The sequence below is a fragment of the Microbacterium sp. NPDC089188 genome (assembly GCF_040685155.1).
Classification (GTDB): Bacteria; Actinomycetota; Actinomycetes; order Actinomycetales; family Microbacteriaceae; genus Microbacterium; species Microbacterium galbum.
Window position 1 is genome coordinate 390,457 of sequence record NZ_JBFBHH010000002.1, and the last position, 405,026, is coordinate 795,482.

Genomic DNA, 405,026 nt, shown 5'->3' on the forward strand with positions numbered 1-405,026 from the left:
CGGAACGGCGTGCAGCACGTCGTACGCGATGGTTTCGCGCGCCTCGCCGTGTCCGATCTCGATCGTGCGGCTGCCGGCATCCACGTTCGTGAGTTCGCGCTGGTACCGCACCTCGATGCCGTACTCGTCGAGCTTGCGACGAAGTTCGCGATCGATGGCCGGGATGCCGAAGGGCACGGGATCGGGGCAGACGAACACGACGCGGATGTCGTCACGGACGCCGATCGCGCGCCACCAGTCGCACGCGAGATACATCGGCTTCTGCGCGGCGGCACCGCAGGATGCCGGCTCGGGCGGCTGGGTGAACACCACCGTGCCCCGACGCAGATCGCGCAGCACCGGGGAGGCCTTCGCGGCGAGGTCGTAGTCGTAGTTCGACACGCCCTCGGGGGTCGCCATCGCTTCGGTCAGGCCCGGGATCTGCTCCCACGCCATCCGCATCCCGGCGCAGACGACGAGCTGGTCGTAGTCGATCCGTCTCCCCGAGACGAGGTGCACGCGCCGGGTCTCGGCATCCACGGTGAAGGCCTCGTCGCGCAACCACCGCACCCCCGGCGGGATGACGTCGGCTTGACGTCGCACGGCCTCGGACGCCCGCGCGGCCCCTCCCGCGATGTGGGATTGCAGGGGGGCGAAGACGTGCTGCTCGCGCGGCTCGATGACGGTGATCTCGCCGACGCGGGCGCGATGCAGCCGCCCGGCGACGGAGAGTCCGGCATTGCCGCCGCCGATCACGACGACGCGCACGGGCGCGGCGGAGGAAGAGGGGGTCATCCCTCCACGCTCCGCCGCCGGGGGCCGGGATGCCAGCGCCTTGACAGCCGCGTCAGGCGTACGACTCGGGCGCCACCGTCTCGTCGGCGGGTTCGGGGACGACGTACAGACCCGTGGGGGAGTTGGCCGTCGACATCAGCGCCTCGAGCCACGCGCGGTTCAGCGCGGGCGGGCGTCCGCCGTTGAACTTGAAGACGATGTTGGCGCGGGGGTGCACCCAGACCGACGTGCGGCCGCCTCCCGTGCTGATGTCGTCTTTCCACACGAAGTAGAACGGCTCCCCGCGGCGCAGCTTGTTGCCGACGACCACCTGGAGGTGCGCGAGGAGGCGGTCCTCGAACTCGTTGCGAACGCCGCCCTCGTAGATGAACTTGCCCACATCTGTCCTTTCGCGGGCTGTCGTGCCCCGCCGTCTTCACTGTGCAATCGCTGTGTGTTCGGAAGGTCTCGCCGACACCCCGTGCGCAACGGCGAGACCGAACGCGACGCCTCAGAACATGCGGGCCACCTGCGCCGGGTTCTGTCCGTAGTGCTCCCGGTGGTACCGGGCGAAGCGCGAGGCGCTGGAGAAACCCCAGCGCTTCGCAACGTCGGAGACCGACACCGCGGTGCCCGAGCGCAACTCCTCGTGGGCGGCACTGAGCCGCACGCGGCGCACATATTCCATCGGCGTCATGTCGAGAGTGCGGCGGAAGGCGTGCTGCAGCCCGCGCCCCGACATCCCCGCTGCCGCGGCGATGTCCTCGAGGGTGAGCGGCTCGTGCGCGTGCGCCTCGATGTGCGCGACGGCGCGGCGCACGGCGCGCGGCGCCGACGAGCGCTGGTGGGCCCGCTGCACGGCCTCGGCATAGGAGGTCGAGAACGCCGACAGGGTCGACAGGAGCGCGTGCCGGTGCAGCTCCGCGGCCAGGATGCCGTCGTCGTGGACGGCGACCAGCGACGACGACACGTGTGCGAACGAGCGTTCCCACTGGGTCGCGGCGTCGCGATCCCGCGCCTGTGGATCGATCCGACGCAGCACGAGTCGGTCGTCGCCCGAGGCGATGCGTGCGACGCGCTCGGCGTCGCTGCGGTCGAACACGAAGGCACGTACCCGCGCCGAACCCGTCCATTGCGCGTCCGCCCCGGCGTCCGAGGTCACCCATGGTCGCCGCGGGTCGACGGGGCGCCCCTCCGACTCGATGCGCACGTCGTCCGCGATCATGCGGCACGCCATGATCTGGTCGGTCATGCGCACCGAGGAATGGACGGATGCCGCGAGTTCATACGACACCGCCGAGAAGTGCGCGAGCTCGACCGAGGTCCACGAGAACGACACGGTACGGGGGTCGACCCGCTCGAGACGGGCACTGGGGACGAACTGGCGCCACACGCGTTCGACGTCGTCGATTCCGCGTGAGCGCACCGAGAGGAACTCTCCCATGGCTTTCCTTCCGCCGCGTCGTGGCGCGGCCCGGGGTGGGGTGGTGGAGCGGAGCGCGGGCCGGACGTGACGTCCGGTACGGGCGCGCCGAGAGGCTGTCAAGGGGCGGGCCGGTTGCGCGGGGCCCGCGTTGGATGGGTTCACCGCTGATTCCGGCGGCCCCCCGCGTCCGACGGAAGGACCCCCCATGAGCGACGCTTCGATCGACCCGACCCCCGACGCGACCATGCCGGCCGCGGACGTGGGAATCGCGGGTGTGCAGCCCCTGCGCGACGGCGACACGTCCATCGAGCCGGATCCCGCGCTCGACCCGGCGCAGGCGGAGTGGGACGCCACCACCGCTCTCGACGAGGGCGCCGATCCCGACGACATCAACCCGGCCACCGCGACCGGCGCCGACCCTGCCGAGATCCCGGCAGACGACAGTGACATCCCCCTCGAGGACATCCACCCCGAGTCCACCGGTACCGACTCGCAGGGCGAGGACCCGGGCGTCGTCGAACTGGGCGAAGAGGGTCAGGGCGATCTCGCTCCGGAAGACCTCTGACGCACTTCCGACGCCCCGGTCACCGCTCCCGGTGGTCGGGGCGTCGTCGTGCGCGTGGGCCCCTCTCCTGCCGGGCCGCCTACGCATGGTCGCGGCCGTCCGCGACCCGGCGTCGCAGCGCGCGTGAGGGCGTGGCCGACCGACGCACGAGGTCGTGAGGGTCGTCCGCGAGCTCGTCGAGACCGGCGTCGTCCCTCCGTCGCAGCGGCAGCGCGTCGTCGGCGTCGAGACGCATCGGGGCGAGAGCCTCACTCCTCGGTGCGGAAACCCGACGCCTTGTGGGTTCCGTCGCAGAGCGGCTTGATGGTCGACAGTCCGCAGCGGCACAGGGCGACGGTGCGGCGGGTACGGGGCACCTCCGCCCCCTCGCTGGTCAGGAGGTGGGCGTCACCGCGGACGAGGAGGGGACCGTCGGGGTAGGCCGTGATCGTGACGCGGTCGTCAGTCATCGTTCGTCCTCCGTGCGCAGCGACGACGCACCCCGCGACCACGCGTCCAGCATGTGTCGGCCGACGCGGTCGTCGACCTCGAGGCACGCGGCCGCGCCGAACAGGATGTCGGGGAGCAAATCGGGCCGGTCCTCGGCCAAGGCGCCGGCGAGGTCGCGTCCGGCGATCTGCTCGTGCACGGCGTCGGCCTCGACGTGCTCGTCGAAGTACCCGCACACATCGTCGCCGAAGCCGAGCCGGCGCAGCCCCTCGGCATAGAGACGGTTGGGGATCGAGGAGGTCATCTCGAACGCGGCGAGGTGACCGACGATCGCACCGAGCAAGCGGCGGTTGAGTCCGAACATCGACATCGTGTTGTGCGACGCGAGGGTGACGGCGGGAACGTCATCGACATAGGCGCCGTACGCGTCGGTGAGTCCGGCTCCGCGGACCGCCCGTGCGAACAGGGTCGCGTGAACGCGGTCGGGGCGACCGGCGCCGTACTCGTCGGACTGGATCTCGACGAGGGCGGCCTTGGGGCGGCCGGTCAGGCGGGGGATGGCCCAGGAATGGGGGTCGGCCTCGCGCAGCGTGTACACCGTGCGGTGCACGAGGAACTCGTGCGCCTGCTCGAGCGTGGCCTTGCGCGCCAGGTGACGCGAGAGGCTGGGGCCGCCCTCGGCGCCGGTCAGGGCGAAGAGGTCGCGGGCCACGGCATCCGCGGTGGGCGCGGGTGGTTGCGGGACGGCGATGCTCTCGCGCAGCGAGGCCTCGAAGGCCGTCTCGATGACGCGTCGGGTGGCGACGAGCGCGGGATCCCACTCGAGCTCGGCACGAAACGCCGCGATCGATCCGTACGACGAGGCATACAGCGCGAAGAGCGCGAGCTGGAGATCGTCGTCGCACGCGATGTCGGCGGTCGTGGAGACCGCCGCGTCGGCGAGTGCCGTGTGCCCGGTGGCGACACCGTCCACGAGGTGACGCAGAACCGCGGCGCTCACGGGTCCGCGGGCGTCGAACGGCACCAGCCGGGCCTCGACGTCGTCGACGGGCGCAGCGGGCGGGGGCGAGGACAGAGTCGGCGGCACCCAGGCACTGTGCGTCAGGGAGCGGCGGTTGTTCGAGACCCTTGACAAGCGGAGGCGCCCGGGCGAGGGAGCGGGTGGATGGGACCGCTCCCTCGCCCGGTGGTGATCACTGCTCGATGGGCTGCGGCGTGCTGTCGTGCGCTTCGATCACGCCCTCGCCGTCGTCGGTCGACACGGCGATGCGCCGCGGCTTCGCCTTCTCGCTGACGGGGATCGTGACCGAGAGCACGCCGTTGCGGTAGGCGGCGCTGATGCGCTCGGTGTCGATGCCCTGCCCGAGGTTGAGCTGTCGGACGAAGGATGCCGTCTCGCGTTCGCGGGTGATCCACTTCACGCCCTCGCCCGAACCGAGGGTGCGCTCGGCGCGGATCGTCAGCAGCTGGCCGTCGACGTCGATGTCGACCGACCCGGGGTCGACACCGGGCAGGTCGGCCGCGAGGACGTAGTGATCGCCGTCGCGGTACAGGTCCATCGGCATCCGGCGCGGACCACCGCCGCGGCGGGCGTCGAGGAGCGTCGACGCGAGGCGGTCGAGGTCGCGGAAGGGGTCGTAGGTGGCCATGGTCGTTCTCCTTTTCGATCAGTCCGGACGTGGCATCCGGGGCTCTAGAAGTTGAGTCATGTTCGCTCAACTCGGCAGAAGATTAGCACTCTCGGGTCGAGAGTGCCAAGAGGTCGGGCGCGCGATTGTGGCCCGCGTCGACCGCGCCCGCAACCCCCGTGCCGGACCCCTGCGAGGAAGCGTTTCGTGGCCGTCGATGCCGAGCCCCCCGGTCGGCGTCCCGACGACGAGGAGAGACATGTACTTCCACCGACAAGAACTCCAGCACAGCGCCACCCCCGACAAGCCCGACGCCGTCTACGCCCGCAAGCTCCAGGAGGTGCTCGGCGGCCAGTACGGCGAGATCTCGGTCGCGATGCAGTACCAGTTCCAGGCGTGGAACATGCACATGCCCGGCAAGTACCGCGACCTCGTGTTCGGTATCGGTGCCGAAGAGATGGGTCACGTCGAGATGCTCGCGATCATGATCGCGCAGCTGCTGGAGAAGTCGCCGCTCGGCATCACCGAGGAGGCCGTGCAGGACGACCCGACCGTCGCCGCCGTGATCGGCGGCACCGACATCCAGCACGGGATCGTCGCAGGCGCTGGTGCCCGCCCCGTCGACGCGAACGGCAACCCGTGGCAGGGCAGCTTCATCACCGCGAGCGGCAACTTGCTCGCCGACTTCACCGCCAACGCGAACGCCGAGATGCAGGGGCGCGTCCAGGTCGCGCGGCTGTATCACCAGACAGACGACCACGGCGTGAAGGACCTGCTCGCGTTCCTCCTCGCCCGCGACACGATGCATCAGAACCAGTGGGCCGCCGCGGCCGCCGAGCTGCAGGCCGAGGGCTACGAGCAGATGCCCGTGCCGAGCAACTTCCCCCTCGACAAGGAGGATCGCGACGTGTCGTACCAATACATCAACTTCAGCAACGGTGCGCAGGCCGGTGACGGCACCTGGGCCTCGGAGCCGACGCCCGACGGCAAGGGAGAGTTCACCTACCTCCCCGAGCCCCCCGCGGGCGTGCCGATGCCCCCGCCCACCAAGCCCGACGTGCGGTTCTACGGCACGACCGAGCTGCCGAACACGGTCGAGAAGCTCGCCGGGCGCGCGCAGGACGCGCTGCACAAGGAATGAACGGGATGGATGCCGCGGCGCCGGGGCCCTCGACGGTCCCGGCGCCGCGGAGCGGAGCGAGTTTCCCCGCGATGCGCGCGGCCAAGGTGCCGCGCTCGATCGTGGCGGGGCCGTACGGACACCCGTTCCATCCGGTCGCGGTGACCGTGCCCATCGGGGCGTGGTCGTCGAGCCTCGTGTTCGACCTGCTGGGTCTCGCCGCCGACGATCCCCGGGCGTTCGCGAAGGGCTCGCGCTGGCTCATCGCGATCGGTCTCGGCGGGGCAGTGGGGGCGTCGGTGCTCGGCCTGCTCGACATGTCGCGCATTCCGCGCGGAACGCCGGCTCGGCGGACGGCCGTCGCTCATATGGTGATCAACGTCACCGCGATGGCGCTGTTCTCGACCAGCCTCGTCGTGCGGGCGCTGGATCTCGCGCGGGTCCCGGTCGTGGCCTTCGGGCTCAGCGTCATGGCCTCCGCAGGGCTGAGCGTCTCGGGCTGGCTCGGCGGAAAGCTCGCCTACCGCTGGGGCGTGCGGGTCGCCGACGAGAACACCCAGCGCGAGGGCTTCGAGACGGCCGCCTGACCGATCGGTCCTCTCGACCGCGGGGGCTTCGACAGGCTCAGCCTCCTGTGGCGGGAGGTCCGTGAGCCTGTCGAAGGGACCGGAGGCTTCGACGGGCTCAGCCTCCCGTGGAAGAACGCGGGCGCCGCAGCGGCACGCGCGCCCAGCCGCCGCTCACCGCGCCGGGGTCGTGCTGCGCCTCCAGCACCGCGCCGCTGGTCGGTGTCGCGGGCCGGCGGCGCAGGCCGAGCGCGTGCTGCAGCGCGCGGATGAAGCGGTCGTAGACGCGCGGCGCGAGGAACTGCAGCGGACGGGTGACGAACTGCGCGGCCCCCACGCCCACCTCGTGCCGGCGTCCGCGCGTCACACGCACGATGGCGCGGGCCACGCGGTCGGCGGCGACCACCGGCGGGAGCGGGAAGGCGGTGCGCCCGGTGTAGTTCGCTGCGCGCTGGTAGATCGGGGTGTCGATGCTGGCCGGCAGCACGACCTTCACCCGGATGCCGCGGTGCGCGAGCATCTCCTGCCGCAGCGAGCGCGCGAAGCCGAGCAGACCGTGCTTCGCGGCGACGTACGACGAGACGTAGGGCCCGGCCACCTGCGAGTAGAGCGAGCCGACGAAGACGATCGTGCCGCCCCCGCCCGCGCGCAAGTACGGCAGCACGGCGCGGGCGGCGCGCATGTGTCCGAGGAGGTTCGTCTCGATCACCCGATCGCGCACCTCGTCGGGGGTGTCCTCGACCGAACCGTAGGAGAAGACCGACGCCGACCCCACCCACACGTCGATCCGTCCGAAGCGGGCGACCGTGGCATCCGCCGCCCGTGCCGGTCCGTCGGGGGTGGCGAGGTCGATCGAGAGGGTGAGCACCTCGGCCCCGCGGCGGCGGCATTCCTCGGCGGCCGCGGCGAGGGCGATCTCGTCGCGCGCGACGAGCGCGAGCCGGGCACCCCGGCGGGCGAAGCGCAGGGCCGCCGCCCGTCCGATTCCGCGCGAACCGCCGGTGACGACGACGACCTGACCCATGCTGTCCCCTCCGCGTGAGGCCTCGGCGGCTCCTCGCGGGGCGACGCTAAGCGGCGGGACCGGGCACCCCGAGGGGGTTGACGCCGGCCCGACGCGCTAACAGCGCCTCGGCGCACCCGCAACCCCGTGTGCGGTCCGCCCGTCCCCGCACGAGGGTGTGCGACATGTCGAAAGAACACGCAGGACCCGGGCGCACGCCCGACGGGGTAAGAGAGGTCGCCGACGGCGTGCTGATGATCACGCGCGCCCTCACCAACAGCTACCTCATCGCCACCGATGACGGCCTGATCCTCGTCGACACGGGATTGCCACGGTCGTGGCCGTACCTCGTCGCCGCCCTGGCCGCGCATCGCTCCGGTCCCGACGACTTGGTGTCGGTCGCCCTTACACACGGCCACTTCGACCACGTCGGCACCGTCGACCGCCTGCAGCGCGAACACCACGTCCCGATCCACGTGCACGAAGCCGACGTGCCGCTCGTGCGGCATCCCTACCGCTACGACCGCGAGGCGTCTCGCGCCCTGTATCCGCTCCGTCACCCCGGAGGCATCCCGGCTCTCGCGAAGATGGCCCGAGCCGGGGCACTCTCCGTCCGCGGTGCGGCCGCGCTCGGCGACATCCGCCCGGGCGAGCCGCTGCTGGGCGGCCTCGTCCCGATCGCGACCCCGGGTCATACCTACGGTCACACAGCGTTTCACCTCCCCGACCGCGACCTGCTGTTCACCGGCGACGCCCTAGTCACCCTCGACCCGTACACCGGGCGGGTGGGGCCGCAGATCGTCGCCCGCGCGGCGACCGCCGACAGCACCGCGGCGCTCGCGGTGCTCGGCGCCCTCGCCGAGACCCGGGCCGGCACGATGCTCCCGGGCCACGGCGACCCGTGGACGGCCGGGGCCGAACACGCGGTGCGGGACGCGCACGCCACCGGGGCCCACTGATCGCCCCGACCCCCCCCACATGGCCTTTCGTGCGGCCGGTGTCGCCCCGCGGGACGACCTCGCGCGCTCGTCATCGCGCGGTGCCGCGAACGCGCCTCGCCACGGTAGCGTCGTCGAGGTGACGGATGCCGCGGCGAAGCCGCCCCTCGTGCGGGCGCTGTGGGGCGCCACTCACCCCGGGCCGACGCTCGTGGTCACGGCCCTGTCGCTCGCGCTGGGCATCGCGGCCGGAGTGGAGCCCGCGCGTCTCGTGCTGCTGGTCGTGGCCGTGTTCGCCGGGCAGGTCTCGGTCGGATTGTCCAACGACGCGATCGACGGCGCCCGCGACGCGGCGGTCGGCCGCACCGACAAGCCCATCGCCGGGGGAGCGGTCACCCCGGAGCGCGCGCTCGCGGTGGCCGTGGCAGCCCTCGTCGTCGCGGTCGCGCTGTCGGTACCGCTCGGGCCGGGGCTGCTCGCCGCACACGCGATCGCCCTCGCCTCGGCGTGGGCCTACAACGCCGGGCTCAAGTCCACGCCGTTCTCGATCGTCCCGTTCCTGCTGAGCTTCGGGCTCTTCCCCTCGTTCGCGACGCTGTCGCAGTCCGATCCGGGCCTCGCCGCCCCGTGGGCCTCCCTCGCCGGCGCCGCCCTCGGCGCCGCCGTGCACCTCACCAACGTCGTCCGCGACCTCGACGACGATCGCCGCACGGGGGTGCGCGGCCTGCCGCACCGTCTCGGCGCGCGCGCCTCGGTCGTGCTCGCCGCGTTCGGGATCGTCGTCGGCGCGGTCGCGGTGCTCCTCGGCACGGATGCCACCCCGGTCGGCGTCATCTTCTTCGTCGCCGTGCTGGTGGTCGCGCTCGCCGCCGCGGTGCTGGTGTTCGTGCGGACACCGGGGCGGGCGGTGTTCCAGCTCACGATGCTCGCCGCTCTGCTGCTCGCCGCCCAGCTCGTCGCGACCTGAGCGACCTCCCCACGCTCCGGGACAGATGGCCCGGTGACGTGCTCACGCTGCGCCCGTGACGCGCGCGCCCCGCGGATTGGCGACCACCGCGAGCGGATGTGAAGCTGGCGGGATGACCCCTGTAGCCAAGATCACGGTCAGCCTCGCTTCGCTCGCGCTCCTCGCGGGGATGACGGCGTGCGCCCCGACTCCCGCGCCCACCGTCACCCCGGCGAGCACTCCCGAGGCTGAGTACCCGCTTCCCACGGCCACTCCGCCGATCACCGAACTGCCCGCCTGGGCGCGTAGCGACGACCAGCTGTGGATCGTCTACCCCGACGGCTTCGAGTGCTCCGGCACGGAGGGCTGCCCGAATGACTTCGTGGCGGCGTTCGGCGAGCCCGCCGATCCGCTGCCCGAGGGCGTCGCGTACTACGACGCCGAATGCATGGACGGCCGCTACGTTCAGCCGCTCGAGCAGTCGCCCTACATGACGGAGGGCAACACGATGCGCCTCGACGGCCCCGTTGTGAGCGCGCCGGACGTGCCGCCGGTCACCTGCAGCTGACGCTCGCGCATCCGAAGGCCTCGGCTCCTTTTCGGGTTGCGGGGCCTTCGTCGTCCACGGACGAGGCGGCGGTCGGACACGACGATGTCGCCCGCGGAGAAGAGGGATGGCCGGGTGGTGATTCCGTCGGAGACGGTGTCGGCACTGCCGGCGGTGGGGATGCCGAGCGGGTGCAGCTCACGCACGCCCGCCGCGACGCCGCGCGTCAGCCCCGCGCCGCCTGGTCGAACCGCATCGCGTACGCCCGAGTGAACACGGCGCCGCCCGGCCCGCGCAGCACGGTGCGCAGCGCGGCCGTTCGTGCCGCGTGCGCGGGGGCGCCGGCCGCGCGCCCGAGCAGCGTGTTCAGGAAGGCGAGACGCGCCGCGTGCCGCGCCGAGGCCAGGCGGTCGCGCTCCCACCGAGCGAGATCCGTGTCGTCCCCGCGCCGTACCCACGGTTCCAACAGGGGCGCGAGCGTCAGCGCGTCGAGCAGGCCGAGGTTCATCCCCTGACCGCCGATCGGGCTGACCTCGTGCGCCGCGTCACCCACCACGACCACGCGTCCGCGCCGCAGGGCCGGCGCCACCGCCCGCCGCACCCCGAACGTCGACGCGCCCGTGATCTCGAGCGCCGTCCCGGTGCGGGCGGCGACGGCGTCGCGGAGGAAGCCGTCGGCATCCGTCACCTCCCCACGGCCCGCCCACGCGACGAGTCGGCGCCGCCCGCCCGGCAGGGGGAACGACTCGACCACCCCCTCCCGCTCGAGGTGGACGCGGGCGACGGGCCCCCCGGATGCCACGACGTCGGCCATGACGTATGTATCGGGGTAGTGGTGCGTACGCACGGCCCCCGGGCGATACACGAGGTCTCGCCCCGACCACCCGGTGGCGACGACGACGACTCCCGCGCGGATCTCGTCCCCGTCGTCGAGCTGCGCGCGGACGCCGTCGCCCTCCTGGCTCAGCGTCACCACGCCCGCACCCCGCCGCACCGGTGGGGCGAGCGCGGTGAGCACCTCGATCGTGTCGGACTGCGGCAGCGCCGCCACGTACGGATGCCGAGCCCGCAGGCGATCGAACCGGATCCCGGCCAGCAGCCGGCCGTCGGCGCGGGCCTCTCCCCGCGAGATGCGCACGGCGCGTTGCCGGATCCCTTCCGTCGCCCCTGAGGCCTCGAGCAGTTCGAGGGCGGGCGAATGGATGCCGATGGCTCGCGTGCCCGCACCGGGATCGGCGCGTCGCTCGACGACCTCCACGGCGACGCCACGGGTGCGCAGATCGGCGGCGAGGGCGAGGCCGACCGGTCCCGCGCCCACGACGAGCACCTCAGTCACGCGCGCGCCCTCTCGCCGTGGCGAGCACCCGGAACGGCGCCGGTGTCTCGACGACCCAGGGCGTGCCCAGGGCGGCGGCCAGTTCTGCGGGGCGGTAGCTCCGGCGAATCGAGCGCAACCCGTCGACGCGCAGGAAGGTGCCGATCGAGAGCGGCGCGATGCCCACCGCGTACAGGCCGTAGGCGAGGCGCCCGCGCGCGATGTCGGCGTGCAGCACCGCACCGCGCGAGAGGGCGAGGCTGTCGTCGGCGAAGGCCGCGAGCGACGCGTCGTCGAGATGGTGCAGCACGTGGTTCGACAGCACGAGGTCGAACGTCTCGCCCGCCGCGATCAGCTCTCGCGAGCCCTGGGAGACGAACCGCACCCCGGGACGCTCCCGCAGCCGGGCGGCCTCGTGCGCGCGGGGGTCGGGATCGGCCCCCACCCACTCGACCTCGAGGCCGTCGCGCGCAGCGAGGGCGGCCAGACGCGCGACCACGTCGCCGCCTCCCGACCCGAGGTCGAGCACGCGGGCGGGGCGACCGAGAGCCGAGAGCTCGGGCCGCACGCGCGTGCGGTACACCCGGCCCCAGGCCGAGACGAGGCGGTTCACGACGTCGAACCGGCGGTAGGTCGCCGAGAGCGCCCGCGGATCGCAATCGGGATCGTCCATCAGCTCGGTCAGCGCGGTGTCGCGCCGCGCGAGACCGGAGAGCGCGCTCACGCCGAGGCGCGGCGCGCGGTGATGGTCGCCGCCTCCACGGTCAGTCCCGGACCGAAGGCCATCGCCGCCACCCGGTCGCCGTCCTTCAGGGCGGAGTCGGCGAGCAGGTCGCGCAGGATGAACAGCAGCGTGGCGCTCGACATGTTGCCGTGCCGGCGCAGCACCTCGCGCGAGGCAGCCAGGGCAGTGGCATCCAGTCCGAGGGCGCTCTCGACGCGGTCGAGGATGCTGCGCCCGCCCGGATGCACCGCCCATGCGTCGACGTCGGCGAGGTCGCCGAGCACGTCGGCGGCGATCGCCGAGATCTCGCGACCGATGATTCGCGGAACTTCGGGCGTGAGCGTCATCTCGAAGCCCGAGTCGCCGACGGTCCAGGCCATGTCCTTCTCGCCGTCGTCGGTGACGTGGGTGGCGAAGCCGTCGAGGTCGAGGCCGTCGCGCGAGGGATCCCCGGATGCCACGACCGCGGCGCCCGCGCCATCGGCGAACACCGAGGCGGCGACGATCTGGTCGGGGTGCGACGAGGTCTGCCAGTGCAGCGAGCACAGCTCGGTGCAGGCCACGAGCACGACCGCGGCGGGGTCGTTCCCGACGATCCGCGCCGCGAGGCGCAGCGCCGGGATCGCGGCCGCGCAGCCGATGAATCCGAGGTGGTACCGCTCGACGGTGGGGGAGAGCCCGAGGTCGCGCACGAGGTGGTAGTCGGGCCCGGGGGCGAACATCCCCGTGCACGAGACCGTGACGACGTGCGTCACGGCATCCGTGCCGTATCCGGACCCGTCGATCGCGGCGCGCGAGGCCGCGGCGAAGAGCCCCGGGGCGGTGCGGCGGTATTCGTCGTTGCGGGCCCCCGTCGGCGGCATGAGCAGGGTGTCGCCGTCGCGCACGGGGAGGCCGTCTCCGGCGGCACCCGCGAGCTGCGGCAGCACGACGTGACGGGTGTCGATCGCGGCGGCGTCGAAGGCGGCCCCGACCAGGCGCTGGGCCTTGCGGTCGAAGCCCGGCTGCGCGGCGAAGAGGTCGCGCAGCGTCGACTGGGTGACGCGGGTGTCGGGCAGGGCCGTGCCGATCGACACGATTCGGGCGGTCATGCCTCACTGTAGACACGCTTCGCGGGCCCCGGCGCGGGGATGGTGCGGGTGTCGCACGGCGTCTATGGTGCGGGCACGTCGGTGAGACCCGCGTCCCGTCGGGGTCAGGCCGCGATCGCGTCGCGCAGCAGCAGTCCGGCGATGGCACCCCGGTACTCGTCGATCATGCGGCGGCGGTCCAATCGTCCGCGGGCCGCGAGAGCGGCCCCGCGCAGGGCCGGACGCAGGGCGAGGGCGTCGCCCCACGCCTCGGCGATGGCGGCGACGTCGCGCGCGGTGACGAGACCGAACCCCTCCACCATGCGCGCGGCGTCGCCGACGTCGGTCGTCACGGGTACGGCCCCGGAGGCCGCGCCCTCGACCAGGCAAAGCGGAGACGCCTCGCCGAAGGCGCTCGTGAGGGCCACGACGTCGGCGATGCGGTACAGCTCGGGCATGTCTTCGCGCAGGCCCAACGCGTGCAGGGCGACCTCGTCACCGACCCCGCTCTGGGTGCGCAGCGCCCGGAACGCGGGGTTGTCAGCCGTCATCCCCGAGCCGCACATGAGGTAGTGCGTGGCGGGCGCGCGGCGCGCGTGCGCGGCGACGGCGCGGAGGAAGAGCCCCGGATCCTTCATCGCGTCGAAGCGAGCGGCCAGCAGCACCACGGGTGCCGACTCCGGGATGCCGAGGGCCGAGCGGATGCGACGGCGCTCCGCCCGCGTGCCCGGGCGGAAGCGGCGTGTGTCGATGCCGTTGTCGATGACCCACGCCTCGTGCGCCGCCACCCCGGCCCGCGCATAGGCGTCGGAGGTCGACAGGGCGCACGAGATGGTGGCCGTCACGGCGCCGGAGGCGGCGGCATCCGTCAGCCATCCCAGGGCGGGGCCCGAGTGTGTCGGGTCGGACCGGTGCAGGCACGCCGCGACGGGGACGTCGGGGAGCAGACCTGCCCGGTCCAGCGCGACGACGAGGCTCAGCGGCTGCTCCTTCAGCGAGAGCACGACGTCGGCGTCGCAGAAGAGAGCGGCGGCGTGGTCGAGCTCGGCCGCGGTGTAGTCCTCCGGGGCGATCGGGCGGTCGCCGGCGACGCGGTCGAACGCCGTGATCTCCACGCCCGCCTCGCGAAGGCGCCGGTAGCGCGTGTCATCGCGCGCGAGCTGCAGCGACGCGTCGCGGCGCGCGGACGCGGTGAGCGAGAGCACCCGGTGCTCCTGCGAGCCGTCGCGCGCAAGTCCCGCGACGACGTCGGAATGCAGGATGCGGGCTCCACCGGCGAAGAAGCCCTCGTAGAGGGAGAGCACACGGATGGATCGCGTCATCGGGGTCTCGTTTCAGCCGGGGAGAGGCACCGCGGATGCGGTCGTCCCATGCTGAGGCGTGGACCCCGTGGGCTGGGTTACGCCCGGGAGACCATCGTGTGAACGCCCGGACACGAGCCGACGCGCCGGCCCCCGGGGGAGGGACCGACGCGTCGGGTGAAGGGGCGGTGGGTCAGGCGCGGGGCGCGACCACCATCGCCTCGCCGGCGTCGCGTGTGCGCGACCAGGGCCAGCGCGGCGCCGTGCGCTCGCGCGGTTCGTCGGTCGATCGCGGCACGATGCCGTTGCCCATGGCGGTCGACATGGCGATGCTCCACACCGAGCCCGCCTGCTGTCCGCTCTGCTGTCCGTAGATCATGATGTGCTCCTCACTCCCGTCTCCCGACGGGATGCCCCGTCTCCCGACGGGCGTCTCGACCTCCGTCATAACCCGACGCGGGTCGCGGCGGTGCCCGCTTGACAACGGTGACATGATGCGCATCCCGGCGGCGCCGCCGGCCGCGGGGTGGAGCGAGCCCGGTGCCCCACCCCGCGGTGTCCTCACGCGCCGCGAACGGTCTCTCCGGCATCCTGCGCGCGGTCCCGCACGGTGGAGACGGCGTCGGCGGAGTCGTCCTTGACGTGCTGCACCGCTTCGGCGGCACGATCCTTGACTGCGTCGACGGCCTCGCCCGCGGGTTCCTTCAGGTCGGCGACGATGTCGTGCGCGACGTCCTTCGCCTCGTCGATCAGCGGAGCCGCCTTGTCCTTCGCCTTCGCGGCCGCGTCGCGTTCGGCGCGCGAGGGCGGGATGAGCGAGGCGAGCACGAGGCCCGCGCCGAAGGCGACGAGCCCGACGGCGAGCGGGTTCCCCTTCACCGCGTGGCCTGCGTCGTGCGCGGCGTCCCCCGCCCGGTGGGCGAGGCCGGATGCCGTGCTCCCGGCATCGTCGGCGACCCCCATCACGCGATCGCGGACGCTGCGGACGGCGCCGTGCAGCTTGCTCTTCTGCCGATCGACGATCTTCGAGGGCGTCACCTTGTCGGCGAGGGCATCGACGTCGGAGCCCAGGTCGGCACGGGTGCGCTCGATCTCGGCGCGGATGGCTTCCGGTGAATCGGTCATCGGTTCTCCTCATTCCTTGCGAATGCTTCCGGTATCTCCTGAAGGGTGGCCGCGGTCTGCGGCATCCCTTCCACGGTCTTGAGGCGGCTCCGGCCGATGGCGAAGAGGATCCCCGCGACCACCGCCCAGATCACGGCCACCACCACGGCCGACCAGGCGTGCCCGATCAGCAGCGCGAGCGCCTCCCAGAGCGCGATCGAGAGGAAGAGCACGACCATGCCGGCCGCGTATCCTGCGCCACCGAGCAGCCCGGCGCCCTTCGCCGACTTCGTCGCCGACTCCTTCACCTCGGCCTTGGCGAGAGCCAGTTCCTGCCGCATGAGCGTCGACATGTCGCGAGTGACCTCGCCGACGAGTTCGCCCAGCGACGTCGTCGCAGCCCTCTGCTCAGAGGGTGTCGGGTCGGTCATCAGAACCTCCCTCACGTGCGCCGTCGAGGCGTGCCGCCGACTCGGTGTACAGCGGCGGGTCGTCGACGTCGGCCGTCAGGCCCGTGCCGTCGCCGACAGGCTCGGTCGGCCGCGTGCCGTCCACGACCGGGACGATGGGCGTCGCGTCGACGACGCCGACCGGGGGGACATACCCCTCGAGCCTGTCCGCGCCGTCGTCGCTGGCCCGGACCGCGGCGTCCGCATCCGCATAGCGCGGACCGCCGAGCGTCGCGGGAGCGGACGCACCCGAGTCGTCCGACGCGGCTCCGGCGGCGATCGCGCGACTGAGCCGGCCGACCACGACCCCCGCGATGGCCGCGACGGCGATGAAGGTGCCGGGGCGACGACGTGCGAACGCGGTGACGTCTTTCACGAGCTGCTGAGGGTCGCGATCCGCGAGCCACGAGCCCACGGTCGACGCGTGCTCCGCTGCGCGGCGCACCACCTCACCCGCGATCCCGCCGCCCTCGTCGGCGTCGGCCATGCGGGTGAAATCCTCGCCCAGGGAGCCGAGCCCGTCCGCGAGGCGTTTCTGCTGGGTCGCGGCCTGGTCCGACAGCTCACGGCCCGACTGCGACACGAGGTCGCCGATGCGCGCCTTTGCCTCGCCGGCGACGGCGGCCGCTTCGTGGGCGCCAGACTGCGCGACCTCCTGGGCGGCGTGCCCCGCCGTCTTCGCGGTCGCCGATGCCTCCTGCGCGGCGGCTCCCGCCTTCGCGGCTGTGCCCGAGTCCTCGTCCTGAGACGTGGTGAATTGCGACATGTTCGCTCCTTCCGTGGCGTTGGGGTGTCCGGTCTAGGTCCGGAACCACCGCTGCGGCTCGGGCCTTGCCCCGGTGCGGATGGCGTGCAACGCGCGAGGCGGCCGGTTCGCTTCGGAAAGCGTCCGATGGACGGACCCGCCCGACGGCCGGTCGCAACGGTCGTGCGCGCCGCCGCGGAATGAGTACGATCATGGGTCGTGCAGTCATCCGAAGCCCCGCTGTCGCCCCTCCCCGGGTCGGCGCTCGGGCGTGCCCTTCTCGCCTACGGTGAGGCGCGGCGCACCGCCGCCGCCGAGGCTCGCCGCGCCCTGTCGCTGAACGAGCTCGATGCCCGGGCGCTCCTGTTCATCGGTGACAACCCCGGAGCGCGCCCCTCGCACGTGCGCGACCATCTCGGCATCACCTCGGCCGGGGTCACCACCCTCATCGACCGTCTCGTCCAGCGGGGAGCGGTCAAACGGGATCTGGACGCCGAGGACCGCCGCGTGAACCACATCACGGCCATCGTCGATCTGGATGCCCCGCCGTGGTCGGAGCTGCGGGCGTTCGACGCGGCGATCGAGGATGCCGTCACCCGCATGGACCCGGCCTTGGCCGACCGCGTGGCCCGGGTCATCGACGAGCTCGTCGCGCACGCGCGACGCTGACGGCGGGGTGCGACGCGGGCATCCGGTCACGCGTCCGGCTGCCGCGACTTCGCGACGTCGCCTCGGGACCCCGCGCACCGAGCGTCGGTGACGGACGGCACGCGACGCGCCGGGTCGAATTATTCAGCGGCCGCGAGGAAGGCTTCCGAGCGGGCCTGGAGGAACGAGCACAGCGCGGCCAGGGTCGCGAGTTCTCCCGCGAGGGCCATCACGCGGCCGGCCGGCAGGGGAGCGGCGTCTTCGCGCGGTTCGAAGGTGACCGACCAGTCGGTGGCGCCCTGCTCGGAGCCGGGGGCGACGTAGAAGGTGGTCGATACGCTGCGCAGCTGGGCAGCGATCAGTCCGGCATCCCCGCCGTCGTCGTTGTCCTGCGGGATGACGCGGAGGATGTCCGCGTCGTCGTAGCCGAGGGCGCGGAAATCGTCGATCCACGACTGCAGCGTGGTCACTGTGCGAAACGGCATCGGGTCCCCTCGACTGGCGGGGCGCCGAACGGGCGCCGCACCCATTATGACGGCGGCCGGACGCATGGAGGGGGAATGACGGTGATCGCATCGACGGCACCGGGATCGACGGCGAGGGGGAGGGAGACCATCGGACGTTCCAGCGCGAAGTCACGAGCTCCGCGCCGGAACGCCTCCGACCACCGCGCCGGGGAGCGGGAGCGGTCGGGTCGCTGCATCGAGATGCCGCCTGCGAATGCTCGCCGCGGTTCGGCGACGGGTCAATGCGCGCCGCGCGATGCTGCGCTTCGCGGCTGTTCACTCGCGTCCCGCGGCCGACGACGCCGAAATGCGCATTTTCCGCATTTTGATGGATACGGTGAATGCGGATGGGGGGTCATCCGCGCCGACCGTCGCCGGTCGGGTGCGTCATCGTCGATCTGTGCATTGCGGCGCGTGAGAGCGTTCCCATACCGGCGGGCGTCCTTCGACGCAATGGTCTTGCCGCACATTCTCGGACGATTTAGGAAGCCTGCGTGGAGCATACGAACATCGAGACCCGCGACGCCGAGACGGTGGAGCACCTGTGGCAGACCATCGTCCCGGGAGCCCGCATCGCCCGCGCGGATGCCATTCAGCCCGCGATGGCGTGGCACGCGGCGTCCGAGCCGGGATTCGGCTTCTGCGACTACACGATCGGGTCGACGATGCTGGTCGAATCCGACCCCCTCGATCAGGTGGTGGTGGGCCGCATCGCCGGCCCGCGGGTGGTGGGGACCTATCGCCGCGAACGCATCGACACCGCGGTCCCCTTCATGGTGGTCGACCGTCCGCTGGAGATCGCATTCACGGGTCGCATCGCGGGCACCGGCGTCTCGTTCACGCGGACGGAGTTCGACGACGCCGCGCGTCGTCTGTCGGGGGATGAGGGCTTGCGCGTCCGGGCGACGGGCCATGCCCCCGTGAGCGAGCAGCGTCTGCGCTATTGGTCGCGCACGTGGGAGTACACCCGCGACGTGCTGTTGCGCTCGCCCGAGCGCACCCCGCTCATCCAGCAGCAGGCGCGCACGCTCATGCTCGAAGCCTCTCTCATGACCTTCCCGACGACCTTCACCGACGCCCTCGCCGCCGGCCGGCCGTCGCGACCCCTGCCCGCGCCCGTGCGTCGGGCGAAGGCCTACGTCGAAGCGCACGCCGCCGAACCCGTGGTGCTCGCCGACATCGCGGAGGCGGCACGCTTGTCGCCGCGCGGCCTGCAGTACGCCTTCCGTGCCGCCACCGGTCGCACGCCGATGCAGTATCTGCGGCGGGTGCGCCTCGACGCCGCGCGGGCGGAACTGCGCAGCGCCGACCCCTCGGTCGAAACGGTCGCGGCGATCGCCGCGCGCTGGGGTTTCTCGAACCTCGGCCGCTTCGCCGCCATGTACCGCGGGGAGTTCGGCGAGACGCCCTCGTCGACCCTGCGCTCCTGACGCCGGTCGGTGCGACCGCCGGTCAATGCCCGGCGCCGAGGCCGCCGCTGAGGCGATCGTGGAAGCGGGCCGCGGTGTCGTTCATTCCCTCGAGCTCGACGGTCGTGCCGAGGTGGGCGTACTTCGTGCGCACCGCATCGAGCGCGGCGACGGTCGAGGCGTCCCACACGTGCGAGCGCGACAGGTCGATCACGACGTGCGCGGGGTCGCGGTGGTACGCGAACCGGGTCGTGAGGTCGTTGCTCGAAGCGAAGAAGAGCTCGCCCTCCACGACGTAGCGGGCGGTGTCCCCCTCGACGGAGCGGGTGACGCTCGTCAGCGAAGCCACGCGGCGTGCGAACAGCACCGCGGCCGCGACGACGCCCACTCCGACACCGATCGCCAGGTTGTGCGTCCACACCGTGACGGCGACGGTCAGCACCATGACGATGGTCTCGCTCAGCGGCATCCGGCGCAGGGTCGAGGGGCGGATGCTGTGCCAGTCGAAGGTGGCGATGGACACGACGATCATCACGGCCACGAGAGCGGCCATCGGGATGATCGCGACGACGTCGCCGAACGCCAGCACCAGGAGCAGCAGGAACACGCCGGCGAGGAACGTCGAGATCCGGGTGCGTGCCCCCGAGGCTTTGACGTTGATCATCGTCTGGCCGATCATCGCGCAGCCGCCCATTCCGCCGAACAGGCCCGACAGAACGTTCGCGGCGCCCTGGCCGAGCGATTCGCGCGTCTTCGACGAGGGGGTGTCGGTGATGTCGTCGACGAGGGCTGCCGTCATGAGCGACTCGAGCAGGCCCACGATGGCCATCGCCACGGCGAACGGGAAGATGATGCCGAGCGTGTCGAGGGTGAACGGCACGTTCGGGATCAGCAGTGCGGGCAGGCTCTCGGGCAGGGCGCCCTGGTCGCCCACGGTCGGGACCGAGATGCCGAAGACCACGGCCGCACCCGTGAGCAGCACGATCGCCACGAGCGGAGCGGGGATCGCCTTGGTCACGCGCGGCAGCAGGTACATGATCGCCAGGCCCGCCGCGGCGATCGGGTACACCGCCCACGGCACCCCGATCAGCTGCGGCACCTGCGCGATGAAGATGAGGATGGCGAGGGCGTTCACGAACCCGACCATGACGCTGCGCGGGATGTAGCGCATGAGCTTCGCGACCCCGGCGAGTCCGAGGATCACCTGCAGGATGCCGCCGAGGATCACGGTCGCGAGGAGGTAGTCGACGCCGTGCTCGCGGGCGACGGGGGCGATGACGAGCGCGATCGCTCCGGTCGCCGCCGAGATCATGGCGGGACGCCCGCCGAGGAACGCGATGGCCACGGCCATGACGAACGACGAGAAGAGTCCGAGACGCGGGTCGACGCCGGCGATGATCGAGAATGCGATGGCCTCGGGGATGAGGGCGATCGCCACGACGAGACCGGCGAGCACCTCGCGGGTGAGCAGGCGCGGGGAGCGCAGCGCCTGCAGGACGGTGGGTTCGGGGCGCGGTCGCGCGAGGACGTCGGTCATGTCGATGCTCCTGAGGGGGGCTCGGTGGGAACCCGCGGCGGCGCGGGGAAGAATAGAGGGGTCGCAACCGCGACCGAGAAGAACTCTACCGTAACGTGAGGTTTGCGGGATCGGGGATGCCATGACCGAGGAGCGTCCGATGCAGATCGGCGAGCTCGCCGAGCGCACGGGGCTGTCGATCCGCACGCTCCGCCACTACGACGAGATCGGCCTGCTGCGCCCCTCGGCCCGCACCGAGGGCGGCTTCCGGCTCTATACCGCCGACGACGAATCGCGCCTGCTGCTCATCCGACGCATGAAGCCGCTCGGATACTCGCTCGAGCAGATGGGCGAGCTGCTGAGCGTCGTCGACGGTCTCGAGGCCGATCCCGGCGACACCGCACTGCGGGATCGATTCGCCGGCATCCGCGACGAGGCGCAGCAGCGCCGCGAAGACCTGCGCCGCAAGGTCGCCGCTGCCGACGAGTTCATCGCGCAGTTGGAGGCGCGATGACCGCCCACGACATCACGCTCGAGGGGCACGGCATCCGTCTCTCTCCCGCCGACCCGTCCGACGCCGCCGCGGCGTGGCCCCTCACCGACCCCGACCTGTGGAGTCGCATGACGACGCCGTGGCCGGCCTCGGTCGACGCCTACGCCGCGCACGTCGAGCAACAGCTCGCCACCCCGGGGCTGTTCGCCTTCACCGTGCGGGATGCCGGCACCGGCGTCGTACGCGGATCGACCACGTTCTACGAGTACGTGCCCGCGCAGGGGCGGGTCGAGATCGGGACGACGTGGTACGGACGCACGTTCCAAGGCGGGAAGACCAACCCCGCCGCCAAGCTCCTCCTCCTCGGCCACGCCTTCGAGACCTGGGGAGTCAATCGCGTGGCGCTGCGATGCGACGCGCGCAACGAGCGCAGCGCCCGCGCCATCGAGCGGCTGGGCGCGACGCCGGAGGGGCGCCTGCGCCGGCACCGCGTCGCGCCGGACGGCTCCGTCGCCGACACGCTCTACTTCTCCATCCTCCGCGACGAGTGGCCCGACGTGCGCGCCGGTCTCGAGACGCGACTGTCGTCCGCCGAGCCCGGCGCGCGCGCCTTCGATGCCGAGACGACAGCCCGCTGACGACCCGGCGACATTCTGCAGTCGAGATGTCCGTCGCACGCCGTCTCGTGGACGCTGCGGCAGGGCGGGTCAGCCGGCCGCGGCCTGCGCGGCGCGGCGGCGGGCGAACTCCCGGGCCTCGGTGAACAGTTCGAGATCGATCTGCACGTGACGGCGAGCGAGCTCCGCCGCCTCGTCGGGGGCGGCCGTGACGATCGCGTCGACGATCGCGTCGTGCTCGCGCGCAGCGCGGGACTCCATGCGTCGATGGCTCTCGCGGTCGCCCCACGGGTGGGCGGGGGCCGAGAGCGAGAGATGGCGCTCGTGCTCGAGCAGGATGTCGCGCAGGGCCGTGTTGTGGGCCGCGTCGATGATCGACAGGTGCAGCAGGCTGTCGGCCCGCTGCTTCGGGTCGCCCGAGGGTGCCGCGTGGAAGGCGGCGAGGCGGTCGCGCATCGTGGCGATGTCGGCATCCGTGCGTCGTTCGGCCGCAAGCCGAGCCAGTGACGAGTGGAGCATCGAGCTCGCCGTGCAGGCGTCGACGAGGTCGCTCCAGCGCTCCTCGAACCACCGGTCGACGCCGACGACCACCGAGTCGGGCCAGTGCTGCGCCACGAACGTCCCTCCGCTGCGGCCCCGGCGGCGTTCGATCAGCCCGCGGGTGGAGAGGTCGTCGAGGGCGGCGCGCACCGTCGTGCGGCCCACTCCGAGCAGGGGCGAGAGGTCGCGTTCGGCCGGCAGCCGCGTGCCGGGCAGGAATTCGCCCACCGCGACGGCGGTGATGAGGCGCTCGGTCACGCGCTCCACCAGGGAGGCGTCGTCGGTCTCGGCCATGGGCTCCCGTCGTTTCCCCCATGTTAAATCCGCAGAAAAGGTTTGCCAACACACCTTTAACGGGTCCACGATGACTCCATGCAACGCGAGATCACCGTTCCGTTCCACGACGGATTCACCTGGGCCCGCCTGACCGAGCCCGCAGAACCCACCGGCCGCGCGCCGCTCTTCGTCCTCCACGGCGGCCCCGGTATGGCGCACGACTACGTGAAGAACCTCGACGCCCTCGCCGAGATGACCGGCCGCACCGTCGTGCACTACGACCAGATCGGCTGCGGACGCAGCTCGCACCATCCCGACGCTCCCGTCGAGCAGTGGGTGCCGCAGTTCTTCGTCGACGAGTTCCACCATCTGCGCGGGGCGCTGGGCTTCGACGAGTATCACGTGCTCGGGCAGTCCTGGGGCGGCATGCTCGGTGCGGAGATCGCCGTGCGCCGGCCGGCGGGGCTTCAGGGCCTGATGATCTGCAACTCCCCGGCATCCATGCAGCTCTGGCTCGAGGGCGCCGCACGCCTGCGGTCCGAGCTGCCCGCCGAGAACCGCGAGGCCCTCGATCGCCACGAGGCCGACGGCACGCTCGACCACCCCGACTACGTCGAGGCCACCCGCGTCTTCTACGAGCGACACGTCTGCCGCATCACGCCCATGCCGCAGGACTTCGTCGACAGTGAGGCGCAGATGCTCGCCGACCCGACGGTGTACCACACCATGAACGGTCCCAACGAGTTCCACGTCGTCGGCACCGGCCGCGACTGGTCGATCATCGACCGCCTGCCGCAGATCGCGGTGCCCACCCTCGTCGTGGCGGGGGAGTACGACGAGGCCACGCCCGAGACGTGGGCGCCGTTCGTCGAGCGCATCGCCGGCGCCCGCTCCCACGTCTTCGCGGGAGCCAGCCACTGCACGCACCTCGAGATGCCCGACGTCTTCCGCGGCGTCATCGCCGGCTTCCTCGCGCCCCTTCCCTGACGCGCCCCGAACGAACTCGCCCCGCCCCCACCGCACCCGCCCCACCCGAACCCGAATCAGGAGCCCCGATGTCGAAGTCCGCCCCCGAAGCCCAGCAATCGCTGGAATCCTTCGGCTACAAGCAGGAGCTCAAGCGCTCCATGTCCACTCTCGACCTGGTCGTCTACGGCCTGGTCTTCATGGTGCCGATCGCCCCCTGGGCGATCTTCGGCGTGGTCTACAACGCCGCGAGCGGAATGGTGCCGCTGGTGTACATCACCGGCGTCGTGGCCATGATCTTCACCGCGCTGGCCTACGCGCAGATGTCGAAGGCCTTCCCGATCGCCGGTTCGGTCTTCTCCTATGTCGGTCGTGGCATCCACCCCACCGTCGGCTTCTTCGCCGGGTGGGCGATCCTGCTCGACTACCTGCTCGTCCCCACCCTGCTCTACGTGTTCGCGGCGTCGTCGATGGCCGGCATCTTCCCCGACGTGCCGCAGTGGATCTGGGCCGTCGCGTTCGTGATCATCAACACCGTCATCAACGTGCTCGGCATCGGCTCGATCAAGCTCGCGAACCGCGTCATGCTCGGCATCCAGCTCCTCTTCGTGGTGATCTTCGTCGTGATCGCCATGGTCGCCCTCTCCTCCGGGGCGATCCCCGGGGCCGAGTTCTCGACCGCCCCGGTGTGGGATGCCGAGAAGGTCAACCCCGCGCTCATCGCCACCGCCCTGTCGATCGCGGTCCTGAGCTTCCTCGGCTTCGACGGCATCTCGACCATGGCCGAGGAGTCCACGGGCGACCGGAAGTCGGGCGGCCGCGCGATGATCATCGCCCTCCTCGTCGTGGCCGTGCTGTTCGTCACGCAGACGTGGTTCGCCAGCGCCCTGGCCGCCGGAACGATCGCGTTCTCGGACGACGACGTCAACAACGCTTTCTTCCTGCTCGTCGCGCAGGCTGCGGGATCCGGCTGGGCCACGGCGTTCCTGGCCGTCAACGTGGTCGCGGTCGGCATCGCCAACGCCGTCGCCGCTCAAGCCGCCACCTCACGACTGCTGTATTCGATGAGCCGCGACCGGCGCCTTCCCGCTTTCCTGTCGAAGGTGAACGCGCGCCAGGTGCCGCTCGCCGCGATCCTGTCGGTCAGCGCGATCTCGCTCGTGCTCGTGCTGTTCTTCGTCGGCCAGATCGCGGTCATCTCGTCGCTGGTGAACTTCGGCGCACTGCTCGGCTTCCTGCTGCTGCACGTCTCGGTCGCGGTGTACTACCTCGGTAAGAAGAAGTCGAAGAACTACCTGCTGCACCTCGTCGTGCCGGTGATCGGGTTCCTCATCATCGGCTATGTGCTGCTCAACGCCGACATCACCGCCAAGGTGGGCGGCATCCTGTGGCTGGCCGTGGGCGGCGTCGTGTACGCCGTCTTCGCCCGCAGGAACGGTGGCGCCACCGGGCCCCTGCCCGAGCACGCCACCGCGACGGCCGGAGAGGGCGGCGGCGAGGTGGCCTCGTGACGAGCGTCACCCACGCGCTCGGCAAGGAGCTCGGCCGTCCGGGCTTCGACGCCGCGGTCGCACCCGTCCTGCGCGTCACCCCCGGCACGGGCGAGACGATCTCCTTCGAGACCGACGACGCCGTGTACGCCGAACTGCACGAGCACGGGGATCTCGCCGCCCTGCGCGCCCCGATCAACCCGATCACCGGGCCCGTCCACGTCGAGGGCGCGATGCCCGGCGATGCGCTCGCGGTGCACGTGCACGAGATCCGCCTCGGGCCGTACGGCTGGTCGCAGAGCCTGCCGGGGGCCGGCGCCCTGCAGCACCGCATGCCCGATCGGGTCGTCAGCCGTCGCATCCCGATCGACGCCGAGGGCGTGCACCTCACCGATCGCCACGTGGTCGCAGCGCGTCCGATGATCGGGTGCATCGGCACCGCACCCGCGGCGGGCGTGAACTCGACCGTCATGCCGACGACGTCGCTCGGCGGCAACATGGACCTCACCGACGTCGCCCCCGGCGCCACGGTCTACCTGCCCGTCGAGGTCGAGGGTGCGCTGCTGTCGATCGGCGACATCCACGCCGTCATGGCCCGCGGCGAGTCGTCGTTCGTGGCGATCGAGGCCGCCGGCGTCGCGGTGGTCTCGATCGATCTCGTGAAGGATGCCGGCTACCGCGCGCCGCGCGTCGAGACCGCCGACGAGTGGATCTTCGTCGGTCTCGGCGACCCGGTGCAGGAGAGCATCCGACGCGGATACGAGGACGTCTTCGACACCCTCGTCGGCGCACACGGGTGGGACGCGATGGACGCCTACGCCGTGATGAGCGCGGTCGTCCACAGTGAACTGGGCGGGCCCACGGGGTCGACGGCCCCCGACCCCCTGCACCCCTTCCGCGCGGTCGGGGCGGTGACGCTGCACCGGCTGCCGAAGGACGTGCTTTGACGCGACCGGGCGAGCGCCGCGGCTGCGGCGTGCGCGCGGGCTCGCGCCGCGCGGGGCGGGAGCTGGTTCCGACACCCGCCTCGCGCGGTCGGACGCGGCCCGTGACTCGGGCGGGCTCGGCAGCCGTGTAAGCTTTCCTGTTGGAAGTGTGTCCGAGCGGCCTAAGGAGCATGGCTGGAATCCATGTAGGCGGGGTAACTCGCCTCGCAGGTTCAAATCCTGTCACTTCCGCCACACGAAGAGCGTCATCCTCGAGATCGAGGGTGGCGCTCTTCGGTGTTCAGCCCACGCTCGCGCTCTCGCGCTCGGCATCCACCGCCCCCGGGCGCACCACGAGCGAGCGGGGCAGCACTCGCGCGAGCGCGCGGCGGGCCGGGGTCGCCCGCGCGAGCAGGCCCGCTCGGACGCGATCGACCGCCGCGGCCAGCGCCGGTCCGTGCGCGGGGTCGGGCGCGTCGCCGGCATAGCTGACGCGCTCGAGGGCCTCCCGCAGCAGGTCGGCGTCGTCGGCGGCGACGCCGTGCTCCTCGACCAGTCGCGCGGCGAAGGCGCGAGGCGATTCGGCGCCGGGGGCCGGGATGCCGAGATCCATCGCGTCCTCCCGCAGCGCGGTCCACGCGGCCACGGCATCCCCCGCGCCCGCGGCGTTCAGACGTCGGCGGCGCCGGACGACACGCAACAGCGCCGGCACGAAGGCGGCCACGAGCAGCGCCAGCACCACGATCCCGACGGGCACCCAGGCGGCGCCCGGACGCGCACTCGTCGCCGCGGCGCCGGTTTCCACGGCCCCCACGTCGCCGCGGTCGGCCGACGAGGGCGCCGATGACGGCTGGGCGTCGGGGGCAGCGGCATCCTGTTCGGGGGTGGTGGGCGTGGCGCCGCCGTTCGAGGTCGATCCCGATGCGAAGTTCGTCGGCACCCCGAGGCTGTTCGTCGGTTCGAAGGGCACCCAGCCGATGCCCTGGAAGTAGACCTCCGGCCACGCGTGCAGCTGGCTCGAGGTAACGGTGTACTCGGTGCCACCCTGCTGGGGGATGCTGGAAGCCGTTCCCGGCAGGTATCCGACGACGATGCGCGACGGCATGCCGAGCGAGCGCGCCATCACCGCGAACGCGGAGGCGTAGTGCACGCAATATCCCGCGCGCACCTGCAGGAAATCGGCGACCGCGTCCAGTCCCGCGCCGTCGAAGCCCGCGTCGACCGGTGCATCGAGCGAGTACCGGAACGCGCTGCTGCGGAACCACGTCTGCATCGCGAGCAGGGCGTCGTAGGGGGTCGAGGTCCCGGCCGTCACCTCGCGGGCCGTGTCGCCGATGACCGAAGGCACATCGGCGGGCAGGGCGCTGACATCGGCGCTCAGGCCGGGGTCGCCCACCGACCGGCTGCGGATCTGCTCGAGCGTCGGTCGCGGCACACTCGCCTGCACCTCGTACTGCTGATCGCGCGTGGAACCCGCACGCGTGACGACCGTGCGATTCTGCGGCATCCCGAGCCACTCGCCGTCGAGCCCGGTGACGGTCGCGGCGGGGTAGGGCACGGGCAGCCAGGGGCTGTCGAGGGCGTCGACGGTGACGTCGGTGGTCCAGTCGACGCGGGCGATGTCGGCGTCGGTCTCGACCGGGCTGAACACCGCTCCGTCGCCCGGGACGGGCACGGTGTCGGAGCTGTCGGGCGACCAGACCGCTCCGTCGAAGCGGGAGAGGGTCACGGCCCGCAGGTACGGCGCCGTCGGGGCCGTCGTCCGCACGATGAGCACGTCGACCTCGCGCGGTTGGCGCAGATCGTTGCCGAGCTCGAGGTTGGGGTTGATGGTCGTGCCCGTGCCGCCCGATCCGCCGGTGGCGAAGCGCAGGCCGGGCTGGGGGAGGAGCGGGGTGGCGACCACGGCGACGATCACGGCGACCACGGCGACGGCGAGGGCCGTCGCCGAGACCCCCAGTCGACCGGGCGCGCGGGCGGAGGGCCGCCGCGGCGCGGGAGCTGCGGCGCGAGCCCGCGTATCGATGCGGAGCAGGAAGAGCAGCGAGGCGGCCAGCAGCACGAAACCGGCGACGTCGACGTCGGAAGGGATCGCGATCGTGGGGATGAGCGAGACCGCGACCAGGCCGACGCCCGCGAGCAGCGGCATGCGCGCCGTCAGCACGACGTGGTCGAGCACGAGGGCGAGGGCGCCGACCGCCGCGACGAGCAGGAAGCTCAGCCCGGCTTCGGGCGGCACGGGGGCCACCCCGAGGCGGATCTCCTCGGAGGCGCCCGAGAGCAGCCCCGGCACCGTCGCGAAGGTCGCCGGGGTGGGGATGACGCCGAGCAGGGCGGTCGAGCGACCGAACAGCAGCGTGAGCCCCACGATCCAGACCGCCGCCTCGATGATGGTGGCGACCACGGCGGGGAGGTGCGCGAGCCGCACGAGCAGCCCCGCCCCGAGCACCGCGGCGGACAGGGCCGCCGCTCCGGCCACCCACGCGCCGGGGGCGATCACCGAGAATGCGGGCAGCAGCGCCGCGATGATCGCGACGTACAGTCCCGCCGCCAGCAGCGCGGCGTCGCGCCGCCGCCGGGCGGTGCGCAACTGCGTGATGTCAGCGACCGACACGGGCGTACCCCTGCTCGATCGCGTCGTCCCATGCCGCGGCCACATCGCCACCGGGATGCACCTGCGCCGCGCGCCAGCCGCCCGCGCGCAACGAGTCCAGATCCGCGCGCTCGGCCACGACCAGCAGCATCGGAAGGGCGGAGCGCTGGGCCACGGCCCTGAGGGCCTCGAAGTCGTCTGCCTGCAAGGCCCCGGTGATCACGATCAGGGGGCCGGTGAGGCCCGCCGCCGTGGCGGGGACGACACGTCGTGCCGCGTCGTCCGGGCGCGCACGCAGGCTCGCGAAGGCCGCCGCGGTCGCACGGGCGTCGGCGTCGTCGCCGCCCTCCACCGGATCGGCCAGAAGCTGACCGTCGCTGTCCACGACGTCGACCGTGTACCCCTCGTGCACGAGCCGTGCGACCGCCGAGACGCATGCCGAGACGGCCGTCTCGAACGCCGCGTCGCCGCCGGGGGCGTGGGCGGCCACCGGAGACCAGCGCGACAGGGCGCGGTCGAGCACGATCGTGGCCGCGGGGCTCGCCTCCTGCTCCTCCTGACGCACCATGAGCGTGTCGCGGTGCGCGGTGGCCCGCCAGTGGATGCGGCGCATCGAGTCGCCGGGCGCGTACGGGCGGGCGACGAGGTTGTCGGCGCCCTGGCCGATCTGCAGCGTCGTGGTCTGCCGCGATCCGCCCGCTTCGCCCTCGGCGACGGGGAGGGCCGCGAGTTCGCGCACCGTCGGCGCCACGGTCACGGCGGTGGTGCGGCCGAGGGCGATGCGCCGGCGCACCAGCCCGAACGGGTCGGTGGTGGTGACCTCGAATGGTCCGAGGGCGTGCACCCCCCGCGCAGCCCCCGTCACGTCGTAGCGCACCTCGATCGTGGAGGCCGTACCGCTGAGGCTCGACGAGATCGTCGGCGACGCCCCCTCGGCCGTCCCCGTCAGTCCCGCCGGCAGCGCGTCCCGCCACCGGCCCGGAGCCGTCGGCAGTGCGCTCTGGATACCCGCGCGAACGGTCACGCTCGCGGGCCCCCCGACCTCCGGCACCTCGGGCGAGACGACACGCGTGACGGCGCCCGATCCGCGGGTCAGCAGCAGAGCGACCGCCGACGCGACGAGCAGCGCCGCCAGGAGCGTCGCGAAGTACAGCAGCTCGGGGATGCCGGCGCGCTGGGCGATCACGAAGGCCGCCACGGCGAGCAGCAGCGCCCCCGTGCCGCGCACCGTGAACGGCCAGAACCGCCTCACCCGGGCTCTCACGGTCGGGCGGCGAGGGGTACGCGCACGCTCGCGGCGATCCGCTCGAGGGCGTCAGCCACGACCGCAGCCCCCGCCTTGCCTCCGGCCGCGGACCGGTTGGCGATCAGGCGGTGGGCGAAGACGGGCGCCAGCAGGGCCGTGATGTCGTCGGGGATCACGTACGACCGGCCGTCGAGGGCCGCCCGCACCTTGGCGGCGCGAACGAGCTGCAGGGTCGCCCGGGGGCTCGCGCCGAGCCGGATGTCGGGGTGACTGCGCGTCGCCTGTGCGAGCGCCACGACATACTCCTCGAGTGCCGGGGCGACGTGCACCCCGCGCGCCCAGGCGATCATGGCGGTCACCTGGCGGGCCGAGACGACGGGGGTGAGCCCGTCGAGCGGGTTGACCGCGTCGCGCTGGCGGAGCATGAGCGCCTCGGCCGCGGCATCCGGGTATCCCATCGAGATGCGCAGGAGGAAACGATCGCGCTGCGCCTCGGGCAGGGCGTACGTGCCCTCCATCTCGTACGGGTTCTGCGTGGCGACCACGAGGAAGGGGGAGGGCAGCACGTGCGTGCGCCCGTCGACGGTGACCTGCCGCTCCTCCATGGCCTCGAGCAGAGAGGACTGCGTCTTCGGCGAGGAGCGGTTGATCTCGTCGGCGATGACGATGTGGGCGAAGACCGCGCCGGGGGTGAACTCGAACTGCCGCTGCACCGGATTGAACACCGACACGCCCGTGATGTCGCCCGGAAGCAGGTCGGGGGTGAACTGGATGCGACGGACGTCGGCGTCGATCGTGGCCGCGAGGGCCCGCGCCAGCATCGTCTTGCCGACCCCGGGCACGTCTTCGATCAGCAGGTGCCCCTCCGCGAGGAGGGCGATGAGAGCGCTTCGGACCGCCTCCGGCTTGCCGTCGATCACCTGCGACACGGATGCCAGGATTCCCCCGGTCAGACGGGCGAACGTCTCTGCGTCGAGGGGCGCGTCGGCCGCGGGCCGGGCGGTGGTGTCGGGGCGGCGGAGTCGTGATGCCGCCTCGGGCGTGACCGTCTCGTCCATGGCATCCCTTGCGTCGCGGGGTGGAGGCGCGTCGTCGCCGCCGTGACCTGATCGTAACCCGCTCGGCATGGGCGGGGGCCCGAAACGACGCGGCACACAGGCGTCACTCGGCGGATGCTCGGGCCCCTAGGATCGGGGAGCGTTGGTCCACCCGAGGAGCCCGCGCATGTCGCACACCACCCCGTCCCTGCCCGCCGTCACGCACGTGCTCGCCGTCGACATCGGCGGGACGAAGGTGGATGCCGCCCTCGTCTCGCTCGCCGGTGAGGTCGAGCGGGCGAGCGTGACCCGGCGTCCGACCGGGAGGGCCGCGGACCGCGACGAGATCGCCCGCAACATCCGCGAGGCCGCCACCGCGGCGCTCGCCGCCGTCGACGGCGCCCGCGTCGGCGCGATCGGTGTGGGCAGTGCCGGCCCCGTCGACCTGCCCTCGCGCTCGGTCTCGCCCCTGAACCTGCCCCTCGCCGCCGGTCTCCCGATCGACGAGGTGCTCGGGGGGCTCGTGGACGGCCCGATCCGCCTCGCCCTCGACGGCACCTGCATCGCTCTCGCCGAGCACTGGCGCGGAGCGCTCGTGGGCTGCGACGACGCGATGGCGATCGTGGTGTCCACCGGCGTGGGCGGCGGACTCATCCTGGGCGGTCGGCCCGTTCCCGGCACCAGCGGCAACGCGGGCCACCTGGGCCAGACGTTCGTGCGCACCATCGAGGGCGACGAGGTCGTGGCATCCACCCTCGAGGCCGTCGCGTCCGGCCCCGGGACCGTCGCCTGGGCGCAGGCGCAAGGGTGGGAGGGTGAGACGGGGCTCGACCTCGCCGCCGCCCATGCGGCCGGGGACGCGATCGCCATCGCCGCCGTCAGCCGCTCGGCCATCGCCGTCGGGCAGGCGATCGCAGCGGCGGCGACGCTGTGCGATCTCGAGGCCGTGGCCATCGCGGGCGGCTTCTCGCAGGTGGCCCCCGACTACGTCCACCAGGTGCGCGCGGCCGCCGAGGCGGCGGCGCTGCACGCCTACGCGCGCCGGTGCCGCATCGTCGGCTCGGGTCTCGACGGCGACGGCCCCCTCCTGGGGGCGGCAGCGCTCGCGCTGCAGTCCTGAGGCCGGGTCTACCCTGAGACCGAGGACCGCGCCGCGGGCCGACGAGTGAGGGCGGGGAACATGCGTACGGGTTCCAATCTGCCCGCCGTCGGCGAGTACAACCAGACGCTGGTGCTCGACCTCATCCGTCGCTCGCCGGAGGGGTTGAGTCGTGTCGAGCTCTCGGCGCGCACCGGTCTGAGCGCGCAGACGCTCAGCAACGTCACCCGCCGTCTCGCCGATGACGGTCTCATCATCGAGGCGGGCAAGGTCATCTCCGGCCCCGGCAAGCCGCGGACGCTGCTCAAGCTCGAGCCGCGCTCGCGGTTCGCCGTGGGGGTGCACCTCGACCCCGTCGTCGACACGATCGTCGTGGTCGACATGGCGGGGGAGGTCATCGCGCACGACGAGATCCCCGCGCTCCGCGAGGTCGCTCCCGAAGCCCTGGTGACGGCCGTGGGCGCGGCCGTCGACGCGATCGTCGAGCGTGCGGGGGTGCCGCGCGAGCTCGTTCTCGGGGTGGGCGTCGCCGCCCCCGGGCCGTTCGACGCCCGTGGCGGACGCCTTCTCGATCCGCCGCTGCTGCCGCAGTGGCACAACGTGAACGTGCGCGAAGACCTCGGTGCGGCGACGGGGCTGCCCGTCATCGTCGAGAAGGACGTCACCGCGGCGATGGTCGGCGAGATGTGGTTCGACCGCTCCGACGTGCTCAGCGACGCGATGTTCCTGTACTACGGCGCCGGCGTCGGCATGGGGCTCGCCGTGGCGGGCGCTCCGGTGCGCGGGCGGACCGGCAACGCCGGGGGCATCGCGCACGTGGTCGTGGATGCGGACGGACCTCTGTGCGCGTGCGGGTCGCGAGGATGCCTGGGGGTGTCGATCGAACCGCGCGTGCTCATCGCCGAGGCCGGGTACATCGACGCCGACCCGCGCTCGGGCCTCGACCGTCTCGTGCGCGATGCGGCGGATCCCCGGCACGCGGCCGCGGGAGTGCTGCGGCGGGCGGGGGAGCGGATCGCGCGGGCGCTCGTGGTGACCAACAACCTCCTCGACGTCGACGAGGTCGTGCTCGGCGGTCCCGCGTGGGAACGCCTTTCCGGGGTGCTCGCCGACATCGTCGCTGAGCATGTCGCCTCGGATCCCGCGTCGACGGCGACGCTGCCGATCATCGTGCGGCGTTCGGTGGTCGGGCTCGATGTGGCGGCCGTGGGAGCCGCGTGCTTGATGCTGGACGGCGCGTTCGCGGCCCGACCGGCGCGCATGATGATCGCGCTCTGACGCGGCCCGGACCGTTCATAGCGGGGCGTGTCGCGATCGTTACCTCGCTGCGGCTGCCCTGACTTGCCGAGTTAGTCCATTTGATTTATAAAAGGTTCTGGCGACGCGGTGTCTCCACCCGAGCAAGGGAGCTTCCATGAAGAAACTGACGATGGCGACCGGTCTTCTGACCGCCACCGCCCTGACCGTGGCTCTGGCCGGCTGCTCCGGTGGCAGCGGCGACGCGGCGGACTCGAAGACGATCCGAGTCGCGTACCAGACCACGGCGACGTTCAACCAGATGCAGACGCTGATGGAGAACGCCAAGAAGCAGTACGAGGCCGCGCACGAGGGCATGACGGTCGAGCTCGTCCCGATTCAGGCCGAGGGCGCGGATTACTACACGAAGCTCGCGCTGATGAACAAGTCGGCCAGCACCGCTCCCGACGTGCAGTACGAAGACACGTTCAAGATCCAGTCCGACGCCGCGGCCGGCTACCTCCTGCCGCTCGACGACTACCTCGCGAAGTGGGACGACTGGTCGCAGTTCGCCGAGGGCGCGAAGCAGGCCGGTCTCGGCCCCGACGGAAAGTCCTACGGCGTCTCGCTCGGCACAGACACCCGCGGCCTCTGGTACAACAAGGCCCTCTTCGAGGCCGCCGGCATCTCCGTGCCGTGGCAGCCCAAGACCTGGGCCGACATCCTCTCGGCCGCCGAGAAGGTCAAGGCCTCCAACCCCGACGTCATCCCGATCAACGTCTACTCGGGCAAGACCGCCGGCGAGGCGGCATCCATGCAGGGGCTCGAGATGCTCATGTACGGCACCGAGGACACCCTCTACGACACCGACAGCAAGAAGTGGGTCGTCGGCAGCCAGGGCTTCAAGGACTCGCTGCAGTTCGTCAGCGACGTCTACCAGGGCGGCCTCGGACCGTCGCTGCAGCAGGCGCTCGACCCCAACATCTTCACCAGCGTGACCGCCGACTGGCTGCCCTCGTCGAAGCTCGCCATCGCTCTCGACGGCTCGTGGCAGTCGGCCGCGTGGGTCGACGGCGGCACCGCCGCGTGGCCCGAGTGGAGCGACGCCCTCGGCATCGCCGCCATGCCGACGCAGGACGGCCAGGCGCCCGGCACCACCAGCATGTCGGGGGGATGGACCCTCGCGATCGGTAAGAACACCAAGAACGCCGACGCCGCGTGGGACTTCCTCTCCACCGCCGTGAACAAGGACAACGCCACCGCCTACGGCATCGACAACAGCCAGATCGCCGTGCGCGCGGACGTCGCCCAGTCCAGCGAGTACCTCGACGCCAACCCGAGCTTCGAGACCTTCTCGAGCTTCGTCGACACCACCCACTTCCGCCCGGCGACCGAGGACTACGACAAGATCTCGAACCAGATCCAGGTCGCGATGGAAGCCGTCATGACCGGTCAGTCGAGCGTGGACGACGCGGCCGCCGCCTACGACCAGGCCGTCATCGGCATCGTGGGCGAAGACAACACCCAGCAGGGCTGATCGTGACCGCCCTGGCTACCCCCGGGGCGACCGGAACCGGCCGGGGGTCGCGCGTGAAGACGCGCGGCCTCCGGTCGTCGGCCCGGGCGCTCCCTCTCCTGCCGGCAGCCCTGCTGCTGGCCGTGTTCCTGCTCGGCCCCATCCTGGTGTCGCTGTGGGGCTCGCTCACGAACGCGACGCTGTCGGGATCGACGGCCGTCGCCAGCGACTTCGTCGGCTTCGACAACTACGTCCAGTTGTTCAAGGCCCCCGACTTCCCCGTCGCGGTGATCAACACGATCGTCTTCGTGTTCTTCTCGGCCGTGATCGGACAGAACGTCCTGGGCCTGGCCCTGGCGCTGATGATGCGCTCCGGCAATCGCATCGTGACGGCCGTGGTCGGCACGATCGTCGTCACCGCGTGGGTTCTCCCCGAAATCGTCGCGGCGTTCGCCGCATACGCGTTCTTCCGCGACAACGGAACATTGAATGCCGTCCTCGCCGTCTTCGGCGTCGAGCCCGTCAGCTGGCTGTTCACCCTGCCGGTGCTCATGGTGATCTTCGCCAACATCTGGCGCGGCACGGCCTTCTCGATGATGGTCTACTCGGCCGCGCTGGCCGATGTGCCGCCCGAGATCACCGAGGCGGCGGAGATGGACGGTGCCAGCGGTTTCAAGCGCCTCATCCACGTCACCATCCCGATGATCCGCTCCACCATCGGCACGAACTCCATGATCGTGACCCTGCAGACGCTGTCGGTGTTCACGCTCATCTTCGTCATGACCGGCGGCGGCCCCGGCAACAAGAGCACGACGCTGCCGATCCTCGCGTACCAGCAGGGGCTGAAGTTCGGCGAGCTCGGCTACGGCACCGCGATCGCCACGATCATGCTCGTCATCGGCGCCGTCTTCTCGTTCTTCTACGTCCGCGCCCTGCGCGAGGAGGTCTCGTCATGAGCGCCACCACCACCCTCCCCGAGGTCACGGGCCGCCGCGCCCGGTCGGCCGCGCCCGCCCCGACGCGCACGAAGGCCTCGCTCTCGTCTCCGCGCACGCGCGCGCTGAGCGTGCTGTCGAACACGCTCATGATCGTCATCGGCTTCCTGTTCGTGGTGCCGCTGGTGTGGCTGGTCACCGCGTCCCTCGACGCGCAGCCGACCCTCGCGGTCAAGATGCCCGAGGTCATCACCCTCGACAACTTCGCCGCGGTGATGAAGCCCGACCTGCTGTTCCTCCCGCTCTGGAACAGCGTGCTGCTCGCGGGCGGCACCGCGATCGCGACCGTGGTGCTCGCCTCTCTCGCGGCCTACCCGCTGTCCCGCTACAAGATGCGCGTCGGAAAGCCCTTCCTCTACGCGGTGCTGTTCGGAACGTGTCTGCCGATCACGGCGATCATGGTGCCGGTCTACAGCCTGTTCGTCCAGCTGAACCTCATCGACTCCGTCGGCGGCACGATCCTCTTCCTCACCGCGAGCGCCCTGCCGATCGCGATCTGGATGATGAAGAACTTCATGGACGGCGTCCCCGTCGAGCTCGAGCACGCGGCGTGGATGGACGGCGCGGGATCGATGCGCACACTCGTGCAGATCGTCCTGCCGCTCATGCGTCCCGGTATCGCGGTGGTGTTCATCTTCACGTTCATCCAGGCGTGGGGGAACTTCTTCGTCCCCTTCGTGCTACTGCTCAGCCCCGACTACCAGCCGGCCGCGGTCAGCATCTTCAACTTCTTCGGGTCGTTCGGAGCGGTGGCCTACGGCCAGCTCGCGGCCTATTCGATCGTCTACTCCCTCCCGGTCCTCGGCCTGTACGTGCTCGTACAGCGCGGACTCGGCGGCCCGTCGGCCCTCGCCGGCGCGGTCAAGGGCTGACCCGTCCCCCCAGACAAGGAACACACCCCATGCACGACCGCACCGCGCTCATCGAGATGCGCATCGAACGCTTCGTCCGCGAGCGTCTCGCCCCCGCCGTCTACCGCGCCCGCCAGCCCCTCGACATCCAGGCGTGGGAGGCCCCGGGCGAGCCCGTGACCTTCGCCGAGGCGCGGGATGCCGCCTACCGCCCGTTCGCGATCGGGACGCCGTGGGGCCGCGCGTGGGGGACCACCTGGTTCGCCGTGTCGGGGGAGATCCCCGCTGCGTGGCGTGACGCCGCGGGCGCCCTGCCCGAGGGCACCGTCGCCGAGCTCGTCATCGACCTCGGCTTCACCGCTGGTCAGAGCGGCTTCCAGTGCGAGGCGCTCGTCTGGAACCGCGAGGGAGCGCCCATCAAGGGCGTCTCGCCGTTCAACAACGCCAGCCCGGCCGCGGTCGACGCCGACGGTCGTGTCGACGTGCTCGTCGAGGCGGCATCCAATCCCGATGTCGGCAGCCTCTTCACCTTCGAGCCCACCCCGGTCGGCGACCCCGCGACTGCGGGCGACGCTCCTCTCTATGTGCTCCGCGAGATGTCGATCGGCCTCCGCGACCTCGCGGTGTGGAACCTGCTGCAGGACTTCCGTCTGCTCCACGGCCTCATCGCCGAGCTCGACGCGACCTCCGCGCGCCGCGCGACCCTGGTCGAGGCGATGGATGCCGCGATCGACGCGGTCGATCCCGAAGACGTCGCGGGGACGGCACAGGCCGGCCGCGACGTCCTCGCCCCGCTGATGGCCGCGCCCGCGGCACCCAGTGCCCACGTGCTGCACGCGGTCGGTCACGCCCACATCGACTCTGCGTGGCTGTGGCCGGTGCGAGAGACCGCGCGCAAGGTCTCGCGCACGTTCAGCAACGTGCTGTCGCTCATGGACGAAGACCCCGAGTTCGTCTTCGCGTCGTCATCGGCGCAGCAGTTCGCGTGGATGAAGGAGCACTACCCGGCGCTCTGGGAGCGGCTGAAGGCGCGCGTCGCCGAGGGACGCTTCGTCCCGGTGGGTGGCATGTGGGTCGAATCCGACACCAACATGGTCGGCGGCGAGGCCATGGCCCGCCAGTTCGTGGAGGGCAAGTCGTTCTTCCTCGAGGAGTTCGGCATCGACACCGAAGAGGTGTGGCTGCCCGACTCGTTCGGCTACAGCGGCGCGCTGCCGCAGATCATGAAGGCCGCCGGCGCCCGGTGGTTCCTGACGCAGAAGATCTCGTGGAACGAGACCAATCGCATCCCGCACCACACCTTCCGCTGGGAGGGCATCGACGGATCGCGCATCTTCACGCACTTCCCGCCGGTCGACAAGTACAACTCCGAGGTCACCGCGGCCGACCTCGCCCACGCCGAGCGCAACTTCGCCGACAAGGGCCGGGCCCGCACCTCGCTCCTGCCGTACGGCTTCGGCGACGGCGGCGGCGGACCCACGCGTGAGATGACCGCGACCATCGCCCGCACGCACTCCCTCGAGGGCGCGCCGGTCGTGAAGCACTCCACGCCGCGGGAGTTCTTCGAGACCGCCGAGGCGGAGTACGCCGACCCGGCCGTGTGGGCGGGGGAGCTGTACCTCGAGTTCCACCGGGGCACCTACACCAGCCAGCTGCGCACGAAGCAGGGCAACCGTCGCAGCGAGCACCTGCTGCGCGAGGCGGAGCTGTGGGCGGCCACCGCGACCGTGCGGACGGGCGCCGCCTACCCGGCCGACGCGTTCCAGCGCCTGTGGCGCCTGGTGCTGCTGCAGCAGTTCCACGACATCCTCCCCGGCACCTCGATCGCGTGGGTGCACCGGGATGCCGAGCGCAACTACGAAGCGATCGCCACCGAGCTCGAGCAGATCATCGCCGACAGCCTCCGCGCGCTCGTCGGCGAGGGCGACCGCACGCTGCTGGTCAACGCCGCGCCGCACGCCCGCGCCGGTGCGCCGGCGCTGGGCATCGCCGCCGCACCGGGTGCGCGCGACGTCACCCCGCGCGCCGAGGGCTCGGGCTTCGTGCTCGACAACGGCATCGTCCACGCGGTGATCGACGCCCGAGGACTTCTCATCTCGCTCGTCGACGTGGTGTCGGGGCGCGAGGTCGTGCCGGCGGGCCAGGTGGCGGGGCTCTTCGAGGTCTTCCGCGACACCCCCACCCAGTGGGACGCGTGGGACATCGACGAGACCTACCGCCGGCACGCGACACCCCTCGACACCGCGGATGCCGTGCGCATCGACGCAGACGCGGTCGTCGTGGAGCGCTCGATCGGCGAGTCCACGATCGTCACGCGCGTCGCGCTCGCCGCGGGCGCGCGCACCGTGCGGCTGTCGCTCGACGTCGACTGGCACGAGCAGCAGAAGCTGCTCAAGCTGGGCGTCCCCGTCGACGTGCACACCGACCGGGCGGCATCCGAGATCCAGTTCGGACACATCGTGCGCCCGACCCACACGAACACGTCGTGGGACTCGGCGCGTTTCGAGACCGCCGCGCACCGCTGGGTGCGGGTCGCGGAGCCCGACTTCGGCGTCGCCGTGACCAACGACTCCACCTACGGCCACGACATCACCCGCCACGAGCGCGACGGCGGGGGGACCTTCTCGCTCGTGCGCCTGTCGATCATCCGGTCGGCGATGTTCCCCGACCCGGGGCAGGACCAGGGCGCGCACCACCTCGAGGTGGGCATCGTCGTGGGGGCCGACGTGCTCGACGCCGTCGCCGAGGGCTACCGCACCAACCTGCCCGCGCGGGTGGTGACCGATGCCGGGGAGGACTCCGTGGCACCCCTGGTGGCGATCGATGCTCCCGGCGTCGTCGTCGAGGCCGTCAAGCTCGCCCAGGACGGATCGGGCGACGTGGTCGTCCGTCTCTACGAAGCGCTGGGAGAGCGCACGCAGGCGCGCCTCGAGGCCGGCTTCGACGTCGCCCGCGTGAGCGAGACCGACCTGCTGGAGCGTGACGTGGACGCCGCAGCGGTGACCGCTGTGCAGGGCGGCGTCGTGGATCTCGAGCTGCGTCCGTTCCAGCTCGTCACGGTGCGGTTGTCGCGCTGACATCCGACCGACACGCGGCCGGGGTGCGATAAGCACCCCGGCCGCGTCGTCGTCTGCGGGAGGGGTCGCGGGCGAGAGCGGCCCCGCAGGTCGGGTAAGCTGTACTCGGCTCTCCGCGTGGCGGCATCCAGGCCAACTCCCCCAGGACGGAAACGTAGCAAGGGTAACCAGGCTCTACCGGGTGCGCGGAGGGTCTTTTCTTTGCCCGGAAACGGGTGGACGCTCTCCGACGCTTCAGCGGCGGCCCTCCACCGACCGCCCGGTCCCGCCGCCCGCGCGACGTCGCCGCACTGCCGCGATGACCACGGGCAGGACCGACACCGCGACGATCACGATGACGAGCACGTCGATGTTGTGGGCGATGAACGGGATGCCGCCCAGCAGCACCCCCACCAGGGTCATCGCGCACGACCAGCCGATGGCGCCGACGGCGTTCCACAGCAGGAACCGGCGATAGGGCATGTCGGCAGCGCCCGCGACGAGGGGCACGTAGGTGCGCACGATGGGGACGAACCGGCCGACCACGAGCGAGAGGCCGCCCCAGCGCGCGAAGAAGGCCTCGGCTTCGGCCAGACGTGCCGTCGTGAGCAGGCGCGCGTCGTCGCGGAACAGTCGCCGGCCGAAGCGTCGGCCGAGCCAGAATCCGACCTGATCACCCGCGAGTGCGGCGAGCGACGCGACGACAGCCACCTGCCACGGAGCGATGCCGAGAGGGTCGCTGAGGATCGCCGCCGTCACCAGCAGGGAATCGCCCGGAAGGAAGGGGAAGAGCACCCCCGACTCGATGAAGACGAGGAGGGCGATCCCGGCGAGGACGAAGGGCCCGAAGGCCTGCAGCACGGATGCCGCGTCGAAGGGATTCAGGGCGGTGAGCATGCGGCGTGATCCTCCGGTCCGGGGCGGAACGGGCCGCCCGTGCCGGAGCGGGAGCGCCGACGCAGTCGACGGTAGAACCGGTCCTCCCAGATTTCGCCAAGATTGACGGCGCCCCGCGACCGTGATCGCACCGGCGCGTCAGCGGCCGGGGGAGAACGGCCCGTCCAGCACCGCCCACTGCAGGAGCATGATCGTTTTGGCATCCTGGATCGACCCGTCGCGGATCATCGACAGGGCGTCGTCGATGTCGTACTCGAGGATCTCGATCTCCTCGTCCTCTTCGGCGAGGCCCCCGCGATCGCCGTGGCGCGCGGAGCCGTCGTAAGCGGCGGCGAAGAAGTGCAGACGCTCGGTGACCGATCCGGGGCTCATGTACACCTCGAAGACCGGCTCGACCTCGTCGACCCGCACCCCGGTCTCCTCCTCGGCTTCCCGGCGCATCGCGGTCACCGGGTCATCGTCGTCGAGCAGCCCCGCCGCGGTCTCGATCAGCATGCCGTCGGGGTGGTCGTTGACGTACACGGGGTAGCGGAATTGCCGGGTGAGCAGCACGGTCCGCCGGGCCGGGTCGTAGAGCAGGACCGTCGCGCCGTTGCCGCGATCGTAGGTCTCGCGCGTCTGCGTGCTCCAGGTGCCGTCGTCGCCGCGGTAGCGGAACGTGGTCGCGCGCAGTACGTGCCAGCCCGCAGCGAGCAGCTCGACGTCTTCGACGACCACGCGCGGGTTGCGGTCGAGGCCGAGACCGGTCAGGTGCAGGCCGGTGCGACCGCGGTGGTCGGGGACGGTGGTGCCGGGACGCGCATCGTTCATGATTCGGAACGATAGTGCTGCCGGGTCGTCCTGATGACTCGACGCCGAAGCAACCCCGAAGCGGTGTCGGGGGCCCGCTCTAGGCTGGACGCGTGACGCAGAGCATCTACATCACGTCGGCCGAAGGTCATTCGGGCAAATCCTCCGTGGCTCTGGGCGTCCTCGACGCCCTCAGCCGCGTCACGCCGCGCGCGGGGGTGTTCCGCCCCATCGCGCGCTCCACGGCCGAACGCGACTACGTGCTCGAGATGCTGCTCGACCACGACAGCGTCGACCTGGCGTACGACGATTGCGTCGGCGTCACCTACGACGACGTGCGCGACGACGCCGATGCGGCGCTGGCGCGCATCGTCGAGCGCTACAAGGCCGTCGAGGCGCAGTGCGACGCCGTGGTCATCATCGGCAGCGACTACACCGACGTCGGCAGCCCCGCCGAGCTCGCCTACAACGCGCGCATCGCCGCCAACCTCGGTGCCCCGGTGCTTCTCGTTCTCGGTGGCCGCGCGCAGCAGGGGCACAGCGAGACCCTCGGTCTGTCGGTCGCACGCACCCCGCAGGAGGTCGGTCAGATCGCCTCCCTCGCCATCTCGGAGCTGCAGCACGAGCGTGCGGCGCTCTTCGCCGTGATCGCCAACCGCGCCGATGCCGACCACCTCGACGAGATCGTGGCATCCGTTCGCCAGGTCGTCGACGCCGCTCCGGTCGCCGGAGAGGACCGCACCGTTCCCGTGTGGGCGCTTCCGGAAGACCGCTTCCTCATCGCGCCGTCGGTCCGCGGCGTCCTGCGCTCGGTCGAGGGCGAGCTCATCAAGGGCGACCCGGCGCTGCTCACGCGCGAGGTGCTGGGCGTGGTCGTGGCGGGCATGTCGATGGTCAACGTGCTGCCGCGACTGAAGGAGTCCGCGGTCGTGGTGATCCCGGCCGACCGCACTGAGGTGCTGCTCGCGGCGCTGCTCGCCAACGCGTCGGGCACTTTCCCGTCGCTGGCGGGCATCGTGCTCAACGGCGGGTTCGAGTTGCCCGACTCGATCGTGCGACTCATCGACGGCCTCGGCTCGCCGCTGCCGATCATCGCCACCGACCTCGGCACGTACGACACCGCCGTGCGCATCATGAACACGCGCGGTCGCCTGGCCGCCGACTCCCAGCACCGCTACGACACCGCACTCGCACTGTTCGAGCGCCACGTCGACACCGAGCTGCTCACGCGCGAGCTCGGCGTCGCCCGCCCGAGCGTCGTCACCCCGCTCATGTTCGAGTACGGCCTCGTCGACCGGGCCCGCGCCGACAAGCGCCGCATCGTGCTGCCCGAGGGCACCGACGACCGCGTCCTGCGGGCGGCGGCCACCGTCCTCTCGCGCGGCATCGCCGACCTGACGATCCTCGGCGAGCCGATCGAGGTGCGCGGGCGCGCGATCGAGCTGGGTATCGACATCCGCGATGCCGAGGTGCTCAGCCCCTTCGACGCCGTGCACGTCGACAAGTTCGCCACCGAGTACGCCCGGCTCCGGGCGCACAAGGGCGTCACCTACGCGCAGGCCGCCGACACCGTGACCGACGTGTCGTACTTCGGCACCCTGATGGTGCACCTGGGCTTGGCCGACGGCATGGTCTCGGGTGCTGCGCACACGACGGCGCACACCATCCGTCCGGCGTTCGAGATCATCAAGACCGCCCCGGGCGTCTCGGTGGTGTCGAGCGTGTTCCTCATGGCGCTCGCCGATCGCGTGCTCGTGTACGGCGACTGCGCCGTCATCCCCGATCCGACCAGTGAGCAGCTCGCCGACATCGCCGTGTCGTCGGCGGCCACGGCCGAGCAGTTCGGCATCGCCCCGCGCGTGGCGATGCTGTCGTACTCGACGGGGGAGTCCGGCACCGGTGCCGACGTCGAGAAGGTGCGCGCGGCGACCGCCCTGGTGCGCGAGCGCGCTCCGGAGCTCCTCGTCGAGGGACCCATCCAATACGACGCCGCCGCCGACGCGGCCGTGGCACGCGCCAAGATGCCGGGATCGGAGGTCGCCGGACGCGCCACGGTGTTCGTCTTCCCCGACCTCAACACGGGCAACAACACCTACAAGGCGGTGCAGCGTTCGGCCGGCGCCGTCGCGATCGGACCGGTCCTGCAGGGGCTGAACAAGCCCATCAACGACCTGTCGCGCGGAGCGCTCGTCGACGACATCGTCAACACCATCGCGATCACCGCGATCCAGGCCCAGGGGAGCCCCGAATGAGCGTCGTGCTCGTCGTCAACAGCGGATCGTCGTCGTTCAAGTACCAGCTGCTCGACATGGCGCGCGAAGAAGTCCTGGCGAGCGGCCTCGTCGAGCGCATCGGGGAGTCGACCGGGGTCGCGCGGCACACGGTGAAGGCGGCGGCCCTCGCCTCGCCCGAGTGCCCTGCGCCCACGGTCACCGACGCGACCTCGACCATCGAGCGCGAGATCCCCGACCACACCGCCGGCTTCGCCGTCATGCTCGAGGCCTTCGCCGCGCACGGACCCTCGCTCGACGAGCACCCGCCGGTCGCGGTCGGCCATCGCGTCGTCCACGGCGGCGCGCGGTTCTTCGCGCCGACCGTGGTCACCCCCCTCGTCGAGATCAACATCGACGAGCTGTCGGTGCTCGCGCCGCTCCACAACCCCGCGAACCTCGCCGGCATCGTCGCCGCCAAGAAGGCGTTTCCGACCGTGCCGCACGTCGCGGTCTTCGACACCGCGTTCCATCAGTCCCTCGCTCCCGAGGCGTACACCTACGCCATTGATCGCGAGGTCGCCGAGGCGCACCGCATCCGTCGCTACGGCTTCCACGGCACGAGCCACAAGTTCGTCAGCGAGGCCGCCGCCGCCTTCGTCGGGCGCCCCCTCGGTGAGCTGAAGCAGATCGTCTTCCACCTCGGCAACGGTGCTTCCGTGGCCGCGATCGAGGGTGGCCGCTCGGTCGACACCTCGATGGGGCTCACCCCCCTCGAGGGTCTCGTCATGGGAACGCGCTCGGGCGATCTCGACCCGGCCGTGCTCCTCCAGCTCGCCCGTCGTGCCGAGATGTCCATTGCCGATCTCGACACGCTGCTGAACAAGCGGTCCGGCCTTCTCGGCATCGCCGGCGTCTCCGACATGCGCGACATCCAGGAGCGACGGGATGCCGGCGACCCGGCGGCGCGGCTCGCCTTCGACGTCTACATCCACCGCCTGCGCGCCTACGCAGGGGCCTACCTCGCCCAGCTCGGCGGGGTCGATGTCATCTCGTTCACGGCGGGGGTGGGGGAGAACGCCCCCGCGGTCCGCGCGGAGGCGATGGCCACCCTCGGTTTCGCCGGCGTCGAGATCGACCCCGCGCGCAACGCGGCGCGCGAGCGCGGCATCCGTCGCATCTCCACCGATGCCTCGCTCGTCGAGGTGCTCGTCGTACCGACCGACGAGGAGCTCGAGATCGCCCGGCAGACGCTGTCGGTCACGGCCTGAGGTCGACTCAGCCTCCGGCCAGCGCCATGTGCACCTGGTAGCGATCCCCGCGGTACCACGACGTGACGTGCTCGACGGCGCGACCGCCGGAGCGCGACGTGCGCCGGAACACCAGGACCGGCGACCCGGGAGGCACCGCGAGCGCCGTCGCGACGGCATCCTCGACCGCTTCCGTCCACACCGTCTGCTCGGCGGCGTCGATGCGGACGCCGTACCTCTCGGCCAACAGGCCGTAGAGCGACGTGCCGAGGTCCTGCTCGCCGAGGTCGTCGGCGAGACGCGGTGAGTACCAGCCGGTCTCGAGGGCCATCGGGATGCCGTTGGCCAGGCGCAGACGCTCGATCGACCAGGCTTCTTCGTCCTCATCGAGGCCGAGGGCTGCGCGCACGTCGAGGGGCGGGATCGCCCTCTCGGCGCGGCGGACGAGGGTCGTGGCGACCATGCCCCGTCGACGCATGTCCTCCGTGAACGACGCGAGGTGCAGCTGGGACTGCACGCGCTCGCCGGCGACGAAGGTGCCCTTCCCCTGCACCGTGTACAGCTTCTGCTCGTCGATCAGTTGCCGCAGCGCCTCGCGCACGGTCGCCCTGCTCACCCCGTGGCGGGTCGACAGCTCGCGTTCCGACGGGATGGCCGCGTGGGCCGGCCACGTGCTGCCGATGTCCGACAGCAGGATCGCGCGCAACTGGGCGTGCTTGGGAATGGGGCCGGCGGTGACGGCGGGCGGGGTGTCGGCATCGCGGAGACGGGGCATGACGGCGTCGACTTTCGGTGTTGACACGCCCGACGGTGACCAGTAGCTTCACTGGTACGTACCAGTACGAGCCACGTGGTCGGCGCGGGCGAAGACGATCTGATCTTCCCCAACCTAAGCGACGGTCGCTGGTGCGTACCGTCGAACCGCCGCCCCCGAGGAGTCCCCGTGACCGTCATCCTGTCCCCGCTCGTCGGAGTCGTCCTGCCGCTCGCCGACGTACCCGATCAGTTGTTCGCCCAGGGGGCGATGGGTCCGGGCGTCGCGGTCGAGCCGCCTCTCGAGATCGTCGACGTCGTCTCGCCGGTCGAGGGCACGCTGCTGCAGGTCTTCCCGCACGCGTTCGTCGTCGTGACCGACGAGGGGGTGGGCGTGCTCGTGCACCTCGGGCTCGACACGGTCCAGCTCCAGGGCGAGGGCTTCACGCCCTATGCCGCCAAGGGCGATCGGGTTGCGGCGGGCACCCCGGTCATCGCCTACGACGTGCCGGCGATCCGCGCGGCGGGCCTCGCCAGCGTCGTCCCCGTGGTCGTCCTCGAGCGCTCCGCCGACGACGTGTCCCTGCACGCCGCCGAGGGCGCCGAGATCACCCCCGGTACCCCCCTTCTGTCCGTCTGATCCGTTCCGTCACCGTCGAGAGAGAACCGTCATGGCCACCACCGTCCCCACCGCGCGCCGCCGTGGAATCCCGGGCTTCGCGCAGATGCAGCGCCTGGGCAAGAGCCTCATGCTGCCCATCGCGGTGCTGCCGGCCGCCGGCATCCTGCTCCGTCTCGGTCAGCCCGACCTGCTGGGCCAGATCGACCTGCCGGTCATCGGCCCCTTCTTCCAGGCCATGAGCGCGGCCGGCGGTGCGCTGTTCGACAACCTCGCGCTGCTGTTCGCGGTCGGCGTCGCGATCGGCTTCGCGAAGAAGGCCGACGGATCGACGGCGCTCGCGGCCGTCGTCGGATACCTCGTGCTCGCGAACGTGTTCAAGGCGATGTCGCCGGTGGTGCTCGCCGGGCAGACCACGGCCGCGGGCGATCAGGTGCAGATCAACTACAGCGTGTTCGGCGGCATCGTCATCGGCCTGCTCACGGCGTGGCTGTTCGACCGGTACCACACCATCCAACTGCCGTCCTACCTGGGATTCTTCGGTGGGCGCCGGTTCGTTCCCATCGTCGTCTCGCTCGCGAGCCTCGTCGTCGGGTTCGGGCTCAGCTACTTCTATCCGATCTTCGACACCGGCCTGACGGGCCTCGGGGCCTTCATCGGCGGCACGGGCGCGATCGGCGCCTTCGTCTACGGATTCGCCAACCGCATGCTCATCCCCGTGGGGCTGCACCACATCCTCAACTCCTACGTGTGGTTCCTGCAGGGCTCGTACACGAAGGGCGACGGCAGCGTCGTCACCGGTGAGCTCACCCGCTTCGCCGCGGGCGATCCCACCGCGGGTGCGTTGACCTCGGGCTTCTACCCTGTCCTGATGTTCGGTCTCCCCGCCGCCGCGCTCGCCATGATCCACCTGGCCAATCCCGCGCAGCGCAAGGCCGCGATCGGCATCCTGGGCGCCGCCGGCCTCACGGCGTTCCTGACCGGGATCACCGAACCGCTCGAGTTCGCGTTCATGTTCGTCGCGTTCCCGCTCTACGTGGTGCACGCGGTGCTCACCGGCATCTCGCTCGCCGTCGCCTACCTGCTCGACATCCACCTCGGTTTCTCGTTCTCCGCGGGACTGTTCGACCTGCTCCTGTACGGCACGGCGCCGGCGGCGAACAACATCTGGCTGTTGGTGGTGATGGGCGTGATCTACTTCGGCGTCTACTACCTCCTGTTCCGCCTCGTCATCAAGAAGTGGAACCTGCGCACCCCGGGCCGCGAAGACCTGTCCGCCCCGACGAGCGACGCCCCCGCGGTCGACGCCGACGCCGACCCCGCCGCCGGAACGCCGATCGCCCCGTCCGCGCCGGCCGTCGCCACCGCCACCGACACTGCCGCAGCCGCTGCGCCCGCCCCGGCTCCCACCGGGTCCACCGCCGAGCAGCTCATCGACGCCTTCGGAGGCCGCGCCAACCTCAAGCACGTCGACGCCTGCATCACACGCCTGCGCATGGAGGTCGCCGACCGCACACTCGTCGACCACGCACGACTGAAGCAGCTCGGCGCCGCCGGGGTGCTCGAGGTCGGCGACAACGTGCAGGCCGTCTTCGGCCCCCGCGCCGAGATGCTCAAGAACGACATCCTCGAGGTGCTGTGATGACGAACGGATGCCGCGCCCTCGGCGCCCGAGCGAGAGGGGGACGGTGATGGAGGTCGTCGTCGTCCCCACCTCCGAGGATGCCGCCCGCGTCGTCGCCGACGCCTACACCGCCCTGCTGCACGCCACTGCGTCGGCGGTGCTCGGCCTCGCCACGGGCTCGACGCCCCTTCCGGTGTACCGCGAGCTCGCGCGCCGTCACCGGGACGAGGACCTGAGCTTCGCGCGGGTGCGGGCGTTCCTGCTCGACGAGTACGTCGGGCTGCCCGCCGGTCACCCCGAGCGGTACCGCGAGTTCATCCGCACCGAGCTCGAGCAGCACGTCGACTTCGCCCCCGACGCGATCCTCGGCCCGGGCGACCTCGAGGTCCCGCCGCTGGAGGCCGGTCCCGCGTACGAGCAGCGCATCCGCGACGCGGGAGGCATCGATCTGCAGATCCTCGGGATCGGAACCGACGGTCACCTCGCCTTCAACATGCCGATGTCGAGCCTCGCGAGTCGGACGCGACTGAAGACCCTCACCCCCCGCACACGGCAGGACAACGCCCGGTTCTTCGACGGCGACATCGATCAGGTCCCCACCCATTGCCTCACGCAGGGGCTGGCGACGATCCTCGACAGCCGTCACGCGATCATGCTCGGCTTCGGCCGCGGCAAGGCGCAAGCGGTGCGCGAGGCGGTCGAGGGACCCGTGTCGGCGCGGTGGCCGGCCTCGGTGCTGCAGCTGCATCCCCACGCGACGGTCGTCGTCGACGAGGATGCCGCGAGCCAGCTCGCCTTCGTCGACTACTACCGCACCACCTACGCCGGGAAGCCGGCGGGGCAGGGGCTGTGATGCGCCTGCGTGCCGCGCGGGCGCTGATCGGGGGATCGTTCGTGGGCCCCGTCGTCCTCGAGATCGCCGCGGGGCGGATCACCCGCATCCGCCCGGCGACGGGGGACGAGAGCGTCGATCACGACGTCGTCGACGGCGTCGTGACGGCGGGCATGCTCGACCTCCAGGTCAACGGCTCGTTCGGAGTCGACGTGGCGGCCGCCGACGAGGCGGGGTGGCGAACTCTCCTCGCCGGGCTCGCCGCGCGCGGGGTCACCGGGATCGAGCCGACCGTCATCACCGCGCCCCTGCCCGACACCGTCGCCGCCCTCGAGCGCGTCGGACGGGCGAAGGAGCGGTTCGCCGACGAACCCGTCGCCCGTGTCCTCGGCGCGCACCTCGAGGGCCCGTTCCTCTCGCCCGCCCGTAAGGGCGCGCACCGCGCCGACCTCATGCTCGCCCCCGCCCGCGAGCACCTCGATACCCTGCTCGAGCGCCCCGCGGCCCGCGCCGCGCTGCGCACCGTCACCCTCGCCCCGGAGCTCCCCGGCGCGCTCGAAGCCGTCCACCGTCTCGCCGGGGAGGGCTACGTGGTCGCGGTCGGGCACAGCGACGCCACCGCCGCGCAGGTGCACGCGGCGGGCGACGCCGGCGCCACGATGACGACCCACGTCTTCAACGCCCAGCGCCCCCTCAAACCGCGTGAACCCGGGGTCCCCGGCGCGGTGCTCTCCGACGATCGCTTCTTCGTCGGCACGATCATCGACGGGCAGCACCTCGACCCCAGCGTGGTCTCGCTCGTGCTCGCCTCCGCCGCTCGACGCACGGTCGGCGTCACCGACGCGATCGTCACCGCGGGGCTCGAGACCGACCGGTGGTGCGACTTCGGCGGTCAGCCGGTCGCCAACGACGCCCACGGGCTCGGCCGGCGACGAGACGGCACGATCGCCGGTGCCGGCATCGTGCTGGATGAGGGCGTGTGCCGCATGATCGCCGCGGGGCTCGACCCCGCCGCCGTCCTGTCGGCCTGCACAGAGAACGCCGCGCGCTCGCTGGGGCGCACCGACATCGGTCACGTCGCCGAGGGGGCGGCGGCCGATCTCGTGCAGTGGGATGCCGACTGGCATCCGTCCCAGGTGTGGATCGGCGGACGCGCCCTCTCGGTCACCGCGCGATAGCCCCTCGCCGCGTCGTCCCGCCACTACGCTGGAGGGGCGGCGCTCCGGGCGCCCGCGCCACCGCACCCCGATCTGGAGCACGCCGTGACCGACAGCCCCGACCTGCCCGACCTCACCTCGTTCGACGGCGTGCTGTTCGACCTCGACGGGGTTCTCACCCCCACCGCCGAGGTGCACATGCGCGCGTGGAAGACGATGTTCGACGAGCTGTTCGCGGCGTGGAAGATCGAACCGGCCTACACCGACCGCGATTACTTCGAATACGTCGACGGAAAGAAGCGCTACGACGGGGTCGCGAGCCTGTTGCGCAGCCGCGACGTCGAGGTGCCGTGGGGTGACCCGTCGGACGACCCCAGCGAAGACACCGTGTGCGGCGTCGGCAACCGCAAGAACGAGGTGTTCTCCCGCATCCTCCGCAGCGAGGGCATCCGTCCCTATCCGGGGTCCGTCGCCCTCCTCGACGTGCTCCAGGCCGCCGGCACCCCGATCGCGGTCGTGTCGAGCTCGAAGAACGCCGTCGAGGTGCTCGAGGCCGCGGGGCTGCGCGACCGGTTCCCCGTCGTGATGGACGGCGTGGTCGCCGAGCGCGACCATCTGGCATCCAAGCCCGCCCCCGACGTGTTCGCCGAGGCCGCCCGCATGCTGGGCGTCGATCCCGCGCGATCGGTCGCGGTCGAAGACGCGCTGAGCGGCGTGCGCTCGGCCGTCGCGGCCGGCTACGGCGTGGTGGTCGGCGTGGACCGCGGCGTCGGCGCCGACGACCTCTCCACCGCCGGCGCGACGGTGGTCGTCGACGACCTCGCCGCGTTCGTAGACTGAGCCGTCGCCTGCGCGCGGCGTCCCTCGCTCCGTCTGCGGACGGTGCCCCCGAACCTCACCCGCCCGAGCGGCATGCCGCCCGCTCGTGCCGACCCGAACCCGCCACCGGAAGGCCCGCCCGATGATCGATCGCGATCGCTTCCCCATCGACGAGTGGCGACTCGTCGAGACCCAGTTCTCCCTCGACGACGTGGGGGTCACCGAGACCCTCTTCGCCGTCGGCAACGGTTACCTGGGCCTGCGCGGCAACTCCATCGAGGGGCGCTTCGCCCTCGAGCAGGGCACGTTCATCAACGGCTTCCACGAGACCTTCCCGATCCGTCACGCCGAGCAGGCGTACGGCTTCGCGGAGGTCGGCCAGACGATCATCAACGCACCGGATGCCAAGGTCATGCGCGTCTACGTCGACGACGAGCCGCTCTCGCTCGACGTCGCCGACGTGCGCGAGTACGAGCGCGTGCTCGACATGCGCCAGGGCATCCTCCGTCGCGACATCCTGTGGGTGACGCCCTCGGGTAAGCGCGTGCGCATCCAGGACGAGCGGTTCGTGTCGTTCGACGAGAAGCACCTCGCCGTGCTGCGTCTGACCGTCACCGTCCTCGACTCCGACGCGCCCGTCACGGTCAGCAGCCAGCTGCTCAACCGCCAGGATGGCGAGGGCATCTATGGCGGCTCGCCGATGGCATCCACGCAGTCCGGATTCGACCCGCGTAAGACCGAGAAGCTCAGCGACCGCGTGCTGCAGCCGCGCGAGTACTGGCAGGACGGCGAACGCTCGGCGCTGAGCTACGAGGTCAGCGAATCGGGCATGACCCTCGCCGTCATCGCCGACCACCTCGTCGACACGCAGAACGAGTACACCTCGCGGCGACTCATCGAGCCCGACATCGCGAAGAACGTCTACCGCGTGCACGCGCGGGCCGGCGTTCCGACCACCATCACCAAGCTGGTGAGCTACCACACCTCGCGTGGTGTGCCCACGGGCGAGCTCCTCGACCGCTGCCGCCGCACCCTCGACCGGGCGGTCGAGACGGGCATCGACCGCCTCGTCGAGCAGCAGATCGCCTGGTACGCCGACTTCTGGGATCGCTCCGACGTGCGCATCGGCGGTCATGGCGACCTGCAGCAGGCGACCCGCTGGTGCCTGTTCCAGTTGGCGCAGGCCGCGGCCCGCGCCGACGGGCAGGGCGTGCCCGCGAAGGGCGTCACGGGGTCGGGCTACAGCGGCCACTACTTCTGGGACACCGAGGTCTACGTCCTGCCGTTCCTCGCGTACACGTCGCCGCTGTGGGCGCGCAACGCCCTGCGCATGAGGTACCTCATGCTCCCCGCGTCCCGCAAGCGCGCGCACCAGCTCAACGAGGCGGGCGCCCTGTTCCCGTGGCGCACGATCAACGGCGAGGAGGCATCGGCGTATTACGCCGCCGGCACCGCGCAGTACCACATCAACGCCGACGTCGCCTTCGCGCTCGCCAAGTACGTCCGGGCGACGGGCGACGAGGAGTTCCTCGCCCGCGAGGGCGTGGACATCGCCGTCGACACGGCGCGCCTGTGGTCGACGCTCGGCTTCTGGCGCTCCAGCGACGCCGCCGCCGACGGCGAGCACGACTCGTTCCACATCCACGGCGTGACGGGGCCCGACGAGTACACGACGGTCGTGAACGACAACCTGTTCACCAACGTCATGGCGCGCTTCAACCTGCGCTTCGCCGCGCGCACGGTGCGCGACCTCGCCGAGCACGACCCCGACGCCTACGCCCACATGGCCGACCGCATGAACCTCGACCCCTCGGAGCCCGAGGGCTGGGAGAAGGCGGCCGAGGCCATGCACATCCCGTTCAGCGAGGCCCTCGGCATCCATCCCCAGGACGCCGTGTTCCTCGAGCGCGAGATCTGGGACCTCGAGAACACCCCGCCCGACCAGCGCCCCCTGCTGCTGCACTTCCACCCGCTGGTGATCTACCGGTACCAGGTGCTGAAGCAGGCGGACGTGGTGCTCGCGCTGTTCCTGCAGGGCAACCACTTCACGGATGCCGAGAAGCTCGCGGACTTCGAGTACTACGACCCGCTGACCACGGGCGACTCCACGCTGTCGGCCGTCGTGCAGTCGATCCTGGCCGCCGAGGTGGGCTATCAGGACCTCGCGCTGGAGTACTTCCGTCAGGCCGCGTTCGTCGACCTCGGCGACCTGCACCACAACGCCTCCGACGGCGTGCACGTCGCATCGGCCGGCGGCGTGTGGACGGCGCTCGTGAGCGGTTTCGGCGGCATGCGCGACCACTTCGGCCGCCTGACCTTCGACCCGCGCCTGCCCGCCGACTGGCCCGAGCTGTCGTACGTGCTGCACTGGCACGGCACCCGCCTCGACGTCACCCTCACCGCCACCGCGCTGACGCTGCGGGCCGGGGGAGAGGGCGGCCCCGTCGCGTTCGCGGTGCGCGACGTCGACTACACGGTGGCGCCGGGCGAGACCGTGCGCGTGGCGCTGCACGGCCAGGGTCCGGTGCGTCCGGGGCGCCCCTCGATCCGCCAGCTCGAGGGATCCGTGCGCGAGGACGGCACGCTGCTGTCGGCATCGGTGCCGATCGTGACCGCGGCGATCCCGCTCGTGAGCGACGACGAGTCGCCCATCGCGGTGGGCCTCGACGGCGGCTTCTGATCCTGCTCGAACGCGGCGGCATCCCTCCCGGGGTGTCGCCGCGTTCGTCGTTGCGGGGGCGCGCGGGGCGTCGAGAACAGGGGAACCGCCGAGAACAGGGCGGATGCCGGGAGATCGGCCTGTCCCGGTGGCATCCCCTGTTCGGGAGCGCGTCGGGGGGCTCGCGCGGGGTTCGACATCGGCGAGCTCGGGCGGCGGCGACCCGGTCGGAGCCGGTCACGGAAGCGATGTCGGAGGGACGCCGTAGGCTGGTGGGGTGACGACAGCCCTGTACCGCCGATACCGCCCCGAGGCGTTCGGCGAGATGATCGGGCAGTCGCAGGTGACCGAGCCGCTCATGACCGCCCTGCGCAGTGACCGCGTGGGCCACGCCTATCTGTTCTCGGGTCCGCGCGGCTGCGGTAAGACCACGTCCGCCCGCATCCTCGCCCGCTGCCTCAACTGCGCAGCCGGCCCCACCGACACCCCGTGCGGCGTGTGCGACAGCTGCGTCGAGCTCGGCCGCGGCGGCGGCGGGTCGCTCGACGTGGTCGAGATCGACGCGGCCAGCCATAACGGCGTCGACGACGCCCGCGATCTGCGTGAGCGGGCGATCTTCGCGCCCGCCCGCGACCGCTTCAAGATCTTCATCCTCGACGAGGCGCACATGGTCACCCAGCAGGGCTTCAACGCCCTGCTCAAGCTCGTCGAAGAGCCCCCGGCGCACGTGAAGTTCATCTTCGCCACCACCGAGCCCGAGAAGGTGCTCGGCACCATCCGCTCGCGCACCCACCACTACCCGTTCCGTCTCGTCCCGCCCGCGGCCATGCTCGAGTACGTGCAGGAGCTCTGCGAGAGCGAGGGCGTCGGCGTCGAGGCCGGAGTCCTGCCCCTCGTCGTGCGCGCCGGGGGAGGGTCTCCGCGCGACACGCTGTCACTGCTCGACCAGCTCATCGCCGGCAGCGACGCGGATGCCGCGGGGCATGTGCTCGTGCGTTACGAGCGGGCCGTGGCGCTGCTGGGCTACACCCACTCCGAGCTCCTCGACGAGGTCGTCGACGCGTTCGCCGCGGGCGACGGGGGAGGGGCGTTCGCCGCGGTCGACCGCGTCGTGCAGACCGGTCAAGACCCGCGCCGCTTCGTCGACGACCTGCTCGAACGGCTTCGCGACCTGATCGTGGTGGCCGCCACCGGCGCGGGAGCCTCGGCCGTGCTGCGCGGCGTCCCCGACGACGAGCTCGAGCGCATGGCCCGGCAGTCCACCGCCTTCGGCGTGCACCGCCTGTCGCGGACGGCCGACCTCGTCGTCGCCGCGCTCGACGAGATGACGGGGGCCACCTCTCCGCGTCTGCAGCTCGAGCTGCTCGTGGCCCGTGTGCTCACCCACGCCGGCGTCCCGCAGGGCACCGCCCCGGCGACCGCCCACGATCTCGACGTCGCGCACGCGGGAGCCTCCGCCCCCGTCGCTCCCGCGACGGGGCGCCCGGCCTCGCCCGCCGCCGACATCGCCGCCCCCGGCGTCGCCGCCCCGCGCGACGGGGGGTCGGCGCCGGGCGCGCCGCGCATCGCCGCCCCCGCGGCCGGATCGCCCCCGGTCGCATCGCCGTCGATCGCATCGCCCGCCATCGCGTCGCCGGGTGCGCCCCGCATCGCCGCCCCCGGCGTCGCTGCACCGCCCGTGGCCTCGCCCGGCGCGGCGGCGCCCGCTGTGGCATCACCGGGCGCCGCGCCGACGGGGTCGCCTGCAGCGGCGCCCACCGTGGCGTCACCGGGCGTCGCGCCGACCGTCGCGTCCCCCGGTCCCGCGCGGCCCGTGTCGACGCCGGTGGCCGCTCCCGGCATCGCCGACCCCGGCGCGTCCTCGTCCCGATCGCAGGCGGATGCCCCCTCGTCCGCGGCGACGACCTCGCGCATCGCTCAGCCGGGCTCCGCCGGCCCGCAGAACGCGTCCGGGTCGTCGGCCCGACCCGGGTCCCCGCTCCCCGCCGACGACGATGCGCCACCGCCGTTCACCGACGACGATGCCCCGCCGCCCTTCGCCGACGACGGCGACGCCCACCCCTTCGACACCGCCCCGATGCCCGGCTCCGAGAGGCCGACGACGTCGGCCCCCGGCGCATCGAGCTCTGTGGCGGAAGGTGCACCGCCCCAGGGCCCAGACGTCGCGTCGAGCCCTTCCTCGGCGAGGAGCGCTTCCGTCGCGACGGAGGACCTCGTACCGCCGAGCGCCGCAACGCCGACCAGCGAGGCCCCGACCGGCGACGCACGGACCAGCGAGCCCCCGACCGGCGACGCGCGGACCAGCGAGGCCCCGACCGGCGAGGCCGCGTCGAGCGCCCCCTCGGACACACCGGCCCCGCCCGCTCGCCCGTCCGAGGCGCGCACCCCGACCGAGGCGACTCCCGCCACCGTCGAGCCTGCGCCCGCCGGCCCCACGCCGACGAGCACACCGAGCCCTTCGAGCGAACGCTCCGACGGCCCCGCGGCGGCGGAGCCGACCGCTCCTTCCTCGCCCGCCGGTGCGGCATCCGCTCCCTCGACGTCGTCCGCGACGACGGGTGCGGACGCCCCCGCCGACGACCCGACGCCCCTCGAGCCGGTCGCCCCGACCCCGCCCGCCATCCCCGTCGGCCCGATCGAACTGGGACACGTGCGAGACGCCTGGCCCGAGGTGCTCGGCCAGCTCGAAGTCGCCAGCAGGTCGTCGTGGTTGGTGGTGTCCACGGCCACCGTCGCCGCGTTCGACGCCGACGTGCTCACCCTGGCCTTCCGCACCACGGCGGATCTCACGGCGTTCAAGACCCGTACCCCCGAGGGCGGCCCGAGCGAAGATCTGCGTCAGGCGATCCAGGCGGTCCTGGGCGTGCGCGTGAAGTACCTCGCCCGCCTCGACGGCGACGGGGGGTCCGGTGGATCACCTCGGCGCCCGGCCGACGCGCCGTCGTCCGGACCGGCGAGTTCGCGAGGGCCGGTTCCCCCGGCATCCGGTTCGAGCTCGGCCTCCACCTCGGCGCCCTACGCGTCGTCGGTGACGGAATGGGCGGTCGCCCCCATCCCGTCGTCGGACGGTGCCCCCACTGCTCTGGCCGTCGACGACGAACCCGACGACGCCGTGATCGAGCCGGCACAGACCGCCCCGCATTCCGGTGCGGTGCTGCCGCCGCGCGAGGTCGCGCCGTCCGTCCCGGCGCCCGACGAGGTCGACGACGACGACGTGATCCCGCCCGCCGACGAGACCGAGGCGCCGCTGCCGCCCGTCGTCGTGCCCCGGATGGCACCGCTCCGCGGGGGTGTGCAGCGCTACGGTGAAGCGGTGGTGCGGCAGATGCTCGGCGCCACCTACGTGCGTGACGAACCCTACGAGCCCCCGGCGAGGTTCAGCTGATGTACGACGGCATCGTCCAAGATCTGATCGACGAGTTCGGGCGCCTGCCCGGGATCGGCCCGAAGTCGGCGCAGCGCATCGCCTTCCACATCCTGCAGTCGCCGTCGTTCGATGTCTCGCGGTTGTCGACGCTCCTCGGCGAGATCCGCGACAAGGTCAAGTTCTGCGAGATCTGCGGCAACGTCTCCGAACAGGAGCGCTGCTCGATCTGCCGCGACCCGCGTCGCAACGCGACCCTCATCTGCGTCGTCGAAGACGCCAAAGACGTCGCGGCGATCGAACGCACGCGCGAGTTCCGCGGTCTGTACCACGTGCTCGGTGGGGCCATCAGCCCGATCGCGGGCATCGGCCCCGACGATCTGCGCGTCACGCAGCTCATGCAGCGCCTCGCCGACGGGACCGTGCAAGAGGTGATCCTCGCCACCAACCCCAACCTCGAGGGCGAAGCGACGGCGACCTACCTGAGCCGCTTGCTGCACACCCTCGAGATCCGTGTCACGCGACTCGCGTCGGGCCTGCCGGTCGGCGGCGATTTGGAGTACGCCGACGAGGTGACGCTCGGGCGCGCGTTCGAGGGACGCCGCACCCTCTGAGCTCCGCGCGGTGAGACGCGCACCAGACGGGAGCGTGCCCCCACCCGAGACGAACCCGCGGCGAGAGCTCTACCCCCGCGCCCGCGCCCGCACCCGTGTCACGCTCGACAACGTCGCCCGCACCGGCTGCCCGAGGTAGATGCCGAGCGACGCGCCCACCGCCAGGGCGATGCCGATCGTCGCCGCGCCCGCGAGGGTGGTGACACCGGTCATCAGCACGGCGGGGTCGTCGCCCGACTCCACGATGCCCAGCAGACCGCGGAAGACCGCAGCTCCGGGCACGAGCGGCAGGATCGCCGCGGTGGTGATGGCGACCGAGGGCACGTGCAGCCGGTAGGCCACGACGATGCCGACGAAGCTGCCGATGAACGCGCCCACGCCGCTCGCGGCCGCGACCTCGAAACCGAGTCCGGTCGCGGCGACGTAACCGGCCCACGCGACCAGGCTCAACGCGGCGCTGACGACGATGATGCGCGCCCCCGCGCCGTTGAAGACCGCGACGGCGACGGCGATCACCGCGGCGCCCACGAACTGGAACACGACCGGGCCGAGGGGGAGGGCGTTCGACGGCGGTGACATCCCCAGTCCGATCACCCGCACCGTCTCGAGGCCCGCGAGGATCCCGAGCACCACGCCCAGCGTCTGCGTCGTCAGCTCGAGGATGCGCCCGGTCGCGGTCAGCGCGAAGCCGTCGATCGCATCCTGCGCTGCTCCCACGACCGTGAGACCGGCGAGCATGAGCACGATCCCGGATGCCACGATCACCGACGGTCTGATCGCGGCGGCCGCCTCGATGCCGGTGTACTGCAGCAGAGGGGAGAGCGCGGCGACCACGGTGAGCACGAACCCGCCGGCGATCTGCGCGAAGAAGTACGGTACGCGCGCACGGGCCATGACGTACTGCGTCGTCGCGGCCAGTGCGGCGGCGATGAACGACAGCACCAGCGCGAGCCAGTTGGCCCCGAACATGATCGCGACCCCGGCGGCGAGGGTGGCTTGGGAGGCGATCACGATCGCGGGGCGATAGCGGAACGGGAGCCGTCGGATCGCCCGGCAACGGGCGATCGCGTCGTCGAGGGCGAGGCCGCCGGTGATCTCGGTGACGAGTGCTTGCAGGCGCTGCAGCTTCGCATGGTCGGGGACCGACCCTCGCACGACGCGCAGAAGGGTCGTGGGGTGGGAGGCGCCCGGGCGGCTGTGCGCGATGGTGATGGAGTTGTAGGTGACGTCGACGTGGACGGGGTCGAGTCCGTACGCGCCGCATACGCGCACGATGGTCAGCGTCACCTCGTTCGCCGGAGCTCCGACGACGAGCATCGTCTCGCCGATGCGGATCGCGAGATCGAGGATGCGCGAGGCGAGCGCCTCGTCGATGACGGGGAGCAGCGTCGTGTCGAGCGACGTCGCATCGTCGGTGTGCACGAGTCGTCGCAGCGACGACAGCCAGCGGCCAGGGGTGGGCGGCATCCGATCGCTCCAGGAGGGGGGAGGGGTGGAACCTGTCGATCCTATCCGCGCCGCCCTCGCGGAGCCCGCGAAGACGCATGGCGGAGCGGTTATGCACGCGCCTCTAGGATGATCCACGGGCGCGGCTCGAGCGCCGGCGCCGTGACATCCCGACGCACGACCCCTCCAGGAGTTCTTTTCATGGCTCTGATCGTCCAGAAGTACGGCGGTTCGTCCGTCGCCGACGCCGAGAGCATCAAGCGCGTCGCCAAGCGCATCGTCGATACCCGTCGTGCGGGTCACGAGGTCGTCGTCGCGGTCAGCGCCATGGGCGACACCACCGACGAACTGCTCGACCTCGCAGGTCAGGTCGCCCCGATCCCCGCTCCCCGCGAACTCGACATGCTGCTCTCCAGCGGTGAGCGCATCTCGATGGCGCTGCTGGCCATGGCGATCCACTCGATGGGCTTCGAGGCCCGTTCCTTCACCGGCAGCCAGGCGGGCATGATCACGGATGCCACGCACGGGGCCGCCCGCATCGTCGACGTGACGCCGGTGCGCCTGCGCGAGGCCCTCGACGAGGGCGCGATCGTCATCGTCGCCGGTTTCCAGGGCTTCAACCGCGACACCCGCGACATCACCACGCTCGGCCGCGGCGGCTCCGACACGACCGCCGTCGCGCTCGCCGCGGCGCTCGAGGCGGATGTGTGCGAGATCTACAGCGACGTCGACGGCATCTTCACCGCTGACCCCCGCGTCGTCCCGCTCGCGCGCAAGCTCGGCCGGGTCGGCAGCGAGGAGATGCTCGAGCTCGCGGCCAACGGCGCCAAGGTGCTCTACATCCGCGCGGTCGAGTACGCCCGCCGTCACGGCGTGCTGATCCACGCGCGTTCCACATTCAGTGCGAGCGAGGGCACCTGGGTGCTCGACGCCTCGAAGACCTCCGCACTCGTCCCCGAAAGAGGAGCCATGGAAGAGCCCATCGTCGCCGGCGTCGCCACCGATCTCAGCCAGGCGAAGATCACCGTCATCGGCGTGCCCGACGTGCCCGGCAAGGCCGCCGACATCTTCAAGATCGTCGCCAAGTCCGGCGCCAACGTCGACATGATCGTGCAGAACGTGTCGGCTGCCGCCACCGGCCGCACCGACATCTCGTTCACTCTCCCCAAGACCGATGCCACGACGGCGCTCAAGGCGCTCGCCGGCGAGCAGTCCGAGGTCGGGTTCGAGAGCCTCGTGCACGACGACCAGATCGGCAAGCTCTCGGTCGTCGGTGCGGGAATGCGCACGCACTCGGGCGTCTCGGCGACGCTCTTCGAGGCGCTCAGCATGGCTGGCGTCAACATCGAGATGATCTCGACCTCCGAGATCCGGATCTCGGTGGTCGTTCGCGGCGTCGACCTCGCCGAGGCCGCGCGCCTCGTGCACACCGCGTACGGTCTCGACGGCGACGCCGAGGCGACCGTCCACGCCGGCACCGGTCGCTGAGCCACCCTCCCCGACTCGGGCCGGACGCCGCCTCGGCGTCCGGACGTGCGGCAGGAGTTTTCCGGTCGTCTCCGCTCTCACCGACGGGATCCGGCCGTTCATCGACGCGTAGCCGTCAAAGTTCCTGCGAGGGCTCCCGGCCGTCGGTCGTCCCACCGCGGCGCGCGCTACCCTGACCCGAACGCCGCTTCCGCGGCATCCATCACCCGAACCACCGAGGTACCCGCATGACCCGCATCTCCGATTCCGGAATCTCCCTCGCCGTCGTCGGCGCCACCGGCCAGGTCGGCACCGTCATGCTCGAGATCCTCGCCGAACGGTCGTTCCCGATTCGCGAGCTGCGCCTGTTCGCCACGGCCCGTTCGGCGGGCACCGCGGTCGAGTTCGGCGGCCACTCGGTCGTCGTCGAGGACGTCGCCACGGCCGACCCCTCCGGCGTCGAGGTCGCGCTCTTCTCCGCCGGCGCCACCGGTTCGCGCGCCCACGCCCCCCGCTTCGCCGAGGCGGGCGCCCTGGTCATCGACAACTCCAGCGCGTGGCGCATGGACCCCGAGGTCCCCCTCGTCGTGAGCGAGGTCAACCCGCACGCCATCGATCAGGCCGTCAAAGGCATCGTCGCCAACCCGAACTGCACGACGATGGCCGCGATGCCGGTGCTCAAGGTGCTCGACACCGAAGCGGGGCTCGAGCGTCTCATCGTCAGCACCTACCAGGCCGTCTCCGGCTCCGGTCTCGCCGGCGCGCGGGAGCTCCTCGGCCAGGTCGAGGGCGTCCTCGCGCAGGGTGACGTCGAGCGGCTCGTGCGCGACGGTTCGGCGCTCGACTTCCCCGAGCCCGAGAAGTACGTCGCCCCGATCGCCTTCGACGTCATCCCCTTCGCCGGCAACCTCGTCGACGACGGCCTCAACGAGACCGACGAGGAGAAGAAGCTGCGCAACGAGAGCCGCAAGATCCTCGAGCTCCCCGACCTCCGCGTGGCCGGGACCTGCGTGCGCGTCCCCGTCTTCACGGGCCACTCGCTCAGCATCAACGCGGAGTTCGCCCGCGACCTCTCGCCCGAGCGCGCGCGGGAGCTCCTCGCCGACGCCCCCGGCGTGACGCTCGAAGAGGTCCCGACGCCGCTGCAGGCCGCGGGCACCGACCCCAGCTACGTCGGCCGCATCCGCGCCGATCAGTCGGCCCCCGAGGGCAAGGGCCTCGTGCTGTTCATCAGCAACGACAACCTGCGCAAGGGCGCGGCGCTGAACGCGGTGCAGATCGCCGAGATCGTCGCGCAGAAGCGGGCCGCGACCGTCTGATTCCGGCATCCGGATGCCGCGGGCGCGGGGTTGTCTCGACATCGAACCGACCGATCTCTCGATGTCGAGACACCTCACGGCCCGCACCTAGAATCGACGGGTGACTGAAAACGTCGATGTTCTCCTCATCGGTGGCGGCATCATGTCCGCCACCCTCGGCACGCTGCTGAAGGACCTCCAGCCCGATCTGAAGATCGCGGTGCTGGAGCGACTCAGCGACGTCGCGCAGGAGAGCTCCAACGCGTGGAACAACGCTGGCACCGGTCACGCGGCGCTCTGCGAGCTGAACTACACCCCCGAGGGCAAGGACGGCTCGATCGACCCCGCCAAGGCGGTGGCGATCAACGAGCAGTTCCAGCAGAGCCGTCAGCTGTGGGCCTCGCTCGTGGCCGAGGGCGTGCTCGACGAGCCGTCGACGTTCATCAACGCCACCCCGCACATGACCTTCGTCCGCGGTGAGAAGGACGTCGCCTTCCTCCGCAAGCGCTACGAGGTCCTCAAGCAGCAGCCGCTGTTCGCCGGCATCGAGTACAGCGAGGACTCCCGCGTCATCAACCAGTGGGCGCCGCTGCTCATGCAGAAGCGCCGCAAGGGCGAGCCGTTCGCGGCGACGCGCGTGCCCGCCGGCACCGACGTCGACTTCGGCTCCCTCACGCGACAGCTCTTCGCGAACCTCCGCGAGAAGGGCGTCGAGGTCGTCACCAACCACGACGTCAAGAAGCTGAAGAAGCAGAAGGACGGCTCCTGGGAGGTCTCGTACCGCCACGTGATCGGCGGAACCCCCGGCTCGATCAACGCGAAGTTCGTGTTCGTCGGCGCGGGCGGGTGGGCGCTGAAGCTTCTGCAGCGCTCCGGCATCCCCGAGATCAAGGGCTACGGCGTCTTCCCGATCGGCGGACAGTGGCTGAAGACCTCCAACCCCGACATCGTCTCGAAGCACCGCGCGAAGGTCTACTCGCAGGCTTCGGTCGGCGCCCCGCCCATGTCGGTGCCGCACCTCGACACCCGCGTCATCGACGGCGAGTCGTCGCTGCTGTTCGGCCCTTTCGCCACCTTCAGCCCGAAGTTCCTCAAGAACGGGTCGATGCTCGACATCGTCACGCAGGTGCGCCCGCATAACATCGGTCCGATGCTCAAGGTCGCCGTCGACAATCCGGGTCTCATCAAGTACCTCGTGAGCGAGCTGCTGAAGACGCACTCGAAGAAGGTCGACAGCCTCCGCGACTTCATGCCGACGGCCAAGGACGAGGACTGGGAGCTGCTCGACGCCGGTCAGCGCGCCCAGGTCATGAAGCGCGACAAGCAGAAGGGCGGGGTGCTGCAGTTCGGCACCGAGGTCGTCACGTCGGCCGACCACTCGATCGCCGGTCTCCTCGGTGCCTCTCCGGGCGCGTCGACGGCCGTGTCGATCATGCTGGGCTTGATCAAGACCTGCTTCCCCGAGCGCATGCCGCAGTGGGAGCCGCGCCTGCGCGACCTCATCCCCAGCTACGGCGAGTCGCTCAACACGCACCCCGAGGCCGCTCGCAAAGAGTTGGATGCCACGGCTCGCGCCCTCGCGATCAACCCCTGAGTCCCGCGTGGCGAAGCTGTACTTCCGCTACGGCGCGATGAACTCCGGGAAGTCCACCGCGCTGCTGCAGGCGGCGTACAACTACGAGGAGCGCGGCCAGCGCGTGCTGCTGGCCAAGCCCGAGATCGACACCAAGGGCGCCGACCAGATCGACAGCCGCCTGGGCGTCACCCGACCGGTCGACTTCCTCGTCGGTTCCGACGACGATCTGCGTACGACGTTCCATGCGACGGCGGGCCACGCCCCGGTCGCCTGTCTGCTGGTCGACGAGGCCCAGTTCTTCACCGCGGGCCAGGTCGACGACCTCTTGCGCATCGCCGTGCTCGACGGCATCCCCGTGCTGGCGTACGGCATCCGCACCGACTTCCGCACCGAGGCGTTCCCCGGATCCGCGCGCCTGATGGAGATCGCGCACAGCCTGGAGGAGCTCAAGACGATCTGCCGCTGCGGGCGCAAAGCGATCTTCAACGCCCGCCTCGTCGGCGGCCGCTTCGTTTTCGATGGCGACCAGGTCGCGATCGACGAGGGCCAGATCGCCGGAGAGGTCACCTACGAGTCGATGTGCGCGGCCTGCTACCTGCGTGAGTCCGGCGGGCGGCTCGACGGCCGCTGACGCGCCTCCGCGGCATCCGGACCGCGAGACGGCATCAGGCTGACACCTCGTCGCGGGACGTCGCCGAGTTGTCCGCGCGGTGCCGTCTCGGCGCTCTGCGCAGCCCTGCTTGCCGCGGGCGCGGACGGCGGTGTCGGCGTCGACCGATAGCCTGGAGGCATGCGCGTCCTCCTCGCCGGCGGTGCCGGTTACATCGGAACCCACACGGCCGTCGCCCTCCTCGAGGCCGGCCACGACGTCGTCCTTCTCGACGACCTGTCCGGCACGCACGCCGTCGCCGCGGAGCGGGTCGAGCGCATCACCGGCAAGCCTGCGCCCCTGGTCGTCGGCGACGCCGCCGACGAGTCCGTCGTCACCGCCGTCTTCGACGAACACGGCCCGATCGACGCGATCATCCATCTCGCGGCGTTCAAGGCCGTGGGGGAGAGCACCCAGAAGCCGCTGGCCTACTACTCCAACAACCTCGACACCACGTTCGCGCTGCTGAAGGTCGGCATCGCCCGCGGCATCCGATCGTTCGTCTTCTCGAGCACGGGCACGGTCTACTCCGACCCGGCCGACCTGCCGTTCACGGAGGAGTCGACGACGAGCATCGACCTGTCGAACGCCTACAGCAAGTCGAAGCGCATGAACGAGGTCGTGCTGGCGGACGTGGCCCGGGTGAACCCCGAGCTCAACGTCACGGTCCTGCGCTACTTCAACCCCGTGGGTGCCCACGCGTCGGGTCTCATCGGCGAAGACCCGGCCGGCATCCCGAACAACCTCATGCCCTTCGTCTCGCGTGTCGCGATCGGCACCCTGGACGAGATCGGCGTCTTCGGCGACGACTACGACACTCCCGACGGAACCGGCCTGCGCGACTACATCCACGTCGTCGACCTCGCTGAGGGGCACGTCGCCGCTCTCGAGCAGGCGCAGCCCGGGCATCAGGTGTTCAATCTCGGCACGGGGCGTCCGGTGAGCGTCCTCGAGCTCGTCGCCTCGTTCGAGAAGGCCGTCGGCCGCGAGCTGCCCAAGAAGCTCCTCGCGCGCCGCCCGGGCGATGTCGCGGCGACCTACTGCGACCCGGCGAAGGCCGCCGAGGTGCTGAAGTGGCGCACGCGGTTCACGATCGACGACGCCTGCCGCGACTACTGGAACTGGCAGACGACGAACCCCGCCGGATACGCGACGTCCGCCCCGGAGTGATCCCGCGCGCGTAGGGTGATGTGGTCCGGCCACATCGTCGCGCCGGGCGAAGGGGGAGCCTCATGCCGGACAGTGCACCGCGCGCCTGGCAGGTCGTGCTCGAGCGGATCGAGGGCGACCTCCGCGACGGCCGCCTCGGCCCGGGCGACCGCCTGACGCCCGAGCGTGAACTGGCCGCTCAGCTGGGCGTCGGCCGCTCGAGCGTGCGCGAAGCCGTACGGGTGCTCGAGGTGCTCGGTGTCGTGCGCACCGCGACCGGCTCGGGTCCCTCTGCCGGGGCGATGATCGTCACGACCCCTCGCGGGGGCCTGGCGGCCTTCCTGCGCCTGCAGGTGGCGGCGAACGGCTTCCCCCTGAGCGACGTGGTGCGCACCCGCGTCGTGCTCGAGTGCGACGTCGCCGAGCGGCTCGCGCGCTCCGACGCCGACTTGACCGAGATCGCCGGCATCCTCGAGGCGATGGATGCCGAGTCCCTCGACCCCGTCGAGTTCCTCGCCCTGGACGCGCGCTTCCACCAAGCACTGGCGGAGGCGTCCGGCAACGCCGTCGTGTCGGCGATGATGGCAGGGCTCCGCAGCTCGATCGAGGCCTATACGCAGGCGGGAGCCGCTCGCCTGGACTCGTGGACGGCGACCTCCGACCGGCTCCGAGCGGAGCATCGGCACATCGTCGACGCCGTGTCCCGCGGAGATGCCGACAGCGCGCGAGAGCGCGTGCGCGCACACATCACCGATTACTACACCGAGGTGGCACAGGCCCTGAGCCCCTCCGACACCGCCGACGACGCGGTCGGCCACGCCGTGCGCGCAGCCGCGCGGGCGTCGGCCACCCCGTGAGAGGAACCTCGTGACCGATCGCCCCGCGCGCCCGCCGCGCCCGCAGCACGTGCTCCACGTCGTCGCCACGCAGCGGCTCAGCCCTCACCTGGTACGCGTGCGCGCTCGGGGAACCGACCTGACGGCGTTCCGCGACAGTCCCCACACCGACGCATACGTGAAGATCACGTTCGCGAAGCCCGAGCTGGGCCTCGAGCCGCCATACGACCTGGCGGTGCTTCGGGAAACCCTTCCCGCGGACGACCTGCCGGTGACGCGCACCTACACCGTGCGCGCGGTCGACGGCGACGAGCTGAGCATCGACTTCGTCGTCCACGGTGAGGAGGGACTCGCGGGTCCCTGGGCGGCGCACGCTCAGCCCGGCGACCGCCTCGTGGTCTCGTCACCCGGGGGCGGATACGCGCCCGACCCGTCGGCCGACTGGCACCTTTTCGCCGGCGATGAGTCGGCACTGCCGGCGATCGCGGCCGCGCTGGAATCCCTCGCCCCGGATGCCGTCGGCGCGGCGTTCCTCGAGGTGCAGAGCGCCGACGAACATGTGCCCCTCACGGTTCCCGCCGGCGTGGTCGTGACCTGGGTGCACCGGGGCGAGGCCCCGGCCGGTTCGACGCCGGTGCTGGCCGAGACGGTGGGGGCATGGCATCCACTCGATGGGCGCGGCCAGGTCTTCGCGCACGGGGAACGCGAGGCGATGAAGGCCCTTCGCGACATCGTCTTCACCCGATGGGGGCTCCGACGCGAGCAGGTGTCGCTCTCGGGGTACTGGGCCTACGGCCGGACCGAGGACCGGTTCCAGGCCGAAAAGCGCGAACCGATCGGGAAGATCCTCTGAGGCGAGCGGGGGCTCGGGGGCGCGTCCATGCTCCTGTCGTGCGAGCGCCCTCGGCTCTCGGCTCGCGCGCCTCTCGTTCGGCCGCGCCCGTCCGGATGTGGACGAACTCGGCAGGTCAGGACTGGTCCTTCTCCGGGAGGGTGGGGATGAGCTGCTCGAGGAAGCCGGCGGTGTCCTCCCAGCCATGCACTGCGTGGCAGTCGACGCCCATCGCGAGCACCGGGTAGTCATTGCCGTCGGGGTCGAGCCGGTCGCCGACGAAGAGCATGTCGTCGAGCGGGATGCCCGTGGTGTCGGCGAGCTTGCCCATGCCGTAGGCCTTGTCGATGCCGCGGTGGGTGATGTCCACCGAGGTCGAGCCACCCGAGCGCACCTCGAGGTCGGGGATGCGCGCGGCCACCGCCTCGCGCAGGCTGTTCTTCTTCTCGCCCGTCGGATCCCACGCCATCTTCGCCTCGAGCGGGGCCGACTGGCCGAGGGCGGAGAACGTGATCTGCGAACCGCGGTCTTCGAGGATGTCGCCCCACGGCTCGGCCTCCCAGAGCCCGAGGCGTTCGGCCTCCTCGCGCACGGCCGAGAGGGCGCGCTGCTTCTCGTCGTCGGTTAGCGAATGGGCGTAGACGGTCTCGATGCCGTCGGGCGTCAGGCGGTAGTACTGCGTGCCGCAGGTGGGCATGAGGTGGAACCGGGCCAGCAGCTGCGGATCCGCCTCGGGCAGGCGCTCGACGACCTGCGTGCGGAACTGCTGCAGCTGTCCGCCGGAGATGATCGCCACCTCGACGCGCGCGGCGAGGGCGAGCAGGAGTTCGCCGATCCGTGGATCGATGGCCGACTTCGACGGGGCGAGGGTGTCATCGAGGTCGAAGGCGACGAGGCGGGGCGAGGTGTCGGACACGGGGCTCCTAGGGAAGGTGATGGTCGCGCGCGGCACGCGGACGGATGTCGATCGGCATCCTCGAGATACCGCGCGGGAGAGACCGATTCTACCGGGGGTGCTGCGCGCTGACCGCGGGGTGTCGTCGGGTGAGGAGGGCGGTCACTCCTCGCGCGCGAGGGTGCCGATCTTCTCGCCGTGCCGGTTGAAGACGATCATCGTGTCGCCCGTGATCTCCGCCGATCGGATGCCGCGCAGCCAGGTGTCGACACCCAGGCACGCCTTGAGCGTCGCGATGCCGAGCGAGAAGGACAGTCGTGCACCGTCCTCGGTGTAGCTGCCCAGGATGCCGTTGCATCCGTCGCTTCCGCGAACCTCGCCGTCACGAAGAGTGAGGTGCTCGGTGCCACCGCCGACCCACCGGTCGCCGGTGAACGGGGGTTCGGAGTTCCCGCCCCGAGCGATCATTCCAATGCCGATGAATGCAATTGCCGAAACGGCCTTCCACCTGCGGATCATGAGAATCTCCTCATCTCTGACGGAATGCGAAAAACATTCTTATCCAACGCTCAGGTTGTCGTAAGGTAAGCGGCGACGCTGAGAGATGGGTGGGGGCCCTGTCACTGGTTCCTGTCCTCCTCATGGTGCGTTTTTCCACTAACGACACGAGATGAGACGATGACACGAAACATGAAGCGTATGGGGTGGGCCGGTGCGTCCGCCGCTCTCGCGCTCACCGCGTCCGGCTTGCTGGCCCCCGCGGTCGCCTTCGCCGGTGACGACCAGTCGGTCGCGCCCACGTCGGGCCCCGAATTCGACGCCACGGCCAAGCAGCTGCTGAGCAGCGACGAGCAGGTCCAGGCCGTCGCGAAGGACGGGAACGGCAACGTCGTCGTCTACGCGACCGCTGACGAGGCCGCTCTGCAGGGCGAGGCGAAGACGTTCGTCCAGTCGAAGTCCAACGTCGAGGTCAAGGTCATCGACAGCCCCATCAAGGCGCTCGCCGAGAACGACGTCGTCGCCGGCGCCGGCTACTTCTCGACCGATCCCGCGAACCCGGGCCCCGGTGGTCTGTGCTCGATCGGTTTCACGGGTTGGAGCCCGCAGGGCAAGCCCGCTGTCATCACGGCCGGTCACTGCAACGAGGACGGTCTCTTCTCGTCCAGCTTCCTGACGCTCCCCTCGGGCGACCCCGCCGGCGGTGGGGCGGGGGACAACTCCACCGCGGAGGTGACGGACGAGCTCGGGACGCTCGCGTTCACCCAGTTCGGTGGCCCCGGCAGCACTGAAGGTTCCGAGGGCGACGTGACGTCGGTCGACATCGCGACGATCGACATCACCAACGACTCCCTCAAGCTGCACCCCGAGATCACCGACTGGACCACGGCATCCAGCGATGACCTCTCGAAGTCGACGACCGACGTCAAGGCCGTGGGTTCGGCTCAGGTCGGCCAGCCTGCCTCGAAGTCCGGCCGCACCACTGGATTCACCACGGGAACGGTGACCGCTGTGCAGGGGTGGTCCAAGATCACGAAGCCCGACGAGACCTTCCGTTGGGTCTACGGCTTCGCGATCGAGAGCGACTCCCGCATCGTCCAGGAGGGCGACTCGGGCGGAGCCGTGTTCCAGGGAGGCACCGCGGTGGGTGTCGTGTCCGGCGGCAGCCAGGATGGCGACCTCCTGTGGGCCGCCGACCTCCAGGCCGGCCTCGCGCAGACCGACGGCTACACCGTCGCCCTCAAGATCGACGCTCCCGCCCTCACCACCCCCGCCGACGGCGGCTCGGTGGGCGTCGGCGGCGTCATTTCGGGTACCGCTCAGGTGGGCACCACGCTGAAGGTCAAGCCGTCCTCCGGTGACTCCTTCGAGGTCACGGTCGACGGTTCGGGCAACTGGAGCTTCCCCGCTCCCGACAAGCTCGGTACCTACTCCTTCTCGCTCACCTCGGTCAGCGGGTACAACACCTCGACCACGGTCGACGCCTCCGTCGAGGTCAAGGCCGAGGCTCCGGTCATCACGACGCCGGCCAACGGCTCCACGGTCGAGAACGAGCTCACGGCGATCTCGGGCACCGGCCTCGCCGGCGCCACGGTGACCCTCACCGGCGACGTCAAGGGCTCCGCCAAGGTCGCCGAGGACGGCTCCTGGTCGGTCGAGACCGACCTGGGCATCGGCCAGTACTCGGTCACCGCCACCCAGGCGCGTGACGGCCAGACGTCGGCAGCAGCCACGGTGGAGTTCACCGTCGCCCCGTCGGCTCCGGTGATCACCGGCATCCAGGACGGCGAGTCGTACAGCGGCGCCGCGGTTCCCACCGCCATCTCGGGCACGGGTCTGACGGGCGCCGACATCACGGTGACCATCAACGACGCGAAGGTCGGCGAGACGGTCGTCAAGGACGGCAAGTGGTCGGTCGTGCTGAAGGACGCTCTGGCCGCCGGTGACTACGCCGTGGTCGCCACGCAGACGGTCGACGGTGTGTCGAGCTCCGCTTCGGTGAGCTTCTCGGTCACCGCCGCTCCCGCTCCGGCTCCCTCGCCCAGCGGCACCCCTGCTCCCGGTGGCAACCCCGGCGGCGGCAACGGTGGCGGCCTCGCCAACACCGGTATGGGTGACGTCGCTCCCCTCGCGTGGGGCGCTTTCGCCCTCATGCTGGGTGGCTTCGGTGCCCTCGGCTACCGCAAGGTGCGTCGCTCCGTGCGCTAAGCATCCCTGAGTGAGCGCCCCCGGCGCCTTCCCGTTTCGGAAGGTCCGGGGGCGCTTTTTTCGTGCGAGCGGAGCTTCGGGTCGTGCGTCGCATGTCGGTCGTGCGCCGCGCGTCGGAACAGCGCTGCATTTCGGAACAGCGCTGCATGTGGAGACTGCGCTGTATTTCGGTACAGCGCTGCATGTGGAGACTGCGCTGCATTGCGGAACAGCGCTGCATGGGGACACTGCGCCGCATCTGAACACTGCGCTGAATGTCGGCACGCGCATTTCGGCAGTGCGGCGCCTATCGAGAGGATGGCGCGTGTCGGCCGGGTGGCGCGTTTCGGCCGGGTGGCGTGGACGCTCCGGCGGCGTTTGCGCTCAGGTGGCGTCGGGGCTCAGGCGGCGGGTGAACGCGCCTCTCCGTACGGGACCAGGGTCCAGCTGCGACGGACTCGCAGCACCTGTACCCCGCAGACTCCTCCTCGGAGAAAGAAGAAGGGCCCCCGCTGGGCGGGAGCCCTTCTCAATGATGCGATGGTCGGGGTGACAGGATTTGAACCTGCGGCCTCGTCGTCCCGAACGACGCGCGCTACCAAGCTGCGCCACACCCCGTTGCAACTTGAAAAGTCTACCCTGCCGCGGGCCATGCTCCGAACCACGCGGACCTTCGGGCGCGCCGCTCTCTGCGGGCCGGTCGCTCGCCCGCCGCGATCGGCGAGCGAGCGACGGGCGGGCGGCGGCTCGCCCCCGGCGGACCGCCGCCCGGTGTCGTCAGGGGCGCAGGGTGCGACGCCGGCGCGCGAACGCCCAGGCGACGGCCGCGAGTCCCCCTGCCGTCGTCATGACCCCTATCGCGCCAGGGAGCGCCGTCGCGGGCGTCCCCGTGGCGGCGAGGGAGGCGAGCGGGGCCGGGGCCGACGGGGGGAGCGGCGGGGTCCCGGCGGGCGGGGGAGTCGGAGCGGTTGACGCCGTGGGCGGCGCGGGCGGTGCGACCTGCTCCGTCTGGGTGGGGGAGGCGAAACGCTCCACCCAGAGGTAGCCCCGAGGGAGGTGCGGCGAGACGGCGGCATCCTGCGCCTCCCGATCGATCCTCCAAACGGCGGTGTACACGCCGGGGCCGTGCAGCTCGGCGCTTCGTACCGTGTAGGTGCCGGCGCCCAGCGCGGGGTCGGTCGTCAGGCTGAGGTGCGAGACGGGGGTGAGATGGGCGGGAATCTCAGCGGCTTCGGCGGGCCAGGCGCCGGTGCGATAGATATCGGCCGTCGCGGTGATCGGCACGAACGACCCGTCGCCGCGCCGAGGCCAGACCCCCTCGGGGGACGACACCGTGACCTCGTCGACGAACCGCCCTTCCGCGACCTGCGCGGTCGTCTCGAGGCGTGGCGAGAACTGCACCGGTCGCGGCGTGGCATCCGCCGCCGAGAGGTCGAACCGCTCGGGATCTGCCGGTCCCGCGGATTCCTGCTGACCGGGGGTGGAGTAGAAGCGGACGGCTGCCGCCGGGACGGTGAAGGAACCCGTCGCGTGAACGGTGTAGGGACGCCCATCGTCGGAGGACGAGGCGGGGGCGATGATCGGGTGGACCTCACCGCCGTGGACGTTCTCGTGAACGGAGGTTCCCGTGTCGGCGAAGACCGCGTTCTCGAGCCGCACCGTGCCCGTCGCGGCTGGATCGACGTCGACGGTGAGGGAACCACGGGTCGGGTCCGCCTCGTCGGTCCCGAGCGCGAGGGTGCCACCGACGCGGGGAACGGGCACGGCCTCGGCCTCGGCGAGGTACCGCATCGTCCGCTCCTGGATCGCACCGCTGTTCTCGGGGCTGGCGCGGCGCATGATCCAGTCGATGGCGCCGGGCAGGTCGTCTCCCTCGTACCCCCACGAGTGAAGAGTGGTCTGCCGGTCGACGATCGCCTTCACGGCCCAGCCGACGCTCGCGGCCTGCACGGGGTCGTCGGTCTGGCCATAGGTGGTCACGAGATGGTTGATCGACGCGAGCTGCTGCGGCGAGAGACCGTTGACGTCGCTCGATGTGCCGTGATCGGTCGTCGCGTCGGTGGCCACGGGCAGGCCCGGATGGATGCAGTACGTGTGCACATCTCCGACGCGCATGGATCCGTGCCAGCCGGTGCGTGAGAGCGGCGCCCAGGTGCCGAAGCCCGTGCCGCGCTCGGCGGCCTGAGCGGCGGGTGCGACGGCGAGGCTGCCGAGGAGGACCGCGAGGAGGGCGAGTGCGGCCGGCAGACGACGAAACGACGGAGGCGGATGGTTCATGAGGGATTCCCTTCGATCGAGGAGTTCGATCGTCTGGGAATCGCCCGCCCGTGCGCACGAGAAAGGGACCGATCCGTGGACGGATCGATCCCTTCTCCGGGTGGGGAGGAAAGGTCAGCGCGGCAGCAGCGTGAGCAGGCTCGCCTCTGGGCGGCAGGCGAAGCGCACCGGGGCGTAGATCGAGTGCCCGAGGCCGGCGCTGACGTTGAGCGGGACGGTACGCCCCGCCGCGGTCCACTCGCTCAGACCGCGCGCCTGATCGAGGGGGAGATCGCAGTTGGAGACGAGGGCCTTGCTGCTGAAGGGGATCCTCACCTGACCGCCGTGCGTGTGCCCGGCCAACAGCACGTCGGCGCCGAACTCGACGAAGGTGTCCAGGGTTCGGCGATAGGGAGCGTGCATGACCCCCAGCGTGAGGTCGGCGGCGGGAAGCGCTGCCAGCACCGGCGGGATGAGCTCGGGCTTGTCCCACTTCCGGTGGGCATCGTTCACGCCGAAGGCGGTGACCCGCAGGCCCTTCACCTCGACCGACACCGCGGTGTCATCCAGAATGCTCCAGCCGAGATCGTCGGTGAAGAACTGATCGAGGGCGTCGACGTCGAGGTGCTTGTGGGCGGGGAGGTTGCCCGAGGGGCCCAGGAAGTAACGGAGCGGATTGCGAGGAGCGGGCTCCTGGAAGTCGTTCGAGCCGTGCACGACGAGGCCCGCGACACCGCGGAGAGGGGCGAGGGCCGCGCGGATACCGGTCAGACCGTCGCGGTGTCCGAGGTTGTCGCCGGTGTTGACGACGAGATCGGGCGAGAGCTCCGAGAGTCGTGCCATCCACTCCTGCTTGCGATGCTGCCACGGCGCCATGTGCGCGTCGGACACGTGCAGGATGCGGAGCGGCTCCGCACCCTTGGGGAGCACGCGCAGGGCGTGGTAGCGCACCGTGAAGAGGTACCGCTCGACACCCATTCCCCACACGGCTGCCCCGACGGCGGCCGCCCCCGCGACCCCGAGGGGCGCGAGGGCGGCCTTCATCACCGGACCGGTCACGAGGGGCAGTCCTTGGCGACGATCGTGAGGGCGATGTTGGTGCTCTTGTTCGCGGAGGAGCCGCCGGCGGGGTTGGTCGAGACGACCTGTCCCTCTGCGGGCGCCTTCTCGTCCTTCGCGCACGAACCGATGGAGACCGTGCCGTAGCCCGCCGAGAGCATCGCCGCGCGGGCGGAACTCACCGGTTGGCCGGCCACGTCGGGCACGGTTCCGCCCTGGCCGTTGCCGGGGCTGAGCGTGATCACGGAACCGGCCGGGGCGGATCCGCCGCCGGGGTTCTGCGCCGCGACACGGTCGTTACCGAAATCGGCGTCCACCGGGTCGCCGACCGAGACGCGGAAGCCCGCGTTCTCGAGCGTCGAGCGAGCGCTGTCGATGGACTGACCCACGACGTTCGGCAGATCGCGCTGCTGCGTGCGCAGGGCGTTCGAGGGCGGGTCGGGGAAGCGGTCGCCGCCGTAGAACTCGTCGGCCGCGCTCTGGGTCGCCCGGGCGATCGAGTAGCGCATGTCGGAGAGCTGCTGTCCGTTCCAGTACTTTCCGAACAGCGTCTCGATACCGCGCCAGTTGCCGACCCAGACCGCCGTGGTGACCTTGGTCGACGACTCGATCATCCAGGTGTTCCAGCCCTCGTGCGTACCCGTCTTGCCGAGCACGGGGGTGCCGTCGTACGGGTTCGCCGAGGAGCCCGTACCGCCACTGGCCATGACACCCTGCAGGGCGTAGCCGACCGAGGCGGCGACGTCGGAAGTGAGGGCGGGCGAGCACTCGCGCACAGGGGCCTTCCGCTCGGCGCCGTCGCTGTCGGTGACCTTGTCGATCACCTTGGGCTGGCAGTGCGTGCCGCCGTTGGCGACCGTGGCGTAGGCACCCGCCATCGCGAGAGGCGACACCGGGTCGTTGCCGATGACGTTGTTCGCGACCGCCATGTCGATGTCGGTGCCGTTGCCGCGCGTGACGCCGAGCTTCTTCGCCGTCTTGGCGATGTCGCAGAGGTCGAGCTCGGAGGCCATCGCGAGGTACCCGGTGTTGAGCGAGTCCCGCGTGAAGCGAAGCGGTGTACCCACGTATCCCTGACTGTTCCCGAAGTTCTGGATGATGTCCTTCTTGTTGAAGTTGATCCAGTCGCCGGTGCACGAGTTCGTCATGTTCGGCACGGGGCCCAGACGACCGTTGAGGTTCTCGTTGAGCGAGTGCCCCTTCTCGACCCAATCGACCAGGGTGAACAACTTGAACGTCGATCCGGCGTTGAAGCCGTCGGAGCCGCCGTAGGTGCTGTCGCCGGCGAACACGATCGAGTTGTACGACGGGTCGGCTTCGGCCTGGGCCGGGTCCTGGGTGAACTTCGTGTTCTGCGCGATCGCGAGGACGCGGCCGGTGCCGGCCTCGAGGCTGACCGCCGTCGAACCGAAGTCCATGTTGGCGTACATGGCGGGCGCGTTGTCGTTCATCGCCTGCTGCGCGGCATCCTGAACACGCCAGTCGAGGGTGGTCTGGATGGTCAGACCGTCCTGACGGAGAGCCCGCACGCGATCGTCGGTCTCGGTTCCGAAGGCGGGGTCGTTGAGGATCGTCGCGACGACGTACTGGCAGAAGTAGGGCGCAGCGGAGACGACGCAGCCCTGGTCGGTCGAGGTGATCTGCGGGGTGATCGGCTCGATCGCGAACTGCACGTACTGCTCGTGCGTGATCTTGCCGTCCGCCTCCATGCGGCTGAGCACGTAGAGCTGACGGCCCTTCGTCTCGCTGTAGCCGTCGGCGGCGTTGACGAGCTGCTCCTGCGTGATCTCGCCGTTGTCGCGGAGCGTGTACAGCGCCTGGATGGTGCCCTGGTCGACGTCGTCGATCGACCCGTCGGGCGCCTTGTTCCACGCGGTCGTGCCGTCGTTGATCGAGCCCTCGGGGATGTCGATACGGAACCGGTTGGGGTTCTGCACCATGCCCGCGAGCACCGCGGCCTGCCCGACGTTCAGCTGCGAGGCCGGGACGTTGAAGTAGCGCTTGGCCGCGGCGTCGATGCCGTAGGTGACACCGCCGAAGTTGGCGATGTTGAGGTAGCCCAGAAGGATCTGGTCCTTCGTGTACTCCTTCTCGAGCTGCACGGCGTAGCGCATCTCCTGGAGCTTGCGCTGGTAGCCCGCGGCGCCGTCGGACTGGATCGCCTCGAGAGCGCACTTCTGCAGGGCCTCGTCGCGCGTCATGGCGGGCGTGGTGTCGGTCGCCTCGACGGCCTTCGCGTCGCGCTCGCAGCGCTGGACCAGCACGTTCTTCACGTACTGCTGGCTGATCGAGGATCCGCCCTGGGTCTCGCCGCCCGAGGCGTTGCTGAGCAGGGCACGCGTCGTTCCGATGAGGTCGACACCGCCGTGCTGGTAGTAGCGGGGGTCTTCCGACGACAGGATCGCGTCGTACATGACGGGGTTGACCTGGTCGAAGGTGACGGGGGAGCGGTTCTGGTCGAAGAACTTCGCCAGCACCTGGTCGCCGGCCATCAGCGTCGTCGGCTGCATGAGCTCGTCGGGCTGCAGGTAGCTCGGCATCTTGTCGAAGATCGTGATCGCGCTCGACGCGGCCGCGCCGGAGACGGCGATGGCCGGCGTCACGGCGGCGGTGACGAGGAGTCCGGCGACCGCGCTCAGGCCGACGAGGCCGACGATGCCGCCGAGGGCACCGCTAGCCGTTCGTTTGTTCTCGGGCATAGGGTTGATGCTAAGCGACGTTGCTGGGCGATGCCTCGAAGGCGTGCGCTCGCGCGCGCACGTATCCGATTCCGCGCGCGAGATCCACGCGCGCGGCGACCGCCGGGGAGCCGTCACATGACCACGTGGGAATACCTCACCACGCCGCTGCTGATCCACAACACCGCCGCGATCCTGAACAACTGGGGCAAGCAGGGCTGGGAGCTCGTGCAGGTGGTGACCGGCCCCGAGGGCGGTCTCGTCGCCTACTTCAAGCGCCCCGTCGGCGGCGGAAGCGCCAACGCCGGTCTGGGTGCCGCCGAGGCGGCAGCGCGTCAGTTCGAGGGGCAGCAGTGAGCGTCAGCGAGCGGTTGGCCGCTCTGGGCGTCGAGGTCCCTTCGGTCGTCCCGCCGGTGGCGTCGTACATCCCCGCGAAGCGCCACGGCGACCTCGTCTACACCTCGGGTCAGCTGCCCATGGTGCAGGGCGCGCTGCCGGCGACCGGCAAGGTCGGCGAATCCGAGGGTCTGGTGACCCCGATGGATGCCAAGGGATACGCCCGACAGTGCGCGCTCAATGCCATCGCGGCCGCGGCAGCCCTCGTCGGAGGTGTCGACAACCTCACCGGCGTCCTGAAGCTGACCGGGTTCGTGGCATCCGTCCCCGACTTCACCGGGCAGCCGGGAGTCATCAACGGAGCGAGCGAGTTCCTCGGCGAGGTGTTCGGCGAGACCGGCGCGCACGCGCGGTCGGCCGTCGGCGTGCCCGTGTTGCCGCTGGACAGCCCGGTCGAGGTCGAGGTGATCTTCACCGTCGCCTGACGACGTGATCGTGGAGGGCCGTGGACGCGGATGACGTCCACGGCCCTCCGGCGTTCCTGCGGCCGCTTCGGTGCGGCGAGGCGGGTCCGGCACCACGGGTGACTCGGCTGATTCAGAAGGAGCGAGGAGGACGATCGCCCTCGTGACCCCTCCTTTCGCGGTGACCGGTTCCGTGCTGACGCACCCTCCCGCACGCCTGCGGAGGCAGGCGGCGATCGCCGTCGCGACCATCGTCGGCCTGGTCCTGGTCGGCTTCCTGCTGCGCCTGACCGAGATCGATGTCGCCGCGTCGGCGGCCCTCCACCACCTCCGAGGGGGTGCGCTCCGGTCGACCGCGGAGGCGTTCTACCTCGCCCTCAAGCCGATGCCCGCGGCGATCATCATGCTCGCGGCGACGGCCGCGGTGGCCGGTCTGACCCGCTCGTGGCGGCCGGCCGTCGTCTTCCTGGGAGCGGTCGCGGTGACGTGGGGCTCGGCCGAGGCGGTCAAGGTCATGGTCGGCCGTCCGCGACCGGGGATGAGCGAGGCGGCGATGGCGACGATCGGACGGGCCGCCGACGCCTCCTTCCCGAGCGGTCACGTCGCCTTTACCGCGGCCTTCGTCGCCGCGTGCGTGTGTTTGGCATGGGGGACCCGGTGGCGTTCGCTCGTGATCGCGATGGGCGCTGTCCTCGTCGCGGGCATGACCGCCGCCGTCGTGATCGAGGGCGTGCACTACCTCGGCGACGCGGTGGCATCCCTCGTCTGGGCGGCGGGGGTGTTCCCGGCCGTGCGCGGGGGATGGGGGGTGGCGGTCGCGAGGGTGGATGCCGGGATGCGACGCCGTCGCGCGCGCCGGGTCGTCTGACGCGCGACGCGCGGGGGCCCGGGGGAGCCGCCTCGGAGGAAGGGCCGGCCGGGGACACCGCGGACGCGGCATCCCCGGCCGGGGAGTGTCACTTCACCTGGGCGCTGATGACGCTCATGACGGCGGTGTCGGCGAGGGTCGTGGTGTCGCCCACCTCGCGTCCCTCCGCGACGTCACGCAGCAGGCGACGCATGATCTTGCCGGAGCGGGTCTTCGGCAGCTCCCCGACGATGTAGACGTCGCGCGGGCGCGCGATGGGGCCGATCTGCTCTCCGACCCACTTGCGCAGTTCGTCGCCGAGGCCCTCGACGGGGTTCTGCTTCAGGTAGCGGCTCTTGACGATCACGAAAGCGACCACCGCCTGGCCCGTGGTCTCGTCCGATGCGCCGACGACGGCCGCCTCGGCCACGCCCTCGTGGCCGACCAGGGCCGACTCGATCTCGGCGGTCGAGAGACGGTGCCCCGACACGTTCATGACGTCGTCGACCCGGCCGAGCAACCACACGTCGCCGTCGTCGTCGAGGCGGGCCCCGTCGCCGGCGAAGTAGTAGCCCTTCTCGGCGAACTTCTCCCAGTAGGTCTCGCGGTAACGGTCCGGATCGCCCCAGATTCCGCGCAGCATGCTGGGCCAGGGCTCGGTGACCACGAGCAGCCCCCCGCTGCCGTTGCCGACGGGTTCGCCGGCATCGTCCACGACGGCGATCGAGATGCCGGGCAGGGGCACCTGCGCCGACCCCGGCTTGGTCTCGGTGACCCCGGGCAGCGCCGAGATCATGATCGCGCCCGTCTCGGTCTGCCACCACGTGTCGACGATGGGCGTCTCGTCGGCGCCGATGATCTCGCGGTACCAGACCCACGCCTCGGGGTTGATGGGCTCACCGACCGAGCCGAGCAGGCGCAGCGACGACAGGTCGAAGCTCTGCGGCACGTCTCGCCCGATCTTCATGAACGACCGGATCGCCGTCGGGGCGGTGTAGAAGACGGTCACGCCGTGGTTCTGGATGAGTTCCCACCAGCGACCCGGGTGAGGCGTGTCGGGCGTGCCCTCGTACAGCAGCTGAGTCGCGCCGTTGGCGAGTGGACCATACGTCACGTACGTGTGCCCGGTGATCCAGCCGATGTCGGCGGTGCACCAGTAGACGTCGGTTTCGGGGTGCACGTCGTGAACGACCCGGTTCGTGAACGCGGCCTGCGTGAGGTAGCCGCCGGAGGTGTGCAGGATGCCCTTCGGCTTCCCCGTCGTGCCCGAGGTGTAGAGGATGAACAGCGGTGTCTCGGCGGGGAACGCCTCGGCCTCGTGCTCGGCGGAGGCCTGCGGAACGGCGTCGTGCCACCAGATGTCGCGGTCGGCGTTCCACTCGACCTCGTTCTCGCCGCGCTTGACGACGAGCACGTGCTCGACCGTTTCCTGGATGCCGGAGCCGTTGCGGTCGGAGAGGGCCTGGTCGACCGCGGGCTTGAGGGGGGAGACCTTCCCCTTCCGCCAGCCGCCGTCGGCGGTGATGACGACCTTCGCGCCGGCGTCGTCGATGCGTGCGCGGAGGCTGTCGGCCGAGAAGCCGCCGAAGACGACCGAGTGCACGGCGCCGATACGGGCGACGGCGAGCATGGAGGCGATGGCCTCGGGGATCATCGGCAGGTAGAGCGCGACGCGGTCCCCGCGCTCGACGCCGAGGTCGAGGAGCACGTTGGAGAGGCGCTTGACCTCGTCGGTGAGCTCCGCGTAGGTGACGTTGCGCTGGTCGCCGGGTTCGCCCTCCCACCGCAGCGCGATGCGATCGCCGTTCCCGGCCTCGACGTGCCGGTCGAGGCAGTTGTAGGCCACGTTGAGCTCGCCGTCGGCGAACCACTCCGCGAACGGGGGGTTGGACCAGTCGAGCACCTGCGTGAACGGCGTGTGCCAGTGCAGCTCGCGCGCTTGATCGGCCCAGAAGCCCTCGCGGTCGGCGGCCGCGCGCTCGTACAGACTCCGGTCTGCGACGGCGCTCTCGGCGAAAGCGGCCGACGGTGCGAACCGCCGGGTCTCGTTGAGGAGGTGGTCGATCTGGCTGCTCATCGCGGCGCTCCTTCGCGTTCACGTCACGCCGCGTCGATGCGCGGCGTTCTACCCGGGTCACGCTAGCGACCGCTCTGCACCGGGGCCACCTCCGATAGTTGGGATCGGCGCCGCCCGGGAAACAGGTGATATATCGCGATGAATAGGTCGCGAGAGTTGGCCCGGCTCATCGGCGCGCGTACTCTAGGAACGCCCGAACATCGCTTCCGGCACTCGCGTCGGGGGGAGCCCCCCAATTTTCCTCCGGCGCGCGGCGGCATCCCTCGCCCCCCACTGTAGGGATGCCGCCCCCTTCTTTCCCGGGCCCTCGCGCCCCTCCTCCCCAGCGAGGAGATCCGGGCCGTTGTCCACGGATGCCCGTCTCCGCCCCGTGCCGGGGCTCCGGCGATGCCTACCGTCGTGGTCGTGGCATCCCTCCCTTCCCCCGCACGCATCGCCCCGGCCGAATCCCGGCCGGCGGCGCAGGACGACGGCGCGGTCGCGGTCGACGACGACGCCGCGGTGACCTTCCTCCGCCCTTTCCTCGACGACCCCCTCGTCACCGACCTTTTCATCAACGGAGAGGACGGCCTGTTCGTCGATCGGGGCGCGGGAATCGAGCGCGTGGCGTCGTGGCGGGCGACCGAGACGGAGGTGCGCCGTCTGGCGGTCCGGCTGATCGCGCGAGGCGGACGGCATCTCGACGATGCTTCTCCGTGCGTCGACGTGCGCTGGGAGCGGGGCGTCCGGGTGCACGCGGTACTGGCACCCGTCGCCGCCCGCGGGACGACCATCTCCATCCGCGTCCCCCGGTGGCATGCACCCGACCTCGCGCTGCTGCAACGGACCGGGATGCTGTCGGCCGCGCAGCGCGAGCGTCTTGAGGACTTCGTGGACCGACGCGAGAACGTACTCATCACGGGGGCGACGGGCGCGGGGAAGACCACTCTGCTCTCCGCCCTGCTGTCATGCGCGCCCCCGACGGAGCGTGTCATCACCATCGAGGAGGTGGCGGAGCTGCGCCCCGCGCATCCTCACCACATCGCCCTCGAGGCCCGCCAGGCCAACATCGAGGGAGCAGGCGGCATCCCCCTCGCGCGGCTCCTAAGGGAGGCGCTGCGCATGCGGCCCGATCGTCTCGTTCTGGGAGAGTGTCGCGGCGAAGAGCTGCGCGAGCTCCTGATGGCCCTGAACACCGGACACGACGGGGGCGCCGGCACGCTCCATGCGAGCAGCCTCGCCGACGTCGCGACGCGTCTGGAGGCGCTGGGCGCACTCTCCGGAATGGATGCCGTGACCACGGCGCGGCAGGTCGTGAGCGCCGTCGGCGCGGTGGTGCATGTCGAGCGCTCGGACGGACTCCGACGCGTGACAGCGTGGGGGCGCCCCGTCCTGCGCGGCCGCCGACTGACCATCCGCCCGCAGGAGTGGTCGTGACGGCGCCGCGGACCGACCCGTACGCGATCGTGGTGCGGCTCGCGGTGCTGCTGGGCGGTGGCGCCGCGCCCGCCCTGGCGTGGCAGCACCTGGCAGCGGGAGGGGACCCCGCCGTGCTGGCCGCCGCCCGAGCCGCCGAGGGCGGCGATGACGTCGGCGTCGTGCTCACCGCCGCCGGAGGGGCATGGGCCGACATCGCCGCCGTCTACAGCGTCGCCGTCGAGACGGGCGCACCGTTGGCGGAGACGCTCCGTTCCGTCGCGGGGGCCCTTCGCGATGCAGCCGAAGTCACCTCGGACGTGCGTGTCGCGGTGGCCGAGCCGCTCGCGACGGCCCGCCTGCTCGGCTGGCTCCCCGTTGCCGGCGTGCCGTTGGGGATGCTTCTCGGAGCAGATACCGTCGGCACGCTCCTCGCCGATCCGATCGGACGCGGGTGCCTGGCCGGCGGAGTCGCCCTGGTCTTTGCTGCGCGCGTCTGGACGCGGAGGCTGGCGCGGTCCGCGCGTCCGTCCGCGTCGGTGCCGGGCCTCGAAGCCGAGTTGTGGGCGGTCGCGCTCTCCGCGGGCGCGTCCCCCGAGCGGGCCCGGACCGTGATCGCGCGCCGCGCGCGCAGCCCCGGCGAGTCCGGGACGCGTGCCATCGACGAGACGCTCGACCTGGCGCTGCGAGCCGGCATCCCCGCCGCCGAGCTGCTCCGCGCCGACGCCTGGGCGTCGCGTCACCGGGCACGCACCAACGGTCGAGAGGCGGCCGCGCGCCTGTCGACGCGGCTGCTCCTCCCGCTGGGCATCTGCACCCTGCCCGCGTTCCTCCTGCTCGCCGTTGCGCCGATCGTGCTCGGCCTGCTCCGCTCCGACGTCGTCCCCTGACCACGTCGTCGACCCGAATCCCTTTGAAGAACAAGGAGAACCCATGTCCGACCTCGACCCCCGATCCCTCTTCACCCGCGACACGTCGCCGTTCCCGCTGCTGACCGGAGCCGGCGCGCGACGCGTGTTCCTCGACGAGCGCGGCGCCGCCACCGCGGAGTACGCCATCGCGACGATGGCCGCTGTCGCTTTCGCCGGGCTGCTCGTCGCCATCATGCGCAGCGACGAGGTGCGCGGCATCCTCACCGACCTCGTTCGCCGCGCGCTCACCGTGCAATGACGACGCCTGGTCGGTCGCGGGCGGGCTCGAGCGTCCCGCCCGGGGAGCGGAAAACGGGCGCGGGGTGGAGACTCCCGCGGGGAGGGTCTGTCACGGCCGCGGGTACGAGCGTGCAGCGGGAGGATCGGAGTGCGACCGGGATCCCGCTCTCCCCGCTGGGGGAGCGGGGCGCGGTCGCGGCCGAGTTCGCCGTGACCCTCCCCGCCGTGCTCCTCGTCCTGGCGCTCGGGGTGGGGGTGCTCGGCACGGCCATGACGACGCTCCGTCTGCAGCAGGCGGCGACCGAGGGAGCCCGGCTCCTCGGTCGGGGGGACGACGCGGGGGCGTCGGCGGCGCTCGCCGCGGCCGGCGGCTCGATGACCGTGATGCGCGGCGACGGTCTCGTCTGCGTGTCGACGTCGGCGACGCGCTCCATCCCGATCGCCCTTCCGCTCCCGCCCGCGGAGGCGCGGGCCTGCGCCCTCGACGGCGGCCGCTGATGGCGGGCAGCGCGTCGACCGTCGGCGTCGTGGCGGTCGTCGCCGCCCTGACGGTGGCGGTGGCCGCGGTCGGCGGTGCTGCGGTGACGGCGCGGCGGGTGGCGGGGACGGCGGATGCGGCGGCTCTCGCGGCGGCCGACACGGCCAGTGGTGCGGTGACCGGCTACCCGTGCGACGCGGCCGCACGGGTGACCGCCGCAGCGGGGTGGGAGCTGGCGGAGTGCCATGTCGACGGCCTGGTCGCCACGGTCACGGTCGCCGGGGCGTACGGTGGAGTTCCCCTCGATGCGCGCTCGCGAGCCGGACCTCCCGTCGTCTCGAGCCCGTGAGACCTCCCGGAACCCGAACAGGGAGGCGTGTGTATGGTGTGCATCGAAGAAAGGACCCCAGTGGCAAACGGAAAGAAGCTCGTCATCGTCGAGTCCCCGACGAAGATGAAGTCGATCCAGGGATACCTCGGCGACGACTACGAGGTGCTCAGCTCGGTCGGTCACATCCGCGACCTCGCGTCGAAGAAAGAGATCCCGGCCGACAAGAAGGCGGCGTACGGCAAGTACTCCATCGACGTCGAGAACGACTTCGATCCCTTCTACGTGGTCAACGATCGCAAGACGAAGACGGTCGCCGAGCTCAAGCGCGCGCTGAAGACCGCCGACGAAGTCCTGCTCGCCACTGATGGTGACCGCGAAGGCGAAGCCATCGCGTGGCACCTGCTCGAGGTCCTCAAGCCCAAGGTCCCCGTCCGCCGCATGATCTTCCACGAGATCACCAAGGACGCCATCCGTGACGCGGCGGAGCACACGCGCGACCTCGACGTCTCGCTCGTCGACGCACAGGAGACGCGTCGCGTCCTCGACCGCCTCTACGGTTGGGACGTCTCGCCGGTGCTCTGGCGCAAGGTCGGTTCCGGTCGCGAGGGCACGGCGCTGAGCGCCGGCCGCGTGCAGTCGGCCGCCACGCGCATGGTCGTCGAGCGCGAACGCGAGCGCATGGCGTTCGTGTCGGCGTCGTACTGGGACGTCGAAGCGCTCGCCTCGCGGTCGGGCTCGTCGTTCACCACGCGACTGAACCGTCTCGATGGGGCTCCCATCGCCCGCGGTGGGGACTACGACGACAACGGTCAGCTCAAGAAGGCCGTCGTGGTGCTCGATGAGGCGGCCGCCCGTGCGCTGGCCGACGCGATCACCGCCGCCGGTCGCGCCACGGTGTCGAAGGTCGAGGCGAAGCCGGGTACCCGCAGCCCTCGCGCGCCCTTCACGACGTCCACCATGCAGCAGGAGGCCGGTCGCAAGCTCTCGATGAGCGCGAAGCACGCCATGGGCGTGGCGCAGCGTCTGTACGAGAAGGGCTTCATCACCTATATGCGAACCGACTCGGTCGCGCTGTCGGGACAGGCCATCTCGGCCGCCCGCGCGCAGGCCGTGGCTCTGTACGGCGACAAGGCCGTCCCCGCGAACCCCCGCGTCTACAAGAGCAAGTCGAAGAACGCCCAGGAGGCGCACGAGGCTATCCGCCCCTCGGGCGAGACCTTCCGCACCCCTGCTTCGCTGACCTCGTCGCTCGACCGCGACGAGCAGAAGCTCTACGACCTCATCTGGAAGCGCACCGTCGCCAGCCAGATGGCGGATGCCAAGTACGAGACGACGACGGTCACCCTCACGGTGCAGGCCGCCGCGCAGGTCGCCGAGTTCACGGCATCCGGGACCGTCTACACCTTCAAGGGCTTCCTGGAGGCCTATGAAGAAGGCGCCGACGAGAAGCGCAATGATGACGACGCCGACCAGTCGCTGCCTGCCGTCGCGGTGGGCGACGAGCTCTCGATGAGCGACGTCGAGCCCAAGGGGCACAGCACCTCTCCCAAGCCGCGCTACACCGAGGCGAGCCTGGTCAAGGCGCTGGAGGAGAAGGGCATCGGTCGCCCGTCGACCTTCGCGAGCATCATCGGCGTGATCCTCGACCGCGGCTACGTCACCAAGCGGGGGCAGGCGCTCGTCCCGAGCTGGCTCGCTTTCAGCGTGGTGCGGTTGCTCGAGGAGCACTTCGCCGACCTCGTCGACTATGACTTCACGGCAGCACTCGAAGACGACCTCGACGCGATCGCCCGCGGCGAGCAGCGCCGCACCGAGTGGCTCAAGTCGTTCTACTTCGGGTCGGAGAAGCAGGTTGGCCTGCGTCACATCGTCGACAACCTCGGCGAGATCGATGCCCGCGAGCTCAACTCGACGCGCATCACCGACACGGCGACGCTGCGGTTCGGCAAGTACGGTCCCTACCTCGAGGTCGCCGACCCCTCGGGCGACGCCGAGGCCAAGCCGCGGATCGTGAACATTCCGGAAGACCTGGCGCCCGACGAGCTCACCCCCGAGAAGGCCCGGGAGCTGATCGACGCGCCCGTCGCCGGCGACCGCGTGCTGGGGGAGAACCCTGAGAACGGCAAGCTCGTCGTCGTCAAGGACGGTCGCTTCGGCCCCTACGTGCAGGAGGTCGACGCCGAGGAGCCCGAAGAGGTCGATCAGGCCACGGGGGAGGTCGTCGAGGCCCCGAAGAAGCGCGGTGCGAAGAAGGAGGCGGCCCCGAAGCCCCGCACGGCGTCGCTGTTCCGGTCGATGTCGGTCGACACCATCGAGCTCGACGCCGCCCTGCAGTTGCTCTCCCTTCCGCGCGTCGTGGGCGCCGACCCGTCGACGGGTGACGAGATCACCGCGCAGAACGGTCGCTTCGGTCCGTACTTGAAGAAGGGCACCGATTCGCGGTCGCTCGACAACGAGCAGCAGATCTTCGACATCACGCTCGAGGAGGCGCTGGCGAAGTACGCCGAGCCGAAGTACGGCGCGCGTCGCGCGTCGAGCGCGCTCAAGGAGTTCGATGCCGATCCGGTGAGCGGGAAGCCGATCAAGCTCAAGGACGGTCGCTTCGGGCCGTACGTCACCGACGGGGAGACGAACGCCACGGTTCCCCGCGGCGAGAACGCGATGGAGATCACCTTCGAGCGCGCGGTCGAGCTGATCGCCGACAAGCGCGCCAAGGGACCGGCACCCAAGAAGACGACCACCGCGCGGAAGACGGCTGCCACCAAGACGACGGCCGCCAAGACCGCCGCTGCCAAGACCACGGCGGCCAAGACCACGGCGACCAAGACCGCCACGACGAAGACGGCCGCCGCCAAGACGACCGCGACGCGGACGACGGCTGCCAAGACCACGGCTGCAAAGACGACGGCGGCCAAGACGACGACGGCCAAGACCACCGCGGCCAAGACGACCTCGACCACCCGCAAGGCCCCGGCGAAGAACTCGTGACCGGCCTCGAGCCTCGGCCGCTGCACGCCCCTCGGGCGGCGTCGGCCGGGGGTCCCGGCTTGTTCGTCACCTTCGAGGGGGGAGACGGCGCGGGCAAGACGACCCAGGCGTCAATGCTCGAGGAGTGGCTCACGGGCGACGGGCGCACCGTCGTGCGCACTCGCGAGCCGGGCGGCACCGAGGTGGGCGTGCGCATTCGCGAGATCGTCCTGCACCACCGCGGTCACATCGCCGCGCGTGCTGAAGCGCTGTTGTACGCCGCCGATCGGGCGCACCATGTGGAGACCGTCGTGCAGCCGGCCATCGCCCGTGGCGATGTCGTCATCCAGGACCGTTATCTCGACTCGTCGGTGGCCTATCAGGGTGCGGGCCGGGTGCTCGACCCCGATGACGTGCGAGCGCTGTCGCTGTGGGCGACCGGAGGCCTGCTCCCCGACCTGACCGTGCTGCTCGACCTCGACCCGACAGCCGCGCGTCAGCGGCTCGACGCCGATGACAAGCCGTTCGATCGGCTCGAGGCGGAGAAGAACGACTTCCATGCCCGAGTCCGCGAGGGTTTCCTGGCCCTCGCGCGACGCGAGCCCGATCGGTTCGTCGTCCTCGACGCGACGCAGACGCCCGAGGTCCTGGCCGCACGGGTACGGGACGCCGTCGTCGCGCGATTCCGCTGAGTCGGACGCGCACCGACAGTCGATGCTCAGCAGCGCTGTCCGACCCCGGGATTAGGCTGGAACGCATGTCCGTCGCGCTCGAGCCGTCTCCGCGGGCCGCCGGTGCGGCCCCCTTCCCGTGGGACGCCGTGTGGGGTCAGGACGAGGCCGTCGCTGCCCTGCGCCATGCGGCATCCGACCCCTCCGCGCTCGCCCACGCGTGGCTCATCACGGGGCCGCCCGGTTCGGGGCGTTCGACGCTCGCCTACGCGTTCGCCGCGGAGCTCATCGCCGACCCGGGCGACGAGCGGGCGCAGCATCAGGTGCTCGCGCGGACGCACCCCGATCTCACCGCTCTGCGGACGGAGCAGGTCGTCATCCGCATCGACGAGGCGCGCCGTCTCGTCGAGCGCGCGTCCTTCGCGCCCTCGCTCGGTCGGCACCGCGTCATCGTCGTCGAGGACGCCGATCGCATGGCCGAGCGCACGTCGAACGTGCTGCTGAAGGCTCTCGAGGAGCCGCCGGAGAAGACCGTCTGGGTGCTCTGCGCCCCGAGCGACGCCGATCTGCTGCCCACCATCCGCTCGCGGGTGCGCGTTCTTCGGCTGCGGGAACCTTCCGTGGCCGATGTCGCGGGTCTCATCGTCGAGCGCACCGGAATCACGCCCGACGTGGCCGAAGAGTCGGCGCGTCACGCGCAGAGGCACATCGGCATGGCGCAGCGTCTGGCCACCGACGACGACGCCCGGGCGCGGCGCGCCGAGACCCTCGCGGCCGTGCTGGCCGTGCGGGGGATCGGCGACGCCGTCGAGGTCGCGGGGCAGATCGTGCGCCTGGCCACGGAGGACGCCAAGGCGCTCACCGCCACTCGCGACGAGGAGGAGCGACGTGCTCTGCTGCGCATGCTCGGGGTGGCCGAGGGGGCCGCGGTCCCGCCCTCGGTGCGGGGGCAGGTGAACGCGCTGGAAGACGATCAGAAGCGCCGGGCCACGCGGAGCCTGCGCGACGGCATCGATCGTGTGCTCACCGATCTGCAATCCCTGTTCCGCGATGTCGTGATGGTCCAATACGGCCGCGAGGCCGACCTGGTCAACGTCGAACGCCTCGACGCTCTGCGCGCGCTGGCGACGCAATGGACGCCCGCGCGCAGCCTCGGCGTCCTCGATCGCATCTCGGCGACCCGCCGCAACCTCGAGCAGAACGCCGCGCCGCTGCTCGCCCTGGAGAGTCTCATGATCACCGTGGCGAACGGTTCGGCCCCGTGAGCGTGCGACGGCGCCTGACCGCGCTGGTCGCGGGTCTCGTGGGCGTCGCGCTGGCACTGACGGGCTGCCTCTATGCGCAGATCCCGCCCATGGCCCCCGACGGCGGTCGCTCCCTCGCCCCTCAGACGGAGGGCATCGATGCCGCTCTGCTGCCCTACTACGGCCAGACACTGACCTGGACCGCGTGCGGCAGCGCCGGCTTCGACTGCACCACTGTCACCGCCCCGCGCGACTACTCCGACCCCTCTGCGGGTGAGTTGCAGCTCGCGGTCATCCGGCACCGCGCGACCTCCGGCGAACCGCTCGGGTCGCTGTTGACCAACCCGGGCGGCCCGGGGGTGAGCGGCGTCGACACCGTCCGCGACTCGTTGTCGCTCGTCGCCGACGAGGCGCTGACGCGATCCTTCGACGTGATCGGGTTCGACCCCCGCGGCGTGGGCCGGTCGACGGCGGTGTCGTGCTACGACGCCGCCGGAATGGATGCCTACCTGTACGACGTCCCGCCGGGCGCGCGCGGCAGCGACGAGCGCAACGCGGCCCTCGAGCAGCGGCAGGCGGACTTCGCGAAGGCCTGCGAGGCGGGGAGCGACGGCATCCTGCCCTACATCTCCACGGAGAACGCCGCGCGCGACATGGATCTGCTGCGCGCCGTCCTCGGCGATGAGAAGCTCAGCTACCTCGGCTTCTCGTATGGTTCCCTGCTCGGTGCGACTTACGCCGGGCTCTTCCCGGAGCGCGTGGGGCGCATGGTGCTCGACGGCGGTATCGATCCGAGCCTTGCCGGGAGCGAGAGCGGAATCGCCCAGGCGGTCGGCTTCGAGAACGCGCTGCGTGCGTTCATGGCCGATTGCCTGCGCACCTCGGAGTGCCCGTTCTCGGGGTCGGTCGACGATGCGATGGATGACGTGGCCTCGCTGCTCGCCCGCGCCGACGCCCGCCCTCTCGCGGGCTCCGACGGACGCCTCCTCGGCGCCGACACGCTTCTGACGGCCATCGTCGCCGCGCTGTACAGCGACCAGAACTGGCCGTATCTGCGCGTGGCCCTCGCCGACGTGCAGAACGGCGACGCCTCCGTCGCCTTCCAGCTCGCCGACTTCTACAACGGCCGCGTCGACGGGCAGTACACCGACAACACCATGCAGGCCCTGCGCGCCTACAACTGCGTCGACTACCCCCGCGAGGACGACACCGATGAGACGGCGTTGCAGCAGCAGCTGGAGCAGAAGGCTCCGGTCGTCGCGCCCTACTGGGTGGGGCCCGACGCGTGCGCGGCCTGGCCGGCGCCGTCGACGGGCCGGCCGGCGGCCATCACGGCCCCGGGGTCGCCGCCCATCCTGGTGCTCGGCACGACAGGAGACCCGGCCACGCCCTACGCCGAGGCCCAGGCGCTCGCAGATCAGCTCTCGCAGGGTGTCCTCGTCACCTACGTCGGCGAGGGCCACCTGGCCTACAACAAGGGCGATGACTGCGTGAACGGCGCGGTCGACGACTACCTCGTCGACGGCACCGTGCCCGGCCCCGATCTGCGCTGCGAGTAGCCCCATGACGACGTCGTGCGCCTACGCTTGATCCGTCACATCCGGAGGAGACCCCTATGACCGCGCCCATCGCCGACCTGGCGAGCTACATCGACCACACGCTGCTCAAGCCCGAGGCCACCCGCGCCGACGTCGAGCGCATCATCGCGGAGGGCGCCGAGCTCGGGACCTACAGCGTGTGCCTCTCGCCGTCGTTCCTCCCGGTCCAGCTGCCGGAGGGTCTCAAACTGGCCGTCGTGTGCGGCTTCCCCAGCGGCAAGCACCACGCCGAGGTCAAGGCCGCCGAGGCGGCGCTGTCGGTCGCCCAGGGCGCGCACGAGATCGACATGGTCATTGACATCGGCGCCGCCATCGAGGGGCGTTACGAGGTCGTCGAGGCCGAGATCCGCGCCGTCCGCGCCGCGGCGCCGGCGCCCACCGTCCTGAAGGTCATCATCGAGTCCGCCGCCCTGTCGGACGAGGCGATCGTGGCCGTGTGCGAGGCCGCGGTCGCGGCGGGAGCCGACTTCGTCAAGACCTCGACGGGCTTCCACCCCGCCGGCGGCGCGACCGTTCACGCGGTGCAGCTGATGAAGCGCACGGTCGGAGACCGCGCCGAAGTCAAGGCCTCCGGCGGCGTCCGCACGCGCGCCGCGGCCGAAGAGATGATCGCCGCGGGCGCCTCGCGTCTCGGCCTGTCGTCGAGCCGGGACATCCTGGCCGACCGCTCCGCGACGGGCGACTACTGACCGCGTACCGCGAGGGCCGCTGGAGCATGTAAGATCGATGATCGTGCACGCGACAGCGCGCACATGCCGCCTTAGCTCAGACGGCAGAGCGATTCACTCGTAATGAATAGGTCAAGGGTTCGATTCCCTTAGGCGGCTCCGAAGGCCCCCACCCGCTTCCACCGGGTGGGGGCCTTTCTTCGTCGTCGAGACGAGTGCGCGTGGGCTGTCGGCCGCGGCCGTATGGTCGGCGCAGGGGCGACGCGCCCCGAAGGGGGCACCGTGACCGCACTCGTCTCGGACGCGAGGGGTCTGCGTCGCGTCATCCGTCTGTGTCTCGGCGTGGTCATCGCGGGTCTCGTGGTCAGCGGTGTCACCGCGTTCCCGCTGCGGGAGGAGCTCGCCCTCGCTCGAGAGGTCCTGCGATCCACGGGTGTCGCGGCATCCGCCCCCGCCTTCACGGGCTGGGTGGACCGGGTGGGGGAGGGGTTGGATGCCACGGCTGCGGCGTTCCCGTTCATCGCCTACGGCACCGATTGGCTGGCGTTCGCGCACCTGCTCATCGCCGTCGCGTTCGTGGGGCCGCTCTTCGACCCCGTGCGCAACGTCTGGATCACGGTGTGGGGGCTGATCGCGTGCGCCGGCATCGTGCCCCTCGCCCTCATCGCGGGGGCGCTGCGCGGGCTGCCGCTCGGTTGGCAGCTGATCGACATCTCGTTCGGCCTGGTGGCCGCCGTACCGCTCATCGTCGCCTTCGTCGCCACGCGCCGTCTGGAGGCCCTGGAAGGCCGAAGAGCGCCCGTCACGGGCCGATAGGCTGGAGAGCCGTTCCGCGTCCGCGTGACGCGTCGTCAGCCTGCAGGAGCACCCGTGTCGAACGCCCTCGATGCCCTCATCGAGATCTTCACGTGGGTCGGGCTGGGCGGGGGGCTCGTCCTGGCCTTCGCGGCGGTGGTCCTCCTTCTGCTCGACGGCACGTGGTCTCCGGCTCGGGCCGTGGTCGAACCGGTCGACGGCGGACGTGTCGTGCGCTGGTTCGACGACGGCGGCGGCGTCAACGAGGCGCCCCTGTCGGCGCACGACGACGCGAAGATCGGCGCGGCCGACATGGCCGACATCTTCTACCGCCGCGGTGCGTCGCACCGCATGCGGCTCACGCGGTCCTCGCCCGTGGTGCGGTTCCTCTCGCTGCTCTCCGCCGGCGTCCTGACACTGGGCGCGGTGGCGTTCGTCGTCTCGATCGTGCTGCTGTTCGCCCGCGGGTGACCCGACTCCTCCCCGCCCGGTCATCGGGCGCGCCCCAGGACCACTCGCGGATGACGCGACCCCTCCGGGAGGCCCGGCCACCCGGGCTCGTCCCGTGACCGCCCGCGCCCGGCCTCGACCGCCCGTGACCGCCCGCGCCCGGCCTCGACCGCCCGCGCCCGCCCGCGCCCGGCCTCGCCCGCCCGCGCCCGGCCTCGCCCGCCCGTCGGCAGCTCGCGCCGCACCTCACGGAGCAACGCCGCACGCGATCCGCGGCCCGCCCGACGCGCGTAGGCTCGCCTCATGAGCCGCGCCCTGTTCATCGTCGACGTCCAGAACGACTTCACGGAGCGCGGGGCGCTGGGCGTGGAGGGCGGCGACGAGGTCGCCGCCCGCGTCTCGCGCTATCTCGAGGCGCACGCCGACGACTACGCGGTGGTGGTGGCCTCGCGCGACTGGCACCACGGCGACGACGACAACGGCGGGCACTTCTCCGCGACCCCCGACTTCGTCGACACCTGGCCGGTGCACTGCGTGGGCGGCACGTACGGCGCCGACTACGACGAGGTGTTCGACACCGAACGCGTCACCCACCACCTGAAGAAGGGGCAGGGCAAGCCCGCCTATTCGCTGTTCGAGGGGGTGTCCGACGACGGCGAGACCGCCGCGCAGATCCTCGAGTCGCACGGCATCCGCGACATCGACATCGTCGGCATTGCGACCGATTACTGCGTCCGCGCCTCCGCTCTCGACGCGGTCGCGGCGGGTCGCGGCGTGCGGGTGCTCACCGACCTGATCGCCGGGGTGCACCCCGATTCGAGTGCCGAGGCCCTCCGCGAGATCGAGGCCGCCGGCGCGGTGCTGGCCCGCTCAGTCGATTGAGTCGTCGCGGACGACGGGTTCGTCGTCGTCGGCGCGGGGGATCGTCAGGGTCACCGTCGTGCCCTCGCCCGGGGTGCTCGTGATGCGCAGGCTCCCCCCGTGCTCGGCGACGACGCGGTGCACGCTCGACAGGCCGATCCCCTGGCCGCCGTCCGTCGTGACCGCGAAGCGCCCTCGGCGGCCTTCCTCGACGATCGTCGCGAGATCGTCGGGATGGATGCCACGACCGTGGTCGCGCACGCGGACGGCCGCGCCCTCGTCGGTCTCGAAGGCGTCGAGCTCGATGACGTCGTCGGAGTACTTCGCCGCGTTCTCGAGCACGTTGGCGATCGCGCGTCGCAGTCCCAACACGTCGGCGCGGACGGGGATGGCATCCATGGTGCCGAACCGGACGCGGCCGAGCTCGCCCGGGAGCACGAGGGCGACGGCGCCGCGCGCGACGAGGTCGAGGGTCGCCCGGCGGCGACCGCGCTCGGCGGACGAGGTGACGTCGGCCATGAGCGCCTGGGCCATGGCGACGATGTGGTCGCTCGCGTCGCCGGCGAGGCGCAGGAGGCGGTGATCCGGCGGCAGTTCGTCGGCGATGAGGTCGAGGTAGCCGCGGAGCGCGGTGACGGGGGAGAGGAGGTCGTGGGCGAAGGTCCTCTGGAGGGAGGCGCGCTCGTCGGCCGCCTGCTTCTCGCTCGTGAGGTCGCGCACGATCTTGACGAAACCGAGGACCTGACCCTGATCGTTGCGGATGGCCGAGATGGTCACGCGCGCCCAGAATTCGGTGCCGTCGCTGCGCACGCGCCAGCCCGTGTCCTCGACGTGGCCGTCGCGCTGAGCGGCGGCGAGCAGTTGATCGGGCACACCGCGCCGCTGAGCCTCCTCGCGGTAGAAGCGCGAGAAATGGGAGCCGAGGATCTCGTCCTCGGTGTAGCCCTTGATGAGCTCCGCACCGAGGTTCCACCCGCGGACGAACCCGCCGCTGTCCAGCTTGACGATCGCGAACAGGTCGACCTGCTCGTCCCAGTCGCGCGGGATCGAGCGACGGATGCTCGTCAGCGGGTGGTCGGGGATCACCCCCGGGGTGGCGGGCAGGGTCGACGGCTCATCGGGCACGGTGCTCATGCGGCACGGAAGCGGGCGGGGATGCTTGCTGAAGGCATGGCTCGATCATGCCCGTCACCGGCCGGGAGCGACAGCGATTGACATCCGCTCGCCGACTCCGCCCGATCACGAGACGGTCACGAGACGGTCACGAGCGTGCGCTGCCATCCGCTCGAGCCGTCGGGCGCGATGGGAGCCTGCTCCTGGATCTGCACGTTGCCCTGCTTGTCGGTCGCGCGCACGGCGATGTAGTGGCTGCCGGCCTCGGCGGTCCACTCGAGGCGCCACTGCACCCACGACTGATCGTTGATCGGCGTCGAGAGATGCGTCTCCTGCCAGTCGCCGTTGTCGATCTGCACCTCGACCTTCTGCACGCCGATGGGCTGGGCCCATGCCATCCCCGCGATGACCACGGTGCCGGCGGGCACGGGCGCGCCGATCTTGGGCGTGTCCACGCGCGACGACATCTTGATGGGCGCCTGCGCCGCATAGCCACGGGGCGTCCAGTACGCCTCGTCCTTGTCGAAGCGGGTCACCGTCAGCTTCGTGACCCACTTCGTCGCCGAGACGTAGCCGTACAGGCCCGGCACCACCATGCGCACGGGGAAGCCGTGCTCGAACGGCAGGGGCTCGCCGTTCATGGCGACCGCGAAGATGGCGTCGAGGTTGTCGTCGGTCAGTGAGCTGAGGGGAGTGGATGCCGTGTACCCGTCGACGCTCTCGGAGAGCACCATGTCGGCGTCCGACTGGACGCCCGCCATACGCAGCACGTCGCGGATCGGAACGCCGGTCCAGATCGCGTTGCCGACGAGATTTCCGCCGACCTCGTTCGAGACGCAGGTCAGGGTGACGCCGTACTCGTTCAGGCCCATGTTCACGAGATCGTCGAAGCTGAGCTCGACAGGGGTGTCGACCATGCCGTCGATCTGCAGGCGCCAGGTGGTGGGGTCGACGTTGGGGACCGTCAGAGCGGTGTCCACGCGGTAGAAGTCGCTGTTGGGCGTGATGATCGGGCTCAGTCCATCGACCTCCCAGTTCGCGCCCTCCGGCACGGTGACCGTGGTGCGCGGCGCGGGCAGGCGCAGAGCGTCGCGCGCAGCGGCGACGGAGGAGGTCGTGGCGTTGAGGATACGGGAGCCCACACCCACGACGACGGCGCCGACGGCGGTCAATCCGGTGAGCAGGAGGAACTGACGACGCCCGGCGCGCACCCCGTCGAGGTCGCGGTCATCGGCCGCGGCGACCCAGCGCTTCAGGCGAGCGATCGTGAGGATGAGGATGACGACACCGGCCACGGTGCCGAGCACCGGCGGCAGCCACGAGAGGGCTCCGGCGCCTGCGCGGGTGATGATCGCGGCGGTGGCGAGCACGCCGCCGATCCCGAGCAGCACGGCGCCCACCGGCCGGAACCGGTACTGCAGCACCCCGGCCACGGCGGCGGCGACGACCGCACCGAGGCCGACGCCCACGAGCAGCGCGATCTTGTCGGTCTCGCCGAACAGCGTGATCGCGAGCTCCTTCAGGGGGCGCGGCACGACGTCGACGATGAACGAGCCGACGGCCAGCACGGGGCTCGCGGAGCGCGCCACGAGGGCGGCGAACAGTTCGGCGACCGCCAGCAACGTCGCCGCCGACACGATTCCGGCCAGGGCGGCCCAGATCCAGGCGTGCGGCCGGCGCACCCTCGTGGTCTCGGTGGTGCGTGCCGTGGTGTCGGTGGTCATGGCATCCTCGTTTCCGGCACCGCGCACGCGCGAGCCTGCCTCGTCCTTTGTTCGGAGCGGGAGCGGAATCGGATGCCGCCGGGGCCGGGTGCCGTCAGGGCGGCGGCGGCGAGGTCGTCCGTGCGGGGGCGAGGGCGAAAGCGGCCACCCCGGTGACGATCAGCACCAGCGCGACGACGAGCCCGGGGGCGATCTGCTCGCCGAGGAGGGGGACCGCGACGAGGGCGGTCAGCACGGGGCTCAGGGCCCCGGCGGCGGCGGGGATGCTGCTGCCGAGGTTCTTCACCGCGACGACGTAGCAGGCGGTCGAGAGGAGCCCCGTTCCGACGCCCTGCACGAGGCCGTAGGCCACCCAGGCGGAGACGTCGACGCGTCCGTCGAACAGGTTCGACGGCATCGCACCGGTGGCGGTGAGCGCGAGAGCGGCGACGAGCGACACGACGGAGACGAGCGCGATGACCCCGACCGGGTCGAGTCGCGTCCGCCCCAGCCCGAGCGTGTACGCCGCCCACACGAGACCGGCCGCGAGCAGAACCGCGATGCCCCCGGCATCCGCCACCCCTCCCATGAGGACGGCGCTCGCCGCGACTCCCGCGACGATCGCCGCGAGGGCGATGAGCCGGGTCCGAGACACCGTCGTCCGCCGGTGCAGGAAGAGCAGGATCGTCACGAAGAGGGGGACCGTGCCGGGGACGAGGAGGCCGGTCAGAGCGGCCGAGGTGAGGTGCGCGCCCCAGGCGAAGAGGAGGAAGTGCGGCAGCCCTGCGAGCAGGACGAGGGAGATGACCGTCGTGGGCTCGCCGCGGAGGCGGCGGAGCGTGCGGGGGATCCAGGGGGAGAGCACGAGGGCGGGGACGCCGAATCGCACGACCGCCGCGTCGCCGATGCTCATCCCCGTCGCCTCGAGCGCCCGTGTCGACAGCGCGAACGACGACCACAGGCAGACGACGGCGGTCACGGCCGCGATCCCGACCACAGTGCGTCGCGAGAGCGCCGACGGGCGGGGTAGGGCGAAGGTGGTCACGTTGCGAGCGTAGGAACAACATGGGCGCAGAGGATTGCGAATATTGCTCGTACCGGGTCTGGTTTGGCAGAATCTGCCGGATGGACGCCCTCGACGAGATCGACCGCCTCATTCTCTCCGAGTTGCAGCGCGACGGCCGCCTCACCAATCAAGACCTGGCGGACAGGGTCGGCCTCTCGCCCTCGCCGTGTCTGCGTCGTGTGCGCCGGCTCGAGGAGGCGGGGGTCATCTCTGGCTACCGCGCGGTCGTGTCACCGAAGGCCGTCGATCTCGAGATCACGGCGTTCGTCCGCCTGCGGTTGGCCTCGCACGAAGGGGCGACGGTGGATGCCGTGGAGGAGCGACTGCGCGCGATCCCGTCGATCGTCGAGGCGCACCTTCTCGCCGGCGACTGGGATTACCTCGTCCGCATCGTCACACCGACCTTCGAGGCGTACGAACGCCTGCTGCGCGAGCACCTGCGCGCGATCCCCTCCCTCTCGTCGATCGACACCACGTTCGCCTTCGGCGTCACCAAGCCGCTCTCGCCGCTCCCCGTCGGGGGTGCGCGCTCGTCGGACAGCCACTGACGCGTGCCTCGCTACGATGTGACGATCCCGCCCGAGCGTCACCAGGGCCCTGACCCTCTGAGAGGAGCCCCGCGACGTGGATGACCTCGCGCGCTGGACGGCGGCCCTGACCACGATGGTCGGTCTCGGGGTGACTCTCGGCCTCAACCCGGCGCTCTACGCCGCGACGGCGGATGCCCTCGCGCAGAACACCCGGGTCGGCGCCCGCGTCGGGTGGATGGTCGCGGGTCTCGCGACCGGCGCCACCGTGCTTTACCTCGTGCTGCAGAGCTTCGACCCGACCGAGTTCGTCGCGGCGGCGGAACGCGGCACGACCGACGCGGTGCTCGATCGCCGGGTCGACCTCGCGGCCGGTGCGGTGTTCCTCGCCGGCGCGGTCGCCATGGGGATCTGGAGGGTCCGACGACCCGCGCGCCCACCGCACCGCACGACCGCGTCGTCGCACGCCCATGGCTGGAGCTCGTACGTGCTGGGCGTCAGCTGCTCGATCGTGGGATTCACCACGCTGCCGATCATGTACATGACGGGCCGCGTGGCCGATGGGGTCAGCGATCACCCGCTCCTGCGGTGGCTGGCGTACGCCGTGTTCCTCGCGGCGCTCGCCGCCCCCTTCGTCCTGCTTGCGACGGCATGGACGCGTTTCCCCACGACGGCGGCGCGGGTGAACGGCGTCTACGTGCGGCTGATCGAGAAGGACCACCGCGCGCTGTACGCGGTGGTCCTCGGCGTCGCCGGCGTCGCCTGCGTCATCCTCGGGGTGATTCCCGGGCGGTGAGGCGCTGTCAGCGCGTGCGGCGCTGCTTCGCGAGCTTCGCCACCACCCGACGACGCACCTTCTGCACCTTCGGGTCGGTCCACACGCGGTAGGCCACGGTCCCGGCGGCGACCGCGCGTCCGATCGCCGTCCGCGCGATCACCGCTCCGGCCAGTCCCACGGCCCCGGTTCCGATCCATCGTGCAACACCCATGGCGCCTCCTTCAGTCAGCTGGAGTCCCAGCCAACGCGACGGACCGGGGGATGCCATGCCGCTTGCGCCGCGGACGACGGTGTGCTGTGCGCTCAGGCGATGCGTTCGCCCACGCCGGCGGCGAAGGGCTCGAGGGCCTCGATCACGTCGTCCGACAGCGGCGTGGTGCTGGCCGCGACGGCGTCGTCGATCTGACTCGTGCGCGAGGCGCCGATGATGGCGGTGGTGACGACCGGGTCGCGCAGCACCCACGCCACGGCGAGCTGGGGGATCGACAGCCCGGCCTCGCGAGCGATGCCGTCGATGCCGCGGATGCGCTCGAGGTAGTCGTCGGTCAGCGCCGATGCGTCGAGGAAGCGGCTGTCGGCCGCGCGCGAGTCGGCGGGCACGGTGCCGTCGAGGTACTTGGCGGTCAGCAGGCCCTGCGCCAGAGGCGAGAACACCGCGCTCCCCACGGCGAGCTCGCGCAGCGTCGGGAAGAGCTCCGCTTCGGGCGTGCGGTCGAAGAGCGAGTATCGCGGCTGGTGGATGAAAAGACGCACCCCCTCGGCCGCGAGCAGGTCGTGGGCGCGGCGCGTGAGGTCGGCGGGGTAGTTCGAGATGCCGGCGTAGAGGGCCTTACCGCTGCGGACGATGTCGGCGAGGGTGTGCACGGTCTCTTCGATCGGCGTGTCGGGATCGACGCGGTGCGAGTAGAACACGTCGACGTAGTCGGTGCGCATGCGCGTGAGGCTCTGCTCGAGGGAGCGCATCAGGTACTTGCGCGAACCGCCGTCGCCGTAGGGCCCGGGCCACATGTCGTAGCCGGCCTTCGTCGACAGGAACAGCTCGTCGCGGTAGCGCCGCAGGTCGCTGTCGAGCACCGTGCCGAACGTGGCCTCGGCGGCGCCGTAGGGCGGGCCGTAGTTGTTGGCGAGGTCGATGTGCACGACGCCGCGGTCGACCGCGTGCCGCAGGGTCGCGCGCTGGCTGTCGAGCGTGCGCCCGGTGCCGAAGTTCTGCCACAGGCCGAGCGAGATGCGGGGGAGGGGGATGCCGCTGGCGCCGGTGCGCTGGAACGGCACGTCGTCGTAGCGGGTCGCGGCGGCGTCGAAGGGCGAGACGAGGCGGGGATCATCGGCGGCGATGGGCATGGGACTGCTGCTCCTCGGAACGGGGAAGGGATCGTTCCGACTCTGCCACGACATCCGCGTTCGCGACGGAACCGGCTCCGCGTGGGGGGCGATCGAAGACGGGCCGGGATGCCGTGGCTTCCCGACCCGTCGCGGAATCAGCCCGCGAGCTCCTCGCGCAGGAGTGCGGCTCCCGCGGTCAGCGCGCTGACCTTGTCGAAGGCGACGCGGCGCGGCAGCGGCGCCATGCCGCAGTTGGAGCTGGGGATGAGCTTGTCGGCATCCACGAACTCCAGGGCGCGGCGGAGGGTGTCGGCGACCTCTTCGGGCGTCTCGATGCGCTCGCTGGCGACGTCGAGGGCGCCGAGCATGACCTTCTTGCCGCGGACCAGCTCGACGAGGTCGATCGGCACGTTCGAGTGGTGGCTCTCGAGCGAGACGATGTCGATGCTCGAGCGCTGCAGCAGGGGGAACGACTCCTCGTACTGGCGCCACTCGGAACCGAGCGTGGCCTTCCAGTCGGTGTTCGCCTTGATGCCATAGCCGTAGCAGATGTGCACGGCCGTCTCGGCGCGCAGTCCCTCGGCGGCGCGCTCGAGGGCGGCGACGCCCCAGTCCTTCATCTCGTCGAAGAAGACGTTGAAGGCCGGTTCGTCGAACTGGATGATGTCGACGCCGGCGGCCTCGAGCTCGCGCGCCTCGTCGTTCAGGATGGTCGCGAACTCCCACGCGAGCTTCTCGCGGCTGCCGTAGTAACGGTCGGAGAGGGTGTCGATCATCGTCATGGGACCGGGCAGAGCCCACTTGATCGGCCGGTCGGTCTGCGCGCGCAGGAACGCGGCATCCTCCACGAAGACCGGACCGCGACGGCTCACGGCGCCGACGACGGTCGGAACGCTGGCGTCGTAGCGGTTGCGGATGCGCACCGTCTCGCGGTTCTCGAAGTCCACGCCGTCGAGGTTCTCGATGAACGTGGTCACGAAGTGCTGGCGCGTCTGCTCTCCGTCGCTGATGATGTCGAGGCCGCGGCGCTCCTGCTCCTGCACCGCCGAGCGGAGGGCGTCGTGCTTGCCCTCGACGAGGACGTCGCCCTCGAGTTCCCACGGCGACCAGAGCACCTCGGGCTTGGCGAGCCAAGCGGGTTTCGGGAGGCTGCCGACGGTCGAGGTGGGCAGGAGCGTGGTCACGGCGGCGGATCCTTCGGTGGTCATCGGACGGGTGCGGCGTAGTCGGCGGCCCACGCGTCGAGGATCTGACGGTGGGGCTTCACGAAGTGCTCCTCGGCGTAGCGGCCCTGCGTCACGGCGAGCTGGCTGCGCTCCTCGCGGTCGTAGTCGATGCCGGTGCGCACGAAGTCGGGCTCGTCGAGAGTCGGGCGGTACACCTCGCCCGCGGGGCTGACGGCGTTGTAGATCTCCGGGCGGTAGATCTTCTGGAACGTCTCCATCGTGGCGATCGTGCCCGCGAGCTGCAGGTCGGAGTACTCCGCAGTGAGGTCGTCGCGGAAGTAGAACGCCAGCGGTGCCACGCTGCCGCGCGGCATGAAGTACCGCACCTGCAGGCCCATACGGCCGAAGTAGTCGTCGGTCAGCGAGAAGGAGTCCTGCTCGTACTCGACGCCGAGCACGGGGTGCACGACCCCCGTGCGCCGGTAGGTGCGGCTCGTCGAGACGCTGATGCAGATCACCGGCGCCTGTGCGAAGCGCTCGCGGTAGGCGTCCGAGTCGAGGAAGTGCTGGAAGATCTTCCCGTGCAGGATGCCGAAGTCCTCCGGCACCGTGAACCCGGCGCCGCCGGCATTCGCCGCGGGCAGGACGACGCTGAAGTCGTAGTCGCGGAGGTACGACGAGAAGTTGTTGCCGACGATGCCGCGGTGGCGCTCGCCGGTACGCGTGTCGACGATGCTCACGTCGAGCACCTCGATGACGGGGAACTCCTCGTCATCGGCCCCGTCTGCGAAGCGCAGGTGCACCGAGACGATGTCGAGCTCGACGCGGTACTGGTCCGCCTCGCCGGGCACGAGCTCGTTCAGACGGTGGTTCATCATCGACAGGGCGTTGCGGAGGTTCTGCTGGCGGCCCTCGCCCCGCGCGAGGTTGGCGAAGTTCGTCGTGACGCGCGAGGACTCGGCCGGAGCGTAATCCTCGTCGAAACGGGTGGTGGTGATGCTGAACGCGATGTCGTTCGCCATGACGGGCCAATCGGGTGCGGGGGCCGGATGAGCCCGCGGACGGTGGTGTCCTCCATCGTGCGCCGCCCCCCGGGTCATCGGGTAATTCCCGTCGACTATGCACTGATATAGCTTGTACCTATGGCAAAGCGCGCGAGCGGGATCACCCTGCAGCAGCTGCAGTACTTCATAGAGGTCGCGGCCGAGGGGTCCATCTCCGCCGCCGCCGATCTGCTCTACGTGGCACAGCCCACCATGTCGGCCGCGATGAAAGATCTTGAGACGCGGGTCGGCCGCGCCCTGCTCACGCGTTCGGCCCGGGGCATCACACTGACCAACGACGGCGTGGAGTTCCTCGGCTACGCCCGGCAGGTGGTGGAGCAGGCCGAGCTCCTCGAGCAGCGCTACCTCGGCCGCCCTCCCTCCCGGCGCCTGCTGGGCGTCTCGGCGCAGCACTACTCGTTCGTCGTCGACGCGTTCGTGCGCATGGTGAAGGCGACGGATGCCGCCGAGTACGAGTTCTCCCTCCGCGAGACGCGCACGTTCGACATCATCGAAGATGTCCGGACCCTTCGCAGCGAGCTCGGCATCCTGTTCCGCAACGACTTCAACCGCAACGTGCTGGACAAGCTGCTGCGCGACTCGGGCCTGGCCTTCCATCCGCTGTTCGTCGCGGCGCCGCACATCTTCGTCTCGCGCCGCAACCCCCTGGCATCCCGTCCGCGCGCGACGCTCGACGACCTGGTCGACCTCCCGCGCCTGACCTTCGACCAGGGCGCGAACAACTCCTTCTACTTCGCCGAGGAGATCCTCTCGACGCTGTCGAGCCGGCAGGAGATCCGCGTGTCCGACCGCGCGACCATCTTCAACCTCATGATCGGCCTCGACGGCTACACGATCTCGACCGGCATCATCAGCGACGACCTCGATCCCGAGATCGTCGCCGTGCCCCTCGACATCGACGAGCAGATCGAGATCGGCTGGATCGACCGCACCGCCATCCCCCTCACCGAGCAGGCCCAGCGTTACCTCGGCGAGGTGCGCGCGGTCGTCGCGGAGTTCGGGGTGGAGCTGCTCGACTGAGAGGCGGGCTTCGGCTGGCGCCGCATGCGGGAGGACCTCCGCGCCGGGACGTCGGTTGTGCGGGAAGTGGTCGAGGCGGGCGAATCTCCGCTCCCGCGGGATCGATGAGATGGGTGATCTGTCGCGGCGCGCCTCCTCATTCAGGCGCATGTGCAGCTCGTGCCCAGCGCGGGAGCGCGGACAGGCTCGCTGGCTTCACCTTCGCATGACGCAGCACGCATTCCGTGCACCGCATGGTCCTCCGGTGCTTCTCTGAGCGCGTGGACGACTCGACGTCGTCCGCCATCAACGGAGGAGAGGAACGATCATGATCAAGCCAACGACGAGAATCGCGGCCGCGATGACCATCGCAATCGCAGTGAGTGGAGCGACTCTCGTCGCCGCTCCCGCCGCTTTCGCGGACAACGGCTCGTGCGGGTATTACTCCGAGTCCCGAGCTGTCAACAGCACGTCATTCTGTGCGAACAAGGTCGTTCAGAGCCAGGTGAAGGAGGGCAGCACAATCCATTACGCGCGCTGGGCGCCCACGGGCCAGACGTCGTGGCAGAGCGCGAGCTACGCGAACGTGGTGTGGTACACCTACGCCTTCCACACGGTGTGAGAAACCCTGCTGTGCGGGAGCGGTCGCGTCTTCGGGCGGTACTCATTGGATTGGTGTGCGTCAGTGTCCTCTCGGCGTGCGCCGATCCGGATACGAACGCAGGTGCGTCGAGTGGTCGGGGCGAGCCGCCCCGCGTCGCGACCTCTCCCGCATTCCACGGACCGTGGTCGGACTGGTTCACACGCATCTTCGAGAATCCCGACACGACATCCGCACAGAGGGACATCCTCGCCGACGGCATCGTCACCGACACCGAGTACGCCGGTCTTCGCAACGATTTCACCCGCTGCCTGGAGGACCTCGGTGTCTCTGTCGTGCTCGATCCCGATGGCGGGTTCTCCGTCCGGGCTGACGGGAAGCTCACGGAGGCTCAGGTGACGACCGACGCGGTGCCCGGGTGTGAGAAGAAGACCGTCGGATCGGTCGCGATGCTCTACGAGCAGATCCGACGGAATCCCGAGCGCAAAGATGAAACCCTCATCGTGGTCGAGTGCTTCAAACGGCACCACATCGTCGCCGTGGCCTACACCGTGGCGCAATACGACAAAGATCTGGCGGACCAAACGGGAGTGAATTGGTCGGCAGATGACGTCCGACGATGCGTCCAAGATCCGTTGGGCGTCGTGGGTGCGCCCTAGCAGGTGCGATCGAGTCATGAAGAGCCGATCAGCGGAGAGGCGCCAGCGGGCCGTCATCCTCGTTGGCGCGCTGACCCTTCTGGTCGGCTGTGGGGCGGCGGTCGGATACGTGCAGGGCAGGCTTTCCGTGCCCACCGACCTCGCGCCCCCGTTCGCGGTGGAACGCTCCGACGTTCAGGTGAACGACTTCTCCGACCGGCACACCGTGGTGATGGACGTCTCGCTCCACACCAGCTGGAGGGTGCTCGTCCAGACGAGCGGAATCGTGACCTCGAGTTCTTGTGCGCCCGAGGCGGCCATCGTCAGCGGCGACTCGGTCTTCGCCGTCGACGGCACGCCGCTCATCGATCTGTCCACCCCGCATCCGCTATGGCGGCCGCTCGGCGCCGATGCGAAGGGGGGAGACGTCCGCGAGCTCCAGCGCTCGTTCGCGAGCCTCGGGTTTCGCGGAGCGATCGATGGGGTCGTGGGGCCGCAGACCATCGCCTTCTTCAACGGTCTGCGGCGCGCGATCGCATCAGATGCTCCCCTTATCACCGAGATCGCACCGTCCGACATCGTCTGGCTCCCCGAAGAGTCGGTGACCGGCGCGAGCTGCCCCGTCCCCGTGGGAAGCGTGGTCCATCCGGGTGACGTCCTAGCGGAACTCCCGCCTCGCATCTCCGCGTTGAGAATCGGCACTCTGCCGGTCGCCATGCCTGACCTGCCGCGGACCGTCGTCATCGACGGCGTCTCGGCGGCAGTCGATGAGCAGGGAAACGTCGATCGACAGTCGTGGCCGGAGATTTCGGAGACGCCCTCTTTCGAGGCGTACGTGGCGGATCCGAAGACGGTCGTACTCAAAGGTGACGTTCAGCTGACGACCCCAATCCAGGTTTCTCGGATCCCTCCGTCCGCCATTTTCGGCACGCGCACAGGTAAGGGGTGCGTCTCGGACGGCGTGCAGACGGACGAGGGAGAGATCCTGACGAGCGAGCTGGGTTACACGTTGATGAGTTTCGCGTCGGGGAGCCCCTCGGAGGTCCTCATCGCTCCTGACGATCAGCAGACATGTCCCTGATCCTCGACGACGTCGGCCATGAATACGAGACGGGACGTGCTCTTTTCTCGGCGATCAGTGTGGAGTTGATCCCGGGCCGAACCTATGCCGTCGTGGGCCCGTCGGGTGCCGGGAAGAGCACTCTTCTGAACATCCTGTCCGGCAATCTCGAACCGACCCGAGGGCGTGTCGTCCGTGCGAGGTCGACCACGTCGAACTGGGTGTTTCAAAATCCCCACGGGGTCCCGGGAAGGCGCGCCCTCGATCACGTCGCGTTGGCATTTCTTGCTCGTGGCGACAGTCGCGCCGAGGCCGAGGGCAAGGCGCGGGATCTCCTCGACCAATTCGCATTGGGCTCCGTGGCGGAGGAACGGTTTCGCCATCTCTCGGGAGGGGAAGCGCAGCGTCTGATGCTGGCGCGTGCCATCGCCGCAGCGCCCGGCGTTCTGCTGGTCGACGAGCCCACCGCGCAACTCGACGTGCGAACGGCCGCCGTTGTGAACGAGTCCTTGGGACGCCTGGCGGAACGAGGATGCATCGTGGTCATCGCCACGCACGATGCGGGCACGCGAGACTCCTGCACCGACGTCCTGGACTTGGCCGGGTATCAATCGTGAGAGACGGGTCGACGATCCGGCCGACAGTGCTGTGTTCCGAAGCGGGGCGAAACCTGGTGTCGGGAACGACCCGAGCGGTCCTTCTCGGCGCCGTTTGGTGCGTGTTGCTCTCGGTCGTCTTGGCATGGAACGCGGCAGTGACCGCCGATCTCCTCGCTGCGTCGGCGACATACCGTGACGCGGGCGCCAACATCATCGTGGTCGAAGCCGCCGGTCGCGTCGACGGCTTGCGGTGCGCGAATCTCGCGAATCTACCCAATGTCCGTCATGCCGGCGCGCTGCGGTCCGCCGCGCGACAGATCACGCCGACCATCACTGCGGGGGTGGAGCTTCCCACCTTCGATGTCACCCCCGGCCTCCTCCCCATGCTGCGGCCCGATACGGGTGACGCATATGGTGTCTTCCTGTCCGCAGAGGCGGCGAGAGCCCTCGGTGCAGACAGGTCCAGGTTGGAGCTCGTCACGGGCGAAGCTCATCTGGCAGGCACCTTCGCCTACCCGGACGACGGTCGAAGGGCGATTCTCGGCTATGCCGCCATCGAGACGGCTCTCGTCTCGGGGGTCTTCGATCAATGTTGGGTGGACGTGTGGCCGGAGTCGCCCCGCATCCAGTCCATAGCCAGTTCGACGGTGGTGGGAGGAGACGACGCGGGTCAGGGCCCCCCGACTGTAGGTCAGCTCAACGCGTCGATGGGAATGAGCTTCAATGGCGAAGCGAAGTATCGCGGACGTGCCAGCGTGCTTGTACCGGGATCGCTCGTGGTTCTGGGGGCATCGCTCGGCTTCTTCGCCGTGCGGTCCAGGCGTTTGGAACTGGCTGCCGCTCGACTGATCGGCATCCGCCCCTTTCATCAATGCGTCATGCTCCTTCTCGAGTCGAGCGTCTGGCTGACGGTCTCGTCGGCGGTCTCGCTCGTGGCCACGTCTGCGCTATCCGCGGTGCAGGCGAGGGGCGCCTTTCCTCCGGCGATGGAGTTCTCCCTGTTCTCCGCAGCCGTGGGAATGGCCGGCGCGCTCTGCGGCGCATTGTTGGGGGTCGCATCGGTCGATGCAGGACGCGCGCTCTCGTATTTTCGTGAGCGTTAGGCAGGGCCGGTGCCTCTGGTCACGGTGCGGGGCACCCGCATGCCGCTGCGGTGATGCGGGATGCGGCACACTGACCCGCATGCACGGGGGAGCACGACGCGGTATCTGTTCGGTGGCCATCGGCCTGTCTGCGTTGCTGGCGGCGGGGTGCGGGGTGATGCCCTCGCCGGAGGCGGAGCTGGAGGACGCGCTCGCGCGCTCGGTGGACGGGGCGCAGGACACCTTCTGGCCGTATCGCGCCGACATCGTCTCCGACCCGGAGGCGACGATCGCCCGGATCGGATTCGTCTCCGATGTGCGACCCGCGTACGCCGACCCCGCCGTCGTCCCGGCCGGGGGGTTGTACAAGCTCCTCGGCCTCGCGACATCCGATGACGGAACGTCTCTGATGCTCGCGACCTCGGCGGGGGTCGAGACGGGCGGTGGACTCTTCTACGACCAGCGCAGCGCGGCCGTCTGCTTCGAGCTGCGTTTCCCTGCCGGTGAGCGGAAGATCCACACCCTCGCCTCCGACTGCACCGACGGCGCCGGCCACGGTCTCGCCGATGTCGCCGACGTCATCGACTACTCGCGCTACGGGGAGCCGGAGCAGATCGACGGACTCGACGTGCGCCGCACGGTGACCGCGGAGGACTACCCGTCGCTGCCGTGCCAGTGCGCCAGCGGCGGGACCTGCGACTGCCCGGGCGGGTGAGGCGGCCGGTGAGACCCCACCGTGGGAGGTGGGCCCGTCACGGCCGGCCTCGGAGATCCGCCTGAGCCCCCTGCACCGGTGTCAGGATGGGGCATGGCATTCGGTATGGCCCGCGACGTCCTCCGTCCCTCGGACTCCTCGCGCGCGGATCGGGTGACCTACGTCGAGCTGTTCTTCGACCTGATGTTCGTCCTGGCGCTGACGCAGCTGTCGGCCTACCTGTACGAGAACCAGACTCCGCTCGGCGCTTTCGAGGGCATCATCATGGTGTGCGCCCTGTGGTGGGCGTGGGTGTCGACCACGTGGGTGACCAACTGGCTCGACCCGGTGAAGCTCCCCGTTCGGGGCGCGGTGGTCGCACTGGGTTTCGTCGCGCTCGTGATGAGCGTGTCGATCGCTGAAGCATTCGGTGATCGGGCGTGGGCGTTCGCGCTCTCCTACGTCGTCCTCCAGGTCGGTCGAACGGCGTTCATCGTGTGGGCGACGGCGCGCCACGCCCGGCGGGTGGCGCACGATTTCGCTCTGATCCTCGGGTGGACCGCCGCGGGCGGCGCCCTCTGGATCGTCGGCGCCGTGCTGCCGCATGCGTGGCAGCTGCCGTTGTGGACCGCGGCTCTCGCTCTCCAACTGCTCGGTACGACCCTCGGGTACCCGATACCGGGTCGAGGGAAAGTGCTTCTTCGATCGTGGGATCTGTCCGGCCCTCACATCGCCGAACGGACCTCGCTCTTCGTCCTCATCGCCGTCGGCGAGGGGTTGCTCATCACCGGCCTCGCCTTCGTCGAGAAGGAGTCGTCGGCGTCGTCGGTCGCATCGCTGGTGACGGCCTTCGTCACCGCCGCGGCCGCATGGTGGATCTACTTCGACCACGGCGAGCGCATCGGTGCGGAGGCGATCGAGGCGTCGGACGAACCGGCCCGACTCGCCCGCACCGCGTACACCTGGGTGCATCTCCCGATCATCGCGGGAATCGTCCTGATGAGCGTGGGCGACAAAGAGATGCTCTCGCATCCCGACCAGCGAAGTGTTTCCGCGACGACTGTCATCGTCGGCGCACCCATGCTCTTCCTCGCCGGCACTGCGCTCTTCCGGCGCACTCTCGAAAGACGGTGGTCGCGAGCTCAGCTGATCGGCCTCGTCGGTCTGGTCGCGCTCGCGGGGGTGGCCTTCTTCCTCCCGTTCTTCGACGCGCTCAGGCTGTCGATCGCGGCCGCGGTCCTTCTCGTGGGCGTGGCAGCGGGGGAGACCGTCGAGCGGATACGTCGCGGGAGGAGGGCGGGGGGATGACTCCGCGTTCGCGAGCCGGTCGCCACGGACGAAGAGTTCGCGCGCACGGAAAAACCGCCTCTGGAAACAAGGCGGTGTGAATGCTCGGACTGTGCGTCTCCCCTGGGCATCGCCGAGGTCGGTATGCGGGGAACGCTGACGTGGTGGGCCCGGAGGGGCTCGAACCCTCGACCCGCGGATTAAAAGTCCGATGCTCTGCCAACTGAGCTACAGGCCCTGATGACTCCAGCCTACCGGGACGCCCGAGCCCGACGTGCTCACCGGCGCGAGCGCGCGACGATCCAGAACAGATAGGCCCCGCCGACGACGCCGGTGAGGAGACCGACGGGGATCTGCAGCGGCGCGAGCGCGCGCTGCGCGACGACGTCGGCGATCACGAGGACGGTCGCACCGGTCAGGGCCGACCCGAGCAACGGGATACCGCTGGTGCCGAAGAGGCGCCGGGCGAGCTGGGGAGCCGCGAGGGCGACGAAGCCGATCGGACCCGACACCGCGGTGGCCGTGCCGGTCAGCAGTGCGGCGACGACGAGCAGAACCAGCCGCACCCGCGGGGTGCGCACCCCCAGCGACCGGGCGGTGTCGTCGCCGAGTTCGAGAGCGCGCAGATCCCGCCGGCGCAGGATGAGCACGACACTCAGGATGCCGATCGCCCCGGCGAGCGGGGCGACGTCATCCATCGAGGTGGCGGCGAGACTGCCGTGGAGCCACTGGTCGGCGTTGCGGGCGATCTCGATCGGCGCGCGCGTCAGCAGGTAGTCGTTCGCCGCGGCCAGCAGCATCGACAGGGCGATGCCGGCCAGGATCGTGCGTTCGCGGGAGACGCCGACGCTGCGCGCGATGAGCATGACGACGGCCACTGTGAGCAGCCCGCCCATCCACGCCCCCGCGGCCGGCGACGCCGTGGGCGCCACGACGATCAGGCCGACGAGCGCGCCGGTGGCCGAGCCGGCCGTGAAGCCGACGATGTCGGGGCTCGCCAGCGGGTTGCGGGCGAGAGTCTGGAAGACGGCGCCCGCCAGACCCAGTGACGTGCCGATCAGCAGCGCCGCGAGCACGCGGGGCACGCGCAGCCCGAGCACCACGACGCTCGTGCGAGCATCGGCGCCGCCGGAGAAGACGGACGCCACATCGCCCAGCGACGTCTGGAAGGACCCCGTGGTCACCCCCACGACGGCGGAGCCGAGGGCGACGGTGACGATCGCCGCCGTGACCAGGGCGTACCGACGTCGTCGGGCGACGGCCGCGACGGAGCTCATGAGGCCCTCCGGATGACGAGCCACAGCAGGAGCGGGGCGCCCAGGAACGCGGCGACGATCCCCGCCTCGATCTCCCCGGGGGCAGCGATGACCCTCCCGATGACGTCGCTCGCGACCGTGAGGGCGGCGCCGGTCACCGCGGCGACCGGAAGCGACGAGCGGACGCCGACGCCGACGCTGCCGCGCACGAGATGAGCGACGAGCAGTCCGATGAATGCGAGCGGTCCCGCGGCGGAGGTGGCCGTCGCGCACAGCAACGTGATGGCCGCGCCTGCGCCGAGGACCACGAGGACGGGGGACACCCCGAGCGCGCGCGCCAGGTCGGCGCCGAGGCGGAGCTGATCGAGACCGCGCGAGACGATGACGGCGAGGATCACACCCGCTAGGGCGAACGGCAGCAACTGCAGGGCGACGTCGGGATCCCGGCGCTCGAACGAGCCGACCGCCCAGAAGCGGAAGGACTCGAAGGTGTCGTCGTCCACGAGCGTGATGATCCGCACGAGCGCCCCGAGGCACGCGCTCAGCGCCACCCCCGCCAGCACGAGACCCACGGTGTCGCCGCGCCGACCCGATCGTGCTGCGGCCGTCACCAGCACCGCCGCACCCGCGGCTCCCGCGAAGGCGAACCACACGTATCCGCTCGCCGTGCCGACGCCGAAGATGGCGATCGCGGTGACCACTCCCACCGCGGCCCCCGCGTTCACGCCCAGCAGGCCCGGATCGGCGAGGGGGTTGCGCGTCACGGCCTGCATGAGCACTCCGGCCACGCCGAGGCACGCGCCCGTCAGCAGTGCCGTGAGCGTCCGCGGCGCTCGCAGCTCGTGCACGATGACGCCCGCGGCATCCCGCCGATCCGAGAAGAGGGCGGCGACGACATCGCCGGGGGCGAGAGGGCGAGACCCGACGGCGAGACTCGCGATCACCAGCAGGGCCACGGCCCCGAGCATCACGAGGGTGAAGACGAGGGCGCGCGCGCGTGAGCGACGACGCCGCGCGATCACGCGCTCCGCGACGGCCGTCGGGAGAACGGCGGCGGTCACGTCGGGCACACAGGTAAGGATAACCTAACTGGGTGATCGTCTTTCGTTCTTCGTCCGTGACCGACCGTTTCCGTCCCCGACGCCTGCTCGGCATCCTTGCCGCCGCGACCATCCTGGCCCTCACCGGGTGCGCCGGAACGGCCGCCCCCGCGGCATCCATCGACTCCGAGGCCGGTTCGACCGGGGAGTGGGTCGTCGCGCGCGACCTCGAGCCAGGGATGGGCTCGACCGAGGGCGACGGGGTCTTCCCCCGCTCGGTGACCCACTTCGCGGGTGTGACCGAGATCCCCGCGGCCCCCACCCGCATCGCCGTGGTGTCGACGGGCCAGCTCGACGCCCTGCTCACTCTGGGCCGGGTGCCCACCGCCGCCACCCGCGCCGAGCACAGCGGACTCGTGCCCGCGTACCTTCGCGAGGCTTTCCCCCAGGATGCCGCGGCCCTGGACGCCATGACCGACATCGGCCAGCGCACGGAGCCCGACCTCGAGGCGATCGCGCAAGCCGCCCCCGACCTCATCCTCGTCAACGCCACGCGCGGCGCCGAGCTCTACGACGCTCTGTCGGCGATCGCGCCGACGGTCGTGACCAAGGGAAACGGGGTCAATTGGAAGAGCGACTTCCTCCTCATCGCCGACGCGCTCGGCGACGAGGGCGCGGCGCGGGGCGTTCTCGACTCGCTCCAGGGTGACAGCGCGGCGTTCGCCGCCGGACGCGAGGCGGAAGCGACGACCGTGTCGTTCCTGCAGTCGACGGGTGACCGCACGCGCATCATGGGTGTGCCGTCTTTCGCCGGCGGTCTGGCGCAGGATCTCGGCCTCGGTCGCCCCTCGTCGCAGCAGTTCGACGAGACGTCGCAGGAGATCAGCGCGGAGCAGATTGATCTCGCCGACGCCGACCACGTGTTCTACGCGGGCACGGGGGAGGGCGTCGCGTTCATCGAGAGCGCTCCGCTGTGGACGACGCTCGGAGCGGTCACCGACGGGCGGGCCGTACCGGTGGACTACGACCCATGGTTCATGAATGCCGGACCCACGGCAGCCCGGCTCGTGCAGGACGAGATCATCAGCGAGGTCGATGCCGGCTGACCGGCAGACGAAAGCGAGCGCCGGACCCCCTCGCCTGGGGTCCGGCGCTCGCCGTCAGGTCCGATCGGTCGTCGATCGGTCGGATGCGTGATCGCTCACGCTCCGAGGACTTACATCGGGGGCATCAGCACCGAGTCGATGAGGTACACGGTCGCGTTGGCGGTCTGGACGCCACCGCAGATGACGTTGGTCGAGCCGTTGACCGTGATCGCGTCGCCGGAGCCGGCGACGGTGACGTCCTGGCCCTCGACGGTGGTGTGCGTGCCGTCGATCTCGTCGGGCGCGATCTGGCCGGGAACCACGTGGTACGTGAGGATCTTGGTCAGGGTGTCGGTGTCGGTCTTCAGCGAGTCGATCGTCGCGGCGTCGATCTTGGCGAAGGCGTCGTCGACCGGAGCGAAGACGGTGAACTCGCCGCCGTTGAGGGTGTCGACCAGGTTCACGTTGGGGTTCAGCTGACCGCTGACGGCCGCGGTGAGCGTGGTGAGGAGGGGGTTGTTCGAGGCGGCGACGGCGACCGGGTCAGCGGCCATGCCCTCGACCGAACCGGCACCCGAGGGAACGGCGGCGGCGTAGTCGGCGCAACCGGGGCCCACGAGGTTGGCGGCCGGGTCCATCATCGACGACGACGCCGATGCGGAGGGCGAAGCGGCCATCGAGGGGGCCGACGAGCTCTCCTCGGCGGTGCTGCCCGAGGTGGTGCCACCCGAACATGCGGTGAGAGCGAAGGCCGAACCCAGAACGAGGGCGAGACCGGCGACGACAGGCTTCTTGTTGGTGAGCATGACATTCCTCCGAAATCGTTCGGATCGCGGTCTGCGACCCGGCAGGGACACCCCGGTGCGAGGGGCGGTTCGCCGTGGAGCGGCTTACACAGGGTCTTCGGGACCCCCCGGGGATCGGATTGCGGAATGTTGCGCACGGACCCCGAAATGTCGTCCCATTCGAAGAAAAAGCCCAGATCAGAGTTGAGTAAATATTCTTGCGAATATTTTTCGAGCACCCCGTGGGGGTTCGTTACCGCCCTCCTTAGCTCAACCGCGACGCGCGCGCGTATGCGTGGGACTCTCCAGGCCGGTAGGCAATGATGGATGACATGGTGATCGACGGCTTAGACCTCCCCGACGACGGGACGGGATCGGTCGACCAGATCGGCGCCCTTCTGGTGCGCGTCGCCGCCGGCGACCGTGCCGCATTCGCGGGCGTGTACGACGCTCTCTCCGCGCGGGCCTTCGGTCTGATTCTGCGCGTGCTCGTCGACCGTGCGCAGAGCGAGGAGGTCCTGCAGGAGGTCTTCCTCGAAGTCTGGCAATCCGCTTCACGGTTCACTCCGAACAGAGGTCAAGGAAGATCGTGGGTGCTCACGATCGCGCACCGGCGAGCGGTGGACCGGGTCCGGTCGTCGCAGTCGAGTACGGATCGAGATGTGCGCGCGGGATTCCGCGATATGGACGTCGCTTATGACGATGTCTCCGAGAGAGTAGAACTGAAAATGGAAGGGCGGCGCGTCGTCGATGCATTGGCGGCGCTTCCCGACGCCCAGAAGGAAGCCCTCACGCTCGCCTATTTTGGCGGGTACAGCCAAAGTGAGATCGCGACCCTCGTCGGGGCGCCGCTCGGAACGGTCAAGACCAGAATGCGCGACGGGTTGTCGCGCTTGAGGATGGAAATGGGGGTGGACAAGTGAACGAGAGGGATTTCGCCGACCTCGCCGTCGGACACGCGTTGAACGCGTTGTCGGAGGCAGATGAGCGCGCGTACCAGGAGGCTATGGCGGGAAATCCGCATTGGGACCACCACGTGCGCGACGCAAGCGACATCGTGACGGCGATCAGCGCCTCCGTCGAGCCCGTCGAGCCCCCGCCCTCCGTCCGCGCATCCCTGTTCGCGCGTATCTCGGAGCTCCCGCAGGACTCGGCCTCACCGGTCGACGAGTCCTCCTCGCGTCTCGATGAGGAGGACTTCGCGGCCGTGGGTGCCGCTCCGGTCGCACCCGAGCGCGAGAGCGTCACCATCGGTCCGTCCGCAGCATCCGGATGGGGACCGCGTCGGTGGTTCACGCTGGCGGCCTCGTTCGCGGCCGTGCTCGTGCTCGGCTTCGGTGCCGTGACCGTCAGCCAGATCTTGGCTCCCCCGGCCGCCGTCGTGGCGCTCCAGCAGATCGAAGACGCCCCCGACGCGCAGTCGGCGACCGCGACGATGCCCGACGGCACCGTGGCGACCGCGCACTGGTCGCCGTCGACGGGGCAGAGCGTTCTGGTCACCGACGGCATGCCGGCCCCCGAGCAGGGGAAGACCTATGAGCTGTGGTTCGTACGCGGCGAGACGCCGATCGCCGCGGGCACCTTCGAACCGGATGCCGATGGCAAGGCCACGGCGGTCCTGCAGGGCGAGATGCATAGCGGCGATGTCATCGCCGTGACGATTGAGCCGGCGGGCGGGTCGCCCGACGGAACGCCCAGCTCTGCTCCGGTCGTCGCCGTCGCCACGGCGTGATCCACGGCCGGTGAGCGGGTCGTTCGCGGCCCGCCCGCGGCGGGGCACGCTCTAGCCTGGAATGATGAGCGACTCACCCCGCGAATTCCACAAGCCGGTCCGGCGTCCCGCCGAACTCTTCGACCGCCTGTTCTCGGCAGAGGATCCCGCCGAGGTGTCGCGCGTCGCCCACAGCACGGCTCAGGCGCTGCTGTCGCGGGTTCGCGCCGACCCGAGCGTCGACGTGGTGGAACGCCTCGTCGCCTTCACCGATGATCACGGGATCGACGACATCGCCGAACTCTGGTCGCGCTCGCCTGCCCGGTCGCTCCCCGGTGCCCTGTGGCGTCTCTACCTCCTGCAGCTGATGATCCACGACGACGCGGCGACGGCGGCGCTGCTGTACGAGCGGGGACGGGTGGAGATGGCCACCGTCGATGCGGTGGTCGCGGGGGCGCCCGCCCCGGCCGGCCCGGAGGAGCTCGTGCAGCTCATCGACACCATCCTCCGCGGGCTTTTCGACGGCGATTTCGCGGTGGCTCTCGACCGCGCCGCCGCTTTCTGCCGCGTCCAGGCGGCCGGCTCGACGCATCTGGCCGACGATTACGAGAACACCGAGTCGGAGCGCGCGACGGCGCTCACCACCCGCGCCCTCCGTCTCGCTACCTATGCCGACGACCTGTCGGCCTCCGCGTCGCTCTGGCGCCGCGACGCCCTCACCTGAGCCGCCCCCGCCTCCTTTCCGCGCAACCCCGGCCGCTTTCTCCTCGAGTGTCCAGGACGCGCCGCATCCGCACGGCGGTCGCGGCGTGTCCCGGACACTCGTCTCAGGATGCCGCGGCGAGTGCTGCTTCGGGCACCGCGCGGCGCAGAGGCCGACATCGGGCCACGCGGCGGCGTCTTCTTCCGTCGAGTGTCCAGGACACGCCGAAGGCACGCGCCGGTCGCGGCGCGTCGTGGAGACGCGACCCAGGACGGTGCAGAGCACGGGGGAGAGCGCGGCGGTCGGGAGAGAACGAGGCGGTCGACGGGCGGGAGGACTGCACGCCGCATCGATGATGAACGCCGGAAAAGATAAGTGCCGGACCGCAGAACGCCTCTCGGCGCAAGGCCGCTCAGAGCGGCAGAAGATGGAGCCCGGGGTTACTGCGGCCCGGCTAGAAAAGTGTAACAAGGCCAGCCCCGAGACATTCCCTCCGCGACCCCCGTTGACAAGACCCGGGCGTGTCGGGGTCTCCCCGTAGGCTCACGTCATGGTTCTGCGCTTCGCTCTCATGATCGACCCCGTGGCATCCCTCGAGAAGGGCGGCGATCTGCGAAGCACGCTCCGCGTGATCGACCCGTCTGCTCCCGCCCTCGAACTCGGCGACCTGAGCGCGCAGCGCGGTGACGGCGTCTTCGAGTCCATCGGGGTCGTCGACGGGCACCCGCACGAGGTCGGCCCCCACCTCGAACGACTCGCGCACTCGGCATCCCTGTGTGATCTGCCGGCACCCGATCTCGCGCAGTGGCGGGCGGCGATCCAGCGCGTCAGCGCCGAGGCGGGGCCGGGGGAGAGCGTCATCAAGCTCATCCTGAGTCGCGGAATCGAGGGCGGCGCGATACCGACCGCCTGGGTCACTCTCGCGACGGCCCCCGACAACTCCGCGGCCCGACGCGACGGCGTGCGCGTCGTGACGCTCGATCGCGGGTACCCCCTCGACGTGCCCGCCCGCGCGCCCTGGCTGCTCCTGGGAGCCAAGACGCTCTCGTACGCCGTCAACATGGCCGCGATCCGCGAGGCGAAGCGACAGGGTGCCGACGATGCCGTTTTCGTCACGACCGACGGGTTCCTCCTCGAGGCGCCCACGGCGTCCCTTCTCCTCCGCATCGACGGCCGGTTCGTCACTCCGTCGCCCAGCGCCGGGATCCTGCACGGCACGACGCAGCTGAGCGTGTTCGCGCACCTCGAGCAGCGCGGCTCCGAGACCGGGTACGAGAACGTCCCCGTGGGTGATCTCGAGCGGGCGGATGCCGCCTGGCTGCTGTCGAGCGTGCGCCTCGCGGCTCCCATCTCCGCCGTCGACGGCCGCGCCGTCGCCGTCGACCGGGGGCTCACCGACGAGCTGAACACCTTCCTGCTCGGTCGCCGCGACTGATCCGTCCCGTTCGAGAACGACGAAGGCCCCCGCAACAGCGGGGGCCTCCGTTCTCGCGGGGGCGAGTGCTTATCCGAAGCGTCCCGAGACGTAGTCCTCGGTGGCCTGCACGGTGGGTGCCGTGAAGATCGTGGAGGTGTCGTTGTACTCGATGAGCTTGCCGGGCTTGCCGGTACCCGCGATGTTGAAGAAGGCGGTCTTGTCGCTCACGCGAGACGCCTGCTGCATGTTGTGCGTGACGATGACGATCGTGTACTCGTTCTTGAGTTCGGAGATGAGCTCCTCGATCGCGAACGTCGAGATCGGGTCGAGGGCCGAGCAGGGCTCGTCCATCAGCAGGACGTCGGGGGAGACGGCGATCGCGCGGGCGATGCACAGACGCTGCTGCTGACCGCCCGAGAGGCCGCCGCCGGGCTTGTCGAGACGGTCCTTGACCTCGTTCCAGAGGTTGGCGCCCTGCAGCGACTTCTCGACGAGCGCGTCGCCGTCGCTCTTCGACAGGCGCTTGTTGTTCAGGCGCGCGCCGGCGAGGACGTTCTCGCGGATCGACATCGTGGGGAACGGGTTCGGCCGCTGGAACACCATGCCGACGTGACGACGGACGAGGACGGGGTCGACGCCCGGTCCGTAGAGGTCGTCGCCGTCGATCAGCACGCGGCCTTTGACGTGACCACCGGGGATGACTTCGTGCATACGGTTCAGCGTCCGCAGGAACGTGGACTTGCCGCAGCCGGAGGGACCGATGAAGGCGGTGACGGAGCGGGGCTCGATGTCGATCGAGACGCCCTCGACCGCGAGGAAGTCGCTGTAGTAGACGTTGAGGTCCTGGACCTCGATGCTCTTGGACACGAGAGGTGCCTTTCTGGGCTCAGCGCGCCTTGGGCGCGAACACCGCCGCCACGATACGGGCGATCAGGTTGAAGATGACGACGAGGACGACGAGGAGGAACGCGGCGCCCCAGGCGTTGGCCTGCGACGCGTCGATGTCCTGTCCGGGGAAGCTGTAGGCGGTGTACGCCATGACGGGCAGCGTCTGCATCGGGCCTTCGAACGGGTTGGCGTTGAAGTTGTCGGTGAAGCTCGCCGCGATGAAGATCGGAGCGGTCTCGCCGACGACGCGGGCGACCGCGAGCACGACACCGGTGATGATGCCCGAGGCGGCCGTGCGCAGCACCACCTTGATGATGGTCGCCGACCGCGGCACACCCAGCGCGAGGGAGGCCTCGCGCAGGTCGGCGGGCACCAGACGCAGCATCTCCTCGGTGGAGCGGATCACGATCGGGATCATCAGCACCGAAAGGGCGATGGATGCCGAGAACCCGCTGAACGCCTTCGGGCCGACGATCAGGCTGAACAGCGAGAACGCGAACAGACCGGCGACGATGGAGGGGATGCCCGTCATGACGTCGACGAGGAAGGTGATCGCGCGGCGCAGCGGGTTGTTCGGCTGGGCGTACTCGACCAGGTAGACGGCCGCGAGGATGCCGATCGGGACCGAGATGAGGGCGGCGATACCCGTGATGATGAGCGTTCCGGTGATCGCCTGCCAGGCACCCGCGGTCGCCACGACCTCGAGGGTGTCGGGGTTGAATGCCGAGCCGCCGACCTGCGTGATGAACGGCAGGTTCACCACGGCGAGGCCCTTGGACACGACCGTGTAGAGCGTCGAGATGAGGGGCGCCACGGCGAGCAGGAAGGCCGCCGTGACGAGGCCGCGGATGACCCGGTCGACGGCCTTGCGGCGGTTCTCGACGATGGCCGAGCCGATGCCGATGGCGATCAGGTATAGCAGCGCGGTGAGGATGAGCCACGCCGCGAGGTTGAAACCGCCGAACAGCAGCTGCAGCACGGCGACGACGATCGCGACGCCCGCGAGCACCATCGGCTCGATGAAGCGGGGCAGCTGGCCGCTGGTGAGGGCCAGCGGCGCGGAGGGAGCCGTGACGGTCATGAGCGCTTGCCCTTCTTGCGACCCTTGGCGCCGGGGCCCGTCGCGCCGATGATGTAGCGGGCGAACATGTTGACCGCCAGCGAGATGACGAACAGCATCAGACCGGTCCCGATGAGCGCCGAGCGCTGCAGGTCGGTCGCGATGGGGAAGTTCAGCGCGATGTTGGCCGCGATGGTCTGCGAGTTGTAACCGTCGGTCAGCAACAGCACCGAGTAGATGAGGCTCGGCGAGATGATCAGCGCGATGGCCATGGTCTCGCCGAGGGCCCGACCGAGCCCGAGCAGAGTGGCCGAGACCATGCCGCTGCGGGCGTAGGGGAACACCGACAGGCGGATCATCTCCCAGCGCGTCGCGCCGAGGGCCAGTGCGGCTTCTTCGTGCAGACGCGGGGTCTGCAGGAAGATCTCGCGGGTGATCGAAGTGACGATCGGGAGGATCATCACCGCGAGCACCACCCCACCGGTGAGCATCGTGGAGCCTGTCGACGACACGGGGCCCTGGAACAGCGGGATCCAGCCGAGGTACTCGTTCAGGAACTCGCCGACGGGCAGGAGCAGCGGGCGCATGACGATGATGCCCCACAGGCCGAACACGATCGAGGGGACCGCGGCGAGCAGGTCGACGACGTATCCCAGGGCGCCGGCGATGCGGCGCGGCGCGTAGTGCGAGATGAACAGCGCGATGCCGATGGCCACGGGGGTGCCGATGATCATGGCGATGAAGGCCGCCCACACGCTGCCGAAGAGCAGCGGGCCGACGTACTCCCAGAAGTTCGACCACTGGCCGTTCTGGTAGCCGGCGAGGTCGCCCTCGCTCCAGTTGGCCGTGATCGCGGGGAGACCGCGCAGGATGAGGAAGATCGCGACACCCGCGAGGATGATCATGATCGACACCGCGGCGGTGGTCGACAGACCCAGGAAGACGGAGTCGCCGACCCGGCGCTTGCCCACGATGCTCGTGCGGGCCGGGGTCGACGTGGTCGGATCGGTCGGTGCGGACGGGGCGGTCTCGGTGTCGGAGACGGTGTCAGTCACGGGGGACCTCACGCTCGGCACGGGTCATGGGTGCTCCTCGGTCGGGTGTTCTCTGAGGATTCGGCTCAGCGGAGCGTTCGACCCGGGTCGAACGTTCCGATCAGCCCGGCCCGACCCGCACGAAAGGTGCGGGCCGGGCCGAAACCGAAGAGATGTTTACTTGATGGCGGCGAGCGTCTCGGCCGCGGCCTCGAGCACCGAGTCGGGCAGCGGCGCCGAGCCGGCGTTCTTCGCAGCGACCTGCTGGCCGAGCGAGCTGGTGACGAAGCCGAGGTACGACTTCACGAGCTCGGCCTGCTTGGCGTCCTTGAAGGTGGTGCAGGTGATCGCGTACGACACGAGCGGGATCGGGTAGGTCTCGGCCGTGAGCTTCGAGTAGTCGAACTTCTTCGCCAGGTCGCCCGTGACACCGGTGGAGGCGTCGACGGCCGCGGCCTCGAACGTCGCGGTGACGGCTTCGGCGCTGTAGGCGACGGCGGTGCCGTCCTGGACGATCGACGCGGCGTTGAGGTCGCCGATGGCCGAGTGGTCGGCGTAGCCGATCGTGCCCGAGCCGGCCTTGACGGCCTCGACGACGCCCGAGCCGCCCTTCTGCTTCGAGACGTTGCCCTCGATCGGCCAGTCCTTCCCGGCGGGCGAGGTCCACACCGACGACTGGGTCGCGGCGAGGTAGTTCGTGAAGTTCTGGGTCGTGCCCGAGCCGTCCGAGCGTGCGACGGTGGTGATGGCGCCGGCGGGGAGCGCGGTGCCGTTGTCCTTCGTGATGGCCGGGTCGGACCAGTCGGTGATCTGCAGAGCGAAGATCTTCGCGATGGTCTCGCCCGAGAGCTTCAGGTCGGTGACACCGGGGATGTTGAAGATGATCGCGACACCGTCGAGGTAGACGGGGATGTTGACGCCGCCCTCGGTGCACAGGGCCTCGGACTGGGTGGTCTGGTCGGCGTTGAGGGGGGCGTCGGAGCCGGCGAAGTCGTACGCGCCGCTCAGGAAGTTGGTGACGCCACCGCCGGAGCCTTGCGACTTGTCGTAGTTGATCGTGACGCCCTTGGCCTGCGCGTTGTAGGCGCTGGTCCACGCGGCCTGCGCGTTGGACTGGGCGCTGGAGCCGCCCGCGGTGATCGTGCCCGAGAGGTTCGGGTCGATGCTGAACGCCACGTCGGACGACGTGGGGGATGCCGAGGAGCCCGCGGCGTCGCCGGAGCCCGAGGTGCCGGCGCAGCCGGCGAGAGTCAGGGAGGCCACGGCGGCCACGGTGCCCAGCTGGGCGAGTCGGGAGAGCTTCACGATGTGAATCCTTCGCATGTTTGGGGACGGAACCCGGTGCAGGGTTCGTCGGGAACGGTAAACAGCGACTCTTAAGAGTGTGCGTTGCATGGGTGAACGGAAGGTGAACCGGGGTGGCCCGTCCGGGGTGTTCGCCTGGGCCTTGTACTGTTCAGCCCCGTGACGACCTCTGCCTTCGCCGCCCAGGGCCCGCTCGATCGAACGGATGCCGCCGCCCCCGCGCGCACGCTCATCGATCTGCTGTCGGCGGTGGCCGCCCGGCATCCGGAAGCATCGGCGATCGACGACGGATCGGGCGCCCTGAGCTACCGCGAGCTGCTGGCCCGCGTCTGGCGGACGGCCGCGGCCCTTCACGATGCCGGCGTACGCCGCGGTGACCGGGTGGGGGTGCGGATGCCGTCGGGGTCGAAGGAGCTCTACGTCTCGATCCTCGCGGTGATGGCCGCGGGGGCGGCCTATGTTCCCGTCGATGCCGACGACCCCGACGAGCGCGCGCGGCTGGTGTTCGGGGAGGCGGGCGTGCGCGGGATCGTCGCGGGCGACGGGGAGTTCGTCTCGGGCGACGGTACGGGCGACCTCGTGCGGTTGTACGAGGGAGAGGCGCCCCACCCGAGCACGAGCGCCGTGCCGATCGTGGCGCCGCCCTCCGTCGACGACGACGCCTGGATCATCTTCACCTCGGGGTCGACGGGGGTGCCGAAGGGAGTCGCCGTCTCGCACCGATCCGCGGCGGCGTTCGTCGAAGCCGAGGGACGCATCTTCGTGCAGGACGAGCCGCTCGGCCCGGGAGACCGCGTGCTGGCCGGTCTGTCCGTCGCCTTCGACGCCTCGTGCGAGGAGATGTGGCTCGCCTGGGGGCATGGCGCGTGCCTCGTCCCCGCCCCTCGCTCTCTCGTGCGGTCCGGGGAGGACCTGGCGCCGTGGCTGCTGCGTCAGGGCATCACGGTCGTGTCCACCGTGCCCACCCTCGCCGCGATGTGGCCCGCGGACTCCATCGAGAACGTGCGCCTGCTGATCTTCGGCGGCGAGGCCTGTCCGCCCGAGCTCGCCGCCCGCCTCGTCGCCGAGGGGCGCGAGGTGTGGAACACCTACGGGCCGACCGAGGCCACCGTCGTGGCCTGCGCCGCACCGCTGGACGGCTCGCTTCCCGTGCGCATCGGCCTGCCGCTCGACGGGTGGGCGCTCGCCGTGGTCGACGGCGAGGGTCGGCCGGTGGCCGAGGGAGAGGTCGGCGAGCTGATCATCGGGGGTGTGGGGCTCGCGCGCTATCTCGATCCGGCCAAGGATGCCGAGAAATACGCGCCGATGCCGACACTCGGCTGGGAGCGGGCGTACCGCTCGGGCGATCTCGTGCGCTTCGACACGGAGGGGCTGGTGTTCCAGGGTCGCGCCGACGATCAGGTGAAGGTCGGGGGCCGCCGCATCGAGCTGGGCGAGGTCGAGTCGGCCCTCCAGGACCTGCCGCAGGTGAGCGCGGCGACCGTCGCCGTGCGCACGACCGAAGCCGGCGTACCGGTGCTCGTGGGATACCTCGTGATGGAGGAGGGTCGTGAGCTCGACCGGCACGCGGCCCGCGCGCTGCTGGCCGAGCGTCTGCCGGCGGCGACCATCCCGCTTCTGGGTGTCGTCGAGTCGCTGCCCGTGCGCACCTCGGGGAAGGTCGATCGCGCGGCGCTGCCGTGGCCGTTGCCCGGGGTGGAAACCCCCGCCGCCACCGACTTCTCGGCCGACGAGTCCTGGCTCGCCGAGCAGTGGCAGGCGGTGCTGGGAATGCCGGTCACCGATCGCAAGGCCGACTTCTTCGACCTCGGGGGCGGGTCCCTCGCCGCGGCGCAGCTCGTCTCGCGCATCCGCGCCCGTGTGCCGGAGTTCTCGGTGGCCGACATCTACGACGTGCCGCGGCTGGGTGCGATGGCCAAGGCGCTCGGACCGCAGTTGGCCGATGAGACGCCGGCATCCTTCCACCGGGCCGCCCCGACGCCGCGCACGACGCAATGGGTGCAGACGGTGCTGGGCGCTCCGCTGTTCATCCTCTCCGGCATCCGATGGCTCCTGTACCTGCTCACCGCGTCCGCGATCCTGCGGCTCCTGCCCGGATTCGACGTGCTGCCGAGCGTCCCGTGGCCCGTGCTGGTGATCGGCCTGCTCGTGTTCGCGACGCCCTTCGGGCGCATGGCGATCGCCGTGGCATCCGCTCGTCTCCTGCTCGCGGGGGTCCGCGCGGGTGACTATCCGCGCGGAGGCTGGGTGCACATCCGACTCTGGCTCGCCGAGCAGATCTCCGATCAGGTGGATGCGGTCGGCCTGGCGGGGGCGCCGTGGGTGTCGTACTACGCGCGCGCGCTCGGCGCGCGGATCGGGCGCGACGTCGATCTGCACGCGCTGCCGCCGGTGACGGGGCTGCTCGTCGTCGGCGACGGTGCGTCGATCGAACCGGAGGTGGATCTCACCGGGTACTGGATCGACGGCGACCTCGTGCGCATCGGCGAGGTGCGCATCGGCGCAGAGGCGACGGTGGGGGCGCGCTCCACCCTCGCGCCGGGAACGCGCATCGGGCGACGCGCCGAGATCGCGCCGGGTTCGGCCGTCTTCGGCCGCGTGAAGGCCGACCAGTCCTGGGCCGGTTCCCCCGCCGTCCGCGTCGGCGGCACCGCCAAGGACTGGCCGACGGAGCGTCCGGCCACACCGACCCGGTGGCTCTGGGCCTACGCCGGTTCGGCGGTGCTGCTCGCCCTCCTACCGTTGTCCGCCTTCACCGTGGGCGGGCTCGTGCTCGCGCACGGGGTGCGCGGATCCGCGACCCTCGGCGCCGCCGCGGGAGCGGCCTTCGCGTGGCTCGTGCCCGCCGTCGCGGTCACCGGCCTCGTGTTCGCGGCATCCGTGGTGCTGCTCGTGCGGCTGCTCTCGCTCGGTCTCGTCGAGGGGACGCATCCCGTGCGCAGCCGCGTCGCGTGGCAGGCCTGGACGATCGAGCGCCTCCTGGATGCCGCGCGCACGATCCTCTTCCCGCTGTACTCGTCGCTGTTCACCCCCGTCTGGCTGCGGATGCTGGGCGCGCGCGTCGGTCGCGACGTCGAGGCGTCCACGGTTCTGCTCATCCCGTCGATGACCCGCATCGAGGACGGTGCGTTCCTCGCCGACGACACCATGGTCGCCTCCTACGAACTGCACGCCGGGTGGCTGCGACTCGGGCCCGTGCGCATCGGGAAGCGCGCATTCCTGGGCAACTCGGGGATGGCGGCTCCGGGCCACCGCGTGCCGCGCGACGGGCTCGTGGCCGTGCTGTCGGCCGCGCCGCGCAAAGCGAAGGCCGGGTCGTCGTGGCTCGGTTCGCCCGCGGTGCGCCTGCGACGGTTGTCCGCGGAGGGCGACGAGTCGCGCACGTACCGGCCGACGGCGCGGCTCCGGCTGGCCCGCACGCTGTGGGAGCTGTGCCGTTTCGTTCCGGTGGTCGTGACGTGCGGCATCGGCCTCGGCGTGATCTTCGCGCTCGCCGCTCTGTGGGAGGGCCTCGGCCCCGTGTGGACGCTGCTGCTGTCGGGGGTCGTGATGCTCGCGGCCGGTGCGGTGGCGGCCGGGATGTCGACCGCGGCGAAGTGGGCCATCGTCGGCGTCATCCGGGCGGGGGAGCAGCCGTTGTGGTCGAGCTTCGTCTGGCGCACCGAGGTGTCGGACACCTTCACCGAGATGGTCGCCGCACCCTGGTTCGCCCGCGCGGCGGCCGGGACGCCAGCCCTTGCGGTCTGGTTGCGCAGCCTGGGCGCGCGCATCGGCCGGGGCGTGTGGTGCGACAGCTATTGGCTGCCGGAGCCCGATCTCGTGACCCTCGGCGACGCATCGACGGTCAATCGGGGCTGCGTGGTGCAGACGCACCTTTTCCATGATCGAATCATGAGCATGGACACCGTCGAGCTCGAGCCCGGGGCGACCCTCGGGCCTCACAGCGTGGTGCTGCCCGCCTCGACTTTGGGCGCGCACGCGACCGTCGGTCCGGCCTCGCTGGTCATGCGCGGGGAGACCGTCCCCGTCGGATCGCGGTGGAGCGGCAACCCCATCGGCCCCTGGCGCGCGGTGAAGGTGCGCGCCTACCAGTCGACGACGTGAGCGGCGCCGATTCCTACGCCCCGCAGAGCGGAGACAGGTCGTACGACGTCGAGTCGTACGACCTGTCTCTGACCTATCGCGTCCGCACCAACCGCCTCGACGGGGTGGCGACGATCGTGGGCATCGCCCGGGAATCCCTGTCGTCGTTCGCCCTCGACCTCGTCGGCCTGCGGACCGGACGCGTCCGGATGGACGGCGCCCTCGCGCGTTTCGCCGCGGGACCGCGCGTGCTGCGCGTCACCCCCGGCCGCACGATCGCGCCGGGGGAGCGCTTCGCGGTGGAGGTGACATACGGTGGTGCCCCCGCCCCTCGACGCTCGCGGTGGGGCACGGTGGGCTGGGAGGAGCTGACCGACGGCGCCCTGGTCGCGGGGCAGCCGATCGGTGCCCCCACGTGGTTCCCGTGCAACGACCGCCCCGATGCCCGGGCGCGCATGCGGATGGAGATCACCGTCGACGACGGCTACGCGGTCGCGGCCACCGGGGTGGCGGGAGCGACCGCCCGCCGCGGCGGACGGGTGACGACGACTTTCACCTCCGACGTGCCCACGGCGACCTATCTCGCGGCGGTCCACGTCGGTCGGTACCGGACGCGTCCGCTCGTCGGCAGCGGCGACGGCGTCATCCCGCCCGTGTCGGTCACGGCTCCGCCCGCGTTGACGTCGGCCGCGGATCGGGCATTCGCGACGGTGCCCGACATGCTGCGGCTGTTCGACCGGCTGTTCGGCCCCTATCCCCAGGAGGCGTGCAGCCTCGTCGTGACGGCCGACGAGCTGGAGATCCCGCTCGAGGCACAGGGGCTCGCCGTTTTCGGCATGAACCACCTCGTCCCCGCTGCGCAGCGGCTCGTCGCCCACGAACTCGCCCACCAGTGGTTCGGCAACAGCGTCGGACTCGCGCGCTGGAGCGACATCTGGCTGAACGAGGGCTTCGCCTGCTACGCGGAGTGGCTGTGGTCGGAGGAGTCCGGCGGCACCGACGTCGAGACCTGCGTCGCCGAGAACTACGCGGGTCTGGTGGCGAAGCCCCGCGACCTGCTGCTGGTCGACCCCGGTCCCGACGACATGTTCGACGACCGCGTCTACAAACGTGGCGCGATGGCCCTGCACGCGGTTCGGCGCGAGGTCGGTGACGCCGCGTTCTTCGACCTGCTGCGAGCGTGGACGGCCGAGCATCGTCACCGCCTCGTGACGACCGACGACTTCCGTCGCGCCGTGGAGGCTGCCGGGGGAGGGGATGCCGCGACGGTGCTGTCGCGATGGATCGACCACCGGGCTCTTCCCCCTCGTCCCTGAGCGGGTCGCGCGCCGCGCCCTCTCGGGCGATCACGTGGTGGGGCTCGATAGCGCGATCGCCTCAGGACAGGGAGACCGCCGCGACGAGTCCATCGGGGGCGTCGAGGTCCCAGCCGCGCCAGACGACGGACGACGTCGCGCCGTCGAGAGCGCCGGGCCGGATGGTCGCGGTCCAGGCGGTGCCGTCCGAGCGGACCTCGACCCGCGCCGGGTCGACCGCGAGTCCTCGGCCGTCCGCCTTGAGCACCGCCTCGACGCGGGCCCAATCGATGGCCTGCGCCGTCGCGTCCGGTCGCACCCGCTCCAACCCGCGCACCTCACGGGGAGCAGCGTCCACACCGAGCCGCGTGCGCTCGCGGATCATCGCGACGACCGCCCATCCCGGTGCGTACGACACCGAGACCGTGGCATCCGCCCCCTCCACGTGCACGCGACCGTGGTCGCCCGCGCAGGCCGGGCACCGCGAGACGAAGCGCGCCTCGGGCAGCAGCCGGCCAAGGAGGCGCCGCGACACCGCGCGACGGGCGACGCCCGCGGGGACCTCGCCCCAGGCGACGGTGAGCCCGGCGGGGAGCGTCACACCTGCGGCTCGTGCGTCTCGATCGCCACGATCCCCGCGCCCGGGTGCTCCACCGGCACGTGCACGACCGAGAACGCGGCCGGCTCGAGCGCCGAGGCGCTGCCCAGGTACGACCCGCTCATCGTGCCGGTGGCCAGCGCGAGCTCATGCAGGATGTCGGGGAGCACCGGGCCGTGGCTGGTGAGCACGACGGGTTTGCGCGACCGCACCCGCTGGCCGATGACCGACCGCGCGTCGGCGCGTCCCTCCTCCCACGCGTCCTGGCTGATCGACGCGGAGAACTGCACGCGTTGGCCGATGGCCTGCGCGATGGGCGTCGCGGTGCGGACGCACCGCTCGGCGGGGCTCGAGATGACCCGCCGCACGCCGAACGCGAGCAGCGGTCCCACGATCGCCTGCGACTGCCGACGACCGCGAGGGGTGAGGGGACGCGCGTCGTCGGCGCCGTCCCAGTCGTCGCGCGAGCGCGCCTTGGCGTGTCGGAGGACGACGATGGGGAAGGTCGGCAGAGCACGCTCGTCGACCAAGCGCTGGAACTCGTCGAGGATCTCGACATCGACGGGGTAGCTGAGGCTCTTCCGTGCCTTCTTCAGGCTCATCCACTCGATCGCCGCGACCTCCTTGTTCGGCACGAAGCTGGAGGTGCGCACGGCCGCGTCGGTCGCCTCGGCCGCCCAGTAGTGCACGATCTTCGTCCGGCCGTTCGGCATCCGATAACGCGACACCCCCACGGGCACGCCGAGGGCCACGCGGATGCCGGTCTCCTCCCGGATCTCGCGCACGGCGGTCTCGGCGAGGGTCTCGCCGGGGTCGACCTTGCCCTTGGGCAGCGTCAGGTCGCGGTACTTGGTGCGGTGGATGAGGAGAACACGGAGCTTCCCCTCGACCACCCGCCACACGACACCGCCCGCGGCGTAGACGGCCGTCTCCGTCACCGGGCCGTCCGGGCGCGTCGTTTGCGCTGCACGAGCGCCATGGTGTGCTCCTGCAGGTCGATCAGCGGGGCGCCCTCGGCGTCGACGCTGTGACGCGTCCACTCGCCTTCCGACCCCAGGTGCCACGAGCTGGTGCCGTCGTCCATGGCCAGATCGAACAGGGTCGTCAGCTCGCGCAGCTGGTTCTCGTCGATCACGCGCACGAGAGCCTCGACGCGGCGGTCGAGGTTGCGGTGCATCATGTCGGCGCTGCCGATGAAGATCTGCGGATCCCCGTCGTTCGCGAACGAGAAGATGCGCGAGTGCTCGAGGTAGCGGCCGAGGATCGAGCGCACCGTGATGTTCTCGCTCATCCCCGGGACGCCGGGCCGGATCGAGCAGATGCCGCGCACCCACACCTCGACCGGGACGCCGGCCTGGCTGGCCCGGTACAGGGCGTCGATGATCTGCTCGTCGACCATCGAGTTGACCTTGATGCGCACGCCCGACGGCTTGCCGGCGAGGGCGTTCTGCCGCTCCTTCTCGATGTGGCGCAGCAGGCCCTTGCGCAGGTGCAGGGGCGCGACGAGCAGCCGCTTGAACTTCTTCTCGATCGCGTAGCCGCTCAGCTCGTTGAACAGGCGGGTGAGATCACGCCCGACCTGGTCGTCGACCGTGAACAGACCGAAGTCCTCGTAGATGCGGCTCGTCTTGGGGTTGTAGTTGCCGGTGCCGACGTGGCTGTAGTGGCGCAGGCGCCCCTCTTCCTCGCGGATGACGAGGGCGAGCTTGCAGTGGGTCTTCAGGCCCACGAGTCCGTAGACGACGTGCACGCCGGCCTTCTCGAGCTTGCGCGCCCAGACGATGTTGTTCGCCTCGTCGAAGCGCGCCTTCACCTCCACCAGCGCGAGCACCTGCTTGCCGGCCTCCGCGGCGTCGATGAGCGCCTGCACGATCGGGCTGTCGCCCGAGGTGCGGTACAGCGTCTGCTTGATGGCGAGCACGTGCGGGTCGCGCGCGGCCTGCTCGAGGAAGGCCTGCACGCTGGTCGCGAACGACTCGTAGGGGTGGTGCACGAGCACGTCGCCCTTGCGGATCGCCCCGAAGAGGTCGGCGCGCCCGTTCTGCTCCGGCGGCTGGAAGGCCAGGGCGGTCTTGGGCACGTGCGGGGGGTAGTGCAGGTCGGGTCGGTCGATCCGCGAGAGATCGAACAGGCCGCGCAGATCGAGCGACCCGGGCAGGCGGTAGACCTCCTGCTCGGTGATGTCGAGTTCGCTCAGCAGCAGCGCCCGGGTCACGTCATCCATGTCCTCGGTGATCTCGAGACGGATGGGCGGGCCGAAGCGGCGACGCAGCAACTCGGCCTCGAGGGCCTGGATGAGGTTCTCGGTCTCGTCCTCCTCGATCGTCATGTCCTCGTTGCGGGTGAGGCGGAACGCATGGTGGTCGAGCACCTCCATTCCCGGGAAGAGGTCGCCGAGATGGTTCGAGATGAGCTCCTCGAGGGGCAGGTAGCGCACCCCCGGGCCGTCGCCGGCGACCTCGACGAACCTCGGCAGCATCGGCGGCACCTTGAGACGGGCGAACTCCTGGCGCCCGGTGCGGGCGTTGCGGATGCGGATGGCGAGGTTGAGCGAGAGCCCCGAGATGTAGGGGAACGGATGCGCCGGGTCGACCGCGAGGGGCATGAGCACCGGGAACACGTTGCGCTGGAAGTACTCGGTCAGGCGCGCGGCGGTGTCGTCGTCGAGCGAGTCCCAGGTCACGACCTCGATACCGGCCTCGGCGAGGGCGGGGCGCACCTTCTCGGTCCATGCGGCGGCGTGACGCAGCTGCAGGCGGTGGGCCTCGGCGGAGATGTCGGCAAGGACGTCGAGCGGGGCGCGACCGACGTTGGTGGGGACGGCGAGCCCCGTGACGATGCGGCGCTTGAGACCCGCGACGCGCACCATGAAGAACTCGTCGAGGTTGCTGGCGAAGATGGCCAGGAAGTTCGCGCGCTCCAGGACCGGGACGGTCGGGTCCTCGGCGAGCTCGAGCACACGCTGGTTGAACGCGAGCCAACTCACCTCGCGGTCGAGGTACCGGTGGTCGGGGAGCTGGTCATCCTCGGCTTCGACCGCCTCGTCGAAGTCGTCGTCGTCGGCGTCGCCGAGTCCGGCATCCAGCGCGTCGTGTTCCATCATCCCCACATCATTGCAGGGGTCGGTGACACGGGAGTGAACGGGCGGTTCCGCGCGTCTCAGGCCGGGGCGGATGCCGTGGCGGGCGCGTCGTCCTCATAGACGTTGAAGCGGTAGCCGACGTTGCGCACGGTGCCGATGAGCTGCTCGAGATCGCCGAGCTTGGCGCGCAGGCGTCGCACGTGCACGTCGACCGTGCGGGTGCCGCCGAAGTAGTCGTAGCCCCACACCTCGCTGAGCAGTTGCTCGCGCGTGAAGACGCGGGAGGGGTGCGTGGCGAAGAAGTGCAGGAGCTGGAACTCCTTGTAGGTGAGGTCGAGCGGCTTGCCGTGCACCTTCGCCGAGTACGACGACTCGTCGATCGTGATGCCGGAGGTCTGGATGCGCGTGGAGACCTGGTCGACGGTGCGGCGCCCCATGGCGAGGCGGATGCGCGCGTCGATCTCTGCCGGGCCGGCACCCACGAGCACGACGTCGTCGATGCCCCAGTCGGTCGAGACGGCCGTGAGCCCGCCCTCCGTCACGATGAGGACCAGCGGGGCCTCGACGCCGGTGGTCGACATGATCTTGCACAGCGACTTCGCGCCGACAAGGTCGAAGCGGGCGTCGATGAAGATGACGTCGGCGCTGGGGGCGTTGATCAGCTGCGCTGCCTCGGCGGGGATCTGGCGCACGCGGTGGCTCAGCAATTCGAGCGCGGGCAGCGCCGCACCGCCGCCGGGGGCGGAGCTGAGAACGAGAAGCTGAGCCAAGTGGACCTCCCCGCGCGGCCTGCCGCGCACCCGATCATCTTAGGGTGACGCGCCGCGGCGCACCGTCACCGGCGCTTCGCGTGCGCCGACGACGCCTCCTGGGCGATGATGGGGGGCATGTCCACTCCCGACCTCGCTCCGCGGCGCACCTTCGGCGGGATCGTCGCCATCTGGGTGCTGGCCGCTCTGGCCGGCGTGGCGATCGGGCTGTTCGTCCCGGCGGAATGGCGCGCCCAGTGGATCAGCGTCGCTCTGGGCGGCTGCATCATCGCCGCCTTCGCCGTGCAGCTCTGGTACGGCCGGTCGCAGGCGTTCATCCAGCGGATGGCGCTCAGCAGCCTCGGCGCACTCGTCGTCCTCGGCGTCATCACGGTCGGTTTCGCGCTGGCCGAGCTCGCCGCCCTCTAAGATCGACGTATGGACCTCCTCGCGCTCGAACTGTTCTTCGTGGGACTTCTCGGCCTCGCCTCGTTGGCGATCGCCTTCGTGTCGGGAACGGTCATCTGGAACCTCTATCGCGGCCAGCGCTGAGCGCTCTCGTGATCGAGATCCCGACAGACCTCCCGGCCGACCTCGTCCCCCTGTCTTGGCTCGTCGGCGTCTGGGAGGGCACCGGCGTCATCGACTACGAGGCCGGCGGTCGCACCTTCTCCGGTGAGTTCGCGCATCGCGTGAGCTTCAGCCACGACGGAGGCGCCTTCCTCAACTACTCGGCCGACGCCTGGCTGCTCGACGGAAACGAACGTCGCCCCCTCGTCTCCGAGATCGGGTACTGGCGTCTGGCGCGCCCCGCTTCCGACACCGATGCGGGCCCTGCGCTGCTGCCGGCGACCGCCGCAGCTGCCGAGCGCTCCGCCGACGACGTGGAAGCCCTGCGCAACGCCGACGGCGGCTTCGACATCGAGGTCAGCCTGGCGCACGCCGACGGCGTGCTCGAGCTCTACGTCGGGCAGGTGAAGGGCCCGCGGATCGACCTCGCGACCGACGCGGTCGTGCGCACCGCCGGCGCCAAGCCCTACACGGCCGCCACGCGCCTCTACGGTCTCGTCGACAACCACCTGCTCTGGGCGTGGGACATCGCCGCCCTCGGGCGCGAGCTCGGATCGCACGCCTCGGCCCGTCTCGCGCGGGCGGAGTGACGTGAGCGCGCTCACGGACGTCCCCGGTGCCGTCGCCGACGAGCGGGGTCTCCGCCACGTCGGCTCGCCCGTCACGGAGCAGCGCAAGCTCGCATCCGGGCAGGCCCTCGCCCCCCTCGGCGACCGTCGCGTCATCTCGGTCGGTGGTGAGGACCGCCGCAGCTGGCTGGACTCGCTGTCGTCGCAGGCCCTGACTCACCTCGCTCCCGGCGTCTCGACCGAATTGCTCATCCTCGATCCGCAGGGTCGTGTCGAGCACGCGGCCGCGGTGGTCGACGACGGCGAGACCACGTGGCTGCTCGTGGACGCGACGGACGCCGAGGCCCTCGCGGCGTGGCTGACCCGTATGCGCTTCCGCCTGCGCGTGGAGGTGCGTGATCGCTCCGACGACCTGTTCGTCGTGGGTGGCACGCGCGCAGCCGTGGCGGCGTTGACGGCGGTCGCACCCGTGTGGGTCGACCCGTGGCCGGAGGTCTCTCCCGGCGGGTGGGCCTACGCCCGGGTCGAGCCGCACCCGGGTGCCGAGCGCGACTGGTCCGAGGCGATCCTGGGTGCCGCGGAGTACGCGCGTCTGGTGGATGCCGCCGTGCGCGGCGAGGTCGCGCTGGCCGGTCTCGATGCCGTCGAGGCGCTGCGTGTCGCGGCATGGCGCCCGCGCGTGGGCGTCGACGCCGACGAGCGGCTGCTGCCGCACGAGATGGACTGGCTGCGCACGGCCGTGCACCTGTCGAAGGGCTGCTACCGCGGGCAGGAGACGGTGGCCAAGGTGCACAACCTCGGTCATCCGCCGCGCCGTGTGGTCGCCCTGCAGCTCGACGGCAGCGACAACATCCTGCCCGCTCGGGGCGACGAGGTGCGCGCCGGCGACGCGGTGATCGGGACCATCACGTCGGTCGCCGTCCACCACGAGGAGGGGCCGATCGCCCTCGCCCTCGTGAAGCGCACCGCTCCTGAGGACGTGCCCCTGGTCGTCATGACCGCCGACGGCCCGCTCGCGGCATCCGCCGAGACGGTCGTCCCGGCGGATGCCGGAGCGACCGCCGCGGTCCCGCGACTGCCGCGCCTGGGCCGCCGCCGCGCCACGGAATGAGCACCGACGAGTCGTCGACGACCGTCGGGGTCGTCGTCCCTCGTTCACGCTGGCGGTCGACGCTGTCGCGCCGGCTGCATCGTGTACGCGAGTCGGTGCCCGCGATCGCGCAGATCGTCGTCGCCGCGACGGCCGCTTTCGCCTTCGCGCACTTCGTGCTCGGCCATCCCGTGCCCCTGCTCGCCGCCACCGTGACCGTATCGAGCCTCGGTCTGGTGCGCGACGCGAGACCATGGCGAGTGGCGGAGACCGTCCTGGGCATGCTCGTCGGCATCCTCATCGCCGAGGTGGTGCTGCTCGTGGCGGGCGCCGGGTGGTGGCAGATCGCGGTGGCGATGGCCGTCACACTCGTCGTTGCGCGTTTCCTCTCGCCGCAGCCGGGGTTCGCGCTCGCCGCGGTGGTGCAGTCGCTCATCGCGCTGGTGCTCGTCTCGGGCGCGCCGTTCCTGCGCCTCGTGGACGGGGCGGTCGGCGGTGTCGCGGCGCTGGCGGTGACGGCCCTCATCCCACGAACGCTGCGGCGCACGGAGCTGCGCGACGCCGACGAACTGTTCGACGCCGTGGATGCGGCGATGGCCACGATCGTCCGGGCCCTGCGCAAGGGCGACCGCGCTCGGGCGGAGCGGGGTTTGGAGCGGGCGCGTTCACTGCAGACCTACGTCGACGCCTGGAGCGGGTCGCTGGAGTCCGGCCGCGAGGTGGCGAGGATCTCACCGTTCCTGCGCCGTCAGCGCACCGAGCTGCAGCGCCACGAGCGCGTGCGGGAGGCGCTCGACCTCGCGACGCGCAACCTGCGCGTCGTGGCGCGGCGCGCCGCCTACCTCTGCGCCGACGGCCAGCCTCGCCCGGTGCCCGCCGACCTCCTCGCCGAGCTCGCTCGAGCGGCCGCCCTCGTGCGCGACGGCCTCGACGACATCTCGATGGAGCCCGCGGCGCGGGAGGCGCTCACCGGCCTCACCCGCCGCCTCGACCCCGCGCGGCTCCTGCCCGACGGCGGCATCGGCGAACTCAATCTCGTCGCCGCGATGCGCCCGCTCGCCGTCGACCTGCTCGTCGCGGCGGGGATGCCCTCAGCCGAGGCGCGCGCACTCCTGCCGCGGATCTGACGGCTGCCCGCCGGCGGTCTTCCTTTGTCGCGTCGCGGCGCAGTCGTCGGCGGCGATCCCGCCGCCATCGGGCGCTCCGCGCGACTCACCGCGGAGCGACCGCCTCCCACGCCACCCCGACCTCACCCAGTCGCCATCTCTCGCGCCGGACCAGCGGCCAGCCCTCGGTGGCGAGGGCGGCCATCGCCGTGCGCCAGCGATGGGTCGGGCCGAAGGGCGCCACCACCGCCGCGCGCGTCCATTCCCGATCGAGGGATGCCACGAACTCGTGCACGCGCTCTCCGGCGACGTTGCGATGGATGAGCGCCTTCGGCAGTCGCTCCGCCGCGACGGCGGGGGAGTCCAGGTGGCTCAGGCTCAGCGACACCGTGAGGCTGCGCGGCACGGCATCCGCCCCCACCTCCGCCCAGGTGGCGATGCGTCCGATCTCGTCGCACGTGCCTTCGACGAGGATGCCGTCGGGCTGCAGGCGGCCGCACATGCGTGCCCACGCATCGGCGACGTCGGCCTCGTCGTACTGGCGCAGCACGTTCATCGCCCGGATGACGACCGGGCGTCGACCGTCCGACACGGGGACCTCGAAGCCGCCCCGCGCGAACGCGATGCCGGCGACCCCCGCGGCCTGCTCCCGCGCACGCGCGACCCGTTCGGGGTCGATCTCGAGGCCGAGGACGGTGGCATCCGTTCGCTGGCGCGTCAGCCGGGCGAGGAGTTCGAGGGGCGTCACCGCGCTCGCGCCGAATCCGAGGTCGACGACGAGGGGGTCGTCGGTGCGCCGGAGCACGGGGTGGCGCGCGATCCACCGGTCGACGCGCCGCAGGCGATTGGTCCCCGTGGTGCCGCGCGTGGGGCGTCCGACGGGAGAGGGTGTCACTCGGACATGATGCCAGCACCCACTCGCAGAGCGCGGGTCCCGCGTCGATAGCATGGAGTCATGCCTCACACGCTGATCCTCCTCCGCCACGGGCAGAGCGAGTGGAACAAGACCAACCAGTTCACCGGCTGGGTCGACGTGCGACTCACCGACCAGGGCAAGGCCGAGGCGAAGCGCGGCGGCGAGCTGCTGGCCGAGTCCGGCGTGCTGCCCGACGTGCTGCACACCTCGGTGCTCAGCCGTGCGATCCAGACGGCGAACATCGCTCTCGACGCAGCCGATCGCCTCTGGATCCCCGTGAAGCGCTCGTGGCGCCTCAACGAGCGCCACTACGGCGCCCTGCAGGGCAAGGACAAGGCGCAGACCCTCGAAGAGTTCGGCAACGAGCAGTTCATGCTTTGGCGCCGGTCGTTCGACGTTCCGCCGCCGCCGCTGCCCGCCGACGACCAGTACAGCCAGGTCGGCGACCCGCGCTACGTGGGCATCGACGGCGAGGTGCCCGACACGGAGTCGCTCGCCATCGTCATCGACCGCATGCTGCCCTACTGGCACTCCGACATCGTGCCCGATCTGCAGGCGGGCAAGACCGTGCTCGTGACGGCGCACGGCAACTCGCTGCGCGGCCTCGTGAAGCATCTCGAGGGCATCAGTGACGCCGACATCGCCGAGCTCAACATCCCCACCGGTATTCCGCTCGTGTACCGCCTCGACGACGACCTGAAGCCCCTCGGCCCGGGTGAGTACCTCGACCCCGAGGCCGCTGCCGCCGGCGCGGCCGCCGTCGCCGCGCAGGGCAACAAGCACTGACGCCGACACGACGAAGGGGTGGATGCCATGGCATCCACCCCTTCGTCGTGTACGCGGTCAGATGACCGGGCTGGGCTCGTGCTCGGCCTCCTCGTCGGCACCGGCCCAGTCGCCCGTGGCCAGGTAGACGACCTTCTTCGCGACGGACACCGCGTGGTCGGCGAAGCGCTCGTGGTAGCGGCTGGCGAGGGTGGCGTCGACCGTGGCGGTGGCCTCGCCCTTCCAGGACTCGCCGAGGACCTTCTCGAACACGCTGATGTGCAGCTCGTCGATGTCGTCGTCGGTGTCGCGGATGGACTCGGCGATGCGGAGGTCCTGCGTGCGCAGCAGCTCGGCGAGTTTGCGCGCCACCTCGACGTCGAGCTCGCCCATGCGCGTGAACGTCGTGCGCAGTCCCTTGGGGATGGCGCGCTCGGGGAAGCGCGAGCGGGCGAGCTGAGCGATGTGCTCGGCCATGTCGCCCATGCGTTCGAGCGACGCACTCACTCGCAGGGCGGTGACGACGATGCGCAGATCGCGGGCGACGGGCTGCTGGCGGGCGAGGATCTCGATGGCCAGCTCGTCGAGCTCGACGGCCTTCTCATCGATGATCGCGTCGGCCTCGATGACTTCCTCGGCGAGGGCGACGTCGCTCGTTCCGAAGGCGCGCGTGGCGCGGTCGATGGCGACCGTCACGAGGTCGGCGATCTCGACCAGGCGGCTCTGGACGTCCTCGAGGGACTGGTGGAATACTTCGCGCATCGCGGGTACCTTCCTCGTCGGCGGCACGGCACATGGGTGTCCCGCAACCCTCGGGGATTCTTCCCAGCGAAGGTTAACGAGTGGTGCTGTGACAGTGAATAGTAGCCGCTGCCCGGGCCCGGGCGGGGGTGAACGGCGGGTGACGTCGCATCCACCCCTTTACGCTGTGGATATGGAACAACCGCAGCTCTCGCTGCTCGCGCTCCTGGCAGGCCTGCTGATCGGGGCCGCGGTGGTCGGCCTCATCGCCGGAGCCATCCGCGCCCGGAACCGCACTCTGGCTCAGACCTCGACCGAGGTTCCGGAGGGCGTGGAGGCCATGCTGGATGCGATGGACGACCCCGCCTTCGTCTGCGACACCTCCTCGACGGTGCTGGCGCTCTCGCCGGCGGCCGAGGTGTTCGGCGTCCAGGTGGGCGAGGTGATCGCCAGCGACGAGCTCAAGCGCGTCGCCCGCGTGGCCCGCGACACAGGCGCCGGCATCGCCGAGAACCTGCGTCTGCGCCGAGGTGCCGCCCCCGCCGAACCCAGGCTGGTCGCGGTGCGCGCCACCCCCATCTCGGGACGCCTGACGCTGCTGGTGCTGCGCGACATCACCGAGCGCGAGCGCGTCGAGGAGATGCGGCGAGACTTCGTCGCCAACACCAGCCACGAGTTGAAGACGCCCGTCGGTGCGGTGAGCCTGCTCGCTGAGGCCATCGAGTCCGCCGCAGACGATCCCGCACAGGTGCGGCACTTCTCCACGCGTCTGCAGGCCGAGGTGACCCGGTTGAGCGCGCTGGTCAATCGCATCCTGAGCCTGTCGCGCCTGCAGGCGGCCGACGAGCTGCGCGACGTGCGCGTCGTCTCGATCGACGAGGTCGTGACCGCCGCGGTCGAGGCCTACACGGTGCAGGCGGACGCCGCGCAGGTGACGGTGGTGCGCGGCGGCACGAAGGGGTTGTGGGTGCGCGGGGAACCGCAGATCCTCACCGAGGCGCTCGGCAATCTCGTCGCCAACGCGATCGCGTACTCACCGGAGGGCTCGAAGGTGGGCGTCGGGGTCAAGCTCGACGACGGCGTCGTGGAGATCGCCGTCACCGACCGGGGGATCGGCATCCCCGAGAGCGACCAGCACCGGGTGTTCGAACGCTTCTACCGCGCCGACCAGGCCCGCTCGCGACGCACCGGGGGAACGGGTCTCGGCCTGTCCATCGTGAAGCACGCGGTGCAGCGGCACGGCGGCGAGGTGCGCCTGTGGTCCCGGCCCTCCCGCGGGTCGACGTTCACCATCCGCCTTCCGCTGTCGGAGACCCCCGATCTCGACAGCGTCCGTTCCAAACCGCGTCGCAAGGGTCGAAAGGCCACCGCAGCGATCGCCTCACCCGTGAAGGGAGACACCGCATGACCCGCGTTCTGATCGTCGAGGACGAGCCCGACCTCGCCGACCCGCTGGCCTACCTGCTGCGCCGCGAAGGATACGAGGTCGAGATCGCCGAAGACGGCGCGCTCGCCCTGGCGGCCTTCCGCGAGCGCGGAGCGGACATCCTGCTGCTCGACCTCATGCTCCCCGGGATGCCGGGGACGGAGGTGTGCCGGCAGTTGCGCCTGACCTCTCAGGTGCCGATCATCATGCTGACCGCGAAGGACTCCGAGGTCGACATCGTGGTGGGGTTGGAGCTCGGCGCCGACGACTACGTCACGAAGCCCTACTCCACGCGCGAGCTCCTCGCGCGGATGCGGGCCGTGCTGCGCCGCCGCACCCCCGATGACGCCGATCTCGACGACCGTGTGCTCTCGGGCGGACGGGTGGTGCTCGACATCGACCGTCACACGGTCGCGGTGGACGGGAGCGAGATCAGCATCCCCCTCAAGGAGTTCGAGCTCCTGGAGGTGCTCATGCGCAACGCCGGACGCGTGCTCACGCGCGGTCAGCTCATCGACCGCGTCTGGGGGACCGACTACTTCGGCGACACCAAGACGCTCGACGTGCACATCAAGCGCATCCGCTCGCGTATCGAGCAGAACCCCAGCGAGCCCAGCATGCTCGTCACGGTGCGCGGTCTCGGTTACCGCTTCGAGGCCTGACGCTCGACCCGCCCCCGCGAACGACGAAGGCGCCGACGGAGAACCGTCGGCGCCTTCGTCGTCCGCGTCAGGACGCGGGGGTCGCGGAGGGCGACGGCGTCACGGTCGGCATGACCGGGATCGGCGTGACCGAGAAGGACGGCGTCGGCGTCGGGGCGAGGGGGGAGAGGTACTCGAGGGCGCCGTCGAGCACGGGCACCTGCATGAGCGAGCCTTCGCCGTCGCCGGACTGGAAGTAGACGGGGACCGTGGTGCCGGGCATCGCGTCGATGCCGTCGAGACGGAGCGGCTCGGTGTCGCTCGTGAGGTCGCCCAGGCTGACGGTGCGGTTGGCCGGCACGATCACGGTCGACTTCACGGCCGAGGATCCTTCGCCGACCTCGACGCGCAGCGTGAGCGAGTCGGTGGTGTCGTTGACGATGGCCGCGACGAGGTTGCCGGTCGTGCCCTCTTCGTCGGCGACGATGAGCGCGTTGCGCACGTGCAGAGGACCGGCGGCGGCCGGGACGTTCACGCCGTCGGAGGCGGAATAGTCGATGGTGGTCGCCTGCGGTGCGATGAGGTTGCACCCCGTCGTGCCCAGCACGACAGCGGCACCCACGGCGATGGACGCGATCAGGCGCGTTTTCACGGATCCTCCAAGAACGGCAGACGACATCGGAATCATCCTACGCGGTCCACGGCGGCGCCCCGGTCCCGCTTCGGCCTCGCGCGCGCAGAGGGCTGAGGGGTGCGACGGTGGGCGGAACCTTAGCGCATGCGGGCCTGTGGTATCCTGGATGTTGCCGAAAGGACATAACTCCATGCTTTTTGAGGTTGGCGAGACCGTCGTTTACCCGCACCATGGCGCGGCCACGATCATCGAGGTCAAAGAACGCGTTATCAAGGGCGAGACGAAGAAGTACCTGAAGCTCAACGTCACCCAGGGAGACCTCGTCATCGAGGTCCCTGCCGACAACGTCGACCTCGTCGGCGTCCGTGACGTGATCGGCAAGGAAGGTCTCGACCGCGTCTTCGACGTGCTGCGCGCGCCCTTCACCGAGGAGCCGACCAACTGGTCGCGTCGCTACAAGGCGAACCTCGAGAAGCTCGCGTCGGGCGACGTGATCAAGGTCAGCGAGGTCGTGCGCGACCTGTGGCGCCGCGACCAGGACCGCGGCCTGTCCGCCGGCGAGAAGCGCATGCTCGCCAAGGCGCGCCAGATCCTCGTGTCCGAGCTCGCTCTGGCCGAGAAGACCGACGAAGACCGTGCGAGCGTCGTGCTCGACGAGGTCCTCGCGTCCTGACGACATCGACATCGGTGCGCGTCCTGCCCGGGCGCGCGTCAATCGTCGTCGCGGCCGCTGCGCGCGCATGGCCGCGCTAGCGTGAACGGGTGACTCTCACTCCGGTTCCGCGTCTCGCGGTCATCGTCGTCGCCGCCGGTTCCGGCACCCGCCTGAGAGGCGGAGCGCCCAAGGCCTTCGTCGGCCTCAACGAGCGCAGCATCCTGCACCACTGTCTCGTGGGCGTGTTCGCGGCCGAGCCGGCGCAGGTGGTCGTCGTCGTTCCTCAGGGGTTCGAGGGCGAAGCCCTCACCGATGCGCGCGACGCCGCCGGGGGACGCGCCGACCTCGTCACGATCGTGACGGGCGGCGAGACGCGCCAGGAGTCCGTTTCCGCCGGGCTCGCCGCGCTGTGGTCGGATGTGGAGACCGTCCTCGTCCACGACGCGGCCCGCGCGCTCACGCCGCCCGCGGTGTTCGACCGGGTCGTGGCCGCGATCGACGCGGGAGCCGTCGCCGTCATCCCGACCGTGCCGGTGGTCGACACCATCAAGCGCGTCGACGCCGACGGCCGCGTGGTCGCGGCGGTCGATCGTTCCGAGCTGGCCGCGGCGCAGACGCCGCAGGGCTTCCGTCGTGACGTGCTCGAGGCTGCGCTGCGGGACGCGGACGCGGATCACACCGATGACGCCGCCGCCGTGGCATCCGTCGGTCACTCGGTCGCGACGGTGGAGGGGGACGCGGTGGCGTTCAAGATCACGACGGCCCCCGATCTCGACCGCGCACGGGCGCTCCTTTCCGAACGACTGTCGCCCGTCGCCGCGGCGACTCCGGTTCCGCGGGGACCCCAGGTGGGCATCGGCACCGACGTTCACGCGTTCGGCGGGGAGGGCGCGTTGTGGCTCGCGGGACTCGAGTGGCCCGGCGAGGTGGCCCTGTCGGGGCACTCCGACGGGGACGCGGTCGCGCACGCGATCGTCGATGCCCTGCTCGCCGCCGCGGGGCTCGGCGACATCGGAACGCACTTCGGGACGGACCGGCCCGAGTTCGCCGGTGCCCACGCCGATGCCTTCCTCTCGCACACCGTCGGGCTGCTCTCCGCCGCAGGGTGGCGGGTGGGCAACGTCTCGGTGCAGGTGCAGGCGAACCGGCCGCGGTTCGCGGCGCGACGCGTCGAGGCGGAGCGGATCCTCTCCGCCGCGGTGGGCGCCCCGGTCTCCGTCAGCGCGACGACCACCGACGGTCTCGGCTTCACCGGGCGCAGCGAAGGTGTGGCCGCCTTCGCGACGGCGCTCGTGGTCCCCGCCTGAGCGCGCGCGTCAGAGCCGTCGCGTCATGAACGTCGACAGCGGGTCGGGGACGTAGGGCGGGAACGCCGGGCACTCCTCGAACCCTTCGCTGGCATACAGCCGGCGCGCCGGGAGGAAGTCGTCGGTACTGCCCGTCTCGAGCCAGAGGCTGCGGATACCGCGCTCGTCGGCGTCCTCGACGATGTGTCGCAGGATCGCACGACCGATGCCCTGCCCGAGGAAGGCGTCGACCACGCGCATCGACTTCAGCTCCGCCCGGTCGTCGCCGAGGTCTTTGCACGCGCCGATCCCGGCGAGCTCGTCGTCGACCCACGCCGACCACACCGTGATGCCTTCGGCGGTGAGGCCGTCGAGGTCGAGGGCGTGCACGCTCTCGGCGGGGGTGTTCTCGTGCATCCCCGCGAGGTGCGCGGCCGCCAGGGCACGCGTGGCATCGGAGGAGAGGTCGTCGGGGCGGATGAGCAGAGGCACTCCGGCACCCTAGCCGGGTCGTGTTTCACGCACGGGTCGCGCGGAGGGGCGGCCGGTAGGCTGGGAGGGTGACCGTTCGGCTGTATGACACGAAAGCGCAGGCTCTGCGCGAGTTCGTCCCTCTCGACCCCTCGAACGTCACCCTCTACGTCTGCGGTCCGACCGTGCAGTCCGGTCCGCACATCGGCCATGTGCGCGCCGCCCTCGCGTTCGACCTTCTCCGCCGCTGGCTCGAGCACCGTTTCGGGCGCGTCACCTTCGTGCGCAACGTCACCGACATCGATGACAAGGTGCTCGCCAATGCCACCGACGAGGAGCCGTGGTGGGCGCTCGCGTACCGCATGGAGCTCGAGTTCACGCGGGCCTATGCCGCCGTCGGGATCCTGCCCCCGACGTACGAGCCGCGGGCGACCGCATCGGTGACGCAGATGCAGGAGCTCATCGCCGAGCTCATCGAGCGCGGGCACGCCTACGCCGCCTCGGGAGACGTCTACTTCGATGTGCGCTCGTGGCCCGCGTACGGCGAGCTGACGCGGCAGAGCCTGGATGCCATGGAACCCGCCGCCGACGCGGATCCCCGGGGTAAGCGCGACCCGCACGATTTCGCGCTGTGGAAGGGCGCGAAGCACGGCGAGCCCGCCTCGGCGACCTGGTCGTCGCCGTGGGGTGCGGGACGGCCCGGGTGGCACATCGAGTGCTCGGCCATGTCGCGCCGCTATCTCGGGCCCGAGTTCGACATCCACGGCGGGGGCCTCGACCTGCGCTTCCCGCACCACGAGAACGAGATCGCCCAGTCGAGCGCCGCGGGCGACGCCTTCGCGCGGTACTGGGTGCACAACGGCCTGGTCACCGTCGACGGGCAGAAGATGTCGAAGTCGCTCGGCAACTTCACCCTGGCCGCCGACGTGCTCGCCACGCACGACCCCCGGGTCGTGCGGTACGCCCTCGCGGCGGCGCACTACCGCTCGAGCCTCGACGTGTCGGACAAGGCGTTCTCCGAAGCGGCGAGCGCGCTGGAGCGGATCTCGACCTTCCGCCAGCGCGTTCTGCGTGCCGCCGCAGCCGACCCGCTGGTCGTCGTGCCCGGCGAGGTGCCGACGGACTTCGCGGCGGCGATGGACGACGACCTCGGGGTACCGCAGGCGATCGCGACCCTGCACGAGACCGTGCGCGCCGGCAATGCGGCCATCGACGGGGGAGACCTCGAGACCGCCGTCGCCGCTCACCGCGCGGTGGTGGCGATGCTCGGCATCCTGGGGCTGGATGCCGAGGAGCCGACCGGGGCGACGGGGGCGGTCGACACGACCCTCGACGCTCTCGTGAACGAGATGATCGCGCAGCGCGCCCGCGCTCGCGCCGACAAGGACTGGGCAGCCGCCGACCGCATCCGCGATGCCGTCGCCGCCGCCGGAATCACGCTGGAGGACACTCCGGCCGGAACCAATTGGAGTATCGATGCCTAAGCCAGGACGCCCGGGAGCACGCAACCCCGGCAAGAAGAAGGGCCCTCTCAAGGGCACCGGCGGGCACTCCCGCAAGGCGCTCGAGGGACGCGGCCCGACCCCGAAGGCCGAGGACCGCGCCTGGCACCCCGCCGGCAAGCGCAAGGCCGCCGAAGAGCGTTACGCCGCAGCGGGCGGAAAGGGGCGCCCCGGCGTGCGCGCGGTGGGCGGGAACCCGAACCGCAAGAGCCCCAAGGCCGCCGACGACACCGAGACGGTTACCGGCCGCAACTCGGTGCTCGAGGCGCTGCGGGCGAAGATCCCCGCGACGGCGATGTACATCGCCCAGCGCGTCGAGATGGACGACCGCGTCAAGGAGATGCTGTCGATCGCCACCAACCGCGGCATCCCCGTGCTCGAGGTCACCCGACCCGAGCTCGACCGCATGGCCGGCTTCGACGGCGTGCACCAGGGTGTCGCCCTGAAGGTGCCGCCGTACGCGTACGCGCACCCGCAGGATCTGCTCGAGAAGATCATCGACCGCGGCGAGGTGCCGCTGCTCGTGGCCCTCGACGGAGTGACCGACCCCCGCAACCTCGGCGCGATCATCCGCTCGACGGGCGCGTTCGGCGGTCAGGGACTGATCATCCCGCAGCGTCGATCGGCGAGCGTCAACTCCGCCGCGTGGAAGACGAGCGCGGGAGCCGCCGCCCGCATCCCGGTCGCCCTCGCCGCGAACCTCACGGCGACGCTGAAGGAGTTCAAGAAGCAGGGCGTCTTCGTCCTCGGCCTCGACGGCGACGGCGACGTGTCGCTCCCCGCCCTCGAACTCGCCGACCGTCCCGTCGTGATCGTCGTCGGCTCGGAGGGCAAGGGCCTGTCGCGCCTGGTCACCGAGACGTGCGACCAGGTCGTCTCCATCCCCATCTCCGCCGCCACCGAATCGCTGAACGCCGGTATCGCCGCATCCGTCGCCCTGTACCAGGTGTCGACGCTGCGCGGCACCGTCTGACCCGTCGAGAGGAACGCTCATGCCCCGCATCGCCGTCATCGGAGGCACCGGCTACGCCGGCAGCCACATCGTGACCGAGGCCGTCCGCCGCGGTCACACCGTCGTCTCCATCGCCCGCTCGGTCCCCGCCGAGCGCGTCGAGGGGGCCACCTACCTCGAGGGCACCGTTCTCGACGTCCCCGGACTCGTCGCTCAGCTCGAGGGCGTCGACGTGGTCGTGTCGGCCGCCGCCCCCCGCGGCGACATGGAGGGCAAGCTCCGCCCCGCCATCGCCGAACTCGTCACGGCTCTGCCCGAGAACGTCCGCGTGGGCGTGGTCGGCGGTGCCGGTGGATCGTTGGTCGCCGAGGGCGGCCCGCGCCTGATCGACACCGAGGGCTTCGCCGAGGAGTACAAGCCCGAGGCCCGTGAGGCCATCGGCATCCTCGAGGACCTGCAGGCCGACGACACCGGGCGCGACTGGTTCTACGTGCACCCGGCCGGCGGCTTCGGCTCGTGGGCGCCGGGGGAGCGCACCGGCTCCTACCGCGACGGCGGCGACGTGCTCGTCGTCGACGACGAGGGCGACTCCTTCATCGGCGGGGCCGACTTCGCGGTGGCCGTGCTCGACGAGATCGAGAACCCCGCGCACTCGCGGGAGCGCTTCACCGTCGGGTACTGAACCCGCTGAACACCGAGGCCGTGGCATCCGAATCCTGATTCCGGATGCCACGGCCTCGGTCGTTCCGCCAGCGTGTCGACCCACCCGCGGGATCACGTGACCGTGAGGAGGTGGCACGCCGACCCCGTGACCTCGACGCGGTCGCGTGCCCTCGGCGGTGGGGGACGTCTACGACACCGCCGCGTCTCAGACCAGGTCGCGCCAGTCGACGAGGTCGGTGTCGGTGGTCGGGACCTCGCCCGTCGCCGGAGCGTCGGCGTCGGACACCGTCGGAAGCGACATGGTGTCGGTGGGCGGGCCCATGACGGTCGCCTCGTCGCGGCGGTGGCGCAGGACGTCGTCGATGTAGGAGCTGACGACCTCGGCGAGGGGAACGGAGCGGCCCCGCGCCTGCGACATGTACCAGCGGTGCTCCAACACCTGATGGAACACCTCGGCGGGCTCGAGCTTGGCGCGCAGGTCCCAGGGGATCGCCATGACGATCGGCTCGAAGACGCGCGTCAGCCACTCGTGGGCGACCATCTCCTCGTCGGCGCCGAGGCGTGAGACGCGCGCGCGGAACTCGTCGAGGTCGTTGAGCAGGCGACGGGCCTGGTTCTCCTCGACATCGAGACCCGTGAGCCGCAGGAGACGGCGTTGGTGGTGCCCGGCATCCACGACTTTCGGCTGGATCGACACCTGCGTGCCGTCGCTGGCGGTGCGGATCGACATCTCGCCGATGTCGAAGCCCAGGGCGTTCAGACGGTGCACGCGCTCGGTGATGCGCCACGACTCGTCGACGGCGAAGGTCTCCTTGTCGGTGAGGGCACCCCACAGCGAGTGATACGAGGCGACCAGACCGTCGGCGATGGCGATGGCGTCCACCCCGCCCTCCAGGCGTCCGCCGGCTTCGAGGTCCATGATCTCGCCGGCGATGTTGGTGCGGGCGATGTCGAGGTCGTGCGCCCGCTGACCCGGGCTCAGGCGGTTGCCGTGGAGTTCGCCGGTCTCGGCGTCGACGAGGTAGGCGGCGAACTCGCCCGCGTCGCGCCGGAACAGGGTGTTCGACAGCGACACGTCGCCCCAGTAGAAGCCCACGTTGTGCAGCCGCACGAGGAGGACGGCCAGGGCGTCGACGAGGCGCGTCGCGGTGTGAGGGCGCAGGACCTGCGTGAAGAGCGCGCGATAGGGGAGCGAGAACTTGAGGTGCGCGGTGACCAGGGCCGCGGGCAGGGGGCGCCCCGAGGCGTCGGTGCGGCCCGCGATCACCGCGACGCGATCGACGCACGGCGCGTCGAGGCGGTCGAGGTTGCCGAGCATGTCGTACTCGCGACGGGCCATCTCCTCGGTCGTCTCCTTGATGGCAACGACGCGACCGGAGAGGTTCGCGAAGCGCACCAGGTGACGCGAGATGCCCTTCGGCAGCGCGACGATGTGGCTGCTCGGCCAATCGGCGAGGCTGGTCGACCACGGCAGCTGAAGAAGGCCCGGGTCGACGGTGCTGGCCGTGATGCTGAGCGATTCGGACACGGGTACCTCCGGGAAAACGGTGCGGCGCGCCCCCGACCCGACGAGGTCGGGAATCGAGGACGCGCCGCGTCGGTGCGAGGGTCAGGCGGAGGCGATGGCCCGGTCGGTCAGGCGCTCGCCCGACTCGAGGTCGAACACGTGGACGTGTCCGGGAACCGGGGCCAGCACGACCGTCTCGCCCGCGTTGGGGTGACGACGACCGTCGACGCGCGCGACCAGGTCGGTGCGCTTGCCGTTGATGTCGGTGTGGCCGTAGAGGTAGCCGTCGGCGCCGAGCTCCTCGACGAGGTCGACGACGACCGAGAGGCCGCGGCCGTCGGCGGGGGCGACCTGGATGTCCTCGGGGCGCACACCGATGGTGACCTCTGAGCCGTGGGCCTTGCCGATGGTGTCGGCCTCGACGGGGACGACGAGGTCGCCGAAGCGCACGCCACCCTCGGCCAGGTCGGCGGTGAAGAGGTTCATCGCGGGCGAGCCGATGAAGCCGGCCACGAAGACGTTCTTCGGGGTCTCGTACAGGTCGCGCGGCGTGCCGACCTGCTGGAGCAGGCCGTCCTTGAGGACCGCGATGCGGTCGCCCATGGTGAGGGCCTCGGTCTGGTCGTGGGTGACGTAGACCGTGGTGACGCCGAGGCGACGCTGGAGCGAGGCGATCTGGGTGCGCGTCTGGACGCGGAGCTTGGCGTCGAGGTTCGACAGCGGCTCGTCCATCAGGAAGACCTGGGGCTGGCGCACGATCGCGCGGCCCATGGCGACACGCTGACGCTGACCACCCGAGAGGGCCTTGGGCTTGCGGGTGAGGTACTGCTCGAGGTCGAGGAGCTTGGCGGCCTCGAGGACGCGCGCAGCGCGTTCCTCCTTGCCGACGCCGGCGATCTTGAGCGCGAAGCCCATGTTCTCGGCGACGGTCATGTGGGGGTACAGCGCGTAGTTCTGGAAGACCATCGCGATGTCGCGGTCCTTCGGGGGCACGTCGGTGACGTCGCGGTCGCCGATGAGGATGCGACCCGAGTTGACCTCCTCGAGACCCGCGAGCATGCGCAGGGAGGTGGACTTACCGCAGCCCGAGGGGCCGACGAGGACGAGGAATTCGCCGTCTGCGACGTCGAGGTTCAACTTGTCGACGGCGGGGCGGGTTCCGCCCGGGTACAGACGGGTTGCGTTGTCGAAGGTGACGGACGCCATGTTTTCTTCTCCTTCACCGGCAGGTACGTGCCGGACGATCCGTAGTGAATGGAATGAACGGGGGCGACCCCGTGCGCCCGACAGTGGGCGCAGGGTCAGTATCGCACGTGTCTGGTCATTTCTCAGCCAGCCTCGTTAGCATCGTTGATCGTTCGCTCCACCCGCGCGTTCCCCCCGATTTCATGCGGCAGACGTTTATGCCCGGAAGGTTTCATGTCCCACGACCAGTCCCCGAACGTTCCCGCCGAACGCGACCGTCGCGAGGCGGTGCGTGAGAAGGCGCAGCAGGTCAAGGCGAAGCAGACGCGCTGGCGCATCGCGCGTCGATCGCTGCTGGGCGTCGGGGCCGTCGCGGTCATCGCCGTGGGTGCGGTCGGGGTCTCCGCCGCGCTGAACTCGCGCGAGGCGCGCTCGCAGGCCCTGCCCGACACGGCGACCGACGACGGTTTCGTGGTGACCTCCGCGACGGGCGTCGCCGACCCCCTCGCCGATCAGACCGTCGACGGCAGCGCCGCGACGATGTCGACGGATGCCGCCCCCTCGCCCGCCGCGACTCCGGAACCGACCGGAACGGCCGCTCCGGTCGACATCCGCGTGTACGTCGACTACATGTCGACCGAGGCGCACGAGTTCCAGGCGGCCAATGCGACCCAGCTGTCGAAGTGGGTCGACGACGGCGCGGCGACCCTCACCTACTACCCGGTCGCCATGCTGACCTCGAAATCCAACGGCACGAAGTACAGCCTGCGGGCCGCGGGTGCGGCGGCGTGCGTCGCGACCCACGCCTCGGACCGTTTCTTCGCCTACAACCACGAGCTGTTGACCAACCAGCCCGCGGTGGACTCCGACGGCTACAGCGACCAGCAGCTCGCCGACATGGCCCAGGGCGCCGGCGTCAGCGACGTGGCGACCGTGCGCGACTGCATCGAGGACGAGACGTACACCTCGTGGGCGAAGGCGGCGACCGACCGCGCCATCAAGGGCCTGCCGGGTACCGACGGTCACGCGCTCACCGCGACTCCGACGGTGCTCGTGAACGGCACGGAGTATGTCGGGAACATGGATGACGCGAAGGAGTTCGCGCAGTTCGTGCTCACCGTCGACAGCAACGCGTACTACTCCACGGCCACTCCGACGCCCACCCCCTCGGCGACTCCCGCGGGTTGATCGGCCGCTCGACGCAGCACGTGCGACATACCCGACGTATGAGATTCTGGTGACATGGACGACGAGATCGAGGACTCCCCGCCGCGGCGGTCCCGTGGTCAGTTGACGGTGTGGGTCGAAGAGTTCCTCACTCAGGGTCACGCCGTGGCCGGCACCATCAAGGTCGTCGACCAGGAAGATGCCGACGGTCAGGACACCGGGCTGGTGGTCATGAACCTCCGCAACACCAAGGCGTCGATCTACATGCAGCCGCGCGGCTACGACGACCCCCTGTGGGAGGCGACGCTCACCGCGCGCCCCGATGACCTCACGCTCAGCCCCCACGACATGGCGAGCCTCGCCGCCGAATTGGTCATCGCCGGCAATCTCTGCTCCTTCCTGCAGTTCAAATCGCTGGAGTGGGATCGCCAGAGCGGGCGGCACGACTGAGGTCGTCGCGCGTCGTAGACTCGATCGCCGAGGCGCTGAGCGCCTCACGCCGGCTTGGCGCAATTGGTAGCGCACCGTACTTGTAATACGGGGGTTGCAGGTTCGAGTCCTGTAGCCGGCACAGAAATTGCCTGATGAAGCGGCTAATTGCCGGCGCAAATCGTAAGCGCTTAACGTGTGACTCACTACTTACTCACGGTTTTGATGGGATTGCGCCAACTGAACCGGGTTGGCGCGTCTCCGTCGCGGAACGTGAAACGGCCCCGATCTCTTTCGAGATGGGGCCGTTTCGAATTACTGGCTGGATGAGCGGAGCGCGTCGCCTAGAGGGAGCGATGGTTCCGGTTGTACCTTCGGAACGCATCACGCATCTCAGTTGATTGCAGATCCAACCGCTCCTGCCGGAAGCGTTTGAAGTCAGTTTCTGGGACTTCGGTGCGCTTGGCGGGCTCTTGGTAATCGTTGGGCTTGAAACCGATCATGAGTCGCCCCCTGTGGTTGATCTATCTAGACTACCGGCGTGCTCCGACGTTGGCATCGAAGCGCGCCGTTTTTTTCCGTTGAGGTCGGCCTCAAATGCTGCCGCGAGAACCCACGCGTAAACCTTGAGTATTGCGCCGTCGCTCTCCGCGATCGAGTCGACCTCAGATGCGTTCACTGAGATCATGCCGATGACGCGATCTTCTGCGGTGGAGTTTTTGTCGCGAAGCACCGGAACCGAGAGGAAGGTGCGGTAGGGCCGTTCCTCAGCGTTTTCGATGTGCAGTTTGCGGGCGGTGTCGACGTCGCGCACGTCACGACAGAAGACTGATCCGCCGCTCGTGATGGTCTTGACCAGCTTTTTAGCCTCGGCCGAGGCGCCACGAGCAGTGGAGAACGTCGTTCGCATGTTCGCATGGCCCGAACCCGTGAAAAGAGTCCGCACCAGGGAGGTGCTGCTCCCCGATCTTTTGACGGCGTAATAGTTGACCTCGACGATGTTCTGCCTGCCAGCGTCAGTGTGACGCCCTGGACGGGACGAAAAATACGACTGGCAGTCGCTGAGGGTGTGGTTCTGATACGTGTTCGTGGTGTGTCCTGCGAACACCTCGCGGAGCTTGGAAACGAAGTGCATCAGGCGCATCTCGATGCCGTAGAGAGCTGTCGCGATCTCCACCTGGACTTGCCCTGCGTCATCGCGCGCACGCAGGTGATCGAGTCCACGGGCTATGGTGGGCGGCAAGCCAACGAGGGCGGCCAGGAGTACCACAAGCAGAAGCTTGTAGTCGCGTACGAAATCTTCCAGCGGCCACTCGTCGGGTATGTTCCATGCCTCGAGTGCAGCCAAGCCAATACCGCCCGCGGCAACGGCGATCGACTCCCAATGGAAGAAGAAGCCGAGGTCGCGTGCCCCGGTCCAGCGCACACGACGGCGTCCCCCCATTCGATGAATCGTACACGGGCTATGGAAAGAGCGCGGCATCCCGCAAGTGTGAGAGCGCTCAGTGGCTTGTGCTGACTCAGGCCGGTCTGGTCAGGAGCTTCGAGAGCACCTTGGCGACAGCGGGTCCGCGGTGAACTTCGTCGGCGTAACTGCGTTCAGTGGTTTTTGTCTCCTCGTGGCCGAGCTGATCTCGGGCCGCTTCGATCCCGAGTTCGTCGCGGACGACGGTCGCCACGGTCTTGCGGAAGCTGCGAGGCGTCACGCCCTCCCACGCTGTGCCCTTCAGGGCATCGCGCCATGTCGTGCGGTAGTTGTTCGGATGCCGGAACGTGCCGACGCTCGAGGGGAACACGAACTGCGAGAACGACGAGACCCGTCGCCGCATCAGCATGTCGACCGTCTCGGCAGGTAGCTCGAGCTCGCGATAACCGGCGTCGCTCTTCGTCACCTCCTGCACGAACATCTTTCCGTCGCGATCCTGCGCGATCGTGCCACGGACGATGACCCGCTGTGAGACGAGGTCGAGCGCATCCCATCGCAGCGCGAAGACTTCGCCCGTACGCATGCCTGAGCCGACGAACATGTTCGCGGTATCGGCGAGATCGCTCGCGCGCGCCCGGCGTGGTCGACGGTCGCTCTCCTCGCGCGGCTCGGACCCGGCGTCCCACTGCTGAAACCGGTCGAGGATGCCCTGCACGGCCGCGCGATCGGGGGCCGCGACCCGCGCCTTGCGCTTCGCGCGCTCGGGTGCGGGGACGTCGCTCATCGGATTGGCGCGCACCGCGCCGTGACGGGCGGCGAGGGTGAACATTCCGCTCAGCACGACGTGCGTCGTCTTCGCTGTGCCCGGGCCGGACGACCGGGCGAGCGCGACGAGGAATCGGTCAAGCCGCGGCACGCTGCACTCTTGCAGGCGCACGCTGCCGAGGCCCGGGGTGATGTGCTTCGTGATCGCGTTCTGGTAGATCCGCACAGAGCCCTCGGCGAGACGGGTCCGTGAGGCAAGCCATCGCGTTGCGAGGTCGGAGACGGTTGTGTCGGCGGTGAGATTGTCGCTCGCAGGGGCGAGGCGCTGTTTCAGCGCCCGCACGAGATTGCGCTCGGCCTCGGCTGGCGTCTTCCCCTGGCGATCCATTGACCGTGTGACGCCGTCCGAGTCTCGGTAATAGGCGCGGGCCGTCGGCTTGCCCTTCACTGTCATGCGGCGGATGCGCCCCCATGTCTCGAGTTCGAGCGGCGGCCGAGCCATCAGGCGACACCCTCGCGCTGCTCCCACATTCCGGCGCCCATCCGTGGGCGAATGTAGACGGTGTCGCCGAGACGCGCGAGCAGGCTCTGGAACGCGATGACCGTACTGCGCATGACGTCGAGGTCGACGGCGATCGCGCCGGGGTGGCCGGCGTGCACGGCTTCGAGGTGCCGGTAATCGTCGAGGTCGATTAGGCGGAGCGCGGCCCATTCCTCGGCGCGGCGCTCTTGCTTCGCGTGCACCGGGCCGAAGCGGGTTGGCGTATCCCCGAACGCCGCGTGCCCGAGCTCGTGCGCGAGCACCGACCGGTGGTGACGCGCCGACATGCCGCGGCGTAGGCGGATGCGTCGGGCGTCGTGGTCGTAGATCCCGTCGCGGTCAGCGGGCATGCGCACGTATTCGATCGTGACGCCGATCGCGTCGGCGAAGTCGAGGAGGTGGAGGTCAGCTGGGGTCGTCATAAGAGGGCTGTTCGTCCGTGGGTTCGGGGTCGGCGGCGCGGGCGGCGAGGTACATGCCATCTTCGGCGGGGGTTCCGACATTGCGGGCCGGGAACGGCGTCACGTTGTGGGCCTCGCTCGCGGCCCGCTGTGCGCGGCTCATCAGGTCCAGGGGGTCGATGTGGAGCGCACTGGCGATCGAGTAGAGGTCGCGCACGTTTAGCGTCACTCGCTCGCCCGTGCGGGGGTTCCCGCCGTCGAGACGCATCGACATGTACTGCGAGTTCTCGCCGATCAACCGGCCGAGAGCGCGGGAGGAGAGATCCTGTCGGCCCATCTCGGCTTTGATCTCGGAAACGAGAGCGTCGGCGAGGCGCTGAGAGTAGTTGTCCACGGGATCTGAGTATGTCCGCTGCATGATTTTTAGTCAATACGCATGACGAGCTTGACACCGCATGACAAGTCATTCATTCTCGTCACATGACAAATCACGCAGCAGTCGGAACGGCCGCCGCGCAGCGCCTCGCGGGCGAGGTGCGGGGCGAGATGGCTCGACAGAAACGCACCGCGGGGGAGATGGCGCGGGTGCTCGATATCACCGCGCACACCGCCGGACGTCGCCTGAGCGGGGCCGTCGCATTCAGCATCAGCGACCTGATGTCCGTCGCGATGTGGCTCGGGATGGACCCGAAAGAGCTCCTGCGCCGGGCGGAGGAGCCCGCGCACGCGGCGGCATCGTGAGCAGCCTGCCCGACCGCGGCGGCCCGGTTCTCACGACCCGAGGGGCCGCGACGTACAGCGGCCTCGCCTACCAGACCTTCCGAAACCTACTCGCCGCGGAGCAAGGCCCGCGCAAATTCAAGCAGGGCCGCTTGAACGTCTTCTATCCCGTCGATCTCGACGCGTGGATGCGAGAGCGAATCACCGATCCGACGCAGGCCGCGGCGTCACAACCCACCTCACCCGAAGGGGCAGTACATGCCTGACCGCAACACCGTTACCGTTCCCGCCGTCGAGCGCCCGGTCGCTCTCGTCGTCGATGCGTCGTTCGACAGTGACACGTTCACGATCGACACGACCACGATCGACGGGCAGCGCGTCGTCGTCATGCAGCAGCGCGACGGCGTCCGCTACCTCACCCCCGCCGAGACGCTCGCCCTCTCCCGCGCGTTGCTATCCCGCCTCGCCTACGTCGGGTTTCCCGAGGATGCCCTGTCGGGGGTGACTGCGTGAGCGCCGCTATCGAAGAGGCTCGCCCCGTCGGGCATCGTCCCGCGCCGGCTGCGCCGACGCACCGCGAGGTGCTGGCCCGGTCCCGCCGCATGGCGGATGCCGCGGCCGACGCGCTCAACGATGAGGCGCTGCGCATCGAACGCGACCGTATGGCGCTCGCGACCGTGCACAGTCTCGTCGCCGACGATGGCCACGCTCGCGATTACGCGGACGCTTCGCAGCGCGCGGCCCGGTTACTGAACGGTGTCGTCGCGCAGCTGGCGCACCAAAAGACGCACGGCTTCACGCGAAGGCTCGACGCATGAGCGGCACGCGTCGCACCCTCGCAATCCCGGGCCTGCCGACCGTGAAGGCGCTCGAGACCCGTCGGGTGCGCACGGAGCGCGAGGAGCGTATCGCGCGCGATCGGCGGGCGGCGAAGCGCTTCGACCGTGTCGACCGGTACGCCGACCGTCACGACCGTGAGGCGGTCGCCTGATGGGTCAGACGCTGCGCACCCGGGATGATCACCCGGTCACCTCGGCCGAGGCGGTCGCCGACACGGATCTCGCCCGATCGCAGATGGAAGTGCTCGCCATCTTCGAGATCGCCCGCGACGAGGGCGTGACGGCCCTCGCGGAGCACGAGGTCGTCGCCCTCGGCCGTCGCTTCGGCTCGACCTACTCCGATCAGCGTCTGCGGTCCTGCTGTCCCGAGCTTGAGCGCAAGCGGTGGCTGACCCGGACGACCGCGTTCAAGCCCGGCCCGACGGGCACCCGGCGCGCCGAAGTCTGGGCGCTCGCCCGCTAACCCTCACCCCCTTTCACCTCACCCGGCGTCACGGCCGATGTTCCGTGCTGCCCGAAACCGACCCGAGGAGGTCGCGTTGAATCCCGATCCGATCGTCATGGAGTACATCGGCCGCACTCGCCAGCGCGAGCGTCTGGCCGCCGAGGCTCGGCAGGCGCAGCTGCACCGCGCCGCCGTCGCGCGCCGTCGCAGGGCGAAGCGAGGGGACAAGCGGTGACCGTGCTCACGGAGGCGCCCCCGCTGAGGGCTGTCGCGATCGCGCAGGCGTTCGCCGTCCCTGTCGAGCTCGTCGTCGTGCCCGATGAGCACTTCGCCGCGTACGTCCGCGGAGAGGGCGGCGACCCGACGCTCGTCGTCCGCGTCGCCTGCCCCTGCTGCGGGTCCGACGCCCGCACCTTCGACACCGAGACGCGTCGGTTCGGGTGCCTGTTCTGCACGTACACGAGCGATGAGAGGAACGCTTGATGGCTAACCCGTCGACCGGCCGGTTCTACGGCCGAGGCAAGACCGACCCGGTGCCGTTCCCGGCGTACCGGTGCCGGGCGACCGCGACCGAGCAGCGCCCGGATGCGCCGCATTCGACGCTGACGCACCGCTGCCGCACGGAGGTCGACCACAGCGGCGACCACACGTGCATCTGCGGCAAGGAGTGGGCGCCCGGCGTGCTCACCGGACCGAACGGGGCGAACGGATGACAAATCCCGACCTGTTCCCATGGCAAATCGGGCTGCCCCTCGCGGGGCTGCTCTGGGGTTGGCTGGCGGTCGGCTGGTACCTGCGGCGTGGCGGGGGCCGATCGTGAATGCGCTCGAAGGATTCGTGCCCGATCTCGACGAGGTGATCTACCACGCGCACTCGGCGCTGTCGTCGACCGGCGCCCGGCAGCTGCTGCAGGCGCCCGCTCGATTCGCTCACTGGGCCGAGAACAAGCCGCCGCACAAGAAGGCGTTCGACGTCGGCTCGGCGGTGCACGCGAAGGTGCTCGGCACGGGGTGGGACGTCGTCGAGATCCCCGACAAGTTGCTGTCCGGGCCGAACCGGGCCATCTCGAGCGAGGCCGCGAAATGGTGGGTCGCGATGGCTCGCGCGTCGAACGTAATCCCGCTCAAGGCGCACGAGATCGCCGAGGTGGACGCGATGGCCGAATCGGTGCTGGGTCACGCAATGGCCCGCGCCATGTTCGAGCAGGAGGGCGCGGCCGAGATGTCCGTGTTCTCCCGCGACCCCGAGACGGGTATCGAGCAGCGGTGCCGGTTCGACTACCTCGGCACCGGGTCGGGCCGCCGGTTCGCCGTCGACCTGAAGACGAAGCACGGCCTGGCAACGCCCGTGAAGTTCTCGAAGACGGTCGCCGAGCTCGGCTATCACGTCCAGGTCGGCCACTATCTCGACACCCTCGCCGCGGCGGGCGGCCACGTCGACCAATTCGTATTCGTCGTCGTCGAGAAGGAACCGCCCTACCTGACGGCGTCCTACGTGCTCGGCCGCGAGTTCCTCGAGATGGGTTACGCCGACGCCGCCGAGGCGCGTCGCCTCTTCGCTGCCGGCATCGAGTCCGGGGCGTGGCCCGGATACCCGCAGGAACTGCAGATCGCAATCCCGCCGAACTGGGCGGTCTACGACCACAACGAACGCTTAGGAGTGCTGACCGCATGACGAACATCGACGACATTCTGATCCCGGTCGACACGCGGGCATCCCGCCTGCGCGGTGCCGAGCGGCCCGCGGCGCCCGTCCCGGTCGACGACGTCGCCCAGACCCTCGCCGAGTACACCCGCCTCGCCCTCGCGACGGGGTCGCGCCTCGAGATCGACCCGGTGGAGTTCACCGCCGACGGCGAGGTATGGGTGCCGCTGTGGCTGAGCGAAGACCTTCCCGCCGCAGCGCGCGCCACCGTGCGCCGCGATGGTGTCGAGACCGTCGTCTATCGGCGCTGGGTGGAAGCACTGCCCGGCGAGGAGGCGACGACCGAGACCGGCCGCCGATGGGTCGACGTGTGGCTCGACAACCCGACAGAGCGGTTCGAGTCCTACGTGCTGCGCGCCGCCCTCGCCCGCGCCTTCGCCGACGTCATCGGCGACCGCCTCGACCCGGGCAAGCCGCGCGCCCGCGTCGCGGCACCCGCCCCGCTCGAGCCCGCCGAGGGAGAGCCCGCCCCGCGCATCTCGCACGCCGCGGCGGCCGAGCTCGAGGCGGCGGTCGCCGCGCTCCCGTGGGAGGCCGCCGAGGTGCACCGCCGAGACCGAGGCATCGAGACCGCCGCGATGCCGGCACCCGTGCCGCGCCCGCCCGCTGCGAACGTCCCGCGCCTGGTTGCGCCCGAGACACGCGGCGGTGCCCGATACGGTGCGGCGGCGCTCCCGTGACCGGCCCGGCAGAGTTCAAGCCTGCGACGGTCGCACTGATCTGGGAGCGTGACGGCGGCCGTTGTGCGAAGTGCGGCGCGTTCCTGGTGTGGGAGCGTCGCGGCCCCGGCCCGGGCGGCTGGTCCCTGCATCATCGCGAGGATCGCGGCGCGGGCGGCGTGAAGCGCGCGAGCCGGGGCCGGGTGCAGTCGCGCGCGTACCTCGCCCTTGCGGCGAACGGTGTCCTGCTCTGTGGTGACGGCGTCGCCGGATGCCACGGCGAGATCACCCGCAACGAGGTGCCCGCACGCCTCGGGTTCCGCGTCGCCCGGATCGGCATCCGCCGCCCGGTCGACGTGCCCTTGCTGCACGCCCTGCACGGGTGGGTGCGACTCGACAACGAAGGCGGGTACGAGCCGGCCGACGAGCCCGAAGAGGTGGAGTGTGCCGCGTGAGCGTGGTGTCGGAGGCGTTCGCCGTGTGGCGCGAGTGCCGGGAGGCGTTCGACGAGGTGCTGCATTCGTCGTACACACGCGCGGAGGTCGCGACGAACGGCGCCCTGCTGAACGATCGCGGCCGTCGGCGCGGGGTCGACGCGGTGTCGCTGTTCTATGGGCCGGCGGTGCGGGCGTACGCGTACGCGTCGCCCGAGCTCGTCGAGCACTGGGAGGAGCACCCGCGGGTGACGTATGCGGAGTTCGAGCGGCAGTGGGTTGCCGGTCAGGAGGAGGAGCGGTTGGCGTCGTGACGAAGGGGTGCAAGCTGGGATGCTGCTCGCCCGAGGTCGCGGCACTGCCCAGTGGCGGGTGGGATGACGCCGGCTCAAAGATCGACGGCCGTCGAACGGAGCACCTGCGCCGCGAGTGGGCGGCCACGTCGGCCCGCATCGACCGGATGCAGGGCGACTACCCGAAGTGCAAGCTGTGCGGGCAGCCGGCGATGCGTCTCGACACTGCCGGGCTCTGCTCGAAGGTGACCGACGCGCACAAGGCCTATCGGGTGCGCCTCGGGCTGCCAGCGGTGCCGGCCCCCGCACCGAGTCGGCGAGGGGGCCGTCGGTGAGGGGCTTACTGATCGAAGGCGTCGGGCGGGTAATTCAGGCTGCCGTCGGCGATGTCGCGGTGCACGTTCAGGGTGAACTGCGCGAGATCTCGCGTGGCGGCGATGACGCTGCGCAGCGAATGGATCAGGTCGTCCCGGTCGGGCTTGCCGTCGAGGCGGTCGAAGTCGTCCGACAGGCCGCTGATGATGTCGTTCAGCGTGGAGATTACGACATCGTTCGGGGTGGTGCCGCCGGGTCGCGAGACGCGAATGCCGGGGCCGTCGAGGGGCTCGTGCGTGATCGAGAGGTTGTGAGGTTCAGTCATGACCAAACCGTAGCGACGCGACCCGCGAGGCGCATGCCTCGGTTCGCGATGACCTACGTCATCTACTGGCCTGAGCGGGCCGTGCTGAAGGTCGGCCGCACGTCGCAGTGGAGCCGCATCGAAGCGATGACGTCGACCGGCGGACACGTGCTCGTGCTCGCGCGCGGCACGGATGCCACGTGGGAGCGGGAGGCGCTGCGGCAGCTGCGGCGGTGGTTCCCTGACGCGTTCGACTCGGAGCTCGACGCGTGGTCGCTGATGCCGTACGGCCGCGGCTGGACCGAATGCTTCAGCGTGCCCGAGCACTACGTGCAGCTAGCGGTGGATCTGTGTTTCAAGGGCTTTGCGAGAGGTAACGAACAGGGTGTCAACGAGGAGCGTTCAGCGCAGGATCAGCGGGGCGGATCTCGAGTTCGTGGGGTATCTGAGGGCGCCGCACGAGGCGAAGCCGACGGCGCTGGGGTTGTGGACGAAGGCGACGGACGTCGAGGGGCGTTGCCTGCTGGTGCCGGAACTGATCGCCGCGGCGATCTACCCGGGGGAGGCGGCGACGGAGCAGGTGATCCTGCACGTGCTGATGCTCGAGGAGTCGGGTTTCCTGCGCCGGTACGAGCACGAGGGGGCCGAGGTGCTGGCCCTGTGCCGGCCGCTGAAGGCCGATACCCGCGGGGCGACGTCGGAGATACCGCCGCCCCCGCCGCTCGGGGTTCCGAGGAATTTCGCGGCTATGGAGGGGGAGGGCGCGCGGGAGCGAGCGGAGGCGCGGGTGCGTGCCGAGCAGGCCGAGCGGGACGGCGAGTGGGCCGCGTGGCGGGAGCGGGCCGAGAGGTCCGCGCTGCCGCGGCGACCGCTGCTGCTCGATGCCCCGCCGATCGGTTGCGTCGACCATCCGAACGGCCGCCGGGAGAACTGCGGACCCTGCGGCACCGCCCGCCGGCAGCACGATCGCTGGCTGGCGCAGCAGCGCTACACGGACCAGGTCGCCGAGTGGGAGCAGCAGTCGGACGGGCCGGGGGATGAGCCGTGGTGAGCGATCTCGCGTTCGCCCTGTTCATGGATCGGGTGGCGGCGGCGTTCGCGGAGTCGGTCGTGTACCGGCGGCGACTGCTGGCCGAGGCGCCTGGGTACGTACCGAGATCGCCGCGGGTCATCTGCCCGCCGGGGCATCGACACGGGAAGACGAGCCACTACTACAACGCGCACCGCTGTGGGTGCAACGGGTGCCGAGAGGCGTCCGCGGGCCGCGCCCGGGCTGCACGGGCCGCAGCAGGTATCAGACCGAAGAACGAAACGAGGAGCACGAACACATGACCGGAGAGACCACGCTGACGATCTGCTCGGCATGGCGTGAGCACGCCGAGCACATCGCTGGGTCGCTGTCGAAGGGGGCGCGTGTCGTCGTCGTCGGGCAGCTGAAGCAGCGGGGCTACCAGGATCGCGAGGGGAACAACCGTTCGTCGATCGAGCTCGAGGTCGACGAGATCGGCCCGTCCCTTCGGTACGCGACCGCGCAGGTGACGCGCACGGCGCCCCGCAACGGGTCGAGCGGGCGACCGTCGTCGGCACCGTATGGCGCGCCGGGGGATCAGCCGGTGGATCAGTCGGGCGCGTGGTCGACGGGGGGCAGCTATGGCGACGACACCCCGTTCTGAGTCGACGGCCGGGTGCATCCTCGGGTGTGCGCAGCAGGGCGTGCACTTCGCTGACTGCATGGTCTACGACGGCCGGGAGTACGCGTTTCCGTGCGACGGGTGCGCAGCTGAGCCGACGGTCGGCGGCACGCTCGTGTGCGCGAAGTGTCGGGGCCGGTTCCGGTACGTGCTGGGGCAGGCTGCGGATCTGATCGGCCGGATGAGGTCGCTCATCGATCCGACGTCGGCGATCGTGTACGAGGATCGCGCGCGGCGCACCGGGTCGGCGTCGCCCGAGGCGCCCGCGCCGGCATCCGCGGATCTAATCGACGCGTCGGAGGCTCTGCAGAAGGGGCTGTGGCGGTGGTCGCCGTCGGGTGGGTGGCCGCGGTCGGATGCTGCGGAGGCGTTCGACGACGCCGAGGCCGCCGCTGCGGGCATCCGCGCGCATCTCGACGCGTGGCTGTCCGACGAAGACGACGTCGTGTCGCTGAACGCGCTGCTGCTCGAGCGGCATCCGGCCGACGACGACGGCGTGCGCGTCGCCTGGTCGGTGCAGGATGCGCTCGACAAGTGGGGGGCGGAGCGCCGCGAGCAGCCCGTCGAGGGCGCGGTGACGGCATCCCGTGCGCTGCGCCCTGACCGGGTGTTCGACGAGTCGACGGCGCGCCCGATCGCGGAGGCCGGCGACCCGCTGCTCGGCGGCAAGCAGGCGGCCGACGTCGCGGGGTCGCTGCGCACGCTGCAGCGGTGGCGGAAGGATGGCGAGATCGAGCCCGAGCGGACGACCTACGTCGCCGGCCGTGCGACACCGCTGTACCGCCGGTCGGCGCTGCTCGCGGTGAAGGAGCGCATGGCGGCGGCGAAGAACGTCCGCGACGAGGGCGGCCGGTACGCGGAGGCGGATGCCGCGTGACGGTCACTGAGCACGAGTGCGGGTGCGGCGAGAAGTTCGCCGCACCCGGCACCCTGCACGGGCAGCCCGCCGGGCTCTGGCAGCTGCTCGAGCATCAATCGCATTCATGCGTCATAGTCAGTGCATGGACGGGTGGACGGCAATTCTCGGGTTCCTAGGCATCCTTGCTACGGGCTACTTCACAACGCGGGGGGTAGGCATCGGCGCAGCCCGCGAGCGAGATCACTGGCTTCGAACCGAGCGCATGGCCGCTTACACGGACTTTTTGACGACCATCGACCGCGGAGTCTCGGGGCAGATGGCTGCCAATCTGCTGGGGGATACGCCGCCGCGGGTGGATGAGATGGTGCAGCTAATGATCGAGCCCGTACCGCTGCTGTCTCGCATTGCCGTGCTCGGCCCCGCGGAGGTATACGACGAAGCGTCCAGGTTTCTCGGCGCGAACATGCGCGCCAACCGGGATGAATCTATAAGGGCAGCCGGTGGAGATCCGAACGCGGGGACCGTGACGCGGGAGCACGAGAAGCCGGTCGCACCGGGCGAGGTGGCAGACCGTAGGCATTCGATGCTGAAAGCGATGCGTGCGGCGATCGGCGACGGTTCGGGGGTGCGCAAGCGTTGGTGGCAGAAATCATCCTGAGGGCCAAAACGCCCTCCGTGTGACGTCGCGGCCTGTTAAGCTGAGCTTGCGCAAGAGTTGACACGAAGGCCCGGACCGGTTGGCGGTTCGGGCCTTCGGTGTTCCTGCGTCTGAGTCTTCCCGACGCCGTGCGTCTAATCCGGGTCGGGGGCTCGCCTCGAATCGCCGCCGCTGCACTCTCATTGCCGCACGCCACGTCGTCGAGCACCGCGCCATGCGGGTGCCGCGTGGGTGCATGGCCTATGCCAGCGCGAGCGGTTCGGGGCGTAGTTCTACCCGGCGGGTGCCGGGTGCTGGTCTCCCTGTGAGGTGGGAGCGGTGAGAGGGTCGGCCGTTCGGGTGAGTGCATCCCCGGGCGGTCGACCCGCGCGACCCGGAGGGGGTTCCTAGTGGCGACCGACAAGAAGAAGCATTCGACAATCGCGGCCGGGGAGACCCCGTCGCGGCAGGCGCTGGCCGACATGGTGCTCTCGGTGAACGACATTGTCCCGGTGGCTTCGGCGACCGAGCGTTCGCAGCTGGTGACGGCGCTCGACTCGACTGACTTCCCGGTCGGATCGGGTCGCCCGCTTACGGTCGCGCGCGCGGATGCGCGACCGCTGCATCAGGTCGAAATTTCACGCGGCGGCGTGTTCGTGCCCGTGTCGGGTGTTCTGTCGTTCTCGTCGAAGGCGTCGATGAAGACGTGGACGGATGCCAATTCGGCGATGCTGACCCCGGGTGACCGGTGTGTCACGCCCGACATGGATTTTCGGTGGACGGGTGAGGCGTGGCGGGCGGTGCTCCCACACGGCGCGATGTTCGTCGGCGTGACGTCGGCGACGAGCACGGTCACCGTCGACCATCCGCTCGGGCAGGCGCCCGGCAGCATCGTCGCGACCGACCGCAACCAGGGCGCGGCGTCCGCAACTCGAAAGATCGCGGTTGTCGTCGCGAACGCTGACCAGATCCAGTTCTACGTCACCAATGACGGCGGCGGCATCCCGAACAACCCGGTCGAGTTCTACTGGCTCGCCTTCCCGTGATCCGACGAGAGGAGCAGTGATGCCCCGCTACAAGAACGGTCAGGCGCCGCTCGCCGACATGGTGAAGCTCGGCGAGAAGCACTACCTGCCGCACGGCACTGCCGCCCGGTGGGCCGAGATGAAGCGCCTCGCGCTCGAGAAGTACGGAGTGCTGCTCGAGATAACGCCCGGCTGGAACGGGTACCGCCCGCTCAGCATTCAGTACGAGTACCGCGAGGAGCTCGGAGTGTGGGCCGCTGTGCCCGGCTACTCCTCGCACGGCCTGACCTACAACGGGCGGGACATGGCTGCGATCGACGTCAACAACTGGCGTGCGCTCGCCCCCTGGTCGGAGTCCCTCGCGTGGGCGCGGTTCGTCGCGCTCTGCCGCATCGTCGGCTTCATCGTCGATTTCGTCTCGCCCCGCGAGCTCTGGCACATCGGCGACCCCGACCCGTTCACGATCCCCGCGTTCGCGTCGATCGACATCAACCCCCGACCCGTACCGAAGGAGTGGGACGAAATGGCTACGAAGCAGGAGATGGTCGACGCCTTTGTCGAGGCGACCCGGCAGACCAACAAGGAAGACCCCGACAAGTCGATCACCGTCAGCGTGCCGGCCGGTGACGGCGGTCAGATCTACTGGTCGGTGAACTTCGATGCCGGCACGAAGTACCGGCTGTCGAACGGTGTGCAGCTGGACGTGCGCCGGAACCTCGGGTTCCGTGAGCTCGTCAATCAGCCCCCGCAGCTGCTAGACGACCTGACCGACATCACCCCGGCGAAGTCGGCTTGATCGTGGCCGCGGCGACACCGCCCCCGTGGCTCGCTGACGCTATCGCGATGGTGGGTCTCGGGGACGTCGCCGCGGCCGTGGTTACCGCGGGTGCCGGCGTCGTCGGCGTGTGGCTGTTCGTGAAACGCGTGTGGCCGGTCGTGAAGACAATTCCCGCCGGCATCCTCGCCTTCGCGCGGGGTGTCATCACGGCGGCGCAGGTGCTCGACAGCGTCAAGGGGCTGCCCGCATTCATCGACCGCACCGACGCCGCGCTCGCGCAGGTGCACCACGAACTGCATCCCAACTCGGGCACGAGCCTGAACGACTCGGTTCGCCGCACAGAAGCGCGGGTGGCCGAGCTCAGCGAGACGTCGGAGCGTCTCGAGGTCGGCGTCGCCGGCCTGTACACGCGGGTCGACGAACTGTCGGCCGTCGATGACCGGCTCTGGCAGACGCTCGAGCCCGACGACGAGGAGACGCACGGATGAAGGCAACGCTGACCCGCTGGGCGGGATGGTTCACCGACGCACGCCGGCAGGCTGCGCAGGCGCTGGTCGCCTCGCTCGTGTCGCTGCTCGTCGTCATCGGCGCGGTGACTGACGCGCAGTCGTCGGCGCTGCTCGATCTGTCGGCATCCGGGCTGCTCGCGCTGCAGGGCGCGCTGGGCCTGTTCCTGCTGCGCCCGGGGGCTCGCTTCACGTGGCTGAACACGAACGGCCGCGGCGCGATCTACGCACTCGGCGCGGCCATCGGTACGGCCGGGTTCGCGTTCTCGCTGTTCTCGGCCGAGACGTCGTCTCTCATCGTGCAGGTGGCGACCGTCGTCGCGTCGATCCTGGTCGGCGCCTTGCAGATGGTGAACGCCGGCACCCTCGCCCCGTCCGCCACCCCCGCTGACACGGTGTCGGCCGCGCGCGTGGCCGCGGATGCCGCGACGGCCTCGGCGGATGCCGCAGACGCGGCGAGCTCGCTCGAGGCGAGCCCCGCGACCTTCGCCCGCGAACGTGACCCCGAGTGGGAGCCGCCGCTCTCGGCGCTGCAGGTGGCGGTGTTCTGGCCCGGCCTGCCGTCCGTCGACCGGAGCGCTGTCGGCGAGGCTGCCCGGCGATGCATGGGAGGCGAGCTCGAATCGGGCTCGTCGATCCGCATCCTTACGTCGGCGACCGAATTCCGCGGACTGTCGGTCGACGTCGTGCTCGTCACGGTCCCGCTCACCCGCGCGCTCGTCGAGGTGTTTGAGCCGAACGTGCACGGGTCGACCTACAGCGGTGATCGCGTGCAGCATCTCGAGGTCGCGTGACCCTCTCGCGCGCGTCGGTCGCCGCGATCGTCGGGTTCGCTGTGATCCCGGATCAGCCCCGCATGATGCCGCCCGTCGAGGCGCTCGTCGTGCAGCAGGCCGATCCGCCCGAGGTGGCGGTGTCGGTTACCGAGCGCGCCCGTCGCGCTCAGCCCCCGCGGGGGCGCCTCGAGTTCTGAGTAGGTGAAGGGGGTCCACAGTGGCGGATCTGACTCCGATGAAGTACGGGCGCGTTAAGGCGCGTTTCGTAGCCGGCGTAGGCGATTCGGACGACGAGGGAACCGCCCCCGACGTGCTGCCGCTCTCGGGCTCGGTCACCTTCACATTGTCGGCGACAGCGCTTCGCGTGGTGACCGCGTCGCCCGTGCCGACGACTGTCTACCCGACGCCGATCGTCGCCGAGCTCGACGGCGAGGGCTACCTGACATATCGCGGTTCGCGCCTAGTGTCGCTGCTCGCGACGGACGACCCGGCGTCGACTCCCACGGACCTTCAGTGGTCGGCATCCTTCGATCTCCGCTCACCGTTGGGCCACTCGATCACGGCCACGTCGTTTCGGTTCCAGCTGCCGGCGGGGACAATCGTCGATTTGACTGAGGTAGCGCCCATCCTGGACGCCGCCCCGAACATCGTCATCACCAAGGGGGAGCGGGGGGAGCCCGGCCCCACGAGCATTCCGACGGCGCAGTTCATCGGGTCGGAGATCGAGCGCGCAGGGTCGCCGGCCGCAGCGGCCGTCGTGCAAACGGCAAAGAGCGTGGGAGACCCAAGATACGCGCCGCTCTCGGTGGTCGAGACAGTCGCAAGCGTCGCAGTCATGGCTGCACCGACGCCGCAGTCTTACTCATCGCTGCCCCGATTTCGTCGCCCCCCGGAACTTCTCGAGCGTCCCGTACTGCGGGCCGAGCAGACTTCGGCGTCGTCAATCACGTGGGCCAACATGGTGGAGAATCCGAGTCACCCGGACGCGAACAAGCGTTGGTGGCTGTTCTATTCGACCGACCACGCATCGGTGCACTCTACGACGGGCCTGTTCGCGGCCACCGCGCCGACACCCTTCGGACCATTCACCGATCGGGGTCTCATCTGGCGTGATGACACAGCCGGTCTGCAGCACGAGACCCCACGCGTGTGGAAGGACCGCCGACTCGGCCTGTACGTGCACACGTACTCCATGCAAAACGCCGCGGCTGCCCGCATTCCCGACGCCGTTGGGTCGCAGGTATCGCTCTGGGCCACCTCGCCCGACCTGATCAACTGGACGCGCCGCGGAATCGCTGCCGATGTGACGCCGACCGATCCGGGCGACGGTCACACGGGTTATATGAACGGCCCCATCGTCGTCGGTGGCCGCGAGTACTTCTACACGTTGTTCGGCGGCACGGTGCGAGGTCTGCGTACCCTATGGCGCCGTCAGCCTGGATCTGGGTTCTCGCTGGTGCGCGACCAACGCGTCATCGGTTCGCAACTGAACATGCTGCGCTCTATGCAAGGGCAGAGCATCGCTATCACTGGTACGCCGTCGGCGGCCTCTGACGTGACACAGGCAGGCAACGCCGCGGTGACAAGCGAGCTCATGTGGCGCCCCACGCACTCGGCCTTTATCGCGTTCCGGGGGGCTACCTGGGTAATCGGTCCCGCGGGCAACCGGCAGGCGGGTGGCGTCGTAGTCGATAACGAGATCATCGCCGCCCCGATGGCCTCCCACATGGCGGCACTTGCCGAACCGCCGAGCCTGCTCGATGTGGGCGACCCTGCGCCGTGGGAGACGTCGACTCGATTCGACAACTTCGGGAACACATTCGCGTATCAGGGACGGTGCATGTTCATGTACCGGTCCGGCGGGCACCGCGGCGCCTTCGGCATCGGGGAGGTGAACTAAGTGATCGACTGGGATCGCAACGACATGCCAATTCTCGGCCCTGCCGCATTGCGGTATCAGTGGGATGGTCGGGACGGCACGCTTGCATCTTGGATGAGTACGCTCACCACGGGTGGCGGTGCGGGCGCATCGTACGTGGTCGCTAATCCGGCGACGGACAAGCCGGGCGTGACGATCACAAGCGCCGCAGCTGCATCGGCCACAGCAATTCTTTCCGGCCCCACGCTGGATTTGACGAAGTTCCGGGCCGTGCGGTTTCGGGCAATGGTGGAGATGCGGCCGGCCGGTACCTCGGTAGGCATCTTCCAGTTCGGCCTCACGCAGCAGCCGACACCTACGCGTGGCGTCATGTTCGGCAAGCTGCGCATGGATGAGGCGTATCAACCGACATTGCTGCGCGTCACGGCTGCCGGGTCGAGCGTGCTAGCGCTGACTCACTTCCCCTACTTTCAGAACGGGAAGCGATATGACAACCTCGGCCTGCTGGTCGACTGCGTGTCGAAGGACATCTATCTGATGCTGGGCGACACGGTGATCGACATGTGGGAAGACGTGGGAGCGGCCCTCGAGCTCGGTCCGGTGACGGCATCCATCCGTGTGGCGAACAACTCGGCGACCGCTGAAGCGCGGTCGGCGATCGTTCGCACGTTCGAGGTCGAAGCGTTTGTCTAACGTCATGGAGCCGGCGCGAGTTCAGAGGAGCCCGCGTCGTCGGTAGTCGGCGACGCGGGCCTCGAACGTGTCTCGCCTTTCGCGCTGATACGGGGTCCATTGCTCGGGCTGGTCGGTGATGTCGACCCCGTCCCGGTGCGGTCGCTCCCACGGGGGTTCGCCGCCTGCGCGCAGGTAGGTGATCTCGGTCTGCTCGTCGGGTGTCCCGAGGATCGAGCCGCGGCGGGGGTCCATACGGCGGAGGCTACGCCTGGCATCGGACATTAGCGCCGATATCGTGGGCGGATGACCGACGAGCAGGTGCAGGAGATCGTGCGGGCGCTGTCCGAGGGTGGCGAGCCGTGGTGGGGGCCGTGGGCTCTCTCTGCTGTGACCCTGATCGTGGGTTTCCTGCTGTCCCAGCTGTCGGAGCGGGCGAAGCGTGCGCGCGACCGGGATAAGGACCGAGCCAACGCGCGACGTGCGGCTGCGCTCGACGCGATCGCGTTCACGATCGAGACGTCTGTGTCGACTGCGTCGATGTTGCGGGCCGCTGCGGAAACCCTGCCAGAGTCCATCAGTCGCCGTCTCGCCGCTTTGCGTATCGCAGACGACAGTTACGACGTCGGGCAGTGGTGGGTTCGCCAGTTGATGCGAGTCGGGTCGACCGGCAGCGGTGAATTCACGGCGGCCGAGAACACGCGTCGCAGCATGGTGGCGGTGAGCGTAAGTACACGCCTTGAGGCTTGGGCTGCTGGATCGCTCAAGCCTGCGGAGTTCAAGAGCAGCGGCGATAGGGCGTGGGATGAGCGCATGCGTATCCCGGCTGACATCGAAACCCCGGGGGCGTCGGAGAAAAGCTGATCCGGGGCGGGGCAATTTCGCCGCCCGGGGGAGGAGCGGAGCCCATTGCCTCACCACGCGGAGAAGCTCAGCGCCGCGGAGTACGCGGACCTGTTGGCCCTGGTGTGCCCGGCTGGCTCGATGTGCTGGCTGTGTCGACGCCCGGTGATCTACGGGCTGCGCCCCTGGCATCCGTGGGGACCGTCCCTGGATCACGTGCTGCCCGCGTCGAAGGGGGGAACGTGGGAGCCGTCCAACCTGCGACCTGCGCACTACGGGTGCAACTCGGGTAGGCGGGACCGGGCACCCCATGTGCGTCGCGGTACCCGCTCCTCGCGTTGGGTGAATGCAGGAAAGCGGAACGCGAACGAAGACGAATGAGCGAAGCCTGACGGGTGTTCGGCGACGGTGGCAGGAAGGCGTGACGCACCGCCCGCCGCCGGCCACCCGCCGGGTTTCGATCGATTTTTTGCATCCCCCGGTATGTGCTCCTGACCCTCGCCCCGCCCATAAATCCCTCTCCCCGGTTCATCCGAATCGGCATGTAGGGCGCGTAGGGCGCAGGCGGTCCGTGAGTGGCCGAACAGGGGCCACCGTGCGCCCCGATGCGCCGCCGGATCTTGACGCGTCAGCGGGGCGCAGAGCGGAGGTGGTCGCCGTGGTGGCGAAGACCCCCGAGCACGGCGGCCGGGCGCGGTATCGCGCGGGTTGTCGGTGCAGCGAGTGCCGCGCGTGGAAGACGAATGACCAGGCCGCCTACCGCGAGCGAAAGCGTGTGGCCGCGGGCGGTGAGCCGGTCGTCGAGGCGGCGCCCGCACCCGAGGTGAGGGCGCGCCCTACACGCGAAAAGCGCCCTACACGAGCGGTCGTCGTGGCCGTCGGAGCGCCTGACTTTGACGAGCAGGTGCGGGCCGCCCTCACGGTGCGTCGGCCTGCGTCCGACGACGAGCTCGCGCAGCTGATCGAGTCCGCGCTGTGGGATGCGCACGGCGATTCAGCGACGGCGTCGGTCGTCGCAGCCGATGCGATCCGGGCGGCTGGGTGGATTCACCGCGACAGCGTCGACCCCCTCGAGATCCTCGAGCCGTCGGCCGCGATCGAGCGAGCGGCACGCGAGGCGCTGCCCGAGGCGAAAGATGCCGCGACGCGGCTGCGACATGAGCTCGTGTTTCGCGGTGCGCGTGCGCTCGATGACCCGGCAAATGCCCGCTACTTCGCGTCGACCGTGGAGGCGCTGCGCAAGGTGCTGGCCGACGTCAAGGATTCGGGAGGTGCTGGCGGTGCTGATGCCTTCGCCGCCCTCGTGGGTGCGATCCGGGGCACCGGCGGGAGTGGAAACCCGGCCCCGGTGGGCGACTCCACGTAACCCAGCGCGCGAGACCATCGCGCACGAGGTCGTCAACATCATGGGCCTGCTCGGCTGGGCGGCAATGCCGTGGCAGCAGGAAATCCTCGAAACCGCGTTCGAGATCGACCCCGCGACGGGCCTGCTCTGGTACTCGGAAATTGTCATCATCGTGCCGCGTCAGTCGGGCAAGACGTCGATCGTTCTGCCGTGGGGCGTGCACCGCATGATCATGTGGCCCGAACGTCAGTACCTGCTGTACATCGCGCAGACCCGTGAGAAGGCGCTCGAAAAGCTGCAGGAGGAGCAGCACCATCGCATCGCGGCATCGCCGTTCGGGCAGCTGCTGCAGCGGAATCGCACCGGGAACACGCTCAATCTCACCAATGGTGGCGAGCACATGAAGTTCCTGAACGGCTCGAAATGGTCGATCGACGCGCCGACAGAGAACGCCGGCCACGGTGGCACGCTCGGGCTCACCGTCGGCGACGAGATATTCGCGCAGAAAGACGACCGTCTCGAGGCCGCGCTGATGCCGGCAACGACGGCCGTCGATGACGCGCAATCGCTGTGGATCTCGACGGCGGGTGAGTCGAAGATCAAGTCGCCGTTCATGTGGAAGAAAGCCGAGGCGGGCCGCGCCCGCGTCGAACTGCTGAAAGCGGACCCGTCGCTGCTGAACGCGCAGCGCATGCGCACGATGTACGTCGAATACTCGGCGCCCGACGGGGCCGACCCCGACGACCCGCTCACGTGGTGGGGGTGCATGCCGGCGCTCGGCTACACCACGAATCAGACGAAGATCGCGGCATTCCGAGAGGCCATGCAGGGCGGGTTCCTGCGGCCGTTCCTGAATTGGTGGAGCGACGACGTCGAGAAGACGTGGAAGATCCCGAAAGAACGGTGGGAGGCCGAGGGCGTCGTCGACCCCGGCTCGGAAGTCGCGCGCGACGAGGTCGTGTACGTGATCGACGTCGCGCCCGAATCGGCGTGGTCATCGATCGCTGTCGCCGGCATCCGGTCCGACACGAAGGTGCACCTGGAAGTGCTCGCTGACGCACCCGGCACCGACTGGATTCTCGACGGCGACGACGGGCTCGACGTTCCCGGCATCGTCGACCTGGTCGCCGAGGCGCCCGGACCTGTCTACCTCGAGCACCGAGCGGCCGGGTTCCTGCTGCCCAAGCTGCTCGAGGCGGGTATCGACGCGCGCGTGATGACCGCCGCGAACATCGCCGTCGCCGGCCCTGGCCTGCTCGACGCCGTGCTGAACCGCGACGTCGTGCACCTCGGGCAAGAGGAGCTCACCGAGGCGCTGAAGTCGGCGAACACGAAGGCCACGGATGCCGGCTGGAAGTGGATCAGAGGCAAGTCGATGCGCCCCGTTTCGGCGCTCGTCGCCGTGACATACGCCCGGCAGATGCTCGCCGAGCTCCTGCCGGATCTCGCATACGACCCGATCGCAGCGCTTCGCGCCGCGAACGGCACGACGAAGGGGGCCGGATGACGGACCGAATCAAGCCGCGCGCGGCGCTGGCTGCCGCCTGGGCGGTGCTGCTGGCGTTCCTCGCGACGTTCCGCGACGAGGTGCTCGAGGTGATCGGCGTCGCGCTGATCGTCGCCGGGCTGGCGATGTGGTCGCCGCCCGTGGCGCTGATCGTGGCCGGCGTGGCGGTGCTGCTCGTGGTGCACCCCCTGCCCTCCCGGTGGCGATCGTGAGCCTGTTCAGTCGCGCCGTCGAGACCCGCGACATTTCCGCGACGGACGTGTTCGGCCCCGCGTGGCAGAGCCTCGGACGCGGCGGCGCGATGCGACAGGCGGCCGTTTATGCGGCCATTCGCTACATCTCGGATCAGTGGGCGCAGGCGACCGCGACCGTGACGCAGACGCGCAACGGTTCCCGGGAGATCGTCGAGACGCCACTGATCCTGTCGGACCCGTCGCCGACGCTGAATCTCTGGGATTCGCGGGTGCAGTTTGTGACGGAGCTCAAGTCACGGGGGAACGCGTTCGGCCTGGTCGACGATTTCCGTCGCTACTGCCAGTGGATTCCCGACGATTTCGTGAGCGTGGACGACTCGAATCCGCTCGCGCCGAAGTATTACGTGAACGGGCGGTCTGTCTCGCTCGTGCAGCAGGGCGGCAACCTGGTGCACGCCCGCGAGCAGCTGCGCGCGGGGACGGTCAAAGGGCTGTCGCCGATTGCGGCGTTCGCGTCATCGTTCGAGTGGGCCGACCTGGCACGGCAGTACGGGCGCCGCTGGTTCAAGCAATCGTCGATGCCGCCCGCGATCCTGCAGGCGAAGGGCTCGCGCGTTGACGGGAAAGTGCTCGCCGAAGCGCGAGATGACTTTGTCGAAGCCGCCGCCGAGGGGAAGCCGGTCGCACTGCCGGGCGAGTGGGATTACAAGAAGATCACCGTCACGCCCGAAGAGGCGCAGTTTCTGCAGACCATCGAGGCATCCGCGACGGAGATCGCGATTATCTTCGGCGTCCCGCCCGAGGAGGTCGGCGGCAAGGCCGGGTCGTCGCGCACGTACTCGAACCGCGAGATGGATCAGACGCTGTTCCGCATCAAGAATCTGGGCGGTGTGTCGGGGCGTGCGGAGGCGGTCGGGAATTCGCTGCTGCCGTTCGGGCAACAGGTGACCTACGACCTGTCGCGACTCGAGCGCCCTGGCCTGCTCGAGTACATGCGATCGATCACCGAGCAGCTGAAGAACGGCACGCTCACGCTCGCTGAGGCGCGCCACGAGCTCGGCCGCCGCGGCATCGATCAGACCGAGATCGAGCAGTGGCAGGCCTGGTACGCCACCACGAAATCCGAATCCGAATCTGACTCGACGTCCCGCGTCGAGATGCCCGAAGGGGGGACACGATGACCGAGCTCGAACGCCGCGTCGTCGACCGACCGACCGAGTTCCGCGCCGCCGCCGAAGGGTCCGGGGGTGTGGGCGTCCTGACCGGTTACGCGGTCGTGTTCAACTCGCCCTCCCGCGATCTCGGCGGGTGGTTCGAGGAGATCGCACCCGAAGCGTTCGGCGCACCGGATGCCGAGGGCCGCGTCGACATGGCCGTGCACACGCGCGTGATCGCACGCGCCGAACACGACAGTCGACTGCTGCTCGGCACCACGGATGCCGGCACCCTGCGGCTGTACATCGACGACGTCGGCGTGCGCTACGAGGTGGATCTGCCCGACACGGGCGCCGGTCGCGACGTCGCCGCGCTCGCCAAACGCGGCGACTACCGGCATTCGTCGTTCGCGTTCCACGCGCTCGATGTCGAATGGCGCGAGAACGCCGCCGGCAGTCTCGTGCGCCGCGTCATCAGCTGCGTGCTGAGCGACGTCGCCCCCGTGGCCGACCCCGCCTACTGGGCGGCCACCACACAGATGCGCAGCGCCGTCGACATCGACGCCGTGCGCGCATCCCTCCACCCCGCCCCCGCCGCACCCGGCGAGTGGGAAGCCGAGGCGTCCAAGCGCGCCGCGGCAAAGAACCGCGAGACGCACCCTGCCCTCGCTCACCGAGCCCGCACGCGCGGGATCTGAAAGGACACCCCCGAATGACGACCATTCAGGAACGAATCAAGTCCCTCGCCGCCGACCAGAAGCGGGCGTGGGAGACCGAGGGGAAGCCCCTCGCCGACATCGCCGCCGAGCGGACGCTGACCGCCGACGAGCGGACCAAGTTCGAGGCGCTCGAGCGCGCCTACAACGACTACGACGACCGGATCACGCTGCTCGTGCAGCAGCGCACGATCGAGGAGCGCGCCGCGAACTTCGCGGGCGATCTGCTCGGGAACCGCTCGGCGTTCGGCACGGCCGCGGACGTCGCGCAGTTCGCGAACGAGATCCGCTCGGTGCTGAACGGCGACACGAAGTTCCTCGACTACATTCCCGATGCGGCCGAGGTCCGATCGATCATGAACGCCGAGGCGCGCGCGCTGTCCGTCGGCACCGCCGCGGCCGGCGGCAACACGGTGGGGCAGACCTACCTCTCGCAGCTGATCCAGCCGCTGCGTCAGTTCTCGGGCATCTTCGCCGCGGGCGCGTACGTGTTCGTCACGGAGAAGGGCGACAACGTCACCCTGCCCCGCCTGGCATCCTTCGGTGCGGCCGGCCCGGCCCCCGAGGCGACGCAGATCCCCGGCACCGACCCGACCTTCGGTCAGATCACGTTCGGGGCGAAGGGTTACGGGCAGTTCGTCGGCATCTCGACGGAGCTCGTGCAGGACTCGCTGATCGACATCGAGGCTCTGACGAACAAGCTCATCGGCGAGAACATCTCGGTCGCGCTCGGTCAGGATCTCGCCACCGGTTCGGGCGTGAGCGCCCCGCAGGGCATCGCGACTGCCACCACGGCCGGCGTGACCGGTGCGGCGGGCGTCGGCGGCGTCCCCACCTGGGACAACCTGATCGACCTGCAGGAATCGGTGCTGGCCCCGTACCAGGCGAACGCCTCGTGGGTCGCGTCGAACTCGGCGGTCGCCTCGGTGCGCAAGCTCAAGGAGCAGGGCACCGGCCGCTACCTCTGGGAGCCGAACGGCCTCAACGGCGCCCCGTCGACCCTGCTCGGCGCGCCCGTGTTCCGTGACCCGTTCATCGCGGGTGTCGGTGCCGGCGCGAAGTCGCTGTTCTACGGTGACTTCTCCCGCTACTGGGTGCGCACCGTCGGAAGCGTCCGCATCGAGCGTTCCGACCACGCCCTGTTCGGCACCGACCAGGTCGCGTTCCGCGGCAAGCTGCGCGCCGACGGCCGTCTCATGGACGCCTCGGCCATCAAGCACTTCGCCGGGGGCGCGGCCTGATGGCCCGCACGACGAAGTCGACGCCCGACGGGCTCGACGTCACGACCGGCGAGGCCCGCGAGGATGCCGCGGTGGAGACGTCACCCAATCAGCCCGCGCCCCTCGTGGCCGTCGCTGCCGGCGACACCGCCACCGACCCCGCAGGCCAGGCGATCGCCGACGTGACGATCGACGTCAAGCCGCAGGGCGAGGTCGACCCGGCCGAGGGTCAGGGACCGGCGGTCGCCGACGTCGCCGCGGCAGCGTCGGTGCTGGCCGACGCTGCGTCGAAGGCGGCACAGCCGACCTTCGAGCCGCACACGGATGCCGAGGTGTCCGGGTCGGGTGACGTCGAGGTCGTGATGCTGATCGCGATCTCGGGCCTGCGCGACGGCGAGGCCTGGCCGCGGGTCGGCGGGAAGATCACGCTGCCCGCCGACGAGGCGGCGCAGTACGTGGCGAACGGGTACGTCGCCGTCGCCGAGTAACCGCTGATCACGGGGGTAGCGCCGTTCTGGCGCTGCCCCCGCGATCGTGAGAGGAGGCCCGACAGTGGCACGAGATTGGCCCATCTCAGGCGCGACGCTGGGGAAGGCGCTCACCCTCCCGGCCGACAAGGTCGCGACGGAGCTCGACGAGCTCGATCTGTTCGCCCGTACTGCCTGCAGCATTATCGACCGAGCGACCGGTCGTCACGTCGACCCGGCTCGCCATGAACTGCCCGACGGTTCCCTGCCGCTCGAGTTCACCATGAGCGCTCGTGAGCAGGCGAAGCACATGTGGAATCAGACGAAGAGCGGCGCGGGCGTGCGCGGCGGGGAGCCTGCGAACGCGGCCCCGGCCGGAGTCGGCCTGCTCGCGAAGGTCTCCGTCTGGCTCGCGCCCTACCCGCCCCGCATCTACTACGGCAGCACCACGTGAGCGGCATCGGTCAGTCAACCGGAATCCTTGCCGCCCGGAACGGGCTGTGGGCCGCCATCCAAGCGGCGACTGCACACCGCGGGTCGGACATCGACCGCTACTACGCGACACCCGAGACTGTCGCATCGACGAAGTGGGTCGGCCTGACCGATCTCGACGTCGACCCCGACCTGACCAACATCGGCGCCCGACGGCAGTTCGACGAGGCGATTCGCGTCGGCGTCAATCTCGGCGCGTGGCGCGCCGGGCATGGCGAAGACGACGCGCGCGAGACGTTCGCCGAGGCGTACGAGATCCTCGCCGAAATCCAAGACCACATCACGCAGAACGACATCACGCTCGGCGGCGCGGTGCTCTGGTGCCTCCCGGGGCGCATGAGTAACGCGGGCGTCGAAGTGCCCGGCAGCGACGGCGGCTACGTCGTGGAGATCGTCGCCGAGTTCGTGTGCGCGCACCGAGTGCGCCCCACCTGACAACCGACAACGGAAGGGGGAGCTATGGCAAAGGCCGTGCCCCGATTCAAGAACGTGTCCCCGCTCGGCGCACTCGACGTGCCCGCACTGGGTCGCGTGATCACCGCGGGTGAGGAATTCGACGTGCGCGAGGAGCTCGTGCCGATGTTCGCCGCGCAGGTCGACAACTTCCAGGCCGTGAACGCCTCGGCCGAGGACGCCGTCGAGGAGGCGCTGAAGCCGTACGAACCGGCCGACAGCGACGCGTCGACCGACGACGACGAAGAGAGCGAGCCGGCCGCCCCCGCCGTGCCTGGACCCGCCGGCAGCGGCGAAGAGGAGGTGACCGCGTGACGACGCAACTCGATTTCACGCTGGGCATGACCCGCGAGACGACCTACGGCGTCGCCGTCGCCCCGACCCGGTTCGCCGAGTCGGACGCGAAGATCAAGTACGACGTGAAGACTGTCCAGTCGAAGGGGCTGCGCCCGGGTCGTAACGTCAACCGTCTGAACCGGAACGCGATCGCCCGGTTCGAGGGCTCGGGCGACGTCGCGTTCGACGTCCCGACCCGCGGGTTCGGGCTCTGGCTGAACGCCGTGCTGGGTGGTCTGACGAACACCCTCATCGGCGGCACCGTGCCGGCGATGTATCAGCAGGTGCACACCCTCAGCACGAGCGACCCGGTGCCGACGTTCACCGTGCAGGAGGTGCTGCCGACCCTCGGCGGCGTGAACGCCTACCCGCACACCTTCACCGGGTGCGCGTTCGACTCGATCGAGATCAGCGCGAAAGAAGGCGGGTTCGTCGAGGCCAAGCTGTCGCTGACCGCGCGCGAACTGCTGACGTCGTTTGCGGCATCCGCCGCGAGCTACCCGGCCGATGACTCGCTGTTCACGTTCGTGCACGGCGGGATCTCGGTCGGCGGCACGCTCACCCCACCGACGGCGACCGCGCCCGCGTCGATGACGGGCACCCCGGCGGCGAACATCGCCGACGTCAGCCTGTCGGTGAAGCGCTCGCTGGACTCGGACGGCTGGAACCTCGGCGGCAAGGGGCTGCGCTCGCGGGCGCCGCTGCTGGGTGCCCCCGAGATCTCGGGCAAGCTGACCGCCGAGTACATCGACAACACCCTGCGTGACGCGTACCTGACGCAGACGGCGCTCTCGCTCGTGCTCACGTTCGAGCACAACGTCGCGGTGTCGGGGGCGCTGAAGCCGACGCTGCAGATCGTGCTGCCCGCGATCCGGCTCAAGGGCGAGGTGCCCGCCTCGGACGGCGGGAGCCCGATCAAGCTGTCGGTGGATTACGAGGCGTTCGACGACGGCGTGACGGCGCAGCCGATCTACGTCGTGTACCGCACGCTTGACACCGCACCGTGACCGAGCAGGCGACGGGCGCCGCCCCCGACCCGGAGTCGCTGCGTCGCCTGCTCGAGAGGATGCGCGAGTTCCCGCCGGCCGTGCGCACGCCGGTTCGGCGGGAACTTCGAGCGCTCGGAGCGCCGGTCATCTCGGCACAGCGGGCGCTGCTCGATGGGCCGCTGCCGCGCGGGCTGAGTAAGACGGGGTTCCGTCACAAGCTCGTGCACGCGCGCCGCAAGGGCAAGTTTTACGCGGTGAAGGTGAATACGTACCGCGAGACCGACGTGAAGCGTCCCGGGCAGTCGACCAAGCTGCGCGCCGGGATCAAGGACGGGCTGAAGTTCCGCGTGGTCGCCGGCAAGACCCGGCAGGGCGTCGAGTTCAAGACGACCGGCCCGAAAGACGGCGGCTACAACAAGGCAAAGTTCTGGCAGAAACGCCGGTTTCGTCACCCCGCGTTCGGAAACCGCAGTCGCTACGTCGACCAGGCGGGCCAACCATTCTTCCGCGCCCCCGTCATGGAGGGGCGCAAGCAACTGCTGAGCAGCGTCGAAGAGATCATCGCGACCGCTGCCGATAAGACCTAGGAGAACACCGCATGGCAAAGCTGCAGCTGACCGACGGCACCACGATCCCGATCGTGAAGCCGACCCTGTTCGACACCGCCGAGGTGGAGCGCGAGACGGGGTGGAACCGCAAGGAGTACGCGCGACAGATGCGCACCTCATCGATGCAGACGGCCGTCGCGATCTTCGCGTCGCTGCGTCGCGCCGGTCACGACGTGACGTTCAAGTCGTGCGCCGAGCTCGAGAACGTCGAGAAGATCCTCGCTCAGCCGGGCGATCTGCGCGAGGAGTCGGAGGGTGAGGAGACCCCGGACCCTCAGTGATCCGCAACGGCCGGGGACGGCGCAACCGCGCCCCGGCCGATGCCGAGGGGGCGTGGCCTGAGCGGGACGCGCTGAACGAACGGGAGCCCTGGTTGGTCGACCAGGTCGAGAAGCGAGCGCTGCTGATCTGTCGGCACGACTACTGGCCCGAGCTCACCCCGGAACGGCTGTGGAATCTGCCGGCCGAGATGTGGGTGACGTTGGCGCTGGCCTGCGACGCGATCGCGAAGCAGCGCGCCGACGAGGCCGACGAACTGAAGAAACGGAGGTGACCAGGTGGGGAATGCCAGCGATCTGATCATCCGCCTTCTCGTCGAAGACGAGGAGCTCGACAAGGTCGACCGGTCGAAAGCGAAGTTCGACGCGTGGAACGATGCGCTCAACGAGGGCAGCAAGGTTGCGGCCGGGACGCTGCTCGCCGTCGGTGGGGCCGCGACCGGTGCCGCCGTCGCTTACGCGAACGCCGAGGCGGGCGTCGACCGGCTCGCCGGCACGCTCGCTCTCACCGAGCCGCAAGCGGCCCGCGCAGGTGAGGCTGCAGGCAACGCCTACGCGAACAACTTCGGCGGCTCGCTCGAGCAGGTGCAGGACGCGACGGGCGGTGTCATCGCGTCGATCGCCGGCATGCGCGACGCAAGTGTCGAGCAGCTGCAGGGGGTCACCGAGAAAGTGCTGACCCTCTCGGGCGGGTTCGAGATGGAAGCCGACCGGATCTCGCAGGTGGTCGGTCAGATGATGACGACCGGGCTCGTGGCATCCGCCGACGAGGGTCTCGATCTGCTGACGGCCGCTCTGCAGCGGGTGCCGAAAGCGGTCCGCGAAGACGTCGTGGACGCGGTCGACGAGTACAGCCCGTTCTTCGCGCAGATCGGCATGTCGGGCGAGGCGGCAATGAGCGCGCTCGTCGCCGCGTCGGCGAAGGGCATGTACGGCATCGACAAGACCGGCGATGCCGTGAAGGAATTCGGCATCCGCGCTACCGACATGAGCGCAACGTCGGTCGCGGCGTACGAAGCCGCGGGGCTGTCGGCGTCGGACATGGCCGCGAAGGTGCTCGCGGGCGGCGAGGAAGGCAAGCGCGGGTTCCTGCAGATCGTCGACGGTCTGCTCGGGATCGAAGACCCGGTCGCACGTGCGAACGCGGCGATCGGCCTGTTCGGGACGCCGCTCGAGGATCTCGGGGTGAACGAGATCCCGGCGTTCCTGGATTCGCTGGCGGATGCCGCGGGCGGGCTCGGCGACGTCACGGGTGCAGCGTCTCGCATGGCCGACACCGTCAGCGGAAACGCGGCAGGCGCGTGGGAGATCATTCGCCGAGATCTCGAGATGACCGCTATCGAACTGGGGGAGTCCCTCGGGCCGGCGATCGACGTCGTACTCGGCGGGCTGCAGTCGTTCGCCGGGTGGGCGCGTGAGAACACGGGCGCCGTGCAGGCGCTCGCGATCGGCGCATCCGTGCTCGCCGGGGCCGTGCTGGCGGCGAACGTGGCGCTGAAGGGGATGATGATTCTGCAGACCCTTGGCGGGCTGTGGGCGGCGTTCCGCGTGGCGCAGACCGGGGCGAGCGCGGCGACCGTCGCGCAGACGGCCGCGCAGTGGGCGAATAACGCCGCCTGGTACGCGTCGCCCGTGACGTGGATCATCGCGGCGATCATCGTCGCGGTCGGCCTGCTCGTCGCCGCGGCGATCTGGCTGTGGGCCAACTGGGGCGCAGTTACGCAGTGGATCGGTGACGCGTGGAACTGGCTATGGAACACGGTCCTGTCACCCGTTTTCAACGCGATCGGGGCCGTGTTCACCTGGATCTATCAGACCATCATCCTGCCCGTCATCACCGGGATCATGCTCTACATCGGTCTGTGGGCGGCCCTGATTGTCTGGCTCTGGGAGACGGTCGTTTCGCCCGTGCTCGGGCTGATCGGCGCGGCCTGGAACTGGCTCTGGGCGTCCGTCATACAGCCGGTCATCGACTGGATCTCGGCCGCCCTGCAGGTGCTCGGGATCGCGGTCGGCATCCTGTGGTCGACCTACATTTCTCCCGCGCTGAACGCCGTCGGGGGCGGGTTTCAATGGGTGTGGGCGTCGATCATCTCGCCCGTCATAAACGGGATTGTGGGCGCTGTGCAGTGGGTGGGGCGAACCGTGGGCGACGTCTTCGGGGCCATCGCCGGGGTGATGTCGGCCGGTTTCCAGTCCGCGCTTGCGGCGGTTCGCGGCCCGGTGAACGCGATCATCGGGCTCGTGAATAGCGCGATTCGGGGCGTCAACTCGCTGTCGGTCACGATCCCGTCATGGGTGCCGATCGTCGGCGGGCAGACCTTCAGCCCGGGAATCCCGCAGGTGCCGTACCTGGCGACGGGTGGTGTCACCATGGGGCCGATGCTTGCCGTCGTCGGTGACAACCCGGGCGGGCGCGAGTACATCGAGCCCGTCGACCGCGTGGCGTCTCGCATGGAACGTGTCGCGATCGAGGCGTCGCGCGGTGCCGGCGGCGGCGGGTCGAGCTCGGCGGGGCCGGTGCGCCTCGCTCGAGAGGATCTCGACTACCTCGCCCGCCTCATCGGGGAGATCGTGTATCCGCTGATCATCTCGGGTGCGCAGCGCACCCTGAAGAACGCACTGGGGAGGTAGCCGGGTGGCAGTCTTCGCAGAGGCTCGTCTGCTCACCTCGGCCGCGCCGCGACCCGTTCAGATCCTGCTGAACGGTGTCGCGGCCGGCACTCAGTTTGAGGTCGTCGGGACGACCGCGGACGGCGCACGGTGGAATGTGCCCGGCGGGGTCGGACGCGCTAGCGGCACGCAGGTGGTGCTGATCGATAACCGGCCACCGCTGAACACCTCCGTCGTCTACGAGGTGACGGTCGGTCGAACGACGTACTTATCGAATCGCGTGTTCGTCGAGTTCAGCGGCCCGGCTTTGGTGCAGGTGCTCGACGGACGCGACCTGGTCGCCGTCGAAGTGGCGACGCTCACGGAGAAGCGCGCCGCGGGCACTCGGTCGTCGGCGTTCGAGATCGCGGGGCGGTCCGATCCGGCCCTGCGACTCGACGTCCCGGGGTCGTTCGCATACTCGTGGGAGTTGGACACGCAGGGCCGCGACTCAGTCGTCATGGAACGCATTCTGCGAACGGGGCGCCCGATCGTGCGGCGGCTCGAGCCGGGCATGCGAGACCTGAAGACGGTCGTCATTGGGGTCGTGACGGGCTGGTCTGACGAGCTCGTGCAGGAGGGGCTCGACACCTGGCGGCGCTGGTCGCTGAGCGTGCGCGAGATCGCCGATCCGCAGCCGTCGACCCCGCTGGTGCTGTTCAGCTGGGATGACTTCGACGCAGCGATGTCGTCTCGAGTGTGGTCGGCATCCGAACCGGCCGTGCGCACGTTCGATGAGACGTTCGACACGTGGGATCAGTTCGACGCGGCCGACTGGTCGCTGCTCTGAGAGGGGGGAGCCATGCGTGAAGGGCCACCCGACGAAGTGCTCGCGGGCGCGCCGATCTGGCGCGCCCGTCTGACGTCGTGGCTCGGCGGTCAGCTGCTGGCTGCTGAGATCCCGATCACTGCGGGCCGGGTGACCGGGAAGGCCGATCAGGAGGTAATCGAGGAGCTCAGTTTGACCGTGCCGCGGTTCGCCGCCTCGTCGCCCGGACTCGATCTGTTCGACTGGCGCCCGGGCGCTGACGCGTCGCATCCGCTCGCGCGGTACGGGCAGGCGATCGACGTGTCGATCATCGTCGAGAGCGTCGTCGACCGCACCGCGTGGGAAACGCGGATCGGCCGCTACCAGGTGAAGGAATGGGACGACGACGACGACGGCACGGTGTCAGTCAAGGCTGAATCCCTATTGGCGCGCCCGCGCGATGACCGGCTGCTGAGGGTGTCGTCGCCGCGCGGGACGATGAAGTCGGAAGCGATGCGCCTCGCGCCGCGCGGAATGGGGGTCGCATTCGACCCCCGGCTACGGGATCGTGCATGCCCGGCGTCGATGTCGTGGTCTCGGAACCGTCTCGAGAATCTGCAGGAGATTGCCGACGCCTGGCCCGCGCTGCTGCGTGTGGATTCTTGGGGGCAGATCCTGTTCCGGGCACCGCTGCCCGCGGTGCCGACGCCGGTCCTGACGCTGCGCGACGGCGAAGGGGGCACGCTCGTGTCGGCACCCCGCGCGGACTCTCGGGCCGGCGTGCCGAACGTGGTCGTCGCGACGACGGGGAGTGCCTCGGAGCCCGACGTTCAGGGGGTCGCGACGCTCACCTCGGGGCCGATGAGTGTCAATGGGCCGTATGGCGTGGTCGTCAAGGAGTGGTCGTCGAGCCTGCTCGAGAACGCGACGCAGGCGCAGGCCGCGGCCGAGACGATGCTGCGAAACGCCTCGCGCCCGGCGCAGTCGGTGCCCGTGCGAATCGCTCCCGACCCGCGAATCGAGATCGACGACCCGATCGCCATCGCCCGCGGCGAAGAGGTGATCTGGGGATGGGTCACCGCGTGGGATATGCCGCTGACAGCTGACGGGGGAGACATGCGAATCGATTTGGGGGTGTCCGGGTGACGGATCTCAGCGCTCTGAATCTCGCGGGGCTGCTCACTCGGGCGACGTCGCAGGGGCCGGGTGTGGACGACGACACGGCAACGGTCGCGACCGGCGTCGTGCTCGACGTCGACACGGACGCTCGACGCGTCCGCGTGGGGATTCGGGGCGGCGACGTGTGGCTGCCGGCCGTGGCTGGTCGGTACGCCCGCACGGGGCCGGCCCGGGTGCTCATCGACCCGACGACGTCGCGGCCGGTGCTCGCGCTCGGACCGTCCCGGCCGCTGCCGCCCGTCATCCCCGCGACGGTGACGGGTGTCACCGACGCACGGGTGCTGGTCACATTCGACGGCGGCGCCTTCACTGTCCCGTCGGTGACAGGCGTCTACGAGGTGGGCGGCACGGCATGGGTCATGCTCGACGACTGGGGGCGCCCCGCGATTGCCCTCGGCCCGTCCGTGGAACCGCCGCCGGCACAGCCGCTGCCGCCCGTGCCGGCGCAGGATGCCGTCGTGACAGCGACCGTGACCATCGCGCCGCAGGTGTCGGGCACCTACAGCCTGCGGGAAAGCGCGTGGGACCAGTGGCACACCGACCGACACGACGGGCGAGCCGACATCTACCAGGGTGATGCCGCGGGGTCCGGTCAGCTGCGAGGCTTCGCCGGCTACGGTGACCAGATCGCCAACCTCGGCGCGCTATCGATCGACTCGGCGGTGCTCACCGTCCGCAGGGTCGCCGAGGCCGGATCGGGATCGCTCACCGTACGGGGGACGACGCACGGCACGCGTCCCGAGGGGGAGCCAACCGACGGCGCGTTCGCCCTCGCATCGTCCGAACAGATTCCGGCCGGCGGTGTCGGTTCGATTGATCTGCCGGCGACGCTTCGCGAGTCGATGCGTACCGGCGATGCGCGCGGTCTCGTCGCTGTCGGCACGGCATACGGCGGCTTCGGTGGCACCGCCACCCCCGGATCATTCACCCTCGCCATCCGCTACACGAAGGCCGCATGACAGACGCCCCCGGCGTCCCCATCCCGCACGTGCGGGGGAGGGGCGCCGGGGGCGTTTCGTCGTTCGTGGCCGCGCGCTACGCGTCGCGATCAGCCGAGGTTGTCGACCGCGTACTGCGCCTCTGCCTCGGTGAACTTGCTCCCAAATTCGGAGATCAGCTGATCGTAGATGGCGGCCGGGGACATCGACATGCTGTCCTGGAACGTCTTCGCCGTCTCGAGCGCGTTCGCGTTCCAGTCGGCGGCGACGTTGTCGACCGCGTACTGAGCGGCCTCGGGGGTGAACTGCCCGCCGAATTCTGACGTCAGCTGGTCGAACACGCCGGCCTTGCTCATGTGCATGATGCTCGAGTACGTCTCGGCCTGGGCCAGCGCAGAGAGGTATTCCGTAGGCACGGCGGGCTCGGGCTCGGTGGCGGCTTCGGCGGGCTCAGCCGCGGTGGTCTCGACGGGTGCGGCGTCGGAGCTCGGGGCGACGGGTGCGGCGCTCGCGGACGCGACCGACTCGCTGACGGCCCCTGCGAGACCGGCGACGGAGGCGATCGAAACGATAATCGCGACAATCCATGCGACAACGCCGAGGGCGAGACCGGCCCACGCGAAACCGCGGGCTCGGCCCTTCTGCACGAGGGCGATGATGCCGAGGACGATCGCCGCGAGGGCGGGAAGCCACGCGATGAAGCTCAGTACTGGGATGATGGCGAAGACGAAGGCGACCGCACCCACGATGAGGGCGGCGAGCCCAAGAGGACTCTTCTGCTTCGGGGCGGCGGGCTCAGGCGCGAACGGCGCAGGTGCGGGTGCAGGAACGGTCATGCGGGTGTTCTCTCTGTAGGTGCCCGCGTCCCCCAATTGGGCGGGCGTCGGCTCAACATATCCGCGATTCACAGCGGGCACATAGCCGCGCAATCAAACTGTGACTGTCGTCTGCGAATGGGTATCGGCCCGTTCACGATTTACTCACGGTTTTGAACCTGTCCATATGTGTACTTCTCTGTACCGGTGCCGCGAAATTCCGCGGACGGTACAGAGAAGTACGCCTAAGGACATCGCACCGCACAAACGGGGGTTGCAGGTTCAAGTCCTGTAGCCGGCACGTCGCCCGTGACGATCCGGTCCGCCCGCCGACGCCACGGGGCTCAGGATCCGTGACGCGTGGTCCACTCCCGGAACGGCGCCGTCGCGTCATCCACCTCGATCTGCTCGGCGGGCAGCGCACGGTCCTCGGGTGCCATCGTGTACTCGTCGTAGAACGACGCCAGCGTCATGAGCCGGTTGCCGTCCTCGTAGTGCTCGCCCTCCTGCTCGCGCGTGACGGCGAAGAAGAGACGGTCCGGCTGGGCGTAGTACACGGCGCCCAGGCACATCGGGCACGGATAGGCCGTGACGTACATGTCGTGACCGGCCAGGTCGCGGATGCCCTTCTCGGCGGCCGCGCGGATGGCGCGGATCTCGGCGTGCGCGGTCGGGTCGCCGTCCTGGGCGACGTGATTGACCGCCTCGACGACGATCTCGCCGTCCTTGACGATGAGACACGCGAAGGGCTTGCCTCCGGCATCGACGTTCTCGTGCGCGCGCGAGACGGTGAGGGCGGACAGCTCCTGGTGGTTCATGGCTCGACGCTAGGCGTCCGGTCGTCCGCGGTCCGGGGCTGGGCGGCGGGGGAGAACCGTGCTAGTGACGGCTCACGACAGGGCGTTCGCGAGCGCCACGAGGAAGACGCCCCCCGCGGCGACCGTGACCAGCCCCGCGAGCAGTGCACCGGCGATGGCGAGGGCGCGCAGGGGGCCGGGGCGGGTACCCGCCTCCCCGGCGAAGAGGAGGGCCGCGACGCCGACGACGAGCATGATGAGGTCTCCCACGAGACCGACCGGCGCCCACACGACGCTCGCCATCGCCGCCACCCCCGCGAGCAACGCCACGACATGGCGGACGTGGTTGCCAGGCGGGGCGGCTTCGGAGCTCATGGACGCGTCGTTCGTCAGCGCGGCCGCACGCGCAGCCACCGAGTCCCGTGCGCAGCGAGGGTCACACCGACTCCCAACCAGATCGGCGCGGACGAGACGAGGTCCAGCGCCTCGGGCGCCATGCCCGACAGGGTCAGCGCGTCGATCTCGACGGCCGAGTCGGCGACGTTGGCGAGGACGAGGACGGCGAATCCGTTGTCGCCCGGGCGGAGGAAGGCGACGACAGAGGGGACGTGGGCGTCGAAGGCGATCAGCTCGTTGCCGGAGAACTCCGGGGTCGCGCGGCGGACGTCGAGCAGACGCGTGAGACGGGCGAACACGCGTCCGGCCGGGGTGTCGGCATCCCTCCGGTCCGCGTAGTTCTGCGCGGGACGGAAGGGGCGGTGCACCCATCGACTGTCGCCCGCCTCCTCCGGGCGGTCGGAATAGCCGTAGTCGTTGAGCTGGGCCACCTCGTCGCCGAGGTAGAGCAGCGGGATGCCGCCGGTGGACAGGGCCAGCGCGTGCGCCAGGATGACGCGGTCCTCGCCACCGGCGTCGCCCGCCTCTATCCCGGCGAGGGATGCCGTGGTGCCGGTGACGCGGGCATCGCCCGTGCGGGGGTTCTCCTGGAACGGCACGCCGCGGGCGAAGGTGCCCTCGGCTCGGCCGACGTAGAAGTCGTTGAGGAAGCGGCGATGCGGGGAGCCGTCGATCCCGAGCTCGGCGGCATCCTCATCGGCGAAGGTCCACCCGATGTCGTCGTGGCTGCGCACGTAGTTGACCCAGGCCGTGCCCGCGGGCAGGGCGTGGCGCCGCTCGAGGGCCTGCTGGAGGAGGCGTCCGTCTCGGGTGGCCAGCGCCTCCCAGGTCAGCGCCATCTGCAGGGGGTTGTAGGAGATCTGGCATTCGTCGGGGGAGATGTACGACACGACCTCGTCGGGGTGCACGATCGCCTCCGACTTGAACAGCAGCCCGGGAGCGGCCATCCGCAGCACGGCGTTGAACGCCTGCAGCAGCAGGTGCGCCTCGGGCAGCGACTCGCACGTGGTGCCGAGGCGCTTCCAGATGAAGGCCACGGCATCCATCCGCAGGATCTCCACGCCCTGGTTCGCCAGGTACAGCATCTCGCCGGCCATGGCCTCGAAGACGGCGGGGTTGGCGTAGTTCAGGTCCCATTGGAAGTGGTAGAAGGTCGCCCAGATCCACCGGCCGTCGTCGAGCTGCACGAACGAGCCCGGGTGGTCGTCGGGGAAGATCTCGCGAGTGGTGCGCTCGTACGCGTCGGGCATCTCGCGGTCGGGGAAGATGAGGTAGAAGTCCTCGTACCCGCGCTCGCCCGCGACGGCCTTCTGCGCCCAGCGGTGCTCGTTGCTGGTGTGGTTGAAGATGAAGTCGACGACGAGCGAGATGCCGGCCCGGCGCAGTTCGGCGGCGAGTTCGACGAGGTCGGCCATCGTGCCGAGCTTCGGGTTGACGCGGCGATAGCTCGAGACCGCGTAGCCGCCGTCGCTGTTGCCCTCGGGGCTCTCGAACAGCGGCATGAGATGCAGGTAGGTCAGGCCGAGCTCGCGGAAATACGGGATGGAGTCCCGGATGCCGCTGAGTCCGCCGGCGTACCGGTCGACGTAGCAGACCCCTCCGACCATGCGCTCGCTCTCGAACCACTCCGGCTCGCTCTCTCGCGCGCGGTCGAGTGCTCTGAGGTCGGCGGGACGCGCCGCCCAGGAACGGCGGGCGAGGTCGACCACGGAGGCCAGACGCTCGAAGCCGTCGGCGCGGTCGCCGTAGAGCTGGGCGAACAGGTCGTGGAGGCGGGGGAGATGCACCTCGGCGTTCGCCAGGAACTCGCGATCGACCTGGTCGGCGGTGAGGTCGGCGAGGATCGCGGGGACGTCGTGGGAGGTGCCTTGGAGCTGTGTCACGGGGGAAATCCTGACGCATCGGAGGGGATGGGGCGACAACGACGTGGTCTCGATCTCGGCACGGATGCCGGGGTGCGCGGTACATCCTCTTCAAAACACGGGCGGTGGGGGCGGCGTACCCGCGGCGAGGGGAGGGGCGCGAGCGATCCGGACGGGGGCCCGAGTCGACCCTTTTGTTCCGTCTGTGTGGTACAAATTGTGCCAGCGGAAAGATACGAAAGGTGGGCGCACGATGATGGGCGAGATCGCAAGCATCGCGAGCAGGCTGTGGCAGGTGTCGCCGGCCGAGATCGGGTGGGGGCTGGCGTCGTCCCCGGTGGTGTGCGCCGCCGGAGCCGTCGTCCTCGCCCTCATCGTCGCTCGCGTCCGGCGGCGACCGGGCGGGGCGTCCGCCGCCGGCGCCGATCGCGAACGCGTCGCGCTCGGCGCGCTCGCCCTCATGGTGGGCGCGGCGTGGCTCGCCGACGTCGTCCTGCGCGGGTACGTCTTCGACATGTCGGCGACCGTGTCGTGGTGGCGGTTCGCCGTCGCTCCTCTCGTCGCAACCGGCGGCCTCGTCGTCCTGGGCGCATCGCTGCGCGCCGGAGGGGCGCGGCGCGCGGTCGATGCCCTCTCGGTGACGCGGCGCACCTGGACGACCTTCGGGCCGCGGCGCGAACTCGTCGCTCTCGTCACGCTCGCCGCCCTCACCGGGGCGATCGTCGTGGTGTTCGGGACCACGGCGATGTCGCTCGATTCGGGGGTCAGTGCTCACGTCGCCTTGGACGCCCCCAATACCGCGTACGCACCCGTCGTTCTGCCCTTTCCCGGGTGGGCCTACGGCATCCCCACGATCTCGGCCCTCATGCTCGTGATCGCGGCGACCGTCTTGGCGCTGCATCGGAACAGCGTCCGTCCCTTCCGTGGGGGCCTCGGGTGGGACGAGGAGCGCTCTCGACGCGCGATGACGGCCCGCGGGCTGGTCGCCGTCGCTCTCGCGGCGACGCTCCTGGCGCTGGCGGGTCTGCTGCGCATGACGCGGGCGGCCGTCCTCACGTCGATGACGTTCGCCCACAGCGGGGAGACCGTGAACGTCTCCGTCCCGCACGAGGATCTCATCGTTCTCGGCGGGATGCTCGCGCCCGTGCTCGAGATCAGCGGGGCCGTGGTGCTCGCGCTCCTCGTCATCCGCGCGGGCGAGCTCGTCGCGCCCGGCCGGCGCCTCGCGCGGACCGCGGGGAGCGCGGCGTGAGGACTCCGACTCCGGACGACGTCGTCGAGCCCGCCTCGACCGATGACCTCCACCGCTTCTTCCGCGGGCTGATCGTCTCGGGGCGGCTCGGCGTCGGGGAGAAGCTGCCGACGGTGCGTCAAGCCGCCGTCGACTTCGGTGTGGCGCCGGGAACGGTGCAGAAGGCGTATCGCGCCCTCGAGGCGGACGGTCTCACCGTGAGCAGGGTGGGGTCGGGAACCCGTGTCGCCCCCGGGGTGGCCGCGCTCTCGGCCGATCTCGCGCGACGCCTCCGGTCGATCGCCGATGCGGCGGCGGCGGAGGGGGTCGATCTCGAGACGCTGATCGACGTCTTGCGCACCATGTCGGACGACGTCCGTTCCGCGTGACCTATCGGCGCGCGTCGGACGCGACCGGCCGTCCCCTACGATCGACCGTGGCCCCCGAGCGGGGGAACGAGGGGAGAGCGGTGGCGGAGCGCGGATCGGTCGGCCTCGCCGTCGCCGGAGCGGTGCTCATCGGCGCCCTCACGGCCCTCCAGGCCCGCATCAACGGCACGCTCGGGGCGGAGATCGGTGACGGGTTCGTCGCGGCCGCGATCTCGTTCGGGTCGGGATTGATCATCCTCATCGCGCTGTCGGCCCTGGTTCCGCAGGGTCGCCGCGGATTCGAGCGCCTCGTGTCCGGCATCCGATCGCGAACGATCCCCGCGTGGATGCTGCTGGGCGGTCTTGCGGGAGCGTTCACCGTCGCGAGTCAGGGGCTGACCGTGGCGACCATCGGAGTCGCCCTCTTCACGGTCGGCTTCGTCGCCGGGCAGACCACCGGGGGGCTCGTGCTGGACCGCGTCGGCTTCGGACCGGCGGGCGTCGTGCCCGTCACGGTGCGACGCGTCATCGGCGCGCTCCTGGCGATCGCCGGGGTCGTGGTGTGCCTGTCGGGGGATGCCGTCAACGGTGTGCCGCTGTGGATGCTCATCGTTCCAGCGATCGCCGGAGCGGGCGTCGCCTGGCAGCAGGGGACCAACGGGCGACTGCGCGTGCGCGTGGAGAGTCCGCTGACGGCGACGCTGGTGAACTTCATCGGCGGCACCGTGGTGCTGCTCGTGGCCGCGTTCGTTCACGTCGGTGTCGTGGGCGCTCCCCGCGCCGTGCCGACGGAACCGTGGCTCTACGTCGGCGGGGCGGTCGGCGTGATCTACATCTTCCTGTCGGCGGTGGTCGTGCGTCGAACGGGCGTGCTGCTGCTGGGTCTGGGGTCGGTGGTCGGCCTGCTCACCACCTCGGTGCTGCTCGACGCCCTCTGGCCCGCCCCCGCCGCACCCGCCACCCCGGTGGCGCTTCTCGCCGCCGCCGTGGCGATCTCCGGGGTCGCCGTGGCCGCCGTGCCGTGGAGGCGCCGGAGCCGCTAGGAGCGTTCCCCCCGGACGCGGCCCGACACGTCGGCCGTTCGCGCGGCTCACGCCGCGCGCCCGCGGCGCGTTCATGCCCCGCCGGAGACACGACGACGCCGCCGACCGGAGTCGGCGGCGTCGAGGCCGTGGCATCGCGCGCGTCAGAGGCGCGCTTCGTCGACCGTGCGTTTCTTCTTGCCCCCCGGCATGCGCGAGAGGTGCTTCGCGGCATCCAGCGTCTTGCGCCGGACCGGCCGCGACATCTTCGGCTTGCCGCCGACGTAGAGCCAGCCCAGCAGCACCTCGTGCTTCGCCAGGCCGTGAGCCTTCGCCAGCACCTTGTGGCGGGTGTTGTCGTCGGTGCGCCAGAACACCCCGAACCCCGCCTCGTCGAGCACGAGACTCAGCATGTGGGCGACACCGGATGCCACGGCCTCCTGCTCCCACGAGGGGATCTTCTTCGAGCCGAGATCGGCCACGACCGCGATGATGAGCGGAGCGCGCCGGGGCTTGGAGGAATACCCCTTCTTGCCGTCGGCCTTGTTCAGCGCACGCGCGAGGAGGTCGCGATCCGCACCGCGGATCTCGATCAGGCGCCACGGTTTCAAGCTCTTGTGATCCGCGACGCGACCGGCCGCGGCGACGAAGGCCTCGAGCTCGGGGCCGGTCGGGGCGAGGTCGGTGACCTTCGACCACGACCGACGGTCGCGCATGGCTTCGAGGGCGCTCATGCTCCGTCGGCGGGGGAGTCGGCCGGGGTGAAGTTCAGCGACAGCGAGTTCATGCAGTACCGATCGCCCGTGGGGGTGCCGAAGCCGTCGGGGAAGACGTGTCCCAGGTGCGAGCCGCAGTTGGCGCACCGCACCTCGGTGCGCTGCATCCCGTGGCTGTTGTCGTCGATCAGCTCGACCGCTTCGGGTCGAACCGACTCGTAGAAGCTGGGCCATCCGCAGTGCGAGTCGAACTTGGTGCCGCTCTGGAACAGCTCGTTGCCGCACGCGGCGCAGGTGTAGAGGCCGGCGCGGCTCTCGTCGAGCAGCTCACCGGTCCAGGCGCGCTCGGTTCCCGCCTGGCGCAGCACCGCGTACTGCTCGGGGCTGAGCTCGGCGCGCCACTGGTCGTCGGACTTGTCGACGGCGTAGGTCATGTGTTCTCTCCTTCGTCTGCTCCCATTGTCTCGTGCCCGGCGCCGACCGGGTCGTGCTGCGATGATTCGTGAGTGGATCAGGATGCCGTGGATGCCGTCGTCGAACGCTATGGACGGTTCGCCCGCGATGAGGCGCCCGGCCGATCCGCGGTCTACGAGGCCTGGGCGCATCGCGTGGCGAAGGATCCGACGGTCGCTGCCGCGCTCGCGCCGATTCCCGAGACCCGCCGTCAACCCCCGCTCGTCTTCGCGGTGATGCGCGTGCGCGGGGCGCCGATGGACGACGTCGACGCGTGGGCCCCGTGGGTCGTCGCACACGCCGATGAGATCGCCGCGCAGTGCCGGGTGCGCAGCGTGCAGACCAACGAGCCGCTCCGGTGCGCCGCTCTGCTGCCGGCGCTCGCCCGCATCGACGGTCCGATCGCGCTGCTCGAGGTCGGCGCGAGCGCCGGGTTGTGCCTGTACCCCGACCGGTACTCGTACCGCTACCGCCGAGGCGACGAGCTCATCGCCCTCGACCCGGTCGACGGCCCCTCGACGGTCGAGTTGCACAGCGACCTGACCGGCGACCCCGTCCTTCGAATGCCCGAGATCGTCTGGCGCGCCGGGATCGACCTCAACCCGCTCGACGCCCGCGACGCGGATGACCGGGCGTGGCTCGAGGGGCTCGTGTGGCCGGGGGAGGAGGGGCGACGTGAGCGCATCGTCGCCGCTCTCGACATCGCCGCCGTCGATCCGCCGCTCCTGGTCTCCGGCGACGGCGCGGACGCCCTGCCCGCGCTCGCCGCGCAGGCCCCCGCCGACGCCACGCTCGTGGTCACGACGCCGGGCGTGCTCGCGCACGTGCCGCGCGCTCGGCGCGGGGCGGTCATCGACGCCGCCCGCACCGCGGGACGCTGGGTGACGCTCGACGCCCCCGGCCTCCACGACGGATGGACGGCAGCACCGGGCGTGAAACGGGGCGGCTTCGCCCTGGCGCTGGACGGGGAGGTGCTGGCCGAAGTGGATCCACTCGGCGCGTGGGTGGCGTGGCATCCGGGAGGGGCGTCGTCGGCGCAGTAGCGTGGCGCCGTGCCTCTTTCGGACCGCGACCTCTCCTTCCTCGCCTTCGAGGGTGAATGGCGGCGCCACGCGGGTGCGAAGGAGGAGGCGATCCGGGCGGAGTTCGACCTCACGCCGGCGCGCTACTACCAGCTGCTGGGGCGGTTGATCGACACCCCCGACGCCCTCGCGCACGACCCGATGCTCGTTCGCCGTCTGCGGCGGCGACGCGACGACGCAGTGGCGCAGCAGCGCGCCCGGCTGGGTCGGACGGCGGCCCGCTGACGGGGTGCTCAGGCGTCGACCGATAGCATCGTCCAATGGCCAGATCGACCTTCCCTCGGGATCGCTTCGACGACCTGCCCGATTCCACCGGCCGGGTCGGGGCGCACCGGGCCGAGCGACCGCGCACGCGCGGATGGATCGTGTTCCTGTGGGCGGCCATCGCCACGCTCGTGCTCATCATCGTGGGCATTTTCGGGTCCCTCGTGGCCTCGGGCCGCATCAGCCTCGGCGCCGATGACGCACCCGTTCCGACCGTGTCGGCAGAACCGACCGAGGCCGTCGTCGTCGACACCTCGTACTCGGTGGTGGTGCTGAACGGCACGGGCCAGGACGGCCTCGCCGCGACGGTGCGCGATCAGATCGTGGCGGCGGGGTGGGCCGGTGACACCGTCGAGACGGGGGACTCCGACTCCACCGATTTCGCTCAGACCACGATCTACTACCTGCGCGACGGCGACGAGGCGGCGGCGCGGGGCCTCGCACAGACCATCGGCGGCGCCGAGGTCGCGCAGAGCGACTTCCTGCAGCCGACCGACGACCCGAACACCCCCGACGACGAGAGCGCCGTCAAGCGACTCGTCGTGGTGATCGGCCTCGACCGCGCCGCCGGCGCGACCCCCTCCGCCACCGCGCAGTGACCCTCTCGCGCCGCGTGTTTCCGCGGCGTAACAAGTTGGGGGCACGCGCGTCAACAATCCCCGGAGGGGCCGGTTCGGCGGCATCCGGCGTGCTTACGATGACCGAGTCATCCAGCAACAGGAGATTCGCATGACGCAGGGCACCGTCAAATGGTTCAACGCCGAGAAGGGCTACGGTTTCATCACCGTGTCCGATGGGCAGGACGTGTTCGTCCACTACTCGAGCATCGAGATGTCGGGCTTCCGCGTCCTCGAGGAAGGTCAGGCGGTCGAATTCACCGTCGGCACCGGTCAGAAGGGCCCGCAGGCGGAGTCCGTGCGACTGGCCTGATCCGCTGGCTCGAACGCCGTGGCATCCCTCACCGGGATGCCACGGCGTTCGTCGTCTCACGGACGGCCTCGCGGCTTGCACTCCCCAGGGGCGAGTGCCAGAATGAGTTAGCACTCGCTTTCGTCGAGTGCCAAAATCTGGAAGTCACCCGTCCGGGAGGGACGACACACTTATGGCAAAGATCATCGCTTTCGACGAAGAGGCCCGTCGCGGTCTCGAGCGCGGCCTCAACACGCTGGCCGACGCCGTCAAGGTGACCCTGGGCCCCCGCGGTCGCAACGTCGTGCTCGAGAAGAAGTGGGGCGCCCCCACGATCACGAACGACGGTGTCTCGATCGCCAAGGAGATCGAGCTCGACGACCCGTACGAGAAGATCGGCGCCGAGCTGGTCAAGGAGGTCGCCAAGAAGACCGACGACGTCGCGGGTGACGGCACCACCACCGCCACCGTTCTCGCCCAGGCGCTCGTGCGCGAGGGCCTGCGCAACGTCGCGGCCGGCGCCGACCCCATCTCGCTCAAGAAGGGCATCGAGAAGGCCGTCAAGGCCGTCACCGACGAGCTGCTCTCCTCCGCCAAGGAGGTCGAGTCCAAGGAGCAGATCGCCGCCACCGCGTCGATCTCCGCCGCCGACCCCGCGATCGGCGAGCTCATCGCCGAGGCCATCGACAAGGTGGGCAAGGAAGGCGTCGTCACCGTCGAGGAGAGCAACACCTTCGGCACCGAGCTCGAGCTCACCGAGGGCATGCGCTTCGACAAGGGTTACATCAACCCCTACTTCGTCACCGACCCCGAGCGTCAGGAAGCGGTCTTCGAAGACCCGTACATCCTGATCGCCAACCAGAAGATCTCCAACATCAAGGACCTTCTGCCGATCGTCGACAAGGTGATCCAGGAGGGCAAGGAGCTCCTCATCATCGCCGAGGACGTCGAGGGCGAAGCGCTCGCGACCCTGGTGCTGAACAAGATCCGCGGCATCTTCAAGTCGGTCGCCGTCAAGGCTCCCGGCTTCGGCGACCGCCGCAAGGCTCAGCTGCAGGACATCGCGATCCTCACCGGCGGCCAGGTCATCACCGAAGAGGTGGGCCTCAAGCTCGAGAACGCGACCGTCGACCTGCTCGGCCGTGCTCGCAAGGTCATCATCACCAAGGACGAGACCACGATCGTCGAGGGTGCCGGTGAGTCGGAGCTGATCGAGGGTCGCGTGACCCAGATCCGCCGCGAGATCGAGAACACCGACAGCGACTACGACCGCGAGAAGCTCCAGGAGCGCCTCGCGAAGCTCGCCGGTGGCGTCGCCGTCATCAAGGCCGGAGCCGCGACCGAGGTCGAGCTCAAGGAGCGCAAGCACCGCATCGAAGACGCCGTGCGCAACGCCAAGGCCGCCGTGGAAGAGGGTGTCGTCGCCGGTGGTGGCGTCGCGCTCATCCAGGCCGGCAAGAACGCTCTCGCGAACCTCCAGCTCTCGGGCGACGAGGCGACCGGTGCGAACATCGTCAAGGTCGCCATCGAGGCTCCGCTCAAGCAGATCGCGCTGAACGCCGGTCTCGAGCCCGGTGTCGTCGCGAACAAGGTGTCGGAGCTCCCCGTGGGCCACGGCCTCAACGCCGCGACCGGCGAGTACGGTGACCTGTTCGCACAGGGCATCATCGACCCCGCCAAGGTGACCCGCTCTGCTCTGCAGAACGCCGCGTCGATCGCCGGTCTGTTCCTCACGACCGAGGCCGTCGTCGCCGACAAGCCCGAGAAGGTCGCCGCTCCCGCGGGCGACCCGACGGGTGGCATGGACTTCTGATCCACGCCTGACGCCCGAGAACGCCCCCTCCTCCGGGAGGGGGCGTTCTCCGTTCCGGCGGGCCGGGTGGCGCGGTCTCACACGCCGATGACGGTGCCCCGGTCGCCCGAGGCGGCGCGTCGACGAACGACGCCGCCGAGCCCTCTCGCTCGCGCGAGCGCTCGAGCCTGCCGCGTGTCCTTCCGGCGTGCTGCGGATCGTTTCGCCCACGTCGCGAGACGACCAGGCGGCGTGATCTGCCGAAGGGACTCGCTCACGCGGTCCCGGCCGGACGATCCCCGCCGGGAAACGGAGCGCGGCGTCTCAGGCCGGGGTGTCGGGCCGGTGATCGTCGGGGAGGCGCTCGAGCGGCTGCGTCTCGATCAGCGCATGCTCCGCGGCGTCGCGACGATCGGCCAGCGGAAGAGACACCCGGAACGTCGCGCCCCCGCCGGGGGTGTCGACGACCTCGACCGTACCGTGCAGCAGATCGACGATGGATGCCACGATCGACAGACCGAGGCCGGATCCGCCGGTCTCGCGCGTGCGCGAGGTGTCGGCGCGCCAGAAGCGCTGGAAGATCTGGTCGCGGATCTGCTCGGGAACGCCCTCGCCGTGGTCGATGATCTCGACCCAGCCCATGTCGTTCTCGGCATCCACTCCCACGCGCAGCCCGATGGGGGAGTCGTCGGCGGTGAATCGACGCGCGTTGCCCAGGAGGTTCGCCACCACCTGACGCACCTTGTTCTCGTCGCCCAGCACGATCGGCGCCAGCCGCGGTGTGGGACGCATCGCTCCGGCCGGCGGTGCGGCCGGCTCGGTCGTCGGTGCCTCCCCGGTCGTCGTGGCGGGATCGGTGCCGTCCTTCTGGCGGCGGCGCAGGCGCGACAGCGTGGCTCCGGCGATCGCCATGGCCGACGTGGTGGGAGCCGTGCGGCGTCGCGTCGCGGCCTCGGCGGGGTGTCCGCCCGAATCGAGCAGTGGATCGAGGGTGATCGTGGGCAGCACGAGCGGACCGCGAGAAGTGGTGTCGTCGACCGTGACCTCGCGCTGGGGCGAGGTCACCCGCAGGTCGAGGGCGGCGTCACGTGCGATGGGACGCAGGTCGAGCTCGGTGATCGAGACATCACGGCGCTCGTCGAGGCGGGCGAGCGCGAGAAGATCCTCGACGAGCGCCCCCATGCGGATCGCTTCCTTCTCGATGCGCTCCATCGACTGCGCCACGTCCTCGTCGGAGCGGATCGCCCCCATGCGGTAGAGCTCGGCATAGCCGCGCATCGTCACGAGCGGGGTGCGCAGCTCGTGGCTCGCGTCACCGATGAACCGGCGCATCTGCCGCACGGTGGCATCCCGTTGCCCGAGCGCGCCGTCGATGCGCGCGAGCATGGCGTTGATGGCGGTCTTGAGCCGCCCCACCTCGGTGTCGGGCACGATGTCGGTGAGGCGCTGGCTGAAATCGCCCGCGGCGATGTCCATCGCGGTCGTCTCGACCTGGCGCAGGTTGCGGAAGGCGAGCGTCACCAGCCACCTCGTGAGCAGGGCCGTGGCGATGAGGATGAGCAGCGCGACGAACGCGTAGATGCCGACGTACGCGGCGACGATGCGGTCGGTGGGCGCCAGGGGCTGCACGACCATCTGCGTGTAGACGCCGGGGTTGCCCGGCACCTGCAGGACGCCGACGCGCGCGAGGAAGTGCGCTCCGGAGTCCGGGTCCTCCAGCTCGATGCGTCGGTCGATCTGGCCGTACGTCTGCTCGACGGTGAAGGTGTCGGGCAGCTGCGGCAGCGCCTTCGACGACGTGCCGTTGTAGAAGGCCTCGCGTCGGCCGTCAGGACCGTAGACCACGACCATCGACCCGATCTGCGGGGCGTTCTCGACCTGCGTGAACTCGATGCCGCCGTCGACCGGTGTCGTGGTGAAGATGCTGTTGGCGATGCTGCCCGCCGCCTGCTGGGCCAACTGCTCGTCGAGATTGTTCACCAGCGTGGTGCGCAGGAACACCATGGTGCCGATACCCGCGGTGAACAGACCGATCGCGAGCAGCGCGACGGTCACACCGGTGACCTTGGTCCGAAGGCTCAGACCTCGCCACCAGCGCGTCAGGGCATCGTCGGAGGGCGACAGGGCGGACGCCTTCCGCTCAGGCGCTCTTGCCCGACTTCAGCATGTAGCCGAAGCCGCGCTTGGTCTGGATGAGCGGCTCGGAGGAGTGCGGGTCGATCTTGCGACGCAGGTACGAGATGTAGCTCTCGACGATGCCGGCGTCGCCGTTGAAGTCGTACTCCCAGACGTGGTCGAGGATCTGGGCCTTCGACAGCACGCGATTGGGGTTGAGCATGAGGTAACGCAGGAGCTTGAACTCCGTGGGGCTGAGGTCGATCGAGACGTCGCCGACGCTGACGTCGTGGGTGTCCTGGTCCATCGTCAGCTCGCCGGTGCGGATGATCGACTCCTCATCGGCCTGCATCGTGCGACGCAGGATCGCCTGGATGCGGGCGACGATCTCATCGAGGCTGAAGGGCTTAGTGACGTAGTCGTCGCCCCCGGCATTCAGCCCCTCGATCTTGTCCTCGGTCTCGTCCTTCGCGGTGAGGAAGAGGATGGGGGCGGTGTAGCCCGCACCCCGCAGCCGCTTGGTGACGCTGAAGCCGTTCATGTCGGGCAGCATCACGTCGAGCACGATGAGGTCGGGTTCTTCTTCGAGCACGGCCGAGATCGTCTGCGCGCCGTTGGCCACGGCTCGCACCTGGAAACCGGCGAAGCGCAGGCTCGTGATGAGCAGGTCGCGGATGTTCGGTTCGTCGTCCACGACGAGGATGCGAGGAGCTGTCATCCCCTCATTATCGTGATCCGACCCCGCAATGTCCTGGATATGGAACGGAAAGCCGCGTGCTGGTATGCGTCAGGCGGCCGCGGCGTCGATCCCGTCGGCATCCAGGATCGTGTAGGCGTAGCCCTGCTCGGCGAGGAAGCGCTGACGGTTCTGCGCGAAATCCTGGTCGACGGTGTCGCGCGCGATGAGGGTGTAGAAGCTCGCCGTGTGGTTCGACTGCTTAGGCCGCAGCAGACGTCCGAGACGCTGCGCCTCCTCCTGCCGCGAGCCGAACGAGCCCGACACCTGGATCGCGACGGACGCCTCGGGGAGGTCGACCGAGAAGTTCGCCACCTTCGAGACGACGAGCAGCGGGATGCTGCCGTCGCGGAAGCCCTGGAACAGTTCCTCGCGCTCGGGGATCGGGGTGGCGCCGGTGATCTGCGGGGCGTTCAACGCCTCGGCGAGCTCGTCGATCTGATCGAGGTACTGCCCGATGACCAGCACGCGCTCACCCGGATGCCGCTGCACCAGGCGGCGCGTGACGTCGATCTTCGCGGGGGCGGTGGCGGCGAGGCGATAGCGATCCTCGTCGGCCGCGGCGGCGTATTCGAGGCGCTCGTCGGCCGGGAGGTCGATGCGCACCTCGTAGCAGGCGGCCGGGGAGATGAAGCCCTGGGCCTCGATCTCCTTCCACGGCGCGTCGAAGCGCTTGGGGCCGATGAGGCTGAACACGTCGCCCTCGCGTCCGTCCTCGCGCACGAGCGTCGCAGTGAGGCCGAGGCGGCGGCGCGCCTGCAGGTCGGCGGTGAGCTTGAAGACCGGGGCGGGGAGGAGGTGCACCTCGTCGTACAGCACGAGGCCCCAGTCGAGGGCGTCGAGCAGGGCGAGGTGGGCGTACTGGCCTTTCCGCTTGGCGGTGAGGATCTGGTACGTCGCGATGGTGACCGGCTTGATCTCCTTCACCTGACCGGAGTACTCGCCGATCTCGTCGGGGGTCAGGGTCGTGCGCCGCAGCAGCTCGTCGCGCCACTGACGGGCGCTGACGGTGTTGGTGACGAGGATGAGGGTCGTCGTGCGCGTGTCGGCCATCGCCCCCGCGCCCACGAGCGTCTTGCCGGCGCCGCAGGGGAGCACCACGACGCCGGACCCGCCCTCGGAGAACGAGTCCACCGCCTGACGCTGGTAGGGGCGCAGGCTCCAGCCGTCTTCGGCGAGGTCGATCGGGTGCGGGGTGCCGGGGGTGTATCCGGCGAGGTCTTCGGCGGGCCAGCCGATCTTCAACAGCTCTTGTTTGATGTGACCGCGTGCCCATGCGTCGACGAGGTAACTGTCGGGGCTGGGATGCCCGATCAGCAGGGGAGCGATGCGCTTGTTGCGCGAGACCTCGCCGAGGACGGCGGCATCCGTCGACCGCAGGACGAGGGCGCCCTCGTCGTTGCGCTCGATGACGAGGCGCCCGTACCGGTTGACCGTCTCCCGGATGTCGGTGCTGACGGATGCGGGGACGGGGAAGCGCGACCACGTGTCGAGCGTCTCGAGCATCGCGTCGGCGTCGTGGCCGGCCGCGCGGGCGTTCCACAGGCCGAGCCGCGTGATCCGGTAGGTGTGGATGTGCTCGGGTGCGCGCTCGAGCTCGGCGAAGACCGCGAGCTCGTGCCGCGCCGTCTCCGCCTGGGGGTGCGCGACCTCGAGGAGGACGGTGCGGTCGCTCTGCACGATCAAGGGGCCGTCAGACATAGCGTTCGAGTCTACCGGGGTCGCAAGCAGCCCGGCGTCCCCTGGTCTCAGTCGACCGGGGCGACCCCTTCGATGTGCGAGAGGGGGAGCGTGCGCTCGACGTCGGCCGCGCGGTCGCGTCCGCGCAGGCGTCCGCCGCCGAGACCCGTCGCCTCGAGCCGGAACACTCGTGCCGACCCGTCGGGCAGCCGCACGGTCACGTCGACCACGGCGCGGGCGCGGACCGCGTGATCGAGCTCGCGCTCGAGCCACGCGGCATCGGAGTCCTGGGCGCCGTTGCGCAGGCGCCCCAGGAGCGGGGCGTAGAGCTCGTCGGGGTCGGACGCCGGCTGCTCGGCGCCGGCGAGCTTCGCGCGCTCGAGAGCGCGGGGGCGGCCGTCGGCGTCGACGGCGACAGCGGGATAGTGCGCGTCTGTGAGGGCCCAGAAAACGACGTCGGCCGAGACGTGGGAGACGAGGTCGTCGCCGTCGTCGCGCGCCAGGGCGATCGAGCGCAACGACTGATCGACCTCCATCGAGCGTCGCAGGGTCTCGTCGTCGGTGGTCACCCGCGTAAGAGAGGTGTCGGCGTCGACGCCCACGCGCACGCGGCCGTGCTCGGCGGAGGTGCGTTCGATGACATACGCGAGCGGCTGCGGCAGGCCCGTGAGGGAGATCTCGGTGAGGAAGCTCCGGAGCGACTCCGCGGTCTCGCCCGCGGTGATCGCCGCGCCCACCGTGCCGGCGCTGAAACGGTAGCTCGAGGCCTGGGCGCGGGACTCGCGCGCGGCCATCGTGCGCAGCCGCACGTCGAGGTGGGGCGCCAGGGGTCCCGGCGCGATCGCGGTCAGGTCGTTCTGCAGGTAGACGCGGTCGACCTCGGGGGGCAGCAGCTCTTTCAACGCGGAGGTGTCGAGCTCGCCGCCGGCCGCGAGGGGGGCCGCCCAGGGCGCCACGCGTCCCGCCGCGTCGAGCAGGCCCCAGCGCACCAGCCGCCGGATCCACAGCGTCGCGCGCTCGGGCCCCTCGGGGTCGAAGGGGGTGGCGTCGGCCCAGTGCTCGCTGGGGATCCAGCCTCCGTCATCCGCTCGATACGCGCGGGGGAGAGCATCGCGCAGGGCCACCGCCGTGCGGCTCCAGCGCTCGAGGGTCGGCAGGCGCAGCCATTCGCGGCCCCGGGGCGAAACGAGCCACGCTCGGTCGTTCGCGCCCAGGAGGCCGACGTCGGAGGCGAGGCCGACCAGCAGGTCCGCTTCGGCGGCGGTGGTCACCGCCCCCGCGTCGACGAGTCGTCGCCGCTCCGTCGCGCCGAGCGACCCCGACCCGATACGGCCGAGGGGGGACTCGAGCGTGAGCATGAGGATGTCGGCGACCGAGGCGGCGTTGGTGAAAGCGGCCTCCGCCGCTGCCGAGGCCGTCTCCGAGGCCGGGGCGGGCGCCGTCGCGGACGGGGCCGCGGGCAGTCCGTCGGGGAGCGCCTCGTGCACCGCGCTCGTGACGGTCGGGAACGGGATGCCGTCGTCGCCGACCAGGGCGCGCGCGATCAGCGCGTCGCGCGCGGCGCCGGTGGCCGGGCTGCCGGCGACGGCGTCGAGCAGCGCGATCGCCTCGTCGCGCGTCAGGGCGGGCAGCTCCCGAGCGACCGAGGCCGGATCGAGAAGCGCCTCGGCGGCGTCGAACATGTCGCGCCAGGCGCTCGAGGGAGCGACGTGCCGCCCCGTGAACAGGCGTGCGAGAGAGGCGTCGTCGCGCGCGCCCAACGAGACCGCCAGTGCGCGTTGTGCGGAGGTCTCGGGCACGTCAGCGGGCCTTGTTGGCCCGCGCCCTTCGGGCGAAGCTCATGATGAGCACGGCCAGCAGGCACACGAAGGCGACCGGTGGGGCGATGTAGACGATGACCCCGATCGTCGGCCAGATGCCCGAGCCCATGTCGGCTCCGGAGCTGGAGCCAACGATGATCGCGAAGAAGCACACGATCGACAGCACGAGGAGACCCAGCGACATGAACGCCAGGATGCGGTCGATACGTCGGACGGGAACGTCGTCGCCCGGCGTGCTGCCGCCGGTGGTGCGGGTGCTCATCGCGCTCAGCCTACTGCCTGGCGCCGGTGTCGTAGGCTGGAAGACCGGGATCCGCTCGGTTCCCGCGTTCCGCCGCGCGTTCGCGCACATATCCAGCGAGGTGTCCATGCCCACCGGCAAGGTCAGGTTCTACGACGACGAGAAGGGCTTCGGCTTCATCAGCACCGATGACGGCCAGGACGTGTTCCTGCACGCCACGGCTCTGCCCGCCGGGACCCCCGCTCCCAAGGCCGGAACGCGCCTCGAGTTCGGCGTGGCCGACGGCAAGCGCGGACTGCAGGCGCTGTCGGTCCGCGTGCTGGACGCTCCGGTGAGCCTGTCGAAGCGGTCGCGCAAGCCGGCCGACGACATGGCGATCATCGTGGAGGACCTCGTGAAGCTCCTCGACGGCATCGGCGGTGACCTGCGTCGCGGTCGCTATCCCAGCGGCCCGCACGCCCAGAAGATCGCCGCGGTCCTGCGCAAGGTCGCCGATGACTTCGAAGCCTGAGCAGGGTGAGCCCTCGCCGGTCGCCGACGAGCGGCTGACCGGCGCGCACGATCTCGCCCTCGCGGCCCTGCACGAGATCACCGCGGCCGACACCGTCGGCCCCGCCGCGGGATACACCCTCGAAGACGACGGCGTCGTCTCGCTCCGTTTTCACACGCGCCTGTCGGGATACCCGGGGTGGTTCTGGACGGTGAGCGTGGCGGTCGTCGAGGACTCCGAGCCGACGGTGCTCGAGGTCGAGCTGCTCCCCGGAGACGGCGCGCTGCTCGCCCCCGACTGGGTGCCGTGGGCGACGCGACTGGCCGAGTACCAGGCGGCCCAGGCCGCCGCGGCGGCAGAGGATGCCGACGACGAAGCGGATGACGACGACGTCGACGACGAGCACGACGATTCCGATGACGACGACGACGAAGAAGAGGACGAGCCCAAGGCCCGCTTCCACGCGGGCGACCTCGACGGCGTGGACATCGACGAACTCGACGCGGACCACGCCCCCGACCATCGGGCGGACGGCGACGACGCGGACGACGACCACGCGGATGATGACGGCGACGACGACGCGGACGCGTACGACGACGATCATGACGACGATCGCGACGAGGGCGACCGCAGCTACTGACGCGCAGCCCCGAACGACGAAGGCCGCCCCGCGTGATGCGGGGCGGCCTTCGTCGTGACCGGCTCAGGCGCCGGGAAGGCGTTCGATCGTGTAGTCGATCGCGCCGATGAGGCGGCGGACGTCGTCGGGCTCGATCGAGACGAACGTCGCCACCCGCAGCTGGTTGCGGCCGAGCTTGCGGTAAGGCTCGGTGTCGACGATGCCGTTGGCGCGCAGGCTCTTCGCGATCGCCGCGGCGTCGATGCTCTCGTCGAAGTCGATCGTGACGACGACGGGGGAGCGGTCGGCCGGGTCGGCGACGAACGGGGTCGCGACCGTGCTGGCATCCGCCCAGTCGTACAGTGCCGCCGACGACTCCGCCGTTCGGCCGGCCGCCCACGACAGGCCGCCGTTGTCGAGGATCCAGCCGAGCTGCTCGTCGAGCAGGAGCAGGGTGGCCAGGGCCGGGGTGTTGAGGGTCTGCTGCAGGCGGGAGTTGTCGAGCGCGTTCTTCAGGCTCAGGAACTCGGGGATGTAGCGGTCGGATGCCGCGATGCCCTCGATGCGCTCGATCGCGGCCGGCGAGACGGCGGCGTACCACAGGCCCCCGTCGGAGCCGAGGTTCTTCTGCGGGGCGAAGTAGTAGACGTCGGCCTGCGTCACGTCGAAGTCGATGCCGCCCGCGGCGCTGGTCGCGTCGATCACGGTGAGCGCGCCGGCATCCGCCTGAACGCGCTGGACGGGCGCGGATACGCCCGTGGAGGTCTCGTTGTGCGGCCACGCGTACACGTCGACGCCCTCGACGGCCTCGGCGACCGTGCGGCTGCCCGGCTGGGCCTTGCGGACGTCGGGCGCCTGCAGCCAGGGGGCTGCGGCCGCGGAGGCGAACTTGCCGCCGAACTCGCCGAAGACGAGGTTCTGGCTGCGGTTCTCGATGAGGCCGAAGGCCGCGGCATCCCAGAACGCGGTCGATCCGCCGTTGCCCAGGATGATCTCGTACCCCTCGGGGAGGCGGAACAGCTGCGCGAGGCGCTCGCGCGTGCTGGCGACGAGGTTCTTCACCGGCGCCTGGCGGTGCGAAGTGCCGAGGATCGACGCCCCGCGGGTGACGAGGGCCTCGAGCTGCGCACCGCGCACCTTCGAAGGGCCGCATCCGAAGCGGCCGTCGGCGGGCAGGAGGTCACTGGGCAGTTCCACGTGCGGCATGGGACCGATTCTAGGGTCCCGGTCCCGGCCCTCCGGTGCTCATGTCGGAGGGGGTCGGTAGGCTGGGAGGACCTGCCGCGCGACATCGAGGACTGCTGAATGACCGACCTAATCGACACCACCGAGATGTATCTGCGCACCATCCTGGAGCTCGAGGAGGAGAAGATCGTGCCGCTGCGCGCGCGCATCTCCGAGCGCCTCGGCCACTCGGGTCCGACGGTGTCGCAGACCGTGGGACGCATGGAGCGCGACGGCCTCGTGGTGGTGTCCGAGGACCGGCGCCTCGAGCTGACCTCCGACGGTCGTCAGAAGGCGGTCGACGTCATGCGCAAGCACCGTCTCGCCGAGCGGCTGCTGAGCGATGTCATCGGTCTCGACTGGGCCTACGTGCACGACGAGGCCTGCCGGTGGGAGCACGTCATGAGCGAGCAGGTCGAACGCCGGCTCGTCGAGCTGCTCGGCCACCCCACCGAGTCTCCCTACGGCAACCCGATCCCCGGTCTCGACCAGCTCGGCGACACCGCGAGCGCCACGTTCGACGACGGGGTCGTGGGTCTGGTGCGCAAGCTCACCGACGCGGGCGGTCCGATCTCGGGCACGGTCCGTCGGCTCGCCGAGCCGGCGCAGGTCGACCCCGAGCTCCTGCAGCAGCTGAAGGCGGCGGGGGTCCTGCCCGGAGCGCGCGGCGACTACCGCTTCAACGAGGGGTACGTGCTGGTGCAGATGGAGGGCGTCGACGAGGGGCTCGAACTCCCGGTCGAGGTCGCGTCGCACATCTTCCTCGTCGCCGAGAGCTGAGTCGACCGAGGCTGAGCCTTCGCCGGGCATTGGGCCGTCACTCGATGCAGAGCGTGACTTGTTCGTTATCTTCGGGTAGCCTCTGAGGGTCCACAGGCGAGAAGCCCGCCGTCGGACCCCTCGCGGTTTGCCTCATCGGCTCGTCGTCCGCAGAGGGTGAAGCCCGCACATCGTGCCCCCAACCATCGAGTGCTGACGAGCCAGCGTCCCAGACGCAGAGGCGCCGGAGGAACTTTGGCTGAACACAACGATCCCGCTGCGGACCTACCCGAGGTCCCCGCAACGGGTCCCACCCGCAAGAGCGCGCGCGCTGAGGTCGCTCGACCCACCCGCCGCCCGATGCAGTCCCGCTCCACGGCGACCGCACCCGTCGCCCGTACCGCTCCCGCCCCCACCGGCGCCGCCCGGCGGCGCGGGGTCAAGCCGCTGCGCAGCGCCGTGATCCTGTCGATGGTCGCAGGGCTCGTCGCCACCGTCGCGATCCCGGCGTACGCGGCCACGGTGCCCGCGGCCCAGACGATGTCGCTGCAGCAGATGTCGGCGCCCGACAACCAGTCGCTCGTCGTCGCGTCGGACGCGACGGCCGAGAGCCTCGACCGCAGCAGCTATTCCGCCACCACGGCGGAGGAGATCCAGAAGAAGAAGGACGAGGAGGCGGCTGCAGCCGCCGCGGCGGCAGCCGCGGAGCGGGCCCGCCAGTCGGCATCCACCGCCGGTTCGTCGGTCTCGAACATCGACCTCACGATGACCGCTCCCGGCTCGGGCGAGGTGCGCTGGCCGCTGACCAGCTACATCCTCGGCCGTGGCCTCTGGGACTCGGGCTACCACCAGGGCGTCGACCTGCTCGCCCCCGGCGGTCAGCCGATCTTCGCCGCCGCGGCGGGTGTCGTGAGCGTCTCGTCCGAGAGCTACGGCGGCTACGGCGTCGGCATCGTCATCGAGCACGTGATCAACGGCCAGAAGGTGTCGACCACCTACGGTCACATGACGTACGGCAGCCGTCAGGTGCAGGCGGGCCAGACCGTCGCCGCAGGCCAGCTGATCGGCCTCGTCGGCTCGACGGGCAGCTCGACCGCGAACCACCTGCACTTCGAGGTGCACATCAACGGCTCGGTCGTCGACCCCTACGCCTGGCTGCAGCAGAACGCGGGCTGACCTCCGTCGCGGAGATCGCGACCTGAAGCGGCGTGCCGGAGACGATCGTTCTCCGACACGCCGCTTCCTGTTTCCCCCCGCACCCGACCCCGGGCGTGTCGCAGTGGGTTAGCCTGTCAGCGACGTCGGAAGAACCGGAGGGAACGCCGATGAACACCAGCCCGCGCATCCGCACCATGGATGCGCTCGGGCTGCTCGTTCTTCGGCATCGTGTGTTCGGATGCCGCGGTTTCGCCGCGATCACCCAGGCGCTGTCTGCCTAGACAGCGCCTTTTTTCATACCCCTGCGCCTCAGCCGTCGTCGCGAGTCGAACATCCGAGAAGCCGTCTCGGCCATTCGAGAGGAAGCGGAATGCGCACACTGGTCCTGAACGCGGGCTACGAGCCCCTCGCGGTCGTGTCGTTCAAACGAGCGCTCGTGCTCGTCATGAACGAGAAGGCCACGGTCATCGAACGCATCGAGGAAGACCCCGTCTGGGCGGCGGCGGGAACCTACGACCGCCCGGCGGTGATCATCCTGACGCGATACGTCCGGGTGCCGGGGGCGCGTCAGGTGCCGGTCACGCGCCGCGGGGTCCTGCGGCGCGACGCGCACCGGTGCGGTTATTGCGGCAAGGCCGCGTCGACCATCGACCACGTGCTGCCGCGCTCTCGCGGCGGGAAGGATACGTGGGAGAACCTCGTGGCCTGCTGCCTGGCCTGCAACAACATCAAGGGCGATCGCACCCCGCAGGAGATGCGGTGGGAGCTGCGACTCGTGCCCGCGCCCCCGCGCGGCTCGTCGTGGACGGTGCGGGGCGTCGACAAGAGCGACCCGCGCTGGGAGCCGTACCTGGCGCTCGCCGCATGATCTGACGCGTGGGGGCCGTCGTCGAGGTGAAGCTCGCGCCCGGGCTCACCTCGGTGGCGGTGCCCGTGCGCGGCCGGAACGGTGCGGTCGCCGCGGCGGTGAACGTCTCGAGGCGCAGTGGGCGGCGTTCCCGTGCGACGGTGCTCGACCGCCTCGTGCCGAGGGTGATCGGCGAGATCGCGGCGAGGGAGGCGGACCTCCGGTCGCTTTGGCGAGAACGGGGATCGTGCGGCGGCTCCGCCCGGCATCGCCCCTCACTCGCTAGAGTCGAAGAGTCGGCGCGATCGATTCCGCGACGACGTGGGGGAGTCTTCCGAGTCGAAGCTGTCCGCGTCCGCGAGAGCGCGTCGGTCGCCGCTCATCCGTGCGGTGTCACGCCCCGCGGAAGGACAGACCCCCCGATGACCTCCGACACGCCCACCCCCGAATCCCCCGTCGAGCGCACAGGGCTGATGGACTCGCCCCCCGAGGAACGGTTCGATCGCATCACGCGCCTCGCGCGCGAGCTCTTCGACGTCGACTACGCGCTCGTGAACATCGTCGACACCGACGAGGTCTACACGAAGTCGCAACCGGAGGGACCGCGCTTCGGCCGGTCGCCGCGCGAGGCGGTGTTCTGCGGCGAGACGGTCAAGCAGGATGGTCTGCTCGAGGTCGACGACGCGACCGCAGACGAGCGCTTCCGCGACATCGCGTCGGTCACGGAGTTCGGGATGCGCTTCTACGCGGGCTTCCCTCTGCGCACCGACGACGGCGATGCCGTGGGCACGCTGTGCCTGCTCGATTCCGACGCCCGGTCGCTGAGCGACGCGCAGCGGCGCAGCCTCGAGCAGTTCGGCCGCTGGGCCCAGGCGGAGGTGCGGCAGAGCGAGGCCGACGCGTCCGCCCCGGCCGCGCCCGCCGATCCGGCCGCTGCAGCGGGCCCGGCGACCGGACGGGAGAAGCGGGGCAGCGCCGACGGCGTGGGCCTGGCATCCCTCGCCATCCCGCACGGGGTCGTCAGCGGAGACAGCAGCGGCTGGCAGCAGGTGGGCGGACGGGTGGTGGTCACCCTCGCCGACGTGATGGGCAAGGGCGAGGCCGCCGGGGCCGTCGCCGACGCGCTGCTCGGAGCCCTGCAGGCCCGGCGCGACATGGACCCCGTGCAGGCGATGCTCTCGGTCGAGGACGAGGCCCGCGCCGACGGCCGCTACCGCGATGTGTTCGCGACCGTCTTCCATGCCGTCGTGGACGCCGCCTCCGGCACGGTCGACTTCGTCGACGCCGGTCACGGCCTGACCCTCGTGCTGCACGCCGACGGGACGAGCGAGAGGCTCGACTCGCGCAACCTCCCGCTCGGGCTGCGTCCGGCCGACGTGACCTGGGAGCCCGGTCGCGTGCGGGTCGGTCGCGGCGACCTGCTCGTCAGCGTCTCGGATGGGGCGCTCGACGCCTACGACTCCACGCTCGAGAGTCTCCGCATGATCGGCGACGATCTGCGCGCCGCCGCCGACACCGGCGGGTTCTTCGACGAGCTCGCGCTGAAGGTCTCCACCCACGAGGTCGACGACGACGTCACCGCCGTCGTGCTGTCGGTGCACTGAGCACTCCGGATGCCGGGTCCTCGCGTGGCGCGAGGACCCGGCATCCGTCGTTGCGGCCTCAGCGTGGGATGACGGTGAACAGGAAGCGCTTGCGGACCATGACGAAGATGATCCCGATGACCGCCGCGTGGATGAGTGTCCCCTGCCAGAAGCTCCCGCGGTCCAGCCCCGGGATGTTCGCCACGGCGAGCACGAAGAACACGTGCACGATGAACACGTACAGGCTCGCCTGGCCGAGGGGGATCCAGAGCCAGCCCATGCTCTTCTCGATCGGCTTCCAGGCGACCGTCAGCACCGCGTAGGTGCACACCAGCACGAGCGGCAGGTCGAGCAGACGCCCCCACTCGAGGAAGATGCGCTGGTAGCCGGAGTCGTAGAGACCCGCGTAGAGGTCGGCCGGGAAGGGCACGGGGGTGAAGCCGTAGGTCTGCCCCGCCCACAGGTAGACCAGGATGCCGGCATAGCCGACCACGAAGACACCGACACCGATCTTGCCGGGCAGCGACGTGAGTGCGCGGATGATCCGGCGACGGTAGTACCCGATCACGAGGCCGTGCGTGAACAGCACCTGCCAGAGCGCGAGGGGGAACACCGCGTCGAACTGCGACGGAAGGCGCAGGACGTCGGGGGCGATGCCGTGCAGAACGTAGACGCCCCAGCTGAGAGCGAGCACGAGCCACCACAGGCGCCTCTTGATGAGCCACATCAACGCGGGATACGCCAGGCTCAGCACCACGAACAGGCCCATGATGTTGAAGGGCCACGGGCCCATCTCGAGCAGGAGGAACTGGCGGACGGCGTACCACGGCGGCGGATAGTCGAGCAGGCGCTCGCCGTTGGGATAGAGGTCGTACACGCGTCCGCTGTCGCCGGAGCCTCCTTCGCCCGTCCCGCGATCGGTGAAGGTGGTCACCGCGGAGGCGTCGACGAAGGGGAGGAAGCCGATCGCGAAGACCAGCAGGATCACGGCCAGGGCGACGAGGTACTGCTTGCGCGCGCGTCCCCACGCCGCCACCGCCGCGCCCCACTCGCCCGCGCGGGCGACCGCCGCGGGGAACACCATGCCCAGCACGATGCCGCTGAGCAGCACGAACAACTCCGCCCCGGTGATCGCACCGATCGCCTTGAGTGAGGCGTAGGCGAACGGGCTCGTGACCTCGATGTGCGTCACGACCACCACCACGATGATGAAGCCGCGCACCATGTCGATGCGCAGGTCGCGGCTGGCCGAGGTGTCGTCGTAGCGCCATTTCGGCAGCGCGCGACCGATGATCCCGGATGCCAGGAACGCGACCGCGAGGACGGCTGCGCTGCCGGTGATCCAGTTCATCTCCTCGTTCGGATCCGCGCCGCCCTGACGCACCTGCACCGTGGCGGCCACCCCCTGCTCGGGCGTGACGACATCGGAGACCGGTCCCCAGCGGATGAGGCCCGTCGAGAGCAGGTCGTCACGCAGCGCGGTGGCCAGCTCGCCGTTCGCCGTCGCGCGCCAGTCGACCTCGCGTCCACCGGCCTCGGCCTCTTCGCGGACCACCTCGAGCCAGGTGATCCCGGTGATGAGGGGGTGGTCGCCGAGCTCGGCGAGCATCTGCGTCCACCAGCCGCGCTTCACCGCCAGTTCGGAGTCGCCCTCGCGACCGAAGTCGTACAGCGCGCCGGTGTCGAGCAGGAGCTGCTTGCCCTGGCCGACGGCGAAGCGGTCGTAGAACGAGGAGCGCTGACCGGTCGTGTAGCCCCATCTCTCGTCGAGCCGTGCGGCGACCTCGCCGTCCTCCGGGGCGGCGTTCTCCTCGAGCGGCACGTCGCGGCCGGCGGCGGCCGCCGCCTCGCCCTTGCCGAAGTAGTACAGCGACAGTCCCACGCGGTCGACGGAGTCGGCATCCGGGAAATACGGACCGTACGGGTCGTCGGCCTCTGTGAACAGCCCGTCGCCGTCGGTGTCGATCGCGACGCGGTCGCGCACGGTGATGGCGTCGAGGCGGCCGTCGGCGCGTTCGAAGGGGTATCCGGCGCCGTAGGAGGGGCTCCACACCATCTCGGCGCCGGAGGTGCCGGCGTGCACGGCAGCGGCGACGTCGTCGAACGCGGCCACGTAGGCCGTGGGCTGCTGCCCCCACGACACCCACGAGCCGTTCATCTCGGGCGCGAAACGCACGAACTGCTCGGTGCCGTACTGCGAGTGGTAACGCTCGAGGCGCATGGTGAGCTCGGCCGCGTCGGCGTCGGTCAAGGTCTCGAGCTCGGCCGAGGGCTCCAGGGTGAGCACCAGCGAGGCCCCCTGCCCGGCGACCTGCAGGGCGGCGTGCTGCCACTCCGAGATCGAACGCGCGTCGAGGGGGTACGACAGGCGCACGCTGTACATCGCCGGGGTCTCGCCGAGCCGGGTGCGGTAGCCGTCGGGTCCGTCGTCGCCCCAGTCGAGCTCGGGGCCGAAACGCACGCCGTCGGTCGCCGGGGCGGGCGGCGTCGCGGTCGGGGTGGCGGAGGGCGTGACGGATGCCCCGGGCGCGTCGGGGGTCGCGCGGGGATCCGGCGTCGCGGGCGCCGCGACCGTGCCAGATGCCGCCGAGGGCGCGGGTACCGCGGCCAGGGCGGGGGAGACGCCGATCAGAAGGAGTGCGGCGGTGGCCCCCACGGCCGCCGCGATCCGTCGTCCCGCGTGCCTCACTCTCGTCTCGTCTCCAACGTCCAGACGTTCCGGTCGCCGTCGCGACGGAAGTCGACGTCGTCGACCCCCGCGTTGGCGAGGGCCAGGCCGCGGCCGCTCTCCTCGTCGGCATCCGCCATGCGCACCGATGCCAGGTCGAGCAGGGGAGGGTCGCCGTCGTCGCGGAACGTCGCGACGAGCCGCTGCGCATCGGCGAAGAGGTCGAGGGTGAACCGGCGCTCGTCGGACTCGCCGCGCGAGTGCTCGACGATGTTGCCGGCGATCTCGATCACCGCCGTCTCGAAGCCGAACCGCGTCATCGGCGTCACCTCGCCCACCTCGTCCCACCACCCGGCGAGCAGGTCGAAGATGGCGTCGAGGCTCGCCGGGACGACGGCGGCGTCGAGGGAGCGGCGCGCCGCGGGCTCAGTCACGGAGGGCCTCGTCGACGCTCGGACGCGGACGCAGCACCCGGTCGAGGTTGGTGAGGCCGAGCACCATCGTGACCTGCTCGCTCGGGGCCGCGAGGCGCAGGTCGCCGCCGGCCTGGCGCGCCGTCTTCAGGCAGGCGACGAGCGCGCCGAGTCCCGACGAGTCGACGAACTCGGTCTCCGAGAGGTCCACGACCACGATGTCGCCCTTCCCTCGGGTGATCTCGGCGGTGACCGTTTCGCGGAACGACTTCGCCGACACCATGGTCAGACGGCCGCGCGGCGTGACGACCGTTCCGTCGGGGCGGGAGTCGATGTCGACCTGGAGCATGTCAGTAACCCTTCGGTTGGTGATCGGAGGCGGAGTACAGCACCGCGCGGACGATGATGCTGAAGACGGCGAGGTCGTACAGGACCCACGCGATGTTGATGAGCGGAGCGATGCCCTCGGCCTGCCCCGCGGCGTAGCGCACGGCGACGACGCCGAGCGAGGCCACGAGGGCGCCCATGACCCACAGCTGCGGCTTCACGAGGTCCCAGCGGGGGCGGTTCTCGAGCGAGCGCGTCTTCGGGGTGACGGAGAACCCGAGCGAACGCCCGCGGTAGACGTTGTCGAACGCGCTCGTGACGGAGCGGATCCACACGGGGAACAGGGCGAGCGAGTACTGCGCGCCCCGCCAGGTCGGTCGGCCGTTGGCCACCACCAGGAACAGCACCTGGTTGATGACGAAGAACGGGATGAAGCGCGCGAAGAAGTCCACGCTCCATGCCTGGACGGGCATGACCCCGAACGACAGGTACAGCACGGGGGCGGCGACGTACACGATCGCGGCGAAGCCCGACAGGTAGCTCCACATCGTGCCGAAGTACATCAGCCGCTGACCCCAGCTCATGCCCTTCTGCACGAGCGGGTTCTCGCGGAACATCACCTGCATCGTGCCCTGCGCCCAGCGCAGGCGCTGGGTGAGCATGGTCGGGAGATCCTCGGGGGCGAGACCCTTCGCGAGCACCTCGTCGTGGTAGACCGACTTCCAGCCGAGGCCGTGCAGGCGCATCGAGGTCGCCATGTCCTCGGTGACCGAGATCGTGGCGAGGGGCATGATGGCCTGCGCCTCTTCTTCGCGCCCGACGTCGAAGGACTCCACCAGCATGCTGACCGACTCGACCGCGGCCAGGGGCGACAGGCTGCGCTCGCCGAGGGCTTCGAGGGCGAGGTCGTCGATCGCGGCGAGGGCGGCGGGGTCTCCCGTCACCTCCGCCAGCTCGGCGAGCTCGGCGCGCACCTCGGCGATGTCCTGATCGGCGAGCTCGCGGCGCACCGCCATGATCTGCCGCTGGAACCCGTAGGTGAGATCGGCGAGGGCGTCGCCGCGCGCGATGCCCGCCTTGAGGTCGTCGAGCGCGCGGGAGACGCGATCGAGGGATGCCACGATGCGGGCGTCGGTCGCGTGCTCGCGTCGCGCTCGGGCGAGCACGCGACGGGACGAGCGGATGCCGCGGTTGACGGCGAGGGTGACCTCGCCGACGTAGCGCGAGACGCCGAGCTGCATGAGGGCCTCGCGGCGCAGGATCGCGTTGGAGCCGCAGAAGAAGGCGGCGTTCCATCCGTCCTTGGACTGCTGGATCGGCCCGTAGAACAGGGGCGCCTGGCTGCCGAGGGGGTCGCTGGCCGGGACGTTGGTGAACCACTGCGGGGTCTGCACCAGGGCGACGCGGTCGTCCTCGAACCATCCGAGCGTGCGGTCGAGGATGTCGGGGGAGGGGATCTGATCGGCATCCAGGATGAGGAAGAACTCGCCCTCGGTCACCATCAGCGCGTTGTTGAGATTGCCGGCCTTGGCGTGACGCGGGCGATCGCGCCACGCCTCCGAACGGGTGATCACGCCGATGCCCTCGGCTTCGGCGAGGGCGCGCAGCTCGGGGCGGTCGCCGTCGTCGAGGATCCAGGTCTCGTGCGGGTAGCGGATCGCCTTGGCCGCTCGAGCGGTCTCCATGACGAGGTCGAGGGGCTCGTTGTACGTCGTCACGAGGACGTCGACCGTCACCTCGTGCTTCAGCGGGGGTGCGTCGTGGCGCTCGCGCAGCCTCCAGGCGCCGAGGCCGAAGAGGAGGGAGTCGATGAGGCTGTAGGTCTCGGCCAGCACGAGGGGGACCGCGATCCACCAGGACTCCCAGTTCACCGACGCCAGCCAGCGCCACGTGATGTAGTTGAGGCCCGTCGCGGCGGACAGGATGACGATCACGCGCACCAGAGCGAGACGTCGTGTGCGCGAGACGTCGCGACGTCGTGCATCCCGTCGCAGATCATCGCGACGGATCGTTGTTTCGACGACCAATTGGGGGGACCTTTCGTCGCTTTTCATCTTCTATGAAGACGGGCTTTCGCGTCGATCCTTGACGCGCGCGTCGTCGAGTCGAGAAGGTACGCTCCCGCGGGCGCGGGTTCGTCGTGACGGGGTCGCCGGCCGACGATGTCGGAGGTCGATCGTATCTTCGACCACAGGGATTGAGACACTAGAACACATGTTCTAACCTGTGGGAGTGAGGGCGATCGTGAGAGACCAGGTACAGGCCGTACCCGACATCACCGCGCTGCGCGATCGCCTCGAGCGCATGCAGGGGCGGCGCATGGACGCCCCCGTGCTGCCCACGCATCCGGCGTTCTCGTCGCTGCTGCCCGGCGGGGGTCTGCGCTCGGGGTCGGCATATGCGCTCGCCCGCTCGGCATCCCTTCTGCTGGCCTTGATGGCGCGTCCCTCCCAAGACGGAGCATGGTGCGGGGTCATCGGCATGCCCGAGCTCGGAGCCGAGGCGGCCGAGAAGTACGGGCTCGACCTCGACCGGCTCGTCTTCATCCCCGATCCCGGACCGCGCTGGCTCGCGGTGACAGCGACGATCACCGAGGTGCTCCCCGTGGTGGCCGTGCGTCCGCCCCTCGGCTCCCCGGCCGCGCGGGGAGGGGCCGAGACCACCCGCCTGGCCGCGCGCCTGCGCGATCGCGGATCGGTGCTGCTGGTGCAGGGCGCCTGGCCGCAGGCGGAGGCCGTGATCGACGTGGCCGACCCGCACTGGACGGGGCTCGGGCAGGGGCACGGCTACCTGGCCGGGCGCGAACTGACGGTGTCGGTCAGCAGTCGTCGCTCGCCGAACGCCCGCCGCGCCCGCATGATGCTGCCCGCGGCCGACGGCTCGATCGAACTGCTCGGCGCCCCCACCGAACGTCTCGTGCCCCGCGAGCGCGAGGCCTATCCCGTGCGGGCGGTGGGCTGATGACGGCGCCGACGCGCAGTCTCGTGCTGTGGTTCCCCGACTGGCCGATCACGGCGTTCGTGCGCGAGGCCGTGTCTCCTCCGAAGCCGGATGCCGCCGTGGCGGTGTTCGCGAACAACGTCGTCGTCGCGTGCTCGTGGGCGGCTCGCGCGCACGGCGTGCGGCGCGGGCAGAAGCGGCGCGATGCGCAGGCCCTGTGCCCGGGGCTGCAGGTGGTGCCCGCCGACGCTGTGCGCGACGCCCGAGCCTTCGCCCCCGTCGTCGCTCGCGTCGAGGAGCACGCCCCCGGCGTGCACGTGGTGCGGCCGGGGCTGTGCGCCGTGAAGGCCCGGGGCCCGGCCCGTTATTACGGCGGCGAGCTCGAGGCGGCCCGCATGCTGATCCGCCTGCTCGACGACGACGGGTTCGCCGGAGTGCGGGCGAGCGTGGCCGACGGCGTCTTCACCGCGGAGCAGGCGGCCCGCACGGCCGGCCTCGACGAGCCCGTGCGCGTCGTACCGCCGGGGGAGGCGGGCGCGTTCCTCGCGCCGCTGTCGATCACGACCCTCGACGACGACGAGTTCGGCAGCCTCCTCTCGCGCCTCGGGGTGCACACCCTGGGCGAGCTGGCCGGCCTGCCGGTCGAGAGGATGCGGGAGAGGTTCGGCGAACGGGGGGTGCGTCTGCACGCCCTGGCGGGGGGTCTCGACTCCCAGCCGGTGCTGCCGCGCACGCCCCCGCCCGAGCTCCATCGCGACGTCGCCTTCGAGCCCCCGCTCGAGCTGGCCGACCAGATCGCCTTCGGCATGCGCGTGGCGGCCGAGGAGTTCATCGCGCGCCTCGGCGCGCACGACCTGGTGTGCACCGAACTGCGTGTCGTCCTCACCGGCGAGCGGGGCGAGCGCAGCGAACGCGTGTGGCTGCACCCCGGCTCGTTCGACGCGGCGGGAGTGGTCGACCGCGTGCGGTGGCAGCTCGCCGAAGACGCGCAGGGCATCTTCGGCAGCGGGGTCGCGGGCGTGCACATCGAGCCCGAGGCCGTCGATGCCGCCGCGCACCACGCCCGGGGTCTGTTCGGTGCGGGGCCCGACGAACGCGTGCACCACGCCCTCTCGCGCGTGCAGGCGATGCTCGGCCATCGCGCGGTGCTCACGCCGGTGATCGGCGGCGGGCGGTGGCTCGCCGAACGGCAGGTGCTGGTGCCGTGGGGCGATCGTGCCGTCACGGCGAAGGAGCGCACGCGCCCCTGGCCGGGGAGTCTCCCCGACCCCCTGCCGGCGACCGTCTATCCCGAGCCTCGCCTGGTGGGGGTCACCGACATCGCGGGGGCGCCCGTGACCGTGGGCGAGCGAGACGCGCTGAGCGCCCCACCCGCGGTGCTCGAGACGGCGGGGCAGCGTCGACGCATCCAGGAGTGGGCGGGTCCCTGGCCGATCAGCGAGCGCGGGTGGGACCCCCTGCGCGCTCGGCGGGCGCACCGGTTCCAGGTCGTCGACGCCGACGGGGGTGCGTGGCTGCTCGTCGTCGAAGAGGGGGAATGGCGAGCGGAGGGGCGCTATGACTGACCGCCGTCCGCTCTCCTCGCGCGCGCTCGCCGCTCGGTCGTCGCCCCTCGGATCGGGAGGTGCGTGATGGGCTGGACCAATCCGCCGGTGAAGTGGTCGGAGCTCGAACGACTGCTCAGCGACGCGCGGCGCCCCACCGGTGCCCCGCCTAACGGCGACGGCGGTGACAGTCCGGCGTGGTCGCACAAGCGCGGCGCCTACGTGCCTCCGACGATCGAGCGTCCGGCCGACACCGTGCCGTACGCCGAACTGCACGCCCACTCGTCGTACTCGTTCCTCGACGGGGCGTCGTCGCCCGAGGAGCTCGTCGAAGAGGCCGAACGCCTCGGCCTGCACGCCCTCGCGCTCACCGATCACGACGGGTTCTACGGCATCGTGCGTTTCGCCGAGGCCGCCGAGGCGCGCGCGGTGAAGACGGTGTTCGGCGCGGAACTGTCGCTGGGCCTCCGCGGCCCGCAGAACGGCGAGGCCGACCCGACCGGTTCGCACCTCCTCGTGCTCGCGCGGCGCGAAGAGGGGTATCACCGCCTCGCCGCCGCGATCACCCACGCGCAGCTCGAGGGCGCCGAGAAAGGACGCCCGGTCTACGATCTCGACGACCTGGCCGAACGCGCCGGGGGTCCGCGCGATCCGCACTGGGCGGTGCTCACCGGATGCCGCAAGGGGGCGGTGCGACAGGCCCTGGCGTTCGAGGGGCCGGCGGGTGCGGCGCGAGAGCTCGACACCCTCGTCGACCTGTTCGGGGCCGAGGCCGTCTACGTCGAGCTGATGGATCAGGGCGACCCGCTCGACTCGCGCCGCAACGACGTGCTCGCCGGGCTCGCGGCCGAACGGGGGCTCGCGACCCTGGCGACCAACAACGTGCATTACGCCGCCCCGCAGAAGCAGCTCCTCGCCGCCGCCGTCGCCGCGGTGCGGGCGAACCGCGGCCTCGACGAGCTCGACGGCTGGCTCCCCGCCCACGCCGGGGCGCACCTGCGCTCGGGGGCCGAGATGGCCGCGCGCTTCGCCCGGTATCCGGGAGCCGTGGCGCGCACGGTGGCGCTCGCCGACGAGATCGCGTTCCCCCTGCGTCGGGCCAAGCCGGCCCTGCCGAAGCAGAAAGTGCCCGAGGGGCATACGCCCATGTCGTGGCTGCGGCACCTGGTCTGGGAGGCGGTGCCGACGAAGTATCCGAACCTCTCCGACGACGACCGCCGCCGTATCGAGCGCGAGCTCGAGGTGATCGAGATGAAGGACTTCCCCGGCTACTTCCTCATCGTCTACGGCATCGTCGCCGAGGCCCGTCGTCGCGGCATCCTGTGTCAGGGGCGGGGCTCGGCCGCCAACAGCGCCGTCTGCTATCTGCTGAACATCACCGCGGTCGACTCCATCTTCTACAAGCTGCCGTTCGAGCGGTTCCTGTCGAGCCTGCGCGACGAGGAGCCCGACATCGACGTCGACTTCGACTCCGACCGGCGCGAGGAGATCATCCAGTGGGTCTACGGCGAGTACGGGCGCGAGCGGGCGGCGCAGGTGGCGAACGTCATCCAGTACCGCCCGAAGAACGCGGTGCGCGATATGGCTCGCGCTCTCGGGCACTCCCCGGGTCAGCAGGACGCCTGGTCGAAGCAGGTCGAGCGCTGGGGGGCGACGCTCGAGACCGGGTCGGATCACGACATCCCCGATCAGGTCATCGAGTTCGCGTCGGAGCTGCTCAAGGCGCCGCGGCATCTCGGCATCCACTCGGGGGGAATGGTGCTCACCGACCGGCCGGTGGGCGAGGTGGTGCCCATCGAGCACGCGCGCATGGAGAACCGCACGGTCATCCAATGGGACAAAGACGACGCGGCCTGGATGGGGTTGGTGAAGTTCGACCTGCTCGGCCTGGGCATGCTCGCGGCGCTGCAGTACTGCTTCGATCTGATCCGGGATGCCACGGGGGAGGAGTGGGAGCTGTCGGCCCTGCCCAAAGAAGAGAAGGCCGTGTACGACATGCTGTGCCGGGCCGACTCGATCGGGGTGTTCCAGGTCGAATCACGTGCGCAGATGGGTCTGCTGCCGCGCCTGCAGCCGCGGAAGTTCTACGACCTCGTCGTGCAGATCGCCCTTATCCGTCCCGGGCCCATCCAGGGCGGGGCGGTGCACCCCTTCGTGCGGCGCAAGCTCGGCCAGGAGGAGATCACCTACGTGCACCCCAAGCTCGAGCCGGTGCTGTCACGCACGATGGGTGTCCCGGTGTTCCAGGAGCAGCTCATGCAGATGGCGGTGGCCGTGGGCAACTGCTCGGCCGAAGACGCCGACCTGCTGCGCCGGGCGATGGGGTCGAAGCGCGGGCTCGAACGCATCGACTCCCTCCGCGAGACGCTGTACGCCGGCATGGCCGAGAACGGCCTGGTCGGTCGGGTCGCCGACGAGCTGTACGCGAAGATCCAGGCGTTCGCGAACTTCGGCTTCGCGGAGTCGCACTCGCTGTCGTTCGCTCTCCTGGTCTACGCGAGCTCGTGGATCAAGCTGCACTACCCGGCGGCGTTCCTCGCGGGGCTCCTGCGCGCGCAGCCGATGGGGTTCTATTCGCCCGAGACCCTCACCGCCGACGCCCGCCGTCACGGTGTGGTGGTGCGTCGGCCCGATCTGCTGCGCTCGAAGGTCCAGGCCTCGCTCGAGGTGCTCGACGACGACGCCGGTTCGCAGCACGGAGGGGATGCCGGGGCTCCGGCGGGGGCGTCGGTCGGCGAGACGCGGCGCGGGCCGGGGGATGCCGGGGGAGCCCCCGATGCGGACGACGCACCCCGCCGCGGGGCCGGGGCGCCGACCGGACGCCCCGCGTGCGCGCACGCGGATCAGCCGCCGACGGGGGAGTTCGACCCCTCCGAACCCGACGAGACCCTCGCGCACCGTCGAGACGGGGGGTTCGCCGTGCGGCTCGGGCTCGCGGAGGTCACCGGGATCGGGGTCAAGGTCGCCGAGCGCATCGTCGCCGAGCGTGAGAGCGGGGGTGCGTACCGCGACCTGCGCGACCTCGTGCGGCGCACGGGACTCGTCACCGCGCAGATCGAGGCGCTCGCCACGGCGGGGGCGTTCGAGTGCCTCGGGCACACCCGCCGCGAGGCGATCTGGCTCGCCGGATCGGCCGCGATGGATCGCCCCGAGTTCCTCCCCGACTCGCTGGTCTCGGTTCAGCCGCCTCTGTTCACCGACCCCTCCAGCTACGAGGTGCTCGCCGCCGACCTGTGGGCGACGGGCCTCTCGGCAGATGACCATCCGCTGACCCATTTCCGCTCCGCGCTCGACGCTCGCGGGGTGATCACCTCGCGAGAACTGCGCACGTTCGAGACCGGCCGACGCATCGAGGTCGCGGGCCTGGTGACCCACCGGCAACGGCCGGCCACGGCATCCGGGATCACCTTCCTCAACCTCGAAGACGAACACGGGCTCATGAACATCATCTGCTCGGTGGGGGTGTGGAACAGGTACCGGCGCGTCGCCCGGGAATCGCCCGCTCTCATCGTGCGCGGAATGCTCGAGCGCTCGGTCGAGGGGGTCACCAACGTGGTCGCCGACGGGTTCACGGATCTGCGCGTCGGGGTCGCGCACGCATCGAGGGACTTCCGATGACCTCGAGCGCCCTCACTAGACTCGGGGCGATCTCGCCCGGTTCCGCACCAGACAGGGGAAACGACCATGACCGACACGCCCACACCGCCCGACGGCTGGTACCCCGACCCCGCAGGAGGCGGCGGCCTGCGCCGCTGGGACGGCACGAGCTGGACCGACGAGGTGCGCACGGTCGACGGGTCGGCGCCCACCGCGCCAGAGGCCACGGCCGCGCCGACGAGCGAGGACAGCGCCGTCGCGCACGACGCGGTCCCACACGCGCGCGAGCCCCTCGCCTCGGCCGAACCGCAGGAGGCCGCGACCGCGTCGGAGCCGGGGGTCGGTGACCGCGTCGTGGCGTCGGAGCCCGATCTCGCGGGGGAGTCTGCGGGTAGCCCGGAGCCGGCCGCGCCGGCGCCCGCGGGCAGCCCGGAGCCGACCGCACCCGAGCCCGTCGTCGCTTCGGAGCCATCCGCGGCGTCGGAGCCGTCGGCGACCCCGGATCCCGTCGTGGCGTCGGAGCCGTCGGCGACCCCGGAGCGCGACCTCGCGGCGGGTGCACCGGCTGCACCGGAGCCCGTCGTCGCGTCGGAGCCGTCCGCGGCGTCGGAGCCGTCGGCGACCCCGGATCCTGTCGTGGCCCCGGACCATGGCGCCGCGACCGATCCGGCTCCTGCGGCAGCCTCTGCGGTGCCGCCCGTCGCCCCGCCCATAGCGCCCGTGTCGGCGCCGGCGCCCGCGCCCGCGTATCCGACCGCGGCGAGCTCGCCGACCGCCGCGGGGTATGCGAGTCCGCCCGCCTACCCGGGAGCTCCGGCGTATTCGAGCGCCTCCGCCTCGCCGGATGCCGCCCCGCGCACCGACATCCGCACCAACACCGTCTGGGTCTGGCTGGTGGCCCTCCTCCCGCTGGTCGGGGTTCTCTCGCTGTTCCTGTTCGACTGGTCGACCTTCATCCAGGAGTCGTTCTACGCGCAGGTCTACGGCGGCGGGACGTCGCCCGTCGAAGCGGTGGTGTCTGCCGTCACCACCGTGCTGGGACTCGTCTTCTCGGCGGTCACGGTGCTCTTCGCGTTCCTCGACTGGCGTGTGCTGCGCGCTCGCGGGGTCGAGCGGCCGTTCCACTGGGCGTGGAGCTTCTTCGTCTTCCTCATCGGCAGCGGGCTGGTGTACGTCATCGGTCGCGCCGTGATCCTGCGCAAGCGCACACGGAGCGGTCTCGCGCCGATGTGGGCGGCCATCGCGGTCAACGTCGTGGCGCTCATCGCCATCATCGCGTGGGGGATCTTCCTGCTCTGGCAGATCATCCCGCTGATCGAGGAGCTCCAGTACTACGGATACTGAGCCGGCGGGCGGGTGAGGGCGAGGGCGTCCTCACCCGGCTCGCGGCGATTCCGGGCGAGGCCCGTCAGTCGTGCGACGTCGCCCGCACCGCCGCGATCGCGTCGAGAAGCGCGTGCGCGGTGTCATCCTTCGATCCGGATGCCGTCGCCACGACGCGTCCGTCGCGATCCACGATCGTGAGGGCGTTGTCCGCCGCCTCGAAGCCCCGCGTCCACCCCACGGCGTTCGCGGCCAGGAGGTCGACGCCCTTCCGCGCGGCCTTGGCGCGGGCGCGCGCGAGGAGCTCGTCGTCATCGGCCACGGTCTCCGCGGCGAAAGCGACGATCGTCTGACCCGCACGCCGGGCTCCGACGAGCCCGGCCACGACGTCGCGGTTCTCGGTCAGGTGCAGCGTCAGTCCACCCGGGGAGTCCTGCTTGCGCAGCTTGTGCGCCGACACCTCGGCCACGGAGTAGTCGGCGACCGCCGCGGCCATGACGATCACATCGGCGTCGGGAGCCGTGGCATCCATCGCCCGTCCGAGTTCGTCGGCGGTTCCGACCGCCACGACCTCGACGCGGGGGTCGGGACGCACGTCGGCGTCGAGATGCGCGGCGACGAGGGTCACCCGCGCGCCGCGGTCGGCGGCCGCGCGGGCGATCGCGACACCCTGCCGTCCGCTGGAGCGGTTGCCGAGGAAGCGGACCGGATCGATCGGCTCGCGCGTGCCCCCGGCGCTCACCACGATCGAGACGCCGTCGAGGTCACGCGGGCGTTCGACGAGGGCGAGGGCCGCGGCGGCGATCTCCTCGGGTTCCGACATGCGGCCCGGACCGGAATCGCCGCCGGTGAGCTCACCGTCGGCCGGTCCCACGACGTGCACGCCGCGGGCGCGCAGCACCTCCATGTTGTGGACGGTCGCCGGATGCCGCCACATCTCGGTGTGCATGGCCGGAGCGACCACGACGGGGGCGGTGGTCGCGAGCAGCGTCGTGCCGAGCAGGTCGGAGGCGAGCCCGGCGGCCATCGCCGCAAGGGTGTTGGCCGTCGCCGGAGCGACGATCACGAGGTCGGCCGACTGGCCGAGCGCGACGTGACGAACCTTGGCGACGTCGTCATGCACCGACGTGGTCACGGGATGGCGACTGAGCGCCTCCCAGGTGGGCAGTCCCACGAACCGCAGGGCGTCGTCGGTGGGGATCACGTGCACGTCGTGCCCGGCCTTCCCCAGCAGGCGCACGAGGCCGACGGTCTTGTAGGCGGCGATGCCCCCGGTCACTCCCACCACGACGAACATCGCCCCAGTCTTCCAGGTCGCACCGGTCGGCGGGGGGTGGTGCGGGCACGGCGAGCGGCACAGGTGCCGCCGTCACCAGAACAGGGGATGCGACGACAACAGGCCAATACGGCGCCGTGCGCCCTGTTCTCGTCGCATCCCCTGCTTTCAGGGCGCGGTAGGCGTGGGGCGGGTCCGGGTGCGGACGTCGGTGCCGACGCGGGGGTCACCGCCGACACCGGAACAGGGGATGCGACGAGAACAGGCCGATGTGGCGCCGTGCGCCCTGTTCTCGTGGCATCCCCTGTTTTCACGGCGCGGGTAGCGTAGAGCGGGTGTGCACCGTCGTCATCGATGTCCCCGCCGCGCCCGGTGACCCCGTGCGCCTCCTCGCGGTCCGCGATGAGGACCGGGACCGCCCGTGGCGCGGCCTCGGACCGTGGTGGCCCGACCGCCCCGGGGTTCTCGGCGTGCGCGACGACCGCGCGGGCGGTGCGTGGCTGACGGTCCATCCCGATCGACGTCGGCTGGCGGTGCTCCTCAACCGCGAAGACCTTTCGACGCGCGCGGATGACGAGGTCGTCAGCCGCGGCGCGATCGCCCTCGATGCGCTGGGTGACGGCATCCCGGATCATCCTCCGACCCGCGGGTTCAACCTCGTCGAGGTGGATGCCACGGGTGCCCGCCTCGTCGAGTGGGACGGACTCGCGGTGCGGCGCACGCCGCTGAGCCCCGGTACGCACATGGTCGCTCACCACGCGGTGGACGATGCCGGGACCCCGCGCATCGCACGGTGGCTCGCGGAGTTTCGCGGCGCAGGACTCGCAGCCGACTCCGCGTGGTGGGAGCCGTGGATGCGCGTCGTGGAACAGTCGACGCACGACCCCGCGTCATCGATCCTCCGTCGCGACGCCCACGATGGCCTCGTTCTCGAGTCGCTGCTCGTCTGTGCCGCGAGTATCGGCCCGGACGGCGTCGAGATGCGCGACGCGCGCCTGGCGGAGCCGGGGCACTGGGACGCCGGGCTCCCGTCCCGGCTGCTCACGGGCGACCCGCTGTCGCGGCGGTAGGCTGGTGGCATCCCGCCTCCGTAGCTCAGGGGATAGAGCGCCGCACTCCTAACGCGGGCGTCGCAGGTTCGAATCCTGTCGGGGGCACCATCTCGCGCCGCGGTCGGCTCTCCGGGCGCGCGCCCCTCGTTCCGGCGTCCCTCTCGACTGGCCGTACGACGTGTGCCCGCAGGTGGCCCCGGGGCCATCCGCGGCGTCTGCGACATCGCTTGGGCCTCGCCCGCGTCGCTCGCGTCGAGGTCGAGGCCGTCGTCTGTCTCGCGTAGTGGTCGAGGCCGTGCCCTCGCCCCCCGCCCTCGCCCTCGACCTCAGTCGCCCCGTTGCCCCCGCGTCCGCCGCATGGCATTATTACTGAACGATCGGTCGGAAAACCTCGCAGTCGAGGTGGACGCGACCCCGCCAGAGCCGGCGGGGGAGAGGATGGCGATGTCGCAGGCGTTTCTCATCGGCGGTGCGCGCACCCCGGTCGGGCGGTACGGCGGGTCGTTGGCATCCGTTCGTCCCGACGATCTCGCGGCCCTCGTGGTCGGTGAGGCCGTGACCCGCGCGGGTGTTCCCGCCGAGGCGATCGACGAGGTGATCCTCGGCGCGGCGAACCAGGCCGGCGAGGACAACCGCAACGTCGCGCGCATGGCCGTGCTGCTCGCAGGCCTCCCGGATGCCATCCCCGGCCTCACCGTGAACCGCCTCTGCGCCTCGGGGATGAGCGCGATCGCGCTCGCCGCCCAGGCCGTGCGGGCGGGCGACGCCGACATCGTCGTCGCGGGCGGGGTGGAGTCGATGACGCGCGCGCCCTGGGTGCAGGCGAAGCCCTCGAAAGCATGGGCGAAGCCGGGCGACGCCTTCGACACCTCGATCGGCTGGCGCTTCACCAACCCGCGTCTCGCCGCGCGCGACAAAGCGACGTTCACCATGCCCGAGACGGCCGAGGAGGTCGCGCGCGTCGACGGCATCTCGCGCGCCGACGCCGACGCGTTCGCGCTGCGGAGTCACGAGCGGGCGGTGCGGGCGCAGGATGCCGGGCACTTCCGCGACGAGATCGTCGCCGTCGACACCGGTCGGGGCCTCATCGACACCGACGAAGGACCGCGGCGTGACACCTCGCTCGATGCGCTCGCCGGGCTCCGACCCGTCGTGAAGGGCGGGGAGGTCGTGACGGCGGGCAACTCCAGCTCGCTCAACGACGGAGCCTCCGCGATCGTCGTCGCCAGCGCCGACGCGGTCGAGCGCTACGGCCTGCGCCCCCGCGCGCGGATCGTCGCCCACGCCTCCGCCGGTCTCGCGCCGGAGATCATGGGGCTCGGCCCCGTGCCCGCGACCGAGAAGGCTCTCGCGAAGGCAGGGCTGTCGGCATCCGATCTGGGGGCGGTCGAACTCAACGAGGCGTTCGCGTCGCAGTCGCTCGCGTGCATGCGTCGGCTGGGGCTCGACCCCGAGATCGTCAACGCCGACGGCGGGGCGATCGCTCTCGGACATCCGCTGGGGTCGAGCGGCTCGCGGCTTCTCGTGACGCTGCTCGGTCGGCTCGAGCGCGAGGACGCGCGCTACGGCCTGGCGACCATGTGCGTCGGCGTCGGGCAGGGCACGGCGATGATCGTGGAGCGGGTCGATGGCTGAGACGCACACGCCGGCAACCTCGGCCCAGGTCGATGCGCCAGCGCAGGTCCCTGAGCCTGTCGAAGGGACCCGGGCCGGCGGAGACCTGGGGCCGGGGGCTTCGACGAGCTCAGCCACCGGGGCGACGGGCTCGACACCGCGCATCCGCATCGACGACCGCGCCGATCGCGTCGTCGCCACCCTCGACCGACCGGAGCGCCGCAACGCGATCGACCAGGCGATGATCGACGAACTCCACGCCCTCTGTGAGGAGCTGGAGGAGCGCCCGCGCACGCTCATCATCACCGGCGCCGGGGGGATCTTCGCCGCTGGGGCCGACATCGCGCAGTTGCGCGAACGCACCGGCGACGACGCGCGCCGCGGGATCAACGCGACCGCGTTCGATCGCATCCGCCGCCTGCCGATGCCCGTGATCGCGGCCGTCGACGGCTTCGCGCTCGGCGGGGGAGCCGAGCTCGCCTACGCCGCCGACATCCGCATCGGCACCCCGCGTGTGCGATTCGGCAACCCCGAGCCGGGGCTCGGCATCATCGCCGCGGCCGGAGCGTCGTGGCGGCTGCCCGAGATCGTTGGCCACGCCCGCGCGAGCGAGCTTCTGCTGACGGCGCGGGTGATCGACGCCGACGAGGCCCTCGCGTGGGGACTGCTGTCGAGCGTGCACGAGCCCGACGCGGTGCTGGACGCCGCCCACGCGATCGCCGACCGCATCGCCGCGAATTCCGCGCGCGCGACCATCCTCACCAAGCGCGCCCTGCTCGCGCCCCGCGCGGAGCACCCCGCCATCGACGGCGAACTCCAGGCCGAGCTGTTCGACAGCGCCGACAAGCGCGCGCGCATGACCGCGTTCCTCGAGAGGAAGAAGAAGTGACCCTCCCCGAGACCACGTCTCCGGCCCACGCCCTTGCCGGTACCGCCGCCGCGCCGCGCCCCTCGACCGACCGGGTCCCGGCGTCCGTGCCCACCAGCGTCGGCGTGCTCGGCGGGGGCCGCATGGGAGCCGGGATCGCGCACGCGTTCCTGCTCGCCGGTGCCCGCGTGCACGTCGTCGAGCGCGACGCCGCGGCCGCCGAGGCTGCCCGCGAGCGCGTCGAGACCGCTCTGGCCCGCTCCGCGCAGAAGGGCATCGAGATCCCGGATGCCGACACCTTGACCACCGGCGTCGACACCGCCGCGTTCGCCGCCGCGGGCCTCGTGATCGAGGCCGTCCCCGAGGATCGCGCGCTCAAAGTCGACGCCCTCGCGCGGATCGAGGGGGCCGTGCACGACCACGCGGTCGTGGCGTCCAACACCTCCTCCATCTCGATCGATGCGCTCGCCGCCGCGCTCCGCCGCCCGCAGCGGTTCCTCGGCCTGCACTTCTTCAACCCCGTCCCGGCATCGGCGCTGGTCGAGGTCGTCACCGGGTCGCGCAGCGAACCGCAGGTCGTCGGCGCGGCGACCGACTGGGTCGAGGCCATCGGCAAGACCGCCGTCGTCGTGCGCGATGCGCCGGGCTTCGCGTCCAGCCGCCTGGGTGTCTCCCTGGGGCTCGAAGCGATCCGCATGCTCGAAGAAGGCGTCGCGTCGGCGCACGACATCGACACGGCGATGGAGCTGGGGTACCGGCATCCGATGGGCCCCCTCCGCACGACCGACATCGTCGGGCTCGACGTGCGCCTGGGCATCGCCGAAGAACTCGAGCGCGCGTTCGGCGCGCGCTTCACCCCGCCCGCGCTGCTGCGAGAGCTCGTCGCCCAGGGGCACCTGGGTCGCAAGACCGGCCGCGGATTCTACGAATGGAGCGAACGATGACGTTTCTGCCGAGCTACGTGAAGGGTGCGTGGTGGACGCCGGACGGCGACCCCGACGCGGCGATCGTGCGGGACGCGTCGACGGGGGAGGAGATCGTGCGGGTCAGCACGCGCGGGCTCGACCTCGAGGGTGCCGTCGCCTACGCACGGCGCGAGGGCCAGAAGAGCATCGGCGCCCTCACCTTCCACCAGCGCGCGATGGTGCTGAAGAACCTCGCGATCGCGCTGAACGACCGCCGCGAAGAGCTCTACGCCCTCTCGGAGCGTTCCGGCTCGACCCGCCGCGACTCGCTCAGCGACGTCGACGGCGGCATCGGCGTGCTCTTCACCTTCTCGTCGAAGGCCCGTCGCGAACTCCCCGCCGGAAAGGTCGTGCTCGACGGACCGGTCGAGCCGCTGTCGAAGGACGGCTCCTTCCTCGGTCGGCACGTGTACACGCGCCTGCCCGGTGTCGCGGTGCAGATCAACGCCTTCAACTTCCCGATGTGGGGGGCGCTCGAGAAGTTCGCCCCCGCGTTCCTCGCCGGGCTCCCGACGATCGTGAAGCCCGCGACCCCGACGGCGTACATCGCCGAGGCGTGGGTGCGGATGGTCGTCGAGACCGGCCTCCTGCCCGAGGGCGCCCTGCAGCTGATCAGCGGGAGCGTCCCGGGCCTGTTCGACCTCCTCGACCTCGGCGACACCGTCGGCTTCACCGGCAGCGCCTCCACCGCCGAGCGCCTCCGCGCCCAGGCGAGGCCCGGGGTGCGGTTCACGAGCGAGACCGACTCGATCAACGCCTCGATCCTCGGCCCCGACGCGGTACCCGGCACCCCCGAGTTCGACGCCTACGTGAAGCAGCTGCTCGTCGAGCTGACGACCAAGGCGGGGCAGAAGTGCACCGCGATCCGCCGCGCGATCGTGCCGGCGGGAATGACGGATGCCGTGGCCGAGGCGCTGCGCGACAAGATCGCCGAGCGCGTGGTCGTCGGCGACCCGCGCGCCGAGGGCGTCACGATGGGCCCGGTCGTCTCGCGCGAGCAGCGCGACGAGGTGCTGCGGCAGGTGACGGCGCTCCAGGCGGCAGGAGGGCGGTTCGTCGTCGGCTCGGCCGAGGCGCCCGAGGGCACACCCGAAGAGGGAGCGTTCCTCCGGCCCATGCTCCTGGCCTTCGCGGATGCCGCGACCCCGGCCGTCAACGACATCGAGGCGTTCGGGCCGGTCGCGAGCATCGTCGAATACGCCGACGTCGCCGAGGCCGCGACCATCGTGGGTCGGGGCGGCGGCTCGCTCGTCACGAGCATCGCCACCCACGACCCCGACGTCGCGACAGAGCTGCTCACCCGAATGGGCGCGATGAACGGCCGCGTGCTCTTCCTCGACCGCGACGATGCGCGCACCTCGACCGGCCACGGCGCCCCCGTGCCGCACCTCGTGCACGGCGGGCCCGGTCGGGCGGGTGGCGGCGAGGAGCTCGGCGGCATCCGCTCCGTCCTCCACTCCATGCAGCGCACCGCGATTCAGGGTTCGCCGCGCATGCTGACCGCGCTCACCGGGGTGTGGCATCCGGGAGCCGAGACCGACTCCACGGGGACGCACCCGTTCCGCAAACCCCTCTCGGATCTCCGGATCGGGGATGCCGTGGAGTCGGCCGAGCGAGAGGTCACCCTCGACGACATCGAGGTGTTCGCGAGATTCACCGGCGACACGTTCTACGCGCACATGGACGAGGAGTCGGCCGCGGCGAACCCGTTCTTCCCGGGACGCGTCGCGCACGGGTACCTGCTCGTGTCGTGGGCGGCAGGGCTCTTCGTCGACCCCGCGCCGGGTCCCGTGCTGGCGAACTCGGGCCTCGAGAACCTCCGCTTCGTCACCCCCGTCTCACCCGGCGACCGCATCCGCGTGTCGCTCACGGCGAAGCAGATCACCCCGCGCGAGACCGACGAGTACGGCGAGGTGCGGTGGGATGCCGTGATCCGCAACCAGGACGACGAGATCGTCGCGCAGTACGACGTGCTCACGCTCGTGGCCAAGACGTGGGCTCCGGTGGCGGTGCCGGCATGAGTCTGCGGCCGATGATGCAGCGCGATCAGGCATCCGCGATGCTCGGCATGGTCGTCGAACACGACGCGCCCGGAGAATCGCGGGTGTCGATGACCGTGCGCGACGACATGCTGAACGGCTTCGCCATCACCCACGGCGGGCTCGTCTTCACCCTCGCCGACACGGCCTTCGCGATCGCCTGCAACGAGGACGAGCGCGTGACGGTCGCCGGCGGCGCCGACATCACGTTCTTGAAGTCCACGACCGCCGGGCAGACGCTCACGGCGACGGCTGCGCGCCGCGCCCGCAGCGGCCGGACGGGCTTGTACGACATCCGGGTGACGGATGAGACGGGCGACCTCGTCGCCGAGGTGCGCGGCCGCAGCATCACGACGGACCGGCGTCCGCCGGTTCCGGTCCCTTCGACGAGCTCAGGGACCTCTGACGTGGCGGTGAGCTCTGACGCGCCGGTGGCTAAGCCTGTCGATGCCTCCGGCCCCCGACCCGCGAACGACCCCCAGCGCAACGCCGCGCTGACGACCACGGAGGTGTCCCGATGACCCTGACCACCGCATCGGGCCCGGACTTCCTGGCATCCGTCGATCCCACCGGCATCCCGCTCGACAGGCTCCGCGCCCTACAGCTCGAGCGCCTGCAGTGGACCGTGCGCCACGCGTACGACAACGTCGCGCTGTACCGCCGCACGTTCGACGAGGCCGGCGTGCACCCCGACGACATCCGCTCGCTCGACGACATCCGCCTGCTGCCGTTCACGACCAAGGCGGACCTCCGGGAGACCTATCCCTTCGGGATGTTCGCGGTGCCGATGGCCGACGTGCGTCGCATCCATGCCTCCTCCGGCACGACCGGGCGTCCCACGGTGGTCGGATACACCGCCGGCGACCTCGACCGCTGGGCCGACCTCGTCGCGCGGTCGCTGAGCGCGGCCGGCATCCGCGCGGGCGACCGCGTGCACAACGCGTACGGCTACGGCCTGTTCACCGGGGGCCTCGGCGCGCACGCGGGCATCGAGCGGCTCGGGGCGACCGTCATCCCGATGTCGGGTGGGCAGACCGCGCGCCAGGCCCAGCTCATCCAGGACTTCGAACCGGATGCCATCCTCTGCACGCCCAGCTACCTCTTGACGATCGCCGACGCGTTGGAGGCCGCGGGTGTCGACCCGCGATCCACCTCGCTCAAGGTCGCCGTGCTCGGCGCGGAGCCCTGGACCAACGAGATGCGACGCGAGATCGAGCGCCGGCTCGACCTCGTCGCCGTCGACATCTACGGCCTGAGCGAGGTGATGGGCCCGGGCGTGGCATCCGAGAGCGCCCTCACCAAAGACGGCCCGCACGTGTGGGAGGACCACTTCCTCCCCGAGACGATCGACGGCGAGACCGGCGAGCCCGTCGCCGACGGCGAGCTCGGCGAGCTTGTCTTGACCTCCCTCACGAAGGAGGCGTTCCCGGTCATCCGCTACCGCACCCGCGACCTCACCCGTCTGCACCCCGGCACGGCGTTCCCGTCGATGCGCCGCATCGAGAAGATCACCGGCCGCAACGACGACATGATCATCCTGCGCGGCGTGAACCTCTTCCCGACGCAGATCGAGGAGATCGTGATGGGCATCGAGACCCTCACGCCCCACTTCGTGCTCGAGCTGCGGCGCGAGGGGCGGATGGATGCCATGACCGTCCGCATCGAGAGGCATCCGGCCCTGGAACGCGAGGTGTGCGAAGCCGCCGGCGTCGCGCTGCAGCAGCGCATCAAGGTGCTCATCGGCACGACGGTCGACGTGCGCGTCGAGGAGCCGGGCGTCCTTCCCCGCAGCGAGGGCAAGTACAAGCGGGTCTACGACCTGCGCTGATCCGCGGGGCCCTCAGTCTCCGCAGACGGCGATGAATTCGATCTCGACCTTCGCGCCGCGGGGGAGGGCGGCGACCTGGTAGGCCGCACGAGCGGGCAGCACCGCGCCGGTGAAGCGTTCGCCGTAGACCTCGTTCACCGCGGCGAAGTCGGCGATGTCGGTCAGCAGGATCGTGGTCTTGACCACGCGGTCCATGCTCGAGCCGGCGGCGGCGAGGATGGCGGCGCCGTTGCTCAGCGACTGCGCGGCCTGGGCGCGCACGTCGGCGCCGACGAGCTCTCCCGTCGCGGGGTCGAGGGGCAGCTGTCCCGAGACGAAGACGAGTTCCCCGGTGCGGACGGCCTGCGAGTAGGCGCCGATGGCGGCGGGGGCTTCGGGCGAGGTCACTGTGGAGATGATGGTCATGGGGTTCCCTTCAGGGCGTCGATGGCGGCGTCGACCGCGGACGACGAGGTGGTGGCGTGCACACTGAAGCGCACACGGTCGGAACCGTGCGCGGTGGCCGTCACACCGCGCTCGGCGAGACGCGCGACGGTCGTGGGGGCCGATCGGTCGGCGACGTGCGCCACGACGATGCCGGCGCGCGCACCGTCCTCCTGTGGTGACAGCACGGGGAAACCGGCATCCGTCAGCGCGGTCGACAACTGACCGGTCCTGTCGGCGATGCGCCGGCCGACGGTCGGTACGCCGACGCTCTCCAGCAGCTCGAGAGCGGTCGCGAGGGCACCTGAGCTGAACGGGGAGGCGTTGGTGATCGACAGGCGTTGCGCTCCGGGAAGAGCCGGGTGCGGACGTCCGTCGTAGAGCCCCGCCTCCTCGACGCCGGTCCAGCCGCCGAGAAGGGGACGGAGGCGCTCCAGCGCCCGCGGGGACAGCGCCAGGAAGCCGGTTCCCCATCCGGCTCGGAGCCACTTCTGTCCGCCGACGACCAGCGCATCCGCCAGCGTCCAATCGGCCTCGATGACGCCAAACCCCTGGATGCCGTCGACGATGAGCAGCCGGTCGCCAACGGCGTCGCGGAGCGCGGCGAGGTCCGCACGGGCTCCGGTGCGGAAGTCGACGGCACTGACGGCGACGGCCACGGTATCGGCCGTGACGGCCTCGGCGACGCGCGCGGCGGTGACCGGGGCCAGGGGGACTCCCGCGACGGGAGGCAGGGTCCGCACCCGGGTGAGGCCCGCCTCCTCCGACCGCCACCACGCGTACAGGTTGGAGGGGAACTCCGCCGCGCTGACGAGGACCTCGCCCGGCGGCAATCCGAAGGCGATCTGGAACAGCCCGAGGGAGGTGCTGCTGGTCAGGGTCACGGCATCCGGAGCGAAGCCGCTCAGACGGGAGACTGCCGCGAGGGCGCGCCGGTCTTCGGCATGCAGCCGTGCGGAGGCCTCGCCGTCCGCGGCCGCCTGGGCGAGCCCGCCGATCGTGTCGACCACGGCCTGCGACGGAGGACCGTAGCTGGCGAAGTTGAGATACCCGCTCGGTTCGCGGAACGCTGCGAGGTATCTCTCCCACGCCGTCGAGCTCATGCCAGCACCCGCTGCAGGAACTGCCGCGTCCGCGCCTCGCGAGGGTCGCCGAGCACCTGCTCCACCGGCCCCTCCTCGACGATGCCGGCATCGGCCATGAACACCACGCGATCCGCGACCTCGCGGGCGAACGCCATCTCGTGCGTGACGACGAGCATCGTCATCCCCTCCCGAGCGAGGTCGCCCATCACCGTCAGAACCTCGCCGACGAGCTCCGGGTCCAGGGCCGAGGTCGGTTCGTCGAACAACAGGAACAGCGGCTTCATAGCCACCGCCCGGGCGATCGCGACGCGTTGCCGCTGACCGCCCGACAGCTGGCTCGGATACGCGTCGATCCGTTCGCCCAGGCCGACCCGTTCGAGGATCGCGACGGCCTCCGCCCGCACCTCTTTCGCCGGTCGACGCTGCACGCGCACCGGCCCCTCCATCACGTTGCCGAGCACCGTGAGATGCGGGAAGAGGTTGAAGTGCTGGAAGACCATCGCCGTCTTCGCGCGCTGCGCCGACAGGCGGCGCTCCGTCAACTCGTGCAGTTTGCCGTCGCGGAGCTCGTAGCCCATGGGCTCGCCGCCCACCCAGACCTCGCCGCTGTCGGGCTCCTCGAGACGGTTCAGCGTGCGCAGGAACGTGGACTTCCCGGCGCCGGACGGGCCGATGATGCAGACGACCTCGCCGCTGCGGACGGTGAGCGACACGTCGCTGAGCACCACATTGTGTCCGTAGGACTTCGTGATGCGCACCGCTTCGAGAACAGGTGCGGCGTCGGGGGTGACGGTCATTTCTCGCTCCTCATCAGCGGGGGACGGCCGAGGTCGCCGACGATCTTCCGGCGAAGGGCGCGTGCGTTGCGCGGACCGCCGGGCCGGCGATCCTGACGGTCGAAGGCGCGCTCGAGGTAGAACTGCCCGACGCTGGCGACACTGACGATCACCATGTACCAGATGGCCGCGGCGATGAGCGTCTCCATGACCTGCAGGTTGAACGACGAGATGTTGTTGGCGGCGCGGATGAGCTCGACGTACCCGATCACGGATGCCATGGCCGTGCCCTTGAGCATGTTGATGAAGTCGTTGCCGGTCGGGGGGATGATGATGCGCATCGCCTGGGGGAGCACGATCCGCGCCATGCGCTGCATCGGGGTCTGGCCGATGGACTGCGCGGCCTCGATCTGGCCACGGTCGACGCTCTTGAGGCCCGCGCGGACGATCTCCGCCATGTACGCGCTCTCGTTGAGCGCAAGGCCCAGGAACGCCGCGATGAAGGTGGTCATGACGGCATTCGTGCTCACGTCGACGAAGAGCACGTCGGTGAACGGGATGCCGACCTGCAGGCGCGGGAAGATCAGCGCGAGGTTGTACCAGAGCAGGATCTGCAGCAGTACCGGCAATCCGCGGAACAACCAGGTGTACCCGGCCGCGAAAGCCTGGGCGACGGGGTTCTTCGAGATGCGCATGAGAGCGATGACGACACCGATGACGATCGCACTCAGCTGGGCGACGACCGCGAGCACGATGGTGCCGACGAGACCTTGAAGGATGATCGGCGAGATCACGTAGTACGGGATGTCGCCGTAGGAGATGTCACCCTGCGAGGCGGCGGCGATGAGGGCGACCAGCAGGAGCACGATGACGACTCCGCTGACCCACCGCCCCCAGTGCTTCAGTCGGACCTGGGGGAGGAGGGGCCGTTCCCCGGCCGCGGCGGGCGACGGACCGCGTCCATCGCCCAGCCGGGATGTGGAGATCGACACCGTCACTTGCCCCCGTTGACGACGGCCTCGGTCACGGCGCCGGAGGAGATCCCCCAGGAGTCGAGGATCTCGGCGTAGGTGCCGTCGTCGATGAGCGCATCGAGCGCCTGGGCCATCGCATCGCGCAGGCCGGCGTTGTCCTTGTTGACGCCGATGCCGTAGGGGGCTCCGTCGATGACGTCGCCCGGCACGACCTCGAACGCGTTTCCGTCCTGAGTGGTCTGCGAGATGTAGACCGCGCTCGGGAGGTCGTTGACGATCGCGTCGATCCGTCCCGTGCGCAGCTGGGTCTGGTTCTGGCTGTCGCTGTCGGTGACGACGACCTCCACGGCCTCCTTGCCGTCGGCGGTGCAGTCCGCGCTGGTGGACTCGGCGAACTCCTGCTGGCTCGTGCCTGTGACGACGGCCACGGAGTGACCGCACAGCGTGTCGGGTCCGGTGATCCCGGCGGGGTTGTCCTTCTGCACCATGATCGTGATGCCGGACGTCAGGTAATCGACGAAGTCGATGGCCTGCTGCCGCTCGGCTGTGTCGTTCATCGCGGCGATGGTGACGTCGACGCGTCCCGACTGCAGGCTCGTGATGAGCGAGCCGAAGTCCTGGTTCTCGTACTGCACGTCGAGGCCGAGCTTCTTGGCGATCGCGGTGATGAGGTCGTGGTCCGACCCCACGACGGTGGAACCGTCTGCGGCGTAGAAGTTGTTCGGGGGAGACTGCACGTTCGAGCCGACGACGAGCTGTCCGGCGTCGCTGATCGTGCTCGGGACCATCGCGACGAGTGCGTCGTCGGCGCCGACGCCGTCGAGCAGCGCGGACGTGTCGGGAATCGACGATGCGGCGCCGTCGGTCTGCGCATCACCGGGCTGGGGTGCGCTCGGGCCGCCGCACGCGGAGAGCGAGAGGGTGAGGGCGGCGCTCGCGGCGAGAGCGCCGATGGCGGTGAGGGTGCGGGCGTGACGGGTCATGTGGGGGGCCTTTCCAAACGTCGTTGTCATCGGAAGCTATCGACTCCGCAGCGATAATAAGAGAATATTATCACGATGAAGCAGAATTGTTACGTGCGCGCAATCTAAATTGACCATCACGTCGAAGCGGAAGCCGCGGCGGGGGAGGAGATCGGTGATGAGACGGACGGTCGTCGATGAGACGCGAGTGCTGCGGCCGGAGTTCGCGCCGTATCTGCCGATGATGGACTTCCTCGCGGAGCTGCTCGGACCCCGCACCGAGGTGGTGCTGCACGACACCAGCGACGTGAGCCGCTCCATCGTCGCCCTCACCAACGGTCACGTGAGCGGCCGTTCCGTCGGCGGCCCGGCGACGGATCTCGTACTCAAGGTGCTGCAGAATCACGAGCACGACGATCGTGACTTCCTCGCGAATTACCTGGCCGTCTCGCGGACGGGTGGCGCCTTCCGCTCTTCCACGTTCTTCATCCGCGACAGGGTGGGTGCCGTCGTCGGCATGCTCTGCGTCAACGTCGACGATGAGCCGCTCCGCCGCGCGCGTGATCTCCTCGAGGCCATCACGGCGACCACCGGCGTGCCGAAAGCGGTGGTGGACCCGGGTGTCGGCACCGCCGCGCCCGTCGCGGAGCGACTCAGCGCGAGTGTCGACGAGCTGGCCCTGGACGGCATCGATCGTATCGTCGCCGCTCGAGGTGTCGAGCCTCATCGCATGAGCGTGCAGGAGAAGACCTCGACGGTCGGTGAGCTGGAGCGCGCGGGCGTCTTCTTGCTGAAGGGCGCGGTGGCGCAGGTGGCGACCGCCCTCCAGGTGTCGGAGCCGACGGTCTACCGCTACCTCGCGCAGGTGCGACGCTCCCGGGTCTGAGCGTTCCCCACGACGACTCGATCTCGGCCGGCGACCGCGCGGTCGCCGCTCACACGCCGGGCCGCGCGAGCGGGGTGCCGTCGAGGCCGTCGATGAGATCGCGCAGGCTGTCGAAGACCCGGACGGCGCCTGCGTCGTGAAGCTCGTCGACGGAGAACCCGCCGGTGCGCACCGCGACCGTGTCGACGCCGGCGTCGCCGGCCGCCACGGCATCCCAGGGGGAGTCTCCGATCATGATCCCGCCCGTGCCGGACACGCGGGCGAGGGCCGTCTGCACGAGGTCGGGGGCGGGTTTGCTGGCGGTCACGTCGTCGGAGGTCGTCCATGCGTCGGCGATGTCGCGCGCCTCGACGAGGTCGAGGAAATGCTCGACGTGGTCGCTCTTGCCGGAGCTGGCGAGCACGACCTGGAATCCGCGCTTCTTGACCTCGAGGAGCAGATCGTGCGCTCCGTCGAAGGGGCGCACCTCGTCGATGAGCGGTTCGAACTCCTCGGCCCACGCGGCACGCAGGTCGTCGCCGTGCGCGCGTTCGACCCTGTCGTCGGTGAGGGAGGGCACGAGCTGATCGCCGCCCATGCCGATCGCGCGGTGGATGCGCCAGATCGGCAGCACGATGTCGAAGCGGCGGAATGACCGGTACCAGGCGAGGGCGTGCTGGTAGTTGGTGTCGACGAGGGTGCCGTCGACGTCGAAGATCGCGGTGTCTGCCATGGGGTTCCGTCTTCCGGTCGTGGTCGGGTGCATGCAGCCCACACGCCGCCGCGCGCGAGGTCAGTCCCATTGCGGTCCCGGGCGCCCTCGGCTACAGTTTTACTGAACGATCGGTCTGTAAAAGGAGTCGACGATGACGATGACCGTACCCCCCGCGGACGCCCACGCCCACGCCCTCGATGGCGAGGCGACGTTCGACGCCCTCATCGAGGCCGACGGCCGCATCGAGCCGCGCGATTGGATGCCGGACGCCTACCGCCGCACGCTGATCCGCCAGATCTCGCAGCACGCGCACTCCGAGATCATCGGCATGCAGCCGGAAGGGGCGTGGATCACGCGGGCACCGAGCCTGAAGCGCAAGTCGATCCTGCTCGCGAAGGTGCAGGACGAGGCGGGTCACGGCCTGTACCTCTACTCCGCGGCGCAGACCCTCGGCATCACGCGCGACGAGATGACGCAGCAGCTCGTCGACGGGAAGGCGCGGTACTCGTCGATCTTCAACTACCCGACCCCCACCTGGGCCGACATGGGCGCGATCGGCTGGCTCGTCGACGGCGCCGCGATCTGCAACCAGGTGCCGTTGTGCCGCGCCTCGTACGGGCCCTACGGTCGCGCGATGGTGCGCATCTGCAAAGAGGAGTCGTTCCACCAGCGCCAGGGTTTCGAGATCCTGCTCACCCTCATGCAGGGAACAGAGGAGCAGCGGGAGATGGCTCAGGATGCCGTGAACCGCTGGTACTGGCCGAGCCTGATGATGTTCGGACCCCCCGATGACGACTCGCCCAACTCGGCGCAGTCGATGGCGTGGAACATCAAGCGCTTCAGCAACGACGAGCTGCGTCAGCGCTTCGTGTCCATGCTCGTGCCGCAGGCGGCCGTGCTGGGCGTGACGCTGCCCGACCCCGAGCTGCGGTTCGACGAGGCGACCGGCGAGTACCGCATGGGCGAGATCGATTGGACCGAGTTCCACGAGGTGCTCGCCGGACGCGGTCCGCTCAACACGATGCGCCGCCAGCACCGCCGTGACGCCCACGAGGAAGGCGCCTGGGTGCGCGAGGCCGCCGCGGCCTACGCCGCGAAGAAGAGCGCCGCCCGCGCCGAGACGACGGCGGCCGCCTGATGGCCACGCCCGGCGGGAGCCCCGCGGAGACCTGGCCCCTGTGGGAGGTCTTCGTGCGCGCAGGCCGCGGCCTCAGTCACGTGCACGTCGGCTCGCTCCACGCACCCGACGCCGAACTCGCCGTCCGCAACGCGCGCGACCTGTACACCCGGCGCGGCGAGGGCGTCTCGGTGTGGGTCGTGCCCTCGGATGCCGTGACCACGAGCGACCCGGGGGCCAAGGGCGCGTTCTTCGAGTCCCCGGCGGGCAAGAACTATCGGCACGCCGTGTACTACACCGCCTCCGAGGGGGTGCCGCACCTGTGAGCATCTCGACCGATCAGGGGGACCGGTCCCTTCGACAGGCTCAGGGACCTGGGGTCGCAGCCCCGGTGACCGGCACCGGCACCCACGGCGACGTCTCGCTCGACGCGCGCGAGCTCGCCGCCGAACTCGCCGGGGGAGAGGACCGGGCGACCGATCCCGACGTCGCCGCGTACGCGATGCACCTGGGCGACGACGCGCTCATCCTCGCGCAGAACCTCTGCGGCTGGGTCGCCCGTGCCCCCGAGCTGGAGGAGGACGTCGCCCTCGGCAACATCGCCCTCGACCTCCTCGGCCACGCCCGCTCGCTGCTGCGCTACGCCGGCAGCCACGACGGGCGCAGCGAAGACGATCTCGCCTACTGGCGAGACGAGCGCGATTTCCGCAGCGCGTGGCTCTTCGAGCTTCCGAACGGCGACTTCGCGCACACGATCGCCCGCCAGCTCCTGGCATCCGCGTACCTCCTCGAGCTGTACCGCGACCTGTCGGCATCCACCGATCCCGTGCTGTCCGCCGTCGCCGCCAAGGCCGAGAAGGAGGTCGACTACCACCGCGATCACGCCGTGCAGTGGACGCTCCGTCTCGCCGGCGGTACCGACGAGTCGCGTCGCCGCTTCCTCGTCGCCCTCGATGACACCTGGCCGTACCTCGACGAGGTGTTCCGCGATCTGCCGCTGCACGACCGTCTCGAGGGCATCGCCGTGCGCCCCTCCATCCTGCGCGGCCGCGTCGACGAGGTGCTCGCGGAGGTGCTTGCGGAGGAGGACGTCCCGGTCCCCGCGATCGCCTCGTCCTCCGCGGGGGGACGCCGGGGGCGGCATCACCCCGCCTTCGGGCCGCTACTGGCCGAGCTGCAGGTGCTGGCCCGCCGGCATCCGGGGGCGACATGGTGACCGCGACGCGGGACCGTGCTCGCGAGATCGTCGCGGCCGTCGTCGACCCCGAGGTGCCCGTGCTCACGATCGACGATCTCGGAGTGCTGCGCGACGTCCGCCTGGACGGGGAGACCGTGACCGTCACGATCACCCCGACTTACTCGGGGTGCCCGGCGGTCGATGCGATCCGCGACGACATCGTGCTCGCCCTCACCTCCGCCGGCTTCGACGACGTCGTCGTCTCGACGACGCTGACCCCCGCGTGGACCACCGACTGGATGAGCGACGCGGGACGACGCAAGCTCACCGAGTACGGCATCGCCCCGCCGTCCGGCCGGGCTCCCGCGGGCCCCATCCGCGTGAAGCTCAGCGTCGCGTGCCCCCGGTGCGGCTCCCTCGACACCCGCGAGGTCTCGCGCTTCGGGTCGACCTCGTGCAAGTCGCACTGGGAGTGCCGGGCGTGCCTCGAACCCTTCGACCACTTCAAGGCCCTCTGATGACGACGACCCACACGGATGCGGATGCCGCGACCCCGGCGTTCGCGAGAAGCCCGACCCTCGGTGCCGTGCGCGAGACCGGGGGTCGTGCCCGCGCCCGGTTCCACACCCTGCGGGTCGCGGACGTCCGCCCCCTCACTCCGACCGCGATCGAGGTGACCTTTGCCGTCCCCGACGAGCTCGTCGACGCCTTCGACTACGCCGCGGGCCAGTACGTCGCCCTTCGAGCGCGCGTCGACGGCGAAGACCTGCGGCGGTCGTACTCGCTCTGCCGACCTCCGACGCGCGGGACGATCAGCGTCGGCATCAAGCGCGACCCCGACGGCCGGTTCTCGACCTGGGCGCACGAGGACCTGCGCCCGGGCGACGAGATCGACGTGATGAGCCCGCAGGGCACCTTCGTCTCGCGAGCCTCGACGGCGACCGGACACGTCGTCGCCATCGCCGCCGGCTCCGGGATCACCCCCATCATGGCGCTCGCCGCCGATGTGCTCGAACGCTCGACCGAGAGTCGGATGACGATCGTCTACGCCAACCGGTCCTCGACCGACGTGATGTTCGTCGACGAGCTCGCCGACCTGAAGGACCGGTACCCCGCCCGCGTCACGCTGCATCACGTGCTCTCGCGCGAGCAGCGGGCGGCCCCGGTGTTCTCGGGACGCATCGACGACGAGCGACTGCGCCTCATCCTGTCGCGCCTGATCGATCCGGCATCCGTCGACGAATGGTTCCTGTGCGGGCCGTTCGCCCTCGTCGAGCTGTGCCGCAAGGCGCTCACCGAGGTCGGTGTGCCGCGCGAGCGCGTGCGTTTCGAGCTGTTCACCGCCGGAGACGGCGACGCGCCGGCGCAGACCGGGGGAGCGCGCCCCGTGCGCGTGCGCGCCGACGAGCCGGTACGCCGCATCGACTTCACCCTCGACGGCCAGTCGGCGTCGGTGGAGAGCCCGATCGCCGCGAACGAGACGATCCTGGCCGCGGCCCTGCGCGTGCGGCCCGACGTGCCGTTCGCGTGCGCCGGCGGTGTCTGCGGAACCTGCCGCGCCCGCGTGATCGAGGGGGCGGTGTCGATGACCGAGAACTACGCCCTCGAGCCCGACGAGATCGCCCGCGGCTACGTGCTGACCTGCCAGTCCCACCCGACCTCCGACGCCGTTCGCGTCGACTACGACGGATGACGAAGGATGCCATGACCCCGCACCGCATCTCCGTAGGCGATCCGTCACCCGGGCGCGCCCGCGGGGGAGTCGCATGATCGAGTACACCGGCGCCGACGGTGTCGCCGAGATCGTCCTGAACGCCCCCGCACGCCGCAATGCCGTCGGTCTCGACGATCTGCACGCCCTGGCCGCGGCCTACGACCGCGCCGAGGTGGACGGCGCCCGCGCCGTTCTGCTGCGGGGTGAGGGGCCGTCCTTCTGCGCCGGTCGCGACATCTCCGGCGTCGACCCGTCGACCGACGACGTCGGCGGTTACCTGGACGAGACGCTGGCGCCGCTGCTGCGTCGCATGGCGGCCTTCCCCGCACCCACCTTCGCGGTCGCCCACGGCGCGTGCCTGGGCGTCGGCCTCGGCCTGCTCATCGCCACCGACGTCGTCTACGTCGCCGACACCGCCAGGATCGGTTCGCCCTTCGCGGCCCTGGGAGCGACCCTCGACTCCGGCGGCCACGCGCTGTTCGCCGAGCGGCTCGGCATCCACGCGACCCTCGATCTCATCTACACCGGTCGCCTGCTGTCGGGCGAGGAAGCGGTGCGGGCGGGCCTCTTCTCGCGCCTGCTCCCCGCCGCCGAGGTGCAGGATGCCACGAGCCTCGCCGCCGTCCGCGCGGCGGCCGGGCCCACCGCCGCCTTCCGGGCGAGCAAGCGCATCGTCTCGGCGATCCGCGACGAGCGGCTGGGGCTGTGGGACGCCATGGCGCTCGAGAACCGCGCCCAGGCGGCCCTCGCGGCCACCGACGACTATCGCGAGGGGTTCGCGGCGTTCCAGGCCAAGCGCGCACCGTCGTTCACGGGTCACTGACGCCGCGCGAGAACCGCACGTCGGCGCCCCCGCCCGGGCGCCGGACAGCGCGCGCAGTCGGCTCCGCGCCGCGCGCAGGGCGTGCGTCGTCGTCGCGCATCCCTCGTCGTCGCCCTGCTTGAATCAGACCATGCCGCGCATCGACGACGACGACGAACTCGCGACCCTCCGCCGCCGGGCTTACGCCCCCGGCGCCGACATCTCCGCCGACCCTTCGGCGCTGGAGCGCCTGATCGAGCTCGAGCAGCGCGCGGCGGCCCGCGACGGCGGCGCGGCGGACGACCGTGCGGCGCCGGACGGCGAACAGACGGAGCCCGAGGCGGCATCCGTCGGTGCGGAGGCGGGGGGAGAGGACGGCGAGTCGGCCCGCCCGGCCCGCCGCCGGATGCCGCGTCTGCGGCGTTCCACGGTGGTGATGCTCGCCGGGGCCGGGCTCGTCGTGGCGACACTGCTGACCGCTCTGGTGCTCGTGCAGCGCGTGCAGACCGATCCCCTCCAGGTGGGTGCCACGCAGGTCGCCCGGCTCACGGAGGACCCTTCGTTCGACATTCCCAGCTCCCTGTACCGCGGGATCACCGGCAACGTGAAGGCCTATACGGCGTTCGAGGGTTTCCGCGTCATCTCCTATCCCTCGTTCCGCGCGGGCGAAGGCGCGGCCCGGTGCATGACGGTGTATCAACCCGACCTGCTCGACACCGGTGACGATGCCTTCTCGTACGACGGGCAGTTCCTCCTGCCCTCCTGTGCGGCGGGCCCGTTCCCGGCGACCTTCACGATCCTGCTCGCCGAGGACACCCCCGAGCGGGAGCCGACGGATCTGCCCGCGGACACGTCCTTGCAGTTCGTCTACGACCAGGGACGAGACGAGATCGTGGTCTTCCGCGGCTGACGGCGAGGCTGCTCGGGGATCGCGGCCGCGCGAGAACCGCGTCGGACGCAAGCCCCCGCCGCACACGACGATGCCCCGGCACACCGGCCGGGGCATCGTCGAAACGCGTCAGCGTGTCACATGCGTCACGCAGCGGTGGTCACGGCGAACTGCACGGATCCCTGCTGCGGGTCGATCTGCGCGTCGAGAACGCGGTCGTCGAGCACCGCTGCGGCGTCGGTGTCGAGGAAGACCCGCGCTCCGGAGTTCTCGACGACGGTGTCGGCGGGCTCGGGCGCGTCGACGACCGAGAGCGCGAACTGCGACTCGGGCGAACCCGCTCCGGCGATGCGCACGCCGCCCTGCGGGGCGTCGGGGAACTGCGCGGTGATGGTCTTGACGGCGGTCGTGGCCTCTTCGGTGAGTGTCAGCATGGGTGACTCTCCTTCTCTGATCGACGACAGGAGTCAGCCACGATGCCGAGAATCGCGGCGGCTCTCAACTCCTCGCCGCCATTTCCAGGGGTTTCCCACCGGTCGTCCAGACGTCAGGGGAGGAGCCCGGCCCGTCGTGCGCGTGTCACTGCCGCGTGTCGGGTGGAAGCGTCGAGCTTCGACATCGCCGAGGCCAGGTACGACTTCACCGTGGTCTCACGCAGACCGAGGGATGCCGCGATCTCCCCGTTCGTCGAGCCCACCGCGGCGCAGGCGAGCACGTCGATCTCGCGTCGCGACAGGTGGACGTCCGTTTCGGCGCCCGTGGCAGGACTGTCGCCGGTGAGCGCGGCGAGTCGCGCCTCGATGTCCTCGAGTCGTCGGCGCACGGCGTCGTCTCCGACGGTCGCGGCCAGGCTCCGCAGCTGCGCGTAGCTCTCCCGGATCTCCTCGCGCGCGCCCGCGCTAAGGCCGCCCTCCGGCGTCGGCGCAGCCGCCATCCGGCGTTCGACCTCGGCCCGCACGCGCAGCTCGGTGCCGAGCTCGCCCGCCACATCGAACGCCGGTCGAGCTTCGACCTCGCCGACCTGGGATTGCGCCCAGGAGCCGCAGTACAGTACGCCGCGGGCCGCACCTCCGACCAGCACGGGCACGGCGAACAGCGTGGCGATGCCCTCCCCGAGGATGGCGCGGTCGTAATCGTGCGTGATCGACCGCGACGTGCGGTAGTCGAGGGTCATGCGGGGGCGCCGCTCGACGAGGGCCCGCCCACCGAGTCCGCGGGTCGCATGGACCACCAGGCCCTCGATGCTCCGCGTGCGGGCGCCGACGATGGTCGACACGTGCACCGCCCCGTCGTGCTCGAGCCCGCCGAAGGCCACGGGGAAATGCGTGCGCCGGGCGAGCTCGCTCACGGCGTGCGAGACCAGTCGCGTGTCGTCTCGAAGTGTGGACGGTGCAGCCACGCACTACCTACTTCCGGGGGTGACGGCTTCGTCGCCGCGTTTCGTAGCGTCGACCCTACCACCGGGGAAGCGCCAGCCGACCCGGACTTTTCCCCCGAACGGCGCAGCGTTGCGCCGTACTCATGAGGCAAGGAGGCCACATGACGGACCGTCGCATCGACGACGCCCACACGGGCGGCGTCGATTACATCGCGGTCGAGGAGTCCGCCCCGTTCCAGGAGTTGAAGAGGCGCCAACGCCGCTTCGTCTTCCCGCTCGCGGTGGTGTTCCTCGTCTGGTATTTCGCCTACGTGCTGCTGTCGTCGTTCGCCCCGGAGTTCATGGCCCAGCCGGTGTCGGGAGCGATCACCGTCGGCCTGCTGCTGGGACTCGGGCAGTTCGTGACCACGTTCGCGATCACCATGGGCTACGTCGCGTACGCCAACCGGCAACTCGACCCCGGAGCCGAACAGCTTCGTCACGAGCTCGAGCAGGCTGAGGGGGGACGCGCATGAACGACGTGCTCGCCGCCCTCGACGCGGCCGTCCAGACGGTCGAGAACAACCCGGTGCTGAACATCTCGATCTTCGGCGCATTCGTGGCCGTGACGTTGTTCATCGTCATCCGGGCCAGTCGCAACAGCAAGACCGCGGCCGATTACTACGCCGCCGGGCGATCGTTCACCGGACCGCAGAACGGGTTCGCGATCGCCGGCGACTACCTCTCGGCGGCGTCGTTCCTCGGCATCGTCGGCGCCATCGCGATCAACGGCTATGACGGGTTCCTGTACTCGATCGGCTTCCTCGTGGCGTGGCTCGTGGCTCTGCTGCTCGTCGCGGAGCTCATGCGCAACACGGGCAAGTTCACGATGGCCGACGTGCTCTCGTTCCGCCTCAAGGAGCGCCCCGTGCGCATGGCCGCCGCGATCACGACGCTCGCGGTGTGCTTCTTCTACCTCCTCGCGCAGATGGCGGGTGCCGGCGGACTGGTGTCGCTGCTGCTCGGCATCACCGAGCGGGTCGGCCAGTCGATCGTGGTCGCGGTGGTCGGCATCCTGATGATCGTCTACGTGCTGATCGGCGGGATGAAGGGAACGACCTGGGTGCAGATCGTCAAGGCCTTCCTGCTCATCGGCGGTGCCGTCGTGATGACGGTCTGGGTGCTCGCGATCAACGGCTTCAGCCTGAACACCCTTCTCGAGAGCGCTGTGGCGGCCTCGCCCAAGGGCGAGGCGGTCCTCGCCCCGGGACTGCAGTACGGCAAGAACCCGTGGGACTTCATCTCGCTCGCCCTCGCACTCGTCCTCGGCACCGCGGGACTCCCGCATGTGCTCATGCGCTTCTACACGGTGCCCACGGCGAAGGAGGCGCGGCGCTCGGTGGTCTGGGCCATCTGGCTGATCGGACTGTTCTACATCCTCACGCTCGTGCTCGGATACGGTGCCGGCGCCCTCGTCGGGGCGGACACGATCCTCGCGGCCCCCGGCGGGGTCAACGCCGCGGCACCCCTGCTCGCCTTCGCCCTCGGCGGGCCGCTGCTGCTGGGCTTCATCTCGGCGGTGGCGTTCGCGACGATCCTGGCGGTCGTGGCGGGGCTGACGATCACCGCGGCCGCGTCGTTCGCGCACGACATCTACGCCAACGTGGTGAAGAAGGGCGACGTGCCGCCCGACGGCGAGGTCAAGGTCGCTCGGCGGACGGTCATCGTCATCGGCATCCTGGCCATCCTCGGCGGGATCGGCGTGCAGGGCCAGAACGTGGCCTTCCTGGTCGCCCTCGCGTTCGCGGTCGCGGCCTCGGCCAACCTGCCGACGATCCTGTTCTCGCTGTTCTGGCGCAAGTTCACCACCCGCGGCGCGGTGTGGAGCATGTACGGCGGGCTCGGCTCGGCGCTCGTGCTCATCTTCCTCTCGCCGGTCTTCTGGGGAACGCCCACGAGCGTGTTCGTGAACACCGGGGTGGCCATCTGGCCGCTGAACAACCCCGGCATCGTGTCGATCCCGCTCGGCTTCCTGCTGGGATGGCTGGGCTCGATCACCTCGCGCACCGCCGAAGACCGCCGCAAGGCGGCCGAGATGGACGTGCGATCCCTCACCGGGTACGGCGCCGAGAAGGCGTCGAACCACTGATCCGGCCGCGCCCGGTCCCGCTCCGGCGGGGCCGGGCGTCGTCGCGCGCGGCCCCGGCGCCGCACAGAGGCGCGTCCCCGCCTACCCCGCGGCGCGCAGCCTCTCGCCGAGCATGACCCTGCTCTCGAGGTCGAGCAGCTGTTCCTTGACCTCGGGGTGCCCGCCGTACTCGCCGATCGATCCGTCGGCGCGCACCACCCGATGCACGGGGACGACGATCGAGAACGGGCTCGACGCGCACGCCGTGCCGACCGCCCGCGCGGCGCGCGGAGCGTCGGCCATCAGCGCCACCTCTCCGTACGACGCCACTTCTCCGTAGGGGATGCCGAGCGTCGCCTCGAGCGCCGTCCGCGTGAATCCGCGCACGAGGCGCCAGTCGAGGGCAACCTCGAACGCGCGCCGTTCGCCGGCGAAATACTCGTCGAGCTGCGCGACGAGGCCGTCGCCGACCGACGGGTCGGGCTCCGGTACGACGCCCAGGCGGTGCGAGATCTCGGCCCGGGCGAGGTCGATCCCGTCGTGCGCGACGTCGAGACGCACGAGGGCGTCGTCGATGAACGTCAGCAGGATCGGCCCGAGGGGACCGTCGTATTCAGTGCTGGTGACTGTGCTCATGCCCTCATCCTCTTCACCGTCGCAGAGCCCCGCGGGGCCGCCGCCCGGAAGAGGGGAGGATGCCGCTGATCCGCCGCCTGGGGAGGAAGCGCCGGTGGTGCGGCGTGTCGCCGATTGTCGCGAAACTCGCCGCCGCTACGGGGGTTACCCGATCGACCGGCTTAGTCTGACAGGTGTGTGGCGAGCTGAGGACGGTACCGTGATCGGTGCCGACGGAGACGATTCGATGTCGTCCGTCGATCCGGGCGAGCTGCGATTGTCGGAGCCCGGCATCGTGGTCCGCCACGTCGCCGACCCCGAGCGCGATCGCATCCGCGCCGAGGCGGCAGCCCTGGGCGGGCGGTCGACACTGCTGCGGTTCGACGACGCGCTTGACGCGGGCATCGACATCACCAAGGCGCACCCGGGCTCTCTCCCGCAGTTCATCACGGGGCGCGCGACGATGCTCTCCAACCTCTTCCGCGACGAGGTCGCCCTGCGCACGGCACGCATGGCCGCCGACCGCATCACCTCGAAGAACGTCGAGCTGCGCACCGCCCGCGGTCTCGAGCCCGTGCATCTGGCCGTCGGCCTCTCCGCGTGGAAGATCGGGGGAGTGGAGTGGTCGGCCCCCGTTCTGCTGCGTCCCCTCGCCATCCGCCGGCACCACGGCGACTTCGAGCTCAAGCTGCACGGCGCCTTCGTGATGAACCCCGAGCTCTCGCGCGCGTTCCGCACGCATCTCGGCATCCAGATCGACAGCGCCGCCCTCGCAGGTCTCGCGTACGACCAGGGCGTGTTCAAACCGCAGCCGGTCATCGACCACATCCGCCGCCTGACCTCGCACGTGCCGACCTTCGTCGTGCACCCGCGCCTGGTCATCTCGTCGTTCGCCGACGTGGGCTCGGGCATGGCGCGCGACACGCACGACCTCGACGACCCGCTGCTGAACGCCCTCGCGGGGCATCCTGACGACCGTGCCCGCGTCAGCGTGCGCCGTGCCGACCCCGTGATCGTCGGCCCGGACGAGCGTGCGCCCGCCGCCGACACCCTGCTGCTCGACGCCGACGCCGAGCAGGAGCGGGTGCTCGCCCGGATCGCCGCCGGTCACTCCCTCGCCGTGCACACGCTGCCCGGCACCGGAGGGACGCAGACCGTCATCAACGCGATCGGTCAGCTCGTCCACGACAACAAGCGCGTGCTCGTGGTCAGCGCCCGTCGCTCGACGCTCGACGGCATCCGTCACCGTCTCGCCGGCGTCGGACTGACCGGGCTCGCCGTCTCGCCGCACCACGTGCGCCGCGACCTCATCCGCGCGATCGGCCGAAACGAGAAGGCCGAGCAGCCCAAGGTCGCCGAGATCGACGACGCTCTCGTGCGTCTGCGCACCGTGCTGCGCGACTACCGCTCGGCCGTGACCGAGCCGCACCTGGCCTTGGGCGTCTCCGCGCTCGACGTCCTTCGCGCGCTGACGTCTCTGGCATCCACGTCCCCCGCCCCCTCGACCGAGGCGCGGTTCGATCTCGCCACGCTCGAACGCCTCGCCGGTCGCCGCGACGCCGCGGCCCGCGCCCTGGCGATGGCGGCACGCCTGGGCGAGTTCCGCTTCGGCCCAGACGACTCGCCGTGGTACGGCGTCAGCTTCACCCGCACCGAGGACGCGCGCGCCGCGCACGATCTCGCGGGCAAACTGCACGCCCACGAGGTTCCGCGCCTGCTCGAGCGCGGCTACGAGCTCATCGCGCAGACCCGCATGCGGCCGTTCCAGACGGTCTCCGAGCTCGGCGCGTACCTCAAGCTCCTGCAGGGCATCCGCGAGTCGCTCGATCGCTTCAGCCCGAGCGTGTTCGAACGCCCCCTCGGCGAGCTGATCGACGCGCATTCCCCGCGCCGCGACGCCTCGGCGATGAGCGGTCCGAACCGCCGTCGGCTCAAGCGCCTCTCGAAGGAGTACGTGCGCCCGGGCGTGCACGTGCCCGACATGTACGAGGCGCTCGTGCGCATCCAGCAGCAGCGCACCGAGTGGCAGCGCGTCGTCGAGGCCGGCGTCACCCCCGAGGTGCCGCTCGGCCTGGCCGACGTGCACGTCTCGTGGCAGCGCACCGACGCGCTGCTCGGCGAGCTCGACCAGATCCTCGGCCGCCAGGGCTCCGACCGCTTGGCGACCCTGCCCGTGCAGCGTCTCGTCCGCACCCTCGCCGGACTCGCCGCCGAGTCGACGTTCTTCGACAACCTCGTCGAGCGCGCGCAGCTGCGTTCCGAGCTCGCGCGCCTGGGGCTGGAGCAGCTCCTGGTCGAACTGTCGGTGCGGCACGTGCCCGAGGAGCGCGTGGGCGCCGAACTCGAGTTCGCGTGGTGGCAGTCCGCCCTCGAGCACCTGCTGCGCACCGACAAGGCCCTGCTGGGAGCCAACACGAGCGTCGTCGACCGCCTCGAGCGCGACTTCCGGCTCGTCGACGAGGCGCACGCGGCCGCCGCGGGGCCCCTGCTCGCCGCCCAGCTCGCGACGCAGTGGCGTATCGGCATCGTCGACCACTCCGACGAGGCCGCCGCCCTCAAGCGTTCGCTGAAGGACGGCCTGCACACGGCGCAGGAGATCTCGGATGCCGCCCCCACGCTGCTGCGCACGCTCGCGCCGGTGTGGCTGGCGTCGCCCTACGAGGTGCCCGACGTGCCGCACGATCTCGCGTTCGACGTCGTGATCATCGCGGATGCCGCCGCTCTGTGCCTCGCCGAGGCGACCCCGGCGCTGCGCCGCGCGCGTCAGGTCGTGCTGTTCGGCGACCCGGTCGTACAGAAGCCGACGCCCTTCCGCGTGAGTGCGGCGATCGCCGCCGCGCCCGAGTCCGCCGGGGCCGACGCGGACGCCGACGAGGTGCCGTTCGACGAGACCTCGGTCTTCGAACGCATCGCCGAGCTGCTCCCCGTCGAGACGCTCACCCGCAGCTACCGCGCCGGCGGAGAAGATCTCTCGCAGCTGGTCAACGACGCCTTCTACGGCGGAGAGATCGTGTCGCTGCCCTGGGCGGGTTCGTACCTCGGCCGCGGCAGCTTGAGCGTCGACTACGTCGAGGGTGGTGTCGGCGCCCCCGACCCCGTCAGCGGTGCCGTCGAGAGCCCCGACGCCGAGGTCGCCCGCGTCGTCACCCTGGTGGTCGAGCACGCCGTGAACCGCGCCTCGGAATCGCTCATGGTCGTCACCGCGAGCCGCAAGCACGCCGAGCGCGTGCGCGCCTCGGTCGTGGCGGCGCTGGCCGGCCGCTCCGACGTCGCCGAGTTCGTCTCACGGGATGCCGCCGAGCCCTTCGCCGTGCTCACCCTCGAGGAGTCGGTGGCCGAGAGCCGCGACCGCGTGGTGTTCTCGCTCGGCTTCGGTCTCACGCGTCACGGGCGCGTGCTCAGCGACTTCGGCGACCTGTCGACGCCCGACGGGGAGCGCCTGCTCACGGTCGGGATGACCCGCGCCCGCCGCTCGATGGTGATCGTGTCGTCGATCCGCCCCTCGGCCTTCGACGACGGCCGCCTCGAGCACGGTGCCGCAACCCTCATGGGCATCCTCGGCAACGTCGCCGCCCGCGGCCGCGAGAGCCGCCTCGAAGACCTCGCCGATCCGCTCACCCGCGCGCTGGCGCGGGAGCTGCGCCGTCTGGGTGTCGAGGTCGACGTCGACTACCGCGGTCTGCTTCCGCTCGTCGCCCGCTACAAGGGCAAGGCGGTCGTCGCCGAGAGCGATCCCGAGACCATCGGGGAGTCCCTGCGCGAGACGCTGCGTCTGCGCCCGCAGATCCTCCGGCGCCTCGGCTGGCACTACGTGCGGGTGCACGCGTTCGACTTGTACAGCGATCCCGCCGGCGTCGCCGCGCGCATCGCGGAGCTGCTCGGCATCGCCCCCGACGACGCCGCCACCCCCGACTCGACGACCGAGCCTCTCGACCTGCCCGGCTGATCCCCTGATGACCGAGAATCCGGATGCCACCGGCTGAGCCTGTCGAACCCTCCGAGTCGGAGTCGGGTGCGGTCCCGTCGACGGGCTCAGGGCCCTCTCCGGAGGCTGAGCCCGTCGAAGCCCCGGACGCCGCGTCGGGCCCGGTCGCTTCGACCGGCCCGAGGAGCTCTGCGGACACGCCGGCGGATCGTCAGCCCGTCGTCCGCGTCCGTGGCGCCCGCCGCGCACGGCTCCTCGCTGCGCCGGGGACGACGGCCGAGCCGGCGCCCGCCGACGACCCCGCACGCGGCACGGGCCCCCGACCCACGGCATCCGGGCCCAACGACGAGCGCATGATGCGCGAGGTCCCCCCGCACTACTGACCAGGAACGGCGACGGCGCCCGCGCCGGAACGCGTGGTCCCGGCGCGGACGCCGCGTCGTCGGCTCGAGGCCGCTCAGATCTTGTTCTGGCGCTCCAGCAGATCGCGGATCTGCACGAGCAGCTCCTGCTCGGTCGGCAGGTTCGGCTCTTCGGATGCCGCCTCGTTCACTCCGGCGCGAGCCGCGGCGCGGGCCTTCCAGCGGTTCATGGGGTACACGAACACGAAGTAGACGATCGCGGCGACCGCGACGAAGTTGATGATCGCCACGAGGATCGCGCCGAACTCGAACGTGGACGTGCCGCCGAGCAGAGTCGGGACGGTGACGTTCAGGTCACTCAGGTCGCCGACCTGGAACAGGAACCCGATCAACGGATTGATCAGACCCTGCACGAGGGCGTTGACGATGGCCGTGAAGGCCGCTCCGATGACGACGGCGACCGCGAGGTCGATGACGTTGCCGCGGAGGATGAACTCCTTGAATCCTTTGATCATGCGCTGGCTCCCCTTCTGCCGCGCCGCCCCGGACTCAGGAGACCGAAGAGGGAGCGGACGACGTCGTTTCCGACTTCGATGATGTCGAAGAACCCGACGACGCGCCACCGGAGGACGACGAGCTCGACCCGCGGGAATCGGTGCGGTAGAACCCCGATCCGTTGAAGGTGACGCCGATCGAGCCGTACTGCTTGCGCACCTCGCCGCCGCACTCCGGGCACTCGGTGAGGGCCGCGTCGGAGAAGGACTGCACGGCGTCGAAGCGGTGGCCGCACTGCTTGCAGGCGTAGGAGTAGGTGGGCATCGGTCTTCCTTCGGGTGTTCAGGCGTGGTGAGAGTCGAGCGCGATGGTGCGCGTCGGCGTGACCACGCCCGTGACGGGCTGGTCGTGCACGTCGCGGGGCACGTCGTCGACGAACTCGGAGTCGAAGATCACCGCATACACGGGCGGGCACTTCTCCATCGAGCCCAGGGTCTTGTCGAAGTAGCCGCGTCCCCAGCCCAGGCGCATCCCGTGCCGGTCGACGGCCGCGGCGGGGATGACGAGCAGGTCGACGTCGTTGACGGCGATCGGGCCGAGCACGTCGCCGACGGGCTCGGGCAGACCGAACAGTCCCTCCGCGATCTCGGTGTCGGCAGTGGCCACGCTCCAGTCGAGCAGCCCGTCTTCACGCGTGATGGGAAGGAGCACGCGGATGCCGCGTTCCACCGCCGCGGACACGAAGGCGTGCGTGCCCGGCTCGGTCGGCGTCGAGAGGAAGCAGGAGATGCTGCGGGCGCCCAGTCGATCGACGAGGGCGTCGAGCTGCTCCTTGACGCCGGCCTCCGCGACATCGCGGGCGTGGGACGACACGGTCTGGCGACGTTCGCGCAGATCGGCGCGCAGTGCGCGCTTGGCCTGCTCGATGCGATCCGGCATGCGGGTAAGTCTACGTGCGCGCGTGTTGACGACGACGACCCGCGCTCCCGCTAGGGTATGCCCATGCCTCATAAGCCCTTCAAGGCCGTGATTCCGGCCGCAGGACTCGGTACTCGCTTCCTCCCCGCCACCAAGGCCATGCCCAAGGAGATGCTGCCGGTGGTCGACAAGCCGGCCATCCAGTACGTCGTCGAGGAGGCGACCGGTGCCGGCATCCAGGACGTCCTGATCATCATCGGACGCAACAAGAACAACATCGCCAACCACTTCGACTCGATGCCGGAGCTCGAGACGAAGCTCCGCGAGAAGGGCGACCACGACAAGCTCGCCAAGGTGGAGCACTCCTCCGACCTGGCCGACGTGCACATGGTGCGTCAGGGCGAGCCCAAGGGTCTGGGTCACGCGGTGCTCCGCGCGCGCAGCCACGTGGGCGACCACCCCTTCGCGGTCCTCCTGGGCGACGACCTCATCGACGAGCGCGACCCGCTGCTCGAGAAGATGATGTCCGAGTACGACAAGCGCGGCGCGACGGTCATCGCCCTCATGGAGGTCGACCCCTCACAGATCCACCTCTACGGTGTCGCCGCGGTCGAGCCCACCGAAGACGACGGTGTCGTCAAGGTCACGCAGCTCGTCGAGAAGCCCAAGGCGGAGGACGCGCCCTCGAACCTCGCGATCATCGGCCGCTACGTGCTCGGCCCCGACGTGTTCGACATCCTCGAGCGCACGGAGCCCGGCAAGGGCGGCGAGATCCAGCTGACCGACGCGCTCGAGGAGCTCGCGACCGGCGGCGGCGACGGGGGCGGCGTGTACGGCGTCGTGTTCCGCGGACGCCGTTACGACACCGGCGACCGCGTCGACTACATCAAGGCCATCGTGCAGCTCGCGGCCGACCGCGACGACCTCGGCCCCGCGCTGCGTCCGTGGTTCAAGGAGTTCGCGCAGGGTCTCTGACCCGGCGGAGCACTATGGATCTATCGATCCCGAGACGGCACGGCGAGGTGTCGATCCGTCTCATCCGCAACCGCGACGCGCGCTTGCTGCAGCAGCAGCTGATCGACAACCGCTCGTGGCTGCGTCCGTGGGAGGCGACGAGCCCCGACGGCCCCGTGTCGTTCGACATGCGGCTCGGCATCCGTCGCCTCCTCCAGCAGTACCGCGACGGCCTCGGCGTCCCCTTCGTGATGGCGTGGGACGACGAGGTCGCGGGGCAGCTCAACGTGTGGGGGGTCTCGCGCGGTTCGCTGGCCTCGGCCACGATCGGCTACTGGGTGGCCGAGGAATTCGCCGGTCGCAACATCACGACGGTCGGCGTCGCCATGGCCACCGACGTGTGCTTCACCGAGCTGAACCTGCACCGGATCGAGATCTGCATCCGTCCCGAGAACCACGCGAGTCTGCGCGTTGTCGAGAAGCTCGGCTTCCGCTACGAGGGACTCCGTCGCCGCTACATCCACATCGACGGCGACTGGCGAGACCACTACGCCTTCGCGCTCGTGCGCGAAGAGGTGCCGCACGGCGTGCTCGACCGCTGGGCGCGGGGGCAGGTGCCGCCCGACGCGGCGCGCATCCCGCCGGCCGACCGCCTCTGAGCGCGTTGGGGCGCGGCGGGACGGCACCCCGCTGATATCTCGGCGGCAGGATGTCGCCCGCTCGTCAGCGCCCCGCACGCCCGGAGCCGGACACCATTCTCGCGATCGGGCGTGACGACACGCGGGAGGATGCCGAGGTGTGATCTCTCGGTGACCTACCTTTGTCCCATGGGTGGCCAGGTGCTGAGCGGCGGGGTGATCGTCTTCGTGGCGGTCGCGCTGTGGTTGGTCTATCTCCTGCCGTCGTGGCAGAGCCGGCATCGGTTCACCTCCGCCGAACGCAACGCCGTGCGCCTCAACCAGGCCCTTCGCGTGCTCGCCGAGACGGCCGAGACGCCGCGGGAAGTGCACCTCGAGCTGACCACCCGCACCGCGCACCAGCAGCAGAAGCTCGCCCGTCAGGTGCAGGCGCAGAAGGCCCAGGCCGAGCTCGCCGCCGCCAAGGCGCGCCTCGAGGTGGCGAAGCTCGAGAGTGCGCGTGACCGCGATGTCGTGAAGGAGCAGCGCGCGGCCGCGATCGAGCTGGCCCGTGCCGAACGGGCCGCCGCCGTCGAAGTCGCTCGCGCCGAGCGCGCCGCGGCTCTCGAGAAGACGCGTGCGGAACGCGCCTCCGCCGTGGAGCGCGCGCGTGCCGAACAGGCTGCCGCGGTCGCCGTCCCGGCGGCTCGTCGCTCGCGTGTGCGTCGTCGCTTCCGCCTCACCGTCTCCGTCGCGCTCCTTGCCGGGCTCATCGCCTCCGGCTTCGGTGCCGTGCAGATCGTCGGGGGAGCGTCCCCGATCGTCCTCGTCGCCGGAGCGGCCGTGGTCGTGGCATCCCTCGTCATCCTGCGTCGGATCTCGGTCGTGGCCACCCGCACCGCGGCGCGTCCGGCCGAGGTGTCGGTGCCCCGGGTCATGGGCGAGGTGCAGGACGTCGCCCTCGTGCCCGAGCCGCGCCCGACGTGGACGCCGCGTGAGCTGCCCCGCCCCCTCGTCGCGTCGGTCGGCTCTCGCGCCGCCGCGACCGTCGACGAGCAGCTCGCCCGCGAGGCCCTGCGGGCCGCGGCCCGCGAGGAGGCCGCCCGGCACATCGCCGCCGAGCAGGCTCCCACGCCCATCGAGACGGCCCGCCCGGCCGCTGTCGCCCCTGTCGCCTCGCCCTACGCGGCGATGGGCTACGTCGACGACAGCGAGATCGAGAGCCACGTCCAGCGCCTCCTGACGCGCCGCGCGTCGGGGGAGTGAGTACCGGCGTTTCGGCGCCGGGCGGTTCGTTGCGGCCTCATACGCGTGGCGGCATATCCTTCCGCGGCGACGGCGCGCGGCGCGCCCGGGCTGCGTCTCGCGTCAGGTGACGGGCGCGTGACGTGATAGTGTTGACGAGGTTTCCGGGCCTGTGGCGCAGTTGGTAGCGCGCCTCGTTCGCATCGAGGAGGTCAGGGGTTCGAATCCCCTCAGGTCCACCACTTTCCGAACGGCGTCCCTCCTCAGAGGGGCGCCGTTCTCGTTTCCCGGCGTGGTTCCGTCCGCGCTCCCGGGGGCGTCGTCGGCCCCGCTAGGCTCTCGCTCACCCAGACCCTCCGAGCACGGGAGCCGCGCCATGATCCTCGCCCACGACATCGCCGGCTCCGGCCCGCTCCTGGTGCTGGTGCATGGCATCACCGAAGACCGCCGCAGCTGGGACCCCGTCGACCTCACCGGCTCATTCACTGTGGTGCGCGTCGACGTGCGCGGCCACGGCGAGTCGGCCGCCGCCGAGCCCTACGACATCCCCACCTTGGCGGCAGACATCCACGACACCGTCACGCAGCTGCAGGAACAGGGCGTCGTTCCCGACGGCCCGCCGATCGTCGTCGGGCACTCCCTGGGCGGCATCGTCGCGACCGCGTACGGAGCGCTCTTCCCTGCCCGCGCGATCGTGAACGTCGACCAGCCGCTCCACTTGGCCGGGATGCAGCAGCAGATCCAGCAGGCCGAGGCGATGCTGCGCGGCGAGCAGTTCCCCGTGTTCATCGGCGGCATGTTCGCGCAGATGGCGGGAGGATTGGATGCCGCCGAGCTCGACCGCGTGAACGCGCTCCGCGCGCCGAAACAGGATGTGGTGCTCGGGATGTGGCGTCCTCTGCTCGACGACTCGCCCGAAGAGCTGGCGGCGCTGGTGGACCGGCTCACGGCGGTGCCCGCCGACGTTCCCTATCTCGTCATCACCGGACTCGACGCGGGGCCGGATTACGCCGCCTGGTTGCAGCAGACCATCCCGCACAGCGTCCACGAGGTGTGGCAGCCGGCGACGCACTACCCGCACCTCATCGATCCAGCCCGTTTCGTCGCGCGTATCGAGGCGTTCGCGCGCTGACCACCGGGCCGTCGGGCCCGGGTGCGCTCGTCCGGGTCAGTCCGCCGCGGCGCCCTCCGCCCACCCGCCGGGAGCGGCCACGTTGAACATCCACGCCACGCCCCACGGGTCGACGACCTCGCCGTAGAAGTCGCCCCACACCTGCTTCTCGAGCGGCTGCTTCACCTCGGCGCCGCGCTCGACGAAGCGGTCGTAGAAGCCGCGGACGCGGTCGAACTCGTCGCTCATGAACGCGGCGTGCGTGCGGCTGGAGCCCCACCCCTGGGCGGGCTCGTCGAAGCCGTCGGCGCCCATCACGGTGAAGCCGTCGGCGCGCAGCTCCGAGTGCATCACACCGTCAGCGGGCGCGTCCGGGATGCCGAAGTCGGCGAACGTGTTGATCGTCAGCTCGCCGCCGAAGACCGACTGGTAGAAGGTCATCGCCTCCCGGGCGGCGCCGGCGAACGAGATGTAGACGACGAGAGCGGTCGACATGGTGGCATCCTTCATCTTCGAGGGGCGGATCGGCCCTCACGTTAGTCCCGCGGCGGGGGAGAGGGAAGGTGCGTCACGCGCCCTGGTACTGACGCAGCTGCGCGAGCAGGCGGGGCGCGCTCGCGTCGAAGGTGCGACCCCCTACGACGACACCGACGACGAACACGGCGACACCCCAGACCGGCCCGATCCCGAGGGCGAGCCACCCCGCGAGCGTCGAGCCGCCGAAGGCCGCGATCCCCGCCGGGATCACGGCCGGCAGGGCGATGACCGCCGCGACGATCCAGCAGAGGAAGAACAGCAGCGTCATCGTGAAGGTCGTCCCCGGCACGCGCTTGAACGGCGAATCACCGGGCGCAGGCGTGGGGATCACGAGCAGCGCCGACGTGACGGCGCTGACGCCGTAGCCCACGAGCGCGACGCCGACCGACGCGCCGACGACGGCCGGTAGGAGGTCCCAGCGGTTCGCGATCGCCAGGATCACGGCATCCGCCAGCAGGGTGAGGGGGATGCCGACGCTCGCCGCCCCGAGCATGCGGCCGAGACGATCGGCGCGCCCCCGGATGCCGGTCTGCATGACGGTCGCGAACGCGGTGCCGTCGTACGAGACGTCGGCGTAGACGATCGTGCCGGCGAAGAACCCGACGAGCACGCCCGAGAGCACGAAGAACGGACCCGTGATGTCGCCGCCCGCGTAGATGAGCACGAGGACGGGGGCGAAGGGGAGCAGCAACAGCTGCCGCAGGTAGCGGAAGTCGCGGGTCCACGAGGTGAGCGCTCGCGCCCAGGTGGCGCCCGCGGGGGTGGAGGGCATGACGCCGAACCATCCGAGCGAGCCGGCGCTGCGGCGCGCAGCGGAACGGGCGGGCGGTGCGACGACCGAGGCCGACAGGCTCCGCCGCCACAACCACCACAGCAGGGCGAGGGTCACCAGGGCGATCGCGAACTTCCCCAGCGCGGGCAGCCAGGAGCCGGCGGCGAGGTCGCCGGGCACGGCCCACACCGCCCCGATGGGCGTCCACGACACCGCGGTCACGATGCTCTGCAGCTGCGTGCCCTGTCCGCTGACCGCGACGAGGCCGTTGGTGAGCACGATGAAGAGCGGGCTCGCGAAGATCAGCACCGCGAAACCGACGAGACCGATGATCTCGCGCGTGCGTCGGCCGCCGCCCACGCCCGCCGCCAGAGCCGACACGGCACGAGACGCGACGACGCAGATGAGGACGCCGAGCGGCACGCACACGACCGCGGCGATCGCGGCCACCGGCTCGCGCGCCCACACCAGGAACGTCGCGAGCGCGCCGAGCGAGGTGGCGATACCGGGCACCCCGGTGACGCCGCCGGCGGTGATGGCCACCATCATCTGACGCGTCGTCATCGGGAAGGGCGCGAGCTTGGCGGGGTCGAGCGTGGTGTCGATCCCCGCGGCGAACACCGGTCCGATCACCCAGCCGAGGGTGAGCAGGGCGCCGGCGGCCGTCACCGCGGAGCGCGCGACATCGAAGCCGAGCGTGCCGACGAAGAACAGCCCCACCCCCACCAGCAGAAGCATCCACAGCGCACCGAGCACGCCGAGGATGAAGCCGACCAACTGCATCGGGCTCCGCATGAGGGTGTTGCCCAGCACGCGGAACCGGATCTTCAGGACTGTCGCAACCACTGCGGCCCCTCCGAGTGGTGGCGACCGCCCACGAGGTCGACGAAGCGGTCCTGCAGGGTCTGGGTGCCGCGCACCTCGTCGACGGTCCCGGATGCCAGCAGCCGGCCCTGCGCGATGACGGCGACGTGGTCGCACATGCGTTGCACCAGGTCCATCGAGTGGCTCGACACGATGACCGTCCCGCCCGAGGCGGTGTAGCCGCGGAGGATGTCCTCGATGTTCGCCGCCGACACCGGATCGACCGACTCGAAGGGCTCATCGAGCACGAGCAGCCGCGGGGCGTGCACCAGGGCGCACGCGAGGGCGACCTTCTTGGTCATGCCCGCGGAGTAGTCGACGACGGGGGTGCCGGCGGCCTCGCCGAGGTCCATGATGCGCAGCAGGTCGGCCGTCCGCGAGGCGACCTCGTCGCGGGGGAGGCCGAACATCATGCCGGTGTAGGTGACCAGCTGCTCCCCGGTGAGCCGGTCGAACAGGCGCACGCCGTCGGCGAGGTTGCCGATCAGCTTCTTGGCCTCGACGGGGTGCGCCCAGACGTCGACGCCGTGGATGCGCGCGGTCCCGGCATCCGGTCGCAGCAGGCCGGTGGCCATCGACAGCGTCGTGGTCTTCCCCGCTCCGTTGGGCCCGACCAGGCCGTAGAACGACCCGGTCGGCACGGTCAGGTCGAGCCCTGCGACGGCGGTCTTCTCGCCGAAGCGCTTGGCGAGTCCGCTCAGCTGCATCGCGGGCTGCTGATCGGTCGCGACCGGAGGCACGACGGCATCCGGAAGGACGGTCGGCGGCGTGACGGGTTGCGGGGGCACGGTCTGCGAGGTCTCGCGGGAGGGGTCGGTCACGATCTCGAACCTATCTGCGTGGTGCGGGCCTTTTCCAGGCTCCGCGGGGAATGGGGGTCAATATCGGATGGCGTCGATGACCTTCACGCGCACCGCGACGAGGGCGGGCAGCAGGCCCGCGATCGCGCCGACGACGGTGGCGGCGACGAGGCCGGTGACCGCGGCGTCCACCGGGAACGGGGGGAAGTCGGTGACCATCCCCTGTCCGATGAGCTCGCGCACGGCCGGCGACTGCACCACGAGGATCGACACGGTCACTCCCGCGGCCCCTGCGACCACCGTCGCCACGACGCTCTCGAGCATGACGGCGAAGAACACCCGGCTCGCGGTCGCACCGAAACTGCGGCGGATGCCGATCTCGCGAACACGTTGTTTCACCGTGACGAGCGCGATGTTCACCAGTCCGAGGGCGCCGAGCAGCAGCACGAGCACGGCGATGCCGATGACGACCATCTTCGTGACGAGGAACGGATCGTCGCCGTACGTCGCCCAATCGCGTCGATCGGCGGTCACTTCGACACCGGTGCCCAGGGCCGCGCGCAGATCGCGCTTCACCACCTCGGTGAGCTGGTCGGCGATCTCGGGCGGCACCCACATCTCGTACGACGGGATGACGGGACCCCCGCCGCCGTACGGATCGTTCGGCGCGGCGGCGGCGTCTCCGCGCTCGCCGGCGGCCGCGGCCTGCATCGCCTGCAGCTGAGAGCCGAGCATGTACATCGACGGTTCGATCTCCCACGTGGCCGAGGGCGTCACGCCGACGACGACGGCGCGCACGCCGCCGGAGGGGATGCCGGATGCCGCGTTCGGCAGGCCCTGTCCCCCGAGCGCCACCATCGGGTGGGTCTCGAGGGGCGGGCGGCCCATGCGGTCGTAGAAGATCTCGTTCACGATGAGGCGAGGAGCCAGCTGCTGCACGTCCCGCTCGGTGAACCACTCGCCCTCGGCCATGCGCACCCGGTGCATCTCGCCGAACGGCTGGTCGACGGCCTGCGTCGGCACCTGCACGATGCCGTCGCGGAACGGCACCGACTGCGTGGTCTGCAGGACGCGGGTGGCGTAGGAGATGTCGTAGCGCTCGACGATGTCACTCCACGCGGCATCCATCGCCTCGGGGGCGAGGGTGCCGCCGTCGGTGCGGTAGGCCGAGACGGACAGGCTCGCCGGGCGCCCGGACTGCCGCTCGCTGAGTTCCTGGTTCGCCTGCTGCACGATCGCGCCGAGGGCGACGACGGTCGTGAGCGAACACACGGCGACGGCCACGCCCACGAGCGAGAGCAGGACGCGCGTGCGATGCACCCGCACTTCCTGCCAGGCCTCGAGCAGCGCGCCGACCACGGCGCTGACGCCGCGCATCAGTCCTCGCCCTCCGGCGCGTCGAGGCGCGCGTCGTCGGTGGGTCCGCTGTCGGCGGGGTCGGGGAGGGTGGCGGTCGCCGACGCGGTGCCGAGCCCGAGGACGGCCAGCTCGTCCGTGCCGGTCGACGCCGCCTCCTCCGGCGCCGGAGCCATCTCGCGCCGGTCGCGTCTCGTCAGCGGCTCCAGCGACGGATCGTCGACCGGGGTCAGAACGCCCCGGTCGAGCCGGAAGTGCCGACGCGCGCGCCGGGCGATGGTCGGGTCGTGGGTGATGATGACCTGTGCGGCGCCCGTCTGCACGGCGACCTCGTCGATCAGCTCCATCACGCTCTGACCGGTGTCGAGGTCGAGGGCGCCCGTGGGCTCGTCGGCGAGGATCAGGCGCGGCCCGCGGACGAGCGAGCGCGCGATCGCCACCCGCTGCTGCTCACCGCCCGACAGGCGATCGGGCATGCTGTTCAGCCGGTGCTCGAGACCGACGAGGGCGAGCATGTCGGCGGCGATCCTCTTGCGTCGCCAGAACGTCCTCCCCGACGCGTAGAGGAGCGGCATCGTGACGTTCTCGAGGGCGGTGCGTCCGGGCAGCAGGTTGAACTGCTGGAAGACGAAGCCGATCGCCGCTCCGCGCAGACGATCGCGCTGCGCCGACGAGTACGACCGCACCGGGCGGTCGTCGAAGAGGATCTCGCCGCTGGTGGGCAGGTCGAGAAGCCCCAGCATGTTCAGCAGCGTCGACTTGCCCGAGCCCGACCGCCCGACGATCGACACGTGGTCGCCCGGTTCGATCTGCAGGTCGACGCCGTTCAGGATCGTCAGCGCGGGCTGATCCTGCGGGATCACCGTGCGGGTGACCGCCCGCAGCGCGAGCAGGCTCATCCGCCGAGGGCCGCTTCGCAGTACATCGACCCGTCGGGATAGGTCGTGCACCCGTCGTTCGCCGGGGCCATCGCGCCGGGGGCGAACTCCAGGATCTCGTCGCCCTCGGCCAGCCCCTGCGTGATCTGCACCTGCGTGCCGTCGGTGAGGCCCAGCGCCACCGGGCGCTCCTCGGTGGCACCGTCCGCGCTCATCACCCACACCGTGCCGCTCTGAGCCGCCCCGCGCACCGCGGTGGTCGGCACGACGAGCACGTTCTCGGCGCGACCTCCGGCGATCGTCATCTCGGCGGCGAGCCCCGAGAAGACGGTTACCTCGCCCGGCACGGTGCATGTGGCCGTCGTCGATGATCCGCCCGCACCACCGGTGCTCGCTCCGCCCGTGGTGGACGTGTCGTCGCTCGTGCTCCCGCCGGTGCTCCCGGCCAGGGGAGTGGTGATGCGGAGGTTCCCGCACGCGAAGGCGGCGGGCCCGCCGGTGATCGTCACCGTGGCCTCGGTCGGGCGGTCCAGCAAGCGGTACTGCTGCGCGGGCTCGAGCGAGCCGCTGACCGAGAAGGTCGGCGGGGCCACGGTGCCCGCCGTCATCCCGATCGTGATGTCCTGCCCCGAGATGACCGAGAGTGAGCTCAGGATGCCGGTCGCGGGCGCCGTGACGTCCTCGTAGCGGAAGATCGCCGGCTTGGGCTTGCCCTCGGCATCCACGCTGTCGGCGGGATCGCGCTCGATGGGGACCTTGACGTCGAAGACGACGTCGCCCTGGTTCACGTTCGCGCCCTGGGTGATGAAGATCTTGTTCACCGTGCCGGCGGCCGTGGCCTTCATCGGTAGGGCGGGATCCGCCGAGACGGTGGCCGAGACGACCACGTCGTTCGTGATCGTGCCCAGCGCCGCGACGGTCGTCGGTTCGACGATGGTCCCCGTCGGGATCGCGGGAGACGCGTCGGCAGGGCGATCAGGGAAGAACGCGAGCTTGATGAGTGCCGCCGCCACCAGGGCGACGAGAAGGATACGCAGAATCGGAAAGACCCACGTGCGTGCGATCCCCATGAAACCCCCCGGAACGGAAATCGTCGTCATCGAACGTCTCCACCCTAGGGGGGTGCGTGTATCGCCCACGTATCGCCCGGCGCCGTGGGAGCCGGAGATCATCCGATGGGATGACGTCGATCCGCGATGTCATCCCCTCGGATGACGGAGGCATCCGGTGGGCGATGCTCAGTCCTTCGGCGGCGCCACGACGTGCGGCTTCGTGGGATCGAGCGGGGCGCCGGTGGCGAGGCGCGCGTGGCTGCGCGAGTAGGCGAAGTAGATCGCGAACCCGAGGGCGAGCCAGATGAGGAAGCGCAGCCAGGTCTCGACCGAGAGGTTGAGCATCAGGTAGGTGCAGATGAGCGCCGACAGGATCGGCAGCACCGGGCTGAAGGGCACGCGGAACCCGCGCTTCAAATCGGGGCGCTTGCGCCGCAGCACGATGACGCCGATCGAGACCAGCACGAAGGCGGAGAGCGTGCCGATGTTCACCATTTCTTCGAGGACGCCGATGGGGGTGAGTCCGGCGACGATCGCCACGATGACCGTGACGATGATCGAGATGACCCACGGGGTGCGGAAGCGCGGGTGCACCTTGGCGAGGCCGCCGGGGAGCAGGCGGTCGCGCGACATCGCGAAGATGATGCGCGTGGCGCCGATCAGCAGGGTCAGCACGACGGTCGTGAGGCCCGCCACCGCGCCGGCCGCGATGACGGTCGCCATCCACGTCTGGCCGTGGAAGGCGAACGCGTTCGCGAGGGCCGCGGAGGGGTTGAGGTCGGAGTAGGGGACCATTCCCGTGACCACGACGGCGACCGCGCAGTACAGGATCGTGCAGATCACGAGCGACGCGATGATGCCGATCGGCAGGTCGCGCTGGGGGCGCTTGGTCTCCTCGGCGGTGGTCGCCACGACGTCGAAGCCGATGTAGGCGAAGAACACCAGGGCGGCTCCCGCGAGGATGCCGCCGACACCGAAGGTCGCGGGCTCCAGACCCGAGAGGAACTGCAGCAGCGGCTGCGTCAGTCCCGACGTGGATTCGGTCGGCACGGAGTCGGGCACGAAGGGGCTGTAGTTCGCCGGGTTGATGAACAGGATGCCGGCGATGATGACGAACAGCACGATGAACAGCTTCACCGCCACGAGGACGAGGTTGACGCGGAGCGACTCCTTGATGCCCAGGGTCATCAGGCCGCCGAGCACCAGCACGAGCAGGATGGCGGGGAGATCGACGACACCGCCGTAGGAGATGGCCGGCGGGAGCACGATGCCGATCTGTTCGAGGAACGTCCCGAGGTAGGCGCTCCAGCCCTGGGCGACGACGCTCGCGCCGAGGAACATCTCCAGGATCAGATCCCACCCGATGATCCAGGCGAACAGCTCGCCGAGCGACGCGTAGGAGAAGGTGTACGCCGATCCCGACACGGGGACGGTCGAGGCGAACTCGGCGTAGCACATGGCCGCGAGGCCGCACGCGATCGCGGCGATCACGAAACTGATCACCACGGCGGGACCCGCCACGTCGTGCGCGGCACGCCCGGTGAGGGTGAAGATGCCGGCGCCGATCACGACGCCCACGCCGAAGACGGTCAGGTCGACCGCGCTCAGGGACTTCTTGAGCCGGAACTCCGGTTCATCGGTGTCGGCGATGGACTGCTCCACCGACTTGGTACGGAAAAGGCTCACGCGACGCTTCCCTGTCTCGACGGATGTCTGTCTCAGGTGGTGTCCCCGGAGCGAACACCACCCCCGGAGAATAGTCCCTCGCCGCCCCCGCGCCTATCGGTGACGCGGCCCGCCGTCCCGGTGCTATCACACGGATAGTCGTGCGGGTAATTCATCGAATGCCGGTGTAAGGTTTTTCGTATTATGGCTATGAAGCACATCACGCACCTCGTCGACGATCTCGACGGAACGGTCCTCGAAGACGGACAAGGAAAGCAGATCACTTTCTCGGTCGAAGGCCGTGCTTATGAGATCGATCTCTCCGACCGGAATGCGGACAAGTTCTATTCGGCGATCGCACCTTTCGTGGATGCCGCTCGCTCGGTCTCGCGCGGTGCCTCCACGACGCGTCGATCACGCGCCCCCCGCCGCTCCAGCGACGTCGACCTCGGTGCCGTCCGCGAATGGGCGCGGGCGAACGGACACACGGTGAGCGACCGCGGCCGTGTTCCCTCGACCATTCTCGACGCGTACGCCGACGCGAATTCCTGAGGTCGCTCCGGATTCGCCGGTCGGTTCGCCGACGGCCGACATCGCGTCGAGCGCGGTGACCCAATTCGCCGTGCTCGACGCGCTGATGGCGGGCGTGTATTCGGCGGGTATTCCGGTTTCCGATGCGGTGGAGCTCGGAGACACCGGGATCGGCTGCTGCGAAGGTCTCGGCGGCGAAGTCGTCATCCTCGACGGCACGCCGTTCGAGTGCACGCCGGACGCCCCGCCGCGCCGGATGGAGCCGAGCGAGACGCTGCCCTTCGTCGACGTATGCGCGATGGGCGAGGGGGTCGCCACCGTGGTGCGCGACGCCGACTTCGCCGACCTCGAGAGCCACGTCGAGGCCCGGCTGGCCAGCCGCAACCTCTTCCACGCCGTGCGCCTCGACGGCGTGATGGCGCGGGTGCGCACGCGCGTCACGCGACGGCAGGAGCCGCCGTTCCGCCCGCTCGCGGACGTCGCCGCGGAGCAGATCGAAACGGTGGCGTCCGACTGCACGGGTTCTCTCGTCGGGTTCTGGATGCCCCGGATCTATCAGGGCATCACGGTCGCCGGGCTCCACCTGCATTTCCTCGCCGACGATCGCACCGTCGGCGGCCACGTTCTCGACGTGCGCGTGGGCGAGGGCAGCCTGCGCATGACGGCATATGCGCGTTTCGCGCTCCGGTTGCCGGACGACGAGCAATTCCGGCGCACGGAACTCACGCACGACGAGGATCATCGGATCGTCGCGGTCGAGAGTCGGCCGGCCGTTCCGGAAACCGGTGAAAGCTGACGAAGAAGCGGGTGAATTCGCAATATCGCGCCCCGGGGAGGCGCGAATTGCCGTCTTACGATCGGCGCATGGCGAAAAAGCACATCACGCAGGTGATCGACGATCTCGACGGTTCGGTCATCGATGACGGAACCACCGTCCACTTCTCCCTCGAAGGGCGTTCGTACGAGATCGATCTCTCGAGTGAGAATGCCGACAAGCTTCGCGAGGCTCTTTCGCCTTTCATCTCCGCCGGTCGCGCCGTCGGCTTTTCTTCGCCGTCCGCCCGCAAGGAATCGCGGCGCCGCCCCGCGCCCACCCGCGACCTGGTCGACGTCCGCACGTGGGCCGAGAAGAACGGCTATTCCATCAATACACGCGGACGTATTTCGGAGGTCGTCCTCGCGGCGTACGACGCTGCACACTGAGTGGTCGAAAGAAAGCCGGATGCCGTGGGAAACGGCACCCGGCTTTCTTCGTCCCGGGCGTGTCAGACGAAGGCGCCGTCGCCCGCTCCGACAGCGAGACGCTCGGCGGCGAGTCCCTCGGCGGCGGCGAGCGGGGTGACCCCGCGCGACTGCGCCTCGTCGAACACGCGGCGCACGGTGTCGCCGATGTCGGCCACGCGCCCCATGATCTGCTCCAGCGTCCCGCGCTGCTTGGCCACGAGGTCGAGGTAGATCACGCCGCCCGCGTTCACCACGAAGTCGGGGGCGTACAGGATGCCGCGCCGCGCGAGCCGCTCGGCGCCCGAACGCTCGGCGAGCGGGTTGTTGGCGGGGCCGCAGACCGCGCGCGCGTCGAGGGCGTCGATGACCGCGTCGGTGAGCACACCGCCGATCCCGGCGGGAACGAAGACATCGGCCGGCACGAGGTGCGCCTCGCTCGGCTCGACCCACGCGGCGCCCAGCTCGGCGGCCAGCGCGCGCTTGGCGGGGTTGACGTCGGTGACGGTCAGCGTCGCGCCCTCGGTCGCGAGGCGCTCGGCGAGCCGGCTGCCGACCTGGCCGAGACCGGCGATCGTGATGCGGCGACCGGACACGTCGGTCGTGCCGACCGCGCGCTCCAGCGTCGCGACGAGGGAGGCGTAGACGCCGAGGCTCGTGGGCCCGGCCGGCTCGCCCGACCCGCCCACGGCGTCGGGCAGGCCCACGACGTGCGCCGTGCGCTCGCTCACCACGAGCATGTCGTCGGTGGTGGAGCCCACGTCCTCGGCCGTGCGGTAGAGGCCGCCCAGGCTCTCGACGGCGTCGCCCAGGTCGAGGAAGGCGGCACGGCGGCGCTCGGCGTCGAGGACCGTGCCCTCGGGGAGGCCGATGACGCTCTTTCCGCCGCCGGCGTCGAGTCCGGCGGCCGCGTTCTTCAGCGTCATCGCCGCCGAGAGGCGGAGGGCGTCGCCCAGGGCGTCGGTCCAGGAGGGGTAGGTCCACAGTCGCGCTCCGCCGAGGGCGGAGCCGAGGACCGAGGAGTGCAGCGCGACGGCGATGAACAGGCCGCTGCGGCGCCCCGTCATCACCTCCACGCGCTCGTGGGCGAAATCGGGCAGGGGCAGGGCGTTGGTCATCGCGTTCCTTGTCGTCGGTCGCCTTGTGGGCGGCACGTTTCGAACGCCGCGGCGTTGCGGCATCCACCCTCCATTCTGGCGCGCGCCGCCGCCGAGCGCGACGCCGCCGCGCGCGGGTGACCGCCGAGGTTCGCCGTTCGGCGCCTGAGCCGCACCGCATGTGCGGTCTCGGCCCGGCCTCGGGCGGCGGAGCGGCGCGACGACGGGCCTAGGCTGACGGGCATGACCGACGCCCTGCCCGCCCGGAGTCGCCTCGTCGCCGCGTCGCTGGAGGCGGCCGGCATCCCCGGGAAGATCGTCGTCCTGCCGGATGCCGCGTCGACGGCCGCCCTGGCGGCCGCAGCCCTCGGCATCGCGGTGGGCGCGATCGCGAACAGCCTCGTGTTCTGGAGCGACGACGAGCCGCTGCTCGTGATGACCAGCGGAGCGCACCGCGTCGACACGACGGCGCTGGCCGAAAGACTCGGGCGCGGCGCGATCCGGCGGGCGACGCCGGAACAGGTCCTCGCCGCGACCGGTCAGCCGATCGGGGGAGTCGCGCCGACCGGGCACCCCGCTGCGCTGACGACCGTGGTCGACGAGGACCTCGCCGCGTTCCCGCAGATCTGGGCCGCGGGCGGGACGCCGCACACGGTGTTCCCGCTGACCTTCGACGAGCTCGTGCGGCTGACGGGCGGCACGGTGGCGCGGGTCGCCTGAGGTCACGCCGGAGATTCGCGGCGTCAGGGTGGCGCGACGCGGCGCGGGGTGGCCCCGAGGCAATTTCCGGGGCCCGGGGCCACGTGGCGGAGTGATTGGCCGGCGCGGGGCGGGATGGAGCGGGTCGCGGGGTGGGCCCGGGGCCATTTCCGGCGCCCCGGGGCCACCTCGAGCGCCCCGACCGGAGGGGGAAGGGCCGGGCGGCGCGGCGGGGGGTCCGCGCCGCCCGGCGGGCTCACGCCAGGGGGGACGGCGTGAGGGCGGTGAGGCAGACGACGGCGGCCGCGGCCGACCACGCCTGCGGGCGGCACGCCGCGGGGTACGGCGTGGGCACGGAGGAGTCGGTGCGCGGGTCGCCGCTGTGCAGCTCGGGCACGCGGTATGCGAAGCCCTCGGCGGCATCCAGGAGTCCGTCGACGACGGCCCGGGCCTCGGTGGTCAGGCCCGCACGCAGCATGCCGTGGGCGGCGATCGCGGTGTCGTGCACCCAGACGCTGCCGCCGTGGTACGACAGGGGCCAGTACCCGGCGGCGCCGGTCGACATCGTGCGGATGCCGTACCCGCTCGACATGCTCTCGCCCAGCAGGAGCGACGCGACGTGCCGTTCCTCGTCGGGGGAGAGGATGCCGGTGCCGATCAGGTGCCCGATGTTGCTGGTGAGGGTGTCGACCGGCCGCTTGGCGTTGTCGAGGGCGACGGCGGGGTACCGGCCCTCCGGCGTCTGCACCCAGTACGTGTCGGCGAAGCGCGCCTTGAGGTCGAGCGCCCACGTGCGCCAGAACGCGATGTCGTCGGCATCCGTGTCCGCTCCGAAGGCCTCGAGCAGATCGGCGCCGGCGAGGGCGGCCTCGTAGGCGTACGCCTGCACCTCGCACAGGGCGATCGGACCCTCGGCGAGGCTCCCGTCGCGCCACTGGATCGAGTCGCCGGAGTCCTTCCAGCCCTGGTTCGACAGGCCGGTGCCGAGGCGGTCGATGTAGTCGAGGAAGCCGTCACCGTCGCTGTCGCCGCTGTCGCGGATCCAGCCGAGCGCCGCGCGCAGCGCCGGCAGGAGTTCCCGCACTTCGGCCTCGGGCATGCCCGCGCGCCACGCATCGGCGAGCAGGCAGATCCACAGGGGGGTGGAATCGACGCTGCCGTAGTACTTCGGCGGCAGCACGATGCCCTCGCCCGGGATCTCCAGCGACGATGCCCGCAGCTCGTGCAGGATCTTGCCCGGCTCCTGCGCCGTCTGGGCGTCGTCGTCGGTCCCCTGCAGACGCGCGAGCACGCGGAGGGTGGATGCCGCCATCTCGCGGTCGAGGGGGAGGGCCAGGCGGGCGGCCCAGATCGAGTCGCGTCCGAAGAGCGTGAAGAACCAGGGCGCACCGGCCGCGAAGAACTCGTCGTCGGGGTGGTCGGGGAGCACGAGGCGCAGTGCGTCGAGATCGTCGAGCGCCGTCCGCAGCCATCGGGCGAGGCGCGGGTCGGCGGCGGCGGATGACACGGCAGCGGCGTCCCAGCGGGCCGGGACGGCGGGCGAGTCGACGACGAGCGTGTCGTCGCGAAGGCTCAGCGTGAAGCCCACCTGGACCTCGCCGAAGGCGGGCACGTCGACGTCCCACGCGGCCTCGACGCCCGCGTCGCCGAGGGAGATCCCGGCCCCGGGGGCGTGGAGGGAGAGTCCCTGGGCCCCGGCGTCGACGCGCACGCCCTCTCGCTCGGGCACCGTCTCGGCGGCCCGGGGGTGGGCGTGGCCCGACTTCACCTCGTGCAACTGGGCGAACTCCGGCGTCAGGCGCAGACGCAGGGTGGTGCGGAGGGGCCGGTCGACGCGCGAGCGGATGATCCACGACTCGCTGACGAGACCGTCGTCGACCCGGCGGTCGCGCACCAGCCGCACCTTCGGGTCGGGGGTGGTGTCGTCGACTCCGCGGAGGAGCCCGCCGAAGACCACGCGCGAGGCGCCGTCGGGGGCGGTCGAGATCCACTCGATCGGCGAGTCGTCGCACGAGGCCGTGAGCGCGCTGACGTGACGCACGTCGCCGTGGTAGACCCCGTGAACGGCGGCCGTGCCGATGGCGCCCGTCGCGTCCGACCACACCTGGGTGGGGGCGCGCAGCACGATGAGGGCGTCGTTGAGGAGCGGTTGCAGGGGCATGGTTTCGGTGGTCGTCCCGTTCGGCGAGGTGGTGGGGGCGGTGGTCATTCTTTGACGGCTCCTTCGCTGGCGTTCATGATGCGGCGCTGGAAGATGAAGAACACCACGGCGACCGGGATCGTCATCAGGGCCGCGGCCGCGAGTTTGAGGGGGAATTGGCTGCCCTGGCTGAGCTGCCCGCTGGCGAGGGATGCCACGCCCTTGGTCAGCGTGGTCAGCTCGGGCGACTGGGTGGAGATGACGAAGTGGCTGAGCTCGTTCCACGACCCCTGGAACGACAGGATCACGATCGTGATGAGCGCGGGGCGCGCCATCGGCAGCACGACCGACCAGAAGATGCGGAAGGTCCCCGCTCCGTCGATGCGGGCCTGCTCCTCGACGGACGGCGGGATCGACTCGAAGAAGTTCTTCATGATGAACACGCCCGCGGCATCCACGAGGAGGGGCAGGATCATGCCGGCGTACGAGTCGTACATGCCCAGCTGATTGATCACGAGGAACTTGGGGATCAGCAGCACCACAGCCGGAACGGCCATGACCGCGACGAGGCCGGCGAACACGATGCCGCGACCGCGGAACTGCAGGCGCGCGAGGGCGTAACCGGCGAGGGAGTTGAAGAACACCCGGCCCGCGGTGACGAACACCGTCACGACGACGGAGTTGCCGAACCACACGGGGAAGTCGGAGTTCAGGAACAGGCGCTCGTACGCGGCCCACGTGAAGGGCTGCGGGACGAGCGAGATCGGGTCGGCCGCGGCGGCGGCATCCGTCTTGAAGGAGGTCGCCACCTGCACCAGGAACGGATAGATGTACACGAGGGCGAGCACGAGCAGCAGCACGTACAGGCCGATCTGCCAGCGCAGGGTCTTCGCCGACATGCGGTGCTTCGCGGGGCGCGTGGGGCCGTCGACGCGCTGCTCGGCGAGCACCGTCGTCTGCGGGGATGCCGTGGCGGTCATCGCTTCGCTCCCTTCGCGCCCTCGCGGGGCAGTTCGTACTGACGGAGGCGCCGGCGCGAGACCGGGCGGTCGCGCAGCACGAAGCGCTGGAGGATCGTGAGGGCCACGATGATGACGAACAGCACGAAGGCGATCGCCGCACCCTGTCCCCACTGCTGCGAGAGGAACGCGGACGAGTAGCTGAGGTAGGCCGGGGTCAGGGTCGTCTTGCCGGGGCCGCCCTGGGTGCCGGTGTAGATCTGGTCGAACACCTGCCAGGTGCCGATGAGGCCGAGGGTCAGCACGGTGAACAGCACGGGCTTGAGCTGCGGCAGGGTCACGCGCCAGAAGCGCTGCCAGCCGTTCGCGCCGTCCATCATCGCGGCTTCCTGCACGTCGGCGCCGATGTTCTGCAGCCCCGCGATGAACAGGAGCATGAAGGTGCCCGAGGTCGTGAAGACGGCCATGAGGATGAACGCCGACATCGCCACCGACGGACCGGCGAGCCAGTCCCACCACGACACGCCCAGCATCGTGTTGCCGGTGAGGACGGCCGGGCCGCTCGTCACGCCCAGCGCGCCGAGAAGGTTGTGCACGACGCCCGAGGGGTCGCTGAACCAGTTCGGCCCGTTGATGCCGAGCCACGAGAGCACCTCGTTGACCGCCCCGGATGCCGAGAAGAGGAACAGCCACAGCACAGTGATCGCGACCGAGCTGGTCACCGAGGGGAAGTAGAACGCGGTGCGGAAGAGGCCGCGACCGCGCAGCACGGCGCGGTTGACGAGCACCGCGAGGAAGAGCGAGAGGGCGGTCTGCAGCGGGACGACCAGCAGCACGTACCAGGCATTGTTGCGCAGGGCCGTGCCGAAGTCGCGCTCGGCGAGCCCGCCCCCGGTGGTGACGGCGGCGTAGTTGTCGAGGCCGACGAAGCCGACGTTCGAGGAGAACGGACTGCCGCGCCCGGTCCAGTCGGAGAAGCTCACCCACAGCGCCATGAGCACGGGGACGAGGAGGAACACGCCGAGGATGATCAGCACCGGGGCGGTGAACAGCCAGCCGGCGGCGGCCTCGCCGCGCCGGATCCCCGCGGAGGGGGATCCGGCCCGACGAGGCGCTGCGGTGAGAGCGCTCATGATTACTTGACGATGGCCTCGAGGTTGGACTGCGCCGTCGACAGCAGCGCCCGCGGGTCACCGGTCTTCAGCGACTCCAGCTGGGCGTTGAAGTCGGTGATGACGTCGGCCGCCCCGGCCATGTTCGGCGGGAACTGCGCGTAGTCGGCACCCGCGAGGAACGCGGTCTTGTCGGGGTTGGCGGTCGACCATGCATCGGCGGCCGACTGGATGGAGGGCATCGGGCCGAACGCCTTCGAGAAGGCCAGCTGCTGATCGGTGCCGGTCAGGTACTCCACGAGAGAACGGGCCTGCTCCTGGTTCGCGCTGTCGGCGGCCATGCCCCAGCAGTTGGTGAACTGCAGCGTGCCCTTGCCGCCGGGGCCCGCGGGGAGCTCGGCGACCTGGTACTTCACGGTGGGGTAGTCGGCCGACATCGCGCCCGAGATCCAGTTGCCCTCGATGACCATCGCGGCCTTCTGGGTGCCGAACGCCTCGCCGCCCCAGCCCGCGCCCACGTCGGACGCGAAGGCGAAGGTGCCGTCGTTGAGGTGCGTCTTGACGTACGTCAACGCCTCGACGTTGGCGGCACTGTCGGCGGTGGCCGTGCCGTCGGTGACCAGACCGCCGCCGGCCTGGGCCATGAAGGCGCCCACGCGCTGGTACTCGGCGCCGAAGGCGAGACCCACGCGCCCGTCGGTGGTGAGCTTCTGGGCGACGGATGCCAACTGGTCCCACGTCGTGGGGATGTCGGCATCCGTGAGTCCCGCCGCCGCCCACAGGTCGGTGTTGATGATCAGCGCGAGCGTGGAGAAGTCCTTGGGAGCGCAGAAGAACTGACCGTCGACGGTGAAGTTGTCGACGAGCGAGGGGTAGAAGTCGCTCTTGTTCGACAGGTCGTCGCCGTACGCCTGGATCGAGCCGTTCGCGGCGTAGCCGGCGAGGGCCTCGGGAGCGAGGTAGAACAGGTCCGGCGGCGAGCCGGCCGCGAAGCCCTGGGAGAGCTGCTGGGGGAGGTCGTTGGCGGTCTGGACCTCGGCCTCGACGCCGGACTGCTCGCTCCATGCGGCGACGGCGTCGGTGACGGCCGTGGTCTCGGCGTCGCCTGAGGAGCCGATGAGCAGCGTGAGTTTGCCGCCGCCCGAGGCCTGACCTTCGCCGGGGGTGTCGGTGAAGCCCGACCCGCACGCGGTGAGCGTGAGGGCTCCGGTGGCGAGCAGGGCGCCGGCGGTGAGCCAGAGGCGGACAGGGTGCCGTGTCATGTGTCTCTCTCCTTCGATGAGGCATGCGACCCCTCCGAGTGCGCGGAGGGCCGTCTTTTGAACGTTCAAATGACGGTTCGACTACGGTAAGGAACGGCGGGGCGCGATGTCAAGCCGTCGACACGCGGCCTAGGCTGACGGGCGTCCGCCACGTCCACGGAGGCCGGCACGGCATCCGATCCGGCCGCCCGACGTGATCGACGGCTGACACCCCGGGGGGAGGAAGACATGACCAAGGCGCCCACCATCGATGACGTCGCGCGCATCGCGGGCGTCTCGCGGCAGACCGTGTCGAACGTCGTGAACACTCCCGACATCGTCCGCGAGGCCACGCGCCTGCGCGTCGAGGCCGCCATCGCCGAGCTCGGCTACCGCCCCCATGCCGCCGCGCGGCGCCTGCGGACGCGGCGCAGCTCGACCATCGGCATCCATCTCGATCCCTACGCCGGCGGCATCGCCGGGGTCGTGCTCGACCGATTCGTCCACGCCCTCACCGAGAGCGCCGGCGAGCGAGACATGCGCGTGCTGCTGTACGCCGCGCGGACCGCGGAGGAGGAGATCGACCGGCTCGCCGATCTGCTGGAGGGGGGAGAGGTGGATGCCGTCGTCATCACCGGCACCTTCCACGGCGACCCCCGCACCGGGTGGCTGAACGCCCGGGGTCTGCCGTTCGTGTCGTTCGGTCGGCCGTGGGGCGAGGACGACGTCGAGGCGCCCGCCCACCTGTGGGTCGATGTCGACGGCGCGGCGGGGACGCGGGCGGCGACCGTCCACGCGCTCGAGCGCGCGACCGGACGCGTCGCGTTCCTCGGGTGGCCCGAGGGGTCGGGGACGGGCGACGAACGAGAGCGCGGATGGAGCGAGAGCGTCGGAGCAGCGCGCGGACCGCGCTGGGTCGTCGAAGACAGCGTCGCCCTCGCCCGTGACGCGGTCGAGGCGGGCCTGCGCGTCGATGCCGACGTCACCGCCATCGTGTGCGCGAGCGACTCTCTCGCCATCGGCGCGCACCTCGCGACCGCCCTCACCGGCCGCCCCGACATCCGCGTCATCGGGTTCGACAACACCCCCGCGGCCGAGGCTCTGGGGCTCTCGAGCGTCGAACAGCTGCCCGAGCGGGTGGCATCCGGAGCCCTCGACCTGCTGATGGGCGAGAACGGCACGGTGGTGGCGCCCCGCCCCGCGACGGCGGGAGCCGCGCACGTGCTCGTGGAGCCGCGGCTCATCGTGCGCTGACGCGCGGGGCGTTTTCCGTGTCGCGGCCGCAGTCCGCTGTCGAGTGTCCGGAACCCCCGGACGTCTCCGAGACCCGTCCGGGTGTTGTGGACGATCGACGCGCCGTGCGGGGCGTGGGGCTGCCGGGGGCGTCGGCGCGCGTGACGGAGAAACCGCGCGGAACGCCTGAAGCCCGCTCGAGTGTCCGAGAAACGCCGTACCGGCGCGGGTGCCTGCGGCGTGTCGTGGACACTCGTCGGAGTGTGCGGCCGCGTCAGGCGGGGCGGCCGATGCGGCGGGCGAGCTCGGTGGCGGAGACGATCGCGGCCTCCGCCAGCGCGTCGGCGTCGCGAAGCGGCCCCTCGGCCGGCCACGTGATCGCGACCGCGGCGGCCGGCCAGCCGGCGTGGTCGAGCACCGGGGCGGCGACGGAGCGGAATCCGGGGGTGACCTCGCCGTTCTCGCTCGCGTGACCCGCCGCGCGCACCTCGCGCAGGAGCTCGCGCAGGGAGCGCGGGGTCGCGGGGCCCACGCCGTGCCGCTGCGTGAGGGCGGTGGCATCCGGGAACAGGGCCCGCACCTGCTCGCGGGGGAGGGCGGCGAGCATCGCCCGGCCCGTGGCCGTGAGGTGGGCGGGAAGCCGCACGCCCACGTCGGTCACGAGCGCCGGGCGCCGCGGAGCGCGCTCCTCGACGATGTAGAGCACGTCGCGACCGGCGAGCACGGCGAGGTGCGCACTCTCGCCGACGCGGTCCGACAGGGCGGCGAGCAGGGGACGCCCGAGGCGCGCGAGCGGCTGCTGGCGGGCGTAGCCGCCGCCCAGCTCGAACGCGGCGGTGCCCAGCCCCCAGCGACGCTCTCCGGGCAGGTGCACGACGTAGCCGTGCTGCTCGAGGGTCGCCAGCAGGTGGTAGAGGCTGGAACGGGGGAGGCCGAGAGTCGTCGCGATCGTCTGGGCGGCCATCGGGCCGGGCTGCCTCGCGAGCAGCGAGAGGATCCGCAGCGTCTGATCGGCGGCGGGCACCTGCGGGCGGGCATTGTCTGGCATGACAGACACAGGATGCCAGAACCCCGCCGTTCCGCGACAGGGGACGCGATGGAATCGGCGTATGCACACGAGCCTCACCGTCGGATCCGTCACCGTCGGATCGACCACCCTCCGCCCCCACGACGTCGTCGACGTCGCCCGCCACGGCGCCGGGGTGGTCGTGGACGAAGACGCTCTGCGGCGCGTCGCCGACACGCGCGCCCTCATCGAAGCACTCGCCGACGACCCGCAGCCGCACTACGGCATCTCGACCGGGTTCGGAGCGCTTGCGACCACCTTCATCGCCGACGACCGCCGCGCGCAGCTGCAGGCGAGCCTCATCCGCTCGCACGCGGCCGGCACCGGAGCGGAGGTCGAGCGCGAGGTCGTCCGCGCCCTCATGCTGCTGCGCCTGCAGACCCTCGCGACCGGACGCACGGGCGTGCGCCCCGCCGTCGTCGAGACCTACGCGGCGCTGCTGAACGCGGGCATCACCCCCGTCGTGCGCGAGTACGGCTCGCTGGGCTGCTCGGGCGACCTCGCTCCGCTCTCGCACGTCGCCCTCGCCGTGATGGGCGAAGGGGAGGTCCGGGACGCCGCGGGGCGGATCCGCCCCGCCGCCGATGCCCTCGCCGCCGCCCGGATCGAGCCGCTCGTGCTGCGCGAGAAGGAAGGGCTGGCGCTCATCAACGGCACCGACGGCATGCTCGGCATGCTCCTGCTCGCCGTGCACGACCTCGAGACGCTGCTGACCACGGCCGACGTCGCCGCGGCGATCTCGATCGAGTCCCAGCTGGGGACGGATGCCGTCTTCGCGGCCGACCTCATGGCGTTGCGTCCGCAGCGGGGTCAAGCCGCCTCCGCGGCGAACCTCCGTGCGCTGCTGGCCGGCTCACCGCTGGTCGCGAGCCACCGCGGCCCCGAGTGCACGCGCGTGCAGGACGCCTACTCGCTGCGCTGCGCGCCCCAGGTGCACGGCGCCGCCCGCGACACCCTGACCCACGCCGCGCAGATCGCCGAGTGCGAGCTGGCATCCGCCGTCGACAATCCCGTCGTGACCGTCGACGGACGCGTCGAGTCGAACGGCAACTTCCACGGCGCTCCGGTGGCGTACGTGCTCGACTTCCTCGCGATCGCGGTGGCCGACGTGGCATCCATGTCGGAGCGGCGCACAGACCGGGCCCTCGACGTGGCGCGCAGCAATGGTCTGCCGCCGTTCCTGGCCGACGAGGTCGGCGTCGACTCGGGCCTGATGATCGCGCAGTACGCGGCGGCGGGCATCGTGTCGGAGCTCAAGCGGCTCGCGGCGCCCGCGTCGGTCGACTCGATCCCCTCGAGCGCGATGCAGGAGGACCACGTCTCGATGGGATGGGCCGGGGCCCGAAAGCTCCGTCGCGCCGTCGACGGCCTCGCGCGCGTGCTCGCCATCGAGGTGCTCACGGGATGCCGCGCCCTCGACCTGCGCGCGCCGCTGCAGCCCGCGGCGGCCACGGGAGCCGTGCACGACCTCGTGCGCGCGCGCGTGCAGGGACCGGGACCCGACCGCTTCGTCGCGCCCGAGATCGAGGCCGTCACCGAGCTCGTCGCCTCCGGAGCAGTCGCCCGGACCGCCCTCGCCCTGATCGAAGGAGATCACGCATGACCGACACCCCCACGACCGACGCTCTCGCGACCCCGTCCGATGCGGACGCCGGCCGCAGGGCATCCGGGATCCGGGCCGCCCGCGGCGCGACCCGCACCGCGAAGAGCTGGGGAGCCGAGGCCGCCAAGCGCATGCTCATGAACAACCTCGACCCCGAGGTGGCCGAGCGCCCCGACGACCTCGTCGTGTACGGCGGGACGGGACGCGCCGCGCGCTCGTGGGCCGCGTACGACGCGATCGTGCGCACGCTCGACGAGCTCGAGCCCGACGAGACGCTGCTCGTGCAGTCGGGCAAGCCCGTGGGCGTCTTCCGCACGCACGAGTGGGCGCCGCGCGTGCTCATCGCCAACTCGAACCTCGTCGGCGACTGGGCCACGTGGCCGGAGTTCCGCCGGCTCGAGGAGCTCGGACTGACGATGTACGGCCAGATGACGGCCGGGTCGTGGATCTACATCGGCACGCAGGGCATTCTGCAGGGCACATACGAGACCTTCGCGGCCGTCGCCCGCTCGCTCGGCCGGGAGTCGCTCGCGGGCACCCTCACGCTCACTGCCGGGTGCGGGGGGATGGGCGGCGCGCAGCCCCTCGCGGTCACCATGAACGGCGGTGCCGTGCTCATCGTCGACGTCGATCGCGCGCGCCTCGACCGCCGCGTCGCCCACGGCTATCTCGACGAGGTCGCCGACGATCTCGACACGGCGATCGCGCGCGTGAGCGCCGCCCGCGAGGCGGGCGAGGCCCGGTCGGTCGGCGTCGCGGGCAACGCGGCGGAGGTCTTCCCGGAGCTGCTGGCCCGTGGCATCCGGATCGACATCGTCACCGACCAGACGAGCGCGCACGACCCCCTGTCGTACCTCCCCACCGGCGTCTCGGTCGACCAGTGGCAGGCCGAAGCGGCCCGCGACCCCGAGGACTTCACCCGCCGGGCGCGCGAGAGCATGGCCGCGCACGTGCAGGCGATGGTCGGCTTCCAGGATGCCGGGGCCGCGGTGTTCGATTACGGGAACTCGATCCGTCGCGAGGCGGAGCTCGGCGGCTACGACCGCGCTTTCGCCTTCCCGGGCTTCGTGCCCGCCTACATCCGCCCGCTGTTCGCCGAGGGCAAGGGGCCGTTCCGCTGGGTGGCGCTGTCGGGAGACCCCGACGACATCGCCAAGACCGACCGCGCTGTCGCGGAACTGTTCCCGCACGACACCGCCCTGCACCGCTGGCTCGAGAAGGCCGGAGAGCAGGTGCACTTCGAGGGGCTGCCCGCGCGCATCTGCTGGCTCGGCTACCAGGAGCGGCATCTGGCGGGGCTGAAGTTCAACGAGATGGTCGCGTCGGGCGAGCTGTCGGGGCCGATCGTGATCGGCCGTGATCACCTCGACGCGGGCTCGGTCGCCTCGCCCTATCGCGAGACCGAGGCGATGGCCGACGGATCCGACGCGATCGCCGACTGGCCGCTGCTGAACGCACTGCTCAACACCGCCAGCGGAGCGTCGTGGGTGTCGATCCACCACGGCGGAGGCGTCGGTATCGGCCGCAGCATCCACGCCGGACAGGTGTGCGTCGCCGACGGCACGCCGCTGGCCGCGGAGAAGCTCGCGCGCGTGCTCGTCAACGACCCCGGCACCGGCGTCATGCGCCACGTGGATGCCGGGTACGACCGCGCTCGCGAGGTCGCCGCCGAACGCGGCCTGACGGTGCCGATGTGGTGAACGCGTCCGCGCGGGGCACGGTCGAGCCGGTCGATGGTGCATCGGCGGCGACGGAGCCGGCCGGGGCCGTCGACGCCGGAGGGTCGTTCTGGCTCACCGGCATCGGCGAGCTGACGACCAACGTCGCCGTCGGCGGTGATCCCTGCGGCACGATCTGCGACGCGGGGGTGCTCGTCCGCAACGGGCGCGTCGCGTGGGTCGGGCCGGGTGGGGCCGACGGCTCGGCGTTACCGGGCCCCGATGGTCTCCCCGTCATCGATGCCGGGGGCCGCGCGGTGATACCGGGCTTCGTCGACAGTCACACGCACCTCGTCTTCGCGGGGGATCGCGCGGAGGAGTTCGCGGCGCGCATGGCGGGCGAGACGTATGCCGCGGGGGGCATCCGCACCACCGTCGCCGCGACCCGTGCCGCGTCCGACGACGATCTGCGCGTGCGCCTGCGGAGCCTCGTCGACGAGTGCCGTGCACAAGGGACGACCACGATCGAGGTCAAGACCGGCTACGGCCTCGACGTCGAGACCGAGACGCGCCTCGCCCGCCTCGCCGCCGAGGTGACCGAGGAGGTCACCTTCCTCGGCGCGCACGTGGTGCCCGCGGAGTTTGACGGCCGGGCCGACGCCTACGTCGATCTCGTCGCCGGTCCGATGCTCGCTGCGGTCGCATCCGCCGCGCGATGGATCGACGTGTTCTGCGAGGACGGCGCGTTCACGGCCGGCCAGTCGCGGCGGGTGCTCGAGGCGGGTCGGGCGGCGGGTCTCGGCATCCGGGTGCACGGCAACCAGCTCGGTCACGGCGACGGGGTGAGGCTCGCCGTCGAGTGCAGCGCGGCCGCCGTGGACCACTGCACCTACCTGAGCGACGCCGACGTGGAGGCGCTCGCCGCCTCGGACACGGTGGCGACCTTGCTGCCCGGGGTGGAGTTCTCGACGCGGCAGCCGTATCCCGACGCCCGGCGGTTGCTCGACGCCGGCGTCACCGTGGCGCTCGCGAGCGATTGCAACCCCGGGTCGAGCTTCACCAGCTCGATGCCCCTGATGATCGCCCTCGCGGTGCGGGAGATGGGGATGACGCCGGCCGAAGCGGTCTGGGCGGCGACGGCCGGGGGAGCGCGGGCGCTTCGTCGCACCGACGTCGGTGCGATCGCGCCCGGGATGCGGGCCGACCTCGTGCTGCTCGACGCGCCGAGCCGCGTGCATCTCGCCTATCGGCCGGGTGTGTCGCTCGTGCGCCGTGTCTGGAAGGACGGCGTGGAGCCGCGGCCTATGGCGTGAAGAGTTCGAACTCGTCGGGGGCGACGGCATCCACGTCGTCCCAGGTTCCGTCGTGCCACGTGAAGACGGCGACCGCGCACGTGACCATGCGCACGTCGCGATCGGCGAGACGGGAGACGAGGGCGCTCATGCCGGGGTCGTGCGCGACGACCATGACCTCGTCGCCACCCGCGTCGCGCGCCGCCGCCAGCAGTCCATCCGGCTCGGAGAGGTAGAGCTCGGCCTGCTCGGTCACCTCGGCGTCGAAGGTGCGCGCGAACACCGCAGCCGTCTCGCGCGCCCGCAGGGCCGTGCTCGACAGCAGGATCTCGGGACGCACTCCCGCCCGCAGCACTGCGCGCGCGACCGTCGGGGCGTCGCGCCGGCCGCGGTCGTTGAGGGGCCGGTCGTGATCGTCGAGGCCTTCATCGGCCCAGTCGGATTTCGCGTGACGCGCGAGCACGAGTTGGATCATCGTCTTTCCGCCATTCCTGCCAGGAGCTCCAGAACGCACAGGGCGGCGAGTCGCACCGTGCGGGCGTCGTCGGTGTCTGCCGTGGCATCCACCTCGACGATGTCGGCGCTGGTCACGCCGGGGTCTCGGGCGAGCCCGCGCACGAGAGCGCGCAACTCCCACGCGGCCAGCCCGCCGGGCACGCTCGCGGGGCATCCGGGCGCCACGGCGCGGTCGCACACGTCGACGTCGATGTCGAGGTGGATGCCGCCGGCCGCGGCGTCCGCGTCCTCGTCCGTGGGGCGCGCCTCTGCCTCGCCGGCCACGCGCAGGGCGTGCGACACGACCTCGTCGATGCCGCGGCGGCGCACCTCGTCGAGGGTGATGACGGTGATGCCGGCGTCGGCGGCGCGGCGCGCGTACGCGGCCGAGTTGGCGAAGTCGGCGATACCGATCTGCACGATGCGGTGAGGGTCGAGACCGTCGGCGATGAGACGGCGGACGGGCGAGCCGTTGGATTCGCCGTCGCGCAGGTCGAAGTGCGCGTCGAGGGTGATGAGACCCTGTGAGCCGCGGCCCTGCGCCACCGCGTACGTCGCGGAGTTGTCTCCGCCGAGGGCGATGACGAGTCGCGACGACGCCAGCGCGGCGACGGCTGCGCGCACCCGAGCTTCGCCGTCGCGGCCGTCGGGCTCGTCGACGTCGCCCGCGTCGGCGATGCGCAGGTGCGCGGTCAGGTCGATCGCGGGCGGGCCGATCAGCGTCGGCGAGAAGCGGCGCAGGGCGGCGCGGACCGCCGCCGGGGTCTCGCCGGCGCCGGTGGGCGACAGAGAGGTGCGCCAGGCAGGCACGCCGAGGAGGACGGCATCCGTCCCCTCCGCCGGTGAGGGCCAGTCACCGGCCCGGGGCCACAGGGGATCGACCGACAGCGCGCTCATGCGGCCACGTAGACCCAGGCGCGCAGGCCGCTCGCCAGCGAGACCGACGCGCGACGGTAGAGCGAGACCTCGTACTCGTCGGCCGCGTCGAGTTCATCGGGCGTGAGGCGGAGGACGCGTCCGAACACGCGGTCGCGCGGATCGTCGGTGCGGCGAAGGATCGGATGCTTGTCGAGCCCCGACAGCTGGGCGACCCGTTCGTCACCCACGTCGGTCCACTCGAGACGGTAGCCCGGCAGCGCGTCGTCTTCTCCCTCGAGCAGACGGCCGAACGTGTCGAGCTGCACGTCGGGCAGCTGCAGCGTCCCGTAGGTGAAGAGGCACTCCGCCGGCCCCGAACCGTCGCTCACGAGGCTCAGGCTACCCAGCGCGGCGTGTCGGCGGGCGGTGCGACGCGACACGAATGTGCGCGCCCGGCCGCGGATCATCACGAGCCCCAGATGAAGTGGGCCACGGTGAAGATGACGACCCCGGCCAGGGCCCCCACGATCGTGCCGTTCAGGCGGATGTACTGCAGGTCGCGGCCCACCATGAGCTCGATCTTCTCGGTGGTCTCCTCGGCATCCCACCGCTCGACGGTGTCGGTGATGATCGAGGCGATGTCGTGCCGGTACCGACCCACGACGAAGACCGCCGCATCGGTGACCCAGCCGTCGACCCGCCGTTGCAGGGTCTCGTCGTGCTGCAGTCGCTCGCCCACCTCGGCCAACGCGGCGGAGGCCCGTCGGCGCAGGGCGCTCGCGGGGTCGGCGAGGGAGCGCAGCAGTCCGGCCTTGGCGGTGTTCCACGCGTCGGCGGCGAGCTGGCGCACCCGGGGGCTGTCGAACACGGCGGCCTTGGCCTCCTCGAGGCGCACCATGGTGGCGGGGTCATGCTGCAGATTGTCGGCGAGGCGCGCGAGGTAGCCGTCGATGGCGCCGCGCGCCTGGTGGCGGGGGTCGGCGCGCACGGCGTCGACGAACTGCACGGCCTCGCGGTAGACGGTGTCGTCGACGAGGCGCGCGGCCATGCTCGGGACCCACGAGGGCAGACGCCGCGACACGAGCCCCTGGAACGTGTCGCGGTTGTTGGCGAGCCACACGGCGATGTTGTCGAGGGCCAGGTCGACGGCGCCGTGGTGCGCGCCGGAGCCGACCACGCGCTGCAACCACCCACCGATCGAGGGGCCCCAGTCGGGCGAGAGCAGGTGCTCGCGCGCGAGGTCTTCGATCAGGCCCTGCACGTCGTCGTCGTCGAGGGCCGTGAGCACGCTGGTGGCGAGCGTGGCCCCCTCCGCGGCGACGCGGTCGGCGTGGGCAGGATCGGCCAGCCATGCTCCGGCCCGCGCCGACAGCGGGGTCGACTCGAGCTTCGTGCGCACGACGTCGCCCTCGAGGAAGTTCGTCTCGACGAACTCGCCGAGCTGCCGCCCGATCTCGTCCTTCCGGCGCGGGATGATCGCGGTGTGGGGGATGGGCAGTCCCAGCGGATGCCGGAAGAGAGCGGTGACGGCGAACCAGTCGGCGAGGGCGCCGACCATGCCGCCCTCCGCCGCCGCGCGCACGTACTGCAACCACTCGACCTCGCGCTGCAGCGAGAAGGAGACGGCGAAGACGAGGGCCATCGCGAGCAGCGCCCCGAGGGCCACTCCCTTCATCACGCGCAGCGCGCGCCGACGCTCCTGGTCGGCCGGGCTGAGGGCGGCCGTGGGTGTGCGGGCCATCAGGCGGTCACCGGTCCGAGCCACGCGGTCGCCGCGGTCGAGTGCGCGGACTCCGGGTCGGAGGGGTGGAACATCCCGGCGAGCACGTCGCGGTAGAGCCGGCTGAGCTCGTTGCGGGACGAGTAAGCGGAGCCGCCTCCGACGAGGATCGCGTCGTCGACGACAGACTTCGCCATCGTCACGGCCCGATGCTTGACGCCCGCGAGCAGCGAGAACCATCGCCCGCCGTGGTCGGCGAGGGCGTCGACGTCGTGGGCGAGGGCGGCGAGCTGCGGGGGGAGCGCCTCGTACGCGAGGGCCATGTCGGCCACGCGCCAGCGGATATCGGGGTCGTTGGCGTAGGTGGTGCCCGTCTTCTTCGAGCGGCGCGAGGTCGCCGCCTCGACCGCGAGTTCCAGGGCGCGGCGGGCGATGCCCGTGTAGACCGAGGCGAGAAAGATCTCGAACACGGAGAAGATCCCGAACACCAGCGGATCGGGCTGCGGGCCCGGGTCGAGTCGGCGCACCACCCGGCGCGCGGGCGCGTGCGCGCCGCGCAGCTCGGTGGTGCGGCTCTGGGTGCCGCGCATGCCGAGGGTGTCCCAGTCGTCGCGGCTGACGACGGAGTCATCGCGATCGAGGAAGGCGAACACCATCTTCGGGCCGTCGGGCGACGTGCTGTCGAGCCCGTGGACGCCGAGGTGGTCCCACGCGGGGGAGAGGGAGGTGAAGATCTTCGTGCCGGTGAACCGGTAACCGCCCTCGCCGTCGGGCTCGGCTGTCGTGTCGCTGCCGAACAGCACGAGATCGTTGCCGGCCTCGCTGATGCCGAACGCGAAGACCTCGCCCGCCGCGGCGCCCTCCTCGACGAAGGACAGATCATCGATCCCGCGGTCGCGCAGCACCTTGGCCACCCCGGTCCACACGAGATGCATGTTCACCGCGAGCGCCGTGGCGGGCGCCGCCCCGGCGAGTCGCTGCTGCAGCACCGACGCCTCGGCGAGGGCGAGGCCTCCGCCGCCCCGCTCCTCGGAGACCAGGATGCCGAGATACCCCGCCGCGCGCAGCTCGTCGAGGTCGTCGTGGGGGAACGTGTTCTCGCGGTCGTGGACGACCGCCCGCTCGCGCATCCGCGCCAGCAGATCGTCGGGCAGATACCGAGCCGGATCGAACGAGGTCATGGCATCCATTCTGCTCGTGACCGCCGACATCGCGGCCGGGGGTGACAGGGGGGTCGAGGCGCCGTAGGCCTCGAGGCTCCGTGCGCGCGCGCCCGTTCGGCCGCCATGCGCCGATCGCCCCCCAGAATGGATGCCATGATCTCGACCGAGATGGCCCTGGCCCTGCGCGAGGCGGGTCTGGTGTGGCATCCGCGATCCGGCGACCGTTTCCAACTCGACGAGCCCGAGTTCGAGGCCGACGTGTTCACCGTGAGCGAGATGACGGTCGAGCCGCGCGAGTATCCCACGGGGCGCATCCTGGCCTTCAACGGCACGACCGAGTGGGCGCTGGACTCCGTGGCGACCGAGGAGGCGCTGTGGCTGCCGTCGGAGCTGCAGCTGCGCGAGCTGCTGCGCTCGACGTTCCGCTCGCTGCGGCGGCTGTCCGACACCTACGAGGTCGAGATCTCGATCGGCGGCTCCACCCTCGTGTTCGACCACCCCGCTCCCGAGGACGCCTACGCGCTCGCCGTGCTGGAGCTGCTGCGCCGCACGCACTGATCGTCCCACTTCCGCTCGCTCGCGGTGGCCCCGCCGGGGCCGCGGGTAGCGGGTTCGGGGCGTGATCCTGCGGTCCGGGCGCGGGAATCGCGCCCCGACGTGCGGGATGCACCCCGAACCGCGCCCGGGCCCGTGCTCGGGCGGCTCCCGTGGGTTCCGGCGGGGCCGTGGATGCCGGGCGCCCGGAATCCGGTCAGGTGATGGTCTCGACCGGCTCGGTGTCGGGGATCGGGCTGGCGTCGCGGTGGCGCAGGTCGGGGAAGCCGCGCACGCAGACCGCGGCGACGACGAAACCGGCGATCGCGAAAGTCGCCGCCGCGATGTAGGCCCCGGTGGGGCCGATGCCGTCGATGAGGAGCCCGGCGACGGCGGAGCCGGCGGCGGCGCCGATGAGCTGCCCGGTGCTGATCCAGCCGTAGGCCTCGGCGGTCTCGCTGAAGCGGACGCTCGCGGAGGTCATCGCGAACATCACCGCGAGGGCGGGGGCGATGCCGGCGCCGGCGACCAGCAGGGTCGCTCCCAGCCACCATGCGTTGAGCGAGACGATCGTGAGCGACAGGCCCAGGGCGACGATCGCGAGGCGGCGCGCCATGGCCCAGGGGCCGATCGGGATGTGGCCGAACGAGAGTCCGCCCGCGAGGCTGCCGACGGCGAAGACGGCGAGGATGAGCCCGGCCTCGAGGCCACCGTGGTCGAAGGTTGCGACCACGCCCGCCTCGACCGCGGCGCACGCGCCGATGAGGAGGAACCCGGTCGCGGTGGCGAGGATCACGGGCGGCTTTGCCAGGACGCGCCCCAGACCCCGACGGCTGCGCGGGATGCGGACGCGGCCGACCTCGGGGCTGAGGATGAACCAGGCGCCGCCGCCGAGCAGGATGACGACGACGAGCAACAGCCCGGGGACGGTGCCGACCTGGGTCGCGACGAGGGTGATGAGCACCGGTGCGAGCACCCAGATGATCTCCTGCAGCGAGGCGTCGAGCGAGTACAGCGGGGTGAGCTGCTTCGAATTGACCATCTTGGGGTAGATGGTGCGCACGGCCGACTGGATCGGCGGTGTCGAAAGGCCCGCGACGAGGCCGAGCGTCATGTACAGGGGCAGCGGCATCTCGATGAGCGCGAGAGTGGCGATGGCGGCCGCGCACACGAGCAGCGTGACGGTGAGGACGCGGCGCATGCCCCAGCGCCCCATCCACCGGCTCGTGACCGGGCCCGCGACGGCCTGCCCGATGCTCGTGGCGGCCAGCACCAGGCCCGCGGCGCCGTACGACCCCGTGACGTGCTCGATGTGCAGCAGGACGGCGAGGCTCGTCATGCCGTTGGGGAAGCGCGCGGTCAGCTGCGCGGCGATGATGCGCCCCACGCCAGGGGTTCGAAGCAGTTCGCGGTAGCCGGCCACCGCACAACGCTACAGCGCGGTTCGGACATCCGTGTCGACGGCGGGTGTCGTGCGCAGGGGGAGCACCGGCCCTGCGCCCCGGACGCACGCGGTCGTGTCGAGATCACGCCGTCCTCGGGGATCGGATGCCGTGCTCTCGCGCGGACCGGGGGATCTCGATCGGCGGCCGGTGGGGCCGGTCCGGCGACACGCCGCGACACGCCGGTGGGCGAATTCCACGGCCTGTGCGATGTCGGAACCCCCGTCTAGCGTCCGATCTGTGGACAGACGGCGTCGGACTCGGCGACAACCGCGGAATCGCGCCTGTTAACAGCGCTCGGGAGGGAGGGCCATCTGTGGATGAAATCGTGGACAACCTGTGTTGTACATGGGGAGAGACGGTGGAAAATCACACGGATGTAACTACTACCCCTTGTGGTGCCTTCCGATGTCCGTCCCCATATGTAGTATTGAGGTCCCGGCGAGCCCTGCCCGCCCGGACGACGATTTTCCAGGGGAGAGAGAGAACGACATGGCGATCACGGTCTACACCAAGCCGTCCTGCGTCCAGTGCACCGCGACCTACCGCGCGCTCGACTCGAAGGGCATCGAGTACAACGTGCTCGACCTGTCCGAAGACCCGTCGGCGCTCGAGCAGGTCAAGTCGCTCGGGTACCTGCAGGCACCCGTCGTCATCACCGATGAGGACCACTGGTCGGGCTTCCGCCCCGACAAGATCGACGAGCTCGCGTCGCGCCTCGCCTGATCCGGCGACAGGCTCTCAGACCCCCGTCATGAGCGCTGTCGTGTCGGCGACCGAGGCCCCGTTGCTCGTCTACTTCTCGAGCGTGTCCGGCAACACCGCACGTTTCATCGAGAAGCTCGGCAAGCGGGCCGTGCGCATTCCGCTCCGGCCGACCGACCCGCCCCTCCACATCGACGAACCCTTCGTGCTGGTCACCCCCACCTATGGCGGGGGAGCCGGCCGCGGCGTCGAGAAGGGCGCGGTCCCCAAGCAAGTCATCCGGTTCCTCAACGAGGAGCGGAACCGACGAAACATCCGCGGGGTCATCTCCGCGGGAAACACGAACTTCGGCGACGCCTTCTGCCTCGCCGGAGACATCATCGCGCGCAAATGCGCGGTGCCGCACCTATACCGGCTGGAAGTTTTCGGCACCCCCGACGATGTCGAGCGGGTCACCGAGGGATTGGAACGATGGTGGAAGTTGAGCTGACCGACGTGGACTTCAAGACCGAAGCGCGATTCGAGGGACTGGATTACCACGCCCTCAACGCGATGCTGAATCTGTACGACGCCGACGGCAAGATCCAGTTCGACGCCGACAAGCGCGCGGCGCGGGAGTACTTCCTGCAGCACGTCAACCAGAACACGGTGTTCTTCCACTCCCTCAAGGAACGTCTCGACTACCTCGTCGAGAAGGAGTACTACGAGCCCACCGTGCTCGCGAAGTACTCGATGGAGTTCATCCAGGAGCTGAACGACCGCGCCTACGGTGCCAAGTTCCGCTTCGAGACCTTCCTCGGCGCGTTCAAGTACTACACGAGCTACACGCTCAAGACCTTCGACGGAAAGCGCTACCTCGAGCGCTTCGAGGACCGTGTCGTCATGACCGCCCTCGCCCTCGCCGACGGCGACCAGCGTCTCGCGGTCCAGCTCGTCGACGAGATCATCTCGGGCCGCTTCCAGCCCGCGACCCCCACGTTCCTCAACGCGGGCAAGGCCCAGCGCGGCGAGCTCGTGTCGTGCTTCCTGCTCCGTATCGAAGACAACATGGAGTCGATCGCCCGCGGCATCAACTCCGCCCTGCAACTGTCGAAGCGCGGCGGCGGCGTGGCCCTGCTGCTGTCGAACATCCGCGAAGCGGGTGCGCCGATCAAGCAGATCGAGAACCAGTCGTCGGGCATCATCCCCGTCATGAAGCTCCTCGAAGACAGCTTCAGCTACGCCAACCAGCTCGGTGCGCGTCAGGGCGCCGGCGCGGTGTACCTCAACGCCCACCACCCCGACATCCTCCGGTTCCTCGACACCAAGCGCGAGAACGCCGACGAGAAGATCCGCATCAAGACGCTGTCGCTGGGTGTCGTCATCCCCGACGTCACGTTCGAGCTCGCGAAGAACGGCGAGGACATGTACCTCTTCTCGCCGTACGACGTCGAGAAGGTCTACGGCAAGCCGTTCGGCGACATCTCGGTCACCGAGAAGTACCGCGAGATGGTCGACGACCCGCGCATCAAGAAGACGAAGATCAACGCGCGCGAGTTCTTCCAGACCCTCGCCGAGATCCAGTTCGAGTCGGGCTACCCGTACATCATGTTCGAGGACACGGTGAACAAGGCGAACCCGATCGCCGGCCGCATCAACATGTCGAACCTGTGCTCCGAGATCCTGCAGGTCAACACGCCGACCACGTACAACGAGGACCTCTCGTACGACACCATCGGCAAGGACATCAGCTGCAACCTCGGCTCGATGAACATCGCCCTCGCGATGGACGGCGGCGACCTCGGCCTCACGGTCGAGACCGCGATCCGTGCCCTCACCGCGGTCAGCGTGCAGAGCCACATCGCCTCGGTGCGCTCGATCGAAGACGGCAACGACCGCTCGCACGCCATCGGCCTCGGCCAGATGAACCTGCACGGATACCTCGCTCGCGAGCACGTCTACTACGGCTCCGAAGAGGGCATCGACTTCACGAACATCTACTTCTACACGGTGCTGTTCCACGCGCTGCGCGCCTCGAACCGCCTCGCGATCGAGCGCGGCACGGCCTTCGACGGCTTCGAGAACTCCACCTACGCGTCGGGGGAGTTCTTCGACAAGTACATCGACCAGGCGTGGGAGCCGCAGACGGCCAAGGCGAAAGAACTCTTCGCCGGGGTGCAGATCCCCACGCAGGACGACTGGCGCGAGCTGAAGGCCTCCATCCAGCAGCACGGCATCTACAACCAGAACCTGCAGGCCGTGCCGCCGACCGGATCGATCTCGTACATCAACAACTCGACGAGCTCGATCCACCCGATCGCCTCGAAGATCGAGATCCGCAAGGAAGGCAAGCTCGGTCGCGTCTACTACCCGGCCCCGTTCATGACGAACGAGAACCTGGAGTACTACCAGGACGCGTACGAGATCGGCTACGAGAAGGTCATCGACACGTACGCCGCAGCCACCCAGCACGTCGACCAGGGCCTGTCGCTGACGCTGTTCTTCAAGGACACCGTCACGACGCGCGACATCAACAAGGCCCAGATCTACGCCTGGCGCAAGGGCATCAAGACCATCTACTACATTCGCCTCCGTCAGCTGGCGCTCGAGGGCACCGACATGACCGAGTGCGTCTCGTGCATGCTCTGATCCGCTGACCACCGACCGATCAAGGACACAGGAACGACATGGCTGAGAAGCTGCAGTTGCTGAACCACGTGCAGGCCATCAACTGGAACCGCATCCAGGACGACAAAGACCTCGAGGTCTGGAACCGTCTGGTGAACAACTTCTGGCTCCCCGAGAAGGTGCCGCTGTCGAACGACATCCAGTCGTGGAACACGCTCACCCCCGAGGAGCAGACGCTCACGATGCGCGTCTTCACGGGGCTCACGCTCCTCGACACGATCCAGGGCACGGTGGGCGCGGTCTCGCTGATCCCCGACGCGATCACCCCGCACGAAGAGGCCGTCTACACGAACATCGCGTTCATGGAGTCGGTGCACGCGAAGAGCTACTCGTCGATCTTCTCGACGCTGTGCTCGACGAAGGAGATCGACGAGGCGTTCCGCTGGTCGACCGAGAACGAGTTCCTTCAGAAGAAGGCGCGCATCGTCATGGACTACTACCGTGGCGACGATCCCCTCAAGCGCAAGGTCGCCTCGACCCTTCTCGAGTCGTTCCTGTTCTACTCGGGCTTCTACCTGCCGATGCACTGGTCGAGCCGCGCGAAGCTCACCAACACGGCAGACCTGATCCGCCTCATCATCCGCGACGAGGCCGTGCACGGGTACTACATCGGCTACAAGTTCCAGCGCGGACTCGAGACCGTCGACGAGGCCCGTCGTCAGGACATCAAGGACTACACGTTCTCGCTGATGTACGAGCTCTACGACAACGAGGTGGGCTACACCCAGAGCCTCTACGACTCAGTCGGACTGAGCGAGGACGTCAAGAAGTTCCTGCACTACAACGCCAACAAGGCGCTGATGAACCTCGGCTACGAGGCGATGTTCCCCGCGTCGGTGACGAACGTGAACCCGGCGATCCTGTCGGCGCTCTCGCCGAACGCCGACGAGAACCACGACTTCTTCAGCGGGTCAGGATCGTCGTACGTCATCGGCAAGGCCGAGGCGACCGAGGACGACGACTGGGACTTCTGAGTTCCGACGACGAAGGCCCCGCACGGACGACCGTGCGGGGCCTTCGTCGTTCGTCGCTTCCCACCTATGATTAGTAGCTAAATGCCTAATACCTATAGGCTTACGGCATGCAACGTTCCCCGCTCACCCCGCGATCCGTCATCCGCACCGCGGCCGACCTCGCCGACGCGCGTGGCCTCCCCGAGGTGACCCTCTCCGCCGTCGCCCGTGAACTCGACGTGCGCACCCCGAGCCTCTACGGCCACGTGCGCGATCTCGCGGCCCTCCGCGACGGCATCACGACCCTCGCGCTCGGCGAGGTGGGCGACCGTGCGAGCGAGGCGGTGGCCGGTCGCGCCGGGCGAGACGCCCTCCGCGCGCTGTGCGACGCGCACCGCGAGTACGCGCGCGCCCACCCCGGCCGCTGGGAGAGCCTGCAGCGCCGGGCCGGCGACGCGGTCGCGCGCACCGAGGAGGCCGCGCGATCGAGCCGTGCGCCGGCAGCGGTGCTGCGCGGCTACGGCATCCCCGAGGACGATCGCGTGCACGCGACGCGGCTCATCGGGTCGTTCCTGAACGGCTTCCTGCACCTCGAGCACATCGGGAGCTTCGCGCACAGCGCGCCGCCGGCGGACGACTCCTGGCGCCTGCTCATCGACCGTCTCGACGGTCTCCTGGCTCAGTGGAACGCGAAGGACGAGAAGTGATCACGACCCCCCTGACCCCGGAGCTGATTCGCGGCGGCGCGGAGCTCGAGCCGGTCGAGCGCGGCCTGCGCCTGCATCGCCTGCCGCTGCCGTACCGCTCCCGGGAGGCCGACGGGCAGCTCGCGATGGTGGAGCGTCAGCCGTCCGGCATCCATCTGCGCTTCCGGACGACGGCGACCACCCTCACCCTGCGCCTGCACGCCACGCGGGTGTCGTACCGCGGGCTCGATCGTGCCCGCGGGCAGGTGGACGTGCTGGTCGACGACGTGCTCGTGCGGCGTCGACCTCTCGAAGAGGGCGACGCGCTCGAGCTCGACCTGGCGACGGGAGCGGCGACTCCTCGGCCCGGGGCGGCCGACACCGTCGAGGTGGGCGACCTCGCTCCGGCCGAGAAGACCGTCGAGATCTGGCTGCCCCACAACGAGCAGATCGACCTCGTCTCGCTCGAGTCCGACGCGCCGCTCGCCCCGATCGCCGACGCCCGACCGGTCTGGGTGCACCACGGCAGCTCCATCAGCCACGGCTCGAACGCCGCCGCTCCCACCGAGATCTGGCCCGTCGTCGCGGCGCGCGCCGCGGGGGTGCAGCTGCAGAACCTCGGCTTCGGGGGCAGCGCGATGGTCGACCCCTTCCTCGCCCGGGTGATCCGCGACCGGGATACCGACCTCATCAGCGTCAAGCTCGGCATCAACGTCGTGAACGCCGATGCGATGCGGGCGCGCGCCTTCATCCCGGCGGTGCACGGGTTCCTCGACACGATCCGCGAGGGGCATCCCGACACCCCGCTGCTGGTGGTGTCGCCGATCTTCAGCGGCATCCACGAGAAGACCCCCGGCCCCGGCGCCTTCGATCCCGAGAGCCTGCGCTCCGGGTCGGCGCGATTCGTCGCCACCGGGTCGCCCGCCGAGGTCGCGCGCGGAGCGCTCACTCTGGAGGTGATCCGGGATCTGCTCGCGTCGGTGGTGGCTGCGCGGGCCGACGACCCCGCGCTGCACTACCTCGACGGTCTGTCGCTGTACGGCGCCGACGAGGCGGCCACCCACCCGCTCCCGGACGGGCTGCACCCCGACACGGCGACGCACCGCCTGATCGGGGAGCGGTTCGCGGCGGCGGCGTTCGGCGCCGGGGCTCCGCTCAGCCGCTAGCGGGCCGCTGGGGCCCGGCGCGAGCGCGTCAGACCGGCCACTCCCGCGCCTCGAGCCGCTCGAGCAGCACCTCGACCGCGGAGCCCTCCATGCCGCGCACCCATCGCTGCGTGTCGGAGCCGCGCGACGACACCGTGCGCCCGCGTTCGCCGCGCTCGAGGCGCACGTCGACGTGTCCCGAGGTGACGCTCACGCCCCGCAGCGCCCCCGCGGCGACCATCGCGGCGAGGGGATCGTGCAGGGCGCACCGGCGATCGGGGAAGACGCGTCCGGCGTAGAAGTCGAGGTACAGCGGCAGCATCGCAGCCAGCGCCCGCGGCAGGGCGCCCGGGATCGCCTCGAGGCGCACGAGGTCGGCCTCGTCGAGCGTCTGCGTCATGGTGACGTCCAGCGGCACGAGGGTGGTGTCCCAGTCCTGCGCGAACACGACGGCCGCCGCCTCGGGGTCGTTGTGGATGTTCGCCTCGGCCCACGCCGTGACGTTGCCCGAGTGGGCGAAGGCGCCGCCCATCACGACGAGGTGGTCGAAGGCGGCGACTCCGGACGTCTCGGCGTAGGCGGCGAGATTGGTGAGCGGACCGAGGGCGAGAACGGTGAGATCGGGATGCCGCGTCGCCAGGTGATCGATGAGCTCGACCGCGGGTCGCGCGTCGTGGGCCCGGGCGGCGGCGGTCAGGGCGATGCCGCCGACGCCGTCGCCGCCGTGCACGTGGGGAGCGCCTCCGGCGTAGGCCCGACCGCGGAAGTCGTGCGCGCCGATCGCCACCGGGATGTCGTGCACCCCCGCGAGCTCGAACAGCGAGAGCGTGTTGGCTGCCGCGCGGGCGGCATCCGTGTTCCCCGACACCGTCGTGACGCCGACGACCTCGACCGCCGGCTCGGCCAGCAGGTACGCCAGGGCGAGCGCGTCGTCGATGCCGGTGTCGCAGTCGACGAGGATCGGGCGGCGGGTCATGCGTCGGCTCCGTAGGTGTCGAGGTGGGAGAGACGGGGTTGCGAGGCGGAATCGGCGACCGCGGCGGCCCCCACGGCGCACGCGCGCACGAGCGCGGTCTCATCGGAGTCGCCGCGCAGCAGACCGCAGACCAGGGCCGCGCAGAACGCGTCGCCCGCGCCGACGGTGTTGACGACGGTCGAGGCGAGTCCCGGGGCGGATGCTGCGAGCTCGCCGTAACGGTACAGGCGAGCACCCGCGGCGCCCAGCGTCACGCACAGCAGCGGCACGTCGTGCACCTCGGGGAGCTGTGCGTACTCGGTCTCGTTGACGATGACGACGTCGCACTTCTCGAGCACGCCGGGCGGGAGCGGGCGGGCGGGGGCGGCGTTGACGGCGAGGAAGCTCGATGCGCGCGCGGCGGCGATCACGACGGCATCCGACACTTCGAGCTGCAGCAGCACGGCGCTGTCGGGCTCGATGCGCAGGAGCGTCGCGTCGATCTCGGCGTTCGCCCCCGGGCACACCACGATCGAATTCTCGCCGGTCGCATCGACGACGATGAGCGCCGTTCCCGTGGCGGCCGACGCCGTCTGCACCCCGGAGGCGTCGATGCCCTCGGCCGCGAGCTGCGTGCGGATCCCGCGCCCGTCGAGGTCGTCGCCGACCGCGCCGACCAGACGCACGGCGGCGCCGAGGCGGGCCGCGGCGACCGCCTGGTTGGCGCCCTTTCCCCCGGGTCCGCGCTGCAGCACGCCGTCGGCGACGGTCTCGCCCGCGGCGGGCGCGCGATCCACGCGCGCGGTGAGGTCGACGTTGATCGCACCGACGACGGTGAGGGAGGGGGAGGGCATGCGCGGGTCCTTTCGAGGTCAGTGCAGCAACAGCTTCGCCACGATCAGCAGCGCCGACACCAGCGCGGCCCCGATCGCCGTCAGGACGACGCCGACGAGGGAGTACCCCCGCAGGCGCGCTCCGGCCGTTGCGACGACGACGAGGTAGGCCATCGCCACCCCGACGCCCCAGAGCAGCGCGGTCGCCAGGGCGACACCGAACGCGACGAGGAGCACGACCACGAGCAGCGGCAGGAACGTCACCGACACCATGGGCGCGCTCACCGCGAGGTGGTGGCGGAAGATCCTCGACGGGCGCTCGGTGGACGTGTCGCCGAGCGAGTACGCGAAGACATGCGTCGCGAAGTACACGAGATTCGTCAGCGCGACCACGGCCACGACGAGTCCCAGCTCGCTGTCGCTCAGCCCGATGAGCGTGGATGCCGAGACGAGCGCGCCGTAGCAGCCCGCACTGATGCGCTCGGCGGCGTCGTGTCCGAGGCGGCGGGGGGAGGGGGCAACCATCGTCGTCACCCCCGCGTTCCGCGGCGGCGGAGTCCGGCGGAGACGATCGCCACCGCGGTGCCGACCGCGACGCCGATGACCGTCTCGATCACGCGGTCGCGCAACAGCAGGTCGGGGGAGGCGGGCGAGGCGAGGGAGATCATCAGCAGCGCGAGCGGGGTGATGAAGAGCATCGCGATGCCGTAGTTGCGCCCCACGAACAGTTCGGCCCCGGCCTGCAGCACGACCGCCACGATGATGACGAGCCACGGCGGGAGGTGGAGCGCGAGCAGCCCCGCAGCGATCAGCACGCCGAGCAGGGTGCCCACGAGGCGCTGGACGCCCCGGATGAGGCGAGCGGTGACGTGAGCCCCGCCGACCGCGGCGACGGCGCCGACCATCGCCCAGTACCAGTGCGTCCCGACCAGCAGCGCCCCCGCGATGCCGGCGAGCAGTGCGGCGATTCCGACGGTCGCGGTCATCTCCCCGGCCACCGCGCCGATCGACGGCCGGGGGCGCGTCGGACGCGCCCACGACCCCCGGCGTGCCAGCACGAAGACGGTCGTGACGAGCAGGCTCCACGCCACGCTCGCGCCGCCGACCACGACGACGGTCGCGAACGTCGACGCCGTCGCCGGGAAGCTCGCGGTGGCTCCCGCGGCGAACACCGCGAAGAGCGCGCCCGGAGGATGCCACTGGGCGCGGTAAGCGAAGAGCGTCACGATCGCGGCGAGCACGGCGACGACCGCGACGCTGACGGGGGCGGGCGTCGACAGGGCCGACAGGGCGGTGCCCACGAGCATCGAACCGACGAGGATCACCCCCGCCGTCGCCTGCATGCGCACACGGGCTCGCGGCGCGTCGGTGCGGCCGTACAGGGCGGCGAACGCGCCGAAGCTCGCGTAGACGGCGAGGTCGAGGCGGTTCAGCAGCAGGAGGGCGATCAGGGGGATGCCGACGCTGAGCACCGCGCGCACCGCGACCCGATGATCGCCCCGGTGGGGGCCGACCCGGATGACGCCGGTCCACACGCGCCCCCGGGATTCCGCCACCCCTCCAGCCTACGCGCCGGGTGGGCGGCATCCGTTCCGAGATGGCGGCGTCAAGGCCGTGGCCTGCGCGCGGGGATCTGGTGAGGTGGGGGCATGGATGCCGACCGCGAGAAGCCCCCGATCGAACCCGGGCCCGAGCCCGACACCACCACGGCCGCCGAGGGGGAGCGTTCCGACCCGAGCCTGGACGGCGACGACCAGCCGATCGAGTGACGGGCGGCGGGACGTCTCGACGTCGAAGGGTGCCCGGGTGACCCGTCGAGCCCTTCCGTAGGGTGGGAAGCCCCGACCGATCGAGGAGAGACGTGTTCCGCACGCCCCTGACCCTGTTCCGCACCCTCGCGATCGCCGAGGCGGTCTCGTGGACGTTGCTCATCGCCGGCCTCATCCTGCGGGCCACGGCCGACCTGCCGATCGCGGTGTCGATCGGCGGCGGCATCCACGGCTTCGTGTTCCTCGCCTACGGCGCCACGGCCGTGCTGGTGGCGTTGAATCAGCGGTGGGGCTTCGGCCCGGCCGCGATCGCGGTCGTGAGCGCCGTCATCCCGTACGCCACCGTGCCGACGGAGATCTGGCTGCACCGCACGGGACGCCTGCAGGGTGCCTGGCGACTCGACGAGACGTCGGATCCGCGCGATCGTCGCCCGCTCGACCGCCTGTTGCGCTTCTTCCTGCGCCGACCCGCGATTCTGGGCCTCGTGCTGGTCGTGGTCGTCGCGCTGGTGTTCGTCGTGCTGCTGATCGCGGGTCCGCCGGGCGGCAAGGGCTGACCGCCCGCGCGGCGGTGGTGCGCGGGCGTCACCGCACGTGGATGCGCACGCTCGCGGGCGCGATGCGGCACGTCGCCAGGAAGGTGGTGACGGTGCCCGAGACGGTTGCCACCGCCCGCCCCACGCCCAGGAACGCCACCGTGCTCCGGCGCACGCGCTGACTGGCGGCGTCATCGACGAACCGGCGCATCGTGTCGCCCGAGCGGCCCGCGGTCGACACGTCGAGCTCGACCCCGAGCACCGGCCCGGTCGTCGACTCGACGCGCCACTCGACCGTGGCGACGCCGCCGCCGCGGCTGGTCATGACCAGCGTCGCCGACCCGCATTCCTCGCCGCCGACCTGCTCTGTGCGCAGGGGCGCGGATGCCGGAGCGGAATCGGCCCCGCACAGGGCGATGCCGTGCAGGCGGGCGTACTCGCGTCCCGTCGCCGTGATGCTCGAGCAGTCGGCGAGCGCCGGTGTCGACACCGTCGCATCCAGCGGGTCGGCGCGCGTGTCGGCCAGGGCGGGCGCGGGGCCGGAGAGCAGTGCCGCGACGACGATGAGAGTGGTGGCGACGGCGGGCACGCGCATGGTGCTGTCCTCCCTCCTCGTCGAGCGTCCCCGAATCTACGCCCAGGCGCGTGCCGATGCGACGGCTTGCCTGCGCGACGGGGACACGGCATGTCCCGCCTTCGCGTCCCCTCGGTCGGTCACCGCTTCGTCGACACCGTCACGGTGAACTTGCGGTCGCGGGCGACCTGGCGGGTCGGGCCGACGAGGCGCTCGAGGGCGGGTCGATACTGCAGGGCGGAGTTCCACACGGTCCACAGCTCGCCGCCCGGCCGCAGCACGCGCGCGGCGTCGGCGAACATGCGCGGAGCGAGACCGTCGGCGAGGGCCGCACCCGCGTGGAACGGGGGATTGAGCGCGATGAAGGAGCTGCTGGCATCCGGTCTCGCCCCCAGTACGTCGTCGCGGTCGACGCGCACGCGGTCGGCGACGCCGTTGGCCGCCGCGGTGGCCCGGGCCGAGGCGACGGCGACCGCGGACTGATCGCACGCGACGACGTGCAGCGAGGGGGTGCGCACGGCCAGCGCCGCCGCCACGACCCCCGTGCCGCACGCGAGGTCGATCGCCTCGTCGCCGCGCGGGGCGGGCAGGTGGGCGAGGAGCAGGCGGGTGCCGATGTCGATCGAGGCTCCCGCGAACGCGCCGCCGAAGGCGCGGATCCGGATGCCGTCGACCTCCGCCTCGTCGGGGACCGGGGTCGCGCCGCCGCGCGGTCCGCGGGCGAGGAGCACGCGCGACTTCTGCCGCGCGTGCGAGACGTCGACGCAGTCGAAGTGCTCGCGGAGCACCTCGTTCATCGCGAGCGTCATGTGCTTGATGCGCCCGCCCGCGAACACCTGCACCTCAGGGTGCGCGTGCAGGGCGATGAGCCCGGCCGCATCGGCCAGGGCCCGCAGCGAGCGGGGAAGGCGCATCAGCACGACGCGCGCACCGCGCAGCAGGTCGGCATCGAGCGGGAGCGAGGTGAAGGCCTCGTCGAGCCCGACGTCGGAAGCGTTCGCGGCCAGCGCCCGTTCGCCGAGCAGCTCGTCCTGATGCACGCGGATGCCGCGCGCCCCCGCGTCGGCGGAGGCCAGGGTGAGCGCGCCGTGCGTGTCGCCGATGACGACGAGGGCGCCGTCAGGGAGGTCGGCGCGGGCGACGGCCGACTCGTCGAGGATCAGGCGATCGGCGGCGTCGACGGCGACGAGGTCGGGACCCTCGAGATCGGGGCGGCGACGGAGGGCGTCGAACGAGAAGGGCACCGTGCAACGGTACCCGGCGGCTCGGCGCCGCTCACGCGGACGCCGAGCGGAGGACTTACCGCGTGCCGAAGTGGAAGGGCAGGGCCAGGGACGCCGTGACCAGCAGGATGCCGAGGGCGAAGAACAGCGCGGGGGCCGCGAGCGAGAACGACAGTCCCGTCAGCAGCATGCCGCCGACGAACAGGATGAGCGAGACGATGAACATGAAGATCCCTTCGGTCGCTCCAGGCTATCGTGCCGCGTCGGAGGAACGGTCCGCGGCCGGCGCGGGTTGCGTCGCGGCCCTGTCGGCCTCCCTCGTCTGAGGGGGCGACGCGGCGGACCCGAGGGCGGCGTGCGCCCAGAGGGTGCTGCCGGCGACGGCCGCGGGCATGACGGCCACCGCGCCGAACGGCACGAGGAAGCAGAGTTGGGTGGCGACCCCGAATCCGAGGGCGCGCGCGCGATGCGCGCGGATGATCGCGCGACGCGCGCGCCGGTCGAGGCCCCGCGCCGAGAGGGCGCGGGAGGTGAGCTCGTCGGCGAGGAGCCAGCCGGTGAGCAGCACGCCGGCGACGAACCCCGCGACCCCGCCGACGAAGGGGATCAGGCCCAGCAGCCAGGCGAGGAGAGCGGCCGGGATGCCGCGGAGGATGAGCAGTGCGCTGTCGCCGACGGCTCGCCAGAAGCCGTACTCGGCCTCGGGGACCTCGCCCGTGGCGCTGCGTTCGGTGGCGCGCCAGATGCGGTCGTAGAACGGCTCGCCGACGGCGAGGGTGACGGCGGTGAACGACACGACGGCCAGCAGCAGGGCCGCGCCGAACGACGCGACCCCGATCGCGGTGCGCAGCGCCCCCGCCCAGAAGGGCGCCCAGCCGTCGGCGAAGGGCGTCCAGTCGTCGACGAGACCGGGCAGGACCAGACCCCAGGCCACGAGGGCGCCGCCGAAGACGAGGCCCACGAGCGTCCCGGGGATGAGTCCGAGCGCCATCGCGCCCGGCGTGCGACGCCATTGGCCGAGCCCACGAGCGAGGAGACCTGCTCCGGCGAGGAATTCGCGCATGCGGGAAGTCTTCCAGACGCCGCCGACACCCGCCGGGCGACCGGTCGTGTCGGCGGCTCCTGCCAGGATGCGGGTATGCGCATCCGCACGACGTCGACCCAGCGCACGTACCGGTACGTACGGCTCGCGATCGTGGGGGCCACGGTGTTCCTCGCCGTCGGCGTCGGGATCGGACTGGTCGGCAGGGGCGTGCTCCCCTCGGTGAGTGCGGCGTACTACACGCCTGCCGGTCCCGTCTTCGTGGGCGCTCTCAGCGCCATCGCGCTGGCGCTGCTCGCCCTGTCGGGGCGCAGTGTGGAACAGGGGCTGCTCGACGTCGCCGCCGTGCTCGCCCTCGTCATCGCGTTCGTGCCGACCTCGGTCTCCTGCGGTGTCGACGTGCGATGCATCCCGCCCGAGGTGCGCGCGACGGTCGCGAACAACGCGGGGGCGGTGGCATCCGTGGTTCTCCTGGGGGTCGTGGTCGCGATCGTGCTCGCGCGGGTGCAGGGCACGCTGAGTCGCGGGGTGGTGACGACGGCCGCGGTGATCACGGCGATCGTGCTCGGCGGCGGCGTCTGGGCCCGGGTGGCGCCCGAGCCCTTCCTCGCGCGCGCGCACGAGGCCGCCGCCGTCGCGTTCTTCGTGCTGATCGCCGTCGTGGCGGGCCTGGCCGCGTGGCGCCCCCGGCCCGCGCGGGTGAGGCGGCGGCGTCTGCGCGTGGCGTACGCGACGGTGGCGGGGGCCATCGCGGCCACTCTGGTGCTGCTGATCGTCGGGGTTCTCGCGGGTCGGAGCAGCGCGGCATCCCGGTGGTGCTGGTGGGGGAGTCGGTGGCGCTGGCCCTGTTCGCGGTGTTCTGGATCGTGCAGACGGTGGAGCTCTGGGACGAGGTCGACCCGTCGATCGCGGCTACCCGGGAATAGCCGCGCGGGTGACGCGTTGAAGTTGATACGACGGTGCTCAAGTTGCAGACTTGAGCCAACCGCACTCACGTATCACAGGAGACGGAATTGCCCGAAGACTTCACCCCCGGCGCCGGGGAAGACGGCGCCCAGTCGTTCGACGAGTTCCTCGCGCGCTACCTCGCGGGCGAGCAGGCACGCGCCGAGCGTTCGATCGACCTCAGCCGGTTCCTGAGCGCGCGGACGCAGGACGCGCTCCAGGAGGCCGGTCGCTTCGCCCTCGGCCGCGGGCAGCGTGAACTCGACGCCCTGCACGTGCTGCACGTGCTCGTGGGGCGCTCGCCCGCGAAGGACGCCGTGGCCCGACTCGGCGCCGACCCGGCCGCGATCGCGCGTGCCGCCGAGAGCCGCCTGCCCGCCGCGGGCGCCCCGGCGCACGTCGACGGAGCGGTCGTCGCGGGTTCCGTGCAGCGCGCCCTCTTCCACGCCTTCCAGGTCGCCCGCGCCGCGGGCTCGACCTACGTCGACCCCGACCACCTCTTCTTCGCTCTCGTGCTCGCGCAGGACGCCCCGGCCGGGCAGATCCTCGCGCAGGCCGGCGTCACCGCCGAAGCCCTGACCCAGGGCGTGCGCGAGACCGTCGTGGGCGGGGAGCAGAGCGATGCCCCGACCGAGGCGGCATCCACGACCCCGAACCTCGACCGCTTCGGCACCGATCTCACCGCGCGCGCCGCGGCGGGCGAACTCGACCCCGTGATCGGCCGCACCGACGAGATCGAGCAGACCATCGAGATCCTCAGTCGTCGCACGAAGAACAACCCCGTGCTCATCGGCGAGGCCGGCGTGGGCAAGACCGCGGTCGTCGAAGGACTCGCCCGTGCGATCGTCGCGGACGAGGTGCCCGAGCAGCTGCGCGACACCCGTGTGGTCTCGCTCGATCTGGCCGCGATGCTCGCGGGTGCCCGCTACCGCGGCGATTTCGAGGAGCGCCTCACTCAGACGATGGACGAGATCTCGGCATCCGACAAGCTCGTCGTCTTCATCGACGAGGTGCACACCCTCGTCGGCGCGGGCGGCAGCGGCGACGGATCGATGGATGCCGGCAACATCCTCAAGCCCCGGCTCGCTCGCGGCGACGTGCACCTGATCGGGGCGACCACCCTGCGCGAGTACCGCACGATCGAGAAGGACCCCGCCCTCGAGCGGCGCCTGCAACCCGTGCGCGTGGGGGAGCCCTCGATCACGGATGCCGTGGAGATCCTGCGCGGCCTGCGCGCCGCCTACGAGCAGCACCACGCCGTCGCCTACACCGACGACGCGCTGCGCGCCGCGGTGGAACTCAGCGACCGCTACCTGCCCGACCGCGTGCTGCCCGACAAGGCGATCGACCTGATCGATCAGGCCGGAGCCCGGCTGCGCCTGCGCCTGGGCGTCTCGGTCGACACCTCGGCGCTCCTCGAACGGCTGGCCACCCTCGAGGCCGACAAGAACGCCGCCGTGTCCGCCGAGCACTACGAGGAGGCCTCGCGCCTGCGCGACGAGATCGCCGCCGTGCAGAGCCGGCTCGACGATGCGACGACCGCCCCGCGCGGCGCCGCGGTGGTGGACGAACCCGAGATCGCCGCGGTCGTCAGCCGGGCCACCGGCATCCCGGTCGCCCGTCTCACCGCCACTGAGCGCGGACGCCTCGCCGAGCTCGAGACGGAGCTGCACGCCCGCGTCATCGGGCAGGACGACGCGGTCGCCGCTGTCGCCAAGGCCGTGCGCCGCAACCGCACCGGCATGGGGGACGAGAACCGGCCCGTCGGATCGTTCCTCTTCCTCGGACCCACCGGCGTCGGCAAGACCGAGCTTGCGAAAGCGCTCGCCGGCTCCCTCTTCGACGACGACGGTTCCGTCATCCGCTTCGACATGAGCGAGTTCGGCGAGCGTCACACCGTGTCGCGTCTGATCGGTGCCCCTCCGGGATACGTCGGCTACGACGAGGCCGGTCAGCTCACCGAGCGCGTGCGCCGCAACCCTTATGCGGTCGTGCTGTTCGACGAGATCGAGAAGGCCCACCCCGATGTGTTCACCCTGCTGCTGCAGGTGCTCGACGACGGTCGACTGACCGACGGTCAGGGGCGGACGGTCGACTTCCGCAACACCGTGATCGTGATGACCTCGAACCTGGGCGCCGAAGTGCTGGCATCCCGCTCAGGGGCCATCGGCTTCACCACCACGGGTCGCGACTTCGCCGACGGCGACCTGCGCGACCGCGTGATGGGCAAGCTCCGCGAGGCGATGCGGCCGGAGTTCCTCAACCGCATCGACGACATCGTGCTGTTCCGCAAGCTCGATAAGGCGCAGCTGCGCGAGATCGTGCGGCTGCTGCTGGGCGCCACCTCGCGCCGGCTTGCGGGCCGCGAGGTGACTCTCGAGGTCACGGATGCGGCGATCGACCGCCTCGCCGAGGTCGGGTACGAGCCCGAGTACGGCGCCCGGCCGCTGCGCCGCGTCATCCAGCGCGAGGTCGACGATCGCATCGCCGACCTGTTCGTCTCCGGCGCCCTGAGCGACGGCGGGACGGTGACGGTGGATGCCACGGATTCGGCGTTCGTGGTGATGCCCGTCGTGTCGGCCGTCGCCGCCTGACGCGCGGTTTCTTCGACGCCCCCGGTGCTTCGGCGCCGGGGGCGTCGCGTCGTCCGCGGGCGCCACCCCTGCCCGGATGTCGGAGGTTCGGGGCAGAGTAGACGCATGAGTCGTATCGGCACGATCTTCAGCCCGTACCCCCACCCGCCCGAAGAGCTGCGCGACGCCGCGCGCGCGGCGGAGGATGCCGGCGTCGAGGAGCTGTGGCTGTGGGAGGACTGCTTCCGCTCGTCCGCCTGGGCGGCTGCGGCCGCGGCCCTCGCCGTGACCGACCACCTCCGCGTCGGCGTGGGCATCGCGCCGCTCCCGCTGCGCAACGTCGCCGCCTCCGCGATGGAGGTGGCCACGATCGAGCGCATGTTCCCGCAGCGGCTCCTTCCGGGCTTCGGGCACGGCGTGCAGGACTGGATGCGCCAGGTCGGCGCCAAGGCCGCGTCTCCGCTGACGCTCATGCGGGAACAGCTCCCGGCCCTGCGCGCCCTGCTGGCGGGTGAGACGGTGAACGCCGAAGGGCGCTACGTGACACTCCGCCACGTCGCGCTCGACTGGCCGCCGGCGGCCGCTCCTCTCGTCTACGCCGCGGCGGAGGGGCCGAAGACGCTCGCCCTCGCGGGAGAGGTGGCCGACGGCGTGGTGCTCGACAGCCGGCACACCGTCGCCGAGATCGCCGCCGCCGTCGAGACCGTGCAGACCGCGCGTCGTGCGGCCGGCCGCGCGGGTCGGGCCGATGTCGTGGCTTACGTGCTCACGGCTTTCGGACCCGACGCCCACGATCGCGCGACGGCCGTGCTCGCCGACCGCCCCGACGCCGCCGACCGGGTGCTCGCGGGATCCGTGTCCGAGGTCGCCGAGGGGGTCGCCCGGTTCCAGGCGGCGGGCGTCGACGACGTGGTGCTGCTGCCCACCGACGACGTCGACCTCCGCGCGTTCTTCTCGGCGGTGGGTCAGGTCGCGGTCGCGGTCCCCGACGCCGGGGGCGTGTCATGACCCGGGGCGTCGTCTCGCTCGGCGTCGCCGGGTCGCTCGGTCCCGACGCGATCGCCGAGATCGCCCCCGAGGTCGAGAAGGCCGGGTTCCACACCCTGTGGGTCAACGACACCCCCGACGGTGACGCCCTCGCGGCGCTCGCCGCGGCCGCGCGCGTGACCGAACGCCTCCGGCTGGCGACGGGCGTCGTGCCGGTGGATCGTCGCCCCGCGTCCGCGATCGCCGCCGACGCGGCATCCCTGTCGCTCCCGTCCGATCGCGTGACGATCGGCATCGGCTCGGGCATGGCGCGTGAGGGCGCCCTCGCCCGCGTGCGCGCGGCCGCCGACGAGCTGCACGCCGCCGGTCTTCCGCGCGTGCTGGTCGGGGCACTGGGCCCGAAGATGCGCCGCCTCGCCGCCGAGCGCGCCGACGGCGTGCTGCTGAACTGGGTACCGCCGACCGAGGCCGCCGACCAGGCAGCCGCCTTGCATGACATCGCGCCCGAGACGCACGTGGCGGTCTACGTGCGCACCGCCGTCGTCCCCGCGGCGCGCGAGCGCCTCGAGGCCGAGACGGCGCGCTACGCGTCGTTCCCGAATTACGCCGCGAATTTCGAGCGGATGGGGGTGGATGCCATCGACACGACGATCCGCGACGTCACCGAGCTCGCCGACGCCCTCGACGCCTACGCCGCCGCCGCCGACGAGGTCGTGCTCCGCGCGATCGTGCCGGACGACACCGTGGCCGCCTACGTCGACTTCGCGCGACGGACGGCGCCGAACCCGGGCTGAGAGGCGCGACCCGCGCGCGCCCGCGCCGGGTTGGGTCCGGGACGCGGGGCTCGTGCTGCGCCGCCGCGCCGCGTCGTCCGCCTCAGCGCACCAACCGGACGGTCTCCTTCATCGGGCCGAACGAGGACTGCGCCCCGTCCGCGACGAAGCCGTTCCGGCGGTAGAACGCACGGGCGCGGGGATTGTCGGCGGCCACCCACAGCGAGGCGGGACGTTCGCCCAGGATGGCATCGAGAAGGCTCTGCCCCGCTCCCGTCCCGTGGGCGGCGTTGAGGACGTAGATCATGGTCAGCTCTTCCGGTCGCGCGGCGTCGGCATCCGGGGTCGGTTGCACGGACGCGAACCCGACGATGCGTTCCTCGGCGACGGCCACCACCGTCGAGAGGACGTCATCGGCGAGGTTCGACCGCCACATGCCGATCCGCGGCTCGACGGCGAACCACGGGTTCGTCTCCGGATCGTCGACGAACCGCCCGTACGTCTCGCGCCACGAGGTCGCGTGCACGAACGCGATGCCCTCGGCATCCTCGGGGCGGGCCGGACGGATGGTGATGGTCGTCTCCGCGGGCGTCATGGCGAGAGCTTAGGAGACGCGGGCGTCGGACGCCTCCGGGCACGCGGGTCGGCGCCGCGGCCGGACGCCCGCTCCGCGCTCGCGTCGGCCCCACGCGTCGTGCGGCCGCGCCCGACGGCGCTCGGGGCAGCGGATCCGTTCACCCGAGGCGGCCCTCGTCGGCGAGACCCGCGCCCTCCACCGGAGGGGTGACGGCAGGTCGACCTCCGCGTCGAGTGGCGAAGTGCGCCAGCGTCGCGTCGATGAGACGTCGCCCCCGCCCCGGCGACATGCGTTCATCGCCCTCGGCGCCGCGCGCCACGGCGATGCCGTCGAGGACGGCGAGCACGAGCCCCGCGTCGTCCGCGTCGATCCCGGCGTCGGGGTAAGCGGCCGCCAGCAGAGCCTGTAAGCCGGCCTCCGTGAGCGCCCATTCCCTCCGATGGATCTCGCGGACGTCGGGATCGGTGCCGGCGCGCGACGCGAACGCGGTCCACACGACGGCGTCACGACGGCCGGCATCTCCGAGCGCGGCGAGCTCGGCGCAGAAGACTTCCAGGCGGCGAGGGGCGGAGTCGACGTCGGTCAGCGCGGTCGAAAGACGAGCGCGGAAGCCGGCCGTGACAGCATCCATCGCTCCGGTGACGAGCGCGGCGCGCGTGGGGAAGTGGTGCTGCACGGCGCCCACCGACACCCCCGCGGCGGCGGCGACGTTGCGCACGCTCAGCGCGTCGGCACCGCGTTCCGACAGCACCTCCAGCACCGCCTCGGCGATACCCGCGCGCGTGGCGCGCGGGGGCGGGGGAGGGGAGGAGGTCACCGTCGTAGGCTACGGTGAACCCGTGAACAATACGAACGTATTGCCCGGCCCGACGGGCCCGCGCCGGATCGACACGCTCGATGTCGTGCGCGGTATCGCCCTGATCGGCACTCTCGCCACGAACATCTGGGTCTTCTCGCATCCGTGGGGCCTGTGGGGGATGCTGGACGACCCGGCGCTGCCGGACGAATCCGCGGGGGCCGCGACGACGCAGCTGGTGCTCATGGCCCTCGCGCAGGGGAAGTTCCTAGCCCTGCTCTCGCTCACCTTCGGCGTCGGTCTCGCCATTCAGCACCGTGCAGCGCGGCGCCGCGCGCGGCGCTGGCCCGGACGCTACCTCTGGCGCGCCACCCTGCTGTTCGTGGACGGCGTGGTGAACTACGTGCTCATCGCGGAGTTCGACGTGCTCATGGGCTACGCCGTCACTGCCGCCGTGGTGTCGGTGCTGCTGTTGACGCGGCCGCGGGCTCAGCGCGCGATGATCCTCGCTTTCGGTGCACTCCACCTCGCCCTCATCTCCGCGCTCGTGCTGCTGCTGACGGCCGTGCCCGGCGCAGATGTCGACGCCGGTCTCCCCGCCGGACCCAGCCCGTACGCGACGGAGTCCTTCCTCGGCCTCGCGCTCTTCCGCCTCGACAACGTCGCCGTCTTCCGGGCGGAGCCGGTGCTGATCGGTTTCCTCTCGGTCGCGATGTTCCTGACGGGCGCGGCGTTGTGGCGAGCCGAGGTCTTCGGCGACGCAGGCGCGCGCGTGCGTCGACGTCTCATGACGGCCGGTGCCGTCGCCGCGCCGATCGATGTGGCTCTCGCACTGACGGCATCGCCGGGCGGTCTGCTGCTCGAGCGCTATGTGGTCGCGCCCGTGGTGGCCCTCGGCATCCTGGGGCTCGTGGCGGAGCTGTGCCTGCGGCGCGGGACCGAGGGGTGGTTCGCCCGACGCGGGAGGGAGGTCGGTCGCGTAGCCCTCAGCGCCTACCTCCTGCAGAACCTGCTCGGGGGCGCGCTCTTCTACGGCTGGGGTCTCGGGGTGGCCGAGAGCGCCCAGGCCTGGCGCGTTCCGGTGACCGTCCTGGCGTTCGTCGTCATCACGGGGGTGGTCGCCGTGTCCGCCCATCTCTGGCTGCGTCGGTTCGCGCTCGGACCGGTGGAGTGGCTGTGGCGCGCTGCCGCGGAGGGACGCCGCCCGCGTCTCGAGATCCCCCACGATCGGCCCCGCGCGTCGAGCGCGGTGGCAGACTGACCGGATGCCACGACGACGACGCCCCACGCTCCGATCGGTCTCGCGCGGCGCGCTGGCCCTCCTGCTGGTGGCGGCGGGCGCGGGCCACCTCACGTGGGGACGTCGTGGCTACCGCATCGTCGTCCCGGGATGGGCGACGCGACTGCTGCACACCGACAAGGACGCCGTCGTCGTGGCATCCGGCGCCGTGGAGATGGTGCTCGGGGTCGCGCTGATCGCCCTTCCGGCGGAGCGGCGGCGTGTCGGGGCGGCGATCGCCGCGTTCTTCGTCGCGGTGTTCCCGGGCAACGTGCACCAGTGGCGCACGGGCCGCTCGGCCCCGGGCCTGAACACCGACCGGTCGCGTTTCCTCCGCCTGTTCCTGCAGCCGCCGCTCGTGGCGTGGGCGTGGTGGGCGACGCGCGAGAGCTGACCCCGCGCCTCAGGCCGCTTCGCGCGTACCGCCCCCGCACCTGCGACCTCGCGCGAGTGCGAGCCCCGCGCCTCAGGCCGCTTCGCCCAGCTCCAGCACGCCGGTCTCGAACGCCGCGCGCGCCAGCACCTTGTACCCGTGCTCGGGGAAGAACACCGTGAGGCGGTCCTCCTCGACGCCCATCACCGTCCCGGTGCCGAACTCGCCGTGTTGGACGACGGAATCGATGCGGATGCCGTCCGCGTCGGCCGCCGCGGCATCCGGGGCCGTCGTCTCGACCGGGGCCGGAGCGGTGGCGTCCGCGTCGCAGCGGTCGCACGACCCGCAGTGGGTCGGGGTCTCGACACCGAAGTACTCCAGCAGGGCTCGACGGCGGCAGTGCGAGGTCTCGGCGTAGCCGCGCATGATCTCGATGCGTGAGGCGCGGATGCGCTCCTCGGCCTCGTCGCGATCGCGGACCGCGGCCACCGCATCGCCCGCCGACGCCTTCGTGCGCGCGGAGACGCCGTCGGGACCCGACTCGGCGAGCTCGCACGCGACCAGCTGATTGAGCACGCGCCCGATGGCGCGGACCGAGCGGCCCGACGACGCGGCGATGTCCTTCGCGCGCATCGGCTTCTCCGCCCGCCGCAGCTCGTCCCAGACCCCGGCGACATCGGCGCGCTTACTGTGCCCACCGGCGAAGAACGACCGCAGCGAGAAGTCCTCGGCGCGGTAGTGCAGGATCGCGCGGGCGGGGCGGCCGTCGCGCGCCGCGCGGCCGATCTCCTGGGCGTACGAGTCCAGCGACTCCGTCACGTCGGCGTGCACGACCAGGCGCACGTCGGACTTGTCGACGCCCATGCCGAAGGCGGAGGTGGCCACGACGACGTCGAGGTCGCCCGCGCTCCACGCGGCGTGCACCTCGTCGCGTCGCTTCTGCGCCATGGCCCCGTGATACGGCGCCGCGCGCAGCCCGAGGTCGGCGAGCTCGTCGGCGTAGGCGTCGGTCTCCTTGCGCGTCGCCACGTACACGAGCGTCGGACCGTCGGCATCCTGCACATCCGCGATCACGGCACGACGCTTGTCGTCGTCGTGCTCGTGTCGGCGCACGGCCATGTGGATCTCGGGGCGGTCCATCCCGCGCACCTCGAGGTGCGGGTCTCGCATGCCGAGGCTCGAGACGATGTCGTCTCGGACGGGGGCGGATGCCGTGGCCGTGAGCGCCAGCACCGGGGGATGGCCCAGTGCCTCGACGGAATCGCCGATGCGCGCGTAGTCGGGCCGGAAATCGTGGCCCCAGGCCGAGACGCAGTGCGCCTCGTCGATCACCACGAGCCGCACGTCGGCGCGCGCGAGACGGTCGAACACCTCGCTGTTGGCCAGCTGCTCGGGGGCGAGGAAGGCGTACACCGCATCGTCGCCCTCGATGGCGGCCCACGCGGCGCGCTTCGCGCTCGCGCTCGTGCGGGAGTTCAGCGCGACGGCGGCGGGGGCGTCGGGAGCGCGGTCGATCGAGTCGATCTGGTCGCGCTGCAGGGCGAGGAGGGGCGAGATGACCACCGTCACGCCGCCGAGTTCGCACCCCGCGATCTGGTACACCGCCGACTTGCCCGCGCCGGTGGGGAAGACGACGAGGGTGTCGCGTCCGCTGACCACCGCGTCGATCGCCTCGGCCTGCCCCGGGAGCAGGTCGTCCCACCCGAAGACCTCACGGGCGGTGCGGGCGGACTGTTCGAGGGTGGCGGGAGCGTTCACGAAGGCCTCATTCCTGGGGGGAGGTCCTCCAGCACACCTCAGGCGTTCCGCAACGGCTCGGGGGTTGCGGGCGGGGCCGACGTGTGGTGCGCGACGCGCGAGGTGCACCGTCCGGCGAGGTGGCACGCGCCGAGCGCCGACGCAAGCGGCGCGGCGATGTCGGAGGGGGATGCCAGGATGCCGACATGCTCTTCGGCGACATCGAGACGGCGCTCGCGGCGGTGACCGGCACGCGCTCGCGTCTGGCGAAGGTCGACGCCCTCGCGCAACTGCTGCGCGGGCTCGCGCCCGACGAGATCGTCCCCGCGGTGGGGATCCTCACCGCCTCCCCGCGCCAGGGGCGACTCGGCGTCGGGTGGAAGACGCTGTCCAGCCGCGGGGGAGAGCACGCCGACACCCCGTCGCTGACCGTCACCGACGTCGACGAGGCCTTCGACCGACTCGTGGCCCTCGGCGGCAGCGGATCGGCCGCGCAGCGCACCGCACTGCTCGACGAGGTGGCCGGTCGCGCCACGGCCGCCGAGTGGCACCTGCTCGTGCGGGTGATGACGGGCGAATTGCGCACGGGTGCCCTCGAAGGCGTGCTTCTGGATGCCGTCGCCCGGGCCTCCGATCGCGACGGTGCCGCCGTGCGACGCGCGGCGATGCTCTCGGGCGACCTCGGCGGCACCGCGCTCGTCGCCCTCACGGGCTCGGACGCCAAGCTGGATGCCGTGGGACTCGTCGTCGGCCGCGGCGTGCAGCCCATGCTCGCCTCGACCGCCACCTCCGTCGCGGAGGCGCTGGCCGTCGCGGGGCGCGCCTCGGTGGAGTACAAGCTCGACGGCGCGCGCGTGCAGGTGCACCGCCAGGGCGACGAGGTGCACGTGTACACCCGCACCCTCGCCGACGTCACCCACCGCGTCCCCGAGATCGTGGAGGTCGTGAGGGGCCTACCCGTCGAGGCGGTGATCCTCGACGGCGAGACGTTGTCACTCGACGATGACGGTGCCCCGCGTCCCTTCCAAGACACCATGGCGCGATTCGGCGCCGAGGCCGCGCGCGAGATCGCCCTGCGACCGTGGTTCTTCGACATCCTGCATATCGACGGGCGCGATCTCGTCGACGAACCCCTCGGAGCGCGCCTCGACGCGCTCGAGCGGGTGGCGGCGGCCTGGCGCATCCCGGCCGTCGTCACCGACGACTCCGACGCCGCAGAGGCCTTCGCGCGCGACGCCCTGGCGGCGGGTCACGAGGGCGTCATGATCAAGGGGCTCGACGCGGCCTACACCGCGGGCCGCCGCGGCAAGAGCTGGCTCAAGGTCAAGCCGGTGCACACGTTCGACCTCGTCGTGCTCGGCGTCGAGCGCGGCTCGGGTCGCCGGTCGGGCTGGTACTCCAACCTCCACCTCGGTGCCCGCGATCCCGAGGGGGTCTTCGGCGAACCGGGCGGTTTCGTCATGGTCGGCAAGACGTTCAAGGGCCTCACCGACGAACTGCTGACCTGGCAGACGGCGCACTTCGCCGAACGCGAGACGGGCGAGGTGCCCGGCGGCATCCGTGTCGTCCCCGACACCGTCGTCGAGATCGCGATCGACGGCGTGCAGCGGTCGGTCCGCTATTCCGGGGGAGTGGCCCTGCGCTTCGCCCGGGTGAAGCAGTACCGCTCCGACAAGCCCGCGGCCGAGGCCGACACGATCGACACCCTGCGCGCGCTGCTGCCCGGCGGCGGTGCGGCGACGGAAGGATGACGCGATGAGTCTGGCCCCCTGGCTCGACGGCGAACTCGGCTACCGCAGCTTCGGCACCCCCGGTGCTCCGCGCGTGGTCGTCGTGCTGCGCACCGGAGACGTCGCCACGACCGATCCCGATGCCCGCGTGACCTCGGCCTTCGACGTGCGCGTCGTGGCGGTCGGCCTCGATGCTCCGGAGCTCGAGGACCCGCCGGTCTTCGGCGGCCAGACGCCCGCCGGTCTCACCGTCGAGGCGCTCCGGGCGCTACTCGACCGCGAGGCCCCCGGCGCGACGGTGGGGCTGGTCGGCGAACGATCGGCGGGGCCGATCGCGATCTATCTGGCCGCCGCCATGGGCCCGGTCGTGGACCGTCTCGCGATCGTGGGGGTCGAGAGTCCCGTCGACCCCCTCAGTCGCGACCTGCGCACCCCTCTCCTCGACCACCTGGATGCCGAGACGCTCGTGATCGTGGGTGGCGAGGGGCCCGCGCACCCCGCCGACGCGCAGTGGTACGTCGAGCGCATGCGCGTCGCCGAGATGGAGGTCATCCCCCCCGACGAGATCGGCTCGATCAACGGACACGTCACGCTGACGTCGGTCTGGGAGCGCGTGCTCGCGCACGTCGCGCCCGGCACCGAGCGCCGCTGACACGCCGCTCCCGCGCGCCCTCCGCCACCATCGAGTGTCCACGACACCCGGACGATTGCCTTCGGCGTCCGGGTGTTCTGGACACTCGACCAGGGGGGCTGCGGAGCCGCCCGCGCGCCTCAGCTTCTGGCGACCGCGCGCACCTGCACGACGTTCGACTCCTCGTCGACCTCGACGTGGTCGGTCTGGGCCTTGAGGAAGTCCGAGAAGCTGCGGAACCCGAGCGCCTTCTCGCTGAACGACGGGTCGAGGCGCTTCATGAGGTCCTTGACCGCCGAGGCGTGCAGCCACTCGCCGTCGGCGCGTTCGGCCTCCAGCTGCATGGCGCGGTCGAGCAGGTCGACCGCCGGGTCCTTCGAGCGCTTGCGGGCGCGGGGCCGCGAGGGCGCGGCATCCTTCTTCGTCTCGGCGAGATTCGGGATGCCGGGCAGCGAGTCGTATGCGTCGAAGCGGTCGCAGGCCGCGGCGAGCGACTTCGCCGTCGACCCCGCCACCCCCACGCCCACGACGTAGCGACCGAGGCGCTTGACGCGCTGAGCGAGCGGGACGTAATCGCTGTCGCCGGCGACGATCACGACGTGCGTCAGGTCGGGGAGGCGGAACATGTCTTCCACGGCATCCACCGCGAGCCGGATGTCGGCGCCGTTCTTCGCGTACGCCGCCGCGGGGAAGAGCTGCACGAGGTCGACGGCGCGCGCCACCAGCTGCGAGCGGTACTCGGCGTTCACCGGAGCCGACCAGTCGGCGTACGCGCGCGTGAGCACGAGCGTGCCGAACGAGGCCGCGTAGTCGATCACGGCGCCCACGTCGATGGTCGCCTTGGTGAGGCGTTCCGCGATCTCGGGGTCCATGGGGTTCTCGGCGATCTTCTGCCGGTCGCGCGAATACGCGTTGCGCCCGTGCACGCGGTCGTACCACGACATCACGATGTTGTCGAAGTCGAGGTAGACGGCGACGCGGGCGGTCTGGGTGTCGGGCATGCCTCCAGTCTGACCGGTCGCGACCCCTCCCGGGTAGCCGCGGTGCGATCCGGCATCCGTCCCGCCGTGGTCCGTCACGCGCTGCGTGCGGTCATCGCGCCGAGGAGGCGTCCCGGATGCCGCCGGGCCGGGGCCCGGTCCGCGCACCGATGCGCCGCGGCCGAATCCCGGTCCGCCCGGCGCGCAACCACCGCCCGTGCGGCCCCGCTTCTTTGCTCGAAACGCGACGCCCCGCCCGACCACGGGGTCGGACGGGGCGGGTGACGGGCGGCGCGCTCAGCGCTCGCCGGGATACACCACGCCGATCTGACGACGCACCTCGTCGAGCACGCCCATGATCGCGACGGTCTCGTCGATCCCCAGCACATCGCTCGAGATCGCGCCGTCGGCGACGAGGCGCTCCGCCGCGAGAGCCTGGAACTGCATGCCGCGCCCCTCGATCTCGCTGGTGAACTCCTCTGTGACCGTGCCGTCGGAGGTGATCACCCGGAACGAGGTGGGCGTGTACCAGACGCGGTCGATCTCGATGCGGGCCTCGGTCCCGACGACCTGCGCCGTGTCGGCGCCCGCCGCGCGCGATGACGACACCGTGGTCGACAGGGCGCCGCCCTCGTGCACGAACATGGTCGCCACCTCGGCGTCGCTGTCGGCATCCGAGATCCGGGCGAGTGCCGACACCTGCTCGGGCAGGCCCAGCACGTCGACGGCGAACGAGATCGGGTAGATGCCGAGGTCGAGCAGGGCGCCGCCGCCGAGGGCGAGGTCGTTGAGGCGGTGCGCGGGGTCGGTCGAGATCTTCTGCGTGTGGTCGGCGGCGACGACGCGGATCTCACCGAGCGTTCCGGCGGCGATGATCTCGCGGATGCGCACCATGTGCGGCAGGTAGCGCGTCCACATCGCCTCCATCGCCAGCAGGCCCTTCTCGGCCGCCTTCTCGCGGATGGCTGCGGCCTCCGCCTCGTTCAGGGTGAACGGCTTCTCGACCAGCACGTGCTTGCCGTGGTCGAGGGCGAGCAGCGCGTTCTCGACGTGCGAGGGGTGCGGGGTGGCGATGTAGACGATGTCGACGTCGGGGTCGGCCACGAGGTCGTCGTACGAGCCGTGCGCGTGCGCGATGTCGTACGCCGCGGCGAATTCCCGCGCGCTGTCGAGGCTCCGCGAGCCGACGGCGGTGACGTCGAGGCCCGCGGTGCGCAGGTCGGAGGTGAAGGCGTGCGCGATGCCGCCCGTTGAGAGGATGCCCCAGTGCAGTCCGGTCATGCGCTCCACCGTATCCGTGCCCGGGCCGCACGGGCGCCGACAGGACGCCGCGCGCACCTCCGCCGGCGACGCGGACGGCCCCGCACGCGCGGCGGGACGGCCCCTAGGCTCGTCGCATGACGCCCGTCGAGCGCTTCCGTGAGCTGCTGTCCATCCCCACGGTCTCCCGAGCCGATCCGGCCGAGGTCGACGACGACGCGTTCGTGCTCTTCCGCGACGCGCTCGAGCGCCTCTACCCCCTCACGCATGCGCACCTCGAGCGCGAGGTCGTCGCCGGTCATTCGTTGCTGTACCGCTGGCCGGGCGCCTCGACCGAGGCGCCGCTGCTGCTCCTCGCGCACCAGGACGTCGTCCCGATCGAGGGGCAATCCTGGCGCCACGACCCCTTCGCCGCCGATATCGAAGGCGAGGGGCCGGATGCCACGATCCACGCCCGCGGCGCGATCGACGACAAGGGGGCGCTCGTCGCCGTCTTCGAAGCGGTCGAGGAGGCGCTCGCCGAGGGCGTCGTACCGCGGGCCGACGTCTGGCTCGCGTTCGGCCACGACGAGGAGACACGCGGGACCGGGGCCCGTGCGATGGCGCGGCTCCTCGCGGAGCGGGGCGTGCGACCGGCGCTGGTGCTCGACGAGGGCGGAGCGGTCGTCGACGGCGCGGTTCCCGGGGTCGCGGCGCCGACGGCGATGATCGGGGTCGCCGAGCGCGGGGTCGCCACCTTCGACCTCGTCACCCGCGAGGCGGGCGGACACGCGTCGACGCCGCCGCCGATGCCGGCCACGGCGCGGCTGGCGCGGGCGATCGACCGCCTGCGGCGCCACCCGTTCCCTCGGCGTCTCGCCCCTCCCGTGCACGCGATGCTCGCCACCGCCGCCGCCCACGTCGCGGAGCCGTTGGCCTCGGTGTTCCGACGCCCGCGGCTGGCGGCACCCGTGCTCACCGTCGTGCTGTCGGCGCTCGGTCCCGAGACCAACGCCCTCGTGCGCACGACCGCCGTGGTCACCCGCTTGGAGGGATCGCCGGGCGAGAACGTGCTGGCCACCACCGCGCGGGCGAGCGTCAACGTGCGGCTGCTCACCGGCGACACGCTCGCGGACGCGGCGATCCATCTGCGGCGCGCGGTGCGCGACCCCCTCGTCGACATCGAGCTGCGCCACGGAGACGATCCGTCGCCGGTCTCGCCCTGGCGGGGTGAGGTGTGGCGGCGGCTGTCTCGGACCGTGACCGAGACCCTCGGCGACGACGTCGTCCCCCTGCCGTACCTGCAGCTGGGGGCGAGCGACAGCCGCTTCTACACGGGACTGACGGATGCCGTGTACCGCTTCGCCCCGTTCCACCTCACCCGCTCCGAGCGCGACGCCCTGCACGCGCCCGACGAGCGCATCCGTGTCGACGTGTGGCTGCGCGGCATTCGGTTCTACGGCGCCCTGCTGCGTTCCTGAGCGCACTCGTGCCGGCCCGCGTGAGCGCGGGGTGTCGCCGAGCGGGTCGCCCCGCGCCGCGGGCCGCGCGAGACGGCATCCGGCTGACATCGGGGCGGCAGCCGGCGGCGGTTTCGTCGGCGACGGGAAGTCTGCGGCGAGTGGTCGGAGCGGGGAGAACGGGCCGGGAACGGGGAATCGCGCCGCGTCGGCTATTCTCGTGTGACCGGTCACGCAACGCGCGCGACCCGCAATGAGGCGGCTGATGAGCGACACCGACATCCCGGAGACCACGGGGCGCGCCCCGAGCATCCGCGATGTCGCGCGGCTCGCCGGGGTGTCGTACCAGACCGTCTCGCGGGTCATCAACAACAGTTCCGCGCTGCGGCCCGAGACCGCCGCCAAGGTGCGTTCCGCCATCGCCGAGCTGAAGTTCGTGCCGAACCAGGCGGCCCGCGCGCTGGCGACCAGCCGGTCGAAGCTCATCGGCGTGCTGGGTCCGCGCACGCCCACGCACGGCGTCGCCTCGATGGTCCAGGCGATCGAGTCGGCCGCCCGCGCTGCGGGCTATCGGCTCACGATCACCAATCTCGCCACCAGTGCCCCCGGCGACGTGCGGTCCTCCATCGACCACCTCATGCAGCAGTCGATCGAGGGGCTGATCGCCGTCGCGCCGCAGACACGGGTGGTCCCGATCCTCGACGAGCTGAAGCTCCCGGTTCCGGTGCAGATCGTCGCGTCCACCGGCACCGCGACATCCCACAACGATCAGACGGCCGGTGCCCGCGCCGCCGTGCGCCACCTCATCGAGCTGGGGCACACCCGCATCCTGCACATCGCCGGGCCCCGCGACTGGGTCGAGGCCGATCACCGCATGCGCGGCTACCTCGCCGAGATGGATGCCAACGACCTGTCGCCCCGTCCGCCGGTGCTGGGCGACTGGACCGCGCAGTTCGGTTTCGAGGCCGGGCTGGAGCTCTTGCGCACCGAGGACGCCACCGCGGTGTTCGCGGGCAACGACCATATGGCGCTCGGGTTCATGCATGCCGTTCGGGCCATAGGTCGCTCCGTCCCCGAGGACATCTCGGTCGTCGGGTTCGACGACGTGCCCGAATCCGCTCACCTCTGGCCCCCGCTGACGACCGTCCGGCAGGACTTCGTCGGGATCGGGACCCGCGCGATGACCGACCTCCTCGCCGCCCTGGGCGAGGCGACGGGTGAGGACTCGTCGTCGGACCCCGCCCAGCTGCGCCTCATCGTGCGCTCCTCCACCGCACCGCCTTCCCGCTGACCGCGCCCGCGTCGCGCGTGCCGCCTTGGCCTCGAATCGTCACGTTTCGGCAACGGCTGGTCGGTGAGCGCACCGGGACTTGACAGCTTCCTCCGGCGGCGGGGTAGCATCACACACACGATGTGAACGGTCACATGACCGGTCGCACAGGCCGACGGGACTCGCTGCGGAGCGGATCCGTCGAGACGAAGAGGTTTCGAACGATGCGGGTCACCGCCTCGCCGAACGGCTTCGTTTCGCCCCGCCGACCTCTGCGCCCGGCCGGTGCGTCGCTCGCTGAAGCGGTGGGCTCCATGGGGAGAGACCGCGCCACATACCCAACGGAGGGAACCAGAGTGAAGAAGCACAGCATGCTCAAGGCGGTCGCGGGAGCGGGCGTCCTCGCGCTCGGCATCGGCCTCGCCGGTTGCGCGGGAGACCGCACCGGCGCCGGCAGCGGCGACTCGCAGGAGGCCGGCGGAACCATCGGCGTCGCCATGCCCACGCAGCAGTCGGAGCGGTGGATCGCCGACGGCAACAACGTCAAGTCGCAGCTCGAGGAGCTCGGCTACCAGGTCGACCTGCAGTACGCCAACGACGACATCCCCACGCAGGTCTCGCAGATCGAGAACATGATCACCACGGGCGCCAAGGCCCTGATCATCGCCTCGATCGACGGCACCACGCTGACCGACGTGCTGCAGCAGGCCAAGGACGCGAACATCCCCGTCATCGCGTACGACCGCCTCATCAACGGCACCGAGAACGTCGACTACTACACGACGTTCGACAACTACAAGGTCGGCGTGCAGCAGGCCACCTCGCTCCTCACGGGCCTGGGCGTCCTCGACGCCTCGGGCAAGGAGACGGGCGCCGCCGGTCCCTTCAACGTCGAGCTGTTCGCCGGTAGCCCCGACGACAACAACGCCACGTTCTTCTGGAAGGGTGCCATCGACACCCTGCAGCCGTACCTGGACAAGGGCACGCTCGTCGTCCCCTCCGGCCAGACCGAGTTCGGCCAGGCGGCCATCCTCCGCTGGCTGCCCGAGACGGCGCAGAAGCGCATGGAGAACATCCTCACCGTCATCGGCGGCACCAAGCTCAACGGCGTGCTCTCGCCCTACGACGGCCTGTCGATCGGCATCATCTCGGCCCTCACCTCGGGCGGCTACTCGGCCTCCGACCTGCCCGTCATCACGGGTCAGGACGCCGAGGTCGGCTCGATCAAGTCGATCATCGCGGGTGAGCAGTACTCGACGATCTTCAAGGACACGCGCGAGCTCGCCAAGCAGGCCGTGACCATGGTCGACGACATCCGCAAGGGCACCGAGCCCGAGGTCAACGACACCGAGACCTACGACAACGGCGAGAAGGTCGTCCCGTCGTACCTGCTCGAGTCGACGATCGTCACGAAGGACAACTACAAGGAGATCCTGGTCGACAGCGGCTACTACTCCGAGTCCGACCTGGGCTGATCCCCCGGGGGACCCCGGTCTCCCACCCCGCCTCCGCCGCGGCCCCGTCGGGTCGCGGCGGAGGCTCCCGCGGGTCCGCCTCCGGCGCCCGCCCCACCATCCCGACCGGCCACGAGCCGGTTCTGCAAGGAGGACCTCGTGAGCACCATCCTCGAGATGCGCTCGATCACCAAGGAGTTCCCCGGCGTCATCGCGCTCGCCGACGTGTCGCTGACCGTCGAGCGCGGGACCGTCCACGCCATCTGCGGCGAGAACGGCGCCGGCAAGTCGACCCTCATGAAGGTGCTCAGCGGTGTGTATCCCGCGGGCGACTACCGCGGGGAGATCGTCTTCGACGGCCAGACCGTGGAGTTCAAGGACATCCGCGACAGCGAAGCGGCCGGCATCGTCATCATCCACCAGGAGCTCGCGCTGAGCCCCTACCTCTCGATCGCCGAGAACATCTTCCTCGGCAACGAGATCACCCACCGTGGTCTCATCGACTGGGATGCCACCAACCGCGAGGCCTCGAAGCTCCTCGCGCGCGTGGGACTCGGCGACAGCCCCGACGTGCCGGTGAACGAGATCGGCGTCGGCAAGCAGCAGCTCGTCGAGATCGCCAAGGCGCTGTCGAAGGACGTCAAGCTCCTCATCCTCGACGAGCCGACCGCGGCCCTGAACGACGACGATTCCGAGCACCTGCTCGATCTGATCCGCCACCTCCGCGGCCAGGGCATCACCTGCATCATCATCAGCCACAAGCTCAACGAGATCCGCGCGATCGCCGACGAGGTGACCATCATCCGCGACGGCCGCACGATCGAGACGCTCGACGTCGCGACCGGCGGCACCAGCGAAGACCGCATCATCCGCGGCATGGTCGGCCGTGAGCTGGAGAACCGGTACCCCGACCGCGACGTGGAGATCGGCGAGGAGGTCCTGCGCATCGAGGACTGGAACGTCAGCCACCCCACGGATGCCACCCGTACCGTCATCCACCAGGCGAACCTGAACGTGCGCGCCGGCGAGGTCGTCGGCATCGCGGGTCTCATGGGCGCGGGTCGCACGGAGCTCGCGATGAGCGTCTTCGGCAAGAGCTTCGGCTCGCGGATCTCCGGCAGCGTCTACATCCGCGGGCAGAAGGCCGACACCTCGACCGTCCCCGCGGCGATCCGCAGCGGTCTGGCCTACGTGACCGAGGATCGCAAGGGCGCCGGGCTCAACCTCATCGACACGATCAAGCGCAACATCTCGCTCGCCGGGATGCGCAAGCTCGTGAAGGGCGGCTGGGTCGACGGCGACGAGGAGTATCTGGTCGCCAACCGCTACCGCAAGTCGATGAACATCAAGGCGCCCAGCGTCGACGTGGTCGTGGGCAAGCTCTCCGGCGGCAACCAGCAGAAGGTCGTGCTGTCGCAGTGGCTGTTCTCCGACCCCGAGGTGCTCATCCTCGACGAGCCCACCCGTGGCATCGACGTCGGTGCCAAGTACGAGATCTACACGATCATCAACTCCCTCGCGGCACAGGGCAAGGGGGTGCTCGTCATCTCCTCGGAGCTGCCCGAGCTCCTCGGCATCTGCGACCGCATCTACACCCTCAGCGAAGGCCACATCACCGGCCAGCTGCCCATCGAAGAGGCCACACCGGAGGCCCTCATGGTGCTCATGACGAAGGAAAAGGAAGCCGACCATGTCAGCGCTTGACAACACGGTGACCCCGCAGGGTCCCTCAACGCCGAAGGGCCCCGTCGGCGGTGGCGCCGGTAACGGCAGTGGCAGCGGTGCCGGCGGCATCGTGCAGTTCTTCACCTCGCGCCTGCGCGAGATCGGCATCTTCATCGCGCTGATCGTCATCGTGCTGCTGTTCCAGGCCCTCACCGGCGGGCGCCTGCTCACCGCGGGCAACGTGTCGAACATCATCGTCCAGAACAGCTACATCCTGATCCTCGCGATCGGCATGGTGATGATCATCATCGCCGGTCACATCGACCTCTCGGTCGGATCGGTCGCGGCCTTCGTCGGCGCCGTCTCGGGCGTGCTGATCGTGCAGTGGGGCCTGCCCTGGTGGCTCGGCATCCTGCTCTCCCTCGTGCTGGGCGCGGTGGTCGGCATGTGGCAGGGCTTCTGGGTGGCCTACATCGGCATCCCGGCCTTCATCGTGACCCTGGCGGGCATGCTCCTGTTCCGCGGCCTCACGCAGATGACGCTCGGCAACACGCAGATCACGCCCTTCCCGACCGAGTACCGCCAGCTCGGCGGCGGCTACCTGTTCCCCGACCTCTTCCCGGCGACCAGCTCGCCGGCCGAGTGGATCACCGTCGCCCTCGGAGTGCTCACCCTCGTGCTCTTCGTCGCGTCGCAGGTGCGTCAGCGCGCCAAGCGCGCAGCCCTCGAGCTGCAGAACGAGCCCACCGCGGCGTTCCTGGTGAAGGTCATCGGTGGCGGCGCCCTCATCGCGTACCTCACCTACCTGCTGGGTGTCGCGCCCGGATCGCGCGGCACGCCCATCGTGCTCGTCGTGCTGGCGCTGCTCATCATCGGGTACTCGACCGTCATGAGCCGCAGCGTCTTCGGCCGCCACATCTACGCGATCGGCGGCAACCGCACCGCGGCCAAGCTGTCGGGCATCAACACCCGTCGCGTCGACTTCCTGCTCTTCGTGAACATGGGAGTGCTCGCGGCCCTCGCCGGCATCGTCTTCACGGGCCGCCTGAACTCGGCCGGCCCCGGCGCCGGAAACCTCTTCGAGCTGGACGCCATCGCGGCATCCTTCATCGGCGGTGCCGCCGTGCAGGGTGGCGTCGGCCGCGTCGTCGGCGCGATCGCCGGTGGTCTGGTCATGGGTGTGCTGAACAACGGCATGTCGCTCATGGGCATCTCGACCGACGTGCAGCAGTTCATCAAGGGTCTCGTGCTGCTGCTGGCCGTGGCCTTCGACGTGTGGAACAAGAACCGCACCCGCGGTTGAGTCCCGCTCTCTCTGCAACGCCCCGTCGCCTCGTGCGGCGGGGCGTTGTCGCGTGGGGGAGGATGGATCGGATGACACCTTCGCGCGCGCTCCGTGCGGCCGCGGCCCTGGTCGCCGTGACCGTGGCTCTCGCCGCCTGCTCCCCGGCGCCGGCGACCGCCCCCGGCTCGAACGACGGCGCGGGCGTCATCGGGGTGTCGCTGCCGACGACGGCCGACGCGCTGTGGAGTCGCGGCGGCGACGCGCTCAGCCGCGAACTCTCCGCGCGCGGGTACCGCGTCGACCTGCAGTTCGCAGCCTCCGACGCTCGCACGCAGGCCGCCCAGGTGCAGAACATGCTCACGAAGAGCGTGGATGCCGTGGTCGTCGCGCCCCTGGCATCCGGAGACCTGTCCGCGTCGATCGCCGCCGCCGACGAGGCGGGGGTGCCGGTCGTCGCGTTCGGGCGGTCGCTCGACGGACTCGACGTGGGGGGAGCGGTCGCCTTCGACGCCGCCGCCCTCGGGCGCGCGCAGGCGGAGGCGCTTCTCGCCGATCTCGCCGACGCGCCGCGCACCGCGACGGCGTCGTCGAGCCCGAGCCCGGCCGCCACGCCCGGATCGCCGGGCACCGAGACCGCCGAGGCCGAGACGGCCCGGGTCGCCGTGCTGAGCGGCGCGGATTCCGACGCCTGGGAGGTCGAGCGCTACGCCGCCGCCCTCGCCGCCCTGCAGCCGGCCGTCGCGGACGGCCGCATCGAGATCGTGTCGGGTGCGACCCCCGAGGCCGCCGCCGTCGGCGGTCGGACCGCGCAGGCGCAGGCCGACGCGGCAGAGGAGCGCGTGCGCGAGCTCCGGGCGGGTGACCCCGGCGACGTGCCCACGACCGTGCTCGCGCTCGGCGACGCGGTGACCCGGGGTGTGGTGACCGCGCTCACGACCGAGGCTCCCGAGGCCGAGGGCGAGACCGCCACGCCGACGCCCTCCCCGGAGGCGACGGACCGCGGCGACGGCGATGCCGAGCCCGCCCCCTCACCGCTCGTGGTCGGATCGGGAGCCGACGCGCCGACCGTGCGCGCGTTGCGCGACGGCGACCTCGACGCCACCGTGTTCGCCGATCCGCGGGCACTCGTGTCGGCGACCGCCGACGCCGTCGAGGCGTTGCTCGCCGACCGCGACGCGCCCGACGAGGCCGGCGACGAGGTGGCGCCGAGCATCCTGCGCGCCGACGACGTGGAAGAGCTGATCGCCTCGGGGTGGATCTCCGCCGACGAGCTGTGACCGCGTGATTCGGGATAACCCGAACCCGCGCGGGGGCTGACCGGGCGGTGCCCGCGCCGACCGCGCCCTAGCGTGGAACGCATGACCACGGCATCCGTCCTCCCGCCCCCTCCGCCGGTTCCCGGCGGGCCCGTCGAGACCGCCCCGCCGACGGGCGGTGTGCCGGAGCGGGTGCGTGTCGCCTCGCCCGGGCGCGTCGCCGGCGCCGCTGCGCACCTGGCCGCGCTGGGCGTGATCGGGCCGGCCGTCTTCACGGGGCTGTTCAGCATGCTGGGCTCGGGCGTCGGGCTGCTCGCGGCGCTTCTCGTGGGCGTCGTCGTGCTGGTCGTCTTCGTCTACGCGCTCTTCGCCGTCGCCTGGTTCGAACGTGCGCGCGTCGACGGGCTCTACGATCTCGGTCTCGCGCCGCTGCGGCCGCGCCGCAGTGCCAAGCCGGGCTTCGTCGGGGTGCTGCACTCGATCTGGTTGCAGGCGATCGACCCTCTGCAGTGGCGCGCGGTGGCCTCGTTCTCGATCGCGACGGTGATGGGACTCGTGACGGTGACCGCCCTCGCCGGACTCGCGTGGGGCCTCGCCCTCGCCGTCAGCCCGATCTTCGGCTGGTCGAACACGCGCTTCCTCGATCTGATCCCGCTGAGCGGCGCGGGTGTCCCCCTCGTGGGGGTCATCGCCGTCATCGTCGGGGTGGCGACCGCCATCGGCCTCGCGATCCTGCACGGCGTGATCGTGCGCGCGATCTTCGTCCCCTCCCGCGAGGCGCAGCTCGTCGAGCAGGCCCGCACGTCCGACACCCGTCGGGCCGGAGCGGTCCGCGCGGCCGAGGTCGAGCGCGCGCGCATCGAACGGGACCTGCACGACGGGGTCCAGCCGCGGCTCGTGTCGATCGGCATGACCCTCGGACTCGCGCAGACCAAGATCGACGACGACCCCGAGGCGGCCAAGGCCCTCGTCGCCGAGGCGCACGCCTCGACCAAGTCGGCCATCACGGAACTCCGGCAGCTCGCCCGCGGCATCCACGCCTCGGTGCTCGAGGATCGGGGCCTGGATGCCGCCCTCTCGGCGCTCGCGTCGCGCTCGCACATCCCGGTCACCCTCGACGTGCGCCTGCCCCGCCGCTGCGGGCGGGCGGCCGAGGAGGCCGTGTACTTCGCCATCGCGGAGACCCTCACCAACGCCGCCAAGCACTCCCGTGCCGCCGCCTGCCGTGTCGACGTGCGGGTGCGCGATGACGGGTCGCTGTGGGCACGCGTCGAGGACGACGGTCTGGGCGGGGCGCGCATCGTGCCCGGTGGCGGCCTGGACGGGATCGTCAATCGCGTCACAGCGGCGGGCGGCACGGCCCGCATCGACAGCCCCCAGGGCGGCCCGACGACGGTGGAGGTGAACGTCCCGTGCGCATCCTGATCTGCGAGGACTCCGTCCTCCTGCGCGAGGGCCTCGTGCGCCTGCTCGCCGACGACGGCCACGAGGTGGTCGCGGCCCTGCCCGACGCGGACGGCCTGGACGCCGCCGTCGCCGCGACGGCGCCGCAGCTGTGCATCCTCGACGTGCGGCTGCCGCCGACCTGGACCGACGAGGGCATCCGCGCCGCGATCGCGCTGAGGTCGCGGCATCCGGGGCTCCCGGTGCTCGTGCTGTCGCAGTACGTCGAGGAGCGCTACGCGAGCGACCTGATCGCCGACGGGCAGGGCGCGTTGGGCTATCTGCTCAAGGACCGTGTGGCCGACGTCGCCGACTTCCTCGCCGCCGTTGCCTCCATCGCCGACGGTGCCACCGTGCTGGATCCCGAGGTCGTCGCGCAGCTGCTCACACGGCGTCGCCGCGACGAGCGACTGCAGAGCCTCACCGACCGCGAGCGGGCCGTCCTGGGCCTAATCGCCGAGGGGCGCTCGAACCAGGCGATCGCCGGGGCGCTGTTCGTCAGCGAGGCGAGCGTCGAGAAGTACATCACCGCCATCTTCACCAAGCTCGGCCTGGAGCAGGACGAGACCGGCAACCGCCGCGTCATCGCCGCTCTCGTGCACCTGGGCCACGACCACACCGGAGCGACCTCATGACCATCGACACACCTCCCGCCGCCCCTGCGCCGCCCCGACGTCGCGTCGCCGCCTTCGCGGTGTCGATCGTCACGATCGTGGTCGGCGCGTGCGTCGCCCTCGGCACGGTCGCCGGAACCGCCGCCTCGGCCGTCGTCGTGCTGCGCGACGCCGACCGCGGATCGGTCCGCGTCGACGGTGCGGCGCAGGCGGTGGGGTCGCTCGACATCGACGTCACCGGGGGAGCCCTGACGATCGCCTACGGCGACGTCGACAGCGCACGGCTGGATGCCGCGACCGGTCGTGCGGGCTGGACCTTCGAACGCCGCGGAGACGCGCTGCGCGTCGCCTCGCCGAACCGGTCGTTCGTCGACTGGGGCGGGGGATCATCCGCCACGATCACCCTTCCGCGCCAGTGGGCGGGGACGGGACTCGGTGTCGAGGCGCAGGTCAGCGGCGGCGCTCTCGACCTCCAGGGCGACTACGGCACGGTCTCGGTCCGCGTCGCCGGCGGGACCACCTCGCTGAACGGCGCGGCGGGGGAGCTCGAGCTGGACATATCGGGGGGATCGGCCTCGGTGCAGCTGCGCGACGTCGGCACCGCCGCGTTCGAGGTGGCCGGGGGAGAGGTGACGGCGCACCTGCGCGGATCCACCCCGATCCGCACGTATGTGCAGCTCACGGCCGGGTCCGTCGACCTCCGTCTGCCGGACGACGAGTACCGCGTGAGCATCGACGACGGTCTGGGGCAGGTCGACAACGGTCTGCGGCAGAGCCCCACGGCCACCGCCGAGGTCGACGTCACGGCGACGATGGGCGAGGTGCGCCTACGCTCGTGACCATCCGCTCCCCGCGCGCACCCGTGCTCATCCCTTCGGGGAGGGCACGGGTCCGCGCGTGGAACGCCGCGAACTCCGCCGCCGCGCGTGGGTGGCGGCGATGGCGGCGAGAACCGCGGCGATACCGATGAGCTGGGGACCGGTGAGGGTCTCCCCGCCCACGAAGACGCCCAGGAGCACCCCGGTCACCGGGTTCAGCAGTCCGACGAGGCCCACAGTCCCGGCCGGAAGGTGTCGCAGACCCGTGAACCAGCAGACGAACGCCAGGGCGGTGGCCACGACCGCGATCCCGGCATAGGCGGCGACCCCCGCGGCATCCACTCGAGGCGGAGGGCCCTCTCCGACGGCGGCGACGACGACGAGCACGAGTCCTCCGGCGGTGAGCTGCCAGGCGGTCGTGGCGAGCAGCGGCGTCTCGTCACGCCAGCGGGTGGTGAGGATCGCCCCGGATGACGACGTCAGCAGGGCGAGAAGGGAGACGATGACGCCGACGGGGGGAATCGCTCCGGTGCTCCCGCCCACCACGAGCAGCACGCCGGCGATGCCGACGGCGGAGGCCAGGGCCCACCGCACCGTCGGCCGCTGCCCGAGCAGGGGCCACGCGATCCCCGCGAGGGCGAGGGGAGCGAGCGCCATGACCGAGGCGGCGATCGACGACGGCAGCAGGTGTGCGGAAACGTACACGAGCACGAAGAACGCCGCGAAGTTCAGCAGCCCCAGCACGAGCGCCTTCGCCCACCACGATCCGCGCGGGCGGCGTCGGGCGAGAGCCCACAGCAGCAGCCCGGCCGGCAGGGCGCGCAGCGCCGCGCCCCACAGCGGAGCGTCGGCCGGCAGCGCGTGCCGCGTCACGACGTAGGTAGCGCCCCACGCGATCGGGGCGACGGCGGTCACGGCGACGGTGCGCCACGTAGCTTCCATGGAAGACACAATAGCTTCCGTGGAAGATAAGATGGATGCCATGACCACGTCCGACCGCGTCGACTCCCTCACGGCCCAGTGGCGCGCCCAGCGTCCCGACCTCGATGTCTCCCCCCTGCACGTGATCGGACGCCTGCATCGACTGGCCGACCACCTGCGCGAGGAACTGGTCGCGGAGTACCGTCGCCACGGCCTGGGTGAGGGCGAGTTCGACATCCTCGCCGCGCTGCGGCGTGCGGGGGAGCCGTTCGCGGCCGCCCCCGGCGAGCTCGCGCGGCACACGATGGTCACCACGGGAGCGGTGAGCAAACGCGTCGACCGCCTCGTGGCATCCGGTCTCGTCGTGCGCGACGCCGACGTCGACGACGGACGAGGACGCGTCATCCGCCTCACCACGGCGGGGCGACGCGTGATCGACGAGGCCTTCGCGGCCCACGTGGCGAACGAGGAACGCCTGCTCGCGGGCCTCACCCCGCCTCAGCGGCGGACGCTCGAGGGCCTCCTGCGGGAGTGGGGCGCGTCGCTCGGCGTGTGAGTGCGACGGACGGTTGCGCGGCGAGCGCACGACGCGGCCGGGGGCGTTCGGGTTGCCTGACTTCGTCGCTCAGGGTGTGCCCGGGCGGCCATGTGCGGCATCTCACGCTGCTGCCGCTGCCGCCCGCCCGCTCGGGTTGCCCGACATGGTCGGGTGGGGTGTGCCCAGACGGCCATGTGCGGCATCTCACGCTGCGGGCCCTGCCGGACGCCCCCTCGGTTGCCCGACGTGGTCGCGTGCGGTGTGCCTGGGCGGCGAAGTGCGGCGATTCACCCGTGAGGACGCGAACGTCCCGCACCGGGGGCTCGGTCGTGCCGCCTCGGCGGCCTACGCGCCCTTCAGCGCCTTCGTGATGCGCTGGGGCGACACCGGCTCGGCCGTGCCGAGGCGTTGGGCGAACAGGCTCACGCGCAGCTCCTCCAGCAGCCACCGCGTCTGCACGAGGTTCGCGGGAGCATCGGCGGGCAGGGGGATGACACCGCCCGCCTCGGCGAACGCGGTCGCGGAGCGCTCGTACTCGGTCTGCCGCTGGCGGTCGCGACCGGGGTTGTCCGACAGGGTCTTCACACGTTCCAGCGCCCCCGCCAGGTAGCGCGGGTAGTGCTGCAGCCGATGCAGGCCCGTGCGCGAGAGGAAGCCCGGGAAGAGCAGCCCCGCCACCTGACCCCGCACGTCGTTCAGTGCGCCCAACAGCGTGATGGAGGCGGCATCCTTCATCGCCCGCTCCACCTCGCGCTGCGCGAGCAGGATCTTCGCGGCGAGCGACACCGTCTGGAACGTGCGCTCGACCGAGACGGCGGAGTACGCATCCCGCACGCGCTCGAACTCGGCCTTCGTGCGGACGACACCGGCCGGCGCCTCGCGCAGGAGCACGTCGTCGGCGAGGGCGACGCGGGCGTCCTCGATCAGCGCCTTCGCATTCTGGTACGGGGATGCCGCGAGGGCGAGCTTCTCGTTCGCGGTGAGGTGGTCGAGGACGTACGTGGCGGGGGAGGGCACGGCCAGCAGCATCAGGCGTCGGATGCCGGTGCGCGTGTGCCGCGCGGCATCCTCGGGCGTCGCCTCGACGCGCAGCGTGACGCTGTCCCCCTCGTCCACGAGGGCCGGGTAGCCGCGGACGACGCCGCCGGCGACGGGCGTGTCGACGACCTCGGTGAGCTCGTCGAGGTCCCACGTCGTGAGCTTCGTGCGCGCGGCGAACGCGGGGGAGGCCTCGGCGACCTTCGCGGCTCTCTGCGCCGGTCGGGCGATCGTCGACTCAACGCTGGAGCGGGCCCTGTCGGCCAGGCGGCGCTGCAGGGCGCCGAGGTCGCGGTCGCTGCCGATCGCCCGCCCGCGCGCATCGACCGCGCGGAACGACGGGAGCAGGTGCCCCGGGACGCGCTCGAGCTCGAAGTCGGCAGCACTCACGCGCTGGTTGGCCACGCGCTGCACCTGGGCGGCGAGGGCGTCGACCAGCGTCGTCTTCGGCAGACCGTCCGTGTGCTCGGGGCCCCTCTCGGCCAGCTCGGCGGAGAACTTCTCAGCCCAGTCGGCGGCGGGCACGACGTTGCGGCGGATCGTCTTCGGCAGGGCTCGCAGCAGCGCGGTCACGAGCTCGTCGCGCATGCCCGGCACCTGCCAGTCGAACCCGTCGGGGCGCAGCTGAGCCAGCAACGGCAGCGGCACGACGACCGTCACGCCGTCGTCAGGGGCACCGGGCTCGAAGCGGTACGCGAGGTTGAGGGTCTGATCTCCCTGGCGCCAGCGCGCGGGGAAGGCGCGGTCGTCGCCTTGCGCTCGGTCGCCGGTGAGGTCGGACTCGCGCAGGTCGAGCAGGTGGGGCGTGCGGGTGACGGCATCCTTCCACCACGTCTCGAACGAGCGCACGTCGGTGACATCAGCGGGGATGCGCGCGTTGTAGAACGCGAAGACCGCCTCGTCGCCGATGAGGATGTCGCGGCGGCGCTCGCGTTCCTCGATCTTCTCCAGCAGGCGGCGCTGCTCGACGTTGCGGCGCAGGAACGCCGTGAGGCGCTTGTCGAGCACCGAGGGGTCCCACTCGCCCTCCACGAGCGCGTGGCGCACGAACATCTCGCGCGCGAGAGGGCGATCGAAGCGCGCGAGCTGCACCCGGCGACGGCCGACGAGCTCGACCCCGAAGAGGGTGACCTTCTCGTAGGCCGCGGCGGAGCCGGCATCCTTCGACCAGTGCGGCTCGCTCAGCGAGCGCTTGACGAGGTCGGGCGCGAGCTCTTCGGCCCACGCGGGGTCGACGGCGGCGACCGTGCGGGCGAACAGGCGCGACGTCTCGACGAGCTCGGCGGCCATCACGGCCGAGGGACGCTTCTTCTTCAGCCCCGAGCCGGGGAAGATCGCGAACCGCGCCCCGCGCGCGCCGATGTACTCGCCCTTGACGGGGCGGGCGTCGCCCGGGGCTTTGCGGTCCTTGGTCTGCGCCATCGTGCGCGGATCCAGGATGCCGAGGTGCGACAGCAGCCCGGACAGGATCGCGCGGTGGATCGCGTCGCCGGCGGCGTGTCCCTCGGGGGCGGTGGTGTGGTCGACGGTCGATGATCCGCGTTCTGCTCGGGAGGGGGCGGGTCCGGTGCGCCGTGGGGCAGGGCTCCCCGCGCGCCCGCCGTCGCCCGACCCGCGCTCGGCGCCCAGCGACCGCAGCTGCCGGTGCACATCGATCCATTCGCGCACCCGCACGTAGTTGAGGTGCTCGCTGCGGCAGAGTCGTCGGAACGCGCTCGAGCCGAGCTCGGCCTGCTTCTCCTGCAGGTAGTCCCAGAGGTTGAGCAGCGACAGGAAGTCGCTGGTGGGGTCGGTGAAGCGCGCGTGGAAGCGGTCGGCCTCCTCGCGGCGTTCCTCGGGGCGCTCGCGCACGTCCTGGATCGACATGCCCGACACGATCGCGAGCACCTCGCTCGACACGTCGTTGCGGCGGGCCTCGATGAGCATGCGCGCGAAGCGGGGGTCGATCGGCAGGCGCGCGATCTCGCGGCCGATCTCGGTGAGGCGGGGGCCGCGATCGTCTCCCCGCCCACCCCGCTGGCGCGAGGGGTCGCCGTCGCCGCGGGGATCGCGGCGTTCGGAACCCGGTGCCGGCAGCTTCACCGCGCCGAGCTCGACGAGCAGGTCGAACGCCGCCTTCACGCCGCGCGAATCCGGCGGGGTCAGGAACGGGAACGCCTGGATGTCGCCGAACCCGAGCGACAGCATCTGCAGGATGACGGATGCCAGCGACGTGCGCAGGATCTCGGGCTCGGTGTAGTCCGGACGGCGGAGGAAGTCGTCTTCGGAGTAGAGGCGGATCGCGACACCGGGCGACGTACGGCCGGCGCGGCCGGACCGCTGCTGCGCGGACGCCTGCGAGACGGCCTCGATCGGCAGGCGCTGGATCTTCGAGCGGTTGCTGTAGCGCGAGATGCGCGCGGTGCCGGTGTCGACGACGTACCGGATGCCGGGGACCGTGAGACTCGTCTCGGCGACGTTCGTGGCGAGGATGACGCGGCGGCGCACACCCGCGACGGTGGAGCGCTCGAACACGCGGTGCTGTTCGGCGGCGGAGAGGCGGCCGTACAGGGGGAGCACCTCGGTGGGCGCGGCGTCCTTTTGATATGCCCCGCGGATGGCATCCGCCGCATCCCGGATCTCGGCCTCACCGGGGAAGAACACGAGCACGTCGCCCGCGGGCTCCCGGTCGAGCTCACGGAGGGCCGCGACGACGGCTCCGACCTCGTCGACGTCGTCGGCGGAGCGGCCGGACGTGGCGGTCGGCCGTGCGGGGCTGCGGGGCTTCTTCGGGCGCGGTGTCGAGGTCCCGGCATGCGGAGTCTCGTCGTCGGCGTCGTCGGGAACCTCGTCCGCCCCGTCGAGCGGCCGGTACCGGACCTCGACCGGATACGTTCGCCCCGACACCTCGATCACCGGCGCGGGCACCGGCTCGCCGCCGGGCTCGGCGGGGGCGGCGGCGAAGTGCCGCGCGAAGCTCTCGGGGTCGATCGTCGCGGAGGTGACGATGACCTTGAGGTCGGGGCGCTTCGGCAGGATGCGGCGGAGGTAACCGAGCAGGAAGTCGATGTTGAGCGAGCGCTCGTGCGCCTCGTCGACGATGATCGTGTCGTAGCGGCGCAGGAGCCGGTCGCGGTGGATCTCGTTGAGCAGGATGCCGTCGGTCACCAGCGCCACGCGCGTGTCGGCCGACACCTTGTCGGTGAAGCGCACCTTGTAGCCGACGGTGGAACCGAGGGGGACCTGCATCTCCTCGGCGATGCGCTCGGCGATCGTGCGCGCGGCGATGCGGCGGGGCTGGGTGTGCGCGATCGAGGTGCGCCCGAGCTCGAGGCAGATCTTGGGCAGCTGCGTGGTCTTCCCGGAGCCCGTCGCCCCGGCGACGATCACGACCTGGTGGTCGCGGATGGCGCGCGCGATCTCGTCCCGGGCCGCGCTGACGGGCAGCTCGGGCGGGTAGACGATGACGGGTTCGACAGACACAGCCTTCCAGCGTATCGCCCGCAGCGCGCGTGAGTCGCCAGGATCTGTCGCTCCGCCGGTGTCGGAGGCGACGAATCGTGGAGACTCGCGCAAGAGCTCAGGGCATCGCGGCCTTCTGGGCCAGGATGCGGCGTGCGGCGGCGTCCACCTTCGCGGCGAAGGCGGGGTCGGACTCGGCGCGCGACAGCACGGCCTGATGCATCTCGGGGTACACCGACGGGTCGGCCGAGACGAGCAGCAGGTCGACGCCGGCGTCGACCGCCAGCGTCGCCCGATCGGCGGGCGACCAGGGCTGCACCTGGCGCGCGGCCGAGAGGTCGTCGACCGTGACCACCCCGTCGAACCCCACGCGGTCGCGCAGCACGCCCACCACCGCGGGGGAGAAGGCGGCGGGGGCCGAGGGGTCGATCTGCGCGGAGATCGCCGTCGAGAGCATGACGACGGCGGGCCCCTGCGGCAGCACCGTGGAGTACACGCCCACGTCGGGTCCGTCGGCGGTGACCGTGTCGTCCGTCACGCCCGTGGAGTAGTCGGTGTTGTCGTCGACGTGTCCGAGGCCCGGGAAATGCTTGAACGTCGGCAGCACCCCGCCGTCTCGCATCCCGGCGGCGAACGCACCCGCCTTCGCGGCGACCGTCGCCTCGTCGTAGCCGTACTCGCGGGCCAGCTCGCCGATCGGGGGATTGGATGCCGCGAACTCCGCGCTCGTGACGATGTCGGCGACCGGCGCGAGGTTCATGTTCACCCCCGCGGCGGCGAGCTGCGTCCCCCACGTCGCAGCGCTCGCACGCAGGGCGGCGTCATCGGACTGCGCCTGATCGAGCGCCGACGGGATGTCGTCGTATCCCGGACCCGACAGCACCTGCACCGTCCCGCCTTCCTGGTCGGTGGCGACCCACAGCGGCGGTCGGCCCGCGGGCACCGTCGAGGTGAATCCGCTCACGAGGTTCGCGATCGCCTCCGTGCCGGCATCCGATCGTCCGTGCAGGAAGATCCCACCGATGTGGTCGTCCCGCACGGCCGCGACCGTCGTCGCATCGGCACCGTCGACCGAGGTGCCCACCATGAACAGCTGCCCGACCTTGTCGGCCAGGCTCATGCCGTCCAGGGGATCGGGCGTGCGCGTGGGACTGGGCGTCGGGGTGGGGGTGGGAGTGGCGGATGCCGTCGAGGTCGACGGGGCGGCCGCGGGCGCGCACCCGGCGAGGGCGAACGCTGCGGTCACGACGACCAGCGAGAAGCGGGCGGAGGTCTTCACCCCTCGATGCTGTCCCATCGACCTGAGTGTGCGGTCTCCGTGCGCGGGGGCGTGCGCCCGTCGGACGGCGACGTCGTGGTCGGGATCAGCCGTTGCCGGCCGAGCAGGTCGCCTGGTCCGCCTTCGTGCCGTTGATGTTCTGGGGCAGATCGACCACGCCCGGGGCGGCGCTCGCGTCGGGCGAGGCGGTGGCATCGGTGGCATCCGGAGCGGGGGTCTCCTCGGCCGGCGCGGTGGGCTCCTCGGTAGGAGCCGACGGGTCGGCGACCACGCCGCGGCCGGCTTCGCCGGTGATCGTGAGGGGCGCGTTGGCGGCGAGGGCCTCGAACAGCACCTGGGCCGAGGCCTCGTCGGGCGCGACGCGGTTGCTGTCGTACGGGTCGTCGACGACGGGGTACTGCACGAAGGTGATGTCGGAGAACGGCACGTCCTTGAGCGTGTACGCCAGCTGCGCGATGCGGACGGGGTCGGCGAGGCTCTCGCTCGGCTGGATGTTGTTGACGGCCGTGTTCGCCAGACCGATGAGGGTGCCCGGGTTCGACAGCACCTCGTCGCTGCGGAGCTTGTTGACCAGGCGCGACATGTACTGCTGCTGGTTGCCGATGCGGGCGAGGTCACTGCCGTCGCCGATGCCCTTGCGCGTGCGCAGGAAGGCGAGGGCGTCGAAACCCTTGACCGTGCGGGGGCCGGCTTCCCATTGGATGCCGGCATCCGGGTCGTCGATCCCCTCGCCGCCGATGCACACCTCGATGCCCCCGATCGCGTCGGTGATGTTCACGACGTTGCCGAAGCTGACCTTCGCGGCGAAGGGGATGCTCTGACCGGTGAGGTTCGAGATGGTGTCGGCGACGCACGACAGACCGCCGTCTTCGAACGCGGTGTTGATCGAGGCGCGGTCGGTGCCGCCGAAGACGGCGCCGTCGTCGTTGGTGCACTCCGGGATCGCGACCTGCAGGTCGCGCGGGAACGACACCACGGTGGCGCGCCGCGGGTTCGCCGAGACGTACAGCAGCATGTTGACGTCGTTGCGCGCGCCGTCGTTCTCGGGGTCGGTGCAGCGCGGGCCGAACGCCGCGGCCACGACGTCGTCGCACTCGTCGGTGCCGACCACCAGCACCGCGAAGGGCTCGTTGTACTCGCTGAGGGCCGGGGGCTCGGCCGGGGCGTCCTTCAGCGGAACCGAGGCCTCCTGCAGGCGGCTCGTCAGCGACCAGGCGTAGAAGCCTCCCACCGCCACCCCGGCGACGACGATCACGGCCACGGCGATCGCGAGCAGGGTGAGCCCGCGGCGGAGCCCGGACTCGGGCCGGCGGCGCGCGTGCTTCGGGGCGGGGCTGGCGTGCATGGGGTCAGTCAACCACGCGGGAGCCGGCTCGTCCCGGTGCCGGGCCGCGCACCGGCTGCACGAGCGGCGCGGTGGTCACCTTCGGCGGAGCCGGGAGCAGCGATCAAACGCCCGGCTCGATTCCGCCGACCGCGCAGGAGGGAGACGACGCGCAGACACGACGGCGGGGCGGCCGGATGACCCGGCCGCCCCGCCTCCTCGGCTCCTCGCGTCCTACTGCCCGCCCTCGGTGAGTGTCACGTCGATCGGCGTGTAGTCGCCGTCGACCGTGACCCCCTCGTCCTTCAGGGCGCTGAGAGCGGCTTCGATGTAGTCGTTGGAATACGCGGATGCCGCCGGCTCCGCCGTGATGAGGTTGAGCCCGTCCTGGTTGACCGCCTTGAGAGCGCCATCGACGGTCTTCTTCCAGGCGTCGGCGTCGATCATGCCGAAGTCGCCGCCGGTCCAGATGAGCTTGTTGACCTCGTTCATCTGCCACAGCTGGTGCGTGGGGCCGACCGGGAAGGCGTCGACGCCCGGGGCCGTCGCGGCGGTGTAGGTGATGTCCGCGGCCTCGGTGGGGTTGTCGCGCGCGAAGACCCAGCCCTTGATCACGGCCTTGAGGAAGCGCGTGGCGGCGTCGGCGTAGGCCGGGTCGTCGGCCAGGCGCGTCGTGTCCGCCCAGATGGCGTCCTGCAGCATCGCGCCCGCGGTGTCCTCGTACGAGATCACGTCGATGTCATCCATCGTGTAGAGCCTCCCCGTGGCGGGGTTCACCGTCTCGAGCAGCTGCGCGAGCTCGTTGTAGGTCATCGCTTGCGCGGCATCCACGTCTTTGTCGAGGAGGGCGTTCATCGAGAAGTCCTGCGTCGTGATCTGCACGGTCGAGGCGTCCAGGCCCTTGTCGGCCATGGCCGCGAAGATCTCCCACTCGTTTCCGAAGCCCCACGAGCCGATCCGCTTGCCCTCGAAGTCGTCGACGCTCGTGATGCCCGAGCCCTTCCACGACACCTGGGTGGTGCCCGACTTCTGGAACACCTGCGCGATGTCGGTCAGCTCGACGCCCTGATTCTCGAGGGTGCCGAGAACCTTGGGTACCCACGCGACGGCGAAATCGACGTCGCCGGCGACGAGCGCGTCCTGCGGGACGATGTCGCCGCCGGAAGGCAGCACCTCGACGTCGTCGAAGCCCTCCTCCTGGAAGTAGCCCTTGTCGAGGGCGACGTAATAGCCGGCGAACTGCGCCTGCGGCAGCCACTGCAACTGCAGCTTCACCGAGGTGAGCGGGGTGAAGTCGGCGTCGGATGCCGCGGGCGCGGAGCCGCCGCCGGAGCAGGCGGAGAGCGCGAGGGCGGCGACGCCGACGCCGGCGATCGCGCCGAGCGTGCGTCGGGTGCTGTGTCTCATGGAAGGTCCTTCCGGTTCGGGTGGAGCGTGTGTCGGGTGGTGCAGGCTCTTTCGTCGGAGGGCGGACGCCGGTCAGCTCGGCGCACGGCCCGCGCCGAGGCGGCGGGTGACGAGGCGTTCGAGCAGCGAGGTGACGAGGAAGAAGACGAGGCCGATGACGATGCCCCCGCCCACGAACGCCCACGCGAGAGAGGCGCGGCCGGACTTGGCGTAGGTGGCGATCGCGGTGCCGATGCCGTCGGCGGGCCCGCCGAAGTATTCGGCGACGAGGGCGGAGATGACGGCGAGGGATGCCGCGACCCGCACGCCCGTGACGAGATACGGCAGGGCCGTGGGGAGCGTGAGGCGCAGGAACGTCTGGCCCCCGCTCGCGGCGGTGGCGCGGAAGAAGTCGCGTTGGACGGGCCTGGTTTGACGGAGGCCGCGGAGGGTGTTGACGAACACCGGGACGAACGCGGCGATCCCGGCGACCGCCTGGCGACCGAACTGGCTCGACGCGCCGAACATCGTGTTGAAGATCGGGGTGAGCGCGACGATGGGGACGACGGCGAGCGCGGCGACGAGAGGTGCGGTCATGCCGTCGACGGGACGCCAGGTGGCGGCGAGGGCGGCGAACAGAATCGCGAGCAGGCTGCCGGCGACGAGGCCGACGAGGGCGTTCGTCCCCGTGATCCCCGCGGCCTCGGCGATCAGGCCGAAGCGATCGACGAACTCGTTCGCCACCGCGAAGGGGGCGGGCAGCATCCGCGGGGCGCTGCCCGAGGCGACGAAGGCGTACCACGCGGCGAGTCCGGCGACACCGACGACGAGGGGCGCCAGCAGCCGCACCCACCCGGGGAGTCGAGCGGCCGTCATCGCTCGTTCGCCCGGTGCAGGGGCGAGCCGTGGAGCGCTTCGCGGACGGCGGTGACGCGCGAGAAATACTCCGGCGACTCCCGGAGGAGGTCGTCGCGGGCACGGCCCGGTCGGGTGTCGACGACCTCGGTGATCCGTCCGGGTCGGGGACTCATCACGACGACGCGATCGGAGAGGAACACCGCCTCGGGGATCGAGTGCGTGACGAAGACGACCGTGGCCCCGGTCTCGGCGGCGATGCGCGCGAGCTCGGACTGCAGCCGCTCGCGGGTCATCTCGTCGAGGGCGCCGAACGGCTCGTCCATCAGCAGCAGTCGCGGTGAGGCCGCGAGCGCGCGGGCGATCGCGACGCGCTGCTGCATGCCACCGGACAGCTGGTCGGGGTAGCGCCCGATGAAGTCGGTGAGACCCACGAGGTCGGCGAGTTCGGCGACGCGCGCGTCGCGGCGGGCGCGGGTCCAGCGGTGCAGCTCGAGGGGCAGGGCGATGTTCGCCGCGACCGTGCGCCAGGGGAGGAGCCCCGCCTGCTGGAAGGCGATGCCGTAGTCCTGGTCGAGTCGCGCCTGCCGCGCGGTCTTGCCCGCGAGGGTGAGCTCTCCACTGGTGGCCGTGTCGAGGTCGGCGAGGAGACGCAACAGCGTCGACTTGCCGCAGCCGGAGGGGCCGATGAGCGAGACGAACTCCCCGGCGGCGATGTCGAGATCGACGTCGGTCAGGGCGATCACCTCGCCGCCGGCGCTCGGGAAGACCTTTCCGAGCCCGCGGGCCCGAACAGCGGTGGTGGTGGTCATGCGGTGTCCTCCCCGCGACGGAATCGATGAAGGGCGACGCCGATGAGGGCCACGCCGAGGGCCGCGACGAGTCCCATGACGACGGTGCCGAGAGTCGGCGCCCAGGGGGCGGCCGGGTCGGACGACGCCTGCCCGGCGAGCTGGATGAGCATGCGGCCGATCCCGCCGCGCAGTCCGATCGACACCTCGGCGACGACGGCGCCGACGACGGCGGATGCCGCCGCGAGACGCAGAGCGGGGAGCAGATGCGGCACGGCCGCGGGCAGGCGCAGGTGGACCAGCGTCTGCCACCACCCGGCGGAGCCTGACCGCATGAGGTCGAGGTGCAGGGCGTCCGGGGCATCGAGCCCGCGGAGCATGCCGATCGCGACGGGGAAGAACGCGAGGTACGACGCGATGAGGGCGACCGAGAGCCACTGCGGCCAGGGGAATCCGCCGCGGTCGATCTGCGTTCCGAGCGCGTTGACGACGGGCGCGAAGGCGATCAGCGGAACGATTTGGCTGACGACGATCCACGGGAGGAGGCCGGCTTCGACCAGCCGCCAGCGCTGCATCGCGATCCCCAGCAGGGCGCCGACGACGACGCCGATGAGCCATCCCAGGGCGGCCAGCCCGAGGGTCGTTCCGGCCGCCTGGAGTACCGAGAGGATCAGGGGCGGGGTGTCGCCCCCGCTGGTCGGGGCGAACATCCGCGCGACCATGTCCCACACGTGCGGCATGGCGCGGTCGTGGGTGCGGGGGAGCAGGATGACACCCGACCCCGCCGATCCGTCCCCGCCCACGGTCACGCCGTCCGCCGGTCCGAGGAACTTGTACAGCTCCCACAGCACGACGACCGCGGTCACTCCGGCGATTCCCCAGCCGATCCGGGCGGCCATCCCGCGTCCCCGCGAGGAGCGGGCCGCACCGACGACCTCGGTGGCGCCCGGGGTCAGGACCTGATCGGTCACGGGGTGCTCACTGCTTCGCCGTCACGTGCTCGGACAGCGCGGGGATGACCGTCTCGCCGTAGACCCGCATCGTCTCCTCCTTGTTGTCGTGCTGGAGGTAGCCGGCGAACTGGGTGACGCCCAGCGCCCGCAGTTTCTCGAGCTTGGCGACGTGCTCCTCGGCGGTGCCGAGCACGCAGAACCGCTCGACGATCTCGTCGGGCACGAAGTCGACGTGGTCGTTGTCGCTCTTGCCGTGCGAGTTGTAGTCGTACCCGGTGCGCCCGGCGATGTAGTCGGTGAGCGCGGCGGGCACGTCGGAGCCGACGCCGTACTTCGCGACGATGTCGGCGACGTGGTTTCCCACCATCCCGCCGAACCATCGGCATTGCTCTCGCATGTGCGCGCGGCTCTCCGGAGTGTCCTCACCGATGTACATCGGTGCGGCCACGCAGAAGGCGATCTCGTCGGGGTCGCGGCCGACGTTCTCGGCGGCCTGACGGACCGTCTTGATCATCCACTCCGCGATGTCGAGGTCGGCCAGTTGCAGGATGAACCCGTCGCCCACCTCGCCGGTCAACTTCAGGGCGAGCGGGCCGTAGGCCGCCACCCACACGTCGAGCTTCGATCCGCGGCTCCAGGGGAACTGCAGCGTCGCGCCGTTGTACTCGACGGCTCGGGAGTTGCCGAGCTCCCTGATGACGTGGATCGACTCCCGCAGCGCTTTCAGTGTCGTGGGCCGACCGTTGGTGACGCGCACCGCCGAGTCGCCGCGGCCGATGCCGCAGATCGTGCGGTTGCCGTACATCTCGTTGAGGGTCGCGAAAGTGGAGGCCGTGACGGTCCAGTCCCGGGTCGCGGGGTTGGTCACGAACGGTCCGACGGTGACCCGTCGCGTGGCTGCGAGGATCGCCGAGTGCACGACGTAGGGCTCCTCCCACAGCAGGTGCGAGTCGAAGGTCCAGACGTGGCTGAAGCCGTGGGCCTCGGCCAGCTGCGAGAGCTGGACCGTGCGGGCGGCGGGCGGGTTGGTCTGCAGGACGACGCCGAAATCCATGGGGTCTCCTCTCAGACCAGGTACTGGCTCAGGCCGCGCTTGACGAAGCGTCCGTCGCCCTTGGCGCCGAGGTACGCGCCGTCGTCGACGACGACCTTGCCGCGCGAGATGACCGTGTCGACGTGCCCATCGATCTCGAAGCCCTCCCACGCGGAGTGGTCCATGTTCATGTGGTGGGTCTTGCCGACTCCGATCGAGGTGTGTCCGGCCGGGTCGTAGACGACGATGTCGGCGTCGGCGCCGGGGGCGATGACGCCCTTCTTGCCGTACATGCCGAACATGCGCGCCGGGGTCGTGCTGGTCAGCTCGACCCAGCGCTCCAGGGTGATCTGCCCCGTCACGACGCCCTGGTACATGAGGTCCATCCGGTGCTCGACTGAGCCGATGCCGTTGGGGATCGCCCGGAAGTCGCCCTGGCCGAGTGTCTTCTGGTCCTTCATGCAGAAGGGGCAGTGGTCGGTCGACACCATCTGGACGTCGTTCGTACGCAGCGCTTGCCACATGTGGTGCTGGTGGCCCTCGTGCTTCGACCGCAGGGGAGTGGAGCACACCCACTTGGCGCCCTCGAAGTCGCCCCACTCGTCGCTCGAGGCGCCGAGCTGGTCTTCGAGCGAGAGATAGAGGTATTGCGGGCACGTCTCGCCGAAGACGTTCTGCCCGTTGTCGCGGGCCCACGCGAGCTGTTCGACGGCCTGCTTGGCGCTGACGTGCACGACGTACAGCGGCGCGCCGGTGAGGTGCGACAGCATGATCGCGCGGTGCGTGGCCTCCTCTTCCATCTGCCACGCGCGGGCGACGCCGTGGAAGTACGGCGAGGTCTTGTTCTTCTCGATCAGCTGTTCCGCGAGCACGTCGATGACCGGGCCGTTCTCGGCGTGCATCATCGTCAGCAACCCCGTGTCGGCCGCGACCTGCATCGCGCGGAGGATCTGCGCGTCGTCGGCGTAGAAGACCCCCGGGTACGCCATGAACATCTTGAAGCTCGAGATGCCCTCGTCGATCAATCCGGGCAGAGCGGCGAGGGAGTCGGAATCCACTCCTCCGACGATCTGGTGGAACCCGTAGTCGATCGCGCAGTTACCCGCCGCGAGCTCGTGCCAGTGGGCGAGCCCGTCCTGCACGCGCTCGCCGGCGCGCTGCACGGCGAAGTCGACGATGGTGGTCGTTCCGCCCCACGCCGCGGCTCGGGTCCCGGTCTCGAAGGTGTCGGAGGCGCTCGTACCGCCGAACGGCAGCTGCATGTGCGTGTGCGCGTCGATGCCGCCCGGGATGACGTACTTGCCCGTGGCGTCGATGACGGTGTCGACGGATGCCGCGAGGTCATGGCCGAGCAGGGTGGAGCCGGGCGCGAGGACCGCGGCGATCGTCTCGCCGTCCAGCAGCACGTCGGCGGCGGTGCGGCCGGTGGCCGAGACGACGGTGCCGCCGGAGACGAGGGTGGTGCCCACGGTCAGGCCTCCACGATCTCGCCGTAGGTGTCCGGCCGGCGGTCGCGGTAGAACTGCCAGTCGTCGCGCATCTGCTGGACGAGGTCCATGTCCAGGTCGCGGACGAGGATCTCCTCGTGCTCCGACGAGCCCACCGCGCCGACGTGGTTGCCGCGCGGGTCGATCACCTGGCTGGTCCCGTAGAACGACACGGCCTCGTCGCCGTACTCGTTGTCCTCGCGGCCGACCCGGTTGGGCTGCAGAACGAAGTAGCCGTTGGCGACCGCGGCGCAGGGACCCTCGACCTCCCACAGGCGGTTGGAGAGCCCGGGCTTGGTCGCGTTGGGGTTGAAGACCATGTGCGCGCCGTTCAGGCCCAGCTCGCGCCAGCCTTCGGGGAAGTGCCGGTCGTAGCAGATGTACATGCCGACCTTGCCGACCGCGGTGTCGAAGACGGGGTAGCCGAGGTTGCCGGGACGGAAGTAGAACTTCTCCCAGAACTTGTCGAGGTGCGGGATGTGGTTCTTGCGGTAGCTGCCGAGCACCGTGCCGTCCGCGTCGACGAGGACCGAGGTGTTGTAGTAGACCCCGGTCTGTGCCTCTTCGTAGATGGGGAGCACCGAGACCAGCCCGAGTTCCTTCGCGAGTGCGGCGAAGCGCTGCACGATCGGACCGTCGACCGGCTCGGCGTAGCGGTAGTATTTCTGGTCCTGCGTGATGCCGAAGTAGGGACCGTAGAACAGCTCCTGGAAGCACACGACCTGCGCTCCGGCCGCAGCGGCATCCCGCGCGAACTGCTCGTGCTTGTCGAGCATCGATTCCTTGTCGCCGGTCCACGTCGTCTGCGTGATGGCCGCTCGCACCGTCGTCATCGGGTTCTCCTCGCTCTCGACCGCGCGCCCGCCCGGTCGTGTCGTGTTCTGTTACTGTCGCGCCTGAACATTTCCCGACGATTTCCACGAGTGACACCCCCGTAAATTGGAGGACCGGATGCTGGCGCCCGACACCCTCGTCGAACGCACCGCCGCGGGCCTCGCCGCGGAGATCGCGCGCTTGGTCAGCGAGGGCACGCTCCCGCCGGGCGACCGGCTCCCGACCGTGCGCCAGGTCGCCGCCGCGCTCGAGGTGTCGACCGGCACGGTCGCCACCGCGTGGCGTGCGCTCGCCGACGCCGGCGTCGTCACGTCCCGGGGGCGCGCGGGGACGTTCGTGCGCACCGAGAAGCGCGAATGGCTGAGTCCGCGGGTCCGGGGGCTCTCCGCTCCCGCGGTCGGCGCGGGGGTCGCCGTACCGCCCGGACTCGGCGACGGTCGCCGGGGTGCGGCATCCGTCGCCCTCGACCTCTCTCTGGGCACACCCGATCCGGCGATGCTCCCTTCGCTCGAGCGCGCTCTCGCTCTCGCCCGACCGCGCGCCGACACCGGTCGCTACCACGACCTGCCCGTGCTGCCGGAGCTGCACGACCTGCTGCGCGAGCAGTGGCCGGTACGCGGCGTCGAGGCGATCACCGTGGTCGACGGAGCGTTCGACGGGATCTCGCGCACGGTCGAACAGGTCGTCCGCTTCGGCGATCGCGTGGCCGTCGAATCCCCGGGGTTCCCGTACATCTTCGACCTCGTCGAGGCGGCGGGCGGTGTCCCCCTGCCCCTGCAGAGCGACCGCGACGGCATCCTTCCCGCCTCGCTCGCGCTCGCCCTCGCTCAGCGTCCGTCCACCCTCGTGCTGCAGCCGCGCGCCCAGAACCCGACCGGGGTTTCGATGTCGATCGATCGCGCGCGACGGCTCGCCGACGTTCTGCTGACGGTGCCCGGGGGCACGCGCGTCACCGTGATCGAGGACGACCACTCGGCGCTGATCGCGTCGGCGCCGCCGGTGACGCTCGCGCTGTGGATCCCGGGCCAGGTGGTGCACGTTCGCGGATTCTCGAAGTCGCACGGACCCGACCTGCGGATCGCGGCCCTGGGGGGCCCGTCCGAGATCGTCGAGCGCATCATCCGCCGCCGCATGCTCGGTCCCGGGTGGACCTCGCGGCTCCTCCAATCGATCCTGCTCGAGCTCCTCACCGATGCCCGCTCGATCGCCCCGGTGCGCACCGCGCGGCTCATCTACCGTGACCGTCTCGACCGCCTCGCCGCCGCGCTCCGCCGTCTCGGCGTCGAGGTGGGGGAGCCCGACGGGATCAACCTGTGGATGCCGGTGCGCGACGAACGCGCGGCGCTCGTGCACCTCGCGGCCGAGGGGATCGCGGTGGCCGCGGGGACGCCCTTCGTCATCGACGCCCCCGAGATCGCCGGATCGGGCGCCGCCGGATCGGGCGGCGCCAGTGCCGAGGGGGCGGGTGTCGGCGGGTGGGTCCGCGTCACGGGCGGCTCCGTCATCGAGAACGTGCGGCTCGTGGCCGAGGCGCTCGCGCGGGCGGCGTTCGCGCCTCCCGCGTCGTGACCCTCGCGGGGCGCGTCAACCCCGGCGCCCCATCCGTCCGCCTCTTCTAGGCTCGATCCATGACCGTTCCTTCTGTTCAGCTCAACGACGGAAACTCCATCCCCCAGCTCGGCTACGGCGTGTTCCTCGTGCCCGCCGACGACGCCGAGCGTGCCGTGTCCGAGGCCCTCGAGGTCGGCTACCGCCACATCGACACCGCCGCCATCTACAAGAACGAAGAGGGTGTCGGCCGCGCCATCGCCGCCAGCGGCATCCCTCGTGACGAGCTCTTCGTCACCACCAAGCTCTGGAACGACCGCCACGACGGCGACGAGCCGCTCGCCGCGATCGACGAGAGCCTGCAGAAGCTGCAGCTCGACGCCGTCGACCTCTACCTCATCCACTGGCCGACGCCGAAGAACGACAACTACGTCCACGCGTGGCAGAAGATGATCGAGATCCGCGAGGCGGGCAAGACGCGCTCGATCGGAGTCTCGAACTTCCTCGTGCCGCACCTCGACCGCATCGTCGCCGAGACCGGTGTGACCCCCGTGGTCGACCAGATCGAGCTGCACCCCGCCCTCAGCCAGCGCGAGATCGCGGCCTGGGGCCAGGAGCACGACATGCACATCGAGTCGTGGGGCCCGCTTGGCCAGGGCAAGTACGACCTGTTCGAGATCCCCGCGGTGAAGGATGCCGCCGAAGCCCACGGCAAGAGCCCCGCTCAGGCCGTGCTGCGCTGGCACATCCAGCACGGGTTCATCGTGTTCCCCAAGTCGGTGCGCCGCGAGCGCCTCGAGGAGAACTTCGACCTGTTCGACTTCGAGCTCACCGCCGACGAGATGGCCGCGATCGACGCCGTCGACCCCGGCGACGGCTCCGGCCGCGTCGGCACGCACCCCGACGACCTCAACTGACGCCGGGCGCGATGTGAACCGCCTCGCGAACGCCTCGAGCCCCTACCTGCGGGCCCACGCCGACAATCCCGTCGCGTGGTTCCCGTGGGGGGCCGAGGCGTTCGCGCTCGCGGCCGAGCGAGACGTCCCCGTGATGATCTCGATCGGGTACAGCACCTGCCACTGGTGCCACGTCATGGCGCGGGAGTCGTTCCAGGATGCCGAGACCGCCGGCATCTTGAACGACGGCTTCGTGTCGATCAAGGTCGATCGTGAAGAGAACCCCGACGTCGACGCCGCTTATCTCGACGCCGCCTCCGCCTTCACCCCCCACCTGGGCTGGCCCCTCACCGTCTTCGCGTCCCCCGAGGGCCGCGTCTTCTATGCGGGCACCTACTTCCCGCCCGCGCCCCGCCCGCCGCAGCCCTCGTTCCGCCAGGTGCTCGCCGCGGTCCGCGAGGCGTGGACCGAGCGACGCGCCGAGGTGGATGCCACCGGCTCCTCGCTCCGCGACGCCCTCGCCGCCGCCGCGACAGCCCCCGTCGACGCGGCACCGACCCTCGACCAGCTCGCCGCCGCCGCGCGCACGGTCGCCGCGCGCGAGGACCGCGAATACGCCGGCTTCGCCGCCGGCCCCGCGTTCGAGACGCCGAAGTTCCCGAACACCCCTGTGCTGCGGTTCCTGCAGCACCCCGCTCTGGCGTCGGAGGCTCCGGATGCCGCGGCCGTGGCATCCCGCGCTCTCTCCGCCATGGTGGACTCCGACCTGCACGACACCGTCGAGGGCGGTTTCTTCCGCTACGCCACGCGGCGCGATTGGAGCGTGCCGCACTACGAGCGCATGCTGACCGACAACGCCGGGCTCGTCGAGGTCGCGCTCGCCGCGGGGGATGAGGCTGCGGCCACGGATGCCGCGCGCTTCCTCGTTGACGTCCTTCAACTGCCGTCGGGCGGCATCGCCGCGGCGCAGGACTCCGAGTCGATCATCGACGGCGTCCGCAACGAGGGCGGGTACTACCGCGTCGCCGACCGCTCGGGGCTGCAGCCTCCGGCCCTCGACGCGAAGGTCGTCACCGGCTGGAACGGGCACGCGATCGCCGCGCTGGCCACCGCCGGCACCCGTACCGACCCGCGCTTGCTCGAAGCCGCTCGCTGGGCCGCCGACGCGGTCCTCGAGAGCAACGTCGCCGATGACGGCACGCTCCGCCGCGCCTCGCTCGACGAGGTGCGCTCCACGGCCCCCGCGACTCTCGAGGACTACGGGGGCCTCGCCCGCGGCCTCCTCGCCCTCGCCCGCGCGACCGGCGAGGTGGCGTACGCTTCGCGGGCTCGCGGGCTCGTCGACCTGTGTGTGCAAGCCGACGGCATCCATCCTCCGGGCGGCGGAGACCCGATCCTTGTCGCGCAGGGCATGCAACCGCACGGCGTGCCGAGCGACGGTGCGTCCCCCTCGGGGCCCTCGGTGTTCGCCCATGCCGCCCTCGACCTCTGGCGCCTCGGCGCGGGAGAGGAGTACCGCACCGCCGCCGAGAACCTCGTGCGGGCCGCGGCCGAGACGGCGCTGGCGGCGCCCCTCGCCCATGGCGCGATCCTCGAGGTCGCTCTCGGCCTGGCATCGGCACCGCGCCAGGTGATCGTCGTCGGCGAGACGGATGCCGAGATCGCCGACGCCGCGCGCCGCCTCCGCGCCGATGTGGTCGCGGTCGTCTCGCCGGAGCAGGCCGTCGGGTTCGCCGAGGCGGGCTTCGCGCTGTTCGAGGGCAAGGCCGCCCAGGGCGGGGAGGCGACGGCGTACGACTGCCGCGCCTTCACGTGCGCGCTGCCGACGACGGACCCGGCGCGGTTGGTCTGACGCGAGGGCGACCGGCTTCGTCCCGCGATCCCTCCCGTGGCGCATCGTCGCCGTCGGCGCTCCGCCCTGTCCGGGCATCGGGCGAGCCCTCACGTCGCAGCGGGGCATCCGCGGGTGAAGTCGGCCCGACGTGCCTGCGTCATCCCGCAGAACCGACCACAAGCTGAGAGAAGTCGATGCCTAACCTCGGCGCAGCCTGAGTCCTCGGGCGTCGTCGACCGCCACGCCGGCGGGCCCGCGGGGGTCGCGTGTCTCTCTCATCTCGTCTCTGGTTCACGTCGGTACTCGCCACGGTCGCCTTGGTCGTCGGAGTGGGGGTCCCGGCGAACGCCGCGGTGGCGGTCTCTCGGGCGGATACGTCGTCGCCCCTCGCGTCGCCGGATGACGCACCCGCGCTGCCCTCCATCGACGAGGCCTCGACCGCACCCGCGCTGCCCGCGGGCTCCTTCACCATCCCGCCAGTTCCGGTACCCGCCGACGACACCACGACGGTCGTCCCGGTCGCCATCGAACGCCCACCGGTCTCGGACGCGGTGGCCGAGTGGGAGAAGCGCTCCGTGCCGGCATCGGGCCTCCACCCGATCCACGAGTCGGAAGGCGTCAGCAGCTATACGAGCGGCTCTGGATCCACGGTCACCCGGGTTTCCTCCGAGCCGGAAAGAGCCCGGGCCGATGGCGGCGAGTGGGTCGACGTCAACACCTCGGTTTCGCGCGACGGTGACACCTGGAGGGTGAAGGACCATCCTCTCGAGCCCGTCTTCCGCGGGGGCGCCGACGAGGCACCCGCTGTGACCGTCTCGCGTGACGGCCACGATGTCTCGTTCGCGCTCACCGGCGCCGCGCCCGGCGAGGTCGCTGCTCCGTTCTGGTGGTGGGACGACTGGGAGGAGCTGACCTACCGCGACGTGTCTGGAACTGCCGATCTCGAGTACCGCGTTGAACCGGGCGCCGTGAAGGAAAGCCTGGTGCTGGATGCCGTCCCCGGGTACCGCTCCTCGTGGACGTGGCGTATCGACGCGGGCTCCATGACTCCTTCACTCGGTGAGGCCGACTCGGTCGTGTTCACGGACAGGACCGGTGCCGATGTGCTCATGATCCCGACGCCCGTCGCCGTCGACTCCAGCGGCGTCGACGGGCAGAGCGGTGATGCCCAGGCCGCTCTCCACGTCGCGCTGAGCAAGGCGGCGGATGGGTCCTGGCGGTACACGTTGCGGGCCGACCGGAACTGGTTGCGTGATCCGGCGCGGGTCTATCCCGTACGGATCGATCCGACGGTAATGACTCCAAACGGGGCGACCGCCTACAAGTCCGACGGCACGGTGTGGAACGGCGCGCAGATGATCGGAAACACCCGGGAGGGAGGGGCCAACAGGTACTGGCGTTCGGTCGTCACCTACGACTACGGCAACCTGCCCGGGCAGTTCATCGCCTCGGCCGGAATGGCCGTCGGGTACGACGACCAGGGCACGAGGTCGTCGCAGCCGGGGTGGGTCCAGCATGCGGGCGGCTTCTCGTTCAACGGCACGGGCTCGCACCTCGGGAACTTCGATCTGTCCGACGACTGGGCTGATGTCGAGGGCGACGGGGTGGCGGCTCGTCTGGCGCGCAATCTGCGCATCGGGGATCGACCCGCGTTCATGATCGGCGGCTGGGAAGGCTCGTCGTACTCGATGAAGCGGATTCGATCCGCTCTCTGGATCGAGTCGTGGGGCTATCCCTCGGTCGGCGGGTGGGGGCCCGCCGATGGAGGCACCGGGGTCTCTCTGACGCCCACGCTGGGCCTGAAGGCCTGGAACCCGGGCAACCGGCCGCAGAAATATGCCTTCGAGCTCGCCACCGACCCCGGGCTGACGAACATGGTCATCACGCGCGACTGGGACAGCGGAACGCAGTTCCAGATTCCTCCCGGGCTCCTGCGCACCGGCACGTCGTACTACTGGCGCGTGTCCCTGGTCGACGATCTCGACGGCCTCTGGGGGCAGTCGACCTTCCGCCAATCGCCGGTCTACAACTTCTCGACGAACGAGGTGCCGCTTCCGGATGCCGCGACGGCAGCGCCGGGCAACGCCGTCACCGAGACGCCGGCCACCGTGACCACGTTGACACCGACCCTCCAGGTAGGAGCCGTCGCCGACACTGACGGCGTAGGGGGCTCGATGAGCTACCAGTTCCGGATCGCCACCGGGTCGGACGCGCGGTCTGGTGCCGTTGTGACCTCCGGATGGATCCGTGCGGAGAACGACATCGCCTCGTGGACCGTGCCCGCCGGAACCCTGCAGGACGGCGGGGTCTACGCCTGGACGGTCACGACGAACGACGGCCAAGACACCCGCACCGGCAACGGATGGGTCCGTCGCCTCCGGGCCGATCTTCGTCTCGGAGCCTCGGGGCCGTCACCGTTCGACACCGCGGGTGCGGTGACCACCAACCTCGCGAACGGCAATGTCAACGTCGCCTTCGCGTCCCCGACCGTGACGACGCTGGGCGGCCCGATGGGAATGTCTTTCACATACAACTCGCAGGAGGTGCGGGGCGCGAACCGTGGGTTGGTCGGCGAGTACTTCGATGCGCGCGTGGGTGGCGCGGCGCCGACGGCACCGGAGGGCTACACATTCAGCGACAAGACCGCAGTCCTCGTCCGTACCGATCCTGCCGTCTCGTTCCAATGGGGTTTGGGCTCTCCGGCAGAGGCCGTCCCGGCCGACCATTTCCTCTCCCGCTGGACCGGCTTCCTCGCTCTGCCGAGCGAGTTGGTGGGACGAGACGTTCGCTTCGGGGCGACGCACGACGACGGCCTCCGCGTGATCTACGACGGGCGCAAGCTGATCGATCGATGGCAGGGAGGATCGTGGACGACCGCGGCTGACACCACCGTCACCGGGACAGGCGGAGCCAAGAGCATCCGGGTCGAGTATTACGAACAGGTCGGTCTCTCCTCCATCGACCTCTGGGTCGAGTACACCCCCGATGGGGCGTCTGCGCCCATCCGGATGAGCGTTCCGCCGGACTGGTTCACGAAGCGCGTGACCACTCTGCCGCAGGGGTGGGGCGCATCGGTGCCGCTGGCAGGGGCGGCAGCGAATTGGGTCTCGGCAAAGAGCAGCGATGCGTCGGTCGTCCTCACTGACACCACGGGAAGGGGGCACACCTATACGAAGGTCTCGGCGGGCGGATTCGTCGCGCCCGCGGGGGAGTACGGCGTCGTTTCTCTCGAGGGGAACGGGTGGGTGGTGTTCACTGACGAAGACGGCACGGTCTATCACTTCACGAAAGAAGGTCGCGTTGCTTCGGCGACACCTCCGGAAGACGTCCGGAAGGCCGCGGCACCGCAGGCCCTCCTGAATGCCGACGGAGTGACCACCGAGGTGGTGGATCCGGTGTCGAAGAACGGCGACGACTATCTGCGCAAGATCGTCTTCGGGTATCAGAATGGTGAACGCTCGTCGTGCCCGGAGCGTGAGGGATCGGGTTACGCCAAGGCTCCGGTCGACCTGCTCTGCCGCATCTCCTACCCCGATGGGTCGGAGTCGAGGCTGTTCTACAACAGCGACGGCCAACTCGCCGCGATACTCGATCCCGGCGACGAGCTCACGCTTTTCGGTTACGACAGCGCCGATGGTCTGCTGAACCAGATCCGCGATGCCACGGCGAATGACAGTCGCCCGCTCACCGATTCGGGACGGGCTGAGGACGCGGCGGTGACGTCGATCACCTATGACGGCACACGCGCCATCGGCGTCGCGCTGCCCGCACCCGACGGGGTCACGGCGGCCGAGCGCCCGTCGCGGAGCTACAGCTATGGGGAGGGACGCACCACCGTCTCCGTCTCGGGATTGCCCGGCCCCTCGCAGACGGTCACCTACGACGCGGCCTGGAGGCAGACGACCTCCGCGACGGCAATGGGTGTGACGAACAGCCGGGAATGGGACGCGAACAAGGATCTGGTGCGTCGCACAAAGGCCGCGTCGGGACTCGTGACGACGACGATCTATGACCGGACCGATCGACCCGTAGCGACGTACGGAGCTGCACCGGCCGAGTGCTTCTCGGCTGACGGGCATCCGGTGGCGCAGCCGGTACAGAGGGACGGTTGTGGTGTGGTGCCGCCCTCGAGCAGCACGACGTATGACGGCGGGATGAAGGGACTGCAAGCGGCTTACTATTCGAACACCGAGAAGCTCGCGGGAAAGCCGGAGGCCTACGGGCTCGGCCTCGACGGCGCCAGCGGGGGAGCGGTCGACCGTGACTGGGGGATGGACGCACCGATCGTCGGAGTGTCGAGCGATCACTGGTCGCTGCGTCTGACCGGGCTGGTCACCTTCCCCGAAGCAGGTACGTACCGTCTTCGCACGACAAGCGATGACGGCGCGCGGTTATGGCTCGACGACGTGCTGGTCATCGACAGGTGGACGGCACCCGCCGGGACCGACGGTACGAGTGCCGCCTTCACGGTCGCCGCAGGAGAGGTGCGCCGAATCCGGCTCGAGTACTTCGACAATGTCTCGTCGGCGCTGCTGCAACTCAAGTGGTCGACTCCGTCCCAAGACGCGTTCGTCGTCGTTCCCGGCACGCAGTTGCGCCCTGACTACCGCCTGGTCACCTCCTCGACCATCGACGACACCACGAGCGTCGTCGGCGCATCCGCACCGTCGCTCACCACGTCCCGCACGTACGCCGACCCGGTCGTGGGTCAGGTGACGGCGAGCACGGTCGATCCGGGTGGACTGTCGCTGACGAGCGCTGCATCGTTCGAGAAGGTGAACGGCTCCGGCTGGCTGCGACAGAAGTCCAAGGCGCTGCCTGCCGCCGCGGCATCCGGTTCGATTATGGATGCCAAGAGCACCACGCGCGCCTACTTCGGCGACGCGGAGCAGCTGACCGACGACACCTGCGGTGTGCCCGCAGGAACTCGCCAGTTCGGGATGCTGAAGACGTCGACCGGCCCCACACCGGCGAGCGGCCCGGCGATCGTGACCTCGTACGTCTACGACGTCATGGGGCGGACGGCCGGCACCCGTGTCACGGGCGATGAGGCGTGGTCGTGCACGACGGTCGACGCCCGCGGTCGCACGGTGAAAGAGGTCTCGGTCGGTGGCGCGGGGGTCGCGACCGACACGGTCACGACCGCGTACACGCCGACGCGGACCGGTTTGACGGTGACGGTGGCGGGAACGCCCATCGCCGGATCGAGCACCTCGGGGACGACGACCCAGACCGACCTTCTTGGACGCGTGGTGTCGTACACCGACGTGTGGGGCGTTGTGACGACTCCGGTCTACGAGCCGCTGACCGGGCGGGTGCTCCGTGTGATGACGTCGGGCCCGGGTGTGCCGTCGTCGACCACGGCCTTCGCGTACGACCGTGACGGCAAGACGACCACGGTGACGTTCGACGGTCAGGTGTATTCGGCGTCGTCGTTCGATGCGAAGCAGCGGATCGCGCAGGTGTCATATCTGGGCGGTTCATCGCTGGGGGTGGCGTGGGATGACAAGCGCGGCTCGATCGGGTCGCAGACATGGTCGTTTCCGTCGTCTGCGTCGATCACCGATGAGGTGACGCGGTCGGTGGCGGGGCGGATCGTACGCGAGAGCATCTCGCAGGAGGGCCGGTCGTTCGATTCGACGTACGGGTATGACGCGGCGGGGCGGTTGGTGTCGGCGAAGATCCCGGGTCACGACCTGTCGTATGAGTTCGCGTCGTCGGGTGGGTGTGGTCCGAACACCTCCGCGGGTGCCTCCGGTAACCGGACGCGGTCCATCGACAGATACTCGGCGCCGGGGTCGTCTGAAGCGAGCGTGACGACCGCGGATTATTGCTATGACAGGGCCGATCGGTTGCTGGCGAGCTATGTGTCGAATCCCGTTCCGGGGGCGTCGCAGATCGCCGACGGCTTCAATGCGGATGAGACCTCGTTCGATGTGCGAGGGAACACGACGCGTTTGTCGAACCTGCTGTTCTCGTATGACGCGAAGAACCGTCACATCGGTACGCGGACGTATGCGGGTTCCGTGGTGTCGGTGGTGCGGGATGGGTCGGGTCGTGTGGTGTCGCGGACGGTGGATCCGGCCGGTGATGCACCGGCGGTGACGACACGGTTCGTGTATGCGGGGTCGGGGGAGACGCCGTGGGCCGAGGTGTCGGGTGATGCGGCGGTGGTGTTCTTGTCGTTGCCGGGTGGGGTGACGGTGGATGTTCCGTCTTCGGGTGAGTCGATGTGGTCGTATCCGTCGTTGCAGGGGCACACGGTGACGACGGGGTCGGGGGCGGATGCCACGGGTGTGCGGTTGTACGACCCGTTCGGTCAGCCGTTGGATCCGGTGACGTTGGCGATCGGGACGGCGTCGGCGGATGGGTCGGGGTCGGTGAACGGTACGACGGGGTGGTTCCAGGGGGCGCAGAAGATCGTCGACACCCTCGAGGACACTTTGGTCATCGAGATGGGTGCCCGGTTGTATCTGCCGGCGTTGGGTCGCTTCTTGCAGGTGGACCCGGTGGAGGGCGGTGTCGACAACGACTACGTCTGGCCGACGGACCCCATCGGGCGAAACGACCTGAGTGGGCGCGCCTGGTGGGACGACATGGCTCGCACCATCACCGAGAACCCGGCGATACAGGCAGGGCTGTTCGCGTGCGGATTGATACCGGGTGTGGTGGCAACTGTCTGTGGCGCGGTGTCGGTGGCGGCCTACGCCCTTCAGGGGCGCTGGGGTGAGGCAGCGGCCTCAGCCGTAGGAATGGTCGCGGGCAGCGTTGCTGCGGGAGCCGTCAGCGCTGTCGTTCGAGCCGTTGCCTTTGCCTCAGTCCGGCCCGTAATCGCCGTGTCCACAAGAGCCTCGGTGCGGGCGGCGCGCGAATCAAGTGCGGCGGCCTACGCGCAATCGACGCGATATCAAACGGCTGCGATCGGTGGCTTGGCCGGACCCGCGGTTGAGAACGCCATCAAGCCTGCTGCGCGGTCGACGGGGAGAGATCGAGGGCGCCGACCTGTGAACCGGGGAATGTATTGATGAAAGCAAAATCTCCTGGTTGCGTCAGTTCTTCGGGTCTCAGGCCAGTGGGGCGCGTTGTCAAAATGATCAACGGGAGCATTCTTCTCGGTTTGACGTATGCGTCAACTGTTACCGTGATTGAATCGAACGAGAAATTTTGGCTATTCGTTCTTCTCCTGGCTGCTGGAATGGCGTTTGGTATCTCGTTGCGAGTCGGCTTCAATGTTCGTCCTGATGGCATCCGCTTTCGCTCTTATTTCCAAAATCTCTTTTTTCAGTTCGGCGGTGCTGACGAGTTTGAGTGCGTTCTATATCGCGGCTTCTGGAATAGATTTTCGTCGGGAAACGGTGCGACAAATCTTGGTTGTTACATGTTGCAGGTAAGGAAATCAAGCGGAAGGGTCATTCGACTACCTGCGACCATGGGGGGACGTCGTACGTTGCGTAAAGCCGTCGCCGAATTGAACGCCCTCACGGCCGCCGCGCCTGACTCAGCTACGGATCACTGATGAAGTGGGCGGGCGGATCGTGCGCGAGAGATCCGCGCAAGAGGGGCGATCGTTCGACTCGCCCTAAGGGTATGACGCGGCAGGCCGGCTGATGTTGGCACGGCTCGCGGGTCCAGACGTGTCGCATGAGTTCGCATCGTCGGGTTGATGCGGTCCGCACCCCTCCGCTGGTGCCTCCGTCAATCGGACGCGGTCCGTCGACAGGCACTCGGCGCCGAGGTTGTCGTGGGCTGAGGTGTCGGGTGATGCGGTGGTGGTGTTCTTGTTGTTGGTTCCAGGGGGCGCAGAAGATTGTCGACACCCTCGAGGACGCCGTGGTCATCGAGATGGGTGCCCGGTTGTATGTGCCTACGTTGGGTCGGTTCCTGCAGGTGGACCCGGTCGAAGGTGGTGTCGACAACGACTACGTCTGGCCGACGGACCCCATCGGGCGGAACGACCTGAGTGGGCGGGCGCGGTGGGAAGACACGGTGAACGCGCTGAAGAGCGGGCTGGCCGGTCGCCTGATGTGGGAGAACCGACTGGCAATCCCCCTTTTCGCTTTGCATTTTGGGCGCGCCGATCCGCTCGTCGAGGTTCGCGCGGGGCATGGAAAGAACGCGGTCGCGAGGCTGGAGAGTCGAGTGAGGCAAGACATGGACATGTTCTCGGGGTTCTCTCGGCTGCGAGAAGTTTTCTGGGCCTTGATCGTCGTTCCCGCAAATCTCCTGCTTCTGTTCTGGTACTTCTTCGGAGATTGGTTGGTGTCGGGCGTCGCTGTCCCGCTCCTCATGCTGCTGGCTCTTGGTGAGCTGGTGCGGTTCGTGCGAATTCGCCGATCTCAGACGGAGGTTGCCGATGTTACGGATACCGCCCACTAGCGCGACGCCGACGGTCGAGCCCTCGTGCGACCGCTATCCCGTCGAGGGGGCGGACATTGATGTGAGGGCGGCGGCTACGTTCTGTCTGAAACGTCTACCCAGAGCGAGAACGGCTTTGAAGCAGAATGCGTTACGGGTAGATCGCTGCCAACCGCGTCCCCGGGATCTGCGGAATGCGGTGACGCTCACGGAGCCCGCGGGACTATCCCCCAGCTCGCACCCTGACGACCCAACCCACGCCAGCTCTGGCCCCGGGAAGGGGCATCCGCTCACTCCAACAGGTGCCGTAAGAACCTCCCCGGCGCCTCCAGAAACCCTCGGTGCAACCGCACCAGCTCCAGGTCGTCCCAGGAGCTCTCGCGGATGCCCCACTCGCCCAGCTCGAGGATCGTCGCGCCCGGCAGCGCCGCCAGCACGGGGGAGTGCGTCGCGCAAATGACCTGGGTCCCGCGCGAACGCATGCGGTCGAGGGACGCCAGCCAGCGCAGCGTGGAGGAGAACGACAGAGCCGCCTCGGGCTCATCCAGGCAGGCGAGGCCCGCGACGTATCGCTCGTGGTCGAGCACCTCGTCGAGGAGGCTGTTGAACGACTCGCCGTGGCTCATCTCGTGGAGGCTCGGCGCCGGGCCACCGAGATCGTCTCGCCACGAGTAGTAGCCGTGCATCGTCTCGGCCCGCAGGAAGAAGCCCCACCGCGGAGCACGTGGGCTCCGCTCGATCCGCAACCACTCGCCGAGCGGGCTCTCGGTTCGCCGTGTCTCGCCTCCGCCGTTGATCGACCCGCCCTCAGCGGGCAGACCCGCCGCCTCGGCGATGCCCTCGATGAGCGTCGACTTGCCCGACCCGTTCTCCCCGACGAGGAAGGTCACACCGGGGCCGAACTCCCACCCGTCCGCCCCGGCGACGTCGAGGAAGTGCGCCACCGCCGGCACGGTCGCCGGCCACGCCCCGCGGTCCACCGGCGCGTCCCGGAACAGCTTCACCCGCTGCACCGGCCGCGGGTCGTGCAGCCACTCGTCTCCTCGCGTCACGCTCGCCCCCTCGGCATTCGTCTGGACCCGTCAGATCCAGGTGGGCAGCCAGTTGTGCAGTCGCCAGAACTCGTACGGCACGGGGAGCCCCGCCCACACCGGATACCAGAACGCCGAGACGACGACGCAGAGCCCCAGGAAGGCGAGCACGATGATCTGGCCGCTCAGACGGCTCGAGCCCCTCACCCCCCGCGCGATCTCGCGCAGCGTGAACGCGAGGGCCAGCACGAGGAAGGGCAGCATCGCGACCGTGTAGAACTGGAAGATCGTGCGCTCGGGATAGAGCAGCCACGGCACGTAGGTCGCCGCCAGCCCCGTCAGGACGAGGGCGTAGCGCCAGTCGCGAATCATGACGAACCGCACGAGCAGGAAGAGGGATGCCGCGACGCCCGCCCACCAGATGATCGGGTTCGCGATGCTCGAGATCGCCTCGGTGCAGCCCGAGGGCAGGGCGCAGCCGTTGACGCCCGCGTCATCCTGGTGCCAGTACATCGAGGTGGGACGGATCAGCAGCGGCCACTGCCACGCGGGGCTCGCGTAGCTGTGCGGGGTGACGAGGCCCACGTGGAAGGCGTACATCTCCTGGTGATACGCCCACAGGCGCTGGAGCGGCTCGGGGACCCACGCCCAGAAGCCGGTCGCATCCACCGGCGTCCCGCGCTTGTACCCGCCGGTGGTGAAGAGCCACCCCGACCAGCTGGCGACGTAGACGACGGCGGCCACCGGCACGAGCAGCACGAAGGATGCCAGGCCCTGGCGCACGGCATCCATCGGCCATTGCACGATCCCGGCGCGGCGGCGCGCGAGCGCGTCGGTGACGACGGCGTAGACGCCGACGGCGGCGATCACGTACAGTCCCGACCACTTCACGGCCGTGGCGGCCCCCGCGGCGACGCCGGCGGCGAGCAGCCACGGGCGATTCCACAGGATCGGCCCCCACATCGGGTGCTCGAGTCCGCGCGCCGCGACGAGGCCGGCCATCCGGTCGCCGGAGCGACGGTGGTCGAGGGCGACGAACCAGAACGTCAGCACGATGAAGAACGTCAGGAAGATGTCGAGCAGCGCGATGCGGCTGAGCACGATGCCGAGACCGTCGATGGCGAAGAGTCCGGATGCCACGGTGGCGAGGGGGATCGACCGGGTGAGCGTCCGCGCGAAGAGGTAGATGGCGAGCACCGTCACCGTGCCGATGACGGCGGCCGAGATGCGCCACCCGGTGGCCGAGTCCGGTCCGAGCAGGGCCATCCCCGCGCCGATGAGGATCCGGCCCAGCGGGGGGTGCACGACGTAGCTGCCGATCCCGGTGAACACGTCGGTGTCGCCGGCCGCGAAGCTCGCGTCGGCGTCGTCGGGCCACGTCGAGGGGAAGCCCAGCACCCACTGGCTCCAGGCGTCTTTGACGTAGTACGTCTCGTCGAACACCAATTGGTGCGGGTTGCCGATGTCGACGAGGCGCAGCACGGCGGCCACGAGGGTCACGAGGGTCGGCGCGAGCCATCGCCAGAGCCGCATCCCGCGGGGGGTGGAGAGCAGAGCGTCGCGCCAGCGATCGAGGCGCGTCTGCTCGTCGGGGAGCAGGAAGGAGACGGCTGTGCTCACGGCCCCCAGCCTAAGGTGGAACGGTGATCATCCTCGCGGCGACCCCCATCGGCAACCTGGGTGACGCCTCGCGGCGTCTCGTCGAAGCCCTCGAGAACGCCACGGTCGTCGCCGCCGAAGACACCCGCACGACGCAGCGCCTGCTCGCGGGCCTCGGCGTCGAGAACCGCCCGCGTCTGATCGCCCTGCACGACCACAACGAGAAGCAGCGCGCGGCGGAGCTCGTCGAGCTCGCCCGCGTCGACGATCTGCTGGTGCTGAGCGACGCCGGCATGCCGACGGTCAGCGATCCCGGGTTCGGCCTGGTGGCCGCCGCCGCGGCCGCGGGCGTCACCGTCACGGCCCTTCCCGGCCCCAGCGCGGTCGTCACCGCGCTCGCCGTGGCGGGCCTGCCGACCGACCGGTTCGCGTTCGAGGGCTTTCCGCGCCGCAAGCCCGGCGAACGTCGCCGGGCCTTCGCGCAGCTCGCGTCGGAGGAGCGGACCCTCGTCTTCTTCGAGTCGCCGTCGCGGTTGGCATCCACCCTCGGCGACCTCGCCGCGGCGTTCGGCGCCGATCGCCCCGCCGCCGTCTGCCGCGAGCTGACGAAGCTCTACGAAGAGGTCAAGCGGGGCCCCCTCGGCGAACTCGCCGCGTGGGCGGCGGAGGGCGTGCGCGGTGAGATCGCGATCGTCGTGGGCGGCGCCTCGGCGCGCGAGGTGGCGTTCCCGGATGCCGTGGCCCAGACCCTCGAGCTCGTGCGCAGCGGCGCGCGGCTCAAGGAGGCCGCGGCCGAGGTGTCGTCGCAGACCGGTCATTCCTCGCGCGAGCTCTACCAGGCCGCTCTAGCCGCGCGCTAGCCGCGCGAGGCGTCAGAGAATGTCGCCTGGCGAGCTGCCAGGCGACATTTTCTGACCCCTTACGCGCGTGGAGAGCGCGAGCGGCGGCGGTGGGCGATCAGGACCGTTCCGGTCGCGAGGGCGAGGAGTCCGGCGGCGAGGATGCCGAGGGGAACGCTCGTGCCGGTCTCGGCCAGACCCGGCGCCGGTGCGGAGGGGGGCGCGGGCGTCGCCGGGGCGGGTGCGGGACTGCTGGGTACGGGCGCCGCGGGGGCCGGTACGGGCTCGGCCGGAGCGGGCTCCGTCGGCGCGGGTGACGGAGCACCCGGCGTGGGCGTCGGGCCGGGCTCACCGGGCGTCGGTCCGCCGGGGGCGGGCGCGGCATCGCCGACGCGCTCGAGCCCGAGGTCGTCGATCGTCCCCCACGCGCCGGCGGGCAGCTCGGCGCTCACCCGTACGGTGAGGCTCTCGCCCTCGGCGATCTCGATCTCGTCGGTGCGCGGTTCCGACCACACCCGCCATCCGCCCGCCGTGAACGGAGCGGCCGAGGTGTCGGCATCCGAGGCCAGCTCGATGCTCGCCGTCCCGTCGCCGAACGCGCCGCCCTGCAGCGCTCCGGCGGCGACGTACCGACCGGCCGGGACGTCGTCGACGCGCTGCTCGAGGGTGAACGACATCGCCTCGGCGGCGAAGAAGTGGGCCGAGCGCTCGCCCGTGCGCGGATCGTCGGTCGCGCGCAGTGAGAGCGGACCGTCGACGATCCACATCGAGACGTCGGGATCCTCGAACCCGGGGTTGCGCAAGAGGTTCTCGGTCGAGACGGTGACGACGGCGAGAGCGGCGTGACCCTCGGCGGTCGCGCCGGCGATCTCGTAGACGCCGGGGCGCGACAGGTCGGGCGCGGCCTCCCAGGTCACCGGGCTCTCTTCGCTCGTGCCGTCGCTGTAGCGCACGGTCACCCGTCCGGGGAGCGCCGCCGCGTCGCCGACGGTCACGGAGAGCCGCACGGTGTCGACGCCCGTGACCTCCCGGGGTGCGACAGCGCCGGTGCGGACGTAGGCGAAGGTGCGCAGCGACTCGAGCGGGGTGCCGTCGACGTCGAAGAGCGACTGGTTGTCCCACGCCGATCCGCCGAAGTACTCACCGGCATCCTCCGGGTCGTACTCGCTCGCGAAGCTCGTGGCCCAGCCCGAGCCGTCGCGCTCCCAGAGCACGCGGTTTTGCGCCAGCTGGTCGGGCGAGCCGACGGGGAGCCACGCGGGCTCCCAGTAGTACGCGCCGATGCCGGCGTCGCCGACGTCGGCGACGGCCTGGACGACGTCGCTCAGCGCGGTCGCCTGACCCTGGACGCTGATGGGATAGGCCTCGGCCTCGGAGGCCGCGTCGATCACGTCGGGGTGACCGTCGGCGTCGTCGAGCGTGCGCACCCACGACGTCTCGGCGACCATGACCTTCTTGTCGAAGGTGTCGGCGACCTGACGCAGCACCGCGGTGAGGTTCTCGGTCGTGCCGTGCCAGAACGGGTAGTACGACGAGGCGAACACGTCGTAGTCGACCTCGTTCGCCGCCAGCTCCGCGGCGTACGCGGCGTGATGGCCGGGGCGCTCGGGGTTCGTGACGTGAACGGCCACGAGGGCGTCGGGCGTGACCTCGCGGACGGCGGCGGCTCCCGCCGAGAACACCCGCGCCATGTCGGGCCAGCCGGTCACGCCGGCCACCCCGCCGTTGGTCTCGTTGCCCACCTGGACGAGCTCCACGTCGACACCGGCGGCGACGAACTCGGTGAGCGCCTCGCGGGTGAAGTCGCCGACCGCGTCGGCGGTCTCGGCGGTATCCATTCCCGCCCAGGCCTTCGGCGCTTTCTGCTTGGCGGGGTCGGCCCAGAAGTCGGAGTAGTGGAAGTCGACGGCGACGCCGAGACCCGCGGCGGTCGCGCGCGCGCCGATCTCGACGGCCCGCTCCACACCGACGTTGCCTCCGCCGTACCCGCGGCCCTCGGCGTCGAACGGGTCGTTCCATACGCGCACGCGCACGTCGGTCACGCCGTGGTCGGCGAGCACCTCGAACAGGTCGGCGGGGGCGCCGTCGTCGTCGCGGAACACGACTCCCGACTCCTCGAGCGACAGCACCGACGACACGTCGACGCCGAGGGCGAAATCGGATGCCAGGCCCTCGACGCGCGGGACGGTGATCCCGGCTTCGACCGGCTCGGCGGCGGGCGCGGCCTGGGCCGCCGTGAGGGGCGCCACCGCGAGGGCGACGCCGAGGGTCAGGGCCGCGAGGGCCGTGGGACGGGGGTGATTCGGCATCCGGATCTCCATCGATCGAGGACGGGTCGGTCGGGACTCAGCCCTTGACCGACCCCTGGGTGAGGCCGCCGACGATGTAGCGCTGCAGCGACAGGAACAGGGCGAGGACCGGGATCGACGCGAGCACTGATCCCGCGGCGAACAGGCCCCACCGGGAGGTGAGCTGATTCGAGACCCATTGGTACATGCCGACGGCGAGGGTCCAGTTGTCCTCGGACACGAGGATGATGCGCGCCAGGATGTAGTCGCCGAAGGCGGCGATGAAGGCGAGCAGCGCGACGACCGCGAGGATCGGCGTGACCAGCGGCATGATGAGCTTCCAGAAGATCTGCGCGTGGGTCGCGCCGTCGATCTTGGCCGATTCGTCGATCTCGATCGGGATCGTGTTGAAGAAGCCGTACATGAGGAACGTGTTCGCGCCGAGCGCGCCGCCGAGGTAGACGCAGATGAGGGCGAGCTTCGAGTTGATGCCGAGCGCGGGCACGACCTCGCCGATGGTCAGGAGCATGAGGAAGATCGCCACGAACGCGAGCGCCTGGGGGAACATCTGCACGATGAGCAGGCCGGTGAGGCTCGCCCGCCGCCCCGAGAAGCGGAAGCGCGAGAACGCGTAGGCGCCGGCGGCGCCCATCAGCACCGCGCCGACCGAGGCGACACCGCCCACGAGGAGGGTGTTACCGACCCAGGTCCAGTAACTCGTGCCCGACAGGGCGGCGTAGTTCGAGAAATCGACCGCCGAGAACAGCGCGTTCGACGAGGCGAGGCTCCCGCGCGGGTTGAGCGAAGCGGAGAGCACGTAGACGAGCGGGAACAGCGCGTAGAAGGCGACGAGTGCGGCGACGGGGTACTTCCACCCGACCTCGGCGAGCCAGCGGCGCTTCTTCGCGGGGGTGCTGCGGGCGGCATCGTGTCCGGTGCCGCGTGCGGTGACGGTCATGCGAACTCCTCCAGCTTGCGGGTCTGACGGAAGGCCAGCGCCGAGATGGCGCCGACGACGACGAACACGACGATCGACAGAGCGCTGGCGAGGCCGTAATCCGCCGCTCCGCCCGAGACGCCGGAGATGTCGTAGATGGCGGAGATGAGGATGTCGGTCGAGCCCAGCGCGTAGGGCGCCCCGGGTATCGCGGGTCCGCCGTTGTTGAACATGTAGATGACGGTGAAGTTGTTGAAGCTGAACGCGAACGACGAGATCGCCAGTGGAGCGGTCGACACGAGCAGCAGCGGCAGCACGATCGAGCGGAACGAGCGCCAGCGGCCGGCGCCGTCGAGCTGCGCGGCCTCGAGGGTGTCGGACGGCAGCGCCTGCAGGGCGCCCGTGCAGACGAGGAACCAGTACGGGTAGCTCAGCCACACGTTCACCCACAGCACGGCGAGTTTCGCGAGCACCGGGTCGCCGAGCCAGTTGATGGGCAGGCCGAAGAAGAAGACGTCGTTGATGACACCGAACTCGGAGTTGAACATGCCGCGGAACAGCAGCGCCGACATGAACGCCGGGAACGCGTACGGGAGGATGAACAGGGTCCGCAGGAACTTCCGCGCCCGCACGCGCGGGTCGTTGAAGATCATCGCGAAGAGCAGCCCGAGGCCGAAGCTGATCACCACCGACAGGATCGCGAACGCGAACGTCCACCCGGTGACCGACAGCAGCGGCTGCAGCAGCGCGCCGTCGGTGAAGACGCGAAGGAAGTTCTCGAACCCCACGTTGACGTACCAGCCGGTGGGCAGGCTCTGCCCGTCGGCGGAGGTGAAGGTGCCGCGGTCGGTCGCGGTGTAGACCGTGCCCGTCGTGGTGTCGGTGATGGTCTGCGCCTGCTCGTCCCACACGAGCGTCGAGGTGTAGACCGTCGCGGTCGAGCCGTCGCGTGTGCGCAGCGCACCGTCGTTGGGGTCGTCGGACAGGGGCACCCGGAGACTCGCGGCGGCCTGCTGCACCGCGGGGTCGGTGAGCACGTCGGCACGCGGCACCACGGTCCAGCCCGACACCTCGGTCGGAGCGCCGCTCGCCCCGATCTCGCCCTCGACCGTCGCCAGGGGTTCGTCGGGTGTCCCCACGCGCACGACGTCGTCGTCGGCGATCGCGAGGCCGTAGGTGCCGAGGCGTTCCACCACGGCCATGGGGTAGGTGGCGGAGTCGTCGACCCGGCGCTCGCCCTGGATCAGGGTGGCGTCCACCGCCTGCGACTGGGAGCCCGCGTGACCGGTGCCGTAGTTCGTGAAGGCGATGTAGGCGGTGTAGCCGAAGATGAAGACCTGGAACGCGAAGAGGAAGATCAGCCCCGGCAGCAGGTACTTCAGCGGCAGGGCGCGCCGGGTGAAGTAGACGATGTCGGCGATGATCAGCAGCACGGCGGTGATCGAGGCCAGCAGCCAGGACTCGGCGCCGACGGCGGTGAGGATCGTCAGGATGCCGAAGGCGTTGACGACCGCCATGATCATGAGCTTGACGAGGAAGCCGACGCCGATGCCGCGGAAGCTGCGGGCGTGCGATTCGCGTGCCGGGAGGGGCGCGGGGGCGGTGGGGGCCGCGCCCGGGGGCGCGACGGGAGGGGTGACCGACATGGGTGCTCCGGATTCGTCGGGGTGGTACCGCGGGCGGGCGCGGGGGAACCGCGCCCGCCCACGGAGCGTGTCGTCAGCCGGCCAGCGTGCTCTGAAGGTCGGTGATCATCTGGTTCCACGTCGAGACGGGCTCGGCGCCGGAGATGATCTGCGCCTCGGCGGCGTTCCAGAGGTCCCACACCGACCCCATCTCGGGGATCGAGGGCATCGGCACGCCGTTCTGGGCCGAGGCGAGGAAGCCGGCGATGATCGGGTCGGAGGCGACCTCCTGGCCGAGCGAGGTGTAGGCGGGGATGCGCGGGTCGGCCTCATACAGGGCGCGCTGGGCGTCCTCGGTGCCGAGGTAGTTCACGAGGAACTCCGTCGCGAGCAGCGCGTTCTTGCTCTGCGCGCTGAGGTAGAAGCCCTGCACGCCCACGAACGGCGCGGCCGTCTCGCCGCCCGCGCTGGGAAGGGGGTTCACGGCGACGTCGATGCCCTCGAACGAGCTGATCGCCCACGGGCCCTGCACCGTGTAGGGCGCCTTGCCGCTCGCGAAGAGCTCGTTGTTGATGTCGTAGTCGATCGTGGTCGAGAGGTACCCCGCCTGGCCGTTGGTCGACAGCCACTGCGCGAAGCTCTCGCCCGGGGCCCCGCCCATGCCCACCTCGGACGTGTACGAGCCGCTGGCGTCCTGCACGAACACGGGGGCGCCGAAGGAGGTCTGCAGCCCGTACATCGTGTAGCCGTCGCCGGTCTCACCAGCGGTGTTGATGACGAACGGGCGCTCGGCCCCGGATGCCAGACCCCGCTGGATCATGTCGTCCCACGTGGCCGGCGCGTCGGTGCCGACGAGGGCGGTGTTCTGGACCAGGGCGACAGTCTCGAGGGAGTACGGCAGGGCGTAGAGCTGCCCGTCGTAGGTCATGGCCTCCAGCGCGACGGGCTCGAAGTTCGAGGCGGTGTCGCCGAGGTCGATCGTGTCGACGACGCCGGCCGCGACGAGGGCGCCGAGCCAGTCGTGCGCGCCGACGGTGATGTCGGGGCCTTCGCCGGTGGGGACCTGGGCGATGAAGTCGTTGCGGAGGTCCTCGAAGTTCTTCTGCACGAGCCGCACGGTCGCGCCCGTCTCCTCCTCGAACGCCTTCGCGGCATCGCCGATGGCCTGCTCGCGCTCGGCGTCGGTCCACACGACGATCTCGGGGCCGTCACCGCCCTGGGCGGAGTCGTCGCCGGATCCGCCGCCGGAGCAACCGGTGAGGGCGAGGGCCGAGACGGCGAGGATCGCCGCCGAGCCGAGGAGCGTGCGCCGGGGTGCTGTCATGCGCATGAGAGGTCCCTTTCTGTGCGACCGCAGCCATTGCGGTCGGTTCGGGTGACCGCGGTGGTCGCGGTCGGGTCGTGCGGGGTCGCGGTCCTCGCGGCCCGCTCACCCGGCCGCGTCGGTGCGGCCGGGTGTCGTTCGGAGTGGGATGCCGGCCCGTCAGGCCCGGCCGGCCTCCTCACGTGCGGTGCGGACGACGGCGATGCCGCCCGCGGGTACCGTCAGCGCGCCGTCCGTCGGTGCGCCGGTGAGCAGCTCGGTGCCGTCGAGGGCGAGGTCGACGGCGTCGTCGCGGTGGTTGACGACGAACGTGAAGTCGTGCTCGTCGGAGCTCCGCACGACCACCTCGCACCCGGCCGGGACGACGGATGCCGAGACCCCGGCGTCGGCGTAGGCGGCGGCCATCACGTGCGCGAGGCTGTCGGCATCCAGGCTCGTCGACACGTACCACCCGGTCCCGGCGCCGTACGCGTGCCGGGTGAGGGCTGCGCGCCCGGCGGCCGGACCGTCGACGTAGCGGGCCACGACGTCGGCCCCGTCGACGATGAGGTCCTCCGCCCAGGCGCGAGCGGTGAGGGCCGCGCCGTCGGCCCGCTCGAGGGTGATCGTCTCGCCCTCGCGGAGCGGGAGGAACTCTTCCACGCGCACGCCGAGCGCGTCGGCCAGAGGGGCGAGGTAGCCGCCCGGGTGCACGGCGTCGTTCTCGTCGACGATGCCCGAGAAGAACGACACGACCAGCGTCCCGCCGCCGCGGACGTAGGCGGCGAGGTTGTCGGCATCCGCTTTCGACAGCAGGTACTGGGCCGGGACGACGACCAGGCGGTAGCCCGAGAGGTCGTGACCGGGCAGAGCGAAATCGGCGGTGATGCCGTCGCGCCAGAGCTGCTCGTAGTACGCGCGCACCTGCGCCTGGTGGGTGACGTCGACCGAGGGACGCCACTCGAGGTCCTGCGCCCAGAACGACTCGAAGTCCCACAGCACCGCGGCCTCGGCCTGCACGCGTGCTCCGCGCACCTCGCCCAGGCGCCCGAGGGCCGTGCCGAGATCGACGACCTCACGCCACACCCGGGAGTCGGTGCCGGCGTGGGGGAGCATCGCCGAGTGGAACTTCTCCGCCCCGGAGCGGGAGGCGCGCCACTGGAAGAAGAGGATCGCGTCGGCGCCGCGGGCGAGGTGAGTCAGCGAGTTGCGGGCCATCTCGCCCGGGCGCTTGGCGACGTTGCGCGGCTGCCAGTTCACGGCCGAGGTGGAGTGCTCCATGAGGATCCACGGCGCACCCCCGCCGACGGACCGTGACAGGTCGGCGGCGATCGCGAGGCCCACGTGTCCATCGGGGTCGGCGGCCCAGAGGTAGTGGTCGTCCGAGACGATGTCGACCTCGCGGCCCCAGGCCCACAGGTCGGTGGTCCAGCTCTGGTTCGCCATGAAGTTCGTGGTGACCGGCTGCGTGGCGTGGGCGCGGATGGCATCCCGTTCGAGGCGGAAGCACGCGCGCAGCTGGTGGTCGGTGAAGCGCGCGAAGTCGAGGCGCTGCGCGGGGTTGACGACGCTCGGGGCGTCGGCGGGGGCGCCCACGTGCTCCCAGTCGCCGTAGTGCTGACCCCAGAAGGCGGTGCCCCAGGCCGCGTTGAGACCGTCGAGCGAGCCGTACCGCTCGCGCAGCCAGTCGCGGAAGGCGGCGACCGAGGTGGGGGAGTAGTCCTCGCCGACGGGCACGCCGTACTCGTTGTGCACGTGCCACATCACGACCGCGGGGTGCGTGGCGTAGCGGGCGGCGAGCGCGTCGGCGATGCGCGTGACGGCGGTGCGGTAGGCGGGGGAGGAGGGGGATGCCATGCCCCGCGAGCCGAAGCCCATCGTGCGGCCGTCGCGGGTCACGACCCGCGCCTCGGGGTGGGCGTGGAAGAACCACGCGGGCGGGGAGGCGGTGGGGGTGCCGAGGTCGACGTGGATGCCATTTGCGTGCAGCAGATCGAGGAGCTCGTCGAGCCAGGCGAAGTCGAAGACGCCCTCCCTGCGCTCGAGGAGGGCCCACGAGAAGATGCCGACGCTCACGAGGTTGACGCCGGCCTCGCGCATGAGGCGGACGTCCTCGTCCCAGACCTCGCGAGGCCACTGCTCGGGGTTGTAGTCACCGCCGTATGCGATGCCGTCGAGAGCGGGCCAGGGGGTAGCGCGGGTCATGACACTCCATCGGATCTTCGTGCGTCCCGGACTGGGACCGGTCACAGCCTCCGGCGGTCCGGCCGCATCGCGCAACAACGGGCCGATGTTCGTTACATAACTGTGACCGGTCCCAGTCTCGGCTCGGTGTCGGCATCCCGGACCGTCTCCCGGCCGATAGCATTCCCGCATGGAGCAGACCCCGACCGTTCGGCGCAAGCCGACGATCCGCGACGTCGCGGCAGCCGCGGGCGTGTCACGCGGCACCGTCTCGCGCGTCATCAACGGCGGCCACTGGGTGTCTCCCGATGCGCGCGCGGCGGTCGAGGATGCCATCGAGCGCACCGGCTACACCGCCAACCACGCCGCGCGAAGTCTCGCCACCGGACGCGCGGGGTCCCTCGCCTTCCTCATGACCGAGCCGCAGCACCTGCTCTTCGACGACCCGACCTTCGCCCTGCTGCTGCGCGGTGCCGCCGAGGCCCTCTCCAAGCGTCAGATGACGCTCGTCCTCCTCATCGCCGGCACCCCGGCCGAGCGCGCGAACGTCGCGCACTACGTCAGTGCCGGGCACGTGGACGGCGTTCTGCTCATCTCTTCGCACGAGGCCGATCCCCTGCTGGAATCCCTGATGGATGCCGGGATCCCCACCGTGGCGTGCGGGGTGCCCCTGGGGCATCGCAGCGAGGTGCTGAGCGTCTCCGTCGACGAAGCCGGGTCGGCGCGCACGATGACGGCGCACCTGCGGGCGCACGGGCATCGGCGGATCGCCATGATCGCCGGGCCCGACGACACGCCGGGCGGACGCTTCCGCCTCGTGGGGTTCCGCGACGAGATGGGCGACGACTTCGACCCGGAGCTGGTCGAGGTGGGGGACTACTCGCAGGACTCCGGTGCCGCGGCCATGGAGCGGCTGCTGGAGCGCGCTCCCGACATCGACGCCGTGTTCGCGGCATCCGACCTCATGGCGGCGGGCGCCGTGCAGACGCTGCGCCGCGCGGGACGACGGGTGCCTGACGACATCGCCGTCGCCGGCTTCGACGACTCGGGACTCGCCGCGACGCACGAGCCGCCCCTGACCACCATGCGCCAGCCGTGGGAGCAGCTGAGCGAGCGCATGGTCACCCTTCTGCTCGACGCGATCGACGGTCGCGCGGTCGAGCCGGTGGTGCTGCCGACGACGTTGGTCGTGCGCGCCTCGGCCTGACCGCCCGTCACACGCGCGGCCGTGTCGGAGCCTCCCCGTAGAATCTCCGAGTGACTTCCGGCCGATCCTTCTACATCACGACGCCGATCTACTACCCCAGCGACCTGCCCCACATCGGGCACGGGTACACGACGGTGGCCGTCGACACGCTCGCGCGCTGGCACCGCCAGGCGGGCGACGACACCTGGATGCTGACCGGCACCGACGAGCACGGGCAGAAGATGCTGCGCGCGGCCGCCGCCAACGGCGTCACCCCGCAGGAGTGGGTCGACAAGCTCGTGTCCGAGTCGTGGTTCCCGCTGCTCGACACGCTCGACGTCGCCAATGACGACTTCATCCGCACGACGCAGCCGCGCCACGAAGAGCGCGTGCAGCAGTTCGTGAAGGCGCTCTTCGACCGCGGCTACATCTACGCCGGCGAGTACGAGGCGCTGTACTGCGTGGGCTGCGAGGAGTTCAAGCCCGAGGCCGAGATCGTCGACGGCACCGGACCCTTCGAGGGCCTCAAGGTATGCGCCATCCACTCGAAGCCCCTCGAGCTGCTGCAGGAGAAGAACTACTTCTTCAAGCTCAGCGAGTTCCAGGACCGCCTGCTCGAGCTCTACAAGACCGAGCCCGACTTCGTGCGGCCCGAATCGGCCCGCAACGAGGTCGTCTCGTTCGTGCGCAGCGGTCTGAAAGACCTCTCGATCTCGCGCTCGGCGTTCGACTGGGGCATCACCGTCCCCTGGGACCCGTCGCACGTGATCTACGTGTGGGTCGACGCGCTGCTGAACTACGCCACCGCCGTCGGCTACGGCACCGATCCCGAGCAGTTCGCGCGTCGCTGGCCGGCGTTCCACGTGGTCGGGAAAGACATCCTCCGCTTCCACGCGGTCATCTGGCCGGCCATGCTGATGGCCGCCGGTCTCGACGTGCCTCGCGGGGTCTTCGCGCACGGCTGGCTGCTCGTGGGCGGCGAGAAGATGTCGAAGTCGAAGCTCACCGGCATCGCGCCGACCGAGATCACCGACGTCTTCGGTTCCGACGCGTACCGCTTCTACTTCCTCTCGGCCATCGCGTTCGGCCAGGACGGCTCGTTCTCGTGGGAAGACCTGTCGGCCCGCTACCAGGCGGAGCTCGCCAACGGTTTCGGCAACCTCGCGTCGCGCACGGTCGCGATGATCTCGAAGTACTTCGACGGTGTCGTCCCGCAGGCCGGGCCCTCGACCGCGCTCGACCTCGCGATCCAGAAGGTGGTGGCGGATGCCGCGACCGCCGCCGACGCCGCCATCGAACGCTTCCGCATCGACGAGGCGATCTCGGCGATCTGGACCATCGTCGACGCGCTCAACGGCTACATCACCGAGAACGAGCCGTGGGCGCTCGCGAAGGACGAGGCTCAGCGCGAGCGTCTCGGAACGGTCCTCTACACCGCGGCCGAGGGACTGCGCTCCCTGGCCGTGCTGCTGTCGCCCGTCATGCCCGCCGCGACCGCGAAGCTGTGGGTCGCCCTCGGTGCCGAGCAGGGCCTCGGCGCACTCGTCGATCAGCCGATCCGCGAGGCGGGCGCGTGGGGCCTGCTGCCGGCGGGTGCCGCGGTGACCCCGCTCACGCCGCTCTTCCCGCGCGTCGAGCAGGCGTGACGGCGATGCCTTCCGAGTCGGCGGCGGCCCCGGGGGCGTCGGCCGCGGAGTCGGCGTCGGCCCGGGGTGCAGCGGCGGCTCCTGAGCCCGTCGACGCCTCGGCCCCCCGGCCCGCCGCCGGTTCCGCCCCGGTCGAGCGCCCGCGCGGAACGATCGACGGCACCGACCCCAGTCAGTACGTCCGCGAGCGCTCCACCGACGGTCGGCGCGACGTCAGCTATCCGCCGGTGCCCGAGCCCCTCGGCATCCCGGTCTACGACAACCACACGCACCTCGAGATCGAGGATGGCGAGACCGGCCTGTCGCTCGACGAGCAGCTCGAACGCGCGCTCGCGGTCGGCGTACACGGGGTCGTGCAGGCGGGCGGCGACGTCGACTCCTCGCGCTGGTCGGCGTGGGCGGCGCGGTCCCACCCGCGCGTTCTCGCGGCGGTCGCGATCCACCCCAACGAGGCCCCCGTCTACGCGCAGGCGGGGGAGCTGGATGCCGCGATCGACGTCATCGACGAGCTCGCCGCCGAACCGCGGGTGCGCGCGATCGGCGAGACGGGACTCGACTTCTTCCGCACCGAGGCCGACGGCATCCCCGCCCAGATCCGCTCCTTCGAGGCGCACATCGCTTTGGCGAAGAAGCACGGCATCGCGATGCAGATCCATGACCGCGACGCCCACGAGGCCGTGCTCGAGACGCTCGAGCGCTTCGGCGCTCCCGAGAAGACGGTGTTCCACTGCTTCTCCGGCGACGCCGACATGGCCCGGATCGCCGCCGACCGCGGCTACTACCTCTCGTTCGCGGGCAACGTCACCTTCAAGAACGCGCAGAACCTGCGCGACGCCCTCGCGGTCACCCCGGTGGATCGCATCCTCGTCGAGACCGACGCCCCGTTCCTCACGCCGGCTCCGTACCGCGGCCGCCCCAACGCGCCGTACCTGATCCCCGTGACGCTGCGCTTCCTCGCCGCAGAACTGTCGATGGATGCCGACGAGCTCGCCGCCCGGGTCGCCGCGAACACCCTCGAGGTCTACGGCGCGTTCGAAGACTGACGCGAGCGCGGATCTCGGCGATTCGCGCATCCTCAGCCGAATGGCGACGGATGCCGCTGAGCTTGTGCAGATCGCAGAGATCACGCGGGCGCACACGACGCCCGAACGACGGAGGCCGGCACCCCGCAGGGCGCCGGCCTCTCGGCATCCGGGCTCAGGCCTTGGCGGCGTCCTTCGGCTTGCGGACGAACAGCGTCTCGGTCTGCTCGAGCTCCATGCCCTTCGTCTCCGGGATGCGCAGCAGCACGTAGACGAAGGAGAGGGCCGCGAACAGGGCGTACATGCCGTAGGTGAGCGGCAGCGACCAGCTCGACATGGCCGGGAACGACACCGTGATGGCGAAGTTGGCGATCCACTGGGCGCCGGCAGCGACGCCGAGCGCCTTGCCGCGGATGCGGCTCGGGAAGATCTCGCCGAGCAGCACCCACACCAGCGGTCCCCACGAGGCGCCGAATCCGACGACGAAGACGTTCGCGGCGACGAGCGCGACGCTGCCCCAGGGGGCGGGGAGCGACACGTCCTGGCCCGAGCCGGTGGCGAACGCGAAGGCGAGGGCCATCGCGCCCAGCGACAGCGTCATCAGCAGCGAGCCGGTGATGAGGATCGGCTTTCGGCCCACCCGGTCGACCAGGAAGATCGCGACGAAGGTCACGACCACGTTCGTGACCGAGGTGATGACGGAGATCAACAGCGAGTTGCTCTCGTCGAAGCCGACAGCCTTCCAGAGGGTCGTGGAGTAGTAGAAGATCACGTTGATGCCCACGAACTGCTGGAACACCGACAGCAGGATGCCGGTCCAGACGATGCCCTGCAGGCCCAGCACGGGACCTCGCAGCGAGACGTTCTTGTTCTTGCGGTCGGCCTCGATCGTGTTCGACAGCTCGTTCATCGTCTTGTCGAGATCGGCGGGCGGCACGAGGCGGGCGAAGATCGCCTTCGCCTCGTCGCGCTTGCCCTTCGCGAGCAGGTAGCGCGGGGATTCGGGAACGGTGAACGACAGGATGCCGTACACCGCCGCAGGGATGACGCCGACGAGGAACATCCAGCGCCAGGCCTCCAGACCCAGCCACAGCTGGTTGGCCGCGCCGCCGGCGGAGTTCGCCAGGAGCGCGTCGGAGAGCAGGGCGCCGAAGATGCCGAGCGTGATCGCGAGCTGCTGCAGTGACGCCAGCGAGCCGCGGATCTGACGCGGAGCCACCTCGGCGATGTAGGCCGGGGCCACCACCGACGCGATGCCGATGCCGAGGCCGCTCATGACACGCCAGAGGATCAGGTCGGGGACGCTGAAGGTGAGGGCGGCACCGATCGACGAGACGAAGAACAGCACGGCGCCGAGGAGCATGACCTTCAGTCGGCCCCAGCGGTCCGACAGGGCTCCGGCGACCACCGCGCCGACCGCGCAGCCCAGCAGCGCGACCGCGACGACGAATCCGGTCAGCACCTGGGTCAGTTCGAAGTTGCCCTCGACCGCGTCGACGGCACCGTTGATGACGGAGGAGTCGAATCCGAAGAGGAAGCCGCCGACCGCCGCCGCGACCGACAGGCCGATGGCTCGTCGCCCGTAGGGGCTTCGCAGGGTGAAGGCGTTTGCGGGGATCGACTGCGTTTGACTCACCTGATTACGCTACTCCCGGCTCGCGCTCGGCAAGGGTTCTGGCGGAGCCCTGACTACAGTGGAACAATGCCTGTTTCGCTGCTCGGTGCCGCCGAGATCCGTCGGCTCGCCGCCGACCTCGACGTGACCCCCACCAAGAAGCTCGGGCAGAACTTCGTCGTCGACGCCAATACGGTGCGCAAGATCGTGCAGGCGGCCCGGGTCACGGCATCCGACCGGGTCGTCGAGATCGGTCCGGGCCTCGGATCCCTGACGCTGGCGATCCTCGAGACCGGAGCCTCGGTCGTCGCCGTCGAGATCGATCACCGGCTCGCCGAGCGCCTCCCCGTGACCGCGGCGGCGCACGACGTGCCCGAGGGGCGCCTCCAGGTCATCGACGCCGACGCGCTGCGCGTCGACGAGTTGCCGGGCGAGCCGAGCGTGCTCGTCGCGAACCTCCCGTACAACGTGTCGGTGCCGGTGCTGCTGCACTTCCTCGAGACCTTCCCCTACCTGCAGCGCGGCGTCGTCATGGTGCAGGCCGAGGTGGGCGAGCGTCTCGCCGCCCCTCCGGGGTCGAAGGTGTACGGCGCACCGAGCGTGAAGGCGGCCTGGTACGGTTCGTGGCGCCTGGCCGGAACCGTGTCGCGCCAGGTGTTCTGGCCCGTGCCGAACGTCGACAGCGTGCTGGTCGCCTTCGAGCGGGATGCCGAGCCCCGCGGCACCGAGGAGCACCGGCTGCGCACCTTCCGGATCGTGGACGCCGCTTTCCAGCAGCGTCGCAAGATGCTGCGTCAGGCGCTGGCCGGGGTGCTCGGTGGCACGGCGGCCGACGCGTCCGCGCGCCTCGAGGCGGCGGGGGTCGGCCCGACCCTGCGCGGCGAGCAGCTCACGGTCGACGACTACGCCCGCATCGCCGCCTCGTCCTGACGCCCCGGCCGCCCGCGCCCCTCGCGCGACTCGCCGAGAATCGTCGCTTCGGGCTGCGCTCCCGCGACGATTCTCGGCGACGCGCGCGGCTCGCCGGGAGGGGAGACGCCCGTCAGGCAATTCTTGACGTGTTCACCACGCGTTCCTGAAACATGCCGGTAACATTTCGAGCCAACCGGGAGCATCACGCCGGTGACGAGGTCGTACCCGACGGCCCGAGAGGAACGAGATGCGCTACGCCGAGTACCCCCGCGCCGAACGGGTGCTGCTGCACCTGAGCGACACCCACCTCCGTGCCGGCGGTGCGCCGCTGTACGACGACGTCGACTCCGAGGCTTATCTCGCCCGGGCGGTCGCGTCGATCGAGGCCTCCGGCATCCGTCCCGACGCGCTCGTGTTCACCGGCGACCTCGCCGACTTCGGCGAGAGCGACGCCTACGACCGGGTCCGCGCCCTCGTCGAGCCGCTCGCGCAGCGCCTCGCGACGCGCGTGGTCTGGGTCATGGGCAACCACGACGACCGGGCCGCTTTCCGCTCTCAACTGCTCCCCGGCGACACGGCGGAGCCGACGGCCCCGGTCGACCGCGTCGACGAGTTCGACGGCCTGCGCATCGTGACCCTCGACACGTCGGTCCCGGGCGCCCACCACGGCGAGGTCACCCCCGCCCAGCTGCGCTGGCTCGCCGAGGTGCTCGCCACCCCCGCGCCCCTGGGCACGATCCTCGCCATGCACCACCCGCCCGTGCCGAGCGTCCTCGACCTCGCGGCATCCGTCGAGCTGCGCGATCAGCGCAGCCTCGCCGAGGTGCTCCGCGGATCCGACGTGCGCGCGATCCTCGCGGGGCACCTGCACTACTCGACGTTCGCGACGTTCGCCGGCATCCCCGTGTCGGTGGCCTCGGCCACCTGCTACACGCAGGACCTCATGGTGCCCGTCGGCGGAACCCGTCCGCAGGACTCCGCCCAGGGATTCAACCTCGTGCACGTCTACGACGAGACGGTGGTCCACTCGGTCGTGCCGCTCGCCGCCAGCGCGGCCCTGCAGTACGTGGATGCCGAGGAATCGCAGCGACGGCTGCGCGACGCCGGCGTCGTGGTGCCGGCGTCGCGGGCGTTCAGCGGACCGGTGTCGCCGCCGACGACGCCGTTGCCGATCCTTCGCTGACCGCTTCCTTCTCCCACGGCGCCGCCACGGGGAAGTACCGCTCGAGGCAGGCGCGCAGCGCGGGCACGCGCACCTCCTCGGGGATCTCGGGCACGCTGCCGTCATTGAGGCAGAACATGTCGGTGTCGCGACGCGACACGAGGCGCTCCATCGTGCGCAGCGAGTCCAGCTGCGTCGTCTGCACGTAGCGGGTGCGCGGCTCGGTCGTGACGATCGCGCGGCCGGTCGCCAGGGCGTAGTAGTGGTAGAGGCTGTTCGTCACCGAGATGTCGGTGGCGGAGCGGAAGCGGCTGGCCGCGGTGCGGGCGTAGTCGTCGGCGAACTCGCGCTCGAGCTCGAACGCGACGGAGCGGCGCAGCGGGGTGGCGCAGTGCTCGAGGTCGAGCGTGATGACGCGCCCGAAGCGCTCCTTCAGCAGCGCGCGGTTCACGCGCAGGCCGTTGTCGTGACCGGAGCGCTCGATGTGCGCCGGTCCGCTGCCGATGCGGACACCGCTCTCGACGAAACGGCTCACGCCGCCGCCGCTGAAGAACAGCTCCGGCGTCACCGGGCGACCGAAGAACATGTCGTCGTTGCTGTACAGGAAGTGCTCGGCCAGCCCCGGGATGCGATGCAACTGCGCCTCGACCGCGTGCGAGTTGTGCGTGGGCAGCACGGAGGGGTCGGCGAAGAAGTCCTCGCTGCGCACGATCGTCACCTTCGGGTGATCGGCGAGCCACTCGGGGGTGGGGGAGTCCGTCGCGATGAAGATGCGTCGCACCCACGGCGCGTACATGTGCACGCTGCGCAGCGCGTAGCGAAGCTCGTCGACCTGGCGGTAACGGGCGGCGTTGTCGTCGCCGTCGCCCACGACGTAGCCCTTCATCCGCGCCGCGCGCTGGCGCTGGAACTCGCTCGACGAGCCGTCGACCCACGAGAAGACCATGTCGACCTCGGCGGTGAACTCGTTCGGGTGCGGGTCGAACATGCCCGACACGGTCATCCACCGGCGCCCGTAGCGCTCGATCTCGACCAGGTCGAGGTCGGCCGCCGCGAATCGCCGGCGGGTGAGGGCGCTGGGGCGGGGCGCCTCGATCGTCTTCTCGCCGAAGCGCCAGAGTTCGAGCCGCGGCGCAAGCGAGGCGCCGTAGCGGTAGGAGCCCTCGGTCGAGGTGCGCGGACGGAAGACGGCGTACGCCTGCACCGAACCGGCGGAGGGGTGCACGCTGTGCGCGGGCACCGGGTCTTCGCCGCGGGCCTTGAGGTAGATCGGCCCGAGCTCGGGGTCGCGCAGTGCCGTCAGCGCCGCCTCGGCGTCGGCGGTGTCGACCACGAGCTTCGGGCGACGGTTCGCGTCGCGCACGAGCAGCACGCGCACGCCGGCCGCTTCGATCGCGGATGCCGCGGTGAGCAGGTCGTCGCGCTCGGCGATCGAGGGGGTCGAGGTGTCGTCGACGACGTGCAGGATGCCGTCGTGCATCCGGATATCGGAGCGGGAGAGCAGCGCGCGCCAGGGGTCGGTGTCGATCGACAGGGGGACCATCGGGCGCATACTGCCTCCTCGGGGGTAGGTGACGGGTTCCGGACACCGTAAGGTTCCGGGGTTACGAAGACGTTTCGGCGGCGACGCCGAACGGCGGGGAGCGGAGCGCTACTGTCGAAGAGTGACTCTCATCGCTCGCTCCGGCCCGGTCTGTCCCGAACCGCCCTGCGAGCGACGGCGGGAAGCGGGCCGACGTTCCAGTTTCGCACACGCCGGGGCCTCGCGGCGCACGGGTGAGCGGGGGCTGTCGTGAGCCTCACCACCCCCGCGTCCGTCCGCGTGCGCGCGCCCGGGAAGATCAACGTCTTCCTCGAGGTCGGCGACGTGCAGGACGACGGGTACCACGAACTCGCGACGGCGTTCCAGGCCGTGTCTCTCTACGAGGAGATGATCGCCACCCCGGCCGACGACTTCGCGATGTCGGTGAGTGCGAAGGGTCCGGTCGACATCGAGGGCGTTCCCACCGACGACCGCAACCTCGCGATCCGCGCCGCCCGGCTGCTCGCGCGAACGGCCGGTGTCGACCGCGGCGCGCACCTCGCGATCCGCAAGGCCGTTCCCGTGGCCGGCGGTATGGGCGGCGGGTCCGCGGATGCGGCGGCGGCCCTGGTCGCCTGCGATGCCCTCTGGGGGCTCGGGATGCCGACGAGCGAGCTCGCCCACTTGGCGGCGCAGCTGGGGGCCGACGTGCCGTTCGCCCTCCTCGGCGGCACCGCCGTGGGCACGGGCCGTGGTGATGAGTTGAGCCCGGCCCTGGCGCGCGGACGCTTCGACTGGGTGCTGGTCACGAACGAGGTCGGCATGTCGACGCCGGTGGTCTACGGCGAACTCGACGCCCACCGCGAACGCCACGCGGTCGACATCGGACCCGCCCGGCGGGTCCCGGCCGTCGACCCCGACGTGTTGCACGCCCTGCGCCAGGGGGATGCCGGAATGCTCGCCGCGACCCTGCGCAACGACCTGCAGGCTCCGGCGCTTCACCTGCGGCCCGACCTGGCCCGGGTCCTCGAACGCGGAGAGAGCTCGGGCGCTCTGGCGGGTCTCGTATCGGGGTCGGGGCCGACCCTCGCCTTCCTCGCCGCCGACGAGTCGTCGGCGATCGATCTTCAGGTGACGCTGAGCGCTGCCGGTCACGTGGCTCTCCACGTGCACGGACCGGTGCCCGGAGCCCGCGTCGTCTGACCCCGCCGCGCCCCCGGTCCCTCGACCGTGTCGGGGGACCCGCGTCGCGGCAGAGGCGGCTGAGCCTGTCGAAGCCACCGGTCCCCATGTCCCCGGTCCCTCCGGCCGATCCGGGTCGCCTCGCAGGAGCCGGGCACCATAGCCCAGGTCGACACACGGAGCAATCTTCCGCTGACGCGTTCCGTACCTCGCTAGCCTCGACCGAGGTGGATCGTCACCCGTCGGCGCTGTGCCCGCGGGGCGCCACGGAGGGGGTACCCATGAAGGCAGTTCTCGACGGCGTCGTGATCGCCGAAGCCGACCGCGACGACCTGGCCTCGATCGAGGGCAACTGGTACTTCCCGCCGCAGGCGATCCGCGAGGGGGCTCTGCAGAAGAGCCCCACGGCCTACACCTGCCCCTGGAAGGGCGCCGCGCAGTACTGGAACGTCTCCCTCGACGGTGCCGAGCTGAAGGACGGCGCATGGTCGTACCCCGACCTGCGCGACGGTGCCGTCGAGCGCGTCGGGAAGGACTTCGCCGGCTACGTGGCCTTCGACCGCAAGGTCGTGGTCTCCGACTGAGGCGGCGATTCGCATGATCGAGTTCTCGGCCGTCTCCAAGGTCTTCCCTGACGGCACCCGCGCCGTCGACGACTTCCACCTCGTCATCCCCTCGCGCAAGACCACCGTCTTCGTCGGCTCCTCGGGCTGCGGGAAGACCACCCTCCTGCGCATGATCAACCGCATGGTCGAGCCCTCGTCGGGCACGATCTCCATCGACGGCGACGACATCGGCGGAAAGGCCGCCGTGCAGCTGCGACGCAGCATCGGCTACGTGATGCAGAACTCCGGTCTGCTTCCGCACTTCACCGTCGCCGACAACATCGCCACGGTTCCCGTGCTGCAGGGCCAGAACCGCAAGACCGCACGCACGCGCGCGCTCGAGCTGATGAAGACCGTCGGCCTCGACACGGCGATGGCCGACCGTTACCCGAGCCAGCTCTCGGGTGGCCAGCAGCAGCGCGTGGGCGTCGCCCGGGGCCTCGCCGCCGACCCCAACATCCTGCTGATGGACGAGCCGTTCGGCGCCGTCGACCCGATCGTGCGCGACGAGCTGCAGCAGGAGCTCCTGCGGCTGCAGAGCGAGATCGGCAAGACGATCGTCTTCGTCACTCACGACATCGACGAGGCCTTCCTCCTCGGCGACCAGGTCGTCATCCTCGAAAAGGGCGCCAAGATCGCCCAGGTCGGCACGCCGAGCGAGATCGTGGAGAACCCCGCGAGCGACTTCGTAGCGAGCTTCATCGGTGCCGTCAAGGGCAAGCGCGCACTCCACCTCAAGCAGACGCCGACCGGCACGGTCGTGGTGGATGCCGAGGGCCGCACGCAGGGCGCCCTCGTGGAGGATGCGCGCCCGTGAACTGGGTCGGCAACAACCTCGACCTCATCGGGCAGCTGACGCTGGTGCACCTGCGTCAGAGTCTGATCGCCCTGGTCGTCGGCTTCGTCATCAGCGTCCCCCTCGGCTGGGTCGCCTGGCGCTACCGTCTGGTGCGCAGCGGCGTCATCACGATCACGGGACTGCTGTACACGATCCCCTCGCTCGCGCTGCTCATCCTCGTGCCCGTGGTCACCGGCTGGTACAGCATCGTCAGTGAGACCAACCTCATCGTCGCGCTCGCGATCTACGCCGTCGCCATCCTCGTCCGCGCCGTCGCCGACGGTCTCGATTCGGTGGATGCGGGTGTCCGCCAGGCGTCCACCGCCATCGGCTACGGCTCGTTCCGCCGCTTCATCGCGGTGGAGTTCCCCCTCGCCGGACCCGTGGTGCTGGCGGGTCTTCGCGTCGCCTCGGCGAGCACGATCGCGCTGGCCACGGTCGGCATCCTGGTCGGCATCCAGAACATCGGCTACCTCTTCACCAACGGACTGCAGCGCCGGATCATCCCGGAGGTCTTCGCCGGGGTCGTCGCCGTCGTCGTGCTCGCGCTGGTCATCGACCTCGTGCTGGTGATCGCGGGGCGCCTGCTGATGCCCTGGACCCGTCGTGCCGCGGTGCCCTCGGCGCGACGCGCACGGACGGCGGTGGCCGCATGAACCTTCTCGGGGATGCCATCGGGTGGATCTTCTCCGGCGATCCCGGCCGCGGGTTCGATGCCATCCCGCTCGCGATCGGCGTACAGCTGCTCTACACCCTCATCGCGGTGGTCATCGCGGGCGTCATCGCGATTCCGCTCGGGTGGTACATCGGCCACACGGGCAAGGGACGAGAGATCGCCGTCGCGATCTCCGGGGCCGCGCGTGCGATCCCGTCGTTCGGACTGCTCATCCTCCTGACCCTCCTGCTCGGCGTGCTGCACAAGCCCGAGGCGGCGGTCATCTCGTTCGTCGTCCTCGCGATCCCCTCCCTCCTGGCCGGGGCGTACACCGGCTTCGAGGCGATCGACCGGCGCGTCATCGACGCCGGCCGATCGATGGGCATGACCGAATCGCAGATCCTCTGGCGCATCGAGGTGCCGCTCGGACTCCCGCTGCTGGTCGGCGGCATCCGCGCCGCGACACTGCAGGTGCTCGCGACCGTGACGATCGCCGCCTACATCGGTCTCGGCGGTCTCGGGCAGTACATCATCGCCGCCATCCCGCTGCGTCGCTTCGACATCCTCATCGGCGGCGCGATCCTCGTGGCCGTTCTCGCCCTCGTCATCGACGGCCTGTTCGCCCTGCTCCAGCATCTCGTCGTGCCGCGCGGCATCCGCGCCGCCGGCTCCGCGCAACCGCAGCGACGCTCCGCGCGTCAGCGCCGTGCCGAGGCCATCGCCGTCGGCGCCCCCGCCGCGCCGCCCGCGACCCCCTGACCCACCCGAATCCCGCATCACCAGAAAAGAGAGCACCCATGTTCACAGCACGAACCCGGAAGGGCCTCGGCGTCTTCGCCGGCCTCGCTGTCGCCTCGATCGCCCTCGCCGGCTGCAGTGGCGGCTCGAGCGACCCGCTGAGCAACGGCGGCGGCGACGCGTCGGCGTCGTCCGACACCATCGTCGTCGGCTCGCAGGCCTACTACTCGAACGAGATCATCGCCGAGATCTACGCCCAGGCCCTCGAGGGCGCCGGCAAGACGGTCACGCGGCAGTTCCAGATCGGCCAGCGCGACGCCTACATCCCGCTGCTCGAGGACGGCACCGTCTCGGTGTTCCCCGAGTACACCGGCAACCTCCTGCAGTTCTTCGACGCCGAGACCACGGCCCGCACCGCGGACGACGTGTACGCGGCGCTGCCGGCGGCGCTTCCCGAGGGCCTCGAGGTGCTCGACCAGTCCGACGCGACCGACCAGGACTCGTACACCGTGACCGCGGCCTTCGCGCAGGCGAACGGCCTCACGAGCATCGCCGATCTGGCCAAGGTCACCTCGGGCGTCACGCTCGGTGGAAACGCCGAGCTCGCCGAGCGTCCCTACGGCCCGACCGGCCTGCAGTCGACCTACGGCGTGAACGTGCAGTTCTCGCCGACCGGTGAGACCACGGTCGACGACCTCGTCGCCGGCACCATCCAGGTCGCGAACGTCTACACGGCCGACCCCCGCATCCAGACCGACGACCTCGTCACGCTGACCGACCCGAAGGGCCTGTTCCTCGCGTCGAACGTCGTGCCGGTCGTCAACTCGAACGTCGCCTCCGAGGTGTCCGACGTGCTGAACAAGGTCAGCGCGGCGCTCACCCCCGAGGGCCTCGTCGAGCTCAACGTGAAGTCGACCGTCGACCAGGAGTCGACGCCCGACATCGCCAAGGAGTGGCTCGCCGCCAACGGCTTCTGAGCCCGTTCCGCAGTGCGGGGCCGTCCGGTTCGCCGGGCGGCCCCGCCGTGTTTCCGCGGCCGGGTCGGCGCTATCCGCGAGACAGCAGTCCGGCGACATCCTGCGCCCGAGTCGTCAGCGAGCTGCCGGCTCACGGCGTCGAAATCGCTCCTGCGTCGGCGCTACCGCGTGAGCGGGAGGGAGGATGCCGCGACCGCGGCGCTCGGGCGGGTCACCGCACCGCGTAGCCTGGGACGGATATGGCACATCTGCTCGGGGGCGAAGCCCTGCACCTGGAATACCCGACCAAGGTCGTGTTCGACTCCGTCTCGCTGGGAGTGAACGAGGGCGACCGCATCGGCATCGTCGGCCGCAACGGCGACGGCAAGTCCAGCCTGCTGGGCATGCTCGCCGGCATCCGCGAACCCGACGGCGGGCGCGTGACGGTGCGCGGGGGAGTGACGGTCGGGGTGCTGGACCAGCAGGACACCCTCGACGACGACGACACGATCGGCCACGCGGTGGTCGGCGACCGCCCCGAGCACGAGTGGGCCGGCGACGCCCGCACGCGAGACGTCATCGCCGGGCTGCTCGGAGACCTGCCCTGGGATGCCAGACTCGGCGAGCTCTCCGGTGGTCAGCGGCGTCGCGTCGCTCTGGCGAAGCTGCTCTCGGGCGACTGGGACGTGCTGTTCCTCGACGAGCCCACCAACCACCTCGACGTCGAGGCCATCACCTGGCTCGCCGGACACCTCAAGAAGCGCTGGGCGCCGAGCGCCGGCGGCCTGCTCGTCGTCACGCACGACCGGTGGTTCCTCGATGAGATCTGCAACACCACGTGGGAGGTGCACGACCGCCTCGTCGAGCCCTTCGAGGGCGGGTACGCGGCGTACATCCTGCAGCGCGTCGAGCGCGACCGCCAGGCGGCATCCATCGAGCAGCGCCGTCAGAACCTCGCGCGCAAGGAGCTCGCGTGGCTGCGCCGCGGGGCGCCGGCGCGCACGTCGAAGCCGAAGTTCCGCATCGACGCCGCGAACGAGCTCATCGCCGACGTCCCCGAGATCCGCGACAAGGTGGCGCTCCAGTCGCTCGCGGTCGCGCGGCTCGGCAAGGACGTCGTCGACCTGCTCGACGCGGGCGTCGCGTTCGGCGACAAGACGGTGCTGAAGGACGTCGAGTGGCGGATCGCGCCGGGGGAGCGCACCGGCATCCTGGGCGTCAACGGCGCGGGCAAGTCGACGCTGCTGAACCTGGTGACCGGATCCGTCGACCCCACCAGCGGACGCGTGAAGCGCGGGAAGACCGTCAAAGTCGCCACGTTGACCCAGCGCCTGGACGAACTCGACCAGCACCTGGACGACCCGGTGCGCGTGGTCATCTCGAACCTCCGCACCACCTACGCCTTCGGCACCGGGTCGAAGGCGCAGGAGCTGACCCCCGGGCAGCTGCTGGAGCGCCTCGGGTTCTCGAGCGCCCAGCTGTCCACCCCGGTGAAAGACCTCTCGGGTGGGCAGAAGCGGCGCCTGCAGCTGCTGCTGGTCATCCTCGACCAGCCCAACGTGCTGATCCTCGACGAGCCCACCAACGACCTCGACACCGACATGCTCGCGGCCATGGAGGACCTGCTCGACTCGTGGTCGGGCACCCTCATCGTCGTCTCCCACGACCGGTACTTCCTCGAGCGCGTCACCGACCAGCAGTACGCGATCCTGGATGCCAAGCTGCGCCACCTCCCCGGGGGAGTGGACGAATACCTGCGCCTGCGGGCGCTCCAGGATGCCGAGCCCTCGCGCCCCGCGGCATCCGGTGGGTCAGTGGCTCCGGCGGGGCTGCAGGGCGCCGACCTGCGCGCCGCGCAGAAAGAGGCCTCGGCCGCCGAGCGCAAGATCGAGAAGCTGCAGCAGCAGATCGACAGGGCGAAAGCCGCCCTGGCCGACCACGATCAGTCGGACTACGTCGGTCTGGGCAAGGAGATGGAGCGCATCAGCGCCTTGGAGGACGAGCGCGACGAGCTCGAGGGACGCTGGTTCGAGCTCACGGAGGCGATCGGCTGAGCCCGAGCGCCGCTGCTCGCGCCGTTCCGGATGCCGCAGCTGCGGCCTCCGGGTCCTCGCCCCCGCGATCGGGTGCGACCCGCGGGCCTCAGTGGATCGCGTACTCGAGGATCGCGATGAAGACCCCGAGACACGCGGTCGCGAACCCGCCGACGAGCCGCCCGAAGAGGCGGGCGCCGCGGCGGCGATAGGCGCTGTAGCCGAGCAGGAAGAGCACCACGAACGTCGACCACATCGACAGCTCGGACGCGTCGTCGATCGGCATCCCGGTGACACCGGCGTACATCAGCACCAGCACCGAGGGCACAGAGGCGTAGAGCATGCCGGCGCCGTGGCGCATCCCCTCGCGCGTGGCGTGGCGCAGGCCGTGGTCGGCGTGCTCGGTGAGCGTGTGGGCGAAGACGTGGGCGATGAAGAAGACCACGAGCGAGGTCGACGCGCTCAGCAGCACCTCCCACACCGTTTCGGCGTGGTCGTCGGCGATCGTGACGAAGGCCGCGAAGACGATCAGGCCGTAGATGGCCGCGGGGGAGCGGAAGCGCACGTCGAACCACGCGCGCACGCGCGCCCATCGAGAGGGGGAGGAGACGGGGGTGCTCATGCGTCGAATCCCAGGCTCAGCTTGCGCAGCAGTGTCGCGAGGCGCTCGCGGTCGTTCTTCGCCAGACCCTCCAGCAGCAGAGCCTCGGCGTCGACGAGGCGCGTGATCGCGGCGTCCACTCGCACGCGTCCGTCATCGGTGAGGGTCACCAGGATGCTGCGACCGTCGCCGGGGTCGGCCTCGCGCCGCACGAAACGGCGGGCAACGAGGCGGTCGATGCGGTTGGTCATCGTGCCGCTCGACACCAGCGTCTGCTGCAGCAGCTGCTTCGGGCTCAGCTGGTACGGCTCTCCCGCACGCCGCAGGGCCGAGAGCACGTCCCACTCCCACGACTCGATGTCGCTGCGGCGGAACGCCTCCTTGCGCGCGATGTCGAGGTGGCGCGAGAGCCGCGCCACGCGCGAGAGCACCTCGAGGGGGGAGAAGTCGAGATCGGGGCGCTGCCGCATCCACGCATCGACGATGCGGTCGACTTCGTCGCTGTCCCGGCTCACTCCCTCATTATGGCGAGAGGACGCCGTGGTCGTGGCGTCGGGAGGGTGCGGAGGGCCGACGTCTGGCAGACTTGACCGGTGCCCGCGGGCACGGTCCGCCGTGGTGTAACGGCAGCACGACAGCCTTTGGAGCTGTTAGGTCCAGGTTCGAATCCTGGCGGCGGAGCATGACATCACCGACCGAGTTGGCCGTCGTCGTCCTCGCTGCGGGTCAGGGCACCCGCATGCGGTCGCGTCTTCCCAAGGTGCTGCATCCGGTGGGCGGTCGTCCGCTCGTCGGACACGTGCTCGACACCGCGGCATCCCTCGACCCGGCCCGCATCGTTGTCGTCGTGCGGCACGAGCGCGAGCTCGTCGCCGAGGCGGTGTCGGAGCTCGCCCCCGGCGTCGTCGTGGTCGATCAGGACGAGGTCCCGGGCACCGGGCGCGCCGTCGAGGCCGCACTCGACGCGCTCGACGGGTTCGAGGGCGACGTGCTCGTGCTCAGCGCCGACGTGCCGCTGCTCGAGACCGGCACCCTCACCGAGCTGCTCGCGACCCACCGCACCGGCGGAACGGCCGTGACGCTCCTGAGCGCGCGCGTCGACGAGCCTTTCGGCTACGGCCGCATCCTGCGCGACGAGACCGACGGTGTGCGCCGCATCGTCGAGCAGAAGGATGCCACGACCGACGAGGCCGCGGTCACCGAGATCAACGTGGGGGTCTACGTCTTCCAGGCGGCACCGCTGCGCGCCCAGCTGGCGCTCGTGGGCACCGCCAACGCGCAGGGCGAGAAGTACCTCACCGACGTGATCGGACTGCTCCGCGACGCGCAGCTGGGCGTCGCGGCATCCGTCACCTCCGATGCGGCGGCCGCCCTCGGCGTGAACGACCGCGTGCAGCTGTCGGAAGCCGGACGCACCCTCAACGCCCGGACGGTACGCCGCTGGCAGCTCGAGGGCGTCACGGTGGTCGACCCGGCGACGACGTGGATCGACGTGACGGCGACGCTGGCTCCTGACGTGACGATCCTGCCCAACACGCACGTGCGCGGAGCGACCGTCATCGCCTCGGGCGCCACGATCGGCCCCGACACCAGCCTCGTGGACTGCGAGATCGGTGAAGATGCCACGGTCACGCGCACCGACGGGACTCTCGCGGTCGTCGAGGCGGGCGCAACCGTCGGTCCCTTCGCCTATCTCCGCGCGAACGCCCGCGTCGGCGTCAAGGGCAAAGTCGGCACCTTCGTCGAGGTGAAGAACTCCTCGATCGGAGAGGGCAGCAAGGTCCCGCACCTGTCGTACATCGGCGACACCGAGATCGGCCGCGGGGTCAACCTCGGCGCCGGCGCGATCACCGCCAACTACGACGACATCGCCAAGCACCGCACCGTCATCGGCGACGATGTGCACAGCGGATCGCACAACGTCTTCGTGGCGCCGGTTACGATTGGAGCCGGTGCCAAGACGGGTGCCGGGGCGGTGATCCGCAAGGACGTTCCGGCCGGTGCTCTGGCGCTCAGCGTGTCCCCCCAGCGCAACATCGAGGGGTGGGTCGAGAAGAACCGACCGGGCACCGCGGCGGCCGACGTGGCTGCGCGGGCTCGGGCTGAACAGGAAGCGGCCGATGGCTCGTAAGAAGAATCGTGTAGACCTCGACCGCGACAACGGCATCGCCCCCGGGCTCGTCGCCAAGACCAAGAAGCGGCTCGTCGTCGCCTCCGGCCGGTCGCATCCCGAACTGGCGAAGCAGGTCGCCGAGCACCTCGGCACCGAGTTGGCCCCCACCGAGCATCGCACCTTCGCCTCGGGTGAGATCTACACCCGCTTCGAGGTGTCGATCCGAGGATGCGACGTTTTCGTCGTGCAGTCGTTCGGACCGCCGGTCAACGAGTGGCTCATGGAGCTGCTCATCATGCTCGACGCCCTCAAGCGCGCCTCCGCCAAGCGCATCACCGTCGTCGCGCCGTACTTCCCGTACTCGCGGCAAGACAAGAAGGGCCGCGGACGCGAGCCGATCAGCGCTCGTCTCGTCGCCGACCTGCTGAAGACCGCGGGCGCCGACCGGATCATGAGCGTCGACCTGCACGCCGCGCAGATCCAGGGCTTCTTCGACGGCCCCGTCGACCACCTCTTCGCCAAACCCGTGCTGCTCGAGCACTTCGAGCAGGGACTCACGGGGGAGGACCGCGAGACCCTCACCGTCGTCTCTCCCGACATGGGCCGTGTGCGCGTGGCCGACACGTGGTCCGACAGCCTCGGCGCCCCGCTCGCGATCATCCACAAGCGTCGCGACCCGAAGGTCGCCAACCAGGTCTCGGTGCACGAGATCGTCGGTGACGTGAAGGGCCGCACCTGCCTGCTCGTCGACGACATGATCGACACCGGCGGCACAATCCAGAAGGCCGCGCAGGCGCTCAAGGCGTCCGGAGCCCGCAAGGTCATCGTCGCCGCGACCCACGCGATCTTCAGCGATCCCGCCACGGAACGGCTTCAGGATGCCGCGATCGACGAGGTCGTCGTCACCGACACCGTTCCGCTGTCCGCCGAGCGCCGTTTCGATCGCCTGACGGTGCTGCCGATCGCACCGCTGCTGGCCCGCGCCATCCACGAGGTGTTCGAAGACGGCTCGGTCACGAGCATGTTCGGCGGCGACGCGTAAGCGTCCTCTCCGCCTGTCGCGACGCAGCCGCCTCCCCGCCGGGAGGCGGCTGCGCCCGTTTTCCCACGGTCGCCAGGTGGCTGGGCCTGTCGAAGCCACCGGTCCTCGCTGGGTGAGGTGGCTGCGTCCGTTTTCCCGACGCTCGTCAGGTGGCTGAGCCTGTCGAAGCCACCGGTCCCTTCGACAGGCGCTGAGACCTCCCGCGTCGCCTCCGCTCATAGCCGGTGCAAAGGTATGAACCGGGGAGCCGTGAAGGTCGTGTCCCTACCGTGAGCATGCACGCGCCGCGAGGCACGACCGAAGGAGGACCCTCATGATCCGCACCACAGCCGTACCCCGTCCTGTCCGCGTCGGGACCGCCCTCCTGGGCGTCGCCGGCATCGTCACCCTGGCCGGGTGCGCGGGCGGCGCGACCGACGCCGCCGCTCCCGCCGAGACCACTGCGGCCCCCGCTGCCTCGTCCGCCCCCAGCGCGAGCGCGAGCTCCGCCACCGGCTCCGCGACCTCGGGCACCTACGCCGACGGCACCTACGAGGCCACGGGGCAGTACGCGACCCCCGAGAGCGTCGAGACGATCGACGTCACCCTCACGATCGCGGGCGACACCGTCACGGCCGTCGAGGTGACCGGCGACCCGCAGGCCGCGGAGTCCAAGCGGTACCAGAGCGAGTTCATCGGCGGCATCCAGGACGAGGTCGTCGGCAAGAAGCTCGACGAGATCTCGGTGAGCAAGGTCGCCGGATCCTCCCTCACCAGCGGCGGCTTCAACACGGCCGTCGAGACCATCAAGACCGAGGCGAAGGCCTGACCGAGATGAGCACTCCGACCGCGACGGGCTCGACGTGGGCCTTCGACGCGATCGGCACGTCGTGGGCGATCGACTCGGCCGCACCCGTGCCGCCGGTCGCCCGCGATGCAGTGACCGCCGTCGTCGAGCGGTTCGACCGCGAGTGGTCGCGCTTCCGCGACGACTCGGTGGTGTCGGCCCTCGCGGACGGGCGTGCGGCATCCGTCGACCTTCCCGGTGACGCGGATGCCATGCTCTCGCTCTACGACGAACTCGATCGGGCGACCGGGGGCGCCGTCAATCCGCTGATCGGCGACGCCCTCGCCCGGCTCGGCTACGACGCGCGCCTCTCCCTCGCGCCGCAGGGCGCGCCTGTCGCGGCACCCGACTGGCGCCGGGACCTGTCGTGGTCCGACGGGAGGCTGCGGCTCGCGCGTCCCGCCACGATCGACGTGGGGGCGCTCGGGAAGGGGCGTCTCGTCGACCTCGTCGTCGAGGCCCTCTCCCCGCACGTCGGCGGCGACCTGATCGTCGACGCCTCCGGCGACCTCGCCGCTCGCGGGGCCCCCGTGCGGGTCGGCCTCGAGCACCCCTACGACCCCACGCGGGTGATCGGCGTCGTCACGGTGGAGGATGCCGCCCTCTGCGCCTCGGCCATCAATCGCCGCGCGTGGGGCGACGGCCTCCATCACGTTCTCGACGCGCGCACCGGCGCTCCCGTCCGCGCGTATGCGGCGACGTGGGCGCTCGCCGACACCGCGATGCGCGCCGACGCCCTGGCGACGGCGCTGTTCTTCGACGGCGGGCCCGAGCTCGCGGCATCCTGGGATGCGCAGTGGGTGCGCATGCGCACCGACGGCCGGGTCGAGTGGTCGCCCGGTTTCTCCGGTGAGATCTTCGCCTGACCCTCTTCACCCCTCGGAAGGGACCCCTGTCATGAGCACCACGCTCACCGCCGGCTCCACCCGCGTGCGCGGTCTCATCGGCCGTGTCTCGATGTACCGCCTGGTCCTGTCGTCGCTCGGACTGCTCGCGATTCTCTCGCTCGTGCTGTCGTTCGCCGGTCTGGTCGTGCCGGAGCCGCTCGAGCTCGTCGTCAGCGCCGTCGTCCTGGTCGCGGCGTGCGCGGTGACCGATCTCGTCGCGCAGAGCGTGCTCCGGATGCCGCGCCGCCTGGAGTCCTCGCTCATAACTGCCGCGATCCTGCTGTTCGTGCTGCGCCCGAGCGTCGAACCGCTGGGCATCGCGGGTCTCGTACTGGCCGGGGTCGTGGCATCCGCGTCGAAGTACGTGCTGGCGTGGCGGGGGCGCCACATCTTCAACCCCGCGGCGGCCGGTGCGACGGTTCTGACGATCGTGAGCATCTGGGCGCCCGATCTGGGGTCGTCGGCGTGGTGGGTGGGTTCGCCGTGGCTCGCGGCGCCGGTTCTGGTGCTGGGAGTGCTGTTGCTGCTGCGCACCGACAAGCTGCCCGTCGTCGCGACGTTCTGGGTCGTGGCCATGACGGTCGCGTTCGTCCGCACGACCGTTCAGTTCACCTCCGCGGGGTTCCCGGTCGACGTGCCGAGCGTGCTGGTGCAGGTGGCCTTCTCGTCGCCGTTCCTCTTCCTCGGGGCGTTCATGCTCTCGGAGCCGCTCACGCTGCCGCCGCGCCGCGCTCAGCAGCTCCTCGTCGCCATCGTCGTGGGCGTGCTGGCCGGGTGGCCGCTCGCGGTCGGGGGGATCACCCTCGGCCAGGAGCGGGCGCTGCTCGTGGGCAACCTCGTGGCGTTCCTGTTCTGCCTGCGTGCGGCCGTGCGGTTGCGCGTCGAGGAGCGGCGCGATCTGACCCCCACCGTGCGCGAGCTCACCTTCCGCGCGGCGCGTCCCTTCTCGTTCGCCCCGGGCCAGTACCTGGAACTCGACGTGCCGCACCGTCGGCCCGACCGCCGCGGTACGCGCCGTGAGTTCTCGATCGCTTCGGCACCCGAAGACCTGCCCGAGGTGCGCATCGCTTTCAAGGACGGGTCGCAGTCGTCGTACAAGCGCGCCCTCGCCGCCGTCGCGCACGGCTCCACCCTCGCGGTCACGGGCGTGTGGGGCGATTTCGTCCTCCCGGCGCGTCCGACCGCCCCGGTGCTCATGGTCGCGGCCGGCATCGGGGTCACCCCCTTCGTCGCGCAGCTGCGTCACCTCGTCGCCACCGGCCAGGAGCGCGACGCGGTGCTGGTGTACGTGGTGTCGGAGGCGGCGGAGCTGGCCTTCCGTGACGACATCGCGGCCAGCGGCATCCCCGTGCTGGTGTTCTCGCGCGATGAACCGGGCGACCTCCCGGCGGGCTGGACGTGGGCGGGGCCGGATCGCGTGGATGCCGGTGCGCTGCTGCGCGCGGTGCCCGACATCGCGCAGCGCGCGGCGTACGTCTCCGGTCCGCCGCGGCTGATCGCCGCCCTCGCGCCGGCGCTCGCGAAGGCGAAGTCGCTCACGACCGACGCCTTCGCGGGGTACTGAGCACCGGTTACAGTGAGCCGGTGCCCACACCGGACTTCGTTCTCGAGCTGCGTCGACACGTCGGTACGGTTCCGCTCCCCCTCGTGGGGGTGACCGCCGTCATCCGCCGCGGCGACGAGGTGTTGCTGGGGCGCCGCAGCGACAACGGCCGGCTGACTCCCCTCACGGGCATCGTCGACCCGGGGGAGGAGCCCGCCGACGCCGCGGCGCGCGAGGCGCTGGAAGAGGCGGGTGTCGGAATCGGCGTCGACCGCCTCGCCTGGGTGCATCAGATCCCGCGCGTGACCTACGCCAACGGCGATCGTGCCGACTACCTCGATCTGGTCTTCGCGTGCCGGTGGCTGTCGGGGGAGCCGACGCCGGTCGACGGCGAGATGACCGACCTCGGGTGGTACGACGTCTCGCGCGTCGACGAGGTGCTCGACGCCGAGATGGCGGCGCGGGTGCGCGCTGCTCTCACGCCGGGTGCGACGCGGTTCGAGGGCGGCGGGCGGTGACGTCCCGCCTCCGCGTCGTCATCGGCGTCGCGCTCCTGGGCGCGCTGTCCCTGCCGGGGTGCACGGCGGCCGACGACGACGTGGCCGCCTACGTCGACCGCGCCGTCGCCGAGATGCGCGACGGCATCCATGCCGACACCGCCGAGTTCCAGGATGCCGTGACCGCGGCGGAGGGCGAGCTGAAAGCGCGGGAGACGATCAGCGACGCGCACGCCGGTCTCGGCGAACTGGTGGTGGCGGCGGGCGGCATCCATTCGTTCTTCCTCACCCCCGCGGAGGCTATTGCAGCGCGGTCGGTGGATCAGCCGGGCGCGACGTTCCCGGTGCCGTCGGTGTCGACGTTCGAGGGAATCTCGACCGTGTCGCTGCCGTCGTTCAACGGGCAGTCCGCGGAGGCCGAGGAGCGGTACCGATCCGCCGGGCTCACGGCGATGAAGCGGGCGGCGGACGCCACCACGTGCGGGTGGATCGTGGACCTGCGCACGAACGGCGGCGGCAACGCGTGGCCGATGCTCGCCGTGGCAGCCCCGCTGCTCGACGACGGCGACGTCGTGGGTCTGCGCTCGCGGGAGGGCGAGCTGGCGTGGGCGCGCGTCGAGGGCGGCGGCGTCGTGTCGACCCCCGGAGACGCCGGCACCGAGACGCCGGGCGGCTTCACGATCGACGCCCCCGTCGCTCTGCTAACGTCGACGACCACCGCAAGCGCCGCCGAGATCGTGGCGATCGCCTTCGCGGGTCAGGCCGACACCGTGCGCGTCGGCGCGCGCACGGCGGGGTTGACCACCGGCAACGAGGTGCGCGAGCTCAGCGACGGCGCAAGGCTGGTGTTGACCACCTCGTACGACGTCGACCGCACGGGCACCGTCTACGACGGCCCCCTCGAGCCCGATGTCGTCGCGCCGCCCGGCAGCGTCCCGAGCGACATCGAACGGGCCCGCGCCGAGCTGCGCGCCCGCTGCACCTGACGGCCCGGGCCGGCCGACGCAGCGCGGACCGTGTCGACCCGCGCCGAACGCTCCCACCCGGTCGCCCAGACCGTCCGGCTCGCACCGGGTGGGCTCAGACCGTCCGGCTCACGCCGGGTCGGCCGGTTTCGCGGGCAGACGCACCTCGAATGTCGTGTCGCCGGGAGCGCTGCGCACGGTGATGGTGCCGTTGTGGGCGTCCACGATCGCGCGCGCGATCGAGAGGCCGAGTCCCGTGCCGCCGGTCTTGCGGTCGCGCGAGCGATCGGCGCGGGCGAAGCGCTCGAACAGTTGCGAGGCGACGGAGGGGTCGATGCCGGGGCCGTCGTCGTGGACGCGCAGCACGGCCTCGGTGCCCTCGTGCGCGACCGACACGGTCACGGTGCTGCCGGCGGGCGTATGGGTGCGCGCGTTGGCGAGGAGATTCGCGATCACCTGGTGCAGCCGTGACGCGTCGCCGGCCAGCTCGACCGGCTGGTCGGGGACCTCGATGCTCCACGAGTGGTCGGGGCCGGCCGGGCGGGCGTCTCCGACCGCCTCGACCGCGAGCTGCGTGAGATCGACCGATCCGTAGACGAGCTCCTGCCCCTCGTCGAGCCGCGCGAGCAGCAGCAGATCCTCGACGAGGGTGGTCATGCGCAGCGACTGCGCCTGGATGCGCTCGAGCGACTGTTCGGTGGTCTCGACCGCGAGAGCGGTGCGCTGGCGGCTCTCGTCATCCTGGGCCTGCCGCATGGCGCGCAGCGACAGTTCCGAGAATCCTCGGATGGATGCCAAGGGGGTGCGCAACTCGTGACTGGCGTCGGCGACGAACCGGCGCATGAGTTCCTCGTTGCGCTGGCGGGCCGACAGCGAGGCGTCGACGCGGTCGAGCAGGGTGTTCAACGCCAGGCCGACCTGTCCGATCTCGGTATGGTCGTCGACCTGGTCGGCGGGGACGCGCTCGGTGATCGACACATCGCCCTGGTCCATGCGCAGCGAGGCCACCCGGGTGGCGGTCTCGGCGACCGAACGGAGCGGACGCAGACCGAGGCGGATCACGATCGCGATGATCGCGCCCAGCAGCAGCAGACCGCCGGTGGTGACGAGGGCGACGGTGGTGAGGATCGCTCCGATCGTGCTCGTGACGCTCGAGAGGGGCAGACCGACGAGGAAGAGGCTGTCGCTGCCCGGGGACTGGAACGTGCGGACCAGATACTCGCCGAGATTGGGGAGTTCGACGGTCTGAGCGTTCGAGTCCGCCGCCGCTTGCAGGCTGTCGGCGATGCGACTGAGGTCGTCCGTCGACAGGGCGCGGGCGCCCTCGTCGCCCACCACGGCGCCGGTGATGCCCGTACCGCGGGAGTTCATGACGAGCAGCGTGCCCGGATCGAAGAACCCGGATGCCAGCACTTCCTCCGCCGAGCTCTGGAACGCCGCGCGCGGCTGGATCGAGGCCGCGGCCTCGTCGACCTGCGCCCCCAGGTTGACGTAGAGAACGCCGCTGAGGATCGCGCTGGTGGAGATGCCGATCATCACGAGGATGAAAGCGACCATGCCGATGACCGCCGTCATGAGGCGCGCCTGAAGCGTCCAGGGTCGCCGCCGCAGCCGCTGGAACCGGGTCTCGGTCGCGGATGCGCGTGGGGGGACCGGGGGAGCCGGCCGCGGAGGCGGGGTCACTGGGGGGCTTTGATCATGTAGCCGACGCCGCGGACGGTGTGGATGAGCGGCTCGTTGCCGGCGTCGATCTTCTTGCGCAGGTACGAGATGTACAGCTCGACGACGCTCGAGCGACCACCGAAGTCGTAGTTCCAGACGCGGTCGAGGATCTGCGCCTTCGAGACCACGCGGCGCTGGTTGCGCATCAGGAAGCGCAGCAGCTCGAACTCGGTGGCGGTGAGCTCGATCTCCTTGTCGCCGCGCACGACCTCGTGGCTGTCCTCGTTGAGCGACAGGTCGCCGACCCGCAGGATGGGCTCGGAGTCGCGCGTCAGCGCGGTCCCGGCCCGCCGCATCAGGCCGCGCAGGCGCGCCACCACCTCCTCGAGGCTGAAGGGCTTGGTGACGTAGTCGTCTCCGCCGGCGGTGAGACCGGCGACGCGGTCGGCGACGGCGTCCTTTGCGGTGAGGAACAGCACGGGCACGTCGTTGCCCGAGTGGCGCAGGCGCTGCAGCACGGCCATGCCGTCGAGGTCGGGCATCATGATGTCGAGCACCATGGCATCCGGTTCGAAGTCACGGGCGGCGGACAGCGCATCGAATCCGGAGCCGGCGGTCTTGACCTCCCAGCCCTCCATGCGCAGAGCCATCGAGAGGAGGTCGGTGAGCATCTGCTCATCGTCGACGACGAGCACGCGCAGCGCGCTCCCGTCGGGGCGGGTGAAGGCGGGGGCGGCGGCGGTCGCGGTCATGGAACTCATTGTGCGCCCCTATCTATGAGCTTTCTATGGCGCGGCTTATGGGATTCCTGAGAGCGAACGATCCGGCGGCTGAGGACGATCGCGACCCCCACGCCGACGGCCGCCCCGAGCGTGTTCGCGATGACGTCTCGCGGGTCGGCGACCCGGGTCGGCAGGAACGCCAGCTGAGTGATCTCGATCGCGGCGCTCAGCACCAGGCCGAGGAGGATCCCCTGCCACCACCGTCGACGCCACGCGACGACGAGCACGCCCAGGGGGACGAACAGCAGCACGTTCGCGCTGAACTCCACCAGGTCGAAGGTGATCCACGCCGTGCCGGGCCACGACGCCAGCGCGCGGAACACCCGGTGCAGGATGCCGCCCACCCGGTCGTCGTAGATCGAGGGGCGCAGCGTCATCCACCACACCGCTGCGGCGTAGACGCACGAGGCGGCGACGAGCAGTGCCCGTCGCCGCCTCGCCCGACCGATGGTCAGTGGGTGTCTTCCGCCTCGATCTCGGTGCGGTCGCCCGACCAGAGGGTGTGGAAGGTGCCCTCCTTGTCGATGCGGCGGTAGGTGTGCGCCCCGAAGAAGTCGCGCTGACCCTGGATGAGCGCTGCGGGCAGACGCTCGGCGCGCAGGCCGTCGTAGTACGCCAGCGACGAGCTGAAGGCGGGGGCCGGGATGCCGCTCGCCGCCGACAGCGAGACGATGTGGCGCCAGGCGTCCTGGGCGCGACCGAGCGCCTCGACGAAGTACGGGGCGGTCAGCAGTACGGGGAGGGTGGCCTCGGCGTCGTACGCCTCGGCGATGCGGTTGAGGAACTGCGCGCGGATGATGCAGCCGCCGCGCCAGATCTTCGACACCGCGCCCAGGTCGATGTTCCAGTCGTACTGCGCGGCGCCGGCGCGGATCTCGTCGAAGCCCTGCGAGTAGGCCACGATCTTCGAGGCGTACAACGCGAGGCGAACCTGCTCGATGAACGCGTCGGCATCCTCGCCCGACAGCACGTCGGTGCCCGAGGGGCCGGGGAGCTCGCGCGAGACCTCGCGCTGCTCGGGGTGGCTCGACAGCGAGCGGGCGAAGGTCGCCTCGGCGATGCCCGAGACCGGCACGCCCAGGTCGAGAGCCGTCTGAACGGTCCACGCGCCGGTGCCCTTGGCCCCGGCCTGGTCGAGGATGACGTCGACGAGCGGCTTGCCGGTGTCGGCGTCGGTCTGGCGCAGCACCTCGGCGGTGATCTCGATGAGGTAGGACTCCAGCTCGCCGCGGTTCCACTCGGCGAAGACGTCGGCGATCTCGGCCGGCGACTTGCCCGTGGCGCGGCGGATGAGGTCGTAGGCCTCGGCGATGAGCTGCATGTCGGCGTACTCGATGCCGTTGTGCACCATCTTGACGAAGTGGCCCGCGCCGTCGTGGCCGACGTGCGTGACGCACGGCTCGCCCTCGGCGACCGCGGCGATGGACTTCAGGATGGGGCCGAGCGTGGCCCAGGCCTCGTCGGAGCCCCCCGGCATGATCGAGGGGCCGCGCAGCGCGCCCTCTTCGCCGCCCGAGACGCCCATGCCGACGAAGTTGATGCCGGTCTCGCGCACGGCCTTCTCGCGGCGGATGGTGTCGGTGAACAGGGCATTGCCGCCGTCGACGATGATGTCGCCGGGCTCGAACACCTTCACCAGCTCGTCGATGACGAAGTCGGTGGGGCGGCCGGCCTTGACCATGATGATCGCGGTGCGGGGCTTCGACAGCGACGCGGCGAAGTCTTCGTACGAGAACGAGGCGACGAAATTCGCCTCGGGGTGCTGCTCGAGAACGTGCTCGGTCTTGTCCTTGCTCCGGTTGAAGATCGCGACCGTGTTGCCCTCGCGGCTGGCGAGGTTGCGGGCGAGGTTCGAGCCCATCACGGCCAGACCCACGACGCCGATGTTGGCGCGGCCGTCGCCGTCGCCCTCGGGGCGCGAGTCGGCCTCGGCGGTGGGGCGGTCCACCTCTTCGATACCGGGCGCACCCTCGTGCACCTGTGCGGCCTCGTGAGGGGCCTGATCCTGGTCGGTCGAGGGTCCGGTCGGGGAGGGGGTCGACGTCATTCGTTGCTCCGTAAATCGGCTGCGAGAAGGGGTTTCGGGCGCACATGGGGTTGCCGATGCCACTTTATCGGCTCGACTCCCGCGTGTTTCAGGCGGGGGAGAGGCTGAGGCGGTCGACGACCTCCTGCACCTGTTCGCCGGGGGTCAGGTCGAGGTCGACGCGGATCGCCCGCTCGTCGGCATCCGGCATCTCCAACGTCTCGAACTGCGAGGTCAACAGCGACGGCGGCATGTAATGCCCCTGGCGGCGCAGCAGACGATCGAGCACGAGCTTCGGGTCGCCCATCAGCAGCACGAAGGTCACGTCGTCGCGGCGCAGCACGTCGCGGTAGCTGCGCTTGAGTGCCGAGCACGTGATGACGCCGGGCCGTCCGGCGGAGATCTGACCGTCGATCCATCCGGCGACCCGGTCGAGCCACGGCCAGCGGTCGTCGTCGGTGAGGGCGTGACCGGATGCCATCTTCGAGACGTTCTCCGCGGGGTGCAGGTCGTCGCCCTCCTGGAAATCCCACCCCAGACGGCCGGCGAGCATGCCGGCGACGGTGGACTTGCCGGTGCCGGCGGGGCCCATGAATACGAGGACGGGGACGGTCATGGCTTCTCTCTTCGTCGGGGGAAGGGGTCAGATGGAGCGGCGCACTTCGGTGAGCACGGCGGCGACGTACAGCCGCGTGTGCTCCTCCGCCGCGTCGGCGTCGGCCCGGGCGATGGCGGCGGCGGTGGCGACGTGATTGTCGAGCGCGTCGGGGTTCGGGATGCCGGGGGTCAGGCCGTGCATCGAGCGTCCCTCGATCGCGGCGGCGATGGGGGCGCGCGCGGCGGCGAGCATGAGGTTGCCGCTGGAGACGAGGATCAGGTCGTGGAAGGCGATGTCGGCTGCGAGGTACTCGGGCGAGTTGCCGAGACCGGCGGCGCCGAGGCGCTCGAGCTCCTCGGCCAGGCGCAGGATCTCCCCGCGTTGCAGGTCGGTCGCCCGACGCGCGCTCAGTCGCGCGGCGACGGGTTCGACCGCGGCGCGCAGCTCCGTGGTGTTCGCGATGAGCTGGTCGCGGCGCTTGCCGGCGAGCTGCCAGCCGATGAGCCGGGTGTCCAGAGCGCTCCAGTCGGAGGCGGGCCGCACGGTGATGCCGACGCGACGACGCTGAGCGAGCATGCCCATGGCCTCGAGCACGCGGACGGCTTCGCGCACGACGGTGCGCGAGACGCCGTACTCGGCCTCGAGCGCGGCAAGGGTCAGAACGTGGCCCGTGGGCAGGTCCCCGTCGACGATGCGCATGCCGAGGGCGTCCAGCAACGATCCGTGCGATGCGCGGGCCATGACCCCTCCTCAGGTCGTTTGATACGACCTTATCTTGTCAAAGATACGATCTTTATGTGAAAATGCCTTCACTCACCCGTGGGTGCGGGTCACACACAGCTTGCCCGATGCCGCGCCCCCCTGAATCAACGGAGATCTCGTGGACGACTGGACCCAAACACTCGGCACGGCGCCCTTGCTCGCCATCGCCGCGGGCGCGATCGCGCTCATCCTGGTGCTCATCATCTGGCTGAAGGTGCACGCGTTCCTCGCGCTCATCATCGTGTCGCTGGTGACGGCGTTCGTCGCCGGAATCCCGGTGTCGACCATCGTGACCACCTTGACGGGAGGGTTCGGAGGGACACTCGGCACGGTCGCCCTCCTGGTCGCCCTCGGCGCGATGCTCGGCAGGCTCATCGAGCACTCCGGCGGTGCGCAGTCGCTCGCCGAGACCTTCGTGCGCATCTTCGGCGAGAAGCGGGCGCCGTTCGCCCTCGGCATCGTCTCGCTCATCCTCGGATTCCCGATGTTCTTCGACGCCGGGCTCGTCATGATGCTGCCGATCATCTTCGCGATCGCGCGCCGCGTCTCGGGCAACAACGTGCTGCTGTTCGGTCTGCCGGCCGCCGCCGCCTTCTCCGTGATGCACGTCTTCCTGCCGCCGCACCCGGGCCCGGTCACGGCGAGCGGCCTCTACGGCGCGAACCTCGGCCTCGTGCTCATCGTCGGCCTGATCATCGCGTTCCCGATCTGGTACCTCTCGGGCTACCTGTGGGGCAAGTTCATCGCGCGCCGCATCGTGCTGCCCGTGCCCGCCCTCTTCGGCGACGTCGACGCCGATCAGCCGGCCAACCCGCCCAAGCCGCTCACGGTCATCGCCGTCCTGTTGCTGCCGATGCTGCTCATCTTCCTCAACACGGGTCTGACCACCCTGGGCGCCGCCGGCGTCGTGCCGACGGACAACACGGTCGTCCAGGTGCTCATCCTGCTCGGCAACTCGCCCGTCGCGCTGCTCATCACCGTGCTCGTCGCGACCGTCGTCTTCGGCTTCCGCCGCGGCGAGAACGGCACCGCCCTCGAGAAGGTCGTCGACTCGGCGCTCGGACCGGTGTGCTCGGTCATCCTCATCACCGGCGCCGGTGGCATGTTCGGCGCCGTCCTGCGCGCCTCGGGCATCGGCGACGCGCTGGCCGACAGCCTGGGCGACCTCGGTCTGCCGGTCATCGTCGCCGCTTACGTCATCGCCGTCATCCTCCGTCTCGCGCAGGGCTCGGCGACCGTCGCCCTCGTCACCGCCGCGGGCCTGGCGGCCCCGGCCGTCATGGCGGGCGACTTCTCGCCGCTGCAGGTGGTCGCCATCACCCTCGCCACGGCCGCCGGCTCCGTGTTCGCCGGTCACGTCAACGACTCCGGCTTCTGGCTGGTCGGACGCCTGATGGGTATGGACGTCAAGACCACCCTGAAGACGTGGACGGTGCAGCAGGCCATCGAGTCGGTGCTCGGCTTCCTCGCGGCGCTCCTCGTCTTCGGCATCGGCGCGCTGCTGTGACCGGCTCGAACGCCGACCTGTTCGACGTCTCCGACCGGCTCGCGCTCGTCACCGGCTCATCGCGGGGCCTCGGCCGCGCGCTGGCCCTCACCCTCGCCCGCGGCGGCGCCCGCGTCATCGTGCACGGTCGTGACGCGGATGCCGTGGCGCGGACCCGCGCCGAGGCCGAGGAGCTGTCGGGGCGCCCCGCCCACGCGGTGGTGTTCGACGTCACCGATGCCACCGCGGTCGAGACGAGCGTGACCGGCCTGCTCGAGGAGGTCGGGGTTCCCGACATCCTCGTCAACAACGCCGGCGTGCAGCGCCGGGCGCCGATCCACGAGTTCGCGGTCGCCGACTGGGACGACATCGTCGCGGCGAACCTCTCGGGCGTCTTCTACGTCTCGCGGTTCGTCACCCCCGCGATGGTCGCGCGCGGATCGGGCAAGGTCGTCAACGTCGCGTCGGTGCAATCGCGCCTGGCGCGGCAGACGATCGCGCCGTACTCGGCCACGAAGGGCGGCGTCGCGCAGCTCACGGCCGGCATGGCCGCCGACCTCGCGCGGTTCGGCATCCAGGTGAACGCCCTGAGTCCGGGGTACTTCGCGACGGAGATGAACCGCGCCCTGGTCGACGATCCCGAGTTCACGCGCTGGTTGACCCAGCGCACGCCCGCCGCCCGATGGGGCGACTTCGACGAGCTTCGCGGGGCTCTGCTGTTCCTCGCGTCCGACGCGTCGAGCTTCGTCTCGGGGCAGAACATCTTCGTCGATGGCGGGATGACGGCGGTCGTCTGACCGCGGAGAGGAAGACTGATGAAGTCGCTGCTGATCGAGAAGGCGCTCACCGCCCAGGTGCAGGACGTCGCCGTTCCCGAGCCCGGGGAGGGGCAGGTGCGCCTTCGCGTGGAATACGTCGGCATCTGCGGATCCGACCTGCACTACTACTACGAGGGGGCCAACGGCGCCTTTGTCGTGCGCGAGCCGTTGGTCCCGGGGCACGAGCTCTCGGGGCGCGTCGACCTCGATCCCTCCGGTGTTCTGGCAGAGGGGACGCCGGTCACCGTGCACCCCGCCCGCTTCGGCACGCCGCGAGAGGGCATCGAGCACGCCCCGCACCTGTGGCCGGGCGGGTCGTACCTGGGCAGCGCCTCGACATGGCCGCACACCCAGGGCGCGGCATCCGAGTACCTGATCGTCGAGGCCGGCATGGTGCGCGTGCTGCCGGAGGAGCTGCCGGTGCGCCGGGCGGTGCTGGCCGAGCCTCTGGCCGTGGCGCTGCACGCGCTCGGCAAGGCGGGAGACGTCGCGGGACTCGACGTCCTCGTCACCGGCTCGGGACCCATCGGCCTGATGGCCGTGGCCGCCGCGGCGGCGGCGGGAGCGCGCGTCACGGCGACGGACGTGTTGACCGGGCCCCTCGAGCGTGCCGCGGACCTGGGCGCTGCGGCGACCATCGACGTGTCGAGCGAGCAGGTCGAGCCGAACGCGTACGCCGTGGTGCTCGAATGCTCGGGCGTGCCCGTCTCCATCTCGACGGCGCTGAAGGCCGTACGCCCCGGAGGCACCGTCGTGCAGGTCGGCATGCTGCCGGATGACCCGCGCCCGGTGAACCTCGCCCCCTTCATCTCGAAGGAGGTCCGCTACCTCGGCGCGTTCCGATTCCTCGACGAGATCGACCGCGCGGTGCAGCTGCTCGCGTCCACGCCCGGTATCGAGAGCGCGCTCACGCACGAGTTCGCGGTGACGGATGCCGAGCAGGCCTTCGCCGCGGCGCGCGACTCGCAGCGCTCGGGCAAGGTCGTCTTCGCGCTCTGACCGACGAGAACGCCCCGGTCGCCGCCCGCGAGGACGGTGACCGGGGCGTTCGAGCGTCCGATGGGCCCGGGCCGGCCGGGATGTGTCGTGAATGCGCGCGCGGACGCCGTCAGGTCGCGTCGACGATGGTCTACGGGCTCGGCGCGTCGAATCCGTCGGAAGGAGCCGGGGCGCGCGCCGGGGACGACCCCCGCGCGGACACCTCGACGCGAGACCGGGGCTCGAGGAGCAGCCCGGGTGGGCGTCAGTGCTTCTTGTACGAGGCGTTGCGGCCGAGCGAGAAGAGCGCGCCGATCGCGGCGACGCCGCCGATCGCGGCCAGGCCGCCGACGACCCAGATCACGACGTGAGAGAAGAAGCCGCTGTCCATGATGATCCTCCGGGTCGGTGTGGCCCCTCGATCCTACCGTCGCCGTCGCGTGCTCCCGTCCGCCCCCGCATCGCGGGGGTCGAGAGCGCGGGCCGTCGCTGGTAGACTTCCGGGGTACTTCGGCGAGGGATGCCATCGCCGTGCGCCCGCAGGGAGCACCCGGCATCCGTGATCGACGCGGTGATGCAGGCTCCCGGCTTTCCTCACGCGCTCGCGTTCGAGTCGAATCCAGACCACACAGGTGCGGACACCGTCCGCTCACAAGCTGCGGGACATGAGCCCGCGAGGAGAACAACATGTCGGAAGACAACAAGGTCGTCACGGAGCTCCGCGAGAACTTCGGCAAGGGCTTCGCCCGTCGCCTCCGCGCCGCGGGCAAGATCCCGGCCGTCATCTACGGTCACGGCACCGAGCCCCAGCACGTCGCGCTGCCCGGTCACCAGACCGCGCTGCTCATCCGTCGCGCCAACGCGCTGCTCGACCTCGACATCGCGGGCAAGAGCCAGCTCGTCCTGGTGAAGGACGTGCAGAAGGACCCCGTGCGTCAGATCATCGAGCACATCGACCTCATCGTCGTGAAGAAGGGCGAGAAGGTCCAGGTCGACGTGCCCGTCGTCGTCACCGGTGAGCCCTTCCCCGGCACCATCGCGATGCTCGACGCCACCTCGGTGTCGCTCGAGGTCGAGGCCACCCACATCCCGCAGAACATCGAGGTCGACGTCGAGGGCGCCGAGGACGGCACCCAGATCACCGCCGCCGACCTGACGCTCCCCGCCGGCGCCTCGCTGGTCACCGAGCCCGAGACCCTCGTCGTGGGCGTCTCGGTTCCGCTCGACACCATCGCCGCCGACGAGGAGATCGCCGAGGCCGACGCCGAGGTCGCCGAGGAGCAGTCGGAGGAGGCCGAGACGGCCGCCGAAGAGGGCGACGAGAACTGATCCTGCGCGGGTCCTCCGAGACCCGCACACGACGAGGGGACGCGGATTCGCGTCCCCTCGGTCGTTTCCACGGGGTCCGCGCGCGGATCCGGAAGGATGGATGCCATGGCTGACACCTGGCTCATCATCGGTCTCGGCAATCCCGGACCGCGATACGAGGCCACGCGCCACAACATCGGCCAGATGGTTGTCGACGAGCTCGCCGCCCGCCGGCGTGAGGCGTTCCGTGCGCACAAGGCGAACGCGCGCGTGGCCGAGACCTGGGTGCGCCCGGGCGCGGCGAAGCTCATCCTCGCCAAGCCGAACAGCTTCATGAACGTCTCGGGCGGCCCCGCGGCGGGTCTCGCGCGTTTCTACGGCATCGACCCCGATCGCGTCGTCGTCGTCCACGATGAGCTCGACATCCCCTTCGACACGCTCAAGCTCAAGACCGGCGGCGGTCACGGCGGGCACAACGGCGTCCGCGACGTCGCGAAGGCGCTCGGCACGGCGGACTTCCCGCGTGTGCGGGTGGGCATCGGCCGACCGGCGGGTCGCCAGGATCCCGCCGACTGGGTGCTCGACCCCTTCGGCGCCACCGAGCGCACGACGCTGCCGATCCTCGTCTCGGATGCCGCGGATGCCGTGGAGCTCCTGGTCGAGGAGGGACTCGTCGCCGCGCAGCAGCGATTCCACGCCCCGCGCGCCTGAGCGGCGCTGAGCCGACGCCCCGTACGCACGACGGCCCCGGTCCGTGAGGACCGGGGCCGTCGTGGCGGTGAGGGGGTCACATGCCGGAGCCGACGCCGATCCCGATGCCGCTCACGAACGCGACGATGACGGCGATGCCGCCGAGGACCGAGATGGCGACGGCGGCGAAGCCCCATCCGCGCCCGCGGTTCTTGACCGCGGCGACGATGCCCTGGATGAATCCCCAGAGCGCGAAGATCCCGTAGACGGCGAACGCGGCGATGCCGAGCACACTGGCGGCGATGGCCTTCTGCGAGGCGTCCGGCGGGAAGGTCGTCGGGTCGTTCTGACCGTCCAGCCCGGCGTACTGCTGCAACCCGCCGGCCTGCACGCCGGCGATGACGGCGAGGATGATGCCCACGACGACGCCCGCGGCCGCGGCGAGGAACGCGATCAGCCCGAGGGTCGTCGATCGCCGACCGCCGTCGTACACCGGTGCCGAGGGCGCCCGGCCGGCGTCGGGGTAGGCGTTCGCGCGATCGTAGGGCGGGGGAGTGGTGCTGCTCACGGGATCCTCCTCGGATGGGTCGACGGGCCGTTGCCCGGACCCCAGCCTAGGAAATCCGCCGTCGCCGCTCACCGGGTGGACGGCGGGCGCGCCGACCGGTAGCGGGGTCAGACCGCGACGCCGGTTCCACCCGGCAAGGTCGCGATCCCGCCGACGAGCGCGAGGGCGACGAAGATCCCGAAGAGCACAGGTCCGAGCACGCCGATCACGATCGCCGCAACGCCCGCCCCGCGTGCGGAGCCGCGCACCGTCGCCACGATGCCCATCGCGACCGCGGCGACGCCGATGACCGTCGCCGTCCAGAAGGTGATCTCGCCGACCAGCACCAGATCGCGGACGGGTGAGAGCACCCGGAGATCGATGGTCGAGGGGCCGGCGGCGAGGAGACCGGGCCCGGCACCCCGCGCGATGCGGAACGCGACGAAGCCGGCGACGGCGGATGCCAGCACCCCCGCGATCAGCGCCAGCAGCAGAGCCCACGTTCCCAGCGGCCGCCCGCGGCGCTTCGTCGGCACGGGAGCGAGCAGGGTCCCGACCGGCGGCGCGACGTGGGGCGCCGTGAAGACCGGTCCGTCCGGAGCGCTGGGGGAGGACATGCCGCCACTCTACGCAGCACCCTCCCTCCGGGGTGGCTCAGCCCGTCGAGCCCCGTCCCGGGTGGCTTCGCTTCACGCGGAGGTGGCTGAACCCGTCGACGTCACCGGTCGACACCGTACGAATGACCGTGCCCGTGTTCGTCCAGCCCCGCCCGGTGTCGGTGGCCCCGCGTAGACTTTCCCGAGTGACAGTTCCCGGGATCGTCCGCGCCCTCGAGCAGGCTGAGTCGTACCGCGAGGCCGCGTCCGCGGCCTCCGCCGACCTGTCTCTCTCCCTCGTCGACGGCCTCGACGCGCCCGTCATCGCGGGCCTGATCGAGCGTCGTCGCGCCTCGGGCGACCCGGGCGCCGTTCTGGTGATCGCGCCGACGGGTCGTCGGGCCGAGTCGCTCGGTCCGGCACTGGATGCCGTGCTCCCCGGCGCCCAGGTGCTGCACTTCCCCGCCTGGGAGACGCTGCCGCACGAGCGGTTGAGCCCCAGCCCCGAGACGGTCGGGCGCCGCCTCGACGTCCTCCGGCGCATCGCCGCGTGGAACGGCGAGTCGCCCCTGGTCGTCACGGCGTCCGTCCGCAGCGCCCTCCAGCCCCTCGCGCCCGGGCTCGGCGACGTCGAGCCCGTCGAACTCGTGGTCGGCGGACGCGGGCACGAGCTCGAGAGCGTCACCACCCGCCTCGTCGAATTGGCGTACCACCGGGTCGACATGGTGTCCCGGCGCGGCGAGTTCGCCGTGCGCGGCGGCATCCTCGACGTCTTCCCTCCGGTGGCCGACCACCCCTATCGCGTGGAGTTCTTCGGCGATGAGGTCGATCAGATCCGCGCCTTCTCGGTCGCCGACCAGCGATCGCTGCCCGGCGAGGTCACCGAGGTCACCCTCGTCCCCAGCCGCGAACTCCTCCTCACCTCGGAGGTGCGCGCCCGAGCGGCCGCGCTGCGCGACGGGTACCCGGGCCTGCGTCAGCTCCTGGAGAAGATGGCCGAGGGAATTCCCGCCGAGGGCATGGAGTCCCTCATCCCCGTGCTCGTCGACGATCTCGTCACCCTCGTCGACTACCTGCCGGGCGGCAGCGCCGTCGCCCTCGTCGATCCAGAGCGTTCTCTCGCCCGCGCGACGACCCTCGGCGACACCAACCGCGAGTTCCTCGAGGCCGCCTGGTCGGCGGCGACCGCGGGGGCCGACACCCCCGTCGATCTCGACTCCGGCGACTTCGTGACGCTCGACGACCTGCACGAGCGCGCGAGCGGTCGCGGAGGCGTGTGGTGGCAGCTCAGCGCTTTCGATTCCGGAGCGGCGGATGCCGAGGACGAGGGCCTCGTGATCGGCGACGACTCCGCTCAGCGCGTCAAGGCCGACGCGGTGCCGTCGTTCCAGGGCAACGTCGAGGGAGCCACCGCGCACGTCGGTCAGCTGCTCGCCGACGGCTGGTCCGTCGTGGTCACGGCATCCGGACCGGGGATGGTGGATCGCGCCCGAGACGTCCTCGCGGAGCGCGGCATCGCGGCCCGACGGGTCGACGATCTGCGCCTCCCGCCCGAGCCCGGGGTGGCCCACGTCGTGTGCGCGCCGATGGAACGGGGCTTCCAGCTCGTCGAGGCGCGGTTCGCCGTGATCACCGAGACCGAGTTCTACGGCCGGTCGGTGGGTTCCGACAACCGCGGCGCGAAGAAGCTCGCATCCCGTCGGCGCAACGTCGTCGATCCTCTGCAGCTCAAGCCCGGCGACGTCGTCGTGCACGCCACGCACGGCATCGGCAAGTTCCTCGAGCTGACGCAGCGCGAGGTCTCCAGCGGTGGCCGCAACGCGGTGAAGACGACGAAGGAATACCTCGTCCTAGAGTATGCGCCGGCCAAGCGCGGCTATCCCGGCGACAAGCTGTTCGTCCCCACCGACCAGCTCGACCTGCTGTCGAAGTACGTCGGCGGCGAGGCGCCGACGCTGTCGAAGATGGGCGGCAGCGACTGGGCGGCCGCCAAGGGCCGTGCCCGCAAGGCCGTGCGCGACATCGCGGTCGAGCTGGTGAAGCTGTACTCGGCGCGCATGGCGTCCAAGGGCTACGCCTTCGGGCCCGACACCCCGTGGCAGCGCGAGCTGGAGGAGGCGTTCCCCTTCGCCGAGACGCAGGATCAGCTGCAGACGATCGACGAGATCAAGGCCGACATGGAGAAGCCGATCCCGATGGATCGCCTGCTCTCCGGCGACGTGGGCTTCGGCAAGACCGAGGTCGCGGTGCGCGCCGCGTTCAAGGCCATCCAGGACGGCAAACAGGTCGCGATGCTCGTGCCGACGACCCTGCTGGTGAAGCAGCACCTCGAGACGTTCGCCGAGCGTTTCGCCGGGTTCCCCGTCACCGTTCGCCCGCTCTCTCGCTTCCAGACCGACAAAGAGGCGAAAGCGACGCTCGCGGGCCTCACCGACGGCACGGTCGACATGGTCATCGGAACGCACCGCATCCTCACCGAGAAGGTCGTCTTCAAGGACCTCGGGCTCATGATCATCGATGAGGAGCAGCGCTTCGGCGTCGAGCACAAGGACCAACTGAAGAAGCTGAAGACCAACGTCGACATCCTGGCGATGAGCGCGACACCCATTCCGCGCACGCTCGAGATGGCGGTCACCGGGATTCGCGAGATGTCGACCCTGGCCACCCCGCCGGAGGACCGGCATCCGATCCTGTCGTATGTCGGCCCGCGCAACGACAAGCAGATCGCCGCGGCCATCCGCCGTGAACTGCTGCGCGAAGGCCAGGTGTTCTACGTGCACAACCGCGTGTCGTCGATCCAGCGGGTCGCCGCGCACCTCGCCGAGCTCGTACCCGAGGCGCGCATCGTCGTCGCCCACGGGCAGATGGGTGAGCACGCCCTCGAGCAGGTCGTCGACGACTTCTGGGAGCGCCGGGCCGACGTGCTCGTGTCGACCACGATCATCGAGACCGGTCTTGACATCTCGAACGCGAACACGATCATCATCGACCGTGCCGACAAGTACGGCCTGTCGCAGCTGCACCAGCTGCGCGGGCGTGTGGGGCGCGGCCGCGACCGGGCCTACGCGTACTTCCTCTTCGACGACATGAAGCCGCTGTCCGAGACCGCGGCCGACCGCCTCGAGACCATCGCGGTCAACAACGACCTCGGTTCCGGAATGCAGGTGGCGTTGAAAGACCTCGAGCTGCGCGGAGCCGGCAACCTGCTGGGAGCGGAGCAGGCGGGTCACATCGCCGGCGTCGGATTCGACCTGTACCTGCGCATGATCGGCGAGGCGGTGTCGACATTCCGCGGTGAAGACGTCGACGGCCCGACCGAGCTGCGCCTCGAGCTGCCGGTCGATGCGCGTCTGCCCGAGTTCTACATCGACAGCGAGCGGCTGCGCCTCGAGGCGTACCAGAAGCTGTCGGCCGCGGCATCCGCCACGGCGAAGGACGATGCCATCGACCTCGTCGTCGAAGAGCTCCGCGACCGCTACGGTGAGCCCCCGGCGGAGGTCGAGGGTCTCGTCGCCGTGGCGCGTCTTCGTCGCCGTGCCGCCCAGGCCGGACTCGCCGACGTCGTGGCGATGGGGTCCAACCTGCGTATCGCCCCCGCCGACCTCCCCGACTCCATGCGCGTGCGTCTCCAGCGCCTCTACCCGAAGGCGAAGCTGGTGGCGGGAGGGGATGCCATGGTCGTCCCCCTTCCTCAGGATGCCGACGACGCGAACCTCATCGCCTGGGTGCGGCAGCTGCTCGATGCGCTCTGGCCCGCTCCGGCGCAGAAGAGCGCCGAGGCCGCGAACGCCTGAACGGTCACGGTCCGCCGAGGGATTCCCGGATGGCCCGGTCGACGACGCGTCGGCCGGGCCATCCCGCGTTTCGGGCCTGTTTCCGCGGCATCACGATCGCGACACGCCCGGGGTGTGTGCTCGATTCGACGGGGTGGTCGTTCGGGCGTAACTTATTACTTGTTCGCCCCACAGGGGAGAGCGGAGCGGCCGGAAGGCCCCGCAGCCCCTCAAGTAGCGAACCACCCCCAACATCTGTTCTTGAGA

At 70.8% G+C, this 405,026-nt stretch carries 386 protein-coding genes, 8 tRNA genes and 1 other RNA gene (1 of these 395 running past the window's edge); 239 read left to right on the forward strand and 156 right to left on the reverse strand.

Annotated features, from left to right (window positions below):
• The 3 genes from AB0N80_RS08000 to AB0N80_RS08010 form a co-directional block, all read right to left on the reverse strand.
• On the reverse strand, window positions 1–774 hold the 5' portion of the coding sequence (locus AB0N80_RS08000; RefSeq protein WP_363578405.1) for an FAD/NAD(P)-binding oxidoreductase. Its footprint begins 435 nt before the window's first position; only the first 774 of its 1,209 coding nucleotides appear in the window; the start codon lies at window positions 772–774; the stop codon falls past the left edge of the window.
• 52 nt (window positions 775–826) lie between these two features.
• The gene (locus AB0N80_RS08005) at window positions 827–1,153 is read right to left on the reverse strand and encodes an ATP-dependent DNA ligase (RefSeq protein ID WP_315994940.1); all 327 of its coding nucleotides are present in this window, start codon (window positions 1,151–1,153) and stop codon (window positions 827–829) included.
• Between the two features lie 111 nt (window positions 1,154–1,264).
• Window positions 1,265–2,197: a helix-turn-helix transcriptional regulator gene (locus AB0N80_RS08010; RefSeq protein WP_315994939.1), complete on the reverse strand. Its 933-nt coding sequence runs from the start codon at window positions 2,195–2,197 to the stop codon at window positions 1,265–1,267.
• Between the two features lie 187 nt (window positions 2,198–2,384).
• On the opposite strand from AB0N80_RS08010, the gene AB0N80_RS08015 reads away from it, so the two are divergent.
• Complete coding sequence (locus AB0N80_RS08015) at window positions 2,385–2,744, forward strand: sugar ABC transporter ATPase (protein WP_363390142.1); 360 nt, start codon at window positions 2,385–2,387, stop codon at window positions 2,742–2,744.
• A 79-nt stretch (window positions 2,745–2,823) separates the two neighbouring features.
• Here the strand turns inward: AB0N80_RS08015 and AB0N80_RS08020 are convergent, their stop codons facing one another.
• From AB0N80_RS08020 to AB0N80_RS08035, 4 genes are all read right to left on the reverse strand, one after another.
• Window positions 2,824–2,979, reverse strand: coding sequence for a hypothetical protein (locus AB0N80_RS08020; protein WP_363578406.1), 156 nt, complete (start codon window positions 2,977–2,979; stop codon window positions 2,824–2,826).
• A 13-nt stretch (window positions 2,980–2,992) separates the two neighbouring features.
• Window positions 2,993–3,193: a CDGSH iron-sulfur domain-containing protein gene (locus AB0N80_RS08025; protein WP_315994936.1), complete on the reverse strand. Its 201-nt coding sequence runs from the start codon at window positions 3,191–3,193 to the stop codon at window positions 2,993–2,995.
• Window positions 3,190–4,158, reverse strand: coding sequence for an iron-containing redox enzyme family protein (locus AB0N80_RS08030; RefSeq protein WP_363578641.1), 969 nt, complete (start codon window positions 4,156–4,158; stop codon window positions 3,190–3,192). Before AB0N80_RS08030 ends, AB0N80_RS08025 begins: the two co-directional genes overlap by 4 nt.
• A gap of 208 nt (window positions 4,159–4,366) precedes the next feature.
• Window positions 4,367–4,822: an Hsp20/alpha crystallin family protein gene (locus AB0N80_RS08035; protein ID WP_363578407.1), complete on the reverse strand. Its 456-nt coding sequence runs from the start codon at window positions 4,820–4,822 to the stop codon at window positions 4,367–4,369.
• Between the two features lie 238 nt (window positions 4,823–5,060).
• Here AB0N80_RS08035 and AB0N80_RS08040 point away from each other — a divergent pair, with 238 nt between their 5' ends.
• Both AB0N80_RS08040 and AB0N80_RS08045 read left to right on the forward strand, forming a co-directional pair.
• Window positions 5,061–5,942, forward strand: a complete 882-nt coding sequence (locus AB0N80_RS08040) for a manganese catalase family protein (protein WP_363578408.1) — start codon at window positions 5,061–5,063, stop codon at window positions 5,940–5,942.
• Window positions 5,943–5,947: 5 nt separating this feature from the next.
• Window positions 5,948–6,508: a DUF2231 domain-containing protein gene (locus AB0N80_RS08045; protein WP_363578409.1), complete on the forward strand. Its 561-nt coding sequence runs from the start codon at window positions 5,948–5,950 to the stop codon at window positions 6,506–6,508.
• A 97-nt stretch (window positions 6,509–6,605) separates the two neighbouring features.
• Here the strand turns inward: AB0N80_RS08045 and AB0N80_RS08050 are convergent, their stop codons facing one another.
• Window positions 6,606–7,511, reverse strand: coding sequence for an SDR family NAD(P)-dependent oxidoreductase (locus tag AB0N80_RS08050; protein ID WP_315994932.1), 906 nt, complete (start codon window positions 7,509–7,511; stop codon window positions 6,606–6,608).
• A 164-nt stretch (window positions 7,512–7,675) separates the two neighbouring features.
• Between AB0N80_RS08050 and AB0N80_RS08055 the strand changes: the two genes are divergently transcribed.
• From AB0N80_RS08055 to AB0N80_RS08065, 3 genes are all read left to right on the forward strand, one after another.
• Window positions 7,676–8,449 carry an MBL fold metallo-hydrolase gene (locus AB0N80_RS08055; protein WP_363578410.1) on the forward strand — a complete coding sequence of 258 codons (774 nt, stop codon included), beginning with the start codon at window positions 7,676–7,678 and terminating at the stop codon, window positions 8,447–8,449.
• A gap of 19 nt (window positions 8,450–8,468) precedes the next feature.
• Window positions 8,469–9,395, forward strand: a complete 927-nt coding sequence (locus AB0N80_RS08060; protein ID WP_315994930.1) for a UbiA family prenyltransferase — start codon at window positions 8,469–8,471, stop codon at window positions 9,393–9,395.
• 112 nt (window positions 9,396–9,507) lie between these two features.
• Entirely contained in the window at window positions 9,508–9,942 is a 435-nt protein-coding gene (locus AB0N80_RS08065; RefSeq protein WP_315994929.1) for a hypothetical protein, read from the forward strand.
• Between the two features lie 205 nt (window positions 9,943–10,147).
• Here AB0N80_RS08065 and AB0N80_RS08070 read toward each other — a convergent pair whose 3' ends face one another.
• The 8 genes from AB0N80_RS08070 to AB0N80_RS08105 form a co-directional block, all read right to left on the reverse strand.
• Complete coding sequence (locus AB0N80_RS08070; RefSeq protein WP_363578411.1) at window positions 10,148–11,257, reverse strand: NAD(P)/FAD-dependent oxidoreductase; 1,110 nt, start codon at window positions 11,255–11,257, stop codon at window positions 10,148–10,150.
• Window positions 11,250–11,960 (reverse strand): methyltransferase domain-containing protein, encoded by a 711-nt coding sequence (locus tag AB0N80_RS08075; RefSeq protein WP_363578412.1) that lies wholly within the window; start codon window positions 11,958–11,960, stop codon window positions 11,250–11,252. The genes AB0N80_RS08070 and AB0N80_RS08075 overlap by 8 nt, the downstream gene beginning before the upstream one ends.
• Window positions 11,957–13,051 carry a type III polyketide synthase gene (locus AB0N80_RS08080; protein ID WP_363578413.1) on the reverse strand — a complete coding sequence of 365 codons (1,095 nt, stop codon included), beginning with the start codon at window positions 13,049–13,051 and terminating at the stop codon, window positions 11,957–11,959. The genes AB0N80_RS08075 and AB0N80_RS08080 overlap by 4 nt, the downstream gene beginning before the upstream one ends.
• A gap of 104 nt (window positions 13,052–13,155) precedes the next feature.
• Window positions 13,156–14,352, reverse strand: coding sequence for a glycosyltransferase (locus AB0N80_RS08085; protein WP_363578414.1), 1,197 nt, complete (start codon window positions 14,350–14,352; stop codon window positions 13,156–13,158).
• Between the two features lie 172 nt (window positions 14,353–14,524).
• On the reverse strand, window positions 14,525–14,710 hold the full coding sequence (locus AB0N80_RS08090; protein ID WP_363390106.1) for a hypothetical protein: 186 nt from the start codon (window positions 14,708–14,710) through the stop codon (window positions 14,525–14,527).
• A 182-nt stretch (window positions 14,711–14,892) separates the two neighbouring features.
• On the reverse strand, window positions 14,893–15,456 hold the full coding sequence (locus AB0N80_RS08095; protein WP_315994923.1) for a DUF3618 domain-containing protein: 564 nt from the start codon (window positions 15,454–15,456) through the stop codon (window positions 14,893–14,895).
• The gene (locus AB0N80_RS08100) at window positions 15,453–15,866 is read right to left on the reverse strand and encodes a phage holin family protein (RefSeq protein WP_363578415.1); all 414 of its coding nucleotides are present in this window, start codon (window positions 15,864–15,866) and stop codon (window positions 15,453–15,455) included. Before AB0N80_RS08100 ends, AB0N80_RS08095 begins: the two co-directional genes overlap by 4 nt.
• A complete protein-coding gene (locus tag AB0N80_RS08105; protein WP_363578416.1) occupies window positions 15,844–16,650 on the reverse strand; it encodes a hypothetical protein in 807 nt (268 codons plus the stop codon). Before AB0N80_RS08105 ends, AB0N80_RS08100 begins: the two co-directional genes overlap by 23 nt.
• A gap of 198 nt (window positions 16,651–16,848) precedes the next feature.
• Between AB0N80_RS08105 and AB0N80_RS08110 the strand changes: the two genes are divergently transcribed.
• Entirely contained in the window at window positions 16,849–17,298 is a 450-nt protein-coding gene (locus AB0N80_RS08110; RefSeq protein ID WP_363390101.1) for a helix-turn-helix domain-containing protein, read from the forward strand.
• A 119-nt stretch (window positions 17,299–17,417) separates the two neighbouring features.
• Here the strand turns inward: AB0N80_RS08110 and AB0N80_RS08115 are convergent, their stop codons facing one another.
• Entirely contained in the window at window positions 17,418–17,762 is a 345-nt protein-coding gene (locus tag AB0N80_RS08115; RefSeq protein WP_315994919.1) for a hypothetical protein, read from the reverse strand.
• Window positions 17,763–18,277: 515 nt separating this feature from the next.
• Between AB0N80_RS08115 and AB0N80_RS08120 the strand changes: the two genes are divergently transcribed.
• A complete protein-coding gene (locus AB0N80_RS08120; protein WP_315994918.1) occupies window positions 18,278–19,213 on the forward strand; it encodes an AraC family transcriptional regulator in 936 nt (311 codons plus the stop codon).
• Between the two features lie 22 nt (window positions 19,214–19,235).
• Here AB0N80_RS08120 and AB0N80_RS08125 read toward each other — a convergent pair whose 3' ends face one another.
• The gene (locus tag AB0N80_RS08125; RefSeq protein WP_363578417.1) at window positions 19,236–20,729 is read right to left on the reverse strand and encodes a SulP family inorganic anion transporter; all 1,494 of its coding nucleotides are present in this window, start codon (window positions 20,727–20,729) and stop codon (window positions 19,236–19,238) included.
• 121 nt (window positions 20,730–20,850) lie between these two features.
• On the opposite strand from AB0N80_RS08125, the gene AB0N80_RS08130 reads away from it, so the two are divergent.
• Together AB0N80_RS08130 and AB0N80_RS08135 are read left to right on the forward strand one after the other, a co-directional pair.
• Entirely contained in the window at window positions 20,851–21,222 is a 372-nt protein-coding gene (locus AB0N80_RS08130) for a MerR family transcriptional regulator (RefSeq protein ID WP_363390093.1), read from the forward strand.
• Window positions 21,219–21,839, forward strand: a complete 621-nt coding sequence (locus AB0N80_RS08135) for a GNAT family protein (RefSeq protein WP_363578418.1) — start codon at window positions 21,219–21,221, stop codon at window positions 21,837–21,839. Before AB0N80_RS08130 ends, AB0N80_RS08135 begins: the two co-directional genes overlap by 4 nt.
• Window positions 21,840–21,908: 69 nt before the next feature.
• Here AB0N80_RS08135 and AB0N80_RS08140 read toward each other — a convergent pair whose 3' ends face one another.
• Entirely contained in the window at window positions 21,909–22,652 is a 744-nt protein-coding gene (locus AB0N80_RS08140) for a GntR family transcriptional regulator (protein WP_315994914.1), read from the reverse strand.
• Window positions 22,653–22,730: 78 nt separating this feature from the next.
• Between AB0N80_RS08140 and AB0N80_RS08145 the strand changes: the two genes are divergently transcribed.
• The 4 genes from AB0N80_RS08145 to AB0N80_RS08160 all read left to right on the forward strand — a co-directional run bounded on the left by AB0N80_RS08145 (window position 22,731) and on the right by AB0N80_RS08160 (window position 26,271).
• Window positions 22,731–23,621, forward strand: a complete 891-nt coding sequence (locus AB0N80_RS08145) for a proline iminopeptidase-family hydrolase (protein ID WP_363578419.1) — start codon at window positions 22,731–22,733, stop codon at window positions 23,619–23,621.
• A gap of 68 nt (window positions 23,622–23,689) precedes the next feature.
• Window positions 23,690–25,111 carry an APC family permease gene (locus AB0N80_RS08150; protein WP_363578420.1) on the forward strand — a complete coding sequence of 474 codons (1,422 nt, stop codon included), beginning with the start codon at window positions 23,690–23,692 and terminating at the stop codon, window positions 25,109–25,111.
• Entirely contained in the window at window positions 25,108–26,037 is a 930-nt protein-coding gene (locus AB0N80_RS08155) for an acetamidase/formamidase family protein (protein WP_363578421.1), read from the forward strand. Before AB0N80_RS08150 ends, AB0N80_RS08155 begins: the two co-directional genes overlap by 4 nt.
• A 142-nt stretch (window positions 26,038–26,179) precedes the next feature.
• Window positions 26,180–26,271 (forward strand) — tRNA-Ser (locus tag AB0N80_RS08160).
• A 46-nt stretch (window positions 26,272–26,317) separates the two neighbouring features.
• Here the strand turns inward: AB0N80_RS08160 and AB0N80_RS08165 are convergent.
• Genes AB0N80_RS08165 through AB0N80_RS08175 form a run of 3 tightly spaced genes read right to left on the reverse strand, consistent with a single transcriptional unit; the run spans window position 26,318 to window position 30,913 of the window.
• Complete coding sequence (locus AB0N80_RS08165) at window positions 26,318–28,630, reverse strand: DUF3488 and transglutaminase-like domain-containing protein (protein ID WP_363578422.1); 2,313 nt, start codon at window positions 28,628–28,630, stop codon at window positions 26,318–26,320.
• On the reverse strand, window positions 28,617–29,861 hold the full coding sequence (locus AB0N80_RS08170) for a DUF58 domain-containing protein (RefSeq protein ID WP_363578423.1): 1,245 nt from the start codon (window positions 29,859–29,861) through the stop codon (window positions 28,617–28,619). Before AB0N80_RS08170 ends, AB0N80_RS08165 begins: the two co-directional genes overlap by 14 nt.
• An 8-nt stretch (window positions 29,862–29,869) precedes the next feature.
• On the reverse strand, window positions 29,870–30,913 hold the full coding sequence (locus AB0N80_RS08175; protein ID WP_315994908.1) for a MoxR family ATPase: 1,044 nt from the start codon (window positions 30,911–30,913) through the stop codon (window positions 29,870–29,872).
• A gap of 166 nt (window positions 30,914–31,079) precedes the next feature.
• On the opposite strand from AB0N80_RS08175, the gene AB0N80_RS08180 reads away from it, so the two are divergent.
• From AB0N80_RS08180 to ffs, 7 genes are all read left to right on the forward strand, one after another.
• Window positions 31,080–32,012 (forward strand): ROK family protein, encoded by a 933-nt coding sequence (locus AB0N80_RS08180; protein ID WP_363578424.1) that lies wholly within the window; start codon window positions 31,080–31,082, stop codon window positions 32,010–32,012.
• Between the two features lie 60 nt (window positions 32,013–32,072).
• On the forward strand, window positions 32,073–33,269 hold the full coding sequence (locus AB0N80_RS08185) for an ROK family protein (protein WP_363578425.1): 1,197 nt from the start codon (window positions 32,073–32,075) through the stop codon (window positions 33,267–33,269).
• A gap of 136 nt (window positions 33,270–33,405) precedes the next feature.
• The gene (locus AB0N80_RS08190) at window positions 33,406–34,764 is read left to right on the forward strand and encodes an extracellular solute-binding protein (protein ID WP_363390077.1); all 1,359 of its coding nucleotides are present in this window, start codon (window positions 33,406–33,408) and stop codon (window positions 34,762–34,764) included.
• 2 nt (window positions 34,765–34,766) lie between these two features.
• Window positions 34,767–35,699, forward strand: coding sequence for a sugar ABC transporter permease (locus tag AB0N80_RS08195; protein WP_363578426.1), 933 nt, complete (start codon window positions 34,767–34,769; stop codon window positions 35,697–35,699).
• Window positions 35,700–35,827: 128 nt separating this feature from the next.
• On the forward strand, window positions 35,828–36,610 hold the full coding sequence (locus AB0N80_RS08200; RefSeq protein WP_363578642.1) for a carbohydrate ABC transporter permease: 783 nt from the start codon (window positions 35,828–35,830) through the stop codon (window positions 36,608–36,610).
• A gap of 29 nt (window positions 36,611–36,639) precedes the next feature.
• Entirely contained in the window at window positions 36,640–39,666 is a 3,027-nt protein-coding gene (locus AB0N80_RS08205; protein ID WP_363578427.1) for a glycoside hydrolase family 38 C-terminal domain-containing protein, read from the forward strand.
• Between the two features lie 104 nt (window positions 39,667–39,770).
• Window positions 39,771–39,867, forward strand: an RNA gene (ffs, locus tag AB0N80_RS08210) — signal recognition particle sRNA small type.
• A 33-nt stretch (window positions 39,868–39,900) separates the two neighbouring features.
• Here the strand turns inward: ffs and AB0N80_RS08215 are convergent.
• Window positions 39,901–40,542, reverse strand: coding sequence for a DedA family protein (locus AB0N80_RS08215; RefSeq protein ID WP_363578428.1), 642 nt, complete (start codon window positions 40,540–40,542; stop codon window positions 39,901–39,903).
• Window positions 40,543–40,680: 138 nt separating this feature from the next.
• Window positions 40,681–41,352, reverse strand: coding sequence for an NUDIX domain-containing protein (locus tag AB0N80_RS08220; RefSeq protein WP_363578429.1), 672 nt, complete (start codon window positions 41,350–41,352; stop codon window positions 40,681–40,683).
• Between the two features lie 92 nt (window positions 41,353–41,444).
• Here AB0N80_RS08220 and pta point away from each other — a divergent pair, with 92 nt between their 5' ends.
• Both pta and AB0N80_RS08230 read left to right on the forward strand, forming a co-directional pair.
• Entirely contained in the window at window positions 41,445–43,583 is a 2,139-nt protein-coding gene (gene pta, locus AB0N80_RS08225; protein ID WP_315994900.1) for a phosphate acetyltransferase, read from the forward strand.
• A complete protein-coding gene (locus AB0N80_RS08230; protein ID WP_363578430.1) occupies window positions 43,580–44,812 on the forward strand; it encodes an acetate kinase in 1,233 nt (410 codons plus the stop codon). Before pta ends, AB0N80_RS08230 begins: the two co-directional genes overlap by 4 nt.
• 7 nt (window positions 44,813–44,819) lie before the next feature.
• Here the strand turns inward: AB0N80_RS08230 and AB0N80_RS08235 are convergent, their stop codons facing one another.
• Window positions 44,820–45,566, reverse strand: a complete 747-nt coding sequence (locus tag AB0N80_RS08235) for a GntR family transcriptional regulator (RefSeq protein ID WP_315994898.1) — start codon at window positions 45,564–45,566, stop codon at window positions 44,820–44,822.
• 168 nt (window positions 45,567–45,734) lie between these two features.
• Here AB0N80_RS08235 and AB0N80_RS08240 point away from each other — a divergent pair, with 168 nt between their 5' ends.
• The 8 genes from AB0N80_RS08240 (at window position 45,735) to recR (ending at window position 57,232) form a co-directional block, all read left to right on the forward strand.
• Window positions 45,735–46,184 carry a PTS glucose transporter subunit IIA gene (locus tag AB0N80_RS08240; RefSeq protein WP_315994897.1) on the forward strand — a complete coding sequence of 150 codons (450 nt, stop codon included), beginning with the start codon at window positions 45,735–45,737 and terminating at the stop codon, window positions 46,182–46,184.
• Window positions 46,185–46,215: 31 nt separating this feature from the next.
• Window positions 46,216–47,805 carry a PTS transporter subunit EIIC gene (locus AB0N80_RS08245; RefSeq protein WP_315994896.1) on the forward strand — a complete coding sequence of 530 codons (1,590 nt, stop codon included), beginning with the start codon at window positions 46,216–46,218 and terminating at the stop codon, window positions 47,803–47,805.
• Window positions 47,806–47,854: 49 nt separating this feature from the next.
• Window positions 47,855–48,640, forward strand: a complete 786-nt coding sequence (gene nagB / locus AB0N80_RS08250) for a glucosamine-6-phosphate deaminase (RefSeq protein WP_363578431.1) — start codon at window positions 47,855–47,857, stop codon at window positions 48,638–48,640.
• Window positions 48,640–49,797, forward strand: coding sequence for an amidohydrolase family protein (locus AB0N80_RS08255; RefSeq protein WP_363578643.1), 1,158 nt, complete (start codon window positions 48,640–48,642; stop codon window positions 49,795–49,797). The genes nagB and AB0N80_RS08255 overlap by 1 nt, the downstream gene beginning before the upstream one ends.
• 84 nt (window positions 49,798–49,881) lie before the next feature.
• Window positions 49,882–50,616, forward strand: coding sequence for a beta-phosphoglucomutase family hydrolase (locus tag AB0N80_RS08260; RefSeq protein WP_363390050.1), 735 nt, complete (start codon window positions 49,882–49,884; stop codon window positions 50,614–50,616).
• A 121-nt stretch (window positions 50,617–50,737) separates the two neighbouring features.
• Window positions 50,738–53,275, forward strand: a complete 2,538-nt coding sequence (locus AB0N80_RS08265; protein ID WP_315994893.1) for a glycosyl hydrolase family 65 protein — start codon at window positions 50,738–50,740, stop codon at window positions 53,273–53,275.
• 256 nt (window positions 53,276–53,531) lie between these two features.
• A complete protein-coding gene (locus AB0N80_RS08270) occupies window positions 53,532–56,639 on the forward strand; it encodes a DNA polymerase III subunit gamma and tau (protein ID WP_363578432.1) in 3,108 nt (1,035 codons plus the stop codon).
• Window positions 56,639–57,232: a recombination mediator RecR gene (recR, locus tag AB0N80_RS08275; protein WP_315994891.1), complete on the forward strand. Its 594-nt coding sequence runs from the start codon at window positions 56,639–56,641 to the stop codon at window positions 57,230–57,232. The genes AB0N80_RS08270 and recR overlap by 1 nt, the downstream gene beginning before the upstream one ends.
• Window positions 57,233–57,301: 69 nt before the next feature.
• Here recR and AB0N80_RS08280 read toward each other — a convergent pair whose 3' ends face one another.
• A complete protein-coding gene (locus AB0N80_RS08280; protein WP_315994890.1) occupies window positions 57,302–58,699 on the reverse strand; it encodes a threonine/serine exporter family protein in 1,398 nt (465 codons plus the stop codon).
• Between the two features lie 180 nt (window positions 58,700–58,879).
• On the opposite strand from AB0N80_RS08280, the gene AB0N80_RS08285 reads away from it, so the two are divergent.
• The 7 genes from AB0N80_RS08285 (at window position 58,880) to AB0N80_RS08315 (ending at window position 66,506) form a co-directional block, all read left to right on the forward strand.
• Window positions 58,880–60,166 carry an aspartate kinase gene (locus AB0N80_RS08285; RefSeq protein WP_315994889.1) on the forward strand — a complete coding sequence of 429 codons (1,287 nt, stop codon included), beginning with the start codon at window positions 58,880–58,882 and terminating at the stop codon, window positions 60,164–60,166.
• A 227-nt stretch (window positions 60,167–60,393) separates the two neighbouring features.
• A complete protein-coding gene (locus AB0N80_RS08290) occupies window positions 60,394–61,464 on the forward strand; it encodes an aspartate-semialdehyde dehydrogenase (protein WP_315994888.1) in 1,071 nt (356 codons plus the stop codon).
• A gap of 142 nt (window positions 61,465–61,606) precedes the next feature.
• Entirely contained in the window at window positions 61,607–63,037 is a 1,431-nt protein-coding gene (mqo, locus tag AB0N80_RS08295; RefSeq protein ID WP_315995267.1) for a malate dehydrogenase (quinone), read from the forward strand.
• Window positions 63,038–63,044: 7 nt separating this feature from the next.
• On the forward strand, window positions 63,045–63,650 hold the full coding sequence (locus AB0N80_RS08300; protein ID WP_315994887.1) for a thymidine kinase: 606 nt from the start codon (window positions 63,045–63,047) through the stop codon (window positions 63,648–63,650).
• A gap of 159 nt (window positions 63,651–63,809) precedes the next feature.
• The gene (galE, locus tag AB0N80_RS08305) at window positions 63,810–64,838 is read left to right on the forward strand and encodes a UDP-glucose 4-epimerase GalE (protein WP_363578433.1); all 1,029 of its coding nucleotides are present in this window, start codon (window positions 63,810–63,812) and stop codon (window positions 64,836–64,838) included.
• A 62-nt stretch (window positions 64,839–64,900) separates the two neighbouring features.
• Window positions 64,901–65,674, forward strand: a complete 774-nt coding sequence (locus AB0N80_RS08310; protein ID WP_363578434.1) for an FCD domain-containing protein — start codon at window positions 64,901–64,903, stop codon at window positions 65,672–65,674.
• A gap of 10 nt (window positions 65,675–65,684) precedes the next feature.
• On the forward strand, window positions 65,685–66,506 hold the full coding sequence (locus tag AB0N80_RS08315; protein ID WP_363578435.1) for a siderophore-interacting protein: 822 nt from the start codon (window positions 65,685–65,687) through the stop codon (window positions 66,504–66,506).
• A gap of 115 nt (window positions 66,507–66,621) precedes the next feature.
• Here the strand turns inward: AB0N80_RS08315 and AB0N80_RS08320 are convergent, their stop codons facing one another.
• Entirely contained in the window at window positions 66,622–67,401 is a 780-nt protein-coding gene (locus tag AB0N80_RS08320) for an HAD-IIB family hydrolase (protein ID WP_315994883.1), read from the reverse strand.
• 141 nt (window positions 67,402–67,542) lie between these two features.
• Window positions 67,543–67,899 (reverse strand): META domain-containing protein, encoded by a 357-nt coding sequence (locus AB0N80_RS08325; protein ID WP_363578436.1) that lies wholly within the window; start codon window positions 67,897–67,899, stop codon window positions 67,543–67,545.
• Window positions 67,900–68,058: 159 nt separating this feature from the next.
• Between AB0N80_RS08325 and AB0N80_RS08330 the strand changes: the two genes are divergently transcribed.
• Window positions 68,059–70,086: a hypothetical protein gene (locus tag AB0N80_RS08330; protein ID WP_363578437.1), complete on the forward strand. Its 2,028-nt coding sequence runs from the start codon at window positions 68,059–68,061 to the stop codon at window positions 70,084–70,086.
• A 520-nt stretch (window positions 70,087–70,606) separates the two neighbouring features.
• On the opposite strand, the gene AB0N80_RS08335 is transcribed toward AB0N80_RS08330, so the two are convergent.
• The 4 genes from AB0N80_RS08335 to AB0N80_RS08350 all read right to left on the reverse strand — a co-directional run bounded on the left by AB0N80_RS08335 (window position 70,607) and on the right by AB0N80_RS08350 (window position 76,079).
• Window positions 70,607–70,683, reverse strand: a tRNA-Pro gene (locus AB0N80_RS08335).
• A 159-nt stretch (window positions 70,684–70,842) separates the two neighbouring features.
• Window positions 70,843–72,342 carry a hypothetical protein gene (locus tag AB0N80_RS08340; RefSeq protein ID WP_363578438.1) on the reverse strand — a complete coding sequence of 500 codons (1,500 nt, stop codon included), beginning with the start codon at window positions 72,340–72,342 and terminating at the stop codon, window positions 70,843–70,845.
• A 114-nt stretch (window positions 72,343–72,456) separates the two neighbouring features.
• Window positions 72,457–73,365: a metallophosphoesterase gene (locus AB0N80_RS08345; RefSeq protein WP_363578644.1), complete on the reverse strand. Its 909-nt coding sequence runs from the start codon at window positions 73,363–73,365 to the stop codon at window positions 72,457–72,459.
• 11 nt (window positions 73,366–73,376) lie between these two features.
• On the reverse strand, window positions 73,377–76,079 hold the full coding sequence (locus tag AB0N80_RS08350) for a transglycosylase domain-containing protein (RefSeq protein WP_363578439.1): 2,703 nt from the start codon (window positions 76,077–76,079) through the stop codon (window positions 73,377–73,379).
• 117 nt (window positions 76,080–76,196) lie between these two features.
• Between AB0N80_RS08350 and AB0N80_RS08355 the strand changes: the two genes are divergently transcribed.
• The 3 genes from AB0N80_RS08355 (at window position 76,197) to AB0N80_RS08365 (ending at window position 77,726) form a co-directional block, all read left to right on the forward strand.
• Window positions 76,197–76,415 carry a hypothetical protein gene (locus AB0N80_RS08355; RefSeq protein ID WP_108317699.1) on the forward strand — a complete coding sequence of 73 codons (219 nt, stop codon included), beginning with the start codon at window positions 76,197–76,199 and terminating at the stop codon, window positions 76,413–76,415.
• Window positions 76,412–76,879: a RidA family protein gene (locus AB0N80_RS08360; RefSeq protein WP_363578440.1), complete on the forward strand. Its 468-nt coding sequence runs from the start codon at window positions 76,412–76,414 to the stop codon at window positions 76,877–76,879. Before AB0N80_RS08355 ends, AB0N80_RS08360 begins: the two co-directional genes overlap by 4 nt.
• A gap of 142 nt (window positions 76,880–77,021) precedes the next feature.
• Window positions 77,022–77,726: a phosphatase PAP2 family protein gene (locus AB0N80_RS08365; protein WP_363578441.1), complete on the forward strand. Its 705-nt coding sequence runs from the start codon at window positions 77,022–77,024 to the stop codon at window positions 77,724–77,726.
• Between the two features lie 88 nt (window positions 77,727–77,814).
• Here AB0N80_RS08365 and acs read toward each other — a convergent pair whose 3' ends face one another.
• Entirely contained in the window at window positions 77,815–79,782 is a 1,968-nt protein-coding gene (gene acs / locus AB0N80_RS08370) for an acetate--CoA ligase (RefSeq protein WP_315994860.1), read from the reverse strand.
• Between the two features lie 501 nt (window positions 79,783–80,283).
• Between acs and AB0N80_RS08375 the strand changes: the two genes are divergently transcribed.
• The 14 genes from AB0N80_RS08375 (at window position 80,284) to AB0N80_RS08440 (ending at window position 92,412) form a co-directional block, all read left to right on the forward strand.
• On the forward strand, window positions 80,284–81,198 hold the full coding sequence (locus tag AB0N80_RS08375) for a TadA family conjugal transfer-associated ATPase (protein ID WP_363578645.1): 915 nt from the start codon (window positions 80,284–80,286) through the stop codon (window positions 81,196–81,198).
• Window positions 81,195–82,067, forward strand: coding sequence for a pilus assembly protein TadB (locus tag AB0N80_RS08380; protein ID WP_363578442.1), 873 nt, complete (start codon window positions 81,195–81,197; stop codon window positions 82,065–82,067). Before AB0N80_RS08375 ends, AB0N80_RS08380 begins: the two co-directional genes overlap by 4 nt.
• A 43-nt stretch (window positions 82,068–82,110) precedes the next feature.
• Window positions 82,111–82,347: a DUF4244 domain-containing protein gene (locus AB0N80_RS08385; RefSeq protein ID WP_363578443.1), complete on the forward strand. Its 237-nt coding sequence runs from the start codon at window positions 82,111–82,113 to the stop codon at window positions 82,345–82,347.
• 110 nt (window positions 82,348–82,457) lie between these two features.
• The gene (locus AB0N80_RS08390; RefSeq protein WP_363578444.1) at window positions 82,458–82,826 is read left to right on the forward strand and encodes a TadE family type IV pilus minor pilin; all 369 of its coding nucleotides are present in this window, start codon (window positions 82,458–82,460) and stop codon (window positions 82,824–82,826) included.
• Window positions 82,826–83,155, forward strand: coding sequence for an Rv3654c family TadE-like protein (locus tag AB0N80_RS08395; protein ID WP_363389985.1), 330 nt, complete (start codon window positions 82,826–82,828; stop codon window positions 83,153–83,155). Before AB0N80_RS08390 ends, AB0N80_RS08395 begins: the two co-directional genes overlap by 1 nt.
• A gap of 60 nt (window positions 83,156–83,215) precedes the next feature.
• Window positions 83,216–86,125, forward strand: a complete 2,910-nt coding sequence (topA, locus tag AB0N80_RS08400; RefSeq protein WP_363578445.1) for a type I DNA topoisomerase — start codon at window positions 83,216–83,218, stop codon at window positions 86,123–86,125.
• Entirely contained in the window at window positions 86,122–86,796 is a 675-nt protein-coding gene (gene tmk / locus AB0N80_RS08405; protein WP_315994853.1) for a dTMP kinase, read from the forward strand. Before topA ends, tmk begins: the two co-directional genes overlap by 4 nt.
• Window positions 86,797–86,861: 65 nt before the next feature.
• The gene (locus AB0N80_RS08410; protein ID WP_363578446.1) at window positions 86,862–88,040 is read left to right on the forward strand and encodes a DNA polymerase III subunit delta'; all 1,179 of its coding nucleotides are present in this window, start codon (window positions 86,862–86,864) and stop codon (window positions 88,038–88,040) included.
• A complete protein-coding gene (locus tag AB0N80_RS08415; RefSeq protein WP_315994851.1) occupies window positions 88,037–89,578 on the forward strand; it encodes an alpha/beta hydrolase in 1,542 nt (513 codons plus the stop codon). The genes AB0N80_RS08410 and AB0N80_RS08415 overlap by 4 nt, the downstream gene beginning before the upstream one ends.
• 56 nt (window positions 89,579–89,634) lie before the next feature.
• The gene (gene deoC, locus AB0N80_RS08420) at window positions 89,635–90,306 is read left to right on the forward strand and encodes a deoxyribose-phosphate aldolase (protein ID WP_315994850.1); all 672 of its coding nucleotides are present in this window, start codon (window positions 89,635–89,637) and stop codon (window positions 90,304–90,306) included.
• 65 nt (window positions 90,307–90,371) lie between these two features.
• Window positions 90,372–90,444, forward strand: a tRNA-Thr gene (locus AB0N80_RS08425).
• A 123-nt stretch (window positions 90,445–90,567) separates the two neighbouring features.
• Entirely contained in the window at window positions 90,568–91,101 is a 534-nt protein-coding gene (locus AB0N80_RS08430; RefSeq protein WP_363578447.1) for a hypothetical protein, read from the forward strand.
• 54 nt (window positions 91,102–91,155) lie between these two features.
• The gene (locus tag AB0N80_RS08435) at window positions 91,156–91,551 is read left to right on the forward strand and encodes a hypothetical protein (RefSeq protein WP_315994848.1); all 396 of its coding nucleotides are present in this window, start codon (window positions 91,156–91,158) and stop codon (window positions 91,549–91,551) included.
• A gap of 282 nt (window positions 91,552–91,833) precedes the next feature.
• Complete coding sequence (locus AB0N80_RS08440) at window positions 91,834–92,412, forward strand: isochorismatase family protein (RefSeq protein ID WP_363578448.1); 579 nt, start codon at window positions 91,834–91,836, stop codon at window positions 92,410–92,412.
• Here the strand turns inward: AB0N80_RS08440 and AB0N80_RS08445 are convergent.
• From AB0N80_RS08445 to AB0N80_RS08455, 3 genes are all read right to left on the reverse strand, one after another.
• Window positions 92,401–93,525, reverse strand: coding sequence for a PAS domain-containing sensor histidine kinase (locus AB0N80_RS08445; protein ID WP_363389960.1), 1,125 nt, complete (start codon window positions 93,523–93,525; stop codon window positions 92,401–92,403). The genes AB0N80_RS08440 and AB0N80_RS08445 overlap by 12 nt on opposite strands.
• Window positions 93,526–93,641: 116 nt before the next feature.
• Entirely contained in the window at window positions 93,642–95,228 is a 1,587-nt protein-coding gene (locus AB0N80_RS08450; RefSeq protein ID WP_363578449.1) for a molybdopterin-dependent oxidoreductase, read from the reverse strand.
• Between the two features lie 94 nt (window positions 95,229–95,322).
• Entirely contained in the window at window positions 95,323–96,252 is a 930-nt protein-coding gene (locus tag AB0N80_RS08455; RefSeq protein WP_363578450.1) for a DMT family transporter, read from the reverse strand.
• An 80-nt stretch (window positions 96,253–96,332) separates the two neighbouring features.
• Here AB0N80_RS08455 and AB0N80_RS08460 point away from each other — a divergent pair, with 80 nt between their 5' ends.
• Together AB0N80_RS08460 and AB0N80_RS08465 are read left to right on the forward strand one after the other, a co-directional pair.
• A complete protein-coding gene (locus tag AB0N80_RS08460; RefSeq protein WP_315994843.1) occupies window positions 96,333–96,821 on the forward strand; it encodes an Lrp/AsnC family transcriptional regulator in 489 nt (162 codons plus the stop codon).
• Between the two features lie 76 nt (window positions 96,822–96,897).
• Window positions 96,898–97,596, forward strand: a complete 699-nt coding sequence (locus tag AB0N80_RS08465) for a hypothetical protein (protein ID WP_363578451.1) — start codon at window positions 96,898–96,900, stop codon at window positions 97,594–97,596.
• A gap of 7 nt (window positions 97,597–97,603) precedes the next feature.
• On the opposite strand, the gene AB0N80_RS08470 is transcribed toward AB0N80_RS08465, so the two are convergent.
• The 4 genes from AB0N80_RS08470 to AB0N80_RS08485 form a co-directional block, all read right to left on the reverse strand.
• Entirely contained in the window at window positions 97,604–97,789 is a 186-nt protein-coding gene (locus AB0N80_RS08470; protein ID WP_363389948.1) for a hypothetical protein, read from the reverse strand.
• Between the two features lie 92 nt (window positions 97,790–97,881).
• Window positions 97,882–98,922: an aldo/keto reductase gene (locus tag AB0N80_RS08475; RefSeq protein WP_363578452.1), complete on the reverse strand. Its 1,041-nt coding sequence runs from the start codon at window positions 98,920–98,922 to the stop codon at window positions 97,882–97,884.
• Window positions 98,923–99,059: 137 nt separating this feature from the next.
• A complete protein-coding gene (locus AB0N80_RS08480; protein WP_315994840.1) occupies window positions 99,060–100,088 on the reverse strand; it encodes a methionine synthase in 1,029 nt (342 codons plus the stop codon).
• A gap of 20 nt (window positions 100,089–100,108) precedes the next feature.
• Window positions 100,109–101,092 (reverse strand): putative oxygenase MesX, encoded by a 984-nt coding sequence (locus AB0N80_RS08485; RefSeq protein ID WP_363578453.1) that lies wholly within the window; start codon window positions 101,090–101,092, stop codon window positions 100,109–100,111.
• A gap of 120 nt (window positions 101,093–101,212) precedes the next feature.
• On the opposite strand from AB0N80_RS08485, the gene AB0N80_RS08490 reads away from it, so the two are divergent.
• The 8 genes from AB0N80_RS08490 to AB0N80_RS08525 all read left to right on the forward strand — a co-directional run bounded on the left by AB0N80_RS08490 (window position 101,213) and on the right by AB0N80_RS08525 (window position 108,115).
• Window positions 101,213–102,154 (forward strand): LysR family transcriptional regulator, encoded by a 942-nt coding sequence (locus AB0N80_RS08490; protein WP_363389940.1) that lies wholly within the window; start codon window positions 101,213–101,215, stop codon window positions 102,152–102,154.
• Between the two features lie 340 nt (window positions 102,155–102,494).
• A complete protein-coding gene (locus AB0N80_RS08495; RefSeq protein WP_315994837.1) occupies window positions 102,495–102,755 on the forward strand; it encodes a hypothetical protein in 261 nt (86 codons plus the stop codon).
• Between the two features lie 53 nt (window positions 102,756–102,808).
• Window positions 102,809–103,393 carry a hypothetical protein gene (locus AB0N80_RS08500; protein ID WP_363578454.1) on the forward strand — a complete coding sequence of 195 codons (585 nt, stop codon included), beginning with the start codon at window positions 102,809–102,811 and terminating at the stop codon, window positions 103,391–103,393.
• Complete coding sequence (locus AB0N80_RS08505; protein ID WP_363578455.1) at window positions 103,341–104,453, forward strand: hypothetical protein; 1,113 nt, start codon at window positions 103,341–103,343, stop codon at window positions 104,451–104,453. The genes AB0N80_RS08500 and AB0N80_RS08505 overlap by 53 nt, the downstream gene beginning before the upstream one ends.
• A complete protein-coding gene (locus tag AB0N80_RS08510; protein ID WP_315994834.1) occupies window positions 104,444–105,049 on the forward strand; it encodes an ATP-binding cassette domain-containing protein in 606 nt (201 codons plus the stop codon). Before AB0N80_RS08505 ends, AB0N80_RS08510 begins: the two co-directional genes overlap by 10 nt.
• Window positions 105,050–105,186: 137 nt before the next feature.
• Entirely contained in the window at window positions 105,187–106,134 is a 948-nt protein-coding gene (locus AB0N80_RS08515) for a hypothetical protein (RefSeq protein WP_363578456.1), read from the forward strand.
• A 157-nt stretch (window positions 106,135–106,291) separates the two neighbouring features.
• Complete coding sequence (locus AB0N80_RS08520) at window positions 106,292–106,828, forward strand: hypothetical protein (protein ID WP_363578457.1); 537 nt, start codon at window positions 106,292–106,294, stop codon at window positions 106,826–106,828.
• Between the two features lie 93 nt (window positions 106,829–106,921).
• Window positions 106,922–108,115, forward strand: coding sequence for a low temperature requirement protein A (locus tag AB0N80_RS08525; RefSeq protein WP_363578458.1), 1,194 nt, complete (start codon window positions 106,922–106,924; stop codon window positions 108,113–108,115).
• Between the two features lie 141 nt (window positions 108,116–108,256).
• Here the strand turns inward: AB0N80_RS08525 and AB0N80_RS08530 are convergent.
• The 3 genes from AB0N80_RS08530 to AB0N80_RS08540 all read right to left on the reverse strand — a co-directional run bounded on the left by AB0N80_RS08530 (window position 108,257) and on the right by AB0N80_RS08540 (window position 110,420).
• Window positions 108,257–108,332 (reverse strand) — tRNA-Lys (locus tag AB0N80_RS08530).
• Window positions 108,333–108,372: 40 nt separating this feature from the next.
• Window positions 108,373–109,371: an iron chelate uptake ABC transporter family permease subunit gene (locus tag AB0N80_RS08535; RefSeq protein ID WP_363578459.1), complete on the reverse strand. Its 999-nt coding sequence runs from the start codon at window positions 109,369–109,371 to the stop codon at window positions 108,373–108,375.
• Entirely contained in the window at window positions 109,368–110,420 is a 1,053-nt protein-coding gene (locus AB0N80_RS08540) for an iron ABC transporter permease (RefSeq protein WP_363578460.1), read from the reverse strand. The genes AB0N80_RS08535 and AB0N80_RS08540 overlap by 4 nt, the downstream gene beginning before the upstream one ends.
• A 47-nt stretch (window positions 110,421–110,467) precedes the next feature.
• Here AB0N80_RS08540 and AB0N80_RS08545 point away from each other — a divergent pair, with 47 nt between their 5' ends.
• Window positions 110,468–111,496 (forward strand): iron-siderophore ABC transporter substrate-binding protein, encoded by a 1,029-nt coding sequence (locus tag AB0N80_RS08545; protein ID WP_363578461.1) that lies wholly within the window; start codon window positions 110,468–110,470, stop codon window positions 111,494–111,496.
• Window positions 111,497–111,606: 110 nt separating this feature from the next.
• Here AB0N80_RS08545 and AB0N80_RS08550 read toward each other — a convergent pair whose 3' ends face one another.
• The gene (locus tag AB0N80_RS08550; RefSeq protein ID WP_363578462.1) at window positions 111,607–112,281 is read right to left on the reverse strand and encodes a fasciclin domain-containing protein; all 675 of its coding nucleotides are present in this window, start codon (window positions 112,279–112,281) and stop codon (window positions 111,607–111,609) included.
• A 299-nt stretch (window positions 112,282–112,580) separates the two neighbouring features.
• Here AB0N80_RS08550 and sigK point away from each other — a divergent pair, with 299 nt between their 5' ends.
• From sigK to AB0N80_RS08570, 4 genes are all read left to right on the forward strand, one after another.
• Window positions 112,581–113,183, forward strand: coding sequence for an ECF RNA polymerase sigma factor SigK (gene sigK / locus AB0N80_RS08555; protein ID WP_315994814.1), 603 nt, complete (start codon window positions 112,581–112,583; stop codon window positions 113,181–113,183).
• Window positions 113,180–113,992 (forward strand): anti-sigma factor, encoded by an 813-nt coding sequence (locus tag AB0N80_RS08560; protein WP_363578463.1) that lies wholly within the window; start codon window positions 113,180–113,182, stop codon window positions 113,990–113,992. The genes sigK and AB0N80_RS08560 overlap by 4 nt, the downstream gene beginning before the upstream one ends.
• 64 nt (window positions 113,993–114,056) lie before the next feature.
• A complete protein-coding gene (locus tag AB0N80_RS08565; RefSeq protein WP_315994812.1) occupies window positions 114,057–114,695 on the forward strand; it encodes a DNA-directed RNA polymerase subunit beta in 639 nt (212 codons plus the stop codon).
• Window positions 114,696–115,224: 529 nt separating this feature from the next.
• A complete protein-coding gene (locus AB0N80_RS08570) occupies window positions 115,225–116,109 on the forward strand; it encodes an aminodeoxychorismate lyase (RefSeq protein WP_363578464.1) in 885 nt (294 codons plus the stop codon).
• 69 nt (window positions 116,110–116,178) lie between these two features.
• Here the strand turns inward: AB0N80_RS08570 and pstB are convergent, their stop codons facing one another.
• The 4 genes from pstB to AB0N80_RS08590 all read right to left on the reverse strand — a co-directional run bounded on the left by pstB (window position 116,179) and on the right by AB0N80_RS08590 (window position 120,378).
• The gene (pstB, locus tag AB0N80_RS08575) at window positions 116,179–116,958 is read right to left on the reverse strand and encodes a phosphate ABC transporter ATP-binding protein PstB (protein WP_264631205.1); all 780 of its coding nucleotides are present in this window, start codon (window positions 116,956–116,958) and stop codon (window positions 116,179–116,181) included.
• Window positions 116,959–116,977: 19 nt separating this feature from the next.
• On the reverse strand, window positions 116,978–118,060 hold the full coding sequence (gene pstA / locus AB0N80_RS08580; protein WP_363389901.1) for a phosphate ABC transporter permease PstA: 1,083 nt from the start codon (window positions 118,058–118,060) through the stop codon (window positions 116,978–116,980).
• Window positions 118,057–119,013: a phosphate ABC transporter permease subunit PstC gene (gene pstC, locus AB0N80_RS08585; RefSeq protein ID WP_315995265.1), complete on the reverse strand. Its 957-nt coding sequence runs from the start codon at window positions 119,011–119,013 to the stop codon at window positions 118,057–118,059. Before pstC ends, pstA begins: the two co-directional genes overlap by 4 nt.
• 237 nt (window positions 119,014–119,250) lie before the next feature.
• Window positions 119,251–120,378 carry a phosphate ABC transporter substrate-binding protein PstS gene (locus AB0N80_RS08590; RefSeq protein WP_315994809.1) on the reverse strand — a complete coding sequence of 376 codons (1,128 nt, stop codon included), beginning with the start codon at window positions 120,376–120,378 and terminating at the stop codon, window positions 119,251–119,253.
• A 159-nt stretch (window positions 120,379–120,537) separates the two neighbouring features.
• Here AB0N80_RS08590 and AB0N80_RS08595 point away from each other — a divergent pair, with 159 nt between their 5' ends.
• Window positions 120,538–124,482 carry a Pls/PosA family non-ribosomal peptide synthetase gene (locus AB0N80_RS08595; RefSeq protein ID WP_363578465.1) on the forward strand — a complete coding sequence of 1,315 codons (3,945 nt, stop codon included), beginning with the start codon at window positions 120,538–120,540 and terminating at the stop codon, window positions 124,480–124,482.
• Window positions 124,479–125,777, forward strand: coding sequence for a M1 family metallopeptidase (locus tag AB0N80_RS08600; RefSeq protein ID WP_363578466.1), 1,299 nt, complete (start codon window positions 124,479–124,481; stop codon window positions 125,775–125,777). Before AB0N80_RS08595 ends, AB0N80_RS08600 begins: the two co-directional genes overlap by 4 nt.
• Window positions 125,778–125,838: 61 nt before the next feature.
• Here AB0N80_RS08600 and AB0N80_RS08605 read toward each other — a convergent pair whose 3' ends face one another.
• The 4 genes from AB0N80_RS08605 to AB0N80_RS08620 are packed head-to-tail and all read right to left on the reverse strand — an operon-like array spanning window position 125,839 to window position 130,206.
• Window positions 125,839–126,357 carry a hypothetical protein gene (locus AB0N80_RS08605; protein ID WP_363578467.1) on the reverse strand — a complete coding sequence of 173 codons (519 nt, stop codon included), beginning with the start codon at window positions 126,355–126,357 and terminating at the stop codon, window positions 125,839–125,841.
• Complete coding sequence (locus AB0N80_RS08610; protein ID WP_315994805.1) at window positions 126,354–127,292, reverse strand: NUDIX hydrolase; 939 nt, start codon at window positions 127,290–127,292, stop codon at window positions 126,354–126,356. The genes AB0N80_RS08605 and AB0N80_RS08610 overlap by 4 nt, the downstream gene beginning before the upstream one ends.
• A complete protein-coding gene (locus AB0N80_RS08615) occupies window positions 127,289–129,457 on the reverse strand; it encodes an RNA degradosome polyphosphate kinase (RefSeq protein WP_363578468.1) in 2,169 nt (722 codons plus the stop codon). The genes AB0N80_RS08610 and AB0N80_RS08615 overlap by 4 nt, the downstream gene beginning before the upstream one ends.
• Before the next feature lie 56 nt (window positions 129,458–129,513).
• Window positions 129,514–130,206, reverse strand: coding sequence for a response regulator transcription factor (locus tag AB0N80_RS08620; protein ID WP_315994803.1), 693 nt, complete (start codon window positions 130,204–130,206; stop codon window positions 129,514–129,516).
• Window positions 130,207–130,323: 117 nt separating this feature from the next.
• Here AB0N80_RS08620 and AB0N80_RS08625 point away from each other — a divergent pair, with 117 nt between their 5' ends.
• The 4 genes from AB0N80_RS08625 (at window position 130,324) to AB0N80_RS08640 (ending at window position 133,541) form a co-directional block, all read left to right on the forward strand.
• Window positions 130,324–130,614 carry a hypothetical protein gene (locus AB0N80_RS08625; protein ID WP_363578469.1) on the forward strand — a complete coding sequence of 97 codons (291 nt, stop codon included), beginning with the start codon at window positions 130,324–130,326 and terminating at the stop codon, window positions 130,612–130,614.
• A gap of 131 nt (window positions 130,615–130,745) precedes the next feature.
• Window positions 130,746–131,345: an FABP family protein gene (locus AB0N80_RS08630; protein WP_363578470.1), complete on the forward strand. Its 600-nt coding sequence runs from the start codon at window positions 130,746–130,748 to the stop codon at window positions 131,343–131,345.
• Between the two features lies 1 nt (window position 131,346).
• Window positions 131,347–132,435: a folate-binding protein gene (locus AB0N80_RS08635; protein ID WP_363578471.1), complete on the forward strand. Its 1,089-nt coding sequence runs from the start codon at window positions 131,347–131,349 to the stop codon at window positions 132,433–132,435.
• Window positions 132,432–133,541, forward strand: a complete 1,110-nt coding sequence (locus AB0N80_RS08640) for an FUSC family protein (protein ID WP_363578472.1) — start codon at window positions 132,432–132,434, stop codon at window positions 133,539–133,541. Before AB0N80_RS08635 ends, AB0N80_RS08640 begins: the two co-directional genes overlap by 4 nt.
• 85 nt (window positions 133,542–133,626) lie before the next feature.
• Here the strand turns inward: AB0N80_RS08640 and AB0N80_RS08645 are convergent, their stop codons facing one another.
• On the reverse strand, window positions 133,627–134,415 hold the full coding sequence (locus AB0N80_RS08645) for a class I SAM-dependent methyltransferase (protein WP_363578473.1): 789 nt from the start codon (window positions 134,413–134,415) through the stop codon (window positions 133,627–133,629).
• Between the two features lie 60 nt (window positions 134,416–134,475).
• Here AB0N80_RS08645 and AB0N80_RS08650 point away from each other — a divergent pair, with 60 nt between their 5' ends.
• Entirely contained in the window at window positions 134,476–135,222 is a 747-nt protein-coding gene (locus AB0N80_RS08650; protein WP_315994797.1) for a phosphoglyceromutase, read from the forward strand.
• 57 nt (window positions 135,223–135,279) lie between these two features.
• Here AB0N80_RS08650 and phoU read toward each other — a convergent pair whose 3' ends face one another.
• The gene (gene phoU, locus AB0N80_RS08655) at window positions 135,280–135,963 is read right to left on the reverse strand and encodes a phosphate signaling complex protein PhoU (protein WP_315994796.1); all 684 of its coding nucleotides are present in this window, start codon (window positions 135,961–135,963) and stop codon (window positions 135,280–135,282) included.
• Between the two features lie 172 nt (window positions 135,964–136,135).
• Here phoU and AB0N80_RS08660 point away from each other — a divergent pair, with 172 nt between their 5' ends.
• Window positions 136,136–137,350, forward strand: coding sequence for an ATP-binding protein (locus AB0N80_RS08660; RefSeq protein WP_363578474.1), 1,215 nt, complete (start codon window positions 136,136–136,138; stop codon window positions 137,348–137,350).
• Entirely contained in the window at window positions 137,347–138,030 is a 684-nt protein-coding gene (locus AB0N80_RS08665) for a response regulator transcription factor (protein ID WP_315994794.1), read from the forward strand. Before AB0N80_RS08660 ends, AB0N80_RS08665 begins: the two co-directional genes overlap by 4 nt.
• Before the next feature lie 67 nt (window positions 138,031–138,097).
• On the opposite strand, the gene AB0N80_RS08670 is transcribed toward AB0N80_RS08665, so the two are convergent.
• Window positions 138,098–138,661, reverse strand: coding sequence for a DNA modification methylase (locus AB0N80_RS08670; protein WP_315994793.1), 564 nt, complete (start codon window positions 138,659–138,661; stop codon window positions 138,098–138,100).
• Between the two features lie 172 nt (window positions 138,662–138,833).
• Here AB0N80_RS08670 and AB0N80_RS08675 point away from each other — a divergent pair, with 172 nt between their 5' ends.
• Window positions 138,834–139,316, forward strand: a complete 483-nt coding sequence (locus AB0N80_RS08675; protein WP_013585821.1) for a CarD family transcriptional regulator — start codon at window positions 138,834–138,836, stop codon at window positions 139,314–139,316.
• Window positions 139,317–139,405: 89 nt separating this feature from the next.
• Window positions 139,406–140,605 carry a 2-C-methyl-D-erythritol 4-phosphate cytidylyltransferase gene (gene ispD / locus AB0N80_RS08680; RefSeq protein WP_363578475.1) on the forward strand — a complete coding sequence of 400 codons (1,200 nt, stop codon included), beginning with the start codon at window positions 139,406–139,408 and terminating at the stop codon, window positions 140,603–140,605.
• Window positions 140,606–140,614: 9 nt separating this feature from the next.
• Here ispD and AB0N80_RS08685 read toward each other — a convergent pair whose 3' ends face one another.
• Window positions 140,615–141,076, reverse strand: a complete 462-nt coding sequence (locus tag AB0N80_RS08685) for a GNAT family N-acetyltransferase (protein ID WP_363578476.1) — start codon at window positions 141,074–141,076, stop codon at window positions 140,615–140,617.
• Window positions 141,077–141,144: 68 nt separating this feature from the next.
• Here AB0N80_RS08685 and cysS point away from each other — a divergent pair, with 68 nt between their 5' ends.
• From cysS to AB0N80_RS08700, 3 genes are read left to right on the forward strand one after another with little or no spacing between them, the layout of a single operon-like run.
• The gene (cysS, locus tag AB0N80_RS08690; RefSeq protein ID WP_363578477.1) at window positions 141,145–142,539 is read left to right on the forward strand and encodes a cysteine--tRNA ligase; all 1,395 of its coding nucleotides are present in this window, start codon (window positions 141,145–141,147) and stop codon (window positions 142,537–142,539) included.
• Window positions 142,532–143,530 (forward strand): 23S rRNA (guanosine(2251)-2'-O)-methyltransferase RlmB, encoded by a 999-nt coding sequence (gene rlmB / locus AB0N80_RS08695; protein ID WP_363578478.1) that lies wholly within the window; start codon window positions 142,532–142,534, stop codon window positions 143,528–143,530. Before cysS ends, rlmB begins: the two co-directional genes overlap by 8 nt.
• A gap of 19 nt (window positions 143,531–143,549) precedes the next feature.
• Window positions 143,550–144,191, forward strand: a complete 642-nt coding sequence (locus tag AB0N80_RS08700) for an NAD(P)H-binding protein (RefSeq protein ID WP_315994788.1) — start codon at window positions 143,550–143,552, stop codon at window positions 144,189–144,191.
• A gap of 186 nt (window positions 144,192–144,377) precedes the next feature.
• Here AB0N80_RS08700 and AB0N80_RS08705 read toward each other — a convergent pair whose 3' ends face one another.
• Complete coding sequence (locus AB0N80_RS08705; protein ID WP_315994787.1) at window positions 144,378–145,700, reverse strand: DUF4032 domain-containing protein; 1,323 nt, start codon at window positions 145,698–145,700, stop codon at window positions 144,378–144,380.
• Window positions 145,701–145,781: 81 nt separating this feature from the next.
• Window positions 145,782–146,885 carry a sn-glycerol-3-phosphate ABC transporter ATP-binding protein UgpC gene (gene ugpC / locus AB0N80_RS08710; protein ID WP_108317795.1) on the reverse strand — a complete coding sequence of 368 codons (1,104 nt, stop codon included), beginning with the start codon at window positions 146,883–146,885 and terminating at the stop codon, window positions 145,782–145,784.
• A gap of 213 nt (window positions 146,886–147,098) precedes the next feature.
• On the opposite strand from ugpC, the gene AB0N80_RS08715 reads away from it, so the two are divergent.
• From AB0N80_RS08715 to AB0N80_RS08725, 3 genes are all read left to right on the forward strand, one after another.
• Window positions 147,099–148,052 carry a thioredoxin domain-containing protein gene (locus AB0N80_RS08715; protein ID WP_315994786.1) on the forward strand — a complete coding sequence of 318 codons (954 nt, stop codon included), beginning with the start codon at window positions 147,099–147,101 and terminating at the stop codon, window positions 148,050–148,052.
• 54 nt (window positions 148,053–148,106) lie between these two features.
• Window positions 148,107–148,481 (forward strand): hypothetical protein, encoded by a 375-nt coding sequence (locus tag AB0N80_RS08720; RefSeq protein WP_315994785.1) that lies wholly within the window; start codon window positions 148,107–148,109, stop codon window positions 148,479–148,481.
• 48 nt (window positions 148,482–148,529) lie between these two features.
• A tRNA-Thr gene (locus AB0N80_RS08725) sits at window positions 148,530–148,602 on the forward strand.
• A gap of 357 nt (window positions 148,603–148,959) precedes the next feature.
• Here AB0N80_RS08725 and AB0N80_RS08730 read toward each other — a convergent pair.
• The 4 genes from AB0N80_RS08730 to AB0N80_RS08745 form a co-directional block, all read right to left on the reverse strand.
• Window positions 148,960–149,904 (reverse strand): GAF domain-containing protein, encoded by a 945-nt coding sequence (locus tag AB0N80_RS08730; RefSeq protein ID WP_363578479.1) that lies wholly within the window; start codon window positions 149,902–149,904, stop codon window positions 148,960–148,962.
• A gap of 76 nt (window positions 149,905–149,980) precedes the next feature.
• Window positions 149,981–151,153, reverse strand: a complete 1,173-nt coding sequence (locus AB0N80_RS08735; protein ID WP_363578480.1) for a tyrosine-type recombinase/integrase — start codon at window positions 151,151–151,153, stop codon at window positions 149,981–149,983.
• Window positions 151,153–151,614, reverse strand: a complete 462-nt coding sequence (locus AB0N80_RS08740; protein ID WP_363578481.1) for an ImmA/IrrE family metallo-endopeptidase — start codon at window positions 151,612–151,614, stop codon at window positions 151,153–151,155. Before AB0N80_RS08740 ends, AB0N80_RS08735 begins: the two co-directional genes overlap by 1 nt.
• A complete protein-coding gene (locus AB0N80_RS08745) occupies window positions 151,598–151,987 on the reverse strand; it encodes a hypothetical protein (protein ID WP_363578482.1) in 390 nt (129 codons plus the stop codon). Before AB0N80_RS08745 ends, AB0N80_RS08740 begins: the two co-directional genes overlap by 17 nt.
• A gap of 86 nt (window positions 151,988–152,073) precedes the next feature.
• Between AB0N80_RS08745 and AB0N80_RS08750 the strand changes: the two genes are divergently transcribed.
• The 13 genes from AB0N80_RS08750 to AB0N80_RS08810 all read left to right on the forward strand — a co-directional run bounded on the left by AB0N80_RS08750 (window position 152,074) and on the right by AB0N80_RS08810 (window position 157,022).
• Window positions 152,074–152,334 (forward strand): helix-turn-helix domain-containing protein, encoded by a 261-nt coding sequence (locus AB0N80_RS08750; protein ID WP_363578483.1) that lies wholly within the window; start codon window positions 152,074–152,076, stop codon window positions 152,332–152,334.
• A complete protein-coding gene (locus AB0N80_RS08755) occupies window positions 152,331–152,579 on the forward strand; it encodes a hypothetical protein (RefSeq protein WP_363578484.1) in 249 nt (82 codons plus the stop codon). The genes AB0N80_RS08750 and AB0N80_RS08755 overlap by 4 nt, the downstream gene beginning before the upstream one ends.
• Entirely contained in the window at window positions 152,572–152,826 is a 255-nt protein-coding gene (locus AB0N80_RS08760; protein ID WP_363578485.1) for a hypothetical protein, read from the forward strand. The genes AB0N80_RS08755 and AB0N80_RS08760 overlap by 8 nt, the downstream gene beginning before the upstream one ends.
• Window positions 152,823–153,131: a hypothetical protein gene (locus AB0N80_RS08765; protein ID WP_363578486.1), complete on the forward strand. Its 309-nt coding sequence runs from the start codon at window positions 152,823–152,825 to the stop codon at window positions 153,129–153,131. The genes AB0N80_RS08760 and AB0N80_RS08765 overlap by 4 nt, the downstream gene beginning before the upstream one ends.
• Window positions 153,128–153,304 (forward strand): hypothetical protein, encoded by a 177-nt coding sequence (locus tag AB0N80_RS08770; protein ID WP_363578487.1) that lies wholly within the window; start codon window positions 153,128–153,130, stop codon window positions 153,302–153,304. Before AB0N80_RS08765 ends, AB0N80_RS08770 begins: the two co-directional genes overlap by 4 nt.
• On the forward strand, window positions 153,304–153,615 hold the full coding sequence (locus tag AB0N80_RS08775; protein ID WP_363578488.1) for a hypothetical protein: 312 nt from the start codon (window positions 153,304–153,306) through the stop codon (window positions 153,613–153,615). Before AB0N80_RS08770 ends, AB0N80_RS08775 begins: the two co-directional genes overlap by 1 nt.
• 213 nt (window positions 153,616–153,828) lie before the next feature.
• Window positions 153,829–154,080 carry a hypothetical protein gene (locus tag AB0N80_RS08780; RefSeq protein WP_363578489.1) on the forward strand — a complete coding sequence of 84 codons (252 nt, stop codon included), beginning with the start codon at window positions 153,829–153,831 and terminating at the stop codon, window positions 154,078–154,080.
• Window positions 154,080–154,310 (forward strand): hypothetical protein, encoded by a 231-nt coding sequence (locus AB0N80_RS08785; protein WP_363578490.1) that lies wholly within the window; start codon window positions 154,080–154,082, stop codon window positions 154,308–154,310. Before AB0N80_RS08780 ends, AB0N80_RS08785 begins: the two co-directional genes overlap by 1 nt.
• Before the next feature lie 103 nt (window positions 154,311–154,413).
• Window positions 154,414–155,271, forward strand: coding sequence for a PD-(D/E)XK nuclease-like domain-containing protein (locus AB0N80_RS08790; RefSeq protein WP_363578491.1), 858 nt, complete (start codon window positions 154,414–154,416; stop codon window positions 155,269–155,271).
• Window positions 155,268–155,981, forward strand: coding sequence for a hypothetical protein (locus tag AB0N80_RS08795; RefSeq protein ID WP_363578492.1), 714 nt, complete (start codon window positions 155,268–155,270; stop codon window positions 155,979–155,981). The genes AB0N80_RS08790 and AB0N80_RS08795 overlap by 4 nt, the downstream gene beginning before the upstream one ends.
• Entirely contained in the window at window positions 155,978–156,415 is a 438-nt protein-coding gene (locus AB0N80_RS08800) for a hypothetical protein (protein ID WP_363578493.1), read from the forward strand. Before AB0N80_RS08795 ends, AB0N80_RS08800 begins: the two co-directional genes overlap by 4 nt.
• Window positions 156,412–156,708, forward strand: a complete 297-nt coding sequence (locus tag AB0N80_RS08805) for a hypothetical protein (RefSeq protein ID WP_363578494.1) — start codon at window positions 156,412–156,414, stop codon at window positions 156,706–156,708. The genes AB0N80_RS08800 and AB0N80_RS08805 overlap by 4 nt, the downstream gene beginning before the upstream one ends.
• Window positions 156,705–157,022, forward strand: a complete 318-nt coding sequence (locus AB0N80_RS08810) for a hypothetical protein (protein ID WP_363578495.1) — start codon at window positions 156,705–156,707, stop codon at window positions 157,020–157,022. Before AB0N80_RS08805 ends, AB0N80_RS08810 begins: the two co-directional genes overlap by 4 nt.
• Window positions 157,023–157,027: 5 nt before the next feature.
• Here the strand turns inward: AB0N80_RS08810 and AB0N80_RS08815 are convergent, their stop codons facing one another.
• Window positions 157,028–157,327 carry a hypothetical protein gene (locus tag AB0N80_RS08815; protein ID WP_363578496.1) on the reverse strand — a complete coding sequence of 100 codons (300 nt, stop codon included), beginning with the start codon at window positions 157,325–157,327 and terminating at the stop codon, window positions 157,028–157,030.
• Window positions 157,328–157,742: 415 nt separating this feature from the next.
• On the opposite strand from AB0N80_RS08815, the gene AB0N80_RS08820 reads away from it, so the two are divergent.
• The 11 genes from AB0N80_RS08820 to AB0N80_RS08870 all read left to right on the forward strand — a co-directional run bounded on the left by AB0N80_RS08820 (window position 157,743) and on the right by AB0N80_RS08870 (window position 166,150).
• Window positions 157,743–158,357, forward strand: coding sequence for a hypothetical protein (locus AB0N80_RS08820; protein ID WP_363578497.1), 615 nt, complete (start codon window positions 157,743–157,745; stop codon window positions 158,355–158,357).
• Window positions 158,344–158,979, forward strand: a complete 636-nt coding sequence (locus AB0N80_RS08825) for a single-stranded DNA-binding protein (protein WP_363578498.1) — start codon at window positions 158,344–158,346, stop codon at window positions 158,977–158,979. The genes AB0N80_RS08820 and AB0N80_RS08825 overlap by 14 nt, the downstream gene beginning before the upstream one ends.
• Window positions 158,980–159,178: 199 nt before the next feature.
• Window positions 159,179–159,874: a hypothetical protein gene (locus tag AB0N80_RS08830; protein WP_363578499.1), complete on the forward strand. Its 696-nt coding sequence runs from the start codon at window positions 159,179–159,181 to the stop codon at window positions 159,872–159,874.
• 124 nt (window positions 159,875–159,998) lie between these two features.
• Window positions 159,999–160,514 carry a hypothetical protein gene (locus AB0N80_RS08835; RefSeq protein ID WP_363578500.1) on the forward strand — a complete coding sequence of 172 codons (516 nt, stop codon included), beginning with the start codon at window positions 159,999–160,001 and terminating at the stop codon, window positions 160,512–160,514.
• 389 nt (window positions 160,515–160,903) lie between these two features.
• Window positions 160,904–161,539 (forward strand): hypothetical protein, encoded by a 636-nt coding sequence (locus tag AB0N80_RS08840; RefSeq protein ID WP_363578501.1) that lies wholly within the window; start codon window positions 160,904–160,906, stop codon window positions 161,537–161,539.
• A 19-nt stretch (window positions 161,540–161,558) separates the two neighbouring features.
• Window positions 161,559–162,314: a hypothetical protein gene (locus tag AB0N80_RS08845; RefSeq protein WP_363578502.1), complete on the forward strand. Its 756-nt coding sequence runs from the start codon at window positions 161,559–161,561 to the stop codon at window positions 162,312–162,314.
• A 47-nt stretch (window positions 162,315–162,361) separates the two neighbouring features.
• On the forward strand, window positions 162,362–162,784 hold the full coding sequence (locus AB0N80_RS08850; protein WP_363578503.1) for a hypothetical protein: 423 nt from the start codon (window positions 162,362–162,364) through the stop codon (window positions 162,782–162,784).
• Window positions 162,781–163,596 carry a hypothetical protein gene (locus AB0N80_RS08855; RefSeq protein ID WP_363578504.1) on the forward strand — a complete coding sequence of 272 codons (816 nt, stop codon included), beginning with the start codon at window positions 162,781–162,783 and terminating at the stop codon, window positions 163,594–163,596. The genes AB0N80_RS08850 and AB0N80_RS08855 overlap by 4 nt, the downstream gene beginning before the upstream one ends.
• Complete coding sequence (locus tag AB0N80_RS08860) at window positions 163,593–163,775, forward strand: hypothetical protein (protein ID WP_363578505.1); 183 nt, start codon at window positions 163,593–163,595, stop codon at window positions 163,773–163,775. Before AB0N80_RS08855 ends, AB0N80_RS08860 begins: the two co-directional genes overlap by 4 nt.
• A gap of 20 nt (window positions 163,776–163,795) precedes the next feature.
• Window positions 163,796–165,478: a hypothetical protein gene (locus AB0N80_RS08865; protein ID WP_363578506.1), complete on the forward strand. Its 1,683-nt coding sequence runs from the start codon at window positions 163,796–163,798 to the stop codon at window positions 165,476–165,478.
• Window positions 165,479–166,150, forward strand: coding sequence for a hypothetical protein (locus AB0N80_RS08870; protein WP_363578507.1), 672 nt, complete (start codon window positions 165,479–165,481; stop codon window positions 166,148–166,150).
• A 21-nt stretch (window positions 166,151–166,171) separates the two neighbouring features.
• Here the strand turns inward: AB0N80_RS08870 and AB0N80_RS08875 are convergent, their stop codons facing one another.
• Window positions 166,172–166,384: a hypothetical protein gene (locus AB0N80_RS08875; protein WP_363578508.1), complete on the reverse strand. Its 213-nt coding sequence runs from the start codon at window positions 166,382–166,384 to the stop codon at window positions 166,172–166,174.
• A 51-nt stretch (window positions 166,385–166,435) separates the two neighbouring features.
• On the opposite strand from AB0N80_RS08875, the gene AB0N80_RS08880 reads away from it, so the two are divergent.
• The 19 genes from AB0N80_RS08880 (at window position 166,436) to AB0N80_RS08970 (ending at window position 182,269) form a co-directional block, all read left to right on the forward strand.
• A complete protein-coding gene (locus AB0N80_RS08880; RefSeq protein WP_363578509.1) occupies window positions 166,436–166,993 on the forward strand; it encodes a hypothetical protein in 558 nt (185 codons plus the stop codon).
• Window positions 166,994–167,630: 637 nt separating this feature from the next.
• On the forward strand, window positions 167,631–168,338 hold the full coding sequence (locus AB0N80_RS08885) for a hypothetical protein (RefSeq protein ID WP_363578510.1): 708 nt from the start codon (window positions 167,631–167,633) through the stop codon (window positions 168,336–168,338).
• The gene (locus tag AB0N80_RS08890) at window positions 168,304–169,824 is read left to right on the forward strand and encodes a hypothetical protein (protein WP_363578511.1); all 1,521 of its coding nucleotides are present in this window, start codon (window positions 168,304–168,306) and stop codon (window positions 169,822–169,824) included. Before AB0N80_RS08885 ends, AB0N80_RS08890 begins: the two co-directional genes overlap by 35 nt.
• Window positions 169,821–170,036 carry a hypothetical protein gene (locus AB0N80_RS08895; protein WP_363578512.1) on the forward strand — a complete coding sequence of 72 codons (216 nt, stop codon included), beginning with the start codon at window positions 169,821–169,823 and terminating at the stop codon, window positions 170,034–170,036. Before AB0N80_RS08890 ends, AB0N80_RS08895 begins: the two co-directional genes overlap by 4 nt.
• Window positions 170,033–171,199 carry a phage portal protein gene (locus tag AB0N80_RS08900; RefSeq protein WP_363578513.1) on the forward strand — a complete coding sequence of 389 codons (1,167 nt, stop codon included), beginning with the start codon at window positions 170,033–170,035 and terminating at the stop codon, window positions 171,197–171,199. Before AB0N80_RS08895 ends, AB0N80_RS08900 begins: the two co-directional genes overlap by 4 nt.
• Window positions 171,196–171,870 (forward strand): HK97 family phage prohead protease, encoded by a 675-nt coding sequence (locus tag AB0N80_RS08905; RefSeq protein WP_363578514.1) that lies wholly within the window; start codon window positions 171,196–171,198, stop codon window positions 171,868–171,870. The genes AB0N80_RS08900 and AB0N80_RS08905 overlap by 4 nt, the downstream gene beginning before the upstream one ends.
• Before the next feature lie 14 nt (window positions 171,871–171,884).
• Window positions 171,885–173,129 carry a phage major capsid protein gene (locus AB0N80_RS08910; RefSeq protein WP_363578515.1) on the forward strand — a complete coding sequence of 415 codons (1,245 nt, stop codon included), beginning with the start codon at window positions 171,885–171,887 and terminating at the stop codon, window positions 173,127–173,129.
• Window positions 173,129–173,596: a hypothetical protein gene (locus AB0N80_RS08915; protein ID WP_363578516.1), complete on the forward strand. Its 468-nt coding sequence runs from the start codon at window positions 173,129–173,131 to the stop codon at window positions 173,594–173,596. The genes AB0N80_RS08910 and AB0N80_RS08915 overlap by 1 nt, the downstream gene beginning before the upstream one ends.
• A gap of 64 nt (window positions 173,597–173,660) precedes the next feature.
• Window positions 173,661–174,029 carry a hypothetical protein gene (locus AB0N80_RS08920; RefSeq protein ID WP_363578517.1) on the forward strand — a complete coding sequence of 123 codons (369 nt, stop codon included), beginning with the start codon at window positions 173,661–173,663 and terminating at the stop codon, window positions 174,027–174,029.
• The gene (locus AB0N80_RS08925) at window positions 174,026–174,502 is read left to right on the forward strand and encodes a hypothetical protein (protein WP_363578518.1); all 477 of its coding nucleotides are present in this window, start codon (window positions 174,026–174,028) and stop codon (window positions 174,500–174,502) included. Before AB0N80_RS08920 ends, AB0N80_RS08925 begins: the two co-directional genes overlap by 4 nt.
• A 24-nt stretch (window positions 174,503–174,526) precedes the next feature.
• Window positions 174,527–174,835, forward strand: a complete 309-nt coding sequence (locus AB0N80_RS08930; protein WP_363578519.1) for a hypothetical protein — start codon at window positions 174,527–174,529, stop codon at window positions 174,833–174,835.
• Complete coding sequence (locus AB0N80_RS08935; protein ID WP_363578520.1) at window positions 174,832–175,863, forward strand: phage tail tube protein; 1,032 nt, start codon at window positions 174,832–174,834, stop codon at window positions 175,861–175,863. Before AB0N80_RS08930 ends, AB0N80_RS08935 begins: the two co-directional genes overlap by 4 nt.
• The gene (locus tag AB0N80_RS08940; protein WP_363578521.1) at window positions 175,860–176,432 is read left to right on the forward strand and encodes a hypothetical protein; all 573 of its coding nucleotides are present in this window, start codon (window positions 175,860–175,862) and stop codon (window positions 176,430–176,432) included. Before AB0N80_RS08935 ends, AB0N80_RS08940 begins: the two co-directional genes overlap by 4 nt.
• An 11-nt stretch (window positions 176,433–176,443) precedes the next feature.
• Window positions 176,444–176,734, forward strand: a complete 291-nt coding sequence (locus AB0N80_RS08945; protein WP_363578522.1) for a hypothetical protein — start codon at window positions 176,444–176,446, stop codon at window positions 176,732–176,734.
• On the forward strand, window positions 176,731–177,006 hold the full coding sequence (locus AB0N80_RS08950) for a hypothetical protein (RefSeq protein ID WP_363578523.1): 276 nt from the start codon (window positions 176,731–176,733) through the stop codon (window positions 177,004–177,006). Before AB0N80_RS08945 ends, AB0N80_RS08950 begins: the two co-directional genes overlap by 4 nt.
• A 4-nt stretch (window positions 177,007–177,010) precedes the next feature.
• Complete coding sequence (locus AB0N80_RS08955; RefSeq protein ID WP_363578524.1) at window positions 177,011–179,365, forward strand: phage tail tape measure protein; 2,355 nt, start codon at window positions 177,011–177,013, stop codon at window positions 179,363–179,365.
• Between the two features lie 4 nt (window positions 179,366–179,369).
• Window positions 179,370–180,173 (forward strand): hypothetical protein, encoded by an 804-nt coding sequence (locus AB0N80_RS08960; protein WP_363578525.1) that lies wholly within the window; start codon window positions 179,370–179,372, stop codon window positions 180,171–180,173.
• Window positions 180,174–180,185: 12 nt separating this feature from the next.
• Window positions 180,186–181,277: a hypothetical protein gene (locus AB0N80_RS08965; RefSeq protein ID WP_363578526.1), complete on the forward strand. Its 1,092-nt coding sequence runs from the start codon at window positions 180,186–180,188 to the stop codon at window positions 181,275–181,277.
• Window positions 181,274–182,269 (forward strand): hypothetical protein, encoded by a 996-nt coding sequence (locus AB0N80_RS08970; protein ID WP_363578527.1) that lies wholly within the window; start codon window positions 181,274–181,276, stop codon window positions 182,267–182,269. Before AB0N80_RS08965 ends, AB0N80_RS08970 begins: the two co-directional genes overlap by 4 nt.
• 89 nt (window positions 182,270–182,358) lie before the next feature.
• Here AB0N80_RS08970 and AB0N80_RS08975 read toward each other — a convergent pair whose 3' ends face one another.
• From AB0N80_RS08975 to AB0N80_RS08990, 4 genes are all read right to left on the reverse strand, one after another.
• Window positions 182,359–183,084, reverse strand: coding sequence for an Ltp family lipoprotein (locus AB0N80_RS08975; RefSeq protein WP_363578528.1), 726 nt, complete (start codon window positions 183,082–183,084; stop codon window positions 182,359–182,361).
• 323 nt (window positions 183,085–183,407) lie between these two features.
• Window positions 183,408–183,881 (reverse strand): nucleoside deaminase, encoded by a 474-nt coding sequence (locus tag AB0N80_RS08980; RefSeq protein ID WP_315994784.1) that lies wholly within the window; start codon window positions 183,879–183,881, stop codon window positions 183,408–183,410.
• Between the two features lie 72 nt (window positions 183,882–183,953).
• Window positions 183,954–184,235: a hypothetical protein gene (locus tag AB0N80_RS08985; protein WP_315994783.1), complete on the reverse strand. Its 282-nt coding sequence runs from the start codon at window positions 184,233–184,235 to the stop codon at window positions 183,954–183,956.
• A gap of 14 nt (window positions 184,236–184,249) precedes the next feature.
• Window positions 184,250–186,139, reverse strand: coding sequence for an alpha-amylase family protein (locus AB0N80_RS08990; protein WP_363578529.1), 1,890 nt, complete (start codon window positions 186,137–186,139; stop codon window positions 184,250–184,252).
• A gap of 235 nt (window positions 186,140–186,374) precedes the next feature.
• Between AB0N80_RS08990 and AB0N80_RS08995 the strand changes: the two genes are divergently transcribed.
• From AB0N80_RS08995 to AB0N80_RS09005, 3 genes are read left to right on the forward strand one after another with little or no spacing between them, the layout of a single operon-like run.
• Complete coding sequence (locus AB0N80_RS08995) at window positions 186,375–187,370, forward strand: hypothetical protein (protein ID WP_363578530.1); 996 nt, start codon at window positions 186,375–186,377, stop codon at window positions 187,368–187,370.
• On the forward strand, window positions 187,367–187,738 hold the full coding sequence (locus tag AB0N80_RS09000; RefSeq protein ID WP_363578531.1) for a GntR family transcriptional regulator: 372 nt from the start codon (window positions 187,367–187,369) through the stop codon (window positions 187,736–187,738). Before AB0N80_RS08995 ends, AB0N80_RS09000 begins: the two co-directional genes overlap by 4 nt.
• A gap of 47 nt (window positions 187,739–187,785) precedes the next feature.
• Window positions 187,786–188,760 (forward strand): DMT family transporter, encoded by a 975-nt coding sequence (locus tag AB0N80_RS09005; RefSeq protein ID WP_315994781.1) that lies wholly within the window; start codon window positions 187,786–187,788, stop codon window positions 188,758–188,760.
• A gap of 143 nt (window positions 188,761–188,903) precedes the next feature.
• On the opposite strand, the gene AB0N80_RS09010 is transcribed toward AB0N80_RS09005, so the two are convergent.
• Window positions 188,904–189,473 (reverse strand): nitroreductase family protein, encoded by a 570-nt coding sequence (locus AB0N80_RS09010; RefSeq protein WP_363389841.1) that lies wholly within the window; start codon window positions 189,471–189,473, stop codon window positions 188,904–188,906.
• Entirely contained in the window at window positions 189,470–189,889 is a 420-nt protein-coding gene (gene msrB / locus AB0N80_RS09015) for a peptide-methionine (R)-S-oxide reductase MsrB (RefSeq protein WP_315994779.1), read from the reverse strand. The genes AB0N80_RS09010 and msrB overlap by 4 nt, the downstream gene beginning before the upstream one ends.
• Window positions 189,890–189,961: 72 nt before the next feature.
• Between msrB and AB0N80_RS09020 the strand changes: the two genes are divergently transcribed.
• The 5 genes from AB0N80_RS09020 to groL all read left to right on the forward strand — a co-directional run bounded on the left by AB0N80_RS09020 (window position 189,962) and on the right by groL (window position 193,976).
• Window positions 189,962–190,951, forward strand: a complete 990-nt coding sequence (locus tag AB0N80_RS09020; RefSeq protein ID WP_363578532.1) for a DUF2332 domain-containing protein — start codon at window positions 189,962–189,964, stop codon at window positions 190,949–190,951.
• Between the two features lie 9 nt (window positions 190,952–190,960).
• Window positions 190,961–191,215 carry a DUF3263 domain-containing protein gene (locus tag AB0N80_RS09025; protein ID WP_363578533.1) on the forward strand — a complete coding sequence of 85 codons (255 nt, stop codon included), beginning with the start codon at window positions 190,961–190,963 and terminating at the stop codon, window positions 191,213–191,215.
• Window positions 191,216–191,250: 35 nt separating this feature from the next.
• A complete protein-coding gene (locus tag AB0N80_RS09030; protein WP_315994776.1) occupies window positions 191,251–191,853 on the forward strand; it encodes a LytR C-terminal domain-containing protein in 603 nt (200 codons plus the stop codon).
• Between the two features lie 130 nt (window positions 191,854–191,983).
• A complete protein-coding gene (locus tag AB0N80_RS09035; RefSeq protein WP_076676782.1) occupies window positions 191,984–192,184 on the forward strand; it encodes a cold-shock protein in 201 nt (66 codons plus the stop codon).
• Window positions 192,185–192,356: 172 nt separating this feature from the next.
• On the forward strand, window positions 192,357–193,976 hold the full coding sequence (gene groL, locus AB0N80_RS09040) for a chaperonin GroEL (protein WP_363389829.1): 1,620 nt from the start codon (window positions 192,357–192,359) through the stop codon (window positions 193,974–193,976).
• A 303-nt stretch (window positions 193,977–194,279) separates the two neighbouring features.
• Here groL and AB0N80_RS09045 read toward each other — a convergent pair whose 3' ends face one another.
• From AB0N80_RS09045 to AB0N80_RS09065, 5 genes are all read right to left on the reverse strand, one after another.
• Window positions 194,280–195,959 carry a HAMP domain-containing sensor histidine kinase gene (locus AB0N80_RS09045; protein WP_363578646.1) on the reverse strand — a complete coding sequence of 560 codons (1,680 nt, stop codon included), beginning with the start codon at window positions 195,957–195,959 and terminating at the stop codon, window positions 194,280–194,282.
• A 136-nt stretch (window positions 195,960–196,095) separates the two neighbouring features.
• Entirely contained in the window at window positions 196,096–196,788 is a 693-nt protein-coding gene (locus tag AB0N80_RS09050) for a response regulator transcription factor (RefSeq protein ID WP_076676776.1), read from the reverse strand.
• 69 nt (window positions 196,789–196,857) lie between these two features.
• Window positions 196,858–198,507 (reverse strand): DNA repair helicase XPB, encoded by a 1,650-nt coding sequence (locus tag AB0N80_RS09055; protein WP_315994774.1) that lies wholly within the window; start codon window positions 198,505–198,507, stop codon window positions 196,858–196,860.
• A gap of 47 nt (window positions 198,508–198,554) precedes the next feature.
• Window positions 198,555–200,285 (reverse strand): helicase-associated domain-containing protein, encoded by a 1,731-nt coding sequence (locus AB0N80_RS09060; RefSeq protein ID WP_363578534.1) that lies wholly within the window; start codon window positions 200,283–200,285, stop codon window positions 198,555–198,557.
• 1 nt (window position 200,286) lies between these two features.
• Entirely contained in the window at window positions 200,287–200,568 is a 282-nt protein-coding gene (locus AB0N80_RS09065) for a multidrug ABC transporter ATPase (RefSeq protein ID WP_315994772.1), read from the reverse strand.
• Between the two features lie 106 nt (window positions 200,569–200,674).
• Here AB0N80_RS09065 and AB0N80_RS09070 point away from each other — a divergent pair, with 106 nt between their 5' ends.
• Window positions 200,675–201,058, forward strand: coding sequence for a cold shock domain-containing protein (locus tag AB0N80_RS09070; RefSeq protein ID WP_307454093.1), 384 nt, complete (start codon window positions 200,675–200,677; stop codon window positions 201,056–201,058).
• Window positions 201,042–201,677: a DUF3027 domain-containing protein gene (locus AB0N80_RS09075; RefSeq protein WP_363578535.1), complete on the forward strand. Its 636-nt coding sequence runs from the start codon at window positions 201,042–201,044 to the stop codon at window positions 201,675–201,677. The genes AB0N80_RS09070 and AB0N80_RS09075 overlap by 17 nt, the downstream gene beginning before the upstream one ends.
• Before the next feature lie 63 nt (window positions 201,678–201,740).
• Here the strand turns inward: AB0N80_RS09075 and serC are convergent, their stop codons facing one another.
• Entirely contained in the window at window positions 201,741–202,862 is a 1,122-nt protein-coding gene (gene serC / locus AB0N80_RS09080; RefSeq protein WP_363578536.1) for a phosphoserine transaminase, read from the reverse strand.
• Between the two features lie 99 nt (window positions 202,863–202,961).
• On the opposite strand from serC, the gene AB0N80_RS09085 reads away from it, so the two are divergent.
• From AB0N80_RS09085 to AB0N80_RS09100, 4 genes are all read left to right on the forward strand, one after another.
• Window positions 202,962–203,660, forward strand: a complete 699-nt coding sequence (locus AB0N80_RS09085; protein WP_315994769.1) for a metal-dependent transcriptional regulator — start codon at window positions 202,962–202,964, stop codon at window positions 203,658–203,660.
• Window positions 203,661–203,999: 339 nt separating this feature from the next.
• On the forward strand, window positions 204,000–204,815 hold the full coding sequence (locus AB0N80_RS09090) for a M23 family metallopeptidase (RefSeq protein ID WP_315994768.1): 816 nt from the start codon (window positions 204,000–204,002) through the stop codon (window positions 204,813–204,815).
• Window positions 204,816–205,167: 352 nt separating this feature from the next.
• On the forward strand, window positions 205,168–205,665 hold the full coding sequence (locus AB0N80_RS09095) for an HNH endonuclease (RefSeq protein ID WP_315994767.1): 498 nt from the start codon (window positions 205,168–205,170) through the stop codon (window positions 205,663–205,665).
• A 401-nt stretch (window positions 205,666–206,066) separates the two neighbouring features.
• A complete protein-coding gene (locus AB0N80_RS09100) occupies window positions 206,067–207,248 on the forward strand; it encodes a GAF domain-containing SpoIIE family protein phosphatase (RefSeq protein WP_363578537.1) in 1,182 nt (393 codons plus the stop codon).
• 58 nt (window positions 207,249–207,306) lie between these two features.
• Here AB0N80_RS09100 and opgC read toward each other — a convergent pair whose 3' ends face one another.
• The 4 genes from opgC to AB0N80_RS09120 are packed head-to-tail and all read right to left on the reverse strand — an operon-like array spanning window position 207,307 to window position 212,575.
• Window positions 207,307–209,916, reverse strand: a complete 2,610-nt coding sequence (gene opgC, locus AB0N80_RS09105; protein ID WP_363578538.1) for an OpgC domain-containing protein — start codon at window positions 209,914–209,916, stop codon at window positions 207,307–207,309.
• A complete protein-coding gene (locus tag AB0N80_RS09110) occupies window positions 209,913–210,329 on the reverse strand; it encodes an ATP-binding protein (RefSeq protein ID WP_315994764.1) in 417 nt (138 codons plus the stop codon). Before AB0N80_RS09110 ends, opgC begins: the two co-directional genes overlap by 4 nt.
• On the reverse strand, window positions 210,322–210,657 hold the full coding sequence (locus AB0N80_RS09115; protein ID WP_315994763.1) for an STAS domain-containing protein: 336 nt from the start codon (window positions 210,655–210,657) through the stop codon (window positions 210,322–210,324). Before AB0N80_RS09115 ends, AB0N80_RS09110 begins: the two co-directional genes overlap by 8 nt.
• A gap of 1 nt (window position 210,658) precedes the next feature.
• A complete protein-coding gene (locus AB0N80_RS09120) occupies window positions 210,659–212,575 on the reverse strand; it encodes a glycosyltransferase family 2 protein (RefSeq protein WP_315995263.1) in 1,917 nt (638 codons plus the stop codon).
• Window positions 212,576–212,879: 304 nt separating this feature from the next.
• Between AB0N80_RS09120 and AB0N80_RS09125 the strand changes: the two genes are divergently transcribed.
• The 4 genes from AB0N80_RS09125 to AB0N80_RS09140 all read left to right on the forward strand — a co-directional run bounded on the left by AB0N80_RS09125 (window position 212,880) and on the right by AB0N80_RS09140 (window position 220,060).
• Complete coding sequence (locus AB0N80_RS09125) at window positions 212,880–213,596, forward strand: hypothetical protein (protein WP_315994762.1); 717 nt, start codon at window positions 212,880–212,882, stop codon at window positions 213,594–213,596.
• A complete protein-coding gene (locus AB0N80_RS09130; protein ID WP_363578539.1) occupies window positions 213,596–215,140 on the forward strand; it encodes a DNA polymerase Y family protein in 1,545 nt (514 codons plus the stop codon). The genes AB0N80_RS09125 and AB0N80_RS09130 overlap by 1 nt, the downstream gene beginning before the upstream one ends.
• Window positions 215,141–215,206: 66 nt before the next feature.
• Window positions 215,207–218,737, forward strand: coding sequence for an error-prone DNA polymerase (locus AB0N80_RS09135; RefSeq protein ID WP_363578540.1), 3,531 nt, complete (start codon window positions 215,207–215,209; stop codon window positions 218,735–218,737).
• A 66-nt stretch (window positions 218,738–218,803) separates the two neighbouring features.
• On the forward strand, window positions 218,804–220,060 hold the full coding sequence (locus tag AB0N80_RS09140) for a DUF2510 domain-containing protein (RefSeq protein WP_363578541.1): 1,257 nt from the start codon (window positions 218,804–218,806) through the stop codon (window positions 220,058–220,060).
• A 64-nt stretch (window positions 220,061–220,124) separates the two neighbouring features.
• Here the strand turns inward: AB0N80_RS09140 and coaBC are convergent, their stop codons facing one another.
• Window positions 220,125–221,336: a bifunctional phosphopantothenoylcysteine decarboxylase/phosphopantothenate--cysteine ligase CoaBC gene (gene coaBC, locus AB0N80_RS09145; protein WP_363578542.1), complete on the reverse strand. Its 1,212-nt coding sequence runs from the start codon at window positions 221,334–221,336 to the stop codon at window positions 220,125–220,127.
• A 314-nt stretch (window positions 221,337–221,650) separates the two neighbouring features.
• On the opposite strand from coaBC, the gene AB0N80_RS09150 reads away from it, so the two are divergent.
• The 8 genes from AB0N80_RS09150 to paaK all read left to right on the forward strand — a co-directional run bounded on the left by AB0N80_RS09150 (window position 221,651) and on the right by paaK (window position 229,681).
• Window positions 221,651–222,385: an NRDE family protein gene (locus AB0N80_RS09150; protein ID WP_363578543.1), complete on the forward strand. Its 735-nt coding sequence runs from the start codon at window positions 221,651–221,653 to the stop codon at window positions 222,383–222,385.
• 14 nt (window positions 222,386–222,399) lie between these two features.
• Window positions 222,400–222,475: transfer RNA gene (locus AB0N80_RS09155), tRNA-Arg, on the forward strand.
• Between the two features lie 336 nt (window positions 222,476–222,811).
• The gene (locus AB0N80_RS09160) at window positions 222,812–224,002 is read left to right on the forward strand and encodes a thiolase family protein (protein ID WP_315994756.1); all 1,191 of its coding nucleotides are present in this window, start codon (window positions 222,812–222,814) and stop codon (window positions 224,000–224,002) included.
• Complete coding sequence (locus tag AB0N80_RS09165; protein ID WP_363578544.1) at window positions 223,995–224,870, forward strand: enoyl-CoA hydratase/isomerase family protein; 876 nt, start codon at window positions 223,995–223,997, stop codon at window positions 224,868–224,870. The genes AB0N80_RS09160 and AB0N80_RS09165 overlap by 8 nt, the downstream gene beginning before the upstream one ends.
• Window positions 224,867–225,793 carry a 3-hydroxyacyl-CoA dehydrogenase family protein gene (locus AB0N80_RS09170; protein WP_363578545.1) on the forward strand — a complete coding sequence of 309 codons (927 nt, stop codon included), beginning with the start codon at window positions 224,867–224,869 and terminating at the stop codon, window positions 225,791–225,793. Before AB0N80_RS09165 ends, AB0N80_RS09170 begins: the two co-directional genes overlap by 4 nt.
• Window positions 225,790–227,835, forward strand: coding sequence for a phenylacetic acid degradation bifunctional protein PaaZ (gene paaZ, locus AB0N80_RS09175; protein WP_363578546.1), 2,046 nt, complete (start codon window positions 225,790–225,792; stop codon window positions 227,833–227,835). Before AB0N80_RS09170 ends, paaZ begins: the two co-directional genes overlap by 4 nt.
• Complete coding sequence (gene paaI, locus AB0N80_RS09180; protein ID WP_363578547.1) at window positions 227,832–228,374, forward strand: hydroxyphenylacetyl-CoA thioesterase PaaI; 543 nt, start codon at window positions 227,832–227,834, stop codon at window positions 228,372–228,374. Before paaZ ends, paaI begins: the two co-directional genes overlap by 4 nt.
• The gene (gene paaK, locus AB0N80_RS09185; RefSeq protein WP_363578548.1) at window positions 228,371–229,681 is read left to right on the forward strand and encodes a phenylacetate--CoA ligase PaaK; all 1,311 of its coding nucleotides are present in this window, start codon (window positions 228,371–228,373) and stop codon (window positions 229,679–229,681) included. Before paaI ends, paaK begins: the two co-directional genes overlap by 4 nt.
• A gap of 12 nt (window positions 229,682–229,693) precedes the next feature.
• On the opposite strand, the gene AB0N80_RS09190 is transcribed toward paaK, so the two are convergent.
• Genes AB0N80_RS09190 through AB0N80_RS09210 form a run of 5 tightly spaced genes read right to left on the reverse strand, consistent with a single transcriptional unit; the run spans window position 229,694 to window position 233,922 of the window.
• Window positions 229,694–230,086, reverse strand: coding sequence for a RidA family protein (locus AB0N80_RS09190; protein ID WP_315994750.1), 393 nt, complete (start codon window positions 230,084–230,086; stop codon window positions 229,694–229,696).
• Window positions 230,083–231,207, reverse strand: coding sequence for an aminotransferase class V-fold PLP-dependent enzyme (locus AB0N80_RS09195; protein ID WP_363578549.1), 1,125 nt, complete (start codon window positions 231,205–231,207; stop codon window positions 230,083–230,085). Before AB0N80_RS09195 ends, AB0N80_RS09190 begins: the two co-directional genes overlap by 4 nt.
• Window positions 231,204–231,986, reverse strand: coding sequence for an amino acid ABC transporter ATP-binding protein (locus tag AB0N80_RS09200; RefSeq protein ID WP_363389767.1), 783 nt, complete (start codon window positions 231,984–231,986; stop codon window positions 231,204–231,206). The genes AB0N80_RS09195 and AB0N80_RS09200 overlap by 4 nt, the downstream gene beginning before the upstream one ends.
• Window positions 231,983–232,957, reverse strand: coding sequence for an amino acid ABC transporter permease (locus tag AB0N80_RS09205; RefSeq protein ID WP_363578550.1), 975 nt, complete (start codon window positions 232,955–232,957; stop codon window positions 231,983–231,985). Before AB0N80_RS09205 ends, AB0N80_RS09200 begins: the two co-directional genes overlap by 4 nt.
• Window positions 232,958–232,959: 2 nt before the next feature.
• Window positions 232,960–233,922, reverse strand: a complete 963-nt coding sequence (locus tag AB0N80_RS09210; protein ID WP_363389764.1) for an ABC transporter substrate-binding protein — start codon at window positions 233,920–233,922, stop codon at window positions 232,960–232,962.
• 157 nt (window positions 233,923–234,079) lie between these two features.
• Here AB0N80_RS09210 and AB0N80_RS09215 point away from each other — a divergent pair, with 157 nt between their 5' ends.
• Window positions 234,080–234,787 (forward strand): PAS domain-containing protein, encoded by a 708-nt coding sequence (locus tag AB0N80_RS09215; protein ID WP_363578551.1) that lies wholly within the window; start codon window positions 234,080–234,082, stop codon window positions 234,785–234,787.
• 49 nt (window positions 234,788–234,836) lie between these two features.
• On the opposite strand, the gene AB0N80_RS09220 is transcribed toward AB0N80_RS09215, so the two are convergent.
• Complete coding sequence (locus AB0N80_RS09220; protein WP_315994744.1) at window positions 234,837–235,499, reverse strand: HAD family hydrolase; 663 nt, start codon at window positions 235,497–235,499, stop codon at window positions 234,837–234,839.
• A 133-nt stretch (window positions 235,500–235,632) separates the two neighbouring features.
• On the opposite strand from AB0N80_RS09220, the gene paaA reads away from it, so the two are divergent.
• The 7 genes from paaA to AB0N80_RS09255 all read left to right on the forward strand — a co-directional run bounded on the left by paaA (window position 235,633) and on the right by AB0N80_RS09255 (window position 241,201).
• Window positions 235,633–236,619: a 1,2-phenylacetyl-CoA epoxidase subunit PaaA gene (paaA, locus tag AB0N80_RS09225; protein ID WP_363389760.1), complete on the forward strand. Its 987-nt coding sequence runs from the start codon at window positions 235,633–235,635 to the stop codon at window positions 236,617–236,619.
• The gene (paaB, locus tag AB0N80_RS09230) at window positions 236,619–236,924 is read left to right on the forward strand and encodes a 1,2-phenylacetyl-CoA epoxidase subunit PaaB (RefSeq protein ID WP_315994742.1); all 306 of its coding nucleotides are present in this window, start codon (window positions 236,619–236,621) and stop codon (window positions 236,922–236,924) included. The genes paaA and paaB overlap by 1 nt, the downstream gene beginning before the upstream one ends.
• Window positions 236,925–236,989: 65 nt before the next feature.
• Window positions 236,990–237,814: a 1,2-phenylacetyl-CoA epoxidase subunit PaaC gene (gene paaC, locus AB0N80_RS09235; RefSeq protein WP_363578552.1), complete on the forward strand. Its 825-nt coding sequence runs from the start codon at window positions 236,990–236,992 to the stop codon at window positions 237,812–237,814.
• Window positions 237,808–238,293: a 1,2-phenylacetyl-CoA epoxidase subunit PaaD gene (paaD, locus tag AB0N80_RS09240; protein WP_315994741.1), complete on the forward strand. Its 486-nt coding sequence runs from the start codon at window positions 237,808–237,810 to the stop codon at window positions 238,291–238,293. The genes paaC and paaD overlap by 7 nt, the downstream gene beginning before the upstream one ends.
• Window positions 238,293–239,468, forward strand: coding sequence for a 1,2-phenylacetyl-CoA epoxidase subunit PaaE (paaE, locus tag AB0N80_RS09245; protein ID WP_363578553.1), 1,176 nt, complete (start codon window positions 238,293–238,295; stop codon window positions 239,466–239,468). The genes paaD and paaE overlap by 1 nt, the downstream gene beginning before the upstream one ends.
• 73 nt (window positions 239,469–239,541) lie before the next feature.
• A complete protein-coding gene (locus AB0N80_RS09250; protein WP_363578554.1) occupies window positions 239,542–240,312 on the forward strand; it encodes an enoyl-CoA hydratase-related protein in 771 nt (256 codons plus the stop codon).
• 130 nt (window positions 240,313–240,442) lie between these two features.
• Entirely contained in the window at window positions 240,443–241,201 is a 759-nt protein-coding gene (locus tag AB0N80_RS09255) for a hypothetical protein (RefSeq protein WP_363578555.1), read from the forward strand.
• A gap of 125 nt (window positions 241,202–241,326) precedes the next feature.
• Here the strand turns inward: AB0N80_RS09255 and AB0N80_RS09260 are convergent, their stop codons facing one another.
• Window positions 241,327–241,614, reverse strand: coding sequence for a Fe-S cluster assembly protein HesB (locus AB0N80_RS09260; protein ID WP_315994737.1), 288 nt, complete (start codon window positions 241,612–241,614; stop codon window positions 241,327–241,329).
• Window positions 241,615–241,727: 113 nt separating this feature from the next.
• Complete coding sequence (locus tag AB0N80_RS09265; RefSeq protein ID WP_315994736.1) at window positions 241,728–242,579, reverse strand: LuxR C-terminal-related transcriptional regulator; 852 nt, start codon at window positions 242,577–242,579, stop codon at window positions 241,728–241,730.
• A gap of 140 nt (window positions 242,580–242,719) precedes the next feature.
• Between AB0N80_RS09265 and AB0N80_RS09270 the strand changes: the two genes are divergently transcribed.
• Together AB0N80_RS09270 and AB0N80_RS09275 are read left to right on the forward strand one after the other, a co-directional pair.
• Window positions 242,720–243,073, forward strand: a complete 354-nt coding sequence (locus AB0N80_RS09270) for a DUF485 domain-containing protein (RefSeq protein ID WP_315994735.1) — start codon at window positions 242,720–242,722, stop codon at window positions 243,071–243,073.
• Window positions 243,070–244,686, forward strand: coding sequence for a cation acetate symporter (locus tag AB0N80_RS09275; protein ID WP_363578556.1), 1,617 nt, complete (start codon window positions 243,070–243,072; stop codon window positions 244,684–244,686). The genes AB0N80_RS09270 and AB0N80_RS09275 overlap by 4 nt, the downstream gene beginning before the upstream one ends.
• An 81-nt stretch (window positions 244,687–244,767) precedes the next feature.
• Here AB0N80_RS09275 and AB0N80_RS09280 read toward each other — a convergent pair whose 3' ends face one another.
• Window positions 244,768–245,301: a methylated-DNA--[protein]-cysteine S-methyltransferase gene (locus tag AB0N80_RS09280; protein WP_363578557.1), complete on the reverse strand. Its 534-nt coding sequence runs from the start codon at window positions 245,299–245,301 to the stop codon at window positions 244,768–244,770.
• A gap of 226 nt (window positions 245,302–245,527) precedes the next feature.
• Between AB0N80_RS09280 and AB0N80_RS09285 the strand changes: the two genes are divergently transcribed.
• Complete coding sequence (locus AB0N80_RS09285; RefSeq protein ID WP_363578558.1) at window positions 245,528–249,226, forward strand: AAA family ATPase; 3,699 nt, start codon at window positions 245,528–245,530, stop codon at window positions 249,224–249,226.
• A 436-nt stretch (window positions 249,227–249,662) separates the two neighbouring features.
• Here the strand turns inward: AB0N80_RS09285 and mscL are convergent, their stop codons facing one another.
• Genes mscL through AB0N80_RS09300 form a run of 3 tightly spaced genes read right to left on the reverse strand, consistent with a single transcriptional unit; the run spans window position 249,663 to window position 251,001 of the window.
• On the reverse strand, window positions 249,663–250,082 hold the full coding sequence (mscL, locus tag AB0N80_RS09290; RefSeq protein WP_315994731.1) for a large conductance mechanosensitive channel protein MscL: 420 nt from the start codon (window positions 250,080–250,082) through the stop codon (window positions 249,663–249,665).
• Between the two features lie 34 nt (window positions 250,083–250,116).
• Complete coding sequence (locus AB0N80_RS09295) at window positions 250,117–250,386, reverse strand: FmdB family zinc ribbon protein (RefSeq protein ID WP_363389734.1); 270 nt, start codon at window positions 250,384–250,386, stop codon at window positions 250,117–250,119.
• 18 nt (window positions 250,387–250,404) lie between these two features.
• Window positions 250,405–251,001, reverse strand: coding sequence for a 5-formyltetrahydrofolate cyclo-ligase (locus AB0N80_RS09300; protein WP_315994729.1), 597 nt, complete (start codon window positions 250,999–251,001; stop codon window positions 250,405–250,407).
• 63 nt (window positions 251,002–251,064) lie between these two features.
• Between AB0N80_RS09300 and galU the strand changes: the two genes are divergently transcribed.
• From galU to AB0N80_RS09325, 5 genes are all read left to right on the forward strand, one after another.
• A complete protein-coding gene (galU, locus tag AB0N80_RS09305; RefSeq protein WP_315994728.1) occupies window positions 251,065–251,955 on the forward strand; it encodes a UTP--glucose-1-phosphate uridylyltransferase GalU in 891 nt (296 codons plus the stop codon).
• A gap of 14 nt (window positions 251,956–251,969) precedes the next feature.
• Window positions 251,970–252,593, forward strand: a complete 624-nt coding sequence (locus AB0N80_RS09310) for a GNAT family protein (RefSeq protein WP_363578559.1) — start codon at window positions 251,970–251,972, stop codon at window positions 252,591–252,593.
• 168 nt (window positions 252,594–252,761) lie between these two features.
• Window positions 252,762–253,817, forward strand: coding sequence for a large exoprotein (locus tag AB0N80_RS09315; RefSeq protein ID WP_363578560.1), 1,056 nt, complete (start codon window positions 252,762–252,764; stop codon window positions 253,815–253,817).
• Between the two features lie 145 nt (window positions 253,818–253,962).
• Window positions 253,963–254,038: transfer RNA gene (locus tag AB0N80_RS09320), tRNA-Ala, on the forward strand.
• Window positions 254,039–254,172: 134 nt separating this feature from the next.
• Entirely contained in the window at window positions 254,173–254,928 is a 756-nt protein-coding gene (locus tag AB0N80_RS09325) for an alpha/beta hydrolase (protein ID WP_363578561.1), read from the forward strand.
• A 36-nt stretch (window positions 254,929–254,964) separates the two neighbouring features.
• Here the strand turns inward: AB0N80_RS09325 and AB0N80_RS09330 are convergent, their stop codons facing one another.
• The 7 genes from AB0N80_RS09330 to AB0N80_RS09360 all read right to left on the reverse strand — a co-directional run bounded on the left by AB0N80_RS09330 (window position 254,965) and on the right by AB0N80_RS09360 (window position 262,852).
• Complete coding sequence (locus AB0N80_RS09330; RefSeq protein ID WP_363389722.1) at window positions 254,965–255,402, reverse strand: VOC family protein; 438 nt, start codon at window positions 255,400–255,402, stop codon at window positions 254,965–254,967.
• Window positions 255,403–255,475: 73 nt separating this feature from the next.
• Window positions 255,476–257,062, reverse strand: a complete 1,587-nt coding sequence (locus tag AB0N80_RS09335; protein WP_363578562.1) for a hypothetical protein — start codon at window positions 257,060–257,062, stop codon at window positions 255,476–255,478.
• Window positions 257,044–257,787 carry an ABC transporter ATP-binding protein gene (locus tag AB0N80_RS09340; protein WP_363578647.1) on the reverse strand — a complete coding sequence of 248 codons (744 nt, stop codon included), beginning with the start codon at window positions 257,785–257,787 and terminating at the stop codon, window positions 257,044–257,046. The genes AB0N80_RS09335 and AB0N80_RS09340 overlap by 19 nt, the downstream gene beginning before the upstream one ends.
• A 171-nt stretch (window positions 257,788–257,958) precedes the next feature.
• Entirely contained in the window at window positions 257,959–259,257 is a 1,299-nt protein-coding gene (locus AB0N80_RS09345) for an ABC transporter permease (RefSeq protein WP_363578563.1), read from the reverse strand.
• Window positions 259,257–260,135: an ABC transporter ATP-binding protein gene (locus tag AB0N80_RS09350; protein ID WP_363578564.1), complete on the reverse strand. Its 879-nt coding sequence runs from the start codon at window positions 260,133–260,135 to the stop codon at window positions 259,257–259,259. The genes AB0N80_RS09345 and AB0N80_RS09350 overlap by 1 nt, the downstream gene beginning before the upstream one ends.
• Window positions 260,132–261,184 carry a hypothetical protein gene (locus AB0N80_RS09355; RefSeq protein WP_363578565.1) on the reverse strand — a complete coding sequence of 351 codons (1,053 nt, stop codon included), beginning with the start codon at window positions 261,182–261,184 and terminating at the stop codon, window positions 260,132–260,134. The genes AB0N80_RS09350 and AB0N80_RS09355 overlap by 4 nt, the downstream gene beginning before the upstream one ends.
• A 168-nt stretch (window positions 261,185–261,352) precedes the next feature.
• Window positions 261,353–262,852, reverse strand: a complete 1,500-nt coding sequence (locus AB0N80_RS09360) for an amino acid permease (protein WP_315994719.1) — start codon at window positions 262,850–262,852, stop codon at window positions 261,353–261,355.
• 189 nt (window positions 262,853–263,041) lie between these two features.
• On the opposite strand from AB0N80_RS09360, the gene AB0N80_RS09365 reads away from it, so the two are divergent.
• From AB0N80_RS09365 to AB0N80_RS09375, 3 genes are read left to right on the forward strand one after another with little or no spacing between them, the layout of a single operon-like run.
• Complete coding sequence (locus AB0N80_RS09365; protein WP_363543930.1) at window positions 263,042–263,383, forward strand: Lsr2 family protein; 342 nt, start codon at window positions 263,042–263,044, stop codon at window positions 263,381–263,383.
• Between the two features lie 55 nt (window positions 263,384–263,438).
• A complete protein-coding gene (locus AB0N80_RS09370; protein WP_363578566.1) occupies window positions 263,439–264,158 on the forward strand; it encodes an acetolactate decarboxylase in 720 nt (239 codons plus the stop codon).
• Between the two features lie 11 nt (window positions 264,159–264,169).
• Window positions 264,170–264,565, forward strand: coding sequence for an Lsr2 family protein (locus tag AB0N80_RS09375; protein ID WP_363578567.1), 396 nt, complete (start codon window positions 264,170–264,172; stop codon window positions 264,563–264,565).
• 62 nt (window positions 264,566–264,627) lie between these two features.
• Here AB0N80_RS09375 and AB0N80_RS09380 read toward each other — a convergent pair whose 3' ends face one another.
• Window positions 264,628–265,701, reverse strand: a complete 1,074-nt coding sequence (locus AB0N80_RS09380) for a Glu/Leu/Phe/Val dehydrogenase dimerization domain-containing protein (RefSeq protein WP_363578568.1) — start codon at window positions 265,699–265,701, stop codon at window positions 264,628–264,630.
• 222 nt (window positions 265,702–265,923) lie between these two features.
• On the opposite strand from AB0N80_RS09380, the gene AB0N80_RS09385 reads away from it, so the two are divergent.
• Entirely contained in the window at window positions 265,924–266,400 is a 477-nt protein-coding gene (locus AB0N80_RS09385) for a YbaK/EbsC family protein (RefSeq protein ID WP_363389700.1), read from the forward strand.
• A 235-nt stretch (window positions 266,401–266,635) separates the two neighbouring features.
• Here AB0N80_RS09385 and AB0N80_RS09390 read toward each other — a convergent pair whose 3' ends face one another.
• From AB0N80_RS09390 to AB0N80_RS09405, 4 genes are read right to left on the reverse strand one after another with little or no spacing between them, the layout of a single operon-like run.
• Window positions 266,636–268,588, reverse strand: coding sequence for a glycogen debranching N-terminal domain-containing protein (locus AB0N80_RS09390; RefSeq protein ID WP_363578569.1), 1,953 nt, complete (start codon window positions 268,586–268,588; stop codon window positions 266,636–266,638).
• Window positions 268,585–269,499, reverse strand: coding sequence for a carbohydrate ABC transporter permease (locus tag AB0N80_RS09395; RefSeq protein WP_315994712.1), 915 nt, complete (start codon window positions 269,497–269,499; stop codon window positions 268,585–268,587). Before AB0N80_RS09395 ends, AB0N80_RS09390 begins: the two co-directional genes overlap by 4 nt.
• Window positions 269,496–270,611, reverse strand: a complete 1,116-nt coding sequence (locus AB0N80_RS09400) for a sugar ABC transporter permease (RefSeq protein ID WP_315994711.1) — start codon at window positions 270,609–270,611, stop codon at window positions 269,496–269,498. Before AB0N80_RS09400 ends, AB0N80_RS09395 begins: the two co-directional genes overlap by 4 nt.
• A 2-nt stretch (window positions 270,612–270,613) precedes the next feature.
• Window positions 270,614–271,852 (reverse strand): extracellular solute-binding protein, encoded by a 1,239-nt coding sequence (locus AB0N80_RS09405; RefSeq protein ID WP_363578570.1) that lies wholly within the window; start codon window positions 271,850–271,852, stop codon window positions 270,614–270,616.
• A 228-nt stretch (window positions 271,853–272,080) separates the two neighbouring features.
• Between AB0N80_RS09405 and AB0N80_RS09410 the strand changes: the two genes are divergently transcribed.
• Window positions 272,081–273,085, forward strand: coding sequence for a LacI family DNA-binding transcriptional regulator (locus tag AB0N80_RS09410; protein ID WP_363389687.1), 1,005 nt, complete (start codon window positions 272,081–272,083; stop codon window positions 273,083–273,085).
• A gap of 253 nt (window positions 273,086–273,338) precedes the next feature.
• Here the strand turns inward: AB0N80_RS09410 and AB0N80_RS09415 are convergent, their stop codons facing one another.
• Window positions 273,339–274,112: an IclR family transcriptional regulator gene (locus AB0N80_RS09415; protein ID WP_363578571.1), complete on the reverse strand. Its 774-nt coding sequence runs from the start codon at window positions 274,110–274,112 to the stop codon at window positions 273,339–273,341.
• 61 nt (window positions 274,113–274,173) lie between these two features.
• On the opposite strand from AB0N80_RS09415, the gene hutH reads away from it, so the two are divergent.
• The 3 genes from hutH to hutI all read left to right on the forward strand — a co-directional run bounded on the left by hutH (window position 274,174) and on the right by hutI (window position 278,704).
• On the forward strand, window positions 274,174–275,733 hold the full coding sequence (gene hutH, locus AB0N80_RS09420) for a histidine ammonia-lyase (RefSeq protein ID WP_363578572.1): 1,560 nt from the start codon (window positions 274,174–274,176) through the stop codon (window positions 275,731–275,733).
• The gene (gene hutU, locus AB0N80_RS09425) at window positions 275,730–277,433 is read left to right on the forward strand and encodes a urocanate hydratase (protein WP_363578573.1); all 1,704 of its coding nucleotides are present in this window, start codon (window positions 275,730–275,732) and stop codon (window positions 277,431–277,433) included. Before hutH ends, hutU begins: the two co-directional genes overlap by 4 nt.
• Window positions 277,434–277,534: 101 nt before the next feature.
• Window positions 277,535–278,704 carry an imidazolonepropionase gene (hutI, locus tag AB0N80_RS09430; protein WP_363578648.1) on the forward strand — a complete coding sequence of 390 codons (1,170 nt, stop codon included), beginning with the start codon at window positions 277,535–277,537 and terminating at the stop codon, window positions 278,702–278,704.
• On the opposite strand, the gene AB0N80_RS09435 is transcribed toward hutI, so the two are convergent.
• The 5 genes from AB0N80_RS09435 to AB0N80_RS09455 all read right to left on the reverse strand — a co-directional run bounded on the left by AB0N80_RS09435 (window position 278,694) and on the right by AB0N80_RS09455 (window position 282,937).
• The gene (locus AB0N80_RS09435; protein WP_363578574.1) at window positions 278,694–279,158 is read right to left on the reverse strand and encodes a histidine phosphatase family protein; all 465 of its coding nucleotides are present in this window, start codon (window positions 279,156–279,158) and stop codon (window positions 278,694–278,696) included. The genes hutI and AB0N80_RS09435 overlap by 11 nt on opposite strands.
• Window positions 279,155–280,075 carry an arginase family protein gene (locus AB0N80_RS09440; RefSeq protein WP_363578575.1) on the reverse strand — a complete coding sequence of 307 codons (921 nt, stop codon included), beginning with the start codon at window positions 280,073–280,075 and terminating at the stop codon, window positions 279,155–279,157. Before AB0N80_RS09440 ends, AB0N80_RS09435 begins: the two co-directional genes overlap by 4 nt.
• Window positions 280,072–280,425, reverse strand: coding sequence for a gamma-glutamylcyclotransferase family protein (locus AB0N80_RS09445; protein ID WP_363578576.1), 354 nt, complete (start codon window positions 280,423–280,425; stop codon window positions 280,072–280,074). The genes AB0N80_RS09440 and AB0N80_RS09445 overlap by 4 nt, the downstream gene beginning before the upstream one ends.
• A gap of 77 nt (window positions 280,426–280,502) precedes the next feature.
• Complete coding sequence (locus tag AB0N80_RS09450; RefSeq protein WP_363578577.1) at window positions 280,503–281,777, reverse strand: DUF445 domain-containing protein; 1,275 nt, start codon at window positions 281,775–281,777, stop codon at window positions 280,503–280,505.
• Complete coding sequence (locus AB0N80_RS09455) at window positions 281,777–282,937, reverse strand: acyl-CoA dehydrogenase family protein (RefSeq protein ID WP_363578578.1); 1,161 nt, start codon at window positions 282,935–282,937, stop codon at window positions 281,777–281,779. The genes AB0N80_RS09450 and AB0N80_RS09455 overlap by 1 nt, the downstream gene beginning before the upstream one ends.
• 135 nt (window positions 282,938–283,072) lie before the next feature.
• On the opposite strand from AB0N80_RS09455, the gene AB0N80_RS09460 reads away from it, so the two are divergent.
• Entirely contained in the window at window positions 283,073–283,477 is a 405-nt protein-coding gene (locus AB0N80_RS09460; protein ID WP_315994700.1) for a pilus assembly protein CpaE, read from the forward strand.
• A gap of 193 nt (window positions 283,478–283,670) precedes the next feature.
• On the opposite strand, the gene AB0N80_RS09465 is transcribed toward AB0N80_RS09460, so the two are convergent.
• On the reverse strand, window positions 283,671–284,876 hold the full coding sequence (locus AB0N80_RS09465) for an MFS transporter (protein ID WP_363578579.1): 1,206 nt from the start codon (window positions 284,874–284,876) through the stop codon (window positions 283,671–283,673).
• Between the two features lie 511 nt (window positions 284,877–285,387).
• Here AB0N80_RS09465 and nrdH point away from each other — a divergent pair.
• The 6 genes from nrdH (at window position 285,388) to AB0N80_RS09495 (ending at window position 291,072) form a co-directional block, all read left to right on the forward strand.
• The gene (gene nrdH / locus AB0N80_RS09470) at window positions 285,388–285,621 is read left to right on the forward strand and encodes a glutaredoxin-like protein NrdH (RefSeq protein WP_055838040.1); all 234 of its coding nucleotides are present in this window, start codon (window positions 285,388–285,390) and stop codon (window positions 285,619–285,621) included.
• A 28-nt stretch (window positions 285,622–285,649) separates the two neighbouring features.
• Window positions 285,650–286,090, forward strand: coding sequence for a class Ib ribonucleoside-diphosphate reductase assembly flavoprotein NrdI (gene nrdI / locus AB0N80_RS09475; RefSeq protein WP_315994698.1), 441 nt, complete (start codon window positions 285,650–285,652; stop codon window positions 286,088–286,090).
• The gene (nrdE, locus tag AB0N80_RS09480; protein WP_315994697.1) at window positions 286,072–288,228 is read left to right on the forward strand and encodes a class 1b ribonucleoside-diphosphate reductase subunit alpha; all 2,157 of its coding nucleotides are present in this window, start codon (window positions 286,072–286,074) and stop codon (window positions 288,226–288,228) included. The genes nrdI and nrdE overlap by 19 nt, the downstream gene beginning before the upstream one ends.
• A gap of 38 nt (window positions 288,229–288,266) precedes the next feature.
• Window positions 288,267–289,241 (forward strand): class 1b ribonucleoside-diphosphate reductase subunit beta, encoded by a 975-nt coding sequence (gene nrdF, locus AB0N80_RS09485; RefSeq protein WP_076676657.1) that lies wholly within the window; start codon window positions 288,267–288,269, stop codon window positions 289,239–289,241.
• A gap of 107 nt (window positions 289,242–289,348) precedes the next feature.
• Window positions 289,349–289,927 (forward strand): TetR-like C-terminal domain-containing protein, encoded by a 579-nt coding sequence (locus AB0N80_RS09490; RefSeq protein WP_363578580.1) that lies wholly within the window; start codon window positions 289,349–289,351, stop codon window positions 289,925–289,927.
• Window positions 289,924–291,072 carry a GDSL-type esterase/lipase family protein gene (locus AB0N80_RS09495; protein ID WP_363578581.1) on the forward strand — a complete coding sequence of 383 codons (1,149 nt, stop codon included), beginning with the start codon at window positions 289,924–289,926 and terminating at the stop codon, window positions 291,070–291,072. The genes AB0N80_RS09490 and AB0N80_RS09495 overlap by 4 nt, the downstream gene beginning before the upstream one ends.
• 28 nt (window positions 291,073–291,100) lie before the next feature.
• Here AB0N80_RS09495 and AB0N80_RS09500 read toward each other — a convergent pair whose 3' ends face one another.
• The 4 genes from AB0N80_RS09500 to AB0N80_RS09515 are packed head-to-tail and all read right to left on the reverse strand — an operon-like array spanning window position 291,101 to window position 294,395.
• Entirely contained in the window at window positions 291,101–292,027 is a 927-nt protein-coding gene (locus AB0N80_RS09500) for a nucleoside hydrolase (RefSeq protein ID WP_363578582.1), read from the reverse strand.
• The gene (locus tag AB0N80_RS09505; RefSeq protein WP_363578583.1) at window positions 292,024–292,860 is read right to left on the reverse strand and encodes a PfkB family carbohydrate kinase; all 837 of its coding nucleotides are present in this window, start codon (window positions 292,858–292,860) and stop codon (window positions 292,024–292,026) included. Before AB0N80_RS09505 ends, AB0N80_RS09500 begins: the two co-directional genes overlap by 4 nt.
• 18 nt (window positions 292,861–292,878) lie before the next feature.
• The gene (locus AB0N80_RS09510) at window positions 292,879–293,364 is read right to left on the reverse strand and encodes a hypothetical protein (RefSeq protein WP_363578584.1); all 486 of its coding nucleotides are present in this window, start codon (window positions 293,362–293,364) and stop codon (window positions 292,879–292,881) included.
• Window positions 293,365–293,369: 5 nt separating this feature from the next.
• On the reverse strand, window positions 293,370–294,395 hold the full coding sequence (locus tag AB0N80_RS09515; RefSeq protein WP_363578585.1) for an FUSC family protein: 1,026 nt from the start codon (window positions 294,393–294,395) through the stop codon (window positions 293,370–293,372).
• A 305-nt stretch (window positions 294,396–294,700) separates the two neighbouring features.
• Between AB0N80_RS09515 and AB0N80_RS09520 the strand changes: the two genes are divergently transcribed.
• A complete protein-coding gene (locus AB0N80_RS09520) occupies window positions 294,701–295,165 on the forward strand; it encodes a DUF3817 domain-containing protein (RefSeq protein WP_315994690.1) in 465 nt (154 codons plus the stop codon).
• Between the two features lie 28 nt (window positions 295,166–295,193).
• Here AB0N80_RS09520 and AB0N80_RS09525 read toward each other — a convergent pair whose 3' ends face one another.
• From AB0N80_RS09525 to AB0N80_RS09540, 4 genes are all read right to left on the reverse strand, one after another.
• Entirely contained in the window at window positions 295,194–295,739 is a 546-nt protein-coding gene (locus AB0N80_RS09525; RefSeq protein ID WP_315994689.1) for a hypothetical protein, read from the reverse strand.
• 119 nt (window positions 295,740–295,858) lie between these two features.
• Window positions 295,859–296,962, reverse strand: a complete 1,104-nt coding sequence (locus AB0N80_RS09530) for a methyltransferase (RefSeq protein WP_363578586.1) — start codon at window positions 296,960–296,962, stop codon at window positions 295,859–295,861.
• Window positions 296,963–297,017: 55 nt separating this feature from the next.
• Window positions 297,018–297,167 carry a hypothetical protein gene (locus tag AB0N80_RS09535; RefSeq protein ID WP_298873232.1) on the reverse strand — a complete coding sequence of 50 codons (150 nt, stop codon included), beginning with the start codon at window positions 297,165–297,167 and terminating at the stop codon, window positions 297,018–297,020.
• Between the two features lie 24 nt (window positions 297,168–297,191).
• Window positions 297,192–298,004, reverse strand: coding sequence for an EI24 domain-containing protein (locus AB0N80_RS09540; RefSeq protein WP_363578587.1), 813 nt, complete (start codon window positions 298,002–298,004; stop codon window positions 297,192–297,194).
• Between the two features lie 992 nt (window positions 298,005–298,996).
• Between AB0N80_RS09540 and AB0N80_RS09545 the strand changes: the two genes are divergently transcribed.
• From AB0N80_RS09545 to AB0N80_RS09555, 3 genes are all read left to right on the forward strand, one after another.
• Window positions 298,997–301,522, forward strand: a complete 2,526-nt coding sequence (locus tag AB0N80_RS09545) for an ATP-dependent Clp protease ATP-binding subunit (RefSeq protein WP_363578588.1) — start codon at window positions 298,997–298,999, stop codon at window positions 301,520–301,522.
• A gap of 105 nt (window positions 301,523–301,627) precedes the next feature.
• Window positions 301,628–302,509 carry an LLM class flavin-dependent oxidoreductase gene (locus AB0N80_RS09550; RefSeq protein WP_363578589.1) on the forward strand — a complete coding sequence of 294 codons (882 nt, stop codon included), beginning with the start codon at window positions 301,628–301,630 and terminating at the stop codon, window positions 302,507–302,509.
• On the forward strand, window positions 302,506–303,282 hold the full coding sequence (locus AB0N80_RS09555) for an LLM class flavin-dependent oxidoreductase (protein WP_363578590.1): 777 nt from the start codon (window positions 302,506–302,508) through the stop codon (window positions 303,280–303,282). The genes AB0N80_RS09550 and AB0N80_RS09555 overlap by 4 nt, the downstream gene beginning before the upstream one ends.
• Before the next feature lie 82 nt (window positions 303,283–303,364).
• Here the strand turns inward: AB0N80_RS09555 and AB0N80_RS09560 are convergent, their stop codons facing one another.
• Both AB0N80_RS09560 and AB0N80_RS09565 read right to left on the reverse strand, forming a co-directional pair.
• Window positions 303,365–303,856, reverse strand: coding sequence for an N-acetyltransferase (locus tag AB0N80_RS09560; RefSeq protein ID WP_363578591.1), 492 nt, complete (start codon window positions 303,854–303,856; stop codon window positions 303,365–303,367).
• Window positions 303,857–303,995: 139 nt separating this feature from the next.
• Window positions 303,996–304,655 carry a TetR family transcriptional regulator C-terminal domain-containing protein gene (locus tag AB0N80_RS09565; protein ID WP_363578592.1) on the reverse strand — a complete coding sequence of 220 codons (660 nt, stop codon included), beginning with the start codon at window positions 304,653–304,655 and terminating at the stop codon, window positions 303,996–303,998.
• Window positions 304,656–304,677: 22 nt separating this feature from the next.
• Between AB0N80_RS09565 and AB0N80_RS09570 the strand changes: the two genes are divergently transcribed.
• Both AB0N80_RS09570 and AB0N80_RS09575 read left to right on the forward strand, forming a co-directional pair.
• Window positions 304,678–305,895, forward strand: coding sequence for a DUF418 domain-containing protein (locus AB0N80_RS09570; RefSeq protein WP_363578593.1), 1,218 nt, complete (start codon window positions 304,678–304,680; stop codon window positions 305,893–305,895).
• Between the two features lie 4 nt (window positions 305,896–305,899).
• Window positions 305,900–306,307, forward strand: coding sequence for a hypothetical protein (locus AB0N80_RS09575; RefSeq protein WP_363578594.1), 408 nt, complete (start codon window positions 305,900–305,902; stop codon window positions 306,305–306,307).
• Window positions 306,308–306,379: 72 nt separating this feature from the next.
• Here the strand turns inward: AB0N80_RS09575 and AB0N80_RS09580 are convergent, their stop codons facing one another.
• Complete coding sequence (locus AB0N80_RS09580; protein WP_363578595.1) at window positions 306,380–308,044, reverse strand: RecQ family ATP-dependent DNA helicase; 1,665 nt, start codon at window positions 308,042–308,044, stop codon at window positions 306,380–306,382.
• Between the two features lie 185 nt (window positions 308,045–308,229).
• On the opposite strand from AB0N80_RS09580, the gene AB0N80_RS09585 reads away from it, so the two are divergent.
• Both AB0N80_RS09585 and AB0N80_RS09590 read left to right on the forward strand, forming a co-directional pair.
• Window positions 308,230–309,774 carry an ATP-dependent DNA ligase gene (locus tag AB0N80_RS09585; RefSeq protein WP_363578649.1) on the forward strand — a complete coding sequence of 515 codons (1,545 nt, stop codon included), beginning with the start codon at window positions 308,230–308,232 and terminating at the stop codon, window positions 309,772–309,774.
• A 4-nt stretch (window positions 309,775–309,778) separates the two neighbouring features.
• The gene (locus AB0N80_RS09590) at window positions 309,779–310,405 is read left to right on the forward strand and encodes a hypothetical protein (protein ID WP_363578596.1); all 627 of its coding nucleotides are present in this window, start codon (window positions 309,779–309,781) and stop codon (window positions 310,403–310,405) included.
• Between the two features lie 119 nt (window positions 310,406–310,524).
• Here AB0N80_RS09590 and AB0N80_RS09595 read toward each other — a convergent pair whose 3' ends face one another.
• Together AB0N80_RS09595 and AB0N80_RS09600 are read right to left on the reverse strand one after the other, a co-directional pair.
• A complete protein-coding gene (locus tag AB0N80_RS09595) occupies window positions 310,525–311,385 on the reverse strand; it encodes an NYN domain-containing protein (RefSeq protein WP_315994676.1) in 861 nt (286 codons plus the stop codon).
• A gap of 276 nt (window positions 311,386–311,661) precedes the next feature.
• The gene (locus tag AB0N80_RS09600; RefSeq protein ID WP_363578597.1) at window positions 311,662–312,645 is read right to left on the reverse strand and encodes a Gfo/Idh/MocA family oxidoreductase; all 984 of its coding nucleotides are present in this window, start codon (window positions 312,643–312,645) and stop codon (window positions 311,662–311,664) included.
• Window positions 312,646–312,761: 116 nt separating this feature from the next.
• Here AB0N80_RS09600 and AB0N80_RS09605 point away from each other — a divergent pair, with 116 nt between their 5' ends.
• The 9 genes from AB0N80_RS09605 (at window position 312,762) to AB0N80_RS09645 (ending at window position 323,889) form a co-directional block, all read left to right on the forward strand.
• Window positions 312,762–314,084 (forward strand): M20/M25/M40 family metallo-hydrolase, encoded by a 1,323-nt coding sequence (locus tag AB0N80_RS09605; protein WP_363578598.1) that lies wholly within the window; start codon window positions 312,762–312,764, stop codon window positions 314,082–314,084.
• Between the two features lie 244 nt (window positions 314,085–314,328).
• A complete protein-coding gene (locus AB0N80_RS09610) occupies window positions 314,329–315,354 on the forward strand; it encodes a LacI family DNA-binding transcriptional regulator (protein ID WP_363578599.1) in 1,026 nt (341 codons plus the stop codon).
• 350 nt (window positions 315,355–315,704) lie between these two features.
• The gene (gene chvE, locus AB0N80_RS09615; RefSeq protein WP_315995258.1) at window positions 315,705–316,808 is read left to right on the forward strand and encodes a multiple monosaccharide ABC transporter substrate-binding protein; all 1,104 of its coding nucleotides are present in this window, start codon (window positions 315,705–315,707) and stop codon (window positions 316,806–316,808) included.
• A gap of 156 nt (window positions 316,809–316,964) precedes the next feature.
• Window positions 316,965–318,491, forward strand: a complete 1,527-nt coding sequence (gene mmsA / locus AB0N80_RS09620) for a multiple monosaccharide ABC transporter ATP-binding protein (RefSeq protein WP_315995257.1) — start codon at window positions 316,965–316,967, stop codon at window positions 318,489–318,491.
• Window positions 318,478–319,755 carry a multiple monosaccharide ABC transporter permease gene (mmsB, locus tag AB0N80_RS09625; protein WP_315994672.1) on the forward strand — a complete coding sequence of 426 codons (1,278 nt, stop codon included), beginning with the start codon at window positions 318,478–318,480 and terminating at the stop codon, window positions 319,753–319,755. Before mmsA ends, mmsB begins: the two co-directional genes overlap by 14 nt.
• 71 nt (window positions 319,756–319,826) lie before the next feature.
• Window positions 319,827–321,014 carry a substrate-binding domain-containing protein gene (locus AB0N80_RS09630; protein ID WP_363578600.1) on the forward strand — a complete coding sequence of 396 codons (1,188 nt, stop codon included), beginning with the start codon at window positions 319,827–319,829 and terminating at the stop codon, window positions 321,012–321,014.
• Window positions 321,015–321,095: 81 nt separating this feature from the next.
• A complete protein-coding gene (locus AB0N80_RS09635) occupies window positions 321,096–322,418 on the forward strand; it encodes a sensor histidine kinase (protein ID WP_363578601.1) in 1,323 nt (440 codons plus the stop codon).
• Window positions 322,406–323,071: a response regulator transcription factor gene (locus AB0N80_RS09640; RefSeq protein WP_315994669.1), complete on the forward strand. Its 666-nt coding sequence runs from the start codon at window positions 322,406–322,408 to the stop codon at window positions 323,069–323,071. Before AB0N80_RS09635 ends, AB0N80_RS09640 begins: the two co-directional genes overlap by 13 nt.
• Window positions 323,068–323,889: a DUF2807 domain-containing protein gene (locus AB0N80_RS09645; RefSeq protein ID WP_363578602.1), complete on the forward strand. Its 822-nt coding sequence runs from the start codon at window positions 323,068–323,070 to the stop codon at window positions 323,887–323,889. Before AB0N80_RS09640 ends, AB0N80_RS09645 begins: the two co-directional genes overlap by 4 nt.
• A gap of 27 nt (window positions 323,890–323,916) precedes the next feature.
• On the opposite strand, the gene AB0N80_RS09650 is transcribed toward AB0N80_RS09645, so the two are convergent.
• Window positions 323,917–324,810: an EamA family transporter gene (locus AB0N80_RS09650; RefSeq protein ID WP_363578603.1), complete on the reverse strand. Its 894-nt coding sequence runs from the start codon at window positions 324,808–324,810 to the stop codon at window positions 323,917–323,919.
• 40 nt (window positions 324,811–324,850) lie between these two features.
• On the opposite strand from AB0N80_RS09650, the gene AB0N80_RS09655 reads away from it, so the two are divergent.
• The gene (locus tag AB0N80_RS09655) at window positions 324,851–325,345 is read left to right on the forward strand and encodes a MarR family transcriptional regulator (protein WP_363578604.1); all 495 of its coding nucleotides are present in this window, start codon (window positions 324,851–324,853) and stop codon (window positions 325,343–325,345) included.
• Window positions 325,346–325,672: 327 nt separating this feature from the next.
• On the opposite strand, the gene AB0N80_RS09660 is transcribed toward AB0N80_RS09655, so the two are convergent.
• The 10 genes from AB0N80_RS09660 to AB0N80_RS09705 form a co-directional block, all read right to left on the reverse strand.
• Complete coding sequence (locus AB0N80_RS09660) at window positions 325,673–329,827, reverse strand: DUF3418 domain-containing protein (RefSeq protein ID WP_363578605.1); 4,155 nt, start codon at window positions 329,825–329,827, stop codon at window positions 325,673–325,675.
• 97 nt (window positions 329,828–329,924) lie between these two features.
• Complete coding sequence (locus AB0N80_RS09665) at window positions 329,925–331,085, reverse strand: glycoside hydrolase family 3 N-terminal domain-containing protein (protein WP_363578606.1); 1,161 nt, start codon at window positions 331,083–331,085, stop codon at window positions 329,925–329,927.
• Window positions 331,086–331,170: 85 nt separating this feature from the next.
• On the reverse strand, window positions 331,171–332,430 hold the full coding sequence (locus AB0N80_RS09670) for an LCP family protein (RefSeq protein ID WP_315994663.1): 1,260 nt from the start codon (window positions 332,428–332,430) through the stop codon (window positions 331,171–331,173).
• Between the two features lie 213 nt (window positions 332,431–332,643).
• A complete protein-coding gene (locus tag AB0N80_RS09675; protein ID WP_363389573.1) occupies window positions 332,644–333,816 on the reverse strand; it encodes an ABC transporter substrate-binding protein in 1,173 nt (390 codons plus the stop codon).
• A 72-nt stretch (window positions 333,817–333,888) separates the two neighbouring features.
• Complete coding sequence (locus tag AB0N80_RS09680) at window positions 333,889–334,671, reverse strand: ABC transporter permease subunit (protein ID WP_363578607.1); 783 nt, start codon at window positions 334,669–334,671, stop codon at window positions 333,889–333,891.
• A complete protein-coding gene (locus AB0N80_RS09685) occupies window positions 334,668–335,462 on the reverse strand; it encodes an ABC transporter ATP-binding protein (protein ID WP_363578608.1) in 795 nt (264 codons plus the stop codon). Before AB0N80_RS09685 ends, AB0N80_RS09680 begins: the two co-directional genes overlap by 4 nt.
• Window positions 335,459–336,412: an ABC transporter permease subunit gene (locus AB0N80_RS09690; RefSeq protein ID WP_363578609.1), complete on the reverse strand. Its 954-nt coding sequence runs from the start codon at window positions 336,410–336,412 to the stop codon at window positions 335,459–335,461. The genes AB0N80_RS09685 and AB0N80_RS09690 overlap by 4 nt, the downstream gene beginning before the upstream one ends.
• A 7-nt stretch (window positions 336,413–336,419) precedes the next feature.
• Complete coding sequence (locus tag AB0N80_RS09695; RefSeq protein WP_363578610.1) at window positions 336,420–337,448, reverse strand: TIGR03842 family LLM class F420-dependent oxidoreductase; 1,029 nt, start codon at window positions 337,446–337,448, stop codon at window positions 336,420–336,422.
• Window positions 337,449–337,459: 11 nt separating this feature from the next.
• Window positions 337,460–338,896 carry a dihydropyrimidinase gene (hydA, locus tag AB0N80_RS09700; protein WP_363389560.1) on the reverse strand — a complete coding sequence of 479 codons (1,437 nt, stop codon included), beginning with the start codon at window positions 338,894–338,896 and terminating at the stop codon, window positions 337,460–337,462.
• Between the two features lie 2 nt (window positions 338,897–338,898).
• Window positions 338,899–339,747, reverse strand: coding sequence for a nitrilase-related carbon-nitrogen hydrolase (locus AB0N80_RS09705; protein ID WP_315994656.1), 849 nt, complete (start codon window positions 339,745–339,747; stop codon window positions 338,899–338,901).
• A gap of 118 nt (window positions 339,748–339,865) precedes the next feature.
• Between AB0N80_RS09705 and AB0N80_RS09710 the strand changes: the two genes are divergently transcribed.
• From AB0N80_RS09710 to AB0N80_RS09735, 6 genes are all read left to right on the forward strand, one after another.
• On the forward strand, window positions 339,866–341,317 hold the full coding sequence (locus AB0N80_RS09710) for an aminotransferase class I/II-fold pyridoxal phosphate-dependent enzyme (protein WP_315994655.1): 1,452 nt from the start codon (window positions 339,866–339,868) through the stop codon (window positions 341,315–341,317).
• Window positions 341,318–341,376: 59 nt separating this feature from the next.
• Window positions 341,377–342,213: an aldo/keto reductase gene (locus AB0N80_RS09715; protein WP_315994654.1), complete on the forward strand. Its 837-nt coding sequence runs from the start codon at window positions 341,377–341,379 to the stop codon at window positions 342,211–342,213.
• Between the two features lie 13 nt (window positions 342,214–342,226).
• Window positions 342,227–344,044 (forward strand): DUF255 domain-containing protein, encoded by a 1,818-nt coding sequence (locus AB0N80_RS09720; protein WP_363578611.1) that lies wholly within the window; start codon window positions 342,227–342,229, stop codon window positions 344,042–344,044.
• A gap of 248 nt (window positions 344,045–344,292) precedes the next feature.
• The gene (locus AB0N80_RS09725) at window positions 344,293–351,051 is read left to right on the forward strand and encodes a PA14 domain-containing protein (protein ID WP_363578612.1); all 6,759 of its coding nucleotides are present in this window, start codon (window positions 344,293–344,295) and stop codon (window positions 351,049–351,051) included.
• A 116-nt stretch (window positions 351,052–351,167) separates the two neighbouring features.
• Entirely contained in the window at window positions 351,168–351,542 is a 375-nt protein-coding gene (locus AB0N80_RS09730; RefSeq protein ID WP_363578613.1) for a hypothetical protein, read from the forward strand.
• A gap of 242 nt (window positions 351,543–351,784) precedes the next feature.
• The gene (locus tag AB0N80_RS09735) at window positions 351,785–352,402 is read left to right on the forward strand and encodes a hypothetical protein (protein ID WP_363578614.1); all 618 of its coding nucleotides are present in this window, start codon (window positions 351,785–351,787) and stop codon (window positions 352,400–352,402) included.
• A gap of 269 nt (window positions 352,403–352,671) precedes the next feature.
• Here the strand turns inward: AB0N80_RS09735 and AB0N80_RS09740 are convergent, their stop codons facing one another.
• Both AB0N80_RS09740 and AB0N80_RS09745 read right to left on the reverse strand, forming a co-directional pair.
• The gene (locus AB0N80_RS09740; RefSeq protein ID WP_315994652.1) at window positions 352,672–353,433 is read right to left on the reverse strand and encodes an AAA family ATPase; all 762 of its coding nucleotides are present in this window, start codon (window positions 353,431–353,433) and stop codon (window positions 352,672–352,674) included.
• Between the two features lie 30 nt (window positions 353,434–353,463).
• Window positions 353,464–355,032 carry a phospholipid carrier-dependent glycosyltransferase gene (locus AB0N80_RS09745; RefSeq protein ID WP_363578615.1) on the reverse strand — a complete coding sequence of 523 codons (1,569 nt, stop codon included), beginning with the start codon at window positions 355,030–355,032 and terminating at the stop codon, window positions 353,464–353,466.
• A gap of 23 nt (window positions 355,033–355,055) precedes the next feature.
• Between AB0N80_RS09745 and rsmI the strand changes: the two genes are divergently transcribed.
• Complete coding sequence (rsmI, locus tag AB0N80_RS09750; RefSeq protein ID WP_363578616.1) at window positions 355,056–355,871, forward strand: 16S rRNA (cytidine(1402)-2'-O)-methyltransferase; 816 nt, start codon at window positions 355,056–355,058, stop codon at window positions 355,869–355,871.
• A 59-nt stretch (window positions 355,872–355,930) separates the two neighbouring features.
• Here the strand turns inward: rsmI and AB0N80_RS09755 are convergent, their stop codons facing one another.
• The 5 genes from AB0N80_RS09755 to AB0N80_RS09775 all read right to left on the reverse strand — a co-directional run bounded on the left by AB0N80_RS09755 (window position 355,931) and on the right by AB0N80_RS09775 (window position 364,208).
• The gene (locus tag AB0N80_RS09755; RefSeq protein WP_363578617.1) at window positions 355,931–358,159 is read right to left on the reverse strand and encodes a glycosyl hydrolase 53 family protein; all 2,229 of its coding nucleotides are present in this window, start codon (window positions 358,157–358,159) and stop codon (window positions 355,931–355,933) included.
• A gap of 37 nt (window positions 358,160–358,196) precedes the next feature.
• Window positions 358,197–359,096, reverse strand: a complete 900-nt coding sequence (locus AB0N80_RS09760; RefSeq protein WP_363578618.1) for a sugar ABC transporter permease — start codon at window positions 359,094–359,096, stop codon at window positions 358,197–358,199.
• Entirely contained in the window at window positions 359,093–360,721 is a 1,629-nt protein-coding gene (locus tag AB0N80_RS09765; RefSeq protein ID WP_363389534.1) for an ABC transporter permease subunit, read from the reverse strand. Before AB0N80_RS09765 ends, AB0N80_RS09760 begins: the two co-directional genes overlap by 4 nt.
• A 73-nt stretch (window positions 360,722–360,794) precedes the next feature.
• Window positions 360,795–362,030 (reverse strand): maltose ABC transporter substrate-binding protein, encoded by a 1,236-nt coding sequence (locus tag AB0N80_RS09770; RefSeq protein WP_315994646.1) that lies wholly within the window; start codon window positions 362,028–362,030, stop codon window positions 360,795–360,797.
• A gap of 153 nt (window positions 362,031–362,183) precedes the next feature.
• Window positions 362,184–364,208: a beta-galactosidase gene (locus AB0N80_RS09775; protein ID WP_363578619.1), complete on the reverse strand. Its 2,025-nt coding sequence runs from the start codon at window positions 364,206–364,208 to the stop codon at window positions 362,184–362,186.
• Window positions 364,209–364,377: 169 nt separating this feature from the next.
• Here AB0N80_RS09775 and AB0N80_RS09780 point away from each other — a divergent pair, with 169 nt between their 5' ends.
• From AB0N80_RS09780 to AB0N80_RS09790, 3 genes are read left to right on the forward strand one after another with little or no spacing between them, the layout of a single operon-like run.
• Window positions 364,378–365,394 (forward strand): LacI family DNA-binding transcriptional regulator, encoded by a 1,017-nt coding sequence (locus tag AB0N80_RS09780; protein WP_315994644.1) that lies wholly within the window; start codon window positions 364,378–364,380, stop codon window positions 365,392–365,394.
• Window positions 365,395–365,444: 50 nt separating this feature from the next.
• Complete coding sequence (metG, locus tag AB0N80_RS09785; RefSeq protein WP_363578620.1) at window positions 365,445–367,019, forward strand: methionine--tRNA ligase; 1,575 nt, start codon at window positions 365,445–365,447, stop codon at window positions 367,017–367,019.
• Window positions 367,020–367,024: 5 nt separating this feature from the next.
• On the forward strand, window positions 367,025–368,062 hold the full coding sequence (locus tag AB0N80_RS09790) for a TatD family hydrolase (RefSeq protein WP_363578621.1): 1,038 nt from the start codon (window positions 367,025–367,027) through the stop codon (window positions 368,060–368,062).
• A gap of 154 nt (window positions 368,063–368,216) precedes the next feature.
• On the opposite strand, the gene AB0N80_RS09795 is transcribed toward AB0N80_RS09790, so the two are convergent.
• Window positions 368,217–369,677, reverse strand: coding sequence for a sugar porter family MFS transporter (locus AB0N80_RS09795; protein ID WP_315994641.1), 1,461 nt, complete (start codon window positions 369,675–369,677; stop codon window positions 368,217–368,219).
• A gap of 66 nt (window positions 369,678–369,743) precedes the next feature.
• Here AB0N80_RS09795 and rsmA point away from each other — a divergent pair, with 66 nt between their 5' ends.
• Window positions 369,744–370,586: a 16S rRNA (adenine(1518)-N(6)/adenine(1519)-N(6))-dimethyltransferase RsmA gene (gene rsmA / locus AB0N80_RS09800; RefSeq protein ID WP_363578622.1), complete on the forward strand. Its 843-nt coding sequence runs from the start codon at window positions 369,744–369,746 to the stop codon at window positions 370,584–370,586.
• 229 nt (window positions 370,587–370,815) lie between these two features.
• Window positions 370,816–371,751 (forward strand): phosphodiesterase, encoded by a 936-nt coding sequence (locus AB0N80_RS09805; protein WP_315994639.1) that lies wholly within the window; start codon window positions 370,816–370,818, stop codon window positions 371,749–371,751.
• Here the strand turns inward: AB0N80_RS09805 and AB0N80_RS09810 are convergent.
• Window positions 371,702–373,282, reverse strand: a complete 1,581-nt coding sequence (locus tag AB0N80_RS09810) for a stealth conserved region 3 domain-containing protein (protein WP_315994638.1) — start codon at window positions 373,280–373,282, stop codon at window positions 371,702–371,704. The two genes, AB0N80_RS09805 and AB0N80_RS09810, sit on opposite strands and share 50 nt — an antisense overlap.
• 240 nt (window positions 373,283–373,522) lie before the next feature.
• On the opposite strand from AB0N80_RS09810, the gene AB0N80_RS09815 reads away from it, so the two are divergent.
• From AB0N80_RS09815 to AB0N80_RS09845, 7 genes are all read left to right on the forward strand, one after another.
• Entirely contained in the window at window positions 373,523–374,455 is a 933-nt protein-coding gene (locus tag AB0N80_RS09815; RefSeq protein ID WP_363389513.1) for a 4-(cytidine 5'-diphospho)-2-C-methyl-D-erythritol kinase, read from the forward strand.
• A 260-nt stretch (window positions 374,456–374,715) separates the two neighbouring features.
• A complete protein-coding gene (locus tag AB0N80_RS09820) occupies window positions 374,716–375,018 on the forward strand; it encodes a DUF427 domain-containing protein (RefSeq protein WP_315994636.1) in 303 nt (100 codons plus the stop codon).
• Between the two features lie 13 nt (window positions 375,019–375,031).
• A complete protein-coding gene (locus AB0N80_RS09825; RefSeq protein WP_315994635.1) occupies window positions 375,032–375,856 on the forward strand; it encodes an ATP-binding cassette domain-containing protein in 825 nt (274 codons plus the stop codon).
• Window positions 375,853–376,533 (forward strand): ABC transporter permease subunit, encoded by a 681-nt coding sequence (locus AB0N80_RS09830; protein ID WP_315994634.1) that lies wholly within the window; start codon window positions 375,853–375,855, stop codon window positions 376,531–376,533. The genes AB0N80_RS09825 and AB0N80_RS09830 overlap by 4 nt, the downstream gene beginning before the upstream one ends.
• Entirely contained in the window at window positions 376,530–377,291 is a 762-nt protein-coding gene (locus AB0N80_RS09835; RefSeq protein ID WP_363389508.1) for an ABC transporter permease, read from the forward strand. The genes AB0N80_RS09830 and AB0N80_RS09835 overlap by 4 nt, the downstream gene beginning before the upstream one ends.
• Window positions 377,292–377,329: 38 nt before the next feature.
• A complete protein-coding gene (locus AB0N80_RS09840) occupies window positions 377,330–378,247 on the forward strand; it encodes an ABC transporter substrate-binding protein (protein WP_363389505.1) in 918 nt (305 codons plus the stop codon).
• 239 nt (window positions 378,248–378,486) lie between these two features.
• On the forward strand, window positions 378,487–380,280 hold the full coding sequence (locus AB0N80_RS09845) for an ABC-F family ATP-binding cassette domain-containing protein (protein ID WP_363578623.1): 1,794 nt from the start codon (window positions 378,487–378,489) through the stop codon (window positions 380,278–380,280).
• Between the two features lie 88 nt (window positions 380,281–380,368).
• Here the strand turns inward: AB0N80_RS09845 and AB0N80_RS09850 are convergent, their stop codons facing one another.
• The gene (locus AB0N80_RS09850) at window positions 380,369–380,881 is read right to left on the reverse strand and encodes a hypothetical protein (RefSeq protein WP_363389499.1); all 513 of its coding nucleotides are present in this window, start codon (window positions 380,879–380,881) and stop codon (window positions 380,369–380,371) included.
• Window positions 380,878–381,375: a MarR family transcriptional regulator gene (locus tag AB0N80_RS09855; RefSeq protein ID WP_076676560.1), complete on the reverse strand. Its 498-nt coding sequence runs from the start codon at window positions 381,373–381,375 to the stop codon at window positions 380,878–380,880. Before AB0N80_RS09855 ends, AB0N80_RS09850 begins: the two co-directional genes overlap by 4 nt.
• 94 nt (window positions 381,376–381,469) lie before the next feature.
• Between AB0N80_RS09855 and AB0N80_RS09860 the strand changes: the two genes are divergently transcribed.
• From AB0N80_RS09860 to AB0N80_RS09895, 8 genes are all read left to right on the forward strand, one after another.
• Window positions 381,470–381,541 (forward strand) — tRNA-Gln (locus tag AB0N80_RS09860).
• Window position 381,542: 1 nt separating this feature from the next.
• Window positions 381,543–382,991, forward strand: coding sequence for a bifunctional UDP-N-acetylglucosamine diphosphorylase/glucosamine-1-phosphate N-acetyltransferase GlmU (gene glmU / locus AB0N80_RS09865; RefSeq protein ID WP_315994629.1), 1,449 nt, complete (start codon window positions 381,543–381,545; stop codon window positions 382,989–382,991).
• The gene (locus AB0N80_RS09870; RefSeq protein WP_315994628.1) at window positions 382,981–384,015 is read left to right on the forward strand and encodes a ribose-phosphate diphosphokinase; all 1,035 of its coding nucleotides are present in this window, start codon (window positions 382,981–382,983) and stop codon (window positions 384,013–384,015) included. The genes glmU and AB0N80_RS09870 overlap by 11 nt, the downstream gene beginning before the upstream one ends.
• A gap of 313 nt (window positions 384,016–384,328) precedes the next feature.
• Window positions 384,329–384,823 (forward strand): hypothetical protein, encoded by a 495-nt coding sequence (locus AB0N80_RS09875; RefSeq protein WP_363578624.1) that lies wholly within the window; start codon window positions 384,329–384,331, stop codon window positions 384,821–384,823.
• Window positions 384,824–384,828: 5 nt separating this feature from the next.
• A complete protein-coding gene (locus AB0N80_RS09880) occupies window positions 384,829–385,707 on the forward strand; it encodes an FAD:protein FMN transferase (protein WP_363578625.1) in 879 nt (292 codons plus the stop codon).
• Window positions 385,708–385,738: 31 nt separating this feature from the next.
• Window positions 385,739–387,292, forward strand: a complete 1,554-nt coding sequence (locus AB0N80_RS09885) for a flavodoxin reductase (protein ID WP_363578626.1) — start codon at window positions 385,739–385,741, stop codon at window positions 387,290–387,292.
• 20 nt (window positions 387,293–387,312) lie between these two features.
• On the forward strand, window positions 387,313–387,789 hold the full coding sequence (locus AB0N80_RS09890) for an NUDIX domain-containing protein (protein WP_315994624.1): 477 nt from the start codon (window positions 387,313–387,315) through the stop codon (window positions 387,787–387,789).
• Entirely contained in the window at window positions 387,786–388,754 is a 969-nt protein-coding gene (locus tag AB0N80_RS09895; protein ID WP_363578627.1) for a S41 family peptidase, read from the forward strand. Before AB0N80_RS09890 ends, AB0N80_RS09895 begins: the two co-directional genes overlap by 4 nt.
• Window positions 388,755–388,862: 108 nt before the next feature.
• Here AB0N80_RS09895 and AB0N80_RS09900 read toward each other — a convergent pair whose 3' ends face one another.
• The 6 genes from AB0N80_RS09900 to AB0N80_RS09925 form a co-directional block, all read right to left on the reverse strand.
• Complete coding sequence (locus AB0N80_RS09900) at window positions 388,863–390,308, reverse strand: ATP-binding protein (protein ID WP_363578628.1); 1,446 nt, start codon at window positions 390,306–390,308, stop codon at window positions 388,863–388,865.
• Window positions 390,309–390,412: 104 nt separating this feature from the next.
• A complete protein-coding gene (locus tag AB0N80_RS09905) occupies window positions 390,413–391,147 on the reverse strand; it encodes a response regulator transcription factor (RefSeq protein WP_264631701.1) in 735 nt (244 codons plus the stop codon).
• A 5-nt stretch (window positions 391,148–391,152) separates the two neighbouring features.
• Window positions 391,153–391,674 (reverse strand): VanZ family protein, encoded by a 522-nt coding sequence (locus tag AB0N80_RS09910; RefSeq protein WP_363543254.1) that lies wholly within the window; start codon window positions 391,672–391,674, stop codon window positions 391,153–391,155.
• Complete coding sequence (gene gndA / locus AB0N80_RS09915) at window positions 391,629–393,224, reverse strand: NADP-dependent phosphogluconate dehydrogenase (RefSeq protein WP_363578629.1); 1,596 nt, start codon at window positions 393,222–393,224, stop codon at window positions 391,629–391,631. Before gndA ends, AB0N80_RS09910 begins: the two co-directional genes overlap by 46 nt.
• 88 nt (window positions 393,225–393,312) lie before the next feature.
• Window positions 393,313–393,819: a gluconokinase gene (locus tag AB0N80_RS09920; RefSeq protein ID WP_363578630.1), complete on the reverse strand. Its 507-nt coding sequence runs from the start codon at window positions 393,817–393,819 to the stop codon at window positions 393,313–393,315.
• Between the two features lie 27 nt (window positions 393,820–393,846).
• Window positions 393,847–394,542 (reverse strand): FCD domain-containing protein, encoded by a 696-nt coding sequence (locus AB0N80_RS09925; protein ID WP_363389472.1) that lies wholly within the window; start codon window positions 394,540–394,542, stop codon window positions 393,847–393,849.
• Window positions 394,543–394,681: 139 nt separating this feature from the next.
• Between AB0N80_RS09925 and AB0N80_RS09930 the strand changes: the two genes are divergently transcribed.
• The 3 genes from AB0N80_RS09930 to AB0N80_RS09940 are packed head-to-tail and all read left to right on the forward strand — an operon-like array spanning window position 394,682 to window position 397,866.
• Window positions 394,682–396,070, forward strand: coding sequence for a GntP family permease (locus tag AB0N80_RS09930; protein WP_315994618.1), 1,389 nt, complete (start codon window positions 394,682–394,684; stop codon window positions 396,068–396,070).
• Complete coding sequence (locus AB0N80_RS09935; RefSeq protein ID WP_363578631.1) at window positions 396,067–396,846, forward strand: SDR family oxidoreductase; 780 nt, start codon at window positions 396,067–396,069, stop codon at window positions 396,844–396,846. Before AB0N80_RS09930 ends, AB0N80_RS09935 begins: the two co-directional genes overlap by 4 nt.
• An 18-nt stretch (window positions 396,847–396,864) precedes the next feature.
• Window positions 396,865–397,866 carry a zinc-binding dehydrogenase gene (locus AB0N80_RS09940; RefSeq protein WP_363578632.1) on the forward strand — a complete coding sequence of 334 codons (1,002 nt, stop codon included), beginning with the start codon at window positions 396,865–396,867 and terminating at the stop codon, window positions 397,864–397,866.
• A gap of 244 nt (window positions 397,867–398,110) precedes the next feature.
• Here the strand turns inward: AB0N80_RS09940 and AB0N80_RS09945 are convergent, their stop codons facing one another.
• Entirely contained in the window at window positions 398,111–398,236 is a 126-nt protein-coding gene (locus AB0N80_RS09945) for a hypothetical protein (protein WP_315994615.1), read from the reverse strand.
• Between the two features lie 296 nt (window positions 398,237–398,532).
• Between AB0N80_RS09945 and AB0N80_RS09950 the strand changes: the two genes are divergently transcribed.
• Both AB0N80_RS09950 and pth read left to right on the forward strand, forming a co-directional pair.
• The gene (locus AB0N80_RS09950) at window positions 398,533–399,174 is read left to right on the forward strand and encodes a 50S ribosomal protein L25/general stress protein Ctc (protein WP_363389464.1); all 642 of its coding nucleotides are present in this window, start codon (window positions 398,533–398,535) and stop codon (window positions 399,172–399,174) included.
• A 105-nt stretch (window positions 399,175–399,279) separates the two neighbouring features.
• Entirely contained in the window at window positions 399,280–399,864 is a 585-nt protein-coding gene (gene pth / locus AB0N80_RS09955; RefSeq protein ID WP_315994613.1) for an aminoacyl-tRNA hydrolase, read from the forward strand.
• A gap of 76 nt (window positions 399,865–399,940) precedes the next feature.
• Here the strand turns inward: pth and AB0N80_RS09960 are convergent, their stop codons facing one another.
• Both AB0N80_RS09960 and AB0N80_RS09965 read right to left on the reverse strand, forming a co-directional pair.
• A complete protein-coding gene (locus tag AB0N80_RS09960) occupies window positions 399,941–400,411 on the reverse strand; it encodes a hypothetical protein (RefSeq protein WP_315994612.1) in 471 nt (156 codons plus the stop codon).
• Between the two features lie 107 nt (window positions 400,412–400,518).
• Window positions 400,519–401,007: a hypothetical protein gene (locus AB0N80_RS09965; RefSeq protein ID WP_363578633.1), complete on the reverse strand. Its 489-nt coding sequence runs from the start codon at window positions 401,005–401,007 to the stop codon at window positions 400,519–400,521.
• Between the two features lie 185 nt (window positions 401,008–401,192).
• On the opposite strand from AB0N80_RS09965, the gene mfd reads away from it, so the two are divergent.
• The gene (gene mfd, locus AB0N80_RS09970) at window positions 401,193–404,780 is read left to right on the forward strand and encodes a transcription-repair coupling factor (protein WP_363578634.1); all 3,588 of its coding nucleotides are present in this window, start codon (window positions 401,193–401,195) and stop codon (window positions 404,778–404,780) included.
• The last annotated feature ends 246 nt before the right edge of the window (window positions 404,781–405,026 follow it).

Excerpts from the sequence above, each read along its gene's own strand:
- AB0N80_RS08010 (WP_315994939.1), bottom strand. The coding sequence starts at position 2,197 with ATGGGAGAGTTCCTCTCGGTGCGCTCACGCGGAATCGACGACGTCGAA.
- AB0N80_RS08015 (WP_363390142.1), top strand. The coding sequence starts at position 2,385 with ATGAGCGACGCTTCGATCGACCCGACCCCCGACGCGACCATGCCGGCC.
- AB0N80_RS08020 (WP_363578406.1), bottom strand. The coding sequence starts at position 2,979 with ATGCGTCTCGACGCCGACGACGCGCTGCCGCTGCGACGGAGGGACGAC.
- AB0N80_RS08025 (WP_315994936.1), bottom strand. The coding sequence starts at position 3,193 with ATGACTGACGACCGCGTCACGATCACGGCCTACCCCGACGGTCCCCTC.
- AB0N80_RS08035 (WP_363578407.1), bottom strand. The coding sequence starts at position 4,822 with ATGGCCACCTACGACCCCTTCCGCGACCTCGACCGCCTCGCGTCGACG.
- AB0N80_RS08040 (WP_363578408.1), top strand. The coding sequence starts at position 5,061 with ATGTACTTCCACCGACAAGAACTCCAGCACAGCGCCACCCCCGACAAG.
- AB0N80_RS08045 (WP_363578409.1), top strand. The coding sequence starts at position 5,948 with ATGGATGCCGCGGCGCCGGGGCCCTCGACGGTCCCGGCGCCGCGGAGC.
- AB0N80_RS08050 (WP_315994932.1), bottom strand. The coding sequence starts at position 7,511 with ATGGGTCAGGTCGTCGTCGTCACCGGCGGTTCGCGCGGAATCGGACGG.
- AB0N80_RS08055 (WP_363578410.1), top strand. The coding sequence starts at position 7,676 with ATGTCGAAAGAACACGCAGGACCCGGGCGCACGCCCGACGGGGTAAGA.
- AB0N80_RS08060 (WP_315994930.1), top strand. The coding sequence starts at position 8,469 with ATGGCCTTTCGTGCGGCCGGTGTCGCCCCGCGGGACGACCTCGCGCGC.
- AB0N80_RS08065 (WP_315994929.1), top strand. The coding sequence starts at position 9,508 with ATGACCCCTGTAGCCAAGATCACGGTCAGCCTCGCTTCGCTCGCGCTC.
- AB0N80_RS08080 (WP_363578413.1), bottom strand. The coding sequence starts at position 13,051 with ATGACCGCCCGAATCGTGTCGATCGGCACGGCCCTGCCCGACACCCGC.
- AB0N80_RS08085 (WP_363578414.1), bottom strand. The coding sequence starts at position 14,352 with ATGACGCGATCCATCCGTGTGCTCTCCCTCTACGAGGGCTTCTTCGCC.
- AB0N80_RS08090 (WP_363390106.1), bottom strand. The coding sequence starts at position 14,710 with ATGATCTACGGACAGCAGAGCGGACAGCAGGCGGGCTCGGTGTGGAGC.
- AB0N80_RS08095 (WP_315994923.1), bottom strand. The coding sequence starts at position 15,456 with ATGACCGATTCACCGGAAGCCATCCGCGCCGAGATCGAGCGCACCCGT.
- AB0N80_RS08100 (WP_363578415.1), bottom strand. The coding sequence starts at position 15,866 with ATGACCGACCCGACACCCTCTGAGCAGAGGGCTGCGACGACGTCGCTG.
- AB0N80_RS08105 (WP_363578416.1), bottom strand. The coding sequence starts at position 16,650 with ATGTCGCAATTCACCACGTCTCAGGACGAGGACTCGGGCACAGCCGCG.
- AB0N80_RS08115 (WP_315994919.1), bottom strand. The coding sequence starts at position 17,762 with ATGCCGTTTCGCACAGTGACCACGCTGCAGTCGTGGATCGACGATTTC.
- AB0N80_RS08125 (WP_363578417.1), bottom strand. The coding sequence starts at position 20,729 with ATGACCGACGTCCTCGCGCGACCGCGCCCCGAACCCACCGTCCTGCAG.
- AB0N80_RS08130 (WP_363390093.1), top strand. The coding sequence starts at position 20,851 with ATGACCGAGGAGCGTCCGATGCAGATCGGCGAGCTCGCCGAGCGCACG.
- AB0N80_RS08135 (WP_363578418.1), top strand. The coding sequence starts at position 21,219 with ATGACCGCCCACGACATCACGCTCGAGGGGCACGGCATCCGTCTCTCT.
- AB0N80_RS08140 (WP_315994914.1), bottom strand. The coding sequence starts at position 22,652 with ATGGCCGAGACCGACGACGCCTCCCTGGTGGAGCGCGTGACCGAGCGC.
- AB0N80_RS08145 (WP_363578419.1), top strand. The coding sequence starts at position 22,731 with ATGCAACGCGAGATCACCGTTCCGTTCCACGACGGATTCACCTGGGCC.
- AB0N80_RS08150 (WP_363578420.1), top strand. The coding sequence starts at position 23,690 with ATGTCGAAGTCCGCCCCCGAAGCCCAGCAATCGCTGGAATCCTTCGGC.
- AB0N80_RS08175 (WP_315994908.1), bottom strand. The coding sequence starts at position 30,913 with ATGGACGAGACGGTCACGCCCGAGGCGGCATCACGACTCCGCCGCCCC.
- AB0N80_RS08180 (WP_363578424.1), top strand. The coding sequence starts at position 31,080 with ATGTCGCACACCACCCCGTCCCTGCCCGCCGTCACGCACGTGCTCGCC.
- AB0N80_RS08185 (WP_363578425.1), top strand. The coding sequence starts at position 32,073 with ATGCGTACGGGTTCCAATCTGCCCGCCGTCGGCGAGTACAACCAGACG.
- AB0N80_RS08190 (WP_363390077.1), top strand. The coding sequence starts at position 33,406 with ATGAAGAAACTGACGATGGCGACCGGTCTTCTGACCGCCACCGCCCTG.
- AB0N80_RS08200 (WP_363578642.1), top strand. The coding sequence starts at position 35,828 with ATGATCGTCATCGGCTTCCTGTTCGTGGTGCCGCTGGTGTGGCTGGTC.
- AB0N80_RS08205 (WP_363578427.1), top strand. The coding sequence starts at position 36,640 with ATGCACGACCGCACCGCGCTCATCGAGATGCGCATCGAACGCTTCGTC.
- AB0N80_RS08215 (WP_363578428.1), bottom strand. The coding sequence starts at position 40,542 with ATGCTCACCGCCCTGAATCCCTTCGACGCGGCATCCGTGCTGCAGGCC.
- AB0N80_RS08220 (WP_363578429.1), bottom strand. The coding sequence starts at position 41,352 with ATGAACGATGCGCGTCCCGGCACCACCGTCCCCGACCACCGCGGTCGC.
- AB0N80_RS08230 (WP_363578430.1), top strand. The coding sequence starts at position 43,580 with ATGAGCGTCGTGCTCGTCGTCAACAGCGGATCGTCGTCGTTCAAGTAC.
- AB0N80_RS08235 (WP_315994898.1), bottom strand. The coding sequence starts at position 45,566 with ATGCCCCGTCTCCGCGATGCCGACACCCCGCCCGCCGTCACCGCCGGC.
- AB0N80_RS08245 (WP_315994896.1), top strand. The coding sequence starts at position 46,216 with ATGGCCACCACCGTCCCCACCGCGCGCCGCCGTGGAATCCCGGGCTTC.
- nagB (WP_363578431.1), top strand. The coding sequence starts at position 47,855 with ATGGAGGTCGTCGTCGTCCCCACCTCCGAGGATGCCGCCCGCGTCGTC.
- AB0N80_RS08255 (WP_363578643.1), top strand. The coding sequence starts at position 48,640 with ATGCGCCTGCGTGCCGCGCGGGCGCTGATCGGGGGATCGTTCGTGGGC.
- AB0N80_RS08265 (WP_315994893.1), top strand. The coding sequence starts at position 50,738 with ATGATCGATCGCGATCGCTTCCCCATCGACGAGTGGCGACTCGTCGAG.
- recR (WP_315994891.1), top strand. The coding sequence starts at position 56,639 with ATGTACGACGGCATCGTCCAAGATCTGATCGACGAGTTCGGGCGCCTG.
- AB0N80_RS08280 (WP_315994890.1), bottom strand. The coding sequence starts at position 58,699 with ATGCCGCCCACCCCTGGCCGCTGGCTGTCGTCGCTGCGACGACTCGTG.
- AB0N80_RS08285 (WP_315994889.1), top strand. The coding sequence starts at position 58,880 with ATGGCTCTGATCGTCCAGAAGTACGGCGGTTCGTCCGTCGCCGACGCC.
- AB0N80_RS08290 (WP_315994888.1), top strand. The coding sequence starts at position 60,394 with ATGACCCGCATCTCCGATTCCGGAATCTCCCTCGCCGTCGTCGGCGCC.
- mqo (WP_315995267.1), top strand. The coding sequence starts at position 61,607 with ATGTCCGCCACCCTCGGCACGCTGCTGAAGGACCTCCAGCCCGATCTG.
- galE (WP_363578433.1), top strand. The coding sequence starts at position 63,810 with ATGCGCGTCCTCCTCGCCGGCGGTGCCGGTTACATCGGAACCCACACG.
- AB0N80_RS08310 (WP_363578434.1), top strand. The coding sequence starts at position 64,901 with ATGCCGGACAGTGCACCGCGCGCCTGGCAGGTCGTGCTCGAGCGGATC.
- AB0N80_RS08325 (WP_363578436.1), bottom strand. The coding sequence starts at position 67,899 with ATGATCCGCAGGTGGAAGGCCGTTTCGGCAATTGCATTCATCGGCATT.
- AB0N80_RS08330 (WP_363578437.1), top strand. The coding sequence starts at position 68,059 with ATGACACGAAACATGAAGCGTATGGGGTGGGCCGGTGCGTCCGCCGCT.
- AB0N80_RS08340 (WP_363578438.1), bottom strand. The coding sequence starts at position 72,342 with ATGAACCATCCGCCTCCGTCGTTTCGTCGTCTGCCGGCCGCACTCGCC.
- AB0N80_RS08345 (WP_363578644.1), bottom strand. The coding sequence starts at position 73,365 with ATGAAGGCCGCCCTCGCGCCCCTCGGGGTCGCGGGGGCGGCCGCCGTC.
- AB0N80_RS08350 (WP_363578439.1), bottom strand. The coding sequence starts at position 76,079 with ATGCCCGAGAACAAACGAACGGCTAGCGGTGCCCTCGGCGGCATCGTC.
- AB0N80_RS08355 (WP_108317699.1), top strand. The coding sequence starts at position 76,197 with ATGACCACGTGGGAATACCTCACCACGCCGCTGCTGATCCACAACACC.
- acs (WP_315994860.1), bottom strand. The coding sequence starts at position 79,782 with ATGAGCAGCCAGATCGACCACCTCCTCAACGAGACCCGGCGGTTCGCA.
- AB0N80_RS08385 (WP_363578443.1), top strand. The coding sequence starts at position 82,111 with ATGTCCGACCTCGACCCCCGATCCCTCTTCACCCGCGACACGTCGCCG.
- AB0N80_RS08395 (WP_363389985.1), top strand. The coding sequence starts at position 82,826 with ATGGCGGGCAGCGCGTCGACCGTCGGCGTCGTGGCGGTCGTCGCCGCC.
- AB0N80_RS08410 (WP_363578446.1), top strand. The coding sequence starts at position 86,862 with ATGTCCGTCGCGCTCGAGCCGTCTCCGCGGGCCGCCGGTGCGGCCCCC.
- deoC (WP_315994850.1), top strand. The coding sequence starts at position 89,635 with ATGACCGCGCCCATCGCCGACCTGGCGAGCTACATCGACCACACGCTG.
- AB0N80_RS08440 (WP_363578448.1), top strand. The coding sequence starts at position 91,834 with ATGAGCCGCGCCCTGTTCATCGTCGACGTCCAGAACGACTTCACGGAG.
- AB0N80_RS08445 (WP_363389960.1), bottom strand. The coding sequence starts at position 93,525 with ATGAGCACCGTGCCCGATGAGCCGTCGACCCTGCCCGCCACCCCGGGG.
- AB0N80_RS08450 (WP_363578449.1), bottom strand. The coding sequence starts at position 95,228 with ATGACCACCGACACCACGGCACGCACCACCGAGACCACGAGGGTGCGC.
- AB0N80_RS08460 (WP_315994843.1), top strand. The coding sequence starts at position 96,333 with ATGGACGCCCTCGACGAGATCGACCGCCTCATTCTCTCCGAGTTGCAG.
- AB0N80_RS08470 (WP_363389948.1), bottom strand. The coding sequence starts at position 97,789 with ATGGGTGTTGCACGATGGATCGGAACCGGGGCCGTGGGACTGGCCGGA.
- AB0N80_RS08475 (WP_363578452.1), bottom strand. The coding sequence starts at position 98,922 with ATGCCCATCGCCGCCGATGATCCCCGCCTCGTCTCGCCCTTCGACGCC.
- AB0N80_RS08485 (WP_363578453.1), bottom strand. The coding sequence starts at position 101,092 with ATGGCGAACGACATCGCGTTCAGCATCACCACCACCCGTTTCGACGAG.
- AB0N80_RS08490 (WP_363389940.1), top strand. The coding sequence starts at position 101,213 with ATGGCAAAGCGCGCGAGCGGGATCACCCTGCAGCAGCTGCAGTACTTC.
- AB0N80_RS08495 (WP_315994837.1), top strand. The coding sequence starts at position 102,495 with ATGACCATCGCAATCGCAGTGAGTGGAGCGACTCTCGTCGCCGCTCCC.
- AB0N80_RS08505 (WP_363578455.1), top strand. The coding sequence starts at position 103,341 with ATGACGTCCGACGATGCGTCCAAGATCCGTTGGGCGTCGTGGGTGCGC.
- AB0N80_RS08510 (WP_315994834.1), top strand. The coding sequence starts at position 104,444 with ATGTCCCTGATCCTCGACGACGTCGGCCATGAATACGAGACGGGACGT.
- AB0N80_RS08520 (WP_363578457.1), top strand. The coding sequence starts at position 106,292 with ATGCCCTCGCCGGAGGCGGAGCTGGAGGACGCGCTCGCGCGCTCGGTG.
- AB0N80_RS08525 (WP_363578458.1), top strand. The coding sequence starts at position 106,922 with ATGGCATTCGGTATGGCCCGCGACGTCCTCCGTCCCTCGGACTCCTCG.
- AB0N80_RS08535 (WP_363578459.1), bottom strand. The coding sequence starts at position 109,371 with ATGAGCTCCGTCGCGGCCGTCGCCCGACGACGTCGGTACGCCCTGGTC.
- AB0N80_RS08550 (WP_363578462.1), bottom strand. The coding sequence starts at position 112,281 with ATGCTCACCAACAAGAAGCCTGTCGTCGCCGGTCTCGCCCTCGTTCTG.
- sigK (WP_315994814.1), top strand. The coding sequence starts at position 112,581 with ATGATGGATGACATGGTGATCGACGGCTTAGACCTCCCCGACGACGGG.
- AB0N80_RS08565 (WP_315994812.1), top strand. The coding sequence starts at position 114,057 with ATGAGCGACTCACCCCGCGAATTCCACAAGCCGGTCCGGCGTCCCGCC.
- AB0N80_RS08570 (WP_363578464.1), top strand. The coding sequence starts at position 115,225 with ATGGTTCTGCGCTTCGCTCTCATGATCGACCCCGTGGCATCCCTCGAG.
- pstA (WP_363389901.1), bottom strand. The coding sequence starts at position 118,060 with ATGACCGTCACGGCTCCCTCCGCGCCGCTGGCCCTCACCAGCGGCCAG.
- AB0N80_RS08615 (WP_363578468.1), bottom strand. The coding sequence starts at position 129,457 with ATGATGGAACACGACGCGCTGGATGCCGGACTCGGCGACGCCGACGAC.
- AB0N80_RS08625 (WP_363578469.1), top strand. The coding sequence starts at position 130,324 with ATGTCCACTCCCGACCTCGCTCCGCGGCGCACCTTCGGCGGGATCGTC.
- AB0N80_RS08640 (WP_363578472.1), top strand. The coding sequence starts at position 132,432 with ATGAGCACCGACGAGTCGTCGACGACCGTCGGGGTCGTCGTCCCTCGT.
- AB0N80_RS08650 (WP_315994797.1), top strand. The coding sequence starts at position 134,476 with ATGCCTCACACGCTGATCCTCCTCCGCCACGGGCAGAGCGAGTGGAAC.
- phoU (WP_315994796.1), bottom strand. The coding sequence starts at position 135,963 with ATGCGCGAAGTATTCCACCAGTCCCTCGAGGACGTCCAGAGCCGCCTG.
- AB0N80_RS08660 (WP_363578474.1), top strand. The coding sequence starts at position 136,136 with ATGGAACAACCGCAGCTCTCGCTGCTCGCGCTCCTGGCAGGCCTGCTG.
- AB0N80_RS08665 (WP_315994794.1), top strand. The coding sequence starts at position 137,347 with ATGACCCGCGTTCTGATCGTCGAGGACGAGCCCGACCTCGCCGACCCG.
- AB0N80_RS08675 (WP_013585821.1), top strand. The coding sequence starts at position 138,834 with ATGCTTTTTGAGGTTGGCGAGACCGTCGTTTACCCGCACCATGGCGCG.
- rlmB (WP_363578478.1), top strand. The coding sequence starts at position 142,532 with ATGCCTAAGCCAGGACGCCCGGGAGCACGCAACCCCGGCAAGAAGAAG.
- AB0N80_RS08700 (WP_315994788.1), top strand. The coding sequence starts at position 143,550 with ATGCCCCGCATCGCCGTCATCGGAGGCACCGGCTACGCCGGCAGCCAC.
- ugpC (WP_108317795.1), bottom strand. The coding sequence starts at position 146,885 with ATGGCGTCCGTCACCTTCGACAACGCAACCCGTCTGTACCCGGGCGGA.
- AB0N80_RS08715 (WP_315994786.1), top strand. The coding sequence starts at position 147,099 with ATGTCCCACGACCAGTCCCCGAACGTTCCCGCCGAACGCGACCGTCGC.
- AB0N80_RS08720 (WP_315994785.1), top strand. The coding sequence starts at position 148,107 with ATGGACGACGAGATCGAGGACTCCCCGCCGCGGCGGTCCCGTGGTCAG.
- AB0N80_RS08730 (WP_363578479.1), bottom strand. The coding sequence starts at position 149,904 with ATGGGGGGACGCCGTCGTGTGCGCTGGACCGGGGCACGCGACCTCGGC.
- AB0N80_RS08735 (WP_363578480.1), bottom strand. The coding sequence starts at position 151,153 with ATGGCTCGGCCGCCGCTCGAACTCGAGACATGGGGGCGCATCCGCCGC.
- AB0N80_RS08740 (WP_363578481.1), bottom strand. The coding sequence starts at position 151,614 with ATGACGACCCCAGCTGACCTCCACCTCCTCGACTTCGCCGACGCGATC.
- AB0N80_RS08750 (WP_363578483.1), top strand. The coding sequence starts at position 152,074 with ATGACAAATCACGCAGCAGTCGGAACGGCCGCCGCGCAGCGCCTCGCG.
- AB0N80_RS08760 (WP_363578485.1), top strand. The coding sequence starts at position 152,572 with ATGCCTGACCGCAACACCGTTACCGTTCCCGCCGTCGAGCGCCCGGTC.
- AB0N80_RS08770 (WP_363578487.1), top strand. The coding sequence starts at position 153,128 with ATGAGCGGCACGCGTCGCACCCTCGCAATCCCGGGCCTGCCGACCGTG.
- AB0N80_RS08775 (WP_363578488.1), top strand. The coding sequence starts at position 153,304 with ATGGGTCAGACGCTGCGCACCCGGGATGATCACCCGGTCACCTCGGCC.
- AB0N80_RS08785 (WP_363578490.1), top strand. The coding sequence starts at position 154,080 with ATGGCTAACCCGTCGACCGGCCGGTTCTACGGCCGAGGCAAGACCGAC.
- AB0N80_RS08795 (WP_363578492.1), top strand. The coding sequence starts at position 155,268 with ATGACGAACATCGACGACATTCTGATCCCGGTCGACACGCGGGCATCC.
- AB0N80_RS08815 (WP_363578496.1), bottom strand. The coding sequence starts at position 157,327 with ATGACTGAACCTCACAACCTCTCGATCACGCACGAGCCCCTCGACGGC.
- AB0N80_RS08825 (WP_363578498.1), top strand. The coding sequence starts at position 158,344 with ATGAGCCGTGGTGAGCGATCTCGCGTTCGCCCTGTTCATGGATCGGGT.
- AB0N80_RS08830 (WP_363578499.1), top strand. The coding sequence starts at position 159,179 with ATGAGGTCGCTCATCGATCCGACGTCGGCGATCGTGTACGAGGATCGC.
- AB0N80_RS08835 (WP_363578500.1), top strand. The coding sequence starts at position 159,999 with ATGGACGGGTGGACGGCAATTCTCGGGTTCCTAGGCATCCTTGCTACG.
- AB0N80_RS08845 (WP_363578502.1), top strand. The coding sequence starts at position 161,559 with ATGCCCCGCTACAAGAACGGTCAGGCGCCGCTCGCCGACATGGTGAAG.
- AB0N80_RS08850 (WP_363578503.1), top strand. The coding sequence starts at position 162,362 with ATGGTGGGTCTCGGGGACGTCGCCGCGGCCGTGGTTACCGCGGGTGCC.
- AB0N80_RS08855 (WP_363578504.1), top strand. The coding sequence starts at position 162,781 with ATGAAGGCAACGCTGACCCGCTGGGCGGGATGGTTCACCGACGCACGC.
- AB0N80_RS08875 (WP_363578508.1), bottom strand. The coding sequence starts at position 166,384 with ATGGACCCCCGCCGCGGCTCGATCCTCGGGACACCCGACGAGCAGACC.
- AB0N80_RS08880 (WP_363578509.1), top strand. The coding sequence starts at position 166,436 with ATGACCGACGAGCAGGTGCAGGAGATCGTGCGGGCGCTGTCCGAGGGT.
- AB0N80_RS08895 (WP_363578512.1), top strand. The coding sequence starts at position 169,821 with ATGACGGACCGAATCAAGCCGCGCGCGGCGCTGGCTGCCGCCTGGGCG.
- AB0N80_RS08905 (WP_363578514.1), top strand. The coding sequence starts at position 171,196 with ATGACCGAGCTCGAACGCCGCGTCGTCGACCGACCGACCGAGTTCCGC.
- AB0N80_RS08910 (WP_363578515.1), top strand. The coding sequence starts at position 171,885 with ATGACGACCATTCAGGAACGAATCAAGTCCCTCGCCGCCGACCAGAAG.
- AB0N80_RS08915 (WP_363578516.1), top strand. The coding sequence starts at position 173,129 with ATGGCCCGCACGACGAAGTCGACGCCCGACGGGCTCGACGTCACGACC.
- AB0N80_RS08930 (WP_363578519.1), top strand. The coding sequence starts at position 174,527 with ATGGCAAAGGCCGTGCCCCGATTCAAGAACGTGTCCCCGCTCGGCGCA.
- AB0N80_RS08945 (WP_363578522.1), top strand. The coding sequence starts at position 176,444 with ATGGCAAAGCTGCAGCTGACCGACGGCACCACGATCCCGATCGTGAAG.
- AB0N80_RS08965 (WP_363578526.1), top strand. The coding sequence starts at position 180,186 with ATGCGTGAAGGGCCACCCGACGAAGTGCTCGCGGGCGCGCCGATCTGG.
- AB0N80_RS08975 (WP_363578528.1), bottom strand. The coding sequence starts at position 183,084 with ATGACCGTTCCTGCACCCGCACCTGCGCCGTTCGCGCCTGAGCCCGCC.
- AB0N80_RS08980 (WP_315994784.1), bottom strand. The coding sequence starts at position 183,881 with ATGAACCACCAGGAGCTGTCCGCCCTCACCGTCTCGCGCGCGCACGAG.
- AB0N80_RS08985 (WP_315994783.1), bottom strand. The coding sequence starts at position 184,235 with ATGAGCTCCGAAGCCGCCCCGCCTGGCAACCACGTCCGCCATGTCGTG.
- AB0N80_RS08995 (WP_363578530.1), top strand. The coding sequence starts at position 186,375 with ATGGGCGAGATCGCAAGCATCGCGAGCAGGCTGTGGCAGGTGTCGCCG.
- AB0N80_RS09010 (WP_363389841.1), bottom strand. The coding sequence starts at position 189,473 with ATGAGCGCCCTCGAAGCCATGCGCGACCGTCGGTCGTGGTCGAAGGTC.
- msrB (WP_315994779.1), bottom strand. The coding sequence starts at position 189,889 with ATGACCTACGCCGTCGACAAGTCCGACGACCAGTGGCGCGCCGAGCTC.
- AB0N80_RS09030 (WP_315994776.1), top strand. The coding sequence starts at position 191,251 with ATGGCCAGATCGACCTTCCCTCGGGATCGCTTCGACGACCTGCCCGAT.
- AB0N80_RS09035 (WP_076676782.1), top strand. The coding sequence starts at position 191,984 with ATGACGCAGGGCACCGTCAAATGGTTCAACGCCGAGAAGGGCTACGGT.
- groL (WP_363389829.1), top strand. The coding sequence starts at position 192,357 with ATGGCAAAGATCATCGCTTTCGACGAAGAGGCCCGTCGCGGTCTCGAG.
- AB0N80_RS09045 (WP_363578646.1), bottom strand. The coding sequence starts at position 195,959 with ATGGTGTTCCTGCGCACCACGCTGGTGAACAATCTCGACGAGCAGTTG.
- AB0N80_RS09050 (WP_076676776.1), bottom strand. The coding sequence starts at position 196,788 with ATGACAGCTCCTCGCATCCTCGTCGTGGACGACGAACCGAACATCCGC.
- AB0N80_RS09055 (WP_315994774.1), bottom strand. The coding sequence starts at position 198,507 with ATGTCTGACGGCCCCTTGATCGTGCAGAGCGACCGCACCGTCCTCCTC.
- AB0N80_RS09065 (WP_315994772.1), bottom strand. The coding sequence starts at position 200,568 with ATGAGCACCCGCACCACCGGCGGCAGCACGCCGGGCGACGACGTTCCC.
- AB0N80_RS09070 (WP_307454093.1), top strand. The coding sequence starts at position 200,675 with ATGCCCACCGGCAAGGTCAGGTTCTACGACGACGAGAAGGGCTTCGGC.
- AB0N80_RS09075 (WP_363578535.1), top strand. The coding sequence starts at position 201,042 with ATGACTTCGAAGCCTGAGCAGGGTGAGCCCTCGCCGGTCGCCGACGAG.
- serC (WP_363578536.1), bottom strand. The coding sequence starts at position 202,862 with ATGCCGCACGTGGAACTGCCCAGTGACCTCCTGCCCGCCGACGGCCGC.
- AB0N80_RS09085 (WP_315994769.1), top strand. The coding sequence starts at position 202,962 with ATGACCGACCTAATCGACACCACCGAGATGTATCTGCGCACCATCCTG.
- AB0N80_RS09090 (WP_315994768.1), top strand. The coding sequence starts at position 204,000 with ATGCAGTCCCGCTCCACGGCGACCGCACCCGTCGCCCGTACCGCTCCC.
- AB0N80_RS09095 (WP_315994767.1), top strand. The coding sequence starts at position 205,168 with ATGCGCACACTGGTCCTGAACGCGGGCTACGAGCCCCTCGCGGTCGTG.
- AB0N80_RS09100 (WP_363578537.1), top strand. The coding sequence starts at position 206,067 with ATGACCTCCGACACGCCCACCCCCGAATCCCCCGTCGAGCGCACAGGG.
- AB0N80_RS09115 (WP_315994763.1), bottom strand. The coding sequence starts at position 210,657 with ATGCTCCAGGTCGACATCGACTCCCGCCCCGACGGAACGGTCGTCACG.
- AB0N80_RS09130 (WP_363578539.1), top strand. The coding sequence starts at position 213,596 with ATGACGGCGCCGACGCGCAGTCTCGTGCTGTGGTTCCCCGACTGGCCG.
- AB0N80_RS09135 (WP_363578540.1), top strand. The coding sequence starts at position 215,207 with ATGGGCTGGACCAATCCGCCGGTGAAGTGGTCGGAGCTCGAACGACTG.
- AB0N80_RS09140 (WP_363578541.1), top strand. The coding sequence starts at position 218,804 with ATGACCGACACGCCCACACCGCCCGACGGCTGGTACCCCGACCCCGCA.
- coaBC (WP_363578542.1), bottom strand. The coding sequence starts at position 221,336 with ATGTTCGTCGTGGTGGGAGTGACCGGGGGCATCGCCGCCTACAAGACC.
- AB0N80_RS09160 (WP_315994756.1), top strand. The coding sequence starts at position 222,812 with ATGTCGCAGGCGTTTCTCATCGGCGGTGCGCGCACCCCGGTCGGGCGG.
- AB0N80_RS09165 (WP_363578544.1), top strand. The coding sequence starts at position 223,995 with ATGGCTGAGACGCACACGCCGGCAACCTCGGCCCAGGTCGATGCGCCA.
- paaZ (WP_363578546.1), top strand. The coding sequence starts at position 225,790 with ATGACGTTTCTGCCGAGCTACGTGAAGGGTGCGTGGTGGACGCCGGAC.
- paaI (WP_363578547.1), top strand. The coding sequence starts at position 227,832 with ATGAGTCTGCGGCCGATGATGCAGCGCGATCAGGCATCCGCGATGCTC.
- paaK (WP_363578548.1), top strand. The coding sequence starts at position 228,371 with ATGACCCTGACCACCGCATCGGGCCCGGACTTCCTGGCATCCGTCGAT.
- AB0N80_RS09190 (WP_315994750.1), bottom strand. The coding sequence starts at position 230,086 with ATGACCATCATCTCCACAGTGACCTCGCCCGAAGCCCCCGCCGCCATC.
- AB0N80_RS09195 (WP_363578549.1), bottom strand. The coding sequence starts at position 231,207 with ATGAGCTCGACGGCGTGGGAGAGATACCTCGCAGCGTTCCGCGAACCG.
- AB0N80_RS09200 (WP_363389767.1), bottom strand. The coding sequence starts at position 231,986 with ATGACCGTCACCCCCGACGCCGCACCTGTTCTCGAAGCGGTGCGCATC.
- AB0N80_RS09210 (WP_363389764.1), bottom strand. The coding sequence starts at position 233,922 with ATGACCCGTCACGCCCGCACCCTCACCGCCATCGGCGCTCTCGCCGCG.
- AB0N80_RS09215 (WP_363578551.1), top strand. The coding sequence starts at position 234,080 with ATGAGACGGACGGTCGTCGATGAGACGCGAGTGCTGCGGCCGGAGTTC.
- AB0N80_RS09220 (WP_315994744.1), bottom strand. The coding sequence starts at position 235,499 with ATGGCAGACACCGCGATCTTCGACGTCGACGGCACCCTCGTCGACACC.
- paaA (WP_363389760.1), top strand. The coding sequence starts at position 235,633 with ATGACGATGACCGTACCCCCCGCGGACGCCCACGCCCACGCCCTCGAT.
- paaB (WP_315994742.1), top strand. The coding sequence starts at position 236,619 with ATGGCCACGCCCGGCGGGAGCCCCGCGGAGACCTGGCCCCTGTGGGAG.
- paaD (WP_315994741.1), top strand. The coding sequence starts at position 237,808 with ATGGTGACCGCGACGCGGGACCGTGCTCGCGAGATCGTCGCGGCCGTC.
- paaE (WP_363578553.1), top strand. The coding sequence starts at position 238,293 with ATGACGACGACCCACACGGATGCGGATGCCGCGACCCCGGCGTTCGCG.
- AB0N80_RS09250 (WP_363578554.1), top strand. The coding sequence starts at position 239,542 with ATGATCGAGTACACCGGCGCCGACGGTGTCGCCGAGATCGTCCTGAAC.
- AB0N80_RS09255 (WP_363578555.1), top strand. The coding sequence starts at position 240,443 with ATGCCGCGCATCGACGACGACGACGAACTCGCGACCCTCCGCCGCCGG.
- AB0N80_RS09260 (WP_315994737.1), bottom strand. The coding sequence starts at position 241,614 with ATGCTGACACTCACCGAAGAGGCCACGACCGCCGTCAAGACCATCACC.
- AB0N80_RS09270 (WP_315994735.1), top strand. The coding sequence starts at position 242,720 with ATGACGGACCGTCGCATCGACGACGCCCACACGGGCGGCGTCGATTAC.
- AB0N80_RS09275 (WP_363578556.1), top strand. The coding sequence starts at position 243,070 with ATGAACGACGTGCTCGCCGCCCTCGACGCGGCCGTCCAGACGGTCGAG.
- AB0N80_RS09280 (WP_363578557.1), bottom strand. The coding sequence starts at position 245,301 with ATGAGCACAGTCACCAGCACTGAATACGACGGTCCCCTCGGGCCGATC.
- AB0N80_RS09285 (WP_363578558.1), top strand. The coding sequence starts at position 245,528 with ATGTCGTCCGTCGATCCGGGCGAGCTGCGATTGTCGGAGCCCGGCATC.
- mscL (WP_315994731.1), bottom strand. The coding sequence starts at position 250,082 with ATGATCAAAGGATTCAAGGAGTTCATCCTCCGCGGCAACGTCATCGAC.
- AB0N80_RS09295 (WP_363389734.1), bottom strand. The coding sequence starts at position 250,386 with ATGCCCACCTACTCCTACGCCTGCAAGCAGTGCGGCCACCGCTTCGAC.
- AB0N80_RS09300 (WP_315994729.1), bottom strand. The coding sequence starts at position 251,001 with ATGCCGGATCGCATCGAGCAGGCCAAGCGCGCACTGCGCGCCGATCTG.
- galU (WP_315994728.1), top strand. The coding sequence starts at position 251,065 with ATGCCTCATAAGCCCTTCAAGGCCGTGATTCCGGCCGCAGGACTCGGT.
- AB0N80_RS09310 (WP_363578559.1), top strand. The coding sequence starts at position 251,970 with ATGGATCTATCGATCCCGAGACGGCACGGCGAGGTGTCGATCCGTCTC.
- AB0N80_RS09315 (WP_363578560.1), top strand. The coding sequence starts at position 252,762 with ATGGGTGGCCAGGTGCTGAGCGGCGGGGTGATCGTCTTCGTGGCGGTC.
- AB0N80_RS09325 (WP_363578561.1), top strand. The coding sequence starts at position 254,173 with ATGATCCTCGCCCACGACATCGCCGGCTCCGGCCCGCTCCTGGTGCTG.
- AB0N80_RS09330 (WP_363389722.1), bottom strand. The coding sequence starts at position 255,402 with ATGTCGACCGCTCTCGTCGTCTACATCTCGTTCGCCGGCGCCGCCCGG.
- AB0N80_RS09340 (WP_363578647.1), bottom strand. The coding sequence starts at position 257,787 with ATGCAGCTGAGCGGACTCGCCAAGCGCTTCGGCGAGAAGACCGCCGTC.
- AB0N80_RS09345 (WP_363578563.1), bottom strand. The coding sequence starts at position 259,257 with ATGCGCGGCGTCAGCGCCGTGGTCGGCGCGCTGCTCGAGGCCTGGCAG.
- AB0N80_RS09350 (WP_363578564.1), bottom strand. The coding sequence starts at position 260,135 with ATGAGCCTGCTCGCGCTGCGGGCGGTCACCCGCACGGTGATCCCGCAG.
- AB0N80_RS09355 (WP_363578565.1), bottom strand. The coding sequence starts at position 261,184 with ATGGGGATCGCACGCACGTGGGTCTTTCCGATTCTGCGTATCCTTCTC.
- AB0N80_RS09365 (WP_363543930.1), top strand. The coding sequence starts at position 263,042 with ATGAAGCACATCACGCACCTCGTCGACGATCTCGACGGAACGGTCCTC.
- AB0N80_RS09380 (WP_363578568.1), bottom strand. The coding sequence starts at position 265,701 with ATGACCAACGCCCTGCCCCTGCCCGATTTCGCCCACGAGCGCGTGGAG.
- AB0N80_RS09385 (WP_363389700.1), top strand. The coding sequence starts at position 265,924 with ATGACCGACGCCCTGCCCGCCCGGAGTCGCCTCGTCGCCGCGTCGCTG.
- AB0N80_RS09390 (WP_363578569.1), bottom strand. The coding sequence starts at position 268,588 with ATGACCACCGCCCCCACCACCTCGCCGAACGGGACGACCACCGAAACC.
- AB0N80_RS09395 (WP_315994712.1), bottom strand. The coding sequence starts at position 269,499 with ATGACCGCCACGGCATCCCCGCAGACGACGGTGCTCGCCGAGCAGCGC.
- AB0N80_RS09400 (WP_315994711.1), bottom strand. The coding sequence starts at position 270,611 with ATGAGCGCTCTCACCGCAGCGCCTCGTCGGGCCGGATCCCCCTCCGCG.
- AB0N80_RS09405 (WP_363578570.1), bottom strand. The coding sequence starts at position 271,852 with ATGACACGGCACCCTGTCCGCCTCTGGCTCACCGCCGGCGCCCTGCTC.
- AB0N80_RS09410 (WP_363389687.1), top strand. The coding sequence starts at position 272,081 with ATGACCAAGGCGCCCACCATCGATGACGTCGCGCGCATCGCGGGCGTC.
- AB0N80_RS09415 (WP_363578571.1), bottom strand. The coding sequence starts at position 274,112 with ATGCCAGACAATGCCCGCCCGCAGGTGCCCGCCGCCGATCAGACGCTG.
- hutH (WP_363578572.1), top strand. The coding sequence starts at position 274,174 with ATGCACACGAGCCTCACCGTCGGATCCGTCACCGTCGGATCGACCACC.
- hutU (WP_363578573.1), top strand. The coding sequence starts at position 275,730 with ATGACCGACACCCCCACGACCGACGCTCTCGCGACCCCGTCCGATGCG.
- AB0N80_RS09435 (WP_363578574.1), bottom strand. The coding sequence starts at position 279,158 with ATGATCCAACTCGTGCTCGCGCGTCACGCGAAATCCGACTGGGCCGAT.
- AB0N80_RS09440 (WP_363578575.1), bottom strand. The coding sequence starts at position 280,075 with ATGAGCGCGCTGTCGGTCGATCCCCTGTGGCCCCGGGCCGGTGACTGG.
- AB0N80_RS09450 (WP_363578577.1), bottom strand. The coding sequence starts at position 281,777 with ATGGCCCGCACACCCACGGCCGCCCTCAGCCCGGCCGACCAGGAGCGT.
- AB0N80_RS09455 (WP_363578578.1), bottom strand. The coding sequence starts at position 282,937 with ATGACCTCGTTCGATCCGGCTCGGTATCTGCCCGACGATCTGCTGGCG.
- AB0N80_RS09460 (WP_315994700.1), top strand. The coding sequence starts at position 283,073 with ATGATCTCGACCGAGATGGCCCTGGCCCTGCGCGAGGCGGGTCTGGTG.
- nrdH (WP_055838040.1), top strand. The coding sequence starts at position 285,388 with ATGGCGATCACGGTCTACACCAAGCCGTCCTGCGTCCAGTGCACCGCG.
- nrdI (WP_315994698.1), top strand. The coding sequence starts at position 285,650 with ATGAGCGCTGTCGTGTCGGCGACCGAGGCCCCGTTGCTCGTCTACTTC.
- nrdE (WP_315994697.1), top strand. The coding sequence starts at position 286,072 with ATGGTGGAAGTTGAGCTGACCGACGTGGACTTCAAGACCGAAGCGCGA.
- nrdF (WP_076676657.1), top strand. The coding sequence starts at position 288,267 with ATGGCTGAGAAGCTGCAGTTGCTGAACCACGTGCAGGCCATCAACTGG.
- AB0N80_RS09490 (WP_363578580.1), top strand. The coding sequence starts at position 289,349 with ATGCAACGTTCCCCGCTCACCCCGCGATCCGTCATCCGCACCGCGGCC.
- AB0N80_RS09500 (WP_363578582.1), bottom strand. The coding sequence starts at position 292,027 with ATGACCCGCCGCCCGATCCTCGTCGACTGCGACACCGGCATCGACGAC.
- AB0N80_RS09505 (WP_363578583.1), bottom strand. The coding sequence starts at position 292,860 with ATGCCCTCCCCCTCCCTCACCGTCGTCGGTGCGATCAACGTCGACCTC.
- AB0N80_RS09510 (WP_363578584.1), bottom strand. The coding sequence starts at position 293,364 with ATGGTTGCCCCCTCCCCCCGCCGCCTCGGACACGACGCCGCCGAGCGC.
- AB0N80_RS09525 (WP_315994689.1), bottom strand. The coding sequence starts at position 295,739 with ATGCGCGTGCCCGCCGTCGCCACCACTCTCATCGTCGTCGCGGCACTG.
- AB0N80_RS09535 (WP_298873232.1), bottom strand. The coding sequence starts at position 297,167 with ATGTTCATCGTCTCGCTCATCCTGTTCGTCGGCGGCATGCTGCTGACG.
- AB0N80_RS09540 (WP_363578587.1), bottom strand. The coding sequence starts at position 298,004 with ATGCGCGAATTCCTCGCCGGAGCAGGTCTCCTCGCTCGTGGGCTCGGC.
- AB0N80_RS09550 (WP_363578589.1), top strand. The coding sequence starts at position 301,628 with ATGAGTCGTATCGGCACGATCTTCAGCCCGTACCCCCACCCGCCCGAA.
- AB0N80_RS09555 (WP_363578590.1), top strand. The coding sequence starts at position 302,506 with ATGACCCGGGGCGTCGTCTCGCTCGGCGTCGCCGGGTCGCTCGGTCCC.
- AB0N80_RS09560 (WP_363578591.1), bottom strand. The coding sequence starts at position 303,856 with ATGACGCCCGCGGAGACGACCATCACCATCCGTCCGGCCCGCCCCGAG.
- AB0N80_RS09575 (WP_363578594.1), top strand. The coding sequence starts at position 305,900 with ATGCCACGACGACGACGCCCCACGCTCCGATCGGTCTCGCGCGGCGCG.
- AB0N80_RS09585 (WP_363578649.1), top strand. The coding sequence starts at position 308,230 with ATGCTCTTCGGCGACATCGAGACGGCGCTCGCGGCGGTGACCGGCACG.
- AB0N80_RS09590 (WP_363578596.1), top strand. The coding sequence starts at position 309,779 with ATGAGTCTGGCCCCCTGGCTCGACGGCGAACTCGGCTACCGCAGCTTC.
- AB0N80_RS09595 (WP_315994676.1), bottom strand. The coding sequence starts at position 311,385 with ATGCCCGACACCCAGACCGCCCGCGTCGCCGTCTACCTCGACTTCGAC.
- AB0N80_RS09600 (WP_363578597.1), bottom strand. The coding sequence starts at position 312,645 with ATGACCGGACTGCACTGGGGCATCCTCTCAACGGGCGGCATCGCGCAC.
- AB0N80_RS09605 (WP_363578598.1), top strand. The coding sequence starts at position 312,762 with ATGACGCCCGTCGAGCGCTTCCGTGAGCTGCTGTCCATCCCCACGGTC.
- AB0N80_RS09610 (WP_363578599.1), top strand. The coding sequence starts at position 314,329 with ATGAGCGACACCGACATCCCGGAGACCACGGGGCGCGCCCCGAGCATC.
- chvE (WP_315995258.1), top strand. The coding sequence starts at position 315,705 with ATGCTCAAGGCGGTCGCGGGAGCGGGCGTCCTCGCGCTCGGCATCGGC.
- mmsA (WP_315995257.1), top strand. The coding sequence starts at position 316,965 with ATGCGCTCGATCACCAAGGAGTTCCCCGGCGTCATCGCGCTCGCCGAC.
- mmsB (WP_315994672.1), top strand. The coding sequence starts at position 318,478 with ATGTCAGCGCTTGACAACACGGTGACCCCGCAGGGTCCCTCAACGCCG.
- AB0N80_RS09630 (WP_363578600.1), top strand. The coding sequence starts at position 319,827 with ATGACACCTTCGCGCGCGCTCCGTGCGGCCGCGGCCCTGGTCGCCGTG.
- AB0N80_RS09635 (WP_363578601.1), top strand. The coding sequence starts at position 321,096 with ATGACCACGGCATCCGTCCTCCCGCCCCCTCCGCCGGTTCCCGGCGGG.
- AB0N80_RS09645 (WP_363578602.1), top strand. The coding sequence starts at position 323,068 with ATGACCATCGACACACCTCCCGCCGCCCCTGCGCCGCCCCGACGTCGC.
- AB0N80_RS09650 (WP_363578603.1), bottom strand. The coding sequence starts at position 324,810 with ATGGAAGCTACGTGGCGCACCGTCGCCGTGACCGCCGTCGCCCCGATC.
- AB0N80_RS09655 (WP_363578604.1), top strand. The coding sequence starts at position 324,851 with ATGACCACGTCCGACCGCGTCGACTCCCTCACGGCCCAGTGGCGCGCC.
- AB0N80_RS09670 (WP_315994663.1), bottom strand. The coding sequence starts at position 332,430 with ATGCACGCCAGCCCCGCCCCGAAGCACGCGCGCCGCCGGCCCGAGTCC.
- AB0N80_RS09675 (WP_363389573.1), bottom strand. The coding sequence starts at position 333,816 with ATGAGACACAGCACCCGACGCACGCTCGGCGCGATCGCCGGCGTCGGC.
- AB0N80_RS09680 (WP_363578607.1), bottom strand. The coding sequence starts at position 334,671 with ATGACGGCCGCTCGACTCCCCGGGTGGGTGCGGCTGCTGGCGCCCCTC.
- AB0N80_RS09685 (WP_363578608.1), bottom strand. The coding sequence starts at position 335,462 with ATGACCACCACCACCGCTGTTCGGGCCCGCGGGCTCGGAAAGGTCTTC.
- AB0N80_RS09695 (WP_363578610.1), bottom strand. The coding sequence starts at position 337,448 with ATGGATTTCGGCGTCGTCCTGCAGACCAACCCGCCCGCCGCCCGCACG.
- AB0N80_RS09705 (WP_315994656.1), bottom strand. The coding sequence starts at position 339,747 with ATGACGACGGTGCGAGCGGCCATCACGCAGACGACGTGGACCGGCGAC.
- AB0N80_RS09710 (WP_315994655.1), top strand. The coding sequence starts at position 339,866 with ATGCTGGCGCCCGACACCCTCGTCGAACGCACCGCCGCGGGCCTCGCC.
- AB0N80_RS09715 (WP_315994654.1), top strand. The coding sequence starts at position 341,377 with ATGACCGTTCCTTCTGTTCAGCTCAACGACGGAAACTCCATCCCCCAG.
- AB0N80_RS09755 (WP_363578617.1), bottom strand. The coding sequence starts at position 358,159 with ATGCCGAATCACCCCCGTCCCACGGCCCTCGCGGCCCTGACCCTCGGC.
- AB0N80_RS09760 (WP_363578618.1), bottom strand. The coding sequence starts at position 359,096 with ATGACCGTCACCGCACGCGGCACCGGACACGATGCCGCCCGCAGCACC.
- AB0N80_RS09765 (WP_363389534.1), bottom strand. The coding sequence starts at position 360,721 with ATGTCGGTCACCCCTCCCGTCGCGCCCCCGGGCGCGGCCCCCACCGCC.
- AB0N80_RS09770 (WP_315994646.1), bottom strand. The coding sequence starts at position 362,030 with ATGCGCATGACAGCACCCCGGCGCACGCTCCTCGGCTCGGCGGCGATC.
- AB0N80_RS09775 (WP_363578619.1), bottom strand. The coding sequence starts at position 364,208 with ATGACCCGCGCTACCCCCTGGCCCGCTCTCGACGGCATCGCATACGGC.
- AB0N80_RS09780 (WP_315994644.1), top strand. The coding sequence starts at position 364,378 with ATGGAGCAGACCCCGACCGTTCGGCGCAAGCCGACGATCCGCGACGTC.
- AB0N80_RS09790 (WP_363578621.1), top strand. The coding sequence starts at position 367,025 with ATGCCTTCCGAGTCGGCGGCGGCCCCGGGGGCGTCGGCCGCGGAGTCG.
- rsmA (WP_363578622.1), top strand. The coding sequence starts at position 369,744 with ATGCCTGTTTCGCTGCTCGGTGCCGCCGAGATCCGTCGGCTCGCCGCC.
- AB0N80_RS09805 (WP_315994639.1), top strand. The coding sequence starts at position 370,816 with ATGCGCTACGCCGAGTACCCCCGCGCCGAACGGGTGCTGCTGCACCTG.
- AB0N80_RS09810 (WP_315994638.1), bottom strand. The coding sequence starts at position 373,282 with ATGCGCCCGATGGTCCCCCTGTCGATCGACACCGACCCCTGGCGCGCG.
- AB0N80_RS09820 (WP_315994636.1), top strand. The coding sequence starts at position 374,716 with ATGAAGGCAGTTCTCGACGGCGTCGTGATCGCCGAAGCCGACCGCGAC.
- AB0N80_RS09825 (WP_315994635.1), top strand. The coding sequence starts at position 375,032 with ATGATCGAGTTCTCGGCCGTCTCCAAGGTCTTCCCTGACGGCACCCGC.
- AB0N80_RS09835 (WP_363389508.1), top strand. The coding sequence starts at position 376,530 with ATGAACCTTCTCGGGGATGCCATCGGGTGGATCTTCTCCGGCGATCCC.
- AB0N80_RS09840 (WP_363389505.1), top strand. The coding sequence starts at position 377,330 with ATGTTCACAGCACGAACCCGGAAGGGCCTCGGCGTCTTCGCCGGCCTC.
- AB0N80_RS09845 (WP_363578623.1), top strand. The coding sequence starts at position 378,487 with ATGGCACATCTGCTCGGGGGCGAAGCCCTGCACCTGGAATACCCGACC.
- AB0N80_RS09850 (WP_363389499.1), bottom strand. The coding sequence starts at position 380,881 with ATGAGCACCCCCGTCTCCTCCCCCTCTCGATGGGCGCGCGTGCGCGCG.
- glmU (WP_315994629.1), top strand. The coding sequence starts at position 381,543 with ATGACATCACCGACCGAGTTGGCCGTCGTCGTCCTCGCTGCGGGTCAG.
- AB0N80_RS09870 (WP_315994628.1), top strand. The coding sequence starts at position 382,981 with ATGGCTCGTAAGAAGAATCGTGTAGACCTCGACCGCGACAACGGCATC.
- AB0N80_RS09875 (WP_363578624.1), top strand. The coding sequence starts at position 384,329 with ATGATCCGCACCACAGCCGTACCCCGTCCTGTCCGCGTCGGGACCGCC.
- AB0N80_RS09880 (WP_363578625.1), top strand. The coding sequence starts at position 384,829 with ATGAGCACTCCGACCGCGACGGGCTCGACGTGGGCCTTCGACGCGATC.
- AB0N80_RS09885 (WP_363578626.1), top strand. The coding sequence starts at position 385,739 with ATGAGCACCACGCTCACCGCCGGCTCCACCCGCGTGCGCGGTCTCATC.
- AB0N80_RS09900 (WP_363578628.1), bottom strand. The coding sequence starts at position 390,308 with ATGACGGCGGTCATCGGCATGGTCGCTTTCATCCTCGTGATGATCGGC.
- AB0N80_RS09905 (WP_264631701.1), bottom strand. The coding sequence starts at position 391,147 with ATGACCGCGACCGCCGCCGCCCCCGCCTTCACCCGCCCCGACGGGAGC.
- gndA (WP_363578629.1), bottom strand. The coding sequence starts at position 393,224 with ATGACGTCGACCCCCTCCCCGACCGGACCCTCGACCGACCAGGATCAG.
- AB0N80_RS09920 (WP_363578630.1), bottom strand. The coding sequence starts at position 393,819 with ATGACCGTCCCCGTCCTCGTATTCATGGGCCCCGCCGGCACCGGCAAG.
- AB0N80_RS09925 (WP_363389472.1), bottom strand. The coding sequence starts at position 394,542 with ATGGCCCGCGCATCGCACGGATCGTTGCTGGACGCCCTCGGCATGCGC.
- AB0N80_RS09940 (WP_363578632.1), top strand. The coding sequence starts at position 396,865 with ATGAAGTCGCTGCTGATCGAGAAGGCGCTCACCGCCCAGGTGCAGGAC.
- AB0N80_RS09945 (WP_315994615.1), bottom strand. The coding sequence starts at position 398,236 with ATGGACAGCGGCTTCTTCTCTCACGTCGTGATCTGGGTCGTCGGCGGC.
- AB0N80_RS09950 (WP_363389464.1), top strand. The coding sequence starts at position 398,533 with ATGTCGGAAGACAACAAGGTCGTCACGGAGCTCCGCGAGAACTTCGGC.
- pth (WP_315994613.1), top strand. The coding sequence starts at position 399,280 with ATGGCTGACACCTGGCTCATCATCGGTCTCGGCAATCCCGGACCGCGA.
- AB0N80_RS09965 (WP_363578633.1), bottom strand. The coding sequence starts at position 401,007 with ATGTCCTCCCCCAGCGCTCCGGACGGACCGGTCTTCACGGCGCCCCAC.